The sequence below is a fragment of the Rhodococcus sp. MS16 genome (genome assembly GCF_013277795.1).
Classification (GTDB): Bacteria; Actinomycetota; Actinomycetes; order Mycobacteriales; family Mycobacteriaceae; genus Rhodococcus_F; species Rhodococcus_F globerula.
On record NZ_VBTM01000004.1, the window covers coordinates 178,935 to 640,307 of the forward strand.

Genomic DNA, 461,373 nt, shown 5'->3' on the forward strand with positions numbered 1-461,373 from the left:
TTGCTTCCCCGCCCCTTGTTGTCGGTGCACTACATGTCAGGCGTTTGGACGCTTGCCATGGTTAGCTGCACTGCCCTTACGGCTACGCTTCTTACGACCGCGCTTACCCATGATTGGTCTCCCTTCTGTTTCTTTCGCGTCATTCTTTCACGCCCACCTCGGTGTGGTTCCATTGGCAGGTCGATCGGGTCTCCCGGCGACAGAAGTCCTACCGGTTCTCGGCAGAAGTGAGGTTCACGATGGCAGAAGACGTGCGCGCGGAAATGGTTTCCACGGTGTTCCAGGTTGTCGTGAGTGAGGGCGATGTTGTCGCGGACGGCGACACGCTGGTCATCCTGGAGTCCATGAAGATGGAGATTCCGGTGCTGGCGGAGGTTGCGGGCACCGTCACCACCGTGGGAGTCAAGGTCGGCGATGTCATTCAGCAAGGCGACTTGATCGCCGTGATCTCCTAAGCGTTCGCGAATGTCCACTCTCAGCGACCTCCTGGCAGAACACACCGACCTACCCGGCACCGCCGTCGATCATCTGCAACGGGTGGTGGGCGAGTGGCAGCTCCTCGCCGACCTCTCCTTCGCCGACGTCCTGCTGTGGGTGGCCGCCGAATCGGATCAGTCCGCGCCGTCCGGAAGCGTGATCTGCGTCGCGCATTGCCGCCCGACCACCGCGTCGACGGCATTCCCGGAAGACGCTGTCGGGACCCTTGTGTCGGAGTCCGAGCATCCGCAGGTTCTGCGCGCGTTGGTCGAGGGACAGGTGGTGCGGACGGAGGACGCTGACTGGCGCGAAGGTATGCCGCCGCGCCGGGAGGCATTGCCGGTGCGATTGGACGGCCGTGTCATTGCCGCCCTCAGTCGCGATACCAACCTCTCGCATCAGCGGGCGCAGAGTCCGTTGGAAGTGGCGTATCTGGATTGCGCTGCCGACCTGTGTCAGATGATCAGCGACGGCACGTTCCCGGTTCGGGAATCGCGTTCGGATACCAACTCGAGTCCGCGTGCAGGCGACGGTTTCATCCGGCTCGATACCGAGGGGCGGGTGGTGTACGCGAGCCCGAATGCGTTGTCCGCCTATCACCGCATGGGGTTGAGTGCGGACCTTGTGGGCCAGGACCTCGCCGCGGTGACGCGGATGTTGGTGACCGACCCGTTCGAATCGCAAGAGGCTGCCGGCTACATCCGAGACACTTTGGCGGACAAGCCCGGTCGACGGATGGAGATCGAAGCGCGTGGTGCCACGGTGTTGCTGCGTGCGTTGGTCCTCAAACCGGGTGGACGCCATGTGGGGGCTGCTGTTGTCGTCCGCGACGTCACCGAGGTGAAGCGGCGAGATCGTGCCCTGCTCAGCAAGGACGCGACCATCCGCGAAATTCACCATCGTGTGAAGAACAATTTGCAGACCGTCGCGGCGCTGTTGCGCTTGCAGGCTCGGCGAACTGGCAATGACGAAGCACGCCAGGCCTTGACCGAATCGGTACGACGCGTTACGTCGATCGCGTTGGTGCACGACACGTTGTCGATGTCGGTGGACGAGGAGGTCGACCTCGACGAGGTGATCGACCGGTTGGTTCCGATGCTCTCCGATGTCGCGGGAGTCGGTGCGCCTGTGACGATCCGGCGTGAGGGTAGTTTCGGTGTGTTCTCCGCCGAGCGAGCGACGCCGCTGGTGATGGTGCTGACGGAGTTGGTACAGAACGCGATAGAGCACGCGTTCGATCCTGGCGTCGCGGGCACCGTGACTCTCAGCGCGGAGCGTTCGGCGCGGTGGCTGGACGTGATCATCCACGACAACGGGCGTGGTTTGCCTGCGGGTTTCAGTCTCGAGAAATCCGACCGTCTGGGCTTGCAGATCGTGCGGACACTGCTCGGTGCAGAGCTCGGAGGTTCACTCGGATTGCACCCGGGAAGTGGTGGCGGAACCGATGCGGTTCTCCGTGTGCCGCTCGGCAGGCGAAGTGCGCGTTACTGATTCGCATCGATCGCGATATTTCGAGCAGACAAAAAGCCCGGCACCATGGTGTGCCGGGCTGTCGTCTTCGACGGCAAAACGGGAGGAGTTGTACTCGCGTTCGCGTCGGACGTCTGAAGTACTCGAGTACTTGCCTAGACGGAAGTGCGTGCGCGAGTGCGTGCGTTGCGACGCTTGAGTGCGCGACGCTCGTCTTCGCTCATTCCGCCCCACACGCCTGCATCCTGACCGGACTCGAGAGCCCAGGACAAGCATTCGGCGGTGACGGGGCAGCGGTTGCAGACAACCTTGGCATCAGCAATCTGTGCGAGGGCCGGTCCGCTGTTTCCCACCGGGAAGAACAGTTCGGGATCCTCGTCGCGACAGATTGCGTTGTGGCGCCAGTCCATCTTTTTCGCTCCTTAAGCTGGGTGTGAATACACCGTTTGGTACCAATGAGTTTGTGTGTGCGTAATCAATGTTTCCGCACTGTTACTTGTGAATGCTTTCACGAACTCGCGGTATGTCAATAGATTTGGACAGGTTCGTGGGCCAACTCACTAAAATCGGACGTACCGATTGGCAACCTTGTAGTCATCGGCATTTTACCCGAGCGCAATGACGGTTTTCCACTGTTTTTGCAGGTCAAGACAGTTGTGTGGATCACGCAGGCAGTGGAGCGAAGACCTCGAGTGCGTCCGGTACAGCGGTAAATTCGACCGATTTGCGAAGTCCGATGAAATCTCCGTCCATTTGAAAACCGATCGGCCGTGACGACTCGATGGTGATGGCCGCGACGTCGTCGGTCCGTACGAGGACTTTCGATTTCGGCTCTGCGCCCTTCGCCAACAGTTGCCGGACAACCTTCAGGGAGGGAAGGACTTTGGTGCTCGTCATCGCGAAGAGTCCGAGCCCCGAGTCGAAAGTCGTTCCGGGATTGGTGTGTACGGGGCGCGCTTCGAGATAGGTCCACGGGCTGGAATTGGACACGAATGCATAGTGGACGCCCGGAATGGGATCCTGACCCGGAAGCTGGACCGTCAGTGCAGGTTCGGCTCGCTTGGCCCGGAAGAACGCGGCGATCGCGGTGCGCACGTATCGACTCGGCGTCGCGGGATCACCGTTCTTACGACTGGCGTCGACGGCCTCGCACACATCGGCGTCGAGGCCCATCCCGGCGTTGAACGTGAACCATCGGTTGTCTGCGTGGGCAAGTCCGATGCGTCGACGAGTCCGCTCGCTCAAGAGATCGATCAGTTGATTGGTGGCATCGACAGGATCGGGTGCAATGCCCAGTGAACGGGCAAACACGTTGGCGGATCCACCGGGAACAACCGCGACGGTCGGAATGGGTCCTACGGGCACGGCTTTCATCGATGTCGGATGCGGCGATCCGAGGAGGCCGTTGACCACTTCGTTGACGGTGCCGTCGCCGCCGTGGACGATCACCACACCGAAACCGTCTTCGTGCGCTTGCCGCGCGAGTTCGGCGGCGTGACCACGATGGGTTGTGTGCGTCACGGTCAGTCGCACCCGACTCTCGAGAGCGTGAGCCAACAGATCACGACCGGCCGCGGTGGTCGAGGTGGCATTGGGATTGACGATCAGCAGTGCGCGCACGGGGCATGAGCCTATCCGGTGTCGTGTTCTAGGCTGGTCTCGTGCCGAATACTGCCAGTCCGAATACCCTTCCCAACACAGTCAGGTGGGCGGGTGCCCTCGTGACGCTGCAAGGTCTGGTTGCGGCCGGCTTTGCCGTAGTCGCCGTAATTCGGGGTCTGACCGGGCACGACCAGAGCGTGACCAACGGTTACGGGTTTGCCGCGTGGGTGGCAATTCTCGGTGGTGCCGTGTTGGCTGCCGGTATCGCGCTGCTGACGGGTCGGCGGTGGGGACGCGCGATTGCCGTCGTTGCGCAGTTGCTGCTTCTGCCGGTTGCCTGGTCGCTTTTGACCGACTCGCACCAGGTATTTCTCGGTGTTGTCCTCGGAGCGGTTGTTCTCGTGACGCTGGTTTTCCTGTTCTCCGCGCCCACGTCCAAGTGGATGGCACTGGAGTACGGATCATTCTCCGACGAGATCGCGACCGAGGAGACCGAAACGACCGAGGGTCGGGACAAGACCGACAGCTGACGCTCTAGCGAGCCTGCGCGGCCAACGAACCCAGGTGGTCGCCGGTCAGTCGGTAGGTGGTCCACTCGGTTTTCGCCTCGGCGCCGAGTGATTCGTAGAACCCGATGGACGATGTGTTCCAGTTGAGCACCGACCACGACAGGCGTGAGTAGTTGTTGTCCGTGCATTCCTTCGCGAGAGCAGCCAACAAGGCTTTGCCGTGGCCTGATCCGCGCTCGGAGGGCTTCACGTACAAGTCTTCGAGGTAGATGCCGTAGACGCCTTCCCAGGTCGAGAAATTGCGGAACCACAGCGCCATACCGACAACATCTCCGCTCTCGGAGACCGCGACATGGGCAAAAGCGGACGCGGCATCACCAAAAAGTGCTTCGCCGATCTGAGCGGGTTTGACGGTGCACTCGTCGAGCGCCTTCTGATAATCGGCAAGTTCGTAGATCATGTCGGTGATCGGCTGGACGTCGGCGGGAGTGGCGCGTCTGATCATGGCACTCAGCCTTCCACGAGCGGTGGCACGTTGTGGTGCAGGAGATGCGTCGATCCGTGTTCGTACCCGAGCACCGAGTAGGCGCCGGGGGAGAGGGCAAATCGTCGGCCCTCGGAGACGGGCAGTTCGAGCCACCGCGCGATGAGAGCGCGGGAGAAATGCCCGTGCCCGATCAGGATGACGTCCCGTTCGGCCAGCTGAGACGTCACCAGGCTGAGCACCATGTCCGTGCGGGCGCCGATCTCGTCGGCATGCTCGCCGCCCGGGCAGGGATGACTCCACACCGTCCAATCGGGGACGCTTGTGCGAATTTCAGGCGTAGTGAGTCCCTCGTAGTCGCCGTAATCCCACTCGGACAATGCATCCCAGGTCTGCTCGTCCGGCAGCCCTGCGAGCTCGCCCGTGCGCTGGGCGCGCAGCCGTGGGCTGGTCAGGATCATGGGATTGCGGAGGCCGAGTGCTCGAATGCGATTGCCGGTGGCGGTGGCCTGGATCTCGCCGAGCGCGGTGAGCGGGACTTCGGTGCGACTGGTGTGCTTACCGCTGCGGGCCCATTCGGTTTCGCCGTGACGCAAGAGAATGACGCGGGGATTGGACGTGACGGTGCTGCGAACCGAGGAGGCCATGTGCCCATCATTGCAGGACAACTCGTGACACGACATCCGCGTGTAGCGTTCGCCTCTTCGAGCGAAATGCGCAAGGATCTATCTGTGACGACGGTTCTCGCAGTGGCAAATCAAAAGGGCGGCGTGGCCAAGACCACGACCGTCGCCTCCCTCGGTGCGGCTCTGTCCGCTCTCGGTCAACGTGTACTGGTGGTGGATCTTGATCCTCAGGGGTGCCTGACGTTCTCGCTCGGGCACAATCCCGATCGGCTCGAACGTTCGGTCAACGAAGTCCTGGCGGGTGATCTCGACGCCGCCGATGCGATCCTGTCTACCGGTGACGGCATGGATCTTCTGCCGGCAACCATCGATCTGGCGGGAGCGGAAGCGCTCCTGCTGATGCGTCCGGGCCGAGAGTTCGCGCTCAAGCGTGCGCTGTCTCCGCTGCTCGGGAACTACGACGTCGTCATCATCGACTGCCCGCCCTCGTTGGGTGTGTTGACGCTCAACGGATTGACTGCCGCGCAGTCGGTTCTTGTTCCGCTGCAATGCGAAACGCTGGCGCATCGCGGTGTGGGGCAGCTTCTGCGTACGGTGCGCGAAGTGCAGGCGATCACCAACCCCGACCTGGTTCTGCTCGGTGCATTGCCGACGCTGTACGACGCTCGGACTACACACAGCCGCGACGTTCTCGCAGATGTGAGCGACCGCTACTCACTGCCGGTGCTCGCTCCGCCGATCCCGCGGACGGTAAAGTTCGCCGAGGCGTCGGCGTCCGGTGCGACGGTATTGGCCGGCCGGAAGAACAAGGGGGCCGACGCCTATCGCGATCTGGCGGCGAACCTTGTAAAGCATTGGGCGGGAAGCGAAATCGTCACCTTTGTGCCGGACCCGACGGTCTGAGGCAAGTCAGCGCAGCGCAACCAGGGTGCCGTCGCGCTGTTCGAGAATGGTGTCGCCGGCGCTCGCGATGACGATCGGTGACGTGACGTCGCCGCGGTCGACGCCGATCATGCGGATGACGGCGCCGTCGGTGGGGTTGATCACGGCAATTCCGTTGGGTACGGGAACAAGAAGCTGATCGGAGACCAGCGTGCCCGGACCGGCAGTTCCCTCGACGATCCAGGTGGGGGTCAAGTCATTCGATCGAAGATTGATCGTCTGGGTGCCCGTCCACCACGTGATGCTGTTCTTGTCGGTGCGGAGGGTTGCGCGCTGAGAGTCGACGCCGTTCACGGGGTAGTCGACCAGTGCGGTGCCGGCGCCGTCGAAAATGCTGAGGCGAGAGACGGTTCCGTTTGCGCCGGGTAGATAGACGGCGGTCTTCTCACCGGACACGGCGACGACGCGGGCACCCTCGGAATCCGGAAGCACGACCGTGCCGTATTCCTGTGGTTCTTGAGCATCCTTCGGGGCGGGATTCATGATCGTCAGACGGTTCGACGCGTCGCCCTCGCATTTCTGGAGGACGGACACGCGGCTGGAACTTGAAGCGGCGCTGAGTAATTCGCAACCTGCGTGCGGTTGCTTGTTGGGATTGACCGGGGCGTCGACGCGGCCGTACTCGAGCGTGCGCACAAGGTCCGAGCGCCACAGTTCCATGCGGGTGTCACCGAGGGAGATGACATAGGTGCCGTCGGCCGACAAGGTGACCGCCGGATCGGCGTCACTGTTGCGCTGGTCTTTACGTGCTCCGGTGTCGGCTACCAGCGAGGTGACTTGTGAGCACCCACGGTCGTCCTGGTATACCGCCACGACTCGATCCCAGGAACCGATAGCTCCGCACAGTGGATAGTTGCGCGAGTAGCGCCACACTTCGTCCCCGGTGGCGGGGTCACGGCCGACGACGTCGGAGCCGTCCGCTGTGACTGCGGCGTTGCCCACGGCGATCGGAGCTGTGGAGTCCGCGCTCGGGAACGCCCACACCTCGCGCAGAATGTCCGGAAGAACCGCGGACGTCGTCAGCGGAGGGAGAGCCGTGTCAGCGGTGACCGAGGTGGTTCCGCGCGCATCACTGCGCAACCACACCACGGTCACCGCCACGATCACGGCCAGCGCGATACCGAGAGCCGCGATTACATCAGAGCGAGTACGCCGTTCAGGTGCCAGCACATGGGGAGCTTACTCTGCTGCGGCTGCCGCAACGGCCTGCGCCGGGCGACGACGACGGCGACGGCGCGGCTTGGATGCGGCGTCGGAATCGGCTGAAGTGGCAGCATCGTCGGCGGGTGCAGCAGCATCCGCCGTGGGTGCAGTTGTCTGAGTTGCGTCAGCTGATTCGCTGCCGGCCCGGGTACGGCGACGGGTCCGGTTGCGACGAGGAGCGGCCTTCTCTTCGCTTCCGTCGGTGTCGGCAGCAGCCTTCGTGTCCGCGTTCGCCTTTTCGGGCGCAGCTTGCGCCTTCGCAGGCGCAGCCTTGCGGACGGTGCCCTTCGCGTCGGCCGGGATGGACAGCTCTTCGTACAGGTGCGGCGAGCTCGAGTACGTCTCGACCGGGTCGGGAATTCCGAGGCTCAGTGCCTTGTCGATGAGCTGCCAGCGAGGGATGTCGTCCCAGTCGACCAGCGTGACGGCGATACCGGTGCGTCCTGCTCGGCCGGTACGGCCGATGCGGTGGACGTACGTCTTCTCGTCCTCGGGGCACTGGTAGTTGATGACGTGGGTGACGTCGTCGATGTCGATACCGCGAGCAGCGACGTCGGTGGCGACAAGAACGTCGACCTTGCCGTTACGGAAGCCCTTCAGGGCCTTTTCACGGGCGATCTGTCCGAGGTCACCGTGGACGGCACCGACGGAGAAGCCGCGCTCGGCGAGATCGTCGGCGACTTTCTGGGCGGTGCGCTTGGTGCGGGTGAAGATCATGGTTGCGCCGCGACCTTCGGCCTGCAGCACGCGGGCGACCATCTCGGCCTTGTCGAGTGCGTGTGCACGGTAGATGTGCTGGCTCGTGCGATCGTGCACGGCGGACGATTCGGCTTCCTCGGCACGGATGTGCGTCGGCTGCGTCAGGAAGGTACGCGCCAGGGTGATGATCGGGCCCGGCATCGTTGCGGAGAACAGCATCGTCTGACGCTTGTCGGGGACCATGCCCATGAGGCGTTCGATGTCGGGCAGGAAGCCGAGGTCGAGCATTTCGTCGGCTTCGTCGAGTACGAGAACGCCGACCTTGCCGAGAATCAGGTGCGACTGGTTCGCGAGGTCGAGCAGGCGGCCCGGGGTGCCGACAACAACGTCGACGCCTTTCTGGAGTGCCGAGATCTGAGCTTCGTAGGGACGGCCGCCGTAGATGGGCAGAACCTGGAGACCGCGATCGCCGACGCGGAGGTACTTACTGGCGTTCTCGAGGTCGCGAGCAACCTGGATGCACAGTTCGCGGGTCGGGACGATGATCAAGGCACGGGGCGTGCCGTCGAGGGCAGCGGTGCCATTGGAGGCAGTGGCGATGCGGTGCAGCAGCGGGACGCCGAAACCGAAGGTCTTGCCCATTCCGGTGCGGGCCTGACCGATGAGGTCGTCGCCGGCGAGAGCCAACGGAAGTGTGAGTTCCTGGATGGCAAAAGTGCGTTCGATGCCGATCTCGTTCAGCGCGCGGACGATTTCGTCGCGGACACCGAGTTCGGCAAACGTCGGGGGTACATGGGTGTCGTCGAGCTGGACGGACACGGTGTTTTCTGTTGCTTCGTCTTCGTGGTCGATCGTGATCTTGCTCAGGGGACTAGCCTTTCCTCGTTGCGGTACGCACGCACAAGGTAAGGGGCCTGGCCGTAAATCGGCCGAAGTCGATGCCCTCTTGTTCGTCGGCTCTGCCTACGCCTCAGCACTGGGGTTTCGCGGACCGATGTTCTGATGCCGTCCGTGAAATCTCGGCGAAGCGGGCAACAACCTTCGATGCAGGTGCGCGCACATTATCTGTGGGGTCCGTGAGTACTAGATCATCCCCGCTGAATGAACGGGCGGGGGAAACTAAGCGGACTCCCGAAACCATTGTAACGGTAACCGGGCAATTCCCAGCAAAGCATGGCCTAGATCACCCCTGTCGACATGGGGTGATCGAGGGGACCGAGCGGGGATGTGGCACTAGAGTTCGTAGGCATGGGCGCACACGATCTTGATGCTTCGACTGACACTGGAACCGCCGGCCGGGTGCCTTCCGACCATCCCGGCGTGATCGATTTGTTCGCGGTACTCGCGTACGGCGAGATATCAGCGTTCTATCGCTTGTCCGAGGACGCGCAGATGGCTCCTGACCTGCATGGAAAGGTTGCTTTTGCCAGCATGGCGGCGGCGGAGATGGCGCACTTCGAGACGTTGAGCGCGGCTCTGACGGAACGTGGGCACGAGATCTTTGCGGTCATGGATCCTTTCGTTCGCGCGCTGGACAACTACCACGCGTCGACCACTCCGTCGACGTGGATGGAATCCCTCGTGAAGGCCTATGTCGGCGACGGAATTGCCGCCGACTTCTATCGGGAAATCGGTCATTCGTTACCGGAAGACGTGGCCGAGATCGTCGAGGACGTTCTCTCCCAGACCGGGCATTCCGAATTCGTGGTCCTCGAAGTGAAGGCCGCCGTGGAGTCGAGCAGCCGGGTCAAGGACCGCCTCATGCTGTGGGGACGCCGGCTGCTCGGTGAGGCGATCACGCAGGCACAGTTTGTTCTCGCGCAGCGCGACGATCTCACGGACCTGGTGATTTCCGCCTCCGGTGATCTCAACGGTGTGGTCGCATTGTTCGACGGTATGCAGGAAAAGCATGCCGAGCGCATGGCCACGCTCGGACTGGTCTGAGCCTGTTCGCTATCGGCACAGCGCGGCAGCGAGCATGTGGGAGTGATGCTGCATTAGCCTGGCCAGGACAGCTGATGTATTTCACGAACAGTTCGGAGGTTGACCGTGGAGGTCAAGATCGGTGTAATCGACAGCCCGCGTGAGCTCATCGTCAACAGCGAACAGACCCCGGACGAGGTTGAGGCATTGGTCTCAGGCGTCCTCGGTGGCGGCGAGCCGGTTCTTTCGCTCGTCGACGACAAGGGCCGCAAGTTCCTGGTGCAGGCGAGCCGCGTCGCATATGTGGAAATCGGGCCGTCCGATATTCGCAAGGTTGGGTTTGCGCCTACCGTCTGATGCGTTAGGTAAGAAAAGGGCGGGCAGTCTCAGCTGAGACTGCCCGCCCTTTTCTGTAAGAAACAGGACTGCCGTAAAGATCAGGACTGCTGTGTCTTCAGGACTGCAAGGGCACTCTCGAGAGACCGCCCCAGGCCAGGGTCACCGTGATTTCGATGGCTTCTTCCTTGGGGATCGGGCGAGCTGCTTCCAGCCAGTAGCGAGCCGTGAACTGGCTGGCGCCGACCAGGCCGACGGCAAGGATGCGCGCCCGGTAGGGGTCGAGGCCGGAATCGTGGCTGACCAGGTCGAAGACTGCGTCGACGCACGCTTCGGTGGCTTGCTCGACCCGCGTCTGCACCTGCGGCTCACCCATGATGTCGGACTCGAAGACGAGGCGGAAGCCCTGTGAATCGTTGTCGACAAAATCGAAGAATGCCTGAACAGCGGCACGCACACGCTGTTTGTTGTCGGTGGTCGAGCGCAGGGCTTGGCGGACACCGGAGATAAGGCTGTCGACGTAACTCTGCAGAACCGCTACATACAGTTCGAGTTTGCCTGGGAAATGCTGGTACAAGACCGGCTTGCTCACGCCTGCGCATTCGGCGATCTCGTCCATACCCGCAGAGTGGTAGCCGTTGGCTACGAACACCTCGCTGGCAGCGGCGAGGAGCTGGAGCCGGCGTGCATCTCGCGGAAGGCGGGTGCTGCGACGGGTTCCAGCCGGCTTACCGGCCGATGTACCGCGATCGGATTCTGTCCGATCCGCGAGTTCTGTCATGTCGCTGTCCAATCTGAGCAAAAGTAAAATTCGGCCGCGGCACGAATATGTCGAGTCGCGAATGCGTACTCGCCAGTATCCTCCGTCACATCAGCCGTAGCTGCATGAACGATACCGTGTGTCGCGCGCTCGCGTTTTTTCGTCTCGGCAAGCGGAACCTCGCGCGGCGTGATGTGGTGGATGGCACATCTGACACGCCCTTGCCTGCGGGTTTCGTGCGGTCGGAGCCTGCCGCTTGCGGGATGTGAGATTCTGGAGCCGTGACTGACCCAGGGGGACCGCGCATGCGTGGACGAACTACGCAGAACCCTGACCGTGACGAGCTTCGAATGCGCAGCGGAGTGAGCGAGCCGTGGGGCAACCAAGACGGTGAGAGCCGTGCGCCCGAGGACCGGATGTACGGAGAGCGCGACTACCGAGGAATTGCGTCGCACCAGCCGTTGCGAGCGCAGTGGGATCCCACGAAGAGGCAGGTGGGCAAGACCCCACGCACCCCACGGCCGGATCGCAGTGCCCGTAAGCAGAGTCGGCTCGGCAAGTTCGTCGCGACGTACGGGTGGCGTGCGTACGCGATTCCCGTGCTCGCAATTCTGACGATTTTTGTCATCTTCGACGCTCTGCGTGCGGACCCCGTCACGGATTCCTCGTCGTCTACGACGGCTACTGCCGACCTCGCGCACAGCACCGACGGGACCGATGTCATCGGGGCTCCGCCGGCTGCCGACGGCGAGTTCGCGGCATCGATACCGTCCGGAGCACTTCCGGATGGGGGACCGTTTGCGGTCACCGGTGGTGGCACGTGGCACATAGTCCCCGGAACTACGGGCAAGGTCGGGCAGGGCACCGAGCGTGAGTTCACGTACACCGTCGAAATCGAGGACGGCGTCGACACCACCGGATTCGGCGGCGACGAGTCGTACGGCCGGATGATCGATCAGACGCTGGCCAATCCCAAGAGTTGGACCAACGATCCGAAGGTCGCATTCCGGCGTATCGATTCCGGTTCGCCCGATTTTCGCATCTCGTTGACTTCTCAGATGACCATTCGCGACGGCTGTGGATACGAGATCGAACTCGAAGGCTCGTGCTACAACCCGGGTATGGATCGAGTCCTGCTCAACGAGCCGCGATGGGTTCGCGGAGCAATCTCGTTCCAGGGTGACATCGGTTCGTACCGGCAGTATCAGATCAACCACGAAGTCGGCCATGCCATTGGATACGCCCAACATCAGCCGTGCGAAACCGAAGGTGGTTTGGCGCCGATCATGATGCAGCAGACGTTCGGAACCGCCAATAACGACATCGCGGTCCTCGATCCCGATGGCGTCGTACCGATGAACGGACTGACCTGCCGTTTCAATCCGTGGCCGTATCCGAGAGCGTAAGTAGATAATTCAGGAGTTCGTTCGTGTCCGCATCACCCGTCGTCCTGCCACCTCTGGTGGAGCCTGCCGCTGAGTTGAGCCGGGAAGAAGTCGCGAGGTACAGCCGGCATCTGATCATTCCGAACGTCGGGATGTCGGGTCAGAAGCGGCTCAAGAACGCGAAGGTCCTGTTCATCGGTGCCGGCGGACTCGGCTCGCCGGCATTGCTCTACCTCGCTGCGGCGGGAGTGGGAACAATCGGCATCGTCGATTTCGACGAAGTCGACATGTCGAACTTGCAACGGCAGGTCATTCACGGCCGCTCGGACGTCGGCCGCTCCAAGGCGGTCAGTGCGCGCGAGTCGATCCTCGAGATCAACGACCACGTCGACGTGCGCTTGCACGAGTTCCGCCTGGACAACTCCAACGCGGTCGAACTGTTCGCCGAGTACGACCTGATCCTCGACGGCACGGACAACTTCGCGACGCGGTACCTCGTCAACGATGCCGCCGTCATCGCCGGTAAGCCGTACGTGTGGGGTTCGATTTATCGCTTCGAAGGCCAGGTCTCCGTGTTCTGGGAAGACGCGCCGGGCGGTGTGGGCCTGAACTATCGGGACCTGTACCCCGAAGCTCCGCCGCCAGGCATGGTGCCGTCGTGTGCGGAGGGTGGTGTGCTCGGTGTCCTGCCGGCGACTGTGGGTTCGATCATGGCCACGGAGGCCGTGAAACTGATCACGGGAATCGGCGAACCGTTGCTCGGTCGCCTGATGATGTACGACGCGTTGTCGATGACATTCCGCACAATTCGGTTGCAACGTGACCCGTCGCGGGCGCCGGTGACGGAACTGATCGATTACGACGAGTTCTGCGGTGTGGTGTCCGAGGAGGCGAGCGCGGCAGTGGCACAGTCGACGATCACGGCGCCGGAACTCGCGCAGCTGATCGAGAGCGGTCGCGAGTTGCAGCTCGTTGACGTGCGAGAACCCGTCGAGTGGGACATCATGCACCTGCCGGGGGCGGTTCTGATTCCGAAGGGCCGGATTGTCTCGGGTGAAGCGTTGGCGTCGTTGCCGCAGAACAAGCAGATAGTTCTGTACTGCAAAACCGGTATCCGGTCGGCTGAGGCGCTTGCCGTCCTCAAGAGCGCCGGGTTCGCGGATGCCGTTCATGTGCAGGGCGGCGCGGTCGCGTGGGCGAAACAGGTGGATACTTCTCTGCCCCTCTACTAGGCGTGCCTTGCACCCCGTAGCGGGTTCGCACCGGTAGCGTTGGGGTGGTGAGCACAGGCCAACCTCCCCAACACGTGTGCTCCACCTTCGGCCTCCGCGAAGTCGAGCCCATCCCACTCGGTGCGGATTGGGACGGCGGTTGGTTGTGTGGAGACGTCGTCCTTTCTGCCGTCGCGGATCATGCGCGCGCGGCCTGGTCGGCAAAAGTGCGTGAGAATCTCGAAGTCGACGGGGTGCGTTTGGCCCGTCCGGTCCGATCGACCGACGGCAGGTATGTCGTATCCGGTTGGCGCGCCGACACTTTCATCGTCGGAACACCTGAACCGCGGCATGACGAGGTTGTTTCCATGTCGTGCAGGCTCCACGCTGCTACGGCGTCGCTGGAGCGTCCGCGATTCCTGGCGCAGCCCCCGGTCCCACCGTGGGCGGAGGTCGACGTGTTTGTTGCCGCTGACCGCGCGGCCTGGGAAACGGTTCCGCTGAGAATTGCGAAGGGCGTCGAGCAGCTCGAGTCGCCGACTCCCGACGGGCGTAAGAGCCTCGAACTGATCGCGGGTCTGGCCACTCTCCGTAAACCGGTTCAGAGTCCTGATCAATTGGTGCACGGTGATCTGTTCGGCACCGTTCTGTTCTCGGGCAGCATGGCTCCCGGGATCACCGACATCACGCCGTACTGGCGACCGGCGGCCTGGGCCGCAGCTGTCGCGGTTGTCGACGCCATCTCGTGGGGCGGCGCCGACGAGGCACTGGTAGGCCGGTGGGAGGATCTGCCGGAGTGGCCGCAGATGCTGCTTCGAGCCGTGATGTTCCGGTTGGCTGTTCATGTTCTGCATCCCCGGTCGACGGCGGACGCGTTTCCCGGGCTGGCCCGAACCTCCGATATCGTCCGGTTGCTTCTCTAGCTCGCGTGGTCAGCCGAAGTCGGCGACCAGGCCTTCGAACAGATCACGCGCTGCATCCGATGCGGCCCGTGTATCACCCGCGATGACCGCCGTCACGAGGTTCTGATGCCGGCTGTGGAATCCTTCGCCGGTGGCGTCGATGTGCTGATGGATCGTTGATTCGATGACGGGCAGCAGGGAGTCGTAGAACTCCAGGTACACCGCATTGTGACTGGCCGCGACAATCGCGCGGTGCAGTGCCGCGTCGGCCACGGCGGCCGCTGTGGTGTCGTGACCCTCCCAGGTTGCTGCCCGTACCGCGAGTAGGCGTGTCAGTTCGGCGACGTCGTCATCGGTGCGCCGGGCGGCGGCGAGTGTCGCAGCGGTGATGTCGAGTGCTCGACGCAGTTCGAGTACGTCGCGCTCGTGCGCTCCGGCGAAGTAGTTGCCGAGGGTGCCACCGAGATCGGTGAGTGCCACAACGTAGGTTCCCGAGCCCTGTCGGCGCTCGAGCATGCCCGCGTGCACGAGTGCCTGCACAGCCTCACGCACGGTGTTCCGCCCGGTGCCGGTCAGTTCGGTCAGTTCGGGTTCGGTGGGAATCCTTGTTCCGACGGGCCACGTTCCGCTCCGTATTTCGTCGCGGAGTTGTTCGGTGACCTGTGAGATGAGGCTGGCGCGTCGAACTGGTTGCACGTGGTGTTCCTCGGTTTCCGGTAACTGATCGGTGGTGACGCTAGATTATCTCCCTTGTGTCATTTCGTCCGGTCATCCTATGATTTCTCGGTGACTGCTCAACTGGAGAGAACAGAACGCCGCCCGCTCGTCAAAGGCCGTGTGCTCGTATTCGCTGCCATCGCGATGTCTGCGCTCGTACTGCGACTTGCGGTGACGTCGTTCTCTCCGCTCGCGTCGCAGATCCAAGACGAGTTCGGTTTCTCCGGTTCGGTGGTCGGTGTCTTCGGGATGGTGCCGACGGCGATGTTCGCCGTCTTCGGTCTGCTCACGCCTGCCCTGGCCAAGCGCCTCGGCCTCGAACGCACCGCGTTGCTGGCCATGATCATGGCTGCCGTCGGAATGCTGTTGCGCGCCATGATGTCTCAGACGTGGTCGTTGCTCGCCCTTTCGGCTCTCGCGTTGGCGGGCATGGGTATCGGCAATGTCGTGATCCCGCCGTTGGTCAAGCGATACTTCTCCGATCGTCTTGCCACCATGAGTTCGGTCTACATCGTCGCCGTGCAGATCGGCACCATCGTTCCGGCATTTGTCGCGGTTCCCGTGGCCGACGCCTTCGGATGGCGGTTCTCCATCGGATGGTGGGCTGCATTCGGCTTTGCCGCGGCCGTACCGTGGCTGATCACCCTGGCACGCTCGCGGAAAGCCGAAGCCGAGACAGTTGTTGCACCGACAGTCGACGCGAGTCGCCGCGGTCAGGTGTGGCGTTCACCCGTTGCGTGGGGGATGGCCGGCATGTTCGGTATGACCTCGCTGATCACGTACTCGATGTTCACCTGGATTCCGTCGATCCTTGCCGACGCCGGTGCCAGCGATGCCTTCGGTGGAACCATGGTCGGAGTCTTCTCGGTGATGGGTCTGGTCGCGGCATTCGGTGCCCCGACGCTCTGTGCTCGGATCGCTAATCCGTTCCCCGTGGTGATCGTCTGTGCTGCTTGCTATCTGATCGGCTTTGCCGGCCTGTACTTCGCGCCGATGGCCGCACCGATCGTCTGGGTTGTCGTCCTGGGTCTTGGTCCGAGTACGTTCCCGATGGCGCTGACGTTGATCAACCTCCGCACACGTTCGCACGCCGGATCATCGGCGTTGTCCGGCTTCACTCAGGGCATCGGTTACACAGTGGCGTGCCTCGGACCGTTGCTGTTCGGCGTGTTTCACGATGCGACGGATGGATATGCGGCCCCCTTCGGACTGCTCGTCGTTGCCGTCGTCGTAGTGCTGGTCGGTGCATATCAAGCCTGCAAGCCGCGGATGCTCGAGGACTCCTGGCACGCCCGATAGTCCTCACATCAAGTCCTGTTACCGGGTGAGGATCAATTGACTTCTCGGTCACCGCGCGCAGCACCGGCGCAATAACCGTTTTCTACCTTTAGGTCTCCCACACATTCAGGAGGCCCTGGTGAGTCATTACATCGAGCATTGGGATGCAGAGGACGTCGACGCCTGGGAATCCGGCGGCAAGGACATCGCGAAGCGAAACCTGATCTGGTCAGTGGTAGCCGAACACGTCGGCTTCTCGATCTGGTCGATCTGGTCCGTCATGGTGTTGTTCATGCCCACTGATATCTACGGCATCGACGCGGCCGGAAAGTTCTTCCTCGTCGCGGTTCCCACCTTGGTGGGTTCCATCCTCCGCATTCCGTACACGGTTGCCACCGCGCGTTTCGGCGGTCGCAACTGGACCGTCATGAGTGCGCTGTTCCTTTTCATACCAACACTTCTCACGCTGTACCTGATGATGAACCCGGGTGCGTCGTACACCACGTTCATGTTGGTGGCGGCTACCGCAGGCATCGGCGGCGGTAACTTCGCGTCGTCGATGACCAACATCAATGCCTTCTACCCACAGCGGCTCAAGGGATGGGCGCTCGGTCTCAATGCGGGCGGCGGCAACATCGGTGTTCCGATGATCCAGCTGATCGGCCTGTTGGTGATCGCCACCGTCGGTAACCGTGCGCCGTGGATCGTGTGCGCCATCTACCTCGTGTTCATCGCGGCTGCTGCCGTCGGCGCTGCACTGTTCATGGACAACCTGGGTAACCAGAAGTCTGACCTGCGCTCGATGGCCACGGCGCTGAAGTTCTCCGAGTCCTGGGTGATCAGCTTCCTGTACATCGGCACGTTCGGTTCGTTCATCGGATTCAGCTTCGCCTTCGGTCAGGTTCTGCAGATCAACTTCCTCGCCGGCGGTGCCACTCCGGCCGCGGCGGCGCTGCATGCAGCCCAGATCGCCTTCATCGGTCCTCTCCTCGGTTCGATCGCTCGCCCCCTCGGCGGCAAACTCGCCGACCGGATCGGCGGCGGAAAGATCACGATGTGGACGTTTGTCGGCATGGCCTTCGCGGCATCGGTCCTCGTGACGGCCGGGACGATGGACGACAACACCGCAGGCGTTGCAAGTGCCGGGATCATGGTGACGTTCGTTCTCGGATTCATCGCACTGTTCCTGCTCTCGGGCATCGGCAACGGATCGGTCTACAAGATGATCCCCGCGATCTTCGAGGCGAAGGCGCAGAGCTTCGACCACCTGGATCGGGCGGAGAAGGCAACGTGGTCGCGCAGTATTTCCGGTGCTCTCATCGGATTTGCCGGTGCGGTAGGCGGTTTGGGTGGTGTCGGCATCAACCTGGTGCTGCGCGCGTCGTACACCAGCCCCGCGAAGTCGGCGACGATGGCGTTCTGGGTGTTCCTCGCCTTCTACATCGCCTGCATCGCAGTGACCTGGTTCGTCTTCCTGCGCAAGCCGTCCACGCTCACTACAGACGTCGACGACGCGAAGGTCGCGGTCACGGCATAACGCCCGGCTCGCAGAATCTCCAGAACTCTCTCGTTACATCAGGAAGTAGGCGCGTCATGAGCAAGTCGGTTGTTGTCATCGGACACGGAATGGTCGGACACCGCTTCGTCGAGGCGCTCCGTTCGCGCGACGAGGCAAACACCTGGTCGGTGACCGTACTCTGCGACGAGCAGTACGCAGCGTACGACCGAGTCGGGCTGTCCTCGTACGTCGGAGCCTGGGACCCCAAGGAATTGGCACTGGCCGGCAACGATTACGCCGGTGACAGCCTGGTCGATCTCCGGGTAGGTGAGGGCGGACTCTCGATCGACAAGGACGCACGAACGGTCACGACAACCACCGGCGACACGCTCTCCTACGACGCACTGGTGATGGCGACGGGTTCGTACCCATTTGTTCCGCCGGTACCCGGTCACGACACCGACGGATGCTTTGTCTACCGCACACTCGACGACCTGGACGGTATCCGCGCTGCCGCCGAGAAAGCCGGCAAGGGCGCAGTCGGTGTAGTGGTCGGCGGTGGTCTTCTCGGACTCGAGGCCGCAAATGCTCTCTCGCTCATGGGAATGACGGCACACGTCGTCGAGCACAATGCGCGTCTGATGCCGATGCAGGTCGACGAGGGCGGAGGCGCTCTGCTCGCTAGACTCGTCACCGAGTTGGGGCTCACCGTCCACACGGGTGTCGGAACGGCGGGAATCTCGCAGGCCGACAACGGAATTGTGGTCGAACTGTCCGACGGCTCCACCATCGACGCGTCGTTGCTGGTCTTCTCGGCCGGAGTTCGTCCGCGCGATCAGCTGGCTCGCGACGCCGGCATCGCAGTGGGTGAGCGCGGCGGAATCCTGACCGACCTCGGCTGCGTCACGTCGGACGAGAACATCTACGCAGTCGGTGAATGTGCTGCGGTGGAGGGCCGTTGCTACGGACTGGTCGCTCCCGGCTACACGACAGCCGAGATCGTGGCCGACCGTCTGCTCGGCGGCGCCGCAGATTTTCCGGGTGCCGATATGTCTACCAAGCTCAAGCTCATGGGTGTCGACGTCGCCAGCTTCGGTGACGCGATGGCCACCTCGCCCGGTGCTCTCGAAGTAGTCCTCAGCGACGCAGCCAAGGGAACGTACGCCAAGCTTGTCGTCTCGGACGACGCGAAGATCCTGCTCGGCGGAATTCTTGTGGGGGACGCGTCGGCGTACGCGTCACTGCGACCGCTGGTCGGTCGCGAACTGCCCGGTGACCCAGCGGCATTGATCTCGCCTGCCGGGGAGAAGCCGGGTGCGGGATCGCTGCCGGATGATGCCGAGGTGTGCTCGTGCAACGGCGTGACGAAGGGTGCCATCTGCGGCGCGATCGCGGCGGGCGCGTGCGACATCGCGTCTGTGAAGGCGTGCACCAGCGCGGGAACCACCTGCGGCGGTTGCCTTCCGACTGTCAAGCAGTTGCTCGCCGATTCGGGCGTCGTGATGTCGAAGGCGCTCTGCGAGCACTTCGCGCAGTCACGCGCAGAGTTGTTCCAGATCGTGCAGTCGACGCAAACTCGAACCTTCTCGGCTCTGATTGCCAAGTACGGCAAGGGTTCCGGTTGCGATATCTGCAAGCCCGTCGTCGCGTCGATCCTGGCGTCCACGGATTCCGATCACATCCTGCACCGTCAGCAGGCTTCGCTGCAGGACACCAACGACCACTTCCTGGCCAACATTCAGAAGAACGGTACGTACTCGGTCGTACCGCGCATGCCCGGCGGCGAGGTCACGGGAGAACAGCTCATCGTGATCGGTGAGGTGGCGCGTGATTTCGGTCTGTACACCAAGGTGACCGGCGGCCAGCGCATCGACTTGTTCGGCGCTCGAGTCGAGCAGTTGCCGGCAATCTGGAAGCGCCTGGTCGACGCGGGAATGGAGTCGGGACAGGCGTACGGCAAGTCCCTGCGAACGGTCAAGAGTTGCGTCGGATCGAGCTGGTGCCGCTACGGCGTCCAGGACTCGGTAGGAATGGCCGTCGACCTCGAGAACCGCTACCGCGGCCTGCGCTCGCCGCACAAGATCAAGTTCGGCGTCTCGGGATGCGCCCGCGAATGCGCCGAAGCCCGTGGCAAGGACGTCGGCGTCATCGCGACGGAGAACGGTTGGAATCTGTATGTGGGCGGCAACGGCGGACAGTCACCCAAGCATGCTCGGTTGCTCGCTGGTGGCCTCGACGACGTCACCCTGGTCAAGTACATCGACCGCTATCTCATGTTCTACATCCGCACGGCTGATCGACTTCAGCGCACCGCACCGTGGGTGGACTCGCTGGACGGCGGACTCGACCACCTCAAGTCGGTGATTTGCGAGGACAGCCTGGGTATCGGCGAGGAACTCGAGGCGCTGATGGCCAAGCATGTCGAGGGCTACCAGGACGAATGGGCCGGTGTGCTCGGTGATCCGGAGAAGTTGTCGCGGTTCGTGTCGTTTGTCAATGCGCCGGAAGAAGCCGACCCGACGGTCGTGTTCGACGAGACCGGAGTGCGCAAGGTTCCCGTCTTGATGGGAATGCCGAGCATCCCTACGCGCCGGTAATCGCTGCGTAACCCGTGGGTAACACGGGGTCCGTACAAACTAATACAAGAACCCGCGCGGCGTTGTCGCCGGATCGACAGGAGGACTTCGATGAGTGTCATCGATGCGCAGATCGCCAAGCTGGATTCCGAACGACTGGAATGGACTTCGGCGTGCCCACTGAGTCACCTCATCCCTGGACGCGGGGTAGCAGTGCTGCTCCGCGGCGGTGAGCAGGTGGCGCTGTTCCTCCTCGAGGACGGCACCTTGCGTGCCGTCGGCAACTTCGATCCGTACGGACGCGCCTCGGTGATGTCACGCGGACTGGTCGGAGACCGTGACGGTGAGCCGATCGTGGTGTCGCCGTTGCTCAAGCAGGCGTTCTCGCTGGTCGACGGCCGGGCACTCGACGACGAATCGGTGTCGCTACCGGTGTACGAGATCAGGGTCTGGGCCGGCGTGGTGCAGGTGCACAGCACTATTCGGGCTGTCGAATCCGTCTCGTGAATGACAACATGCCACTAGCGGGGTTCACGGTCGGGATCACGGCATCGCGCCGTGCCGATGAATTTGCGATGCTGCTGACGCGTCGGGGAGCAGAAGTGGTGCACGCTCCGGCTATCCGCATCATCCCACTCGCCGACGACCGTGAATTGGAGCGGGTGACGCAGCAGATCATCGCGAGTCCGCCCGAGGTGGTTGTTGCCACGACCGGTATCGGATTTCGTGGTTGGCTCGAAGCTGCGGACGGGTGGGGCGAGGCCGAGAATCTCTCCGCGGCACTGACTTCGGCACGTCTACTGGCCCGCGGGCCCAAGGCCAAAGGTGCGATTCGCGCAGCGGACCTGCGCGAAGAATGGTCTCCGGCCTCCGAATCGTCGGCTGAAGTACTCGAACACCTGCTTGCGGAGGGGGTTGCGGGAAAGGTCATTGCCGTCCAGTTGCACGGCGCCACTACGGAATGGGAACCGATTCCCGATTTCTGTCAGGTGCTGCGGGACGCGGGTGCCGAGGTCATCGCAGTGCCGGTCTACCGCTGGGAACCTCCGGAAGATCCGACTCTGCTCGACCGGATGATCGAGGCCATCGCGTCATCTGCAATTGATGCTGTCAGCTTCACGAGTGCACCGGCGGTGGCGTCGATCCTGATGCGGGCCGATGCGACGGGGCGACTCGACAGCATTCTCGATGCCATGCGCGGACCGGTAACGGCAGTGTGCGTCGGGCCGGTGACCTCCGCGCCGCTGGAGGCATTGCAGGTCCCGACCACAGCACCGGCCAGGGCTCGCCTTGGAGCCTTGGCGCGACACATTGTCGACGAACTTCCGCAGCGTGCCAACCGTATTCAGGCCGGCGACCACGAAATCAGTATCCGCGGTGGTTGCGTTGTCGTAGACGGTGAAGTCCGAGCAGTGTCGCCGGCCGGTATGTCTCTCATGCGATCTCTCGGAGCGAGGCCGGGGCACGTGGTCTCTCGTGCCGAACTGTTGGCCGCCCTTCCGGGGAGCGGCGACGACACACACGCCGTCGAAACCGCCGTCGCACGCCTGCGCGCGTGCCTCGGCGCTCCCAAAGCCGTTCAAACCGTTGTGAAACGAGGTTATCGTCTTGCACTCGATCCCACCGAATACGCAGAACTCTAGCGACGTCCTGGTCCTGGTAGCGCACGGCACACGAAGTGCGCGGGGCGTGGAAATGATTGCCGCACTGGCCGAAGCGGTCAGTACCAGCGTAGGTACAACTCGGGTGGCCTTTGTCGACGTCCTGGGTCCGTCGCCGTCGGAGGTTCTCCGCGACATCCCCGGCCGGGCAATTCTCGTGCCCGCGTTCCTGGCGTCGGGATATCACGTTCACACCGATGTGCGACGCGAAGTGGAAGTCAGTGGGCACCCGGGCGTCACGGTCACGCCTGCGCTCGGTCCCGATCCCGCGTTGGCCACCGTCCTGATGCGTCGATTGCGCGATGCCGGTTGGCGCAACGGCGACGCGATAGTCCTTGCCGCAGCAGGATCTTCCGATTCGCGCGCCCTGCGCGATGTCGAGCGCGCCGCCCTGATGTTGGCGGAGCAGGCCGACACGCGAGTCGATATCGGGTATATCGCAACCGGAACACCCAAGGTGGCGGATGTTGTTGCAGCAGCCCGAGTTCGCGGCGCGCGCCGCGTGTTCATCGCGTCATATCTTCTTGCGCACGGATTGTTTCACGAACGTCTTGGTGCGGCAGGCGCTGACGGCGTCACCGAACCTCTCGGAGTAGATCCCGGTGTCGTGGACCTTGTGGTCAACCGGTATTCGGCGGCTCGCCGCGGCGTTGCGGTGATCTGAGGCTGCTCGGGACCAGTGCGCCGTCGACGTCGTACCAGGAATGGTGAGCCTTATCCCAGCAGAACGAGTTCGGCCACGACGTTGTCGGGTGCCGATGCGGGCACAAGCGCAAACGCTGCCTTGCCTATCAAGCCCGCCAGATGTGAGGTGCGCACCGAAGGGTCTGCGTGCCAGCGGCCGTCATCGGTCTGTGTGACCGGAAGTAGTCGCACGGCATCGGAGCTGACCTCGGAGGCATTCGCGACAATTCCGAGCAACGGCGGCAACGGAGTTCGCCCGGTGAGCGCACTGACAATGGTGGGCAGCATTGTCAACAGTGTGGTCACTGCTGCATAAGGATTTCCGGGAAGGCCGAGCACCACCTTTCCGGTGGGCAGGACTGCCGTGATCTGTGAACCGCCCGGACGCGACGCGACCCTGCCGACAACGGTGTGGGCGCCGAGACGGTCCAGGGCAGAGCGCATTTCGTCGGCAGCGCCGCCGCCCGTCGCACCGACGATCACGATGAGATCGGCGCCGTCGTCAGCACCGAGAGTGGTCTCGAAACCGTCTGCGGTATCGCGTAAATGGGTGTCGGAGATGCATGCCGCGCCGCATTGCCCGAGAAGAAGCGGGAGGATGCCGCCGATGGAATCGCGTGTCTGGCCTTCGCGCAGTGGCCCGTCTCGTCGGATTTCGTCGCCCGTTGTCACGACCCGCGCACGCACCGGGCCGCGAACCAGGCCTTCGACAACTTCACCGCTGGTGGCCGCGGAGACGAGTACCGGTGTCACCGGTGTACCTGCCGGTGCGATGGTGAAACCGACGGTCCAGTCTTCGCCCTGCGGCCGAGCGTCGTTGCGCTGCGGTGTGTTCGGCAACAGCGTCAGTAATGGGGGAGTGCCATCGGCGACCACGTGTTCGTCCCGGAATACTGCGCTTGCGCCGGTGGGAAGGTGTGCGCCCGTCGCGATGCGGATTGCTTCACCGTCTGCCAACTCGAGAGTGGCGTCGGCGCCGGCGACGCGGACTTCCTGGCGAATCCGCCAGGGGCCGTCACCTGCAACGGCATAGCCGTCCATCGCGGAGACAGGAGATGGCGGTAGATCACCCTGTGCAACAAGAGGTTCGGCGAGCGTCGCGCCGAAGCTTTCGGCCAGCACTGCTCGGCGGGGGCCCAGTGGTGTGAGCGACTCCGCAATCGCTGCGCGGGCCCCCGCGATTGTCAGTCGAGGTAGCTCCCGTGCCCGTTCGAGATCCTCGGGAGTGTCGCAATCGGCTGTGCCACTCACCTGGAGTACCGAGAATCCTTGGGTCAGTAGCTTCTTCATCGGCTGATTGTCGAGACCGGCACTCTCTCGAAGTGTCGCGATGCGCTCACGTAGTTCATGGAATACCCAGGCGGACAACAGAAATTGTGTTCGGTTGTTCTCGTCGACCGCGCACGTCACTGGGCCCAGGTGCGACGTTGAGTCGATCAGGGAGTCGACGACCCCGCGACTGACGTGTGGCAGATCGGCTGCCAGGACGACCACTACTGCGTCGTCGGGTAGTTCAACGGCGTTCAATCCTGCCCAGAGTGCCGAGACCGGCCCACCGCCGATCGGCGACTCCTGGGTTTGCACGACCCCGGTGTCGAGGTCGTCGCGATGCGGTCCGACCACCACCGTCGTGCCTAAATGTGCTGTTGCAGCGAGTGCAATGTCGAGCAGACGGTGACCGTGCACCACAAGTCCGGGTTTGTCGACACCACCCATCCGGGTGCCGCGTCCGCCGGCAAGTATCAGCGCACAGGTAGGCGGATGGGCGTTCATGCGTCCATGCTGCCTTACGGGAAGGTGTGCCGTGCGCGCGCCATGTCGATCCGGCCGTCCTTGATCGGCACGCCCTCCAATTCCAGCTTCGCAATCTGTCGATGCGCCAGGTGAGCTGCGGGTTTCCCGGATGCACCCAGAACCCGATGCCAGGGGAGATCCGAGGAGTCGGTACGCATGATCCACCCGACCGTGCGTGGGCTGGAAAGCCCTACAGCATCGGCAATATTGCCGTAGGTGGCGACACATCCGGCGGGTATGGACGCGACGAGTCGGCGGACCTCTTCGATCTGTTCGTCTGTGGTGGCGGCCATTGTCTGAGTCTCAGAGTAGTTTGCGGATCAGGGCCGCAACCTCGTCGGCGCGCACGTGCGGCACCATGTGGTCGCAGTCGAACTCGACGCTGGTCAGGTTCGGGCCGAGGTGCTCGGTGATTGCCGTGCGGAACTCGTCGGTGACGTACGGCGGTTGCACCTTCATAGCCTGGACGATCACCGTCGGCATGGAACTCGGTGGCAGTACCAGTGGCCGAGCGAGTTCTCCCCACGCCGTGACGACGGCGGGAGTGGAGAGTCGCCAGTTGACGCGTCCGTTGTCGAGGTGGATCAGATGCTCTTCGAATTCCTCGTCCAGTACCGCCGTGGGAACTTCTCCCCATGAGCCGTGAACCTTTTCCGAACGCGCCTCGGCTGCATCCGTGTAATCCGGTGAACCGATGGTGAGTTCGGCCACTCGGCCCATGAACTCCGGATCGAGTCCGATAGCAGGATCGAGCAATACCAATCCGCGGACGCGGTCCGGCGCAGTCGCCGCGAGATGCAGCGCCAGAGCGCCGCCGAACGAGTGGGCAACGATCAGGACCGGGCCGGACGCATGCTCGTCCAGGGTATCGATCAGGCTGGCAACATGCGCCTCGATATTCCACGGGGGAGACCAGGTCGAGCGGCCGTGACCACGCAGATCGGGAGCGATCCAGCGAGCGTCGGGGAGCTGATTCTCGGCCATCGACTGCCACCGTCGGCCGTGGCCGGTCAGACCGTGCAACGAGAGTATCTCCGGCGCACCGGCCGGGCCGTACAGATAGGTGTGGAGTGCGGGCACAGGCCAATCTTGCCCGACGCGGGCGATGTGTGCCGTGTCGGTGCCCTCTGATGGAATGCCTGGGTGAGTGAGACGATTGCGGCGCCACCGTCAGCGCGCGCCAAGAACACCATCCCGCGGGCGCGGTTGGTGCACCGGGCCGCGCCCTCACTCGTTCCGCGGAAGTGGGACGCCGCCGCTGCGCAATTGTTCGCGGAGCCTGCCGACGATCCGTTCATGCTGGCCTTCGGCGGTGAGCAGTGGAATCCCTGGCAGGTGCTCGGCGGTCCGGGAACCGGCAAGTCGTCACTACTGGTCGATCTGGCGGTTGCCAAGATTTCCGGCGGCGAAGACCCGGAATCCGTTCTGGTCCTCACACAGTCGCGTCGGGCGGCAACAGCGGTGCGCGAACAGATCACCGCGGGCCTGTTCGGGTTCGAACGCGAGCGTGGCCCGCAGGCAACTCGGGAACCGCTGGTCCGCACCGTGCACTCCTACGCGTTTGCTGTGCTGCGGTTGCAGGCAGCAGCGCACGGCAATGCTCCGCCGCGTTTGATCACCGGAGCCGAACAGGACGCGGTGTTGCGTGAGATGTTGCGCGGCGACATCGAGGACGGCGCGCGGTACTGGCCGGAGCGGCTGAGGCCGGCGCTGGGCATGAACGGGTTTGCCGTCGAACTGCGCGATCTGATGTTGCGCGCCAACGAACGCGGCCTCGGACCGGAAGATCTGATCAAGCTCGGCAAGCGTAAAGGCCGTCCGGAATGGGTGGCTGCCGGACGATTCGCCGAGGTGTACGAGCAGGGAGTTCTGTTGCGCGCGTCCGTGGGCGTCGAAGCCCCGGAGGCGACGGCGCCGGCACTTGATGCCGCCGAGTTGATCGGTGCTGCGCTCACCGCGTTTGCCACGGACCCCGAGTTGTTGCGATCCGAGCGCGCCCGCATCCGTCACCTCCTTGTCGATGATGCTCAACACTTGGATCCGCAAGCCGCGCAATTGGTTCGGCTGATCGGAACCGGAACGGCAACGACGGTGATCGCCGGCGACCCGGATCAGTCCGTGTTCGGATTCCGCGGGGCTGATTCCCGTTTCCTGCTCGACCTGGCGGACAAGGGCGACGAGCGGGCAGTCATTCTGCCCACTACGTACCGCAACAACGCCGACGTCGCGGCCATTGCGGCGAAGGTCGCCGCACGATTGCCCGGCAACCTCGCTCACCGGATTGCGGTACCCGCCGACCTGTCGGATGACAATCCCGCTCACGCGTCGGTGCGAGTCTTGGGCACCACAGCCAAGGAAGCGGCAGTGGTCGCGGACACCTTGCGGCGCGCGCACCTCCTCGACGGCATTGCGTGGTCCGACATGGCCGTCATCGTGCGTTCGGTTCCGCGAACCCTGGCGCCGCTTCGACGTGCCTTGCTGGCGGCAGGCGTCCCAGTCACCACCGCAGCCACCGAACTCCCTCTTGCCCGTCAACACGGAGTGTCCGGGCTTCTCCTGCTACTTCGGGCGCTCGGGCGAGACGGGTTCACCGGCGACGACGCCTTGGCGCTCATGTCCGGCCCCGTCGGCGGCGCCGAACCGGTGACGCTGCGGCGGTTGCGGCGCGGTCTGCGCCGTATCGAACTTGCTTCGGGGAAGGATCGCGATTCCGCAGAACTGTTGCGGCTCATCCTGATCGACGAGGACCGAGCGCAATCCAAGCGATTGACCGCAAAGCTGACCGACGTCGAATCTGCCGCGCTGAATCGAGTGCTGTCGGTATTGCGCAAAGCCCGCGTGCCGCTCGATCGTGGACTCGGCGTCGAGGAAGTTCTGTGGGCGGCGTGGCAGGCCACCGGGCTCGAACGCCGCTGGGCGGCCGCGTCGGCGCGCGGCGGTCCGATCGGCTCGCAAGCCGATCGTGACCTCGACGCAGTAGTTGCGCTGTTCGATGCCGCAGCCACTTACGTGGACCGCTTGCCGCGTTCGCAGCTCGCGGGTTTTGTCGACTACCTCACCAGTCAGGAGATCCCCACCGATTCGCGCTCGCGGTCGGTGATCGCGCCGGATGCGGTCACTGTTGTCAGTGCGCACGCAGCGGCCGGACGTGAGTGGGCTGTTGTCGCGGTGGCCGGTGTTCAGGAAGGGCTGTGGCCCAGCTTGCGGGCACGCGGTTCGCTCCTCCGGACGGAGGCGCTGATCGATTTGATCAACGGTGTGTCGGACGGCAGCGATTCCGCCGAAGAGCGGTTGTCGAGAACTGCGCCGCTGCTGGCCGAGGAGCGTCGACTCTTCCTGGTGGCATGTTCTCGCGCACGCCGCCGGTTGTTGGTGACAGCCGTCGAATCCGCCTCGGGTGATACCGATCTGGTGCCGTCACGATTTGTCGACGAGCTTCTGCGCGGCGATCAGTTCGATGACGACGGCGCAGGTGAACCGGCGGTGCCCGCTCCCGAACCCGGTGACACCCGGGTGTTGTCCTTGCCGGCGTTGGTCGCCCAATTGCGCAGTGTGGTCTGCGATCCGGACCTCGCCGCGGGCGATCCCGAGAAGCATGCGCGTGCAGCTCGTCAATTGGCGCGTCTGGCCGCAGCGGGAGTGCGCGGCGCGCACCCCGATCAGTGGTACGGCACCAGCTCGCCCAGCACTGTCGAACCGTTGTGGCAGCCGGAGGACGGCCCGGTGGCGCTCTCGCCGTCCACCATCGAGTTGCTCGAAACATGTCCGCTGCGTTGGGTGTTCGAACGTCATGGCGGTTCCGATGGCGACAACACCCACGCCATCGCGGGCACGCTCGTCCACACTCTCGTTCAGGCACTCGCCGGGCGTATACCACCGGATCAGGTCGAGAAGGCACTCGAAAATGCCTGGGAATCCATCGACTTGGGTTCGCAGTGGTACTCGCGCCGGGAACTCAATCGCACCCGCGAGATGCTGGCCACGTTCACGGCCTGGATGAGTTCCACCCGCGGCGAACTCACCGAAGTCGGTGTGGAGGTCGCGGTCGAGGGCATTCTCGAACCGCGCGAGGAGGGGGAGCCGGCCGTCAAGCTCCGCGGCCGCATCGATCGACTCGAGCGCGACACCGAGGGGCGTCCCGTTGTTATCGACGTCAAGACTGCGCGAAACCCGGTCAGCAACGACGCGGCGCAGTCCCATGCGCAGTTGGCGGCCTATCAGGTGGCGGCAGCGGAAGGCGCGATAGCGGGAGAACCGGCGGCGCAACCCGGTGGGGCCCGGCTGGTATTCGTGGCGAAGTCCAACAAGAAAGACGGTGCGACGCAGCGTGTTCAGCCGCCGCTGACCGCCGAGGCCGTCGAGATGTGGCGTGATGTCATCCACAATGCCGCTGCCGCAACGCAGGGGCCGCAGTATCTGGCCCGGGTCAACGACGGATGTCGCCACTGCCCGGTGCGGTCCAGTTGCCCCGCCCACGACGAAGGACGGCAGGTGAGTTCCTAGATGGCATCCAAGGCGCGGCGCCCCAAGATCAGCCCGGTCGATCTTGCGCTCGCTCTCGGCCAGCACCCGCCGACGCCGGAACAGGCAGCGGTCATCGCCGCACCGCTGGGCCCGACGCTGGTTGTTGCCGGCGCCGGCGCCGGCAAGACCGAAACAATGGCTGCCCGCGTCGTCTGGTTGGTGGCCAACGGATTTGTCGACCCAGAGGCCGTGCTGGGTCTGACGTTTACCCGAAAAGCCGCGCAGCAGCTCACCACTCGTATTCGCAAGCGCCTGGCCCGGCTTGCCGGTTCCGATGTTCTGCGCGCCCTCGACCCCACCGGGGGAGTGCGTGCGCGGATACTGGCCGGCGAACCCGAGGTCAGCACGTATCACGCGTATGCGGGCCGGCTGTTGTCCGAACACGGGCTTCTTCTGCCTATCGAACCGTCGGCGACTCTGCTCTCGGAGACGGAACTGTGGCAGGTCGCGCACCGAGTTGTCAGCGGCTGGGACGGTGATCTCGATACCGACAAGAATCCGGGGTCGATCACCGAAACCGTTCTGGCACTTGCCGGTCAGCTGTCCGAGCATCTTGTGGACCCAGATCAACTGCGCGGTGCGCACGCGGAACTCGACGCGTTGATCCACACGTTGCCTGCCGGGCCGAAGCAGCGCGGCGGACCGAGCAAGGAACTGCTCGGATACCTCGAGGTCCAGCACAAGCGTGTCGAACTCCTGCCGCTGGTTGCGAGGTTGTCCGAGACGTTGCGGTGGGAAGGAGCCCTCGACTTCGGTAGTCAGATGTCTCTCTCGGCGCGCGTTGCTTCGGGGCACCCCGAAGTGGGAGAAGCAGAACGGAGTCGCTTCCGGGTGGTGCTCCTCGACGAGTATCAGGACACCGGTCACGCTCAGCGTGTGTTGCTGTCCTCTTTGTTCGGCGGCGGCACTGACGCCCGCCTGGCGTTGACAGCCGTCGGCGATCCGATGCAGTCCATCTACGGGTGGCGCGGCGCATCGGCAGCCAACCTCCCACGCTTTGCGACGGATTTCCCACTCGCGAACGGAAACCCGGCTCCGACCCTCGAATTGTTGACAAGCTGGCGCAATCCGCCGGAGGCACTCGAACTTGCCAATCTCTCGTCTGCGCCGCTTCGTCGACGCGGCGTTGCCGTCAGCACCTTGCGAGCCCGGCCTGGGGCAGTTGCCGGCGATGTCCGGCTCGCATTGTTGCCTGACGTCGAGCAGGAACGAGAGTGGGTGGCGCAGAAAATTGCGGAGCAGTACGACGCTGCGCGCGCCGACGATCGACCGCCGCCTACCGCAGCGGTGCTGATACGTCGCAATGCCGACGCCGCGCCGCTGGCCGAAGCACTGCGAGCAGCCGGCTTGCCGGTCGAGGTGGTCGGCCTCGGTGGACTCCTGCACACACCCGAAGTTGCCGACGTCATTGCGATGCTGCGGGTAGTAGCCGATCCGTTGGCGGGCAGCGCCGCGGTGCGCCTGCTGACGGGGGCGCGCTGGCAGATCGGTGCCAAGGACGTTGCCGCACTGTCGAAGCGATCTCGGGAGCTTGCGATTTCTGCGGGTTACGGTACGGCGGGTGCTGTCACCGATTCGGCTGCGTTGGCCGAGGCCGTGCAGGATTCGCTGCCCGGTGAGCAGGCCGAGCAGGCGGGGCTGGTCGATGCGATCTCGGATCCTGGTCCGGCCGAGAACTATTCGGCGCTCGGCTATGCGCGAATCGGCGCCGTGGCCGGTGAGCTGGCCTCGTTGCGTGAACGCATCGGACAACCGCTCACAGAATTGGTGGCAGAGGTCGAAAGGGTGCTCGGCATCGGAATCGAGGCCGGTGCACGGACGCGACTCGGTGTGCTTGGTACCGCAGGTCGTGAGCACCTCGACGCCTTTGCCGATGTTGTTGCCAACTACGCGACGCGTCCCACCGCCAATCTCACCGGTATGTTGTCGTTCTTCGCAGCCGCCGAACAGATCGAAAAAGGGCTGACGCCCGGCGAAGTGGAGGTGGCGCCGGATCGGGTCCAGATTCTGACGGTGCACTCCGCGAAGGGACTGGAATGGGAAGTTGTTGCCGTTCCGCACGTCAGCGACGGTGTGTTCCCGTCCTCGACGGCGTCCGGTTCGTGGCTGGGAGCGCTTGCAGAATTGCCGCCTTCGCTGCGCGGTGACCGTGCCGTCGACGCAGATTCGGCCGACGGTGTTCCCGTGCTCGACCTCGAGAATGTCTACAACCGCAAGGATCTGCAGAACGCGATCGACGCGCACAAGCAGGCTCTCGGAGATCGCAGACTCGACGAGGACAGGCGCCTGTTCTACGTTGCCCTCACGCGAACCGAACGGGCACTGTTCATTTCGGCGCACCACTGGGCCGAGTCGGGAGCCGAACCCAAAGGACCGTCGGAGTTCCTGGCCGAACTGCACCAGACGGTTACCGAGACCCCGGACGTCGGCGTTGTCGAGACCTGGGCGCCGGACCCCGAACCCGATACCGAGAATCCGTTGGCATCCACGCCGAGAACTGCTCAGTGGCCACCGGATCCGCTCGGTTCACGGCGCGGTGCGGTGGAGGCCGGCGCAGCCGCTGTACTGGCAGAACTGGCAAAGCCCACTGAGACTAACCTTGACGACGCTGAAGTCGACCCTGAAGTCGACCCGGAGAACTGGGCGTCGGATGTGACGGTGCTCCTGGCAGAACGAGAGGCCCGCGCCAATGCTCGTGCCGAAGTGATTCTCCCGGCACAACTTTCGGTAACACAGTTGGTCGACCTCAAAGCTGATCCCGACGAACTCGCGGCACGATTGCGTCGGCCTCTTCCGTATCCACCCAACCCGCTGGCCAGGCGCGGTACGGCTTTCCATGCGTGGATCGAGCGACGCTTCGGCGCAACGCGGTTGCTGGATCTCGACGAATTGCCGGGCGCCGCCGATACCGAAGCCGGCCCGGAAACCGATCTGATCAAACTGCAGGATGCGTTCCTGCGTTCTCCGTGGGCCAACCGCAGTCCCGTCGAGGTGGAGGTCCCGTTCGAAACCTCCATCGCCGGAACGGTTTTGCGCGGCCGAATCGACGCGGTGTTCGCGGACTCGGACGGCGGCTGGACGGTCATCGACTGGAAGACCGGAGCTGAACCGTCCGCCGCCAACGAAGATGCTGTGGTCATGCAGTTGGCCGCCTACCGCGTGGCGTGGGGCGAATTGATGTCCGCGCGCGCCCGCGCGTCGGGACGGAAGGAAGAGTTTCCACTGCACAAGGTTCGCGCGGCATTCCACTACGTGCGGACCGGCCGCACCATCTCGCCCGAGAACCTGCCGGACGGTGAAGCGCTGGCGCACCTCATCCGCACGGCAGGAGCCCGCGAGGACAGCTCGAGCTAGCCGGCGTTACGACGCGCCTTGAGAGCTTCGGTCACCAAGGGGATTTGCACTGGAAGGCGCGCGATCGAACCGACCTTCTGCGCAGTGGACGTCTTGTTGCTGCGGCACCAGTCCACTGCCATCTGAATGTTGGCTGGGAACACCGCAACAAACAGCGCTGCTGCCAGACCGGCTCCCAATCGGCGAGTTTTCGGAATGGCCAGCGCGGCCCCGATTGCCAATTCTGCGACACCGGATACCTGGGTGTATGTACGGGCTTCGCCGGGGAGTTGGCGGGGGACGGTGCTGTCGAAGAACGATGGCGCAACAAAGTGCATGGTTCCCGCGCCGAGCAGTAGAGCGGAAAGTCGAAGTGCGGCGGCCTGGCTGGATGTCGAACTTTTCGAAGACATTGACCTACCCTGCCTTACAGAGCCTGTGCGTGCCACTACTGTGGTGCGTCTGCGTAGTTACTAGTGAGAGAGTTGCAAGTATGGCCGGAAAGCTCCGGGCGCGTTTTTCCAGGTCGGAATCATTGGCCGACCAGCCTGACTTTGCCCTTGTCGGGGTGCTGCGGATTCCGCAGCTGCAGACCAGTCCTGCCCGCGCTATCTACAAGCGCGTTCTGGTTGCGCTCGGCGCGCTCGCAGCCGCGGTGCTCATCGTGTACATCGATCGTGCGGGGTATCGGGACGCGCAGGACAACGAGCTCTCGCTTCTCGACTGCATCTACTACGCCACAGTGTCGCTCTCGACCACCGGCTACGGCGACATCACGCCGTTCACCCCGTCGGCTCGTCTGGTCAACGTTTTGTTGATCACGCCACTTCGTATCTTCTTCTTGATCGTGTTGGTCGGAACCACACTGTCAGCTCTGACCGAGAGTTCGCGTCAGGCGTTCAAAATTCAGCGTTGGAGGCAGCAAGTGCGTAATCACACCGTCGTCGTCGGATACGGCACCAAGGGGCGCACAGCAATTGAAGCCATGATCGGTGACGGCGTTTCCGCATCCGAGATCGTGGTCGTGGACACGGACCGGGCTGTGCTGGACGCCGCTGAGGCCAAGGGCCTGGTGACCGTATTCGGTTCGGCAACCAAGTCCGACGTGCTTCGCCTCGCCGGGGCGCAACGGGCAAATTCGATCATCGTCGCGACCAACCGCGACGACACAGCGGTGCTCGTGACGCTCACCGCCCGCGAGATTGCGCCGAAGGCAAGAATCGCCGCGGCCATCCGTGAGGCGGACAACGCGCATCTCCTGCGTCAGTCGGGTGCGGACTCAGTGGTCCTCTCGTCGGAAACCGCAGGCCGACTCCTCGGCATCGCCACCACCACGCCAACCGTGGTCGAGATGATCGAAGATCTCCTGACACCCGAGGCTGGATTCGCGATCGCCGAGCGTGCTGTCGAACGTGACGAGGTCGGCGGATCACCGCGTCACCTGTCCGACATCGTGCTGGGCGTTGTTCGCGACGGGCGACTGGTCCGGGTCGGTTCACCGGAGGTCGACGCTGTCGAGGCAGACGATCGCCTGCTGTACATCCGTCGCGTTGTCAGCTGATAGCTGGAACCCGGTATTTCGGCGCCCAGTAATGTCGTCAGCGTGAACGACTTCCAGCTGACCGAAACGCCTCTGCTTTCCCGCTCGAGTGTCGGCCGCGCCGAGGAATTACGGTCCGACGCAGCCGCACTGACCGCGGGGTGGAGTGACGCGGCGCTCTTGCGAGTCAACTCGCGCGGTCAGGTGAAGGTGTCCGGCGGGCAGTTGGTGTTCGGCGAGGCCACCGACCTGGGTGCGGAACCTGTCCGCGGCGCAGTGTTTCTCGGAATTCGTGACAACAAGCATGTATGGGCTGTGCGCGTGTCACTCCTTGCCGGAGAACTGTCGGATCTGCGGATGTTGGGCGGAACGCTCGACGACGCGGACGCAGGTCTTCTGACGGGCGCGATCGCCATTCTCAACTGGCACGACAGTGCCGGATTCAGCTCGATCGACGGGGCTCCGAGTGAGCCGACGATGTCCGGGTGGTCACGCATTTCGACGACCACCGGCCACGAAGAGTTCCCGCGCACCGACCCGGCAGTGATCTGCCTGGTGCACGACGGCGCAGATCGAGTACTGCTGGCTCGCCAGCCGACGTGGCCGCCGCGACGATTCTCGATCCTGGCCGGCTTCGTCGAAGCGGGGGAGTCACTCGAGACGTGTGTGGTGCGCGAGATCAAGGAAGAAGTGGGCGTCGACGTCCACAGCGTCCGGTATCTGGGCAGTCAGCCGTGGCCGTTCCCGCGTTCGGTGATGCTGGGATTCACGGCGATCGGCGACCCCGCCGATCCGCTGGTGTTCGCGGACGGCGAGATCGCCGAGGGAGCGTGGTTCACCAAGGAAGAGGTGCGATCTGCTCTCGAACTGGGGGACTGGGCGTCCGACGCCGACGCGCCGTTGCTCCTACCCGGTTCCATCTCGATTGCGCGAGGAATGCTCGAGAGCTGGGTCAAATAGAGCCCTACAGTCCGAGGGCCTGCTTCACCTGATTGAGCGACGGGTTGGTCGCGACACTTCCGTCGGCGTACTTCACCGTCGGGACGATGTGATTGCCGTCGTTGACGCTGCCGACAAATTCGGCTGCCGACGGATCGTTCTCGATGTCGATTTCGGTGTACTCGATGCCCGACGCGTTGAGCTGGGTCTTGAGGCGGCGGCAGTAGCCGCACCACGTGGTCGAGTAGATGGTGAGGGCAGGAGCTTTTTCGGAAGTAGTCACGGCGCATATAACACCACGAGTTCGGTTGTTGTTCCGTAACCGGCCGTGTTCGCTTGCCCACATACGCTCGGGCACGCGGCGGCGCTGTCGGTACGTCCTGCCATGATGGTGCTCATGCCTGCGGACACCGGACTGGACCCGGAACAATCAGCCGCCGTGCTCGCTCCACGCGGCCCGGTATGTGTACTCGCGGGTGCCGGAACAGGCAAGACACGCACGATTACCCGGCGAATCGCCCACCTGGTTGCCGACGGTCATGTGCAGGCCGGGCAGGTCCTGGCGGTCACGTTCACCGCGCGCGCAGCCGGTGAAATGCGCGGCCGACTGCGGGAGTTGGGTGTTGGTGGCAGCGGCCCCCAGGTACAGGCGCGCACGTTCCACGCTGCTGCGCTGCGGCAACTCAAGTACTTCTGGCCGCAGGTGATCGGCGATACCGAATGGCGTCTGCTGGATCGTAAGTTCGCTGTTGTCAGCAGCGCCGCAGCCCGGGTTGGTTTGCCGACCAGCACCGAAAGCGTGCGCGACCTTGCGAGTGAGATCGAGTGGTCCAAGGCGTCGCTGATCGCGCCCGAGGATTACCCGCGCACCATTGCCAAGTTCCGCCGGGAGGCACCGGCCGATCCGGCGAAGGTAGCGCAGGTTTACGCGGCGTACGAGGAATTGAAGGCGCGCGGCCAAGACGGCATGCTGCTCGATTTCGACGATCTTCTCCTGCACACCGCTGCGGCACTCGAGGAGCACTCGTCCGTGGCCGACGAGTTCCGTGAGCGCTACCGCTGTTTTGTCGTGGACGAATATCAGGACGTCACGCCGCTGCAGCAGCGGGTTCTCGACGCGTGGCTCGGCGACCGCGACGATCTCACGGTGGTCGGCGACGCCAACCAGACCATCTACTCGTTCACCGGAGCTACACCGAATTACCTGCTCGACTTCTCGCGGAAGTTTCCCGAGGCAACAGTGGTCCGGCTCGAACGTGACTATCGCTCCACACCCGAGGTCGTCTCGCTGGCCAACCGGGTCATCGGCGCTGCCACCGGGCGAATCGCCGGTACCCGATTGCAACTCATCGGACAACGCGCGCCGGGTCCCGAGCCCGAGTTCGCGGAGTTCAACGACGAACCGTCCGAGGCACTCGCGATAGCCCGGTCGGTGAAACGTCTGATCGCCGCAGGCACACCGGCGGCGGAGATCGCGATCCTGTACCGGATCAACGCGCAGTCCGAAGTGCACGAGCAGGCACTCACCAAGCTCGGCATCCCGTTCCAGGTGCGCGGCGGCGAGGGTTTCTTCACTCGTACCGAGGTTCGTCAGGCGGTGACGGCGCTGCGGCAGGCCGGCGGTCGTGACGACCTTCCTGAAGGGGCAGACAGCGGCGCCGGACTTCTCTCGCTGGTCCGGGCGGTACTGGCACCACTCGGACTGACCAACGAGGAACCAGCCGGTACGCAGGCGCGCGAGCGCTGGGCGTCACTGACCGCGCTCGTTGCGCTCACCGAGGAGCAGTTGGTGCACGATCCCGAACTGACGCTTCCCGGTCTCTTGCAGGAGTTGACGGCGCGGGCCGAAGCGCGGCACCCACCGACGGTCCAGGGCGTCACGTTGGCGTCGTTGCATGCAGCCAAGGGCCTCGAATGGGACGCCGTTTTCCTCGTGGGCCTCAACGACGGCACCCTCCCCATCCAGCACGTGCTCGGCGATTCCAACTCCGCGCCCGATGAGGCAGCGGTCGAAGAAGAGCGTCGACTCCTCTATGTCGGTGTCACGCGCGCCCGTGAGCATTTGCACTTGTCCTGGGCATTGGCGCGCAACGAGGGCGGCCGGAAATCCCGACGCCGCTCACGGTTCCTGAACGGGTTGATCCCCGAGGACTCGCCGGCCTCACGAATTGCCGCGCCCGCGCAGTCTGGCAAGAAGCGTCAGCGTTGCCGTGTCTGCGGAAAACCGCTCATGGGAACGTCGGCCACGATGCTCGGTCGATGCGAGAATTGTCCGTCCAACATCGACGTCGAATTGCTCGAGAACCTGCGTGCGTGGCGTCTCGACAAGTCACGCGAGAAAAAGGTGCCTGCCTACGTCGTGTTCAGCGACAACACGCTGACTGCGATCGCCGAGCAACGACCGCAGGACGCTCGGGGCCTGGTGGCCATCAATGGAATCGGACCGAAGAAACTCGAGGACTACGGCGAAGACGTCCTCATTATTTGCAAAACTGCAGGTCAAAAATAGGTTGTGCAGTTTCCGAGAATTCTCTAGTCTGGTTTCCAGTGCTACGGGGAGACTCGTGCGCTGAAAATTATCCGGACCGATCAGAAATGGAGGTGGCAAAAATGACGAACATGATTTCGTACCCCGTGCGTGAACAGTTCGCTGTTGCCGCCGCCCAGCTGCACCCAGCAGCAATCAGGTCCGTGTCTCTAAGCCATCGAGAAAATCCTCGATAGGACACATCCGTTCACTTACGGCCACGGACCCCGCATTACGCGGACCGTGGCCTTTGTGTTGGATCCCGTGCTTTCCGGTTTCCCGCTCGGTTGTGGTTCGCACCCATCGAACCCATTTTTTGCGACACGCCTGTCGCATCCAAGCTAGGAGAGACGAGTTGTCTACCCAGACATGTCGAGCCGTCACATTCATCGAGATCGCTTCCACCCGCCACGACCTGCCGTGCCGCGTATCCGATCCCGATCTGTGGTTCGCGGAGTCCCCGGCAGAACTCGAAAAAGCCAAGGCGCTCTGCGCGCAGTGCCCCATCCGCTCCCTCTGCCTGGGTGCAGCTCTCGACCGCGAAGAGCCGTGGGGAGTGTGGGGCGGAGAAATCCTCGACCACGGTGCCGTCATAGCAACCAAGAGGCCGAGGGGCAGACCACGTAAGCAACTCGTGTGCGCCTGAGGAGCCGGTTACACCTGTTACACCTGTGGCTCCGCAAATCCCGGCAGCCACCGGGTCAGGATCTCCATGTACGGGGCGTACGCGTCCAACTGGGCACAGATGCCCACCGAGCCGAGGAGGACTCGGAAGATCATCAGGTACTCGGGCGGCAAGTTGAGTGCCCGGGCCGTCCGGAACTGCGCGCTGTTGAAATCGGTCGCAGTTCCGGCGGCTCGTTGAAGCCAGGTTCGAGTGAAGTGAAACGACTCGGTCTGAATCGGATCGGTGAACGGACGTAGGTAGTCGGCGATTTCCTGTTCGGTGACGGTGCGGCCTGGAATGACAAAACCGTTGGCGCGCAACAGTTCCGTCAGTTCGTCGAATCGTTCGTCGACCGCCAGTCTGACCATTGTTCCCAAGACGGTGGGTAGCCCGCCCGGGAACGGGGCCGCCGCACCGAAATCGATGACACCCAACCGGCCGTCGTCGAGCAACATGAAATTCCCGGGGTGCGGATCGCAATGCAGCAGGCCGACGCGCGCCGGTGATGCGAAGTGGAACTCGGCGAGCAGCGCACCGGCTGCATTGCGCTGGTTCGGCGTTCCGCTCTCGATGATCCTGGTCAACGGCGTTGCCGTCATCCATTCGGTGACAACAACTTTCGGTGCGCTGGCAACAACGCGCGGGATGAGGAACTGGGGATCGCCCTCGAATTCCGCGGCGAATGCTCGCTGATTGTCAGCTTCGATCCGGTAGTCGAGTTCTTCCTCGGTTCGCGCGGTGAACTCCTCGATGACCGGACGCACGTCGACGCCGGGCATCACCGATCCGAACAGTCCCGCAAACCGAGCGAGAGTTTTGAGGTCGGCACGCAGGGCTTCGTCGGCGCCGGGGTACTGCACCTTGACGGCCACGTCGCGTCCGTCGGACCACACGGCCCGATGGACCTGCCCGAGGCTGGCCGATGCGGTGGGGGTGTCGTCGAAGGATTGGAACCGATCACGCCACTTGGTTCCCAGTTGCTGATCCAGCATCTTGTGGACCTGCTTGACGGGCAACGGCGGCGCGGCGGCCTGGAGCTTGTTCAGGGACTCGCGATACGGCTCCGCGAATTCCTCCGGAATGGCCGCTTCCATGACGCTGAGCGCCTGGCCCAGCTTCATGGCGCCGCCCTTGAGTTCACCCAAAACCGAGAACAACTGCTCCGCGGCCCTGGCGCTGAGCTGGGCGTCGATCTGGTCCTTGTCACCACCGGCGAGCTTGCGTCCGAAGCCCATTGCGGCCCGCCCGGCCATCCCAATCGGAATGCTTGCGAGTTTGGCAGTACGGGCAGAGCTTTTGCGCGGGATGTCGGACACCCCACCATCATGTCTGACGGATGCCACCGGCGCCCGTCACGGGTGCGAGGTAATGGCAACTGCACGACGTTTGTCGAGGCCAGCGACGTGTCGTGATGCGATATGGGACAAGATCGATCTCGAGGGTAGAGAACAAGCTGACCGGCGTCGTCGCTTCGGACGCACTGATCGCCGACTCGATCTCGGACAGAGCGAGCGCGGTGGTCGCATGAATCATCGCGGGATCGGCGTAACCGGCGCTACCGAGCAACTGCGCCGCCAGGTGCAGCCAGTCCGGATCATGGGCCGCCCGGGTGATGTCAGCGCATCGCAGACAACTCGAGTGCCCGGGCAGCACCATTGGCCCGACAACGCCGCAGCCGTCGCGCAGGTGAACGGCAAGGTGGGGTATGCCGTACCGGACGAGGTCGGCACATAGACGAGGATCGGTGACCACGTCATCGGTCAGGACAACAAGTGCATTCCGCCACCCGGCAACGACGTGGCTGCTTCGGTAGCCGTGTGAGCGATGGACGGAAGAGCTGCCGTGACGCAGAGCCTGGGCTATGGAGTCGGACAGCGGTCCTTGCCCGTGGACGCGAATCGATCCTGTGTCGGCGCGCTCGCCCCGACTTGCCCGGAGGTATCCGCCTGCGGTGAGTTCGGCGAGCAGTTCGGTCATCACTGCGGCGCTGATACCGCGCCCCGTCGCAGTCCACATGATGGTCGCGATACTCGTGTGTCCGTCCATCAAGCGGAGTAGGGCTTGCAGGTCCCTGCCGTCGATTCCGTCAGGGGGAGTCAGGATCACAGCTTTCCCCGGGCGCCATCCGAGTTGAAGCCGGCCGTCCGGGCGCAGAAGAACAACGATCCGTGGATCCCATTCGGGACCCACGGATCGTGTGGTGTTCGGTGTGCTCATTCACCGATAGTGACAGTGAGCTGCGCTCTCCGGATTGCGAAAATCGTAGTTATCCACAGGCTTTCGAAGCGCTGACCTTGCACTTCGGTGTGGATCGCAACTTTTCGGTTTACTTGTCGTCCTGGCCGTCGTCAGCCGGTTTGTCCGATTTCGGCTTGTCTGTTTTTGTCTTGTCCATGGCTTCTTCGGCGGCCCGTTCCTTGGCCAGCAGAGCCTCGAGCTGAGCCATCGGATCGTCGAAATTGCCGGACTCGCCACCACCGGTGACACGTTCGATGAACGAGGTCGGGGCATCGAGGTCGCTGGAATCAGGCAGCAGATCCGGGTGCGACCAGATGCCGTCGCGGGCTTCCATTCCGGCTTCGGCAGTCAAGCGCTGCCACAGAGTTGCGGCTTCGCGGACCTTGCGCGGACGCAGTTCGAGTCCGACGAGTGTTGCGAACGTCTGCTCTGCCGGTCCGCCGGTGGCGCGTCGACGGCGAAGCGTCTCGCTCATCGCGGCAACACCGGGCAGGCGTTCACCGAGTCCGGCGGTGACTACCGTCTCCACCCAGCCCTCGACCAGAGCCAGCAGTGTTTCGAGGCGCTCGAGAGCGGCCTTCTGCTCCGGAGTGGTCTGCGGTTCGAAGGTGCCCTGTTGCATCAGGGCTTCCAACTTGGCGGGATCGGCCAGAGCCGACGGGTCGAGATCCTTGGCGAACTCCTCCATCGCCGAGAAGTCCATGGTGATCCCGCGGGCATATTCCTCGACGGTGGAGAGCACTCGCTGGCGCAACCACGGCACATGGCTGTACAGGCGATGGTGAGCAGCCTCACGTGCGGCGAGGAACACCAGGATTTCCTGATTGGGCTGTTCCAGCCCGTCACTGAACGACTGAACGGCCGCGGGAAGAAGAGCGGCGGTCCCTGCCGGGCCAAGGGGGAGGCCGATATCAGTGGAGGACAACACTTCCTTGGACAACTGGCCGAGAGCTTGGCCGAGCTGTGAACCGAATGCGAGTCCGCCCATCTGCGTGAGCATTCCCATCATCGGGCCGGCCATCTGAGCGGCCTCGGGCGGCAGGCCCTGAGCCCACATCCCCGACACCTTCTCGGCGACCGGATCGCACAGGCGCTTCCAGGTGTCGATGGTGTTGTCGAGCCAGTCGTTAGCCGTCCACGCAACGGTCTTGGTGGCGCCGGCGGGCAGCGTCGTTGCAGCGTCCAGCCACAGTTCCGCAAGGTGGGCCGCGTCGGCGATGGCCTTGACGTTGCCCTCGGTGATCGGTGTGACAGAACCGATCTGCTGGCGCGCGAGTTTCTTCGCGACGTCGTAATTGACAGGACCCGATCCGCCGGAACCCATCGACGAACCCATGCCACTGAGCATCTGGCCGAATTGCGTCAGCATCTGCCCGAGTTGTGCGGGGTCGAAACCTTCACCGCCCGCACCGAATCCGAACGGCATGTCACCACCCCCGAACGGATTGCCACCGGCCGCGTTCTTGTCACGGTCGGGATCGTCGTCGGAGTTGGAGAAGCCGAACGGCATGTTGCTCATACCTCAACGGTACAAGGGTTGGAGGCCTCGAGTAATGCGCGCTGTCACGCTGATGGCGAACAGCGGAGGCAATGGCTCTACCCTGGACAAGGTGAATCGACGGATCGTGACTCTCCTGGCCGCCCTAGCTCCCATCGTCGTCTTGGGCATCGTCGGATCGCTCGTCACCGTTCCGTACGTCGCGCTCGGGCCGGGACCGACGTTCAACACGCTGGGCACAGTCGACACCACCGTCGACGGCAAGCAGGTCACGAAATCCGTGGTCGACATCGAGGGCACCGAACTCGATCCGACAACCGGCAACCTCAATATGACCACCGTCTCCGTTCGTGACGGCCTCAATCTCTTCGAGGCTTTTGGTCTCTGGGCCAGCGGCGAGCACGGATTGGTTCCCCGCGCCGAGGTGTATCCGCCGAGTAAGACGAAGGAAGAAATTCAGCAGGCCAACACAGCTGACTTCCAGCAGTCCGAGAACAGCGCGGAACTCGCGGCACTCAACTTCCTGGGCAAGCCAGTCGCGTTGACCGTCACGAAGGTCACTCCAGACGGTCCCGCCAGTGGTGCCTTGGTCGAAGGTGACACGCTGGTGAAGATCGGTGATACCCCCGTCGACACCGTCGGTTCGGTGCAAGAAACCGTTGCGGCGATAGCGCCGGGCACGCAGGTGCCGGTCACCGTGATTCGCGGCGGTGCCGAAACGACAGTGCCCGTGACTGTCGGAGCCCGGCCGAACCAACCCGAACTCGGATACCTCGGCATCACGCCGGAAGAGGTTCCCGACGTTCCGTTCGACGTGACGTTCAACCTTGCCGACATCGGTGGACCGTCAGCCGGCCTGATGTTCACCCTCGCGCTGTTGGACAAGCTGACGCCAGGTGAACTCAACGGAGGGCAGTTCGTCGCGGGAACCGGAACCATCGATTCGGACGGCACCGTGGGGCCCATCGGAGGAATCCGCTTCAAGCTCATCGCAGCCGCGGACGCCGGTGCTTCGACGTTCCTCGTCCCTGCGCAGAACTGCGACGAGGCAAAACAGAACGCGCCGGACGGGCTTCGACTGGTGAAGGTCGACAACCTGTCCGGCGCGGTTGACGCACTCGACAGCCTCAACTCGGGCGGCGAAGCACCCAGCTGCTAGTCCTCTGCTAGTCGTCTTCGACTTCGTCCAGCGTCGCGTACAACGCATGAACGATGTGAGGAGCCAAACCGTCGTACGTCAGAAGCGCCGGCTCGGCGTATGGATCTGCGTCCTCGTCCGGGCGCATCTGCAACAGCGACAGGGACGGGCCGTCGCGGAGGACGCCGACAAACAGGCGTGCCGCTCGTCGGTCCGGGTGCGCGTCGGCCGTCAGTCGGGCAATTTCGTCAGCCGCGTGTTCGTCGGTCAAGACCGGCTCGACGGCATGGTCGAGATCCGATTCCGCGGCGGGCGGCAGAACCACGATTTCCTGCACGAGGATGCAACCCTCGACGGAGTCGGGCCAGTTGGTCGTGGCCAGGAACTCGTCGAGTGCGCGTGATCCGCCGATGATGTCGTCGGGGAGTGGCTCCTGTTCGATCGGGGTGTATTCGGCCCCGTCCTCGAGTTGGTCGAGCAGGCCCGGTTCGGCTGCGGCAAGCAGCTCGGTGGGTACCAGGGCATACAACTTGGGTGGCTGATCCCAGCCTTCGGCGTCGATGTGGTCGACAACTTCATGAACGCACCGGGCTAGTGCCTTCGGTGACCTGTTCGGATTTTCTTCACTCACCCGTTCATCCTTGCACCTCGTGTTGTCACGCCGTGACTGTTGTTACGTAGAGTGGTCCGAAACGGCCAAGTCCACTCGGACATGGCTGCACTGATCGATGCACTCGGTTGCGGCGCCTCGGCGTCGCCGAATCTTGGAGCGTGGCACGTGGGCATGCGGCCCCCCGCAGGTTTACCCTCTCTGTCCAGACGCAGTCGAATCCTGTTGGGGGTAGCCGTAATTGTTGCGGTACTCCTGCTGATCGGTCCGCGACTGATCGGCATGTACACCGATTGGTTGTGGTTCGGCGAAGTCAATTTCCGAGGTGTTTTCACCAAGGTTCTCCTGACCCGCGCGCTGCTCTTCCTCGTCGTGGGTGTTGTGGTCGGTGCCATCGTGTGGTTGGCGATGATGCTCGCGTACCGCTCGCGTCCCGTTTTTGTTCCGGTGTCCGGTCCGAATGATCCGATCGCGCGCTACCGCACCACCGTCATGTCGCGTCTGCGTCTGTTCGGTGTGATCATCCCGATCGCAATCGGACTGCTGTCCGGGTTGATCGCGCAGGCCAACTGGGTCACGGTCCAGTTGTTCTTCAACGGTGGTTCGTTCGGGATCTCCGATCCGCAGTTCAACCTCGACGTCGGTTTCTACACGTTCGATCTGCCGTTCTACCGCTTCGTGCTGAACTGGCTGTTTGTCGCGGTTCTCCTGGCGTTCGTAGCGAACCTTCTCACGCACTACATCTTCGGCGGCATCAAACTCGCCGGTCGCGCGGGAACGTTCACCACGGCTGCTCGCATCCAATTGGCAGTCTTGGCAGGAACTTTCGTTCTGCTCAAGGCAGTTGCGTACTGGTTCGACCGGTACTCGCTGCTCTCGAGCGATCGTAAGGAGCCAACGTTCACAGGCCCCGGTTACACCGACATCAACGCGGTGCTGCCGGCCAAGCTGATCCTGCTGTCCATCGCAGTGATCTGTGCGCTGGCGTTTTTCGCGGCCATCTTCACGCGGGATCTCCGCATTCCGGCGATGGCTGTCGCTCTGCTCGTGCTGTCGTCGGTTCTGGTCGGTGCCGTGTGGCCGATGATCGTCGAACAGTTCTCGGTCAAGCCGAACGCCGCAGACAAGGAAAGCGCATACATCGAGCGGAACATCGCCGCCACCAGGCAGGCGTACGGCATCACCGACGACAAGGTGACCTATCAGCCGTATTCGGGTGACGGCACCGCAATTCCGCGCGACGTTCCGGCGGACGTCACGACCATTGCAAACGCACGCTTGCTGGATCCCAACATTCTTTCGCCCACGTTCACACAGCAGCAGCAGCGTCAGAACTTCTACGGATTCCCGCCGTCGCTCGACATCGACCGCTACGAGGTCGCGGGCGAAATGCAGGACTACATCGTTGCGGCGCGTGAACTTTCGCCCAACAACCTGCAGGGCAACCAGACGGACTGGATCAACAAGCACACCGTCTACACACACGGCGACGGCTTGGTGGCAGCGCCGGCCAACAGGATCACCGCTCCGGTCCTCGATCCGACCAAGGAAGCAGCCAACAACAACGCGGGTTACCCGATCTACACGGTAAGCGACATCGCGTCGTTGGCCGCAGGAACGCAGGTCATTCCGGTCGATCAGCCACGCGTTTACTACGGCGAGGTCATCGCTCAGGGCACCGCGGACTATGCGATCGTCGGTGGGGCGAGCGGCTCCGAACCGCGTGAGTACGACACCGAGCAGACCAAGTACACGTACACCGGATCCGGTGGTGTCGATATCGGAAACTGGTTCAATCGGTTGGCGTTTGCCGCCAAGTACACCGAGCGCAACATCCTGTTCTCCGGTGCGGTCGGCTCCGATTCCAAGATCATCTACAACCGTGACCCGCGCGATCGCGTCGGCCAGGTTGCTCCGTGGCTGACAATGGACGGCGACGCCTACCCGGCTGCTGTCGACGGCAAGATCGTCTGGATCGTCGACGCGTACACAACGCTCGAGAACTACCCGTACGCGCAGCGCAGTTCACTCGAGGGCCTGGTGGCCGACAGTGTCGACGCCACCACTGGCCGACTCCTCCCCAAGAAGGAGGTGTCGTACATCCGTAACTCGGTGAAGGCCACTGTCGACGCTTACGACGGCACGGTCACGCTGTACCAGGTCGATGACAACGATCCCGTCCTCAACGCCTGGAAGGGTGTGTTCCCGAACACCGTCCAGCCGCAGAGCGCGATCTCCGACGACCTGCGTGCGCACTTCCGGTACCCGGAGGATCTGTTCAAGGTCCAGCGCGAGATGTTGGCGAAGTACCACGTCGACAACCCGACCGAGTTCTTCACCAACAACGCGTTCTGGTCGGTACCCAACGAGCCGACGGTCGAAGGTTCCAACCAGAACGAGCCGCCGTTCTACGTGATGGTCGGCGATCAGGAGACCGGTGAGCCGGCGTTCCGCCTCATCAGCCCGATGGTCGGCTTCCGTCGTGAGTTCCTCTCGGCCCACATTTCGGTGGATTCGGATCCGAAGAACTACGGCAAGATCACCGTCCTGCAGTTGCCGACGGACAAACAGACGCAGGGTCCGTCGCAGTCTCAGAACTCGATGATCTCGGATCCGCGAGTGGGTTCGGAGAAATCGATCCTCGAGAGAACCAACACCATTCGATACGGCAACCAGTTGGCGTTGCCGATCGCAAAGGGCGGCATTCTCTACGTCGAGCCGATGTACACCGAACGCAGTAACGCCAGTACGTCGTTCCCGCAGCTCTCTCGCGTCCTGGCCAGTTACCAGGAACCGGGTGTGTCCGGTCGTGTTCGGGTCGGCTACGCGTCGACGCTGGCCGAGGCTCTCGGTCAGATCTTCGACAACGGCGGTGCTGCCGGTGTGGCAACGGCTCCGGGCGGAACGGCCGAGACTGCGCCGACTCCGGATACGAGCACGGAAACCAATCCGACGCCCGGCGCCCCGGCCCCGGCTCCGACCGACACCGCGGCGGTTGTCGCGGAACTCGATGCAGCGCTGGTAAATCTGCGAGCTACTCAGCAGAGCGGCGACTTCGCTGCATACGGTGCGGCGTTGGATCGTCTGCAGAAGGCAGTTGACGCCTACCAGGCGCTGCCGAAGTAAGGGTTGTCGTAGCACAAACGCGAAGGCCCACCATCGAAATCGGATGGTGGGCCTTCGCGTTTGTGCTTGTGCGTTGTGGGTTGTGCTTGTACGCCGGTATCAGCGCAGTGCTGCGAGCACCTGCGGGTTGGTGTCGGCGAGCTGCTGGAACTGCGCGCCGAAACCGTACTGGTCGGCAAGCGCGCGAGCGGAGTCGTAGGCCTGCTGTGCTGCGGGCTTGACCTCGGCCGGGATCTGGGTTGCGGTGATGGGTGCTTCGACGACGGCCGGTGCTTCTTCGACGACCGGTGCGGGCGCCGGAGCCTGCTCCTCGGATGCGACGGTCAGGTGCCTGCCGCAGCTGGGCCATGCGCCCGGGCCCTGGGACTGCAGGGTGTTCTCGGCAACGCGGATCTGCTCTTCCTTCGACGCGTTTGCGGGGGAGCCGGAGCCGCCGTTGGCGGTCCAGGTGCTCTGCGAGAACTGAAGTCCGCCGTAGTAGCCGTTTCCGGTGTTGATGTTCCAGTTTCCGCCGCTCTCGCACGCTGCGACGCCGTCCCAGTTGTGGGTGGCTGCGGATGCGGTGCCGGTGGAGATGGTGAGGGGTACTGCAACGAGGGCGCCGGCTACGGCCAATGTGCCTACTGCACGCTTGCTGATGCTGGTGTAAGACATGGGGTAAATCCTCTCCGCGCTCGCTGACAACGGCGGGCCTGCGGGTCGAGGTGATGCTTTCGTCCCGGGCGCTTCTCTCTCCGTGTCTCTGCCCCTCGAAGGTTTCGGGGGTTCCGATCCCGCGGGGCAGAGTCAGGCAGCGGCGGGTCGGCGTTCGCCCGGTTGATTCGGGCCGGGATCGACCGTACGGGAGTTGCTTTCAAGGTTCACTTCACGGTTTTGCGAGCTGACTGTTCGGTATCGGTTCGAAAAATCCGGACAATCGCCAGGTCAGATCCCGGCGATGCGGATTCGAGGTGTCTCCGTTACACGTCTGTTATGTGTTGATGGTCACGGTGAAATTGTGAAGCCGGTCACCGAAAATCGTGGTTCGGGGCTCGGATGTGACTCTGGCGCAGGCGATTTGCATTCTGTTCACCGGCTCGTGTAGTTTTATCCATGCATCGCGGGGTGGAGCAGCTCGGTAGCTCGCTGGGCTCATAACCCAGAGGTCGCAGGTTCAAATCCTGTCCCCGCTACTAAAGAAAGAACCGCCGCACTGGAATCCAGTGCGGCGGTTCTTTTTTGTCAGTGTGTGTTGGCGTGTGTCGGTGTTCAGCAGCGCGTCGTACGGACGAGTAGTCCGGCGACGTGAGCGCTCGCGGCGGCGCGGGCAGCAACAGCGTCACCGGTCTCGATGGCCGAGACGATCCGGGCATGCTCGGCCACGGCGAGCCGCCGGTTCAGATCCGAACCCCACATGTCCGTCCGAAACAGATGTGATTGGCCGTCCAGGCGGTGCAGCGCGTCACGGAGTGGGTCGTTGGCCGCTGTTTCCCGAATCAGATTGTGGAACTCGAGGTCCAACGCGGAATCGCGACGCCGATCCGGTGCGGTGTCCAACAATTCACGTTGTTCCTCGACCATCTTGTTCAGTTGGGAGACGACGTCGTGAGTGGCGCGGGTTGTAGCGCTGAAAGCCGCAAGACCGTCCAAGACCTCCCGGACCTCGAACACCGCGCGCAGCGAGTCCGCATCGAGCGATTCGACCTTCGCGCCGGCGTTGCGGGTGTGTACCGCGATGCCTTCGTAGATCAATTGCTGAACGGCCTCGCGAACCGGTGTTCTACTGACATTCAGCTTGGATGCGAGTGCGGGGACACTGAGCGGCGTGCCTGGGGCGAGTTCGCCGGAGAAGATGAGCTCTCGCAGTGTCTCGTGTACCGACTCGGTCAGCGGTGCACGCTCGGTTGTGGTCATGATTTCTTCTTCGTCATGGATTTCGTGGTCCCCTTGCACAGTGCTGACATTACCCGGCCGCGCGTACTCGTTCGGCTTCTCGCAAGTCCCCACCCGGGGCAATCCCACCTTTCAATCCTGCGACCTTGGCCGCGATGTTCTCGGCAATCGTGATCGGCGGATACCCGACCTCGCCGGGCTGCAGTGTTCCCGGTAGCGCCTCGATGACGGCGTCGTAGTTTCCGTCGAAAAAGAATGCGGCAGAACGCCGTCTGATGATCCGACCGTCGACGACCGGCGGATCGACGCGGTGAATCGTGGACCGCCAGCGGTCGTTGGTCCAGCGAGCCATCGCGTCGCCGAGATTGATCAGCAGGGCGTTGTCCGCTGGTTGGGCGTCATGCCAGAGATTGTCGGCGCCCAGGATCTGAAGGCCGGGCACCTGATCTGCCCAGAGGATGGTCAGAATCCCGAAGTCGGTGTGAGCGCCCATACCGGTCATTTCCCCGGGCATCGCGATCTCGCTTTCGGGGAGCGCGTAATTGTTCATTTTCAACGCATTGATCGAGTGGTCGAGCATGGAGTCGAAATATCCTTGCTCCAATCCCAGCGCATCGGTGAACGCGCGCATCAGGATTGCAGCCAAAGTCTGTGCGTGGGAGAAGTATTGCTCGACAGCAGGCCTGAATCCGGGTGCCGCATCCGGCCAGGTGTTGGCGGCGTAACTGGATTCGGGGAGGTCGAGGTCCGGGTAGTCGGCGGCCTCGGTTCCGACGACGACGGCTTCGTAGAAATCGTTCATCATATTCGCGGACGCGACACCCAGGCTCATGCTCAACGACTCCGACTTCGGCGGAGAGTATCCACGGTTCTCGGACGACGAGCGGGCGTACGTCTTCTTCACGTCCAGGGGCAGGGCGAAGAACTCGTCCAGTGCGTCGGCCAGTCCGTCGATCGATTCGCGTGGAATTCCATGTCCCACAATCTGAATGAAGCCGACTTCGCGGCAAGCCCGGTCCAGGTCGGTAGCGACGGCAGCGCAGGCAGCGTCGTGGCGCTCGTCCGGCGAGTTCGCGACGTATGGGCTCATGACGTAGGGGCTGATGTCGATGGTGGGAATCTCGAAGCTCATGTCGGTAGGTCCTTGTTTCGATGGGGAGTAGGTCGATCAGCGGCCGGACGTGTGCCACTTACCGACCAGAATGCGGGAGAGGTATCCGAAAGCGGAGAAGACCAGGACACCGAACAGTGATGCAATGACGATCGCGCCGATCAGATCCTCGGACTGAAGTCGGCTGCGGTAGACGTCGAGAAGGGTGCCGATGCCGGGTTGTCCTTTTGCGAAGAACATGTCGCCGATAATGGCACCGACCACAACAAGTCCGGACGCGGTGCGGATGCCGGTGAGAATGGCAGGCATCGCCGCTCGCAGTTCGAGCTTTACCAGCCGATCCCAGCGCGATGCGCGTCCGAGGGTGAAGAGTTCATGCAGTCCCCGGTCCACGGACTGCAAACCGAAGTGGGTGTTGGTGATGATGGGGAACGCCGCGATCAGTACACACACCAAGGTGCGGGCAGTCATGCCGTAGCCGAACCACAGGCCGATCAACGGGACTATCGCGAGAATGGGAATGACCTGAAGCACAACGGCATACGGGTAGACGATCCGCTCGATCCACTTGGCCTGACTCATCAGTACACCCGTTCCGACGCCGATTGCAACGGCGACGACAAATCCCACCGCCGCGACCTGCGCGGTGACGGCCAGCGCTTCGAGCATCGGACCGAGGTGTTTCCAGTCGAGTAGCGACTGGGTGAGCACCCGACTTGGGGGCGGCAGCATGAACTGGCGTTCGGGTGAGAGGACCAGGTTGCTCACTATCGACCAGAGCGCGAGAGCGCCGGCCAACGAGAGAAGGGGAAACGCGATCATGCTCCCGATCCTCTTCAGGCGTTGCTTCCAGAGCTGCGTGGGTAGGGAAGTTGCTGTGGTGCTTACTACTTCGCGGCGAAGTGTCAGTGCTTCGGTCATCGGAGGCTCCCGTGCAGACTGGCCGAAATTTCGGCGACGTATTCGGTGAAACGGGCGTCGTACCGCAGTTCCGGGCTGCGTGGGTAACCGAAGCCGATGTCGACGACAGAATGGATGCGACCAGGTCGCGCGGTCATGATGACAACCTTGTTGGCGAGATACACCGCCTCGGACACCGAATGCGTGATGAACATAGCGGTGAATCCCTTGTCCGCGTATAGCCGTTGAAGTTCGACCTGCATGTCGAGGCGCGTCATTTCGTCGAGAGCACCGAACGGCTCGTCCAGGAGCATGACCTCCGGAGCCAAGGTCAGAGCCCGCGCGAGAGACACTCGCATCTTCATGCCGCCGGACAGTGCATTGGGCAATTGCCCCGAGAAGTCTCGTAGACCGACAGCGTTGATGGCTTCGCCGGCGCGTTCACGACGGAGGGCTTTGGACACGCCGCCCAACTCGGCTGACAACTCGACATTGGATTGTACTGTTCGCCAAGGTAACAGCGTCGGCTCCTGGAAGATGAAGCCTACCGATTCGGTGTCGAGGGCAACGGATCCGCTGGTAGGACGCTCGAGGCCGGCTGCCATGCGCAATAGTGTCGACTTGCCGCAGCCGGACGGGCCGACCACGGCCACGAAGTCGCCACGGCGCACATCGAGATTGATGCCGTCCAGTGCCACCGTGCCGGTGTCGAATTTCTTCACTACATCGGTGAAGGCCATCTGCATGGACGTGGTCAGTCTGCGTGCGTCGGTGTCCTGCATCGTGTTTGCGAGTTTCATCCGTGCCTCCGGATCGTGTGATGCATGCAAAATATCTGCGTTCTGATGGGATTGAGTGTGGATTGCATGTATGTCGGGCGGATTTCTCAGTGTTAATTGATTGTGACATTGCAGGTGAATCGGTTATCTCGAATGATTAACCTGCGAGAAACAAAGCGGCATCTGCATGTAATCGAAGTGCTACAGACTCTGCTCATCCCCAATCTGCATGCCAGAGTCACTTCATTCGAGGAGAACCCGTGAATTCCAAACGTACAACCGTGGGAACCGCCAGTATTGCCCTCGCATTGCTTGCTGCATTCGGGTTGAGTGCATGCAGTTCGAGTGACGCCGACACGGCCGTTGCGTCGGAAGCGCTCGAGCCCGCTGCGGAGGGCCAGACACTAGCCGGCGTGTGCCCGGAAAACGTTGTAGTGCAGCTGCAATGGCAGCCGCAGTCGGATATGGGTGCGCTGTTCGAGATGCTCGGGCCGGGATATACGGTCGACACGGACGACAAGTCGGTCAGTGGCACTCTGGTCGCGGGTGGCAAGGATACCGGCGTCGATCTCACACTTCGGGCAGGTGGCCCGGCGATCGGGTTCCAGTCCGTCAGTTCTCAGATGTACGTGGATGATTCGATCACGCTGGGTCTGATCCATGGCGATCAGGTGATCGCCGCGTCGGCGAGTCAGCCCGTCATGGCGGTGACTCCACTACTCAAGTACAGTCCGGCAATCGTGATGTGGGACCCTACGTCGCACCCTGATTGGAAGAGTGTTGCCGACATCGGCAAGACCGATGCAAGCGTCGTGGTGTCCAAGGAACAGTTGTTCCCGCAGTGGCTGGTTGCGAAGGGGTTGTTGAAGCAGTCTCAGCTCGACACGAGTTACGACGGCGCACCGTCGCGCTTCGTCGGCGACCCGACCATTGCGCAGCAGGGATTCGCGAATTCCGAACCGTACACGTACGAGAACGAGACGCCGGCCTGGGACAAGCCGGTTTCCTTTGACCTGCTGAAGGATTCAGGCTTCGACATCTATGCGTCCAATGTGTCGGTCCGCGCTGACAAAGTAGAATCGCTCTCGTCCTGCCTGACCAAATTGGTTCCGATCATCCAGCAAGCGAGTGCCGACTACATCACCGATCCGGCCGCGGCCAACAGCGCGATCGTCGACGTTGTCTCCCAGGATATTTCGTTCAGTCCATACACCGAGGGCGAGGCTGCCTTCAGTGCTCAGATGTTGAAAGACGAAGGGCTGATTGCAAACGAGGCTGACGGTTCGGTAGGAACTTATGACATGGCCAGAGTCACCCGAAACGTCGCCGACCTGACGCCCGTTCTGGTGGCCGGCGGTGCAGCGATTCCGGATTCACTGACCGCAGAACAGATCTACACCAACAAGTTCACCAACCCGTCCATCGGAATCCGCTGATCAGGAGACTGGAAAAATCATGACGTACGAGATGACCGAACTCAACCGTGAGAGCCGTATGGGCGGCCTCGGTACCGAAACAACCGACCGCGAAGTGCGACGGATCGATCTCTCCGACTTCGAGAACCGCCGCAGCGAGATAGCGGACGAGTTATGGTCGGCTGCAACCGATATCGGATTCTTTCAGGTTGTCAACCACGGAATCGACATCGGTGAGGTTCGCAAGGCGTTCGCTGCCACGGAGAACTTCTTTGCGCTACCCGATGAGGTCAAGGCCCGATATCCACTCAAGAAGGGATTCAATTCCGGCTGGGAGAGCATGTCGCAAGTGCGGCCGTCGATCGGGACGCCCGATCAGAAGGAGTCCTACCAGGTAACCCGCCCCCACATGGGTGACCTGTGGCCCACCGACGACGAACTCGAGGGCTTCCGCGAAACGATTCTCGATTTCGAGGCACGGTGCTGGGGCGTCGCGATGGCCCTGCTCTCGTGTTTCGCAGACAAACTCGGATTCGAGCGGGACTTCTTTGCGAAAGCCCACGATCCGTCGGTGACCAGTTACCAGAGCACCCTCCGGTTGCTGCACTACTTCCCGCTCGCTCCCGATGCCGATGTCGCAGGAATGTGGCGCGCGGGCGCGCACACCGATTTCGACTGCCTGACCTTGCTCTTTCAGCGCGACGGTCAGGGCGGGCTGCAGTTGTGCCCTGGTAAGGAGATGGAGACCCAGGAATGGACGTCGGTGGAACCTGCCGAGGAAGCGATCACCTGCAACATCGGTGACATGCTGATGCGATGGAGCGACGATGTGCTGCCGTCGAACTTTCATCGCGTCAAGAGCCCAGGCCTGAACGACTACCGGGGCCCTAGATACAGCCTGGCTTTCTTCGCGCAGGCCAACCGCGACATCATGATCGAAGGTCCGGCCGGGAAGTATCCGCCGATCACCGCCGAGGATTATCTCTACCAGCGCGTGAATGCCAATTTCGCCCGCTGAGCCGACCGAAGACGCCGACCGAAGACACGGAGAAAACGATGAATACCGCACCTGCCAGCATCACCATCACCGACGTCACCGTCTACAGCGGCAGGCAATGGCTCGAAGGTCGAGACGTCGTGGTGACTGACGGAATTGTCACCGCGATCGAGGCGTCGCGCGGTACGTCGGCTCTCGGTGACCCGAAGGCCGGAAGTGTTGACGGATCCGGCGCTTACTTGATTCCCGGATTCGTCAACACGCACACGCACATTCAGCAGTCGCTGATGCGGGGGATCGCGGAGGGAACTCCACTACTCGAATGGCTGCTTGCCGTTGCCGAGGAATCCGTGCTGATCACCCCGGAAAAGGCGTACACCGCAACAGTTGCGGCCAGCCTTGAGGCCTTGCGGAGCGGTACCACCACATTGGTGGAACACATGTGGCCGCACCCGTCGAGCGAGGTACACGACGCTGTCATCCGGGGATTGCACGACACCGGGATTCGCGCCCTGCTGGGGCGTGGGGTGGGGGATCGATCGGACCCGACGCGTAAGTGGGGCTTCGATCCGCGGCTTTTGCAGCCATTGGGCGACGTCCTCGATCACACCGATCAGATCATGCGAGACGTTGCCGGATCGCGCATCGATGCGGCTGTGGCAGTGCCGAATCCGAGATCGTTGACTCCGGAGGGAATGGCGCAGGTGCGTGAATTCGCTCAGGCGCGCGGACTGACCGTATCGATACACCTGCTCGAGACACAGACCGACAATATGATGTGTACCGAACACACGGGGATGGGTGCGGTCGACTTCTTGGACGCTAACGATTTCCTGTGGGATCGAGTTCTCGCGGTTCACTGCGTCGAACTTGATGATCGTGGTCAGAAAGTGCTGGCAGAGAGAGGAGTCGGCGTCTCCTACAACCCGGTGAGCAACATGCGACTCGGTAGCGGGGTCGCACCGGTGCCGAGCTTCCTGGAAGCCGGCCTCGCAGTGGGGCTGGGGGTGGACGGCGCCGCCAGCAACGACACGCAGGACATGCTCGAAACCTTGCGTACCGGTGCCTACGTGCAGCGGGCCACCCGAGCGCGTGCGGACCTACTCGGTTTTGGTGCCATGATCGATATCGCCACCGGCGGCGCCAACAGTGCTCTCGGCTTGCCGCCGAGATCAGGCGGTGTGTCTGTCGGAGATGCTGCTGATCTCACCATGATTCGGTTCGAGCGAGACTTCGGATGCCTGCCGGTGCGCGACCCGGGTGCATCCATTCTCACGACCGGCACCCGGCAGATCGTCGACACCGTTCTGGTTGCCGGCGAGGTTGTCATCCGGGACGGGCACTCGACGCGGGTGGACGAGGCTGAGCTGATCAGTGCACTGTCGGCCTAAGTCTTGTCGACGTCCATCTCGATCAGTACGCGGCGCAACAGCTTTCCCGTTGCGTTGCGGGGGAGTTCGTCGATGAACAGGACTTCACGGGGTACCTTGTATCGCGCCAAGTTGGAACGGACGTGAGATTTCAGATCCTCGGCGTTCTTGTCTGCACCGGGGGCGATCACAACGAAGGCGCGCAACCGGTGCCCGAAATCCGCGTCTTCCACTCCGATCACCGCAGCTTCCAGCACGTCCGCATGATCGGCTAGGAGGTTCTCCACTTCGAGGGGATATACATTTTCACCGCCCGAGACGATCATGTCGTCGTCGCGGCCGTCGACGAACAGCAGGCCGTTGGCGTCGAAGTGCCCGACGTCGCCGGTGGAGAGGAGTCCGTTGATGCGCTCCTTGTCGCGGCCGTCGGTGTAGCCCTCGAAGCTGAGGCCGCTCGAGACGAAGATTCGTCCGATCGTGTGGGGGGAGTTGATCTTCTGATTGTTGTCGTCGAACAGTTCGACGTGGCACGTGACGGGCGCCCGGCCGGCAGTGCCCGGTGCGATGGTGAGATCTTCGGGTGTGGCGACAGTGGCGACCGCTACTTCGGTGGAGCCGTAGAGGTTGTAGAGGACGTAACCGAATGCCTCCGTCACTCGTTTGCAGAGATCAGGTGAGAGGGACGACCCTGCTGAGAAAATGATCTTCAGCTGTGAGGTGTCGTATTTCGACAGCACTTCGGGGCCGAGATCGATGATGCGGGTCAGCATGGTCGGAACCACGACAAGGCTGTCGCACTTGTGTTGCGCCACAAGCTTGACCGTGTTCTCGGGATCGAATTTCCGGTGCATCACGACGGTCTGCCCCAAACCGAGGGCGAGGGCGAACTGGGAGACGCCGGTTCCGTGGAAGGCCGGCGCCGCCATCATCATTGTCTGCCCGCGGCGCAGTGGTACCCGGTCGAGGAACTGCGCTGACGCCAACGGCGAGGTGTGGCTGCGCGGCGCGCCTTTCGGGGTTCCGGTGGTTCCGCTGGTCAGAAGTACGAAACCGCCACTGCGTTCCGGCGCCGGCACTGCTGAGGTTCCTCGTCCCGCAATGACGTCGTCGAGTGTGCGGATGGTGGTGTTTTCGCGCTCTGCCCACGCCCGGTATCGCCTTGTGTCCGCAGGGAGGGCGTCGGCGACTTCGGTGAACTCGTCGTCGTAGACAAAGGCCGCGACATTTTCACGGGCCGCGACGTCGACCAGTTGAGGGCGCGCAAATCCCGTGTTCATGAGGACAAGTTTGGTGCCGTTCTTGGCTGCCGCGAGCATGGTCAGAACCAGGCCACGATGGTTTCGGCACATAGCGCCCATCACCGAATCGGATGTGATTCCATCGGCCTGCCAGGCCCGTACCAGTGCGTTGCTCTGCCGTTCCAGTTCGGCGTACGTGATGGGTCCACGTTCGTCGATGATGGCTACCGCATCGAGGCCGTTCTCGGCATGCGCGTGGACGGGACCGGCAAATGGTCCGTACTTGTCCACAGCTGCAATGGATTTCAGACCCTTGTCGAGGCGGGGAAACGGAATCAGTCCTGCTCGTGTCATGACTCCCACGGCGCCGATGGTGTCTGTGATCTTGGTGACCAATCCGGGCATGGGTAAACCTCTTCCGAGCGTCGGTGAAAGGACCGGATCTCAGCCTAATCGAAACCGGACGCTTTCACCGACGATCTCGGTGCCGTGTTTTTACTTCAGTTCGGCAGACGTCTTTCCCAAGAGACGACGGGCAATGATCAGCTGCTGAATCTGCTGAGTGCCCTCGAAGATATCGAGAATCTTCGAATCCCGACCCCACTTCTCCAGCAGTGGACGCTGGGAGTAGCCGTATGTTCCGGCGAGTTCCACTGCCTTGAGGGTGATGTCGGTGCCCGTGCGGCCCGCCTTGGCCTTGGACATCGACGCCTCGAGGGAGTTCGGCTTCTTGTTGTCTGCCATCCAGGCTGCGCGCAATGCGAGCAGGTAGGCGGCTTCCCAATCAGCTTCCATCCGAAGGAACTCGGCCGCCGCGGCATGCTGGTTGTAGGCCGGTGTGTCGTACGAGATCTCGACGCCGGCTTCCGTCAGGATAGTGCGCAGTTCTTCGAGTGCGGCGCGGCCGACGCCGATAGCCATGGCGGCGACCATCGGGCGGGTGTTGTCGAACGTCTGCATGACGCCGGCAAAGCCCTTCTCCACGTTGACCTCTGCGCTGCCGAGGATGTTGTCCGCGGGGATTCGGCAGTCCTGGAGCAAGAGTACGGCGGTGTCGGACGCTTTGATGCCCAGCTTGTGCTCGAGGCGGGCGACGCTCAGGCCCGGCGCGTCGCGCGGCACGACAAACGACTTGATTGCGGCTCGGCCCTTGGATTTGTCGACCGATGCCCAGACGACGATGTGGGTGGAACGCTCACCGGCGGTGACAAAGATTTTCTCGCCGTTGAGAACCCACTCGTCGCCGTCCAAAACTGCTGTTGTGGTGACTGCAGCCGAGTCGGATCCGAAGCTGGGCTCGGTGATGGCCATCGAGGCCCACACCTTGCCGAACCGTTCGAGTTGCTCGTCGGTGGATACGGCTGCAATCGCGGCGTTGCCGAGGCCTTGGTAGGGGATCGAGAGCATGAGACCCACGTCGCCCCAGGAGGTTTCGAGGGAGTTGAGCAGTGCCGACATGTTGCCACCGTTGGCATTGCCGGTCTTGCCGGAGTCAGCTCGGCCGCCGGCAGCGCCGCCGATGTCGCCACCCGAGTCGGACAGACCCTCGACCATGGCGGCCATGGTGTCGAGTTCGACCGGGTACTCGTGTTCGGCTAGATCGTATTTACGTGAGATGGGTCGGAAGATCTGAGCTGCGACCTGATGCGCCTGGTTCGCGGATGCTTTGAGCTTCTTGGGAAGTTCGAGATTGATCATCGTGGTTCTCCTGAAAAGTCAGCGGCGTCAGATGAGGACAATGCCCTCGGCAACGCCGATGGCTCGAAGGTCGCGGTACCAGCGCTCGACCGGGTGTTCCTTGGTGAATCCGTGCCCACCGAGGAGTTGCACGCCGTCGAGGCCGATCTGCATGCCCTTTTCGGAAGCCAACTTCCGGGCGAGGGCCGATTCACGAGCAAAGGACAATCCCTGCTCGGCACGCGAAGCGCCACGCAGCGTGACCAGGCGCATTCCGTCCAGTTCGATGGCGATGTTGGCCACCATGAACGCAACTGCCTGCCGATGGCTGATCGGCTCGCCGAATGCTTCGCGCTCGTTCACGTACGGAATCACGTAGTCCAGCACGGCCTGGCTGGTGCCAACCGCCATCGATGCCCATCCGAGACGAGCGAGGCGGATCGCGTCGGCGTACTCGGCCTTGCGCTGATCGGCGTCGCCGTCGCCGAGAAGTGCGGATTCGGGGACCGAGACATCGGTGAGGATCAGGCGACCGAGCGATGCGGCCCGCAGTCCCATGCTGGGGTCAGCTTCGACGACAAGGCCTTTGGTGTCCGACTCGACGATGAAGAACGACGGCTTGCCGTCGAGTTCCGCGGCGATGACAAAAAGTTCCGACGTTGCAGCGGCCGGTACCAGGCTCTTGACGCCGTTGAGGCGGTATCCGCTGGGGGAGCGAACGGCCTTGGTCTGCAGTGCGAAGGGATCGAACAGCGCGCGAGGCTCGTTGACTACCACTGCGGCACCGGGAACCTGCTCACCGGTGAATGCGGGGAGATACGTCTTCTGCTGCGCGTCGGTGCCCCACTGAGTAAGGGCGACAGCTACGCCGCTGGGAGCGAGGATCGGCAGTGCCAGCCCCATGTCTCCGTGTGAGAGCGCCTCGGCGACAAGCGAGTTGGTGACCGCGCCGCGATCGGATGCGGCGCCGTCGAGTTCCTCGGGGACGTTGATCAAGGTGATCCCGAGTTCGGCCGCCCGCTTCGTCAGATCGGCAGGAGCGGCGGCGGCCGCATCGGCATCGTGTGCTGCGGTGCGCAGGATTTCCGATGCAAAGTCGCGCACGGTTTCGACGATCATCTTCTGGTCGTCGTCGGGCGTGAGGTCGAAGTAGTCCGAGTTTTTGGCGGGGTTGTCCGGCAGTCGCTTGGGCGCGTCGTTGCCGGCCACCTTCTTGAAACCGCGCGTAGCGGCGCCGAGAGTCTTGAAGCCGGTCTTGGTGCCCTCGTAGGTAACCCGGTCGATGGTCTGGCGCAGGTTGAACTTTTCTGCGAATTCAGAACCGGTGATCTTGGTCAGCACGCGCATGGCGGTACCCATCGCATCGCGCTTGACGGGGTTGAGGCCGACTGCGGACGTGTCGCGGGGGTGCGCCGTGGCATGGCTCTTGCTCGGGGCCACACTGTCTTGCTTGGTCATGATCACCAGGGGTTTCTCGGTGTCGGGGCGTTGGACCCCCTTATCTTACTCAGGAGTAAGGTCGGATGTCGAGCATCCCTCGAAATGACGCGAGTCACGTCTACTCCTCCCTGAGTAGGAGGTGCCACGACCCCGAGCGTCATAGGCTCGACAGGTGAACCGGACAGAGGTGCCAGATCGGATTCAGCGGTATGTGCGCTACTCGCCGCTGGTATTGATTCCGTGCTTACTGATTGCCAGCACGTATCCCGGGGAGTATCGGGTCCCCGTCGGCTATTGGATCGTCTCGATGCTGTCGGCGATCATCTTCGTGGCTGGTCGCCGGTGGCCGGTACTTGCTTCGCTGGTCATCTCGGCACTTGCGGTTCCGATGTTCGTCGCCGACGCGTGGGGTCTGTCCGAGCTCGTGCCGTATCTCGGAGCGGTAGCCGTTGTCGATGTCACGATGCGGGCCGAGCGCCGGGAACTGGTTGCCGTATCTGTAATCGGATGGTGCGGTTCCGTACTGGCAGGGATCTGGTTCGAATCTCACGAAGCATTCTTCTCGGTCACGACTGCCGTGAAAGTGCTTGCGTACGTGGGCTTACCGCTGCTGCTCGGACTATATCTGCGTTCGCAGCGTGAATTGGCCGCGAACAATCTCGCGCACACCCGAGCTGCGGAACGAAGCGCTCTGGCCCGTGAGCTGCACGACCTTGTTGCACACCACATGGCGTCGATCGTCCTGCGGATCGGAGTCGCTCAACACGTATTGGCACCTCAGGACGAGGCCGTGCGGGAAGTCCTCGCCGACGTGCGCGCGACGGCGTCGGATGCGCTGACCGATATTCGCCGTCTTCTCGTCGCATTGCGCGATCCCTCGCTCGGCGAGGTTGCTCTGGTCGAACCGGACGCCGTCGCCGCGGAGATCGAGGCTGCACTCGATCGTGTGCGTGCAGCCGGCTTCCAGGTCAAGGCGCACGTCGAGTCGGGCGCAGGTGACCTCGACGCCATCGGCCGGTTGACGCTGTTACGGGTAATTCAGGAGTCGCTGACCAACGTCATGAAGCACGGAGACAGGAAGGGGCCCGTCTCGGTATCTGTTCGTCGCAACGCCGGTCGGGTCGACGTCAAGGTGATCAACAATGTCGAGGGGTCGGCGAAGGGCGCCGGACACGGCCTCGTCGGAATGCGGGAGCGTGCAGAGTTGGCCGGCGGTGAGATGACCGCAGGTACGCTCGGTGACGGAAGGTGGGAGGTGCACGTGAGTATTCCGCTGTTGGCCCATCCGCTGTCGGTCAAGGGTGACGACTCGTGATCGCAGTGTTGGTTGTCGACGACCAGCGGCTGGTGCGAGCAGGTCTGCGGATGCTGTGCACTGCGGCCGAGGACATGACCGTATCCGGTGAGGCGTCGAACGGCGTCGAGGCGGTAGCGCTTGCCGCCGAACTGGATCCCGACGTAATCCTGATGGACTTGAGGATGCCCGGCCTCGACGGGATCGGTGCCACGCGGCAGATCGTCAAGTCCGGGCGGCGCGCACGCATTCTCGTACTCACCACCTTCGACGACGACGATCATCTGTATCCCGCGCTTGCTGCCGGCGCTTCGGGGTTTCTCGTCAAGGACACCGAACCCGCCGAGTTGCTCGGTGCCATTCGCCGGACAGCCGAGGGCGACATGGTGTTCTCCCCGGAACTGCTCCGCCGCGTCGTGGATCGGGCGGTGATCGGCACCGCCGCGGGCACTGCTGTGACAGAGGCGGTTTCGCTGACCGAGCGCGAATCGCAGGTTCTCGCCCTGGTTGCGGAAGGGAAGAGCAACCAGGAAATCGCGGACGCGTTGCATTTGGGTGTGACCACGGTCAAGACTCACGTGGCGAACCTGATGTCGAAGACGGGTTGCGACAATCGGGTTCGCCTCGCCGTGTACTACTTGCAGAACTTTCAGTGACCGGCGTGCGAACCAGGCGAAGGCATCGGCATGTCCATCTGCATCGGAGCCGCCTTCTGTCCCGGTTCGAGGACGAGGAATTGGCCCATCATCCCTTGATCCTCGTGCATCAGCAGGTGGCAGTGGAACATGTAAGGGAACGTGGGATCGGTGTACTCGGACCACTGCAGTGCGACGCGAATCCTGCTGCCCGGCGGCGTGTAAACGGTGTCCTTGAGGCCGCGCAGGTGCGGCGGGGGAGTGCGACCGTCGACGTCGAGGATCTGGAACTGCACGTCGTGGACATGGAAATTGTGTGGCCAGTTGTCCTTGTTGGTGATCGTCCACACCTCGGTCGCGCCGACCTCGGCCTCGAAGTCGATGCGGTTCATGTCCATTCGTTGCCCGTTGATCATGTACCACTGCAGATCGAAGGTTCGGGAGACGCTTGCCTTCGACGGATCGAGATGCGGCAGTACGGCCAACTGCGCCGGGAGAGTCGACCGTGACGCGCGGCTGGCAACCCCTCGCAGCTCGATGATGTCGAAGCGGTCGTTCATGCCGAAGTTCTCGGCGTCGGAGGAACTCACGCCACCGCCGTCCTCGATCGGGAACGACACCAGTGTGGTCGTCGCACCGGGGTCGACGCGAACCACGATCTCGGCTCGTTCGCCGGGGCTGAGCTGAATCCGCTTGATCGCAATCGGTGATTCGAGCAGTCCGCCGTCGGTGGCAATCAGATCGAACGTGCGGTCGTCGGGGAACCCCAGGTTGTAGAGACGGCCGGAGGAACCGTTCAGGATGCGCAGTCGCACAACGCCGGTAGTGACGTCGAGGTAGGCATCGGCGATGCCGTTGGCGACGATCGTGTCGCCGAGCAAGCCGACGTCGGTCGGGTCGGTCTCGTCGAAACTGCCGTCCGCGGTGAATCGGCGATCCTGGATGATCAGTGGAATATCATCCACTCCATAGGTTTTCGGGAGGTCCAGCGTATCGGTGTCGGCGTCGTCGATCAGGAACAGTCCGGCGAGTCCGCGCTGTACGTGCCGCTCGGTGGATCCATGCGGATGTGGGTGATACCAGAGCGTAGACGCCGCTTGGTCGATGGTCCACGCCGGTTCCCACCGCCCGCCGGCTTCGATGGTCTGGTGCGGTCCGCCGTCGAACCTGGCAGGTAGATGCATGCCGTGCCAGTGGACGGTCGTGGGCTCTGCCAGTGCGTTGTCGATCGTGAATGCGACAGATTCTCCGCGTCGGGCTCTGACCGTCGGACCGAGGATAGAGCCGTTGAAACCCCAAGTGTCAGTGATCTTTCCCGCGACTATCTCGGTGGTTCCGGCGCCGGCGCGGAGGGTGAAATGGCGGACGCCGGAGTCGTCGACCGTGGATGCAGCCAGCGGCGGAATCGGTAACGGACGTGAAGACCCTGCTGCTGCCGTAGGCCGCGAGGCGCCTGCGGAGTCGGCGGAGTCGGCGCCGCAGCCCACCGCAAGTCCGAGGGGCGCGGCAGCCAGACCGAACAGTATCGAGCGCCGGGAAATCCGGTTCATCATTCTCCTGAAGTAGTGCGTGATCGACTACTCCAAGTCAACGTGCCCGGATGCCGTGCCGAATCCTGCCGACGGGCCTGCCGGGACTCCTCCCTCAGGCCGTTGCGGCGAGTGGGGAGTTCTGCTACCTGGCCGGCTACCTCAGGCGAGCAAGAACATCTTCGTGCAGCAAGCCGTTGGTGGCAACGGCACTGCCACCGTGCGGGCCACTCCCGCCGGCCAAGTCGGTGAAGGTTCCGCCGGCTTCGCGGATCAGCACGTCCAGAGCGGCGAGGTCCCACAGGGAAACCTCGGGTTCGGCAGCGATATCGACTGCACCTTCGGCGACGAGGCAGTACGAGAAGAAGTCTCCGTACCCGCGTACGCGCCACACGTGATCCGTGAGATCGATGAACTGATCGCGGATTCCGCGGTCCTTCCAGCCGGACAAGCTCGAAAAACTCAGGCTTGCGGATTCACTGCGGTCGACGGCGGACACCTCGATCGTTCGGGCGTCGCCGCCGTCGTAGGCGGTAAAGGCACCCAAACCTGTTGCCGCCCACCAGCGTCGGTTCAGTGCGGGCGCGCTGACGACGCCGACGACGGGTACGCCGTCCTCGAGCAAACTGATCAGGGTCGCCCAGACAGGCACGTTGCGCACGAAGTTCTTGGTGCCGTCGATCGGATCGACCACCCACTGCCGTCCCTCGAATACCGCGTCGCCGCCGAACTCTTCGCCCAGCACCGAGTCGCCCGGTCGAGCCTCGGACAAGCTCGCGCGCACGGCGCGTTCGACGGCGAGGTCGGCGTCGGAGACCGGTGTGAGGTCGGGTTTGTCGTCCACTCGCAGATCGAGAGCGCCGAAGCGGGCGCGAGTGATCGCGTCGGCCTCGTCGGCGAGACGCAGGGCCAGAACAAGGTCGGAAGCGAGGTCGGTCACGGGTAGACAACTTACCGTCTTGCCCGCCCTGTCCCATCTACGCGCCCATCTGTGCGCCTACCTACGCGGGCAGAACTTCGTTCAGCTTTCCGGTCGCCACATCGAAGACAAATCCGCGCAGTGAGGTCGTTGCAGTGATGAACGGACTGCTCTCGATTCGGCGTAGTGATTGCCGTACGTCTTCGTCGACGTCGGGGAACGATTCGGGCGACCAGGACGGTTTGACGCCGATCTCGTCCTGGATGGTGCGCTTGAAATCGTCGTCCGTGAACGTCAGCATTCCGCAGTCCGTGTGGTGGATGAGGATGATCTCGGTGGTGCCGAGGAGGCGCTGGCTGATGGCAAGCGACCGGATCTCGTCGTCGGTGACCACACCGCCGGCGTTGCGGATGACGTGTGATTCGCCTTCCTTGATGCCGAGGGCACGGTAGACGTCCAGACGGGCATCCATGCAGGCGAGAACGGCAACGTGTTTGCTCGGCGGCAGGGGGAGTGGCCCGGAGAATTGCGCGGCGTATGCGGCGTTGTTCTGTAGATATTCGTCGGTGACGGTCATGGATACGCCTTTCTGGTTCGGGTCCTGATTCGAGTCGCGGTTATTGCAGGGTTTGGCACCCGGTAGCCTTGAGAACCGTGCATCCTGACGTAATTGCAGACCTGAACGCGCTCGACACCACCCTTCGCACCTGCGAGTCGGTCGTGGACGTCGAAGAGCTGCGTCGACGCATCGACGAGCTCGAACATCAGGCTGCCGATCCCGGCTTGTGGAACGACCAGGATCACGCTCAGCAAGTAACCAGCCAGCTGTCGCATGCCCAATCGGAGCTTCGTCGAATCGTGGCGCTGCGAGAGAGGCTCGACGAGATGCCGATTCTCTACGAATTGGCCGAGGACGAAGGCCCTGACGCGATTGCCGACGCCGACGCCGAACGTGCCAGCCTGCGCGAGGACATCGCGGCGATGGAAGTCAAGACCATGCTGTCCGGCGAGTACGACGAGCGTGACGCGCTGATCAACATCCGCTCCGGCGCAGGCGGCGTCGACGCAGCGGACTGGGCCGAGATGCTCATGCGTATGTACATCCGTTGGGCGGAAAAGCACGACTACGGCGTCGAGGTCTACGACACGTCGTACGCCGAAGAAGCGGGACTCAAGAGCGCGACGTTCGCGATCAAGGGGCCGTACACCTACGGCACGCTGTCTGTGGAAATGGGCACGCACCGCCTGGTCCGGATCAGCCCGTTCGACAACCAGGGCCGCCGTCAGACGTCGTTTGCCGAGGTCGAGGTTCTGCCGGTCGTCGAGACTACCGACCACATCGAGATCAACGAGAACGACATCCGCGTCGATGTCTACCGTTCGTCCGGTCCGGGTGGTCAGTCCGTCAACACCACGGACTCCGCGGTTCGCCTGACACACATCCCGACGGGCATCGTCGTGACGTGCCAGAACGAGAAGTCGCAGCTCCAGAACAAGGTGTCGGCGATGCGCGTCCTGCAGGCAAAGCTGCTGGCGGTCAAGCGTCTGGAAGAGCGAGCCGAGATGGATGCGCTCAAGGGCGACAGCGGAAGCTCCTGGGGCAACCAGATGCGTTCGTACGTCCTGCACCCGTACCAGATGGTCAAGGACCTGCGCACCGAGTACGAGGTCAACAACCCGTCCGCAGTGCTCGACGGTGACATCGACGGTTTCCTCGAGGCCGGCATTCGCTGGCGCATGAGCGAGAACCAGTCCGCATAAGCGGCAACCGAAAGGCACGATGACTTTTCTCAGACCTGGGCAGAACCTGCTCGATTGGCTCCAGAACCCTGGATTGTCGGTCCTCATGACCGTGCTCGGAGCGATGATCCTTGCCCGTTTGGTCAGTTGGGGCGGCAACAAGGTCACCGACCAGATCGACGCCAACTATCAGTTGGGTGACGCTCTGGTGCGGTCGGAGGCGACCAAGCATCGTCACTCGGTCGCGCAGGTCATCACATGGGTGATCATCACGTTCATCTACGTGATCGCGACACTCAAGGTTCTCGACCAACTGAACCTGCCGATCGGCAGTTTGGTCGCACCGGCAACGGTGCTCGGCGCGGCACTGGGCTTTGGTGCGCAGCGCGTCGTGCAGGACATTCTGGCGGGCTTCTTCATCATCACCGAACGCCAGTACGGATTCGGCGACACCGTGAGACTGGCGATCACTGGCTCGTCCGACGACGCCGAAGGTGTCATCGAGGACGTGACGTTGCGAGTCACTCGAATGCGGAACGCCGACGGTGAAGTGATCACCGTTCCCAATGGTCAGATCGTGAAAGCGACCAACCTGTCCAAGGATTGGGCACGCGCGGTCATCGACGTTCCGGTTCCCGCCACTGCCGATCTCAACCGCGTCAACGAGGTCTTGCGTCAGGTCGGCGTCGATGCAATGTCCGACCGTGGACTCAAGAAGCTTCTCCTGGACGAGCCGACGGTCATGGGCATCGAAAGCCTCGAAGTGGATCAAGTCAGCATTCGGATGGTGGCGCGCACGCTACCCGGCAAACAGTTCCAAGTCGGCCGGGCACTGCGTGTGCGAGTTGCCGCGGCACTGCGTCGACAAGGAATCACCGTCACGCCGGGACTTCATACGGGCGACATCGAGGAGGCGAGCGAATGACCGAGCAGGAACCCCGGCGCGGTCTCGACCGGCTCATCCATCTCGACTGGATGCCGTCCCGCTTGTTCGGTGGCCGGATGCGGACGTCGACATTCATCTTGGTCGTGGCCTGGATCCTCGCCTACGTCGCCAACGCGTATCTCAACCCGGCGGAGCCAACCGTGGCCACGCCCGCGCCGGCCGCAGGATCGTCGGTGACGGAGCCGTACACGCAGCCTCCGGTGGCGACAACGACAACGGCTGTCCCGGAATCTTCGACGCCTCCGTCCTCGGAATCGGTGCCGTCGACGAGTGTGGTTCCCGGTTCAGCAACTCCCGGTTCAGCTCAGAGCGGTGTTTCGACGACGGTGACGACGACAGCACAGCCTCCAGGCCCTCCGGTCGGTAACTCCGGCAACGAAAATTCCAACTCGGGCAATTCCAACAGCACAGTCACGACAATTCCGAGCACAACAGCCGCGACAACCAGTGGAGCCGGGTAATACGGGCGCACTCGCCGCGCGTTGCTCCAAGGTCACTGTTCGATAACGGCTAGACTGGCTTGTTGTGATCAGCATGAAGAACGTGTCGAAGTCCTACAAGGCCTCCACCAGGCCGGCGCTCGACAATGTCAGTGTGGAGGTGGAAAAGGGGGAGTTCGTCTTCCTCATCGGCCCCTCCGGCTCTGGCAAGTCGACCTTCATGCGTCTACTGCTGAAAATGGAGTCGCCGACGTCCGGTGACATCGAGGTCGCGGATTTCCACGTCAACAAGTTGTCGGCCCGTCGAGTTCCGAAGCTGCGGCAGGCCATGGGTTGCGTTTTCCAGGACTTCCGACTGCTGCAGCAGAAGACGGTGTCCGAGAATGTCGCGTTTGCGTTGGAAGTGATCGGTAAGCCACGCGACGTGATTGCGCGCACTGTTCCCGAGGTCCTCGACATGGTCGGCCTCGCCGGCAAAGCCGATCGACTTCCGACCGAACTGTCCGGTGGCGAGCAGCAGCGCGTAGCCATCGCGCGCGCTTTCGTGAACCGGCCGCTGGTCCTCCTCGCCGACGAGCCGACCGGCAACCTCGATCCCGAGACCAGCCAGGACATCATGCTGCTGCTCGAGCGCATCAACCGCACCGGCACCACTGTCGTCATGGCCACTCACGACCACCACATCGTCGACTCGATGCGTCGACGAGTCATCGAACTCGATCTCGGCAAGGTCAGCAGAGACGAAGCGCGGGGTGTGTACGGCGTCGGCAGGTAAACGCCGACTGCTCACCACTCGTCCGAACGCCCACCGGTAGCCGCGAAGCCGCCGATCATTCGAGAAGGAATCGGATTCCCCGATGCGTGCCAGTTTTATTTTCAGCGAGGTCCTGACCGGCCTGCGCCGCAACATCACTATGACCATTGCCATGATCTTGACGACCGCCATTTCGCTTGGACTCTTCGGCGGCGGCCTCCTCGTGGTTCAGATGGCCGGTAAGACGCAGCAAATCTTCCTCGAGCGCGTCGAGGTCCAGATCTTCCTGACGGATGATATTTCCGCCGCGGACCCCGGTTGCGAGCAGGAAATCTGCAGCACTCTGCGGCAGGAACTCGAGCAGACACCGTCCGTCGTCGCGGTTCAGTTCCTCAATCGCGACGACGCGGTGAAGGACGCGACCGAGCGAGTCTTCAAGGACCAACCCGAGTTGGCCGCACTGGTCAGCCCGGACAGCTTCCCGGCGTCGTTCAAGGTCAAGCTCAGCGACCCGGAACGATTCGGCGTCATCAACGACACGTTCGGTTCGCGGCCAGGCGTGGAAAGTGTTCTCAATCAGCGCGAGCTCGTCGACCGTCTCTTCAGCGTCCTCGGCGGTGTCCGCAATGCAGCCTTTGCGATCGCCGTCGTGCAGGCCATCGCCGCTATTCTGTTGATCGCCAACATGGTTCAGATCGCGGCATTCACGCGTCGTACCGAGGTCAGCATCATGCGACTGGTGGGCGCAACACGCTGGTACACACAGCTTCCGTTCTTGCTCGAGGCAATTGTTGCCGCTTTGATCGGCGCGGTTCTGGCGATCGCCGGTCTCTTCACAGCAAAGAACCTTTTCATCGACGGAGTGCTGGCCGACGTCTACGAAGCCAACATCGTCGCCCGTATTTCGAACAGCGACATCCTGTTCGTCTCACCGTTCCTGGTCCTCGCAGGCGTGGGAATGGCAGCGATCACCTCGTATGTCACGCTTCGTTTGTACGTGCGCGAGTAATTGGTTTGCACGGCCTTCTATGCTGAGAGCAAGAGTTGTTTGCATTATTGGGTAAGACAGCGGACTGAGAGGCCCGGACAGTGAAGGAAAAGGGCCGCAAGGTCATTGCGACCAATCGCAAAGCGCGTCACAACTACACGATCATCGACACCTACGAAGCGGGAATCGCGCTCGTGGGCACCGAGGTCAAGAGTTTGCGCGAAGGTAAGGCGTCACTCGTGGACGCGTTCGCAACCGTCGACAACGGTGAGGTGTGGCTTCGATCGCTGCACATTCCGGAATACACGCAGGGCTCGTGGACCAACCACTCGCCGCGTCGGACCCGGAAGCTGTTGCTGCACAAGCGCGAGATCGAACACCTCGTAGGCAAGACCCGCGAGGGCAACCAGACGCTGGTTCCGTTGTCGATGTACTTCTCCGACGGCAAGGTCAAGGTCGAACTTGCTCTCGCGAAGGGTAAGCAGGACTACGACAAGCGTCAGGACATGGCCAAGCGCACCGCCGAGCGTGAGGTGACCCGCGAGCTGGGGCGTCGGATCAAGGGCATGCGCGGGTAGTAGTCGGCCTGATCTCAGCCGCGGCGGTCGGCCGGCGCAGCGCGTAGGTGTACTCGTTCACCTTGCTTGCCGAACAGGCTGATCACCTCGGCCGGGCGGCCGTCTGCGGCGCTGAATCGGTGGGGGATATGAGTGTCGAACTCGGCGGCTTCACCCGCGCCCATGACAAAATCGCGATCACCGAGCTGTAGCCGGACCCGGCCCGACAGCACGTACAGCCACTCGTACCCTTCGTGAGTACCCGGCTCGCGGATGTCCTCGGTGGGCGCGAGGATCATCTTGTAGGCCTGGAGGTTTCCCGGCTGGCTGGTCAACGGAATGATCGTCATCGATCCCACCTTTTGCGGTTCTTCCCGCACCCGAGGGTCTGCGATCTTGCTGTTGACGAGGTCGTCGAGCGGGACGCCGTGCGCTTTCGCAATCGGCAGCAGCAACTCCAAGTTGGCTCGGCGAGTGCCGGATTCGAGCCGCGACAGCGTACTGACGTTGATGCCGGTCGCCTCGGAGAGATCGGTCAACGTCATATCGGATTGCTGGCGCAGTGTGCGCAGGCGCGGGCCGATTCCCGCGAGGACGGCGTCGAACGATGATTCGGTCATTCTTCCATTTTGCCAAATCAGCAATCATGTTTGTCAAGTTGGTGTTGCGATGCAATCCTGAATTCATGACACAGACCTCTTACGACGCAGCAGACACCTACGACGTGGCAGTGATAGGAGGCGGCGCTGCCGGACTCAACGCCGCGATCATCCTCGGTCAAGCCCGCAGATCCGTTGTGGTTTTCGACAACGGCGCTCCGCGCAACGCAGCGGCAGATCACATGAACGGATTCCTCTCTCGCGACAGGATGAATCCAGCCGAACTCCTCGCCATCGGACGCGACGAAGTCCGGAAATACGGTGGAGAGTTCCATGACGGGACCGTCGTGGCGGTCGAACGAGACGAAGACTCCCGTGGGAGTGGATTCGCGATCACCCTTGCTGACGGCGCTCGAATCTCGGTGCGCAAAGTCCTGGTGGCGACAGGATTGACCGACAGGTTGCCGGATGAACTCAGTGCCTTCGGTGAGCGGTGGGGCCGCGACGTCCTGCACTGCCCGTACTGCCATGGATACGACGTGCGTGATCAACCGTTGGGTGTCATTGCCAAGAGTGTCGAGTTCGCGATGCATCAGGCCCCGATGATCCGTCAATGGTCGGACGATGTGGTGCTGTTCCTCCATCGGATCGAGGATCTCAGCGCCGAGGATCGGGAAAAGCTTGCAGCGCTCAATATTTCGATCGTCGAAGGCGAGGTGGCAGCGCCAGTACTCGAGGATGATCGTCTCGTTGGAGTGCAACTGGCCGACGGTAGAACTGTTGCGCGGTCGGCGATCTTTGTCGGAGGCGCGGTCACGATGGATCCGAACGATTCGATTTTGCGGTCGTTCGGCGCAGCGACGGCGGCGACGATGATGGGTGAGTTCGTCACCGTCGACATGATGGGTGCCACAAGCGTGTCCGGCGTCTTCGCGGCAGGCAACGTTGTCGATCCGGGTGCGCAGGTCATCATGGCCGCAGCAGCAGGCGCGAAGGCAGGAGCCGGAATCAACATGGCGCTTACGGCCGATGATCTGGAGGCGGCGTTGGCGCTCCGAGGTTCGATTTCTGCGTAGCAGTTGGTTTTCTGCGTAGCGTGGTGTGATGGATACGGTGCGAGTGTTGATCACAGGAGCTACCGGCTACATCGGCGGGCGTCTGGCTCCCAGGTTGGTTACAGCGGGGCATCACGTCCGGGTGCTGGTACGCAGTCCTGAGAAGTTGCGCGATGTGCCGTGGCGCGAGTCCGTCGAGGTAGTTAAAGCTGACCTGAGTGACAAGGCATCCCTTGCAGGCGCTTTCGACGATATCGATGTTGTCTATTACCTTGTCCACGCCATGGGCGGTGGTGGCTCGTTTTCCGATGTCGACAAGCGCAGCGCGGTGAATGTGGCCGAAGCGGCTGCGGCCGCTGGTGTTCGCAGAATCGTCTACCTCGGCGGACTGCATCCATCAAACGCAGAACTGTCGACGCATTTGAAGTCTCGGCTGGAAGTCGGCCGGATCCTGCTGGACTCTGCCGTTCCGACTGTCGTGTTCCAGGCCGGCGTGGTGATCGGTTCAGGTTCGGCCTCTTTCGAGATGGTTCGCCACCTGACCAACCGCCTGCCGGTGATGACCACACCGAAATGGGTGCACAACAAGATTCAGCCGATTGCCGTGCGCGATGTACTCCATTACCTGGTGGCTGCGGCGGCCACGACTCCGGAGATCAACCGCTCATTCGATATCGGCGGACCGGACATCATGCAGTACGGCGAGATGATGAACGCCTACGCCGATGTTGCGGGGTTGGTGCGTCGGCGCATTGTCGTTTTGCCGGTCCTGACCCCGAGGCTCGCCGGTCTCTGGGTGGGGTTGGTCACGCCCATTCCGCACGGGCTCGCAATGCCGCTGATCGAGTCACTGCAGAACGATGCCGTCATGCACGATCACGACATCGACGGTTTCATCCCGCCGCCAGAAAGCGGGCTCACCACATATCGCGAAGCGGTACGGCTGGCTCTGCGCAAGATCGGGAACGGAGAGGTCGAGACTTCGTGGTCGGGTGCAACCATCGCCGGCGCACCGTCGGATCCTCTACCGTCTGATCCGGATTGGGCCGGTGAAACGGTGTACGTCGACCATCGTGAACGTGATTGTGCCGCGGACCCGGAGACCTTGTGGAAGGTGGTCGAATCCATCGGCGGCGAGAACGGTTGGTACTCATTCCCTTTGGCCTGGGCAATTCGAGGATGGATGGACCGAGCGGTGGGCGGCGTCGGGTTACGGCGGGGTCGGCGTGATCCGCGTCACCTCAATACCGGTGAAGCCCTGGACTTCTGGCGGGTCGAAGAAATCGACAGAGGAAAGTTGCTGCGACTGCGGGCCGAAATGAAAGTCCCCGGTGGGGCGTGGTTGGAGCTGAGAGTTTCGGAGGGGCAGCGCGTCTCCGAAGGGCAAGGTGGTGGATCGCGTCTGGAGCAGCGCGCTGTATTTTTCCCGCGAGGCTTGGCTGGGCGACTGTACTGGTACTCGATCCTGCCGTTCCATGGCGTCGTTTTCGAGGGCATGATCACCAACATCACCAGCACAGCGGAACGCTCGATTTAATTGGTATGACTTCCGTGCGGCAGCGCGTTATAGTAGGTAGCCCCACGAAAGACGCGGGGCACACACGGGGCTGAACGGTTTCGACTGCGTGTGTTGAGTTAGGGGAAGCGTGTCGGTGCAGGCAAGAGACCACCGTAAGCGTCGCTGCAAACCTATAAGCGCCGATTCCAATCAGCGCGACTACGCTCTCGCTGCCTAAGTAGCGAAGCGTGTCTGTCAGCCCGGGGTTGCCCTCGACCCGGATCCTGGCATCAGCTAGAGGGCTTTACTGTTCGGCTCGGTCACGGAGTTGGATGGGACATCAAACAGTGACTGGGATCGTCATCCTGGCTTGTTCGCGAGACTGGGAGATCCAAGTAGAGACTTAGCGAACTGCACACGGAGAAGCCCTAGCGATTCAACGTAGGACCCGGGTTCAATTCCCGGCAGCTCCACAAAGAGGCAGGTCAGACACTCGGAAGCGGGTGTAGGGCCTGCCTCATTTTTATGCCCGACAATGGCCCGATCAACACTTAGGTATGCACCCTGCCCGTCACGCTTTATGCTGCCTAGCCGTTGAGGAGCACACTGACTGCGTGGTCCAGGTGCAGGGGGTCGCCGCCCCAGTTCGGAATGATCGCATTGTCCGGGATTTCGCCGCGCAGGAGTTGATCGGCCAAACCGCTGATCGGAGGGGCCGGATCGATGACATCGCCGTTGAGCGTCCGGAACTCGAACTGTTGATCGCCAAGAGCAGTAATGGCGAACTGGCCGCGATGTAGCGCTCGGTGGCAGGTCCCGCACAGCAGGATCAGGTTGTCGAGGTTGGTTTCTCCGCCGCGGCCCCAGAATTGCACGTGGTGAGCGTGCAGAAATCTGGTTCGACCGCATCCTGGTGTCCGGCAGCTTCCGTCACGGTAATTCAACGCCAACATTTGTTTGTGACTGGTGACGCGGGTCTTCCGGCCTAGATTGAGCACGCATTGCTTCTTGGTCTTGGCCAGGCGCAGGTGGGCGTTACAGAGGACTTCCTCGGAATCGTTGTCGGGGAGTGCAGGTCCGCCAGGAACCCGGAGGTTGTCGTGTTCGTGGAAAAATACCACTTCGGCCGAGTTGCTGACGCCGCTCGCGTTGTTTGTCGGGGCCGTGGCAGCTATTTCGGCCATCGCGAGGAGCGCCGGTCCGATGTCGCCGGGTGGTTTTTTCGCAGCGTTCTGCTGAGTGATCGGCTCGTCCGATAACGCGGTGGCGTCATCGTCATTGTCGATCTTGGGCTCGTTGCCGGGTGACGGCATTGCTGTCTGTGTTCGTTCACGTTCTGCCGAGGTGAGTGCGGCGAGGATACGGGCGCCGTCCTGTGCAGCGAGGCGACCTTTGATGACAAAATCGCCCGTGTCGGGGTCCCAATGCCAGCGGACTTGAAAGCGTTCAGGCGCTTTACTTTTGCCGGATTCGTTGTCGGCGACTTTGCGTAACCCGGCAGTCAGACGGTCGATCTGTGCGGCAGGTGCTTCGCGGCCGAGTCGGACCATCTGCTTCTCGTTTGAGGGAGTTGTGACTCGGGTAAGTGCGCGAACCTTCGAGTAGGACAAATTGCCTTGTTCGAACGCTTTCCGCATCGCGGGCAAAGGGCGGAGTGCTTTGGCGACACGAACGTATTCGCGTCCGGTGTGCAGGCTCATGCCACATTTCCAGGAGAGCCAGTGAGCGCATGAATGTAGGCCGGGACCGGCCCAGCCTCGTTGTTCGTCGAAGTCGGCGAGCAGCGTGAGGAATCGAGCGGTCGCTGCGGCGATTTGTCCAGCTAGTGCGCAGATTTCCACGCCGATGTTGTCGACGGCTTCACGCTTGGCCGCGAAGCCCATGACGTGATCGGTATCTCTGTCGGTATCTCTGTCGAGCTTGTCTGTGTCCATGCCAACCCCCCGGTTCGAATGTTCATTCGACAGTAGATCGAGGCACCGACAGATTTCGAAAAGCGTCCCCGCGGGGACGCTTCCGATCAAGAGAAGAAATCTCGCTAAGCCCCAATCCGCCAGGCTTTCGGTGCCGAATGCCCTATATGACGCTTCAGCATCGGACGCCCTATCGGGACGATCGCCACCTCACAGTGATGGTTCTGCCTGGTGGGAAGGTTTCGAGTCACCGCCGTTCGCGATTCTGGCATCTGTCGAACCTCCGGATGCGCCCGTTCTCGGCTGCGATTCGGCAACGTGGATTCGATGTCGTGGCGGTCAGGTATCGAACACGTGGGTGGAACGGTCGGGAGCAGAGCCCGGTTGCAGATGCGCGGCAGGTACTCGATCGGATCAAGGCACAAAACTCTGACGCGCAGGTCATTCTGCTCGGACATTCGATGGGTGGCCGGGTAGCCGCCGCTCTGTCGGGTGACGCGGCAGTCGTAGGAGTCGTCGCGCTGGCGCCATGGTGGCCGGCAGGGACGGACATCGGGCTGCGACAGGGTTGCCTGCTGCGGGTAGTTCACGGTACGGCGGATCGCTGGACCGACCCGGATGCTTCCCAAGCGGCGGTCCAGCTAGCGCGTAGATCCGGTCTCGACGCCGAGTGGATCGGCGTCGAAGGTGCCGGGCACTTCATGCTGCGCCGGCTATCACTGTGGCATCGACTGGCAGTAGATGCGGTCTCGGAAATAGCAGTGGTCTCGCAGAGCGCAGAGAAAACAAACGAAGCGAAGGCAGGAGAGCGACGATGAATTCGGGTGGACGGAGTTCGGTGAAGCGGAGTTCTGACAAGCGCAAGGTTGCTGTCGTCGGCAGCGGTGTCGCAGGTCTTACAGCGGCGTGGGTGCTGAGCAAGGACAGTGAGGTCACGCTCTACGAAGCCGATTCGCGGCTCGGCGGTCACGCCGATACACATGCGGTGACCGATCCTGAAGGTCGCAACTTCGCCGTCGATACAGGCTTCATCGTGCATAACGACCGCACCTATCCGACGCTGTTGAGATTGTTCGCCGAATTGGGTGTCGTGACACAGGAATCGGACATGAGCATGTCGGTCCGCTGCGAGGGTTGTGGCCTCGAGTATTCCGGCGGACAGGGTTTGCGCGGGGTCCTGCCAACGCCGGGACTGCTGGTGAACGGCAGCTTTCTGTCGATGTTGATGGAGGTCAAGCGGTTTCATCGACGAGCGCGTGCACTGCTCGAGCAGTCCGAGGACTCGACTGCCTCGACTGCCTCGACTGCCTCGACTGCCTCGACGCTCGATCAGACGCTCGGCGTATTCCTGCGTAACGGCAGATTCTCGGACTACTTCACCGCGCACTTCATGACCCCGCTGGTATCCGCGGTGTGGTCGTGTGACCCGTCGGCCGCTCTCGAGTATCCGGCGCGGTACCTCTTCGCGTTCCTCGATCACCACGGCATGCTTACTATCTCCGGTTCGCCGACCTGGCGGACGGTAACCGGTGGTTCGGTCGAGTACGTGAAAGCTGTGGCACAGAGCATCAGTGCCGTTCGCCTGAACACGCCGGTTCACGCGGTGTACCGGCACGATGATTCAGTCGAGATTCGTGGGGGAGATGATCGGCTCGAGACATACGACGCGGTGGTAATCGCGACGCATCCGCAGCAAGCGCTGAAGATTCTCGCCGATCCTACGGCCACGGAGCACGAGGTTCTCGGGGCTATGCCGTATTCGATCAATCACACCCAATTGCACACAGACGAGACTGTGCTGCCCGACAATTCGAATGCGCGGGCGTCGTGGAACTACTACCTGCCGCATTGCGATGCGAGGCCAGATCACGTGCTCGTCAGCTACGACATGACCCGGTTACAGCGTCTACCGGAGACCGGTCGACGGTACATCGTGACTCTCGGTGGCAAGGACATGATCGCCGCGGATTCCGTCATCGACCAGATGACCTACGAGCATCCGCAATACACGCCGACTTCCGTTGCAGCTCAAAGCCGGCTTCCCGAGTTGGACTCGGATGTGCTTGCTTTTGCAGGCGCGTACCACGGGTGGGGTTTCCACGAGGACGGTGCATTGTCGGGTTTACGTGCCGCAGAGCGGGTCGGAGGTCGGTGGCAGTGACCGGGCCGATTACACCGTCCATCGTCTACACGAGTATTCGCCACGTGCGAACAGAACCGCTGCACAACACATTCGAGTACAAAAGCTACAGCTGGCTCGTAGATGTGGACAAGTTGCCGCATTTGCCGAAAGCATTGCGTCCCTTGGCGAGGTTCACGGCTGCAGATCATCTCGGCGATCCCACCCTATCGATTCGCGTAAACGTCGAGTCGTTCTTGCGGGCCAACGGAATCGAGTTCGGCGGCGGCCGGATCCTCATGCTCGCGAATGCGCGTGTACTCGGCTATGTGTTCAACCCGTTGAGTGTGTTCTGGTGCCTGAATGACGATGGCGCCGTGCGGTGTGTGGTGGCTGAAGTTCACAACACCTATGGTGAGCGGCACTCCTACCTGCTCGAGACCAACGACAATGGTGCGGCACGCACGCCGAAGGAGTTCTACGTCTCGCCGTTCAATGACGTTTCCGGCGAGTACCGGATGAGGCTACCGCTTCCCAAGGAATCGGTGGAGCTGTCGATAGTGCTTGCCAGACCGGATCAGGCACCCTTTGTCGCCACGGTACGTGGTCGATGTGTTCCGGCCACCGCGGGCGTGATAATTCGAAGCTTTCTCGCGATTCCGACTGCACCACTGAGGGTCTCCGCGCAGATTCGATATCAAGGCATCAGGTTGTGGGCCAGACGATTACCGGTAGTTCCACGGCCGCAACATCAACCGCAGGAGGCAGTGTGATGACAACCGTGATGACAACAATGACTCGTAGCGCTGAGGTCGAACGCTGGCCAGGAGTTGCCACCGTTCCCAGCGGCCTCAAGGTGCGGGTGGCGTCGCCGGTTGCACGGGCGCTGTTCCACAAGGCGGTGGCTCGATTGCCGCTGCGCGTGCAGATGCCGGGGGGTGAGTACTCCGGTGGTGAGTTCTCCGGCGGCGGTGGACCCGATTCGCCGTTGATGGTCATTCATCGCCCGGATGACTTTGCTGCTCGGGTGGGCGACAGTGGTCTGATCGGATTCGGTGAGTCGTACATGGCGGGTGACTGGGAAGCCTCCGATCTCACCGCAGTCCTGGAAGTTTTTGCCTCTCGCGTGGCGACACTGATTCCAGACTTTCTGCAGCGGTTGCGTGGCCTCTACATTCCCAAGCAGCCACGCAGTGAACACAATTCGACGCAGAACACCCGCTCCAACATCTCGCGGCACTACGACCTCTCGAATGAGTTGTTCGAACTATTCCTCGACGACACGATGACCTATTCCAGTGCCTTGTTCGACGACCGGTCAGTAGGGGACTCCCAGTCATGGGACGTGTTCGCAGCCGCCCAGCACCGCAAAATTGATCGGTTGCTGGACGGTGCGGGCGTCGGGCCTGGTTCGCGAGTGCTTGAAATCGGCACTGGGTGGGGAGAATTGGCGATCCGAGCAGCCCAGCGTGGTGCGACGGTGCGTTCGGTGACGCTGTCGGTGGAACAGCAGGAACTGGCAGCCAAGCGGATAAGCGCTGCGGGACTGGCGGATCGCGTTCAGGTCGACCTTCTCGATTACCGGCAGGTGCAGGGGGAGTACGACGCAGTGGTGTCGGTCGAGATGATCGAGGCGGTCGGCCACCAGTACTGGGGAAGTTACTTCCAGAAGATCGACTCCCTGTTGGCGCCGGGTGGGCGTGCCGCGATCCAAGCAATCACGATGCCGCATGATCGGATGTTGGCTACCCGCAACACCTATACATGGGTGCACAAGTACATCTTCCCGGGAGGCTTCCTGCCCTCCATACGGGCGATCGAGGACGTCACTGAACGCATGACCACTCTTCGTGTGCGTGAACGCATGTCGATGGGTGATCACTACGCGCCAACGCTCCGCCTCTGGGATGAGCGGTTCAGTGCCCGCGCGGAGGAGGTCGCAGCGCTCGGATTCGATGACGTATTCACCCGCATGTGGCATTTCTATCTCTGCTATTCCGAAGCGGGTTTCCGTTCCGGATATCTCGATGTGCAGCAAGTGATTCTCGATCGGAGGAACCCGCGATGACCACCACGATAGATCGATCGATACAAGGCGCCGGCGTTGCTGGTCGTCTGTCGGAAATCCTCAGTCCGCTTGTCGGCGGCGAACTTCCGGTTCGGCTGACGGCGTGGGACGGCAGTGCAGCAGGGCCGGTCGATGCGCCGAAAGTGACGCTTCACAGCGCAAACGTGCTGCGACGACTCTTGTGGAATCCCGGCGAGTTGGGTGCGGCGCAGGCGTATGTTCTGGGCGAACTCGACGTCGAAGGCGATCTTGGCGAAGCACTCACGCATGTGTGGAAAGTGTCTGCCGAGCGTGGGCTGGGGTCGATCTCGCCGTCACCGTCGGTTATCCTCGCCGCGGTTAAGGCCGCGAGATCCTTGGGGGTGTTCGGGCGCCGGTTGCCACCTCCCGTGTCGCAGGCGCGGGTCAAGGGTCGCTTGCACAGTATGTCGAGGGATCGGGCGGCGATCGGTCATCACTACGACTTGTCGAACGACTTCTATTCGCTGATCCTCGACCAGAACATGGCGTACTCCTCGGGGTACTGGACTTCCGATGCACCGGAATACACTCTCGAAGACGCTCAGAAGGACAAGCTGGACTTGGTATGCCGCAAGATCGGACTCGATCGGGCGCGCGGGCAACGCTTACTCGACGTTGGTTGCGGGTGGGGTTCGCTGAGCGTCCACGCAGCTCGCGAGTACGGTACCCACGTTGTCGGAGTGACGATCTCGGCGGAGCAGAAGGCGTTTGTCGACGCGAGGGTCCGATCGCTCGGCCTCGAAGATCGGGTCGAGATCCGACTGCAGGACTACCGTGAAATTCCGGACGGACCCTACGACGCCGTCGCGTCGATCGAAATGGGCGAGCATGTCGGCGAGGACAATTACCCGACGTATGTGAAAGCGCTGCACGACAATGTGATCGAGGGTGGTCGCGTGCTGATCCAGCAGATGTCGCGGACCGGGCCGCATCCGGGTGGTGGGCCATTCATCGAGTCGTTCATTGCGCCCGACATGTATATGCGTCCAGTTGGGCGCACCGTGGCGATGATCGAGGAGGGTGGGCTGGAAGTGCTTGACGTTCAAGCGCTTCGGGTGCACTACGTGCGCACAGTCGACTCATGGATCGAGACGTTCGAGTCCAACTTCGATCGTGTCGTCGAGCTGGTCGGCATGGAGGTCGCCCGGGTGTGGCGTCTCTACCTCGTCGGCGGTGGCATGGCATTTCGTGACGGGCGGATGGGTGTGGATCAGATTCTTTCGGTGAGGCCGTCATGTCTTCGATGACGCTCGGTCCGATGTTGTTCGCGAGCTTTCTGGCGGTTGTCGTCACGATGGCGGTTACGGCGTCGATCGGTATACGTATCGGCCGGCACAATGTTGTCGACGTGTCCTGGGGTGTGGGCTTTGTCGTCATTGCCGCAGTATCGGCAGTAGTCGGTGCGGGCGATCTGTGGCGCCGTCTACTGATGCTCGCGTTGGTCGGCATCTGGGGCCTGCGATTGGCGTGGCACATGGCTGTGCGCTCGCGCGGTAAGGGCGAGGACCCTCGGTACGAGCAGATGCTGGGAAAGGCGTCCGGCAGTCGAACTCTGTATGCGATACGGAAAATCTATGTGACGCAAGGTATCTCCCTGTGGTTTGTGTCGCTGCCGATTCAGGTCTCCGCAGTGTCGTCAGGTGGGTTCAACCTGTTGGTACTCCTGGGAATCGTGTTGTGGCTGGTCGGTGTGACGTTCGAGGCGGTCGCCGATCGTCAGATGGCCGAGTTCAAATCCGATCCCGGCAGTTGCGGGCACATCATGGATCAGGGACTGTGGGCGTGGACGCGTCATCCCAATTACTTCGGTGACGCCTGCGTGTGGTGGGGCATATTCCTCGTCGCGGCATCGGTATGGCCAGGAGTGTTGACGGTTCTCTCACCGATTGCGATGACATATTTTCTCGTGTTTGCGACCGGCGCGCGACTTCTCGAGCAGCACATGGCGCACCGCCCCGGTTATCGTGAGTACCAGGAGCGGACGAGCTACTTTATTCCGCAGCCGCCGAAGTAGGTCTGGCTCAGAAGTGGGTCTGGCTCAGTAGTAGATCTGGCTCGAGCGAGTGAGGAGCGCGAATGAGTGAACTGGGCTTGCCGGCGGCTATCGGAGCGGTGGCCGCCGGTGGTGCGCTCGGGGCGATGACGAGATACGGGTTGGGCGAGTGGTTTCCCCATATCTGGACTACTCTCGTGATCAATGTCGTGGGGTCGTTGATCCTCGGAGTGCTTGCGGCACTGCTGATTCACGACAAGGTCTGGTACATCTTCTTGGGCACGGGATTCTGCGGTGGCTTCACGACGTTCTCGTCGTTTGCGGTTCACGCGGTTACCGAAAGTCCGATGCGATCTATTCTGTACGTCCTCGGCACTTTGATTCCGGCGATCTTGGCCGCAGCGTGGGGCAGAGCCCTTGGCGAGCGCTGGATGCGTCGTAGTGAGGGGGCGAACGTATGACCGTTCTCCTCGTAGCGATCGGCGGAGGCGCCGGAGCGACCGGTAGGTACCTGCTCGCGAAATACGTCCCGACATACCGGGGATTTCCGGCAGCAACATTCGCGGCTAACGTCCTGGGTTGCTTTCTCCTCGGATTGTTTACCGGCGCAACACTCTCCACCGCTATGGCGGCCTTGCTTGCAACCGGGTTCTGCGGCGGTTTGTCCACGTACTCGACGTTTGCGACCGAAAATGTAGGCATGCTGGACAAGCGTCAGACGGCGATGTCGCTGGTGTACATCATCGCCAGTCTTGTCGTTGGGCTGAGCGTCGCCTGGTTGGGAATTCAGATCACAGGGTAGAGAATGAGCGGCAGTCGTGTCGGCTGCGTAGTCGACCACCGGGCTTAGGGGGATTCGTGGCGCACGAACGAGCAGGACAGGTGGCGCAACCACAGGATTTGATCGACGTTCCGCACTTGGTTTCCGCGTATTACACACGGACACCTGATCCTGAGGATCCGATGCAGCAGGTGCTGTTCGGGACGTCGGGGCATCGGGGTTCCAGTCTGGACGGCGCGTTCAACGAAGCGCATATCCTGGCAACGACGCAGGCGATCGTGGAGTACCGCGCATCGCAGCGCATTGACGGGCCGTTGTTCATCGGCCGCGACACGCACGCGTTGTCCGAGCCGGCCTGGCTGTCTGCGCTCGAAGTTCTTGTTGCCAATGACGTAGTGGTGCTGGTTGATTCGCGCGACGCCTATACCCCCACACCCGCTGTGAGTCACGCGATTCTGCGATACAACTCCACCGCGCCCGAGGCCAAGGCCGACGGAATTGTCGTGACGCCTTCGCACAATCCGCCCCGTGACGGTGGGTTCAAGTACAACCCGCCCCACGGCGGCCCAGCTGATACCGATGCCACGTCGGTCATCGCGGACCGTGCCAACCAACTGCTCCGCGACGGACTGGCCGGCGTCCGGCGCGTCACGACGGAACAGGCGCTGGCCAGGGTCGAGCGGTACGACTTCCTGCGCTACTACGTCGACGACCTGCCGTCGGTGCTCAACCTCGACGCGATTCGCGACGCGGGTATCCGCATCGGCGCAGATCCGCTCGGCGGCGCGAGTGTCGACTACTGGGGAGCCATCGCCGAGACTCATCACCTCGACCTCGAGGTCGTCAATCCTCTGGTCGATCCGACGTGGCGATTCATGACGCTCGACACCGACGGCAAGATCCGCATGGATTGCTCCTCGCCTGACGCGATGGCGTCGTTGATCGGTATTCGGGATCGCTACGACATCGCCACCGGCAACGACGCGGATTCCGATCGGCACGGAATTGTCACCCCCGACGGCGGTTTGATGAACCCCAATCACTATCTGGCCGTTGCCATCGAGTACCTCTTTGCTCACCGCCCACAGTGGGCTGCAGGCACGAAGGTCGGGAAGACCCTGGTCAGTTCGTCGATGATCGACCGCGTTGTGAACGGACTGGGACGCGAACTCCTGGAGGTACCCGTCGGCTTCAAGTGGTTCGTACCCGGGTTGCTCGACGGTTCGGTCGGGTTCGGCGGCGAGGAAAGCGCGGGAGCGTCCTTCTTGCGTCACGACGGTTCGGTGTGGACGACGGACAAGGACGGCATCATTCTTGCGCTGCTCGCGTCCGAGATCACGGCGGTGACCGGCAAGACGCCGTCGGCGCACTACACGGCGTTGACCGAGAAGTTCGGTAGCCCCGCCTACGCCCGCATCGACGCGCCCGCGAGTCGCGCGCAGAAGGCGGTACTGGCAAAACTGTCACCGGAGCAGGTCACCGCGACGGAACTGGCGGGGGAGCCGATCACCGCGGCTCTGACGGCAGCGCCCGGAAATGGCGCCGCGATCGGCGGATTGAAGGTGACTACCGAGAACGCGTGGTTTGCGGCCAGGCCGTCGGGAACCGAGGACGTGTATAAGATTTATGCCGAGTCGATGAAGGGCGCCGATCATCTGGCTCAGGTTCAGTCGGCAGCGAAGGACTTGGTGTCAGGTGTCTTGAACGCGAACTAGCTCGCGGCCCACTCGTGTCGCCCGGCTAGAATCCCGGGCGACATGAAAACTCGCGCAGCCAGGCTGCCACAGGAAATCTGGGTGCTGGTTTCCGCCAGCTTCGTCATCGCTCTCGGATTCGGCATCGTTGCCCCGGCGCTACCGCAATTCGCCCGCAGCTTCGATGTATCGGTTACGGCCGCCACAGTCGTCATTTCGTCGTTTGCATTCATGCGCTTGGTGTTTGCGCCGATGAGCGGCACCTTGGTGCAGAAACTCGGCGAGCGCCCGGTGTACATCCTGGGACTGTTGATCGTCGCGTTGTCCACCGGAGCGTGCGCGTTTGCGCAGGAGTACTGGCAGCTGCTGTTGTTCCGGTCACTCGGTGGTATCGGTTCCACCATGTTCACCGTGTCGGCGCTAGGTTTGCTTATCCGGATGTCGCCGCCCGACCATCGGGGACGCGTATCCGGTCTGTATGCGACGAGCTTCCTGATGGGCTCGATTACCGGTCCGATATTTGGCGGCGCGCTGCTGCAGTTCGGCCTGCGGATGCCGTTCCTCATCTATGCGGCAACTCTGGTCATCGCAGCCGCTGTAGTTTTCTTCAGTCTGCGCGGTTCACATCTTGCGTCGCCGGACAAAGGTGCGTCAATCACACCGATGACGTTGTCGGAGGGACTACGTTCGCCGGTCTATCGCGCTGCTCTGGGCTCGAATCTGGCATTCGGTGGTGTCATTTTCGGCGTCCGTGTCGCGATGGTCCCGCTTTTTGTCGTTGAGGCTCTCGGTCGTGAAGACTCGGTGGCCGCATATGCGCTGGCAGTTTTTGCGGTCGGAAATGCGCTGGTTCTGACCTTCTCGGGTCGGCTCTCGGACAAGTACGGACGTAAACCGTTTGTGCTTGCCGGGCTGGTTGTCTGCGGCGCCGGCACGATGGCGATCGGATTCACGCACAACTTGGTGGCGTTTTTCCTGATTGCTGCCGTGACGGGCGCGGGCTCCGGTTTGATGAGTCCGTCGCAGCAGGCTGCGGTTGCCGACGTCGTCGGGTCCAAGGCGCGCGGTGGTCCCGTTCTGGCGGTGTTCCAGATGATGTCCGACGTTGGTGGTGTGGTCGCGCCGATCTGCGCCGGACTACTGGTTGAGCATTTCTCGTACTCGGCAGCCTTCGCGACGATGGGAGCTGTGGTGATCATTGCGAGCGTGGGTTGGCTGCTGGTGCCTGCGAAGGCTGTGACCGCGAAAACAGTCAGTTCCGAAGTCCCTCTGTAGGCTCGGCTCGTGGCTATTCGCATCGTGAGTCTTGTGGCCCGCTTGGGTTTGGCAGCCGTGTGGCTGATTTCGGGTGGCATCAAATTCCTCGATCCCGTTCAGACGAAGATCGCCGTCCGGGCGTATCAATTGTTGCCCGAGAGCCTGGTCGGCCCCGTGGCGATTGCGATGCCGTTGGTCGAGATCGTTCTCGGATTACTGCTGCTCGTTGGCCTCGCCGTACGAGCGTCGGCTGCAGTGTCGGTTCTCATGCTGGTTGTGCTCATCAGCGTGATCATCTCGGTCTGGGCACGCGGATTGTCCATCGACTGCGGCTGTTTCGGGGGAGGTGGAGCTGCCGACGTCGACGCGTGGGACTACCTCAGCGAGATCCTGCGCGACATCGGATTCCTGGCATTGGCCCTGTGGTTGTGTTTCTTCCCACGGTCACCGCTCGCATTGGGACAGGGATCACGTACCGCATTCTCAGTTGAAGCACAGTCTTCAATGGCAAGGTGAATACCCGGGGAAGGTAACCCCTCGGTAAAATCGTTTCGACGCACGAAGGACTGCATCAGCGTGAGCGCCAAGAACAACAAGTACAAACCGGAACCGGTGTCGAGTCGGTCCACTTATGTCATCGGTGGAATCGCGGTCCTGGTGATCGCAGCCCTCGTCATCGGCGGTGTCCTGTGGCAGTCGAGCAAGAACAAGGTGCAAAACGACGGATACGGCTCGGTTCAGAACTCCGAGGTGGTTGTCACCGTGGAGGACAACGGCGTCGTGCTGATCGGAAAACCGGACGCACGTACCACTCTCGACATCTTCGAAGACCCGCTGTGCCCGGCGTGCGCTGCACTCGAGCACTTGAGTGGCCAATCGGTATCGGCAGCTATCGACGCCGGTGACGTTGCTGTTCGCTATCACATGCTCAACTTCCTCAACCGGGCATCGAGCAGCGGTGATTACTCCACCCGCGCGGGCGCCGCATTGCTGTGCGTCGCGCAGGACGGCGACGCGATTGCCTACTCGAATCTGCACACCACACTCTTCTCTCCGGACAACCAACCGTCTGAAGGCGGCAAGAGTGATCACACCAACGACGATTTGGCTCGGATAGCCGGCGAAGCCGGTGCATCGGATGCAGCTACTACGTGCATCTCCTCTGGAGCCAACGTGGAGGCCGCTGCGGCCAATGCTGCTGCAGCCAGCGAGGCACTCTCCGCAGCCGGCGGAACGGGCACCCCGACGGTTATCGCCGACGGCAAGATCGTCAGCACCAAGAACAGTGACTGGGTTTCGCAGTTCACCTCCTGAAGCAGTGTGCGGCCGCTCTGAAACCCGGAGCGGTCGCACCAGCTTGACCAGGCGATTTGTTGCTCACCGCGCAAGTGGTGTAACTTTCTTCAAGCAAGCGGCAAGCAGAACAACCGCCTGCGAGTTCGAACTGAATACGGGGCTATGGCGCAGCTGGTAGCGCACCACACTGGCAGTGTGGGGGTCAGGGGTTCGAGTCCCCTTAGCTCCACCAAAAAGAGCAGGTCAGACAAAATGTCTGACCTGCTCTTTTTTGTCGTTTTCGGCCGTTAGCTCAATGCCCGCTCGAGTGCCTCGCCCGTAGCAACGGCGTACGGGGCCCGCAGAATGTCTTCGTGCGATCCGGCTACATCCTCGAAAGTGATCTGGCCGGTGGCGATGGCCGACCAATCGTGTGCATCCTGTCGGTTGTCGTCGCCGCGGATGACCACAACAGAACCGCGATACGGGCTTGGCGCGTACTTGCGCAGGGACGCCAGTCCGCGATGGTAGAAGAGGTACCACTGCATCGACGGGTCGAACTGCATGATGCCCGCGACTTGGTACCGGAGCCAGATACCCAGAACCGATGTTTTCGAGGTCCGGGCTCGGGCATTGAGCACCGGCTCGCCGGATTCCGATGGAGCCGGCGGCTCAGTGGTGTCAGGCCGCGGCCCGATCATGTTCTCCCGCAACCGAGTGTCCAGAATGACAACGTGTTCGACGATCTCGCCTTCCGCGTGGAGGCGATTCGCGATTTCGAGGGTGACAAACCCGCCGTGGGAGTAGCCGCCGAGCACATACGGGCCGTGCGGACGGACCTTCCTGATCTCACGGATGTATCGGTCGGCCATCTTGGCAACGGTGCGATCGGGGAGCCCGCGAGATTCCATCCCGTGTGCTTGCAACGCGTACACAGGTCGATCACCGGACATCGCCTGCACCGTCGCGAGAAAGCTCAGTGCAGGCGCACCGGCTCCGGTGATCAGGAAGAGCGGAGTTCGGGAACCGCTCGTGGCAAGGGGAACAAGCACAGATGCCCGGCCTTCGTCACGCTTCTTGTTGCGCAGCATCGCGTCGACCAGCGCGGCGAGTTCGCGGATGGTGGTGGCGCCGGCAAACTGGGCGGCGCTGACGGTGACCAGTACAGCGGCTCGTAGTGCGGCGAGCATTTCTGCGGCAGCGAGTGAATCTGCGCCGAGGGCAAAGAAGTCGTCGTCACGGTCGAGTGATTCGATCCCGATGATCTTGGACCAGACGATGGCCACCCGAAATTCGGTGATGGTCTCGAGAGTCGGCGTGGCGGTGGAGGTGGAGGTAGCGACCGGCGCCGGTGTCGGCAGTGCGTTGCGATCGATCTTTCCGCGTTCGTTGCGGGGAATCGAGGCCAGCATCACGATGTGGCGGGGAACCATCCAGCCGGGCAGGCTCAGAGATACCGCGCGTCGAATCTCCGCGGGAGACAGAGCAATTCGCTGTGAATCACTCACGACGTATGCGCAGAGCTCTGGGTGGTCGTTCTCGGTCCGAACGATCACGGCCGCATCGACGACGCCGGCCACCGCGCGGACGGCGACGTCGACTTCGGTGGGTTCGACAAGGTATCCACGAATTTTCACAGCATCGTCGAGTCGGCCTTTGAGTTGCAGTTCGCCGTCCCTGTCGATGCATCCGCGGTCGCCGGTGCGATACAGGCTGATGCCGTCGCCCAGCGGTGTGAATCGTTGCGCTGTCCGCTCCGGGTCGCCGTGATAACCGTCGGCCAAGTCGCTGGAAATGACATGGATTTCGCCGATCTCGCCGTCGGGCAGCTGGTTGCCCTCGGAATCGACTATCCGGACTTCCTTCCCGTCACGTGCTCGACCGGCGGGGACGATGCCCGCCGGGAACGTGGCTGCGGGAGGAAAGACGTTGTAGGCGACGACCCCCGTTTCCGTGGTTGCCATCCAGTTGACATAGGTCACGTCCGCGAACCCGCGATCACGGTGACGTTGGTAGTCGTCGCCGTGAACAGCCTCGCCGTAGGTAACGACAACGCGTAGGGAACTCTGGGGATCTGCGCCCGGTTCGGCGGCATTCTGCTGCGTCCACGCCCGCAGGAACGACGGAGCGCAATGAGCTGTGGTGATCGAGTTTCTGCGGAGCCAACTGCCCAGGGTGGAACTGCCGTCGACGCGGGGGTCCCAGCAATACACGGTGACACCGCTCATCAAACCCATGATGAGTGCGGTGATACCCGCGCCGAAGCTGACGGGCAGAAGGTTCCCGATGTGATCGTCCGGTCGGAGATCGATGGCGGCGGCAAGTTCGTCCGCCTTGTTCAGACACATCGAATGGCTGAGCACCACTCCCTTGGGTGCGCCGCTGGTGCCGGAAGTGAATGCGATCATGGCTGGATCGGAGCTCAGTGACTCGAGTGCGTTGCCGAAACGGAACGGAGTGGCAGCGGCGTGTTCGAGGATTGTCGCGATGGAGACCGCGCCCGACGTGGACAGGATGTGCTCGCGCCTGGCCGGCGGCAGCTGCGGGTCGATCATGACGAGTGGCCGACCGGAGATCAGTGTGGCAAGGATGCGGACAACGGCCTCGGCGGTGGGGTCGAGTTCGACAGCTACCGGACAGCGGCCGTGCGGCCCGCGAATATCGAGTTCACGCGCGAGTGCGTCTGCGCGGACTTCGAGATCTGCGAACGTGATCTGATCCCGTGGGGTGACGACGGCAACGGTGTCGTGCTGCATAGAGGTGACGCGGCGCCACCGCGATTCGATGGTTTCGTCGATGACGGCATACCGCGTCCGTTCGAGCCCTAGATCGACCACGTTCATGTCTGACGCTCCGTTCCAGCTATCAGTTACTTATTAGCAAAGACTACAGAAGGTTGGGTATCGAGGTCTATAACAAACCAAAAGTAGTTTTCCATACGACCAATCCGCGGGACCATCCGCTCCGAATGTCAGGCGAGAAAACAAACGAACGGAAGGCAATGACATGAAGTGGTCGGGGAGATGTGCGATTGCGGCAGTCGGAGCGGGTGTCGGTATGGCGATGACGGCCATGCCGGCGCAGGCAGCTCCGATGTCAGCGGACTTGTGGGGGGACTTGTGGCAGCCGTTGGCACCCGTCGAAAAATTGGATGTCGAACGCTACGTCGGCGACTGGTACCAGCTGGCAGCGGTGCCTCAGCCGTTCAACCTGATGTGCGCCAAGGACACCCGGGCGCGATACGAGGTGCTCGACTCGTCGAATGTGAGCGTGCAGAATACGTGCACGACCTGGGCTGGGGACCAGAGCGGCATCGCCGGTAATGCCCGGGTTACCGATACGCAGTCCGCAGCGCAACTTCATGTCAGTTTCCCGGGCGTACCTTTTCAGGACGGACTGGACGGGCCGCCCAACTACATCGTCACCTACATTGCCGACGACTACTCGTGGGCACTGGTGGGTGACCCGCTTCGAACGTCCGGGTTTGTATTGTCGCGTTCACCCGCAGTCGATGCCGCGGGGTGGAGTGAGATACGCCGAGTTGCCGAGAGTCGCGGGTACAACGCATGCACGATCGTGACGTCACCGACAACCGAAGGCAAGAAGGAGATTCAGCCGCTCTGCACAATCTGACGGCCCGCTAGGATTGCGTGGTGCCTAGGATTTCTTGGTGAAAAAACAGATTCCCGTGATCGTCGTCGCAGGATTTCTGGGTTCGGGAAAGACGACGCTCCTCAATCACCTTCTGCACAACAACAACGGTGTGCGCATCGGGGTCATCGTCAACGACTTCGGCTCGGTCAACATCGATTCGATGATGGTGGCCGGCCAAGTCGACTCGACGCTCTCACTGAGCAACGGGTGCCTGTGCTGCGCGGTCGATGTCTCCGATATGGACGAGATGCTCGACAAGTTGGCGCACAGCCAATCCGAGATCGACGTCATCGTCATCGAAGCCAGCGGGCTGGCGGAGCCGCGCAACATGATCAGGTTGGTGCTGGGCAGCGAGAATCCGCGGGTCGTGTACGGCGGCCTGGTTGTTGTAGTCGACGGGGCCAACTTCCGATTGACACGTAGCACCCATCCCGAGCTCGATCAGCACGTCGGGTTAGCGGATCTACTCGTCGTGAACAAGATCGACTGCGTCGACTCTGCGGAACGCGAGGTCTTCACGGAGGTGATTCGTGGGCTCAACCCCCGAGCGCCGATTGTGGACACGACTCACTCTCGCGTGGACCCAGCTCTGCTGTTCGATTTCGCGGCCGCGCCGCAGCCGTTACCTGGTCAGCAGATGAGCCTCGACGAACTGCTGCGCGACGATCATCACGACCACATTCACACCCACTACGAGGCAGTCGATTTTGTGTCCGACACGGCGCTCGATGCGCGCGCCGTCACAAAATTTCTCGAGAACCAACCGGCCGGTGTGTACCGGATCAAGGGGTTCGTGAACTTCGATATCCGGGGTTACACAGGCAAATTCGAAGTACAGACAGTGGGTGATCACGTGCGAATCACACCATTACGGTGGAAGGCCGGCGAGCCGCGGACTACACAGTTGGTCGTGATCGGCAGCGGCATGGACAGTGCGGTCGTCCGGGACACGTTGAGTGAGTGCATACGCGTCGAGGGAGTCGAGTTGCACCCCGATGCGATGCTGGGATTGCACCGCTATACCGTCGGAGCGTGAGTGAATCAGCTGTATCTGTGTACGAAGCGATCCGGCGCCGGCGCGACGTGCGGGCAGAGTTTTCCGGTGAGGTTATTCCGGACGATGTGCTGATGCGCATCCTCGACGCGGCACATCGGGCGCCGAGCGTCGGGAACACGCAGCCGTGGGATTTTGTGGTGGTCCGCAATCCGGACACGCTCTCGACATTTGCCGCGCACGTCGCGGAGGCGAGGGTCAATTTTGCTCAGTCTCTGCCTGACGATCGGCGCGAGACGTTCGACCCCATCAAGATCGAGGGGATCACGGAAAGCGGTACCGGGATCGTTGTCACCTACGACCCGTCGCGCGGAGGCCCCAACATTCTCGGCCGTCACACGGTCGACGACACCGGCTTGTTCTCTGCAGTTCTCGCAATTCAAAACCTATGGCTGGCCGCGGTTGCCGAGGACATCGGCATCGGGTGGGTGTCGTTCTACGACGAGGAATACCTCACCGAACTGATGAACATTCCGGCTCCGGTGAGGCCCATTGCCTGGCTGTGCATCGGGAAAGTAACTCAGTTCCAACAGGTTCCGGATCTCGAGCGCTTCGGATGGAAACAGCGCCGGCCATTGGCCGACGCTGTCCATTTCGAAACCTATTGAGTTGTCCGCTCGCGGTTAGCGGGCGGCGGGCCGTCCACCGGTACGGGCCCGGCCTGCGCCGCCGGACCGCGCGCCACGAGACTGACCACCCTGGCCACTGCGAGCCTGGCCGCCCTGACCTGAACGTGCCTGGCCGCTACGAGCCTGACCGCCCTGACCGGAACGGGCCGGACGAGATCCGCGGCCGCCGCCCTGCGGTGCCACCGGAGCCTTGGGTGCGGGGGTGACATGCGGTGCGATGTCGCCGACAAGCTTCACGACGTGCTCGGAGTTCGCAGTCGATCGAACGGGCGTCACCTTGATAGCTGCCTTGCGCATGAGGATCGCGAGATCCTTGCGCTGCTCGGGCAGGACGACGGTGACTACGTCACCGGCGCTGCCGGCGCGAGCGGTACGGCCACTGCGGTGCAGGTACGCCTTGTGCTCGGCCGGGGGATCGACGTGCACAACCAACTCGACGTCGTCGACGTGAACGCCGCGAGCGGCAACGTCGGTGGCAACCAGAACGCGAGCCTCGCCGGCGGAGAACGCGGCAAGGTTGCGATCGCGGGCAGCCTGCGACAGGTTGCCGTGCAGGTCGACGGACGGAATGCCCGACTCGGTGAGCTGGCGAGCCAACTTACGAGCCTGGTGCTTGGTGCGCATGAAGAGGATGCGTCGGCCGGTGCCGGACGCCAGCTTCTCCACCAGAGCCTTCTTCGCTTCGACGCCGTCGACGTCGAACACGTGGTGCGTCATCGCGGCGACGGGGGAGTTGGCCTCGTCTACCGAATGCATGACCTCGTTCTTGAGGAAACGCTTGACGAGCTTGTCGACGCCGTTGTCCAGGGTGGCGGAGAACAGCAGTCGCTGGCCGTCGGCCGGAGTGGACGAGAGAATGCGGGTGACAACGGGCAGGAAGCCGAGGTCGGCCATGTGGTCGGCCTCGTCGAGGACCGTGATCTCGACGGCGTCGAGGCTTACGAACTTCTGCTTCATGAGGTCTTCGAGGCGACCGGGGCACGCGACGACGATGTCGACTCCGGCCTTGAGTGCCTGGACCTGACGGTGCTGCGAGACGCCACCGAAGATGGTGGTGACGCGCAGGTCGTAGGCCGCGGCAAGCGGCTCGAGGGTTGCGGTGATCTGGGTGGCGAGCTCGCGGGTCGGCGCGAGAACCAGTCCGAGCGGGCGGCCCGGACGACGCTTGCCGCCGGCCAATTCACCCGCGAGGCGCGAGACCATGGGGATGGAGAAGGCAAGCGTCTTACCGCTGCCGGTCTTTCCGCGGCCCAGGACGTCGCGTCCCGACAGAGTGTCGGGGAGGGTGTCGATCTGGATCGGGAAGGGGGAGGTGATTCCGCCGTCTTCGAGTGCTTTGACCAGCGGCGGACGTACACCGAGGGAAGCGAAGGTAGCGGTAGTGGTGACAGTCGAGGTGTCGGACAAGTGTGTTCAGAGCCTTTCGGGGCACTTTGCGTGCCCGGATGCCGACACGGCAAAACAGCCGTATCTGACAATCAAGCACAGTGGTGGCGGCGCTGCCGGTCGGCAGGCTTCTTCGCCGTAAGAAGTGCGGGTGCGTTAAGCACTCTTCGCGAACTGAAGTTGCGTTCTTTCGACGCTGGGTGCCCACTTTCGGACACCTAGTGATGCTAAGTCTACCTGGACCGCGCGGCTTCTCTACAACCCGACCCACTCGGAAACGCCACTGGCGAAGCGCTGACGCTTCCAGATCGGCACTTCGGCCTTGATTCGTTCCACCAGTTCGGCGCACGCTGCAAACGCTTCCGCGCGATGTGGGGCAGCGACCGCGGCAACCAAAGCGTGGTCGCCGATCTCGAGATGTCCGACGCGGTGAATCGCTGCGACGGGTAGGCCGGTAGAAGCCGACACTTCCTCGCAGCAGGTGCGCAGAAACCGTTCGGCGTCGGGGTGTGCCTGGTACTCGAGGGCTGAAACAGCTTGGCCACCATCATGATTGCGCACCGTGCCGGTGAAGACGACAACTGCGCCGTTCTTCGGTCCGGCGACGGCAGCGTCGACGGTGGCGGCTTGAATCGGATGTTCGGAAATTCGTGCGAGCAGTTCAGTCATCGTGCATTCCTCCGCCTGCAACCTGCGCGAGCAAGTGATCGATGATGGGGTCGAGGACGGCAAGTCCGTCCTTCACGCCGCCCGGAGATCCGGGCAGATTGACGATGACAGTGCGCTCTGTGAGTCCTGCCACTCCGCGGCTGAGCGAGGCGTGTGGGGTCTTTTCGAGCCCCTTTGTGCGGATCGCTTCCGCGATTCCCGGTAGTTCGCGGGTGAGAACGGCAAGCGTCGCTTCGGGCGTGGCATCAGTGGGAGAAGCGCCGGTTCCGCCGGTGCTGATGATCAGGGCTGGGGAACCGGTTCTGGCGTCGTCGATGCCCGCGGCGATGTCGGCGTCGGCGTAGACCAGTGGGCCGCGCACTTCGAAATCGCGATCCCGGAGCCATTGTTCGATGACCGGGCCGGTTGTGTCGGGGCGGGTCCCGGCGGCGCCACCGGTAGACGCGACAAGGACGGCCGCGGTGCGCGTGGTGTCGAATGTGTTTGGGGCAGTGCCAGATTCAGGAGCCGGGTCGCTCTCGCGCGTCCAATGTCCGCGTTTACCGCCGTCTTTGGTGAGCAGGCGGACGCCGTTCATGGTGGCAGCGGGGTCAATGGCTTTGACCATGTCGTGCAACGTGAGCCCGGCCACGGCAACCGCTGTCAGCGCCTCCATCTCGACGCCCGTCTGCCCGCGAGTCTTGGCCGTAGCTTCGACGGTGATCGAGGTCTCGGTGAACCCGAACTCCACTTTGACGGACGACAACGCGAGTTGATGACACAGCGGAATGAGCTCGGACGTCTTCTTTGCGCCCGCGATGCCGGCGATCCTTGCTGTCGGGAGGACATCGGCTTTGGGCATTCCGTCGGCCCGGACGAGGCGAATGACCTCCGCAGTGGTGACCAGTTCACCTGCGGCCACCGCAATGCGCGTCGTCTCGGCTTTTGCGCTCACGTCGACCATGCGGGCGCGGCCCTCGCCGTCGACGTGTGTCAGTTCGGTCATTGAAAGTCCTTACCGTCCTTTTCAGTTGCAGCGTTTCAGTTGCAGCGTTTCAGTTCCAGGCAGAGAGCGGAATGACGCTTACCGGTGTTCCGGCATCAAGTTCGGTGACGTCGGCTGGAATGTCGAGAAGTACGTCCGCCCAGGCCATCATGGCAACAAGATGGGAGCCGGTGCCGGACACCGGTTCGACGCCCTCGCCGGAGCGTCGTCCGCGGAGGAACTGGCGCTTGCCGGGGATTGATCGCAGCGCGGCAGTCAAGGGGCGACGTTCGGATGCGATGGGTGGCAGTCCGGCGGCGCGTCTGATGTTCTTGCGTGCAAACACTTCGAACGACACCATTGTGCTCACCGGGTTTCCTGGGAAGCTCAGTATCGGAACCTCGTTGACCACGGCTGAGCCCTGCGGGCCGCCCGGCTGCATCGCGACGTGACCGAACGCAGCACCGAGGGGTTGCAGCGTTTCCTTCACGACCTCGAAGTCGCCCATGGACACACCGCCGGAGGTGAAGACAAGGTCTGCGACAGATGTTGCGTACGAGAGTAATTCGCGGAACACATCCGGATCGTCGGTGCTGCGGGCGATGGATACGACGTCGGCCCCGTTGGCGCGGGCCAAGCTCGCCAGGGCGGGCCCGTTGGAGTCGTAGATCTCGCCGGGGTTGAGTTGTGTTCCTGCGCTTTTCAATTCGGCGCCAGTAGTGATGACGGCGACCCGTGGCGGTGTGTATGTGATGACAGTTGCTGCGCCAACGGCCGCGAGTGCCGCGATGTGCCGCGGTTCCAGGCGAGTGCCTTCTCGAACCAGGAGCATGCCAGCCGTGATGTCGCTTCCGCGTTCACGGACGAACTCTCCGGCGGCGCGTCCACGGTTGATCGTGACGGCGTGCTTCGAGTCGCCGATGGTGTCTTCGACCGGGACGACGGTGTCTGCGCCTTCGGGCATGGGCGCGCCGGTCATGATCCGAAATGCCGAGCCCGCGAGATGTTTCGGGGGAGTGCCACTACCCGCTGCGAGAACTCCTCGCACAGCGAGTGTGACGGGCGTGTTGCGTACGGACTCGGCGTCGACGGCGTAGCCGTCCATTTGCGAATTGCGGAACAGAGGAAGATCGACAGGGGAGGTGACGTCCGCCGAGACTATCGACCCCAGCGCCTCGGTGAGGGGCAGGGCGGTGGGTGCCAAAGTGTGCAACCCGGCCAGCAATCCGGATACGTGCTCTTGATGGTCTTCGACGGAACGTGCGCTCACAGCGATAGCCTCGACATGGTCCGATTCTAGATGGTCTGGTTCCAGGTCGAGTGATACGAGTGACACTTCCCGTTGCCCGCTGCGCCATACTGGAGTGATGTGGAACCTGGTGCAGCGATGACTCCGGTGGTGGTGGGGATCCCCACTGTCCGGAGCAATTCTGTCCGTGGCAATCCCGCGTCGATGACGGGCCGGCCCGACACCGACGTATTGATCGACAAGTTCGGGCGCGTTGCCCGTGACTTGCGAATCTCGATCACCGAAAAGTGTTCACTGCGTTGTACGTATTGCATGCCCGAGGAAGGCCTGCCGGTCATTCCCACTGAAGATCTGTTGTCCACCGAAGAGATTGTTCGCGTTGTAGGTATCGGAGTAGATCGTCTCGGCATTCGAGAAGTTCGTTTTACCGGCGGCGAACCGTTGATGCGCAAAGATCTCGAGAAGATTATCTCCGGCTGTGCTGAGCGTGTTCCCGGAATTCCTTTGGCAATGACTACTAATGCCGTCGGATTGGAACACCGCGCGCAGCAATTAGCGGCAGCCGGATTGACCCGCGTCAATGTCTCTTTGGATTCAGTGGATCGCGCGCATTTTGCAGAACTGACGCGCCGCGACAGACTGCCGTCGGTGTTAGCGGGAATTCACGCTGCGGCGCGAGTAGGTCTGGCTCCACTGAAAGTGAACGCCGTTCTTATGCGTGAGACGTTGAGCGGGGCGGCGGAGCTTCTCCACTGGTGCGTGGACGCCGGCGTGGAATTGCGATTCATCGAGCAGATGCCCCTCGACGCCGATCACACGTGGGCGCGAGAGAACATGGTGACCGCCGAGGAACTTCTCACCGTATTGGGCACTCGATTCACTTTGACCGCGATCGGGCGTGACGACCCCAGTGCGCCGGCCGAGGAATGGAAAATCGACGGCGGTCCGGCGACGGTGGGAATTATCGCTTCGGTGACTCGATCTTTTTGCGCCGACTGCGATCGGACACGTATGACAGCCGAGGGAACTATTCGGTCATGTCTGTTCAGCGATCGTGAAGTGGACCTGCGAGCAGCACTGCGTTCAGGCGGCGGTGACGATGAGATCGCTGATCTGTGGCGGGGCGCAATGTGGAACAAGTGGGCAGGTCATGGGATTGCGGCAGAAGGCTTTGTGCCGCCGGAGAGAAGTATGGGTGCAATCGGTGGCTGATTCGGAATCGATGTCGGTTCGATACTTCGCTGCAGCCGCAGACGCGTCGGGGTGTCGTAGCGAGACACTCGCGCTGCCGCATTCAAGCACGCTCGCTGATCTTGTTGCTGTTCTGTCTGACAAATACGGCCCCGACATGAAGCGCGTTTTGTCCGTTTCTGCGTATCTCGTCGGCGAGGAATTGACGCGTGATACCGGTCGCGTCGCGGGGCCTGCGGTAGACATTTTGCCGCCTTTCGCGGGCGGCTAGAGCTGTCGATCAAAATAAACCTCAAAATTCTTTTGCGGTTTACTGTCGCTGACAGGTACCGACCTAAATGATGAGATCGGATGTCCTAAGAGGCCCGGTATGACGTGTTGATCCGATTTGCGACGCAGCTTCGTTGTGCTGGTCAGCGCATTTTACCTCGGTGTTTGACTGACATTTGATTGTCGTTCTGATTAGTCGGAATTGTCTGACTGAACTCATACTTTTGGGGGATGTAACATTTTTGGTATCCAGGTAGATGCGTCATTCACATGAATGACAAGGGATTTTCCGAGTCAGAATTTTCGCCAAATTCATGTGTTACCTTTTGTCGTAATTCCCCCCGTGAATGGTGAAAGGTACTTACATGTCCCGCAATTCCACACGTCGTCTCGGTTTCGCTTTTGCTCTCGTCGGCGCAGCAGCGCTGACGGCTCCGGCACTTGCCGGAGCGACCACCGGCTCACTCGGTTCTTCCGATGCCCCCGCCGCAGGCTTCACCTGCTCGGCACTGTCGACCGAGACAACCCCCAATGGCTGGGGCATTCCGTTCGACGACGAGAAGAAGCAGGTTGCCTTCTACTCGGACACCGATGTCCTCGATACGGATGGTTCACTGAAGCTGGAGATCACCGCACCCTCGCCTGACAACCGTTCGGTGTCGTACCACTCCGCCGGCTCGATCAAGCTCTCTGACGCCGTCAAGACGGAGATCGGCTTCGCGGAGAAGGCAGCCAGTTCACAGGCATCGTTCCAGCTGCGTCTGAGCGGCACCACGAACCCGGCTGACAATGGATTTGCGACCGTGTACTGGGTAGCAAACGGAAACGACTCCGTTGACACCACCAACGGCGGAGCACACACCAACATCCAGAACGGCAAGTGGATCAGTACCCGTGACATCGGCGGTGCCCCTAAGAACGTTCCGACGGACCTCGCGGCAATCGCCGCAGCAAACCCCGACGCTACGGTTGAGCATTACGGCGTCAGTATCGGTCGCGCCGATGCCGGGCTGACCCACGTCGACGCCGTGAAGTTCAACGGTTGCACCACCAACTTCGCGCTGAAGGACGAGCCTGCCGGCCCGTTCGGCAGCCTGGGCAACATCTTCGGCAGCCTCTCGGCCAGCTGATAACAGCAGAACGAAGCACGGCGCCCACCTTCCTCTCGGAAGGTGGGCGCCGCGTGCATGTAGGTGGGGCCTGGCCGGCTAGCGCCACCAGGTGTCGAGCGGGGTAACCGGAACGGTCCGCTTGTGACGGGTGTTCAAGTACATCTTCTCGAGTTTGTCGGATACCTCCGTGGAGACGTCCTTGCCTTCGAGGTAGTCGTCGATCTGGGCGTAGGTAAGGCCAAGCGCCACCTCGTCGGGGAGGGCGGGGCGGTCGTCTTCGAGGTCTGCGGTGGGCACTTTGCGCCACGTGCTCTCGGGCGCGCCCAGTTCCTGCAACAGTGCGGCGCCCTGCCTCTTGCTCAGGCCGGTCAGCGGTGTGATGTCGACTCCGCCGTCGCCGAACTTGGTGAAGAATCCCGTGATGGCCTCGGCAGCGTGATCGGTGCCGATCACGATGTACCCCAATTGGCCGGCGATGGCGTACTGGATCATCATGCGCTCCCGAGCTTTGATGTTGCCGCGCACGAAGTCTCGCAGTTCACCGTCGCCTAGGGCCTCGGAAGCTTCACGGGCTGTGGCGTCGGCTCCTGGCTTGACGTTGACGGTCAGGCTGCGGTCGGGCTTGATGAAACCGAGCGCGATCTGCGCGTCGGACTCGTCGGCCTGCTCGCCGTACGGCAATCGAACGGCAACGAACTCGGCGTCGTGGCCCTCCTCACGCAGTTCTGTCACCGCGCGCTGAGCGAGCGCACCGGTCAGTGTGCTGTCCTGCCCGCCGCTGATGCCCAGCACGTATCCCTTGGCAGGAGTGGACAGCAGATAGTCCTTCAGGAACTGAACCCGGGTGCGGACTTCGGCCGCCGGCTCGATGGACGGCTTCGCGCCTAGTTCGTCGATGATGCTCTCGCGCAATGTGGCCATGAGGGAACTTTAGCGACCGGTATCGTCTCGCGCATGAGTGCGAAGAAAGTTCTGGTGGTCAGCGCAACCAAGGCGGAGGCGGCGTACGTTCCGCAGGAGTTCGAGTTGGTGATCACCGGTATCGGAAAGGTCAGTGCGGCAACGGCAGTCGCGTCGGCGCTGGCACGGTTTCTTCCCGGAGAGTTGCCGTTGGTCGTCAATATCGGCACTGCAGGCGCGCTGCACGTGCATCACGGCGGGTTGTTCGTGCCGGGTGTCGTGATCAATCACGACATCAGCAGTGCGGCGATCAGATCGTTCGGCCACGAGGTTGTGGATCGACTGGCCTTAGTCGACGGCGACGATTCGGTTCTGGCCACCGGCGACGCGTTTGTCTCCGACGCGGCCGTCCGGGATGCGCTCGCGCAGCGGGCCGATCTGGTGGACATGGAAGGTTTTGCGGTCGCCTACGCGGCGCGGGCCGCCGGTGCTCGGTGCCGGTTGGTCAAGCATGTGAGCGATCAGGCTGACGATTCCGCTCTGGACTGGCCGGCCCAAATCGATGCCAGCGCCCGCGAATTGGGGCGCTGGCTGGCCGAGAACGTCTGAGTCGGACTCGTTCGATCAAGCCTGGGCTGTCAGGATCAAGCCGTTGCCGTCGGGCTTGCGGAGCGTCATGGTTGCGGCGTCGACGGCGACGGTGACCTCACCGTCGAGCACTGTCAGGACGTGCCGTTCGATGTCGGCAACTTCTGGCTCGCACGCCATCCTCGTGGTTCCCATCGGGGCGAAGGTGATGGTGGTGTCGGTGACCGTTGCCGAGCCCATCATGCGGTTGCATCCGGTGCTGCCGGTAACCGATCCGTCGGCGGCGATCGTGAGTTCCGGCGCCGAGGTTTCGAGTGCCAGGCTGGATGTGACGGCGTCGGGAGTGATGAGCGACGTCACGGTCCAGGCAGTGCCCTGAACAGGACGGTCCGGGTCGACGACCTTCTTGTCGGCCAGCGTGACGGTGATCGTGTCGGTGGTGAGCGTGAGCGTGTCACCGGACAGTGTCCAGGACGGCTGCGCGGAAAGGAGCGTTGTCACCCAAGCATCGGATTCCATGACGGTGGGCTCACACGCCATCATCGTCGAGGCCATCGTGTCGGTGGCGATCTTGCCGTCCGTGAATTCGACTGCGCCGCTCGCTGTATTGCAGCCGGCAGTCGCCGCCACCAGGCCGGGCGTCGTGAAGTCGAGGGACAGCGGGCCGCCGCCGGGAATCGGGGTTCCGTCCACCTGGGTGGAGATGAATACCCGCCCTGCGGGATCGGCGACCGAGTCCGGTGTTTCCGAGTTGCTGGAACAGCCGCTGACGGCTGCGATGGCGAGGAGGCCGAGGACGGCGGCTGCGATGCGCATTGGCTCAGACTAGGCGCTGGAATGTGTTCGAGGTCTTCAACATCGAGTAACGCGCCGGGCAAGATTTTCCCAACCGTCAGCGAGTCTTTCCGTCGTCATCCCGAGGTCGCGAACCTGGTACAGAACCAACGACGCTTCGAGTGGCGCCAATAGTGCCGAGGCGAGAAGTTCCAGATCGCCCTCGACGCCGGCCGTGCGGAGCAAACTGATCACGTGCGCGATGCTCAGCGAGCGGGCCGGGCCACCGAAGCGAAACTCCGGCGCGTTCTCGGCAGCGCGGAGAACGTCGCCCTGGACCTCGACCATGGCGATGCGGGCGCGACCGAAGGCGACCAGTCGGTCTATCGGCGGCGCGCCAGGCCCCAGTGGCGGCGGACCGAACATGAAGGCGTGCTGCAACTCTCGCTCGGTGTGGTCCAGGAGTGCTTGCATCAATCCGGCACGACTGCCGAAGCGGCGAAAGACTGTGCCCTTGCCCACACCTGCGCGGCACGCGACGGCGTCCATGGTGACGGCGTCGACTCCGCGTTCGGCCACGAGCAGCGCTGCGGCGTCGAGCAGAAGTGCCCGGTTACGTGCGGCGTCGCCGCGCTCGGCCGGTTGCGCGCCGATCTGGGGTAGGGGGATTGCGCTCACCCGGTCGAGGTTACATGGCTGCGGAATATAAGTGGACCGTGGTCCGTTTAGAGGGTATAACTTTCAACCAGAGCCGCCCACCGCACCAATCTCGAAGGAATCACCCAATGTCACAGAGCAATGTTCTCGTTCTCGTCGGAAGCCTGCGCGCCGGATCCGTCAACCGTCAGCTCGCCGAGACTGCAGTGTCCGCTGCGCCGGAGGGTGCTGCCCTGACGATCTTCGAAGGCCTCGCCGACGTTCCCTTCTACAACGAAGACCTCGACGTCGAAGGTGCATCGATCCCCGCAGTCGACGCCCTGCGGGCCGCAGCCGGCAATGCCGACGCCTTCCTGCTCGTCACCCCCGAGTACAACGGCACCATCCCCGCTGTCCTCAAGAACGCCATCGACTGGATCTCGCGTCCCTACGGCGCAGGTGCTGTCTCCGGCAAGCCGGTTGCAGTCATCAGCGCATCGCCCAGCGGCAACGGTGCGAAGTGGGCCAACGACGACACGGTCAAGGCTGTCGGCATTGCCGGCGGCAACGTGCTCAGCGATTCCGCTCTTGCGGTGGCAAGCACGTTCGACAAGTTCGGCACCTCGCACGCACGCGAGAACGCTGAGGTTGTCGCACAGGTGTCCAAGGTTGTCGCAGACCTGGTCGACGCCACGAAGACGCTCGTCAACGCATAATCTGTACCAGTTCTCGAACGAGGGTCACGCCGGACAGGCGTGACCCTCGTTTCATGTCAGCCGGGGTCGGCCGCGCTACAGGCCTTCGCGTTCCATGGCGGCGTCGACGGCATCACGAACGGACTCGAAGTCCTTGCCCGCCATCATTGCTGCGCCCATTGCCTCGTCGATGCGCTCCGCGACGAGAGCATAGCGACGTTCCCAGTTCTCCTTGTCGGCGCGCCAGTAACCCATGGTGTGCATGGCGGTCACGGGGATCTTCAGCGTGTGACGCAGGTAGGCGCGAACCTTGCGCGCTGCTGCGGCCTCGAGTGCGCACCAGACGTATCCGGTGCCGGGAGGTAGGGGATCGGCGGCCAACTCGGTGAGAAGGGAGTCGGCGTCACCGATCCATCGGATGTCGGCGTCGGCTGCGGTCGTGAAGCTCTGCTGCTCGCTCGGATCGGGAATCTGCGCGATCAGCTGTACGGAAATCCCGGCCGGCAGGCTCTCGAGAATTCGGCCGACTGCGGGGAGTGCGGCGTGGTCGGCGAGCAACGTCAGCCACTCGATGTTCTCGGGCGGGCGGAACCATCCGTTGGCGCTCGACAGGTGCACAGTGTCGCCGGGGATAGCCGTCTCGGCCCAGCGCGCCGCCCCGCCGTGTCCGTGCAGAACGAAGTCGATATCGAGCTCGCCGGTGTCCGCGCTCCAGCGGCGCACTGTGTAACTACGCGCGTGTGGGGGCTCGAGTGGGAACCGGACAAGCACCCGTTCGTCGGGTAGGGCACTTGATACGAAGTCGGCCAGGCCGGCGCCGCCGAAGGTGATTCTGCGCATCCCTGGCGTTATCTGCGTTGCCTCGAGAACAGATGCCAGGTGGCGTGGGGCTTCGTCGCTGGGGAGGTCGATCGGGGCTGATTCCACGTCGCTCATGGTAGAGCTGCGGGGTGTTCCGAGACCCGGTCGAGTAGGCGGCGCACATGTGAGCGCCGACACGCCGACACAGCGTGGAATTGGCGCGGAGTTATGGGTGCTGAGCTGGGTCGACCTGGGAATTTCATCTATGTGACTCACAACATCTTCGGTTATGTGATTCTGTCGGCCACTAGGTGTAGTGTCTTGAGCACTGAGAGACCACAACGCGGAACGCCTCGAGCGAAGCTCCGGCAATCGGTCGAATCGGTGCTGAACATCACTACATCGGCCTTTGTTGGCTAAGCGAAAGAGGGACTCTCATGAGCATCACCGTCTACACCAAGCCCGCTTGCGTTCAGTGCAATGCCACCTACCGCGCCCTCGACAAGGCCGGTCTCGAATACGACATCATCGACATCACCGAGGATGCCGAGGCACGTGACTACGTCATGGCGCTCGGATACCTCCAGGCACCCGTCGTGGTTGCCGGTGAAGATCACTGGTCGGGTTTCCGTCCCGATCGCATCAAGACGCTGGCCGTCGCTGCTTGAAGCGCGACCGCGTCGGTGGCCGACGACGCTGTCGGCCCTGTAGTTGAAAGTGTTGAATAGTCGAAAGTTCCGGGCACCGCATGAGGAAATGGTGACAACCGATGACTTCGCTGGTTTATTTCTCCAGCGTGTCGGAGAACACCCACCGATTCGTTCAACGTCTCGGGCTGCCTGCGACACGCATACCCATCCATGACCGTGACGGCTCATTTCTCGTCGACGAGCCCTATGTACTGATCCTGCCGACTTACGGCGGCGGGGCAACAGTGACAGGCCGCGACACCAGCTATGTGCCCAAGCCGGTCATTCGTTTTTTGAACAATCCACACAACAGGTCGTTGATCAGAGCTGTGATCGCGGCAGGAAACACCAATTTCGGTGAATCCTTTTGTTACGCAGGAAACATCATTTCCCAGAAATGCCACGTTCCTTTTCTGTACCGCTTCGAACTCATGGGCACTGCCGAGGACGTCGAACGGGTACGAGAAGGCTTGGGGGAGTTCTGGAATCATCTCGAAGCAGAGAAGGAGAACGGGCAGTGGCGCCAACCATCACTGACACGATCGCGGCTGGAAGCGTAGAACGTGACGCACGCGGCGGTGATTCCACCAACGGTCTCGACTACCACGCACTCAATGCCATGCTCAACCTGTACGGCGCAAACGGCGAGATCCAGTTCGAGATGGATGTCGCGGCGGCCCGTCAGTACTTCCTGCAGCACGTCAACCAGAACACGGTGTTCTTCCACAATCTCGACGAGAAGCTCGACTACCTCGTCGAGGAAAACTACTACGAGCCTGAGGTTCTCGATCAGTATTCACGTACGTTCGTGAAGTTCCTGATCGATCACGCGTACTCCAAGAAGTTCCGCTTCCCGACGTTCCTGGGCGCGTTCAAGTACTACACGTCCTACACGCTCAAGACGTTCGACGGAAAGCGCTACCTCGAGCGTTTCGAAGACCGCGTGTGCATGGTGGCCCTGACGTTGGCTGCCGGCAACGAAGATCTGGCCGTCGAACTTGTCGACGAGATCATTGCCGGTCGCTTCCAGCCCGCAACCCCCACATTCCTCAACTCCGGCAAGAAGCAGCGCGGCGAGCCCGTATCCTGCTTCCTCCTTCGCATCGAAGACAACATGGAGTCCATCGGGCGCTCCATCAACTCGGCTCTGCAGCTCTCCAAGCGTGGCGGCGGAGTTGCGTTGCTGCTCACCAACATTCGTGAGCATGGTGCGCCGATCAAGAAGATCGAGAACCAGAGCTCGGGTGTCATCCCGATCATGAAGCTCCTCGAGGACTCGTTCTCGTACGCAAACCAGCTCGGAGCGCGTCAGGGTGCCGGTGCCGTCTACCTGCACGCACACCACCCCGACATCTACCGCTTCCTCGACACCAAGCGTGAAAACGCCGACGAGAAGATCCGCATCAAGACGCTGTCGCTCGGCATCGTGATCCCGGACATCACGTTCGAGCTGGCGAAGAAGAACGAGGACATGTACCTGTTCTCGCCGTACGACGTCGAGCGCATCTACGGCGTTCCGTTCTCCGACATCAACGTCTCCGAGAAGTACTACGAGATGGTCGACGACAAGCGAATTCGCAAGTCCAAGATCAAGGCTCGCGAATTCTTCCAGACCGTCGCAGAGTTGCAGTTCGAATCGGGCTACCCGTACATCATGTTCGAGGACACGGTGAACAAGGCCAACCCCATCGAAGGCAAGATCACGCACTCGAACCTGTGCTCGGAGATCCTGCAGGTCTCCACGCCGTCCGAGTTCAACGAGGACCTGACCTACAGCCACGTCGGCAAGGACATCTCCTGCAACCTAGGTTCGCTGAACATCGCGAAGACCATGGACTCGCCCGACTTCGCCAAGACCATCGAGGTCGCGATCCGCGGCTTGACCGCGGTGTCGGATCAGACGCACATCTACTCCGTGCCGTCGATCGAGCAGGGCAACAACGACTCTCACGCCATCGGTCTCGGCCAGATGAACCTGCACGGCTACCTTGCTCGTGAGCGAATCTTCTACGGCAGCGAAGAAGGCATCGACTTCACGAACATCTACTTCTACACCGTGTTGTTCCACGCTCTGCGGGCATCGAACCGGATCTCCATCGAGCGCGGTTCCTACTTCAAGGGCTTCCCGCAGTCGAAGTACGCGTCGGGTGAATTCTTCGACAAGTACACCGACCAGGTGTGGGAGCCGGCCACGGAGAAGGTTCGTGGACTGTTCGCCGCCGCCGACCTTCACATTCCGACGCAGGACGACTGGCGTGAGCTGAAGGCGTCGGTGCAGAAGCACGGCATCTACAACCAGAACCTGCAGGCCGTGCCGCCCACCGGTTCGATCTCGTACATCAACTACTCCACCAGCTCCATCCACCCGGTGGCATCGAAGATCGAGATCCGCAAGGAAGGCAAGATCGGTCGCGTCTACTACCCGGCGCCCTACCTGACCAACGACAACCTGGAGTACTACCAGGATGCCTACGAGATCGGGTACGAGAAGATCGTCGACACCTACGCTGCCGCAACGCAGCACGTCGACCAGGGCCTGTCCCTGACCTTGTTCTTCAAGGACACCGCCACCACCCGCGACATCAACAAGGCGCAGATCTACGCATGGCGTAAGGGCATCAAGACGCTCTACTACATCCGTCTGCGTCAGCTGGCACTCGAAGGCACCGAGGTCGAGGGCTGCGTTTCCTGCATGCTGTAAAGAGCTCCGCCCCCGTGCGCCTTTTTGGTAGTAACCACTACCGGAAAGGCGCACGGGGGCATTTTCTCTGCTAGGACGGCGGCCGGCCGGGACCATGCATCTTGCCGGCGTTCTTCGGCATTCGGCCGTGCTCGGTGAGCGCCCGTCGGAGTAGGAATTCGATCTGGGCATTGGTACTTCGGAGGTCGTCGGCGGCCCAGCGGGCAAGAGCGTCGTGCACCGCCGGGTCCAACCGAAGAAGGATCTTCTTCCGCTCTGATCTCGGAGCTGGATCCGTGGCCATGTGGCCTTCCCTTTACTGGTAGAGCGAACCGGTGTTGAGCACCGGTTGTGCGTCGCGGTCACCGCACAGCACGACCAGAAGGTTACTGATCATCGTGGCCTTGCGTTCCTCGTCGAGTTCGACGACGTGCTTTTCCTCCAGCTGCTTGAGTGCCATGTCCACCATCGACACTGCGCCTTCGACGATCTGAGTCCGGGCTGCGATGACAGCGCCCGCCTGTTGGCGGCGCAGCATCGCGCTGGCGATTTCCGGTGCGTAGGAAAGCCGGTTGATGCGGGTCTCGATCACTTCGACCCCTGCCGCCCGCACGCGGGCGTGAACTTCCTCCGACAGCGTCGTTGTAATGATGTCGGCGTTCTCCCGCAACGAGACTCGGCCTTCGGCGTCGTACGGGTAACTGCCGGCGATGTGGCGTACAGCTGCCTCGGTCTGAACCGAGACGAACTCCTCGTAGTCGTCCACCTGAAATGACGCGAGCGCGGTGTCGGCCACCTGCCAGACGACAACGGCCGAGATCTCGATGGGGTTGCCGTCGGCGTCGTTGACCTTGGACTGGCCGGTCTCGTGGTTTCTGATGCGGGTGGAGATGGAACGACGCACGGTCAGCGGGTTTGTCCAGCGCAGTCCGGGGGTGCGCAATGTGCCGCTGTACGAACTTCCCAGGAATTGCAGAACACGCGCCTGGTTCGGCTGCACCAGTGTCAGGCCGATCAGTGCGGGGAGTGACGCGAGGAACAGCACCACTCCGATCGGGATCAGCGCTATGAGTCCGAGGAGCCCTCCGACAACAGCCAGGGCGATTCCGCCGAGGAACAGAATCAATCCGCCGAGGAGCATCCAACTGCCCGACAGGTCCCAACCTGGGCGTTCGGCGATTGTGGTGGTGGCAACTCCGGTTGGTTTCTCGGCCACGGTGGGCGTGCTGGTCATGTGAGACTCGCTTCCTCATCGGTAAGTGATATTTAATTGATATCACATTTTTCGCGTTGGCGGGTGGGCGCGTACGACACATCTTGTTGTGTTGGCGTCTGGAGTCGGACACAACGGGTAGTGTTCAGGCAAGCCAACATTCGGCAGTATCTCTCGCGCTAGGTAGGAATCATGGTCAAGCTGGTCAGTCGCGTTTCCGCAATCAACTGGAATCGCGTCCAGGACGAGAAGGACGCCGAGGTGTGGGACCGCCTCGTCAGTAACTTCTGGCTGCCCGAAAAGGTGCCGGTCTCCAACGACATCCCGTCCTGGGGGACTCTGACCGCGCCTGAGCAGCAGCTCACGATGCGCGTATTCACGGGTCTGACGCTGCTCGACACCATTCAGGGAACCGTCGGCGCCGTCAGCCTCATCCCCGACGCCATCACTCCACACGAAGAAGCGGTGTACACCAACATCGCCTTCATGGAATCGGTGCACGCCAAGAGCTACAGCTCCATCTTCTCGACGCTGTGCTCCACGCCCGACATCGACGACGCCTTCCGCTGGTCGGAGGAAAACCCGAACCTGCAGCGCAAGGCTCAGATCGTTCTCGACTACTACAACGGTGAGTCGCCGCTCAAGCGCAAGGTCGCGTCGACCCTGCTCGAGAGCTTCCTCTTCTACTCGGGCTTCTACCTGCCGATGTACTGGTCCTCGCGGGCCAAGCTCACCAACACGGCCGACCTCATCCGCCTCATCATCCGCGACGAGGCCGTGCACGGGTACTACATCGGCTACAAGTACCAGAAGGGCCTCGAGCAGCTGTCCGAGGCAGAGCGCGAAGAGCTCAAGAACTACACGTTCGAGCTTCTCTTCGAGCTGTACGAGAACGAGGTCGAGTACACCCAGGATCTCTATGACGAGGTCGGACTGACCGAGGACGTCAAGAAGTTCCTGCGTTACAACGCGAACAAGGCGCTCAACAATCTCGGTTACGAAGGCCTGTTCCCGAAGGACGAGACGGACGTCAATCCGGCTATCCTGTCGGCACTTTCACCCAACGCCGACGAGAATCACGACTTCTTCTCCGGCTCGGGCAGCTCCTACGTCATCGGCAAGGCCATCAACACCGAAGACGACGACTGGGACTTCTAGGATTTTCTGGGATTTCTAGGATTTTAAGGTCGCTGTTTTAGGTCCTGCCCGTAAGGGCTGATGGGAGGCCCGGAACTGCAGGGATTCTGCAGTTCCGGGCAGTTTGCTTCCGTTCGATGAACTGGGGAGGCCAGTAATTGACATCAGCATCCGTTCGGTAGGGCACGCCGGGGGACACTGATACGTGCTGGTGTGGCGCAGCGAGCAAGGATTATCGTCCTTGCGTCCGCGAGCCAGTCGAACACGCGGTTGGAACCCGCATACCGTTGGATGGACGAAATCCGCGCTCAGCTACCCGCGAAAGCTGTCCATCGAAAACCTTGAGAACAAGGCACTAGCATCCACAGTATTGTACGAACCAGGTGTCGGACTATTCGCTACCTGATTCAATGTGTCGCACCGTTGAAGCTAGACCTTCCTGGATCGTGCGAGGAATCCCCAACGGCCTTCGGTGGACGCCGTAAACTCGATGTCCGAAGTTTCCACAGCCAGTTCATCCGGGGGATCGGTGTTCTCCATTACGATGACCTGGGCAGTAACGTTCTCCTGGAGATCACGATAGAACCTTCCGATGACTGATGGGTCAAGCCGCCGCTTGGACTCCTCATCTGTCTCCGCCTCGGCACCTGGTTTCGGAGGCTTATAGGTCACCAACGGGGAATCTAGAACAACGAACCCAGGGTGCGGCAGATCATTGGCAAAGCAATGATCTGCCAAGGCCAAAGTGAACGCCGAATGTAGAACGGCCCTGACTCCCTTGCCGTGGGCAGAGCGAAGCTGTTCGTCGTCGACGATGTCAAAATCACTCCGATCGAATCTAACGTTATCGGCGTTGGGGAAACCCCAGGCGATCAAGCGCTCCTGAATATGTTCCGACAGTCCCGTTGCCGCCTCTACGGATAGAGGCTCTGCTGCGATCGCCTTCACCGGCTTCGATTCAAACTCGACGGTTTTGAGTAGTTCTTCAAGATCGTAAATTTGTTCATGCACCACCAAAGCGGTTTCCACACTCAATCGGGTGCCGATGAGTTCGGCGAGCCCAGATTGGTGGGGTCGGAGGTCGAGGTCCGCCTGCCTTACCGCACGCTGCCCATCATCGATTTCTTGCGTTAGGGCTGCTTCGCGTGTCTTGAGTCGCTGAGCCTCGCTATCCAGGTCTTCCATGGCAAGTTCAATATCGGCGCGGAGTCCTTCAGTTTTGGCGCGTTCGCCTTTGATGACTGATCCAAAGGGCAAATTGCCATGCGTGTTGCCGAAAGTGTCTTTCTGATGATTTTCCTCGGCCCCACAGAATGGACAGGTGCCGGGGGACAAATATCCCAGTAAACCGCCAGCTTCGTGGACCATGTCGAGTCGTTCTATGTCTAGGTCGTACTGCTCAGAAAGCAATGCAAACCTTGACTGAAGTCCTTGGAGTTCGCGCAACCGGCGGCGGACATCTTGCAGACTGTTTTGTACGGTGGCTAAATCCTGAGCAATCCTTGCTCGAGCCTGCGACGAACTCTCGATCGCCCCGCTTGCTGCAGAAATAGAAGACTCCATAAGAACAAGCTGATCCTTCAAAGATTGTCGGCTCGGGTGTGCCTCGATCTTCCTCCGTGCGTCAGCCAGAAGTTGGTAGAGTACTTCGGATTTTGCCTTGCCCACGGCTTTGCGTTCGGCCGGTTTTGACACTGTTATTAGGGCGGAATCATCCTCATCGAGGAGCAGCATTTTGAGTGCTGACTTTTCTTTGGTCTCGCTCGTGCGCTGCCCAGACAATGGGGGAGGGGTGGGCGACTGAATTTGGTTCTCGTCTATTACACATAGGCGAGCTAGGTCTCGGAAACTCAGAGAATCCTTTTCATTGCTCTGGTTCCGGCGAAGTTGCCGACCCGAAATATCCAGATGTGCAAGTAAGAAGTTGGAAAGGTTGTTCTCCGACCGAGCATCGTGCTTTTCTCCAAGAGTCCGCTGAGGCGGGTTCTCGGGAAGCTTCGTCAGCTTGCCCTCGTATAGAGAGAACCCACCGCCTTTGACGCCGCGCGCGAGTGTTATCTGAGTGCCGTCCGGGAGCTTCATCCCCAGGAGGATGGTCGAATACCCTGCGCTTTGAGGGATCGTGCGGAGGGTGCTGCCTCCAAGCATGTAGTCGATTGAGTCCGCAATGAACGACTTGCCTGTGTCCGAAGGGCCACGGATGATGGTAACTCCAGGCCCGAATTCCACTTGCGCGGTCGGCACATTTTCCCCAATGAATGCCAAATGCGTTATCAGAATTCTGTTCGTCATTGGGCAGTCCTAGAGTTCTCGCTCAAGTCAAATTCCTCAACCCATGCATCTAGGAACAAGCGCATCTGAACGCGCATCTCAGCTGTACTCAGTATGCCGAAGTGTTCGATAGCCCACCGACTCCGGGTAGCGAGTTTTTGTGCGTACGAAGAATCAAGAAGGTCGAGAAAGTATTGAGATTCTTCCCTGGCGAGATATTCGATGCCGCTATCACTGGCTTGTGGTTCTACCAGGTTAGCTTTGAGTAGGACACGAAGGCCATGCTGTATGGCGGGCCGCTTAACCGCTATCTGCCCCACGCGCGCGGGTAATGCGGGTTGAATGCTGGGCGGTCCGCCAAGGTCAGCGGTGTTAAGTACCACATGATCCAACATCACGAGCATCCCGATGTCCAAGGCACGTGGATGCGATTCTGCCAAGACATTCAGTACCCGGACGGCCACTTCAATTGGCGTATTGAACGGTTTCATTGCGTACCGTCGATCCACGTTAGACGCTCGTCATTGACGAGTTGATGGCAAATTCCCTTGCGATCCTCGTGGTCGGTTTTTTCGACGAGGCGATGATTTGCTAGGTCAATCTTCCCAGATTCGGATAGAACACTTTGGACGCGCGCGTATCCGTCGGCGTGGTCGTTGTCTGCGACTTCAATGACTCCGGCATGTAGATCGCTCTGTAGATCTTCAAACGTCCCGGGCGGGGTTGATTCTCGTGCATATACGCGTAGAGTCTCAGCTCTAAAAAATGCTCGACGCTGGCGGCGGAAATGCGTGCCTTTAGCCGGGTGTTCGGCCACGGTTTCGCGAGTCAAAATGTCATCGGGGTGGCGTTGTTGGTAGACAGCAACAAGCTGATCGACGTATCGGGCTTCTTCCCCGGTAAGCCCGCCGATATCGTCGGGAACTGTTACATTTCGATCTGGAAGTGGCGTCGAAAATCGGAGGGAGTGGTAGCGTGTCTTGGAATGTAAGGTTATAATCTCGCGTGGTTGCATAGCGTCGAAGATTGAGAAATCGGTCTCACTCATCTGTTTTTCTACGGACGCACGCTCAAGTGGAGACATGGCAGGCGTCGGGTTGTGATCTTGAAGCCATTTACTAAACTCCAACTTTGCCTTTGAGGGTTGTCTAAGCAATTTATTCAAGCTTAATCCAACGCCTTTCGGTGCCATGAATATATACGCTTCTGGCATTACACATTCTTCAGCAACGACGGCCCGGATTACTTTAAGGATCTCGACCCAAGCAGCCGCTGGACTGAGCGGTTTTGCATATTGCTTACATTGATATCCATCCCACGATGCTTCGAATCCTTGGGAACTCTTGAAGCCTGCAATATCGATCCCCAAGTCGCCAGGTCCACCCATACGCTTGACAAGCACATAAGCGCTGTCGGCGCTAAGTCCTTCGACAAGTTCGGCAACGAATATCTCCCACTCATCGCCGGAGTAGTAGGAGATGGCCTGCGCGGCGGTCAGCTCTGTAGGAAGTGCTTTGCTCATGGGCGTCGTCCTTCCTGTGCCACCATTGCCATAATTGCACTTTCTGTGTTCCGTGCTCTTGTCCGACACTGTGCTACGAAATCGAGCCTCAGTGTTTCAAGGTCCTTTAGATTGTCCAGCGGTCACCTTACTACCAGCAGGAGCGGTCCTGTGGTCGATCCCCGAGACTGAGGGACTGCGCGGTCATCGCCTGCGCGGCACTCGCAGTGAGAACTTGCACATTATCTCTCCTCCGGGAGTATCAGACTCTCAGGATGTCGGTAGTCCAGGAGCTTGCTAGTCAACGAGACCGTAGTGGCGTGCGCATGTATGAGTTCCGTCTTAGTTCCTGGGGAACTCGCTGTAGCTGTAACCTCCGCACTTACTAGTTAGCCGCTGATACGGCTTTGACAGGAGGAACGGGTTTTGAGCACGAGTGACACGCGGAAGGTGGGAGTTTCTAGTTGTTGGAAAAACGCATAATTTCGCGCTTCCTGATTGGAATTCGGACTTCTAGAGATTCGCTCGCGAGGATCCATCAACACTGAAAATCACTGCTGGAGGATCAAACAGCATTGGATTTTCGATACCCGGGCAACTTTTGTTCGCCTCGAGCGATCCAGTTCAGATCATGCGCCATGAGACATAAACTCGGACGCCGAACATTTGATCCAGTGCATGGTGTAGATCTAGCACAGCATTGACGACGCCGAACGTGTTCAAACCTATACGCCAAAAGATTCGGCATCGATCGTGATGTCACTTGGTTTCTGCTCAACTTGAAAAGAGGAATTCGGTGAGCAGACCCCGACGTTTCTGATGATGGCGGATCGAGCCCGGATGAAAGGGTGATCGCCGGACGAAGCGCTTGAGGCTTTTCGGCAAGAATTTGCCTACGTGTTCTGCCAGACTCTGTTGCTCGCGCGATTTCACGACACCGACTGGTTGCAGCAGTCAACAACAATGGTCGGTATGAAACAAGTCGTCGCAAGACAAATACATCGTCGTGGAAATCCTGACCCGTCGTCAGCGGCATGTCGGTAGGGGAGGGCTAGCTCGCCGAGAACCAGGCTTCTGCCTTGTCCTGCAACGCTTTTTCCAGACGCAGGCGCGACGTGTCGGTCAGATCCGACGGCAGGTTGTCGGGCTCGAACCACGCAACCTCGAGATTCTCGTCGTCCGCGACATGCGCGTCGCCGCTCGTCCAGCGGGCCAGGAAACAAACGTCGAGATATTGCGTGATATCCCCATTGGGGTACGTAATAGGTTCTGTCACATCAACACTCGTGATGCGAACCAACTCCGCGTCGACGCCCGTCTCTTCCTTGGCTTCGCGAACGGCAGCCGACGCGGGTTCCTCGCCGGGCTCGAGAACGCCGGACACCACTGCCCACAATCCGTTGTCGGCGCGGCGGGTGAGGAGCACGCGGCCCTCGTCGTCGCGGATGACGACACTGACTCCGGACAGCCACAGTGGCGCGTGACCGATTTTTTCGCGCAACTCGACAATGAACTCAGGGATCGGCATCGCGTCAGCTCGCGTATCCGTTGAGGGTGTGCTGAAGGTCGTCGAGAACCGCGCGCGCGGCAGTCATACCGTTGCCGTTCCAGATCTCGTCCTCGGCGACGAAGACACGGTTCCCGGAGGGCGCTCCCAGATCGTGCCACTGGTCGCTCTTCATCACCTCGGTTCCGTACTTCAGTCCGTTCGGACCGTCGAACAGCACGTAGATCAGATCCCCTTCGGCGGCGCTGAGATCGTCGGCGGGAACCTCGGCGGTCACGGTGTCGGTGAGTCGTTGTGCCGGAGGCCGGCGCACCCCGACATCGCTCAGAATCTGACCCGAGAACGAGGCGGGGCCCTCGATGTTCAGCGAGTCCGAATCGAACCGCACCACAGATGCCTGCGTCTGCGCCGAATTGAGAGACTCGCCCAGTTCCCGAGCGTCCCGTTGGTAACCGTCCAGAGCGGCTGCTGCTGCGGCGGATCGGCCGAGAGCCTGGCCGGCCAGAGCGAACTGCGACTTCCAGTAGACCGGGTCGGAACCGGCAAACACTGTCGGGGCGATCCCGGTCAGTTGCCCGTACAGGTCCGCCGACGCCGGGCTCGATCCGAGAATCAGATCCGGTGCTGCTGCCTTGATTGCAGTGATATCGGGCGCGCTTACCGGGCCGACGCTCGGAATCTCCGAAATGCCGAAACCGAGGTACGACGGCTGAGGTGAATCGACGCCCGTCGCGGCGCCCACCACACGTTCCCACAATCCCAATGCACACACCGCGTCCATCGACGCACTGTCGAGCACAACGATGCGCGCAGGATCCGAAGGAACCTCGGCCGTGCCTGCCGTGTGCGCGACCTGTCGCGTCACCGTGGGTCCGGCTCCGGCGTCGGCCGCCGTCGGGGTGGGGCACGCGCTCGCCGTATCGCGCGCGAGCCCCATGACACCGGCTCCGGCGATTGACGTCGTGGTCCGCACGATGCTGCTGGCGATGTCGTCGGAGGTGTCCGACGAACAACCACTCAATACAAGGAGTGTGGCTGCGATGCCGAGTATCGAGACGCGGCGAACGGTAATGCGGGAGAGAACGGTCAAGTCGACGGCTTCCTGTGTGGGCGGGCGCCGCTTTAGGTTAGCTGCTCGACTTGTCCACTCCGAACGTGTCCGCGAGGTCGTCCAGAATCAGGTGCGCGCCCTGAATACTGACCGGAGACATCCACTCCGAATCGTCGACGTCGACAGTACGGCCACGCAGAGTTTGCCACAGCGGACTCGTGAGGAACGGCTTCGCGGCTTCGGCGCTCTTGCCCTCGGGATCCTGCCACGTGCTGACGAAGATGACGTCGGCGTCGGCCTCGTTGATCAGCTCTGGACTGATCTTCATCATGATATTGCCCGGGTCGGCAGGATCGGGGCCCTGGTTGCTCGGGCGGGCGAGGCCGGCGTCCTCGAGGACGATGCCGCTGAACGAGGTGGTGCGGTACAGGCGTGCTGTCGGTTCGCCGGCGAAGCGGACGACGGAGATGACCGGGTTGTTCGCGGCCTGGTTGACGGCGCTTCCGACGGAGGCGGCACGCGCTTCGTATTCGCCGATCTTCTGCTCGGCAAGATCTTCCTTGCCGAGAGCCTCACCGACGAGTCGGATGTTGGCCTTCCACGTCGGTCCCGTCGTTTGGGTGAACACGGTCGGGGCGATAGCGGAGAGTTGTTCGTAGTTCTTGCCGTCGCGGACTTCAGCCGAGATGATCAGATCGGGCTGGAGTGCCGCGATCTTCTCGAGGCTTACGGCGCCGACTGTTCCGACGGAAATTGCGTCGGCCGCGAACTCGTCGCGGGTTGATCCGAGGTATTCGGGCAATCCCGGCTCGCGGTAGTCGACGTATCCCACGAGGGGTGACTCGAGGAGCAGTGTGGCGTCGGTGAAGCTGTTGTCGAGCGCAACGATTCGCTTGGGCTGCGACGGAATCTCGGTGCTACCGCGGAAGTGTTCGATCGTGCGGGGAAATGCCCCCTGTTCGGTCGACGTCGCGGTGGTGTCCGGCTCGTCACTCGAACATGCGGGGACGATCAACGCCAGGGCGGCAACGACGGAAATCGCCGCGGTTCGGCGAGCAAAGTGTTTCACGGGTACTCCTGTACTAGGTTAGGCAAGCCAGACCTTAACAACCAGACCGAACAACGGGACAGTTCGGGCTTCGACTCCCTGGCGATGCGAAATCAAGGTGCGACACGCCGCAACACGAGATCACACTCGTCACTTCGGGAACATAAACCGCAGGTCGATCGTTTAGTGGGAGCCAAAACGGTCCCTCGAGTACGACGCTGAGTAGGACCGGGTCGCGAGGCGTCACGGTCACGGTCTACGATTCGATGAGCGCAAGCCAGAAGCCGTTTCCCGCACGCCGGGAAATGGACCCTGCGGCGCGACCAAAGGCTCTGTCGAAGGAGTCTGCGGAGCGACCAAAGGCACATTCAGGAGGATCAGTGACTGCCGTAGCGCCCCAGCCAGTCCCCGCGATAGCTGCAGCCAGGCCTTACCCGCCGCGGCAGGGACCCAAGGGCTCATTCATTTTCAAGATGATCACGACCACCGACCCCAAGGTGCTCGGAATCATGTACTTGGCGACTTCCATCGCCTTCTTCCTCATCGGTGGCCTCATGGCACTGATGATGCGTGCCGAGCTAGCTGTGCCCGGCATGCAGTTTCTCTCGAACGAACAGTTCAACCAGCTGTTCACCATGCACGGCACCATCATGCTGCTGCTGTACGCGACGCCGATCGTCTTCGGTTTCGCCAACTACATTCTTCCGCTGCAGATCGGCGCGCCCGACGTTGCGTTCCCGCGTCTGAACGCGTTCAGCTACTGGCTGTACCTGTTCGGTGCGATCATCGCGACGGCCGGATTCGTGACCCCCGGTGGCGCAGCCGACTTCGGTTGGACCGCCTACACCCCGTTGACGAATGCACTGCATTCTCCGGGCGTCGGCGCTGACCTCTGGATCATGGGCCTCGCTGTCGGTGGTCTCGGCACCATCCTCGGTGGCGTCAACATGATCACCACCGTGATCTGCCTGCGTGCACCCGGTATGACCATGTTCCGCATGCCGATCTTCACCTGGAACATCTTCATCACCAGCATTCTCATCCTGCTGGCGTTCCCGCTGCTGACCGCTGCACTGCTCGGCCTGTTCGTCGACCGACATCTGGGTGGTCACATCTTCGACCCGGCAACAGGCGGTGTGTTGCTCTGGCAGCACCTGTTCTGGTTCTTCGGTCACCCCGAGGTGTACATCATCGCGCTGCCGTTCTTCGGCATCGTCTCGGAGATCTTCCCGGTCTTCAGCCGTAAGCCGATCTTCGGCTACAGCGGTCTGGTGTACGCAACGCTCGCCATTGCAGCTCTGTCGATCGCCGTGTGGGCGCACCACATGTACGCAACCGGCGCTGTTCTGCTCCCGTACTTCTCGTTCATGACGTTCTTGATCGCAGTGCCGACAGGCGTGAAGATATTCAACTGGATCGGAACGATGTGGAAGGGGCAATTGACCTTCGAGTCGCCGATGCTCTTCTCGATCGGCTTCCTGATCACCTTCCTCTTCGGTGGTCTGTCGGGTGTCATCCTCGCGAGCCCGCCGCTCGACTTCCACGTCACGGACAGCTACTTCGTGGTTGCCCACTTCCACTACGTGGTCTTCGGCACCGTTGTGTTCGCCACCTACGCCGGTATCTACTTCTGGTTCCCGAAGATGACCGGCCGCATGATGGACGAGCGCCTCGGCAAGTGGCACTTCTGGACCACGTTCGTCGGCTTCCACGGCACGTTCCTCGTGCAGCACTGGCTCGGCGCCGAAGGCATGCCGCGTCGCTACGCCGACTACCTGCCGTCCGACGGCTTCACGTCGCTGAACACGGTCTCGACAATCTTTGCCTTCGTACTCGGTGCCTCGACGCTGCCGTTCATCTGGAACGTCTTCAAGAGCTACCGCTACGGCGAAGTTGTCACGGTCGACGACCCGTGGGGTTACGGAAACTCGCTCGAATGGGCAACCAGTTGCCCGCCGCCGCGTCACAACTTCACCGAGTTGCCGCGCATCCGCAGCGAGCGTCCGGCATTCGAACTGCACTACCCGCACATGGTTGAGCGGATGCGCGCAGAAGCGCACGTCGGCCCCGGCCACAACAGTAAGAACGACGCCCTCGAAGGCAGTTCTCACTAAATGAGCAACCCGACCTACACGTAGGTCAACGCCAAAGGCCCCGCCCGAACAACGGGTGGGGCCTTTCGCTTGTTCGATTGCCGATTGGCACAATAGGTGTCGACGCATGTCGATCACGACACGATTTCCAAGAAATGATCGGAGTTCTCGGTGGGTGCCTCAGACACCACTGTTCTGGTGACCGTGACCGGGCCTGACCGGCCCGGTGTCACCTCGGTACTGTTTGCCGCACTGTCGCGGCACAATGTGAGCCTGCTCGACGTCGAGCAGGTGGTCATCCGAGGTCGGCTCACGCTCGGCGTCCTCGTTGCATGCCCGAACGATCCGGAGGCGCTGCAAGAAGAACTCGAGCAGGCGATGGCGACGGTCGGCATGAACGTCGACATCGAAATCGGCGCAGATCCCGGTCGGCCCGCTGTGTCCACCCACGCCGTTGTCGTTCTCGGCAGTCCCGTGAATGCTCGCGCGATGCGCGGAGTGGCACGCGAGTTGGCCAAGCAGGGCGCCAACATCGATTCCATTCGCGGTGTTGCCGATTACCCGGTGACAGGCCTGGAACTCAGTGTCAGCTCCGCCGGCAGCGCCGACGCAGACGCGAAGTTGCGCACCGGTCTTGCCGAAGTCGCAGCACTCGAGAACGTCGACATCGCGGTCGAGCGCGCCGGTTTGGCAAGGCGCGCCAAGCGTCTCATCGTGTTCGACGTCGACTCGACGCTCGTTCAGGGTGAAGTCATCGAGATGCTCGCTGCCAAGGCCGGCGTCGAAGACGAGGTTCGCGCTGTCACGGAAGCTGCGATGCGCGGCGAGATCGACTTCACCGAATCGCTTCATCAGCGGGTGGCCACCCTCGCGGGACTGGACGCCTCGGTGATCGACGAGGTAGCTGCGAGCATCGAACTGACTCCAGGTGCACGCACCACCATCCGCACCTTGCGTCGTCTCGGCTTCCATTGCGGCGTTGTCTCCGGCGGATTCCGTCAGGTCATCGAAGGATTGGCACACGAACTCGAACTGGACTTCGTTCACGCCAACACCCTGGAAATCGTCGACGGCAAGTTGACCGGCCGAGTGATCGGCGAAATTGTCGACCGCGCCGCCAAGGCGGTCGCGCTCCGGAAGTTCGCCGATCAGGTCGGCGTCCCCATGGAACAGACCGTGGCCGTCGGTGACGGCGCAAACGACATCGACATGCTCAATGCTGCCGGCCTGGGTGTGGCGTTCAACGCGAAGCCGGCACTGCGCGAGGTTGCCGACGCGGCGCTGTCGCATCCGTTCCTCGACGCCGTGCTCTTCATCCTCGGCGTGACTCGCGACGAGGTCGAAGCAGCAGACGCGATCGACGGCGGCGTTCGGCGCGTGCCGATCCCATGATCGACGACCCCTGCGCCGCGGTGATGTCGGGCCCGGACGCGCTCTGGCGCGCCCGGCACGCCGTGCTGGCTGCGGGTTACGGTGGCCGACCCGATCCGGCCGACCCCGCCCAGGTTTTGGCGATGCCGATCGTCCTGCATATCCCGAAAGCTGATCCGCCCCTGCGCAGTTCGCTCCTGGAAGCGGCCGCATCGGCGGCGGTCGCTTTGTGTCTCGACGAGCGAGTCGGGTTGGCCGAGGACGGCGAACCCGGCCCGTGGCAAGGCAACTTCACGGCATGGGTGAGTGGGCGTATCCGTAAGGTGTCGCGCCGCGCGCGGGGAGCGCAGTGGTTGGCGGCGCAGGATGTCGCGGGAATCACTGTCGAGGTCGGCGGTGCCCAGGCCCGGGCTCTGGTGCCCGGACCTGTCGGGGAACTTGATCCGCGGATCAAGAAGATGCAGATCGGCGGCACCGATCTCGAACACGACAACCCGGGTCCGCCCATACCTGAGCTGCCCGTGCTGTGGATTGACCCCGCGCTCGAGATGACCGTGGGAAAAGCATCGGCACAGGTCGGTCATGCGTCAATGCTGTTGGCGGCGGCCATGTCCGACGAGGAAGCCTGGCGCTGGGCTCAGGCCGGATTCCGGTGTTCGGTTCGTGACGCGGACCCGGCGCAATGGGCGGATGCTGTGGCTCGGCTGAGTTCCGACGCCGTCGCCGTCAGGGATGCGGGATACACCGAAGTGGCGCCCGGGTCGATGACGGTGATTGCGGTTCCCGGCTAGACCAGTCCAGTATCGCCATCTTGGCTATGGGTTAAGTGTCCAGTGAGCCTGCAGGATGGCTGAGTGCTCATACGTAGATTTGCCTCGCTGTTCCTCGGCCTGTGGCTGTACGGCTTCTCGATGGCGATGATGATCGCCGCCGGGCTCGGCTTGGACCCCTGGGATGTTTTCCACCAGGGTGTGGCAGAGCGGTTCTCTTTGAGTTTTGGCGTCATCACCGCGATCACCGGTGCGCTTGTGCTGTTGTTATGGATCCCGCTACGTCAACGACCGGGATTCGGAACCGTCGCCAACGTTGTTGTCATCGCCATTTCAGTGGATACCTCACTGGCCTTTTTGCCAGACTTTGATTCCATGCCAGTTCGAATCCTCATGCTGGTATCCGGTGTTCTTCTCAACGGGTTGGCCAGTGTCCTGTACATCGGAGCGGGCATGGGCCCCGGCCCACGCGACGGGTTGATGACGGGATTTGTCGCGCGCACCGGGCTGTCCGTTCGGCTGGTTCGGACCAGCATCGAGGTTGTTGTCCTTGCCGTGGGGTGGGTCCTCGGCGGCACGGTCGGTGTGGGAACCGTGCTGTACGCCTTGGGGATCGGACCCACCATTCAGCTTCTGATCAAGGTGCTGCCGGACTCCATGACGGCGGCAGTGACAGGGACGCGCAAGGCCAGGACCGTCGGACCGCTCACCGTCAGCGTGGAACCTACTGCGACGGGGCCGGCCGACCCTGGTTCGCCGGTGGCGGTGGCCGAGTCGAAAACCGGCACCAGTGAACCGTCGAACCATTCCGGGGTTCCGACCGTGATCTGAGCTGGTCCGCCGGAATGCAGGATCAGTAGCCAGCTGCTGTCGCCGAGTGGTCGCCCGGCGCGCGTGTGCGAGCGGACGTCGGCGCCGTCTATCCACGCTTGCACTGTTCGGTTGCGCTCGTCGTACCAGGCGCTGTCGTCGAATTCGGTTCCGGTGGAGTCGAACCAGACGAGGTCGGGATGGTCGATGCGTCGGCGCCCCTCGAAGAACTCAGGTTGCCGGAGGGCAGGTGCCGATCTGCGCAGTGCAAGTGCTCGGGAGACAAAACTGATCAGGGTGGGATCCGCACTCGACCAATCGAGTGCCCACGATTGTGCCGGCGTTGCATGCGTGGGAACGCAATACGCGTTGTTGTTGCCGCCGAGGCTGCGTCCGAACTCGTCGCCTGCGGTCAGCATCGGTGTGCCGGTGGAGAGGACGAGTGTTGCCAGGAGTGCCCGGACGTGTCGGCGACGGGCTTCGATGACGTCGCTGTCGTAACTGGGGCCTTCGATTCCGTGGTTGAACGAATCGTTGTTGTCGGCGCCGTCACGGTTGTCCTCACCGTTGGCCTCGTTGTGTTTCGTGTTGTACGACACGAGATCGGCCGCGGTGAAGCCGTCGTGGGCGGTCACGAAGTTGATCGATGCCCACGGCCGCCGGCCGTTGCCGGCAAAGACGTCCTCCGAACCTGCGAGCCGTGACGCAACTTCCCGGACGCTGGAGTCGCCGTTCCAAAAGCGTCGAATACTGCTGCGGTACTTGTCATTCCACTCGGACCACTGGAGGCCGAAGTTGCCCACCTGATAGCCGTCGCCGGTGGCGTCCCACGGTTCGGCGATCAATTTTCGACGCGTCAGGACAGGATCGGACGAGATCGCCGAGAGCACGGCAGCTCGCGAATCGAAGGCGCCGCCGCGTGGTCGTCCCAGCGCGCTCGCGAGGTCGAAACGGAAGCCGTCGACGCCCATCTCATCGGCCCAGTAACGCAGGCTGTCGGTAATCATGCGCACCGAGGCAGGGGAGGAGGCGTCGACGGTATTGCCGCACCCGGTCAGGTCGATATCGCTGCCGTTTTCGCTCAGGAGGTAGTAGCCGCGCGCATCCAGTCCGCGCCAGCTGACGCTGATTCCGTCGACGCCTTGCTCACAAGTGTGGTTGTAGACGACGTCGAGAATCACTTCGATTCCGGCGTTGTGCAACGCGTCGACCATGAACCGGAACTCGGAGACCTCGTTGCCCGGGGTAGCCGCATATCCGGGGTGCGGCGCGAAGTACGACGCCGTCGAATAGCCCCAGTGATTGCGCATTCCGCGCGACCGAACGCTGTCTTCGGTCAGAAATGCTTGGACGGGAAGCAGTTCCACGGCCGTGACGCCAAGGCCGACGAGATAGTCGACGATGGCTGGGGCTGCAAGCCCGAGATACGTTCCGCGGTGCGCGATCGGTACGTCGGGATGAGTGGCGGTGAAGGCGCCGACGTGGAGTTCGTAGATCACCGTCTCCTCCCACGGTGTCTCGAGTCGATGGTGCGGCGGTGTCAGACCGGCCGTCACGACGCAGACGGGGACGTGGCCGAGCGAGTCGACCGTCGACGGTTCGCCGAACGGATCGTGTTGGTAGTCGCGCAGCGCTGCAGCGTCGCCGAGGTCACCTTCGATGCGGCGCGCCCACGGGTCGATCAGAAGTTTGTGGGGATTGAACCGCTGACCTGTCCGCGGACTCCACGGTCCGTCGGCGCGGACGCCGTAACGTTGCCCGGCCCCGACGCCGTTGATCACTCCGTGCCAGATTCCGTACGTGTGTTGGCGGAGGTTCACACGCTGTTCTCGGCCGGCATTGTTGATCAGGCAGATCTGTACCGCGGTGGCGTCCGGCGAATGGACGGCAAACTGGGTTCCGCCGTCGACGACGGTCGCTCCGAGTGGGAACGGAGAACCCGGAAGTGGGGTGTGAGATTCATCTAGAGGCGACACGCAAGTAGATCCTGCCGTGGATGGCCGGAGAATGTGCGGGAAGATGGTCGGGTGCCAACACCTGATCCTGACCTGCTCATCGATTTCGACAACGTTCTCATCCGCCGCGGCGGGTCCACTCTTGTGGGTCCGGTGACGTGGAAGGTGGAGCTCGACGAGCGATGGGTGGTGCTCGGACCCAACGGTGCGGGCAAGACGTCGCTGCTGCGTATCGCGGCCGGCGAGGTGTTTCCCACCAGCGGTACCGCGCATCTGCTCGGCGAGGTGCTCGGCCGCGTCGACGTCAACGAACTCAAGCCGCGCATCGGCCTGTCGTCGTCCTCGCTGGCCAACCGGGTACCCGCCGACGAGAAGGTCAGCGACCTTGTTGTCTCGGCTGGCTATGCGGTTCTCGGCCGCTGGCGCGAGGAGTACGAGTCGATGGACACATCCCGTGCCGTCGAGATGCTCGAGAGCCTCGGCGCCGAACATCTCGCGGACCGCACGTACGGGACTCTTTCCGAGGGCGAACGTAAGCGAGTGCTCATCGCGCGTGCCCTGATGACCGATCCTGAACTGCTGCTGCTCGACGAACCCGCAGCCGGCCTCGACCTTGGTGGCCGCGAAGAACTGGTCGCCCGCCTCGCTGTACTCGCGGCCGATCCCGACGCGCCCGCCACTGTCCTGATCACCCACCACGTCGAGGAGATCCCGCCGGGATTCACTCATGCCCTCCTGCTCAAGGAAGGTGGCGTCGTGGCGCAGGGGCTGCTCGAGGACGTCATCACCGCCGAGAACCTCAGCAACGCGTTCAGTCAGTCGATCACCCTCGATCAGGTCGACGGTCGGTACTTCGCGCGTCGTACGCGAGCATCCGGAGCACACCGGGCACCCGTGACGGTGTAGGTTCCCGAAACATGGCTAACGAGTTTGCGGACGCTGTCCCCACACCCAAGGACGCATCGACGGTGATTCTGGTGCGCGACGCGGAAAACGCGGCATCGGGCATCGAGATATTCCTGCTCCAGCGGGTGAAGGGGATGGCGTTTGCCGGCGGGATGACCGTGTTCCCCGGCGGCGGCGTCGACAAGTCCGACGGCACGGCCGAGGTCGAGTGGGCGGGTCCGTCGGCTCAGTGGTGGGCGGAGCGTTTCAGCACCGATGTCGCGCGAGCCAAGGCGCTCGTGCTGGCAGCAGTCCGTGAGACGTTCGAGGAATGCGGTGTCCTGCTCGCCGGGCCGAGTGCGGATACCGTCGTCGCAGACACGTCCGGCTACTCGGCGTCGCGGGTGGCTCTCGAGAACCACGAACTCACGTTCAGCGATTTCCTCAAGCAGGAGAATCTGGTTCTGCGTACCGATCTGTTGCGTCCGTGGGCGAACTGGATCACCCCGATCGGTGAGGCCCGTCGATACGACACTCGCTTCTTCGTGGCCGCCTCACCCGAGGGCCAGGTGGCCGATGGAGTTACCTCCGAGGCAGCCGAGGTTCGCTGGCAGAGTCCGCAGGACGCGCTGGACCATTGGCGCGCCGGCGACAGTATCCTGTTGCCGCCCACCTGGACTCAGCTGACGGAGTTGGCGAAGTACAACTCCGTTGCCGACGTCTTGGCGGCCGAACCCGAGATTCCGATCATCCTCCCGACGCTCTACCGCGACGAGACGACGTTCCGGATCGACTTCCCGAATCAGGATGACTACTACATCCCCGGGCCGCATCCTTGGGCTGCCCGGCCCGCCAAGTAATCTCCAGGGCATGTCTGAATTTGTAACTCTCGAGGTTTCCGACGGTATCGGCACGATCCGTCTCGCGCGCCCCCCGATGAACGCTCTGAACCGTCAGGTCCAGGACGAACTCGCGGTCGCGGCACGCGCGGCGGCAGTCGATCCGGCAGTGAAGGCCGTCATTATCTACGGCGGCGAGAAGGTCTTTGCTGCCGGTGCGGACGTCAAGGAAATGGCCGAGATGGACTTCGCTCAGATCAGTGACGCGGTGGCCGGAATCCAAGCCGGAATCGGCGCCGTCGCCGCGATCCCGAAGCCGACCGTTGCAGCGATCACCGGCTATGCCCTTGGCGGCGGACTCGAAGTTGCACTCTCCGCGGACCGTCGTATCGCGGGAGACAATGCCAAGGTCGGCGTCCCCGAGATCTTGCTCGGCATCATCCCCGGCGGCGGCGGCACCCAGCGATTGGCCCGTCTCATCGGACCGGCCAAGGCCAAGGATCTGGTGTTCACCGGCCGTTTTGTCGGTGCTGACGAGGCGTTGGCAATGGGCTTGATCGACGAGGTTGTTGCACCGGACGACGTGTACACCGCTGCCCGGAAGTGGGCCTCGCAGTTCGTCGGCGGCGCATCGCGGGCGATTGCCGCTGCGAAGGCTGCTATCGACGAGGGCCTGAACACGGACCTGGAAACGGGCCTGAAGATCGAGCAGCATCTGTTTGCAGGACTGTTTGCGACCGAGGATCAGTCGATCGGCATGGCGTCGTTCATCGAGAACGGTCCAGGCAAGGCCGAGTTCACAGGCCGGTAGGCTTCCCTAAATTAGAACTTGTTCATCTCTTACCAGCGAGTAGGATAGCCGAATGACTGCCAGCCCCACTGACGACGACATTGCCACGCCGCCTGCTGCCGAGGAAGCAGTAATGGACCCCGCGCCGCGGCCGCACGCCACGGCCGAAGAGGTCGAGGCCGCTCGCAAGGACACCAAGCTTGCCCAGGTGCTCTACCACGACTGGGAAGCCGAGACCTACGACGACAAGTGGTCGATCTCGTACGACGAGCGCTGCATCGACTACGCCAGGGGCCGGTTCGACGCCGTCGCCGGTGATCAGCCGCTGCCGTACGAGCGGGCACTGGAACTGGGTTGTGGCACCGGCTTTTTCCTCCTCAACCTGATGCAGGGCGGGGTTGCCAAGACGGGTTCGGTCACTGACCTCTCGCCCGGCATGGTCAAGGTCGCGATGCGCAACGCCGAAAACCTCGGTCTGCCCGTCGACGGACGCGTCGCCGACGCCGAGACCATTCCCTACGAGGACAACACCTTCGACCTCGTGGTCGGACACGCTGTGCTGCACCACATTCCCGACGTGGAGAAGTCGCTGCGCGAGGTTCTTCGTGTCCTCAAGCCCGGGGGGCGCTTTGTCTTCGCGGGGGAGCCGACCACCGTCGGTAACTTCTACGCTCGCTGGCTCGGCCGCGCGACGTGGGAAGCCACGACCACGGTGACCAAGCTGCCGTTCCTCGCCGACTGGCGTCGTCCGCAGGAGGAGCTCGACGAGTCCTCACGCGCCGCCGCTCTCGAAGCTGTTGTCGACATTCACACGTTCGACCCGACGGACCTCGAGAACATGGCGAAGTCCGCCGGCGCCGACCAGGTTCACGCCGCCACCGAAGAATTTGCCGCAGCACTGCTCGGGTGGCCGGTTCGCACCTTCGAAGCCGCAGTTCCGCAGGAAAAGCTCGGTTGGGGCTGGGGGCGCTTCGCTTTCGGTGGTTGGAAGACCCTCAGTTGGGTCGACGAGAAGATTCTGCGCCACGTCGTACCGCGCGGCTTCTTCTACAACGTCATGATCACCGGCGTAAAGCCAGGCAACTGAAACATTGGGTTATGACTTCACCCTCGCCGACGTCGCCTATCTGGAAAGTGACTCCGGCCTAGCGGCATTGGCCGAGATGGAACAGCTCGAGCTGTCCACGCGTACGCGTCTGGCCGACATCGGCCGGGCGCGTACGCGTTTCGGCGACCACATGCCCGCGCTTGTCGACACGGTTCTGCTGCGCCGAAAGGCGGCTGCAAAACTCCCCGGCAGCGGGGGCTGGTTGTTCACCGACGACGCGATGCAGCAGGCCACCCCGGCGGCTGTCGCAGATCACCGTGCGCAGCGACTTGTCGGGCGCACGGTGCACGACGTGACGTGTTCCATCGGTGCGGAACTGCACGCCCTCACCGGCGTTGCGGATCGGGTCATCGGTAGTGACATCGACGCCGTCCGTTTGGCGATGGCCCGTCACAACGTGCCGTCGGCGGCGCTGTTGCGGGCTGATGCTTTGCGTCCGACAACGCGCGGCACCGTGATCCTTGCCGACCCGGCACGCCGTTCGGGTGGACGGCGAACACACGATCCGGCCGCATTGATGCCGCCGCTCCCGGATCTGCTCGATGCGTACGACGGCCGCGACATTGCCGTGAAGTGTGCTCCCGGAATCGATTTCGACAACCTCGGCTGGAACGGCGAGGTCGAGGTCGTCTCACTCGACGGCGGTGTCAAAGAGGCCTGTCTGTGGTCGGCGGGACTTGCCGAAGACGGCGTGACCCGTCGGGCATCGGTACTGCGGTCCGACGGCACCGGGTGGTCGGTGACCGACGCCGAGGACGACACCATCCCCGAGCAGGAACCGGGGGAGTGGATCATCGACCCGGACGGCGCCGTCGTTCGGGCGGGCCTGGTGCGCCATTACGCGGCCAGACATGGTCTGTGGCAACTGGACCCACGGATTGCCTATCTGACCGGAAACAGCGTCCCCGAGGGAGTTCGCGGATTCCGGATTCTCGAACAGATCAAGTACTCCGAAAAGCTGTTGAAACAGACTCTCTCGAAGCGCGACTGCGGCGTCGTCGAGATCCTGGTTCGTGGTGTCGACGTCGATCCGGCAGTGCTGCGTCCACGGCTCAAACTCAAGGGTTCTGTGTCGCTGAGTGTGGTGATCGTGCGCATCGGACGCTCGGCGTCGGCCTTCATCTGTGAGGCGTCGCGCTAGCCCTGAGTCGTCGCACAGCTCACTTGAAGACGAACAGTTCACCGATTGCGCTGGGCGTCAACACTTCACCGTTCGGGCCGATGGAAGTGCCGACAGTGAAGCCGACCGCGCCTGGCAGGGTGTTCTGAGCAACGGTTTCACCGGATCGGGTGTCGAACGTGATCAGGCTCAGCCCGTTGTCGCCTTCGCGGACGACGGTGTACCCGGTGTCCCCGGCAGTTTGAGCCGGAACACCCAGCTGCAGTAGATCCTTGCGCTCCCAGACGAGTTCGGCGTGATCGCCCTTGTCCTGGACGGCAAGCAGGTGACCGTCGGCAGCTCCGGCAGGGATGATCAACCCGTCGTCGGAGGTGGAGGGACTACCCGCGGAGTTGAAGCCGATGTTGTAACTCCACACCGGGTCGCCGGTTGCGGCATCGATCGCCCACAGCGTTCCGTTGTTGTCGGTGGTGTAGACGGTCTTTCCGTCCTTCGACAGGTCCGGGCTCGACGCGGTTCCGCCGGGCAGTGCGTCGGTGGACCACTCTGGGGTGATCGAGGGATTGTCGCCGCCTGTGTACTTCATGGCGACCAGATCGGCGGCCTGGGAGTTGGGCCCGTAGAACGTGAAGTAGAACGTGCCGCTTTCCAGATCGATTGCGGGGGTGTTTGCCACCGGGCAGCCCGACGTGCCGAGGAAGCACTCGTCGAGTCCCTGGTTGTCGGGAATGAGTTCGGCGTTGGTCTGCTGCTCGAACGTCGGCGGCGGAATCAAATTGAACGACGAGACAACCTTGGCGCCGGTCTGGGGATTGAGCACGTTGATCTGGCCGAGCTGCGTGATGAACAGCAGGTTGCCGTCGCCCGTGAACTGCGCCGACAGGGGAGTGCCGACAACAAGTGTGCGCCAACGCAACTGGCCGTTGCGGGTGTACGACGCCATCGCCCCGCTTTCACCCACGTAGACGTTGGTCGCGGTGTCCACGATGGGCGTCGACGCGGCAACGCCGTCGTTCATCCGGGTGCACCACACCTTGCGGCCGGTGTCGAGCTGAAACGAGAAGAGGTTGCAGCCGTTCTCGGCGCGCGCCGTCACGAAACTCTGGCCGTTTGCTCCCACGGACGCATACGCGGCAATGGGGCCGCCGAGTGGACGCGACCACGCGAACTCGAGATCGCGGGAACCCGTGACCTCGCTGGTGTCGCTGTTTCGGGCGTCGGCGTGCATCGCCGGCCAACCGGCAGTTGCGTAGCGGTCGACGACGGAACTCTCGCTTCCGCAGCCGGCAGCCATCACCGTAGCGATCGCCGCCATCACCATCACGGACGACCGTAGGACCCGCCGCATCTCACATCTCCCTGCCGCTTGCGAAAGTAGTTCGGACCAGAGACTATCCCGCCGTAGGCAACGTGACGGGGCACACCCCGAGGGTCGGTGCGTCGACTGCCCGTACTCTGAATACTCATGACGAGCATGTGGGGCGCACCGTTGCGCACTCGGTGGCGGGGATCACGCCGAAACGACAGCGATCAGGCCAAGTTCCTGACCGTCGATTCCCTCAAATGGGTTCTGGCGAACAAGGCATATACCCCCTGGTACCTGGTGCGGTACTACCGTCTTGCCAAGTTCAAGATGGCCAATCCGCACGTGATTCTGCGTGGCATGGTGTTTCTCGGCAAGAACGTCGAAATCCACTCGACTCCCGATCTGTCCCGCCTCGAAATCGGGCGCTGGGTCCACATCGGTGACGGCAACGCGATCCGCTGCCACGAAGGCTCGTTGCGCATCGGAGACAAAGTGGTCTTCGGCAAGGACAACGTCGTCAACACGTACCTCGACATCGAAATCGGCGCCTCGACGCTGGTTGCCGACTGGTGCTACATCTGCGACTTCGACCACCGCATGGACGACGTCAACACCCCCATCAAGGATCAGGGCATCGTGAAGGGCCCCGTGCGCATCGGTCCGGACACCTGGGTTGCCGCGAAGGTCACCGTCCTGCGTAACACCCGCGTCGGTCGGGGTTGTGTTCTCGGAGCGCACGCCGTAGTCAAGGGCGACATCCCGGACTACAGCATCGCCGTCGGTTCCCCGGCCAAGGTCGTCAAGAACCGTAAGGCCGACTGGGAAGCGGGCGCAGCGGACCGTGCCGAGTACATCGCGGCCCTCGAAGACATCGCGCGGAAGAAGGCAGCCGCCGAGGCGGACAAATCTGTCAAGAAGTAGAGCGTGACGCTCGGGAGGGGAGTGCGGCATGAGCGAACAGACACCCGATTGGGTTGTGGAGCACCGACGCGAGTTGGTGACCTTCCTGGACGGTCTCACCACTGCGCAATGGGACACGCCCTCGCTGTGTGAGGGGTGGCGTGTGCGTGAAGTGGTCGCGCACATCACCATGCCGTACCGTTATCCCGCTTCGCGATTCGTACTCGAAATGGTGAAATCGCGCGGCAACTTCAACCGCATGTCCAACCGCCGTGCGCTTGCGGACGCACGCGATTTGACCGAGCAACAGCTGCTTGGCTCCCTGCGCGAGCACGTCGCATACCCCTGGAAGCCGCCCGGTGGCGGCTTCGACGGGGCGCTGTCCCACGACGTCATTCACGGCCAGGACATCCGCGTTGCCCTCGGCGACGACTACGTCGTACCGGAGGACCGCCTCAGTCGTGTTCTGGGCGGCTTGTCACCCAAGAACGTGAAGTACTTCGGCGCAGACCTCGAAGGCGTGCGTCTGCGCGCTGACGACCGGGACTGGGAATTCGGCGCAGGCGCCGAAGTGCACGGCGCCGCACAGGACTTGCTGATGGTGCTGTGTGGCCGCATCATGCCGCCGGGCCATCTGCTCGGCGACGCGCGGATGCGGTTCACGTCAGCGTCCGGGTAGCGGGCGCTCCGGAATCACTGGGCGGGCCAGGGGATGGCGCACCCGACGCTTGGCTCCCGCGTACACGTGCACGGTTTCCTCGGCCACTTGATGCCAGTCGAAGTCCGAGGTGAGGCGTGCCCGCGCTGCGACGGCGCGTTCCTGAGCGCCCGCCGGGTCGTCGAGCACTTCGCGTACGGCCGACGTCAGTCCCGCAACATCGCCGGGTTGGAAGGACATACCGGTTACGCCGTCGACAACGGCTTCGCCCAATCCACCTGCAGTAGAGGTAATCAGCGGTGTACCGGCTGCTGCGGCTTCGAGAGCGATGATGCCGAACGGTTCGTACCGTGACGGCAGAACTATGGCGTCGGCGCCGTGCAGCCAACTCAGAAGCTCGGAGTGGTCGAGGTTGCCGAGAAAGTTGACCGACCGCACGACGCGATGGGTGCGCGCCTGTTCGGCGAGCCAGCCGAACTGAGTGCCCTCGCCCGCGACAGCGAGTGTGGTGCCGGGATGGCTACGACGGATTCGCGGCAGCGCAGCAATAGCGTCCTGGACACCTTTCTCGTATTCGAGGCGTCCGACAAAGAGTAGTTTCGGTGGCCCCGACCTCGGTGCACGTTCGCGAAAGTTCCACGTGGTCAGGTCAATTCCGTTTCGGATGACCGTGAGCGGCGGCAGTGAAGGGCCGTAGAGCTCGGTAACCTCGTCCTGCATTGACGCGGAACATGTTATGAGAGCGTCGGATTCGTTGGCCAGCCACCATTCGACGGAATGGACCTGACGGTTGATGCGTCCGGAGATCCAGCCGCTGTGCCGGCCGGCTTCCGTGGCGTGGAGCGTGGAAACCAGTGGCACGTCGTAGAATTCGGCCAAGGCGATTGCGGGGTGAGCGACCAGCCAGTCGTGGGCGTGAACCACGTCAGGCTGCCAGCCTTCGCCGACACCAGGCTTGTGCAGCGCCGTTCCGGCTCTGACCATCGCGTGACCCATCGCGAGTGTCCAGGCGAGCATGTCCTCGCCGAACACGAAGTGTGCTGGGTCCTCGGCAACCGCGACGACAAGCACGCCTTCGGAGATGTGCGTGACCGTCGGGTGCGTCGACGCGTCGGTACCGGACGGACGACGCGACAGAACAACCACCTCGTGCCCGGCCGCGGCCAGTTCGGTGGCGAGATGGTGGACGTGCCGACCCAGTCCGCCGACCACAACCGGGGGGTATTCCCACGAAACGATGAGAATTTTCACGAGATGCTCCCGTTTGCCAGTTCGCTCTGCGGCAGACGCCGTGCGTCGAGGCCGGGGAACAGGCCGTCCGCGCGATTCCAGCCGTCGGCGAGGCGGGTGGCAACCGCATCCCTGCCGGAGACCACGGCGTCGGCGATCTCCCTGGTTGCGTGAGCGTGCTTGTGTGCGCGTTCGCGCGCATACCCCGCTGCGGAATCCTTGCTCACCATGAACGCCCAATCGCTCGACACTGTCATCAGTGTCTCCCGAAGCACCTGATCGTTTACCCGGTTTCGCAGTTCCGGACGTCCGGGGACATTGTCGTGCCCACGAGACTTGTCCACCGCATTCAGTGCCGTGTCGACAACTTCGGTGTTGAGTTGCACGAGATCACTGACCTGATCGCCCGCCCACACTCGCCAGTCCTTGCCTGATCCCCACGACGAATCCTCCAGTTGCACAGGCTTACCCACGTATCCGGCGGCCTGCGCATCGCCTAGGGTTCCGACGCGGATGCCCGCCTCTGGTAGGGCGCGAAGAACCTTTTCGAGCCACTGCGGACCCTCGTACCACCAGTGTCCGAACAGCTCGGTGTCGAACGCCGCGACCACCAGTGCGTCGCGCCCGATGCGCGCGGATTCCGATCGCAGTCGCGCACGGACGGCCTCGACGAAGTCGGTGACATGCTTGTCGACGGCGGCCGCTGCGAGGTCCGGATCGTAGGGAGCCTTGTCAGCGGAGTCGACCGTTCGGCCGGTGACCCGGGACGGTTTCAGGCCGGTCTCGTGGTCGTACGTGTGGAAATCGCGGTACGCGCCGTGGCCGGGATATCCGGATTTCGGAGACCAGACGCGGTAGCTGACCTGCAGGTCGCGGCCGAAGGCCACAACATCGGAGTCGCGGACCGGGCGGCCGAGGGTGGTGTCACCGCGCAGGGCAGGGCCGTCGACCATGAAGTGTGTGACGCCGGCTTCGGCGTACCCACGTTCCATGCCGGGGGTGTACCCGCATTCGGGTCCCCAAATGCCGGTGGGCGTGTGGTTCCACCGCGCCTGAGCGTCGGCGAGGCCCTCGCGGAGGGAGAACGCGCGCAGCCGAGGATCGAGAAGCGGCTGGAACGGATGAGCCAGCGGGCCCCCGAGCAATTCGAAGGCGCCGCGGTCGATGAGATCGCGGAAAACCGGGGAAGCGCCGTGCTGCCAACGGGTTTCGAAGTCTTCCAATGCTGCGGCAGACGCACGGTGCTCGCGCGCGCCGAGTTCACGGTGCGCCGCGTCGGGCATCCCGGCCGCTTCGTGCGCGCGGATCTGCCAATTGCCGAGCCAGTGGTGCATCCCGGCGAGGCAGTGTGGATCGTCGAGCTGTGCCGCGAGTACCGGCGTGATTCCCAGCGTCAGAAGGTTGGATCGACCTTCGTCGGCGAGGCGTCGTAGCGCCGCTGTGAGGGGGAGGTACGACCCGGCCCACGACTGGTAGAGCCATTCTTCGCCGACGGGCCATCGCCCGTGGTTGGCGAGCCACGGCAGGTGCGAGTGCAGGACCAGGGCGAACATCCCCGGTTCTTGGACGGGTGTTGCGTTACTCACTCGGCAGGATCTTTCACTGCGGGGTCTTTGACAGCGGCGTCTTTCACGGCAATTGCGACGAGGTCGAGGCTTGCGTCGATGTCGGGGGCGGCGAGCGTGAAGTCGTCCACGGTGATGCCTTCGACGTCGCGGGTCAGGTCCGCCGGCCATGGCTCACCGGCGAGGGCACGGTCGATCTGCGCATTGATGAACGATCCGCCGTGTTTGGCGTCGAGGTCCTTCAGCCGCGGGCCGTGATGGACACCCGTCATGAGTTGGACGCGGAATCCGGCGTCGACCAGGAGTTCCGTCATCTCGTCTGCGTTGAGTTCGCGGGTGTGAAACGGGTTGAGCGGTGTGTCCCGGCCGGGGGAGAAGGTGATCCGATTGGGGGTGCTGATGAGAAGTTCGCCGCCAGGAGCCAAGACTCGGAAGCACTCGCGCAGGAATTGTCCCTGGTCCCACAGGTGCTCGATTACCTGGAAGTTCACTACTACGTCCACCGAATTGTCTTCGAGTGGCAATTCGGCGAGATTGCCGTGGACCATCTCGACGCGGGGGTAACGAGCGCGGACGTGTTCGACGGCGGAGATGTCGTAATCGAGACCGGTGACCTTTGTGGCGACATCGGCAATCATGTTGGCGCCGTAGCCTTCTCCGGAACCGGCTTCGAGCACGCGGCGATCGGTGCAGCGTTCCAGCAACGCGCGGTAGACAACTTCGTGGCGCCGGAACCAGTAGTTCTCCTCGGGAATTCCCGGCACAGTTCGTTCGCCCGTCAGGGGCAGGGGTGCGTCCTCGTGGTTGCTGACACTTGTTTCACTCACCTCTGGGAGATTAGTGCCAAACGGATAGAACGTGTTCACGTGGTCCAGATCACAGCGATAATTTGCACTCCGTGCCGTTATGGTGAGGGTGGTTCCACGTTAAGTTACCGACGGGTAACTTAACGTGAGGTAATCTAACGCACAGCCGACGTGAGACGAGAAATCCATTTGCGGAATCCCTCGGCCTGCGCGTAGCAACACAGACGATTTATCAGGTGAAATACACACAGGAGGTCGACGAAGACCCATGACGAATATCGTTGTTTTGATCAAGCAGGTCCCCGACACATGGTCCGAGCGCAAGCTGACCGACGGCGACTACACGCTTGACCGTGAAGCCGCAGACGCAGTGCTCGACGAGATCAACGAGCGCTCCGTCGAAGAAGCACTCCTCATCAAGGAAGCTCAGGGCGGTGAGGTGACGGTGCTGTCCGCAGGCCCCGACCGCGCCACCGACGCTATCCGCAAGGCACTGTCGATGGGCGCCGACAAGGCTGTCCACATCAACGACCCCGCGCTGCACGGCTCCGACGCCATCCAGACCGCGTGGACCCTCGCAGCCGCACTCGGACAGATCACGTTCGAGAACGAAGAGCCTGCAGACCTGATCATCGCCGGCAACGAGGCCACTGACGGCCGTGTCGGCGCTGTTCCGGCCATCATTGCCGAGTACCTGGGCATTCCGCAGCTCACGCAGCTGCGCAAGCTCGTCGTCGCTGACGGCACCGTCACCGGTGAGCGCGAGACCGACGAGGGCGTTTTCGGCCTCGAGGCTTCGCTGCCCGCAATCGTCTCGGTCACCGAGAAGATCAACGAGCCGCGCTTCCCCTCCTTCAAGGGCATCATGGCCGCGAAGAAGAAGGAAGTTCTCGTCTACACACTGGCCGACCTCGGTGTCGACCCGGAGACCGTGGGTGTTGCCAACGCCGGCACGACCGTGACCTCCTCCACTCCGAAGCCCCCCCGCACCGCTGGTGAGCGCATCGCCGACGAGGGAGACGGTGGCACCAAGATTGCCGCGTACCTCGTCAGCAACAAGGTCATCTGATCGCGCCCTTCTAGGCAACCAGCAGAAAAACTCAGGGAGAGTTAAGTCATGGCAGAAGTACTTGTGCTCGTAGAGCACGCAGAAGGTGCGCTGAAGAAGGTCAGCACCGAACTCATCACCGCTGCACGCGCACTCGGTGAGCCGTCGGCAGTTGTCGCCGGCCCCGCCGGCACCGCAGCCAAGCTCGCCGACGCACTGGCAGCAGCCGGCGCAGAGAAGATCTACGTCGCCGAGTCCGACGACATCGAGGGCTACCTCGTCACCCCCAAGGTCGACGTTCTCGCCGCACTCGTCGAGTCCACCAGCCCCGCAGCGGTCATCACCGCAGCCGGCACCGAGGGCAAAGAGGTTGCCGGTCGTCTGGCCGCACGTCTGGGCTCCGGTCTGCTGACCGACGTCATCGAGATCAAGGCCGACGGAACCGGCGTCCACTCCATCTTCGGTGGCGCGTTCACCGTCGAGGCCAAGGCAAACGGCGACGTCCCCGTCTACTCGGTTCGCCCGGGTGCAGTCGAAGCAGCTCCGCAGGCCGGCGCCGGCGAGCAGATCGCTGTCGAGGTTCCGGCTCAGGACGAGAGTGCCGTCAAGGTCACCTCGCGTGAGCCGATCGTCGGTGGCGACCGCCCCGAGCTCACCGAAGCCAGCGTTGTGGTTTCCGGTGGACGTGGCGTCGGCAGCGCCGACAAGTTCTCCGTCGTCGAAGAGCTCGCCGATTCCCTCGGCGCAGCAGTCGGCGCTTCGCGTGCGGCTGTGGACTCGGGTTACTACCCCGGACAGTTCCAGGTCGGTCAGACCGGTAAGACGGTCTCCCCGCAGCTGTACATCGCACTCGGCATTTCCGGTGCCATCCAGCACCGCGCCGGCATGCAGACGTCCAAGACCATCGTCGCGGTCAACAAGGACGAAGAGGCACCCATCTTCGAGATCGCCGACTTCGGCATCGTGGGCGACCTGTTCAACGTCGCACCGCAGCTCACCGAGGCTGTGAAGGCTCACAAGGGCTAAAAAGCACCACCTGCTGTGCGCCCTTATCAACCCCCAGCGGTTGACAAGGGCGCACAGTGCTTTATTCACCCGGCCTGCATCGGCGCGTCACTTTGCTGATGCCGCGCCGTCGCGTCCGGTCGATAAACCTGGCGCATGACAATTACGTCAGTCCTTCGCCCCGCGAGTGACAATCTCGGCCGTGAGGTCGCCGCGCCGAGATATTCCCTGATCGTCTCCTCCGACCGTGAACATCGAGTGGCCGCGCAGCGCCTTCGATACCGGGTATTCGTCTCCGAGCCCGGATTCTCGATTCCCGCTTCACCTTTCGAGCTCGACGCAGATGCGTTCGACGATTTCTGTGACCACATCCTGGTCTACGACGATGTCACCGGCGATTACGTCGGGTGCTACCGCATGCTCACCCCGGATGCCGCGGCCAGAGCAGGCGGGTATTACACCGCAACGGAATTCGATATCTCGGCTATCGATCCCGCGGCGCGCCGAGTGGTCGAGATGGGCCGCGCATGTGTCGATCCGGCGCATCGCAACGGATCAGTACTCGGACTCATGTGGTCCGGGATTCTGCAGTACCTCGAACTGACCGGCCACGAATGGGTGATGGGGTGCGTCTCCGTTCCGATCACCCCGCACCCCGGTGCCGTCCCCGGCGCGGATGTGCGTGGCGTCCGCGATTTTGTGTTGAACAAGCACGCCAGTCCGTTGGAGAGGCGGGCCGTTCCCCGAAATCCTGTCGTTCTCGGCGGCCGCACACTGGATCAGATCGCACCACCCGCACGCGTGACCATGCCACCGCTGCTGCGCGGATATCTGCGCATGGGCGCCGTGATCTGCGGTGAACCCGCCTACGATCCCGCGTTCGGCGTCGCGGATTTTGTTGCGCTGCAAGGTCTGCACTCGGCAAACAAGCGGTACCTCGATCGGCTTCGATCGGCGGCGTCAACCCAGCAAGGGTTCGCGGGATGACCCCCTACTGGGTGCCGTCGAGCCCGTGCGGCGACGGGTGTCTGCCGTCCGATCCGGCGCGTGTGTCGAATATCACGGTAGGGATTCGAGCGGTGATGGTCGGGTGCGCGTTGCTGACTGCGCCGATACTGTCAGCGGGCTGGTTGCTGCCGCGAACCTGGCGCGTTCATCTGCAGCGTGCGTACTCACGCCTGCTGCTCCGCTGCCTAGGCATGAAACTGAGCGTCGACGATCAGCGATTGGGCAGGCCTGAACCGGACGGGGTAATGGTGGTCGCCGGCCATGTGTCCTGGACGGACGTACTGGTTGCGAGTGCTGTTGCGCCCGCGAACTTCGTCGCCCGGGCGGATCTGCTCGAGTGGGCGGTCCTTGGATCGCTGGCACGTCGTATGCGAGTTGTGCCGATCGATCGCGCTCGGCTGCGTGAGCTGCCCGAAGTCGTCGCAGCTGTGCGTGAGCGCCTGGAACGAGGCGTGCGCATCATGGTCTTTCCGGAGGGAACGACCTGGTGCGGGCGGGCGTACGGCGGATTCCGCCCGGCGATGTTCCAGGCAGCGGTCGATTCGCAGTGCTCGGTCCAGCCCATGGCGATCCGGTACGCCAACGCCGACGGCTCCCTGTGTACTGGCCCGTGTTTTGTCGGCAGCGAGACGATCGGGCAATCCATCGTGCGAATCCTGCGTCAGAAAAGTGTGGAGGTCGAGGTCCGATTGGCGCCGCTCGAAGAGGCAGGGGAGTGCCGGCGCGAGCTTGCGGAGCGGTGTGAGCGGGCAGTACGCGGCACAACTGCTCTGGTGTCCGATCTGGAGATGCGGATCACCGCCGCGCCGGAGGATGTTCGCTCAGCCGGGTAAGCGGCGCGAAGCGAGCCGTCGTGCTGGGCTATCCTGGTCAGGCCATGACTCTGCCTGCACACCGTGTTGACACCGCATTTCCGGTGTACCTCGATCATGCCGCCACCACACCGATGACGGCAGCTGCTATCGAGGCGATGACCGATATCTTCACAACCGTGGGCAATGCGTCCTCGCTGCACGGCTCCGGCCGTGCTGCGCGCCGCCGTGTCGAGGAATCGCGCGAGTCGATCGCGGCCTGCCTGGGCGCTCGGCCGTCGGAGGTCATCTTCACGTCCGGCGGTACCGAGAGTGACAACCTCGCAGTCAAGGGAATCTTCTGGGCCCGCCGTGACGCCGACCCGAGGCGCAACCGAATCCTGGCGAGCTCGGTAGAGCACCACGCGGTTCTCGACACCGTGGAGTGGCTCGAAAAGCACGAGGGTGCCAAGGTCACCTGGTTGCCGGTGGACGCCAACGGAGTAGTCGACCCGCAGACCCTGCGAGACGAGTTGTCGGTGCACGCCGACGAGGTTGCACTCGTCACGATCATGTGGGCGAACAACGAGGTCGGCACCGTCATGCCGATTCTCGAATTGGCCGAGATATCAGCGGAATTCGAAATCCCGATGCACAGTGACGCGGTCCAGGCCGTTGCCCAGTTGCCAGTCGATTTTGCCGCGAGCAAGCTCTCTGCTCTGAGTATCGCGGCACACAAGTTCGGCGGCCCGCACGGCGTCGGCGCACTGCTGCTGGGACGTCAGGTTCCGTGTGTGCCGCTCCTGCACGGCGGCGGACACGAGCGTGATCTTCGTTCGGGAACCCCGGATACCGCGGGCGTGGTGGGCATGGCCGCGGCGCTGCGCGAGAACACCGCGCACATCGATTCCAGTGCACGGGAATTGGCGGAACTACGCGATCGTTTGATCGAGGGTGTTTTCCGGATTCTTCCCGAATCGGTACTCAACGGCCCGACCGGTTCGGACCGTCTGCCCGGCAACGCGCACTTCACTTTTCCCGGCTGTGAAGGGGACTCGTTGCTGATGCTCCTCGACGCTGCGGGTATCGAATGCTCCACCGGTTCGGCGTGCACCGCAGGTGTTGCCCGGGCCAGCCACGTGCTGATCGCGATGGGCGTAGAACCGTCGACCGCGCGGGGCTCCTTGAGATTTTCACTCGGACATACGTCGAGTGTCACCGATGTGGATGCGCTCATCGCAGCGCTGCCACAAGTAGTAGAGCGCGCTCGGGCCGCCGGTCTTGCCGGTGCCGGTTCGCGTGGAGGGGATCGCTGATGCGAGTACTCGCAGCCATGAGCGGAGGCGTCGACTCCGCCGTTGCCGCCGCCCGCGCAGTTGCCGCCGGCCATGACGTCGTGGGAGTTCATCTGGCGTTGTCGACGGCACCTGGCGCTTTGCGCACGGGTTCGCGTGGATGCTGTTCCAAGGAAGACGCGGGCGATGCCAGGCGCGCCGCTGACGTTCTGGGAATCCCCTTCTACGTCTGGGACTTTGCGGATCGCTTCAAAGAAGACGTGATCGACGATTTTGTGGCGTCGTACGCCGCGGGTGAGACGCCTAACCCGTGCCTGCGCTGCAACGAGAAGATCAAGTTCACCGCTCTCGCGGATCGCGCGGTTGCGCTCGGATTCGACGCCGTTGCCACGGGCCATTACGCCCGCCTCGAAGACGGCGTTCTGCGCCGCGCAGTCGACTCCGACAAGGATCAGTCGTACGTCCTGGGAGTTCTGACAGCAGCGCAGCTTTCGCGCGCTATGTTCCCGATCGGCGACACACCGAAGGAGCAGATCCGCGAAGAGGCCGCCGAGCGCGGACTTGCCGTCGCGAACAAGCCGGACAGTCACGACATCTGCTTCATCCCGACCGGCGACACCCGAGCATTCCTCGGCGCCCGGATCGGTGTTCGCCCGGGAAGCGTCGTCGACGCCGATTCGGGTGAGGTCCTGGCAGCACACGACGGCGTGCACGGCTTCACGATCGGTCAGCGTAAGGGACTGGGCGTCGAAGGTCCGGCGGTGGACGGACGCCCGCGGTACGTGACGTCGATCGAACCCGAAACCGGCACTGTCCGAGTCGGTTCGGCCAAGAATCTCGATGTGTGGGCGATCACGGCGCAGCGTGCGATCTGGACGTCCGGTCAGGCCCCCGAAGGCCCGGTCGAGTGCATGGTGCAGGTTCGGGCTCACGGCGGACTGGCGCAGGCAGTGGCAGAGGCAGTCGACGACGGCACTTCAGGCGGCGGCATCACGATTTCCTTGCGTGAACCGCTGACGGGTGTCGCGAAGGGGCAGGCAGTGGTTTTGTACCGTCCCGACAGTGAACTGGGCGATCAGGTACTCGGCAGCGGCACTATCGCCGGAACCGAATCCGAGTCGAACACACTGTGACACAGCAGGTTTCCATCGGTGGCCTGGTCACCGGAATCGGATCCTGGCCGGGCACGGATGCCCGGGAAAGTGCCGCCACCATCCTCGGTGAGCTCGGCGGATTTCCGCACCTGGTGGAACTACCGGCACGCGGTCTCGGCGCAGACACAGTGGGCCGAACCGGTGCAGTCCTCGTCGACATCAACCTCGACGCGTCGACGCGCTCGTACCGGGTTGTGCCCCGGCGCGGCAACATCGCCAAGCGCGCCGAGGATTTCCTGAACCAGGATCTCGACGCTCTCGAGGAAGCCTGGGAAGCAGCGCGGCTGGTCGGCGGAGATCACGTGATCAAACTGCAGGCTGCCGGACCGCTGACGCTCGGCGCCGAGATCGAGGTCGCAAACGGTTCACGTGTGCTCGTGGATCGCGGAGCACTGCGTGACATCGCCGAATCGTTGGGCGAGGGGTTGGCCCGCCACGCCGCCGAGGTGACCCGCCGCACGGGTGCCCGCGTGATCGTTCAGCTCGACGAACCGCAGATGACTGCTGTGCTCGCCGGGTCTTTGCCCGGACGCACGAGAATGGAAAGTGTTCCGGCGCTCCCCGAACCGGAAGCCCTGGCGATTCTGGACTCGGCCATCGAGGGCTGCGGATTGCCGACCATCGTGCACAGTTGCAGCGCGGACCTCCCGTGGGATCTGCTGCGACGCAGCAAGGCGAGTGCCGTGAGCTTCGACCTGTCCCTGATTTCCTCGCGCGACTTGGACGGCATCGGCCAGCTGTTCGATGCCGGCAAGCAGCTGGCGTTGGGTCTGGTTCCCTCCACGGCGCCCGAGAAGCCGCTGACGTGGAAAGAATGCGCAATGCCTGCCGTGACGCTGATCGACCGTCTCGGGTTCTCACGGGAGCTGCTGCAGACTCAGGTGGCGGTGACCCCGCGATGCGGTCTGGCCGGCGCCGGCCTCGACTACGCCCGCACGGCGCTGAAGGTGTGCACCGACGTCAGCAAGGCCTTGGTGGACGATCCGTCGGCGTTCTGACTCGCGGTGCTTTTCTGTCGGTGAGAACCGATATTCTCTTGTCTTGTGAGTGAAACCACCGAGGGAACCGTGCAGCCTGCGCCCAACGAGGCGCGTGAGCAGTGGATGGAGCTGGCCGAGGAGGTCCGTCAGCATCAGTTCCGCTACTACGTTCGTGATGCACCGACCATCTCGGACGGTGCATTCGACACACTGCTCGGTCAGCTCAATGCCCTCGAAGAGCAGTATCCGGACTTGCGGACTCCTGACTCACCGACTCAGTTGGTGGGCGGCGGGTTTGCTACGGATTTCACCTCGGTCGATCACCTCGAGCGCATGCTCAGCCTCGACAACGTTTTCGACGAGTCCGAACTGCGCGGCTGGATTGCCAAGGTAGAGCAGGAAACCGGGCCGGATCTGCACTACCTGTGTGAAGTCAAGATCGACGGCGTTGCGCTCAACCTCGTCTATGAGAACGGCAAGCTCGTGCGGGCTGCCACCCGTGGAGACGGCCGCACGGGCGAATTGGTCACGCTCAACGCGCTCACCATCAACGACATCCCGGAATACCTCACCGCGACGGACGAGTACCCGATCCCCAGCGTGCTCGAAGTGCGTGGTGAGGTGTTCTTCCGCCTCGAGGACTTTGCCGCACTCAACGCGTCGTTGGTCGCAGAAGGCAAGGCGCCCTTCGCAAACCCGCGAAACTCTGCCGCCGGATCGTTGCGCCAGAAGAATCCCGCGGTGACGGCGCGTCGACGCCTCGGCATGATCTGTCACGGTTTCGGCCGCATGGAGGGCTTCGAGCCCGCGTCGCAGTACGACGCCTATGTCGCGCTCGCCGCGTGGGGTCTGCCGGTGTCGACGCACACGTCACGCGTTGTCGGGGCGGACGCCGTCGTGGACAAGATGAAGTACTGGGGCGAACATCGCCACGACGTCGAGCACGAGATCGACGGCCTGGTGGTCAAGGTCGACGAAATGTCGTTGCATCGCCGTCTCGGCACCACGTCACGAGCGCCGCGTTGGGCGATTGCGTACAAGTATCCGCCCGAGGAGGTCACGACCAAGCTTCTCGACATTCGCGTCAGCGTCGGACGAACCGGACGTGTGACGCCGTTTGCGTACATGGAACCGGTAACGGTAGCCGGTTCGACTGTGTCGTTGGCCACGCTGCACAACGGCAGTGAGGTCAAGCGCAAGGGTGTGTTGATCGGTGACACCGTGGTGCTGCGTAAGGCGGGCGACGTCATCCCCGAGGTTCTCGGACCGGTGGCCGACGTCCGCGACGGCACCGAGCGCGAGTTTGTCATGCCGACGCATTGTCCCGAGTGCGACACATTGCTGGCGCCCGCAAAAGAGGGCGACGTCGACGTGCGCTGCCCCAATCAGCAGCACTGCCCGGCGCAGCTGCGTGAGCGGGTGTTCCATGTTGCCGGCCGCGGGGCCTTCGACATCGAGGTGCTCGGATACGAGGCTGCGACCGGTCTTCTCGAAGCGAAGGCCATCGACGACGAAGGTGATCTCTTCTCACTCGACGCCGACACTCTGATCGGTGTGCCGATCTTCCGGACCAACGCCGGAGCGCTCTCGGCAAACGGAAAACGCTTGCTGGCCAACCTGGATTCGGCCAAGGACAAGCCGTTGTGGAGAGTGCTTGTGGCACTGTCCATTCGGCATGTCGGTCCAACGGCGGCGCGAGCGTTGGCGGGGGAATTCGGTTCGCTGCAACGCATTCGGGAAGCGTCGATGGAGCAGTTGGCAGCTGTAGACGGCGTCGGTTCCACGATTGCCGCCGCAGTGGTCGAGTGGTTCACGGTGGACTGGCATCAGCAGATCGTGGACAAGTGGGCGGCCGCTGGAGTGCGAATGGAGGACGAGCGAGACGATTCCATTCCGCGCAACCTCGAGGGCCTCTCTATCGTGGTCACCGGTTCCCTCGAGACGTACTCCCGCGATCAGGCGAAGGAAGCGATCCTCGTGCGCGGCGGTAAGGCAGCCGGTTCCGTTTCGAAGAAAACGGCGTTTGTGGTTGTCGGTGAAGCACCGGGTTCCAAGCACGACAAGGCGGTCGAATTGGGCGTGCCCGTGCTCGACGAGGACGGCTTCCGTCGGTTGCTCGAAGGTGGCCCGGACGCGGTAACACCCACCGAATTGGACGAATAACTACTTCGCTTTGCGATTTCCGAGTTCGGTACGCAGGGTGCAATAGTGACGCCATGATCGAGATTCGCGAAATCCTCCCCAACGAGTTCGACACCGTAGGGGAGCTGACTGTGCAGGCTTACGTGGGTGGCGGATTTGTTGCCGAAGGAACCCCGTACGCGGAGCGTCTGCGCGACACGGCAACTCGGGCGCAGGACGGCCGAGTGCTGGTCGCGGTTCTCGCTGACCGCGTTGTGGGATCGCTCACCGTGGCAGAACCGGGAACGCCGTTCGCGGACGTAGCGCAGGCCGGCGAACTCGAATTCCGCATGCTCGCAGTCTCACCCGATGCTCGCGGATCGGGAGCGGGTACGGCTTTGGTACGCGCCGTGATCGCCGAGGCGTACGACCGTGGCGATCACTCGGTGGTCATGTCGACTCAACCGGAGATGGTCGATGCGCGTCGTATCTACGATCGCAACGGATTTGTCCCTGACCCGGACCGGGCGTGGGAACCGATCCGGGGTATGGAGCTGACCGTCTTGGTGCGCGACCTGGCCTGAGTAGTAACCCAGAGCTGTAGTAACCCAGAACTGTAATAACCCGGAACTGTCGTTGTCAGCTCAGAACTGTCGCGATGATCCCGGCGAGATAACCCAGCCGGGCAATCTCCGACGGCCGGAATTCCGGCCCGCCGGGGCGTCCGAGCATCAGGACTCGACCGCCCGAACCCAATGGTGCGGCGGCGAGGCTGGTGTCCATGTCGCGCCACACCTCGGGCACCCAGTCGGCTTCACCGTCGAGGACTGCCGGCTTCTCGAGGGGCATCCACGGGACCTCGGTGGCGTGAGTTTCGGGTGCGCCCGAGCTGCCGACCACCCGATATGCCCCTTGCGGGCCGATGTCGACGATGACGGACCAACCCACTCGCAGCACTCGCGGGGCGCCGTCAACGAGTACCTGGAGGCGATCGTCCTTTGCGGTGGCGACTGAGTCGATGAGTTCGAGCTCACGGTGGGTGTCGAGGATTCCCGCGTACGGACGGATGGAATCCACCGATACGCCGGGGAGATGCTCGGCTGCCGTGATGAGTGTGTCCGGTAGCGCTCCCGGTTCGACGTCGACAACAAGATCGTCGATGGCAAAACCGTCGCCTCGCTCTACGACGTCGAGGGAGAGAATGTCGGCTCCGACGGAACCCAGTGCGACGGCGAGTGCGCCGAGGCTACCGGGACGGTCGGGCAGACTGACGCGGAGCAGGTATGACACGTTCGTCCTTTCGCTTTCGGTTGTCGCCCGGGTCGTGGTGACTCGCGCTGTACGTCATCTTTGCACTTGTCGCCGTGTCGATGGTCGGCGCCGCGGCCCCGTCACGCCCGCTGTACGAGGTTGTGACATGACCGAAACACTTCGGTCGAACCGGACGTGGCGGTGGACACGCGAGGCGCGACTACAAGTGTGCTGAGCCGAGCAACTAGGCTGGACCGGCAATGAATACGTCCTCTTCCGAAAGGGGCCCCGCGGTGCCTGCCATCTCCCGTGACGAGGTCGCGCACCTCGCGCGGCTGTCCAGACTCGCACTGTCCGACGCAGAACTCGACGAGTTCGCCGGTCAGTTGGATTCGATTCTCAACCACGTCAAGGTGGTCACCGAGGTTGCGGCCGACGACGTTCCGCCCATGGCGAACCCCAATGCCGTCACCAACGTCACCCGACCGGACGTCATCGTGCCGGGGTTGACCCCGGATCAGGCGTTGTCCGGTGCACCCGCAGTCGAACAGGATCGCTTTGCCGTTCCGCAGATCCTTGGAGAGGGCGAATGACCGCCGACCTGACAACGCTGGACGCCTCGGTTCTGGCAGACAAGATCCATTCGCGTGAGGTGTCCTCGGTAGAGGTCACCCAGGCGCACCTCGATCGCATCGCTGCAGTCGACTCCGAGTACCACGCCTTCCTGCACGTCGCCGGCGATCAGGCGCTCGAAGCCGCTGCTGCCGTCGACAGCTCCCTGGCAGCCGGAAACGAGCCCGTATCGCCGCTCGCCGGTGTGCCGATTGCGCTCAAGGACATCTTCACCACCACGGACATGCCGACGACCTGCGCGTCGAAGATGCTCGAAGGATGGGTGGCGCCGTACGACGCGACCCTGACGAGCAAGCTTCGCGCCGCAGGCATTCCGATCCTCGGCAAGACCAACCTCGACGAATTCGCGATGGGTTCCTCCACCGAGAACTCGGCGTACGGCCCGACGCGTAACCCGTGGGACACCACGCGTATCCCCGGCGGCTCGGGCGGCGGTAGTGCAGCTGCGCTGGCGTCCCGTCAGGCACCGTTGGCCATCGGCACCGACACCGGTGGATCCATTCGCCAGCCGGCCGCAGTCACGGCAACCGTCGGCACCAAGCCCACGTACGGAACCGTCTCGCGTTTCGGTCTTGTCGCGTGTGCGTCGTCGCTCGATCAGGGTGGCCCGTGTGGTCGCACCGTGCTCGACACCGCGCTGCTGCACGAGGTCATCGCCGGACACGATCCGCGCGACTCCACGTCTATCGACGCTCCCGTGCGTCCGGTGGTTGCCGCGGCTCGCGAAGGTGCCAACGGAGACCTGCGCGGCGTCAAGGTCGGCGTCGTCAAGGAGCTGCACTCCGACAGCTACCAGCCCGGAGTCATCGCGTCCTTCGACGCGGCTGTCGAGCAACTGAAGGCTCTCGGCGCCGAGGTTGTCGAGGTGTCGTGCCCGAGCTTCGAGTACGCGCTCGCGTCGTACTACCTGGTGCTGCCCAGTGAGGTCTCGTCCAACCTGGCGCGCTTCGACGCGATGCGTTACGGCATGCGCGTCGACGACGGCAACATGAGCGCCGATCAGGTCATGGCAGCCACTCGCGCTGCCGGCTTCGGTCCGGAGGTCAAGCGCCGCATCATGATCGGCACGTACGCACTGTCCTCGGGCTACTACGACGCCTACTACGGCTCAGCCCTGAAGGTTCGCACTCTGATCGCTCGCGATTTCGACAAGGCGTACGAGCAGGTCGATGTTCTGGTCTCGCCGACCAGTCCGTTCACGCCGTGGAAGTTGGGGGAGAAGGTGGGCGATCCGCTCGCGATGTACCTCTCCGACCTCTGCACCCTGCCTACCAACCTGGCCGGCCATTGCGCCATGTCGGTGCCGTCGGGTCTCTCGGCGGACGACAATCTGCCTGTCGGTCTGCAGATCATGGCTCCGGCCATGGCGGACGAGCGTCTGTACCGTGTCGGTGCGGCGTACGAAGCAGCGCGTGGCCCGATCGGTACCGCTGTCTGAGCGAAGATCTCGTGCTTTCGACAATGCCGTCACTAGTTTCTCGGTGGCGGCATTGTCGCGTCTGAAGGTGATCGTCTGAGCGCCGATATTTTCGGCCCCCATCGGGCACACTCGTAGGTGGAGTGTGATCGAGGACACAAGTCCCGATTCGGTCCGTCGTCGTCCGTGCATCACGAATAATTTCGAGGAGTGCTGGTGAAGGTCAAGGCAGCAGTAGTCAAGGCGCCAGGTCAGCCGTGGGAAATCGAAGAGGTCGATCTGGGTGATCCGATTTCCGGAGAAGTGCAGATTCGGCTTGCCGCATCGGGGCTGTGCCATTCGGACGAGCACTTGCGGACGGGTGCAAGCCCGCTTCCCTTCTATCCTGCCGTGGGCGGGCACGAAGGTGCCGGAGTGGTGACCAAGGTGGGACCGGGCGTTACGAGCGTCGTCGAAGGTGATCACGTTGTACTGGCGTTCATTCCGGCGTGTGGACGCTGTCCGTCATGCGCAAAGGGATTGCAGAATATCTGCGACCAGGGTGCGGGTCTGCTTACCGGACAATCGATCTCGGATAATTCGTACCGAGTCACCCTCGATGGTGAGCCCGTCATTCAGATGTGCCTGCTCGGCACGTTCTCTCCGTACGTGACGGTCAACGAGTCCTCGGTGATCAAGATCGAGAAGGACATCCCACTCGACAAGGCAGCGCTGCTCGGCTGTGGCGTCGCGACCGGTTGGGGATCGGCGACGGCTATCGGCGGCGCAAAGGTCGGTGACACGGTCGTGGTTATCGGAGTCGGCGGTGTCGGCATCAACTCGGTGCAGGGTGCCGCGTCTGCGGGCGCGCGCTTTGTTGTTGCGATCGACCCGGTTGAATTCAAGCGGCAGAAGGCCAAGGAATTCGGCGCAACTCATACCTTCGCCTCGCTCGAGGAAGCTATCCCCGCGATCGGTGAACTCACGTGGGGCAAGATGGCCGACGTCACCGTGATCACTGTCGGAGAGATCCACGGCGACATCATTCAACCTGCCCTCAGCGCCACGGGTAAGGGCGGTCAGGTTGTTGTGGTCGGCATGGGCCACTACGCCGATTCGCAGGTGACGCTCAGCCTGTTCGAGCTGACACTGCTGCAGAAGCGCTTGCAGGGAGCCATCTTCGGCGGTGTCGGCCCGCGTTCCCAGATTCCGAAGCTGCTCGATCACTACCGCAGCGGCGCACTCAAACTCGACGAGTTGGTGACCAACACCTACAAGCTCGAGGAGATCAACGAGGGCTACGCCGACATGCTCGCGGGAAAGAACTTGCGCGGCATGATCATTTACACCGAGGACGATTACTGATCTTTCACTGTCCTTGACTCGGGCTCTCCGGCAGTGGTGCCGGAGAGCCCGATTTTCTGCAAGGATTCTGTCATGACCAACAGCCTCACGGTGATCGATCAGGGAACGACCTTGGACTTCACCTTCGCCGACGCCCTGCGCTACCACGGACCTTTGGCGCCCGGCGGTGTTGCCCACGCCTACAAAGTGCTCGAACGTGCACTCGGAGTCCTGGGGCAGGATGAGCCCGTCGAGCGGCGCGAGCTTGTTGTCACGACATCGCACGGTGGCCCTGGAGTGCGGGACACTGTCGAACTGGTCACTCGCGCAGTCACCGAAGGTCGATACACCGTCGACGGCTCCCTTGCCCGCCCCGAGCGGGGAATTACGCTGGAACTGTACGTATTCCAGATCGACTACCGTGATGAGAGTGTCACGCTGATCCTGCGTGAGGGCTTCGTCGTGGACGAATTCATCGAGCTGTCACGCACTCCCAGCCGAAGCCCCGAAGCAGAGGCCCGGTTGGTGGTGCTCAAGCAGGAGATGACTGATCGAGTTATGGCGCAACCGGCCGACGAGGTCTACGACGTAGTGCCGTCAGGTGTGATCGACCCACCGCAGTAGCGCGTAGAGGAATCGCGTCGAACCCGGCATGAAGTTGTTGCCGTGGTGGTACGTCGGGTCCAGCGTCGTGGCGATGATGCGGCCGGGAGTCGAGGTGGTGTCCTCGAACAACATCATACCGGCGTCACAGGGGCTGCCCTCCGCGTCGGGTTCTTCCGAGATCAGCAGTGGCACAACGTCCGCGTCGGTGTGAAGCAGGCCGTGGTGGTGCCAGATCACAGACTTCGTGGTGAGATATTTCCACGATTCGTGATCGTGGCTGCGTGTGCGGATCAACGGGTCCTCGCCGGTTCGCCACCACCAGAAGTTGGTGGGACGCGGGCTCCAGGTCACACCGGGTAGCCATGTGTGTGCGGCGTTCTCACCGAGGACGACGAGGGTGCCACCGCGTTCGGCGACAGCGAGGAACTCGGCGGCGTGCTTGCGGAGAAGCTCGGGATGCAAACGATCGGCCAGGATCAGCGTCGTGACGTCGTCGAGATCGCCGGGCTGAAGATCAGCGAGGTAATGGAAATCCGGCTGGTGCGCGACAACGGCCGGATCCTCGAGGGTCTGCAGATGAAAATGCGAGCCGCCGTGCACCAGAGCGAGATTGCGCGTGGACAGGGGAGCGCGGTCGGTGCGGTTGAATGCTTCGAGGGCGGTTTCGTTGAGTATGGTCATCGGTTTTCCGTTCGGTCGAGCTGGGCAAGCCAGGACAGCAACTGGGGGTAGACGCGTGCCGACGTATTCGGATCGGACTGGAACACAGCCAGATCGATTCCTCCGTGCACCAGCACCTCGCCCTTGCCCAGTGGGTAGACGTAGTCGACCGGCAGTCCGTGGCGGCCGATGTAATTGGTGACGATGGCGTTGTCCGGAAGTTTCTGGCTGTAGCCACGCCCGTAGAAACCGGAGACTTCCTTGCGGAAACTGAGATCGGCCGGGTCGACACCTGCCCACACGGGGTGCGGGCTTCCGGCGGAGATTGCCAGATCTTTGGGGCCGGAGTACTGCAATTTGCACCACTGTCCCAGGCCGGGAAGGAAATCCGTCAGGGGATGCCCCATGATCGCGATCCGGCCGCCGGCGGTGACGAAGTCCGTGAGGACGTCCTTGCGTCGTTCCAAGTAGATCTGATCGCAGTTGCCGTTGACGATGAGTCCGGAAACAGAAGTCAGGTCCAAGGCGTCGAGTTCGTAGAGGTCTACGTTGCGGACGACATCCGTGTCCGACGTGCCGCCGGCCATGCCGGCGTTGGACCCCATCACGAAGTGCAGAACCGGAGTTGTTGCGTGTAGCGCGGCGGTCATGTGAGTGAGCTTTCTGTGAGGCGAAGGTCGTTTCCGGCCGCCGCAAAATTGTCGTAGCGGGTGTAGACCACGGTGCGTGGATTCCCGCGGTCGTGGACTGTGTCGGTGGCGACATCGATGCCGTAGAGCCGAGAGAGGGTCTCACCGGTAACGAGGGTCGCCACCGGACCGACAACGATCTCTTCGGGACTGAACATCACCACGGCGTCGCCGCCCAGATGAAGTGGGTGATCGGGATGGTGGGTGGTCAGTAGGATGCCCATGCCTTCTGACGCGAGTTCGCGCAGAAGTTGGAGGACGTGCGCTTGGTTTCGCAGGTCGAGCGCCGAGACGGGTTCGTCCAGGATCATGAAGGTGCAGTCGGTGTTGAGTGCGCGCGCGATCAGGACCAGTTGCCGTTGTCCGCCGGACAGTTCGGTGAAGTTCGATGTCGCGAGGTGATCGATGCCGACTCGCTCGAGTACCGTACGGGTCTGGGCCACATCGGCTTTGCTGGGAACCCCGAAGGTCGACACCTTTTTCGCTCGGCCCATCAGCACCATGTCGAAGACCGAGTACGCAAAACTCGACGAGGTAGCTTGCGGAACGTAGCCGATGTTCGAATCGCGGACAACGCGGCCTTCCTGAGCGGTATTCAGCCCGGCAATGCAGCGGAGCAAGGTGGTCTTGCCCTTGCCGTTTGGACCAAGGATCGAGGTGATCGAGCCCGACGCGATGGTGAGATTCGTGTGGCGAAAAACCCAGTCCCGTCCTGAATACCGAAACCCGAGGTCGATGAGCTCAAGCATCGATGAAGGCCCTTCTGCTCGAATTGCGAAGGAGAACAACAAAGACCGGTGCACCGATGATGGCCGTCAAGATGCCCAGTGGAATCTCGCCCGGACTGATCGTGCGTGACAGCGTGTCGATGACGGTCAGGTAGGCGGCGCCGAGAACAAACGTCGTCGGCATCGAGACCCGGTGATCCGGGCCGACCCACAGCCTGGCCAGATGCGGTACAACCAAGCCGACCCAGCCGATCACACCGGACACCGCCACTGCGCCGGCCGTCATGAACGCCACCATGACCAGCAGCAGCATGCGCAGGCGGTGCGGTTTCACGCCGAGTGACGCGGCATCGTCGTCGCCGAGCGAAAGGATGTTCACCCGCCATCGCAACCCGAGAATGACCGCGCTGCCGAGAAGGATGGGAACAGCGGCGATTGCCACCTTGCCCATGTCTGCGGTGGCCAGGGAACCCATGAGCCAGAACACGATTGACGGCAGCGTGCTGTACGGATCGGCGAGGTACGTGATCAACGAGACAAGCGCCGAGAAGAACGCACTGGTCACCACGCCACCGAGCACGATCATGAGAATCGAACTGCCGGAACGGGTCTTTCCGATCGCCATCACCATGATCAGGGCGGCGATACCGAAAATGAATGCACCGCCGACCAAGAAAGCTGAACCGAGACCGAGCATCAGGACAAGGACTCCGCCGAAGGATGCGCCGGACGAGACGCCAAGGACCTGAGGGCTCACCAAGGGGTTGCGGAATACGGCCTGCAGTGCGGAACCGCCCAGTGCAAGACCGCCACCGACAAGCATTCCGAGCAGAAGTCGCGGGAATCGTACGCCGAGAACAACTTGCGACTCGACATCGGTCCACGTCTGCTCGAGCGGGATGACCCGATCGATGAGGATGCGGGCGACCTCGTTGACGGGGATCGTGTAGCGGCCGATGGCCAGAGCTGCCAGACCGATAGCGAGGATGCCGAACGTCAGGATCAGCGGAACGGTGAAAGCCCGGTACCGGGAGGGCCTTCCGGCAGTTTTCTCGCTACCGGAAGGTACCGCGTCCGACTCAAGCGCGGAACGAGTCATATCCGGCGCTCACCTGGTTGGACTCGAGGTGCAGGATGCGATCGATCTCGGCGTCGGAAACGTCGTAGGCGTACAACGAGGTGTACGTCTGACGAATACGATTACGCAGATCGAGATCGAGTTTCGCTTCGGGATAGAAGATTTCAGCGACCCAGAGCCACATCAAGTTCGACTCGTTGCACGGCGGGTCCCACGAGAATCCGCCGATGGGCGCCTTGTAGACGCGCTTGTTCTTCACGGCGCTCAGGGATGCCCAGTTGGGGTCGTCGTAGATATCCTGCGGGATTGCTGCGTCGAAGTTTCCGAGAACCAGGACCTCGGGATCCCACGTGAGGATTTGTTCCTTGGTGACGGCGACGCTGGTTCCCTTTCCGGCGCCCCTGGCAACATTCTTGCCACCGGCGAGGGTGATCCAGAAGTCCATGTACGTGTTGTCGGCCGAGACCTTGGTTTCAGGGGTGCTGTAGAAGTACATCGCTCGCGGCGCCGTGGCGGTGTATGCAGCGGCAATGGATTCGACGGTCTTGCGGTCGGTTGCCATGCGCGCGAGGATTTCCTGCGCTTCGGCTTTCTTGTCGAGGAGGTCTCCGAAGATGTTGATCCAGGCTTCGAGGTCTTCCTGCGTTCCGTACTTCAGGAGGATGACTTTGAGACCCGCGTTGCGCAGCGGCGCCACGATGTCGTCGCCCTTGTCGCCCCACTGGATCACGACATCCGGGTTGAGTGAGAGGATCTGCTCGACGTTCGGAACGAAGTCGGGTCCGGAAACAACTGGGGTATTGAGGAATTCGGGGAACATCACCCCGAGCATGCCGTTCTTGGCCAGCGAGATCGCACTCGAGTTGACGCCGACATTGCGCGAGATCGACTGATCGCAGCCGGCAATCATCGACGGAACCGGAATGATCGCCGACGCGATGCGGCCGACCGGGGTGTCGAAGGTGATCGTGTTCTGGTACTGATCCACGACCGTGAACGGACCGCTTGTGGCGCCGGTCGACGCCGTCTCGGATACCGGTGTCCGAGAAGAGCAAGCGGTGACACCAAATGCGCCGAGTGCTGCTGCTGCGACGCCCATCGAGCGGATGAGTTGGCGCCGCGTCAGGGCACCGGCAAGAGGGGAGGGGGTGTGCTTCGGGGGCATGATTTCTCCGAAAAGACTTGGCGTGGTGATGGTTATCGAAAACTGAAACAATTTCTAACGGGAATTAAGCTAGCATATCCTTACTAAGGGTTGACTTGCCTAATTATGTGGCGCGATAGACATGACAAAGACCGCCCGGTCCGTCCGAAGGATGGTCGAGCGGTCGTGGTGTCGGTAGTTTCTCCGGTCAGCGACCTGCAAACATCTTGATGCGCTGCTCGCGACTACGTTCGAGGTGAGCCCGCATATGTTCACGGGCGGACTTCTCGTCGCGACCTCGTATTGCCGTCAGGATGTCTTGATGCTCGGAATTCAGTAGATCGGGTTCACCGTAGTTGGAGGGCGGTCCGCTGTCGTAGATCCGCAGTTGGGTGGTCAACCTGATCAGGAGTGACGTGATCGTCGCATTGTGTGCGGACTGCCAGAGTGCTTCATGGAACTTGAAATTGCCGGCCCGAATCGCTGCGCCGTCAGTGGCTGTGCAGCACTGGTCATGAAGACCTTCGAGGCGCGCAAGGTCCAACTCGGTGTGTCGCAACGCAGCTGCCCCGGCGGCCTCGGACTCCAAAGCCACTCGCGCAGCGTAGATTTCGATGACGTCTTCGGGTGTTCCGGATCGCACTCGGAAGCCGCGGGCGGCGCGCTCGAGAAGTCCGTCGTGCGCAAGCCAATTGAGGGCTTCGCGGATGGGTGTGCGCGAGGCGCCGTACGTTTCGCACAATTGGGTTTCGTGCAGCGGGGCGCCCTGGGCAAACTTTCCGTCGAGGATGTCGGCCCGCAACCGAAGGTACTGGCGGGAAGTCTGGTCGGAACGTCCCAGTGCCGCCTCGGGCACCAGTAATTCTGCGCTGGTCGTGGTTTCCTCGACGCCCATGTTTCCCCGTTCCTTCTCCGTGAGTGAAGCGCGTTTGATTATGCCACCGACAACGCATGAGTACTTGCGTATACGCTAGTACTCACTTAAGTTCGTGGGCGTTGGTTTCAGTTCGCTTGGTTCAGCTTGCTTTGTTCAACTTGCTTGGTTCAACTACGGAGAGGTGCTTCGGTGACACAGACATCGGTCACGCCGTTGATCGGCAGTGAGGCGCTTGCGCAGCTGCTGACTGGCAGCGACGTCGTAGTTCTCGACGTCACGGTGCATTTCCCGCCTGCACGATTCGACGGTGATTACCGCCCCGAATCGGGCTACGCAGGCTGGGCCGACGCGCATATTCCCGGATCTCGCCACGTAGATCTCATGACAACGTTCTCCGACCGCGATGCGTCATTGCACTTCACGAAGCCCACGGCCGAGCAATTGTCCCTCGACCTGGCCGCTGCCGGGATCGGTGTGGGCTCGACGATCGTCCTGTACGACCAAGGCTCGATGACCTGGGCCTCGCGGCTGTGGTGGGTGCTGCGTAATGCGGGAATCAACGCGCGGGTTCTCGACGGCGGATTGGCGGCCTGGACGTGGCACGGGTTTCCCGTCGAATCAGGGGATGAAGGAGCACCTGCACACTCTGTTGCGCCGTGGGGCGTTGTCGATCTGGACCTGTGGGCGGATCGAGACGATGTCGCCGCGGTCTCTGCAGGCACCTCGTCGGGCACCCTTGTTTGTGCGTTGTCACCTGAGCAATTTGCCGGAACCGAGAAAACGAGATACTCGCGTCGTGGGCACATCCCGGGAAGCCGGAATCTGTCGGCCAAAAGCCTGCTGGACGACAACGGATTGATGCTCCCTGCCACGGATGTCTCCGTCCGTGCGCGGGAACTGTCGGCGAGCGCCGCACCGATCATCATCTATTGCGGCGGAGGCGTTTCCGCGTGTCTGAGCGCGCTCGGACTGGTGATCAGCGGCTACGACGCCATCAAGGTGTACGACGGTTCTCTCGAAGAATGGACCGCCGACCCCACTTTGCCGATGGTCACGGGAATCGAGCCCGCCGAAGGCGATCGATGTCGCGAGTCTTGATCGCCCGGCCCCGTACCGACCTCACATTCTCGAAGGAAAATCCATGTCTGACGTCTCTGCTGACACCGTTGCCTCGGCGCTCGAAGCGCTTCGCGCGCAGGTGCCGCTCGTTCAATCACTGACCAATATCGTCTCTGCCAACTTCCTGACCAACGTTCTCTTGGCGGCAGGCGCGAGTAATGCGCATATCGACAATGTCCACGAGGCGGCCGGATTTGCGGCGATCGCCGGGGGAGTTCTGGTCAATCTCGGAACTCCGGATGACGCGACCGCAGCGGCGTTCCGAGTTGCAGCCGAAGCAGCGCAGAGCGCAGGCACACCGTGGGTTCTCGACCCGGTCGGTGTCGGCGGATTGCCCTGGCGCAGTGAGATTGCCGTGGACCTTCTTCAGTTCCATCCGACCGCAATCCGCGGAAACGCGTCGGAGATCATCGCGCTCGCCGGTCTCGGTGGCGATACCCGCGGCGTCGACAGTGCATCCGATTCGATCGATGCTGTTCCGGCGGCGCTTGCACTGCTGAAGTACACGGACGCGGTATCTGCCTCGGGCCCAGTTGATTACGTCGTCGGACGTGATCGTGACGGCGTCGTGGTCGGCGTCAAGATTTCGGGCGGCAGCGCACTACTTCCCCGTGTCACCAGCACCGGATGCTCCCTGGGTGGCCTTGTTGCTGCGTATCTTGCTGTGGCACAGACGCCGCTGGAAGGACTTGTTGCAGCCCACACTCACGTTGCGGTTGCGTCCGAGATCGCCGAGGCGAACTCCACCGGCCCCGGATCGTTTGCGGTTGCCTATCTGGACGCGCTCTATGCCGTCGATGCTGACACCGTTCGGGCGCGGGCCCGCGTCGAATCCTTCGAACTGCCGGCTGGAGTGCAGAACTGATGAGCGTCAAGACTTTCTGGTATCTCACCCAGGCCGACGGCGACTACCCGTGGAGCCCCGGTGGGTTATACCCGGTGGACGGCGCGCGCCAGATCGAACTTGCGAAGACGATCGACGACGGCGGATTCGAAGGTGCACTGGTAGCGACCTGGCCGAACGATCCGTTCATTTCCGCGACGTGGGCCGCAGCCCACACCAGTCGCATGAAGTTCCTGGTCGCGATTTACGCGAACATGACGCCGGCACGATTGCTGGCCGAAAAGGCGCTGACCTTCGACGCTTTCAGTGGTGGCAGGTTGATGATCAACTCGGTCAACGGCCGCGAGAACATCCTGACCAAGTACGACATGAACGTCGACCACGATCAGCGGTACGAACTGGGCGAGCAGTACTGGGCTGATTTCCGACGCATCTACGCCGAGGGCACCGAGTCGAACTTCCCCAACACACCGTTGCGGATCGACGCGCCGGTGGGACACCAGGTTCCGCTGTGGGGAACCGGGGATTCGCCTGCAGGCCTGGCAAATTCAGGCAAGGTGCTCGACACGTACCTGGCGATGCTCCGTGAAACGTCCTTCATCGAGGAGAAGTTCTCGGCCGCAAGGGATGCGGCAACCGCCGCTGGACGCGAATTCACAGACTTCGGTGCTTTGACCGGCGTGATCGTCAGGCCTACGAAAGACGAAGCCCTCGAACGATTCCGGTCGCTGTTCGAGAAGACAGGCATCGAGCAGATTGCAGAGGTTCTCGACAACGCGGTGCGTCGACGCACACACGGCGCGCAGGATCTCAAGACCTTCACCGCCCGCGACTCGCAGCGCCAAGGGTGGGTCGATGCAATCGCCGCGGGTCGGCTCCCTGAACCTGAAGACTTGTATGTCGGTGACGGGCTCTATGCCGGCATCACCGCGTGGTCGCCGCTCGATATCTTCGGAACCGGTTCGTCGGCGGTCTACTACGTCGGCGACCCCGATTCGATCACCGATTCGGTGCGTACCCTTCGGCAGCGCACGGGCCTGACCGCTCTCATTCTCGCCGGATGGCCCCTCATCGAAGAAGCAAAATGGGTGTCGGAGTACCTGATTCCGCGGTTCGACGAACTGGACTGATCTGTGCGGCACTCGCGTTAGCGGCGGTGCTCGCGCAGTAGCTGGGTCGGAGTGACGCCGGTCAGTGCCTGAACATCTCGAGACAGATGGGCCTGATCGGCGTATCCGGCGTGCACCGCAAGGTTTGCCAGTGACATGTGCGCGGATGTGTTCGTGCCGCGGGCCAGCATCAGCACGTTCTGCATACGTTGGACTCGCTGGATCGTCTTCGGAGAGAGTCCAGTCGACGCAGCGATTGTGCGGCGGAAATGTCTCTCGGAAACCCCGAGATCCGATGCCACTTCGCGGACCCGTATTTCGGGCGACGCGGTCAACGCTGCGTAGCCGATCTGGGCCGTATCATCGGGACAGACACTCGGCCAGAGGTTTTCGAGGAGTGTTGCGTCGACGCGTGTGCTTCGCAGCGCGTCGGCCAGTATCCGGGCCTGGCGTGACGAGAGAACGTCGCCGAAATCGATTTTGGTGTCCTGCACAATCTCGGCGTCGGTTCCGAGTATCGAACGTAGCGCCGGGGGATTGATACGAACTCCCCACCGGGTCACTCCAGGTGCCGTCGTGACGAGATCTGCGACGGTTGCCGGGCCGACCAGCCAGGCTTTGCCGGTGCTGTCGACGATGAAGTCTGCGCAGAGATCCGGAATGATCCGGTGGGTGGCAACGGGTTCCTCGGATGCCGTGGTCGTCGGCGTCGATTCGGCTGCAGATGATGTGCTTGTCCACAGGCAACTGAAGAGGTCCGTGCCCGTGATGCGTTGTTCGGTGTATGTGTGGCCGTTTTGTTCAAGACCGGACTCTGCACTGCGACTACCGTGTGTGGTGCGAGCGTCCATGGCAGTCATCTCTTGATCGTCACACACTCGTCGACTACTTTTCGAACCGAAAACAGGAGAACACAGTGTCGGTTTCACCCCGTCTCGACCTCGTCGGAATTGTCACTACCGATCTCGATCGTTCCCTTGCGTTCTACCGCAGTCTGGGCCTCGACATCCCCGAAACGCCGTCCGATGCCCCACACGTCGAGTTCACCTTCGGCAACGGGTTGCGACTGGCGTGGGATGCAGAGTCGACGATCAAGAGTTTCGACCCTGAATATGCGACGGTCGCGGGCCGACACCCCGTGGCTCTGGCTTTCGATTTCGGCACCCCCGCGGCCGTCGACGAAGCTTACAAGCGGATCACCACAGACTTTCCCGGGCACAAGGAACCCTTTGACGCCGTGTGGGGGCAGCGCTATGCGGTGCTACTCGATCCGGACGGAAACACCGTCGATCTGTTTGCCGCGCTCTGACCCAATCATTTTGAGCGCGAGGTATCTTGTCAGAACTCGAGAACGACGAGTGCCACCAGCAGGTTGAGTAGCGTCGCCGATACCGCGAATGCGACAGCGCCGGGTGTCAAAGTTCGAAAGCGGGCGGCGACGAGTGCCGGCAGCACAAGTGTAATTACGACGGCGGTCACGAATATGACGATCCCGGATTGAAAAGGCAGCGCTTGCCAGAGCGTTCCAGCAGCGATCAGGCCTAGCGGCAGGCCGATGACGATCTGCGCCACGGATCCCATGAGGCGTTGGCGTCGATCATGTTTGGGTATGTCAGTTGCCATTGCTCCGTCGACCGCTTCCAGTAGGTGTCGCATGCTGCGACTATGGGAACAGTATGTGGCAGCGCCTGGCATGCTCCTGTCGCGACCCGGACGACGGATGCCGTTGGGACGTTAAGGCGCTGCAGGACATACGAATTGGCGAGACGCATTCCAGAACGGGAAGAGGTCGGTCGTGCTGGCATCGGGGTTCTCCACCCGAGCCAGGTCGTTGAAATCGAGGACGGTTCGGCCTGTGGTGTTGCTGACGCCACATGCCTGCAGGCTCAGCTTCGCGGCGGGGACAAATCCGATACTGCGGGCGTAGGGTCCGAGCAGTCCGGAGTTCACGAAGCTATCGATCGCCTCGCCCCACCGGTTGTACTCGGTTTGCAGGTCGAAGCTGCACGTCGCGCCGAACAACTCGGTGCACGTCGTCGGTTGCCCGTCGATGATGGCTGACGTATCGGCGAGTGGGCGCGAAGTGTCGCCATGTGGCGATCTCTGGGTAACGAGATAAACACCCACGGCCACGACACACACAACCACGACGCTCGTCAGTATTGCCGGCAGTGCCTTCATGATCACGTCCGTCGGCGGTCGCGTTCGCGGGCCTACGTCGACCTGTCCGACCACGCAGCGGCAATCTCCGGGTGAGCGCTCATGATCTCGTCGATGTGCTTGGCGTCAGCTGTGTCAACCTCCGCCCGATGCCGTTGTGCTGTGACGAGTAGCCCGTCGGGATGGCCAGGGGGACCTTGCGCAGGCGCTGGTGCATCCGCTTCCAAGTCTCTGATCAACTCGTCCAAACGTGTCGCGAGGAATAACTGCTTTTCCGTGCTCATAGCCGTCACGTCCATTCGTCTGCGCGCTGTACTCGATCGCTGTGCCCGGTCACCGGCGTTGCGAAACCGGAATTCTCGGCTCTGATTTCGAGTCACTGTCAGTGGGTACCTACTGGATGCCCAGGTGTGGTGTTGTCGACGCGAAAGAGATGCGCATGAACGATCTGACCGTGACTGTCGAACACCTGCGAGCTCTTCTCCGGAGCAACCCGCACGCGGAACTGGTGGCCGTCGACGGCGGTATCGCAGTCTACGAACCGCACGAGGAAGGATTCCAATCCGACGGAATCTCAATCGTGACGCGCGAGCAACTCAGCGAGCGATTGCCGTCCGGCGGAAAATCGCCGGTCGAAGGTGAATTGACATTGGCTGCCGCGTCATTGAGTCAGATGATCGCCGAATTGGGCGGCTGACCACCGCTCCGGGTTCGCGGTGGATCTCGAGGGCTCCCGGACGTTGAGCTGGATCGCCATCGCGGCAGGAGATTTCGGACAGCCCGGGCGGCGTACTCTGGATGACATGGGTCTCATGATCCGGCGTACGCCTGACGGTCCCATGAACGTTTTATCTAAGGTGCGTCCGTCATGGCGCACACAAACACCATCGACTTCGGGATGGAAACGCAACCGCGACACCCCGGTCAACCATTTCCTTCGCCTACCCGAACACCACGGTTCCTACTGCGGGGTCAGGGCGCGGTGAAGTCGCATGTCGACGGTGCTTGGTTCCCCTGGACCACCAACGTCACAGCGGAGCTACACGATCTGATATCAGCACTCTCGTTGCGTCTAGGGCCGATTACCCGGGTTGCGTTCGACTGGAACACGGTGAGCACTGCGCAGCGTCGTATCGACGAGGTCGACGGCCTCGAAGTTCGAGGTCCGTATCCAGGTCAACCCGTAGATTTGATGTATCTCGACGACATCTACGGTCGGCAACTTGTGTTGATGATGATTCCGCCATACGTCGATCCGGATCGGGCGTACGACATCATGCGCCGTCTGGTGGATCCTACGTGTGGAGACACCTATCGAGTGCCGTGAGTCGGGGTCTGTGTCACAGGCAGCCGCTCACCAGGCGTTGAGTGTGTCGAGGATCTGACCGCGTGCCTTCCATAGCTCAGAACCCCAGTACGGCCACGAATGGGTTCCGTTGGACGGGAAGCTGTACGTGGCAGAAATGCCGAGTGTGTTGAGGCGTACCTGGAATGCTCGGGTGTTGAGCAAGGCGAGTGCTTCGAGTCCGATTGCGCTACCGGTGTTGACGAAGTCCACTGGTCGTCGGGGTTTGTCGAATTCTCCCGGCAATCCACTCGCCGCCGAGATATACATCGACAGGCCCCTCAGCTCCGGTGCAAAAACGAGGGGATCGTTACGCAACCACGCCGGGTTCCACGGTGGGCCCCACATTGCGTCGACGTTGAAGGATCCGGCGCTGATCATCGCAACCCGGATCGCTTCACGCATGCCGGGCGCGGAGATATTGAGGTATCCCGAGAATGATCCAGCGAACTTGAACTGGTCGCGGTGGTAGGCGGCCAGGGTCAGTGCTGCGCTGCCGCCCATCGAGAGGCCGAGGACACCGTTGTTGGTCCGCGAGACGCCACGAGTATCGAGGTAAGCAGGAAGTTCCTGGGTGAGAAATGTTTCCCATTTGTATGTGACTGGTTGGCGGTTGAGATTGCTGGTCGAATACCAGTCGGAGTAGAAACTCGACTGGCCACCGACCGGCATCACCAACGTGATGTTGTTGTCGCGGAACTGGTCGAATGCATTTGTCTCGAAGCTCCAGGCGTTGCGGTCATTGCGAGCGCGGAGCCCGTCGAGCAGGTACAGGGCAGCGTTGCCGCCGCGAGATGCCCACTGGATCTGAACCTTGATGGGACCCATCGAGGAGTCGACAAAAACTTCTTCGTAGCCGCCGGATTGTGCGGTTCGTGCCGGTGCTGCGGCGGCCACCGAGGATCCGATCAGTCCAATCGCCAACGGAAGCGTCAGGGCGAGTGCCGCGGTTCCCGACCAACGACGTGTCCTGGACTTGACTTGTCGAATCTGTTTTGTCATCCCTCGTTGGAAAAATCGCATTCGCGCCACTCCCGCCCCTTTAGTGGTGTGCTCGAGAAATCTGGCAGAGCCCCCGAGTTACTGCATTCTCGCGAACTGTCCGGGGGCGGAGTCAATCAATTGCGGATCTGTTACTGCATTGATACCGAAGCGGTTGGTTTGCCGCTACTGGTTCATAGGGGTCGATCAAGAGGAGATCATCGGCCTGCGTCGAGGTCGGCGAGCGGCCAACCCGCCGCCGCCAGGACTGCTGCGACGCGTGCGATGTCCTGGTCGGAAGCGCTTTGGCTTGTCACATCAGAGATTTGGGCACTGATCTCGTCACCTCTGATTACCTGGTCGCTGCTGTCGTCGATCAGTTCGGCCAGTGCAGTACCGATTGCGATTTCGCGAACCTCCGCGTCGGTGAGTCGGCGGCGAAGCAATGCCATGAGAGGGATTCGGTCCTTCGGTGGGATCCCTTCGGGATAACCGACGCGTAGCCACGTAAGGATCGACTGTGCCAATGATGGGATCGGTGCAGGCAATGTGATGACTTTCAGTTCGGTAGGTGCAGGGTTTTGGTTTCTGTGGGGACGATGGTTTCGGTGGGGACGATGGTTTCGGTGGGGACGATGGTTTCGGTGGGGACGATGGTTTCGGTGAGGACGCTGACGTCGGGTCCCGGAACTTCGGCGGGAACCAGAGCGCCGTCCCAATCAGCGTTGACGTTGCTGGGATCGATGGGTTCCTTGCGGGAGCGGATGTACATCCAGGCGGCCATTGCGATGAGAATCGCAAAGACCACGAGCACTCCGGGCAGTCCACCGACGACATTTACCAGGCCCCAGCACGCGGCTCCGACGAGTGCAGCGGAGGGGAGCGTGATCAACCACGCGATACCCATCCGTCGTGCGACGCTCCAGCGGACTTCGGCACCTTTGCGTCCGAGTCCGGTTCCGAGGATCGAGCCCGTTGCCACGTGGGTTGTGGACAGCGGGAGACCGAGGTGGCTGGAGGTGAGAATTATTGCAGCGGAAGACGCTTCGGCAGCCATTCCCTGAGGTGCGGCAATCTCGACAAGGCCCTTGCCGAGTGTGCGGATAACCCGCCACCCGCCCAGGTAAGTGCCCGCCGCAATCGCGAGCGCACAGGTCAACTTGACCCAGAACGGCATCGGAGCGTCGGCGGAGATGGTGCCGTGTGCGACCAGAGCCAAGAAGATGACGCCCATGGTCTTCTGAGCGTCGTTGGTCCCGTGAGCGAGAGAAACCAGTGAGGCTGAACCGATTTGGCCCAAGCGGAAGCCTCGCTCCTTGGTGTTTTCGCGGACGTTCGACGTGATTCGGTAGACAAGCCATGTGCCTGCTGTTGCTACCAAGCCGGCAACGAGCGGTGCCAGCGCTGCCGGAATAACTACTTTGCTCAGGACGCCGCTCCACGCGACGCCATTCATGCCCAGCGACGCAACTGCTGCGCCGATCAAGCCGCCGAACAGTGCATGAGAGGAACTCGACGGGATACCGAGCAGCCAGGTGGCGAGGTTCCAGATGATGCCGCCCACAAGGCCCGCGAACACTATCGTCAGGAGCGCTTGGCCACCGACATTTCCGAGGTTCACCACACCTTTGGCTACCGTTGCGGCCACCTCGACGGAGAGGAAAGCTCCGACGAGGTTGAGCGATGCGGATAGGGCCACTGCTGCCTTGGGGCGTAACGCTCCGGTAGCGATCGAGGTGGCCATCGCATTTCCGGTGTCGTGAAAACCATTCGTGAAGTCGAACCCGAGCGCGGTGACAACAACAACCAGGAGAACGATCAGTTCCGCATTCACGTGTATAGATATTCCCTGACGAGCGGTCGGTGAAACGGACTTGGCCGCTGGTGTTCGAGCGCTCTAGCCGAATTGTTTCTGTGGTCACTTCGACTGAACAGGAATACGCTCGATCGATGTCCCTCGGCGAAGAGAAAACTATCGCGGTTACCACTTTCCGAAAGAGCGGCGATGGTGTCGTGACACCCACGTGGGTTGTGCCGCTGTCCGGTGGCCGCATCGGATTCTGGACGTCCTCGAGATCCGGCAAGGCAAAACGGTTGCGCAACAATCCACGGGTGACCGTTGTGCCGTGCAACAACCGCGGGAAGCCGGCGCCCGGTGCTGTGCCTGCCGCTGGGACGGCTACCTTGGTGAGTTCCGGTCCCGACTTCGACGAGATTCAAAGCAAAGTGAAAGCGAAATATGGTGTGATGGTGCCGATTTCGAAATTTTTCAACAAGCTCGGCCATATCGGCAAGGGCTCGTTTCCCTATGGCGACGTGGGCGTCGTTGTCGCCGTAGGGTCGTTGTAATCAGCCGACTGGGTCCAGGGTCACCTTCACGGATACGTTGCCCTTGTCGTCTCGGGTGCTGACTGCGTGCCCGGTGCGATCGATTCCCCGAATTTTGACGCGCATCCGATCGCCCTCGTTGAGGAAATTGCGCCACCAGTTCTTTTTCTGGGGAAGTGCAACTCGGATGAACAGTTCGTCGTTCTTCTGGCGGTAGGAAACAGGCAAAGTGAAGGTCTTTCCGGATTTGCGTCCGGTGTAGGTGATCTGGGCCGTCGAACCGCCGATGAGCTTTTCGACAAGCGGCACGCGCATCGCGGCCAAGACCACCTTGTTGATGGCCGCCGCAGACTTCTGGAAGGTGTTCATAGGTCTATCCTCGATCATCTCGATGGTGCCGTCTCGAAATTCGTTCGCCAGCTTAACCCCGATTACCTCAACGGGACTTTTATGATTCTCGGGTATCTCCGGTGATCGGATCAGGGGGCAATGTGAGAACCAAGTTGGCAGTTTTTGTGTGTGCGTCGGCGGTAGTAGTACTCACGTCGTGTGGATCGGAATCGATCGACGGTGCGGCGCAGGTGGGGGAGAGCACGGAATTCTCGACGTCGACGGAAGCATCCGTGCCCGACGTCTGTGCGGGGAGGTTGCGCTGCGTCGATGTGGCGCTGGCGGACGTCGATGGGGACGGCCTGGACGATTCGATCGGCCGAGTCGACGATCAGATAGTGGTTCTCACGATGCCCGGCACCGAAGCCCAGGTGGCGGCGACCGAGTCCACCATGCTCGCGGATCCGGCGATTCAACGAACAGGCGGATTTGTCGGAGCGTGGGACATCGACGGGCGTCCGGGGGCTGAAGTAGTCATCGCCACATCCGATCTCGGAGGTAGCGCCGCGTACAAGGTCTGGTCCTGGGAGGACTCGACACTCGCGGTGATGTCGCCGCCGGTCTCGCTGTACGAAGGCAACCCCGTTGAGTGGAAGCTGCACAGCGGCGAGGGTTACGACACTGCGGTCCGCTGCACCGGCGACACCGATAGGCCGATCGAGGTGTGGAAATTCATCTCGCCGTACGGCGGATCTACCGCCCGGCCGTCGATGAAGGTCACCTCCTACACATATGACGCTGCGAACGGAGGCGGGTCTGGGGATGGCTCGATGTTCGGTGAAGAGGAGACCTTCAGTGCGGAGCCGCAGAATCTTCGGCAGCTGACAGGTTGGCCCTGGCTGTGTGGCGACAATGCTGTCGATCCCGCGACGGCGTCAACGCTCCAGTGCGGTAACGCTTCCCAGAACACTGCGATCACGAGTGCCGTCGCGCAAGTTCCTGCCGATGCCAGGATCCCCGGGATCGACTGGATCTTCATGGGGGACACGAACTTCGATCCGTGCGCCGACCTGAGCTACGCCGTCGTCGAAACCAAGGGAGGCACGGGCAGTTCGCCGGAGCACGTGATGTTTTTCCATCGAGGTGAGTACCTCGGAACTGCGACGTCATGTGCGTTCGGATTCACCACCGTTGTCGATGGCACCAGCGAGAGTGCAACGGTGCAGTACAGGTGGCCGCGCGGTATGGACTCGAATTCAAATCCGAGCGGCTTGGCGACCGCTACTTTCGTCTGGGACGGGAACGAGGTCGTCATGCAGAACGATCTGCCGGCCGAGCTGCTGAATATGAGCGGCTGTAACTAGGGTTCTGGATATGGCGACTGAAAAACTCTTGCTCGAGGCGGGAGCTCCGCAGAACTACCTGGGGCACGACGAGATCATCCAAGTTGCCGACCCGGCTATCCGATCCTTGGCGCAACAGTTGCGTCAGGAGTCGGACACCGAGAGTGCGTTCTCCAAGGTCGCATTCGAATGGGTGCGAGACAATGTCGGGCACTCCAACGATGTTCAGGATCCGAGAGTGACGTTGACCGCGACGGAGGTTCTCGAAGCGCGGGTCGGGCTGTGTTACGCAAAGTCCCACTTACTTGCCGCACTGTTGCGATCCGAGGGCATTCCGACTGGGCTCTGCTACCAGCGACTCGTGGATCGCGACGGTTTCGTGCTCCACGGATTGGTCGCGATCTATCTCGAAGGATACTGGCATCGCCAAGATCCGCGCGGAAACAAGGCCGGGGTGAACGCGGAATTCTCACTTGGCTCGGAAAGGCTTGCCTGGCCGGTCGATCCGGCGCTGGGGGAGATCGACTACCCGCAGGTATTTGCGTCAACTGCGGCGTGCGTTGCCGATGCACTTCGCGGTGCGACCAACGTTCTCGACCTTTTGGGCGGAGGCTTGCCAACGGCCCTGGATACGTGAGTCTTCTGTGCCGGTGGCTACATGATGAGACTTGAACTGTGGCATTAGCTTGGCTGCGTCTGGGCGCGATAGGTAATGCGTCCAGACTTGCGGCGAGCCCGGACAATTCGGCCGAGGAAAAACATCGCGGTAGCCCACACAGTGATGCCCAGGGCAGGAACAGCGACGGCGATGATGCCGACATCGAGTGGGGTCATCGTCCGATGCTACGAGAATTTGGTGTACCTACACCAGGCGGAGGTGGGTTCTCATGCTGGCTAGCTGTTTAACCAGCACGAGTCGACGCTCTGAGAGTCGCCGAATGGCGTCGACGTCACCTGCGAGTTGGGCACGGTTCAGTAGAAACTGACACGTGTCCAGTTGATCCCTGAGGTTCATCCGTTGCCGCCACCTTCGATCACGTTGTAGGTACGTTTTGACACTGTCAGTGGAAGGCGTGATGTGCGCGGGCAGAATTACCTACATAGGTACCTACTTTTTCTGATCCTGCGCTCGCAAAATCAGGAATCAGTTTGTGCGTCTCGGTGAGCCGCGTTACATCGTTATTCGATCTGTAGTTACATATGTTGGTCATGTGTCACAATCGCGACATGTTGATTGTTGAAATTTTGACGGGCTGGACGGCAACCGCCGCGTTCCTTGCTGTTTGGTTAGGCCGCGCTATCAATCATGCTGATGCGGAAGGAGCGCTCCGCGCCTGGCGGTGATCAAACTTGGCGGTGGGCTACCGCAGCGCCCGGTATGCGATCCAAAATATCAAATGCCTTCTTGCTCATACGAATTGAATTTTCGTATGTAGACGAATCCGCCAGCATCGATGAAGTTCAACCCAGTCGCACCAAACCCGTTCCCGATTCATCGGGGGCGGGGCATCGAGCAATTCTGGGCGGAGTTACTTGCGATACCGGTCGATGAATCTGGTAAGCAATTCGACACGTACAGGGTTGATGCAATGCACGTGGATCTCCCTCGGCCACACACTGTTTTCGCGCATCCAGCGAATGACCGAGCGTGTGGTGTCATCGCCGCCCAGGTTGTAATCAAGAGAGACTCGTTCCACCATGCCGAAACAGAGTGCGTCGATAGCTCCGGAACTGGTCTTTGCCCACGTCCACCCATCTGGCGGTTTCCGTAAGTTGTCGACCCAGAGGTTCATTGTGTATCCGTGGCTATGTTCGGTTGCATTGCTAACCATCTCCCGAAACGGGGGCGAAAGTCCAGCACCTAAGGTGGGCGAGTCGCAAGTGCTGTCAGTCCCGAAGTCTGTGGGGTGTTAGTCGGTCGGGGTAAGCGACCTAAGGAGTTCCTCCCAACAGTCGCTGCGTGTGAGCAACTCTGGGCAGCCTGCAAATACGAATCGGCTGCCATCTGTCCCGATCGTCTTGTTCGGAAACCTGGCACGAACCTGTGCGCAGGCCTACGGTTAGGAATGCGAGGCAAGACATGAGGGGTCAGCTCAGCACGGAAAGAGGGTCCCCACGTTGTGTGCTCAACGCGGATGACGACAAAGGCCCCCACTCTCAGCGACTGAGAGTGGGGGCATCGTTCATTGAAGCGAAATCCCCCGACATGGAAGAAGTCCCGAACGACATCGGTTCCTGTGGGCTGTGTGCTCAACCGGCAAGAACCTGAACCGCGCGGTTGCGAGGCCGCATGCTCGCCCCGGCCGTCGCGGCCTGCGAGTCATGTACCCACTTGGCCGTGATCGAAACGAGACCTATGCAGCCCTGCCCGCTAGTTGCCCTGCGTGAGCAATTCTGTGCGGTGGGCTCTTCCAATCCAGTGCGCCCCGGTCGGGTGAAACCGGGGGTGAACCCGCCACCAAAACTGGACCACAGTCCGACAGAGCCAGACAACCCATGGCACACTCCCAGCTATGTGGTGGATTGTCGGAATTGTCGCCGTTTGGATCGTCGTAGGTGCGTTGTCCGCGGTCTGGATCGGCCGCGCAATCAGCCACACCGACCTCGAAGAATCAGCCGCCGAACTGCGGCGAGCAGAAAGGCGTGAGATGCGGCACGCCGGATGCGACAAGCCCCGCCAGGGTGACTAAGTTCGAACCTTGGATCTGTGCCCACGTCGCGCCGGTTCACATGAGCGTAAGTGACTCTCCCACAGCGCTCAGTGCCCTATTTGTCGCATCGGACATCAAAGTGCGACCAGACGTTCCATGCTGAACCGTGAGCCCGGCATTGGCCGCCGACACGTAAGCGAGTGCCGCGTTGGCATACGAGGTGACTTTCGACGGCCTAGACAGCGATGAGCTACCCGCGTTCGGGTTCTCCGACGGATAGCGCCAAGACAACCCTCGATGTCTACGGGCACGGCCCGACGCAGACGAGTCCACCCGCTCTGCGATCGATGCTGGGATCGCGAAGCGGGTGGACTCGGCTAAAGGTACTGCGGACGGAGGGCTAGACCTGCGAACTGCTGTGCAGGCCAGCCACTCCACCGGGATCACACGTCGTAGTAGAGCTCGAACTCGTACGGGTGCGGACGCAGGTTGACGGGAGCGATTTCCTGCTCGCGCTTGAGCGAGATCCAGGTCTCGATCAGGTCGGTGGTGAAGACGCCACCCTCGGTCAGGTACTCGTGATCTGCTTCGAGGCGGTTGATAACCGTCTCGAGGCTGGTCGGAGCCTGCGGGATGTTGCGAGCCTCCTCCGGGGGAAGCTCGTAGAGGTCCTTGTCGACCGGAGCCATCGGCTCGATCTTGTTCTTGATGCCGTCCAGGCCGGCCATCATCTGTGCAGCGAAGTTGAGGTACGGGTTACCCGAGGAGTCGGGTGCGCGGAACTCGAGACGCTTGGCCTTCGGGTTGTTGCCCGTGATCGGGATACGGACAGCTGCCGAGCGGTTGCGCTGGCTGTACACGAGGTTGATGGGAGCTTCGTAGCCCGGCACCAGACGGTGGTACGAGTTGATGGTCGGGTTGGTGAAGGCCAACAGCGACGGAGCGTGGTGCAGGATGCCGCCGATGTAGTGGCGAGCCATGTCCGAGAGGCCTGCATAGCCGGACTCGTCGTGGAAGAGGGGCTTGCCGTCCTTCCACAGGGACTGGTGGACGTGCATGCCCGAACCGTTGTCACCGAAGAGCGGCTTCGGCATGAAGGTGGCGGACTTGCCGTGCTGCCAGCAGGTGTTCTTGACGATGTACTTGAAGAGCTGCAGGTCGTCAGCAGCTGCAAGCAGCGTGTTGAACTTGTAGTTGATCTCCTGCTGTCCGCCGGTGCCGACCTCGTGGTGGCCGCGCTCGAGCTCGAAGCCCGCGTTGGTCAGGTTGGTGGAGATTTCGTCGCGCAGGTCCACGTAGTGGTCGTACGGAGCGACGGGGAAGTAGCCACCCTTGGCGCGAACCTTGTAGCCGAGGTTGGGGGAGCCGTCGGCGTTGGTCTCAGCGCCGGTGTTCCAGGAACCGGAAACCGAATCCAGCTCGTAGAAAGCGGAGTTCATGCCGGAGTCGTAACGAACCGAGTCGAAGATGTAGAACTCGGCCTCGGCGCCGAAGAATGCGGTGTCCGCGATGCCGGTGCTGACCAAGTACTCCTCGGCCTTGCGGGCAACGTTGCGCGGGTCGCGGCTGTAGGACTCACGGGTGAACGGATCGTGGACGAAGAAGTTGATGTTGAGGGTCTTCGCCTTGCGGAAAGGGTCGATCTGGGCCGTGGTGACGTCAGGGAGCAACATCATGTCGGATTCGTGAATCGACTGGAACCCGCGGACGGACGAACCGTCGAACGCAAGGCCGTCTTCGAACACGTCCTGGTTGAAAGCAGACGCGGGAATCGAGAAGTGCTGCTGCACGCCAGGCAAGTCGCTGAAGCGAATGTCGACGTACTCGATGTTCTCGTCCGCGATGTACTTTATGACCTCTTCGGCCGTGGTGAATGCCACGCTTGTGCTCCTTAAGTCGCTTCAGCCAACTGTTATGAAAGGTTGAATCCGTCGAGCCAGACGGTAGGTATCTGGTGTTGCCCGCTCGTCAACCCTTTGTTTCGGCAGTGTTACACGTCGTATTGTCCTGGGGATTTCCGAAATCTGTGTGATCAGCTGCACAGTTAAAACACGGCAATCTGGACTACGGTGCTACGACGCCTATCCTGGACAGCATGGCACGTATCACCGGAACTTGGCTCTCGGGGCCGCAAGCAGCTTTGCCGAAGAACGCCGACGGACGTGAGCAGGCGTACCGCGGCGAGAACCTTGGCTTCCCGCAGGACGGCCCGGGATCGCTTGTCGGCTCCGGCCGACGACTCGGCGCGCTCATGATCGACTGGGTGATGGCGGTCGGCGTTGCCTCACTGATCACCGGAGATTTTTTCGACGGCCAGACGTCGACCATCACCTTGATCGTGTGGTTCATCGTGGGCGTGCTCACCGTGACCCTGTTCAACTTCACTCCCGGGCAATTTGTCATGGGCCTGCAGGTGGCGCGAATCGAAGGACCCATCCGGGTCGGCTTCGTTCGAGCTCTCGCTCGCCAGGCGCTCCTTGTGTTTGTCATCCCGGCAACTATCACCGACATCGACGGACGCGGAATGCAGGACCGGGCGACGGGCACGCTTCTGGTTCGCTCGCGCTGACAATTCGATCGAACAAAAAATGACCCGAGTCCATGACGGACTCGGGTCATTTTTGTATGCGCGGAATCAGCGGCGACGAATCGTGCGCTGCATACCCTTCATCTTTGCGCCGCCGGGCATCGGGCCCTTCGGCAAGGCTGCTCCGCCGCCGCGTGCGCTCAATGCTGCGAGGCGGCCCTCGATGTTGTCCATGCGCTTGGTATCGATGTTGCGCGGCAGCTTGTTCAGGTAACGCTGCAACTGCGAGAGCGGAACCTGGCCCTCGTCGTTGCCGATGATGATGTCGTAGATCGGGGTGTCGCCGATGAGGCGGGCAGTCTTCTTCTTCTCCTGCGCGAGGAGGCTCTTGACGCGTTGCGGAGAACCCTCGGCGACGAGGATGACGCCCGGCCGTCCGACAACACGGTGAACAGCGTCGAGCTGGGTGGTGCCGGCGACGGCGTTCGTGACGCGCCACGCGCCCTGCATGTTGTCCAGCGCCCAGGCAGCTGCGCCGGCCTGGCCTTCAGCCTTCTTGTACACCGATTTCTGCACGCGGCGACCGAAGATGATGAAGGCACCGAGAATGCCGAGAACGAGGCCGATCGGCAGCAGGAACCACTCGATGCCCCAGATGAGACCGACCAGGAAGAAGACCAGAGCAGCACCCACCAGGGTGCCGATCATCAGCGGCAGAAGGAGCTTGTCGTCCTTGCGCTGCATCTGGAATGCCTGCCAGAGCTGGGTTCTGCGTTCCTTGGAAGCCTGCTTGCGGGCAGCCTTCGCTGCAGCCTTTGCCTCTTTGGTGGGTTTGCCCTTACCGGATTTGCTGCCGTTCGCCATGTGACCAGGATACGTCCATTGCTGTGCGCCTTTACTAACCGCCCGCGGTTAATAAAGACGCACAGCAAAAAGTGGATCAGCGGGCCAGGCGCGCCATGAGTGAACTGGCTTCCTGGGAAGCGTCTCCGCCCTCGGTGAGATGGCGCTGTGCCTCGGGGAGTTCGCGGCCGTGATGGGCCATGGCCTGCGCGTACAGGCGTCCGGCGCGGTACGACGAGCGAACGAGCGGTCCGGCCATGACGCCGGCGAAACCCATCTCTTCTGCAGCCTTGGAGTGCTCGACGAACTCTTCGGGCTTGACCCATCGCTCGACGGGGTGGTGCCGCGGTGAGGGACGCAGGTACTGGGTGATGGTGAGGATGTCGCAACCGGCAGCGTGCAGATCGGCCATCGCTTCGGTGACCTCTTCGGGGGTTTCGCCCATGCCGAGGATGAGATTGGACTTGGTGACCAGTCCGTACTCGCGGGCGGCGGTGATGACGTCGAGGCTGCGCTGGTACCGGAAGGCCGGGCGGATCCGCTTGAAGATGCGGGGGACGGTCTCGAGGTTGTGCGCGAGTACCTCGGGACGCGAGGCGAAGACCTCGTCGAGAAGTTCAGGTTTGCCGTTGAAGTCCGGCACCAGGTTCTCGACGCCGGTGCCCGGGTTGAGTTCGTGGATCTTGCGGACGGTTTCGGCGTAGAGCCAGGCGCCGCCGTCGGGGAGGTCGTCGCGGGCGACGCCGGTGATCGTGGAGTACCGAAGTCCCATGGCCTGAACACTTTCGGCGACGCGACGTGGTTCGTCGCGGTCGAGGGCCTCGGGCTTGCCGGTGTCGATCTGGCAGAAGTCGCAGCGGCGGGTGCACTGCTCGCCGCCGATGAGGAAGGTGGCTTCGCGGTCTTCCCAGCATTCGTAGATGTTGGGGCAGCCTGCTTCTTCGCAGACGGTGTGCAAACCTTCGCGCTTGACCAGGCCCTTGAGCTCCGAGTACTCGGGGCCCATTTTTGCTCGGGTCTTGATCCAGTTGGGTTTGCGTTCGATGGGTGTCTCCGCGTTTCGGATCTCGAGGCGGAGCAGCTTACGGCCTTGTGGGGCGAGCGAAGCGACGGGGGGATTACCGGGGGCGATAGTCACGGGGACGATCCTACGCCCGGTGATTACTGCAACAGGGTTCGGGCGAGCCCGTCAGCTGTACTGAACGGTAGTAAAAGTCGGGGTAGGTGAGGCTTTCTCGAAGGTGACACGTTCGATGTCGCGCACTGTGACGGGCAAGTTTCCGTCCAGGGCGGCGATGATCGCTTCGGTGACCGCCGGAGTGACCTCGGCGACGGTGACGTCTCGGCCGAGTTCCTGCGACAGCGTCGTCACCCCGGCATCGCGAATGCCACACGGAATGATGTTGTCGAATCCGGTCAGGACCGAGTTGCAGTTCAGCGCAAAACCGTGCAGTGCGACGCCACGTTGGACGCGCACGCCGATGGCGGAAACCTTGCGTTCGGGCTTCCACTGGCCGCCAGACAGTTCAGCGGGTAACCACACACCTGAGCGGCCGTCGATTCGGCCACACGTCAGGCCCATGTCGGTGCAGACCGTGATCAGCGCTTCCTCGATGAGTCGGACATACCGCACGACGTCGACCGGTTCGGCGAGCTTCACGATCGGGTACCCGACCAGTTGACCAGGCCCGTGCCACGTGATTTTTCCGCCGCGATCGACATCGATGACGGGGGTGCCGTCGACGGGACGATCCGCGGGTTCGGTACGTCGTCCCGCCGTGTACACCGGAGGATGCTCGAGCAGGAGCAGTGTGTCCTGTCCGATGTTGTCTGCGCGCTCCGCAGCCAATTCGCGTTGGCGATCCCACGCTGCTGTGTAGTCGATCAATCCGAGATTGTCGACGGCGATCGGCAGTTGCGACAATCGTGCGGATCCGGCAGCGCTACTCATGGCACTAGAGATTACGCCCGATTGCCAACTCAATTCAGCGCGGCCGCCAGTGCTTCGCCGATTGTGTTGTGGCGGAACGTGAATCCCGCATTTTCGAGCACCGACGGTATAGCCCGTTGGCCGCCCAGGATGCCACTTTTCGCGAACTCGCCGATCAGAGCTTCGAGGGCGAACCCCGGCACGATCCACGGCGCCGGCCGATGCATGATGCGCGACATCGCGTCGTTGAACTGTGCATTGGTCACCGGCGCCGGTCCGGTCAGATTGACAGGACCTGAGAGCGCGGGATTGGTGAGAGTGAATTTGATTGCGTCGCACTCGTCTTCGAGTGAGATCCACGGAAAGTACTGGCGACCGTTGCCCAACCGTCCACCGAGGCCGAGTGAGTAGATCCGACGCAGACGCCCGAGCATTCCGCCATGCGGCGACAGGACTACACCCGACCGCAGGTTCACCACCCGAGCGCCGCCTTTGCCGGCCGGTTCGGTGGCGAGTTCCCAGTCACGACACGTTGTCGCGAGGAAATCGGTGCCGGCGGCCGAATCCTCGTCGACGATGCGGTCGCCGGTGTCGCCGTAGTAGCCGACGGCGCTGGCATTGGCGAGAACCGGAATCTTGGCCGTCGCGACGGCGTCGGCCAACACGTCTGTCGCACTGATGCGACTGTCACGAATCTCCTGCTTGTAGGAACCGGACCACCGTTTGTCGCCGATCCCGACGCCACAGAGATTGACGACGGCATCAGCGCCGTGCAGCACTGACGTGTCGAGGCGGTCACGATTGGGGTCCCATCGGGACTCGTCGGGACCGGTGGTCGGGCGACGCACCAGACGCACCACATCGTGGTTGTCCGAGCGCAACGAGGACACCAAGGCCGTTCCGATCAGACCGGACGAACCGGCGACGACTACTCGCATTCGGAAAATGCCTCCTTCGATCCAGCGGGGTTCTCTCTCCGACCGTACTGAAAAAGCCGAGGCGCCACCTCCTGATGGAGATGACGCCCCGGCCGGAACAACAGTTGCTTACAGACCCAGGTCAGCTTCGAACGAGGCTTCTTCCAACCGCTGCTTGACAGTGGTGAGGAATCGGCCGGCGTCGGCGCCGTCCACCAGACGGTGGTCGTAAGTCAGCGGCAAGTAGATCATCGAACGAACGCCGATGGACTCGTTGCCGTTTTCGTCGGTGACCACCATCGGACGCTTCACAATCGCGCCGGTTCCGAGCATGGCTGCCTGCGGCGGGACCAGGATCGGGGTGTCGAACAGCGCGCCCTGGCTGCCGATGTTGGTGATCGTGAACGTTCCACCCGACAGCTCGTCCGGCTTCAGGCCGCCCGAACGTGCGCGCTTCGCGATGTCCGCGATGGCGCGAGCCAAGCCGGCCAAGCCGAGGTCACCGGCGTTGTGGATGACGGGGGAGAGCAGACCCTGATCGGTGTCGACTGCGATTCCGAGGTGCTCGGAGTCGTAGTACGTGATCTGCTTTGCCGTCTCGTCGTAGCTGGCATTGATGTTGGGATGCGACTTCAACGCCTCGACAACAGCCTTGGCGAAGAACGGGAGGAACGTCAGGTTGACGCCTTCACGCTCGATGAAGCCGGCCTTTGCACGGGCACGCAGCGCGACGATCTTGGTGACATCCACCTCGAAGGTCTGCGTGAGCTGTGCGGTGGTCTGCAGTGATTCACGGGTCTTGGTGGCCGTGATCTGGCGGATCCGGTTGGCCTTCTGCGTTGTTCCGCGCAGATGAGCCAGCTCGGGGCGGACGCCTGCAGTTGCCTTTGCTGCCGGAGCAGCTGCAGCAGCGGCGGGTGCTGACGGGGCAGCAGCGGCCGGAGCCTTCTTGGCTTCTGCGGCGGCAAGAACATCCTGCTTACGGATGCGTCCACCGACGCCGGTGCCGGTAACAGTGGCGAGGTCGACGCCGTTGTCGTTGGCAAGCTTGCGGACCAGCGGGGTCACGTACGGGCTGCTGTCACCCGATGCTGCGGCGGCTGCCGGGGCAGCCGGTGCGGCTGCGGGAGCTGCGGGAGCCGGAGCTGCCGGTGCTTCGGCCTTGGGTGCGGGAGCGGCCGGTGCTTCGGCCTTGGGCGCCGGAGCGGCGGGTGCTGCCGGTGCCGGTGCTGCGGGAGCCGCCGGTGCTGCAGCTGCGGGAGCGCCGGATCCGATGACGGCCAGCTGGCCACCGATGTCTACGGTGTCGTCCTCGTTGGCGCTGATCTCGAGAAGAATCCCGGCAACAGGCGACGGGATCTCCGTGTCGACCTTGTCGGTGGAAACCTCGAGAAGCGGTTCGTCGACGGCAACTTCGTCGCCCACGGCCTTGAGCCAACGGGTGACGGTTCCTTCGGTGACAGACTCGCCGAGGGCGGGCATCGTCACGGGGGTGCCTTCGGCTCCGCTGCTGGGAGCGGCTGCCGGTGCTTCAGCTGCCGGTGCGGGAGCTGCTTCTTCTGCGGGTGCCTCTGCGGCCGGCTCTTCAGCGGCGGGCGCCGGTGTTTCTTCTGCGGGTGCTTCACCAGCTTCGCCGATAACAGCGAGCTCGCCACCGATATCCACGGTGTCGTCTTCCTGCGCGACAATCTTGGTCAGGACGCCGGCGACCGGAGATGGAATCTCGGTGTCGACCTTGTCCGTGGAGACTTCGAGCAAGGGTTCGTCGACTTCGACCGTGTCTCCTTCCTGCTTGAGCCACCGTGTGACAGTTCCTTCGGTGACGCTCTCACCTAGGGCTGGCATCTGGACGGAGAAGGCCATGTCTTTTGACTCCTCGACAGTTGTGTTCGGGTTGTTTTATTTGTCGACTTGTGGTCGTTAGTGCATTGTGCTCGAGTTGCGCGCGACGTGCGGCTACTTGTAGCTATTTTGTGCCGATGTCGACGCGCGGGCGCGGCGTCACCGTCGTTCATCTTTCCATTGATACGCCGGGCGCGTCCGCTGAGGGGGATGCCACCGGGTTTCGGTGTGTCGCTACTCGTCAGTAGGTGGAGCGTGTAACGCGCGTATGGGACCAAACGGTATGTCTTGTGCCGGTGACAGCAGTTGAATGCTGGCAAACTTGACATACGGCCGGGGTTCTTCCGCGGTCTCGGCACCGAGGAGGGATCCACGCGTGGGGTTGTTCGATCGATTCAAACGCCGACCCAGTGCAGGGCAACTGGCAGCCCAGAGCGACGCAGAGCATCTGGCCAACTGGGCCCATGAGCACGAAGGCGTCGAGGCCTTCGTGGAGCCGGAAACAACCGTCACCGAGGTCACTGTCGTCCTGGTCGACAAGTCCGGGGAATGGACGCGTCGCCGGGTAGGTGGCGAGCGTGGTGCCCGCAAACTTGGTCAGGATCTGAAAATTCCCGTGTACGACGTCCGTAAAACGGGATATCCACAGCGCATGCGCGATCACGACGAGCGTCTGCGCATCGAACGCAAACGTGCTCGCACGCAGGAATTGCGGGACGGGAGCTGACCGGCTGTGCGCCTTGATTAACCGCGGGAGGTTAATCAAGGCGCACAGCGAAGAGGTCAGCCGTTGACCGAAATGTCCTCGAGGACCGAGATCATCGTGCGAACCGGAACACCCGTGCCGCCCTTACCCGTGTAACCCCACGGGCCGGAAGTGTTGTAGGCCGGGCCGGCAACGTCGATGTGCGCCCACTGCACGCCCTCGGGAACAAATTCCTTCAGGTAGTGAGCTGCCGCGAGCATGCCGCCCCAACGGTGCGGAGTGACGTTCGCCATGTCGGCAACCTTGGAATCGAGATCGCCGCGCAGTTCTTCCGGCAGCGGCATCGCCCAGGCGTTCTCGCCGATGCTCTGCGAGATGGATGCAACACGGTCGCGGAATTCGTCGGTTCCCATGACACCGGGAGTGCGGTTGCCGAGGGCGACCATCTGCGCACCGGTCAGCGTGGCGGTGTCGATCATGTAGTCGGGGTTGTCTTCGCCGGCGCGAACCATGGCGTCGGCGAGGACCAAGCGGCCCTCCGCGTCGGTGTTGATGACCTCGACGGTGATTCCGCCGTACTGCGTCAGCACGTCGCCGGGACGCTGGGCGGTGGCCGACGGCATGTTCTCCGCCATCGGGATGTAGGCGACGACGTTGACGGGCAGGCCGAGCTTCGCGGCGAGAACCACGGTCGCGATGACGGCCGCTGCGCCGCCCATGTCGGAGGTCATGTTCTCCATGCCTGCGGCCGGCTTGATGGAGATTCCGCCGGTGTCGAACGTGATGCCCTTGCCGACGAGCGCGACCTTGGACGCGCCGCGCTTCTTCGACGCGTACTCCATCCGGACGAGACGAGGCTGTCGTGACGATCCCTTGCCCACGCCGAGGATTCCGCCGTAGCCGCCCTTGGCGAGTGCCTTCTCGTCCAGAATCTGGACCGTCAGACCGGCCTCGATGCCGAGTGCCTTGGCGCGGTCCGCGAACTCCGCCGGGTAGAGGTGGCTGGGGGGAGTGTTGACGAATTCGCGTGCGGTTGCGACTGCCTCGGCGATAGCGGCCGAACGAGTCAGGGTTGCTTTGGTTTCCTTGGCGCGCGGCGACGGGACAAGAAGCTCGACGCGGGCGAGGGGTTGCGCGTCGGGTCCGGGCGCGGACTTCGACGACTTGAATTCGGTGAAGGTGTACGCGCCGAGCGCAAAGCCTTCGACTGCGGCGGCGAGGTCGAGGACGGACAGCGTCGTCGCTGCTGTGTCGATTCCCGATAGTGCGCGTGCAGCGGCGCCGGCCGACTTACGGATCTGCTCGCTGCCCAGCTTCTCAGCCGAACCGAGGCCGACGGCGAGAACGCTGACCACGGGGAGATCGCTCGGCGCGGGGATTCGAGTGAGCTGCTCCGGCTTGCCCGTTGCGCCGACGGCGATGAGGCTGTCGAGTACTTCGGCCAGAACATCCTCGTCGACGATGCCTTCGCTGAGTGCGAGTTCGGGGCCGTCGGGACCCGATGTGAGACCGACCACCAATACGTCGGCGCGCTTGCCGAGCTTTCCGGCGAGAACCAGGTCGGGTCCCAATGATCGGGCTGTGCGAGTGCTCAAGATGTCTCCTGCGTGGTGAGTGTGCGATGCGTCCGGTTCGGGCGGACGCCTGAGTTGATGGTAGGCCCAGAGCCCCCGGTGCGTGTCTGCGGCGAACATGTTTCGGTGACGGAAGTCCGATAGGTTGTGGGCCATGACCGACGAACAACTCTTGCAGGGTCCGATCCACGCTGTGCACGTCGAACTGGGTGCGACGTTTGCCCCGTTCGGTGGCTGGCAGATGCCGGTGTCGTACGCCGGCGTAGTAGCCGAACACACTTCTGTCCGTGAGAATGTCGGCCTGTTCGACGTCAGTCACCTCGGCAAGGCCGTGGTGCGGGGCACCGGTGCTGCGGAGTTCGTGAACTCGGCGCTGACCAACGATTTGGGCAAGATCGGTCCGGGCAAGGCGCAATACACGTTGTGCTGCAACGAGTCCGGTGGAGTTATCGACGATTTGATCGTCTACTACGTCAGTGACGAGGAGATCTTCCTCGTGCCGAATGCGGCAAACACGGCAGATGTTGTTGCCGCGATGGTGGCGCTCGCGCCGGACGGAATCACCATCGAAGATCAGCATCGTGAATACGGCGTGTTGGCCGTGCAGGGTCCGAAGTCGGTTGACGTTCTGACTGCGCTGGGCTTGCCTACCGACATCGAGTACATGGCGTTCGAGGACGCTACGTGGAATGGTGTTCCGGTTCGCGTGTGCCGCAGTGGCTACACGGGCGAGGTCGGTTACGAACTTCTGCCGCGCTGGGCCGACAGTGAGCCGCTGTTCCGCGCGCTTCTCGAGGTTGTCGAAGCTCAGGGTGGGCAGGCCGCGGGACTCGGCGCGCGCGACACCCTGCGTACCGAGATGGGCTATCCGCTGCACGGGCATGAGCTTTCGCTCGAAATCTCACCCCTCGAAGCTCGCTGCGGCTGGGCTGTCGGCTGGAAGAAGCCCACGTTCTGGGGCAAGGAAACCCTGGTCGACGAGAAAGCGGCCGGCCCGGCGCGCAAGTTGTGGGGAATCAAGGCACTCGATCGTGGTGTGCTGCGTGCGGGGCTGAGCGTTCTGCGCGACGGCGAACCCGTCGGGGAGACCACGTCCGGAACGTTCTCGCCGACGCTCAAGGTCGGAATTGCGTTGGCGCTCCTCGATTCCGGTGTGGGAATCGCGGCCGGTGACGAGATCGAGGTCGACGTCCGCGGACGTGCGCTGCGGTGTGTTGTCGTGTCGCCGCCGTTTGTGGAGACCAGCACCAAGTAAGGGGATTGTGCGCGTTCGATAGGATTGCCGCCATGACTGGTGCCGCCAATTTCGTTCGTGTCCAGAGCTCGACCCCGAAGTCCGACGCCGAGCGCCGCGACATCTTGGCGGCGCCCGGTTTCGGGAAGTACTTCACCGATCACATGGTCTCCATCGATTACGCCGAGGGTAAGGGCTGGCATAACGGTCAGGTGTTGCCGTATGGAAACATCGAGCTCGACCCTGCGGCGATGGTCCTGCACTACGGTCAGGCCATCTTCGAAGGGCTCAAGGCTTACCGCCAGCCGAGCGGCGACATCAGCTCCTTCCGCGTCGAGGCCAACGCCGAGCGGTTCGGGGCTTCGGCCCGTCGCCTCGCGATGCCCGAGTTGCCGACCGAGATGTTCGTGGACTCCATCACCGAGCTGGTCGACGTCGACATCGAGTGGGTTCCGGCAGCGGGCGGCGAAGACGCCTTGTACCTGCGTCCGTTCATGTTCTCGACCGAAGCCGGCCTCGGTGTGCGTCCCGCCAAGGAATACCGCTACCTGCTGATCGCATCACCTGCCGGCGCGTACTTCCCGCGTGGCGTCAAGCCGGTCAGTGTGTGGCTGTCCACTGAATACGTGCGCGCAGCGCCCGGCGGAACGGGCGCTGCCAAGTTCGCAGGCAACTACGCAGCTTCACTCCTGGCCCAGGCTCAGGCTGCTGACGAAGGCTGCGACCAGGTGGTGTGGCTCGACGCCATCGAGCGCACGTATGTCGAGGAAATGGGAGGCATGAATCTGTTCTTCGTCTTCGGTTCCGGCCCCGATGCTCGCCTTGTCACTCCGTCGCTCTCGGGTTCGTTGTTGCCCGGTATCACCCGTAACTCACTGCTGACACTGGCAGCCGATTCGGGCTTTGCCGTCGAAGAGCGCAAGATCAGCACCGACGAGTGGCGCACCAAGTGCAAGAGCGGCGAGATTACCGAGGTATTCGCTTGCGGCACAGCGGCAGTCATCACGCCGGTCGGTCGCGTCAAGTCCGCCGAGGGTGAATTCACCATCGCCGACGGTGAGCCCGGCGAGGTCACCATGGCGCTGCGCGACACCCTCACCGGCATTCAGCGTGGCACGTTTGCCGACACCCACGGCTGGATGACCAAGCTTCACTAGTTCATTGCTCGCGCGGCGAGACGACTTCATTGCTCGCGCGGCGAGACGACTTCATTGCTCGCGCGGCGAGACGACGGCAGAAGAAACGCCGTAATCTCGTCGCGCGCAGCGATCGTTCAGATTCCGAGAGTTAGCCCGACGGCAGTGATCGTGACCGTCAATTCCAGTGCAAATCCGAGAACATCACCGTTGAGGCCACCGAACCGGCGGACGCAATGACGCACGCAGACAACGCTGATCAGTAGCGCAACGGCGGCGACAAGTGGTCCGAGCCACCATCGGTCTGTCACCAGAACCGATGCGGCAAGCAGGGGAGCGGTCCAGGCGGCAGCCGCCCACCACGGCTGCGAATCGGCAACCAGCGCACCGAATCCGGTAGTGCTCGACGCCGGAATCCCTCGGCGGCAGGCAAAAACGACGGCAACTCGTCCCGCGGCGACGGCGACAACCACGCCTGCCCACTGGGTGGGAGAGTCTGCTGCAGCCAAAACGCCGAACGATACTGCTTGCAGCCCAAGGAATATGAACAGCGCGGCCACCCCGAACGGCCCCGCGCCGCCACTGTGCATGACCTCTCGTGCTCGCTCAGGGGGGCCGTAGCACCCCAAGCCGTCGACGGTGTCGGTGAGGCCGTCGACGTGCATGCCGCGGGTTCCCAGTGCGATCGCGCCCACTGTCAGTAGGCCCGCAAGATAGGGGTTGAGACCGATACCGGTCGCGCCCCACAAAATTGCGACGGCAAAGGCTCCGAGCGCGATCCCGGTGAGGGGCGCGGCCGCGATTGCGCGCCGACCAGCGGTGCGGTTGATGTCGGACGGACCGCGTACCGGCAGTATCGTCAGCCAGGAAAATGCCAGTGGCACACCGGAAAGCGCGCCGGCCACGGTCAGTCCGCCGTGTCTGTCTTGGTGAGCTCGACCGCCTCGGGTTCGGCGGCGGGCTTGCTGCCCTCGGTGCTCACGCCCGCTTCGCTGAACGTAGCCATCTTCGCGAGGATGGCCACCGCACCCTGCAGGATCGGCAGCGCTGTCACCGCGCCGGAGCCTTCGCCGAGTCGCATGTCGAATTCGACGATCGGGGTCAATCCCATGCGCGTCAAGGCAATAGTGTGTGCTGGTTCGGTGGAGCGGTGTCCGGCCACCCACCAGTCCCGGGCACCGAAAGCCAACTCGTCCGCAGCCATGGCCGCAGCGGTCACGACAACACCGTCGAGGATGACGGGAGTGCGACGCGACGCTGCCTGGGCGAGGAAGCCGGCCATCGCGGCAAGATCTGCGCCGGAAACCGTTCGTAGCAGTGCGACGGTATCGCGGACGTGCGGCCGGGCGCGGCGCAGTGCGTCGCGGATGGCTGCGGTCTTGCGGATCCAGCCTGCGTCGTCGATGCCGGTGCCGCGGCCGACTGCTGCGACGGGCTCTGTGTCTGTCAGTGCCGCGATCAGTACCGTGGCGGGCGTCGTGTTGCCGATACCCATGTCGCCGGCAATGAGAAGGTCTGCGCCCCCGTCGATTTCCTCGTCGGCAATAGCTCGGCCGGCTGCGATGGCCTGCAGAGTTTCCTCATGGGTGAGGGCGTCTTCGCGATCGATCGAACCGGAGGAACGGCGCACCTTGTAGTTCGAGACCGCAGGATCGGTATCCACTTCCACCGCGATGTCGACAACGCGCACGGTTGCGCCGGCAACCTCGGCGAGTACGTTCACCGCTGCGCCGCCGCCGAGGAAGTTGGCAACCATCTGCGCGGTAACTTCAGGTGGATAGGCAGATACGCCGTTGCGGGCGATGCCGTGGTCGCCCGCGAACACGACCACGCGGGGACGGGCGAAAGCATGTGGGGGACAAACACCTTGGCAGGCTGCAGCCCAGCCTGCCAGTGCTTCCAGCCGGCCAAGCGATCCGGCGGGCTTGGTGAGGTCGAGCTGGCGAGCATCGGCGAGAGCCCGAACGTCGCGATCCGGCGGAGTAACCGGCTCGAACTCCGCGTTACTGACAGCCGCGCTACTGACAGCCGCGCTACTGGTGGAGTTCGCTTCGGTGCTCACTTCGTGCCTTCCGGTTGTGCAACAGTAAATTTCACGCTGAGGGCTCTTTCAAGACGAGTGGTAGTCCTGCGACCACCAGCACAACACGATCGCACACCGCTGCGACGCGGGCATTGAGCGAGCCGATTTCGTCGCGGAACAACCGGCCCGATCGGGTTTCCGGAATCACGGCCAAACCAACTTCCGGGCTGACCAGGACCAGTGATCCGCGGTAGTCGCGCACACTCTCGATCAGCGCATCGACCGCGGGCGTGATGGTGCCGCGCGGTGCATCCCAGGCGCCGCGTCGATCGAACTCGCCGGTCAGCCAGGTACCAAGATCATCGACCAGGGTATCCGTCGAATTGTCGTTGCGGAGCGCGCGCTCGAGATCGCCATCAGCCGCAGTTTCGACGGTCGACCAGTGCGCCGGTCGCCGGACGCGGTGCTGGTCGATGCGGCTTTCCCAGTCGATGTCGGTGTGGTCGCGCCGGGCTGTGGCGACGTAGCGAACCGGCGATCCGGGAGAAAACAAAGCCTCGGCGTGCGCGGACTTACCAGACCGCGCGCCGCCGAGGACCAGAGTTCTGACAGGGTTCGACACGCTCAGATTGCGTCGCCGGGTCCCACGCGAGGCTTCGGTGCGCGAAGTTTGCGGATCTGCGACGCGCGGACAAACGCGTACCAGCCGAGCTTGAACCCTCCGTCGGTGCTCTCGGGGAAGCGCTCCGCGACGCGGTTGTTGATCATGCGTCCGAGCCAGATGCCTTCACCGACCATGAACAGCATCATCACGAGCATGGCGAGCGTGACAATCGCCTGCAGCTGCGGCGTCACGAACATCGTCATGATCAGGACGAGGGCCAGTGGCATGAACAGGCCGACGAGGTTGCGGCGGGCGTCGATGAAATCGCGAACGTACGCGCGGACGGGTCCCTTGTCGCGGGGGAGGAGGTACTTGTCCTCACCGGCGAGCATGCGCGCGCGACGGTCTGCCGACGATGCACGGCGCTCGGCAGCTTCGACTTTGCGCTCCTCCTTGGAGCCGCGTGTCGCTTTTCGGCGTGCGCGGGCTTCCTTGGACGTCAGCGGAGCGGGCGCGACCGGTCCGCGCTTCTTGGCTTCGGCGTCGCGACGCTTGGGTGTGGGGCGACCCTTGCCCACCTGCTCGGTGGACGCCTCGTCAGAGGCTGAGGACGCCTCAGTGACCTCGACGTCATTTTTGTCGGAGTTGTCTGAGTCACCGCGGCGTAGCAATTTCACCCCTCCAGGCTATTGGATAAGTGCGTCGTCTGGGAAACCGACCTCGGTATTTCTGCCGATTGTGAAACATCGGCGACACCGACCGCCCCTACACTTCGCCCATGCGGGTAATTGTTGCTCCTGACTCCTTCGGTGACACCTTGACTGCTACCGCCGCCGCACACGCGATTTCCGACGGTTGGGGACGGGCGCGATCCGGCGACGAGATCATCTGCGCACCACAGTCCGACGGTGGCCCCGGATTTCTCGATGCGCTGGCAGTTTCTGGTGGTGAGATCCGGAATGCGCATGTCTCGGGCCCACTGACCACTCCGGTTGATGCTCGTTGGCTCCTCGACTCGGACACCGCATACATCGAGTCCGCTCAGGCCTGTGGACTTGCCCTACTTGCGGGCCCGCCAACCAGGGAGAGTGCACTCGCGGCGCACAGCCGTGGTGTCGGAGACTTGATCGTCGAAGCCCTGGCCGCGGGTGCGACGAAGATCGTGGTCGGCCTCGGTGGGAGTTGTTGCACAGACGGTGGACGCGGGCTTGTCGACGCATTGGGCGGGGTGCAGTCTGCCCGCGCCGCACTCCGAGCCGTCGAACTGGTCGCTGCCACCGACGTCGAGAACCCACTATTGGGCGAGCTCGGCGCGGCCGGGGTATTCGGACCGCAAAAAGGAGCAGACGGCAGTGCTGTCGAGATCCTGGAACAACGGAACCGGGAGTGGGCGTCGACTCTGGGGAGTGGAGCCGGCCGATCCGTGGCGGAGCTGCCCGGTGCGGGTGCGGCCGGAGGAATCGGCGCCGCGCTCTTCGCTCTGGGCGGTGACCGCCGCTCCGGTGCGGAAGTGGTGGCGGAGCGGACACGTCAGGCGGAACTTCTCGAGTCCGCCGACCTGGTCATCACCGGCGAAGGAAAATTCGACAGTCAGTCACTGCGCGGAAAACTGGTCACCTCCCTCGCCGCCGCAAGTGCGTCGTACGGCGTCCCGACGCTTGTTCTGGCCGGTCAGGTCGAACTCTCGGCGTCCGACTACGAGAGGTTCGGGATAGTCGGCGCGGAATCCGTCACCGACTTCGCCGGATCGATCGAGGACGCCATGCGCGACGCATCGATCCACCTGCGCGGACTGGCCGAAGAGACAGCGCGCGAGTGGAGCATCTGGCGACGCGGGTGAACGCTGCCGAGGCGTCGTTGCCACCTGGTGAGGAAAGGTTAGGATGAAGACGAATCGCACACGGTAGTGAACTGGCGGGAATAAGTCGGCAGAGGCGTACCGTTGAAGCGTTCACGGGTTGGTATGAACATTAGGGAGAGCCCATGACTGTGCAGAACGAGACCGCCACCCACGGCGTCACGATGACCGAGTCCGCGTCCGCGAAGGCGAAGGCACTCTTCGATCAGGAAGGTCGCGACGACCTCGCACTGCGTATTGCAGTGCAGCCGGGCGGCTGTGCCGGACTGAAGTACCAGCTGTTCTTCGACGACCGGAGCCTCGACGGCGACCTCACCGTCAACTTCAACGGCGTCAACCTGGTTGTCGACCGGATGAGTGCCCCGTACGTCGAAGGTGCATCCATCGACTTCCTCGACACCATCGAGCAGCAGGGCTTCTCGATCGACAACCCCAACGCCACGGGCTCATGCGCCTGCGGCGACTCGTTCAACTGAGTCGAGTCGATCACAATTTCAGACATAACAACTGACGCGGAACCGGTAATCGGTTCCGCGTCAGTTGTATGAATTCTTCATTCAACGTCCACTCACTTTCGCTGAAAGGCCTCGATCCGTGACTATTGCGGTAACCGGTTCCATTGCCACCGACCATCTGATGCGTTTCCCCGGCCGCTTCGCGGATCAGCTGCTCGCCGACCAGCTTGCGCATATCTCGCTCAGCTTCCTGGTGGACGACCTCGTGATTCGTCGCGGTGGAGTCGGTGGAAACATCGCGTACGCGATGGGTGTTCTCGGTGGATCGCCGCTGCTGGTCGGCGCGGTGGGCGCCGACTTCGCCGAGTACCGCACCTGGCTCGAGGACAACGGCGTCGATTGCAGCGCGGTCCGGATCTCCGACAAGGCGCACACTGCGCGTTTTGTGTGCACCACGGACGAGGACATGGCCCAGATCGCCTCGTTCTACCCCGGAGCGATGAGCGAAGCCCGTGAAATCGATCTCGCGTCGGTAGCCAAGACGGCCGGTGCCCTCGATCTGGTTCTGATCGGTGCAAACGATCCCGAGGCCATGGTCCGCCACACCGACGAATGCCGCGAGCTCGGAATTCCGTTTGCCGCCGATCCGTCGCAGCAGCTTGCACGCCTGTCGGGAGAGGAAGCCAAGGCACTCATCCACGGTGCCAAGTATCTCTTCACCAACGAATACGAGTGGGGACTCCTCCAGCAGAAGACGGGCCTGAGCGAGGAGGAGATTCGCGCACAGGTGGGTATCCGCGTCACGACGCTCGGCTCGAAGGGTGTCGAAATCGTTGACGCCGAGGGCAATTGGGTACGCGTCGACGTGGTGCCCGAAACCGGCAAGGTTGATCCGACTGGTGTCGGCGACGCCTTCCGTGCAGGTTTCCTGCTTGCCCACGGCGCGGGTCTGAGCTTCGAGCGCGCCGCGCAGTTGGGTTCACTCGTGGCTGTGCTGGTCCTCGAGACCGTCGGAACGCAGGAGTGGGTCTTCAATCGCGACGAGGCGCTCAAGCGTCTCACCGACGCCTACGGCAGCGCCGCCGCAGACGAGATCGCAACGATTCTTCCCTAGGGGGCTACGCCCCCTGTGCGCCTTTCTGGTAGTGCGAACTACCAGAAAGGCGCACAGGGCCGAAGGCCCTAGATGTTGACCGGGTACACCGGTTCCTGGATCTGCGGAACAATCCGCTTCTCCACGAAGATTCCGTGCCACACCATGAAGGTCAGCACGGTCCACAGACGACGGCTGTGATCGGAAACGCCGTCGCGGTGGTCGTTGAGCATCTTCACGACCGCTGCCTTGTCGAAGATGTGATCGGTGCCGGACTCGGCAATCTGCAGATGTGCCCAGTCGAACAGTTCGGTTCCGCGCAGCCAGTGGCGCAGCGGTACGGGGAATCCGAGCTTCGCGCGATGCAGAACATGATGCGGCACAATGCCTTCGAGGGCCTGACGCAGCGCGTACTTCGTGGTGTCCTTGGTGATCTTCTGATCCAACGGCACCCGCGACGCGACGTCGAACACCTCGTTGTCGAGGAACGGCACTCGCAGTTCGAGTGAGTTCGCCATCGTGACCTTGTCAGCCTTGACGAGGATGTCGCCGCGAAGCCAGGTGAACAGGTCCAGGTGCTGCATACGGGCAACCGGATCCCAATCGCGAGACTGCGCGTAGATCGGCGCTGTGACGTCCTGATGCGTCCACTCCGGGCGGAAATCGCGCAGAACGGCGCGCAACTGGGCGTCGTTGAAGCTGCGCGCGTTGCCGTAGTACCGCTCTTCGAGGGTCAGCGAACCGCGGTTGAGCAGGCTCTTGCCGCGCGTGCCATCCGGGATTCGCTCGGACAACTTGCCGGCCGCCCGGCGCAACCCCTTGGGGAGGTACTCGAAAGGCTTCAGCGACAACGGTTCACGGTAGATCGTGTATCCGCCGAACAGTTCGTCCGCGCCCTCGCCGGACAGTACGACCTTGACGTGCTTGCGCGCTTCCTTCGCGATGAACCACAGGGGGATCAACGCGGGGTCCGCGACGGGGTCGTCGAGATACCAGACGATTTCGGGGATCGCGGCAGCGAACTCGGCGGGGGAGACCACCTTCACGATGTGCTTCGCGCCGATCGCGGCGGCCGACTCGGCCGCCACGTCGACCTCCGAGTAGCCCTCGCGCTCGAAACCGGTGGTGAAGGTTATGAGGTTCGGGTTGTGGCGCATGGCCAGCGCGGCGATCGCGGTGGAGTCGATACCGCCGGACAGGAACGAACCGACGGTCACGTCGGCACGCATGTGCTTGGCGACGGAGTCCTCGAGCGCCTCGGCGATTTCCTGGTAGCGAGCCTTCTCCGTGCCCGGCGCAAACGGCTTGGCCGGGAACTTGGGCGTGAAGTATCGCGTGATCTGCGGCTGCTCACCCGGACGCACCCGCGCGAAACTGCCGGATTCGAGCCGACGAATCTCCTTGTGCAGCGTTTCCGGCTCCGGAACGTACTGCAGGACCGTGTAGTGCTCGATCGCACGCGGATCCAATTCGGTGCCGATTCCGATCAGATCGGTCAACTCGAGCAGGCTCTTCTTCTCACTGCCGAACGCCGTGCCGCCGGTGCCTGTCGCGATGAACAGCGGCTTGATGCCGAAGGGGTCGCGAGCGATGAACAGCTCGCGCGTATCGGTATCCCAGATCGCGAATGCAAACATTCCGCGAAGGCGTCGTACCGCGTCCTCGCCCCAGTAGTGGAACGCGGCGACGATGGCTTCGGAGTCGCCTTCGGTGAAGAACTTCGCGTCGTGATCCCTCGCGAGCTCCGCGCGGATCTCGAGGTAGTTGTAGATCTCACCGTTGAACGTCAGGGCATAACGCTCCGGATTCTCCGGCGGGCCCCAGCGCAGCGGCTGATGCGAGTGCGCGATGTCGATGATCGACAACCGATTGAAACCGAACACGAGATGGTCGTCGTGCCACGTCCCCTGTTCGTCGGGTCCGCGGTGACGCAGGCAGTGCAGTGCCTGGTCGACCTGTGCGACGGCGTCGTCGCTGGTTCCGCCAGATGTCAGTAGCCCGAGCAGTCCACACACAGCGTCCGGTTCCTCGATTCAGAATTTTTTATTGCAGAAGGCTCCCGGACGTAAGCATCGGGGAGAGGTCAACGAACTCTTCCTGGAAAGTATGCCGCAGATCCGTCTCTGCGCCGATCACAGACGAACGAATCGCAGTGATGTAGGTCGCTGACGATGCCTGACCTGTTCCTGAGCTGCGCCTGAGAGATTTGTGTGACGTCCGACGCGACACGGTGAAGGACCCGGGGATGGATACCGCCCACCTTTGGTCTACGCTGCGTAGTAATTGGGCCTTCCATTCGAGGTGCCCTAGTTGAATTTTGCGGCGATCAGGAAGGCGTGAACGTGGCGCAAGGTCGGATCCTTCGGCGAGCTGGGCTGGCAGTATCTTTGGGCATTGCTGCCTTGCTGCTGTCGGGTTGCTCCATCGACAATGAAGTGCTTCGTTTCGGGTGGCCCTCGGGCATCACTCCTGAAGCGACGCGCATGCGAGAACTGTGGACGTGGTCGGTTGTCGCCGCCCTCTTCATGGGTGTGCTGGTGTGGGGACTGGTCTTCTGGGCAGTTATCTTCCACCGTAAGAAGAAGGACTCACCGGAGTTCCCGCGTCAGACGGCATACAACGTGCCGCTCGAACTCGGTTACACGGCAGTTCCGTTTGTGATCATCGCGGTTCTGTTCTACTTCACCGTTGTCGTCCAGAACCATGTTCTCGAGCGCACGGAGAACCCGGACGTCGTCGTCGACGTCACTGCGTTCCAGTGGAACTGGAAGTTCGGTTACCGCTCCATCGAGTTCGGTGACGGTACCGCCAAGTACAACGGCATCGATCTCGAAGCCGAAGAGGCAGCCAAGGCCGAGGGCGCGACTGTCGACGCCCACGGCGAAGAGGTTCCCGGCCCGATCCACGGAAACAGCGTCCAGGATCTGAGCTACCTGCACTACGACAAGATCGAGACCGTCGGAACCAGCTCCGAGATCCCGATTCTCGTTCTTCCGACCGGTAAGCGCATCCAGTTCGAACTGGCCTCCTCCGACGTGATTCACGCGTTCTGGGTTCCCGAGTTCCTGTTCAAGCGCGACGTGATGCCGAACCCCAAGGAAAACCACTCCGACAACATCTTCCAGATCAGTGAGATCGAGAAGGAAGGCGCATTTGTCGGGCGCTGCGCCGAAATGTGCGGCACGTTCCACGCGATGATGAACTTCGAGGTCCGTGCGGTTTCGCCCGAGGACTTCGCCAAGTACATCGAACTGCGCAAGGGTGACGATCAGGGCAACGGCGGTCTGAGCACCGCTGAGGCATTGTCGGCAATCGGTCAGTCGCCGGTGGCTACGTCGACCACGCCGTTCAACACCGACCGCGAGTACCGTCAGGCAACAGTCGCCACCGCAGGCAACTGAGCCGGCCAGCCTCCTCACTGAACAAGGACAAGTGCTGATATGAAGATCGAAGCCAAGCTCTTCGAGATCCTGACGCTGTTTTTCATCCTCGTCGCGATCATCTACGGTGTGTTCACCGCTCTGTCCCGTACGGGAATCGAGTGGGCCGGACTCACGGCCATCGTTCTGTCTGCGGGCCTGACGCTCATCGTCGGAACCTACTTCCGCTTTGTCGCCCGTCGTCTGGACACTCGTCCCGAGGACTACGACGACGCTGAAATCTCGGATGGTTCAGGCGAGTTGGGCTTCTTCAGCCCCGGTAGCTTCTGGCCAATGCTGCTGGCTGCTTCGGCTGCCATTGCCGCGGTGTCACTGGCGTACTTCCAGCCCTGGATGATCGTGGTTGGAGTTGTCCTCATCATCGCGACCGCAGCCGGTCTGGTGTTCGAGTACCACGTCGGACCTGAGAAGCACTAGCACAAACGCTCTCGACAAAGAGGCGCCGAACCCTTCGCGGGGTTCGGCGCCTCTTGCGTTGGGGCGGGGGAGCGCAAAAGACCGCGTCGTCCTCTGCGACACTCGACACATGATCCTCGAACATGCACTGCTCCACGTTGATCCGGCTCTGTCCGAAGAATTCGAGAAGGCGTTCGGAACAGCAAAGTCCATCATCTCCGCGGTGCCCGGCTTTATCCGTCTGCATCTCTCGCACTGCATGGAATCGCCGCAGCAGTACCTACTGCTCGTGGAGTGGGAGAGCCTCGAAGCGCACACGGTGGGCTTCCGGCAGTCCGACGGCTACCAGCGGTGGCGCGAGCTTCTCCATCACTTCTACGACCCTTTCCCGGTTGTCGAGCACTACGAGACGGTGGTCGAGGAAGGGTCCCCGACATGAACCGAACTACCGAACTGGCAGAATTCCTCGACATCGCCTTACGTGGTCGGATCGAGAGCGTCGCCGAGCTTGCCGAAGTGACGGGCGGTTCGATGGATACGACCGAAAAGACAGTGGCGCGGCTCGAAGAGTTCGGATTCCTTTCTGTCGCAGACGGCGTCATCACCTACCGACGCCCCGACGCCACCGTCGCCGATGTCACGCAGCACATCCTGGCCGGTGTGGCGCACGACCTCGAGTCCGGTATTGCCAGGACACAAGGGATACTCCAATCGCTTCCCAAGTTGTTGCAGGCCTGGGAGCACGGTGACTCCGATGTCCACGGTCTGCCCATCGACGTGATGCACGGGCCGTTTGCCGCCCCGGACATGTACAAAATTCAGGCTTCACGTTCGAAGCCCGTCGCGTCGTACGCATGTATGCCTGACACAGTGCCTCTGTACACGGTGCTGGCCGAGAAGAAGCCGGGCTCGTACTGGGAGGAAAACGGTGGTCCCAACCACGACATCCGTCTGATCGTCAGCACAGTCGACGCGAACACCGAGTTGGGGCGCAATCAGATCACGCATGAAATCAACGCAGGCTCCCAAGTTCGGATGCACCCGAATCCACCGAGTTTCTTCTGGATACTCGATCACACGAGTGTCGGAATCCCCTTCACTTGGGGAGAAGCGTGGCCGAGCAGCATGATGTCCATCCAGTCCCCGACACTGGCGGGCATCATGACTTGGATCTACCACCGGGTGTGGGAGGAAGCAGTACCGGTCGCTGACCACGGTCATTCGTGGGAGAACCCGTGGGATCCGATATTGAAACTGATGAATTCAGGCTTGACGATGGAATCCGCATCAATTGCCCTGGGATTGACTCCTAGGACGGGCAGGCGTCGGGTCGCCGACGCCATGCGTCATTACGGTGTGTCCAGTCAATTCTCACTCGGCGCTGCCTGGAGTGCCTCGCGCGGACACTAGCGCACGAAAAAGACACGGTCGCCGCAACCTCTCTTTCGAGAGTGTTGCGGCGACCGCGTCTTATTCGTGTTGCTGCTGACGATCTAGTGGAGTTCTCCAGTGGAATCGTCGGCCTTGCCGTTGCCACTGCCATTGCCGTGGATGCGGTTCTGGTAGTCGAGCAGAATCTGAAGCTGCTCATGCTCACCGGCATGCTGTGCGGCTTCGAGAGCTGCGCTCTCCTCCACCGGGTCTGCCTTGGTGAGGCTGCCGGTGCCGGGCTTGCCGGCCAGGCCGAGCTTGTTCATCTTCTTCGGAACAGCTGCACCCTGGTACTCGAGGGGGATCGGGTGACCGTGATCGTCGACGGGTCCGAGCGGCTGGTGGATTTCGATGTACTGGCCGTTCGGCATCCGCTTGATGATGCCGGTTTCGATACCGTGCTCGAGCACTGCACGGTCACTGCGCTGCAAGCCGATGCAGAAGCGGTACGTCACGAAGTACGCGAGCGGCGGAAGCACGATCATGCCGATGCGGCCGATCCACGTCATTGCGTTCAACGAGATATGCAGGTGGTACGCGATGATGTCGTTGATGCACGAGATCGTCAGGACCGCGTAGAACGCGATAGCCATTGCACCGATTGCGGTACGAACCGGAACGTCGCGGGGACGCTGCAGGATGTTGTGGTGAGCGTCGTCTCCGGTGAGGCGCTTCTCGATCCACGGGTACGCGAACAGCATGGCGAAGACGAGGCCCATGATCAGGGCGACGGCAAACACTGCGGGGATCGTGTACCGGTCGAACAGGTAGATCTCCCAGGCGGGCCACAGTCGTGCGAGTCCGTCCGTCCACATCATGTAAATGTCAGGCTGAGAACCAGCGGAGACCTGAGATGGGTTGTACGGACCGATGTTCCACACGGGGTTGATCTGGAACAGACCACCGAGCAGTGCAAGCACGCCGAACGTGATGGCGAAGAATGCGCCACCCTTCATGGCGAAGACCGGAAGAATGCGAACGCCGACGACGTTCTCTTCGGTACGGCCGGGGCCGGGGAACTGCGTGTGCTTCTGGTACCAGACCAGCGCGAGGTGGCCGGCGATCAGCGCGAGGATGATGCCAGGGAAGAGCAACACGTGAGCGACGTAGAGACGCGGGATGATGAGGTCGCCGGGGAAGTCACCGTCGAAGATCATCCAGTGCATCCAGGTGCCTACCACCGGGATACTCATCGTGATACCACCGAACGCGGCGCGGAGGCCGGTGCCGGAGAGCAGGTCGTCAGGAATGGTGTAACCGAAGAAGCCTTCGAACATCGCCAGGACCAGCAGCAAGCAGCCGATGACCCAGTTAGCTTCACGCGGGCGTCGGAACGCACCGGTGAAGAAGATACGTGCGAGGTGCACGATGATCGACGCGGCGAACATCAATGCGGCCCAGTGGTGAATCTGGCGTACGAAGAGACCGCCGCGAACCTCGAACGAGATGTTCAGGGTGGTCTCGTATGCGCGTGACATCGTCACACCACGAAGCGGCTGGTATGCGCCCTGGTAGGTGACGTGCGCCATCGACGGATCGAAGAACAGCGTCAGGAACACACCCGAGATGAGCAGGATCAGGAAGCTGTACAGCGCGATCTCGCCGAGCATGAAGGACCAGTGCGTCGGGAAGACCTTGTTGATCTGACGACGCATACCCGCTGCGAGGTGGTAGCGCGAGTCCATCGCCTCCGCTTGACCTGCTGCAGCAGCGGCGATCTTTGTCGGTTTTGTGGTGGTTGTGGTCACGGTCGACGCTCCCAAAATGCCGGGCCGAGTGCTTCGATGAAGTCACCGTCGGCGACTAGGAAGCCCTCTTCGTTCACTGTAATAGGCAACTGCGGAAGTGCGCGAGCAGCGGGACCGAAAATCGGCTTGCCGTACTGCAGTGCATCGAACTGCGACTGGTGGCAGGGGCAGAGAATACGGTTGCTCTGCTGTTCGTAGAGCGAGGTGGGGCAACCAAGGTGCGTGCAGATCTTCGAGTAGGCGAAGTAATCGCCGTAGTTGAAGCTCTCCTGGCCCTTGCGCTTGGTGACCCGCTCGGTGTCTTCCGTACGCAGACGGATGAGCATGACCGAGTTGCGGATGCCGCGCAGCGCAGCGAGCAACGCGTGCTCGTCACCACGATCGGATTCACGGAACGGGAAGACCGTTTCCATGGAGCCGGCGTCGAGGTCCTCCGGGCGGACGAGAACGATGTCCTCGGGGCGTCCGGTGTCACGACGAAGGTAGATGGTCTCGCCGGGGTAGTTCGGGGTCCAGCCGGACACCCAGAGCGGAGATTCGTCGCCCTTGGCCCACGGGTTCTTGATGAGGCCGCCAAGAGGCATGATCATCATGACGCCGAGTGCGCCACCACCGAACATCAAGCTGCGCTTGATGGCCTTGCGGCGGGGGAAGGTGGACGTCTCCAACGTGTCACTGAGTTCGGCGACGATCGTCCGGCGGTCAACCTCAGCGGATCCACCGTCGTGGCGGTCCTGGATGGACACCTCTTCGGGGATGAACTTCTTGGTGAACTGGACCGCACCGATTCCGACACCGAGGATCGCGAGACCCATGGTCAGACCGATCAACGGTGTGTACAGGCTGTACTTGCCGTAGTTCTCGTCACCGGCGCCGGCGTACTGCCAGGGCCAGAACAAGTAGATCGCGATGAATGCGATCGCCGAGACGCCGGCGAGGCCGAACCAGAACGCAACATTCCGCTCGGCGCGCTTCTCTGCCTTGGTGCCTTCGACGGCCCAGCGGTCGCGACGGTAGACAACGTCGACGCCGTCGAGATTGGTGCCCAGGGTGACCAACTCGTCGCGAGTCATCGCTTCGAGTTCCTCATCCGTGTACTTCTTTGGCGTATCGCCGCCCTGCTGGCCAGCGTCGCTCATGACCTTGCTCCGATCCACAATGCTGCACCAACGACAGCGACGATTCCGGCGGCCCACATGAAGAGACCTTCAGAGGCCGGACCGATGCCGCCGAGACCGTAACCACCGGGGTTCTTGGCCTCTCCGGACGACTTCACGTAGGCGATGATGTCTTTCTTTTCCTCGATCGAGAGCTGACGATCGGAGAACTTCGGCATGTTCTGGGGGCCGGTGACCATAGCGGCATAGATCTGCTGCTCGTTGGCGGGGTCCAGGACCGGTGCGTACTTGCCCGAGGACAGTGCGCCACCGCGGCCGGTGAAGTTATGGCAAGACGCGCAGTTCAGGCGGAAGAGTTCGCTGCCTCGGCCGATGTCGCCACCGCGAAGCGAGGACTGAGCGATTTCGCCGTTCTCGTCACGAATGAGCGTCGGGCCGCCACCGTTGGCCTGGATGAAAGCACCCAGGGCATCGGTCTGTGCAGCGTCGAACTTGGGGTCCTTGCGCTGAGCCTGTGCCTCGTTGCGTGCTGCAGGCATACGACCGGTCGAAACCTGGAAGTACACTGCCGCCTCGCCGACACCGATCAGGCTGGGACCGCGGTCCGCGACACCCTGAAGGTTGGCTCCGTGGCACGTGATGCACGACGTGTCGTACAACTGCTTGCCTTCACGGATAAGCGCGGCTGAATCGTCGCTTGCAGTAGCGACCTGCGGAGCGGGTGTCAGTGCCGAGGCGAGGAAACCTGCGCTGATCAATCCCATCATCAGTACGAGCGCTCCGGTGACACGCCGGCGGATCTTCCGCTGGCGACGCGTCTTCGCGGCGGTCGCTGTTGTATCGGATGTGGGAGGGGGGGATGAACTCATCTGTATCCCTTTGGTATGTCGGGACGGACTGGACGTCAGGGGCTGCCTGTGGCGTTCAGCTGATTAACGGATGAAATAAATCGTTGCGAACAGCGCGATCCACACGATGTCAACGAAGTGCCAGTAATACGAAACGACGATCGCTGCGGTTGCCTGAGCCGGCGTGAACTTGCTGACTCGGGTGCGTGCGATCAAGAAAACGAAGGCGATGAGACCGCCGATGACGTGCATGCCGTGGAAACCGGTGGTCATGTAGAACACCGAGCCGTAGACACTGCTGGCGATTGTGGTGCCCTCATGCACGAGGTGGTAGTACTCGTAGCCCTGGCCGGCGACGAAGAACGCCCCCATGACCAAAGTAATGGTGTACCAACGTCGAAGTCCGAAGACGTCGCCCCGCTCGGCCGCGAACACGCCCATCTGGCAGGTGAATGAGGATGCGATCAGCACCAACGTCACCGGTACAGCCAAATAAAGGTTCAATTCGGTAGGCTCCGGCGGCCAATTGCCCTCCGGTGCCTGCGCCCGTGCCACGAAGTACATGGCGAAGAGCCCTGCGAAAAACATGAGCTCACTGGACAACCACACGATGGTGCCAACGCTGACCATATTCGGCCGGTTCAGCGAGTGCACGCGTTGGGTGATTGCCGATCCTGAAGTCCCTACTGCGCTCGTCACAGACAGAAGTATGACGCTTCGTCGTAAGAGACGGCCACTCGGGTCCGTCATCGGCGCGTCGTAAGGCTCGAGTTCGCGATTTCGGTCGGCGTACGCGCAGGTGGCGACACTTTGAATATGCTGACGCGATGGCAGCTACACACCAGAGTAGACGTTGGTACCTGAGAATTTTCAGCAGAAAAGTTTCGCCTCCGTTGGATCCGTCGAGAGCCGACCTCGAGATCGTCGCCGAAGGTTTCGACGACGTGGAATCGTGCTCGACCGCTTTGGAGCGCGGGGCCTCCGCGCCGCCTCGTTGGCGACCGGATTCGGAGGCAGTGCTGCGCCACCATCTCGACCTTCCGGAGGCGTCACTCGGAGAGGCCGAGTCGATCGTCGCTCAGGACGGATATCGGCGCTCGGTGACAGCCGCGGATAGCGCGTCGAGCGATGGCAACGGTGTGGTTCGGGTGGTGTTCGAACGCGTCCAGCTTCTGGACGCGCTGCACTGCTCGCAGGAGCGATCGCGGATGGCAGGTTTGGCTCAACGGTTGGGTGGGTCCGTCGCGGGATGGGACGCGCTGCAGCCGGGGGATGCGGCGCAGTCAGGCCCGGGCAAGGGCCGACGATCAGTGTGAGCGGACCGATTCGCGACTGCCGCACGGTGACTGACTACGCTACGTATGTCAGATACATCGCGATTTGATTCGACTGAACATTTCGACTGAACATAGGGGACCGAAGTAGATGGCCGGCACCGACGCAACCAACGCTGTGAACTCCGATTCGAGCGGTGTCGTGCGGTCCTGGCCGATGATTCTCGGTCAGCTCACCGATGGTTCCGATTTGTCGAGCGACGATTCCCGTTGGGCGATGAGCGAAATCATGTCCGACAACGCAAGTTCGGCGCAGATCGCCGCCTTTGGTGTCGGGTTGAAGATGAAGGGCGAGACACCCGCAGAGTTGCAGGGCCTTGCCGACGCGATGCTCGAACACGCTAAAGCGGTGCCGGTCGATTCCGATGTGGTCGACATCGTCGGAACCGGCGGCGACCGCTCCAACACCGTCAACATCTCGACCATGGCTTCGATTGTGGTGGCCGCCTCGGGAATTCGAGTGGTCAAGCACGGCAACCGGGCAGCATCGTCGAAGAGTGGCGGCGCCGATGTGCTCGAAGCACTGGGTGTTCGGATCAATCTGGGCCCGGAAGACGTGGCTCGGTGCGTAGACGAGGTCGGAATCGGTTTCTGCTTTGCGCCCGTATTTCACCCGGCCCTGCGATTTGCGGCAGTGCCACGGAAGGAAATCGGCATCCCGACGGCCTTCAACGTGCTCGGTCCCTTGACCAATCCAGCTCGGCCACGTGCCGGATTGATCGGGTGTGCCTTCCCGAAGCTGATCTCCGTTGTTGCGGGAGTTCTTGCGCAGCGCGGTAATTCGGCATTGGTCGTTCGCGGCGACGACGGACTCGACGAACTGACGACATCCACGACGTCGACGGTGTACATCGTTGCCGACGGAGCGGTTCGAACCGTCACACTGGATCCGCGAGATCTGGGCATCGCTCGGGTACCACTGGACGAATTGCGAGGCGGCGCCGCGGACGTGAACGCTCAGGTCGCGCGCACCCTGCTGTCCGGTCAGCCTGGCCCCGTCCGGGACGCGGTGCTACTCAACGCGGGCGCGGCGATCGCGGCCTTCAACGGAGTCGGTGACGACCTGGAAGGTGCGATTGCCGCGGGAATGGCCTCGGCCGCTGTCGCAATCGACAGCGGCGCAGCTGCGGAACTGCTGCGGAGGTGGGCGTCGCTCACCACCGCGCTGACCGAAGGCGCTTGACCGAGGCGCCTGAGAGTCATTCGCCGAGCGAGAACCCAGCTTCGACGTCGGCGCTGGAGAAGGACTGGAACGCAATGTGAGTGGCGGTTCGCGTCACTCCGGGAACCTTGTTGATCCGGCCGGTGATGACCTCTGCGATCTGGGCGTGGTCACGGACCCGGACTACCGCGATCAGGTCGACGTCCCCTGCGCAGGAGTACACCTCGCTGACTCCGGGGATGTCGGCGACGGCCTGAGCGGTCTCCGGGATTCGGGCCGATTCGGCGTGAATCATGACGATCGCATTGATCATGTCGCTCCTCTGGTTGCGCGGTGCTGTGCTGTGGTCGAGCTTATGTCCTCGCGTCGCCGCGCCCATTCCAGGCATCACGATGGTTCTCTGCACGCTCGGATTCGTTTCCAGCCTTGGCGAGGTGGCACCAGTCTTCCCACCGCCCCGCGCCGCACGCCGGCTCGGTGTAGCCCGATGTAGCGGAGACGATCCTGATTCCGTCCGATCCGAGCCAGCGGACGACGAGCGCCAGTTCCTCCGGGGGCGCTCCGCGCAGCGGTGTGTTGTCGGGAAGTGCGGTTTCGGCCGATGCGACGAGGGCGTCGACCACGGGCATCGGGTGAGTCCCGGCTCGGGCAAGGCCGGCCGAGGCGAGCCTGCCGGCGCGGATCACGGCCAATTCCCAGCCGCCGTCCGGCGCGGGGCGCGCCAGTACCAACTGATCGATGGCGGCGACGGCGGCGAGCTTTTGAGTGCGTCGTACTGCTACTGCAACTGCGGCAGTTCGGTCGCGCAGTCTGGCCGCGTTCTCGAACAGTGCGGTGGCAGCGAGTTGCTCGATGCGCGCTTTCATTCGTTGAAGCGGCATGTCGTGCACGCCGGCGAAGAACTCCCGAACGTCGGCGACTGACACCGCATAGCGCTCCGCGGTGTCATCTCGGGCTGCCGGGCACGAGCCCAGTTCGCGTGCGGGGCAGGCAGGCCCGTGCACGGCGCCAAGAGGTATCCGCTTGGTGCAGGTACGCAGCCCGGTGAACTCGCACACGGTCTCTGCAATCTCCTGCGCGCTCGCGCGGGACGTAAACGGTCCGATCGAGTGCGGCGCCGGGCTACGCACCACGGATAGCCGGGGGAAGGCCTCGTCTGTGAGAACGATCCACCATCCGCGTTTGGGAAACTTGGAGCGGCGGTTGTACGGCGGAGTGTGTGCCACGAGGAGTCGGAGTTCGCGTACTCCGGCCTCCAGGGCGTGAGCACACTCCACATGATCGACCCGGGTGGCAAGGGCCACCATCTCCTTCATGCGCCCACGCGTCTCGGAACCGGTGAAGTAGCCCCGGACGCGGCGGCGCAGGTCCACTGCCGTCCCTATGTACAGCGCTTCGTCGGACGGGCCGCGAAAGAGGTAGACGCCCGGCCTTCGGGGGAGGTCTGCGGCGAAGGAGCGTTTGGCGCGTTGATGAGCCGAGATGTTGGGGAGATAGTCGATCAACTCGCTGTAACTGTGTACGCCTTGGTTGCCGACCCGATCTATCAGGCCGTGGAGCACGTCGACGGTGGCTCTGGCGTCGTCGAGTGCTCGGTGCGTCGGTTGGGTGGAGACGCGGAACAAATGCGCGAGCGCAGAGAGCTTCACCGACGGTGCTTCGTCGCGGGTCAGGACACGCCTGGCGAGTTTGACGGTGCAGAGAACCTGGAACGGTGGCCACGGCCGGGCCGTGCGGGAAGCTGCCGCCTTGAGGAATCCGATGTCGAAGGGCGCGTTGTGGGCAACGAGTACGGAACCCTTCGCGAACTCGAGGAACGCGGGTAGAACGCGATCGATGCGCGGAGCGTTGATCAGCATGGCATCGGTGATGCCGGTCAGTTCGACGATGTACGGCGGGATCGACCGCCCGGGATCGACCAGAGTTGCCATCTCGCCGAGCACCTGGCCGCCGCGAATCTTGACGGCACCGATCTCGGTGATCGAATCGTTGTCCGCGCTTCCGCCGGTGGTCTCGAGGTCGACGACTACAAACGTCGTCTCGCTGAGCGGAGTGTCCAGCTCGTCGAACGACAGTTGACGGCCGATATCCGGATCGGCGTCAACGGCGGCCTTGACAGCGTCGGCATGACTCACAGCGCAAGACAGTAGAGGGAGGGGCCGACAGGAATCGGTCACTTCAGCGCAAGGACCAAGAGAAGTTGAATTCGGGACTAACGGGCATCGCGCGCACCCCGGTATTTGGTCGCCCGTGACCTAAAAGAGACGAGCGTCACAGTTGGGCGATTTTCGAGGTGTGTCGGCGCCTTCGGTGTCGCACTCGGGTGGAGTGGATCTGGCTGCGTTGCCTGGCGTGTGCCGACTCGTAATCCACCTCGGGCGAAAAGGGGCCTACCGGTACGTAACTGGTGCTGATCTGGGGTAAGTCACGGATTGCCGGGCCGGATCGAATCGGGTCGACTCGCGAGAAATGGTTGACGGCGTTACGGAAACCGGACGTATCGTTATCCCGCTGTGACCGTTTTGGCGTATCGAGCGCGACTGCGCGGAAATTCGGATGAATCGCACGCGAAATTGGCGATGCGGTCGACATCGCCGCGATCATTTCGTAATCTTCCTGAGACCTAACGAAGTCTTGCCGGGCCACAAAGGACCGGCTTCGTCAGGAACCGCCTAATCGGGATCTCCGCGAGGAACCCGAACCGGGAACCCAAGTTTCACTGGGGTGAATCCCGCCTGGGGCGTAGCAAGCGTCATCGCTACGGACCACGCGGGTAGGGCTGATCTTCCCAGCCCGAACCCGTCAGCTAACTCGGTCGGCGGACGAATGGAAGAAATGGAGCACCCCTTAAGTGGCGTCACAAAGTTTGAAGCGTTCGGCAACACTGGTTGTCGCCGGCGCACTTGCAGCCGGAGCCTTTGCTACAACCGCTGCGCCTGCCTCGGCAGACCCCATCACCATCCCCGGTGTCGGTACATTCGACATCCCGGGCGTCTCGATCCCCGAACTTCCCGTTATCCCCGGTGTCACGGACAACCCCGCGTTTGCGCCGATTGCACAGGCTGCACCCGCCGCTCCCATCTCCACCCTTGGTGAGCAGGCTGTTCGCGCCGCAGAGAGCAAGCTGGGCGCCCCGTACGTGTACGGCGCGGCAGGCCCGGACGCGTTCGACTGCTCCGGTCTGATCCAGTGGGCTTACAAGCAGGCCGGCCTCAACATCCCCCGCACGAGCTACGACCAGGCTGCAGCCGGTGTCGCAGTTGCACAGTCCGATCTCCGCGTCGGCGACGTCATCTCCTTCTACGGCGGATCGCACTCGGGCATCTACGCGGGCAACGGAAATGTCATCCATGCTTCGACCGCGGGTCAGCCCGTGAAGCTGGCACCCGTGTCGTCCATGCCGTACGACGGTGCTCGCCGCTTCTGATCCGGTGTCACTGATCGGGTACCTGTGAAGGTCGACCTGATCCACTGGAAAAGGGGCAGTTCCACTCTGTGTAGATGTGGGCCTCGAATCAACTGATTCGAGGCCCACATCTGTTTATCCGGGTGAGTTCCGGGCGTTCCGAGGGGTTCACACTCGCGTCGCTCCCGTTACACCTACCGACGAGTAGACACAAACGTATGCCATTCCGTAACCTTATCGAGACATTAGGTGCCGCCGGCAGGTAGTGTGGGTAGTTGACATCCAGCTAACAGATCCTGACGGGCATCGGCAGGCATCACAAAAACTGAGACGGAGAGTCGCGTTCCGTGGTTTCATCTAGATCGTTTTCATCGAGAAAGTACAGCCGGGTCCGCATCGCGCTCACAACAGGCTTTTTGGCAGTTGGGCTTGTCGCGTTGCCATCGATGCCGGCGGCCGCCGACCCGGTGATCACGAATCCCACCGAGGCGCTCGAGAAGCTCGGCGAACTCGCCCGAGTGTCCGAGCAGACCAACGAGGCTTTGCACAACGCGCAGATCGATCTCGATGCAAAGACGTCCGTGCAGCTCGACGCTGAAGCTCGACTTGTCGAGGATCAGGGACGCTACGACGCGGCAAAGGCCAAGGTCGCCGAGGTTGCGCCGGCTGTGAACCGAATTGCTACGGCCAATTATCAGGGCGCGCGGACCAATCGGCTCTTTGCCTTGATGGTCAGCGATTCACCGCAGCAGCTGCTCGATCAGATGTCTGCACTCGATGTCATCTCCAACGACGCGGCGGTGCAGGTCCGCCAGTTCAACGAAGCGACGCTCGACGCTCGCCAGGCAGCGGACTCGTCGCAACAATCCGCGGATGCTGCACGGGTTGCGGCCGATCAGGCGAAGGCGCTGAGCGACGATCTGCAGCGCAAGCAGAGCGAACTTCAGGCTCAGGTTGCCGAGGTGACCAAGGCGTTCGACGATCTGACCGAAGTCGAACGCGTGCAATTGAGTGGGTCGACATTTCCAGAGGGTGTCGACGCCAGCAAAATTCTGGCTAATCTAACTCCAGGGTCGGGCACCGCGGCACTACAGGCTGGTTTGACCCGCATCGGCGACCCGTACGTCTGGGGAGCTACCGGGCCCAACGAGTTCGATTGCTCCGGGCTCGTCGTGTGGTCGTACAAACAAATCGGTAAAACACTGCCGCGGTCCAGCCAGGCGCAGGCAGCGGGTGGTACGCCGATATCCCGTGACCAGTTGCAGCCGGGCGATATCGTCACGTTCTACAGCGACAATTCGCATGTCGGTATCTACGCCGGCGATGGCAACATCCTCCACGCGTCGACGTTCGGCGTACCGGTGAAGGTCGAGTCGATGGCAGGGATGCAGTTCTCGACTGCTCGCCGTTACTGACCAGCGCATCGTCACAAGTGGCTCGGCCGCTGCGACTGGGGGTCCCCTCCGTCTCCTACACTCGGCATCGTGTCGAGTGACCCCATGACGTCCCCCGCAGCCGGGACGAACCGTAAGCGCCGCTGGGAGTACCCAGCTCTCATTGCGCTCGGGTGTGCCGTTGTGGTGATCCTCGGACTCACCGTTGTCCTGACTGACGCTCCGGGCTCGTCCCAGCAGTCCGCTGCGGAAGCGGATGTTGCGCGTGTCAGCGAGGTTCAAGCGCTCCTCGATTCGTGGGCACGCGCTCAGATGTCCGACGATCCGACATCGCTGGCGCAGTTCGTAGATGCTGCCGCCGCCCCGGGGTTGCTCGACGCAGAGATTCGGCGCGCCACAGCTGCCAGTGCACTGAGTTTTTCGGATTGGGCGTACGAGGTTTCGCCGGGAACACTTGTCGAGGCTGCCCGAACGGGGTCGCCCGACGGCGTCACATTGTGGGGCGCTCAGGTGAACCTGCGTTATGCACTCGACGGTGTGGATGCGGCGCCGACGCGTAAGACTGTCTTGATGACTTTTGCGGAACGTGACGGTTCGTGGTTCGTATTCGCTGACGGTTCGATTGTCGACGTGCTGGGCAGCGGCTCGACCGGTTCGCAGTTGAGCGTCGACTCGTGGCACGGTCCATGGGATTTCGGTCCACTCGCGGTTTCGACCAACGCGGCCGAGGATTCGATAGTCGTCGGGCACCCGGGCCAGCAGGCATTCGTTGACGCGTTGGCCGCCGACCTCGACGGCGCTGTGAAGAATACGACGCAGTTGTGGGGCGACGGTTGGTCTGAGCGGGCAGTCGTGATGGTCGCCGGTTCGCCCGAGGAATTCACGGCGATGGTCGGTTCGCAGCACGACGGATCGTCCATAGCGGCTGTGTCGGTGGCGGATACGGTGCGCGATGGTGCCAGTGACGTGAGTGGGCAGCGCATCATATTCTCGCCGGCCGCCGCATCACGCTTGACTTCGACGACGCGGCAGGCGGTGCTTCGCCACGAGATGATGCATATCGCGGCGCGATCCCAGACCCGGGACGGGTCGCCCATGTGGGTGCTCGAAGGGTACGCGGAGTATGCCGGCAACCGTGGCTCCGGGCGGGCGGCGCGGGAGATTGCGCCGACACTTGCGGCCGCTGTTCGGTCCGGTGACGTGCCGTCGGAGTTTCCCGAGGATTCACAGTTCGGGGGCGTGCCGGTGGTGAGTTCCCTTGCGTACGAATCGGCGTGGTCGATCAATGCTTATATTGCGGATCGTTTCGGCGAGTCCGAGCTGACGGAACTATTCCGCGCCTTGGCTGTGGGGCCGTCGACACCGGAGGAGATCAACCGGCGCATCGTCGACGTACTTGGTGTGAGTATCGACGACCTGCGCGACGGCTGGGTGGATTGGCTGCACCGCACACTGCGTTGATTCGCTGCACCGCAGCGTGGGTTGATCGGCTCGTGCTTTACGGTGGACGAATGCGCCGGACCCTTTTGGTGACCAATGATTTTCCGCCCCGACCGGGCGGAATCCAGTCGTATCTACATACGTTCGCGAAGCATCTTCCGGCCGACAAGTTGGTTGTCTATGCGCCGCGGTGGCGCGGTGATTCGCACAAGAAGTTCGATGCCGCTCAACCTTTCGAGGTCGTGAGGCATCCCACGACTTTGATGCTTCCGACTCCGTTTGTCGCCAGACGGGCCGCGAAACTGGTCAAGAAGCATGACTGCGAGTCCGTGTGGTTCGGCGCGGCGGCGCCCCTTGCGTTGTTGGCGCCGGTGGTCCGCCGCGCAGGTGCGTCGCGGGTGATCGCGAGTACTCACGGTCACGAAGTGGGTTGGTCGATGATTCCCGGTGCGCGGCAGTCGTTGCGGACAATCGGTGAAAACACGGATACGGTTACCTTCGTCAGCAAATACACCCGAGGCCGGTTCGCGGCGGCTTTCGGGCCGCAGGCTGCGCTGGAGCATCTGCCGTCGGGAGTGGATACGTCTGTCTTCCATCCTGATTCGGCTGCTCGCGCAGAATTGCGGGCACGGTACGGACTGGGGGAGCGCCCGACAATTCTCTGCCTGTCACGGCTCGTGCCGCGCAAGGGGCAGGACATGCTGATCAAGGCATTGCCGACTATCCGTGCGAGCATCGACGGCGCTGTACTTGTCATCGTGGGGGGTGGGCCGTACGACGAGAAACTGCGTGAGCTCGCCCACAAGACGGGGATGGACGATCACGTCGTGTTCACGGGCACCGTCCCGGCGGCGGAATTGGCCGCCCATCACACCATCGCCGATGTTTTTGCGATGCCGTGCCGCACCCGCGGTGCGGGACTCGACGTCGAAGGTCTCGGGATCGTGTACCTCGAGGCGTCGGCAACGGGTGTTCCCGTGATCGCGGGTCGCAGTGGCGGTGCCCCGGAAACGGTGCAGCAGAACAAGACCGGGCTAGTGGTCGACGGTACGTCGGTTGCCGACGTTGCCGCCTCGGTGATCGAGATCCTGTCCGACCGTGATCGAGCTGCCGCAATGGGCGCCGCCGGTCGCGACTGGGTGGCGACCGATTGGAAGTGGGACACGCTCGCGTCGAAGTTGCAGGCGCTGCTCGGCTGAGCCTCGAGCATCAAGCACTGTGGCCGCCACACCTTTTCCAAGGTATGGCGGCCACAGGTGTGCGCGGTGTTACTTCGTGTAGATCATCTCGATCTCCGCGGCAAAGCTGGCGTGGACGACGTTGCGCTTGAGCTTCATCGTCGGGGTGAGTTCGCCTGTGTCCTCGGAGAAGTCGACCGGCAGGATCTTGAACTTCTTGATTGCCTCGGCATGGGAGACCAGCTTGTTGGCCTCGTCGATCGCGTCCTGGATATCGCCGACAAGTTCGCCGTCGCTGACCAGATCAGCCGCGGTGGTGCCGGCTGCCTTGTTGTTGCGCTCGTTCCAGGCGGGCAAAGCTTCGGCGTCGATGGTGATCAGTGCGCCGATGAACGGCTTCTGATCGCCCACGACGATTGCCTGGCTGATGAGCGGATGTGCGCGCAATGCGTCCTCGAGCTGGGCAGGGGAGACGTTCTTTCCGCCTGCCGTGACGATGATTTCCTTCTTGCGTCCGGTGATCGTGATGAACCCGTCCGCGTCGACGGTTCCGAGGTCGCCGGTGTGGAACCAGCCGTTCTCGATCGACTCGGCGGTTGCCTTCTCGTTGCGCCAGTATCCGGTGAAGACCACGGGTCCGGAGAGAAGGATCTCACCGTCGTCGGCGATGCGAACAGAGTTGCCGGCCAACGGTTTTCCGACGGTTCCGACCTTCTGGGAGCCGATGGTGTTGACGGCAAATGCGGCGGTGGTTTCGGTGAGGCCGTAGCCCTCGTAGATCGTGACACCGATGCCGCGGAAGAAGTGGCCGAGCCGCGCACCGAGCGGGGCGCCACCGGAAATGGCGAGCTGGCACTGTCCGCCGAGGGCTGCCCGCAGCTTGGAGTAGACGAGTTTGTCGAACAACGCGTGCTTGGCCTTGAGGACGATACCGGCGCCACCCTTGTCCTTGGCCTCGCTCCACGCGACAGCGGTCTCCGCGGCCGCGTCGAAGATTTTGCCCTTGCCCTCGCCGTGGGCCTTTGCGCGGGCGCTGTTGTAGACCTTCTCGAACACTCGCGGTACCGACAGGATGAAGTCGGGCTTGAATTCGCCGAAGGTGGGGACGAGGTTCGGAATGTCGCTGGTGTGCCCGAGGGTGGCGCCGGCGTCGAACGAGGCGATGCTGACCGCGCGCGCCAGGACGTGAGCGAGGGGCAGGAACATCAGCGTGCGCACGCCTGGCGTCTTGAGCAGATCGCCGAGGTTGGAGTCGAGGATGCCCTTCGACTCTGCAATGAGGTTGGAGTGTGTCAGTTGGCAGCCCTTGGGGCGGCCCGTAGTGCCGGAGGTGTAGATCAGGGTTGCGGGATCGGAGGCCTTCAGAGCGTTGACGCGCGTCTGGACCTCGTCGTCGGAAATGTCGGCGCCCAGGGCAGAGAGTTCCTCGACGGCGCCGCGTCCGCCTGCGGGGGCCTCGATCTGGTAGACGGTGCGCAGCGACGGCGACGCTTCTGCGACGTCCTTGACGGTGGCTGCGTGGACGTCGTTCTCGACAACGAGGTCGATGGCCTCGGAATCCTCGAGAATCCAGCGAACCTGCTCGGCGGCGGATGTTTCGTAGATCGGAACGGTCACGCCGCCTGCGGCCCAGATCGCGTAGTCGATCAGTGGCCACTCGTAGCGAGTCGCGGACATCAGCCCGACGCGATCACCCTGCTTGACGCCGATCGCGATCAGACCCTTGGCAACTGCGGTTACCTGGGCGGCGAACTCGCCGGCAGTGACGTCGACCCATGCGGAGCCGACCTTTCGCTTGTAGACGACGGCCGCAGGCTTCGTCTTCGCGAATGTGAACACCGAGTCGACCGCAGAGGCATCCTCGGGAATCGTGAACGTCTGGGGTGCGCTGTATTCAGGCACAAAATACCTCCGACACTGCGAAATACTGACGAGTAGGGTTTGACGCTATTCACTGTAGTCGCACGTCCGGCATAGTTGTGGCCCGGCTTACAGTCTGTCCGTTTCGCAGTGGTGTGACACCGTTCGCTCACTCGTCGACGCGATATGTGAAGCTAACTGTCGTGAGCAGCATTCAGGTCGCAGACCAGACTTTCATCGCGGCACCGCCCGAGCGTGTCGCCGAACTGTTGTCTTCGCGTGCGCAGTGGCGCCGGTGGTGGCGAGATCTCCAGCTCGAGGTGCGCGAGGACCGCGGTCCCGCAGGCTTCCGGTGGGGCGTGTCCGGCAGTCTCGTCGGCACCATGGAGGTGTGGCTCGAACCGGTCATGGACGGCGCCATCGTTCACTATTTCCTGCACGCGGAACCAGTGGGTGTGTCGCCGTCAGGCCTGGCTGATCTCGACCTGGCCGCCATGAATCGCGCACGGCGCGTCGACGGCAAGGTCATGTCCTTTGAACTCAAGCGCGAGCTGGAAGCGGGGCGCCCGGCAGGTGTGGCGCCCGAATCTGTGTGACGTGGCAGGAAGTTTTCAGGCCCGTGTTCGGGGAGAATTACGGGGACCATGAAGTTTCGAGGGAAGGAAGAGTAGTCGGATGGCCGAGAAAACCAAGGGGTTGATCAGCATCGACGCTCAGCCTGACGCCGTCATGGCCGTGATCGCCGATTTCGAGGAGTACCCCGCGTGGGTTGCGGCGGCCAAGTCCGTCGAGGTTCTGGAGGTTGGCGGCAACGGCCGCGCGAACCGGGTGCGGTTCGTCCTCGATGCCGGGGTGGTGAAGGACAAGTACGAGCTGGCGTACACGTGGGCGCCCGACGGAATGTCGGTGAGCTGGGAACTGGTGAGCGGGGAGATTCAGAAGTCCCAATCCGGTTCGTACACTTTGCGTTCCGAGCCGGGCGGCAGTACGTCCGTTACCTACGAGCTGACGGTCGATCTGACTATCCCGATGATCGGGTTGTTCAAACGTAAGGCCGAGAAGATCATCACGGACACGGCTTTGAAGGAACTGAAGAAGCGAGTCGAGGGCTGAACGCCGCGCGGGCCCGTCTTCAACTCTTCATCGGCAGCGGTGGCAGTGGAACGACGACGCTGGCGTCTGCCGCAGCGCTGTCGGCGGCGACTGCCGGTTCCAAGGTTCTGCTGATGTCGATCGATCGGCTTCATTCGCTTGCGGATGTGCTGGCGATTCCGGTTCCGCGTGTAGTGACCCCATTGTTCGACCGGATGGATGTCTGGCAGGTCGATACGCTGACGCTTGTCGAAGACAAGTTCCGTGGTGTGTCGGCGCTACTCGATGCGGCGGGTTCCCATGAACACGGATCGTCGCTCCAGACTTTGGAGCCCGAGGAACTCACGGGTTCGCTTGGCATCGCGGACATTCTGGCGCTTGCCGAGGTCGTCGGGATGGCATCGAGCGGCGAATACGACGTCGTGATCGTGGATTGCCCGCCGTCGCCGGAGGCGTTGCGGATCTTCGGCGCGCCCGCGATGGTGTCCGAGTACCTCGAGCGGCTGTGGCCGCGTCACAGGCGGCTTGCGGCGGTGGCGGCTACCGACGTGCGGTTGATGCTGTTGGTGTCGATAATCGAACGCATTGTCTCGTCGGTCGACGAGATCGCAGCGTGTATCGCCGACACTTCGCACACGGAGATTCATCTCGTGACGTCGGCGCAGGCATCGGCGGCGCTTGCGACTCGGCGCACACTGTCCGGTCTTGCGCTCTCAGTGCTGCCGGTTGCGCGGATAATCGTCAATAGTGTTGTTCCGCAACCCGTTTCGCAGAGTTACGCAGATGAAGATATGCGCTGGTTGTCCAATGTTCGCGCGGCCCAGATGTCGGTGCTCGCGGGAGTTCGCGAGGCCGCCGATGGGATTGCCGTCACGGTTGTCGAACATGTCGGCACCGAACCGGTAGGGTTGGCGGCCCTGGGCGACATTGCAGTTGCGCTGGGCGAGGGGGCCGCTGCGCAGCCGCACCGCCATCTCGACCCGATAGCGGTGACGCTGGAATCGGGGACGGGGTTGGAGTCGGTCTACGCGATGCGGATGTATCTGCCGCTCGTCGATCCGGCGTCACTGACGTTGGGTCGGGTAGAAGACGATGTGCTGGTGGGAGCGGACGGGGTGCGACGGAGAGTGAGACTTGCGTCGGTGTTACGGCGATGCGTCGTGACCGGTGCCGAACTCGACGGCGCCTATCTGATCATTCGATTCTCGCCGGATCCCACGGTGTGGCCTGTATGAACGACGATCACACCAAGCTTCTCGCCGAGTTTCGGGTGTTGGCCGATTCCGTCCTCTCCCGGATCGAGCCGATTGTGGCGCAGATGGCGGAGGGGCGCACGAACGCAGCGGCGGATCTCGAGACCTCGGAGGAATTGCCTGCATTCAGCGGCTGCAGTTGGTGCCCGGTGTGCGCTGTTGCAGCCTTGATGCGCGGTGAACATCACGAGTTACTGGCAATCCTGGCAGGGCATGCTGCCGTACTTCTGGCGTTGCTGCGTGAGCTGCTGGACGAGTTTCTCGGCGGGCGCGCCCCATCCGACGGGAAGCCGGACGGTGGTCCAGGGGGTGGGGCGCCGACGCCCGACGGTACCTCGTCGCCGAAGCCCCGATCGCCTGCTTTCGTTCCGATTACGGTGACTGTCAAGCGGTAAACGCTGGTACTTCGGTGCCATCGGTGGGCACAATCGTCAAGAACGCATACCGAGTGTGGAGTGTGGACCGGATGATCACCAATCGCAGTGCAAATGCCGACATCCTGACCGTCGGAATAGATGTGGGCGGCACCAGTATTCGAGCGTCGGTGGTCGACGTCGACGGGCAAGTGCTCGATACCATGCAGGCTCCGACGCCCCAGTCCGCGCGGTCGCTCGAGGATGCGCTCGATCGGGTGGTGCGTGAACTGGTCAGTCGGCACAAGGTGGCCGCAGTGGGTTTGGCGGTAGCCGGGTTCGTCACCTCGGATCACGGGATCGTGCTTTTTGCTCCGCACCTGCCGTGGGTGAACGCGCCGGTCGGCAAGGACCTGAGCGTACGGCTGGGGTTGCCGGTTGTTCTGGAACACGATGCCAATGCGGCGGCGTACGCGGAGTATCGGTTCGGTGCTGCGGCTGGTGGCCGGAACGTCGTCACGGTGGCGATCGGGACGGGCATCGGTGGCGCGTTGCTGATCGGCGGTGAGCTGTACCGGGGTAGTTACGGTGTTGCGCCGGAGTTCGGCCACGTCCAGGTCGTGCCGGACGGCCGCCCGTGCGCGTGTGGCAAGCGCGGCTGCTGGGAGCGGTACTGCAGCGGAACTGCATTGGTGGACACAGCAATTGAACTTCTGGCCGAAGATCCGGCCGCGTCAACAGTCCTGGCGCGAGAAGTTGCCGTCGACCCGGGCGGCTTGACCGGGCGTCGAATCGCCAATGCCGCGTACGACGGTGACCCACTCGCGCTGGCGACGATGGCTGAGTTCACGCATTGGCTGGCAGTCGGCCTGGCGATGGTCGCCGACGCCTACGACCCGGATGTCGTGGTGATCGCCGGCGGCGTCGCGAGTTCGGCTCCACTGTTTCTCGATGACGCCCGTGAGCAGTACGCAACGTTGTTGACGGGTGCGAAATATCGACCTCTAGCCCGGATTCGCACTGCCCAGTTGGGGGAGGCCGCGGGGATGGTGGGGGCTGCGGCGTTGGCGCGTTCGGCGGTTCCAGGCATCATTTCGCCTGCCAGGCGTTGAGTCGCACTTGTGATCACGAGGTGGCGGTCGGGGCATGTGTAGCGAGGGTAACCGGCGCGCAGTAAGGTCGTGCACAAGGCAATTCGGGTTGTGAATGGGAGGGACGCCGTGTGGTATTGGCTCTTCAAGTATGTGTTGTTGGGGCCGATTCTCCTGCTGCTCGGGCGTCCGACGATCAAGGGGCACGAGAACATTCCCACTGACGGTGCGGCGATTCTCGCCAGCAACCATCAGGCAGTTCTGGATTCGTTCTATCTTCCGCTGCGCTCGAACCGTCGAATCACGTTCCTCGCAAAAAGTGAGTACTTCACGGGCAGCGGACTCAAGGGTGCGTTCCAGCGGTGGTTCTTCACGGCTGTCGGCCAGGTGCCCATCGATCGCACCGGTGCGGACGCAGCCCAGGACGCGCTCAACGCCGGTCTACGGGTCCTTGATGCCGGCAAGCTGCTCGGTATCTACCCCGAGGGCACTCGCTCGCCGGATGGTCGTCTGTACAAGGGCAAGACCGGAATGGCTCGCCTGGCACTCGAATCCGGTGTCAAGGTGATTCCCGTAGCGATGGTCGGCACCGACAAGATGAACCCCATCGGTTCGAGGATGTGGCGTCCGGCCAAGGTCACCGTCATCGTCGGTGAACCTATCGACTTCTCGCGTTTCGAGGGGATGGGCGGCAACCGCTTCGTGGAGCGGGCTGTGACCGACGAGGTCATGTACAAGCTGATGAAGCTGTCTGGCCAGGAATACGTCGACATCTATGCGGCGAGTTTGAAGAACCCGAAGCCGGTCAAGGCGGAGGAGTCCCCGTCCGACGAGACCCACCAGCTCGGGGAGTCCGACGAGGCTGCCGCTCCACTTGCGGCCGTTGTCGACCCCGATGCCGAGCAGACTGATGGGCCGCACGTCCCGGACACGCGCGCCAGTTAGAGATTTCCCACAGCTGCCGGGCGTGCATTAGCTCTCGGGACCGGCGGTGCGGCATAGTTTTGAGCCGTGCGCTACTTCTACGACTGTGAATTCATCGAAGACGGTCGAACCATCGACCTCGTGTCCATCGGCGTCGTCTGCGAGGACGGCCGCGAGTACTACGCCGTCTCGACGGAATTCGATCCGGCGCGGGCCGGCAGTTGGGTGCGCAAGAATGTTCTGCCGAAGCTTCCTGCGCCGTCGTCTCCGCTCTGGAAGTCGCGCGACAAGATCCGTGACGACCTCCTGAAGTTCTTCGTACCGCGGCCGATGGTGGTTCCCGAACTGTGGGCATGGGTCGCGGCGTACGACCACGTCGCGTTGTGCCAGCTGTGGGGCGACATGACCGAACTGCCCCAGTCGTTGCCGCGCTACACGCGGGAGTTGCGCCAGTTCTGGGAGGACAACGGCAGCCCGGCTCTGCCGCCTGCACCGTCCGACGCGCATGACGCTTTGGCGGACGCACGACACAATCTGGTGAAGTTCGACGCGATCGCCCGAGTCCGGTCACTTCGTTGACCTGCTGTGACGCCGAACTCGGTTAGACGAGACCGCGCGCTAACGAGAGCCTGTGTGACGCGCGGGTAGGTGAGCGAATATCCTGTACTAGTGAACTGGACTGTCGACGTGCCGATCGACCGCTTGCCCGAACTTCCGCCGCTGCCCGCCGGACTGCGTCAGCAGCTCGACGAGGCCCTTGCGAAACCCGCCGCGCAGCAGCCTTCATGGCCCGCTGACCAGGCGGCTGCGATGCGCACTGTGCTCGAGAGCGTGCCGCCGATCACCGTGGCCAGCGAAGTCGAGGCATTGTCGGATCGCCTTGCGCAGGTAGCGCGCGGCGAAGCCTTCCTGTTGCAGGGCGGCGACTGCGCCGAGACGTTTGCCGACAACACCGAGCCGCACATCAAGGGCAATATCCGCACGCTGCTGCAGATGGCTGTCGTCTTGACGTACGGGTCTTCCATGCCGGTGGTCAAGGTGGCACGTATCGCGGGTCAGTACGCCAAGCCTCGATCAGCCGACATCGACTCGTTGGGCCTCAAGTCCTACCGCGGCGACATGGTCAACTCGATTGTCGCCGACGAGGCTGTCCGCGCCCACGACCCGTCGCGGTTGGTACGGGCGTACGCAAATGCCAGTGCCGCGATGAACCTGGTTCGGGCGCTCACCGGCGCCGGAATGGCCGACCTGCACAAGGTCCACGACTGGAACCGCGAGTTCGTGGCAGCGTCTCCGGCCGGAGCACGCTACGAGCAGCTCGCGTCGGAAATCGATCGTGGCCTGCAGTTCATGAACGCCTGCGGCGTGACCGATCCGAGCCTGCACCAGGCGCAGATCTTCGCGAGCCACGAAGCCTTGGTCCTCGACTACGAGCGTGCGATGCTGCGTCTCGACAACGACAGCGATCACCCCAAGCTCTACGACCTGTCGGCTCACTTCTTGTGGATCGGCGACCGTACTCGTCAGCTCGACGGCGCGCACATCGCCTTTGCCGAGTTGGTGTCCAACCCGATCGGTCTGAAGATCGGTCCCACGACCACTCCGGAGATGGCCGTCGAATACGTCGAGCGTCTCGACCCGACAAACAAGCCAGGTCGCCTGACGCTGATCTCGCGGATGGGCAACGGCAAGGTCCGTGACCTCCTTCCTGCGATCATCGAGAAGGTCCAGGCCACCGGCCATCAGGTCATCTGGCAGTGCGATCCCATGCACGGCAACACGCACGAGGCGTCCACCGGTTACAAGACGCGTCACTTCGATCGCATCGTCGACGAGGTTCAGGGATTCTTCGAGGTCCACAACGGACTCGGCACCCACCCGGGTGGAATTCACGTCGAATTGACCGGCGAGAACGTCACCGAGTGCCTCGGTGGCGCGCAGGATATTTCGGACGGCGACCTGTCGGGTCGTTACGAGACTGCCTGCGATCCTCGCCTCAACACCCAGCAGTCGTTGGAGCTCGCGTTCCTCGTCGCAGAAATGCTGCGCGGCTGACGCTTAGCTGTTGTATCGAACGCCCTCATTCGCCGTGCGCGGGTGGGGGCGTTTTACGTTGTCAGGCTGTTGGTTCGATCAGGCACTGCTGCGATCAGGGAATGGCAACAACGGTGACGTTGGAGCCTTTCTCCACACGATCGTTCTTATCGCTCTGACTGACGATCAGCGAGCTGTCGTTCTGGGTCAGTTGGCGGACGGTGAGGGTGAGACCGAGGCGGGTCAGTTCCTCGCGAGCGGAGGCGACGCTACGTCCCAGCAGGTTGGGGACCTTCACGGAGCTGGACACGAGAAGGGCAACGGACGTTCCGGCGTTCACAGACGAACCCGCAGCGGGGTCGGTGCCGATGACCTTTCCGCCGTCGACACCGTCGTCGAAGGCAGATCTGGTTTCGCTGACGGTGATGCCCAGTTTGTCGAGGGCAGCCCGGGCCGCGTTCTCCGACATGCCCTTTACGTCGGGAACATCAACGGGCGGTGATCCTTTGGACGTGACAACTTTGACCGAGGAGCCAACAGGCACGGTGGTTCCCGGAGCCGGGTCCAGAGCGGCGACACCGCCGATGGGGATCTTGGAACTGAACGTCTCACCGCCGTCGACGGCAACGAGGGTGCGCGCAGTGAGCTGATCTCGGGTGGCCTCGACGGCGCCGCCCGCTGGTATCGGCGGCACAGTCGGACGCCCGAGCGACGTGAACAGGACAACACTCGATCCGCGCGAAATCCGCGAGCCCGCTTCGGGATCGGTGCCGGTCACGGTGTCGAGAACCTCGGTGTCCGAGTACGTTCCACGCACTTCCGGCGACAGTCCGGCATCCTGAAGTGCCGTGACTGCCGCATCCTTGTTCAGGCCACCGATCTGGGGGACCGCGGTGAATCGGCCAGAGCCCATCCACCATCCGCCGAACCCCAGCGCAAGCGCAAGCAACGCGATGACAAGAAGCCAGACGAGAGTGGTCCGGCGAGAGCGTCGTCGTGCTTGCGAAAAGTGGTCGTGTGGATCGATGTCGGCAGAGTCGTCTTCGTGCTCGTCCGTCTCGGCGACGGGCGGACGCACGGTTTGTGCGGTGACCGCGCGGGTGTGCTGAATGCCGTCCGGTGGTGCGTGCGGCGCCAGCGCGGTTGTAGGCGGCGCCGCAGCTCCGGCCGCAAATGCCGTGGTGGCGGCGCCGACTGGTGCACCGGCGCCACCGAAAACGGTGGTGGCGGGCGAACCGGGGGCCGCGGGACGGGGTGTTGCCGGCCGGGGCGTCGGCGCCGGTGCGGCGGCGGCACTGTGATGCTGCGCGGATCGCCGCGGCGCGGGCACACGATACGCGGGCAGTTCGAGTTGTTCGCACACGATGCGCAGGGCGGCTGCCATTTCACCGGCATCGGTAAACCGATGCGCAGGTTCACGATTGGTGGCCTGCGTGACGAGGCGGTCGAACTGCGCCGGTACGCCCGCGATTCGTGAACCGGGCGGCGGAACGTCGTCGTGAATTCTCTGGTATGCGATCGAGAGAGAGGTGTCCCCGGTGAAAGGTGTTGTACCGGTGAGGAGTTCGAACATGAGAACGCCGGTGGAGTACACGTCGCTGCGCGGATCGGCCACTCCGGAGGTGACCTGCTCCGGGGAGAGGTAGGCGGCGGTGCCGAGAATGACGCTGTTGGACGTTGTTGTCGCGGCAGCAGCGGCGCGCACCAAACCGAAATCGGCGATCTTCACTTCACCGGCGTCGGAAATCAGGATGTTCTCCGGTTTGACGTCGCGGTGCACCAGTCCGGCCCGGTGTGCAACTGCCAACGCGTCGAGTACCGGCCCGACTACCGCGGCGACAGCGTGTGGCGGCATCGGGCCGCGCTCGCGCAGCAATTCGCGCAAGGTGCCGCCGTCGACCAATTCCATGACGAGGAAGGCATGACCGCGATCGCTGCCCTGGTCGTACACGGCAACCAAGGCAGGGTGCTTGAGGCGGGCGACTGCGCGCGCCTCGAACTCGAAGCGGGTGAGAAAAGCGGGATCGGCGGCAAACTGCGGATCCATGACCTTGATAGCGACAGGCCGATCCAACCGCGTATCGAGGCCTCGATACACAGTCGACATTCCGCCGCGTGCGATGGGCGCATCCACGCGATAGCGGCGTTCGAGCATTTCGCCGATCAACCCTTGACCTCCGTTGTGAAAATCTGTGGTGCAGTAATAATCTGTGGTCGCATCCGCCTCGTCCATCGTAGCCAGCGCTGCCGACGGAAAGTTCCACCCACGTGCCGCGTGACAAGCCGACCCGATAAACTTCCGTGGTGAGCGCGATTCCTTATTGTGATGATGTCCTGGATTCTTCGGTATCCCTGTTCCAGTTGGCCGATGTAGCGAAGAGCGTCAGGTTGCCGGTCGCGAAGGTGCACCAGTTGCTCCGCGATCGCAAGATCATCGCAGTCAAGCGCAACGGGGTTCTCGGGGTTCCCGAGGAATTCTTCGACGAAGACGGCCAGATCGTGAAATGGCTTCCCGGTTTGCTGGCAGTTCTGCACGATGGCGGATACAGCGATGTAGCGTCGCTGCGCTGGCTTTTCCAGTCTGACGAGTCCCTCCCCGGACGCCCCGTCGACGCCCTGCATGGGCACCTCGCCCGCGAGGTTATCCGCCGTGCACAGGCAATGGCTTTCTGAGTCTGATTGGTTTTTCCGGCCTGACGTAGCTCGCCGACCGGACTGGAGCCGGTACGGCGAACGTCAGGCGCGTGCGGTGGTGGACGGTCACCCGGCGGTCGAGAATGTGGTCGAGAATGCGATAGCCGGCAGACCCCACCCCGTGCGGAGCACCGAATTCATCGTGCCGTCGACGTCGCTTCTGCCGGGACTTTCTCCGGTGCGTGTCCCCGTAGACGCAGTGGGTCTTCCGTCCGGAGTGTCATCGCCGCGACGACGGAGGCAAATGTTGCCAGTACCACGTGCGGGAACGAGTACATGCCGATCGATCCGTCGGGCTGGAATATCAACATGAGCCAGCTGGACAGCCCCACCAGTATGGCCAGGGTCGTGGGGGAGAGTGCAAAGCCGGCAGCTACGGCCAACGGCCACGAGTAGTACCAGGGGAGCGCCGCCGGGGAGAGAATCACGATGGCAACCATGACAATCACGATGCCCATCACGGCGTCGCGTTCGGTGGTGCGGAATCGCCACCAGACAAAAGCGATGATTCCGATGAGCACGACTGCGCTGACAAGCCGGGTCACCTGGAGTATGTCGTCGAAGTGATTGCCGGTGAGCCACGATGTCGCGGCGGTGGACAGTTCGGCGACGAGGGTCGGCAACGACAGCCAGTTGATGATCTTGTTGGAGCCGGAGAGCGCCGTCGTCCAGCCGAGTCCGACACCGGCAATCAACGACGTCGAACCGAGGACAACAACGAACATCGCAAATCCGCTACCGGCGGTCTTGATAAAGGATCGGATCGGATTCGGTGCTTCCGTTCCCTGCGCTGCGGCGTCTTCACGTTCGTGAATCATCCAGATCCAGACGATGAACGGCAGCGCCACCCCGGCAGTGGCCTTGATGGCAACGGCAAAGGCGATGAGACCGATTCCGAACATGTGCTTGCGTTCGAGGGCCAGTGCGATGCCGGCGACCATCAGGCCGACCATCAGCATCTCGTTGTGCACGCCGCCGATCAGATGGATCAGGACGAGTGGATTGAGGACCGCGAGCCACAAGGCGATCGCCGGGTTTCCGCCGAGTTTGCGCGCGAGGTGGGGGACACCCCACACCATCAATGCCAGGCCGGGCAGCATGGTGATGCGCAGTAACATCGTGCCCGCGATGACGTTGTCACCGGTCAGGCGAACAATGGCATCAGTGAGCAGGAGATGAACCGGACCGTACGGGGTTGTTGTCGTCGTCCAGACATTGGAGACGTTGTCGAGCAGGATGCCGGGATTGACCACCGGCCCCACTTCGTACGGGTCGAAGCCGTCACGCAGCAGAGCGCCCTGCGCAAGGTAGGAGTAAGCGTCACGGCTGAACATCGGAACGGCAAAGAGCAGGGGGAACGTCCACAGCGGCACGATGAATCGCAGCCCGCGCAAACCGACGTCACCGCGCAGCGCCGAGCGACCCAGTCGCGCCCACGCGCCGATCATGCACAACACGCCGATCCACACGATCGCCGCCGACAGTATCGACCCGTGCCCGAATCGGAGCCAGGACAGATGCATCGACTCGAGCAACGGGTCCTCGCGCCGGACGCTACCTGCGCCGAATCCGCCGAACATGATCATGGCGGCGCCCAGGAATCCGAGCAGCGCGCTGTGTCCTTCGGGAGTGCGAAGGAAATCAGCGGCCCTTCGATGCCACGCTGGTGTGGTGGCTGCGGCAGAGGGCGTCATGAGTGCAGTTTCCTCCCCCGAGATGTTCGGATGCGGTAGCGCGTACGTGGTGAATTGCTGGCGAATAGTCGGTTACGAGGGGACAGTTTAGTTGCTCCGGAGACCGAACCCTGCCGTCGAGTCGTTTGCGCGCGCCGGTGACAGCCGGTTCGGTGCCCAATAGTGACGGATCACTCATGAACAGTCTGTCAGTACGTGCGCGACGTGGCTGCGAGGGCCATCTCGCGCAGCCGTGTCTTGGCCTCCGCGGTGGCGCTGCTCGATTCCAGTGCGGCCGCGGCAGATTCGACCAGGGTGGCGATGCGTGCTTCCGCGTCGTCCACTGCCCCGAGGTCGGTGATCAGGGTGCGTAGCGTATCGACGTCGTTGTCGGTCAGTTCTGCGCCGATTCCGGATCGGAGTTGTTGTGCCGCAGCAGGATCAGTGTCATCGGCGCGCGCAAGTGCGGCAGCGAACAGTGTTGTCCGCTTACCGGTGCGGAGGTCGTCGCCGGACGGCTTGCCGGTCACCGACGGATCGCCGAAGACGCCGAGCAGGTCGTCCCGGAGCTGGAATGCGATACCGATGTCGGTGCCGAACTTCCGGTACGCGTCGATCAGGTCCGCGTCTGCTCCGAAAAGGGCAGCACCGAGGTGCAGGGGGCGCTCGATCGTGTACGCCGCAGTCTTGAACCGGTTGACGCGCATAGCTGCCTCGACGCTCTCGTCGCCGCGAGCTTCGTTGCTGATGTCGAGGAACTGACCGCCAAGCACTTCGGTGCGCATCGCCGACCACACGGGGCTGATCCGAGCGGCGGCGTCAGAGCTGATTCCGGACTCGCGGATCATGTCGTCTGCCCATGCGAGCGCCAGATCGCCGAGCAGAATTGCGACAGCCTCACCGAAGTGGGCGCCGTCGCCGTTCCAGTTGTCAGCTCGGTGCAGGTTCTCGAACTCGACGTGCACGGTGGGAAATCCGCGACGCGTCGTGGAGGCGTCGATGATGTCGTCGTGGACCAGCGCGCATGCCTGGACCAGTTCGAGCGCCGTGCAGGCGCGCATGACGCTGTCGGCGTCGTCGCCGTGAGGGTCGCCGCCGGCGCCGAGCCAGCCCGTCCACGCAAAGGCCGGTCGCACGCGCTTGCCGCCGCGCAGAACAAAGCTCTCGAGAGTGTCGACGGCGGTTTCGTATCCGCCGCCGATGGTTTCCACCGCTTCGCGCCTGGAGGCAAAGAAGTCACGCAAGCTCTGTTCGAACAAAGCCGGCAACTCGAGCGAGGACGGATAGGCGGCGTCGGTTCGAGCAGACAGGATGGCCTCCAAGGTCGGTAACTTCTCATACCGGCGAACAGGGCCAGGCAGTGAGCGTAGAGTCCAGCTTAGTGGGGTCCCTACCGATGTCCGGTGTGGGCCGTGAACTGCACGATCCTGGCATCCGGGACGTATTCACGGACGCGATGCTCCGTTCTGCGTTGACAAAACATATGCTTACCTCGTGACATTCGATGCAGTCAGGGGACGCTCCAGCGATGGCTGGGCCAGCCGAACACCATCGATCGTCGATCGGATCACATCTTCCACAGGGAGTCGGATTCCGTTCTCGGTCGAGTTCTCACCGCCGCGCGACGCAGAAGCCGAGGCGCGTCTGTGGCGTGCCGTGCGCACATTCGAGAGGCTCGGTCCGGCTTTTGTCTCCATGACGTACGGCGCCGGCGGTTCGACTCGTGACCGCACCGTTCGGGTCACAGGAGAATTGGCCGAAGAGACCACGTTGCTGCCGGTTGCACACCTCACTGCGGTGTCCCACAGCATCGACGAACTCCGATCCATGGTCGGCGCCTATGCCGATCGCGGAATCAGCAACATCCTCGTTCTGCGCGGCGACCCCCCTGGCGACCCCCTCGGCGAATGGAAGAAACACCCCGATGGCGTCGAGTACGCCGAAGAGCTTGTCCGGATGGTCCGCGATCTCGGTGACTTCCACGTCGGCGTGGCATCGTTCCCGGAAGGACATTACCGAGCACCTGACCTGGCCCACGACACGAAGTACCTGGTCTCGAAGTTGCGCGCCGGAGCCGAGTACTCCATCACGCAGATGTTCTTCGACGTCGACGACTACCTGCGTCTGCGTGATCGCGTGAGCGCGTTCGACCCCGAGCAGGGCGCCAAGCCGATCATCCCCGAAATCATGCCGGTTACCTCACTGCGGTCGGTGCGGCGCATGCTCGAACTGTCCGGATCGTCGTTGCCGCCCGCCCTCGAGCGCCGGTTCGACGCCGCCGCCGGTTCGGGTTCTCAGGAGAATCGGGCAGCGGTGCGTGAACTCGGGATCGACCTCGCTACCGAAATGGGCGAGCGATTGATCGCTGAAGGCGCTCCGTGCCTGCACTTCATCACGTTGAACTTCGCACGGGCCACGAGCGAGGTTCTTGAACGTCTGGGGCTGACGTCGGATGTGTCGACCGATTCGCAGGCGAGCGTCTAGCACTCCCGCTCAGTGCGTGTCACTCTTTGCCAATTGTGGACTCTTCGGTGCCTGCGAGACGGGTGCGCGATTGCGCACCATCCAGGCCATCGCACCGACGATAATCGCGACACCGAGTGTGAGGCCGGCCATGATGCCTGCCCATCCCGCAAAGCTGCGGGTACTCGGATCGGCGTAGTTCACTTCTGCGCGCACAGTCGATACCTCGCCGGCCGGCAGAGTCCACGAGACCCGGGAATCGCCGTCTCGGTTGCCGTTCGTCGTGGAGATGCGTGCCGGGAAGGCGATGCTGAATTGGATGTCGGAGCCCTGGGCGGGCAGGGCTTTGAGGTCGGCCTTTCCGTCCAACGCGACGGTGTCGCCACTGCGCTGAAGGGTGAGCTGGAACGAACCGGCGCCTTCGTCCGTCATGGCAGCCAGTTGCGAGACGTCACCGAAGCTGAGATCCCAGAAGAACACCTGTGATCCGACGTAGCCGTCCTTCTTGTATTCCTGAACCCGGATGTTCTCCGCGAGCGACGTCGGCGGTACCAGTTGTGGCCCGGGATCGGCTTCGTTCTCCGGAATCACGGCCGCGACGATCTGCCCTGACACGCGATCATCGGCCGAGACACCCATCGAGACCTGGACCCGTAGGCAGCCGGCGAGCAGCGGCACCAGCATCAGTACGAGAGCCGTCGTGGCAAGGAGTTGCTTGCGACGTCGCGGCCGCGTGGTGTCATCCGTGGACTGTTGCACAGTCGTCATCGTGCCAGCCGCTGCATCGGTAGTCAGCTACGAGGGGGTGTGTCGGCGTGGGAAGTCCGAGACCGGGCGAACGCGACGCCGAAGGTGGCAAGAAGCCAGACCCCGAGAATTCCCATTACGACAAACCCGTACATCGCCGAGTAGCGCAGCTCGGGTGCACTGAGGAACACGGCGTGCGCGAGGGCAGAACCGAGCCACGTCCACAGAAACAGCCCGTAGGGAACGGCGTCGGAGAGCGTCGGTTTTTCGAATCGACTCGTGATCGCTTCCATGATCGTTGCCATGATCAGGCCGATCGCGATCCACCCCGCGTAGTTGGTCAGAGGGATGTGAGCAATGCCGGCAAGTCCCGCGTTGTCGACGCACCACGCCCACTGATTGTCGGCCACCATCTGTGGATCGAGATACAGATCCCAGCCGACCAGCCCTGTGACCGTGAGCGCGACTCGGCCGATTCGCCGTGAGGCCGGCGTGAATCGCTGAACCAGGCGAGTAGCCACACACCAGATCGGATAGAAGCCAGCAGTCCAGGCGAACGGCACGATCAGCGGCACACCGGACAACGCCGGACCGAGTCGGTCGACGCTGTACCCGTAACAGCCGTACGGCATTCCTGTGGCGGTACCCACTATCTCCGACGCCAGCCCGACCCCCGCGGTGACTGCGATCAGCGCGGCGGTCCACACAACGCCACGGTTGATCGCCGCGTGGCTGATTGACGCGGCGGCCAGTAAACCCACCACGGCGATCGTCACGGCATCGCGAGAGCTGCCGTCCACCAACGGATACACGATCTGCGCGCCGATCGCTGCCAACGCCAGAATCAGCGGAACACGTTGGCGGATCACGTCCTTCGACGTATCCGGCGCAGCAACGACGTGCCGCGCCGCTCGGACAGTGCAATGCGCGCAGCGCTGCGCCCACTCGCTCCGGACACACCACCGCCGGGGTGCGTCGACGCGCCGGTGAGGTAGAGGCCCTCTGCGCCGGGGACGCGGTGCGCTGACAACTCGGGCAGTGGGCGCCACATCATCATCTGATCGAGGGACATCTCGACGTGCATGACGTTGCCGCCGATCAACCCCATCTCGGACTCGATGTCGCGCGGAGTCTGGATGTGCCGCTGGCGGATGCTGTCGGTGAAACCGGGCGCCGACGCCTCCATCTCGGCGACCACGCGATCGGCTTCGGACTCCGCGAGCGACGCCCAGTCGCGATCTGCGCTCAGTCGATACGGCTGCCACTGTGACCACAAAGTCACTTGATGCTCGTTCGGGGGAGCGATACTCGGATCGATCCCACTGAAACTCATACCGAGAACCGCGGGGCGCGGGGGAAGTTCGCCACCGAGAGCTGCTCCGTGAGCAGTCCGTAGGTGTGCGCGATCGGACACCAGAAGTTGCAGGCCGGACGTGCTCTCGGCAATCGACGCAGACGGGTACCGCGGAAGCGCCGATGTTGCCAATCGCAGGACCATGCCGATTCCCGGACCGACGCGGATCCGCCGACGCCATCGATCCAGTGTGGCTGCGTCGAAGCCTCCGTTGCCCAGTAGATCCAACGTCGTCAAGATGTGGCAGCCGGCGATGACGGTGCGAGCCCGAACCTGGTGTCCACCGGCAGTTCTCACGGTCCAGTGATCGCCGTCGCGGGTCAGCGACGTCACGGCGTCGCCGAGGTCGACGGTGGCTCCGTCCACCTTCAGCCTCGAGATGAGGGCGGCGCTGAGTGCGCCGCTGCCCCCAACGGCGCGCCCCGGCGGCAGAACGTGCATGAGCGCGGCAAAACCAACCATCGGCGCGGTGCCCGGCTCCGACATCGGTGGTCCTGATTGCGCTCCGAACCAGGCGAGTGCGGCTTTGAGTGGTTCGCTGTCGAAGTACTCGTCCAGGAGCGCGTCACCGGTCGCGAGGAACTGGCGCGCGAGATCGCTCCCGCCGCTCCCGGTGTCGAGGCCCCAGAACGACGACAGCAGATTGGGTCCGGTCGGTGGGGCGGAAAACGCGCGCATCACCCGCGCGCTGCGCTCCGACCAGATATTCACGAACCTGCGGTAGGCGTCGGCATCACGTGTGCCACATGCTTGTTCGATGGATCGGCAGGTGGCGTCGAGGTCGCGGTGGAACACGATTCCCGGGCAATCCGAACCTGCGGGAGGTGGCGCGTACGCCCAGGGATCGCAATCGATGTACCGAAGTCCGTGGGCCGCAAGCCCGAGTTCCTCGATGATTCCGGTGTGCCGAATCATGATGTGCGCGGACGAACCACGATCGACTTTGTGTCCCGGAAATCGTTCGATCGTCGAGACGGCCCCGCCGGCGACGGTGTCTTTCTCGAGCACCTGGACCGACCAGCCTTCGCGTGCGAGGTAGGCCGCCGAGACCAGCGCGTTGTGCCCGGCACCGACAACTACTGCGTCGAGAATCGCGGTCACAGCGGCAATCCTCGTCCGAGCACGGCAAACGGTCGACTGTCTCCGGCAAAGCGGAATCGCCTGAGCACGTCCTGAAATCCCAGTCGCCGATACAACCGCCACGCACGGTTGTCTTCGTCGTACACCTCGGGAGTGGACAGGAGAACGGAGCGCTCCATCCGATCTCGCAAGAGATGCCGAAGCAGGGATTCACCCAGGCGATGTCCCTGGCCACTGGGATGGACGTGGAGTTCGGTCAGTTCGAAGTAATCGTCGAGAATGGCCGAGATCTCGGACTGCGGCCGACCGCTGCGACGCAGTCCGTGCAACACCTGTTGGTGCCACCACTGGTCCGAACTTCCGCGATAGCCGTAGGCGATTCCGATCAGGGGAGCAGAAGTGTCTACAGGAGCAGCAGAGTTTTCCGGAGCAACAGTGTTCGCAGTGGGTTCTCGTCCGGCACAGGCGCCGACGGCTTTCCATCCCGGCCTGGTCGAGTGCTCCGTCCACATCGGCGCGCGGTGGAACTCGGTGCCACGTGGATAGTCCATCGCGGTGACGTACACGGACAGTGCCTCGTGTAGTCGATTCGCGAATTCCTCGCGGTCGAGGTCGACCGTGTACGGAGTCCAGGCGATCTGCGGGTCGACTGGTCTCACCTCTTCTCTTGACTACTTGTCGGTGGGTGCAGTTATATTGAATAGGTCGAACGAATGTTCGATAAGGGTGATCTGGAAATGACACCCGAGGTGGGGATGCCCGAAGGGAAGCGGGCATCCCCACCGCACCAGATTTCGATCCTTGTGAATGCAATCCCCTTTGGCGCGGGAGGTGCCCCGGATGTCCGATCGAGCGAAGTCCGAAAGAACACCGAAGTCCGAAAGGGCGCTGCCGGCGGAACTGGCGTGCCCCTCGCGGTCGGCGCTGTCACGGCTCCCGAAGTCAGCGAAAATGCCGGGGCGAGTGGCGCGATCGTCCGCCGCCGCGTTCTCCGGAAGTGGGTCCGCAGGCGGACTCGCGTGGAATCTGTTGGGGAAGGCCGATTCATTGTTGGCGGAGTCCGTCGGAGCAGGAGACGCGTCAGAACGCTTTCGATGCGCCTATCTGGCAGCGTTGCGCGGCGCTGGAGCAGTTCTGGCTGTGGGTGCGACGGGAAGTGGACGGCGTAAGAAGAGCGGGAACGCATGGACCCGGTTGGACGCGGACGCACCCACTTTCGGCGCGTGGTCGAGTTACTTCGCCGGCTGGTCGAACACCCGGGCGGCGGTGGAAACAGGCATGCAGGTGGATCTCAGCGACGCTGATGCCGATGGATTTTCTGTCGAAGTAGGCCGATTTCTGACTGCGGTCGAAGATTTTGTCGGTCAGGCTCGTCGAATCGACCTGAGAGCATCCTGAAATTTTTGATGTCTGAGATGGCCGAATTCAGAGAAAATGCAGGTTCTGTGGCCTGATGGGGCCTGATTTACGGTTCGGCCGGGCAAATACGTACGCTTGTGGCATAACTCGTACCCAGAGTTGGTGGTCCGCGACCTAAACTGCTCGTAGTATAAAAAGCAGGTAGTCGTTCACGTTGACTACCCGCCACCTCACACCGTGGGGTGGTTGCCTAACTTCCAGTGCCGGGGGAGGTACCGTGCCACTCTCCGAGCACGAGCAGCGCATGCTCGATCAGATCGAGAGCGCTCTCTATGCCGAAGACCCCAAGTTCGCCTCCAATGTGAGGGGCGGCCGTATGAGGGCGCCGTCGAGTAGACGGCGTTTTCAAGCTGCGGCGCTCTTTGTTGTGGGCTTGATCCTGTTGATTGCAGGCCTTCAAGTCCTCAAACTGGGCTCGTTTCCGATTCTCAGCTTGGTCGGGTTCCTGTGTATGTTCGGCGCCGGCGTCATGCTCTTGTGGGGCGGCGGTCGACGGACTGGGACACCAACTGCGGACGGCGCTCAGGCCGGTGAACACCAGTCCGGGCCTCCAGGCGCGGGTGGGTCGAGCGGCGGCCGAGGGCATTCACGCGGTCGACGATCAGGTGGGGGATTCTCTTCCCGAATGGAAGATCGATTCCGTCGCCGGTTCGAGCAGGACTAGCTCTGACGCAAGCTGATGATCCCGTCGGCCAGTTCGGCGGGAGAGTCACGGTGGTCAATTTCACCTGAATTGTTCCACCTGTGCGGGTGGCGCGTGCGCCCTCGCAAGCGACATAACTCATAACAAAACATGACGGTCGGCAACCACTGGTTGCCGGCCGTCTGTCGCGTTACCAGGGGACCATGGTCCCCTCCACTTTCCTCCCCTGCTATGGGTAGTTCTGGCGTAAAGATGGGCGCATGGGGCTGCGGCAATCCGCCGTACTCGTTGAGCTGGACTTATAGGTCGAATGTGGGCATGTGTGACGTAGGGCGGAGCACGTCGGTGATGTGCGTGGGGACACTGCTGACGAAAATTCCCCAACTTTCCCCACCTGCTTTGAGCTGCTAATACTCAGCAAATCAGCCCGGTTAGTGCCCGGTAGCTCCTTGTGTGTGGGGGAAAGTGGGGTACTGTGGGTGCGGGCGGAGAGCTTGAAGCCGTATTTCGCCCAAACGGGAGGGTTTCGGCGAAAGCTCGCAGGAGGTGTCGAGTGTTCCTCGGAACCTTCACGCCGAAGCTCGACGACAAAGGCCGGCTCACCTTGCCGGCCAAGTTCCGAGAAGAGTTGTCAGGAGGGTTGATGATCACCAAGAGTCAGGATCACAGCCTTGCTGTCTATCCCCGGGACGAGTTCGTCAAGCTGGCTCGTAAAGCAGCGGCAGCTCCACGTAATGATCCGGCCGCACGAGCGTATGTTCGCGCTCTGGCAGCCGGCACGGATGAACAGCACGCCGATGCCCAGGGGCGAATCACCCTCTCGGCTGATCATCGGCGTTACGCAAACCTCTCCAAGGAATGCGTAGTGACCGGGTCTGTCGACTACCTCGAAATCTGGGATCTCGAAGCCTGGGAGAGGTATCTCGGAGACAACGAAGAGGACTATTCCCAAGCAATTGGCGAATCTCTCAGCGAGATCGTCTAGGCGGATAGTTTGTGGCGAATGCCACGAGGCCTCTGCCCGGAAAGACCCTGACGCACTTCCCCAGCGCCAGGTTCTCCTTCGGGCAGGGACCTCGGAGCATTCGCCCGTTCGAGCAGTCATTCTTCATCGGAATCATGAAAGTAGGAGCCGGAGCACACATGGTTGATCGCGAGGTGAACGAACCCTCGGACACCGACGGCTTCGCGCACGTTCCTGTTCTTCTGCACCGCGCAGACGACCTCCTCGGTCCCGCTATCACTGCTGTCGGTGACGGCGGCGCCGGCGCTGTCATGATCGACGCGACACTCGGCCTGGGTGGGCATTCCGAGTTCTTCCTCGGAAAGTACCCGGGACTGCACCTCATCGGTCTCGATCGCGACACCAATGCGCTGGCAATCGCGTCGGAGCGTCTTGCTCCCTTCGCTGACCGAACGACGTTCGTACACACCACCTATGACGGCATCGAAGATGCGCTCGAGCAGGCGGGCCTGCCGACGACGGAGTCGGTTCATGCGATTCTCTTCGACCTCGGTGTTTCCTCGATGCAGTTGGACGAAGCTGATCGTGGTTTTGCGTATTCGATAGACGCACCGTTGGACATGCGGATGGACCAGACCGTCGGGCTCACCGCGGCCGAGGTTCTCAATACCTACAGCCACGGCGATCTCGCCCGAATTCTGAGTACGTACGGCGAAGAGCGTTTTGCGGGAAAGATTGCGTCCGAGATACTTCGGCAGCGCGAGAAGGAGCCGTTCACCACCAGCGCCGCTCTGGTCGAACTCTTGTATCGGACCATCCCTGCGGCCACCCGTCGCACCGGCGGGCATCCGGCAAAGCGCACGTTCCAAGCTCTGCGGATCGAGGTAAACGCCGAATTGGATTCCTTGCGTGCCGCAGTACCGGCAGGATTGGACGCCCTCGCAGTTGGTGGCCGAGTTGTCTTCATGTCGTACCAGTCGCTCGAGGATCGAGTTGTCAAGGCCGAGTTGGTCCCTCGCTCCAAGTCGACCAGCCCAGAGGGGCTTCCGGTCGAGCTTCCCGGTATGGGTCCGGAGTTCAAGATCCTCACCCGGGGTGCCGAGCGAGCTTCGGAGCAGGAAATCGAGGAGAACCCACGAGCAGCTCCGGTGCGCTTGCGTGCCGCTGAACGCATTGCCAGGAGGCGGGCATGACGAAGCAGAGCACCACCGGGGACGAATCTTCACGTAAGCGCCGTTCGGGTGCGGCGCAGCGTGCGTACGAAAAGCGAACGGCTCGGGCACTCGGGCACAGCGGGGTGGGTGCCAGTGGCACCGCACTCTCTCGAGGCGGCGAGTTCAAGGCCCGAATTCCGTTTGTAGTCTCCATCATCGGGCTGTTCTCCATCGGACTTGCCGTGACGTTGCTCCTGACGACCCGGTCCGCCGAGGACTCGTATCAACTCAGCGATGCCCGTGAGTTCAATCAGTCTTTGGTGGAGCAGAAGGCTGCTCTCGAGCGCGATTTCCAGTCGCGTAACTCCGCACCGGAGCTTGCCAATCAGGCGAGCGCGCTCGGCATGGTTCCGGCCAAGGATCCGGCCCGCCTTGTTGTCCACCCGGACGGTAGCGTCGAGGTGGTCGGTACACCGGCGCCGGCGAGTGCCGAACCGTTGCCGCCGCTCGACGCACCTGTCGTGGCGTCGCCGCCCAGGGTGGCAACCACCGCACCTTCGGCGCCCCCGGCTGCGCGGACGACTGCGCCGGCTCCACTCAACCCCCAAAACCTCGCTCAGAGTGAGCAATTGATCCCCGTGACGTCCGCTCCTCCGTCCCCGACAACGACGGTGGTGCCGTCTCCGACTGAGGACCGTCGGTGAATCGGGACCCACACTACGACGCGCGCCGACGAGATCCCCAGTACGACGCGCCTCGGCGAGATCCACGTCGTCAACCTGCCGGGCAGCGGGCTTCTCGGGGTCCTCGCGGATCGAAGTCTGCGACCTTCCCGTTTCGTCAGCGTGTAGGTCGGTGGACGATGTGTGGGGCGCTTGCCGTTGCAGCGCTGCAGCTGTTGTGGATTCAAGGCGTCGACGCTCCGAGCCTCGCTGCGGAGTCGGCCAATCAGCGCACGACGACTCAGATCGATCCGGCGGTTCGAGGATCGATCACGGATCGGAACGGCACGACGCTCGCATTCACGATGGAAGCGAAGGCGCTGACGTTCCAGCCGAAAGCCGTTCGCAAAGAACTGGAAGAAGCCCGGACCAAGAGCATCGAAGCGGGTGTCGAACCAGATCAGCAGGCACCCGAAGTGTCGACTCGGCTGGCCGAGATCGCGGCCGGGCTCCACGCGAAGCTGGGTGATGCAGCCCCGGAAAAGGACATTCTCGCGAAGTTGAACAGCGAGGAGACGTTTGTCTATCTGGCGCGGAGCGTCGATCCGGCTGTTGCAGCGGAGATTTCGGACAGCTTCCGTGAGGTCGGCCTCGAACGCCAGGATATCCGCGAGTATCCGGGCGGCTCACTCGCGGCCAATATGGTCGGTGCAACCGGGTGGGATGGGCACGGACTACTCGGCCTCGAGGATTCGATGGACTCGACCCTTGCCGGTATAGACGGTTCCCAGACCTACGACCGCGGTAGTGACGGCGCTGTGATTCCGGGCAGTTGGCGCGACAAGCAGCCTGCCGTCAACGGCTCCGGAGTTCAGCTTACGATCGATTCCGACCTCCAGTTCTTCGTTCAGCAACAGGTGCAGATTGCGAAGGACAAATCAGGTGCGAAGAACGCGTCGGTTGTCGTCCAGGACGTTGCGACCGGTCAGGTTCTGGCAATGGCCAATGACAACACGTTCAACCCTGGGATCGGTCTGGAAAATAATCTGCGGTCGGTCGAGACCGGCAATCTGTCGGTCACGAGCCCGTTCGAACCTGGTTCGGTGAACAAGATCATCACCGCGGCGGCGGCCGTCGAGGACGGATTGACCACACCGGACGAGGTTCTGCAGGTTCCGGGAAGCATCACGATGTCGGGGGCGACGGTCAAGGACGCGTGGGATCACGGTGTGGTTCCGTACACCTCTACCGGTGTGTTCGGGAAGTCGTCCAATGTCGGAACGCTCATGCTCGCCGAGCGGATCGGCGAGGATAGGTTTGCCGAGATGCTCGACAAGTTCGGTTTGGGACAGCGCACCGAGGTCGGGCTTCCCGACGAGAGTGCCGGCTTGGTCCCCAGCCGCGACCAGTGGTCCGGTGGCACGTTTGCCAACTTGCCGATCGGTCAGGGCTTGTCCATGACTTTGCTGCAGATGACTGGCATGTACCAGGCGATTGCCAATGACGGCGTTCGTATTCCGCCGCGCATCGTCAAGTCCACCGAGAACTCGTCAGGGGAGCGAACCGAAGCGCCGCAGCCTGACGGTATCGAGGTGGTGAGCCCGGAAACAGCGGCGACAGTTCGGGACATGTTCCGATCGGTCACGCAGGACGACACCGGAAATCAGCGCGGCACGGGTGTGGCTGCGGGCGTAGAGGGCTATCAGGTCAGCGGTAAGACCGGCACCGCACAGCAGATCGATCCGGCGTGCAAGTGCTACTCCAACTCCAACTACTGGATCACGTTTGCGGGCATCGCACCGGCAGACAACCCGCGGTTCGTGATCGGAATCATGTTGGATGCTCCCGTGCGGGGTGTCGACGGCGGCGGCGGACAATCGGCCGCACCGTTGTTCCACAACATCGCGTCGTGGATGCTGCAGCGTGACAGTGTGCCGATGTCCCCGGATCCGGGTCGTAAGTTGGTGCTGCAGGCGGACTGATCGAGCGGATCACGATCCACAGTTTCGTCAGGGATCACGATCCACGCGGTCTTCGGGGTGTTCCTGCACGCGGTAATCTCATACGTCGCAGTTTTCGGTTGTCCGAATCTGCGACTGCCATGACCAACGACAATCGCCAGGAGTCGAGTGACAGTGCCGAATCGTTCGCAATCGTCAGAGCCGGGTGTAGCGGTGAACGCACGACCGGCGAATCCGATTGAGACGGCGATCACGGCCTTGGCGGAGTTGTCCGGAGCCCGACTCGACTGGCTGCACGCGGAATGGTCGGGTGCCGGGAAGGCCGCCACCGTCGTATCGGGTGTCGACCTGCGTGCGCAGGACATCGTCGCAGGTGATTTGTTTGCCGCGCTGCCGGGCGCACGCTCGCACGGCGCGCAGTTCGCCGGTGACGCATTGGCCAGTGGAGCTGCCGCGATCTTGACCGACGACGACGGGTTGGCGTTGTTGCGCGCGTCGAACCCGAGCGTCGACCGGCCGGTGATGGTTCTCGTTCACCCGAAGCCTCGGGATGTCCTCGGCGAGATCTCGGCTGAGATTTACAGCCGACCGTCGGAGAAGATGCAGGTCATCGGCATCACCGGTACGTCGGGGAAGACCACAACGTCCTACCTGTTGGAAGCGGCGTTGGTCGGTGCCGGACGAAATCCCGGTCTGGTCGGCACCATCGAGACCAGAATCCATGGGCGTCGGGTTCCGAGCGCTCTCACCACGCCTGAGGCCCCACACCTCCATGCCTTGTTTGCCGTGATGGCAGAGCAGGGTATCGATACCGTTGTGATGGAAGTGTCGAGTCACGCGCTTTCCCTCGGCCGCGTCGACGGCATCCGATTCGACATCGGAGCGTTCACCAACCTTTCGCAGGATCACCTGGACTTTCACCGAGATTTCGAAGAGTACTTCGCTGCGAAGGCCCGTCTGTTCGATCCGGCGTCCACAGTTCACGCCGAAAGCGCCGTCATCTGCGTCGACGACGGGTGGGGACGTCGGATGGCAGAAGTGGCGTCCGCAGGCGACGTGACAACGGTGGCGACCACGGAAGCCGAGTCCGACTGGAAGGTCGGTTCGGTCGAGGTTGCAGCCGACGGTTCCCAGTTGTTCGACCTTTCCGGACCGAACGAGCAGTCATGGCCGGTGTCCTTGCGACTGCCGGGTCGATACAACGTGGCAAACGCCGCGCTGGCCCTGACGGTGAGCGCGAAGGCCGGTATCGATGTGCAATCGGCGGTGGCGGCGGTGGGATCGGTAGACGTTCCAGGTCGCGTGCAGCGAATCGACCGCGGTCAAGATTTCCTCGCCGTGGTCGACTACGCGCACAAACCCGCCGCGCTCGAGGCTGTCATCGCGACGCTGCGTAATCAGGTTTCCGGACGCGTCGGGGTTGTTGTCGGTGCCGGCGGTGATCGTGATGCGGGTAAACGCGCTTTGATGGGGGAGGCCGGCGCGAGAGGCAGCGATCTGCTGATCGTCACCGACGACAACCCTAGGACCGAAGTACCTGCCACGATTCGCGCAGCAGTGATGGCCGGGGCGCTCGCGGTCCCGGAATCCGAGCGTGGGGTTGTGCTCGAAGTCGGGGACCGAGCGGAAGCGATCGAACAAGCCGTTCGTTGGGCACAGCCCGGCGACGTAGTACTGGTGGCCGGCAAGGGCCACGAAACAGGTCAGGAAATCGACGGGGTCAAGCACCCGTTCGACGACCGCGAGGTGCTGGGAGACGCGATCGACCGGATCGCGATCGACACAGCGCATGGAGGCACGAAATGATCCCGATGACGCTCTCTCGGATTGCCGAGATCGTCGGAGGAACTCTGCACGACGTCGACGATCCGTCGACAACAGTGACAGGGACCGTCGAATTCGATTCTCGCAGAATAGGTCCGGGTGGACTGTTCCTGGCGCTGCCAGGCGCCCGCGTCGACGGTCACGAGCACGCCGAAGCAGCTGTTGCGGCCGGTGCGGTAGCTGTGCTCGCCGCGCGGCCGGTGGGAGTACCCGCCATCGTGGTGTCGCCCGCACAGACGGCCGGTCCGAGTTCGGTCATGGCGCTCGAGCACGACGCCGACGGTTCCGGTGCGGCAGTACTGAACGCGTTGGGGTTGTTGGCGCGCGCGGTAGTCGATACGTTGTCGGCGCAGAGCGGTCTCACTGTTGTCGGGATCACCGGATCGGCAGGCAAGACGTCCACCAAGGATCTTGTTGCTGCGGTACTGCGTGGTTCCGGCGAGGTTGTTGCTCCGCCCGGTTCGTTCAACAACGAATTGGGTCACCCGTGGACCGCGCTTCGTGCGGACGAGCAGACCAAATTCCTGGTATTGGAAATGTCGGCCCGCGGCCTCGGTCACATCGCGGAGTTGGCGCGGATCGCTCCGCCCAAGATCGGCGTTGTGCTGAACGTGGGTACGGCGCACCTCGGTGAGTTCGGCTCCCGTGAGGCGATCGCAGCCACCAAAGGTGAACTGGTCGAAGCACTTCCGTCGGCGGCTGATGGCGGCGTCGCCATCCTCAACGCCGATGATCGTATGGTCGCGGCCATGGCGTCGCGGACCGCAGCGCGGGTGGTGTTGGTTGGTCAGTCCGAAGGTGCGCACGTGCGCGCGACGGACGTGACCGTCGATGATCAGGCTCGTGCGAGTTTCACTCTGAACTCGGAGAAGGGTTCTGCGCGAATCCGTCTCGCGGTTCACGGTGAACATCAGGTCGGCAACGCGCTTGCCGCGGCCGCAGTTGCACTCGAGAACGGCGTGGAGGTCGCCGAGATCGCCCGCATCCTCGAAGACACCAAGGCCGCGTCGGCCCGGCGCATGGACGTCAGCGACCGCAGCGACGGCGTCACCGTGATCAACGACAGTTACAACGCCAATCCGGACTCGATGCGCGCAGCGCTCAAGGCGTTGGTGTCGATGGCCAGATCGGACCGTCATTTCGGCCGTCGCAGCTGGGCTGTGCTCGGTGAGATGGCGGAACTCGGTCCCGAGTCGGTAGTCGAGCACGATGCGATCGGCCGACTGGCCGTGCGGCTCGACGTCACGAAGCTCATTGTTGTCGGCACCGGTCGTCCGGCCCGCGCGATGCACCAGGGCGCAGTGATGGAGGGCTCATGGGGAGACGAGTCGATGGTTGTCCCGGACGCTGCCGCGGCCTTGAAGGTGCTCGAGGCGGAACTGGAGCCAGGTGATCTGGTGCTGGTCAAGGCTTCACAGTCGATCGGACTCTGGACGGTCGCCGAGGCGGTCCTGGCGCAGAAGCAGGTGTCGGAGTGATCCAGATTCTGCTGGCCGCGGGCATCGCTCTCGCGGTCTCGATCATGCTCACGCCGATTCTGATCAAGGCGTTTGCAAAACAGGGATTCGGCCAGGAGATCCGCACCGAAGGCCCGGCCAGTCACCAGGCGAAGCGTGGAACACCCACGATGGGCGGCGTCGCTATCCTTGCCGGAATCTGGGCGGGGTACTTCGGAACGCATCTCATCGGAATGGGCATCGACGGGGCGGAGGGTCCGACCGCGTCCGGGTTGCTGGTTCTCGGTCTGACAACGGCGCTCGGCGGCGTCGGCTTCCTCGACGACTTCATCAAGATCCGCAAGCAGCGCAATCTCGGTCTGAACAAGACGGCAAAACTGGTGGGGCAGTTTGTCGCGGCCGTGATCTTCGGAATCCTCGCCTTGCAGTTCCGCGGCGCCGACGGTCTCACGCCGGGCAGCGTCCACCTGTCCTACGTGCGTGACATCGCCACGGTGTCGCTCGGTTCGGTCGTCTTCATCGCGTTCTGCTATTTGCTGGTCAGTGCGTGGTCGAATGCCGTCAACCTCACCGACGGCCTCGACGGACTTGCGGCGGGCGCAATGAGCTTCGTTCTCGGCGCCTACGTCATCATCACGTTCTGGCAGTTCCGCAACTCGTGCGAAACCAGTCCGGTCAAGGGTTGCTACGACGTGCGTGACCCGCTCGATCTGGCCTTGATCTGCGCTGCCGGCGCCGGAGCGTGTATCGGATTCCTGTGGTGGAACGCCGCTCCCGCAAAGATATTCATGGGTGATACCGGTTCGCTGGCCCTCGGCGGCATGCTTGCCGGACTCTCGATCACCACCAACACCGAACTCTTGATGGTTGTCATCGGCGCACTGTTCGTCGCTGAGGCTGCGTCGGTGGTGATCCAGGTAGCAGTATTCAAGTCCAGCCGTCGACGGGTATTCCGAATGGCACCGTTCCACCATCACTTCGAACTTGCCGGGTGGGCGGAAACCACGGTCATCATCAGATTCTGGCTGCTCGCCGCGATTGCGTCGGCGATCGGTCTTGCACTCTTCTACAGCGAATTCCTCGCAGCTATCGGAGGCTGACCGTGACCGAAGCTGGAGCAAACGACCTGAGTTGGCTACGCGGACAACGCGTTCTGGTGGCCGGTGGCCGGGTATCCGGCCAGGCCACGATCGAACCTCTGGTCGCACTTGGTGCTTCGGTGACCGTCGCCGATTCCACCCTGGATTTTGCCGATCGATGCGCCGAACTCGGTGCAGAGACCACCGTCACGACCAGTTCGATCGAGGAAGATCGTGGTTTGATCACGCAGTTCGCGCTGGTCGTCACGAGTCCCGGGTTCCGGCCGGACGCCCCGATTCTGGCGGCCGCCGCCGGACACGGGATTCCGATCTGGGGCGACGTCGAACTGTCCTGGCGCATCGACCACTGCGGTCTCTACGGTCCGCCGCGAAAGTGGTTGGTGGTCACGGGCACGAACGGTAAGACGACCACTACGTCGATGCTCGCGTCCATCCTCGACGCTGCGGGTCTCGAAGGGCGGGCGTGCGGCAACATCGGACTTCCAGTGCTGTCTGCGCTGTCGGACACGTCGCCGCGAGTCGATTACCTGGCCGTCGAACTGTCGTCGTTCCAGTTGCACTGGGCGCCGTCGGTGCGCCCGGACGCCGGTGTTGTCCTCAACGTGGCCGAGGATCATCTCGATTGGCACGGCGGGATGGCCGCGTATGCGGAGGCCAAGGCTCGGGCCCTCAGTGGGAAGGTCGCCGTAGTCGGACTCGACGATGCGATTGCCGCAGAGCTCGGTGCCGGCGCCGAGGCCGACATCGTGGTGGGGTTCCGGTTGGGCGCTCCGGCGCCCGGCGAGTTGGGTGTGTCGGACGGCCATCTGGTCGACAACGCATTTGGCGACGGCCTGCAGTTGGCCGAGGCCGCCGACATCGATCCGCCTGGCCCCGCCGGTGTCATGGATGCGCTTGCCGCAGCAGCCCTCGCGCGGGCTGTGGGAATCGAACCTGACTCTGTGCGGGCCGGATTGACGGCTCACAAGGTCGGACCGCACCGCGGCGCAGTTGTCGGTGATGTCGGGTCGGTGCTGTACGTCGACGATTCCAAGGCAACCAATCCGCATGCTGCCCGCCCGTCGATCCTGGCTCACGATCGAGTCGTGTGGGTGGCCGGTGGTCTGCTCAAAGGGGCCAGCGTCGACGAGTTGGTGACAGAGGTCCGCAGCCGACTTGCCGGCGCGGTGTTACTCGGACGCGACGCGGGCGACATCGAGCAGGCATTGACGCGACACGCGCCCGAGGTCCCCGTCGTCCGCGTGATGACGGGGGACGATGCAGACGTGAGTGAAAATCTCAGCTCGTCGACGCAGGTGATTCGGCTGCCATCCGGGTCCGATGCGGACGCCGTGATGGCGGCGGTGGTGAGTCAAGCCGCTGCGCTGGCGTCGCCGGGTAGCGCGGTGGTTCTAGCTCCCGCCGCGGCGTCGTTGGACATGTTCGTCAGTTACGGCCACCGCGGCGACAGTTTTGCCGCGGCGGTCGGTGCACTGCCGGATCCGCCGGAACGCGCGAACAAGGCTGGGATCGCGGAATGACCAAGGGTCCCAAGACCCGAATCGGTGCCTGGCTTGCGCGGCCGTTGGCGTCATTTCATCTGGTAGTAACCGTCGCAGTGATGTTGACGGTCTTGGGACTTGTGATGGTTCTCTCGGCGTCGAGCGTCGAGGCTTATGCCGAAAACAAGTCGGCGTACTCGATGTTCTTGAAGCAGGCGATGTTCGCCGTTGTGGGATTTGTGTTGTTCTACGTCGCGTTGCGGTTGCCGATTCGTTCGATGCGCGCGATGTCGTTCCCGGTGTTCGTCACCACGGTTGTGCTGCTTGTCCTGGTTCTCATCCCGGGTATCGGGACCGAGGCGCAGGGCACCCGCGGGTGGTTTGTCATCGGTCCGCTGTCGGTGCAGCCGTCCGAGTTGGCCAAGATTGCGTTTGCGATCTGGGGAGCGCACGTGTTGGCGTCGCGCCGCGGCGAGATCACGACCATCAAAGAACTTCTCGTACCGTTGGTTCCGGCAGCGCTGGTGGTCTTCGTGTTGATCATCCTGCAGCCCGACCTCGGCACAACCGTCTCGCTCATCATCATTCTTTTTGCGCTGCTCTGGTACGGCGGATTGCCGATCAAACTATTCCTCGCGATTCTCGGAACCGGCGTGGTGTCGGTGGCGATTCTTGCGTTGACGGCGGGTTACCGCTCAGACCGAGTGCGCGCCTTCTTCGATTCGGATGCAGATCCGCAGGGCACCGGGTACCAAGCTCGTCAGGCTATGTACTCGCTGGCCGACGGTGGAATATTCGGTCGTGGACTCGGCCAGAGCGTGGCCAAGTGGAGTTACCTGCCTAACTCGCACAACGACTTCATCTTCGCGATCATCGGTGAGGAACTCGGATTTGTCGGCGGCGCTGCCGTCATCGGTCTCTTTGCTCTGTTCGTCTACACCGGCCTACGGATTGCGGCGCGGTCCTCGGATCCGTTCCTGCGAATCCTGACCGCGACGGTGACGACCTGGATCACCGGGCAGGCGTTCATCAACATCGGATACGTCGTGGGGCTACTGCCCGTCACGGGACTGCAGTTGCCTCTCGTGTCGGCGGGTGGAACGTCGACGGCGACCACGCTGTTCATGTTCGGCGTCGTCGCCAATGCCGCACGTCACGAGCCGGAAGCGATCGCCGCCCTGCACTCCGGTCAGGACGGTAGGATTTCCAAGCTGCTGCGGCTACCGATGCCGGTGCCGTTTCAGTCGGTCAGGCCGAGCCGGCCTCGCGGCAGTGCAGAATCGAACCGCAAGGCCCCAGCAGGGCAGAATGGACGACGTCGGCAGGCGCCGACGCGCAAGACACACGATGCACATGAAGTTCGAGAGCGAGGAATTCGTAGGTGAGCGGCATTAATTCAGCTCTGTCGGTAGTGGTGGCAGGTGGAGGAACCGCTGGTCATATCGAGCCTGCTCTGGCAGTTGCGGACGCCGTGAAGGCGCTGGCACCCGACACCATCGTCACCGCGTTGGGAACCGCCCGCGGGCTCGAGACGACACTTGTTCCCGCCAGGGGATACACACTCGAACTGATTCCGCCGGTCCCGTTGCCGCGTAAGCCGACGATGGACCTGGTGAAACTCCCACTACGCATTCGAGCATCGGTGCGTAAGACACGTGAGGTGCTCGACGCAGTCGACGCCGATGTCATCGTGGGTTTTGGTGGGTATGTGGCACTGCCCGCGTACCTCGCCGCTCGCGGTGGGGTCTTGCGCCGCCGTCGCACCATTCCCATTGTCATCCACGAGGCCAACGCCAGCGCCGGCATCGCGAACAAGATCGGTGCGCGGCTGGCAACGCGTGTCCTGGCTGCAGTCCCCGGGTCCGGGGTGAAGAATCGCGGCGCGAGCGACGCGGACATCGTGGGTATTCCGGTGCGGGCATCCATCGCGAACTTCGACCGGGCCGGTTTGCGGGCACAGGCGCGTGAATATTTCGGCCTTCCGCTCGATGGTCCGGTTCTGCTCGTATTCGGCGGATCGCAGGGGGCGAAGTCGCTCAACGACGCGGTGTCAGGGGCTGCCCGGGAATTGGCAGACGCGGGAATCTCGGTGTTGCACGCACACGGACCCAAGAACACGCTCGACGCCACGCAGTTCTCGGAGGCTGCGCCGTACGTTGCCGTGCCCTATCTCTCGCGCATGGATCTCGCGTATGCCGCGGCCGACGCCGCAATCTGTCGCTCCGGCGCGATGACTGTGGCTGAGGTGTCCTCCGTCGGACTGCCGGCCGTCTACGTTCCGTTGCCACATGGAAACGGTGAGCAGGAGTTGAACGCAAAGCCAGTCGTCGCAGCAGGTGGTGCTGTGATCGTCAGCGACGCCGACCTGACTCCGACATTTGTCGCCGACACCGTGGTGCCGTTGCTCACCGATTCGCCGCGGCTGCAGGCGATGAGCGCGGCGGCTGCCGGTGTCGGACACCGGACCGCGGCGACCGAGATCGCGCGGATCGTTCTGGACACTGCCCGGAAAAGCAACACAGAAGCACGTAACAACACCGCAGTACGCAACACAAATAGGGGAAACCGATGACCGCGCTGCCCGCCCACCTCGAGCGAGTACACATGGTGGGTATAGGTGGTGCCGGCATGTCCGGCATCGCACGAATTCTGTTGTCCCGCGGCGGACTTGTATCAGGATCCGACGCCAAGGAAAGTCGCGGCGTGTTGGCTTTGCGGGCACGCGGAGCGCAGGTCCGGATCGGCCATGACGCCGACGCGTTGGATCTCCTTCCCGGCGGCCCCACTGTTGTCGTCACCACGCACGCGGCCATTCCCAAGGACAATCCGGAACTGGTCGAAGCAGCGCGTCGTGGGATCCCGGTGATTCTCCGGCCGGCAGTCCTCGCGTCGTTGATGGAGGGAAACCGCACGTTCCTGGTTTCGGGAACCCACGGTAAGACGTCGACCACGTCGATGTTGGTAGTCGCTCTGCAGCATTGCGGATTCGATCCGTCGTTTGCGGTGGGAGGCGAACTCAACGAGGCCGGAACCAACGCGCATCACGGTAGCGGCGACGTCTTCGTGGCAGAAGCCGACGAGAGTGACGGCTCGCTGCTGCAGTACGACCCCGACGTGATCGTCGTAACCAACATCGAAGCCGATCACCTGGACTACTTCGGAAGCGTCGAGAACTACGTGCAGGTCTTCGATGATTTTGTGGGCAAACTGGCTCCCGGTGGTCTCCTGATCGCCTGCCTCGACGACGCGGGTTCCGCGGATCTGGCCAAGCGGATCGTAGCTTCCGGCCGGGGCGATATTCGAGTCATCGGCTACGGCAGTGCAGATGCGGGAGATGCGGCGTTCGAGCCGGTCGACGGGGTCGAGGTGGGTGTGCGACTGCTCGATTTCCGGGCGCACGACGTCGGCGGAGTCCTGCAGTTCCAGTTGGCGGGGGAAAAGGCTGCGCGGACGGTTCGGATGGCTGTTCCCGGTCGTCACATGGCGTTGAACGCTCTGGCTGCGCTGTTGGCTGCGCGTGATGCCGGTGCGGAGATCGACGAGATCGTCGAAGGGCTCGCCGGATTCGGGGGAGTGCACAGGCGGTTCCAGTTCACGGGTCGTGAGCGCGGTGTGCGTGTGTTCGACGATTACGCCCACCATCCCACCGAGGTGCGAGCAGTTCTCGGCGCAGCCGCGGATCTTGTTCGACCACAAGATGTTTCATCGGTTGCGAACTCTGCTGCCGGTCGCGTGATCGTGGTTTTCCAGCCGCACCTGTATTCACGCACGGCGACGTTTGCCGACGAGTTCGCGGCAGCGCTGGACCTTGCAGACGAGGTCGTCGTTCTCGATGTCTACGGTGCGCGTGAAGAACCGTTGCCCGGTGTCAGTGGGGCATTGGTTGCACAGGCTGTCACGAAACCCGTTCACTACCAGCCTGATCTGTCGCTCGCGCCGCGTCAGGTAGCCGGCCTGGCCGGTCCCGGCGACATCGTCATCACGATGGGTGCCGGTGACGTGACCATGTTGGGCAAACAGATCCTCGACGCGTTGCGCGCAGTTCCTCATCAGGCTTCGCGCACGCAGACGCGATGAGTTCGGACGCACGTAGCCGCCGCGGTCGTCGTGATCCGGCGGCCCGGCGTACCGCAGGCACCAGAGCGCGAAGTACCCGCACAGAATCGCGATACTCGACCCGCGCTACTGCGCCGAAGCCGCCGCCGGCACCAAAATCGCCTTGGTACAAGCGGCCGGTGGTGATGGCGCCGCTGGCGGTCGTTGTTGTTGTCGGACTCGTTCTGACAGCGTGGTTGTCACCAGTTCTCTCGGTTCGCGGTACCGAAGTCAGGGGAGCGTCGACGGTATCCGAGGAGCAGATCCTGGAATTGCTGGCAATCCCAGCCGGCACGCCGTTGATGCGCGTCGATGCAGGTTCGGCAGCGGCACGTGTCGCGGCTATTCCGAAGGTTGCATCTGCGCGGGTGCAGCGGATGTATCCGTCGACCATTCGGGTGACGGTAACCGAGCGAGTCCCCATGGTGTTCGTGGATTCGCCGGAAGGCACCCATCTGCTGGACGAGAAGGGCGTCGACTTCGAGATCGGTGTCCCGCCGCCCGGCGTGCCCCGACTGGTGACGGCGACACCCGGATGGAACGATCCGCCGACCTTGGCTGCGCTCGAGGTGCTCGCGGCATTGCCGCCGGAGTTACGGATGCAGGTGGGAGAGGTTGCTGCCCGGTCCATTTCGGATGTCTCGATGACGTTGGTCGACGGGCGTGTCGTCAACTGGGGTGGCGTCGAGAAGTCGGATCGCAAGGCCGCAGTGACGCTGCCGCTGTTGACGCAGCCGGGCCAGACGTACGACGTGTCGAGTCCCGACCTTCCGACGGTGCGTTAGTTCAGGCGCGGAATGTGCGAACTCACGTCAAATACTTCCCGAAGTTTCGGCGCGCCTAATGGCGGATCGTGATGTCGATGCATAGCGTTTGGTTTCAGATCGAATACTTGACATAACTCTAACCCTGTGGTTGAGGTTGAGAGTTGAGATTCACCCGCTTTACCCAGTACCTGCTTTACCCAGCAATAGACAACAGCGCGTAATACGACACGGAAGGCGAGAGCCGATGACGCCCCCGCACAACTACCTCGCCGTAATCAAGGTCGTCGGCATCGGCGGCGGCGGCGTGAACGCAGTCAACCGCATGATCGAACAAGGACTCAAGGGAGTCGAGTTCATCGCGGTCAACACGGACGCGCAAGCCCTCCTGATGAGCGACGCCGACGTCAAACTCGATGTCGGTCGTGAACTGACCCGAGGCCTCGGCGCCGGTGCAGATCCCGAGGTCGGCCGCAAGGCTGCCGAGGATCACAAGGACGAAATCGAAGAGGTCATCAAGGGCGCTGACATGGTGTTCGTGACCGCCGGTGAGGGTGGTGGAACCGGAACCGGTGGTGCCCCTGTCGTCGCCAGCATCGCCCGGAAGTTGGGCGCCCTCACCGTTGGTGTCGTAACCCGGCCGTTCTCCTTCGAAGGCAAGCGTCGTGGTGGCCAGGCCGACACGGGCATCCAGGCATTGCGTGAGTCGTGCGACACGCTCATCGTCATCCCGAATGATCGGCTCCTTCAGCTCGGGGACGCGGCTGTCAGTTTGATGGACGCATTCCGCAGCGCCGACGAGGTTCTGCTCAACGGCGTTCAGGGCATCACCGACCTGATCACCACTCCCGGACTGATCAACGTCGACTTCGCGGACGTGAAGGGTGTCATGTCCGGTGCCGGTAGCGCACTCATGGGCATCGGCTCCTCGCGCGGCGAAGGTCGGGCGATCAAAGCTGCTGAGTCCGCTATCAACTCACCGCTTCTCGAGGCGTCGATGGAAGGCGCCCGCGGCGTTCTGCTGTCGATCGCCGGTGGCAGCGATCTTGGTCTGTTCGAGATCAACGAAGCGGCTTCCCTCGTGCAGGAAGCCGCGCACATCGATGCCAACATCATCTTCGGAACGGTGATCGACGATTCACTCGGAGACGAAGTTCGTGTGACGGTCATCGCTGCCGGTTTCGACGGGGGAGCGCCTGCGCGTCGCCCCGTCGAGTCCGCGGCACCCGGCCGAGGAGCTATCGGAGCGGGGCGCGCCGGCGAGGTCGGACGTTCACCGGTAGCTGCGGAACCGCCTGTGGAGCAGCAGGTTCCGGTTGCACGCGAGCCGATTGGTTCGGGCTCGCTGCCGCCGATTGCTCCGCCGCGCCATGTTGCGCCACAGGAGGACGACGGCGATGACGACGTCGACGTTCCCGTCTTCATGCGTCGCTGAGTAGAGCGCCGCGCACGCTTTCGAGAGCAGGGTATCCAGATTTTCTGGGTACCCTGTTCTTGATTGATCCCTTATCTCTGTCCGGAAGCTGCCTCGGGATCATGTCCCGTGCAGCAGTGAACATTCGACGTTTGTGAGCACAAAATTTTGAGTACCGAGAACTCGACCGCCAATTTCCGAGTCCGCCGTGTCGTGACCAGTCGCGCTGGCGGTGTTTCGGAAGCGCCGTACGACTCGTTCAATCTCGGTGATCACGTCGGCGACAGCGCCGAAGCCGTCGACGCAAACCGTCGACGCCTCGCACGCGAAATCGGAGTCGAGCCGAATCATCTTGTCTGGATGGAACAAATCCACTCGCGCAACGTAACCGTCGTTACCGAGCCGACGGACGAGGTCATCGAGGTGACCGACGCCTTGGTCACTACTGTCCCCGGGTTGGCACTGGCCACGCTCAGTGCCGACTGCGTTCCGGTGCTGCTGTCCGACGAGCAGGCCGGCGTCATCGCCGCCGTGCATGCCGGCCGGATCGGTGCGCGCCTCGGAATCGTGCCGCGGGTTCTGGCCGAGATGGTTCGCCAAGGCGCTGACGTCTCTCGGATCGGCGCCTTCCTCGGCCCGGCAGCCAGTGGCCGGCAGTACGAAGTTCCCGCCGAGATGCGTGCCGACGTCGAGAAGCATCTGCCTGGCAGTGCAACTCGTACCGCGAAGGGCACTCCCGGTCTGGATCTGCGGGCCGGAATCCGCAAACAACTCCTTGATGCCGGTGTTACGGGTGTCGCCGAGGATCCTCGTTGCACGATCGAGGACCGCGCACTGTTCAGTCACCGCCGCGATTCCCTCACCGGGCGTCAGGCCGCGGTGATCTGGATGGATCCGATCGCCGCTGCGGAAGACAACTAGGCCGATTGCATGAACGCCGACAATTCTGGACGCGTGGCCGAGATCTCGGCGGCACTCGATTCGGTGCGGTCCCGCCTCACTGCGGCGTGCGCCGCGGCAGGGCGTCCGGCTTCTGCCGTGACGCTTCTCCCGGTTACCAAGTTCTTCCCCGCGTCGGATGCGCGAATTCTGTACGAATTGGGTTGCCGCGAGTTCGGTGAGTCGCGCGAGCAGGAAGCGATAGCCAAGGTTGCGGAATTCGCCGCAGCGGCCGCCGGTGGTGCAATCGACGGGGCGGATCCTGTTCGGTGGCACATGATCGGTCAGTTGCAGCGAAACAAGGCACGTTCGGTCGCGAAGTGGGCCTACGCGATTCACTCGGTCGACAGTGCGCGGCTCGCGGACGCTCTCGATCGGGCCGCGCTCGACGCACTCTCCGCGGGTGATCGCGCTGCACCGTTGAGAGTTCTGATTCAGGTGAGCCTCGACGCCGATCCGACGCGTGGCGGTATAGCGCTCGACGAGTTGGCGGCCCTCGCCGCGCGGATCGAGACGGCCGACGGTCTGGAACTGGCCGGGCTGATGGCCGTTCCGCCGCTGGGTTCGGACGCCGACGAGCAGTTTGCTCGCCTGCACGACGTCCATCGGAGCGTTCTCGAGTCGCATCCGCATGCGGTCGAGTTGTCGGCCGGAATGACCGGAGATCTCGAGGCTGCGGTTCGCCATGGATCGACTTGCGTGCGTGTCGGAACCGCACTGCTCGGCTCACGACCAGTAATCTCGAAATGATCGCTCTGGTGATCGCCCAACCCGTCCACACCGCGACCGGCCGCAGTCGGAGACAATCCGCCGCGCCAAGGAAGGTCGATCAATGAGCAACCTGCACAAGTTCAAGGCATATTTCGGCATGGTTCCCCTCGACGACTACGAGGACGAGTACGTAGAAGAACCCGATCAGGCTCGTCGCGCACCTCGTCGTAGCCATGACGGCTATGCCGAACGCGATGACCGCGAGTTTGCCGAGCCGGCTTTCTCGAAGGCTGGCTACGCGCCCAGCCGTCGGGATGAGGAAGAAGCCGAGTTCGATCGCTACGAATCACGTCCGAGAATGGACACGGTTGCCTCGCGTGCACCCCGTCCGTCGATGGCGCCTCGTCCCACCAGCCGGGGCAATCTTGCAGTTGACGCCCGCGCCGAGCGCCCTGAGGTTCGCCGCGCGCCCGCAGTCGACGACGGCGGCCCGCTGGCCAAGATCACGACTCTGCGTCCGCAGAGCTACGCCGAGGCCCGCACGATCGGCGAGCGCTTCCGCGACGGCACGCCGGTCATCATGGATTTGGTCGACATGAGCAACGCCGACGCGAAGCGACTGGTCGACTTCGCCGCGGGTCTGGCTTTTGCTCTGCGCGGCTCGTTCGACAAGGTCGCCACCAAAGTGTTTCTTCTCTCACCGGCCGACATCGATGTTTCCGCCGAGGAGCGTCGTCGTATCGCGGAGACGGGCTTCTACAGTCAGAAATGATGCTCTCGATCGTAGATAGCTCCTTGAACAGCCGAAATGCTGGACATTCTGTTGTGCTGGGGCCTGTGCAGGGGTCGCATGCCAGGGGTGTTCACGGTCTCGGCTCGGTGAGTTCGCAGCCTCGTAATCCGGCCTCGGATGGCGAGTGTCTGTTTTGGACGCGACGCAGAAGTCAGGCAGAGTGAGGGTGTGAACGCGCTTTTCGATGTGATCTACCTCGTGCTGGTTGTGTTTTGGCTTTTGCTGATCGGCAGAGTGATTGTCGAGTTCGTTCGTTCGTTCGCCAGAGACTGGCGTCCGTCGGGAGTGGTCGCCATCATTCTCGAAACCGTTTTTACGATCACCGATCCGCCGGTGAAGCTTCTCCGTAGGTTGATCCCCCCGATCAACCTGGGTGGGGTTCGCTTGGATCTATCCATCATGGTCTTGCTTTTCATCGTCATCATCCTGATGTCGGTTGTCGGCTCGGCCCGGTAATTGAGTGGGGTGTGCCAGAATGGAACCCATAACTCGCGTAGTGGTTAGCTGCTACGCACACCGTGCTGTAACTGAATGCTTGCTTGACCGCCAAATGACGCGTGAAGGGATCCTTCCATGCCGCAACTGACTCCAGCTGACGTGCACAACGTTGCGTTCAGCAAGCCGCCTATCGGCAAGCGTGGCTACAACGAAGACGAGGTCGACGCATTTCTTGATCTCGTCGAGCAGGCGCTCTCGCAGCTCATCGAGGAAAATGCAGATCTGCAACAGCGAGTAAGCGAGCTGGATCAGGAACTTGCTGCTGCAAAGAAGGCGCCGGCACCGGCTGCCAATGCAGGTGCCCCGGTAGCCCAGCCCAAGCCGGAACCGGCTCGCGTGGTCGAGGCTCCCAAGCCCGCTCCCGTCGTGGCGCCGGTTCCCGTGGCTGCTGCCGCACAGGCTCCGCAGAGCGGCGACACCCACATGCAGGCAGCCAAGGTTCTCGGCCTGGCTCAGGAGATGGCAGATCGCCTCACCGGCGATGCCAAGGCAGAGTCCGAGCAGCTGCTCGGAAGTGCCCGCACCAACTCCGAGCAGCTGATGAGCGAGGCTCGCAGCAAGGCTGACGGCATGATCGCGGACGCTCGCAACAAGTCGGAAGCAATGCTCACCGATGCGCAGACCCGCTCGGAGACCCAGCTTCGCCAGGCTCAGGAGAAGGCCGATGCTCTCAAGGCAGACGCCGAGAAGAAGCACACCGAGATCATGGCGACCATCAACCAGCAGCGATCTGTCCTCGAGGGCCGCATCGAGCAGCTCAAGACGTTCGAGCGCGAATACCGGGTGCGCCTCAAGTCCTACCTGGAATCGCAGCTCGAAGAGCTCGAACAGCGTGGTTCTGCGGTTCCGGTCGACGGTGGCCAGGAGTCCTTCAGCAGTCCGTCGTTCGCAAAGGGAAACAGCTGACCGAGGGATACTCGCCAGGTCAGCGCCGACATCGGGTAGAGGTTGACACGTGCTGGTCGTGACGATAGGACTCGCGGCGGCAGGATTTGCTTTCCTGATTATCGCGCTGACCACCGGGTCGATTATCTGGGCGTGGGCGTGTATTGCAATTTGTTTGGCGGGTGCCGTCCTCCTGCTGGTCAGTGCGCTGACCGGCAAGAGGGCGGTTCTGCCGTTGGACGAGCCGGATACAACCGCCGACGTTGACACACCGGACAACACGGATTTTCCGGGAAACCACGGTGGGTCGGCAAACGAAAACGGCGAGCATTAGACTGTTCGTCAAGAACAGGCTATTCACGAATTACAGGCGATGAACCGGCAATCACCGGGGAGCCTTCGGAAGAACGGTGTTCAGCCAGGCTCGGGCCTGTCAGGCACTCAGTAGAACCGAACGGGTGAGCCCGTCACAGCTCGCGAAGAGTGGCAACACGGAAGGCCTGGCAGAGTTTTGCCGGATTCACGTGGTGCAAGCGGGGTGGTACCGCGGTACGTACGCAGATGCGCACGTATCGTCCCCGTGCCGAGTCGTACAGGCACGAGGAGATCGCAGTGGCGAATAACGGGTATCCCAAAGTCGATTACGGCGTCCCCGCCGACACCGGAGTCAAATTTCCGGCCCTGGAACAGAAGGTTCTGAAAGAGTGGGCCGACGACGACACGTTCCGGGCATCGGTCGACAATCGTGACGGCAACGAGGAGTTCGTCTTCTACGACGGCCCTCCGTTTGCCAACGGCTTGCCGCACTACGGTCACCTTTTGACGGGGTACGTCAAGGACTTGGTGCCCCGCTTCCAGACAATGCGCGGACGCAAGGTGGAGCGCCGGTTCGGTTGGGATTGCCACGGCCTGCCCGCAGAGCTCGAGGCCGAGAAGCAACTCGGCATCAAGGACAAGTCCGAGATCGACGTCATGGGACTTGCGAAGTTCAACGAGTACTGCAAGGCGTCGGTGCTCAAGTACACCGACGAGTGGCGTGAGTACGTCACCCGGCAGGCTCGTTGGGTCGACTTCGACAACGACTACAAGACCCTGGACCTCGACTTCATGGAGTCGGTCATGTGGGCATTCAAGGAGCTGCACGAGAAGGGCCTGATCTACCAGGGCTTCCGCGTTCTCCCGTACAGCTGGTACGAGCAGACACCGCTGTCCAACCAGGAAACTCGTCTCGACGACGCGTACAAGATGCGTCAGGATCCGGCGGTCACCGTCGAGATGCCGCTGGTGGCGCCCGGCTCACCGCTCGACGGTGCCAATGCCGTCATCTGGACCACAACGCCGTGGACGCTGCCGTCCAACCTCGCTTTGGCTGTTCATCCCGACATCGACTATGTCCAGGTTCTCGGTCAGGACAGCAAGCGCTACGTGCTCGCCGAAGCTCGAGTTGCTCACTACGCCCGTGAGTTGGGGGACGACCCCGAGGTCGTTTCGCGGCACAAGGGTAGCGACCTGGTCGGCCTGTCGTACACACCGCCGTTCGACTTCTTCGTCGGGCACCCGAACGCCCATGTCGTGTTGTCGGCCGATTACGTCACCACCGATTCGGGTACCGGAATCGTCCACCTCGCACCGGCTTTCGGTGAAGAGGATATGGATGTTGCGACCGCCAACGGCATCGAGGTCGTTCAGCCCCTCGACCCCGGTGGAAAGTTCACGTCGATGGTGCCGCCGTACGAGGGTCTGATGGTGTTCGACGCCAACCCCGTCATCATCAAAGATCTCAAAGCCGCCGGAAACCTGTTGCGGCACGAGACGATCGAGCACTCGTACCCGCACAGCTGGCGCAGTGGTCAGCCGCTCATCTACATGGCGGTTCCGTCGTGGTTCGTGGCCGTCACCAAGTTCCGTGACCGCATGGTCGAACTCAACCAGGACATCACCTGGGTTCCCGAGCACATCCGCGACGGTCAGTTCGGCAAGTGGCTCGAAGGTGCTCGCGACTGGAACATCAGCCGAAACCGCTACTGGGGCAGCCCCATTCCGGTGTGGGTCTCCGATGATCCGCAGTACCCGCGTACCGACGTCTACGGTTCCCTGGATCAGTTGGAGGCAGACTTCGGTGTGCGCCCGACCGACCTGCACCGTCCGATGATCGACGATCTGGTGCGTCCGAACCCGGACGACCCGACCGGCAAGTCGATGATGCGTCGAGTTCCCGAGGTTCTGGACTGCTGGTTCGAGTCCGGTTCGATGCCGTACGCCCAGGTGCACTACCCCTTCGAGAACCGCGACTGGTTCGAGAGCCACTACCCGGGTGACTTCATCGTCGAGTACAACGGTCAGACCCGTGGCTGGTTCTACACCCTGCACGTTCTCGCGACGGCTCTGTTCGATCGTCCCGCTTTCAAAACTGTTGCAGCACACGGCATCGTTCTCGGTGACGACGGGCTGAAGATGAGTAAGTCCAAGGGTAACTACCCGGATGTCAAGGAGGTGTTCGACCGCGACGGCAGTGATGCCATGCGCTGGTTCCTCATGTCCTCGCCCATCCTGCGTGGTGGCAACCTGGTCGTGACGGAGCAGGGCATCCGCGAAGGTGTGCGTCAGGCTTTGCTTCCGTTGTGGAATGCCTGGAGCTTCCTGCAGCTGTACGCGCCGGAATGTGGTGTGTGGCGCACGGATTCGGAGAACATCCTCGACAAGTACATCCTCGCGAAGCTCGCGGGCACGAGGGACGTCATCACCGATGCCCTCGAGGCGAACGACATCGCGGGAGCCTGCGACGAGCTTCGGTTGTTCTGTGATGCGCTCACCAATTGGTATGTGCGACGGTCGCGTTCACGTTTCTGGGACGAGGATCGTGATGCCATCGACACTCTGCACACTGTGCTAGAGGTGGTGACGCGTCTGGCTGCGCCTTTGCTGCCGTTGGTGTCCGAGGTGATCTGGCGTGGATTGACCGGGGAACGCTCGGTACACCTCGCCGATTGGCCGACGGAGTCCGAGTTGCCTGGCGATCCGGAACTCGTTGCCGCCATGGACGACGTGCGCACGGTGTGCTCGACAGTGTTGAGCTTGCGTAAGGCGCAGAACCTGCGTGTCCGTCTGCCGCTGCCCGAGGTTACGGTCGCGGCGCCGGACGCCGAGCGTCTGCGTCCGTTCCTCGGCCTGATCGCCGACGAGGTCAACGTCAAGAAGGTCGACCTGACCGAGGACGTCGACGTTCACGGTCGGTTCGAGATTGCGGTCAACGCGCGTGCTGCAGGTCCGCGTCTGGGCAAGTCTGTTCAAACCGTCATCAAGGCCGTCAAGGCCGGCGACTGGACCGAGAATGCGGACGGTGTAGTGGTTGCCGCCGGCATCGAGCTCTTGCCCGAGGAATACACGCAGAAACTGGTTGCAGCCGAGCCTGATTCGACTGCAGCGCTTCCCAATGGTGCAGGTCTTGTCGTGCTCGATTCCGTCGTGACGGAAGAGCTCGAGGCCGAGGGTTGGGCCAAGGACCGGATCCGCCAATTGCAGGATGCGCGCCGCGCCGCGGGACTCGATGTCTCGGATCGCATCAACGTTGTGCTCGAGGTGCCCGAGGATCGCAAGGACTGGGCCGATCGTCATCGCGACTTGATTGCCGGTGAGGTTCTGGCCACGTCGTTCACGATCGGCGAGGCCGGGGACGGTGCCGTCGATCTCGGCGACGGTATCCGTGCTGCAATCACGAAGGTCTAGTAGCTGACAACTACTCCGGTGCCCCGAAATATGTCGGAGCACCGGAGTAGTTTGCTCTCATGAGCACGAACAAGGACACCGTGGCGCGCATTCTCGAGCAGTTGGAGCCGCTCGATGTCCGTGCGCGGGCTATGTTCGGTGAATACGGCCTGTACTGCGACGAGAAGGTCGTTGGCTTGATCTGCGGTGACGTTCTGTACGTCAAGCCGACAGAGATCAGTGCGGAGTTCGGATCGGACGCAGACCTTGCGCCGCCGTACCCGGGCGCAAAGGAGTATTACCGGGTTCCAGAGGAGCGGTTTCACGACGTGGATCGGCTGCACGCATTCATTCAGCGAACCGCCGACGCGCTTCCGCTGCCCAAGAAGAAGCCACCGAAGAAGGCCAAACCGAAGGTCCAGAAGTAATCCATTGCTCGCCGAGATCGAGAACTGTTACCGCCGATGAACCAGGGTGATCCCACACGGAGCCGCAGGTGGGTGCTTCATCTCGATATGGATGCCTTTTTCGCCTCCGCTGAGCAATTGACCCGGCCGACGTTGCGCGGACGTCCCGTCATGGTGGGCGGTCTCGGTGGCAGGGGCGTGGTTGCCGGCGCAAGTTACGAGGCTCGCGCTTTCGGTGCTCGGTCCGCTATGCCAATGCATCAGGCAAGGCGCTTGGTCGGCGGCGGGGCAGTGGTCCTACCGCCGCGCATGTCGCTGTACTCGGTACTGAGTAAAGGGGCGTTCGAGGCGTTGCGTCTGCGCATGCCGGTGCTCGAACAGCTGTCGGTGGACGAAGCGTTTGGCGAACCGGCCGAGTTGGCAGGGGCCGGTGCGGACGAGGTGCGCGCGTTCTGTGAAGAACTGCGGGCCTTGGTGCTGGCAGAGACCGGGATGGTTGCGTCCATCGGCGCGGGCGCGGGCAAACAGGTCGCCAAGATCGCGTCGGGGCTGGCGAAGCCGAACGGTGTGGCCGTGGTGCCGCCGGGTCAGCAACACGAACTCCTGGACTCTCTTCCGGTTCGCAAATTGTGGGGTATCGGCCCGGTGGCGGAGGAGAAGCTCAAACGGTTGGGGATCGTGACTATCGGGGGGTTTGCGCGCACTCCGATATCGGAGGTCGCGTCCATCCTCGGTACGACGGTAGGCCCAGGCTTGCATCGTCTGGCGCAGGGTATCGACGATCGTCCCGTGGCCGAGCGCGCGGACTCCAAGCAGATCAGTGCTGAATCGACGTTCGCGAGCGACATCGTCACGTTGGGGCAGTTGCGGGTGGCGGTGGAGAACAGCGGCGGGGCGGCGTTCTCACGGTTGGAGAAGGACGGCCGGGCAGCGCGGACCGTCGTGCTCAAGCTGAAGAAATCCGACATGGGTGTGCTGACCAGGTCGGTGACGTTGCCTTACGCCACCCTCGACCGGGCGATTCTGATTGCCACCGCGCAGAAGCAGGTGATCGATCCGGTGGAATTGGGGCCGATCCGGTTGGTGGGGGTGGGATTTGCCGGGCTCTCGACGGTGCGTCAGGGGTCGCTGTTCCCGGAGTTGGATCAGGATGTGCCGGGATATCCGATGGACACTCTTGCCGAAGATCTTGACGAGAGCCCTGTTGCCGCGCGAGTTCCCGAAATGTACTGGCACCCCGGTCTGGACGTGAGTCATCCCGAATTCGGACATGGTTGGGTGCAGGGTGCCGGTCACGGGGTAGTGACGGTTCGCTTCGAAACCCGTTCAACGGGAACAGGAATCGCCAAAACATTCGCTGAGGACGACGCGTTGCTTCAGGTAGCAGATCCACTCGACAGCCTTCTCTAAGGACACCCTTAGACTTTTTCGGCTTACCGTTGGGTAATGTTGTGGCGGACCGCGGGCGATGCACGTCAGTGCTGACAACGCTCGTATGTGAAAACCGGAATGGATAGGACTGAGAAGTTGAAGCTTCGTAACATGACCGTCGCAGCCGTCGCGATTGCAGCGGCCCTGACGATGACTGCCTGCAGTTCCGAAGAGGCCGAGCCCGCCCCCAAGACCACAACCTCCGCGAAGGCCACGACCACCACGGTCGAGGTCGCGCTGCCGACCGCAGCCGAGCTCAATGCCAAGATCGCGACGGCACTCGACGAGAGCGTTCCGTCCTCCGAGAAGGTCAAGTTCGTCGAGGGCGCAGACGCCGATCCCGAGCTGATCAACCAGGTCGCCGCGGCTGCCAAGGCTGCCGGCGCACAGGTTGAGGTTGTCGACCCCGTCACCGATTCGGGTAGCGACACGGCTACCGCACCGCTCGCCATCGTTATCAACGGCCAGCCTCTTGCCGGCGGCATGAACGCTGTCTTCGTGAACCTGGACGGCGAGTGGGCACTGTCCAAGACCACCGCTTGCCAGATCGTCAGCTTCGCTCAGCTGACCACCCCTGCTTGCGCTGCTTGATTTTCAGCTAGCTGACAAAGCGGCCGCCGAACCCTCACGGGTTCGGCGGCCGCTTTTGTTTGCTCAGGTTCGCTCAGTGGTGGAATCCCTCGGTGACACGAGGCTTGGGCATCGGGCTGGACAGTTCGTCGAGGAACGCGGTTTCCTCTTCGATGACACCCAAGAGGTTGGCAGCCAAGTCCATGCTCAAACCGTTACGCACGACAATGCGTTGCACGGTGAGGTCGGTGAGGTTGTCCGGCATGGGATATGCCGGCACCAGCCAGCCCTTGGCGCGTAGCCGATCCGACAGGTCGTAGAGCGTCCAATTCTCGGTGTGCCCGGCCTTCAGGCGCCACGCGAACACCGGAATATCGCTGCCGTCGTTCCAGAGTTCGAAGGCGTCGAGTTGGCCGATGCCTTCTGCGAGGAACTTTGCGACGTCCTGCGAGGACTGCTGGATGGAACGGTAACCGTCGTGGCCGAGCCGCAAGAACATGTAGAACTGCAAGATCACCTGGGCGCCGGGGCGCGAGAAGTTGAGTGCAAAGGTCGGCATGCTGCCGCCGAGATAACTGACTTTGAACACCAGGTCCTCGGGGAGCAGATCCTCCGAGCGCCACACCACCCAGCCAAGACCCGGGTACACCAGCCCGTATTTGTGCGCCGACGTGTTGATGGAATGAACTCGGGGGAGCCGGAAGTCCCATTCGATTTCCGGTTGGAGGAACGGTGCGATCATGGCGCCGGACGCCCCGTCGACGTGGATCGGGATGTCGAGTCCGGTCTTCTTCTGGATTGCGTCGAGCGCGTTGGATATCTCGAGGACGGGTTCGTACATGCCGGTGTAGGTGACACCCATGATTGCGACGACACCGATGGTGTTCTCGTCGACGTACTTCTCGAGATCGTGCCCGTCGAGTGTGCGATGTTCTTCGCTGATGGGGACGTATCGCGCTTCGATGTCCCAGTAGTTGCAGAACTTTTCCCAGCACACCTGCACGGCTGAACTCATCACCATGTTCGGGCGGTCCACCGGTTTGCCTGCAGCGCGCCTGGCGTGCTGCCAGCGACGCTTGAGAGCGAGTCCGCCCAGCATGCAGGCTTCCGACGAGCCGATGGTCGACGTACCGATCGCGTCTTTCGGAGACGGTGCGTTCCACAGGTCGGCGAGCATCCGCCAGCAGTATGTTTCGATCGCGGCCGTCTGCGGGTACTCGTCCTTGTCGATCATGTTCTTGTCGAACGACTCTGAATACAAGCGCGTGGCGTGGTCGTCCATCCACGTGCCGACAAACGTCGCGAGATTCAAACGGGCATTGCCGTCCAACATCGTTTCGTCGTGGACGATTTGATAGGCAGTTTCGGGGAGCATGCCATCAGGTTCGAGAGTGTATTTCGAGGCAACCGAATCTTCTCCAGGTCTGGAGAAAATGGGATTCGCGGCGACGTAATCGGTATGTTCGGCTCTTCGCGGCTCTGGCATGAACTTCTGCTCCTCACAACGGTATTTCACGGTGGTCGGTGTCCTGATTGTTCGTATCCAGCTACCCATTACCGTCCATTGCGGAACGGAAGTTGTCAAAGGGAACTGTGATCAGGCAGTCTGCGGCCTGAGCCTGCGCGCATCGTAGAACGCCGCGAAGTAACACAAAGTCGTGACAATCAGGAGTAAACCCGCGATGCGGGCGAAGGCGCGGTCGTCGAATGCCAGGATTGCCGTACCCGACACCCCGAGAGCGAGGACATAGACCAGCTTGGCCACCTGCCAACGGGGAGAGTCGGGACGGATCGCAGAGGGCTTGCCTCGCACGGTGATCCGCCAATCGAATAGCAGGGGCAGAACCACCGCAACCCAGACGGCCGTACCGAAATCACCTTCGAGAATTCCGGCGACGGCGAGGAATACAGCACTGAGTACGAGAGTGGTCACCACGAGCACCTGCAGTTGTGATTGTGCAGTCACAGGAACCGTCATGCCTGTGTATACCCAGAGAAGGCGGCTGTATGCGGTTAGCGCGCAGCCGTTCTCAGGCCGGGCAGAGTTGGGGTGGTTTCCGCCTCGAACGGCGTCCCCGCGGGGACGCCGTTCGACATCTGGCCGGGCGACATCTGATCGTCAGGTCAGCGTTGGTAATTCGACGCCCGTCAGGTCTGCCTTGATCTGCAGCGCGAGGTACTTGCTGTAGTTACGCACCAGCATGAAGTTCCCACCGTGGATCCAGAACCGGTCGTGCCCGGACGCCCGCCACACCGACTGAAGCTCGCCCTCGTCGTCCAGATCCCAGACCGGACCGCAGGCGTCGGCGACGGCATCACCGAGGACGCGTCGTGCGGTGTCGAGAATGCCACGGAACCCGGTGGCGCACACGATCGTGTCGGCCGGGACGTGGGTGCCGTCCGACATGATCAGCCCGTCCGGGACGAGTCGCTCGACGGTCGGACCCGATACCAATGCGATGCTGCCGTCAGCGATAAGCGGGGAGGCGCCGACGTCGATGTAGTAACCGCCGTTGCGGGTCAAGAACAGCATCATCACTCCGGTGCCGTCCACTCCGTCGGCGAGCGCGAATCCCTTGGCAGCGAGAGCGTCGAGCAGCTCGCGGTCGTCCTCGGCCATTGCGGCGGACCCGTACTTCAAAGCCGCAAGAAATTGTGGATCGAGCCGTGCCGACGACGCGTCGAGCAGGTCGGCCACGTCCGTGGAGGTGTGTTCGCCGTAGCGCATCCGGCCTCGATCAGACAGGGTGTGCCCGCTCACCACGTGGGTGGGCCCACGCTGGATCAGTGTCACCTGCGCACCCGATTCGTAGAGATCCTGCGCGATGTCGTGGCCGCTGTTGCCGGTTCCGATCACCACGGTGCGGGTTCCCTTGCGTGCCGGTTCGGTGCGATACCGGCTCGAATGCAGCAGTTCGCCGGCAAAATCCTCGGCGCCCGCAAATTCTGGAAGGACAGGTTCGGTGCCACTGAGACCTGTCGCGAGAACCACGTGGTGCGGACGTAGTGTGCGCCGTGTGCCGTTACGATCGACGACGACGGTCCAGCGCCGCTCGCCTGGATCGAATGTGGATTCCACAATCTCCGACCGCGTCCACACGTTCAGATCCATCGCACGTGAATATATTTCGAGCCAGTCGCCCATCTTGTCCTTGGGCGTGAAAACCGGCCAGGACGATGGGAATGGCATGAGCGGAAGATGATTCGACCAGACCGCGTCGTGTAGCACCAACGAATCGTAGCGCCCGCGCCAGTTGTCGCCGACTCGATCACCGCGGTCGACCAGAAGGGTCCTGACTCCGAGCACGCCGAGTTGAGCGGCCAATGCCAGGCCCGAGTGGCCGGCACCGATTACGAGAACATCCGGATCGGCGTCGTGGCACTCGACTTCGCGGCTACGCCGTGCCGACCAGTACTCCGGATGATCTCCCGTGCCGTCCGGTCGATGCTCGCCGGTGGTCGGTTCGTGGCCTGCCAGGGTATCCAGTGCGGTGAGGAGATTCCGGGCCCGCCAGGTGCCGTCGTCGAGGATCAGCCTGGCAACACCCCGCACGTGGCCGAGGTCGCTGTCGAACCGGAACAGTAATTGGATCGTGGATCCGGACAGTGTCGGAACCAATGCTGGTGCGGCAACCGGGTCGAGGTGTTCGCCGTGCACGCGTTGCTCCAACGCGGACGCGATGACGGCATCGATCGGTGCGCTGCCGTTGAGACTGCGTAGGTCACCGGAGAAGGCGAGCAGATCGCGCCACCACACGTCGGGATGTAGAACCATCTCAGCACCCACTCCGGAGCGGAGGAGGTCGGCAAAATCGGAGAGCCACTGTTCTGCCGTCGCCGCAACTGCGACTGTGTCGAGGTCGGCGGAGTCCAATTGTGTTGTCATATCCACACTTTCCGTGAAATCAGCGGGTGGTGAAGCCGGCGTCGACCTTCAGTTCGGTGCCAGTGACGTAGCGCGCCTCGTCAGAAGCCAGGAACAGGACCGCATTGGAGACGTCGATCGGATCGGCCCAGGGGACAGGCAAGGCGTTGGTTCCCGTGAAGAGCGGTGCCACCTGTTCCTTGGTCGGGTTCCGGGTGCCGGGCAGGAAGAGGTTGAAGCAGCGATCGTTCATGATCATGTCGGTATCGGTTGCGCCCGGGTGGACGGTGTTCGCCCGGATGCCATGTTCGCCGAGTTCGCTGACGAGCGTTCGCATCAGGCCGACGACCGCATGCTTGCTGGCGGCGTAGGCGCCGGCGTTGCGTGTGCCTTTGATTCCGGCTGTCGAGCTGGTGATGACGATCGACCCTCCGTCGCCCTGCTCGATCAGGTGCGGTACTGCGGCTTTGCAGGTGTGCCACACGCCCTTGAGGTTGACGTCGAGTACGTCGTCCCACTCGTCTTCGGTAATCCGGTGTGCCGGTTCGCCACTGATGAAGATCCCGGCGTTTGCGACCACGATGTCGACGCGGCCGAGTTCCGCGACTCCGCGGTCGAGAAGCGTGCGCACCGAGTCGAAGTCGCGTACGTCGGCAATCCCGGCGTGGATGCGACGGCCGATCTTCTCGACTCCCCGAACTGTTTCGGCGAGGTCGTCCGGCGTGGCGGGAGGGTAGAACCGAGTGACCGTATCGATGCCGTCTGCGAGATCGAGGGCGATGATGTCGGCGCCTTCTTCGGCGAGCCGGAGCGCGTGACTGCGTCCCTGGCCTCGCGCTGCGCCGGTGATGAAGGCAACTTTTCCAGCTAGCCGTCCGGGCACCCTGCTCCTTCTGTCCGACGTCGTTGTCGTCCGGAAGGTAACGAGGATCACAGAAGCGTCAGCGCGGCACTCCCATTCAGTAGGACGGAGTCTGGGGGGCTCGCGAGAGTGTCTCCGGCTGAAGTGATTACGAGGACGGAGTGTGTAGACGCTCCACAGCCGTGCTGGCCATCGATCCCAGAACCTCGGGCGCTATGGGCGTCGGCGCGGTGGCGGAGAGTTGAGTCAGGTTGGGCCCCACTGCCGCGACGACTACATCGGCGACAAGTGTGAAACCTTCACTTGCCGTCGTGATTCGGTAGGAGAACGACGCGTCGCCGACGGGCGGCTGATGCCCCGCGCCGACCTGATAGGTGATGTTGATGCCGTCGGCGTCGGTACCCGAGAATTCGCTGCATCCGGCAACCGTGGCCTGCATACTCTCGAATGCTGCTGTGGCCGCGGCGCCGTCGGCGTACGAGGCGCTGTCCTGATCGATGCTCGTGAAATCGGGTCCGGTGAACATCTTCGAGATCGAGGCGACTGAACCCGGAACCTGGGTGGCGATCGGTGCGAGCACGCCGGCACAAGCGGCGGGGTTGGTGCTGGACTTGTCGGATTCCGATGTGGCGGGTGCGGGAGCGAGGCCCAGATCCTCGACCGGATCCGGCACGATGTCGAAGTCGGCTGGGAGGTCGCTGAGCGTGAGGACGGTCTGCGTCAGCGCCGCTTTGTCCAGGGGAGTGCCGGTGAGGGCGGTCGGGGCAGGTGCAGAGCTGAACGGAGCGAGGGCAACATCGGGTACCGGGGAGGCATCCGATGCTGTGGGAGAAGATGTTTCGGTTCCGCATCCGCCGACGAGGAGAACGGTCACCACGCTGAGCCCGGCGACAGCGCGACGCGACATCAAGATGTCCACCGAATGTTGTTGGTAATGCTCTGTCGGATGACCGACGTGCCGTCCGGGTCGCTGTAAGCCTGGTCGCCGCCGACCGAAAGTTCGCCGCTGACGGGAAGCGGCAGATTCAGGTCGACGATCATGGTTCCCGACCCGGCCATGACGTACTGATCGATGTCGAGAGTGCCCGCCCCGCCCGCGAGATTCCAGATGTTGCTCTGCGGAGTCTGTGACAGTTCTACGGCGAGGGTGAGACGGTCGCCGTCACGCGCAGTCACGGTGACGGTGGTTGTCTGATCGAGTTGGATCTCGCTACTGACGTCTTGCTTCACCGTCCACCGGGCACCGACTCCGACGGGCTCTGTCGGCAGAGCAACTGCGCGATATACCGCTTGGCCGAAGGCCTGTTCGATTGCCGCGCGGGCCGCATTTGCCGACCCGGCCGACGGGCGTAACCGCAGCGCCGTGACAGCACCGGATTCTGTAAAGGTCAACCCGGCTCCTGACCCTTCGGCGCCACCGAGGGCGGCTTGGAGCGTCTCGTCCGGCGTAGTCATGCCAGACAGGGTGAGATCAACCACGGTTGTCGGATTCTGGGGAGTGGCGGCCGTCGCCACGACGGCATTGAGCGGAATGGTCACTTCAGGCGAGGAAATGTCCTGAACCGGCTGCTGGTCGATCTGCTGGCGCACGTCGGTCGATGTCACCAGGGTTGTTGCCTGAGTGGTTCCGGCGGGCAGGTTCATCCGCAGGCTTTGCCTGGGCTCACTTCCGGCATCGAGTACCTCGACGGTCGCAGCGGTGACTGGGACGGTGAACTCGGCTGGAGTCGCCGAAGGCGTATCAGGCGACTGCTCGGCGTCGCCGCATGAGGTGAGAACGGTGACGAGAGCAAGGGCGGCGGCGAACACATACGGAACGCGCCGGCCGGAGATAGACAACTGTGGCACGCGCTCCAGGCTAACCGCTTCGCCGGAGTGCCCGGTCGGGTCGGGGAGCGCGTGCGTGCAGAGCAGCAGACATAGGGGATGATGGTGGGCGTGAGTACAGACCACCCAGACCGAGATCTCAGCGCGGAGGATCAGCCGATTACCGATTTGTCGAAGTCCGCATCACCGACACGGCCAAAACGGTTGGCGATGCTGATCGCCATCGCGGCAGTCATCCTGATCGCGGACGTCTTGACCAAGATCTGGGCTGTTGCGGCGATCACGCCCGGCAAGCCGATCGAAATCATCGGCGACGTCGTCACTTTCACGTTGGTCCGCAATCCCGGAGCCGCATTCTCGATGGCAACGTCGATGACGTGGATCCTCACGTTGGTTGCGATCGGCGTCGTGATCGGAGTGATCAAGATCGGTCGCACTCTGCGGTCACCCTGGTGGGCTCTGGGTCTGGGTCTGGTGCTCGGCGGCGCACTCGGCAACCTCATCGACCGATTGTTCCGCGCCCCGGGTTTCATGCGCGGACACGTCGTCGACTTCATGTCCATCGGCTGGTGGCCTGTGTTCAACATCGCTGATTCTGCGATCGTGTGCGGTGCAATTCTGTTGGTCGTCTTGACCCTGTTCGGGTTCGAACCCAACGGCGAGCGCCTGCGCAGTGACAAGGACACGGGCGAGGGCCCGGGCAGTGACAAGGACACGGGCGAGGGCCCGGGCAGTGACAAGGTCACGGGGGAGAGCAAATGAGGGAATCGCGTTCGATGCCGGTACCGGACGGACTCGACGCGATGCGTGTCGACGCCGGATTGGCACGACTACTCGGTCTCTCTCGAACCGTCTCGGCGACCCTTGCAGAAGAAGGTTCGGTACTGCTCGACGGTGTAGCTGTCGGGAAGTCCGATCGGTTGACCGCGGGTTCGTGGCTCGAGGTTGTCCTGCCCGAGCCGCCGCGTCCGCTGACCGTGGAAGCTACTCCGGTCGAGGGCATGGAAATTCTCTACGCGGACGACGACGTTGTTGCGGTGGACAAGCCGGTCGGCGTTGCCGCGCACGCGAGTGTGGGGTGGACGGGTCCGACGGTCATCGGCGGCCTGGCCGCTGCAGGTTTCCGGATTTCGACGTCGGGCGCGCACGAGCGTCAAGGCATCGTGCACCGACTGGATGTCGGTACGTCCGGTGTCATGGTCGTTGCGACTTCCGAGCGGGCGTACACCGTACTCAAGCGGGCCTTCAAGCAGCGCACTATCGACAAGAGATACCACGCGCTGGTTCAGGGGCACCCGGACCCGAGTAGCGGAACGATCGACGCTCCGATCGGGCGGCACCACGGGAACGACTGGCGTTTTGCCGTGACCGCCGACGGTAAGGCAAGCGTCACGCATTACGACACCATCGAGGCATTTCAGGCGGCAAGTCTGTTGGATGTGCACCTCGAAACGGGGCGGACACACCAGATTCGGGTGCATTTCTCCGCGCTGCGCCACCCGTGTTGTGGCGACTTGACGTACGGAGCGGACCCCCGCCTCGCCGAGCGGTTGGGACTCGAGCGGCAGTGGCTTCATGCAGTGTCACTCGGGTTTGCACACCCGGCGGACGGGCGCTGGGTCGAGATCAAGAGCAAGTACCCGAAAGACCTCGAACATGCGCTAGAGGTTCTTCGATCCGCATGAGCGCGCGAGCAGTCGGTTCCGCGCTGGCGGGAATCGCAGTTGTTGCGCTCGTCGTTGGAGCCGGCCTGCTGAATCCGGTTCCCACCCCGCCGGTGGGAACCGATTCGCTCGGCCCGGACAGTGGTGAACTGGTCTCCGATTATCTCGACCGTGCGCGAGAATCACTCGACGCGGTCGAGATGTCCGCGTGGGCCCTCGCATCGTTTGCCGCTCCGATGACTGCCGACGACGTTATCGCGGCCACCCCGGGAGTTCGGGTGTCCGAGGTGTTGTTCCGCGTGCCGCTGGATCGGGTTCAGACTCCGATGGTCGCGATTGCAGTACCGGACAACAACGACGCGATTCGACGGGCACCTGGAGCTGCGGCGACGCGACTCGCCGTCATGACGGGGGTCGACGAACGGCAGAAACGCGTCGCGGAAGTGTCGAGTCGGCTGTTGTCGCAGGGGTGCGCGTGTGCGATCGGCGCGGTAGTGCACGGCACTGCGCAGGAACTTGCGACATTGGCAGGTACTCCATCGATCCGAGCGCTCGAAGCCTTGCCGGAAGACGGCACTCCGTGGCGCGCAGCGGTTCGGCCGCTGCTGCCGGAGTATGTGGACGTGGTTCGGGTAGGACCGGATGACGGACCAGTTCCATGAGCACCGATGACGGACGCGAGATCACGCTGTCGAAAGTGACCAGGTCCGGTTCGAGTTCGGGCATCGCGTTCGGTGCCGGCGCCTTCCTGATCTGGGGCGCATTCCCCGCGTTCTTCGGTTTGCTCGATTTTGCCGACCCGCTCGAAATTCTTGCTCATCGAGTGGTGTGGACACTCGTGCTGATGCTGATCGTGTTGGCGGTTCTCGGTCGACTTGCCTCGCTTCGCGGCATCAGCGGGCGTACGTGGTTGCTGGTGACGGCAGCCTCGGCGGCAATCGCTGTCAACTGGGGAACCTACATCTACGCGGTGGCGTCGGGGCGAGTGGTGGAAGCCGCGCTCGGATACTTCATCAACCCGTTGGTGACTGTCCTGCTCGGTGTGGTGATCTTCCGAGAGCGGCTTCGACGCGCTCAGATCGTGGCGCTGGCGCTGGCTGCAACAGCGGTGGTGGTGATCACCATCGATTACGGCAAACCGCCGATCGTGGCACTCGTCCTGGCGGGGTCTTTTGCGACGTACGGACTGATCAAGAAGGTGGTTCCGCTCGACCCACGAACCAGCTTGACGGCTGAGGGCGTCGTCGCCGCTCCGTTCGCGGTGGGATATCTCGTATTTCTCGGTCTGACCGGCGCCGGTGCTTTTGTCTCCGGCGGCACCGGCCAAAGCCTGCTCCTCATGGCGGCCGGCCCCGTGACGGCATTGCCGCTGTTGCTGTTCGGTGTTGCCGCGCAGCGAGTGAAACTCTCCACAATGGGCATGTTGCAGTACCTGACACCGGCGCTGCAGATGTTGTGGGGCGTCGCGGTGATGCGTGAGGACATGCCCGCGTCGCGGTGGATCGGGTTTGCCTTGATCTGGCTGGCACTGGTGATCTTCACGACAGACATCGTCCGCGCTAATCGGCGTTCACAGGGGTCGACGTCGTCCAAGCAGGAGCCGGTCACGTAACTATCGTCGCGCCGCCTGCCGGTCACATCGATCGGCCGCCGACTCTGTCGGTAGCGGGGCATACACTCGACCAAGCTCCCAGACATCAGAGAGGCGCACGTGGCTGACTCGTTCGTTCATCTTCACAATCACACCGAGTACTCGATGCTCGACGGCGCGGCCAAGGTCGGCGCCATGTTCGAGGAGGCCACTCGGCTCGGCATGACCGCAGTCGGTATGACCGACCACGGAAACATGTACGGCGCCAGCCAGTTCTACAACGAAGCGGTCAAGGCCGGGATCAAGCCGATTATCGGTATCGAGGCGTATATCGCGCCGGAATCCCGGTTCAACACCAAGCGTGTGTTGTGGGGCGATCGCAGCCAGAAGTCCGACGACGTCTCCGGTAGCGGCGCGTATACGCACATGACGATGGTCGCGGAAAATGCGACAGGCCTACGTAACCTCTTCAAACTGTCTTCGCTTGCGTCCATCGAGGGCCAGTTGGGCAAGTGGCCCCGTATGGACGAGGAGCTCATCGCCTCGCATGCCGAGGGCATCATTGCCACCACGGGTTGCCCGTCCGGTGAGATCCAGACGCGCCTGCGACTGGGGCATGATCGTGAAGCTCTCGAAGCGGCAGCGAAGTGGCAGGAAATCTGGGGCCCTGACAATTTCTTCCTCGAGGTGATGGACCACGGTCTCTCGATCGAGCGTCGGGTGCGTGAGGGTTTGCTCAATATCGGTCAGCAGCTCGGCATTCCGCCGCTCGCGACCAACGACTGCCACTACGTCACCAAGGACGCAGCCGAGAACCACGAGGCGCTGCTGTGCATCCAGACCGGTAAGACGCTCTCGGATCCCACGCGCTTCAAGTTCGACGGCGATGGTTACTACCTCAAGTCCGCGGCCGAGATGCGGGCTATCTGGGACAGCGAAGTTCCCGGAGCCTGCGACAACACCGTGACAATCGGTGAGCGCGTCCAGTCGTACGAGGACGTGTGGAAGTTCCACGACCGGATGCCGATCTTCCCGGTACCCGAAGGACATACGCAGCAGACGTTCCTGCGCGCCGAGGTCATGCGCGGCTTGGATCGACGTTTCCCCAGCGGCCCGCCCGAGGAGTACCTCGCGCGTGCCGACTACGAGATCGGCGTCATCAACGAGATGGGCTTTCCGGCCTACTTCCTGGTGGTCGGTGACCTCATCAACCACGCAAAAGAAGTGGGCATCCACGTCGGACCCGGTCGTGGATCCGCTGCAGGTTCGTTGGTGGCGTACGCGATGGGTATCACCAACATCGACCCGCTTCCGTACGGTCTGCTGTTCGAGCGATTCCTCAACCCCGAGCGCGTGTCGATGCCTGATATCGATATCGACTTCGACGATCGCCGTCGCGGCGAGATGGTGCGTTACGCCACCGAGAAGTGGGGCGATGACCGCGTCGCGCAGGTCATCACGTTCGGAACCATCAAGACCAAGGCTGCCATCAAGGACTCCGCTCGCGTGCAGTTCGGTAAGCCCGGTTTTGCTATTGCCGATCAGATCACCAAGGCATTGCCGCCGCCGATCATGGCCAAGGACATCTCGGTATCCGGTATCACAGATCCCAAGCACGAGCGGTACAAGGAAGCTGCCGAGGTTCGCTCACTCATCGACTCCAGCCCGGACGTCGCGAAGATCTACAAGACCGCAGTCGGTCTGGAAGGTCTGATCCGCAACGCGGGTGTCCACGCCTGTGCCGTGATCATGTCGTCCGAGCCGTTGATGGATGCGATTCCGGTGTGGAAGCGCGCGCAGGACGGTGCGATCATCACGGGCTGGGATTACCCGTCGTGTGAGGCCATCGGTCTACTCAAGATGGACTTCCTTGGTCTGCGAAACCTCACGGTCATCGGTGACACACTCGAGAACATCAAGGCCAACCGCGGTATCGACATCGACCTCGACACGTTGCCGATGGATGACCCGGCTACGTACGAACTCCTGGCGCGCGGCGACACTCTCGGCGTGTTCCAGCTCGACGGTGGCGGTATGCGTGAGCTTCTGAAACTGATGCAGCCCACCGGTTTCGGCGACATCGTGGCCGCACTGGCACTGTACCGGCCGGGTCCGATGGGTGTGGACGCCCACATCTCGTACGCCAAGCGTAAGAACGCGCTCGAAGAAGTCAGCCCCATTCACCCCGAGCTGGAAGAACCGCTCGCGGAGATCCTCTCGGAGACGTACGGCCTGATCATCTACCAGGAGCAGATTATGCAACTGGCGCAGAAGGTGGCCGGGTACACCCTGGGACAGGCCGACTTGCTGCGCCGCGCTATGGGTAAGAAGAAGCTGTCCGAACTGGAGAAGGCGTACGCCGGATTCCGTCAGGGCATGTTGGACAACAACTTCAGCGAAGCCGCCATCAAGGCACTTTGGGATACCGTTCTCCCGTTCGCCGGCTACGCGTTCAACAAGTCGCACTCCGCCGGCTATGGGCTCGTCTCGTTCTGGACCGCGTACCTCAAGGCGAACTATCCGGCCGAGTACATGGCCGGTCTACTCACCTCGGTCGGCGACGACAAGGACAAGTCCGCTGTCTATCTCGCCGACTGCCGCAAGATGGGCATCACGGTGCTGCCGCCTGACGTCAACGAGTCGCGGGTCGACTTCGCGACGGTGGGGGAGGACATCCGCTTCGGTATGGGGTCCGTCCGCAATGTGGGCGCAAATGTCGTGGCATCCATCATCAAAGCGCGCACGGAGAAGGGTAAGTTCACCGACTTCTCCGACTATCTCGGCAAGATCGACGCGATGGCATGCAACAAGAAGGTCACTGAATCCCTCATCAAGGCAGGCGGATTCGACTCTCTCGAACATCCGCGCAAGGGCTTGATGTTGGTGCACGCCGACGCTATCGATGCCGTCATGAGCACCAAGAAGGCGGAGGCCATCGGCCAGTTCGACCTGTTCGGCGGGTCCGAAGTGGACGAGTCCATCGCGTCGGTGTTCGACGTTCGCATTCCCGAAGAGGAATGGGAAACCAAACATCGCCTTGCACTCGAACGAGAGATGTTGGGGCTGTACGTTTCCGGGCACCCGCTCAACGGCGTCGAACATATCCTCAAGCAGCAGTCCGATACCTCGATTGCCGCAATCCTCGACGGTGGTGTCCAAGACGGTGCGCAGGTCACATTGGGAGGCATTATTGCGTCGGTCGATCGCCGAGTGAACAAGAACGGCCTCACCTGGTGCATCGTGCAACTTGAGGATTTGGTCGGCGGTATCGAGGTGCTGTTCTTCCCTCAGGCATACGCCGTGTACGGCATGGACATCGCGGAGGATGCAATCGTTCTGGTGAAGGCACGCGTGTCTATTCGGGATGACCGTATGTCGTTGATCGGCAACGATCTTGCGGTGCCGGATCTTTCGGCTATCGGTGTGGCACGCCCGCTCTCGGTGTCGTTGCCGTTGCGTCAGTGCACCAAGGACAAGCTGGGCGCGCTCAAGCAAATCCTGACCCGCCACCCGGGCACGTCGGACGTGCATGTCCGTTTGATCGGAAGCAACGAGATCACGATGTGGAAGGTCGACGACGTTCTGCGGGTAGAGCCGTCGTCAGCTCTGATGGGCGATCTCAAGGCGCTCCTCGGGCCTGGCTGCCTGGCGGTTTAGGGCCTCATACAACAAACGTCTCGTTCACCTGGGAAGCCAAGTGAACGAGACGTTTGTGTATGTCCTGAAAGAGCGAAGCGAGAGACTTAGCTGCGGGAGTAGAAATTTCTGCGAACCCACCACGTAACCACCGTCGCGGCGGCGGCGATGAGGACTGCCGGCTGCATGGACGTGGTGATAGCAAGGGTGGCAACAAAGACGACCAGACCGATTGCCAGCGCTTCGAGTTTGTACAGCGGCCACAGTGTGCCGGCGATGTCGACGCTGTTGTCGGTGCTCCGACGTGACACGCGGGTGTCGAAACCTGCGGTTGTCATGAGGTCACCCACCGTCTCTGTCGTCTCTGTGGTCCGTTCTGGACTTTAAGGGTATCCAGATAGCTGGTTTCGGGCAAGCGAACTTTATTGATGGGTGCATCACTGTATCGATCACCGTGCAGTGTGCGTGTTGCGGTGGCCAAGGTCAGACAGTCGGTGTTCACTTGTACCCATGCCAATTACAGGTGAATACGAACCCAGTCCCGCTACGTGGGCAGCAGATCAGGTCGAGCAGATCGAGAGCTCCGGTGGCACCGAGGGGAACGAACTCAACGGGATGGCCGTTGTCATCCTCACGACCATCGGCGCAAAGTCCGGCAAGGTGCGCAAGACGCCGTTGATGCGTGTCGAGCATGACGGGAAGTACGCCGTTGTGGCGTCCTTGGGAGGCGCGCCCAAGAACCCCGTCTGGTACTACAACGTCAAGGCAAATCCGAATGTCACGTTGCGTGATGCGACGCAGGTCTTCGACATGGTTGCGCGTGAGGTAACGGGCGACGAAAAGGCGATCTGGTGGGAGCGCGCAGTTGCGGCATTCCCCGACTACGCGAACTATCAGAAGAAGACCGACCGAGAGATTCCGGTGTTCGTGCTCGAACCCAAGTAGATCTACGGAGGCCCGATGAGTCCGAAATCTGTTGCAGATCAATTGGTTCAACAGCTCGTGGATGCCGGGGTTTCCCGGATCTACGGCATCGTGGGAGACAGTCTCAATCCTGTGGTGGACGCCGTGCGGCGCACCGGTGGCTCTACCAAGGGTGGTATCGACTGGATTCATGTTCGTCACGAGGAGGCGGCCGCGTTCGCGGCTGCGGCCGACGCCCAGATCACCGGCGAGTTGGCCGTGTGTGCGGGCTCGTGTGGACCGGGAAATCTGCACCTGATCAACGGGCTCTACGACGCACATCGCTCGGGCGCGCCGGTCCTGGCGATTGCGTCGCACATTCCGAGTGCTCAGATCGGCATGGGTTATTTCCAGGAAACCCATCCTGAGCGAATTTTTATCGAGTGTTCCAGCTATACCGAGCTGATCAGCACAGCGGCGCAGGCGCCGCGTGTTGTTCAGTCCGCAATCACGCACGCGGTCGCCCGAAGCGGCGTATCCGTGATCGTTCTCCCCGGTGATATCGCCGACTGCCCGGTGGAGGGTGAACCGCCGACGCTGGTCGCAACTCGTCGTCCGACGCTGGTGCCAGACGCGGGTGACGTGCGCGCCCTGGCAGATGTGATCAACGCGTCGCGGAAGGTGGCGATCTTTGCCGGAGCCGGCGTGCGAGGTGCCCGCGACGAAGTGCTCGCGCTGGCCGAGGCGGTCGGCGCTCCGATCGGGCACTCCCTCCGCGGTAAGGAGTGGATTCAGTACGACAATCCGTATGACGTGGGCATGACCGGGCTGCTCGGGTACGGCGCGGCGCACGACGGTATGCACGGGGCCGACTTGTTGCTGCTGATCGGCACAGACTTTCCGTATGATCAGTTTCTGCCGCACACCGTTCGTACTGCTCAGATCGATTCTGCCGCAGAGAAATTGGGGCGTCGAACCAGCCTGGATCTTGCGGTGCACGGAGATGTCGCTGCGACACTGGCAGCGTTGATACCCCAGGTGGAGCGGAAGTCGGATCGAGCGTTCCTCGACGACATGCTCGAGGTGCACAGAACATTGATGACCAAAGTTGTCGGCGCGTACACCGATCCGGTGAAACAGCGCACCCCGATTCACCCCGAGTACGCGGCATCGATTCTCGACGATCTTGCCGCCGAGGATGCGATCTTCACCGCGGACACCGGTATGTGCAACGTGTGGACGGCGCGGTATCTCACTCCCAACGGATCGCGGCGATTCCTGTCGTCGGCCCTGCACGGTTCCATGGCTAATGCGTTGCCACACGCGATGGGTGCGCAGTGGGCGAGTCCTGGGCGACAGGTTATTTCGGTCTCCGGTGACGGCGGTCTGTCGATGCTGTTGGGCGAGTTGGTGACTGTGGCGATGTACAAGTTGCCGGTCAAGATCGTGGTGTTCAACAACTCCACGCTCGGTATGGTCAAGCTCGAAATGCTGGTGGACGGCTTGCCTGATTTCGGAGTCGACGTTCCCGCTGTCGACTATGCGGGCGTCGCGGCTGCGCTGGGAATCTACTCGCGACGGATCGAGAATCCTGCTGACATCGAATCAGGTTTACGTGAGGCACTCGATCACGACGGTCCGGCGTTGGTCGATCTTGTGACGGATCCGTTGGCATTGTCGTTGCCGCCCACCATAACCGGCGGTCAGGTCAAGGGCTTCGCTCTCGCGATGTCGAAGATGGTGATGAACGGTGGCGTCGGCGAGGCCGTGCAGATGGCAAAGTCGAATCTGCGGAATGTGCCGCGTCCGTCGCAGTTCAACCCGAGAGGGTAGGTCAGCGTCCGGCTTGCCAGGATTCCGCAAGCCGCGCGACCAATTCTCCGTGTTGCTGCATCAACTCGGGTTGAAAGCGGCTGGCCGGGGCGCACAGCACCAGCGCTGCAACCGGTAGGCCGTCGGAGCGCCGCAAGGCAGCCCCGACGGCTCGTGTGCCGTCGAATCCCTCGCCGTCGTTCTGTGCCCAGCCGCGCGCTCGGACTGCCGCGAGGGCAGAGTCGGTCAGGCTGGGATCAATGCGCCGCCACGGCTCTACCTCTTCGGCGGGTAGGTGGGCGGCGATAGCGCGCAGCGCCGAACTGGTACGCGCGGGCATCTCGGTCCCCACGGTTACGGACGCTCTGAGAGTCTGTCGGCTTTCGGCGGAATCGACGATCATCAGGCGATCGCCGTCTGGCACGACGAGCATCGACATTTCCCCGGATTGGTCACGAGCTGCCTCGAGTAATGGGCGTGTACCGGTCACAAGAGTTGTGGCTGCGGACTCCCGGAAGGTGGGGAGTATCGCCGGCGAGATGCTCCACCGGCCGTCTTCGGTGCGCTCGAGCCACCGAGCGGAGTGCAGCGTGATCGCCAATCGGTGCGCGGCACTTTTGTCGATCCCAATGTCGCGAGCGAGGTCGCTGACTCCGACGGGCTGCATGCGAGCGATTGCCTCGAACAAGCGGCATGCGTTATGGACGGACTGGATTTCCTTGACGGAGGACATGAAACCACCCTAAGGTCACTATATAACACAATCGTGTTGCAGAGTAACACAGGTCGAAGAAAATGCTGCCGAGAGGGGTGCTTGTGGGTACGGACAAGCTGGGAACCGGCCTACCGTGGGTCGAAGCGATTGCGGATTCGTTCCCGCGCTATTCGTGTGAGACGTTCCATACGGTCGAGCTACCAGCGCTGAACGCAGAAAACGGCAGGCTGGTTGTCGACGACTTGGCCGATGTGCCCCCGCTGGCCTTCCGCGTAGACGGTCTGACATTTACGTGGATCGCCACGGCGGACGGCATCGAAGCGGTCGAAGGTGACGCGAATGCCGCGACGCTCGTCGAACTCGACGAGTCGACGTTCTCCGCATTTCTGCATGAACTCCTGACGGCCAGTGGGTCGGTTCGTACCGGCCGGGCAAAGGTTGTGCGGGGCACAGTGGCGAGCTGGAAACGATGGGAACCGGCAACGCGGGCATTGATAACAGGTCGACCGATCTACACCGAAGCCGTCTGGGACACGTTGATCGATCGCGACGGCACTCCGCTCGATCTGCATCGACGGTTCCCGGTGGACGGTGATCGCGACGAAATGCGCCATTTTCTCGCCACGGCGGGGTTCCTCCATGTCAAAGGGGTGTACACGCCGGAGGAGATCTCGACGCTGCGCGACGAAGTCGAATTCGTGCGGTCCAAGACAACCCCAGGGGATCCGTTTTCGTGGTGGTCCGTCAACGCGGATCGCGAAGAAGTGGTTACTCGCGTCAACTACCTCGGTCGCTATTCGCAAGTGCTGCAAGATCTTTGCTTCGAACCTCGACTGACCGAGTGGGCGCGCTTGGGAAACCCAGCTTTTCGCGTGTGTGACGACCGCCTGGACGGGCCGATGGTTTTCATCAAATCGTCCAACGTGGTCAAGGGTGACGGAGACCTCGGCTGGCACGTCGACGACGGTATCGGTGGGCATCCGGTTCTGTGTCCTCTCATCCAAGGCGGAATTCAGCTCGACTACGCAAATCCCGAGAATGGTCAACTCATGGTCTTGGCGGGATCGCATCGTTACGCCAACCATTGGCGCAAGTGGGGAGAGGAAGGAAACCTGCCGGTGACGAAGCTCGAAACAGAGCCAGGCGACCTCACACTTCACTTTGGCGACGTCATGCACAGCACCCCGCCGCCCACCGGTCGCGACGCTGGTCGGCGGGTTCTGTACTACAAGTTCTCCGAGGAGAAGACCTTCCGATGGGTGCCCTCGGGATGTCACTACAACGACGCACTGTTCCGTGCTGACGAGGACGGGACGGTTTCAGCGCGCGCGGCCACCCAACGCGCATGAGGGGGAGGTGACCGCGATGGAAACCTTGCGCTCGGACGTGCAAAAATGGCGGAGTGTCTAACTCGCCCGATGTCGTAGCTACCAAGTCCACTCTGCCCGCGCTCGATGCACGGGAAATTGACGCGGCCATCGAGCGAATTCAGAACGTTATTGCGGCTACACCCCTGCAGTACAGCGAGCGTCTGTCCGCGCTGACCGGTGCCAAGGTCTACCTCAAGCGTGAGGACCTGCAAGGTGTTCGCTCGTACAAGATCCGCGGTGCCTACAACCTCATGTCACAGCTGACGGAGGCGGAACGAGCCGCCGGTGCCGTCACGGCCAGTGCCGGAAATCATGCACAGGGTGTTGCGTACGCGTGCCGCGCAATGCAGATCCGCGGACGGATCTACGTTCCGGCTAACACTCCGAAGCAGAAGCGTGACCGAATCCGCGCTCACGGCGGTGATTCTGTCGAACTCTTCATGGTGGGTGAAACGTACGACGCTGCCGCCGCAGCTGCGGCCGAGGATGTCGCCAGGACCGGTGCCACGATGGTTCCGCCGTTCGACGATGTGCGTACCGCTGCGGGTCAGGGAACTATTGCCGCCGAAATCCTGCAGCAACTGGACGCTCCCCTCGACGCAATTGTTGTTCCGGTTGGTGGCGGTGGGTGCATCGCCGGTATTGCCACGTACCTGCACGAGCGTTCGCCGAAGACGTCGATCGTGGGTATCGAACCTTCGGGTGCGGCGTCCATGACAGCTGCTCTGGTTGCCGGTGCGCCTGTGACGCTGCCGGTGGTCGATCCGTTTGTGGACGGTGCGGCGGTCAAGCGGATCGGTGATGTTCCGTTCGAGGTCGTATCGAGGCTCGGCGCTGCCGTGGTCTCTCATGCGTCGTTGCCGTTGGTCGCCAAGCAGTTGTCCGCGATTCCCGGGACCGGATCATTTGTCGTGAACCAGATCGACGAAGGTGCCATCTGCACGGCGATGCTCGAGATCTACCAGAACGAGGGCATCATCGCCGAACCTGCGGGAGCGCTTTCCGTTGCGGCCCTTCAGAATTTGACGCTCGAACCTGGTTCCACCGTGGTGTGCTTGATCTCGGGCGGCAACAACGACGTTTCCCGTTACGGCGAGATCCTCGAGCGCTCGCTGGTGCATCTGGGTCTCAAGCACTACTTCCTGGTGGACTTCCCGCAGGAGCCAGGGGCGTTGCGTCGTTTCCTGTCCGAGGTACTCGGCCCGGACGACGACATCGCGTTGTTCGAGTACGTCAAGCGCAACAACCGTGAGACGGGTGCTGCCTTGGTCGGTATCGAACTGGGCTCGGCCGACGGTTTGGCGTCGTTGCTCGAACGGATGGAGCGGGCGCCGATGCAGTCCGAGCGACTAGAGCCGGGTAGCCCGGCTTATCGGTATCTGACATAACACTTCATGCGCCGGGTGGTCAGGGCAGTAGACGCTCGACCACCTGGCGATGGAGTTCGGGATCGGGCTGGGGGAGTCCGAGCATTGCGGCGAGGTAGAGGCCATCGCCAACGAGGCGGATGATTTCCGCTTGAACGGGATCGGAGATCTCGGCTTGCAGTCCCTGATCCCAGCTGCGCATCACGTCGGTGACGGCCTTCTGGATTTCGTCGTGCTGTCCGTCGACGGTGCGTAGTGCAGCGATGATCGATCGGAATAGTGATAGTTCTTCGTGTTCGGTCGCTTCCGGGATCTGGAGGTAGAACTCGCTTGCGGAGGTTCCGCCGGCAACAGCATCCGCAAGTTGCTGATCGGAGCGTTCGCCGAGTCTGCGAACCATGGCCGCGAGGAGAGCTTCCTTACTCGGGAAGTGGTACAGAAGCCCGCCTTTGGACACTCCTGCTTGTGCTGCGACTGCCTCGAGGGTGACCTGCGCGACCCCGTTGACCAGCAGTAACTTCTCCAGTGCGTCGAGAATGCGATCGCGTGTGCCTTCAGCCATGTGATGAAACTGTACCGGGAAATAACTTTACCGCCCAGACGGTTGACTGTTAGTGTTGTCATCACTGTACCGGCTGGACGGTTCAGTGAAATTCTGTTCAGTGAATGCGTAGTCGACTCACGGAAAGTTGCGAGAAGAGCCATGTCAGTGTCGGCAGATCACACGTCTGCAATCAATCCCGAGGACGTTCGGGCAACAAAACGTGACTGGGCAGGACTGGTGGTCCTGGCCTTTGCAGTGTTGCTCATCGCGGTGGACGGCACAGTGCTCGATCTTGCGCTCCCGTTCATCAGCGCGGACCTCGAACCGAGCAGCACACAGTTGCTGTGGATCATCGACGTCTATTCGTTCATCCTTGCCGGTCTCCTGATCACGATGGGTACACTCGGCGACCGCATCGGACGGCGAAAGCTGTTGCTGATCGGTGCTTTCGGCTTTGGTCTGGCTTCGGTCGTCGCGGCTGTTTCCACAAGTCCGGAGATGCTGATCGGTGCCCGCGTGCTGCAGGGTATTTCCGGTGCGACGCTCATGCCCGCGACGCTCGGTCTGATCCGCACCATTTTCGTCAACCCGCGCCAGCGCACCGAAGCCATCGGCATCTGGGGCGCGATGGCCGGCGGTGGTACGGCAGCCGGACCACTGATCGGTGGGTGGATGCTCGAGCATTTCTGGTGGGGCTCGGTGTTCCTGATCAACATTCCGGTCATGATCGCACTTCTCGCGCTCGGCCCGATTCTGATCCCGGAGTCCAAGGATCCCAACCCGGGTCGATTCGACCTGGTCAGCGCCGCATTGTCGATGGCCACGATGCTTCCGCTGGTTTACGCGGTCAAGGAATCCGTGGTGCACGGTATCGATCTGACGATGCTGGGAATTGCCGCGTTCGGTCTTGCCTCGGGTGTTGCGTTCGTCCGTCGTCAGCGCAGTCTGAAGGATCCGATGCTGGATCTGAAACTGTTCTCCAACCCGTCGTTCACCACGGCGGTTCTAACCAACCTGCTCTCGATCTTCGCGCTGGCCGGTGTGCTGTTCTTCGGCTCGCAGTACCTGCAGTTGGTCCTCGGAAACGGTGCGTTCGACGCAGGTCTGCTCATGCTGCCCGGCATGTTGCTCAGCGCCTTTACCGCCGTCGCCGCAGCCTGGCTGGTTCGACGTTGGACAGTGACTCAGGTGCTCAGTGCCGGTCTGATCATCGCTGGTATCGGCGCGGCGATGCTGTTGGCTCTCGGTGTCGACAGCGGACCACTGGCATTCGTCGCGGGCTTCGGTCTGGTTGGCGCAGGTGTCGGTGTTGCACTGACGCTCACCTCCGACCTGGTGGTCAGTTCTGTCGAGCCGGAGCGAGCCGGTGCAGCCTCGGCAGTGTCGGAAACTGCGTACGAGCTGGGTATCGCACTCGGTGTCGCGATCCTCGGCAGTGTGGTCATGGCGATTTTCCGTAAGGGAATCGACACGTCCATGCTCGACGCGGATCAGGCGCATGCGGCGCAGGGCACACTCGGCGGCGCCATTCAGGAAGCCGCTCACCTGCCTGGCGACGCGGGCTCGGTGCTGGTCGATTCCGCGAAGTCGGCGTTTGTCGACGGTATGCATGTGGCGACCGGTGCGACAGCGCTCGTACTGTTCATCTGTGCGGCGCTGGTTCTGCGGATGCTGCGGAGTACACCAGAGAACGCGAAGCGTTAACGCATGAAACAGCAGAACGCGAAGCGTTAGTTCTCCAGCACGACAAACGAATATCCAGGTACCACTGTTGCGGACGCGGTCTCGTCCTGTGTCGGTCGATCCCACCAGAGAATGGGGGTTCCACCGGCCGGGACGTGGGCCGCGTCCGGTCCAAGATTGCAGGCAATCTGTAAGGTGCCGCGGCGCAGCGTTATCCACCGCTTGTCCTCGTCGTAGTCGACATGAAGGTGCCCGAGCCACGGGTCGGTGAGGTCACTTCGGCTCTTGCGCAACGCAATCAGATCGCGGTAGCACGCCAGGATTCGAGTGTGTGGCAGCTCGGTAAGTTCGTCCCAGTTCAGTTTCGATCGCAGGAAGGTCTGGGGGTCTTGCGGATCCGGGATATCGTCGGTGTTCCAACCGTGGGCCGCGAACTCCGCTTTGCGTCCCTTGGCGGTGGCCTCGCCCAGTTCGGGCTCCGGATGCGAGGTGAAGAACTGGAAAGGCGTTGATGCACCCCATTCTTCGCCCATGAACAGCATCGGCGTGTAAGGGGAGAGCAACACGAGCGCGGCCTTGACGGCCAGCTGTCCTGGCGTCAGGTAGGCGCTCGGACGGTCTCCGAGTGCACGGTTTCCGATTTGATCGTGCGTGCACGTGTAGGCCAGCAGCGCACTTGCCGGCTGATGCGTGATGTCGATGGGGCGGCCGTGGACCCGTCCGCGGAATGACGAGTACGTGCCCGCGTGAAAGAAACCGAGGCGCAACGTGTTCGCGAGTGTTTCCAGTGAACCGAAATCCGCGTAATAGCCCTGACGCTCACCGGAGACTGCCGTGTGGATTGCATGGTGAATGTCGTCGTCCCACTGTGCGCTGAGGCCGAAACCTCCCGCCGCCCGCGCGGTGATCAGGGTGGCGTCGTTGAGGTCGCTTTCGGCGATCAGTGTCAGCGGCCGGCCGAGATGGGTGGACAGCGTTTCGGTACGGACGGCAAGTTCCTCGAGGATGTGGGTGCCGGTGTGATCGACCAGCGCGTGGACGGCGTCGAGGCGGAGGCCGTCGATATGGAATTCACGCATCCAGCGCAGTGCGTTCTCGATGATGTACTCGCGTACTTCACCGGACTGCGGACCACCGATATTGATGGTGCGCCCCCATGTGTTGGCTCCGTCGGTGAGGTACGGGCCAAAGCGTTCGAGATAGTTGCCCGACGGGCCGAGGTGGTTGTAGACCACGTCCAGGAGAACGCCCAGTCCGCGCTGATGTGCTGCATTCACCAAGCGCTGCAACCCATCCGGGCCGCCGTACGCCTCGTGGACGGTGTACCAGAGCACGCCGTCGTAACCCCAGTTGTGAGTTCCGTTGAAGCCGTTCACCGGCATGATCTCCAGGAACCCGATTCCCAGATTCACCAGGTGATCGAGGCGCTCGATCGCGGCGTCGAATGTCCCCTCGGGAGTGAAGGTTCCGATGTGAAGTTCGTAGACCGACGAGCCTGCGAGTTGACGCCCTGTCCAGGCGCTATCGGACCACGCAGCGTGGTCGAGGGTATGCAGTTGTGAGCGTTGGTGAACCCCGTCGGGTTGGCGCGGGGATCGCGGATCGGGAAGGGTTGCCCCTTCGACGACAAAGCCGTAGCGAGCATTCTCGGTGCAATCGACAGCGGCGCGCCACCAACCATCGGAATCCCGTGTCATCGCGTGAACTACGCCGTCGACGTCGACCTGTACTGATTCCGGAGTGGGCGCCCAGACCTCGAATGTGTGCACGGCATCAGCATGCCTGGTTTTGCCCGGTTGTGCCGCGCACTCGGATTTGACTGTGCCGCGCACTCGGATTTGACTGTGCCGCGCACTCAGACGCGACTCGGTACCGGGACCTGTTCCAACGGCACGTCGAAGTCGACGGACGTCGATTGCGCGATCACGGCAATCTGTCTGGCTTGCGAGCCTGCTCCGTCGTCGGCGAGTGCCGTGAGGATGTACCGGCCAGACGAGGGGAGCGCGATTCCGTACCGTCCGGCGTGGTCGGTGAGGGTGGAGGCCACAAATTCGCCAGTCGGTTTGGTCAGCGTGATCACGGTTCCGGAGGTCAGTAGGCCGGCAATGGTGACCTGTCCGGAGATGGTCAGTCGTTCGCCCAACATCACGGTATGTGTTGATTCCGCATTATCGAAGCGTATGACCTGCGACGTCGGAGACCATCCGTCAGCACTGGTCACCACGAGATAGCGCCCCGGTTCGGGCAATGCCAGTGAGAAGACTCCCTCGTTGTCGGCGCGACTCCAGTCCACGGGCGACCCGGCCATGTCCATGACGGTGACGACGGCTTGCTTGACCGGGCGCTTGTCGGCACGAATCACACGCCCTGCCACGACGATGTCGTTGTCGGTGGAGGGGATTTCGAAGCCTTCGGGTGTGACGGGACGCACGGCCGATTCGGGCTTGGCGCCGTAACGCGGAATGAAGGCCGCTGCGGCCAGGGCGGCGACGGCAGCAAGGGCAGCGAGCCAGAAGATGTTCTTGAACGCGTCGAGCGACGGCAGTCCGGCGCCGGGACCGGACGGGATCACCAATGCTGTGAGCATCGCGGCAACTACGGCGCTCGACATCGAAGTGCCCACGGAGCGCAGGAGCGAGTTGAGTCCGTTCGCCGACGCGGTTTCCGTGATGGGCACCGACCGCATGATCAGCATGGGCATCGCGGAGTAGGCGATGGCCGTGCCGATGCTGACGACGGCGGCACTGATCACGATCAGCGGAATAGAACCGGTGAGGAAGACGCGGGCCACATACGCTCCGGCGAGCACCACTGCGCCGACCATCAGCGTTGTCTTGGCTCCGAATCGTTTGGTGATTTTCGCGGATACCGGTGCGAAGAAGACCATGGCGAGGCCCGCTGGGATCATGCAGATTCCGGCTGCCATTACACCGAGTTCGAAGCCGTAGCCGGAGATTTTCGGCATCTGCAGTTGCTGCGTCGTCGACAGATTGTTGGCGTACATGGAGAAACCGACCATGACTGACGCGAGGTTGGTCAGCAAGACCGGGCGTTTGGCCGAGGTCCGCAGGTCGACCATGGGTTGTGTCACGCGAAGCTCGTAAGGGAACCACAGCGCCAGAACGGTGAAGCCGAGCACGAACATCAGGATTGTCGGCTCGCTGGTCCATCCCCACCGCGCTCCCTTGGAGATGGCAAGGAGGAGTGCTGCCAGGGCAACGGACAGCATGACCGCGCCCAGGAAATCGAATTTTCCGCGGGTGCGCACGCTGGATTCGGGAATGACAAGCGCCACTGCGACTATCAGCATCACGCCGACAGCAGCGGAAAGCCAGAATATCGCTTCCCATCCGAACTGTTCGAAGATCAATCCCGATAGCGGCAGGCCTAGCGCGCTGCCGATTCCGAGGGTGGCGCTCATCAGTGCCGTGGCCGATGCGACCTTGTCCTTGGGTAGCTCGTCTCGCATGATGCTGATGCCGACAGGAATCATCGAGATGGCAAATCCCTGCAATCCGCGTCCGATGAGCAGTGTCACAAACGTGCCGCCGGCAGCCGCGATCAGCGATCCGAGGACGATCATCGCCATCGAAATCAGCATCATCCGTCGTTTTCCGAACATGTCGGCCAGGCGCGAGACGATGGGTGTCGCGATCGCGCTCGTCAGGAGCGTGATCGTGACGAGCCACGACGCGTCGTCGGAACTGATTCCGAGAATTTTCGGGAAATCGGGGAGGAGCGGAATGACCATCGTCTGCTGTAGGGCGACCACAGTTCCGGAGAGGCAGAGGATTCCGGTGATGAGTCCGCTGGAACGGCGGGCGGCAGGTGCCGAGTGCAGAGCCAAGGTGGGTGCCTTCCTTGACGAGGTGAATGTACGTTCACCATAGAGTGAACCACTGTTTACCTCGCTGACGCCACGTAATCCGGTGTGGATTTTGTCACCGCGCCGCATCGGGGTTATTCGACGACGCGGTGGGGAACCCGAATTCGGAGTACTCGTCTCGAGGGAGGAATTCACATGCATGCCCAGGTAGGTGATCGTCTACATGTGCAGGGCCGAGTGGTGGGTCAGCCCGAGACGTCGGCCGAGGTGATCGAGGTGCACGGCGAGAACGGCGCTCCGCCGTATCTAGTGCGCTATGACGACGGACATGAAGTTCTGGTGTTCCCGGGCAGTGACGGTTGGATCGATCATCCGAAAACATAGATCATGACCTGCAATTATTTTATCTGCATCCGCACTGCATTCAATGCAGCTGATGGAAAGGGCCGCTAGAGTTCTTCTGTGATCGAGAAGCGGCACTATCAATCGAAGGTTCGCGGCGATGCAGCCCGGCGCACGCGTGAATTGATCCGAGATGCCGGAGCTGCGCTCTTTGTCGACAAGGGCTACGTCAGCGCGACGGCCAAGGATATCGCCGACGCCGCGGGTGTCGCCCCTCGCACTGTCTTCACCGCATTTCCCGGGGGCAAGCTCGAGATCTTCGAGGCGGCATTCAGTCATGCGCTCGAAGCGGAGTCGGGCGACGACAGTGCGCCCGTGCGCCGTGACCACTCTGATCCCGACGACGTTCGGAGGTTGGTTGCGCAGATCGTGGAACAGAGCGTCGGTCTGCTCGAACGGGCCGGTCCACTCATGATGACGGCGGTCCAGTCGTCGGGCGCCGACGCCGATATGCGTCGACTGGCCGCGGAATCTTCGGAACAGTCCTTTGCCAATGCCACGTCGATCGCGGAAGGTCTTTCCGAACACGGACTGTTGCGCAATGACATTTCGGTGGACAAGGCGTCGGGCGTTCTCGCTGCCCTGGTCTCGCCGCACGTGCACCAGCAACTGCGGTCGATCGGAGGCTGGAATGTCAACGATTACCGCGAGTGGCTCGAATTCGCGATTCGGACGAACCTAATGTACTAATCGGTCTGTTTTAGCTAGCATGGCGGGAGTTTTTCGAATCTGGGAGGAAATCCAGCGTGCCTTACGCCTTGTTCGGACTCATCACGATGCTGTTGTGGATTTTCTGCATCGTGGACGCCATCACTCGCGACGACGCGTACATCCAGCACCTACCCAAGGTGGTCTGGATTCTGGTGATCATCTTCCTGCCGACGCTCGGGTCGGTGCTGTGGCTGATCGTCGGGCGCGGACATAACGCACCGGCGGGGTACGTCGGATCTACCGGGTACGGCGAATACGAGCGTCCCGGGCGGGCAGTTGCTGCCGATCCGGCCGCGGACGAGGAATTCCTCCGACAGTGCCGTGCCCGCGCCGAGGAGCAGCGACGAATCGCGAAGCAGCAGCGTGACGGCGACGCCGGCCGGATATGAGCTACCGATAGCGCGCTCGTCTCCGGTGTTTCGCTCAGGGCACGTCCGCCGCGGCGATCGCGCCATCGAACAGGTCTGCCACCTCGCCGAGGGAGTCGAGAATCGGCTGCCCTGATTGTTCGACACGGGCCCGTACCAGTGAACCCTCGAGTGCCGATACAGCCAGTACCGCAAGCCGTTCCGCTCGAGTGTGTGCGACACCCGAGGCAATCAACGAGTCACTCAGTATCGACGACCACTGTCGGTAGACGGCCTGTCCGGCGGCGGTGACGCTCTCTGAATCGGGGGCAAGTTCCAACAGCACCGTCGTGACCGGTGAGCCTTCGTGGAAGTCTGAATCGCTCACCCATCCGACGAGTAACCGGGAGTACTCGCGCAGCAGCGACCCGGCGTCCGGGTGGTTGTCGGCGAGTTCGGTGAGAGTGTTGGCCACCAACTGCCCGCCGACGCGGACGACCTCCGTGCCGATCTGCTCTTTGCCGTCGGGGAAGTAGTGGTAGAGCGAACCTTTCGGGGCTCCGCTCGACTTGAGGATCTCGTTGAGCCCGGTTGCCGCGTACCCCTGGCGTCGAAACAGATCGGCCGCTGCTCGAACTAGTGCTTCGCGGTGTTTCGGGGGAGTCGCCACGAGTTGGAGCTTAAACACCCCGGCGATCCACCACAATCTATGTAGACTGGTCTACATGAAGAATTCCGAGATGCTCGAGCAGTTGCGGGCGGTCAACGCGTCGGCAGCTTTCAACCGGTGGGCCGGATTCGAGGTCGCGGAGGCTGAACCGGGTCGCGTGAGTCTGCGACTCGAGTGGCGTGAGGATCTTGGGCAGTACGCCGGACATCTGCACGCTGCACTGGTTGCGGGGCTTATCGACACCGCGTGCGGATTTGCTGCTTTCACGCAAGTGGGCGTAGTGGCGGCGTCGAACTGCGCGGTCAATTTCGTGAGTCCAGGGGTCGGGACCGCATTTGTCGCCACGGCACGCTCGGTCAAGACCGGGCGCAAGCAGGTATTCGTCACCGCCGAGGTTCATGCCGAACGCGATGGCGAATCGGTGCTCGTCGCGTTCGGCACGACACTTTTGGTGCCACTTGCTCCGGGTTCCGAGGCGAAATAGTCCACACGTCAGGGAATCAGGATGAACTTCCCGGCAGGGTGGGAACTCTGGAGCTCGGCATGAGCCTGGGCGGCGTCGGCCAAGGGAAAAGTCTTGGCGATTTTCACGGTCAAGCGTCCGGCTCCGGCGAGCTCGACGAGTTCGCCCCGGGCCTTCAAGCGAGCTTCGGCACTCTGCGGATTGCCGCCACCGACGGCATTGAATCCGTCGGACTCTGCTCGCCCGAACGCCACGATCGTGACGATGCGGCGCTTATCGGCAACCAGCGCCAGGGACACGTCGACAGCTTCGTCGGTGCCCGCGGTGTCGAATGCGGCGTCCACTGAACCCAGTTCCCGGACTCGGGCTTCGAGTCCGTCGCCGTAGAGCACCGGTGTCGCGCCCAATGATCGGACGTACTCCTGATTGGATGCGCCGGCGGTTCCGATCACCGTTGCACCGCGAGCGACGGCCAGCTGCACGGCAAGTGATCCGACACCACCGGATGCTCCGTGGATCAATACCGTGTCACCCTCGCTGACGCGGATCGTATCGAGTGCGTCGACAGCGGTCCCGCCGACCAGGAGAAGACCGGCTGCCTGCTCCCAACTGATCGAAGAAGGTTTTGGCGTGACGGATGACGAGGGAACCACAACCTGTTCGGAGTACAGGCCACTTCCCGGGCTGACGATCACTTCGTCGCCGACGGCAACTGTCGTGACATCGGGGCCGATCGCTGACACAACTCCGGCAGCCTCACCACCGAGGTGTATCGGCAGTTTGCTCGGATCGGTTCCCCACGCACCGCTGTAGAGCTTGTAGTCGAAGGGATTGACGCCGATTGCTTTGACGTCGACGCGTACTTCTGCGCGCGCCGGCGGCGGAACCTCCACGTCGATCAGCTTCAGAACGTCGGGGTTTCCGTATTTCTGCGCTACCACTGTTTTGGTCATGTGTGGCGCAACGGGCCTCGGTGGAACGATATTCCCGAGACCCGCTGCACCTCCACTGATTTTGTTCGGTGTGACTCGATCAGCGAAGCAAGGTTCCCAGGTCGAGCGGCATGGCAATTCCGGTGATGTGGTGCGCCTCGTCCGATCCCAGGAATGCGACCGCTGCGGCGATGTCTTCGGGCTGGCTGACCGGATCGGGCAGGGTCTGCATGAAGATCGGTCCGAGTGTGTGAGCGTGTTCCGCGATGAGGGGCTGCATATCCGTCATCTGCATCCCGGTGGCCACACCGTGCGGGTGGATGGTGTTGACCCGAATGTTGTACTGCCCCAACTCCGACGCCATGGTCTTCGCGAGACCGGTGATGCCGTGTTTGCTGGCGACGTAGTGGCCGAGAAACGGAAGCCCGCGCAGGCCGGCCACGGAACTGGTGAAGATGATCGAGCCGCCGGTGCCCTGCTTGATCAGGTGCGGGATTGCGGCTTTCGCAGTGTAGAAGACGCCGGTGAGGTTGACGTCCAGCGTTTCCTTCCACTGCTCGGGCGTGATCTCCCAGGACATGTTCGCGGAACAGATTCCGGCATTGGCAACTACGACGTCGAGGCGGCCGAGTTCGGCGATACCGGAGTCGAGTGCGGCCGAGAGCGCGTCGAAGTCGCGGACATCGGTCTTGGTGGCGACGATTCGGCGGTCGAGTGCCTTGACCAGTTCGACGGTCTCGGCCAAGTCGTCTTCGGTTGCTCCGGTATACGAGGTGGAATCGAATTGGACGCACGCGTCGACGGCGATGATGTCGGCGCCTTCCTCGGCGAGCCGAACTGCTTCGGCGCGGCCCTGACCGCGAGCGGCTCCCGTGATGAATGCGACCTTGCCGGTGTAGCGACCTGTGGACATAGTGTGCAACCTCTCGATGGTCCTGTAGTGCTGGTACCAAGAAAGTTAGCGTGGGAAAGTGTGTTGCAGGACACGTGACCCGCTCACCGGAATACACGGGCAGGCCCGGTTTACGGTGATTCGGTCTCGCGAATGAGTAGAGCAGTAGGACCGCCGCGGAAAATATCGCCGGCACGAGACGACTCGATGACGTTGCCGGTTGCTTTGTCGGTCCAGCGGCCCTCCGGTAGCCCGATCACCGTGTCACCCCAGCCGTGATCTGCGAGGACCATCGAATGCCGGGTAGCTAGTGCAACGACGGCGGCCTTCCCACCTCGAGGACCGCGCGAGAATCCGACGACGTGCCCTGAGCTCTCACCGGATGCCAGAACCGGGAGATAGTTGCCGCCGACAAACCAGGAGGGGTACTCGCGTCGCAATGTCAGCGCGGTGCGAACTACATGGAGTTTTGCTGCGCCGGTCGCGTCGACGGAGGTTTCGGTGCTGTCAATCAGCCCGCGACGGACATCGAAGTCGGTCAACCGACGGTTGTCCGGGTCTACCAGCGAATCTTCCCAGAGTTCGGTGCCCTGGTAGATGTCCGGGATTCCCGGTCCGCAGATTTGAAGTAGTTTCTGTCCCAACGAGTCAGACCAGGCATGTCGGGCGATGCGGGAGACAAGTTGTGTGATCGATGCGGCGACCGGGCCGTCGATGACGTTGTCGATCCAGGTGTGGACTGCCGTCTCGAATGACGAATCCGGAGAATTCCACGAGGTCGCGAGCGCGGCCTCGCGAATTGCCTTCTCGGCGTACGCGTGCAGACGTGAGCGGAAGTCGGGGGCAGCCTCACCCACCGGCCACACGCCGACAATGTTCTGCCAGAGGAACAATCCGGTCATCGGTTCCGGGCTGGGTTCCACCTCTTCCCAGTCTTGCACCAGCCTCGACCACACTTCCGGCATCTGCGACAGGACGTTGATCCGGGCGCGAACGTCTTCGCCGCGTTTGGTGTCGTGGGTGGACAGAGAGGTCATCGCTGCGGGCCACAGTCGAGCCCGATCGGAATTGGCGAGGTGGAACTCGGCAACTGAAACGGAGAACGCGGCTGGATTGCCCCCGACTTCTTGCCGCGAGATCAATCGCGCAGTCCGATAGAACAACCGGTCCTCGACGGATTTTGCCATCACTGCGCCGCACACCTGCTGGAAGCGGACCGCCGCCTCGCCACCGCCGGACAGTGCCTGCGCCAGGGCGTTGAAGGCTTCTTCGTGGCCAGGAGCAAGTTCGTGGATTCCGCCGACAATCCGAGCCGTCAGCCCGGCGAGGGGGCTGTAGTCGGAGCGGTACACCGGCATTCGTGCGATGACAACCACAACTGCGTCATTGAGCGCCTTGTCGCTGCATCGGGTTCCGGTTTCGCTGCGAATAGCCCGCACCAGGCGACGGATTTCAGGGGCGAGTTCACCGCGCGCCGTCTCACGTTTGAACTGACGTTCTGTGTGATGTAGCCAGGTGCTGTCGCCGTCGTTGCCGGTCAAGGCGCCGGACAGTTCGGAAAGCTCGTGCTCGCCGCTGGGATCGACAAATACTCCGCCCAGTTGGTTCAGAGCGTCGTACCCGGTGGTGCCGTCGACGGGAAGTAATGGATCGAGTGGTTCGCTGTGCCCGAGAATCTTCTCGATCACGATCCACTGATCCGGTCCCAGCAACGATCGAAGGCGTTCGAGGTATTCCACCGGATCGGCAAGTCCGTCGGGATGATCGATCCGAACCCCGGCGATCAGGCCCTCGTCGACCCACGATTTCAGTTCACGGTGGCAGAGTTCGAAAACCCGCGGATCTTCTTGGCGCAATGCCGCGAGTTCGTTGACGGCAAAAAATCTCCGGTAAGTGATGATTCCGGCGTCCCACGGAACAAGCCGGTACGACTGACGGGCGTGGATTTCCTGAGCCGATCCCGTGCCTGTTCCCGGGGCGATGGGGAACCGATGTTCGTAGAATGCGAGAAGCGGTGTCGCGGTGGCGTGATCGACGGTGAGGGAGTCGAGATCAGCGGGCTTTCCCAACACCGGGAGAGCTAGCTTTCCGTCCGCCCCGTTGTCCTTGTCCCAGTCGATGTCGAAGAAGTCTGCGTACGTAGATGCCCGCCCGTACGTGAGAACATCCCACCACCAAGCATTTTCGTGGGGTTTGGCCACTCCGACGTGATTGGGCACCAAATCGACGATCAGTCCCATGCCGCGTTCTCGGCACACGCCCGACAGCTTCACCAGTGCCTCTCGGCCACCGAGACCCTCAGCGACGGTGGTGGGGTCGGTGACGTCGTACCCGTGGGTCGATCCGGACGTCGCCGTCAGGACGGGGGAGAGGTAGAGATGTGAAACTCCCAGAGTGTCAAGGTAATCGACGATACCGGCCGCGTCGTGGAGCGTGAACGCGTCTGGTCGCAGTTGCAGGCGGTACGTGCTGGTGATCGGCGTCATCGTTGTCTCCTCAGGCCGTTCTGCGAAGGACCATCAATGCACGAGCGCGGACGCCCAGAACCGTTCCGGCTTCAATCACCACATCGCTTTCGCCGGTGGGCATCGAGGTGTCGAGTACCACCGTCCACTCCGCCGCATAGTCGGCATTGGGAGTGGAGAATTCCATGTCTTCGTAATGGGCGTTGAAACACAACAGGAATGAATCGCCCACTACGCGCTCGCCGCGGTAGTTCGGCTCGGGGATAGCTTCGCCGTTGAGGAACACGGCTAACGATTTACCGAAACCGCTGTCCCAATCCGCCGGTGTCATTTCCTCGCCGGCGGGAGTGAGCCACGCGATGTCACGGCTCTGATCACCACTGCGGATGGGCCGACCCTCGAAGAACCGTCGACGCCGGAACACGGGGTTCTTGGCGCGCAACGCGATAGCGCGTTTGGTGAACTCGACGAGGTCGGCGTTGGTCTCCGCCAGTGACCAGTCCATCCAGGACAGTTCGGAGTCCTGACAGTAGACGTTGTTGTTACCCAACTGAGTTCGGCCCATCTCGTCGCCGTGTGCGAGCATCGGGGTGCCCTGGCTCAGCATCAGCGTGGCAAGAATGTTGCGACTTTGGCGCGCGCGGAGTTCGAGGATCTCGGGATCGTCGGTGGGGCCTTCGACGCCGCAGTTCCAGGACCGATTGTGTGATTCGCCGTCATTGTTGTTCTCGCCGTTGGCTTCGTTGTGCTTCTCGTTGTACGAGACGAGGTCGTGGAGAGTGAAACCGTCGTGAGCGATGACAAAATTGATGCTGGCGCCGGGACGCCGACCGGTGGCCTCGTACAGATCGGACGATCCGGTGAGCCTGGACGCGAATTCGCCGAGTGTTGCCGGTTCGCCGCGCCAGTAGTCACGAACCGTGTCGCGGTATTTGCCGTTCCATTCGGTCCACAGTCCGGGGAAGTTGCCGACCTGGTAGCCGCCTTCTCCGATGTCCCACGGCTCGGCAATCAGCTTGACCTGACTGACAACCGGATCTTGTTGCACCAGATCGAAGAACGCGGACAGTCGGTCGACGTCGTGCAGTTCGCGGGCCAGTGTGGACGCGAGGTCGAAACGGAATCCGTCGACGTGCATTTCGGTGACCCAGTAACGCAGCGAGTCCATGATGAGTTGCAACGTGTGCGGATGACGGGCATTGAGGCTGTTGCCCGTTCCGGTGTAGTCCATGTAGTGCGCTTCGTCGCCGTCGACCAGGCGGTAGTAGGCGGCGTTGTCGATTCCGCGGAAGCTGATGGTCGGCCCCATGTGGTTTCCCTCGGCAGTGTGGTTGTACACGACATCGAGGATTACCTCGATGCCGGCCTGATGGAAACTGCGCACCATCGCCTTGAACTCTGCCACTGCAGCATCGGGTTTGGCGGCCGACGAGTAGTCGGTGTGCGGCGCAAGGAATCCGAAGGTGTTGTATCCCCAGTAGTTTCGCAGTCCCTGGTCGAGGAGAACCTGATCGTGCATGAATTGGTGTACCGGCATCAGTTCGATGGCGGTAACTCCGAGGTTGGTCAGGTGGTCGATGATCACCGGATGTGCCAGTCCGGCATAGGTTCCGCGCAGCTCCTCCGGAATTCCGGGGTGCGCGGCCGTCATGCCCTTGACGTGCGCCTCGTAGATCACGGTTTCGTGGTACGGGCGCCCGGGTGAGCGGTCCGACGCCCAGTCGAAGAACGGATTGATCACGACGGTAGACATCGTGTGACCGAGCGAATCATGCTGCGGGAAAGAGATTGTCGAGGGTTCGTCGACCAACTCGTCGTCTTCGATTACGGTGTCGCCGGTATCGACGGTGTCGTCTTCGGGTGTTTCTTCGGCCTGGGTTGCTTCGGCAACTGTTTCGTCGATGCCTGTTTCTTCGCCGGTAGGTTCTTCGGCAGCAGTTTCCTCGAGTTCGCCGGTGTCAGGAATCGTGTTGTCGTCGTCCGCTTCAGCCATGTCGGCCGCATCGATGTCGTAGGAGAACAGCGAACGATCACCGTCGAAGTCGCCGGCAAAGGCCTTGCCGTACGGGTCGAGCAACAATTTGCTGGGGTCACAGCGCAGTCCGGCAGATGGATCGTACGGACCGTGCACCCGGTAGCCGTAGCGCTGACCGGGGGATACCGAGGGCAGATAGGCGTGCCAGACGTATCCGTCCACTTCGTCCATCCGGATTCGGGTTTCGGTTCCGTCCTTGGCGATCAGGCAGAGTTCGACGGCGTCGGCAACTTCGGAGAACAGGGAGAAGTTCGTCCCTGCGCCGTCGTACGTCGCGCCCAGGGGATATGCGCTGCCCGGCCACACGGCGATCGGTGTGCTGGCAGGTTTGTCTGTCGGCGACTGCTCCATGAACGAACCCTATCGCCCACGTCGGACACCCTCTTGTCGGACCGCTTTCCCTCCAACCCTGTCAGGCCTGGCTGCGGGCGACTTCGAGCATTGCGGCTGTGATCTGTTCCACCTCGTGGGCGGAGCAGAGATACGGCGGCATCGTGTACACGAGGTTGCGGAACGGGCGCAGCCACACACCTGATCTGACCGCGGCATCGGTGGCGCTGCGCATGTCGACCGGACGGTCGAGTTCGAGAACTCCGATACCGCCGAGAACTCGGATGTCCTTCACGCCTCGGATCGACTGTGCGTCCGCGAGTCCTCGATCGAGTCCCTCGGTCAATCTCGTCACGTCGCGTCGCCAGTCCATCGCCAGCAGGAGTTCGGTGGACGCGACTGCGATTGCGCAGGCCAGTGGATTGCCCATGAACGTCGGCCCGTGCATCAGGCCGCCGCCCTCGCCTGCGGTGATGGCCTCGGCCATGTCGGTGGTGCACAAAGTGGCTGCCAGGCTCAAATATCCACCGGTCAGAGCTTTGCCGACGCACATGACGTCTGGGCTGACGCCGACGTGATCGGCGGCAAACAGTTCACCGGTTCGGCCGAAACCGGTCGCGATTTCGTCGAAGACCAGAAGGACGTTGTACTTGTCGCAGAGCGCTCGAAGGTCGACGAGGTAGGCGGGGTCGTGGAATCGCATACCGCCTGCGCCCTGAACAACAGGTTCGACAATGACCGCAGCCAGTTCGTGGTGATGCGCGGCGAGCAATCCGTCGAGATGCCGGACGTACTCGGGGTGATACTCGGTTGGCGGTGCGTCCGCAAAAACCTGAGCGCGGAGAACGTCGGTCCAGAGGGAGTGCATGCCGCCGTCGGGGTCACAGACGCTCATCGGGGTGAACGTATCGCCGTGGTATCCACCGCGCCACGTCATCAGGCGATTCTTCGACGGTTTTCCGAGACTGCGCCAGTACTGCAGACACATCTTGACCGCAACTTCGACGGCGACGGAACCGGAGTCCGAGAGAAAGACCTTGTCGAGCCCCGCCGGGGTGATATCCACGAGGAGTTTTGCGAGTGTGGCCGCGGGTTCATGAGTGAGTCCGCCGAACATGACGTGACTCATCTTGCCGAGTTGGGATACCGCGGCGGCGTCGAGAACCGGATTGCGGTAGCCGTGGATCGCAGCCCACCACGAACTCATGCCGTCGACGAGTTGGGTGCCGTCCGACAACGTCAAGGTGGCGCCATGTGCGCTGTCGACGACCAGTGGTTCGGTTGTTGCCGGAAACGCTCCGTACGGATGCCAGAGGTGCGCGGCGTCGATCGCGGAGACGGTGGCTGATTCCTGTCCGAGTGTGTGCACACCTGCACCATAGCGACATGCTTGAACGGCGTTCAAGTATGGTCGGAAATGTGACTACCTCGTTGAACTGGCTCACTGCCGTCGAAACGGAACGCCGCGCCGCCGGATTGCGCCGTGATGTGCGCCCGCGAACTGCCGACTCGCCGCTGATCGACCTCGCGTCCAATGACTACCTCGGATTGGTGCGCCATCCCGAGGTGATTGCCGGCGCCGTGGCCGCATTGGAGAAGTGGGGCGCCGGTGCGACGGGTTCGCGACTCGTGACGGGAAGTACCACCGAACACGAATTACTCGAACTCGAGCTCGCAGAGTTTGTCGGGTCCGATTCCGCCTTGGTCTTCTCGTCGGGCTACACCGCCAATCTCGGTGCGGTCACGGCATTGTCAGGGCCGGGGTCGTTGATCATTTCCGACGCCGGTTCGCATGCGTCGTTGGTCGACGCGTGTCGTCTCTCGCGGGCGAGGGTGGTGGTTGCTCCGCATTCCGACATCGACTTCGTCGCGGCGCAGCTCGAGTCACGAACCGGGGAGCGCGCGCTGGTGGTCACCGATTCGGTGTTCAGTGCCGACGGTGATCTGGCTCCGCTACGCGAACTGCACGGTGTCTGCCGCGAAAACGGTGCATTGTTGCTGGTCGACGAGGCCCACGGTATCGGTGTCCGGGGGAGCGGTGGGCGCGGTCTGGTGCACGAAGTCGGTCTTGCTGGTGAACCGGACGTAGTGGTGACTGCAACGTTGTCCAAGTCCCTCGCAAGTCAGGGTGGGGTTGTCTTGGGGCACAGTAAGGTTCGCGAACATTTGATCGATTCGGCACGAACGTTCATCTTCGACACGGGGCTGGCGCCCGCAGCAGTGGGTGCGGCACGGGCAGCGCTGACGGTTCTTCGTCGGGAGCCGTCGCGCGCGAAGGACGTATTGGATCGTGCGTCGGAGCTGGCCGCGATCACCGGCGTCGGAACGCCTGAATCTGCCGTCGTGTCAGTTGTTCTCGGTGATCCGCAACGGGCGTACGACGCGGCCGCCGAGTGTCGTCGGCAGGGGTTGCACGTCGGTTGTTTCCGGCCGCCGTCGGTTCCCGAAGGAACGTCGCGTCTGCGACTCACCGCTCGCGCTTCCCTGTCGCGAGCCGAGATGGACCAGATCGGTCAGATTCTCGGAAATGTCCTGGCGGAGGCCGCGGTATGAGCATTCTCGTGGTGACGGGGACGTCGACGGACGTCGGAAAGACCGTGGTGACGGCGGCATTGGCGTCGTTGGCGCTGCAGTCTGGGCGCTCGGTTGCTGTCCTCAAGCCGGCGCAGACCGGCGTCGGACTCGGTGAACCCGGGGATCTGGCCGAGATCGATCGTCTGACCGGCGGCGGCGTCACGCTGGCCGAATTGGCGCGGTATCCCGATCCGTTGGCGCCCGACACCGCCGCTCGGCGCAGCGGCCTTCCGATGCTCACGATGGGCGCGGTACTGGCCTGCGCGCGAGAGTTGGATGCCGCTCACGACCTGACGCTGATCGAAGGTGCCGGCGGAGTCCTGGTTCGCCTGGGTGCAGGCAACTTCACGGTGCGCGATGTCGCAGCGGAACTGGGGGCGCCTGCCGTCCTCGTTGCCGCTGCCGGGTTGGGAACGCTCAACCACTGCGCGCTCAGTGTGGAAGCGTTGGCACACAGGGATGTTCGGTGCTCCGGTCTGGTGATCGGGTCGTGGCCGGACGAACCAGGGCTGGCTGAGCAGTGCAACCGCGACGATCTTGTGTCGGTGACCGGTGTTCCGCTGCTCGGATCGCTGCCTGCTGGTAGCGGTTCATTGGAGTCGCGGGAGTTCGCTCGCGTTGCGTCGAGCGAACTTGGGTCAAGTTGTCTAGGTGAGTCGCGATCGCCTGTTGGAGTGGATTGCTTGCCGTGACATGGCAACCGAGGCATTGACGACGGTCTCGCCGAAGCGCTCGAGAACAAGTGACTGGGTAGCCGCGAGGTGAACGCGCGCCAGGCGCTCCGCTTCGGCTGATCGTCCGGCTGCGATTTCTTCGACTACGCGGCGATGCGTGCGAACCGCTTCCTCCGCTTCGCCCTCTGACGGATACTCCCCACGAACGGTGAGTGCCTCCGCCCAGGCTTCTTCCTGCGCGGACCACAGGGCAACATAGCTACTCACCGCATAGCGAATGGTGGCATTCGGGGTGAAGGACACGACAAGATCGTGAAACTCGCGCGCCGCGTGAGTGAAGGCGACGCCGTAGCCGATCTTTCGCGCAGATGCGTCGATGGACGCGGTCAGTGCCGGTACTACGACGCGGTTGCGGTCCGCCCGCTTCGCACATTCGGATGCGCAGAGGGGTTCCAGCATCTGGAGGCCGGATGCGAGGTCGCGCAACGTGACTCGCGCGGCTTGAAGGGAGAGACCAAGGTGGTAGGCGGCCGAAACTTCGTCGGGGCGATGCACGTCGGCGCCGCCGACATTGCCGCGCCGTACCGTCACCAATCCCTCGGTCTCGAGTATGCGCAGTGCTTCCCGGATGGACGGGTAGCTGACACCGAAGTCTTTGACCAGCTGTTCCTGGGTGGCGAGTCGGTAGTTGTCGTCGGCGAGGATGTGGTCGCGAAGTTCGTCGGCAACTGTTTCTGCAATGCGGCGCTGCGGGACGCGGCCGCGCCCGCCGGTATTCACACGGGCACCTTTTTGCTCATGGGGTGAATCCTAGACGGAGAATCTCGCACCTCCAAGTATTGCTATCCTTATTAGGATTGAACTAATGTAATTCCCATGGACTTCACGATGAGTGAGGCCGCGACGGCGTTCCGAGGTGAGCTGCGCCAGCTGGTGAAGGAGCACGTTCCCGAGGATTTCCGCGGGGCCTTCACAGATGACCCGGCTGATCTTGATGTGGCCCAGCGGTTCTGCCGCATTCTTGCCGACCGCGGACTGCTGTGCATGGCATGGCCCGAGGAGTTCGGCGGTCGCGGCGCCACGGTGTGGGAGCAAACGGTGGTTCGCGAGGAGATGTGGGCGCTTCACGAACCGCGCGGCGCGCAATACATGGGCGTCAACTGGGTGGGGCCCACCATCATGCGACACGGAACGCGCACGCAGCAGAGCCTGCACCTCCCACCGATTGCCCGAGGCGACGTCATCTGGTGCCAAGGATTCAGTGAGCCCGAAGCCGGTTCCGATCTGTCCTCGCTGCGTACTGCCGCACGCCGTGACGGCGATGGTTGGCTCATTTCCGGCCAGAAGATCTGGACGTCGTACGCCACGATGGCGCAATGGTGCTTCCTACTTGCCCGGACGTCGACCGGTGAGCGCCGGCAGCAAGGCCTGACGGTATTTCTCGTCCCGATGTCCGACCCGGATATCGAGGTCAGGCCGATCCGCGCCATGCTCGGACCGCACCACCTCAACGAGGTGTTCTTCAACGATGTGCGGGTTACCGAAGAGAACGTGCTGGGTCAGGTGGACGAAGGCTGGAGCCTGGTTCAGGAAGTGCTTGCCTTCGAGCGCGTCGGCATCGCTCGCTACGCGCGCTGTGAACGGCTGTTGCACGACGCCGCAACGGTTCTCGGGGACAGCTGGGACAGTGTCCCGGAAGGATTGCGAAACCGGTGGGCGCGAATGCTGACTCATTGTCGGCGCGCTCGACTGCTTGCCTATCAAGTCGTCGCGTTGCAGAGCCAGGGAACAGTTCGCCCGGGCGACGCCGCCGCATACCGCATCGCTGTGACCACACTCGATCAGGACAGTGCCGAAGTGCTGACGGAACTCGCGGCCTTTGTACACTCGTCGGACACTGCAGGGGGCGTGGTTGTGGATAACGCAGACGCGCAACGATTCTGCCGCGATGTCGAGGAACATTGGCGCTATTCGCAGGCCGCGACAGTGGCGTCGGGAAGCATCGAGATGCAAAGAATTCTCCTTGCTCGGTCACTTCTGGCGGCCGCATGAAGCTTGAATTAAGTAACGAGGCAATCGAATACGGTCGAACGGCCTTACGTGCCTTCGAGTCTGCGGGTGGTGATCAACTGATTCAGCGGGGCGAGCGGGATCCGGTGCGTCGGGGAAGTGTTGTGGCACCGGTGTTGGCCGACCTCGGCGCGTGGGATCTCGATCCTCGCGGTGACGGGGACGAACTCGAAGCGGCGGCCGCACTGTGTCACAGTGCTGGCTACTGGGCTGTGCCGTATCCAGTGGCTGAGCGGCTGGCGAGGCCGGTTGACCTTGCCGTCGACGGGTTGATCGTTGTTGCCGATCGCGCCCCTGCCGGCCCGGTATCCGGCATCGATCTACGCTGGGCCGCAGTGACATTGGGCGGCCGTCGTAGCTCCGTTGTCGTCCGCCCGTCGCAGGACTCACCGCGCACAACAGCATTCGTCGCGCAGTTCGACACGAACTTCGTCGACGACAACGGAGCGAAGGATGTGGCGCTGGCGTTGCTGTTGCCCTGTTGGACGCTACTCGGGATGCTCGATCGGGCGATGGACCTGACCCGCGCACATGTGTTGCTGCGCGAGCAGTTCGGGCAACCGCTCGCGAAGCTGCAGAGTGTGCAGTTCCAACTCACCGATGCACAGGTGCAGCGCAGTGGCCTCGAGGTGCTCGCGAAGTACGCACTGTGGAGCGTCCAGACCGATAGCAGTGAGGCGCTCGACGACGCACTTGCGCTGCGGTTGGCCGCAATCGAAGCTGCCGAGATCGTGTTCCGCGTTGCACATCAATTGCACGGGGCGAGTGGCTTCTGCGACGAGACCACGCTGTCGTGGCTCTCGCGGTACAGCCTTCCACTGCGGCGGCTACCGCTCGGCTTGTCGGCGACGGGTAGCGCATTGACGCAGCGGATCGGCCGTCGCGGCCTTACCGGACTATTCAGTGACACAGCATCTATCAGTGACACAGCAGCTATCGGTGGTGCAGCGTCTATCGGTGGTGCAGCGTCTATCGGTGGTGCAAGGGAAGTGGCAACACTGTGACCTACGACCTTCCTGAAGAGCTGACGGTCGAGTGTGACGGCCCGATTCGACTTGTCACGATAAATCGACCGGCCGAACGCAATGCCGTGAACAAACCTCTGCACTGGGCTCTGGCGAACGTGTGGCGACAGTTGGCCGCGGATCGTGAGGCGGCTGTGGTGATTCTGACCGGGGCCGGCAAAGCCTTCAGTGCTGGTGGCGATCTGGACTGGATCTCTTCGTTCCTCGACGATCCGGTTGCCCGGGACGAAAGCATCCGTGAGGGTGCAGAAGTCATCGACGAGATGCTGAGATTTTCGCTTCCCGTGATCGCCGCGGTCAACGGTCCGGCGGTAGGCCTCGGGTGCAGTGTGGCTGTCCTGTGTGACGTCGTACTGATGTCGGACACCGCTTATCTTGCCGATCCGCACGTTGCCGTCGGCCTGGTTGCAGGCGACGGCGGGGCTGCCTTCTGGCCGCTACTCACCCCGATCATGAGATCGCGAGAGTTCTTGTACACGGGTGATCGAATCCCCGCTGCTACGGCAGTCGAGTTGGGGCTTGCCAGTCGAACCTGCGCGCCCGAGGACTTGGTTGGGGAGGCGAGACGCCTTGCTGTGCGATTGGCGGCGCAGCCGCGCGAGGCATTGCAGGGGACTAAACGCATCGTCAACATGTACCTATCCCAGGCACTCGGTGGTCCCATGCAAGCCGGTTTTGCTGCGGAGGTTGCCACCATGAGCTCTCCCGAGCATCGGCAGCGTCTTGGCGCCATGCGATCGACGGCCGTGACCCGATGACGGTGCTCGCTCCTGGTGGCACGCTCGACGAATTTCGCGAGAACGTGCGGGACTGGTGCCGCACCCATGTGCCGACAGACTGGCGAGCCGAGCAGACCGGAGCGTCGGACGAGGAGTTCGTTCGGTTCCAGAAGGCATGGATGCAGGAACTCCGCACTGCTGGTCTGGCGGTGCCGCACTGGCCGCAGGAGTGGGGCGGAGGGATGTCCACCCCGCGGCAAATCGTCCTGTATCAAGAGCTTGCGGCCCATGACGCGCCGCGCCTCGTGCTGCCGTTCGTCTCGATCCATCATGCAGCGTCGACGCTGCTTGCGGCGGGGACGGACGAACAGCGGCGTCGTCATCTACCGGCGATCCTCGACGGCGAAATCTGGTGTCAGGGTTTCTCCGAACCGGGAGCAGGATCGGACATGGCGGCACTGAAGACGACAGCGCGACGGGACGGGGATGCCTACGTCGTCAAGGGACAAAAGCTGTGGGCGAGTGGCGCGATGTACGCGGACTGGTGCCTTCTCCTGGCTCGAACCGACCCGAACGCACCGAAGCGGCAGGGCATTTCGTACTTTCTGATGGATATGAAAACTCCAGGAATCGAGGTCCGGCCGATCCGGCAGGCCACCGGCGAGTCGCACTTCTGCGAGATATTTCTCGACGACGTTGTCATCCCGGCGTCGCAACTGGTCGGACGGCCCAACGAGGGATGGCAGGTTGCGCAGGAAACGCTTGGCGCCGAACGTGGGATGACTATGCTCGAGCTTGCAGAGCGCCTGGGCTCGAGCGGGTTTCGGTGGCTGGTGGAGTTGTGTTCGCGTCACCGCGGCGATGCTCTGGTGGCAGATGAACTGGCGTCACTCGAGATCGAACTGACGGGATTGCGCGCGCTGTGCGCAGACTTTGCCGGTAATCCCCGGCCTGGTCCGGCGGATGCATCCATTGTGAAGTTGCACTACAGCGAACTCCTGCAACGGATGACGGATTTCGGCGCCGACATCGCGGGCCTTTCCGCGCACACCGTGCTGCGCAAACCTTTGTCGAGTGGGTGGGAATCCGGTGCGTGGGTTCTGGACTTCATCGGCTCGTGGGAATGGACGATCCCCGGTGGAACCAGCGAAATCCAACGCACCATTATCGGCGAGCGCGGCCTCGGCCTCCCTCGCGAACCGAGAGGCCACTGATGTCGTCGTCGCTTGCAGAACTTGCCGAAGTACACGCAGAGCTGCGTGCAATGGTGCGTGAGATTCTGGCAAAGTCCGGTAGTGAGGCGGTGAACGGGGGGGTGGACTGGGGACTGATTGCTCGCTCCGGTGCAGTTGGTCTCGAGGTGCAGGCGGAATTCGACGGCGCCGACGCAACGTTCGGGGAGGTCGCGCTAGTCCTGCAGGAAATCGGTCGTACGGCTTCACGCACCCGATACGCGACTGTTGCAGCACTTGGCGTCGGCGCGCTCAATCTGCTGGAATCGCGGCCGGAACGAGATCGGCTGTTGTGCGATACCGCCGCCGGATACGCGGCTCCGATTGTTGTTCTCGGTGGTGAAACGTTGGGGGAGAGCACCTTCCGTATCGACCAGAATGCAGATGGTTACCAACTGAGCGGGCACGCGAGCTTTGTGCTCGATGCGAGCGCAGCGGACAGTTACCTTGTGCCTGCACGTGAGGCTGACGGGAACCTCGTTGTTGTCAACATCGACCCGCGGGCTGCCGGACTGACTGTGACGGAGCAGGAAGTTCTCGATGCCACGCGCAACTTCGGGTCCGTGACAGCCTCGTGCGTGGTCGTCGGCCCGGAATCGGTGTGGCGTGTGCGCGATGATGCGTCGAATGCTCTTACCCGACTGTGTGATCGGGCTGCGGTTGCAGTGGCGTGTGACAGCCTCGGGCTGAGCGAGGCCATGTTGGAGGCGACCGTCGACTATGTCGGAGTGCGTGAGCAGTTCGGACGTCGGATCGGTTCGTTTCAGGCCGTCAAACATGCGTGTGCGGACATGCTCGTTCAGGTGACGATTGCCAGGTCTCTGGTCGCGGCGGCGGTGCGTGCTTTAACCCAGGACACGTCGGACGCTTCCGTCGCAGCCGCGATGGCGAAGTCGTACGCGTGTTCTGCGGCAGTTGATATTGCCGGGAAGGCAATGCAACTCCACGGCGGCATGGGCTACACGTGGGAGAGCGGGATACACGTCTACCTCAAACGTGCGACGCTCAATCGTTCCCTGTTCGGGTCTCCGGCTGCGCACCGAACGCGGTTGGCTCAGAGGTATTTTCAGGAGTCGTAGATTTCGCTGGGTGTACCGGCTGATCAACCCGGTAGCTATCGATCAGCCGGTACACCTTCACGCCTTCAACAGTTGTGTAGCGCGCTCTCGAACTTCACTGGATTTGATTTTTGCACTGCCGGTGAGAGCGATTTGGTCCTCGTCGAAAAACAGCACATGACGCGGAACCTTGTAGCTGGCGAGGCGTTCTCGCAGGAAAGTGCGAATTTCTTCTTGATGCAGATCGGTGCCCTCGTGCGCAACGATGCAGGACACGACGACCTCGCCAAGCGTCTCGTGCGGAACACCAACAGTGCGGGTGACCTTCACTCCGGGATGGCTGACCAGAGCCTCGTCGACTTCGAGCGGTGAGACGTTTGCGCCACCGGTCTTGATGATGTCGGTGAGGCGGCCCTCCCAGAACAGCCGGCCGACATCGTCGAGATATCCGCCGTCGCCGGTGTGGAAGAAACCTTCGGCGTCGACGGTCTCGCTGAGTGGTGTGCCGATATACCCGAGCATCAGTGTCGGACCCTTGACACAAATTTCGCCGCGTTCGCCGATCGGGAGAACATCGCCGGTGAGCGCGTCGACAACCTTGACGGTTGTTCCGGGAAGCGGCTCACCGCTGCTGCCCCCCGTTACGTCGTCCGGCGTATTGGCCGGGAAACAAGTTGAAATGGTGAAGGTTTCGGTGTTTCCGTACGCATGGCCGGGTTCGAACCATGTGGCCGTGACGCTGGGGTGACGGGCTACCGGTGTGTTGAAATCGACGTACGACAAGCTACTCAAATCCGCGCCGGTCCAGTTGGGTGCGGATTCGAACTGTGCCCATTGGTGCGGCCACGCAAACGGAAAGTTGACTTGTTCCGACTCGATGAGCCCGATTGCCTCTGCTGCGTCGAACGTCGATTGCAGTACCAATGAGCCACCGCTCGCGAAGGTCGTGCCCAGCGCCATCGCAAAGTTGCCTGACCAGAAAAATCCGTTGGCCGACCAGCATCGGATGTTGTCCTCGGGGTTGAAACGATACATGCGCCGAAATCGCCACATCTGAATGCTGACACCACGATGTGCGCTGAGAATGCCTTTGGGTTTGCTTGTCGTCCCTGACGAGAAGAACAGCACAGCAGCATCACTCGGGCGCACAGCCGCCGCGATGGATTCGATCAACCCCCTCGATTGGTCGACGCCTCGCGAGCGGAATGTGTCCCACGTGTCGATCGCCCCGATTGCTTCTCCGTCGCCGACCATGGCCAGATGGCGAAGAAAAGGGAATCGCGGCGACTGCACTGTGCCGGGAGCTGCAGTGCCGAACTGTGGTTCGAGCGTGGTCAGCACCTCCGCAAGGTCCTTACCGAGTACGGTGCGCTCGAACAGCAGAACCGAGACTGCAGAATTCTCCAGCAGGTAGTCCAGTTCCGCCGCTGTTGAGAACGTGCTGAGTGTGACCGCTACACCGCCGGCGAGGGCGGTGCCGAACACCGACGCGATCCACTCCGGACGGTTGGTCATCAAGACGCCCACCCGGCCGTCCTTGCCCAGACCGATACCCCGCAGAGCTTGGGCGACTTCGATTGCGCGCTCCCACAATTGTGCGTAGGACCAGCGGACGACACCGTCGTCGGAGCGCATGACCAGAGCTTCGCGATCGCCGTACATCTGCGTCACTTCCCGGAGGAATCCGGGAAGAGTCAGTGCGCCGAGGCCTGGTTCGTCGAGCAGTGGTACACCGTGCGCGATTGAAACAGCTGGTGCCGCATTCACATCGGTGGTCAAGGCTTGCCTCTTTCATGTCGAGGGAGAGTCAGGAGAACGGCAGTTCGACCTCGGCCGTGCAGGACACCAGAACGTCGCCGTCCTGATTGGTCAGACGCAGCTTGATCTGGACAAGCGGTACGCCCCAGGCTGATTGAGCTTCCTTGCCAACGACCTCGGCGTCGAAGTACGTCACGTCGCCCTCGAATGCAGGTGTGCGGAAGTCGGCCTTGGTATGGCGGACCATGCCGTTGTGACCTGCCCAGTTGGCGAGGAAGTCGGTGCACCAGGCGCCCATCGTCGCGCCGTAACCGTAGGCCCTGGCCATCCCGACTTCGCTGGCCTTGTCGCTGTCGATGTGGCCGCGAGACGGACCGACGTACAGGCCGTCGCGCTTGCGCGGGTCGATCTTGGCTCCTTCCTCGTCGTAACCGAAGCCCTCCACCCAGCCCGGATCCTGGTAGACCCAGGGATCTTCGACGCCGTCGGGTGCAACCCAGTGGAAGGTGCCCCAGATGTTGAAAAGGAATGCGCGGTACTCCGTGGTGAAGCTTGCGATGCTGTGCGGGCCGATGACGCGTCGCTGCAGTGTGTCGCCGATCTCGACCTCGTCGAAGCGCGGTGAAACACCCATGCGGTTGGACATGAGCCATTCGTGGCGCAGGTTCTCGACCTCGATGAGTTCTGCGTTGGTCCACCGTTTGACGGCCCCGACATTGTTGTTGTACATGCCGCGCTTTGTTGCCTCGTCGGCCAGGTAACGGATGGCTGTCGACCGTTCGAGTGCAACCTTGGAGCCGTGCTGGTTGGTGTGGAGCGTGTCGCCGCGCGAGAACATCGTGGGACCGGCGAACTTCGTATCGGCAACCTTGTAATCGTGGAAGCGTCGTTCTTGGAACAACGTGTCGCCGGGACGCACCGGCGTTCCGTAGAACCACCATTCCTCGCCGCCGAAGATCAAGTGGCTGTTCGGAATGTGTCCGACGCACGCCGGCTGAGCTCCGTGCCCGTAGTCCAGACCTACTGCGATGGACTGCGGTGCGATCAGACCGCCGAACTTACTGGCACGGGCAAATTCCTCATCCCAGTGGATCGGGTTGGGGTTGTCCATCGCCATGACCCAACGCCGCACGTCGGTGGTGCTGCACGGATCCCACAGCTGCCCGCCGCCGACAGGTTGGCCTACACGGTGGTCTACATCGGACAGATCGAGTTCGACGGTTTCCGGTTCGGTTAACTTCGTATTCATCGTCTCTGGCTCCCGGCTATCGATTGACGTCGACGACGATGCGTCCACGCACCGTGCCGTCCATGAGTTTTCTTGCAGCAGTGATCGATTCGCCCAGTGCGATGTCGTGGGCGATTGACTCCAGTGCCTCGGCATCCAGATCACGAGCCAGGCGATCCCAGGTGGCCAGGCGACGAGACTTGGGTGCCATCACGCTGTCGACACCGAGCAGTGACACGCCGCGGAGAATGAACGGCGCAACCGAGCCAGGGAAATCCATCCCCTGAGCGAGGCCACAGGCTGCGACAGCACCGCCGTACCGGGTTTGCGCGCACGCGTTCGCGAGGGTGTGACTGCCCACCGAATCGACGACGCCCGCCCAGCGTTCCTTCTGCATCGGCTTGCCGGCACCGGAGAGTTCGGCGCGGTCGATTACCGTTGTTGCGCCAAGGCTTTGGAGGTATTCCGCTTCGTCGACCTTGCCGGTCGACGCAGCGACGGTGAAGCCTGCCTTTGCCAGTAGGGCGATCGCGACACTGCCCACTCCGCCGGATGCTCCGGTCACGAGTATCTCGCCCTGGTCGGGCGATACACCGAAGTCGATGAGAGCGTCGACGCACAGGCTGGCGGCATAGCCCGCAGTGCCGATAGCCATGGCGGCATGGGCGGTGAATGCCGCGGGAAGTGGTATCAACCAGTCGCCGTTCAGGCGCGCGCGCTGGGCGAGTCCACCCCAGTGGGATTCGCCGACGCCCCAACCGTTGAGTACGACGCGATCGCCGGCTGCCCAGTCTGCGTGTGAACTCTCGGTGACTGTTCCGGCGAGGTCGATTCCGGGGACCATCGGGAACTTGCGCACTACTGGAGACGAACCGGTAATGGCCAGAGCGTCTTTGTAATTGAGAGTTGAATAGTCCACGTCGATGCTGACATTTCCGTCGGGTAGATCAGCTTCGTCGAGACTGGTGCAGGCGACGCTTTGTCCCGTGTCGTTCTTCTCGATGACTATTGCCGAAAACATCAGAAATGAATTCCTTCCTCAACCGGTTCGGAGCGCGTTCGCGTCCTGAAATCCGTGGGTGATGCACTGCAGATCGCGGTGTCCACCGTTAGCGGGGCCGAACTGCCGGGACTGTACTGCGCAGTAGCTGTCGTACAGGTCTTTTCGCACAGTACGTCAATCCTATCAATGATGGCAATACTTGACATTTACGCACATCGGAATGTACTGACGGATGTCCTTGATTTGACAGCTCTAAAAGGGATAATTAGCGCAATTCGTCGGTTTCCAGCGCACGTTTTCCGCTGTATGTCCGATCGCCTCTCACAATTGATCCAAAGATTAGGTAGGTAGGGCGGTGGATGCGGTGGAAAACTCGACGTCAGCTGCGGCGCTACGCCACAGCCTGCTTGTCGGTCTTTGCGTTTTTGTCGCGTGCTTGATCGGGACTTTCAGCCGGCTTCCCGGTACCCTCGCCGTGTTCTGGCCGGCAAACGCACTGCTGCTCGGTCTGCTTGTTCGATCACCCCGTTCGGCAACCGTTTCGACGTGGTTCTGTGCGGCGACGGCCTATATTTCCGCGGATCTGGTCACTGGCGGTTCCGTCGAATCAGCTTTGTGGCTCGGTGCAAGCAACATCATCGGCGTTGTCGGTGGGTTCTACGCATTTCGATGGGTCTGCGCGGAAGATCGAAGGCTTTCGAGTATCCGCTCGGTGGGTTACTTCGTATCCGCGACCATGGTCGCGGCGGCGCTGACAGGATGTGTCGGAGGAGCTGCGAATGTGGCACTTTTCGGCGGCACATGGCCGGACGGCTGGATTCTCTGGTTCTCGGGCAACCTCGTCAACTACATGACGATTGTTCCGCTGGTACTGACTTTTCCGTCGCTTCGACCTGAGGACCGAGACCCTGAGGCCGTGTCCAGGATCCTTCGGCTGTCCGTGATTCCGGCCGCATTGTTGGCGTTGTGCATTCTGCTCCAATGGGTCATCGGCGGCGCCGGTGCAATTGCGTTTGCCATGCCTGCTCTTGTCACCGCCGCACTGCTGACCAATGTCTTTGTCACGTCACTGATGACCGCCATATCGACCGTATGTACGTTGGTCTTGACAGCCGACGGGCACTTGGGAACAGCTGTCGAAGGTTTATCCGCGGTCAGCGTTTCCGTAAGGATCGGATTGGCTCTGTTGGCAACTGCGCCCCTCGCGGTTGCCTGCGTGATCTATGAACGTCGACGCGCTCTCGCTGCTCTGACTGAAGCTGTGATGCTCGACGACCTGACTGGAGCGCTGCGCCGGGACGAATTCATGCGAAAAAGCATCGGCGCCGTCGGATCTCTTCAGTCCGGCCTGCCAATCAGCGTCCTGATGATGGACCTGGACCACTTCAAGAAGGTCAACGACACCTTGGGCCATCGGACCGGGGACACGGTCCTTGTTGCGTTTGCGGATCAAGTGCGGCGCCATCTCGACGACACAGCGCTGTTTGCGCGCCTGGGCGGTGAGGAGTTTGTCGTTCTGTTGATCGACACGGATCTGGACGAGGCAACGCAAATAGCCGAAATAATTCGGGTGGCACAGCAGGAGCAATCGAGGACAACGCTCGGAGAACTCGGCCCGACTGTCAGTATCGGTGTGGCGTGTTCGCCGTCCGGTGACGCGGACGTGAACAGCATGATCGATTGCGCCGACGAAGCGCTGTATCTGGCAAAGAAGTTCGACCGTAACTGCACCGTGTCCCTGACCGCGAGAAGCTGATGTCCTGACCGCCGGAAACTAGTGACTGCCGGAAGTTGATCGGCTTTTCGGAATGTCCCGGAAGGCGATGTTCTGCTCGTGTGTGCGTTCACGCGGCATACCGAGGACTCGCTCGCTGATGGCGTTGCGGGCCATTTCGGTGGTCCCGCCGGCGATGCACCACACCTGTTGGCCGAGATAGTCCGTGGCGCAGTCGCCGACCGTACCGTCGTCGTCGTCCCACGCTGCCCCGGCAGGCCCGGTGAATTCGTAGATGATCGTCACCAGACGGGTAGACATCAGACCTGCCATCAATCGGGCGATACTCGCGGCCTGATCGGACATTGCGCCGGTGGTGATGCCCTGGACAACCCGATGCTGTAGTGCGTTGTTGGCCAGTTCCAGCATGCGGGCCTCACCGATGAGGTCACGGCTGACGGGGTCGTTCAAGCGACCCGCATCGCGCGCGACTGCAAGCAGTTCCGGCATCTTCGTTCCTCGTTGCGTGCTTCCGGCTGCCATGGTCGCGTACGGCGAGTTCGACAGCATTCGTTCGTGGAACATCCAGCGTGTGCCGACGGTCCAACCGTCGTTGATTTCGCCGATGCGGTCGCTGTCCGGAACCCTGACGTCGGTCATGAACTCTTGACAGAATTCCCGCGACCCACTGAGCAACTCGATGCGGTTGACTTCCATGCCGGTGCGATCGAGCGGCACCATGAACACGCTCAGCCCCCGATGCTTGGGCACGTCCCAGTTGGTTCTGGCAAGACAGAGCGCCCAATCGGACCACCAGGCGCCGGTAGTCCAGATCTTCGATCCGTTCAGTACCCAGTCTTCGCCGTCTCGAACAGCGGTGGTGACCGCGCCGGCGACGTCGGAGCCACCACTGGGCTCGGAGAGCATTTGCATCCAGATCTCTTCGCCCTTCAAGATGGCGGGGATGTGGCGTTGCTTCTGCTCCTCGGTGCCGAATTCGAGAAGCACTGCGGCGCAGGGCACAAAGGTCGGAGACTGTAGACGTTCGGCGTACTTGTAACCGGCGAGTTCCTCGTTCAATGCCCGCTGGTGAGCATGAGTGAGGCCTTGCCCGCCGTACTCCTCAGGGAAGCAGATCCCGGCAAGGCCCGCATCGAACAGTCGTCGCTGAAGTGCGCGTTGCTCCGCGACGTCGGTGAGTTCGTCCTCGTCGGGTCCTTCGGCGCGCATGACACCGATGTTTGCCTTCGGGTCGCTGGGGCCGAGGTTGTTTCGGATCCAGGTGCGTGCCCGAGTGCGAAACTGCTCGACCGATTCCATGTCGACGACGGTCTGGGGTGCCTGGGTGCTCAACGGATGCTCTCCTGACGTACGGCGATGGCGGCGATCAATTGGCGGTGCTCTGCGGGAGTGCCGTAGCTCGAGCGATTAGCTGCAGCCCGCCGCATGAACAGGTGTAGATCGTGCTCGAATGTGACGCCGATCCCGCCGTGGATCTGCACACAATCCTGGAGTAGTTCGCCGCCGCGATCGCCGATGTATGCGTGTGCGGCGCTGGTGAGTTCAGCGGCGTCCGGGCTTTCCGCAGCAACTGCGGCTGCTGCCGCGTCGGCGAGACCGTGGCTGGCTTCGAGCCAGGTCTTCATGTCTGCGAAGCGGTGTTTGAGTTCTTGGTACGACGCAAGGGGGCGTCCGAACGAGTATCGGTCGAATGCCCACGCAACGGTGAGGTCGAATGCCGCTTGCATCGCTCCGACGGATTCGGCGCAGCCCAGCACGATGGCGAGTTGCCGACAACGCTCGACGTCACGAGCCGCATCGCGTGTGTCTCCGATCATGGCGCTCAGGGGGAGACGTACGTTGTCGAACGTCACCGCGGCGTAGCGCCGTGTCAGATCGATTGATCGCAACGGCTTTACGTGCACACCGGGAGTATCGGTGGGCACCAGGACTTGCGCGACGGAGTCGCCGTTCTGGCCGGTGACGAGAAGGACATCGGCGGTCTGGGCAGCTTCGACGGGGCGTTTTGTGCCGGACACAATTACGTCGTTGCCATCGACGCGAATCTCCAGTGGTGGAGTGCTCACGAGACTGTTCGCTTGTGGCTGGGTGAAACACCATGCTGCGGTGGAAGTTCCGGCGAGTAGTTCTGCAAGAACTTGGTCTGTGGTCTCGCTGGAGTAGTTGTTGAGAAGTGCGGCAACGACGTTGGTCGGGGTGAGTGGGCCGGGCGCGGCGGTGCGGCCGAACTCGTACGCGACAAGTGTGAGGTCGACGAGTCCGCGATCGCTGATTGTGCCCCCACCGTGCTTTTCGTCCACCAGGAGGCTGGTCCAGCCGAGTTCTGCGCCGCGCCGCCAGTATTCGGAGTCGAAGCCCATGGGGTTGTCGCGCAGAAGACGCACAGCTGAGCTGGGCACCTGTGTGTTCAGGAACCGGGCTGTGGTGTCCCGGAAGAATTCCTGGTCCGGGGTCAGCTCCAACAACATGTTCGCCCTCTCGCCCTGCGGTTAGAAATCGCAATCAGAGTATGAAACTCTCTATTCTGAGAATAACATTTTCAATGTCGAAATTAAAGCGAACTCGAACTGAGATCGGCACCCATGTCGAACGCTCAGCGTGCCGTCCAACCACCATCGACAACTATGGTCTGGCCTGTGACGTAGCTTCCTGCGTCACTTGCGAGCCAGAGAACAGAGCCGACAACGTCGTGCGGCGTCCCTTCGTGCGGAAGTGGAGTGTTTCGTCGCAGATACTCCGCCGATCGGTTCTCGGTGTACAGCTGATCAGTGATTTCACTCCGGAAGAATCCGGGAGCAACTGTGTTCACCCGGATCGAGTGCCGCGCCCACTGGATCGCGAGTTCTGCGGTGAGTCCTGATAATCCGGCCTTACTTGCGGCGTATGACGCCTGCGGGATGCCCGGTATTCCCACCCGGCCGCTGATCGACGAGATGTTGACGACAGTGCCGCGGCCGATGGACTGCATGTGAGGGAAAGTGGCCTGCGCCAACAAGAACGGAGCGATCAAATTCAGATCCAAGGTCTTGCGGACGGCATCGAGTGGCTCGGATTCGGCTCGTTCGTAGGTGAACATGCTGCCCGCTGCGTTGATCAGAATTTCGGGCGGCCCAAGGCTTTCGACCACGGCGGGTACAACAGAGCCAACCTGGCCGGCCTCGGAGAGATCGCACTCGATGGCGGTGCCGTTGATCCGCTCGGCGAGTTCGGCTAGTTTGTCGCGGCGGCGCGCGACGACGGCAACTCGGGCGCCGAGTGAGGCAAGTGCCTCGGCTATGGCAGCGCCGAGGCCTGATGAGGCGCCCGTCACGATGGCTACCCGGCCGTCCAAGCCGAACATCCGTGCGGCGGTATCGCGGTGTGTTGTCACCGGAGACCTCGCTGCGGTGCCCTGACGGCGGAAGTGGTGAGTTCTGCGAGTCCGGCCCGCTGGATTTTTCCCATGGCGTTGATCGGCAGTGCGTCGACCTGTGACCAGAATTCCGGAACCTTGTATGGCGAGAGCGCGTTCCGGCAGAGGTCGGCAAGGATGCCGAACTCCACCGGAGGTCCGACACTTTCGACAATCGCGGCAACCCGCTGACCGAGTCGGTCGTCGGGTACCGGGTACACGGCGACCTTCGCGACATCGGGGTGCGTCGCGATGACTCGTTCCACTTCGAGGGGGTAGACGTTTGCACCACCGCGAATTATGACCAATTTCTTGCGGTCCAGGACAGTGAGCCAACCGTCGGCGTCGACAGTTCCGATATCCCCAGTCGCGAGTGGGCCGGGTTCAGTCGAAGTGACACCGCCGTGCTCCCAATGGCCGAGCATCGGCGTCCACGAGCCCGCCCACTGACCTGACCTCGCTGCTCTGACGCGCAGTTCGCCCAATTTTCCTGCAGGCAGCGGGCTTCCGTCCTCGCTGTAGGCTGCAACCTCGTACTGTGGCAGTACCTGCCCGCTGGTCCCGGGGTGCCATTCGCGCCCGGGAGGATCGATCGATACGACGGTCGGTGCTTCGGTCAGGCCGTACGTGACGCGGGGGACGAGGCCGTGCGCGTCGGTGAACGCCTGGCGCAATCCGTCCGGTGTATCGCCGCCGCCGCACCAGATCTCCTGGAGTGAACTGAGGTTGACGTCGGGACGTCGCGCGAGGTCGTACAGTTGCGCGGGGGCGCCGTTCCACACTGTGACACGCCGCGAGGCGATCCATTCGGCAACCCCGTCGACGTCGCGCCGGTTCATCACGACTGAGCACCCGCCGGCCTGGGCCGTAAGTAGCGTCGACAAGACCATGAGATTGAGGATGGTCAGCGGGAAGCTGTCGCCCTTGCGTAGTTCTGGCCCCCATCCTCTGGTCGCGCACAGGACGGCGCCGGGGAGGAGTAGGTTTCGTTGACTGTGCACCACAGCTTTGGGCTGACCCGAAGTGCCACTGGTGAAAGCGATTCCGGCGGGAGCGTCGATATCCAACTCGACCGAAGGGGCGGTCTCGTCGCGCCCGCACAATTCTGCCCACTGAGCCTCGCTGACGCAGTCGAGAGGGTCCAGCCGACAGTTCGGTCCGGCCAGGACAACACTCGGCTTGCACAGAGTTTGTAATTCTTGCTGCTCACTGGATGACAGCGCTTCGCCGATTCCCACCCAGATCGCACCGATCCGCTGAGCGCCGTGAAATGCCGCGACGATGCCGAGATCGTTGGGCAGGCATGCCGCGACACGATCGCCTGGTCGCACGCCCAGTGACCACAGCGCTCCGGCGCAGCGCCTTGCCTGTGTGTCGAGTTCGGCATATGACCAGATCCCAGATACGGCTTCCACGGCCGGGGCCTGCGGGTTTGCCGCCAGTGCCGCATCGAGCACCGTCGCTATCGTGCCGAGGACGGCGGTCCCGTTGGATTTCTTCACCACTCACTAATACCACTATCCTTGTAAAGATTCACCTGATAGCGTCGAATCGTTCTGAAGAAAAGTGGAGGTTCATTCTGATGAAGCACTCGGGTCCGTTGACCGGGGTTCGGATCGTCGATCTCACGGCGATGGTGATGGGTCCCTACTGCACGCAGATCATGGCCGACATGGGGGCTGATGTTCTCAAGATCGAAAGCCCCGCCGGCGACAACACCCGCTACATTTCGGTGGGTCCGGAACCGGGATTGGGCGGTGTGTTTGTCAACGTGAATCGTGGAAAGCGCAGTGCGGTACTGGATCTGCGAACCGATGAGGGTGCAGGTGTACTGCGTGACTTGATCGCCGATGCGGATGTATTCATCCATTCCATGCGAGGCTCGGCAATCACAAAACTTGGTTTTGGCTACGACGACGTGGCCGCCGTCAATCCGTCGATCGTCTACACCAACTGCTACGGATACGGGCGTCGCGGGCCGGATGCCGATTTGACGGCCTACGACGACACAATTCAGGCCGAATGCGGCTTACCGCACGTGCAGGAACAGTTGACCGGCGAGAGTGGTTATGTCGGAACCATTATCGCGGACAAGGTTGCGGGACTCACTGCCGTGTACGCCACCACGATGGCCCTCTTTCACCGCGAACGTACTGGAGAAGGCCAAGAGGTGGAGGTTGCCATGTTCGAGACGATGGCAGCTTTCATGCTGGTCGAACATGCAAATGGGGCACTGTTCACCCCGGCGCTGGGTCCGGCGGTGTATCCCCGTGCTGTGGCACCGAATCGGAAACCGTACCGGACCAAAGACGGCGAGATCTCGGCCATGGTGTACAACGACAAGCAATGGGCGGCTTTCGTCGACGCAGTCGATCCACCCTGGGCGGGTGCACATTTCGCGACTCTCGAACAACGAGCCCGTCAGATCGACACGGTGTACGCGCTGTTGGGTGAAACCTTCCTCGAACGCACGACGCAGGAATGGCTGGATCTGCTCCGATCTCACGATATTCCGGCCGCTCCGGTGAGGACACTGGACGAGTTGTTGAACAACGAGCACCTCGATGCCGTCAACTTTTTCGAAGACGTCGATACTCCCTACGGCTCAGTGCGTTTCCCTGGTCCGCCGACATGGTTCTCGCGCACGCCCGGTCGTATTGCCCGGCCGGCCCCTCGACTCGGTGAGCACACCGAGGAAGTCCTGAATGAGGTCGGTCGAGCGTGGAGTTGAATCGGTTCCTGAATCGGGGAGACCGTATTGTCATCGGACAGGCGTGCGGCGAACCGACAACGTTGATCGAAGCTCTGATCGATCAAGGGGCAGACATTGGCGGACTATCGGCATTTGTCGCAACGAGTTTCTCAGGAGTCTTCAATGCCGAAGCAAGTGAGAGCTTTTCGCTCTCCAGTATGGGGGCGATCGGAACGCTGCGATCGTTGACCAAAGTGCACAAGCTCAGTGTGATTCCGTGCCACGTCAGTCAAGTTGCGCCGATGATCGAGGCCGGGTTGATCGGGTGCGACGTTGCCTTCGTACAAGTAAGCGCTGCGGATGGGAACGGCAATCACAGCTTCGGATTGATCAGTGACTACGTTCAGGCGGCTGTGGCGAAAGCGCGCGTTGTCGTGGCGGAAGTGAACGATCAAGTCCCGTTCACCTGCGGGGAACTGTTACCGGCAGCGAAGATCGATTACGCCATCGAAGTATCCAGACCTCCGGTTACACTGGCGCCGGCAACAATTGGACCGACCGATCATGCAATTGCCGAACATGCCGCTGCGTATATCGAGGACGGTGCGGTCATCCAGGTGGGGATCGGAGCCGTGCCGGATGCGTTGCTTCGGCTGATTCGAGACCGGAAAGATCTGGGTGTTCATTCGGGAATGGTGGGCGACGGCCTCGTTGATCTGGTGGAAGCAGGCACGGTGACCAACGCACGCAAACGAATCGACACGGGAGTGTCCGTCACCGGCGCACTCATCGGCAGCAAGGAACTGTACGCGTTCGCGCACCGTAACCAGGCAATTCGCATGTGTGCGACGTCGTACACACACGACGCGGCAGTTCTGGCTCAGCTCGACAAACTGGTGACAGTCAATTCCGCACTCGAAGTTGATCTCACAGGGCAAGTCAATGCGGAGCAAAGCGGTTCGGCGTATCTCGGTGGCACGGGTGGTCAGGTGGACTTCGTCCGGGCCGGTTCGCGTTCACCGGGCGGTCACGCGATCATGGCTCTCCCCGCCACGGCCAAGGGGGGAACCGTCAGCAGGATAACCGCGCACCTGTCCGGGCCTGTCACGACGGCGCGTAGTGACATCGATGTTGTGGTCACCGAATTCGGTGCAGCCGAGCTACGAGGACAGAACCTCGCGGAACGAGCGCGACGTTTGATCAATATTGCCCATCCGGATTTTCGCGAAGAGTTGATGCGCGAAGCGCATGCAATCAGGCAGAGGGGATTCTGATGAGTGATGCTGTGTTTTCGAATGACGCCGTGTTGTTCGACGCGCGCGACGACGGCATTGCTGTCATCACGCTGAACCGACCGGAGTCCCGAAACTGTCTCGATCGAGACGTGCGCGAGGGATTACGCGACGCCTGGAACCGATTCGAATACGACCCAGCGTTGCGGGTAGCGATACTCACCGGTTCCGGCGACGAAACATTTTGTGCAGGTGGCGATCTCAAAGAGATGGTCAATACCGCAATGGCGGTACCGCCGCGCGATATGTTTGCACTTCCCTACGACACGGTCGAACTGTCAAAACCCACCATTGCCGCGGTCAACGGCGTTGCCTACGCCGGTGGTTGGATGATTGCTCAGGCCTGTGACCTGTGTGTCGCCAGCACCACCGCGAAATTTGCGGTCACGGAGGTCAAGGTGGGGAGAAGCTCGCCGTGGGCGTCGCCGCTGATTCACATGATTCCGCAGCGCATCATGATGGAAATCCTGCTCACGGGTAAGCCGATATCTTCTACGCGCGCTTACGAGATCGGTCTCGTCAACCGACTTGCCGAGCCTGCGGATCTGATGGCGACGGCTCTGGACCTGGCAACCGAAATACTCTCCGGTGCACCTCTTTCCGTCAAAGCGGCGAGAGAAACTGTGATGCTGTCGACGGAGATGGGTCGTTCGGCCGCACTCAAGGCCGCACGCCACGTATCCGAGCACTGCTACAACAGTGACGACGCACAGGAGGGGCCGGCTGCATTTGCGGAAAAGCGTCGCCCGCAGTGGATGGGGCGCTGACTGGCTCATGTGACTCGTGGACGTCGCATTGCAAGAACGTGGGGGAACGAACTGTGCCCGGTATGTCCCTTGAATCGAATAGATGTTCGAGTATAATTAGGTCAGGGTGGGGAGGCCTTGATGACTACGGTTTGCGATTCAACTTTGGTGGGGGATGTTGTAGCGGGTTCGGCTGTGGGTGTGCGGGGCAGGTTGTGGCGATTGCGACCGGCCGAGGTTCGAGACGTTGCAGTCTGTGTATCTGCGGAAATTCTTCGGCTGGAAGCGATTCGAGTTGCCGCGGTCGACGAATTGGCGCTCAATCCGGACGAGCAGGTGCTCTGTTACCGCGGTGTGGGGCGGTGGCTGGCGGCGAACACGATGCTGCAGAACGCGGCCGGTAACAAGATCGCCGCCCTCGGTGCCGCACTGCGGGGGTTCCCGGATATTACTGCCCAATTCGAGGCCGGCGATCTCTCGCTCGATCATGCGGCAATGATCGTCGCGTTCTGTGAATCTCCACCAAAAGGAATGCCGGACAGGGCGTTACCGTCCTGTATGAAGACTCTGTTGGCTGCGGCATCCGGGGTGGAGGCGACCACTATCAAGCTGCGGTATGCGATTGCGGTTTTGGAGCGGATTTTCGAATCCGATGAGATCCCGCCCGGTGAGGATGATGATCTCAATGTGTTGCGGATTTCGCCGACGCTCAACGGGCGCGTGGCGATCAAGGGTGATTTCGACGCGTTGACCGGTGAGATGTTGTTGTCGGCCCTCTCGGGGTTGTCGATGCCGAAACCGGCCGCGGACGGAACCCCGGATCAGCGGTCGGCTGCCAAACGCACCGCCGACGCGTTCACGGAACTGATTCGCCGCTATCTCGACAATGCCGTCACCGGTGTTGATGGTGGTCAGCGTCCGCACGTGAATGTGCACATCACCGCGAAAGACCTTGCCGAGCATCGGGAATGCACCACCACGCGCAGCGAAACAGCATCAGACTGTGCAGATGCCGACGTCAGTGATGGCGAGTTCTACGGCAGTGCCTTCGATGGCGATGAGCCTGATTTCGAAGATCTTGATGTCGGGTACATGCCGTGGATGGGCCCGCTCAGTGTGAGCCTGACCCGGATGCTCGCCTGCGATTGCATGCTCTCCACAGTGTTGATGGACGGCAACGGGGCACCGCTGGATGCGACCCCGCACAAACGCCTCGTCACACCCGAGCAACGCACCGCGTTGATCGCCCGGGACAAAGGCTGCGCCTTCCCCAACTGCGATGCCGTACCTGCTTGGTGCGACGCCCACCACATAAAACCGTGGTCGGTCGGCGGTCTGACGGTGATGGACAATCTCACCCTCCTCTGCCGTAGCCACCATCGGTTGATTCACAGCACCAGCGGGTTCCGCGGGATCTGGGAAATCAAGATGGGCGACGATCACAAACCGTGGTTCATCCCACCAGCTGCGATCGATGCGAAACAGCGACGCAGACGCTCCACCACCCGCCAAGGGCCAGTTCACCGAGACTGAATCCGGCTCCGCCGGAAACTGAACACCGCGTGCAAGCTTCGCATCACCAGCTAAGACGATGCGAAGCCAACACGCATGTGTCCATTTACCGAACGGCGGGGAGGTACGGAGCAAGCTCCGGTTCAGGATTCACGTCGAATGACCGCAGTGCCATGGCGAGCATCGAGTAGCAGCCAACCGTGAACACCATATCCATCAGTTGCTCGGTGTTGAATTCCTCGGCCAGTGCCGACCAGGTCAGCTCACTCACGACGCCGTCCGCCAGCAGTTCGTCTACTGCACTGAGCAGGGACCGTTCCAGCGGAGACCACTCGGGGGCATTCGGTCCGTCCGCGACGCGAAGGATTTCGCCTTTTGTCACGCCGGCAGTTTCGGCAAGGATGACGTGCTGGGCCCATTCGTAATCGGATCGCCGGACTGACGCTACGCGGAGTACAAGCAGTTCCCGTTGCCTGTCGGTAAGCGAAGTCCCAGAAAGCAAGTGCGCGTTGAAGGACAGGAATGGCATCGCCAATGCGGGATATCGGGCCAGGGTCCCGACCAGGTTAAGTCCAGCCTTACCGGCCCGTTGCGGATCGGCAGCAACGGTCGTTCGGAAGCCGTCGAAGAATTCCCTCATCTCGGGCGTCCATTGTTGTGGTGTTGCAGGCGAAATTCGAGCCATCGGCTGTAAATCCTCTCGGGTAGCGAACGTGCTTTCGATCAGGTGTTCCGGCCACCGTTGACACCGATGCTCTGCCCGGTGACGTAACCGGCTTCCTCGCTGGTGAGGAACGCACAGACAGCCGCCACATCCTCTGGTTGGCCGATCCGGCCGACGGGTGTTTTTGCTGTCTGTTGGTCGAGGTCGATGAATCCTTTCTCGACTGTGTTGCGCAGCATCGGGGTGTCGATGAATCCGGGAGGAACCGTATTGACGGTGATTCCGAATTTGGCGAATTCGAGCGCCAGCACTTTGGTGAGGCCGACAACTCCCGATTTGGCGGCCACGTAGCCGGCCAATCCGGGGGCACCGCTGTGAATGCTCGATGACGAGATGTTGACGATCCGGCCCCAGCCTTCTTCGATCATGTCGGGCAGCACAGCCTGGCAACAGTCGAACGTGCCGGTCAGGTTGATCGCGAGTGAGCGGTTCCACGTTTCGGCAGTGATCTCGAGGAAGGGGCCGTCGATGCTCAATCCGGCGCTGTTCACCAGGATGGTTGGTCGTCCTAGACGTGTACGCGCTTCGTTCAATCCTGCGTCGATCGCAGCGCGATCGGTCACGTCGACGGTCAATCCGATGGCTTTGCCGCCTGACAATTCGATCGATGACGCCAACGCCTCGGCCGCGGTGCCGTCGATATCGAGGATTGCCACCATCGCGCCGTCGGCGGCGAGGCGCCGACTGATCGCTTCGCCGATTCCCGATGCCCCACCGGTGACTACCGCGGTGCGACTGCTCACTTGATGCTCTCGTGGCCGACCAGGGTTGAGCGATGCATGCGGCGCGGCTCGCTCCGGTCGAACTCGCAGGCCCGGTGGACGAGGCCGGAGTTGTCCCAGATCACCAGGTCACCTTCGGACCACGTGTGCCGATACACCAGTTCTTGTGTTGTGGCACGCTTTTCGAGATCGTCCAGGAGCGCACGACTTTCGTCGAAGTCCATTCCGACGACGTGCGATGTTGTCGCCCCGAACACGAGCGATTGCCGACCCGATTCATGCTGCCACACCAAGGGATGTTCCACTTCACGGCGCGAGGCCCATTCCTTCAATTGAGTCGGTGTCGGATCCGGGTACGTCAGCCGCTGAATTGCCGCGAAGGTGTGGACTACGCGCAGATCGGCGAACAGTTTCTTCTCGTCGTCTGATAGCGCCTCGTATGCGGCGTAGGTACTGGCGAATTCGGTTTCACCACCGCGGTCGGCTGTGACGCGGGCACTCATCACGGACGCCTTCGGTGCGATCTTGTCGAGTAGGCCGTCGATGTGCCAGAAGTCATTACTGGCAAGGTATTCCGCATTGGGGTTGGAGGGGTCGAAGCTGATCTCCATCACTTCTTCCGCGTCGTACGGTGGGAAGCGGGAGAAGTTGATCAGTGTTCCGAGTTTCCGGCAGAACTCGACTTGCGTGCGATCGTCGACATTGATCTTGCGAAACAGCAATACGCCATGTTTTTCGAGTGCAGTCATACACGCGTCTGCGAGACCGTCATCGCGGAGTAGCCGATCGGTATCGACGCCCAGAACCTCCGCACCGAGATTGTTGCTGAGTTTCTTGATGTCAAGCGTGGTCATGGCTACTCCTGGATCAGTCGGGGACATGCGGATTCCGCATGTTCGTCAGTGGTCGTTGGTACGACGGGTCTGTTGTGCTGCGCGACGGGGCGCCGTTGACGTGAATGTCAGGAACGTCGGCGAAGGGTATGCCCATTGTCGGAACGATGCCGGACCACTCGATTACATTGGTGCGCAGCGCGATTCTCCATTGTCCGTCACGGCGTTCGACGCGGTCGATGTACCGGCCGCCTGCGATCCAATTGGTGTCGTCGTGATTACGTCCGACGAATAGGTAGTACGTCTCGGTGTGTGCCGTGTCGCCGTCGATGTCGCAGGTGTGGTTCAGCAGGTTGTGATGCGTCGACACCTGGCCCAGTTCATGGGTCGCTCTGGCCCACTGGTAGAGATCGATCGGTCCACCGACAAAGTTCCCCGCCGCAATTGTGGCGTCGTCGTGGAAGGCGGAGAGGAAGATATCGCGGTCGAAGCGATCCATGCCACGGCTGAATCTGGTCAACGCGTCGTGGATCTCCTGACGATCGACCATAACGTCGAGGGCGGCTAGCCGATCCGAGGTGGCAGATGTAGTCATGAAGTCCTCCGGTCAATTACGTGAGATGTGTTGATCACGATCACTGAAGATCGGAGACCAGATGGGCGCGCCGCGCGACGAGCGCAGCGACGGAACGACCTTGCCGTCAACGTCTTTGATTCCGTATTCGTGGGCAAGTTCGGCGGTGATGAAGGTGCCGCCCGAGCGTGTCGCGAGATTTGTGTCGACGGCGAGAGCTGCGATGACGCGACCCGGGAATTCCGGGGTGCAGCCGTCCTCCGGCCGAGTAGCAGCCCGGCCATCCAAGCCAGGGACATTCGCCAGGTTTCGCTGCGCGCGTTCGGTGAAGGTGAGGCCCTGCCAGAGCGAAAGGGACGTCACGTTATGCGGTTTCAGCTCGATGGCCATATCTCGTGCCATCCCGGTCCACCGCAGACTTCGCCGTGCCGAAGATGACGTTGTAGGTGTAAGTGACGCCGGTGTATCCGGAGACGGCCACTATGAGGCCGGACTTGTGCGGTGTCATGATCTTGGCGGCATGCCAAGCTGCTACGAAGTTCGAGCGGACGCCGACATCCACCATTTCCCAATGGGAGAGCGGTTTCTCCCAGAAGGACTGTGGGTCGGTCAGGTCTTCGGGCAAGGAGAATGCGTTGTTGACAAGAATGTCCAATCGGCTTTGCTCGTCTCGTACCTGCTGGAACAGGGCGGCAACCTGTGCGTCGTCGGCGTGGTCCACTGCGACGGCAACGCCCTTGCCGCCGCGCCGCGTACACTCAGCTGCTGTCTCTGCGATCGTGCCGGGTAGAGGATTCGACCCAGCGAGAACCGTGCGTCCCGTGACGTAGACGACGGCGCCCTGGTCTGCGAGCGCCAGCGCGATTCCTTTCCCGATACCGCGACTGGCGCCCGTGACCACAGCAACTTTGCCCGACAGAGAACTCATCTCCCGTGCTATTTCAGGAAGCGTCAGCGGTGTAGCCGAGTATGCCCTTGATCTCCAGGTAGTCGTGGAAACCGAATCCGCCCCACTCACGTCCGTTGCCGCTCTTCTTGTAGCCGCCGAACGGTGCGGCGAAGTCGAATCCGTCATTGATGGCGACGGACCCGGCGCGGATCCGTCGAGCGACGGCGCGAGCTTGCTCGAGGTCCGCGCCGGCAACAAATCCGGCGAGGCCGTACTCGGTGTCGTTTGCGATGTCGATGGCGTCGTCGATGTTGTCGTAGCCGAGAATCGTGAGAACCGGTCCGAAGATTTCCTCGCGGGCGATGGTCATGTTGTTGGTGACGTCGGCAAAAACGGTGGGGCGGACGTAGTAGCCCGTCGGCAAGTCGTCCGGACGTCCGAGGCCGCCCGCAACCAGCGTCGCACCTTCGCCGATCCCCTTGTCGATCAGGGACTGGATCTTCTCGAACTGGGCCTCGGACACTACGGGGCCGATTGCAGAATCGCCGCCCGGATCACCCACGGTCACCTGTGATGCTGCCTCTTGCGCGGCGCTGATGGCTTCTGCCATCCGGGAATTGGGCACAAGCATGCGTGATGGTGCGCTGCACGTCTGCCCGGAGTTCATCATCATGGTTGCCACACCCTTTGCGACGTTCTCGGCGAAGTCGCCGTCGTCGAGGATGATGTTGGGGCTCTTGCCGCCGAGCTCCTGCGAGACTCGCTTGACGCCGGGTGCGGCGTTGGTGGCGATGTCGATGCCGGCGCGGGTGGAGCCGGTGAACGAGATCATGTCGACGCCCGGGTGTGCGGACAGTGCTGCCCCGACAGTGGGTCCGTCGCCCTGGACGAGGTTGAACACGCCGGCGGGAACTCCTGCAGCGTCGAGGATTTCGGTGAAGATCTGGCCGGTGAACGGTGACTTCTCCGAAGGTTTGAGCACCATGGTGCAACCAGTTGCCAGTGCGGGGAAGACTTTCACGGCAATGAGGCTGATCGGCCAGTTCCACGGGGTGATCAATCCGCAGACTCCGATCGGTTCTTTGACGATCAGTGAATCGCCCCGCTGCTCCTCGAAGATGAAGTTCTCGAGTGCATCGATCGCGGTGGTGAGATGACCGGCACCAAGGTTCACCTGGAAACCGTTGGCCAGCGCGTTCGGTGCGCCCATCTCCTCCGTCAGAGCTGCAGCGAGGTCGCCCATCCGGTTCTGATACTCGGTGAGAATGTTTCGCAGAATCGTGAGTCGTTCCTCACGGCTGGTTGCAGACCAACTCGAGAACGCGTCGCGTGCTGCCGCAACGGCGCGGTCGACGTCTGCCGGTGATCCTGATGCTACTGTGCCGCAGACCTTCTCGGTCGCAGGATTGACGACCTCCAGTGTGCTGGACTCCGCTGGATCGACCCATTGTCCGCCGATGTAGAACTTCAGATATTCACGCATGACTGTTCTGGTCCCTTTCGCAGTGTTCGTGAGTACTCGTCGAGCCGGGCATGATGCGAGCTGGAATGTTCACTGAGTGCCTTCTGCGTACCACGTTCGGAACTCGTCGTAGCTCGGCATTTCCTCGGAATTCGCCTCGGGGTCGACGGCAACGTGGATGACGCCCGGCTTACCGCTGGCGTAGGCGCGCTTGATCGCCGGCGCGATATCCTCGTCGCGGTCGACGTACTCCCCGTAGCAGCCGAAGCCTTCGGCAACCTTGTCGAGCCGCGTATCTGTGCTCCAGTGAACACCGGTCTCGAGTGATCCCTGGCCGTAGGTGCGTTTGTAGACACCCACCTCGAGTCCCCACGCGTAGTCGACGGCAACTACGCAGACCAGCGGCAGGTTGAGTCGCGCAGCGGTTTCCAGTTCTGCGATATGGAATTGGAACGACGAGTCGCCGGTGATCAACATGATGGGACGTTGGCCGCCGTCAGCTACACCGGCGCCGACGGCATACGGGAGCCCGGTGCCGAGGTGGCCGAAGTTCTGATTCCACATCACGTCGTGGGGTTTTGCCTGTGAGTACGTCCAGCCGAAGATAGTGGTGGCGCCGCCGTCTCGGACCATGATGCCGTCGCTCGGGAAATCCTTGGTCGCCTCGACAATCAGACGAGCGGGATGCACCGGAGACATACCGGACGGCGCGGTTTCGGCAAGTTCCGCCAGCTGCGTCGCATCCTGTGTGATCCAGCCGTCGAGCTCGGGGGTCGCCGTGCGCGGTGCATCCCACAGCGCGTCGGAGAGTTGGGGAACAATCGCGCGGAGATCGCCGACGAGGGGCACGTCGATCCTGCGGTTGACGCCGATCGCCTCCGGATCCTGTTCGACGAGGATCCATTTCCGGTTCGCTTCGTTTGCGATCCAGTGCCGGCCCCGGCCGTAGTGGACCGGCTCTCCGAGTTCGGTGCCGATTGCCAGGCACAGGTCGGATTTCACCACGGCGTCGACTGCGGCGGAGGAGAAGCCGTATGGAAAGGTGCGGTTCTCGAGTCCTTCGATGAAGGAGGTGCCCCCTGAGGTCTGAATGACAGGGCAGGCCATGGCATCTGCGAGTGCCTTGACGGATTCGCCGGCGCGGGAGGTGTGGACTCCGTGCCCGATGAGCAGAATGGGTTGCTGGGCCGCTTGGATCAATTTCACCGCTTCGGCAACGAAGTCTGGGCCCGCAGTCTGTCCGACCATGCGATACGCATTGGGGGGCAACGGGTCTGGCACGTCCAGCTCTTCCTGGATGATGTGGGAGGGGTATTCGATGTACACGGGTCCAGGGGTGCCGGACAGCGCTTTCCGCAGTCCTTCGCGGATAATTTCGTCCGTCTGATCGGCGTATTCGATACTGGCACTGTATTTTACGGATGCTTCGAAGAGGTTTGCCTGTTTGACGAATTGAATGCGCCCACGTCGAACGCGCTGTTCGGTGATGCGGGCGCGCTGGCCGCCGAGGAAGATCACCGGTGAGTTCTCGACTTTGGCGCACATCATGGCGCCGGCCAGGTTTGCGACGCCGGGGCCAAGGGTACCGATACACACCGCGGCCTTGCCGGTCATGCGCGATACGGCCTCAGCCATGAATCCGGCCGACTCTTCATGGTGCGGCGCAACCACATTCCATCCGCGTTCCTCGGCGAGGTGGAACATGTGCACGAAGTTCGGGTCGGGGATTCCGAAAATCGTGTTGATGCCCTCGGCTTCGAAGAGTTGCAAAATGCGTTCGTAAACCTTAACTGACATGTGCGTTGCCCTCCATGGCTATCGCAAAACTCTTGGTGATGTGGTCGACGTGAGCTGACGGGACGACAGGCAGGATCCACGGATCGCGGATGTCGCGGATGGCGTCGATCTGCCTTCCAACCTCCTCGATCGACCATGATGGTTGGTACACCCCGGGGGTTTCGGCGATGAATGCCCGAGCAACGCGGCCGCCGATTGTCACCAGCATTTCGCCGGTGACGGAACAGGATTCGTGAGCCAGCCAGGCGGCCGTCGGGGCCGTGAGTTCCGGTCCCATGGGCGGGTACGACGACGTGTCGATCCCGTCGGCCAACCGCGTGATCGCTGCGGGAATGACGACGTTGGACAAGACGCCGTGGTCGGCACCCTCGATTGCTGCCACGTTGGACAGTCCGATGATGCCGGCCTTGGACGCCGCGTAGTTCGCGATGCGGTTGTTTCCGTACAGACCGCCGATCGACGAGGTCAGCACGATCCGGCCGTATCCGGCGTCGCACATCAGCGGGAATGCCGGCCGCAGTACGTGAAATGCGCCGCGGAGGTGAACGTCGAGAACTGCGTCGAAATCCTCGTACGTCATCTCCGTCAGCGGTGCGTAGCGATTGTTTCCGGCGTTGTGGATGAGGATGTCGATACGTCCGTAGTGCTCGATGGCCGCGTTGACGATCGCCTGGCCGCCCGGTGCGGTTGCTACGGACGCATTGCTCGCGACTGCATCGCCGCCGGCAGCAGTGATCTCCGCGACGACCGCACTGGCGACTCCGCTATCTGTATTCTCACCGCTGATCCCGACACCGGGATCGTTGACGACCACTTTGGCCCCCTTGGATGCGAGTAGTAGTGCGTACTCACGTCCGATTCCTCTGCCGGCGCCGGTAATGACGGCAACACGACCGTCGAAGCGGGCCTCAGACATCGAGTTTCAGGCCTTCCAATGTGCCCGTGTCCCGCCAGGTTTGAAGGATTTCGCCCAGTTCGTAGAAACCGCCCCAGAACGGGTCGCCGAGGAATGAGCGCCCGTTCGGCTCGCCTTCGCTGTTGTAATAGCCGGGGGTGCATTCCGACGTGAACGTGCTGTTGTCGATCGAGTGGGCCCGGATGGTCTGGATCCAGCCTTCTTCGGCTGCCGCGGTGGGTTCGACATGCGTGGCTCCGCGCGCCTGAGCCTCTTTGATGATGTACGCGATATGGTCGGCCTGCTGCTCGAACATCAGCGTTGTCGATGCGGTGACTCCGCCTTGAACGAAGCCGGTGGCGAAGTGGTTGGGGAAGCCGTGCGCCATGACACCGTGCAGGGTGCGGAATCCCTTGCCCCAGTGGTCGTAGAGGGAGGTTCCGTCGCGACCGGCAAACGGCGCGATGTCGAACTGGCGGTCGAGCGCGGTGGTGATCTCGAACCCACTCGCGAACACGATCGCGTCGAACTCGAGCTCGACGCCGTCGACCATGACGCCCTTCTCGGTGATCCGTTCCACGCCTTTGGTTTCCGACACATCGATCAGAGTGACGTTCGGGCGATTGAAGGTCGGGAGATAGTCGTCGTTGAAGACGGGACGCTTGCACATGTTGCGGTAGTACGGCTTCAGTAGTTCCGCGGTGTCCGAGTCGTCGACGATCTCCTCGATCCGTCGGCGGAGTCGCTCCATCGATCGGTAGTCCTCGATCTCCTTGAGTTCCATGAACTTCACCGGATCGGCGAGCGCAGCCCAGCCGTTGGTTTCGGTCAGTTTCGCGGCCATGTTGCGCGACACTTCGGTCCAGCCGTCGCAAATGAGATCCGGCTCGCCGGGGGAGTAGAAGGCAAAGGCGGCATTGTGGAAGTTGCGCTGACGTGCTGCCCGCCAACCTGGCTCTAGACTGTTCACCCATTGAGGATCGGTCGGGTAGTTGGCTCGCTCGAAGATGTACGACGGTGTCCGCTGGAAGACGGTCAGGTGCTTCGCGCCTTTTGCCAGGTGAGGGATCGCCTGAATACCACTCGATCCGGTGCCGATGACGGCGATTCGTTTGTCGGCGATCTTGTCCAGCCCGCCGTGCAGGTCGCCGCCGGTGTAGTCGTAATCCCAGCGAGCCGTGTGGAATGTGTGTCCCTTGAAGTCCGTGATCCCGGGGATACCCGGAAGCTTCGGCCGGTTGTATGGGCCCTGTGCCATGACGACAAAACGAGCACGGATCTCGTCGCCGCGATTGGTACGGATCTGCCAGCGATTGATCTCCTCGTCCCATTCCAGCGAGCGGATCAAGGTATGGAAGATCGCATTGTCGTAGAACCCGAAGTGCTTACCGATGCGCTGAGCGTGCTCGAAGCACTCGTCGCCGTGCGAGAACCGCTCCTTCGGCATGTAGCCGGTTTCCTCGAGCAGCGGGAGGTAACAGTAGGCGTCCGAGTCGATCTGGATTCCCGGGTAGCGGTTCCAGTACCAGACGCCGCCGAAGTCGCCACCGAGTTCGACGATCTTGAAGTCTGTGACGCCCGCCTGCTGAAGGCGGTGCGCGGCAATGAGGCCGCAGAATCCACCGCCGAGGACTACGACCTCGATGTCGTCGGTGATGGGCTCGCGCGGTTCGACGGGCAGGTGCGGATCGCTCTCGTAGAAACCCGCGAATTCGTCGGCGGCCTCCACGTACTGCTGCTGACCTTCGGGACGAACACGCTTGTCGCGTTCGAGGAGGTACTTCGCCCGGAGAGCGTCGATGTCGACTTCGGGAGTGTGTGTGGGCGCGCAAGGCGTCATGGCCGTGGCTTGGGTCGGTGCGGTCATCGGATCTTCTTTCGTCAGAGCAAGTCAGTACACGATGTGAGGAGTTAGGCGAAATCCACCGGCGCACCGGTACCCATGTACGTGGCTAGGTTGTGGTGGAGGTTGACGATGCTGCGTTCGCGGTACGGGTTGGGTTTCGGCCCTGAAAAGCCTTGCGACTTCATACCTTTCTGGACCGCAGCCATGTTCACGAAGTCCTGTGGCAGGACGGTTCGCCAGGCCGGATCCTCCGGCGGGGTGAACTCCCATTCGGTTTCCGGTTCCTCGCCGGCGGGGAAGAGTTCGTAGACAGCGGCCTCGAAGATGCACTTGTTCGGATCGTCGCCGTATGGCCGGGCGCTGTAGCAGAGCATGTTGTTCAGGGCGTGCCCGATTTGGAAGTTCGGGAAGATCTGCCACGCTGTGCCACTTGCGGCGACAACCTGTGGGTCGACGGTCGGCCAGATCACGCCACGCGCTTCGTCGTCGCGCCTGGCCGAATCCAGCCAGTGACGCAGAACCTGATCCGATGGGGTGCCCTCGGGGAGTTCGTCGATCAGTCGCTGGGCCGCATCGACGAGGGTCCGAGTTGTATTGGTGTTTGCATTTTCCCACGTGAAGTTCTGCATTTCGATGGTCGACTTACGGGGGTCCGCGCCGCTGCCGATGCGCAGTTTTGCCTGGTTTTCTTCCATGCCCTTCGGTGCGTCGTAGCCGATGTTGCTGTGCTTACCTTGGGCGCGGGACCAACCGAGAAAATTCCCGAAGTTCATGAACTCCGGGTGGGTGTACGGAACATGGTAGGTCTCCATGAACGCTTCGAGCGCAACTTTCCAGTTGCAGTCGAAGACAAGCCATTTGCGCCAGCGGTACCGCATGTTCTCGAGGTGGAAATGATCGAGAAGTGAAGCCGCGGGCTCGAGATAGTCACGCAGAGGTTCGCAGCCCGGATCCATGTTGATCCAGATCCATCCACCCCAGGTGTCCACGGTGACACCACGCAGCTTCGTTGATTCCTCGGTCAACCCACACGGCCAGTCCTGACGTTCGGCGGCGAAGGTGTTCTTGCCGTCGAGGTCGTACCGCCAGCCGTGAAACCCGCAGATGAATTGCCTTGCCTGGCCGCGGGCTTCGTGGGCACCGGGCGGCGTGTCGACGAGTCGGCGACCGCGGTGGGAGCAGACGTTGTGATAGGCACTGATCGTGTCCGGGGTCGAGCGCACGATGATGACCGAGTCATCGAGAATTTCGTAGGTGAGGAAGTCGCCGACCTTGGGAATTTCCTCCACCCGACCGACCTGCTGCCACACTTTCGACCACAGCTTGTCGCCCTCGGCGCGGGCATACGTCTGCGAAATGTATGCATCCACACCGATGGTGAGTGGTGTGGAATGTGACTCGGTTACAGTCGATTCCGGAATGTTCTCGGCAGTGTCGGTCATGGTGTCTCCTCTTCACATCGGTTCTGTGTCAGTGCGTTATCGCGGCGCGAAACGATTCGTCCTTGAGAAAAAGTGACGTGTGATCTGGGCCCATGTGCGTCCACTTGAGATTCAGTCCGCCATCCACGAGCAATGTCTGTCCGGTGATGTAGGTCGAGAGATCCGACAGCAGGAAGAGAATTGCACCGGCTTGCTCCTCGGGGCGGCCGCGTCGACCCATCGTGATGGCGCGGCGATCACGCTCGGGATCGTCGTCGACGTAGGTGGAAGACGCAGGGGTGGCGGTCACGCCGGGAGCGATGGCGTTCACTCGAATACCGACTTCGGCGAGTTCCACGGCCATCGTGCGGGTTGCCGCGACCAAGGCGGCTTTTGCGCTGCCGTAACCGATATGAAAAGGCGCGGTGTTCATTCCGCTGATCGACGAGATCGACACGATGGAACCGGGACGGCTCTGGGCCTTCAATTCCGACGCGACCATCTGGCTCATGAAGAACATCGTTTCGAGATTTGCCGTGAACAATTCGCGCCAGTCCGCTCGGGTGACGCGAGTGGACGGCATCCAGGTTGCAGGGGCAGCGCCGCCGGCGACGTTGACCAATCCGTGCAGTTTGCCGTCGGTGCGTCGAATCTGCTCCCGCACGATGGCAATACCGTCGTCGGTGGACGCATCGGCCGCCAGTGGGATGATCGAAAGACCCTGCGCGATAAGTGGTGCGATGTGGGTGTCGAGGTTTTCCTTGGAACGGCTCACGGCGATCACGGTTGCTCCGGCGCGGGCAAGCATGCTCGTTACCGACGTGCCGATCCCGCCGCCTGCTGCGCCCGAGACAACTACGATGCGTCCGTCCAGACCGACAAAGCTGTCGCCAACTTGGCTGTTGCTCATGGCGCGGCTCACACTGCCTTGCGTAGTGCCAGGACGCTGCCCTCTGCATCTGCGGAGACGTAGATTGTTCCGTCCGGTCCGGCCGCGATGCCGGCGAACGGGCCCTGAGGACCGGAGAACGGCGCTAGTCCCAGCAGCGGCTTGGGGGTGACACCCTCGGGTGCGCCCACCGGCAGATTGCCGGCAACTCGCTGCTGAATCTTGGTCGACAGATCGAAGCTAATCAGGGCTTTTGTTCCGACATCGACGATGTAGAGCACGCCGCCCCGAACAAGAATTCCCTGCGGGTTCTCGAGTCCGTCGACGATCGTGTCGACGCTGGAGCCGTTGATCGCGACGATTCGTCCGGCGCCGGCTTCGGAGACCAGACAGGTACCGTCCGCGGTGAAGGCCACGCCCATCGGGTCGTGCAGTCCCGAGGCCAATTCTTCAACCTGCCCGCTCGACCCGACGGCAACAACTTTGCCTGCTCCCAGGTCGGCAACCGCGATGGTTCCGTTCGCGGAGACCGCGACACCGTAGAGTTGGTCGAGTCCTTCGGCGAGGACCTCACTTTCAGCGCTGACGGCGTTGTAGCGCGAAACGGTTCCGTTGCCCGCGACGATGAATTCGCCGTCGCCGACGGCCGTCATTCCGCGGATGTAACCGGGGTATCCTGGGCTGAAAAGCATTCCGAGAGTGCGGAGTTCGCCGCTCGGTTCGAGTGCGAGCAAGAAGGTGCCATCGGCGATGTACAACGTGCCGTCCGGGCCAACGGTCAAATCCAGGGGCCAAGTCAAACCGTCGGCCAAGGCGGTGCGGGTTCGGCCACCATCGAGGATCTCCGTGATCTGGCCGGTGAAACTCGATACGAACAGTCGATCACCTACGAAGGTGAGGTTGTCGAGTCCGGGATTGAGGCTTGCCAGTACGGTTCGATCGCCGTTGCGGGGATTGATCCGCAGCACTTCGCCCGACGCCACCTGGGTGGAGACGATGAAGCCCTCGGAGTCGAACTTGACTGCGTCCGGGACGCCGAGATCTGCTGCGACGCGTTCGGGTTCACCGTTGCCGTCGGGGTCGATGCGCCAGATTTCGTTGGTCCCGAGCACCGGGTAGTACAGCTTGCCGTCGGGACCGACCTCCATGCCGTTGGGCATCGGGAGGTTTTCGAGAAGTATCCGGGGCGCGCCGCCGTCGAGGCTCAGTTCCATCAACCGGCCACCGATGCGGCACTCGTTGACGAACAGTCGCCCCTGGTGGAACGTGATTCCGTTGACTCCGGGGAGGTCGTCGCGCAAAAGCCGCGTGCTGCCGCTTGATTCGCGCACGCTGACCCGGCCGTCGTAGTACTCGGTGATGTACAGGTCACCGGTGGGATCGAAGGCGACGTCGTCGGGCGCAACGATGTCGCTGCCCATGGCGCTGATGGTCTCGAGGTTGCCGGTGTTGATGTCGAGCGCGCTGATCTGGCTGCCTGCCACCTGTGCCACGTAGACGCGGCCGTCCGGTCCGGTGCGGAGTCCGTTTGCGCCGAACAGCCTGCTCGGGGGAGTGAGCCGGGTGAGATTCCAGCCCTCGGCGAGGGTGAATTGCGCTGGGCTGGTGTAGCGGGCCGCCTGTGTCAAGGAGTGCCTCCTGTGGTGAGGAGAGATTTTTGGGGGTGAGTAGACGGGCCTCGACTGACCGATTGGGTCGTGACGTGCGCCACTCTTCGTTGATCGTGAGCTAATCACGGAACCCTAAGCATTTCAAGTATTGCAATCCTTAGGAGGATGGAAGTACGATTCTCGCTATATGTGTGTCTGATTTCCGGTTTTGACGCAGCACTGATCGTGGGCAGTACTGATGACCGCCATGTGCGTATGTGCAGTACGGCGGTTTGTTCGCTGTGAGTCCGGCGCTGCTGGCCGGCGGGCAAGGGGTTTGACTGTCCTTGGTGGACAGCGACTTTCGTTCGCCCTGACCTTCGATCAATCCGGCACACTTCGGCGATATGCCAGGCGGAGGCATGATCGCGACCGTAAGTCCAGGTGCTGATCTGCCCGAAGGCGGGTTAGCGCGCGACTACCTTTGGGCCGGCCTCGGCGTCACGCGATGCGGTCACTGCATTGCCTACATCTGCGAAGGCATCCACGATTCGTGCGTGGTTGGCCCGCTCTGCGATCACTTTCCACGCTCCTCTGGACGCAACCATGGATACCGTTTATTCCGGTAACGCGATGGCGTGCAAGACTGGTGGATGAACCGCTGAGTCATCCGTTCCGGATAGGTGCCGTTTCTACGGCAATAGGGTGAAAATCGCGGCGGGTGAAAATCACAAGGGTGGCAAATGTACGAATCGAATTTGTTCTCCGACTCCAGTGCGACGGAGCCGGCCGAGATCGAAAAAACTGCAGAGGAATTGGCGTCCGAACGCACCGCATCTGTGGCGGAACGTTCCAACGCCGACACCGCTGAACAGCGCCAGTCGCAACTGTTCAGCGGGTAGTTTTTCGGCGCCGAGACGGGTCAGGATTCTTTCAGGACGGAGATCACGTTTCCGGCCGGGTCGGTAAACCAGGCGATATCGGGGCCGTTGCCTCGCATGATGCCGTTTTCCTCCTGCGGGAAGCCGTCGTATTTGACGAACTCCACTCCGCGGCCGGTCAGTTCGTCGACCGCACTGTCGATATCGTCCACGAGGAAATTCAGGATCGTGTACGACGCGGGTTCGTGATTCGGCTTGGGATAGACGAGTATTTCGGTCCCACCTGCTAGGTGCAGGCGGATAATTCCCATTTCCTCGTCTGTGACCTTCAATCCAAGGGTTTCGCCATAGAATTTCTTGGCCGCGTCAATGTCGTCGACAGAGAATCCGCTGATGGCCTTTGTGCTTCCGAGTGCGCTCATTTCTTGTCCTCACTCATGGTCGACTCCATCTCTGCTCGGGCTGCCTCGCTGAACTCGATAATCTGGATGTAGTTGCCATCGGGATCGATCGCAGTGGCAAACCAACTGCCGCCGCGGTCTTCGAGCGGGGCGAACCAGGCTCCGTCGAGCGCATCGATCCGCTTCGCAATTGCGCGCGCATCGTCGGTCTCGATATTGAGGAACATTCGGCCGGGTTCTTTGTTGGTGTCGCCGATGTCGTCGCGTTTGTCGATCATCACGTAGAAACCGTTGAAGTCGAGGACGTCGTAGCCGGGTTCTCCGGGTGTTCGGTCGACTTTCGGCGCAAATGCCTGCGCATACCAGTCGCGCAGCCGATCTGGGTTGGTGCTGGAGAGCAAAATGCTCCCGATGCTGGATCCGGACATGCTTCCTCCTACTGGTAGCCGTACGGGCGAGTCGAGAAGGACTGCCTAGATTTATAGACTGCCCACTTCCGCAAAAGTCATCGCACGATACTCAGATATGTTCGGACACCAGGATTGCCGTCGTGCCGGGTTCGAGCGCTCGGAAGATATGTTCTTCGTCGCCGGGGTAGGAGAGGTAGTCACCCGGACCCAGTTCGACGGGGTCGGTAGTCGGTCCGACTTCGGCTCGACCATGACCGATGACAACGTGTTCGGTGGTTCCGCGTGCATGTGGCGTGGAGATGCGCGGTTCTCCCGGCTCGGCGACTATCCGGTAGAGGTCGCGGCGGGCATTCGGCGGGCTGGGAGCCAGAAGCGTCGCAATGTACGACGCGTTTGCAGACCCAATGGCCGGGCCGTCACCGGCGCGAATCAACTGGACAGGGTGCGAGGGGGAGTCGACGAGTTGCGCGAACGGAACGCCCAGCGCGTTTCCGAGAGCCCACAACGTTTCCAGGCTGGGGTTTCCCAGGCCGGATTCGAGTTGTGAGAGTGTCGATTTGGCGATGTCGGCCCGTCGTGCGACTTCGGAGATGCTCAGTCCGGCTCGGGTGCGCTCTCGTTTGAGCGCACGCGCAACCAGTTGCTGAGGTGTGCTGTCCCCACTCACCATTGTTCGATGCTCCGATCATTCGTTCGCCTTGACGAACGGTGTCAGTTCGTTCAACATAGAATACATGCGTTCTCTATGGCGAACACTTGATCGTGACACTGTCCGGGTGGCCGCGTTGATTTGCGCGTCTGTGGCCGTGGTGGGGGTGTCCTACGGCGTCACTGCCGGGTCTGCCGGATTCTCGCTCTGGCAACTATTTGTGCTTGCGATCCTGGTGCTCGGGGCATCGTCGGAGTTTCTGTTCATCGGGATCATTGCCGTCGGCGGAAGTCCGGTCGCGGCGGTTCTTGCCGGGTTGCTGATCAATTCACGAAATTTTGCCTACGGATTATCTGTCGGCTCATTCCTCGGCCAAGGCTGGCGGCGAGTAGTGGGCGCGCATCTGGTCAATGACGAATCCGTGGCGATTGCCACCGCTCACTCCACTCTCGCGCGAAAGCGAGCGGCCTTCTGGCTGTGCGGAATCGGAATCGCGATCTGCTGGCCGCTCGGTGCGTTGACGGGCGGAATTCTCGGCTCGGTGGTCCGTGATCCGGCGACGCTCGGACTGGACGCCGCGTTTCCGGTCGTGATTCTCGCGCTGGTGTTGCCGGCATTGAAGGAGAGACTCACGTTGATTGCGGCGTCCGTCGGCGCGGTTGTAGCGGTGGGCACTTCGACCTTCTTGCCATCGGGAATGGCCCCACTTGTGGCCTTGTTGGGGATGGCTGCTGTCCTCCCGTTTCGGGAGAACGCCCGATGAGCGCACTGGGCGTGAGTGTTGCGATCGTCGTATTTGCCTGTGGCACTTATGCCTTGAGGGTCAGTGGAGTTCTGCTCCGGGCTCGGGTTGCACTGTCCGCTGGGGCGCTTGCGTCGCTCGATCGCAGTATTGTGTGTCTGCTGGTTGCCGTAGCGCTGACGTCGATGCTGTTCGACGGCAACGATTTTGGTGGGCCCGCACGTGTCGCCGGCGTGAGCGCCGGCGCGATTGCTGCGTGGTTCAAAGCTCCACTGGTTGCGGTGGTGTTCGTCGCGGCGGGCGTCACCGCACTGCTGCGGTTGTCAGGAATTGCGTAGCGCAGCGTGCGGGTTTGTCAATCGTGCGCGTATTCCGTCGATGAACAGGTCGAGGCCGAACTGGAAGCGGACGGTGGGATCGCCGGCGAGGAGATCGTCGTCGGATCCGCCGCCGATGATCTCCGGGGCGTCGGGGGAGATGGGAGCCCTGGTCAAGGCGCCGAATTCTTCCATTTGGGCGCGAGACTGTTCGTCGACGGTATGCCCGAGGACGTAGTACAGGACTGCGTAGGCTGCGAGTTCGGCATGTTCCCGTGACAGGCCTGACGTGAGTCCGGCAGTCACGAAGTTCTCGCGCACCTCGCTTGTCGTCATCCGTGACGCGAAGGTGGCGCTCACCAACTCGGCGCCGTCGCGGTGCGCCAGCAGAGCGGACCTAAGTCTGTGTGCCAGTTCGGAATAGGATTCTTCCCAGCTCTCGGCGTCGATCGGGGTGTCCACGCCCTCGAGGATCTTGTCGACCACCGCGCCGAGCAAAGTCTGCTTGTTCGGGAAATGCCAGTACAGGGCGCCGGGCTGAACGCCGAGAGACGTGGCGAGTCTGCGCATCGTGAGGTCGGCCAGGCCGAATTCGTCGAGGATCGCCATAGCGCCGTCCAGAACGTCTCCGCGTCGCAACTGCACGTGTTTGCCCCTCGTTTTCTGTGGATCGAACCGATGGCCTCATCGGAGCTTGCCTTTGACAGTATTCCACCTCGTCTCTAACGTGAACACCGTTCAACTTGTACGGTGTTCAATTTTCCAGTCTTGAAGGAGACTCCCGGTGACTCCGACCTCGGTAAGCACGGCGCCCGCTTCGATCGACATCCTCGACCTCGCCCGCGAGCAGGTCCTCGAACGCGGCGAAGGCCTGAGCGAAAGCCAGGTGCTCGACGTACTTCGATTGGGCGACGAACGCCTGGAGGACCTGCTGGCCCTCGCCCACGATGTGCGTATGAAATGGTGTGGGCCCGAAGTCGAGGTCGAAGGCATCATCAGCCTCAAGACCGGCGGTTGCCCCGAGGACTGCCATTTCTGCTCGCAGTCCGGGCTTTTCCAATCTCCCGTGCGTGCGGCGTGGCTCGATATTCCCAGCCTGGTGGAGGCTGCCAAGCAGACGGCCAAATCGGGTGCCACGGAATTCTGCATCGTTGCCGCCGTCCGTGGGCCGGACGCGAAGTTGCTGGCGCAGGTCGCGGCCGGAATCGAAGCGATCCGCAATGAGGTCGACATTCAGATCGCCTGCTCGCTCGGCATGCTGACGCAGGAGCAGGTTGATCAACTCGCCGCGATGGGAGTGCACCGGTACAACCACAACCTGGAAACCTCGAAATCGCATTTCCCGAACGTGGTCACCACTCACACGTGGGACGAGCGGTGGAACACGTTGCGCATGGTTCGCGAAGCGGGCATGGAAGTGTGCTGTGGCGGAATTCTGGGAATGGGCGAGACGTTGGAGCAGCGAGCGGAATTTGCCGCGAACCTCGCTGAACTGGAGCCAGACGAGGTCCCGCTCAACTTCCTCAATCCGCGTCCGGGAACGCCGTTCGGCGATCTCGAGGTCCTTCCCGCAAGCGAGGCGCTGAAGTCCGTGGCGGCATTCCGCCTCGCATTGCCGCGCACCATCCTGCGTTTTGCCGGTGGGCGTGAGATCACGCTCGGTGACCTTGGTGCCAAGCAGGGAATCCTCGGCGGCATCAATGCCGTCATCGTCGGTAACTACCTCACGACGCTCGGCCGTCCAGCCGAAAGTGACCTCGATTTGCTCATCGATCTGCAGATGCCGATCAAAGCCCTGAACGACACGCTGTGACCGAGTCGGTCACGGACGAGCGATACAACCCGTACACCGGGCGTCGACTCGTCGAGGGCGTCGAAGACCCGACGCCGGCCGCTGCGTCGCTCGGACTCGAACCACCTCGGTTCTGCGAGCACTGCGGTCGGCGCATGATCGTGCAAATCAGCCCAGACGGGTGGTGGGCAAAGTGCTCACGTCACGGAGTGGTCGACTCGATCGACGCAAAGCTCAGGTAGCGCGCGGCAGGTGGCAACTCACGTCGGAGGCGTTGTCACCGGTGGGAATTTGTGTGCCTTGATCGCCCCAGTCGTCGGAGGCGGCAGGAACAGATTTCCGCGAAGGCTGCCGCGGGCAGTTCGGACTGCCACCAGGCACCACGTGCCCAATAGCCCGACGTAGGCGATGGCAGCGGCGTATCGGAAAGCCGGCAATTCGGTATGCAACGCCAATTGTGTTGTGCCAGTGACAAATGTTCCGATCGGAAAAGTCAAACTCCACCACGTCAGGGCAAACGGCATTCCCTGGCGTGCGGTCCGGACTGTCAGCGCTGTGGCCAATCCGATCCACAACACCGCGAATCCCCACACGGGAACTCCGAACAGGATCGAAAAGATTCCCATCCCCGATGCCAACTGCGGTGAAACGGCAAGATGCGCGTTCGCTCCGAGCAGGCCGACCGCGGTGATGGACTGGCCCAGCGGACCCAGGACGATCCACAGAGTCGGCACACGAGCGGTTCCGGAGGTGCCGAAGTGGGCGAGGCGACTCCACACCATCGTGATGATGATGAACGACGCGAACAACGACAGGCCGAACATGGCGTAACAGCCGTAGAGCATCGTCGTGCGTCCGGTGCCGGGCGGCATATGGGGGATGAGCAGCGCGCCGGTCGCGGCGGAGACCATGGGCGGAACGACGGGCATCAGCCACCCGCCGAAGGCCGCGTCCGCTTCGACCTTGTGCTGAGTGAACATCAGATAAGGGATGGTCATTGCGGTAAATAGTCCGCCGATGGTTCCCATCGTCCACAGTGCCGCGTCGAGGCCGACAGCAGCGCGTTCCCCGATGAGAGACTTTCCGACCAATAGCGCTCCGGCTCCCACTGTCAGAAATGCCATCGGTGCGGCGCCGTAGAAATGCGCCATCTGTGGGTTGTGTGCATGGCTGCGAGCCACCGTCGGATGGCGTACCCAATGCGCCACCACTGCGACGACGAGAACCACGAGCAAAATCGCGGCGAGTGTCCACATCACCTGTGCAAACACTTGCTGACCCCGAACTTGCACGGGGAGTGTTGCTGCTGCCGTCGCGACAATTCCGGTGCCCATGACGGACGCGAACCAGTTCGGCCCGAGATTGCCGAGGATCTGCCCGGGCGATTGCAGTGAGGAAAGTAACCACGGCTGGTGCGGTGCAACCACGATTGCTCCTCGCTCAGGGCGCCAATTGATATGAAATGGTGCGTCAGGTCAGCGTAGCGGCGCCGGCACTGATTCCGAGAGGTTCTCGACTGATGGACGGGGGAAGGTAGCGTCACACAATGTGATTTCTCTTCGGCGGACTCGACTACGCACTGCCCTTCTCATCGGTTGCTCAACGGCAGCGGTCAGCGCGCTGATCGGAGTGCTGTGGGCGTTCCTGGTGCCGGCCGAGCATCTGTTGGTTGTCGCCGAGGGCCGCGGAATTGCGCTGACCGGGGAGAGTCTTCATCAGTTCGATGCGGTCGCGATCTTTTTCCTGCTTGCCCTGATTCTCGGTGTTCTCACCGGGGTGGCCGCGTGGCTCGCGAGACTCAGCCGAGGGCCGTACGCGCTCGGCGGGTTGATCGTCGGTTCAGTGCTCGGTACTGCACTGATGGCTGCAGTGGGCACCGGCATCGCGAAGTTGCGATTTCCGTCCGTCGACAATCCGGCGGTGGGGGAGATCATCGCGCGGGCGCCCGGCATCGGCACGTTGCTGGTGCTGATCGTTCAGCCGTTGGCGGCGTGCATCACGACATTGGTTCTTGTGGCACTGAGCCCGTACGACGACCTCGGGGTTGCCGACCATGCGGACGACGCGGACGTCGAGGCTGATGTGTTGTCGGAGCCCGCGACGCAGGAATTGTCCTGACGGTTGGTCTAGCAGACGCCTAATTGTCCGTTGTCGTTCATACTCAGCGCGTGCCTGTATTCGAAGCTGACATCGCCCGTCCGCGCGCCACAGTAACCACTCCTGAGGTGTTGCTGGGTGGTAGGTCTGCTCGCAAGGTTGTGACCCGCTCGCAACTAGCGCTGTGGAACGACGCCGAGCGGGGTCACGATTCGCTCGCAACGATACTGGCGCAGAACACGATTCGGGCGCAGGACTTGCTGCCCATCCGGCATGGCCGAATGGCGGCATCTCCGTGGACGTACTTCCGGGGCGCGGCCGCGGTCATGGCCGCCGATCTCGGATCGGCGCCGAACACAGGCATCGGGGTGCAGTTGTGTGGAGATGCCCATGTGCTGAACTTCGGGCTCTGGGCCACCCCGGAACGCAACTTGTCCTTCGATCTCCGCGACTTCGACGAAACCGTTCCGGGCCCGTTCGAGTGGGACGTCAAGAGACTCGCCGCAAGCATCGTTGTCCTCGCCCGTGAGAACGGAGTTTCCGAGGACCGTGCAGAAGCGGCGACGGTGGCAGCAATGAGGGCCTACCGAGACAAGATCGAGTCCTACGCTGCAACCCCCGAAATCGACATCTGGTACGACCGCATCGACGTCGACCGTCTACTGGGTTACTTCACCCCGGATACTGCCCTGCGCGCCGGGAAAATGATCGAAAACAAAGCTCAGAGTCGAACCAGTCGGGGAGCGTCACGCAAGCTCACGGAGATTGTCGACGGACGGCGACTTATCCGTGAAGAGCCACCGTTCCGCACCCACGTCGGCGACAGTCAGGTCGAACTTGTCACCGAGGTCGTGGCCGGTTACAGCACTTCGGTTCCGGACCATATCTGGAGTCTGCTCTCGCGATATCGGGCATCGGACGTGGTGCGGCAAGTGGTGGGTGTCGGCAGCGTCGGGATGCGTGTTTATCTTGCACTTCTCGAAGAGCGTCGGACCGGCGATCCGCTTTTCCTCCAGATCAAGCAGGCCGGGCCCTCGGTGTACGAGGGAAACGTCGAACCGAGCAGATACTCGAACTGCGGTGAGCGAGTTGTCCAAGGGCAACGCATGCTTCAGAGTGCGACTGACATGTTCGTCGGGTGGACCAGTGTTGGCGGCATGGATTTCTACGTTCGACAATTCCGCGACATGAAGGTCATTCCCGACGGCGCAACCATCGGACCGTACCTCGCCGAATTCGCAAGTGCGTGTGGGGAAGTGCTGGCTCGTGCTCATGCCCGCAGCGGTGACGCGAGCGCGATCTCCGAATATCTCGGCCAGTCGGACAAAGCCGTTGTGGCTTTGGCGAAGTTCGCGCGCCGGTACGCGGATCAGAACGAGCGCGATCACGCACAGTTGGTTGCGGCGATTGCCCGTGGATCGGTGGCGCGTGCTCCCGGTTGGTGATGGTGGACCGCGCGAGCCAGGCCGAGGACGCTCAACGGGTATTTTGCGAACTCGCTGCGAAACACGACGTTGCCGTGGCTTTGGTCAGCGAAAGCCCCATGCCACCGATCATTCGTCCTTCCTAGGCCGAATCCCCAGAGTTCTCACAGAATGAGCACAACGGCAGCACAAGATTGTGGGCTTACATAGGAGTCACAGTGATTGATTCCTCGAAGGAGATGCCGCAATGAGTGCTCACACAGTTGTTCTCGACCGGGGAGTGGTGTTGGTGACCGATATCGGCCGCGATCACGGAACGCGTGTTGCCGCCGAGTTCCTTGCTGCCGGCTGGAATGTGGCAGTGACGGCTCGGAGCGTTACGGAACTGGTTCGGATCATGGCTGGCAAGCCGGCGCATCGGTTCTTCGCGGTTGTCGCGGATCCGACGGATCGTTGGCAGGCGGATCGCATTCTCGACCGGGTGGGTGCACGTTTCGGCACGATCAACCGCGTGGTCGATCCCACCGGAACCGTCGCCGCAGCATGGATGATGAGAAGTGATGTCGATGCTGTTGCCTGACTGTAATATTCGCAGTCAGCTTGGTGGTCGTAGAGCCGCAAACTCGTCCGTCACGCGCAGCGTGGAGTCGGTGAAGCGGTAGAGCGCCGGCGGACGGCCACCTGATTTCCCGGACGGCGCCGTGTTTCCGGTGGCTGTGAGCACACCGCGTCGGCAAAGGACTCGATGCAGATTGGTTGCATCCACCTGATATCCAAGTGCAGCGCAATAGATTTCACGCAGAGTCGACATCGCGAACTCGTCTGGAGCCAGGCCGAAGCCGATGTTCGTGTAGGAGAGCTTGGCGGCCAGTCGGTTGCGGGCGTGCCGAACAACAGTGCCGTGGTCGAAAGACATCTCCGGCAGCTGCGACACCGGGTGCCACGCAGTGTCGGACGGAAGTTGAGGGTCCGCGCTCAAGGGAACCAGTCCCAGGAAGGTCGACGCGATGCGGCGCCCACCCGGAACGCGCTGCGGATCGCTGAAAACGGACAGTTGTTCGAGATGTGCGACCTTACGCAGATCGACCTTGTCGGCGAGGAGTCTGCGAGCCGACGTGGTGAGGTCCTCGTCGTCACGCAGGGTGCCGCCGGGCAGTGACCATGTGCCCTTCTGTGGATCGAGCGCGCGCTGCCACAGCAGGACGGCAAGTTCTTCACGTTCATCGGTGCTGTGAGCGCCGTCACCTGCGGTGATGTCAGTGGGAAAGGCTCGAACCTGGAACACCGCTGTGAGCACTTCGTGGGTGGTGTTACTATTGGGCACGTTTTCGATCGTAAGTCGAAAACCTCGATAACGGAAATCCGGGCCAGCCCGTTCGGATTTGAACTGGGTGATGAGCCTGGGTTCACGGTGAAGGAGAACGCCATGACGACCACGACGTTGTGGGAGGGATCGACCTCGCAGATTCACGACGGCCCCGGCGGTTACGCAGGAGTCGAAGCGACCCCCGAGTGGGCTGCCGAGGTCAAACGTCTGGCTCGCGAACGCGGTGCCACGATTCTGGCGCACAATTACCAGCTTCCCGCTATTCAGGATGTCGCCGACCACGTCGGTGACTCTCTTGCCCTCTCGCGTATCGCGGCGGAGGCCCCCGAAGACACGATCGTGTTCTGCGGCGTCCACTTCATGGCCGAGACCGCCAAGATTCTGTCGCCGTCCAAGACGGTGCTGATTCCGGACGAGCGCGCCGGTTGCTCGTTGGCTGATTCCATCAACGCGGAGCAACTTCGCGAGTGGAAGGCGGACAACCCGAACGCCCTCGTCGTGTCATATGTCAACACCACGGCCGAGGTCAAGGGCCTGACGGACATCTGCTGCACGTCGTCCAATGCAGTCGACGTGGTCAACTCCATTGATCCCGACCGGGAAGTTCTCTTCCTCCCGGACCAGTTCCTCGGAGCCCACGTCAAGCGCGTCACAGGCCGCACCAACATGCAGATCTGGGCCGGTGAATGCCACGTCCACGCGGGTATCAACGGTGACGAGTTGACGGCGAAGTCCAAGGCTCACCCCGATGCCGAGCTTTTTGTGCACCCTGAATGCGGTTGTGCCACTTCGGCTCTGTACTTGGCCGGTGAAGGTGCGGTTCCGGCGGACAAGGTCAAGATCCTCTCCACCGGTGGCATGCTCGACGCTGCCCGCGTCACGAAGAGCAAGCAGGTTCTGGTCGCCACGGAAATCGGCATGCTGCACCAGTTGCGTAAAGCCGCACCGGATGTCGACTTCCAGGCGGTGAACGACCGCGCGTCGTGCCCGTACATGAAGATGATCACTCCGGCCGCGTTGCTTCGTTGCCTCCTCGAAGGCAAGGACGAGGTTCACGTCGACCTCGAGATGGCCAAGCGTGCTCAGAAATCTGTGCAGCGCATGATCGAGATCGGTAATCCGGGCGGCGGCGAGTGACGAGCCCTGCCGGGCGCTACGCCTGGGAGGCGCATGCCGATCTTGTTGTGGTCGGCGGCGGCGTTGCGGGGCTCACAGCCGCGCGCGTCGCGTCGATACGCGGGTTGAAGGTGCTCACTGTCAGCAAGGGCGGTCCGACCGATACGTCGACGCAGTATGCGCAGGGCGGGATTGCCGTCGTGGGCGACTTGAGTACCGATTCGGTGGATTCACATGTCGCCGATACCTGCGAAGCCGGTGTCGGACTGTGCGACGAAGCAGCGGTGTACTCCGTTGTGGAAGCAGGGCACGAGGCAGTCGCGGCACTGGCCGCGCTCGGTGCAGTGTTCGATCGTGGGCGTGACGGCGAAGTGTCCCGTACCCGCGAGGGTGGCCACAGCACCAGGCGAATCATCCACGCCGGTGGAGACGCCACCGGCGCGGAAGTGCAGCGGGCACTCAACGCCGCTGGTCTCCCGGTCCTGTTCGGCGCCGCTGCCGTGCAGGTAGTCACCAATCGGCGCGGTGTGTGCGGGCTTGTCGTGTCCTCCCCGGACGGCCTGGGCGTGATCCATGCGCCTGCTGTTCTGTTGGCGACGGGTGGTCTCGGCCAGTTGTACTCGTGCAGTACCAATCCGCCCGGTGCAACCGCTGACGGTATCGCGCTGGCGCTCGCAGCTGGTGCGTCGGTCGCCGACCTCGAATTCGTGCAGTTCCACCCGACGGTTCTGTTCACTCCCGGCGGCCTCGGTCGACGGCCGCTGATCAGTGAGGCCGTACGCGGTGAGGGTGCAATTCTTGTTGACACCAACGGTGATTCGGTGACTGCAGGAGTTCACCCCCTTGGTGATCTGGCGCCCCGTGACGTCGTCTCGCGGGCAATTGCCGCGCGTCTGCGTGACCTGGGCAGCGATCATGTGTACCTCGACGCTCGAAAACTCGACGGGTTCTCGACGCGATTCCCGAACATCACGGCCTCGTGCCTCGAGGCGGGCATAGATCCTCGGACGCAGCTGATTCCGGTTGCTCCCGCCGCCCACTACTCGTGTGGTGGTGTCGCGACGGACGTCCACGGACGTACCGGAGTTCCGGGACTCTATGCGGCGGGAGAAGTTGCCCGTACCGGTCTGCACGGTGCCAATCGCCTTGCATCCAATAGTCTTCTCGAAGGATTGGTCGTTGGGGAGCGAGCCGGGATCGCCGCCGCGGAGCGACGTGAGGTTCACGCCGAGGTTGTCAACGTCGCCAGCGCACCGCTGCCGATATTGCCCCGCGAGGCCGTTCAGACGATCATGACTACTCACGCATCGGTTGTTCGAGACGGCGCCGGCCTCGAAGCTGCACGCACCGGCCTTGCGAATGCGGAACTCACTCTTGCAGTGAATGCCGAGGAACTCGAGGACGCCGCGTTGACGGTGACTGCGACGGCACTGGTTGCGGTCGCCGCTGCACGTACCGAGAGCCGCGGGTGCCACACCCGCACCGATTACCCGGAAACCGATCCCGATCAGCGTCGCAGCATCCGCATCAAGCGCGGTGCCGATGGCGAGATGGAAATACACGACATGTTGTTGACAGGAGCCCACCGATGACCGCGCAGAAGACCTTGCCGGCCCCCCTCGAGCTTGACGAAGTCCTGACGCTGGTTCGACTCGCTTTGGACGAAGATCTTCGCTATGGACCAGACGTCACCTCCGTTGCGACAGTTCCCGCTGACGCGACCGCGAAGGCGTCGGTTGTCTCGCGCGCCGAAGGCACTGTTGCGGGAATCGATATCGGACTGCTTGTCCTCGACGAAGTGATCGGCGCGGGCAACTACGACGTTGTCGATCGAGTTGCCGACGGCACCCGTGTGGTTCCTGGCCAATCGGTGCTGACCGTCGAAGCGCCTACCCGCGGACTGCTCACGGCGGAACGGACGATGCTCAACTTGGTGTGCCACCTGTCCGGAATCGCCACCGCTACAGCGGCTTGGGTTGATGCCGTTGCCGGCACCGATGCAAAGATCCGCGATAGCCGCAAGACCCTTCCCGGTCTGCGCGCGCTGCAGAAGTACGCCGTCCAGGTCGGTGGGGGAGTCAATCACCGCATGGGTCTCGGTGATGCGGCTTTGATCAAGGACAATCACGTTGCTGCCGCCGGATCTGTCGTCGCAGCACTGCGGGCTGTGCGTGAACTTGCGCCGGACATCGAGTGCGAGGTCGAGGTAGACACCCTCGAGCAGCTTGATCTGGTGCTTGCCGAAAATGTCGAACTTATTCTGCTGGACAACTTCCCGCTGTGGCAGACCCAGATCGCGGTGCAGCGACGTAACACCGCGTCGCCCACGACCAAGCTCGAATCTTCCGGCGGTCTGAGTCTCGACGTTGCCGCCGAGTACGCGGGTACCGGAGTCGATTATCTGGCAGTCGGTGCCCTCACGCACTCTGTGACGGTTCTGGATCTCGGTCTGGATATGTGACTCTCATGGCCGCCGCCTGTTCGGGGGCGGCCATGAGAGCATGTGTGGGTTCGGCCGTCAGGTCGTCAGGCGAAGCTGGATCAAAACGTGGTCGGTCTCGGCATCGGTGTAGCGTCCCGTTTCCTCGAAACCCATGATGTCGTAGAAGCGTCGTGCCGATCCGTTGAGTTCGTAAACCTCGAGCGTTACCGCTCCGTGCAGTGTCGTTGCATGCTCGACGAGCAGCCGCCCGATTCCGAGTCGTTGAGCCTGTGGTGACACGAACAGGCCGCCGATCTCGGCTCCCAGTAGGCCGAGCAGGCCTACAACCTGCTCGTCGGTTTCGGCAACCCAGTTGTCTGCCTTCACGAGGTAGATGTCGCGCATCTTCGCCTCACGTGCACCTTCGCCCTCGCCGTCGATAAAGGGGTGTGCGAGTTTTGATGCCTGCGACCACAATTCGATGACGGCATCCTCGTCGGAGGGCCGATAGGGTCGAATCTTCACGATGTTGGCGCCTGTTGAGTCCACGGCATCACCCTAGGTCATCTCGAGTTCACAGGAATCTCGCAGCCACTGTGCAGTGGCGTCGCGGGTCCGCGCGCGAAGGTAGTGAATATCACCACCTGTGAAGGGACTCATGATGACCGCAGTTCTGAATCCGGCGCCGACGCGGCCGCCGGCGCCCTCTGTCCATCACGGCGGCCCGTCACAGTCGTGGATTCGTACCCGCGGCGCCGCATCGGCCTTGACTGCGCTTCTCGTAGGCACCGCAGTTCTCTACCTGTGGAACCTGAGCGCAAGTGGTTATGCCAACACCTTCTATGCGGCAGCGGCTCAGGCAGGTTCGCAGGACTGGAAAGCTTGGTTCTTCGGATCGCTGGACACGTCCAACTTCATCACCGTCGACAAACCACCCGCGTCGCTGTGGGTAATGGGGTTGTCAGGACGAATCTTCGGATTCTCGAGCCTGAGTCTGCTTGTGCCGCAGGCGTTGATGGGAGTTGGTTCGGTTGCGCTCGTCTACGCGGCAGTGAAACGCGTCGCGACTCCGACAGCGGGGCTCATTGCGGGCGCCGTTCTCGCGGCAACACCCGCCGCTGCGCTCATGTTCAAGTTCGACAATCCCGATGCCTTGTTAGTGCTCCTGATGACACTGGCGGGTTACTGGGTGGTTCGAGCAGTCGAGACGTCGGTGGGCCGACGCGCCGCGATGTGGATTGCTCTCACCGGCATTGCTCTCGGCTTTGCATTCCTCACCAAGATGCTGCAGGGCCTGATGGTGCTGCCCGCGTTCGGCCTGGCGTATCTGGTTGCCGGACAGGCCAGGTTGCGCGCCCGAGTTCTGCACCTTGCGATCGGTGTTGGTGCGGTGATCCTGGCGGCCGGGTGGTGGGTGCTGGCCGTGTGGCTCTGGCCCGCAGATTCGAGGCCGTACATCGGGGGCTCGACCAACAACAGCGTCATGGACCTTGTCCTCGGGTACAACGGGCTCGGTCGGATCTTCGGGAATTCCGGTGGCGGTGGCGGCGGAATGAGTGGCGGCGCTGCAGGTTCGAGCTTCGGCGGGAGCACGGGCCTCGATCGGTTGTTCGGAAGTGAGATGGGAATTCAGATCTCGTGGCTGATCCCCGCTGCGCTGATTGCACTTGTTCTCGGACTGATAGCGCGTGGTCGTGCCCCGAGAACCGATCTGTTGCGGGCGTCGATGATCGTCTGGGGCGGCTGGTTCCTGGTGACGGGGCTGATCTTCAGCTACATGTCCGGCACCATCCATCCCTACTACACCGTGGCGTTGGCTCCCGCGATTGCCGGAATGATCGCAGCCGGCGGCTACGCATTGTGGTTGGAACGGTCGCGGTGGATCGGGCGACTCGGCCTGGCATCAATGATGCTTGCTGCGGGAATCTGGAGTTGGGTTCTCCTGCATCGCAATTCCGACTGGCTACCGGCTCTCGAATGGATCGTACTGGCAGGGACTGTCGTCGGCGCGGCACTGATTCTCCTCGGCGCCAGGAATCGGTTCCGGAAGTTGGTGATCGCGGGGCTGGTCGTCGGATCGTTGGCCGGCATCGGAGGCTCAGCCTCGTACTCAATCGCCACCGCAGCAACAGCTCACGGTGGATCTATCCCCACGGCCGGCCCGGCCGGTGCCGTCTCAATTGCGCCGACCCCATCGGCCGGTACGGGTGCCAACAGTTCCGAGCTGACAGCCATGCTGATCGGCGCAGGCACCCGCTGGTCCGCAGCAACCAACGGGTCGCAGAGTGCCGCGACGTACGAGTTGGCGAGCAATACTGCCGTGATGGCGACCGGTGGTTGGAGTTCGGACCCAGCACCCACGTTGGACCAGTTCATCTCCTATGTCACGAACGGCGATGTCCACTATTACGTCGCTGGTGGTCAGGGCGGTGGCCGCGGCGGCGGTGACAGTACGTCGAGTGCAATCCAAGCCTGGGTGGAAGCCAATTTCGAAGGCACAACCGTCGGGAATGCAACGGTTTACGACCTCAGTGGCTACGCCGACTAGGCAGGGCAGGTGCCCGGTCGCCGGACACTGTCGGTCATGATCGAACAATGCCTGGAACCGAGGAGCGTCTGCCGAAGGATCGGCGTCAACGATGGACGTGGCGCGACACCGCGTTTATCGCGGTGGTCGTGCTGCTGGGCGCCGGTGCGGCGCGCCTGACGCAGGACGACGGCCCGGCTGCGATTCCCGGTTGTGAATCCGTCGAAGCGGCCGGGGAGGTGAAGAGTTTTCTGGTCGCCACGATCGGGGGTGACGACCCCGGGTACAACGATCCTGACTATCCGTGGTTCTCCAAGTCGAAAGCAGACGCGATGCGTAGGGCGGTGACTGAGGCACTACCGGTGGACGCCAGACTTGAAGACCCGGGATTCGCCTTCATATTTCCGCCAGTGCACAACTTCGGCGAGGCCCGGTCGCCCGAATCGGCGGAGGAATTGACCCTCGGTGGTTCGACCACTGCACTTGGTGACATAGCCCGCGGTGATGCGCGAGCAACGGTCTCGGTGGATGTTCGAGAATGGACAGGACCGATTCCGTCGTGTGTCGAAGGTTCCGTAGATCGGCGTGAAGTGCGTGCCGACGGAACAGTTCTCGACTTCTACGAGGCGAAAGGCGCTGCCAGTCCATATGCTCAGGACTTTGTCGTAGTCTACGTCCCCGGTGTCAGTCGCGTCTTCGCCTCGGTAACCGGATTTGACGGATCGGACGCGCAAGTCCTGTCGACGGACGAGTTGGTCGACGTCGCTCTCGCGCCAGGTTTTGCTGTGACAGAAGATATTCCGCCGGCGACATTCTGTGGCATTCTCACGGTGATGGACGAGGGTGGGGTGGACGAAGACGACGTGTCGAGGCTCAACGCCGTACTTGACGAGCGATGGCGGTGGCTCGGAACAACCGGCGTCACGCTTGACCGTCCGTTGGGTTCGCTGGTGCCAGACGACTCGGGCAGCGGCCTGTGTGGGGACGTTGTCGTGAGCGCGCCGGGTGCGGCAGCGAACCTGCAAATCTCGATTACCCGGAACGAATTCCGCTTGCTCGAGAACGCCGTAATCCTGCCCGACGATACGTTGATCAGTCGCACCGAGAACCCCGGCACAAGTTCGGTGGCCGTCCAGCATCCGTCCGGCGAGACTGTTGTTGTGCGAACGGTGACGCACACTGTGTCGCCGCTGGTAATCGAGCAACTCGAGTTGATTGCGACGTCACCCGGTCTCGAAATTGCGCCGAGCTAGGGAAGGTTCGATGGAACTGGCAGAATCAGAGGGTATTTGCCGCTTCGACTAGCTGGAGGCAACAAAAAATGGGCGACGTCAGCCCGGCGCGGGGTGGGGACTTTTCCGCGTGGTTCATCGACCAGTTTGCGACGTATTGGCAGTCGGGCGGTGGTGCTCGCATCGAGGGCCGGATCGCCGGCTATCTGCTCATCAGTGAATCTCCGGGAGTCAGTGCCGAGGAGTTGGCCATTGCTCTCGACACCAGTCGTGGATCTGTCTCCAACTACATTCGACGGCTTATCGATCGTGGATTTGTGAAGCTCGTTCGTAAGCCTCGCGATCGAACTCATTATTACGTCATGGATTCCGACGTGTGGGGCGGCTTCCTCGAGAACGAGCACCAGTACCTCGAGAATCAGCGCACGCTCGCGACCGAGGCACTCCAGTATGCAAACCCCAACGGCCCCGCCTACATTCGTGTGCTGAACATGCGCGACTACATGGGCTGGATCATCGACAATCGCATGCTGGGCAGTGAATGGGCTCGATTCAAGGAAGTGCGGGACGGGGCAGTTCAGGACGAGGCAGTTCGGGACGAGGCAGGACAAGATAGAGCAGGGCCCGCACCTGAATAAGGTACGGGCCCTGCGGGTCTCGCCGGATTTATTTGTTCAGTTTTGCGACTGCCTCGTCGATCATCGGTGCGTAGCGCTCGAGTGACCACGGGACGGTCAAGGGATTGATCATCGATGATCCCGTCACAAAAGGCTGGTCCGTCGGGGCGATGATAGTTCCTCGTGCGACGGCCGGAATCTGCTGATAGGCGGGCTGCGCTTCGATTTCGGCCCGGTTCGCGGGATCGGAGTAGAAGGTGAACAGCAGATCCGAATTGTTCAGGAGGTGGGCATTCTCGAGGCCGATCACTGCAGAATCGGTACCTTCGGACTCGGTCAGCGTGTTCACGACGGGATCAACCTGCAAGCCCAGTCCGCGAACCATGGCAACACGCTGCTCTTCGGCGAAGAACACGCCGAGTGTTCCTGGGCCGGTGTTGTAGATGAACGAGAAGCTTACGTCTGCGTAATCGGGATGTGCTGCAGACGATTTCGCGAACTGGTCTTTGATCTTGTCGATCTCGGCGGTGGCTTTCCCGGTTTCGCCCATGGCCTTTCCGATCACGTTGATCTGCTCTTCCCATGTGATGGTCCACGGGCTTTCCTCGTACGCAACGGTGGGTGCAAAGGCGTTGAGGGAGTCGAACTGCTGCTGGGTGATACCGGACCATGGTGCGAGGATCAGATCGGGATCAAGAGCGATGATCGCTTCGATGTTCAGATCGGCTCCGCCGGTGAACTGCTCGGGGAGTTCACCGCCTTGTTCGGTGACTGCCTCGTGAACCCAGGGGAGGTAGCCGGATTCGTCACTGCCCCATGAATATTTCTCGACGCCGACGGGAATGGTACCCAGCGCTATGACTGTCTCGGCGGAACCCATGCCGAGCGTGACGATCCGCTCCGGCTTCTCGGTGATGACTGCCTTGCCGAGAGCATGCTCGATAGTGACGGTCTCGAAGTTGCCGGTATTGGTGTCGGTGGTGTCGCTGCTACTGGTACTGCAACCGCCGATTGCCAGGGCGGCGATGACAAGTCCACTCAGGAGCGCAGACCGGCGGAGGGATCGCACGGGGGCGTATCGCATGAAGAGCCTTTCGGTGTCGAGGCGCCGGAGTGCTCTTGTGGCTCTCGTGGATCGCCGAGCAAGATGGACTAGCGCACAGGAAGCATAGGCTAGCCTTCCCTGAACTTTCAAGTCAATTGAAAGTTCAGACCGCCTGCACCGGTTGTTCAGTCCGTCGGCATGGATCCCAGGCGGGCCAGGAGTGGCGCCGCGTCGACAAGTTTGGCCGCGTCGTCGGGATCCATTCCCGCCAAGAGGCTTCGAATGCCGTCGGCCCACATCTGGTCGATCTTCTGGTTGTTGCGGGTGGCCACTGGGGTTTGGTGCAGGCGGAACGAGCGTCCGTCGCTGGGATCGGATCGCTTTTCGAGTAGGCCTTGGTCCACCAGTCGGCGAACCGTTGTGCTGACGTTGCTGCTTTGCAAGTTCAAGGCGCGCGCGATCTCCGACACCGTACTGCCGGGATGTTCCTCGATTACGCGGAGGACTTCGATCTCGGAATGGGGGAGTCGGGACAAGCCCGCCTCCTTCTCGCCGAAGCGCCGCAATGCCCACACCACCGAACGCGCCGTATGTGCCAAGCGCTGGACATCGTCATCTGTTGCAACCGATTTGTTGGACACGAACCCAGTCTAGACGTTAAGATATATATAAATCTATATCTATTTCTAGATATAGCCGTAGTGCAAAACTGGATGAAGGATCAATGTGAAACAGCACGTGCAGGAAGCAGACACCATGGTGGAGTCCGACCCGGTGTCTGTGTCGGACGCGGGACACGCGACACATCTACCCGCCAAGATCATCGCCACATTGGCTCTGTTGGCGGCTGTGGCACCACTGGCCATCGACATGTATCTGCCGGCATTCCCTGAGATGTCGGTGGAGTTCGATACCAGTGCATCAGCCGTACAGCTGACACTCACGACCTTCCTGGTCGGCCTTGCCCTTGGGCAACTTGTGTTCGGCCCGCTCTCCGATCGGTACGGTCGACGGCCACTACTTCTCATCGGGACTGCGGCTTGCGCCGTCTTCAGTGCCGGCGCCGCACTGGCGCCGAGCATCGAACTTCTGGCCGCAGCGCGCTTTGTGCAGGGCTTTGCCGGGGCGGCGGGAATTGTCCTGGGCCGCGCGGTGATCTCCGATCGTGCCCGCGGTGCCGCTGCGGCAAAATTGTTCAGCCTGCTCGTGGTGATCAACGCAGTAGCACCGGTAATCGCGCCGCTACTCGGCGGTGTTGTTGTCACTAATTTCGGGTGGCGTGGCGTGTTCTGGGTTCTGACAGTGCTGTCCGCGTTGATGTTCGTGTGCGTCCTTGCATTGGTATCGGAAACGCTCCCGAAGGAATTGCGCACCACCGGCGGCGCTGCCGCGATGCTGGGTGAGGCTCGAAACGTTCTGCGGAACCGCCGGTACGTCGGGTTCACCCTCGCGTACGCCTTCGCTTTTGGTGTCATGTTTGCGTACATCTCTGCGTCACCGTTTGTCCTGCAGAATGTGCACGGACTCTCCACTGCTTGGTACACAGTTGTTTTCACCGTCAACGCGGTCGGTCTTGTGATCTTCAGCGTCGCCAACGGCGGGGTTGTCGCGAAACTAGGTGACCGGGTGACGTTGCGGATCGGTCTCACGTTGCTCGCGGTGTTTTCGGCAGGCATGCTGATCAATGCGCTTGCCGGGCCCGTTCTGTGGATCACTCTGATCGCGTTGTGGTGCACGATGGCCAGCCTCGGCCTTGTCATCGCCAACGCCACAACCTTGGCGCTCGGTGAGGCGCGGCAGGCCGCCGGTACCGGATCGGCAGTGCTTGGTGCGCTGCAGTTCCTGCTCGCTGCTGCGATTTCCCCGCTCGTCGGGATCGGCGGGGAGGGCACCGCCCTGCCTATGGCCATCGCAATGGTCGTCAGTGCGCTCATCGCGCTGTCGGCGCTTGCCCTGACGAGAGGGAAGGCTTCAGCAGACGCGCAGTAATCTGTGCCGAACTCGCCACAGCCGACCCGGGACACCACCAGTCCCGGGTCGGTTTTTACGTGGAAGGAGTCGAAATATCACCCTCAGCGGGTGATGTCCGACCGCCAGTGGCCGGATACATTTCAGCTACCCGTTTCCTCGAAGTAGAGGTGCGCGAAGTAGAGGTGCGCGAAGTAGAAGTGCGCGATGCAGAAGTGCGCGAGAGAACAGTGCAGGTAGAAGCAAGGCGGTCAGCGGATTTTGCTCAATTCACCGACGGATAAACGGACATATGGGAAAGATTGCGCGAAAGCGTCGTGTTCGGTTCGCGGAGTACGCCTAGCTGAAAGGGCTTTGCCTCATGCTCATCATCGGAATGATCTTGTTCGGAACCGTCATCGGAGCGGGTGCCCAGTTGATTCTCGGTGGCAACACCCGACGATTGGACTGGCCCTTCGCTTTTATCGCGGGAATTGGTGGATCGCTGGTCGGCGGCTTGCTCGTGAGTCTGATTGCGGGTGACGGACTTTCATTGCGTCCCAGTGGAATCATCGGCTCGCTGGTCGGAGCTGTCCTGATCACCGCAGGCTGGCAGTGGTACCGCCGGACTTCGAGCAACGCTGCGCATTCCACCGATCGCTAACTTTCATCGTCGACATCTCCTTCTGCGAGAGGCAAGAATATGACCGACACATCGTCACCGTCACACGCTCATCCGGTGCGCAGTGGCATCGCGACCGGCACAAATTTTGCAGCAGCAGCCCTTCTCTTCATTGTCGGCATCATTTCTCTCCTTCAAGGGATTTCGGCTGTCGCGAACGACGACCTTTTTGTTGTCGGGGTCAACTACGTCTACGAATTCGATGTGACGACGTGGGGTTGGATTCACATAGCCCTGGGCGTCGTTGGCCTCGCGATTGCCATCGGAATGATGATGGCTGCCACGTGGGCGCGTATCGCTGCGATCCTGATTGCAGCGCTCTCGATCATCGCGAACTTCCTGTGGCTTCCGCATTATCCGCTCTGGTCGATCCTGATCATCGCGCTCGATGTCATTGTTATCTGGGCCGTAGCCACCTGGGATGCCGAGGACTGACCAAGCGAGGCTCGAAGCGTCTCGGCAGAAGGTGCCTCAAGGTGTTTTCCGAGTTATCCGTGTCTCCCGGCTTTTGCTCTTGAGGATGCACGTCGCCATCTAGTGTGTGATTGGTGACCACAGAAAAGCCCATACAGGGCAGCGGACGCCGCGCGGGCGGACGGTTGTCGCGGGGGGTTGTTGCCGCCTACGCCGCGGGAAGTGTCGGGACGGGTGGTTTTGGCGTCCTGCCAGGATTGGTACTGGCGTACTACCTCACCGACACCTTGGGCGTCGCGGCTGGTTTGGCGTCGCTGGTAGTAATTGTTCCCAAGATTGCGGACGTACTTGTCGATCCGCTGATCGGCACGGTCAGTGATCGAAGTTCGCATCGAACGGGCACGCGCGTACCCCTGATGTTGGCGGGTTCGCTTGCCCTTCCGTTGCTCTTCGTACTCACCTTTGCTGCACCGGTGTCAGCCGGCCCGGGTGTCGGCGCGGTGTGGGTACTGGTGTTTTTCCTGCTGGCAGCGAGCGCCTACAGCCTGTTCCAAGTGCCGTACATCGCCCTGCCTACAGAACTGACGGGCGACTATCACGAGCGCACTCGATTGGTGTCCGTCCGAATAGCGGTACTGGCCTTGGCAATTCTTGTGATCGGTGGCGGGGGACCAGCGCTTCGCAACGCTGCTGGAGGTGGGGCTGCGGGCTATCTGGTGATGGCCGTGGGCGTGTCGGCGTTGATGTGCGGGGCAATGCTCTGGGCGGTATTCGGCGCGGCGCGGCGCACGGTGACACGCGCCGATGCCCCGGTGGGCTCATTGCTCTCGCAGTATCGCGACGGATTCGACGCAGTTCGCAGTACGCGATCGTTCCGTTTGCTCGTGATCGTGTTTGTCCTGCAAGCCCTCGCGACGGCCGTGATGTTGGGCGGTGCCCAGTATCTCGCGACGTATGTCATGGGGAACGAAGACGCCATCACGGGGCTGTTCGCGGCGTTGGTCGGCCCGGCGCTGGTCATCATGCCGCTGTGGTACCGCTATTCCCATCGCCACGGCAAGCTCCGCGGATATGTTGTCGCATCGACGGTCTTTGTTGTCGCCACACTGCTTTTGGCGTTCGCCGCAGTTGACGCCGGAGCGTGGATCTACGGTGCGGTCGGACTGGCGGGCGTCGGCTACGCCGGAATGCAGGTATTTCCGTTGGCCATGCTTCCCGACGTAATCGAAGACGATGCCCGCATCGGCGGACGCCAACGAGGCGGCTCGCTCAGCGGGATCTGGACGGCAGCAGAGACTGCTGGTCTTGCACTCGGACCAGCAGTGTTCCTTCTGTTTCTGGCGTCGACAGGCTTTGTGTCCTCGCAGGCAGGGGAGACGGTTGACCAGCCGGACTCCGCAATCACCGGCATCGCCCTCGGATTCTCTCTGGCCCCGGCCGCTCTGGTCGCGATCAGCCTTGTCGTCTTACGCGCATACAGCAGTGAACAGGAGCACGATGACCGCTAGTGACACCAACTCTTTTCTTGGTAATACCTCGATCGAGCAACGGTCTGCGGAAGTGCTGGAGAGACTCCGCAGCCTGCGTGAACAGGACGCCCCCACCCACGGTGGGCGAGTTTTGTCTTACGTGTACGACAGCGGACTGGCCGCGCTTGATCAGTTGGCCACGGACGCAGCGCAATTAGTACAACCCGTCAACGGGCTTGATCCCACGGTGTTTCCGTCCACCGCGGTGATGGAACGAGAACTCGTCGGGTTCGTCCGCGGATTCCTCCACGGAGATGGCGATGTTATCGGCAACGTCACCAGCGGTGGCACCGAAAGTTGTGTGCTGGCCGTCAAAGCCGCCCGCGACCTGCGCGGACTTCCGCCGGGAGAGGGATCGATAGTCCTGCCTACTACCGCTCATGCTGCTTTCCACAAGGCGGCGCACCTACTCGGACTCGAACTGATCCTCGTCGCAGTCGATCCAAATTCCGGTCGTGTGCGCGCCGCCGACATTGGATCGGCTCTGCGGAGCGACACGGTGCTGATCGTGGCGTCGGCACCGAGCTATCCGTTTGCTGCTCTCGACCCGATCGTCGAGATCGCGGAAATTGCTCGTACACAGTCGGTTCCGTTTCACGTCGATGCCTGCATCGGAGGGTTTGCCCTGCCCTGGTGGGGTGAACTGCCGGCCTGGGACTTCCAGGTTCCCGGTGTCACCAGTATCTCGGCCGACGTACACAAGTACGGCTACTCGCCAAAAGGTGCGTCGGTTCTTCTGTACCGGGGGCGTGATCTGCATCGCAAGCAGTACTTCGGGCTTACAGCGTGGCCCGGATATCCCGTGGTCAATCCGACACTGATGGGGTCGAAATCCGTTGCCGCCCTGGCCGGAGCCTGGTCCATCACCCAAGTGCTGGGCGAATCGGGTTACGCCGACCTGGTTGCGCGCGCTCACCGGGCAACTGCCTCGCTCGTGGACACGATTGACCGCATCGACGGTTTGCGCGTCGTCGGAACGCCGGTCGGCCCACTCTTCGCAGTAGCGGCGGATGGGGGAGTGCCGCCGGACCGGCAGGTCGATCCACATCGCTGGGCCACCGCCGTCGGCGTTCGAGGGTTTGTGCTCCAGGGGCAACCCGCGTCGACGCAACACGACGGAACTGCATTGCCGCGAACCACCCATCTCACGATCACGCCCGTGACGGACAGTGTGCTGAGTGAGCTGACCAGTGCGTTGGTGTTGGGGGCCGACGATGTTCGGGGCCTTCCCGCGGCCGGACCGCCGCCCGCGCTGGCCGAGCTGGCCGGCGCGTTCGAGCGCGGTGACGTAAGCGTCGACGATGTTCGCACATTGCCCAGTGAGGCTGTTGCGGCAGCGCTCGTGTCGGCGGGGCTGGATCCGAAGGGCACTGGCGACTCGCCCCTCGACATGGCTGCGGTCCTCGCCGCCGTCGAGTCCTTGCCCCGCGAGGTCACGACGCGACTGCTGGTGGAATTCCTGGCTGGTCTCGTGGAACCCTGATTCGGCTGATGGTCCTCTACCCTCCTTTTTGAGCGAAAGGTACATCCATCGCCGTGAACGCGCCGAAAGGTACGTTCGCTCCGAAAGGGGATGCACCAAACCTCACATATGCCGCGAAATTTCGCTGTCCCGGGCGTAGATTTCGAGTATCGGAGGCTGTCGTTTCGGGGAAGGGACGAATGGGTGACTGGTGCCGCAACCAAGGTTCTGACACTGTTCGAGGAATTGGTGGGGATCGAACTCCCAATCCAGGTGCGCTGTTGGGACGGATCCCAAGCCGGCCCTCCCGACGCAGCGGCCCGGGTCTTTTTCCGGAACCGACGCGCGCTGCGGAGGGTTCTCTACTCGCCGAACGAATTGGGTTTGGCGCGGGCGTACGTCTCTGGAGACTTGGACGTCGACGGAGACATCTTTGCGCTGCTGGATGTTCCGGATCTTATTTCGCGGATTGGTGAGCATCGCCTGGCCGGAATGTCGGCACGCACGATTGCCCGGTCGGTGGTGACTTTTGTCGGCTTGGGCGCGGTCGGGCTTCCGCCGTCGCCACCCGAGATCGAGATGCGCTCCAAACGGGGGAAGCGCCACAGCAAGTCTCGTGATTCGGCGACTGTCTCTCACCACTATGACGTCGGAAATCGTTTCTACGAGCTGTTTCTCGGACCGAGCATGGTCTATTCGTGCGGGTACTGGCCGGACGGCACTGTGTCACTCGAGGACGCGCAGCGAGAGAAACTTGATCTGATCTGCCGGAAGTTGGATTTGAAGCCGGGAATGCGCCTGCTCGACGTCGGGTGTGGGTGGGGATCGATGGCACTGCATGCGGCGCAGAATTACGGCGTCGACGTTGTCGGTGTTTCGCTCAGCCGCGAACAGGTGGAGTACGCCAAGGCCCGGGTAGCGGACGCGGGATTGACAGAACATATCGAGGTTCGGGTGCAGGATTACCGCGACGTGGATGACGGCCCGTACGACGCTATTTCGAGCATCGGTATGTCGGAACACGTGGGTTTGGCGAACCTGCCGGTCTATGCGGCACACCTGCACGGGTTACTGAAGCCGGAGGGACGCTTTCTCAATCACGCCATTGCTTCGGTGAAGTCGTTGCCGGATAAGGTTGTCGACGCTCCTGGTTTCATCGACAGATACATCTTCCCGGACGGTGAGATCCTTCCGTTGAGTAAAACGGTTGACGCTCTGGAGCGTTCAGGATTCGAGACTCGGGACAGTGATGCGCTGCGCGAACACTATGCGCTGACACTGCGTGCGTGGGTGGCGAATCTGCGGGAGAACTGGGACGCTGCTGTTGCCGAGGTCGGCGACGCGCGGGTCCGTACGTGGTTGTTGTACCTTGCGGCCAGCGCTCTCGGCTTCGAGGAGGCGCATCGACTGACCATTCATCAAGTGCTGGCGGTGAAACCCGGTGAACGAGGATCAAGTGGCATGCCGCGATCGCGGCGCAACTGGTATCGCTGAGCCGGATCGCGGGCGCGTTCGATGCGTCGATGGTTGACTGAGCGGGTGAACGAGCCATTGCAGGATTTGCCGATTCCGGGAAACCAGAGCGGCTTGGGTGCCGGGCCCGCACTGCGAGTCACCGCGGGACTGGTGCTCGGCATTGTCGCGGGAATTGTCATGTGGATGGTGGGCTTTCCGCGATTCTCCTTTCTGATCGGCTGGAATGTGGCGGCGCTGGTGTTCACGGTCTGGACGTGGATCCTGGTGTGGCCGTTCGACGCTGTGACGACGGCCAGCCACGCGACTCGTGAGGAACCGGCACGCAATGTCGCACACCTTCTCGTTCTCGGTGCAGCGGTGGCCAGCCTGGTCGGTATCGCGCTCCTGCTTGTTGCTTCCCCTGACGGCCGTCGATACCAAGTTGTCGCCGCGTCGGTTGCGGTTATCAGCGTTGTCATTTCGTGGATGGCGGTGCACACGCTGTTCGCTCTGGGATACGCCCGGTTGTACTACACAGGTCCGGACGGTGGGATCGACTTCAATCAGGAAGATCCGCCGCGGTACAGCGATTTTGCCTATGTCGCCTATACCGTGGGTATGAGCTTCGCGATCTCGGACACCAATTTGCAGTCGTCGGATATGCGGGCAATGGCGCTCGGCCACGCGTTGCTGTCGTATCTGTTCGGCTCGGTCATCGTCGCGTCGGTAGTCAATTTGATCGCCGGATTATGAGCTGACACCGGTAGGTCAGGCCGCGGCGCGGCCGATGCTCGACAGGAAGCCTGCCGCCCCGAAGAACAGTCCGGCAAAAACACGGTTGGTGATTCTCTGCTGTTTCGGTGACCGCATGAGCCGCAGGACCCGAGCCGCAAGTCCGGTGTATCCGGTCATCACGACGACATCGACCGCGCACATGGTCGCCGCGATGATCAGGTACTGCGGTACCAGTGGCGCGTTCGGATCGAGGAACTGCGGAAGAACTGCGAGCATGAACACCACGGCTTTGGGATTGCTGGCATTTACCAGGAACCCACGCACCATCATCATCGGACCGGAGCGCCGCGCGGCTTCGGAGTCGGTGGTTATCTCGCTGGGAGCGGACCGCCACTGCCGCACTCCGAGATACACCAGGTAGGCGACGCCCAGCCATTTGATGATCGAGAACGCCGCCGTCGAGTTGGCGAGGATCGCGCCGACGCCGGCCGCGACGATTCCGATCTGCAGGAGAAGTCCGAGTTGCAATCCGAGAATGTTCCAGTAGCCGCGACGGAGTCCGACGGCCAGACCGGAGGACATCGAGGCGATTGCCCCGGCGCCGGGCGACAGACTGATCACCCAACTTGCGCCGAAGAATGCCAACCACACGTGCCAACTCATACTTTTGCCTTTCGGCTGGGAAGGTGTGCGGCCCGTGAAGGTGACGGGACTCCGAAGAAGTGTAGTTGTACGTGTTGGTGGGTTCGGAGTGGTACCGACCGTTCCGGCACGGTACATTCGTTCTTGTTGTCTGAATATTTGCCAGGCGGGGGATCGGCGTGATGAATTTTGGCGGTGACGCAGGGCCGCGTTCGTTGATTCGTAATCAGATCGAGGTTTCCGAAACCCGTATGCGTAACGGAATCGCCGTGCTGGTTCCCGTTTTTGCTCTTGTCGGGGTGTGTGCTGCGTTTTCCGATGAAGGTCAGAACACTGCGTTCCGGAGAATTGTTGCGGTGCTGGTCCTGGTCAGTACTCTTCCGGCAGCGTATCTGGTCAGTCGAATTCGATTCGGCATCATCTGGTGGAACCGGGATATGGGGCATCATTCCGTTCCGCGGGCGAGCACGTACTTCGTTCTCTATGCAGATTTGGGTGTGACCGTAGTACTGGCGACGTTCGCCAATCACGAATTGGCGCTGTACGGGACAGCTCTGTTTGCGGTGATCAGTGTGTACGTGGCGCATTTTGTCCGGTGGGCAGAGACCGTGGTGCACATGGTCTTCACGAGTTGTGTGATCGCCGTTTTTGCCATTCTCACGTGGCGTCATGGATACCACGATATTGCGGGAATTCTTGCGAGGGCGGTAACGTCGGTGATCGCTGTCAATGCGACGCTTGTCCTACTCAGGTCGTTCTCGGCGGGCATGCTGACGTCGTACCGCACTCAATTTGCGAATGCCAATCGTGATCCGTTGACCGGACTCCTCAACCGGCGAGGCTTCGAATTGTGGATGCAGATTGCGGAAGAGCGTGAGCCTGGTCGATCCGGCGTGCTACTGCTCGACATCGACAACTTCAAGGCGGTCAACGACGGGTCCGGTCACGACGGCGGTGACACGGTGTTGCGGTTGCTTTCGCGCAGACTCGAACGAGTCGTCGGCGTGGACGCGGCAGTAGCTCGAACAGGTGGCGATGAGTTTGCTATCGCGGTGCGCGGCGATATAGCAGGGCTCACGCGACTTGCAGAAGCGATTCGGGGGGAGGTCGCCGTGCGTTCCGACGACGTTCCGATCACGGTCAGTATCGGTGTTGCACAACTCGCGTCGGGCGCGCACGGGAAACTGACGGGGCAGGAACAGATCAAGGAGGCTTTGTCTCGTGCAGACAAAGCGATGTACGAGGCGAAGTCGGACGGTCGCAACCGCGTCGTGGCTGATGTGTCAGCGCAGTAGTCCACACTGAGCCACATTTCCAGCGCCGCTCGTCCCGTCGATGCGATGATCGATTGATGAGTGAATTTCCGGTTCTGGACCTGACGCCCGACGAATTGTTGACGACAACGCGCACGGTACGAAAGCGCTTGGACCTGACAAGGCCCGTTCCTCTGGATCTGATCAAGGAATGCCTGGAGATCGCGTTGCAAGCTCCGTCGGGATCGAACCGCCAGGGATGGCAATGGGTGGTGGTGACCGACCCCGAACTGCGTCGACAGATCGGCGACATTTACAAAGACGTCACGGAGAGCTATTTGGCGTCGCAGGGGGCTCCGGCGCAGTTGTTCAGTGACGATCCGGATCGGGCTGCAGTCCAAGCGCGTGTCGGAAGTAGTGCCGAGTGGCTCGGCCAACACATGGGTGAAGTTCCGGTGCTGATGATTCCGTGCATCAAGGCGGAGCGGACCTTGCCTGCCGGTAATCAGGCGGGACTCTGGGGATCGTTACTTCCCGCGGCGTGGAGTTACGCATTGGCGGCGCGCGCCCGCGGATTGGGAACGGCGTGGACAACACTGCACCTTGCGCGCGAAGCCGAAGTCGCAGAAATCCTGGGAATCCCGGCGGGCTTCCACCAGGGCGCGCTGGTACCCACCGCGTACTTCACGGGAGAGACCTTCAAACCGGCGGCACGCGAGCCGATCGACAACATTCTGCACCTTGACCGATGGTGAACCTCGAGTACTCGGCGATCTGCTCGATCGACGGCTATGTCGCCGACAAGGAGGGGAACTTCGACTGGGCAATGCCGGACGCCGAGGTACACGGCTTTGCCAACAACCTCGAACGTGACGTGGGCACGCACCTGTACGGGCGCCGGATGTACGAGGTCATGGCAGCGTGGGAAACGATGGCAGATCCCGACCCGATTGCCGAAGATTTCGCTCGGATCTGGCGCCGAGCGGACAAAGTTGTGTTCTCCACGACGCTGGCGGAACCGTCGACTCAGCGAACCCGTATCGAGCGAACCTTTGACTCCGAAGCCGTGCGGGCGATGAAAGCAAGGGCGACGCAGGATATTTCGATCGGTGGTCCCACACTGGCAGCGCATGCGCTGGCCGCCGGTCTGGTCGACGAGATTCACCTGTTCCTTTGCCCAGTGATCGTCGGTAGCGGACTGCGCGCATTGTCTGCCGACGTTCATGTCGACCTCGAACGGATGGAGCAGAAGGCGTTTCGGAGCGGAGTTGTCTATCTGCGATACAGAGTGAGGTAGGGACTGAGTCAGGACAGCGATACGGGCATGATATCTGCCACGATGACGTGAATGAGGCCGTCGCGAATCTCGAATGTCTCCCGGATCTCGACCGTCATCAAGCGTGTGTCGGCAACGCCGGCATCGAGGAGATAGACGGCGGTCACGACGTCCCCCTCTTCGGTCATTCGAAGATCACGCACGGACTGAATCACGGTGTACTGCACACCGTGATCGAGGTCGGCGCTCAACTGAGGGCCCGAGAACCCGGTTTGGATGCCTGCTTCGACGCGCGTGGCGTCCGGCGCGAAGTGCACGTCGGTGACGTCGTGAGAAACCAATGCGTCGATGTAGGCCCGGGCTTCTGCCTCACGGGGTGAGTCCGGTGCGGCTTGGGCAAGTGAAGCACCGGTAAAAATCATTGCTGCAGAGATGGCTGCAGTGGCGACGGTCTTTCCGAACGTGGACATGAGAGTTCCTATCGCATGGTGTTGGTGCAACTGAGTGGGGGATCGACAAGCGAGCAGAATGCGGGAGCTTTCACGGGTACGTAATCCGGCCCGACGCCGTTGTCTTCGATGATGTTCCGGTACGTCTCCACACCGTCGGTGGGGGTACGGGTGAGGGTGGGATCGGTCAGGACGTCGACGGTGTACAGACCGAAACGTGGCCGGTACGAACCCCATTCGTAGTTGTCGGTGATGGACCAGTAGTTGTATCCGATAACGTCGGCGCCGTCCTCGCGGGCGCGTTCCATCCAATAGACGTGGTCGCTCAGATGATTCGAGCGCGTGTACCCGTCGGGGCGAGGATTTCCGTTGTCTGTGGGCATTCCGTTCTCGACGACGTAGAGGGGGAGTTCCGGGTACTTGCGCGAATAGCGCATCAGTGCGTCGTACAAACCCTCGGGCTGTGGTGTGACGTTGTAGAATTCGTCGATCGCGGCATAGGCCGCGGTCGGGTTGTCCAGTGCCACACCGTAGTAGTAGTCGATACCGAGGAAGTCGAGTTTGTCGCTCACCCGATCGGTGAACACGGAGTCGATTGCCTCCGAGACACCCGGAATGAACGCGAAGTTGCTGCTGACGCGAGCGCCCGGGTCGAGGACGTGGATGCGGTCGTAGATCGATCGGTGCACTCGAACAAGTGCGTCGAACATCAAGGGTGCCTGGGGGAGAGTGATTCCGCCGTACGTCAACTCACGCTGCACGTACACCGTCGGTTCGTTGATCGTGATCCACAATGCTCCGACCCCCGAATATCGCGCGACCACCTTCTCGGCGCTGGTCAGCCAGTCGGCTTCGGTTTTCGGGTTTGTCCACCCATCTTGATCGACGACCCAACCCGGATATACCCAGTGATCGAGAGTGATCATCGGCGTCATTCCGCGGGCCAGGATATGCGCGACAACAGCATCGTAGTATCCGAATTCGGTGTCGTTCCACGTTCCGGGTGAGGGTTGCACCCGCGCCCATTCGACGCCGAAGCGGAACACCTGCGCGCCCAGATCTGCCGCGCGGTCGATGTCCTCGGTGAAGCGGTGCCGAAAGTCGACCGAGTCGCCGATGGCGTCGTGGGTGCGACCCGATGCGGAGTATCTCGACCAGTTGCTGTCGGGGGAGGAACCCTCGGATTGAAAACCGGAAGTGGCAACGCCCCACAGGAACTCCTCGGAAGGAGTTCCCGATGCCTGCGCCGGCGATGCCGCCGCCCCGATCACGAGGGCGAGTAAGGCGGCGGCAATCGACCGTGACGTGACTCCCATGATGGGAGGTTAGGTCATACAGGTGTCCAGAAAGGTGGCTTTTGCAGGATCAGAATTCAATCGTCATCGGACCGGGAGTCCACATACCCGAACGTTGCACGCGGGATTCGTCGAGTTCCGCGGGTACCGCCGCAGGATCCAGTCGAGTGTATTTCTCGATCGAACCCCAGTCGCGACCCCAGTCGTTGTCGAGATACGACGGTATGGTCTGCGCACTGACGAGGAGATCGATCCACCCGAGCGGACCACCACCGAAGTGGTCCTGCCACGCTGTGGTCACGAGTGCGCCGCTGTGATCGGGCAGGATGCGGTACTCGGGAACCTCGGCAACGCCGACGCGATGATCGAACGGGCGCTGGCACGGAAAGGCCAGACCCACAGCCCAATCCAACATCACGGGAGTTTCGGAACCGACAACGTCCTGCAGTTTCTGTGTTTGCGGTACACGCGGCGGAGTAACCGCTACCCATTGATCGTCCTTGCTGTCGAGATCGCTGACAACAAGACGAATAGTGTTGGCTTCCACAGGAATCTGGTCGAGAGGAACGCGAAGGTTGCGCCACGACGGCGACGGGCCGATGTCGAGAGGTGCGATTCGGCCACCGATTTCGACGTCATCGGCACCTCGCGCGGTGCCGTATTCGACCTCGACGTTCTGCCCGTACGTGACGATGCCGTCGGTGTCGACGGATCGGACGCGTCCGGCTGCGGCGATGGAAATGATGTCGCCGCGGGTGCCGCTGTCGCTGAGGTCGGGAAGTTTGTACCACCCACTGGTCAGGGTGCCCGGTGCGGCTTGGCCGTAGCTGCCCATCACCGGAGTTGTGGCGGGATCGAGGCCGAACGGCAACGCGACCGAACTGCCGTTGACGCCGGTCACTCCAGCGCCACCACCGGTTCCGGCGGAGTTTCCGGCCGTGGTCTCGTCGCTGTCGACAGTGTTGGCACCACCGGTGGCAGTCGCTTCCTCGTCGGCGCTGAGGTCGCCGGCAACACCGTTCGGATCAAATCCGGTGGCGCCGCCGGCTGAAAGTGCGGTTGCGATGTCGCCGGACAACGGAGCCAGCATCGATGCGTTCGGATCTGTTTCGAGCAGGACGTCGTTGGCTAGTCCACAGGGTTGTCCGAGCACCGCGTCGACGTTCGCGCGACCCACCGAATAGGCCGGGTACTGGCTGATCACGCCCTTGGACATCGAGAGAACTTCGAAGAGAACCATGGCACCGGCCGCGACGGTCAGCGGTGAGATGGCCAGTAGGCGAGCCTGACGCGGCGACATTTCCTTGCCGACGGTGTACGGCTCACGGAAGAAGTACCACGCGGCGACCCCGAGCATCAGCACGGTCAGCCCGAGGAGAACGGTGCTCGCGCCGAGCCCACTGATCGATACGGGTTTGTCCCACCAGGGAACGCTGTAGCTCGAGACGTAGTAGTAGCTGTTGCTGCCGGTGAACGCCACTGCGAGCAGGAACAGCACGCCTGCGGCGAACAGCGCGCGATTGCGCGGGGAACGCAGAAGGGTGGTTCCGACCGCAACTGCCGTCATCATTGCGAGTATTGCTGTCAGCCCCGCGAAGATCCCGAAGTGGTGAGTCCACTTGGTGGGCGAGAACATCAGCAGCGGCAGCGCGCCGATGGTGAGACCGACAATTCGCCGCGGCGGGCCGGCGGCCAATCCGGGGATGCGGCCGCCTTTGCGGAGCATCATCGCGGTGCAGACTCCAAGGCACAGGAACATGACAAAAACGCCGAAGCGCCGTGTCAGTGATCCGTCGACGGAGATGTTGAGCAGGTACTGGTAGCGCAGATATTCGTCGAACCACGGAGCGTTCGGTGAGATCGAGTGAACGCGCTGCATTTCGATGACGGCGGCCAGGCTCTGATCGCCGAAGGCGGGGATGAGAATCGACAGTCCTGCAGCAAGAAGCGGTCCGACGGCAGCGAGGTAACCGGTGGTCCGAGCGCGTTCGACGATGATGCCGATGACGGGACGGATGCCGGCGATCAGCGCGGCGAAGCAGATCAGTCCGGACGGACCTGCCGTCAACGTGAACCCGGCAATCAGAATTGCGACGGCAACCGGCAGGAGTCGACGTGTCGCGATGGCGCGTTCGATCGAGCACCACGTCAGGAGAACGCCGAGTGCAACAATCGGTTCGGGGCGCAATCCGTTGTTGAACGGGAGCCAGAATGCGAGAAAAACGAGCGCGCCGGTCCAGAGAGCAAGACGGTTTCCGCGGATTGCTGCGCCGAGGCGCGGGGCGACCTCACGACTGATGACAAGCCACGCGACGACGCCGGCCACCAGTGCTGGGAGCCGGACCCACGGGCTTGCCGGACTGATGTGCGCGAGTAGTCCGAGGATGTTGTAGTAGGGGGTTCCGAACGGTGTTTCCGGGACGGCGAACCAGCGGAAGTAGTTCGACATGTACCCGGATTGCTCAGCTGCCCTGGCCATCGTGAACTGGTAGCCGTCGTCGGTTGTCGTGGCTCCGATGAAGTGCCACAGCACCAATGTTCCGATGACAACACCGTCGACGCGGGTGAATTTCCACCACCTCGTCGGCAGAAATTTGCGGCTGTGACGGCCGTCGAGATTATCGAGGCGGTGCAACGCGACGAGCGAGATGATCGCGGTCAGCGCACCGAGAATCATGGCGAGCGTTTTGATCGTCGACGGGCTCGACGTGAATCGGGAGTCGGAGACTATCGAGACGTCCAATCCGGCGGCAGCGGTGTTCAGGTCGCTGAACACGCCGACAACTTGCGGCCGGTGGTCACCATCGAGAATCCGTGGCTCTGACCCGGTGACGGAGACCGTCGTCCGGGTGGGCTCGGCGAGCACCGTCAGCGCACAACCGCCGGGGAGTTCGTCGAGCGGTCCCGAGAACACAACCTCGTCCCGCAGGATCGCGTCGACGCGTGCGGGTGCGTCTGCCGATGCGGGCGACACCGTAGCGACGAACCCGTAGCGACGCGCATCGGCGGCGCTTGTGGGCGCGGTAGATACGAGGGTTCCACCCGTTCCTGCCAGCTCGTTTATCGACGCGCACGGAATGGAGGCCTCGAACCGCTGCGGTGTGTACGAGACGAGGGGGGATTCGACGCTGGTCGTCGAACCGGCCTGTGGCCAGTTGATGCCGGCCGTGTCCTGCTGGATAGGCAGGAACGGTATGGATACACACGCGAGGATTCCGAGAATGGAGGCAACGATTGCCACCATCCTTGCGTGCGACTGCCGTGCGGCGCGCTGCGGAATCGGCGGGGTGGGAGGTGCGGCCACGGCCACGTCACTGTCTGTCACGACTTTCGACCCTAGCGGTGCGTGACGCGTTTGTTATAAACACAGCGACCTTCGAAATGTCGGATGTGGAATTTGCCTACATCCCGCGACGCCGATCGACCGTGACCGCCGCCACTGGCGGCGATGGCGGGTGGTCGCTGAGCGCCGCAGGTGGACCGGTGCTTAACAGGGTGCGACTATCCTGAATAATTGACGTCAGTTCTGTGTTCTCTCCGCGAGACACAGGTCCCCCGTTTGCGTACGAGAGGAACTCTCATGCTTGCCCGCACCGACCTGCGTGGTCGTACCCCATCCACGGCCGAACTTCGTGCCGCGCTTCCGCGAGGTGGAGTGGATGTGGATGCGGTGCTGCATCAGGTTCGCCCGATGGTCGAGGCCGTTCGCGATCGTGGCGCAGAAGCTGCTCTCGAGTTCGGCGAGAAGTTCGACGGCGTTCGTCCCGGGTCGGTTCGTGTGCCCGCAGCTGAGCTCGAGCGCGCACTTCGTGAACTCGACCCCGCAGTCAAGGAAGCCCTCGAGGTTGCGATCGAGCGCACTCGCAAGGTGCACGCCGATCAGCGTCGCAAGGACACCGTCACCGAGGTCGTTCCGGGTGGCACGGTCACCGAGCGTTGGGTTCCGGTCGAGCGTGTTGGTCTCTATGTTCCCGGCGGCAACGCCGTGTATCCGTCGAGCGTTGTCATGAACGTCGTCCCGGCCCAGACTGCCGGCGTCGGATCGCTTGTTGTCGCCTCGCCGCCCCAAGCCGACTTCGGCGGATTGCCGCACCCGACCATTCTTGCCGCCGCGGCCATGCTCGGCGTCGACGAGGTGTGGGCCGTCGGCGGCGGGCAGGGCGTCGCCCTCCTTACCTACGGCGGAACCGACACCGATGGAACCGAGCTTGTCCCGGTCGACCTCATCACTGGTCCCGGCAACATCTACGTCACTGCGGCCAAGCGTCTGTGCCGCGGACTGGTCGGCATCGACGCAGAAGCCGGTCCCACCGAGATCGCGATCCTCGCCGACCACACCGCTGACCCGGTCCACGTTGCCGCCGACCTCATCAGCCAGGCCGAGCACGACGTGATGGCCGCCAGCGTCCTTGTCACGACCAGCGTTGAATTGGCCGACGCGGTCGACAAGGCTCTGGCCGCGCAACTCGAGATCACCAAGCACCGCGAGCGCGTCACCACCGCCCTCACCGGAAGCCAGTCCGGAACCGTTCTGGTCTCGGACGTCGCAGCTGGTCTCCGCGTAGTCAACGCCTACGCGGCCGAGCACCTCGAGATTCAGACCGAAGACGCCACCGGTGTCGCAGCTCAGGTCACCAGCGCCGGAGCGGTTTTTGTCGGTCCGTGGGCGCCGGTCAGCCTCGGCGACTACTGCGCCGGCTCAAACCACGTGCTGCCGACGGCCGGCTGTGCGCGTCACTCGTCCGGACTGAGTGTGCAGACCTTCCTGCGCGGCATCCACGTGATCGACTACTCCGAATCGGCATTGAAAGATGTTGCCGGACATGTCATCACGCTGGCCAATGCGGAAGACCTGCCGGCTCACGGTGAGGCTGTGCGTCTGCGGTTCGAGGCTCTGCGATGAGTACTGCTCCCGGAGCGTCGATTTCGGTCGACGCGCTCCCGATTCGTGAGAACCTGCGCGGTAAGTCCGCGTACGGCGCTCCGCAGTTGACGGTTCCCGTACAGCTCAACACCAATGAGAACCCGCATCCGCCGACGCAGGCGCTCATCGATGACGTCGCCGAATCCGTGCGTGAAGCGGCCAAGGAACTGCACCGTTACCCCGACCGCGACGCTGTGGCGCTGCGGACGGATCTTGCTGCGTACCTGTCGAAGCAGACGGGTGTGCCGGTCACCGTCGACAACCTGTGGGCGGCCAACGGATCGAATGAAATCCTGCAGCAACTACTCCAGGCCTTTGCCGGTCCTGGACGCAGCGCGATGGGATTTGTGCCCTCGTACTCGATGCACCCGATCATCGCGGACGGCACCGATACCGAGTGGGTCGAGGTCTTCCGTCGGGATGACTTCGCATTGGACGTGGATGCTGCTGTCACCGTGATCGCGGAACGTCGACCGGATGTCGTGTTCGTGACCAGTCCCAACAACCCGACCGGCCACAGTGTCGGCATCGCGGAACTGCGACGCATCCTCGAGGTGGCGCCGGGCATCGTGATCGTCGATGAGGCTTACGCCGAGTTCTCCGCCGCCCCCAGCGCGATGACGCTCATCGACGAGTTCCCCACCAAGATCGTGGTCACACGCACGATGAGCAAGGCGTTTGCGTTTGCCGGTGGCCGACTCGGCTACCTGGCTGCCGCCCCCGCGTTCATCGATGCATTGTTGTTGGTGCGCTTGCCGTATCACCTCTCGGTGGTCACGCAGGCTGCCGCGCGCGCTGCGCTGCGTCACGCCGACGAGACCCTCGCCAGCGTTCACGCATTGTCAGCCGAGCGTGATCGGGTATCGAAGGCATTGGCGGACACCGGTTTCCGAGTGATTCCCAGTGACGCGAACTTCATCTTGTTCGGTCAATTCACCGACAGTGCGCAGGCGTGGCAGGCCTACCTCGATCGAGGTGTCCTCATTCGCGACATCGGTATCCCCGGATATCTGCGGGCGACGGTCGGACTCGAAGCCGAGAACGACGCGTTCATCACAGCCAGTGACGAGATCGCCGGTACAGAACTCATCAACGCAGGAGAAACGGCATGAGCGATCGCATTGCGCGGATCGAACGAACGACGCGAGAATCCAGCATCGTCGTCGAATTGAACCTGGACGGGACCGGCATTGTCGACGTTTCCACCGGCGTCCCGTTCTTCGACCACATGCTCACCGCGTTGGGTACGCACGCCAGCTTCGACTTGAGTGTTCAGGCGAAAGGTGACGTCGAAATCGACGCTCACCATACCGTCGAGGACACCGCCATCGTTCTCGGTCAGGCGTTGGGTCAGGCATTGGGGGACAAGAAGGGTATTCGCCGATTCGGTGATTCCTTCATCCCGATGGACGAAACCCTCGCGCACGCGTCCGTCGACGTGTCCGGCCGTCCGTACTGCGTGCATACCGGGGAACCGGATTACATGGTGCATTCCGTCATCGGCGGGTACCCCGGCGTTCCGTACCACGCGGTGATCAACCGCCACGTCTTCGAGTCGATCGCGCTCAATGCTCGTATCGCCCTGCATGTTCGGGTTCTGTACGGACGCGATCAGCACCACATCACGGAGGCCGAGTTCAAGGCTGTTGCTCGCGCTCTGCGTGAGGCCGTCGAGCCGGATCCGCGCGTGAGCGGCGTGCCTTCGACGAAGGGCACTCTGTGAGCGTCCTCTTTACCTATCTGTTGTTCATCGGCGCGGGAATCGCTGTGGGCGGGGCCTACTCGATGTTCAAGGTGAACAAATTGGCGTCGGGAATCCTTCTGGCACTGGCAATTCTTGCAGCGGTAGCCGGCGCGCTGCGCATCTGATGGTCGAACGCACATCATCCCCGGGGTTACTCCGAACCCCGGGGATGATCAGTGTCCTGGTCATGGCTGCTGCCGCATTTGGTGGCTGGTCGTTACTGCTTCCGGTTGTTCCGTTGGTGGTGGCGCAGTCGGGTGGCTCCGACGCCTTGGCCGGGGCCGTGACGGGCGTCTTCATGGCGGCTACTGTGCTGACACAGTTGCTGGTGCCGCGCTTGTTGAGGACTCGCGGCTATCGTCCTGTACTCACTGCGGGGTGCCTGTTGCTCGGGCCACCGTCGCTGGTGCTGTTGATGTCTTCCGATTCGATTGCGGCGTTGTCGGTGTCGGCAGTGCGCGGTGTCGGATTCGGTTTGCTCACGGTCGCCGGCGGCGCACTGGTCGCGGAATTGGCGCCCAGGCGGATACTGGGCCGAGCTACCGGAGCCCAGGGCATCGCGATTGCAGCCTCTCAAATGGCAGGGTTGCCACTGGGTTTGGCGATAGCGGCACGATGGTCGGCCACACCGGTCTTCGTTTTGGGCGCCGTGGTTCCGGCGCTCGCGGTAATCGCCATCACCCGCTTGCCGAAATTGCGCGCTCAGCCAACCGGCACGTCTGCGCGAGTGAGTGTGTTCACGGTGATCGTCCCCGTGGTCGCGCTTGCGTGCGTGTCAGCGTCGTTCGGCGGCTTGTCCTCGCTGTTGCCCATCGCGATTTCGGATCGTGCCGCGATCGCCGGCGTGGTGCTGGCGACGGCCAGTGGGTCCATGCTGGTGGGTCGATACTCAGCGGGATTGATCTCCGATCGATTCGGTAGCGGCAAGATGCTCGCACCGGCCTTGGTGTCGGCGACAGTCGGTCTACTCCTGTTCGCCCTGAGTGTCGACGACGGTGCGAATGTGGTGTTGATCGGCGCTGCAGTGCTTTTCGGGTTCGGATTCGGTGCTGTGCAGAATGAATCCTTGGTCATGGCTTTTTCGGCTGCAGGTCCGAAACGCATCGGATCGGCCAGCGCGATCTGGAACATCGCATACGACGCCGGAACTGGAATCGGCGCGATTGCGCTGGGATTTGTGGCATCGGCGTCGGGATACACGTGGGTATTCATCGTCTCGGCAAGTGTCGTCGCGTTGATCCCGGCACTCGCTGTGGCCGGCACATCGATCGGCCGGCGGGGCGATCCGAAACCGGACAACCACACGGCAGGTTCTAAGATCCGGAGTTATGACAACCTTTGACGACACGGTTATCGCCGGTGTGACCGCTCATATGAATGCGGATCACACGAGCGACAATCTGATGATCGTTCGGGCTTTCGCGGAGCCGACCGCGACCAGCGCGCGAATGGTGGGACTCGATTCGGTTGCGGGCGAGTGGGTTGCCGAGGTCGACGGGACGGAAAAGCTCGTGAAGGTTCCGTGGCCCGAGCCGGCAGTGGACCGCGCCGCCATCCGGACGCAAGTGGTTGCTCTGTGTATGGACGCGTACAACAAACTTGGTGTCGCGAGGCCCGAGCACTGATCGCAGTAGCGTCAGACGTGCCCGATAGAGTTGGGGCATGAGCGCTTCCACGATTGCCGTCCTCGACTACGGCTCCGGCAACCTGCATTCGGCCACCCGCGCATTGGCGCGCACCGGCGCACAGGTGGAGGTAACCAGCGATCCCAAGGTGGCGCTGGCCGCAGACGGCCTGGTCGTTCCCGGCGTCGGCGCTTTTGCTGCGTGCATGGAGGGCCTGCGTGAGGTTCGGGGTGAGCGGATCATCGGTCAGCGCCTCGCGGGCGGACGGCCGGTTCTGGGCATCTGTGTCGGTATGCAGATCCTGTTCGAGCGCGGCGTCGAATTCGGCGTCGAAGCCGAAGGGTGCGGCGAGTGGCCCGGCACTGTCGAGCGCTTGAAGGCCGATGTGTTGCCGCACATGGGATGGAACACCGTCGAAGCACCCGAGTCCAGCACGCTGTTCAAGGGCATCGACGCGGACACCCGTTTCTACTTCGTCCACTCGTACGGTGTGCAGAACTGGGAACTGCCGCCGTCCGAGCACATCGCCGCTCCCAAACTGACGTGGGCCGATCACGGCGGAAAGTTCCTCGCTGCCGTCGAGAACGGTGCGCTGTCCGCAACGCAGTTCCACCCCGAGAAGTCGGGCGATGCGGGTGCTGAATTGCTGAGCAACTGGGTCCAGAGTTTGTGACCGGACCTTCCGGCAAGTACAGCGGAGACAACTTCTCGTTGGCTCGTCTTGCGCTGTTCTCGCTCGGCGCCGCCGTGGCTGTTCTGGCAGTCACGACGGTGATCGTCGTTCTGGTGGATCCGACGCCGGTCGTAGGGCTCGTGATCGGCCTCGGTGGGGTTGGCGCGGCCATCGCGGCGATGGGCGTCGTGTCGAAGCGGATGACGCGAAATGCCTTCGGCGACGGTGATCAAGACCCGGCACACGGTTCAAGGTCCTGACCGACTAGGGTTATCGCACGTGAGCCTGGTCCTTTTGCCTGCTGTGGATGTTGTCAACGGTGAAGCTGTTCGCCTCGTGCAAGGAGAGGCGGGAAGTGAGACCGGTTACGGGTCGCCCCGCGACGCCGCCCTTGCGTGGCAGAACGACGGTGCCGAATGGGTACATCTTGTCGACCTCGACGCCGCCTTCGGGCGCGGATCCAACAGCGAACTGCTGGCAGGCGTCATCGGTGACCTGACGGTCAAGGTCGAACTTTCCGGTGGAATCCGTGACGACGCCTCCCTCGAAGCTGCACTGGCCACCGGCTGTGCTCGCGTCAACCTCGGCACCGCTGCCATCGAAGATCCCGAGTGGTGCGCTCGTGCATTGGCCAAGTACGGCGACAAGATTGCCGTCGGCCTCGATGTGCGTCTGGTCGACGGCCAGTACCGCACCCGCGGGCGCGGCTGGGTCACCGACGGCGGAGACCTCTGGGAAACCCTCGCGCGTCTGGACCGTGACGGCTGCACGCGTTACGTCGTCACCGACGTATCCAAGGACGGAACCCTCACCGGTCCCAATCTCGAACTTCTGAGCCAGGTGTGCGCCGTGACCGACGCCCACGTTGTTGCATCCGGTGGTGTTTCAACCATCGACGACCTGCTGGCCATCTCCAGCCTCGTTGATCAGGGCGTCGAAGGCGCGATTGTCGGCAAGGCGCTGTACGCCGGCCGCTTCACCCTTCCTGAAGCACTTGCTGCAGTTTCCGGTTAGATTCGCTTGATGAACCCGCCGCGTGACCTCGACGAACTCCTCGCGATTGCCGGTGGGCTGCTTGACGGCGTTCACGATCAGTTTGTTGCCGGTGTGGGTTCGCCGAGCGCAGTCCGTAAGGGTTGGGCCGATTTTGCCACCGAGGTGGACCTCGCGCTCGAGAAGCGGTTGTCGTCGGAGTTGTTCGATCGCACCGGGATTGAAGTGCACGGCGAGGAATTCGGCGGGCCCGACATCGAGTCCGGGCTCGTCTGGGTTCTCGATCCCGTCGACGGCACGTTCAACTACTCGGCCGGGCTCCCGCAGGCCGGAACTCTGCTGGCATTGCTCGACGACGGCGTTCCGGTCCTGGGGTTGACCTGGTTGCCGTTGATCGGACATACCTACGCGGCAAAAGCAGGCGGCCCGTTGCTGGTGAACGGCAGTGCCGTACCACCCTTGGCATCCACTGATCTGGCGTCGTCGATCGTCGCGCTGGGTGCGCTCAACGTGAAGAGTCGCGGACGAATTCCCGGCAGCTATCGGCTGGAAGTACTGGCCGAAATCAGCAAGGTGTCTTCCCGTATCCGTATCCACGGCAGCACGGGAGTTGATCTGGCCTTCACCGCGGCAGGCATTTTAGGCGGCGCAATCGTCTATGGGCACAATGCGTGGGACAATGCGGCGGGCGTTGCCCTTGTACGCGCGGCAGGTGGGGTGGTCACCGACCTCGCCGGTAACCCGTGGACCGTAGAATCGGGTTCGGTACTTGCTGCCGCTCCCGGTGTTCACGGTGAAATTCTCGACATCCTTACATCGCTCGGTGATCCGCGCGCTTCGTCCTCAGGAGGACCAACGTCATGACCCTCGCAGTTCGTGTGATCCCGTGCCTCGACGTCGATGCCGGACGAGTGGTCAAGGGTGTCAACTTCGAGAACCTTCGCGACGCGGGCGATCCGGTCGAACTGGCCGCAGCGTACGACGCCCAAGGCGCCGACGAGCTGACCTTCCTGGACGTGACCGCGTCGACGTCTGATCGTGGCACGATGCTCGACGTTGTAAGTCGTACTGCCGAGCAGGTTTTCATTCCGCTGACGGTGGGCGGCGGTGTACGCACGGTCGAGGACGTCGACCGCCTGCTGCGCGCCGGAGCCGACAAGGTCAGCGTCAACACCGCAGCCATCGCACGTCCTGAACTGCTCAAGGAATTGAGTGAGCGTTTCGGTTCGCAGTGCATCGTCTTGTCCGTCGACGCAAGGACGGTTCCGCAGGGCCAGCCGGACACTCCGTCCGGCTGGGAGGTCACGACGCACGGTGGCAAGCGCGGAACCGGCATCGACGCGGTCGAGTGGGCCGAGCGCGGCGCAGAGTTGGGCGTCGGAGAGATCCTGCTCAACTCCATGGACGCCGACGGCACCAAGGCCGGTTTCGACCTCCTGATGATCCGCGCTGTCCGTGCCGCTGTTCACGTTCCGGTCATCGCCAGCGGCGGCGCCGGTCTGGTCGAACATTTTGCGCCTGCCGTCGAAGCAGGCGCCGACGCAGTCCTCGCGGCAAGTGTCTTCCACTTCGGTGACCTGAGCATCCCGCAGGTCAAGGACGCCATGCGCGCCGAAGGGATTGTTGTCCGCTAGGTGTTTTCTGCTCGGATTCCGTCGAACATCATCCGGGTGATCGCCTGATTGAGGGCGGTGCAGTCCACGGACGACTCGGCTCGCAGTCCCTGTATGCCGCTGGCCAGCATCATGCCGTTGACGGCCTGGGCCGTATTCGCGATGTCGAGGTCGGCGCGAAGGTATCCGCATTCGACGCCGTGACTGAGATATCCGGCCGTCAGTGCGGCGGCCTGGTCGAGTAGGTCGAGCATCCGGCCCGTCAGGTCGGCGTCGACCCCCGTTGTCTCGAAGAGCAGCACCCGCGGGATCCGTGGGTCGTCGAAAAAGATACGGGGGAGTACATCCGCGATGCGGGCTACCTGGGCTCGGTACTCGTCCAAGGTGTTGGCTGCGTCCGGCGCATTGTCGGTGGCCAGTGCGTCGATGATCTTGGCAATCAGATCGTCGATGACGTGATCGATGATGTCGCGTTTGTTCTCGAAGTATCGGTAGAACGTGCCGTGGCCGATACCGAGAGTTGTTGCAATATCAGCGATTCCGGTGGCGTGATAGCCCCGTTGGGCAAAACACTCGAACGATGCGTCGATGATCTCGCGGCGTAGTTCCGCCTTTTTTCGCTCCGCTCGGGTTATGGCCTTCGTCACGCTGAAGATGATACCGTTTTCCATAACGGAATGACGTGTCAGTTTCTGATGTGCGGTTCACGAGGGGATTTCAACTGATGGCAGTGCAGTACGACGCAGTAGTGGTCGGGGCGGGCTTTGGCGGAATGGGCGCAGCCATTCAACTCAAGCGGTTGGGCCTGAACAACCTGGCGATCCTCGAACGCGAGGATGATCTGGGTGGAACGTGGCACGTCAATCGCTATCCGGGATTGGCGGTCGACATCGCGTCGGTCACCTACTCGTATTCGTTCGAGCCCAATCCGCACTGGTCGAGGCTCTTTGCGCCAGGTGCGGAGTTGAAGAAGTATGCCGACCATGTCGCGGACAAGTACGACCTACGACGCCATATGACGTTCGGCGCCGTCGTGAACGGCGCGCGGTGGGACGAGGACGAGGCGCACTGGGTGGTGTCCGTGGACGGGCAGCCTGAGATCACCGCGACCTATCTACTGACGGCGACGGGCTTTCTCTCTCAGCCGCATCGGCCGGATATCTCCGGCATCGACGAATTTGCGGGCAAGATTATTCACACCACGGCGTGGGACGATTCGTACGATCTTGCCGGTACAAAGACGGCAATCATCGGAACCGGCGCTACTGCAGTGCAACTCATTCCCGAAGTTGCGCGCCAAGCCGCGGATCTGACCGTGTACCAACGCACGCCAATCTGGGTTGTTCCCAAGCTCGACGTCCCCATTCCGTCGGCCGTCCAGAAGCTCTTCTCTCGAATTCCGTTGACCCAGCGGATCGCGCGAGCTGTCAGTTCCGGAATTCTGGAAATGATCATGGTGAGCGCTGTCTTGCACTACAAGCAGGTGAAGTTGCTCAACAAGGGCGCCGCAGCAGCATCGCGTGCCTTCCTGCGCTCGCAGGTCCGCGACGCGGCGCTGCGTAAGCAGCTCACTCCCGACTACGATTTCGGATGCAAGCGACCTACCTTCTCCAACAGCTACTTCCGTACATTCACCAAACGAAACGTTCACCTCGAGACCGCGTCGATCGACCACATTGCCGCCGACGGTATCGTCACGGTTGACGGTCGTAAGACCGAGATCGACACTCTGGTGCTGGCCACTGGGTTCAATCTGTGGGACGTCAACTTCCCGGCCATCGAGGTCATCGGCCGAGAGGGCAGAAATCTCGGAAAGTGGTGGCGTGACAACCGTTTCCAGGCGTATGAGGGAGTGTCCGTCCCGCATTTCCCTAACTTTCTCACCCTCGCGAGTCCCTATTCGTACAGCGGGCTGTCCTACTTCACGACCATCGAATCGCAGATGCAGCACATCGAGCGACTGTTCGGTGAACTGAAGCGGCGAGGAGCCGACACCTTCGAGGTCACCGAGGCCGCCAATACCGAGTTTCTCGACCGAATGACCGAAAACCTGGCGGACTCCGTTTTCTACGGCGGCAGTTGCCAGACCGCGCGAAGCTATTACTTCAATCAGCACGGTGAGGCGGCTATCCTGCGGCCAACATCGACGCGCAACGCATTTGTCGAGGCGAAGCGCTTCCCTCTCGAGGCCTATTCGATCTCCTGAGCTTGTTTCCTGGCCGAGGGCGACGGTGCGCTGCGGCAAAAAGGGATATCCTGATTTTGGGCTTCTCGAGATCAGTGCCAGCGAATCTTCGGGGAGGGTTGGTTGGTGCAAGGTTGATGTCGGAAATCGATCCGTTTGGTACGCAGCGTGCTGATCCGTTCAGCACGGCGCACGATACGTCGAACGTCGTCTCCGAACTGGAGATGTCGGGGCTGGAGGACGCTCGCGAGATCGGGCGTGGAGGCTTCGGCGTCGTCTATTGCTGTTCGCAGCCGCGCTTGGATCGCATCGTTGCTGTCAAGGTCCTGACCGCGAGCGTTGAGCAGGAAAACGATGCTCGCTTCGTCCGTGAACAACATGTGATGGGGAGGCTGACCGGCCACCCGAATATCGTCAACGTTTTGCACGTCGGCACCACGGCAAGCGGTCACCCGTACATCGTGATGCCGTATCACCCGAGAGGATCTCTGGAAACAAGAATTCGTTCGACGGGTCCGCTGTCGCTGAACGAGACTCTTAGGCTCGGAGTGAAAATTGCCGGCGCCCTCGAAAGTGCTCATCGACTCGGGATCCTCCACCGGGACGTCAAACCTGCGAACATCCTGTTCACCGACTATGGCGAGCCGGCGATCACGGATTTCGGTATCGCGCACATCGTGGGCGGATTCGAGACGTCCACCGGTACCGTGACGGGATCGCCGGCGTTCACGGCACCCGAAATTCTCAGCGGAGAGCCGCCCAGCGTTGCGGGAGATATCTACGGCCTCGGTGCAACATTGTTCTGCGCTGTGTCCGGGCACGCGGCATTCCAACGTCGCAGCGGCGAGGAATTGATCGCGCAGTTCTTGCGCATCACGACCGAGCCGATTCCCGACCTCCGTGAACTGGGAATCCCGGAAGGGATGTCCGCGGCGATCGAGCACGCGATGAATGGCGACCCACTTCGGCGGACGGCGTCTGCCCGCGAATTCGGCGAAGACCTTCGGAAGATCCAGTCGGTTAAAGGTTTTCCCGTTACCGATATGGCGCTGCTGGCAACTGAAGCGGGTGAGGAAAGTCAGCAGAACTCCGGAGCGTCAGATGGCAATGTCCTCGTCAGATACGCAGGCTCGTCTGCGACTACCACGTCCCCGCCCCCTTCCGGCAATTTGCCGTTGGAACTGACCAGCTTCATCGGTCGGCGGCGAGAGTTGACCGAAACCAAAGCGAAGATTCTCGAATCTCGGCTGGTCACATTGACGGGTATCGGTGGCGTAGGAAAGACTCGGCTGGCGGTCAGAGTCGCAGCGGATCTGCGACAGAAATTTGACGACGGAGTGTCCGTAGCCGAACTGGGCGAACTCCAGGACGCGTCTTTGCTTGCCGATCTTGTTGCGTCTTCGCTCGGGATCAGAGACCGAACCGGCCCCCTCGACGACGTATTGGCTGATTTTCTTGCCAATCGGAACGTTCTGCTTTTGCTGGACAACTGCGAACACCTGGTTGATGCAGTAGCCGATCTGGTCACGTTTCTTCTGCGCGTGTGTCCGGACCTTCGCATTCTCGCAACCAGTCGTGAACCGCTCGGTATCGGTGGCGAGACTGTCCTTCGGGTGCCTCCGTTGTCCGTGCCCGCCCCCGACCGCGAAACGTCGATTCACGGTTTGTCCAGATTCGACGCGATCACGCTGTTCACTGATCGGGCAGCCGCGGCATTGCCTGGATTCGAGCTGACTGAGGGAAACAAGGTCACGGTTGCGCGGATTTGTCAGCGGCTCGACGGATTGCCCCTACCCATCGAATTGGCTGCAGCCCGATTGCGTTCGATGTCCGTCGAACAGATCCTGGATCGGTTGACCGACCGGTTCAAGCTTCTCACACTCGGTAGTCGTAATGCGCCGTCCCGTCAACAGACCTCGAGGTTGTGCATGGACTGGAGTTACGACCTCTGCACCAGGTGGGAACAGCAGTTGTGGGCGCGGCTGTCCGTTTTTGCCGGTGGCTTCGAACTCGATGCAGTGGAAAGCATTTGCTGCGGCGATCACAGTGCGGACGAGTTGCTCGACGGAATGGCCTCGCTGGTCGACAAGTCGATCCTGATCCGCGAAGAATCGGAAACGGTCGTGCGTTTCCGGATGCTCGATACGCTCCACGACTACGGCCGCGAGAAGGCAGAGGAATCCGGCGACTACGGTTTGTTGCGGCGGCAACATCGCGACTGGTATCGAAAGATGGTGCTGGAAGCGGAAACCGAATGGATCAGTGCCCGGCAGAAGGACTGGATTGATCGATTGGGGAGAGAACAATCAAATCTCCGCGACGCGATGGACTACGCGGAGTCGACGCACAGTGACGACCGCCTCGGGCTGCAGATCGCCGGCGCACTCTTCCCATTCTGGCTCTCGCGTGGACTTTTCAGCGAGGGGCGCTATTGGCTCGACCACCTCCTGGACATCGATGTCGAGCATCCGACCGTCGACAGAATCAAAGCGCTATGTGCCAGTGGCGTTCTCGCCGAAATCCAGGGTGCGCTCGATGTCGCGGCGGCGCGTGTTGCCGAAGCGGTCGAGCTGTCCCACAAGCTGGATGTGTTCGATCACCTGGACTTGTCCGAGCATCTCGACGAGTGGACCTCGCAGGCTAGGGTGATCCAAGCGCAAGGCTGCCTCGAACTGTTTCTCGGCGACACTGCGCGCGCGTGTGACTACCTCCGGAAGGCGTTGGACCTGGTCGGCACCGGCGATGATCTCGCCTTGCGGGTGTGGATTCTGAACACGCTCGGGATGGCGTACGAAGCCAATGGTGAGACGGACCAGTCGATCTCCTGTCATGAGCAGGTTCTTGCGATCACGCAGCGCACCGGCGAATCGGTGTACCGGTCCTACTCGCTGTGGTCGATGGGCGTCGCGGTCTGGCGTCAAGGAGATCTCGCTTACGCAGCGGACCTTGTCAAACAGGCATTGCGTATCGCCGAACGCGTCGAGGAACCGCTCACGGCGACGGTGTGTTTGGACGCGCTTGCATGGATTGCCGGCGCCGAACACGACGAACGTCGCGCCGTGGTCTTGATGGGCGCCGCCGAGGCGATCGTCGACATGGTGAACAGTTCTCCGGTTCTGTTTCCGAGCTTGGGAAACTATCGGCAGCGATGCGAGCAGGAAACGCTTCGTGCGCTTGGCAGCCAGGCTTTTCGCAGTGCCCGGAATCAAGGGCACGCCCTGGACTTTCACGAGTCCGTAGCCTTTGCGCTGCAAGAGAATCCGTCGGCTACCGGCCAGGAGGCCGGATTGAGTGCGCGCGAACAACAGGTTGCCGACCTCGTCGCTGTCGGCCTGGATAACAAAGCCATCGCGGATAACCTGGCAATCTCGGTTCGGACCACGCAACGGCATATCGAGCACATTCTGACAAAGCTCGGTTTCACCTCGCGCACACAACTCGCGGCGTGGGAGTTGGAGCAGCCCTCGTAGCGCTGGGGATCATGACTTGTCGCAATGGATGTAGTCGGGCGGAACCGTGCGGTACTCCCGTGCGTCCAACTGGGTGAAGCCAATGGACAAGGGGGAGTGCTGTGAGGCCGTGGGGCGCTTGTCTGTCGGTTTCTGTGGTCGCTCTACTTGGGGGATGTTCCTCGACGGTCGAGGGTGAGGCTTACCCGGTCGATTCGATCGGAATGTTCGATCCGTGCGCGGTTCTGAGTCACGATGACCTGTTGAACCTGGGTGTTGATCCCGGCACGCAGCGTGTGGACCTCCTAAACACCCACATCGATGGATTCAACGTGTGTAGCTGGGAGGGCTCGTGGTTCTATCTCGGACTTACGTCAGCGGATCGTTCACTCGATGCTGTGGAAAAAAATTCCACGATTCGAGATTTGCGTCGAGACGAAATCGCGGGACGAAGCATTCTTGTGTACCAGGAACAGGGCGATGACGGGGATTTGGCATGCAACGTAGCCTTCGCGACAGCTCAGTCAACCGCGATGGTTCGTGTGGGTGCAAAGTTTAGTATCGACCGGCCTGAAACGCCATGCGCACTAGTAGAGCGGGCGGCGCAAACTATCGTTCCGCTGCTGTCCTGAAGGGGTGGGATTTCGTCTTGACCGAAAATCGAGTTATTGAGAGTGAGTGTGAGATCAGTGTCAAATTCGGATCAGGTATTCGGCGTTGACCCGAATGTTGCAAAACCGCTGGCGATTGCATGTGAGGTACTGATCGCCGAGTATCGATCGTTAGTAAACGATGCCCAACACATCAAGCAGTTTGGAGGTTTCGGTACTCTGAACTCCGGTCTTGCTCTCCAAGGAAAATTTCAAGAAAAGGCATTTGGTAGTCCAGACTCATTGGTGAATGCGTTGGAAAGTCACATCGCCGCAGTCGATGGCATGCGCGCGTACTTTCAGAAGTGCATCGACAATGCAGTAACACAAGAGCAAACCAATGTTGACTCTCTCAGGGGTGTGGGTCAGACCAACTGAATTATGTTCATTATCGGACGGGATTGACACATATTGCCATACTATGTTCAACAGCTATCAATTGCAGTTCCTGTTGAACGAATTGTCAATGGTGATTCCGAAGAACGAGCAAGAAGAACAATCGATCCCGATCTGAAAACTGCGGCGGAATCTGCAATCCGTCGGCATGGATATCTCTGGTTCGTTGGAGATTGAATGTGGTCGCGCCCTGTTCGATAGGAGAAGTTACGACCCGCGCAATCGTCGGGCGGCAGCAGTCGGCCTGAAGGGAAGCGAACCTGACAGTGCAATATTGCCGGCGATAGTTACGTCGCCTTATGCGTCCATGTCCTCGACTTCACCCCGGCGGGAACCATGACAATCGGGTATCTGTTCTGGCGGTCCAGGCGCGAGGCGACAGAACTGTGCAGCAACTGACTCATCGCGGAAATCGGACCTCGTCGCGGCGCCCCGATCACGATGGTGAACGCGTCGTACTTCTCCGCCGTCGACACGATGAGATCTGCCGGGTCATCGTGCTTGCAGTCGTATGTCCACTTGCCGGGGTGAGATGTCAAAGCAGAGAGTGCGCGTTCACGTTGAGTGATCATCGCGGAATTGAGACGTCTCTCGAACTGAGGTGAATCGGTTTCCACGGGTTGGTCCTCGGCATCGATGCAGTGAACGACATGAAGTGATGCATCTTCCGCGGTGGCCAGCGAGAGGGCAAAGTCCAGTACGTCACCGCCCGACGGTTCGCTGCCGATGCCCACCACGACATGGCGTGGATTGGCGATGCCTGTTGCCGGACTCTCGAGGTGGAAGGTGTGCTCGGGGTGTGGTCCGTCATGATGCTTCTTCATCGCGAGTTCTCCTTAGCCAGGCGAACGAGTCTACGAATTCGGAACTTTGACAACTACTTTACGGCTGTCGCCACTGCGTTTCCCGAGGCGGATTCCGCAGGCGAGGCCGTGGGACGGTATAAACGTCCTATGAGTCTTGACCCCGCGATTGCAGCAAAACTGAAGCGAAATGACGCCGGACTGTTCAGCGCAGTCGCGCAGGAAAAGTCCACAGGCGATGTGTTGATGGTCGCGTGGATGGACGACGAAGCACTCGCTCGCACCTTGGAAACCCGTAAGGGAACGTACTATTCGCGTTCGCGTCAGCAGTACTGGGTCAAGGGGGAGACGTCGGGCCACACCCAGTATGTCCACGAAGTTCGCCTCGACTGTGACGGCGATTCAGTCCTTCTGATCGTCGATCAGGAAGGCGCTGCGTGCCACACCGGCACACACACATGCTTCGATACCGACGTACTGCTCGCTGCAGAGTAGGAAAACTTTACCGAAGGGGAGCATTATGGCCGCGACGAAGACTCCGCAACCGCTCGACTATTCGTTTACCTCTCCGATCGAGAAGGACGGCGCGTTTGCGACGTATCTGACCGTGCCGGGGTCGGCGGAACTGCTCGGTACCCGGCGAGCAGTCAAGGTTGTCGGCACGCTGGACGGTGAGCACCCCTTCGAAGCGACCTTGATGCCCTCAGGCGACGGACCGCATTGGTTGCCGCTGCGGGTAGCGCTGTGCAAAGCGATCGGTAAGAGCGCGGCAGGCGAAGAAGTGTCGGTTCACCTGCAGCAGCGTTTGAGCTGACTTTTGCCTTGATGAAGGAGCGTCATGGTCGCTGAAGCAGTTGACTCTTTGTCATTGGTAACCCGGCACCTGAGCGGGGTCAGTGGCGACGAGGGGACACGATCGCTCCACATGTCGCGTGAACTCGCGGCTCCGATCACGACGGTGTGGTCGGCAATAGCCGACTTGGATCGCATTCCACAGTGGTTCATGCCTGTTTCAGGCGACGCCCGACTCGGTGGTCGCTATCAACTCGACGGCAATGCCGGTGGTGAGATTCTGGCGTGCACCACGCCGCACACACTGAAGATCACCTGGGAATACGGCGGTGACGTCAGCTACGTGACGATCAAATTGATCGAAACCTCCAGCAGGGAAACACTATTCGATTTCGATCACACTGCCGATGTCGACCCGGATCGTTGGAGTGAATACGGGCCAGGTGCCGTTGGGGTCGGTTGGGACATGGGATTGCTGGGATTGGCGCAACACGTCGAACAGGGAACCAACACACCGCTGGAGACGCCGGAGTGGTCGGCAAGTGACGAAGCCAAGGCATTCATGGCAGCCAGTAGTGAGTTGTGGGCTGACGCCGTGATTGCTGCCGGCGACGATCCTGCGCAGGCGCGAGCCGCCGCCGCACGAACAACCGCTGCATACACCGGGTAGAGATCATCTCCGCGGACTAACATCGGAATAGTCTGGTTGTTGCGGGACTTCCGCGCCACGAGCGGAGACAACGATGGTGTACCGGCTCATCGAAAGTGCGACGGTATTCGTTCACTTCAGCTTCATTCTCTACGTGGTCTTCGGTGGTTTCGTGGCGTGGAAGTGGCGTCATACAATTGTTTTTCACCTCGTCGCAGTCGCGTGGGGTGCAGGTTCGGTCCTGATCGGATATGACTGCCCGCTCACGCATCTCGAGAACTGGGCCCGTCGGATGGCGGGAAGTTCCGAATTACCGCCCGCAGGGTTCATCTCTCACTACATTGCCGGCGTTTTCTATCCGGTCAGTATCGAAGCGATTGTCCAGGGCGTTGCCGCGACAGTGGTCGTGGGTTCCTGGGTGGGATACGTCTTGCTCGGACGGCATGTGAAGTCTGCGTCGGTGGGGGCGCAGCCACGCCGTTGATGGTGTTTTCAGGCGAGTCCGGTCTCCCACGTGAAGCCGTCCGGATCGGTGAACGGCGCCCCGTCACCAGTGATGATGATTCGACGCGATCCGGTGCCTTCGGGTGCGACGCCGGCATCTTTGGCCAGGGCCTTCCGGCCGTACAGGGCAACCGTGAGCTTTTTCGGGGGAGCTGTGAACTGGACGTACTTGCGTCCGTAGCTTTTCGACACCTCGAGACCGTGATCGACGTAGAACTGCTTACTGGCCTTGACGTCCTCGACGCCGAGCAACAGCACGAGATCTTCGATCTCCCGGGTCGCTGGGCCGGTGTTCTTCTTCGACGACGTTGCCACTTTCCAGGTTGCGCCGTCGGGTGCCTGTACAACACCGCCGTATCCCCAGAACGATTTCTTGACGGGCTTCAACACTGTGGCGCCGGCTTCGAGGGCCGCATCGACGAAGGCGTCGACGATGTTCGGCTGCGACACGACAAGCGAAAGCGTGTGGCCGCGGAACCCTGTTGTCGGTGTCTCCGACGCTCGTACACTCACGCGGTCTCCGACGCCGAAAGCATCGTAAAAGGATTGGGCGGCTGCGGTATCGGGGACTTCGAGGATCACGGACTCTGCGGTGGTCATCTTGGCGCTCCTCGTTGATATGCGAGCGGACTGGGTATCACGTGGTGAATTCATGTCTGTAACGGTAGTTTCGGTGCGGCAACCAACGCTTCTCGATTCCTGATCGGTTTTGTGCGCGCTCCGGGCTGCTACGGGTTTGCCTGGATATCAACAGATCTGGTGTGGGTGTAGAGGTCGCGCAGCAGGGCGACCTCGGACAGATGATGGATCAGCTCGCGGTGGATGTGCAGCACCAGATCGGCCATCGCCAATTCGGGGTACGGCTCCTTCGCTCCGACTGGTTCCCGCAGTCCGCTCTCGCCGAGACTCCGCACTCCGGCGAGCCAGATATCGAGCTGCGTCTGGAGTTGCTCGAGCGCCTCGGCCCCGGTGCCGGCATACTCCCAGGTCTCGTACGACGCGGCGGCAGCGCCGAAGTGTGAAGCATTCCGCGCGGCAAGCACACCGACAATGACGTGGCCGAGTCGCCACGCGATTGTCGTGAAAGGCGGTGGGACCGGCTCGGGAAAGGCGAAGTCGATCGCGAACTCTCCAGCGCCGACATGCATCGGTGCCGTCGACTGGCCGCGAGGACGGATGCTCCAGGCATTGGGCACCGGGGACCAGAAATACTCGTCGTCGGTGAGACCGACGAGTCGAGTTTTGATCTGATGGTTCCAATGGAATTCCCACTGCTCGCGGAGCGTACGATTCCAGTCGAATTCAGTTGCGTTCATGTACTCACTCTGCCTGCGTCGCTAGCTACGTGCGTCGGAGAGCAATCACGGGAATAGTGCGGATTCCAGCCGTCTTCTCTGCGTACTCTGCAAAACCGGGATACCGCTTGGCCTGCTCGTTGAAGATCTTGTCGCGTTTGTCGCCGGTCACGTCGCTGACAGCAACCGAGTACTTTTCGGTGCCGACTTCGATTTCGGCGTGGTCCGTTGCAGTGAGGTTGTAGTACCAATCCGGATTGGTGGGGGCGCCGGCTTTGGACGCAAAGACGTAGATGGTGTCGGGGTCTTCCTCATCGGCCAGGTACATCATCGGGCTGACGAATTCACGTCCGGACTTTCGGCCTCGATGGTGGACCAACACCATCGGTGCGCCTTCGAAGGGGCCTCCCACATGACCTTGATTTTCTCGGAATTGGGCAATGATGTCTGCGTTCCAGTCGTCAGTACTCATCGTCGTCTCCTGGTTGGGACTGTGGGGGTTTCGATAACAAAATCTTGGCACACCTTGGGATGCGAGGGGTTGTGTTGAGACATACTTGATCTATTATCTACGCATGAACGCAGATAGTCAGGTTTGTAGGCGGAAGCTTCCCGACGATCAGGTGGACCTCGTCGTCGAGGTGTTTCGGATGCTCGCTGACGCGACGCGTGTGCAGATTCTCTGGGCGTTGGTCGATCGAGAGTGCTCGGTGAACGAACTGGCGGAGCGCGTCGGAAAGCCCGCGCCGTCAGTGTCGCAGCACCTGTCAAAACTACGGATGGCTCGATTGGTGCGAACCCGTCGTGAAGGCACCACTGTGTTCTACCGCCTCGAGAACGACCATGTGCGCCAACTGGTTACCGACGCAGTCTTCAATGCCGAGCACGCCGGTCCAGGCTTGCCGGGGCATCACCGCACCGCCGGAGAACTCCGTGAGATACATCCTGAGCGCGTGCCTCGCGGAAATGAGGAGGAGGGGGCGTCATGACGCACGAACGCACTGTTGGTCACGGCCACGGCCACGGCCATGGCCATCCTCGCGGTGGTTTCCGGTCTGCCGTGCGTGATGTGTTTGCGCCACACAGTCATGACGCGGCCGACAGTGTCGACGACGCTCTCGAATCGAGCAGGATCGGTATCCGGGCAGTCAAGATCAGCTTGGTGGCGTTGGGAATCACTGCTTCGGTGCAAGTGGCGATCGTTGCGATCTCCGGGTCGGTGGCGCTGCTGGCGGACACCATTCACAACTTTTCGGATGCGCTTACCGCGATCCCGCTGTGGATTGCCTTTGCTCTTGGACGACGAGCGGCAACGCGTCGATATACCTACGGATTTGGCCGTGCCGAGGACTTGGCCGGACTGTTCGTCCTGGCCATGATCGCGCTGTCTGCGGTGGTTGCCGGTGTCGAGGCAGTTAGGCGGCTCATCAACCCGATCGAGATCGATCATCTGGGATGGGTTGCTGCCGCAGGTCTGGTGGGCTTCGTCGGCAACGAACTTGTGGCGTTGTACCGGATCAGGGTCGGTCGGCAGATCGGTTCCGCCGCACTGGTCGCCGACGGATTACACGCTCGGACAGACGGATTCACGTCATTGACAGTTCTGCTCGGTGCCGGGGGAGTTGCGTTGGGATTCCCGCTTGCAGACCCGATCATCGGACTTGTCATCACCGCTGCCATAGTTGCCGTGCTCCGCAGCGCCGCTCGTGACGTGTTGCGACGTCTCATGGACGGCGTCGAACCGGAGTTGGTGGACGACGCTGAAACCGCTTTGCGTGCGGAACCCGGCGTTCTCGGGGTTCGCGGCTTGAAGATGCGGTGGATCGGTCATCGGTTGCACGCAGATGCCGAACTCGATATCGATCCATCTGCGAGTCTTGCGGAGGCCCACGCGATTGCGCACAGCGCCGAACACACATTGACGCACGCGGTTCCGAAGCTGCCCTCAGCGTTGGTTCATGCGTACCCCGCTCACACTACGCTCGACAGGCACACAACAACATGACCACTTTGTTCTGAATATCCTGTTCACTAGGGGTTTCCTCGGTACGCTACGAAGCGTCGATCGGACGTATCTCACGCCGCCACGGAACGGGGAAACCAGTGATCGCTCGGTACAGAAGGTCGCTCGTCGCCCTGATAGTGGTGTCATTGACGGTGGCCTTGGCTGCCTGCGCAACGGGTGATCCGGTATCTGGTGCCGGCGCCAATTACGGATCGGACGGGGCGCCGGCCGACTTCCGGGAACCGATCAAACTCAGTAGCGTGGACGGTGTTCTCGAGGTGCGATTGTCTGCGCACCAGGGATCGGTGCCGCTTGATACTGCGTCGGGAACAGTGTCGGACTTCTTGCTCTTCGGATACGACGTCATTCGTGGCGCAGCGTCTGATGGGTCGAGTTCCGGAACCGATGTGTATCCGGCTCCGACATTGCGGGTTAATCCTGGCGAGCGTTTGATTGTCCACTACGACAACGACTTGCAAGATCTCACGATCGAGGACTTCTACGATCCCGCATTCACTCCGGCGGGTGGTGAAGTACCGATCTATCCTCCGGTGCTGACGTCTGCGCCGCTCAATCTGCACACTCATGGCGTGCACGTCAGTCCGGACGGTAATGCCGACAACGTGTTGCTAAACATTCCCGCCGGGCAGGGGAATGTTTACGACTACGCGATTCCCGGAACGATGCCCAACGGTTTGTACTGGTACCACAGCCACCGTCACACGCTCACTGCTCAACAGACATATATGGGACTCGCGGGACTGCTGGAAATCGGCCGCCCCGATGGGAATTTGCCGATAGTGACGGCCAATGACATACCAGTTCGCGATATGGCACTGCAGTACAACTTCATTTTTGACCGCAAAGGCCTGGGCCGAAAACTCAATGACGCGATGTGGCCACAATTTGTCAGCACTTTGGATCCGCCGACGGGTCAGGAACTTGCCGACGGCTCCTACCGCCCGAGTCTCGCGCCGGTGAATTTCTCGGAAACCACGGAGGGCTCACAGTATTTCACCAACTGGTACAGCGGGCCCTTGTCACCGGCCAACCATCGTGGGCAGAATCAGTTTGTCCCCGCAAATCTGCAGAGTTTCGTTGGCGAATCGACGAACGTTCCGGCCGATCTGTCGCTGCCGGACAATCAACGCGATGTGCAGTACACCGTGAACGGGCAGTTCCAACCTTCGTTGAAACTGAAGCCGGGTCAGACCGAAATCTGGGTGCTCGCCAATATCAGTGACTTCGCATACATGCCGGTTACGTTGACGGAAACCGCGACAGGCCACCATCCGCGGTTCGCGATAGTGGGTCAGGACGGAAACCCGTTCTCCGAGGTGAGGCCGCCGGTGGACGGTGACGGAACGAGGCTCGTGATTCCGCCGGCGTCGCGATACGCGATCGCGGTGACGATGCCGGAGTCCGGTGATCTGGTGCTGGAAATGCCGCCGCTCGACGGTGCACAACCGGTGAGCAATCCTGGCATTCTCTACACCAACAACGGCACCGATAATCCTCCTGCCGAGCTCGGAACCGTCACCGTCGACCCGTCGGTGATCAGTTACGCCGACGGATTCTTCACCTTCCCGACCCAGCAGCTGATTCGGGCAACGCCAGACGAAGGTGAAGGCAAGACAACACCTTTCGAGTTCGGTCAGAAACTTGATGCCTACACGTCGTTCGTGGATACCGCAGCAGTGAGTCCCGATGTGACCCGCAACCTGACTGTCTCTGGTGGATTCGGAAACAACAAGGCCAGTAACAGTGACCCGAAAGCCTTCACATATGAGTTCGCCGACAACACCTTCCCGAACATCCCCCTGATTCAGCCGCGGCTGAACTCCGTCGAGGAATGGACAATTACCAACCTCAATAATGACGAGCATCCAATGCATATCCACGTCAATGACTTTCAAGTGATGGAGGTTGTGGATCCTGTTGCCGGGACCACAACCGGGGTGCAGCAGTGGGGGATCGACAACGTCAACGTGCCTGCGCCTGTGACGGACGAGAATGAGAACGCGCTCGTACCGGCGTCGGTGACGCTGCGTACCAAGTTCACCGAATACACGGGGACCTTTGTGATCCATTGCCATCGCCTCAATCACGAGGACAACGGTTTGATGGCGACGGTGAACGTGATTCCCGAAGTGTCGACGTATGCGGTTGCGGTGCCCGGCTCGCCCGGCGTGCCTGCGACCGTGCAGATCTTCGACGCGAACGGCGATACGTTGCTGACAACCGTGACGCCATTCCCGTCGTTCGAGGGAACCCCGAGCGTGGCGATGGCAGACGTCAACGGTGACATGGTGCTCGACCTCATCGCTGGAACCGGCGCTGGCGGTGCACCAGAAGTGGTGGCGTACAACGCGGTCGACGGGCCGCCGTTCACCGACGAACTGGCACGGTTTGCTCCTTTTGATGCAGGTTTCCGTGGTGGTGTCAACGTTGCCGGCGTCGATATCGACGGAAATGCATTGGCGGACAACATTATCGTGGCCTCCGGCCCGGGTATGGAATCGCAGGTCAAGATCTACTCCACCGTACTGCCGACGGACAAGAAGTCGGCGCCGGTCGAATTCGGATCGTTCATCCCATATCCGGGTTCGAGCAGCGGAGTCACCATTGCCACGGGAATGGTCGACGCGCATTCCGGCCGGGCGAGCATCGTGACTGCTCCCGGACCCGGCGACGAGCCGTTGGTGAAAACGTTCCGGTATGACCTGTACGAGCCGACAGCAGCGGCCGGAAAGACCGACGAACATGCAGGACACACAGGTGGGCCGGTGGCGACCTCGCAGTTCTTGGCATTCGATCAGAGCTATCGAGGTGGGGTATCACTGTCGACCGGTTGGGTGGCCGGTGCGGAAGGCGGCGCGAAATCCATAGTCGCCGGGATGAACGGCGGAGACGGAACGGTGCGAATCTTCTCGAGCGGATCACGCCTCGACGGATCACCTGGGATGTATCTGGAAAGCCCCGACCACCACTCAACCGACGTTGCCTTTCGGGAGATCGCGTCCTTCGATCCGTTCGAGGGGCCCTCCGGCGTGAGCGTTGCGACTACCAGCACCACAACGGGGGCGGATTTGCTGATCAGCGGTAGCAGCGGAGCGAGTGCCGAAGTTCGGAAGTTTTCTTTGGGACGTGCAGATCCGTCTGCGACGACGCTAACGCCGAGCCTGATCGGAACCATGCCGCCGTATGTGAATGGGATCAGAGTGTTGCCGCTAGGAGGTCGCTAGTGCTTCGGTCGAACATCGAATGCTGTTGTATGTCAGAAGTTCTCGAGCGTAGATCTCCGGAAACCTGTCCGAAATGCCCCTTGAATCGAATGAATGTTCGAGTATACTTGTGGCAAGGGTGGGGAGGCCTTTATGACTACGGTGAGCGATTCAACTGCAGTGGGGGATGTTGTAGCGGGTTCCGCGACGGGTGTGCGCGCCATGTTGTGGCGGTTGCGTCCGTCCGAGGTTCGAGACGTTGCAGTCTGTGTATCTGCGGAAATTCTTCGGTTGGAAGCGATTCGGGTTGCCGTGGTCGACGCGTTGGCGCTCAATCCGGATGAGCAGGTGCTGTGCTACCGCGGTGTGGGGCGGTGGCTGGCGGCGAACACGATGCTGCAGAACGCGGCCGGTAACAAGATCGCTGCCCTCGGTGCCGCGCTGCGGGAGTTCCCCGACATTGCTGCCCAATTCGAGGCCGGGGATCTCTCGCTCGATCATGCGGCAATGATCGCCTCGTTCTGCGAATCACCACCAAAAGGCATGCCCGACAGAGCGTTGCCTTCCTGCATGAAAACCCTGCTCGCTGCGGCATCCGGTGTGGAGGCGACCACTATCAAACTCCGCTACGCGATTGCGGTTCTGGAGCGGATTTTCGAATCCGACCAGGCACCGCCCGGTGAGGATGATGACCTCAATGTCTTGCGGATTGCGCCGACGCTCAACGGTCGGGTCGCGATCAAGGGCGATTTCGATGCACTCACTGGTGAAATGTTGTTGTCGGCTCTCTCGGGTTTGTCGATGCCGAAACCGGCTGCCGACGGAACCCCGGATCAGCGGTCGGCAGCCAAACGCACCGCCAACGCCTTCACGGAACTGATTCGCCGGTATCTCGACAATGCCATGACCGGTGTTGATGGTGGTCAGCGTCCGCATGTGAATGTGCACATCACCGCGAAAGATCTTGCTGAGCATCGGGACTGCGCCACCATACGCAGCGAATCCGATGACGACGAGCCTGATGTCGAGGATCTTGATGTCGGGTACATGCCGTGGATGGGACCACTGAGTGTGAGCCTGACCCGGATGCTCGCCTGTGACTGCATGCTCTCCACCGTGTTGATGGACGGCAACGGGGCACCGTTGGATGTGACCCCGCACAAACGCCTCGTCACACCCGAGCAGCGGACTGCGTTGATTGCCCGGGACAAAGGCTGCGCCTTCCCGAACTGTGATGCCGTACCTGCTTGGTGCGACGCGCACCATATAAAACCCTGGTCAACCGGAGGCTTGACGGTGATGGACAACCTCACCCTCCTCTGCCGTAGCCACCACCGATTGATCCACAGCACCAGCGGGTTCCGCGGGATCTGGGAAATCAAGATGGGTACCGATCACAAACCTTGGTTCATCCCACCAGCTGCGATCGACCCGAAACAACGACGCCGCCGGTCCACCACCCGCCAAGGCCCAGTGCATCGAGACTGAAACCGGCTCTGCCGGAACTGAATACCGTGTGAGAGCTTCGCATCACCAGGAAAGACGATGCGAAGCCCACACGCATGCGCAGCTCCTGAAGCAAACACGCACGGGTTCGCACGGCATATTCGTGGTGAGGGCCAAAGCGGGTAAGTAGGATTCCGCTGATGATGGGGAGGGACCGCTTTGCGTTCAGTGCTGCTGCGTGGTGCAGTGCAATCAGGGCAGCGACCAGATCTGTGTAGTGACGAGATAGAACACCACAACCCAGAACACTGTCACCGCTGCGACGATCGCCAAACCCTGAGCATTTATTTTCGCCGCGGGAACATCGGCCGGCGGACGCAACCAGCGACTCAGCAGACGGTTCACGTAATAAGGCATCGTGAAGAAACTCATGATGAAGCTCGAGAGAAGGTTTCCCACCAACAACCCAAGCCAGAGCGGCATTTTCAGTGGTGACAATGCCAAGGTCAGCAAGACGACAGTCGGGTACAGGCCAACCCACACCGCGATCGCAGTCTTGGTGTCCGATGGTGGTGGGGCTTCGTTGCCGTTCTCGTCGAACGCAAACCAACTGCCGAATGAATTGTCGACGGTGCGCAATTCGAAATCGTGGAACCTACGCCCCTCGGCAAGGAGTTCCTGACGTTCGGGGGAGGTCAGCCAGGTATCGAGATGGGCGGCGCTGTCGAAGCGGTAGAGAGTGGTCCATTCGTCTTGGACTCCGTCGACGGGTCGGAAAAGTTCGGTGCCGCGGAATCCCTCGAACGTGCTTTCCACCTCGCGCAGGCGGTCTTGCCAGGCAAGGAATTCCTCGATGTTGTCATCACTGACTCGGTGTGACACGACAACGGTGAGAAGTGGATCGGGTGGTTTGATCCCGCCACTCACTACCTGTTGGGTACCGGGTCCGTCGAAGAATTGGCGGCCGCGCTCGAGGAAATCCTGACGTGTCGCGCTGTTGATCCAGGCCTGAACATGAGCGATGGAGTCGAAGCGATACACGATTACCCACTCCGGGTGGATGGCCGTCGGCGCGGACACTTCGGTGCCCAGAAATCCGGCGTAGCCCGCGGCAGCCCGGTTGAGGTCCTTTTGCCAGACTTCGAACTGCTCTGCCATTCCGGCGTGTACCCGCTGACCGATGATGACTGTGGCGATGTTGTCGGCGGATGTTTCCGCGGTCATCGGTTCAACCCCGTGTAGATCCGTTCAGGAGTGAGGGGAAGCGACCGGAATCGGGTGCCGGTCGCGTTATGCACAGCATTCGCCAGGGCCGGGGCGACCGGGTTGATGCAGCACTCCGCCATGCCTTTCGAGCGGAGTGGGCCGACGGAATCAGCCGAATCGACCAATATCACCTCGGTGCGAGGAACATCTGCATACGTGGGAATGCGATAGTTTCGCAAGTTCGGGTTCATCATCGCGCCGGCTGCGTCCACATGAAAGTTCTCGGTGAGAGCAAAGCCGATTCCCTGCGCGACGCCACCTTCGATTTGCCCTCGAACTTGTGCGGGATTGATGATCACACCAGCGTCGGTCGCATGAACGCTGGAGAGTATCCGGATTTCGCCGGTTATCCGGTGCACCGCGATGCGGAAGCCGTGAGTATTGGACACCACGCTCCGCGGCGATCCGTAGGCCTTGCGGGCCACGGTAAATCGGATCCCGCGTTGCCTCGCGGCGTCGAGAACTTCCTGCAGAGTCAATCGTGTACTTGCGCAGACGATCTTGTCGTCGTCCATCGAGCACTGATCGACTGCAACGCCAGTGTGGTGTGCGGCAAAGGCAAGTAGGCGATCTCGCAACGCATTCGATGCTCGCAAGACAGCGTTTCCGGCTACAAACAGGCCCGCACTGGCAAAAGCGCCTGTGTCGAAACCGGTACGGTCGGTGTCCGACTGGATGATTCGCACGCGGGACGGTGTGGTTCCCAACTGATTCGCGGCGATCTGGACGTGAGCGGTGGACGTTCCTTCGCCGAATTCGACTGTGCCGATGGCAAGTTCGTACATACAGTCGTCGCCGAGCGTGAGCCACGCCTCCGAGATGTGCTCAGTGGGTGGGGCGGTCTCGTGTAACGAGCTGGCCGTGCCGGTACCGATGAGCCAGTCCTCGCCGAGAGATGGGACCGGCGTGCGATCCAAAGCGGAGTCCACCAGGTCGATGCACTGGCCGAGTCCGTCTTCGGTGAAGATGACGTCATCGGGTCCGTCCTCGAGCGCCACAAGTGAATCGCCTGGCCGCACGATGTTGCGTCGGCGCAGTTCCAGCGGGTCCATGTTCAACGCGAGTGCGAGTTCGGTCATCGCGGACTCCACGGCAAATGCGGGCTGAGTCATCCCGTAACCGCGCAGGGCTCCACTCGGAACGTTGTTCGTGTAGACGGAATACGCGTCGAACTTCTTGTTTGCGCATCGGTACAGCGAGACGGCAGCTCCGCCGGCGAACAACGTTTCACCGCCGTGGTTTCCGTAGGCGCCGGTGTTGGAGATGTTTCGGTACTGAAATGCGGTCAGCGTCCCGTCCGCCGTGGCGCCCAATTTGATGGTCAATTTCATCGGATGTCGCGGAGATGCGGTGGTGAACTCCTCTTCGCGCGTGAACTCGAGGCTGACGGGTCGGCCCGTGTCCAGTGTTGCCAGTGCAACGAGGTCTTCCGTGATCACCTCTTGTTTTCCGCCGAATCCGCCGCCCACCCGTTTGCAGAACACGCGAAGCTGATCCGGGCGCAGATCGAACAGGTGGGAGAGTTTGACCTTGGCAATCGACGGCGACTGCGAGCTGGTGCGCACGTGTAGGCGTTCGTCTTCCATCCAGGCGATGGAACCGTGCGTCTCGAGGTGCGCATGTTGGACCCGGGGCGAGAAGTACGTGCCTTCGTGGATCACGTCCGCCGCTGCAAACCCGGCTTCCACGTCGCCGACATGCCCATGGATCTCGAGCAGGATGTTGTGCTCGGGGTCGCGGACAAACGGGTCGTCCGATCCGTGCAATGGCGGGGCGCCATCGGCCATCGCCTCCTCTGGATCGAAAACAGCCGGGAGAACCTCGTACTCGACCACAACTCTGCGACGACCTTCTTCGGCTGCGGCAATGGATTCGGCAAGTACGGCTACCACCCGCTGCCCGACGAAGCGCACCACGTTGTCGAGAATGTAGGTGTCGTCGGGATCCACAAGGTGGTCGGTATGGATAGCCGTCGTGAAACGCTTGCGCGGCACGTCTTTCCAGGTATAGACGCGGTGCACTCCAGGAACGGCGAGCGCAGCAGCAGTGTCGATCGAGGCGATGCGCGCGTGGGCGTGCGGTGAATGCAGCACCTTCAGATGCAGCATCCCGCCCGTCGATGTATCGATCGTTGTATCCATCGTGAACTCGGCGCGGCCGGTCACGATATCGGTAGCGGCGGGTGCGCCGACGCTTGTCCCTACTGCTTGCCCGGGTAGTGCGACCTCGATCGCGCTGACTCCGTTGACCGCGTCCTCGATCGCTCGATAACCGGTGCAGCGGCACAGGTTTCCTTTCAGGGCGCGCGGCAGGTCGTCCTTCTGATCGTCGGTCAATGCTGCCGCCGTCATGATCATGCCGGCGGTGCAGAAGCCGCATTGAAATCCAGGCGCGTCGCGGAACTGCGCCTGCATCGGGTGCAGATTCTCCGGAGTGCCTAGGCCTTCGATAGTCGTGACTTCCCGACCTTCGGCTCGAAAGGCGGGGGTGATGCAGCTGTGGATCGGAGCGCCGTCAAGCCAGACGGTGCAGGCTCCACAATCGCCCCCGTCACATCCTTTCTTGACGCCGTGATGGCCGAGTGTCCGGAGGAAGGTACGGAGACACTGCCCGGCGAATGGCTGCTCGCTGAAGATCCTGCCGTTCACCACGTAGCTCATAACCGGTCCTCGCTCAGTTCCAGGCGCAGCTCCTCGGCGTAATGCCGGGCGAGGTGAAGGCGGTGGTCAGGGGTGCCGTTCGGGTCGTCGAACCAGGCAGCTTCAGGAATGGCATTGATGACGTGCTGCAGAGAATCGCGGTCCGGGATGGTGGCAAACGACAGTTGGATCGGTCGGGTTGTTCCGGCGGTGATGGTGAGCAGGAGATCAGTAGTCCCCGGTGTCCGAGTAGCGATCATGAAGATGGTGGAACGGCCGAGGTGCGTGAGACTGAATCGGCGGTGGGCGTGACGTTTGGTGAGCGCGTGAATCGGAATGTCGATGCTACGAAGCACCTCGCCCGGTTCGAGGATGTTCTGGTGGTCTCCGATCACAAAATCGGCGGCGTCGACGATTCGTTCGGTGCCGTCGGTGGACCACAGCGTGTATGTCGCCTCGAGTGCGACGCACAGCGTGATCATCGGGCCGGCGGGCAGCGACATGCAGATGTTCCCGCCCACGGTTGCGCTGTTCCAGACTTTGAACGAGGACAGGAAGTACTCACAACTGATACGACAGAGTTGAGCGGCCGGCCAATCACCCGGCGCTACAAACGTATACAGGTCGTGGATCGTGCAGGTTGCGCCGATGGTGAGACCGGTCGCGTGTGTTTCCAGCGGCGTCCAGCCCAGCGTTGTCAGATCGACAAGGCGATCCAGATCGGGCTGTTCTGCTGAAAACAGCCATGTACCACCGGCAAGCCACGCGTCGCCGACCCGCCAGATCGCACCGGGGCGATCCGGTGGTCGCCGAACTACGTCGTTGATGGTGGTGAGGTCCATGCGTCGTGCTCCCCTCGGGGAAGTGACATACCGGACTGCGACATTACCGAGTACACGAAGCGCATTCACATGTTTCGGGTATTTCAGACCAATCGGAATTAAGTCCAACTGGTCGGTGCATGCGATTTCAGATTTTGGGTACGTCTGAGTACGGGGCGGGTTCCGCCTCTTGCATTTTGCGAGCTCGGATACGGACGTGGCTACGCATTCGGCGGCTGCGGAGACCCAACAGGGTGGCACTATTGTGAAACGCTTCGATGTCAGGCAACAGCCCACTCGAGTTTCGGACGTAGAGCTGTTTCCTCTCTCCGCCGCGCAGCGTGCGACCTGGTTTGCGCAGCAACTCGAGCCGAAGGTGCCGATTTCGATAGCGCACTACGTCGAGTTGCGTGGAGTTCTCGATGTCGACCTGCTGCGCAGGGAAACCCGGACGGTCGCACGGGAGTTTCAGTCGCCCTTGCTCAAAGTGCTCGAGGTCGACGGCCAGCCGATGCAGTACGTGGACAACTCGATGGAGATCCCGGTCGAGCTCATCGATTTCCGTGACTACGACGATCCGATGGTCGCTGCACACGAGTGGATGCAGCGGGATTATCAGACCACTCTTGATCTCGGAATTGATCGACTGGTCGAGACCTCGGTGCTCTGCGTGGGTGAGCTGCACTATTTGTGGTACAGCCGAATTCATCATGTCGCACTCGACGGATTTGGTGCGATGACGCTGATGAATCGTATTGCGCACCGATATTCGGCAGCAGTCTCCGGAGGCGAACCGGATCCGAATCGCGCTGCGCCACTACGCAAGCTGTACGACATCGACAGTCGCTACCGGTCGTCGGATCGGTTTGCCGCCGATCGCGAGTACTGGGCGGAGAGGAACTCAGGCGGTACCGGTTCAGCCCTGGCGGCCGGGCACGAACCGGCAGTCGCTGCGAGCAAACTCCAGAGCGCTGTGCTGTCAGGGGAATCGTCTGCCGAACTCCTGGAATCCGAAGGTCAGGCGGCTACGATCATCGGAGCGCTGGCCTGTTATTTGGCACGTCTCACTGCGAAAAGCACTGTCCTGGTGCAAGTTCCGATGTCAGGCCGGACGACGGCGGTACTGCGCGAGTCCGGCGGCATGATGGTCAATGTTGCGCCGCTGTCCATCTCGGTCGACGAAGGGGGTACCGTCGCCGAACTCGTGTCCCGGGTTCAGCGTGAGTTGATGGGCGCACTACGCCATCAGCGCTGCAGTCTCGAAGACATTCGCCGCGACATCGGTGTCAGTACAAATGGTGTCAGTACAAATGGTGTCAGTACAAATGGTGTGAGCAGTGACGACGCATTGGCCGGGCCGATGGTCAACGTCATGATGTTCCGACAAGAAGTTCAGCTCGGCGCGATGGTGGGTGAATACCACATCGTCACCTCGGGACCGGTGGAAGATCTCCTGGTCAACGTGTATCCGAGCGCGGATCAACTGTTCGTCGACTTCCGGGCGAATCCGAACAGGTACGCGGATTCGGTGTTGCGTATGCATCACGGTCAGTTCGTCGAACTGCTGGAAGAACTGATCGCGGCGGCTCCGGATGTGCTGCTTGCGACCATTCACGACCGCTCCTTCCGCACCGGTGTCAAACTGCGGCTTGAAGCCGAGCAACTCGAGTACTGGAAGAACCAGCTCGCGGGGATGCCCGAACTGCTGAGTCTCCCGTCCGACCGAATTCGACCCGCGGCGCAGTCGTTGAACGGCGATCGGGTTGACGTTCGGATCAGCGCTGACACACATCAGCACCTGATCGCGCTGGCTCAGGAACACAACACCACAATGTTCGAGGTGCTGCACGCTGGGTTCGCGCTCTTGACGAGCCGCCTGTCCGGTGCGCTCGATGTAGCGGTCGGGACGCCGGTGTCGGCAGGATCGAACATCGTCGTGTTGCGCAACGAAGTGGCACCGGATAAGTCCTTCTCGCGACTGTTGGGCCAGTTTGTCGAGGTCGACGCGGAAGCGTTCGAGCGCGCCGATATACCGTTTGATCGGTTGGTGGGGGAGCTGGAGGTCAAGCAATCCCCTGCGTATTCGCCTGTTGTTCAAGTGTTGTTCGAGAGCGGCCTCGAGAGCGGCCTCGAGACCGGCCTCAAGACCGGCACTGCCGCGGAGGAGACTGGCAACGGTATCGGCCGATTCGACCTACGGGTATCTGCGGAAGAAACGTTCAGCGACGACGCCGCACCGTCCGGCATCAATGTGACGCTGGGGTTTGCCACCGATCTGTTCGATGCCGACACTGTGGCTCGTCTCGGAATTCGATACCGAACAATTCTGGAGGCGGTCACCGCCGACCCTGAGACGGTGGTCGGTGACATAGGCATTCTCTCCGAGGACGAACGGGGAGCGCTCCTTCCGGTCCACACCGCGCCGGGACGTTCGCAGCGCACCCTGCCGGAGTTGTTCGATGCGGCTGCGCGGGCGCATCCCGACGGTATCGCGCTGTCGTATCAGGGCGCCTCGGTAACCTATCGAGAACTCGACGAACGTTCGAACCAGTTGGCGCGCGTGTTGGCTGCCCGCGGCATCGGATCGGAAGATCGTGTGGCGCTGGGTATGACACGCTCGGTGGAGTCGGTCCTGGCCATGCTCGCCGTGGCAAAGTCCGGTGCGGCATTTGTTCCCGTGGATCCGACGTATCCGACTGAACGAATTCAACACATGCTGATGGACTCCGGCGCTGTCGTGGGGTTGACCGTTTCCGCTGAGCAATCGTCATTGCCGAATGCGATTCCGTGGATGATTCTCGATGACAACACCTTTCGTGATCATTGCGCGGCGATGCCGATTTCGGCAGTCACCGACGCCGAGCGAGCGCGACCACTTCGCCGCGAGAATCCCGCGTACGTGGTCTACACCTCGGGTTCCACGGGGCGACCGAAAGGCGTGTCGGTCACCCACACTGGACTGGACGGCTTTGCTGCTGAGCAACTTTCACGGTTCGGTGCTACACCGAACTCTCGAACGCTGCATTTCTCGACCCCGAGCTTCGACGCGTCGATCTTCGAGTATCTTCAGGCGTTCGGAGCCGCAGCCACCATGGTGATCGCTCCGCGCACGATCTACGGCGGCGAGGAGTTGGCCCGCTTCCTGAAAACCGAACGGGTCACCCACGGATTCATCACCACCGCCGCACTCGGATCAACACCCGCCGACGGCCTTCCCGACTTTCAGGAGGTTGTGTTCGGCGGTGAGGCCTGCCCGCCGGAACTTGTGCAGCGGTGGGCCCCTCGTCGCAGGTTGTGCAATGCCTACGGGCCGACCGAGACCACCGTCATGGCAAATATCAGTACGCCGATGTCGCCGGCAGGACCGATCACTCTGGGTGGCCCGCTTCGCGGGTGTGTCGAAGTTGTCCTCGATTCGAGGTTGAATCCCGTCCCGGACGGTGTTGCCGGTGAGCTCTACATTTCCGGTGAGGCCCTCGCTCGCGGGTATCACGGAAAACCGGCTTTGACCACAGAACGGTTTGTGGCCAGCCCCTTTGGCCATGCTGGTGACAGGATGTACCGGACTGGAGATGTGGTGCGCCGCCGCGGCGGCACGCTCGAATACGTCGGGCGCAGCGACTTTCAGGTGAAGGTCCGCGGGTTCCGCATCGAACTGGGTGAAATCGACACTCTCCTGCTTGCTCATCCGCGGGTGCGGACTGCTGTAACCGTGGCACGAACCGCGCCGTCAGGCGACACGGTGCTCGTCTCGTATGTTGTGCCCGCCGACGGGCAGGTGCTGTCGCCCGCCGACCTGACGGAATACGTGGGGGAACATCTGCCCACGTATATGGTGCCGGCGGCGGTCGTGTTGCGCGACGAGTTGCCGATGACGCCGGTGGGGAAGCTTGATCGTGCGGCGTTGCCAGCGCCACAATTTCTGCGCGGCGCCGGCGAATTCCGTGCTCCGCTCGACCCGCTGGAGCAGGTTGTTGCACAGATCTTCTCCGATGTCCTCGGGGTTGAACGGATCGGCCTGGGCGACAGCTTCTTTGATCTCGGCGGAAACTCCCTTGTGGCAACAAGGCTGATCGCTCGGGTCAACGCGGCAGAGGGGGTCGACCTTGGTGTACGGAGTCTGTTCGAGGCTCCCACCGTTGACGCGTTGGCGGTGGAAATTCGCGGTGCGCGGACCGCCGCTCGCTCCGGCCGTCCGAATCTGAACGCGCAACCGCGTCCCAGCAGAGTCCCTGTTTCGCTTGCGCAACAACGTATGTGGTTCGTCAATCAGTTCGACGTATCGTCGGCCGCGTACAACATTCCGATGGTGGTGCGGCTGGCAGGAACGTTGGATGTAGATGCGCTCCGGGCCGCAATGACAGACGTGATCAACCGCCACGAGTCGCTCCGCACCGTGTATCCGGCGTCAGTGGACGGTCCACTTCAAGTAATTGTTCCGCCGGCGCAGGTGATCCCGGAGTTGATTCCGCTTGTCGACGTCACGCGCTCCACGTTGGATGCGCGGATTTCCGAACTTGCCGGTCGGGGTTTCGACGTGAGTGCCGATGTGCCCGTTCGCAGTGCGTTGTTTCGGATCAGTCCCGATGAGCATGTCTTGGTTCTTGTGGTACACCACATTTCGGCGGACGGTGCGTCACTGGCGCCGCTCGCCCGCGACCTCACGGCGGCATACGCGGCGCGCGCGGCGAGGCAGGATCCGAATTGGCTGCCGTTACCGGTGCAGTATGCGGACTACAGCCTGTGGCAACAGGGCGTTCTCGGCCTCGACGAAGATCCGGGCAGCGTCATGTCCGCACAATTGGGGTACTGGAAGTCGACGCTGTCCGGCGTCCCCGCCGCTATCGACTTACCGCTGGATCGGCCGCGGCCGGCGCAGCGATCGCTGCGCGGTGAGACCGTCGAGTTCTCGGTTCCCGCGGAATTGCACAGTGAAGTCCTCGAACTTGCGCGCCGGCACAACGCCACAGTGTTCATGGTGATGCATGCTGTGCTTGCGGTGATGTCGGCGCGGCTGAGCGCATCGGCAGACATAGCAATCGGGACACCGACAGGAGGTCGTGGTGAGGAGGCACTCGACGACCTGGTCGGGATGTTCGTCAACACACTGGTGCTGCGGACGGCCGTACATTCTGCCGCGACCTTCGAACAAGTACTGGCCGGCGTCCGTGAGGTGGATTTGGCGGCGTTCGGCCACACGGAGGTGCCCTTCGAGAGTGTCGTCGAAGCATTGGCGCCGGAACGCTCGACATCGCAATCACCGCTCTTCCAGATCTTGCTGGAGTTCCAGAACACGGTCGCGCCCCACCTGGAACTCCCGGGCCTCACAGTGGACGTCGTACCGGTCGATTCCGGCGTCGCCAAATTCGATCTGCAGTTGACGCTTGCGGAACGCCGTGACGACATGGGGTCGGCAGCAGGCTTTGCGGCGTCGTTCACGTACGCGTCGGACATCTTCGATCGGGACACGGTCGCAGGCTTCGGGGAGCAGTTCGTTCGAATTCTGAGCGCTGTAGTAGCGGATTCGAACACCCCTGTCGGTGATGTAGACGTGGTCGATTCGCGTGAGCGCGACGTGGTTGTGGGGGTGTGGAACGAGACGGATCGACCGATTCCGTCGGTGACGTTGGCTGATCTGTTCGATGGGCAGGTTTTGCGGACACCGAATGCGCCAGCTGTTGTGTTCGACGGAACGGTGCTGTCGTATCGGGAGTTCGGTGAGCGGGTGAATCGGCTGGCCCGATTCCTGATTTCGGTGGGTGTTGGTCCGGAATCGCGAGTGGGTGTCGCTATTTCTCGTTCGGTGGAGTTGTTGGTATCGGTGTATGCCGTGCTCGAAGCAGGTGGGGCGTATGTCGCGATCGATCCGGGCCAGCCACCGGACCGGGTGGGGTTTGTGGTGGGCGCCGCGGATCCCGTGGTGGTGCTGACAACTTCGGGTGAAGGTTCGGTATTGCCCGCCGGTGTGTTCGTCGTCGAGTTGGATCATGTTGATGTGAGTGAGTTTTCGAGTTCACCGGTGACAGATTGTGACCGGCTGACTCCACTGCGGCCGGAACATGCGGCGTATGTCATGTTCACGTCGGGATCGACGGGTCGGCCGAAAGGTGTTGTGGTTCCGCACGCGGGAGTAGTCAACCGCCTGCTGTGGATGCAGGATCGCTACCCTTTGGACGCCAGTGACGTGGTGCTACAGAAAACGCCGGCGACGTTCGACGTCTCGGTGTGGGAGTTGCTGTGGCCGTTGCAGGTTGGTGCGCGGTTGGTCATCGCAGAACCGGGTGGGCATCGTGATCCGGCATATCTTGCGGGCGTGATTGTCGACCAGTCGGTGACAGTGGTGCATTTTGTGCCATCGATGTTGGAGGTGTTTGTTGCCGAGGCGTCGGCGGCGCGGTGTTCAGGTATCCGGCGAGTGTTTGTATCGGGTGAGGCGCTGCCGCCGGGGACTGCGCGGCGGATGCGTGAGTTGATTCCCGGTGCCGGGCTACACAACTTGTACGGTCCGACGGAGGCGTCGGTGGATGTGACGTCCCACGAGGTCAGCGATGTCGACACGACAGTGGTGCCCATCGGTGCGCCGGTGTGGAACACCACGGTGTACGTGCTGGACGGGCGCTTGCATCCGGTGCCGGTGGGGGTTGTGGGCGAGTTGTATCTCGGTGGTGTGCAGTTGGCTCGGGGGTATTTGGGGCGGGCTGATTTGACGGCGGATCGGTTTGTGGCGGATCCGTTCGGGGCGAACGGTGAGCGGTTGTATCGGACTGGGGATCTGGTGCGGTGGGTGTGGAGTGGTATTGCGGGGTCGAGCGGAGTGAGGGGGAATGCTGCTGCTTTGGGTGAGTTGGAGTACGTCGGGCGTAGTGATTTCCAGGTGAAGTTGCGTGGTCAGCGGGTAGAACTCGGAGAGGTCGAGGCAACGCTGGCCCGGTGCGACGGGGTAGCGCAGGCGGTAGTGGTACTGCGGTCGGGGGTCGCGGGCGATTATCTCGCCGGGTTTGTGGTTCCCCAGCCAGGGGCGACAGTTGACGAGCGAGTGATCTTGGAGCGGGCCGCCGCCGAGCTTCCGGGGTTCATGGTGCCGTCAGTGCTGGTGGTGATGGACGAGTTGCCGGTGACGGCAAATGGAAAGCTGGATCGGAAAGCGCTGCCGGAAACAGATTTCGAAGCCGGTGCTGCCGGATATCTTGCACCGCGCAATCCGATCGAGGACATTGTCGCCACTGTATTTGCGGATCTACTCGGAGTCGCGAAAGTAGGTACGCACGACAATTTCTTCGACCTCGGAGGGAACTCGCTGATCGCCACGAGGTTGGTCGCAAGGATCAATGCCGTGGTCGGGGACAGGATAGGAGTGCGGGACGTATTCGACGCTCCGACCGTCGCGGATTTGGCGGCATTGGCGCAGTCGAATGACGGTGTGGAATCCAGACCGCCGCTGAAGCCGCGGGGTGGTACTGCGGAAGTCCCACTGTCGCTGGCGCAACAGCGGATGTGGTTTGTCAATCAGTTCGACACGTCGTCGTCGGCGTACAACGTCGCGTTTGCGTTGAGGTTGGACGGCGCGCTCGATATCAGTGCGCTGCAGGCAGCTTTTGGGGACGTCGTCGAACGACATGAGGCAGTGCGCACAATCTTTCCGCTCACCGATGACGGCCCACACCAAGTGGTCGTGCCTACCGCGAGTGCAGTGCCTGACCTTGATCCCATCGCAGTGTCCGGTGACGCAGAGCTTCGCGAGAAGTGCGTGCAGGTGCTGGCCGAAGGCTTCGACGTGACAGAGCAGGTCCCGCTGCGTGCCGCTCTGTTCCGGCTCGAAGGAAAGGCGGCTTCTCATGTCCTGGCAGTTGTGGTGCACCACATTGCTGCCGACGGTTTCTCGATGGCGCCGCTGGCCCGAGATGTCATGGGCGCGTATTCGTCACGTGTGCTGGGTTCGGCACCGGACTGGGCACCACTCGAGGTTCAGTACGCCGACTACACGTTGTGGCAACGCGAGTGGCTGGGTTCGGAATCCGATGAGCAGTCGCTGATGTCGACGCAGCTGGCGTATTGGAGCAACACGCTCTCTGACCTGCCCGAGGTGTTGGAGATTCCCACCGCCCGTCCGCGTCCCGCTGTTCGTTCGCTTCGCGGCGGACACGTCCCGTTTTCGATAGATCCCGAGGTTCATGCGGGCGTGGTGGCGCTGTCGCGGGAATACAACGTCACGGTGTTCATGGTTGTGCACGCGGTGTTGGCGGCAATGTTGGCGCGGTTGACTGATGCCGACGATATCGCCGTCGGCACACCGATCGCGGGTCGTGGTGAGAGGGAGCTCGACGACGTCGTGGGCATGTTCGTCAACACGCTTGTCCTGCGCACCACGATCGACACGGGCGCGACATTCGCCGAATTGCTCCACACCGTCCGGGAAGCTGATCTGGGTGCATTCACGCATGCGGAAGTTCCCTTCGAACGTGTTGTGGAAGTGGTGAATCCCTCACGGTCGACCGCGCATTCTCCGCTCTTCCAGGTCATGCTGGAGTTCCAGGACATCGAGCGTCCGACCTTGGAACTTCCCGATCTGCAGGTCAACAGTGTCGATGTCGAGATCGACACCACCAATTTCGATCTGCAATTGACAGTGTCGGAACGCGTGGACGCCGACGGTAACCCAGCCGGCATGGATGCAAAGTTCGGTTATGCCACAGACCTTTTCGACAGTGATTCTGCCTTGACGTTTGCGCGGCGGCTGCAGCGAATCCTCGTCAGTGTCACCGCTGATCCATCTGCAAGGGTCGGAGATATCGATATCCTCGACGTTGGTGAACGTGACGACCTGACCCCGGTTCGAGGTAAGGAGGGAGTGGACCCGCACACGCTGCCGGATCTGTTGGCAGCCGCAACCGCTCACGATCCGAATGCTGTTGCGCTGATCTATGACACGCGTGAGGTCAAGTACCACGAACTCGACAATCGCTCGAATCAATTGGCCCGCATGCTGATCGAGTACGGTATCGGGCCCGAGAACGTAGTTGCACTATGCGTGCCGCGATCCGTCGAGTCCATCCTGGCGCTGTGGGCTGTGGCCAAGACGGGTGCCGCGTTCCTTCCCATCGATCCACATCATCCCTCTGCGCGGATCGAATACATGCTGACCGACTCCAGCGCAGTGTGGGGCGTGACCGGGGCGGCGCACCACGCCACCCTTCCCGCTGTCGTGCCCTGGTTGGTACTGGATGAACCGGGCTTCGACGAACGACTGTCGTCCTACCCGTCGTCGGGGATCAACGATGAGGAGCGGACATCGACGATTCGGATCGATAATCCGGCGTACTTGATCTATACCTCCGGGTCGACCGGCACACCCAAGGGCGTCGTTACGACACACCGCGGTCTGCACAGCTTTGCCGTTCAGGAGCGCGAAACATTCGGAACCACAACGCAGTCGCGGACACTGCACTTTGCGTCGCCCAGCTTTGACGCATCGATCCTCGAATTGTTGTTGGCGACCGGTGCCGGCGCCACGATGGTGATTGCGCCGCCGTCCGTGTACGGCGGAACCGCTTTGGCGGAACTGCTCGAATCCGAGCGGGTCACGCATTGTTTTGTCACTCCGGTGGCACTGGCGTCGGTTGAACCGGCAGGTCTGTCTTCGCTCGAATGCGTGGTGACGGGTGGGGAGTCTTGCCCGCCCGAACTGGTGGCACGATGGGCGCCGGGTCGGCGGATGTTCAACGCCTACGGACCGACCGAGACGACAGTAGTATCGAGTATCAGTGCGCCCCTTGCGCCCTCGGACCCGGTCACCATCGGTGCCCCCACGCGCGGTTTCACTGAAGTTGTGCTCGATACGCGGCTTCAGCCGGTACCGGTGGGTGTTGCCGGCGAGTTGTATCTTGCCGGTCCGGCTCTAGCACGTGGCTATCACGGGCGGTTCCGCCTGAGCGCCGAACGTTTTGTGGCCGACCCCTTCGGCCCGGGCGGAACGCGCATGTACCGCACCGGCGATCGGGTGCGGTGGTCGTCAGATGGGCAATTGGAGTACCTCGGGCGCACTGATTCACAAGTGAAGATTCGTGGTTTCCGCATCGAACTCGGCGAAGTCGAATCGGCGCTCACTGCGCACGAGGACGTGGCTCAGGCCGTTACCGACGTATGGAACGGTGACGGCAGCGGCGACCGGTTGATCGGTTACGTGGTGCCCGAACCTGGCGCGATAATCGACTCGAAAGAAGTTCTCGACGTCGCCGCTGGGCGACTGGCGTCGTACATGGTCCCGGCGACGCTGGTGATACTCGGATCTCTTCCCCTCACGGTTCACGGGAAACTTGACCGCGCGGCGCTGCCGGAGCCTGACTTCTCGGCCGCGGCGACACCGGATCGACCACCGCGAACCGAGACCGAGGCGTTGCTTGCCGGACTGTTCAGCGAGGTACTCGGACTGGAATCGGTGGGCGTCCACGATTCTTTCTTCGCGCTCGGCGGGGACAGCATCATGTCCATCCAATTGGTAGCCCGCGCAAAGGCTGCCGGTGTGATCCTGAGTCCCCGAGATGTTTTTGATCACAGAACCGTTGCAGCGCTTGCTGAATCGGCGCGATTCGACGGTGACGACGCGGATGCCCTCGACGAGTTGCCCGGTGGCGGTGTCGGTTTCCTGCCCGTTACCCCGGTCGCGTCGTGGATGCTCGAACGCAGCGGCGGCCAACTCGACCGATTCTCTCAAGCCTTGCTGCTGGCAGCGCCAGCCGGCCTCACGCAGAACGTTCTTGCTCTCGCAGTCCAGGAAGTGCTTGACCACCACGACATACTTCGGGCGCGTCTGATCGTGGACAACAGTGCACACCGGGACATGGCAAGACCTGGCATGGAGGTGCTGCCGCCAGGTTCGATCACGGCGGACGCAGTGATCAGTCGGGTGCTCGTCGACACGGTTGACGGGGATGATTTTGCCGCCTTGGCCGCCGCGGAACTCGAGGCCGCTGCAGACCTTTTGGATCCGGCCACCGGCGGCCTGCTGCGCATTGTCTGGTTCGACGCCCCGAATGCCAACGGCCGACTCCTTGTGGTGATTCATCACCTCGCGGTAGACGGCGTCTCGTGGCGCATCCTCGTGGCGGATCTTGCGTCGGCAGTGGGACAAGTCCAGGCCGGTGAAACGCCTTCTCTCGCGCCCGTGGGTACGTCGATGCGACGCTGGTCTCATGGCCTGCGCGAACGCGACCGCAGCAGTGAAATCGACCTGTGGACGAGCATCCTGGACGGCCCCGATCCGTTGATCGGGTCGCGTCCACTCGATCCCACTATCGACGTCGACGCGAGTGTTGGCACCGTCACCGTCGACGTGCCGCCCGCCGTTACACGTAGTCTGCTCACCACATTGCCGACGGCTGTTCACGGCAGCGTTGGCGACGGGTTGCTTGCCGCCGCGGCGCTGGCTCTCGTCAGTTGGCGGCGTCAACAGGGCACTGTTGCGGCAGACGCGCTGATCACACTCGAGGGACACGGCCGCGAGGAAAATGCAGTCCCCGGCGCGGAGCTTTCCCGCACCGTCGGATGGTTCACCACCGTGTATCCGGTGCGGCTGGATCTCGCCGGGATCGATGTCGACGATGCGCTGGCCGGTGGTCGTGCCGCCGGGCAGTCGGTCAAAGCCGTCAAGGAGCAGTTGCGTGCGATCCCGGATCACGGCATCGGCTACGGAATGCTGCGATACCTCGGCGTCGAGGGAGCGTCGCTCAGCCAATATGGTTCTCCTCAAGTCAGTTTCAACTATCTGGGACGAGTGAGCACCTCCGACGGAACGCAAGACTGGCTACCGGTCGCGGGCAGCAGAGAGCTCGGTGGGACGCAGAACCACACCATGCCGGTCGCGTCCGTGATCGACATCAACGCTGCCGTCGAGGACGGTCCGGACGGTCCGCATCTGACCGCGACGTTCACCTACCCGGCCGGTGTCCTCGATGAGGACGAAGTCGCGGCGTTTGCCGAACTGTGGCGTCGCGGCCTCGAAGGCCTTGCTACTTACACGTCACTGCCGGGAGCGGGTGGGCTCACCCCGTCCGATGTTCCACTCGTGTCGGTGAGCCAGCAGCAGATCGAATCTTGGGAGGAGCGATTCCCCACAGTGCGCGACGTGTGGTCGCTCTCGCCGCTGCAGGAGGGGTTGCTCTTTCACGCCGCGGTGGCCGCAGAAACCGTGGACGTGTATACCGCACAGCTGTGCATCGAGTTGGAAGGTTCCGTCGATGCGGGGCGCCTGCGTTCCGCTGCAGCAGGTTTGGTGGCCCGTCACCCGAATCTGCGTACCGCGTTCGTCTACGGAAGCGACGGTGCTGCCGCTCAAGTGGTTGTCGACGACGTGGAGATTCCGTGGCAGGAGGTGGATCTGACCCGATACGGATCGGCCGCCGACGAGGAATTGCGACGCTACCTCGACGCGGATCGCAGTGCCCGGTTCAATCTCGACTCACCTCCGTTGCTGCGTCTGACTCTGCTGCGAACTGCACCCGATCGATCAGTGCTTGCGGTGACAAACCATCACATCATCCTCGACGGTTGGTCGATGCCCTTGCTGGTGCGCGAGCTTCTGACGCGGTACGCCGCCTACGGAACCCCGGTGGATCTGCCGGAGTCTGCTTCGTACCGCAATTATCTGACCTGGTTGGCACATCGGGATTCCGAAGCGTCAGCACAGGCGTGGGAACGTGCGCTGCGCGGTGTCACCGAGCCGACGTTGCTGGCGCCTTCCGCGCCTGGCGGGCACCGGGCTGTGCCGGCCGAGGTCGACATCGACCTGCCCGCTGCGGTGCTCGATGCCCTGACTGCCACGGCCCAGCGCAGCGGGGTCACGATGAACACAGTGATTCAGGCTGCGTGGGGTGTTCTACTGTCCCGCTTACTCTCTCGTGACGACATCGTATTCGGCGCCACTGTCTCGGGGCGATCACCGGAACTGCCCGGTGTGGAGAACATGCTGGGGTTGTTCATCAACACGTTGCCCGTGCGAATGCAGGTAGATCCTGACGAGACCTGCGCACAGTTGCTGGTTCGGATGCAGGAGGAGCAGGCCGCTCTTCTCGATCATCACGAGGTGGGGCTCGGTGAGATTCAGGCCCGCGTCGGTGTGGGCAACCTGTTCGACACGCTGTCGGTATTCGAGTCGTACCCGGTCGACACGTCAGGGCTGGATGATGACGTGGACATCGCCGGTATGCGGGTGACGGGGTTGGATGCTCGCGACGCGACGCACTACCCGCTGACCCTGCTCTCGATCCTCGAACCCCGGTTGCGTCTGAGCCTGCGCTATCAACCATCGATCTTCGACGCCGCGACAGTCCACCTGTACGCCGATCGGTTGACGAGGATTCTCGAAACGATTGCTCTCGACGACTCAACACCGGTCGCTGAAGTCGACATCTTTGCCGACGGTGAACGGGAGTTGGTGCTGGATGAGTGGAATGCGACGGAGCATCGCGTGCCCGCTGCGACCTTGGTGGATCTATTCGACGCACAGGTGGCACGCACTCCGGACGCTGGTGCGGTGGTGATAGATGGCTCAGTGTTGACGTACGCGGAGTTCGATGCGCGCGTGAACCGACTAGCGCGGCTGCTGATCGGTTCAGGCGTGGGTCCGGAGTCGCGGGTGGGTGTTGCGGTGTCTCGGTCGCTGGAGATGCTGGTGGCAATCTACGCCGTGGGGAAGGCCGGCGGGGCGTACGTTCCGATCGACCCCGATCAACCTGCGGAGCGCGTCGCATATGTGGTGGGAGCGGTTGATCCGGTGCTGGTGCTCTCCACCGCTGCCGAGCGGGCTGTGCTGCCCGGGGGCATGACGGTCGTGGAGCTGGATCATGTTGACGTATCGGAGTATTCGCCGGGTACGGTACGCGAGTGCGAGCGGATTTCGCCGCTGCGACCGGAGCATCCGGCGTATGTGATGTTCACATCGGGATCGACGGGCCGGCCGAAGGGGGTGGTGGTTCCACACGAGGGTGTGGTGAATCGGTTGCTGTGGATGCAGGATCGGTATCCGCTCGCCGGTGACGACGTAGTACTGCAGAAAACGCCGATGACGTTCGACGTCTCGGTGTGGGAGTTGTTCTGGCCGTTGCAGGTTGGCGCTCGACTGGTGATCGCGGAACCTGGTGGGCATCGTGATCCGGTGTATCTGGACCGGGTGATCCGCGACGAGTCGGTGACGACGGTGCATTTTGTGCCGTCGATGTTGGAGGCGTTTCTCGCCGGCGCAGATGTCGGCGATTGTGACACTCTGCGGCGGGTGTTTACCAGTGGTGAGGCGCTGGCAGCATCGACGTCGGCGCGTCTGCTGAGGTGCAGTGATGCGGAACTGCACAACTTGTACGGTCCGACGGAGGCGTCGGTGGATGTGACGTCCCACGAGGTCAGCGAACTCGACACGACAGTAGTGCCCATCGGTGCGCCGGTGTGGAACACCACGGTGTATGTGCTGGACGGGCGCTTGCGTCCGGTTCCGGTGGGTGTTGTGGGTGAGTTGTATCTCGGTGGTGTGCAGTTGGCTCAGGGGTATCAGGGGCGGGCTGATTTGACGGCGGATCGGTTTGTGGCGGATCCGTTCGGGGCACCGGGTGAGCGGTTGTATCGGACCGGGGATCTGGTGCGGTGGGTGCGGAGTGGTATTGCGGGGTCGAGCGGAGTGAGGGGGAATGTTGCTGCTTTGGGTGAGTTGGAGTACGTCGGGCGCAGTGATTTTCAGGTGAAGTTGCGGGGTCAGCGCATCGAATTGGGGGAGATCGAGGCAGTATTGGCGCGCCAGGAGGGGGTTGCGCAGGCGGTGGTGGTTCTCCGAAGCGGCGAAGCCGGCGATTTCCTGGCTGCCTATGTTGTTGCCGCGCAGGGTATAACGCTGGTCGAACGAGAAGTGCTCGACGCGGCAGCACAGGATCTACCTGCGTACATGGTGCCGTCGGTGGTGACGGTGCTTGCGGCGCTACCGGTGACCGGGAACGGCAAGCTGGACCGAAAAGCCCTGCCGGAACCGGAATTTGCCGCAGTGGTGTATAGAGCTCCGAGCACACTGGCACAGGAAGTGGTTGCGCAGGCATTTGCCGACGTGATCGGCGTTGATCGCGTCGGCGCCGACGACAGTTTCTTTGCACTCGGCGGCGATTCGCTCAGTGCTACCCGAGCAGTGGGACGGATCAACAGTGCGTTGAACACCGAATTGGGCGTGGCCGGGTTGTTCGACACACCAGTGGTTTCCGCGCTTGCTGCCAGGCTCGAGTCGACTGCCCGAACCGAACTCACCCAACCCGCACTGGCGGCGCGGGCGAGGCCCGATCGAATCCCGTTGTCTCTCGCTCAGGCCCGGATGTGGTTCGTCAACCAGTTCGACACGTCCTCGTCGGCTTACAACATCCCGGTTGTCCTGCAGTTGGACGGCGCACTGGATGTGGAGGCTCTGCGTGCGGCGCTGGGCGATGTGCTGGACCGGCATGAGTCCTTGCGTACAGTGTTCCCGGGTTCTGCGGACGGACCGCGTCAGCTGATACTCGAATCCTCGGATGTCGCGCCGGACCTTCGTCCGATTCCCGCACTCGATCAGGAACTTCACGATGTGATCGAGGGCTTCATCGGCACGGGATTCGACGTCACCACGGATCTTCCGATCCGAGTGCAGTTGCTGCGACTGGCTCCCGAGCGGCACGTTCTTGCCATTGTCGCTCACCACATCTCGGCTGACGGATTCTCGATGACACCGCTTGCCCGGGATGTCATGCTCGCGTACACCGCTCGCGCGCAAGACCAGAGGCCCCAGTGGGCGCCGTTGTCCGTGCAGTACGCCGACTACAGCCTATGGCAGCGGGAGGTTCTGGGCACGGAGCAACAATCGGAGTCGGTGGTCGCCGATCAGCTCGAATACTGGACCGCAGCGTTGGCAGGCATCCCCGAGGTCATGCCGTTGCCCTTGGATCGCCCGAGGCCGATTCAGCGGTCCACCGAAGGTTCCGTGATCCCGTTCGACATTCCTCTCAGCGTGCATCGTGAACTGGTCGAGATTGCGCATCAGAGTAATTCGACGTTGTTCATGGTGATGCACGCAGCGCTGGCAGCGCTGTTGGCACGGTTGTCTGGCTCGGGTGACGTTGCGGTGGGGACGCCGGTCGCAGGCCGGGGTGAAGCATTGCTCGACGACGTGGTGGGGATGTTCGTCAATACGCTGGTGCTTCGAACCCCGGTATCGCCGGGATCTTCCTTTGCAGACGTGCTGAGTGTGGTGCGATCAGTGGATCTCGGGGCGTTCGGGCATGCGGATATCCCCTTCGAGAGGCTGGTGGACGAGCTTGCACCAGAACGGTCTACGTCGCATACGCCTCTGTTTCAGGTGGTCATCGAATTCCAGAACGCCAGCCACCTGCGACTCGAACTACCTGAGTTGACTGTCCGCGAACTCGACGTCGATCTGGACGTGGCAAAATTCGACTTGCAACTCAGTCTCATCGAGCGGGTCGACGGGCACGGGTCGCCGGCCGGGATCAGCGCCGGGTTCCGCTATGCAAGTGACGTTTTCGATCAGGCATCGATTCAACGTATGGCAGAGCGATTTGAGCGTGTGATCGCAACCGTGGCCGAGGACCCCTCGGTTGCGGTAGGTGATATCGACATACTGCTGCCGACAGAACGCGAGCGTGTGCTCCTGGACCCGAACCGCCGGGGCGTTGGTGTCGGACCGATGTCACTGGTGGATCTGTTCGATCGGTCGGTGGCGTCGGCGGGTGATGCGGTTGCGGTGAGCTGCGACGGCAATGCGGTGACGTACCGCGAACTCGACGGGCGGGCGAACCGACTCGCGAGGCTGTTGGTGGCGCGGGGAGTGGGCGCGGAAACTCTGGTAGCCGTGGCTATGACGCGATCTGTCGATCTTGTTGTGGCACTGCTGGCTGTAGTGAAGGCGGGTGCGGGCTACCTCCCGGTGGATGTGGCTTCTCCGGCGCAGCGACTGGAATTCCTGTTGAGTGATGCCGCGCCGGCCTGCGCTCTCACCACAATCGAAGACTGCGGCGCATTGGAGTCTTCGATTGTCCCCATGATCGTGGTGGACAGCGACGATACTGTGACTGCGCTGCAACAGTTTTCGCCCCTTCCGGTCACGGATGCCGACCGCCTGCGTCCGTTGCATCCCGATTCGGTGGCGTATGTGATCTATACGTCGGGCTCTACCGGACGGCCGAAGGGCGTGCAGGTAGCGCACCGCAACGTGGTCACATTGCTGGCAAACACCGAGGCGCTGTACAAATTCGGCGAAAATGATGTGTGGACGATGTTCCATTCCGCTGCGTTCGATTTCTCGGTCTGGGAAATGTGGGGTGCCCTTGCCCACGGTGGCCGCCTGGTATTGGTCGACTACTTCACTGCCCGCTCACCGGAGGCGTTCCTCGAACTCCTGCAGCGCGAACGCGTCACCGTGCTCAATCAGACCCCGACGGCCTTCTACCAACTGGCGCAGGCAGACCGCCTGGCCGGCGAACCCGACTTGTGGTTGCGGTACGTGATCTTCGGCGGGGAAGCCCTCGATTTCGCGCAGTTGGAACGCTGGTATTCGCGACGCGGCGACACCGCCCCGACTTTGGTCAACATGTACGGCATCACGGAAACGACGGTGCATGTCAGCTACCTACCTCTGGATCACGACCTTGTGCGCGACGTATCCGCATCGGTGATCGGCCCGGCATTGCCCGGCCTCCGCGTTTACGTGCTCGATGATCGGCTGCATCCGGTGCCACCGGGCGTGGCCGGCGAGATGTACGTCTCGGGCACGCAGATCACCCGTGGATATCTCGGTCGGTTCGGACTCACGTCGGCACGATTTGTGCCGGACCCCTTCACACCTGGGGCGCGTATGTACCGATCTGGCGACCTGGCGCGATGGAATGCGCATGGCCAGTTGGAGTATCTCGGCCGCAACGATCAACAGGTGCAGGTGAAGGGTTACCGGATCGAACTCGGCGAGGTCGAGTCGGCTTTGCTCGCCGGCGCTGGGGTGGCGCAGGCTGCGGCGGTGGCACGCGGTGACCGGTTGGTGGGCTACGTTGTGCCCGAAACCGGCGCGGTGATCGACCCGGTTGCGCTGCTCGATCAGGCCGCGGAGGGTTTGGCATCTCACATGGTGCCGTCGGTTGTCGTGGTCCTGGATCAACTGCCCCTGACGGGGAATGGGAAGCTTGACCGAAAAGCTCTACCGGAACCAGACTTCGGGCAACAGGTGCGGGTGAGTCGAGCTCCGGGTTCCGAGAACGAACGCATTCTCGTCGACTTGTTTGCCGAGGTTCTGGGACTAGGCACAGTAGGCGTCGACGATTCGTTCTTCACTTTGGGCGGCGACAGCATCATGTCGATCCAGTTGGTGACCCGTGCCAAGGCAGCCGGAGTTCTGATCACGCCGCGAGACGTGTTCGAGCGTAAAACCGTTGCGGCGCTGGCCCAGACTGCGCGTACGAGTGGCGACGAAGTTGTTCTGGACGAACTGCCAGGCGGCGGTGTCGGAGAGATCGCGTTGACCCCGATCACTGCGTGGATGTTCGAGCGTGGCGGCGATTTCCGTCGTTACTCGCAGTCTGCACTCTTCACGGTTCCGGGGAACATGGATGAAGACACTTTGACGACGGCCGTGCAGGTAGTCCTGGACCGGCACGACGTTTTGCGGTCGCGGCTACACCACACCGCGCACGGCTATTCACTAGAGGTGATGGGCCAAGGTTCGGTGAAGGCATCCGCGGTGGTGCGGCGGGTACTGACAGCCACTGATAACAGCACCACGGATACAGCGAGGGAACTTGATGCGGCAGTGGGGCGGTTGGACCCGGAGTCGGGTGTCATGGTGCAGATTGTGTGGCTCGACGCCGGTCCGGATCGAGAGGGCCGCTTGTTGTTTGCCGTCCATCATCTGGTGATGGACGGCGTGTCCTGGCGGATATTGATCCCCGACCTTGCCCTGGCGTGTGCTCATCTTCAGGCCGGTGTCGAGCCGGCCCCAGCGCCGGTGGGAACGTCGATGCGCCGGTGGTCGCATGCACTGGTCGACGCCGCCCACGATCCGCACCGCGCTGGTGAACTCGACTTCTGGCGACAGACACTCACCGGTCCCGATCCAGCGCTGGGTACACGGGCACTGACACCGCGGGACACCGGAGCCAGCGTCGCGGATATCGAGGTGCGAGTTCCCATCGCGTTGACCGAGAACCTGCTCGTGGCGGTGCCGCAGGCATTTCACGGCAGTGTTGCCGACGGATTGTTGACTGCGCTGAGCCTGGCATTGATCCGGTGGCGTCGTGACCGCGGTATCGCACATGCGGACGCATTGCTCAATCTCGAAGGTCACGGCCGCGAAGAGCACGTCGTACCCGGTGCAGATCTTGCCCGCACTATCGGATGGTTCACGACGATCTTCCCGGTTCGTCTCGATCTGAACGGCGTGGATCTAGACGACGCGTATGCCGGCGGTCCGTCCATGGGCAATGCGATCAAGACGGTGAAGGAACAGCTTCGCGCAATTCCCGAGCGCGGCATCGGTTTTGGGTTGCTCCGATATCTGAACAGTGAAACGGCCAGTCAGCTTTCTCCGCTACCCGATCCGCAGATCAGCTTCAACTACCACGGACGGCTAGGCAGTGCCGGCATGGACAGTTCAGCGGGCTGGGCGCCGATTGACGATGGTGCACTACGCGACGCGACAACGGCAGACCTGCCGCTGGCTGTTGTTGTCGATATCAATGCGATGGCTATCGAGACCGACGACGGTACGGTGCTGAGCTCTACCTGGACGTATCCTCCCGGCGTGCTCACCAGCGAAGACGCACAACAACTTACCCAGCTGTGGTTGGAAGCGCTTGCTGCGCTCGGTGCGTACGCGGCATCGAGTGGTGGGTTCACCCCGTCCGACTTCGATCTTGTCGACCTTCGACAGGATGCGGTCGAAGACCTCGAAAGGCGTTGCGCGGACCTGGCTGACGTCTGGCCACTCTCGCCGTTGCAATCGGGGCTCCTCTTCCACGCCGAACTGGCAGACGAGTCCGGCCAGGATCTCGAGTCAGCCCACAACCACGAATCTGTCGACGCCTACCTGGTGCAAGTGGCGCTAGACCTTGTAGGCGACGTGGATTCCGAGCGGTTGCACCGTGCCGCCGCCACGCTGCTCGACAGGCATGCCAACCTTCGCACCGCTTTTCTGCACGACGTTGACGGACAGGCCGTGCAGGTCGTTGGGCGCCAGGTACCACCGTTGTGGCGAGAGGTTGAACTCACGGCCGGGGGTGAGCAGAATCTCGAACAGGTTCTGGCGCAGGACAGGTCGACGCCCTTCGACATGACACAACCGCCGCTGATCCGGTTCACACTGATCAAGATCACAGCGAGTACGTACACGCTGGTGATCACCAACCATCACATCCTGCTCGACGGCTGGTCGATGCCGTTGCTGGTCAGAGAACTGTTGACGTTGTATGCCGTCGACAGTGACGCGTCGGCACTGCCACGCACCCGCGGATACCGCGATTACCTCGAGTGGATGAGTCGCCGCGATCACGGTGACTCGCGAGACGCCTGGGCCCGGGCTCTCTCCGGGGTGGACGGCCCAACCCTCCTCGCTCCCGTGGATCGGGCGCGTCGGCTGTCCACCATGACAGCGGAGTGGGAGTTCGATGTCGGCGAAAAGGGGACTACGCGTCTGCGCGATGTTGCGCGTTCGCGCGGACTGACGATCAACACGTTGGTGCAGGTGTCGTGGGGGATCGTTCTTGCCACGATGACCGGTCGTGACGACGTGCTGTTCGGTGCCACAGTGTCAGGCCGGCCGCCCGAATTGGGTGGCATCGAAACGATGATCGGACTGTTCATCAACACACTTCCCGTTCGGATCAGTCTGCGCACCGACGAGACGCTGGGTGAATTGCTCGATCGGGTTCAGGTTGAGCAGGCAGCGTTGTTGGATCATCACTACCTCGGACTCGCGGAGATCCAGGACGTCGGTGGTCCGGAGATCGGATTCGATACGTTGACCGTGTTCGAGTCGTATCCGGTTGACCGCGAAGGATTGTCGACCGACACCGATATCGCCGGAATGAGAGTCACCGGTGTAGAGGCCAAGGACGCCGCTCACTATCCGCTGAGTCTGGTCGCGTCGGTCGACACCAAGTTGCACCTCAAATTCGAGTACCTTCCCGACGTTTTCGGTCCGAATGCAGTCGAATCCATGGCGCGGCGCCTGCATCAAGTGCTCGACGCGTGTGTTCGCCCAGACCTACCTCTGGCCGCCGTATCGTTGTTGACCGACAGCGAGCGCAGCGAACTGGTGCCGGTCAGTGGCTCCAGTGGCGGTTCGATTCGCACTTTGCCGGAGATCTTCGACGACGCCGCCACGCGTGATCCGGACGCGCTCGCCGTCGTGTCGGAGGACGGCGACATGAGCTTCGAGGAGTTGGACCGACGCTCGAATCGAGTTGCCCGATTGCTGATCTCGCGTGGCGTTGGCCCGGAGAACTCTGTGGCGGTGGGGATTTCGCGCTCTCTCGATTCGGTGCTGTCGATAGTGGCGGTGGCAAAAACCGGCGCCGCGTTTGTGCCGATCGATCCGAACTATCCGGACGAGCGCATCTCCCACATGCTCGCAGATTCGGGAGTGAGCCTGGGTGTCACCACTGCCGATCATCACGATCGTCTCCCGGGAACCGCGCGCTGGCTGGTTCTCGACCACCCCGATTTCGTGGGCGAATGCGAGGAACACTCCGGGGCGCCGGTGACAGATGCCGACCGAATCCGTCCGATCAGGATGGATAGCGCCGCGTACGTCGTGTACACCTCAGGGTCCACCGGCTTGCCCAAAGGTGTCGTGGTCACGCACCGGGGTCTCGACAACTTCGCCCGTGATCAGATCGACAGGTTCTCGGCGGGCCCCCGATCTCGAACCTTGCACTTCTCGACGCCGAGTTTCGACGGGTCGCTGTTCGAATATCTGCAGGCGTTCGGCGCGGGCGCGACGATGGTCATTGCGCCACCAGACGTCTACGGCGGTGAGGAACTCGCCCGTCTGTTGGCCGAGCAGGACGTGAGCCACGCTTTTATCACCACCGCGGCGCTGGCATCCCTCGATCCGGCTGGACTCGAACATCTTTCGGACCTCGTGGTCGGCGGTGAGGCGTGCCCGCCCGATCTGGTCGCTCGCTGGGCGCCGGGTCGACGCTTGCACAACGCGTACGGGCCGACCGAGACCACGATCATGTCCAACATCAGCGCACCGATGGTGCCTGGCGACCCGATCACCATCGGTGGGCCTATCCGTGGCGTCAGCGAACTCGTACTCGACGCTCGGCTGCAACCGGTGCCAGTGGGCGTTCCAGGCGAGCTCTACCTGGCCGGGGCCGGATTGGCGCGTGGATATCACCGGCGACCAGGGCTGAGCGCCGAACGTTTTGTTGCCAATCCCGCCGATCCGGGAGCGCGCATGTACCGCACCGGGGACATCGTGCGCTGGACTCCGGAGAAGCGCATCGAATACGTGGGTCGCAGTGACTTCCAGGTCAAGGTTCGTGGTTTCCGCATCGAACCCGGCGAGATCGACGGTGCGCTCATGGCGCAGCCTCAGGTCGGATTTTCGGCCACGATCGCGCACCGTGGCTCAGCCGGCGACACCCTGCTCGCCTCGTACGTCGTACCGACCGCTGGAGGTGCGCTCGACGGCGAGGTTCTCACGCGGGCGTTGTCCGCGAGCTTGCCCTCGCACATGGTTCCCTCCTCGATCACAGTGCTGGAGCGCATTCCGCTGACAGCAGTGGGCAAGCTCGACCGTTCAGCCTTGCCCATCCCCGACGCCCTGTCACGGACCAGGCCCTTCCGAGAGCCGACGGGGTTTGTTGCGCAATCAGTTGCGGAAGTGTTTGCCGATGTACTCGGCCTCGAACGGGTAGGTGGTGACGACGATTTCTTCGAACTCGGTGGCAATTCGCTCAGTGCAACTCGGGTCACAGCCAGGCTCCGGACTGTGCTCGGTGTTGACAGCGGAGTGCGGGATCTCTTCGAAGCGTCGACCGTCGACGGCCTGGCTTCGCGCATCGAGCAACTGCGTACAACTGAGCCACTGGGTACCGCAGAATCCGGGCGTGCGCCCCTTGCTGGCCGCACCCGGCCGGGAGACATTCCACTCTCGTTCGCTCAACAGCGAATGTGGTTTGTCAATCAGCTCGATACCAGTTCTCCCGCATACAACATTCCGATCGTGGTCCGGTTGAGTGGCAAACTCGATGTGGCCGCGCTTGATTCGGCGGTGTCCGATCTGGTTGCCCGGCACGAGTCGCTGCGAACGATGTTTCCCATCCGCGGCGCTGCACCCGTCCAGCAGATACTCCCGACCGAGAATGCGGTGGAGACTCTGCTGCCTCACCGCGTTGCGGACGAGCACGAACTGCATGACGAGCTTGCCCGTCTGGTATCGGCGGGATTCGATGTCACCGCGCGTATTCCGTTGCGAGTCGCCCTGTTTGAGCTCACCGACACCGAACACGTTCTGGCCGTTGTGGTACATCATATTTCGGCCGACGGTTTCTCGATGTCCCCGCTTGTTCGGGACGTGATGACGGCGTATCAGGCGCGCACCAGCGGCGCCGCGCCGGACTGGGCGCCGTTGCCGGTGCAGTACGCAGATTACGCGTTGTGGCAACGAGAGGTACTCGGTGATGATGATGACCCGGAGTCGATAATCGGAGAGCAGCTTGCCTATTGGCGCGATGCGCTGGCCGGTACCCCGGATCTTCTCGAACTGCCGCTCGATCGTGACCGGCCGGCGCAGCAGACCTTCCATGGCGCTCGTGTGCACTTCACTGTTGGACGCGACCTTCATCGCCGCATCCGGGAGCTGTCGCGCCGGCATCAGTCCACCGAGTTCATGACTGTGCACGCTGCGCTCGCGATCCTGTTGGCGCGTCTCGGCAGCACTGACGACGTGGTGATCGGGACGCCCATCGCCGGCCGGGGAGATCGCGCTCTCGACGACCTGATCGGCATGTTTGTCGGCACGCTGGCTCTGCGAACGAAAGTCGAACCTGCGCACTCGTTCCGCGCGCTGGCCGCGCATTGCCGTGAAGTTGATCTCGGTGCCTTTGCCCATGCAGATGTCCCCTTCGAGCGAGTGGTCGACACGATCGGTCCGAGCAGGTCGACGGCGTATGCACCGATTGCCTCGGTGTCGCTCGAATTCCAGAACAACGATCGGCCGGTGCTGACACTGCCGGAGTTGGAAGTCGGAGGACTCGACCCCGAGCTCGACGTAGTCAAGGTTGACCTCGAATTCCTGCTGGCGGAGGAATTCGACGACGATGGTGCGCCGACGGGGATGAGCGGTGCCGTCGACTTCGCCACAGACCTTTTCGACACGGAGACCGTTGCCGGGTTTGCCGACATGTTCGTGCGCATTCTGGAATCCGTCACCGAGAACCCGGACCTGCCGATCGGCGATATCCCGCTGCTGGGCGAGATGGATCGTCGCATGATGGTGCCGGCGCTCGGAGAGCCGGCAGTGCAACCTGAGTTGTGGCCCGAGTTGCTCACGACCGCCGCGGCGTTCGACCCGGATTCGGTGGCGTTGACCTACGAAGGTCGCCACGTCAGTTATCGCGAACTCGACGAATGGTCCAACAGAGTGGCCAGGGTCTTGCGAGCGCGTGGAGTTGGTCCGGAAACCTTTGTGGCATTGGGGATGCCGCGGTCGATCGAATCCGTCGTGTCGATCTGGTCGGTGACAAAGGCAGGAGCGGCGTTTGTGCCTGTCGATCCCGCATACCCGCGCGAGCGTATCGACTACATGCTCGCCGATTGCCGTGCTTCGGTCGGGCTCACAGTAGCGGGCAGTCGAGGTCGACTACCCGATACGGTTCCCTGGCTGGTGCTCGACGACGCGGATTTTGCGGAGCGTATGGCCGCGGAGTCGGCGGACGAGGTCACCGATCGGGATCGGACGTGCCCGCTGCATCTCGAACATCCGGCCTATCTCATCTACACCTCGGGTTCGACCGGAAAGCCGAAGGGTGTCAACGTCACTCATCGCGGGTTGGCGAACCTTACCGCTGAAACGCGGGAACGATTCGACGTCACTCATGATTCGCGGGTATCGCAATTGGCTTCTCCGAGCTTCGACGCGTCGGTGTTCGAGTTGATGATGGCCTTCAGTGCGTCGGCGCGTGTGGTGATCGTTCCGCCCGCAGTGTTCGGCGGCAGTGAATTGGCCGACCTGCTTCGCGACGAGGAGGTCACCCATGCCACCATCACGCCCACCGCGCTGGCGGCATTGGGTGACAACGGCTTCGAGTCGCTGCACGTCCTCGATTTGGTGGGGGAGGCCTGCCCGCCAGATGTAGTTGCGCAATGGGCGCCCGGTCGTAGCCTGCACAACGGGTACGGACCGACGGAAACTACAGTTCAGGCCAGCGTCAGCGCACCGATGCGGCCAGGAGAAGGGGTGAACATCGGGGCCCCTGCGCTAGGTTTCGGCTTCCTTGTCCTCGACGAGCGACTGCAGCCCGTCCCGCTGGGTGTTCACGGCGAGTTGTACATCATCGGACCCGGCATGGCGCGCGGTTACCACAATCGAACCGTCCTCACCTCGGAACGGTTTGTCGCGTGCCCGTACGGTGAGCCGGGGCGCCGGATGTACCGAACCGGAGACGTGGTCCGGTGGCGCGAGTCGGCGAACACCGGGGCGGGAAATGGAGTTGGCCACACGCTCGAGTACATCGGACGTAGCGACTTCCAGGTCAAGGTTCGAGGGTTCCGTATCGAACTCGGCGAAATCGATGCCGTTCTCGTGCGTCATCCGTCGGTGGACTTTGCCGCCACCATCGGTCATACCGCTCCATCGGGTGACACCGTTCTCGCGTCGTACGTGCGAGCAGTGGACGGGCACCAGGTGGAGCCCGCAGACCTACGCGCCTTCACCGCGGAGCGGTTGCCGTCGCACATGGTGCCGTCTGCGGTGGTGGTACTCGATCGCATCCCGATGACGCCGGTGGGTAAGCTCGATCGAAAAGCCTTGCCTGCACCGGAATTCGGGTCGATTGGTGCCGAGTATCACGCACCGACCACTAAAACCGAACACGCCGTCGTGGACGCTTTTGTCGAGGTTCTCGGAGTAGATCGGGTGGGTACCGCCGACAGTTTCTTCGACTTGGGCGGCAATTCGCTCATCGCGACCAGAATAGTTACCGCCCTGCATGCCCGATTGGATCGCAGGATTCCGCTTCAATGGATGTTCCTCGACCCCACGCCGGCGGGGATCGCCAGGCGCCTCGATATCCCGACAGCGAGCAGCGACCTGGAAGAGGCTCTTGCCGTGGTGATTCCGCTACGCGCCGAGGGGAGCGGTAGGCCGTTGTTCTGCGTGCATCCCGGAATCGGATTGTCTTGGGGTTACGCGGGTTTGGTGCAGTACCTACCGCCAGATCGGCCCGTGTACGGGTTGCAGTTGCCGACGATCAGCGACGACGGCGACTACCGGTCGATCGAACAACTCGCGAACCGCTATGTAGAGGAGATCGAGGCCATCGCGCCCAACGGTCCGTACGATTTGCTCGGCTGGTCGCTCGGCGGGGTCATCGCACACGCCATGGCTGTCGAACTTCAATTGTCGGGTCGTGAGGTCGCCACATTGGCTGTCATGGACAGTTATCCCGACAACGGTGAGGTGGCACCGCAGGGCGGACTCGATGTTCGAGATCTGTTGCGCGGACTCGGATTGGAGATCGAATCGGGAGGTGAGATGACTTTCGAACACGCCGCTGCACTGTTGGACGAGTCGCTCGGGACCGAGACCGGGATACGCGGAAAAGACCTCGAACGGATTGCCGCGGGATACGAGAACTCGCAGCGGATCGGTCATCAATTCGTCCCGCAAGTGTACGACGGGAACCTGCTCATCTTCCCGGCCACAGGTGATGGGGACAGCGATACTCGGGAGCGGTCACCGCAGGAATGGAAGCCGCTCGTGACCGGGAGGATCGACGAGGTACCTGTCGACTGTTCCCATAACGAGATGATCGAACCGCAGGCCATGACCATCATCGGGCCGGCACTGGCACGCGCGCTTTCCGCTGATTCCTGAACCCGTGTGCATACGGTACTGATCGGGTGATGTTTTCGGATTGGACTGTGGGGGAATGACACAAGAGCGACCATCCCGTTTTCGGGCACCGCAATCGAGCACGAGGAGCGGCAATGAGAAGGATCAGACACAGTCGGGCACTACTGGTTGGCGCACTCATTGCGTCGACGGGATTGTTCGGTGAAGTAGCGCTGGCGTCTGCCGATCAGTCTCGATCTCTTCCCCCCGGCACACCGACATCGGCAGACGGGTCTGCGCTCGATCGCATCGAAGTGGTCAACGACCGCCAACTGACGATGTACGTCCGCTCGGCGGCGATGGACAAAGTGATACCGCTCGAGGTGATCCTCCCAGCAGATGCGAGCGCGCCACGGCCGACGCTCTATCTGCTCAATGGAGCCGGCGGCGGCGAAGACTCGGCGACGTGGCAGACCCGGACAGACGTCGTCAATTTCTTCGGTGACAAGAACGTCAACGTCGTCAATCCCATCGGCGGTGCATACAGCTACTACACGGACTGGCAGCAACCCGATCCCGTTCTCGGACTCAATAAATGGACTACCTTCCTGACCGAGGAGCTTCCCCCGATCGTCGACGCAACGCTCGGAACTACAGGGGAGAATGCCGTCGCCGGTCTATCCATGGCCGGCACATCGGTTCTGAGTCTGGCCGAAGCGGCGCCGTCGGTGTATCGCGCCGTGGGAGCGTTCAGCGGATGCGCTGAGACGAGCACCCAACCGGGTCAGGACTATGTGACCTTCGTGGTCAGCTTCCGCGGCGGCGACGTCAACAATATGTGGGGTCCTCCCGGAAGTCCGGCCTGGGTGGCCAACGATCCGGTTGTCAACGCGGAGAAGTTGCGTGGCATTGACCTGTACATCAGCAACGGAACCGGTTTACCTGGCCCGCACGAGACCTTGGCGGGGCCGATGGTGAATGGAGATCCGGGTGTCCTCGCCAATCAGGTGATCGTGGGCGGCGTCATCGAGGCGGGCACAAATCAGTGCACGCAGCGCCTCGCAGATCGCCTCAATACGTTGGGAATCCCGGCAACGTACGACTTCCGGCCGACCGGCACTCACTCGTGGGGTTACTGGCAGGACGATCTGCACAACTCCTGGCCCATGATCGCCGACGCGATCGGTACCCAGCGATAGGTACCGGTCAGCCGGTGAGTTATTGCTCACTTCTCTCGCATCGCTCGAGGTCTGACTAACCTAGATGCTGGTCAGCGCGGTTATCATCACCGGGTGAGTTCCGAAACGCGCAGCGTCGCCGCAGCCGAAGACACTGACGTTCTTGCCCGTCGATTTGCTTGTCTGGGAGATCCCGCGAGGCTTCGTGTATTGCAACTCGCTGCAGTCGGACCAGTCGAGATTGCGGCACTTGCAGGTGAAACCGGCATCGAACCGTCGACACTCGGAACCCATCTCGAGGCGCTCGCGAACGTGGGCTTCATCGATGTCGACGTCCAAGGCGGGACTTCCGTGATCCGCGTTGCGGGTTCGGCGTATTCCGACCTCATGGACGCGGCAAAGATCGTCTCGCCGCGGGCGCAGGTGCGCGACACACTGGGGGCCTTGCCGACAGACGTCACGCTCCGCAGAATGGACGAGCGTGACTGGGACGGCGTGCGATCGATCTACCGCGAGGGAATCGGCACCGGTACAGCAACATTCACTACGTCGGTGCCTTCCGCGCAGAAGCTGGACGAGCAATGGTTGCCCGATCATCGGTGGGTAGCCGAGATCGACGGCCATGTCGTGGGCTGGGCGACCCTCAGTCCCACCTCATCGCGCGACTGCTACCGGGGTGTTGCCGAGAACTCCATCTACGTCGGCGGCGCAGCGCGTGGCCGCGGCGTCGGAAAACTGCTCCTACGTCATCAAGTTCAGGCCGCCGACACCAGCGAGATCTGGACAGTCCAGTCGTCCATCTTCCCTGAGAATCGGGCGAGCATTGCTCTGCATCAGGCCGTCGGATTCCGCATTGTCGGCACCCGCTCACGGATCGCCCAGCTGGGTGGACAGTGGCGTGACACCTTGTTTCTGGAACGACGCCGTGAGTCCCAGCTTCACTGACCGGGCAGTGCGCAGACCGTGTCGAGTCCGAGAACGTGATTGAGCCGACCGGACGTGATCCACGATCCGATGCTGATCGAGAGTTCGACGATCTCCGCTTGGCTGTACTGCGCGCTCATCCGTTCCCAGAATGCGTCGTCGAGGCCGTGGTGATCCAATGCGTACCGCTGCGCGTATTCGGCGGCCAGGCGCGTGCGGTCGTCGAAAGCGTCAGTGGTTTCCCAGTTTTTAACGGATTCGCCAAAAGTATCTTCAACTTTTACTCCGTCGCGTTCGGTGCGCCAGTCCATACACACGATGCAGCCGTTGATTTGCGCGATCCGCAACCGTGCGGCCTCGAACTCGCGTAGGCCGAGCGTCGACTTCGTGGTGACTGCCCGGGAGAGTCTCGACGCCGCGCGCCCGATCTCGGGAACCATGTCACCCCACACGTATTCGATGGGATCTTTGCCCTCGGGCACAGTGATGTTCATCGTCGACTCCATCTCGTGTGGTTTCCTCCTCCGACGATAGCGGCGCGAACCTGCCAGGCCGCTGTGCGAGTCCCACTGGTCGGCATGAGAACCCCGTTGTGAAAATGTGCCCGCTAGCCCTTGGCCGCGCTGACCCCGGCACGCCGACCGATTGGAATCACGCCAAGTTGGGGACTCTGTTCAAAGCTCTCTGGAGCGGTTCAATTCGCCGGAATCCAGCGGGACATGGAGTGAAGATGCCGTTCTCAACCGAATAGGCCGAGAAATCTCGGTTCAGTCTTCTGCGCAGGAAGAACGTGGTTTTGGCAGAGTCGAACAGGGGTCACTCAACAGTTTGTCGGCCAGTTCGAGCCATGGTCGATGCCACACGACCGTTGTGTTGATGGCGGGTTCTCGATGTGATCTTCCCTGTGATTGGGGGGTGTATTTATATGACTACGTCGCATCCGAGGCCTGATCTCGTTGCCTACAATCTTGCTGCCCGCATGAAGCGGGCGGAATTGGTGACCGCACTGCGCGAGATGCTCGGCGCTCGCCTTGTCGCGGATCTCGGGAAGGTCAAGGAAACACGGGCGGTCCGTCTGTGGGTGGAGGGCACGCGAACCATCGGCATCGACACCGATGTCGAACGCCTTCGTATCGTGTACCGCGCCGCGAAACTGATCACTGCCTGTGACACGGCTGCGGTCGCGCAGGCATGGTTCAAGGGTTTGAACCCGATCTTGGATGGCACTGTCACGTTGATTCAAAGAATTAGTGGCGCAATAGGTTTGGAGCACACGGCGATGCACCCAGTTGGGATTGTTTACGATTCAGGATGCAATCCCGCTCGCGGTGACTTCCTGCCAGACCGCGCGCTCACGTCCTGCGGACAGCGCGGTGGAGGCAGTTGCTGCGAGCTTACGAGCGAATGATGCGCGGCCGGTGTTTCTCATTGGCGGGAATGCGTTCGAAACTCGTTGCCGCACAATACTTGATCGGATCTGTCGACGAACTGGTGGCCGCGCATTCACCGGAACGACGGCAGCGCGACTTGATCGAGGTGGAGACCGTCCTGAGTTCGGCCGGTTGCCGTACTTCCCCGAAGATGCGGTTGCGGCGTTATCGAGCGCTGCCCCGCTGGTGTTGGTCGGTACCAAGTCACCGGTCGCGTTTTTCGGGTACCGGGAACATCCGAGTGCTCTTGCCGAAGGCGTTGCAACACTGACGTTGTCGACCGACGAGGAGGACTCGTACGCCGCACTTGTTGCGCTGGACGAAGAATTGTCCGGCCTCCCGGTGGGCGCTTCGACGGCCACCGTCAGTGTGGGTGGCCAAACTGCCGCGCTCTCGGATGAGCAGGGCCTGGACGGATGGACCATCGGTTCTGTGGCGGCTGAGACGATGCCGGAGGACGCCATTGTTTCAATCGAAGGTGGCACTGTCGGGCACAGCTTTTTCGCAGCATCGCAGAACGGGCCGCGTCACAGTGTTCTTACCAACACGGGTGGTGCAATCGGACAGGGACTACCTGTAGCTTTTGGTGCGTCGTTGGCGGCACCACGACGTCGCGTCGTCGCGATTCAGTCCGATGGCAGTGCCCAGTACACGGTTCAGGCACTGTGGTCGATGGCCCGCGAAGGTACTGATATCACCGTCGTCTTGGTGTCGAACCGAAAGTACGGAATCCTTAACACCGAGCTGCAGCGCCTCGGTCACACCAGTGGCGACTTGGCGAACTCTCTGACTTCGCTTACCAATCCGAGTCTGGACTGGTGTGCGACCGCTCGTGGCTACGGAGTGCCGTCCTCTCAGGTGCACTCGGTAGGAGAGTTGCGGGCGGCGTTGCGCCGGGCACATGCGGTCCCTGGACCCACGCTCGTGGAAGCGGTAGTCGGGTAATGCAGGGATCGGGATGCATGATCGGGTAATACAGCTGTGATGGCTTAAAGCGCATTTTTGTGAACAAACGACGGCGCCCCACGCAACGGTAGGCGCGCTGGATCCCGGGGAGTCGGCGGACTACCCCCGGGCGGCCATTGCCTGCTTGGCTGCCTCGACCAGGTGCTCCGCCGCGCGGTTCATCTTCTTCAACTCCGCAGAGGTCAGGTCCTGGTGCGTGTAGGCCGCTTTGTTCTTCAAGTTCAGCAGTGTGTTCAGATGCCGTTCGGATCCACTGTCGGCACGTTTGAGTAGGGCAATGGCCTCGCTGTGGTTGCCGGTGTTCGAGTGCACACCTAGGCGCACGCAGCAGAGTACGTCCGAGGCGGCGATACCCGCGTCGACGTACAAGTCCCCGGCGGCGTTGGGCATCTCCTCTCCGCGATGGTCAGCGGCGTCGAAGAACTCGTTCGCTTTGGACATGCGGCCCCCGGTGACAACGGAGTCGCAGTCGCGTTGTCCCGCCATCAGGATCTCTTCGCAGCGGGGCGCAGTTGCGCGTTGAACCAGCTCCGTGTTCCCGCTACGGTCAGGCCCTGCTTCGCCACGTCACGGAGCAGGGGTTCGCCGGCGGCGGCCGCGGCACGGAGTTCGTCTTCGGCGTACTCGACGACGCGGCCGTCGTTGCCGGTCCACGCCGTGACCAGTCGGGCGAGTTCGGTTACCCGTTCCTCCCACGCATCGTCCCCGTCGTTGCCGGCGTCAGCGGCGCGCACCAGGAACAGGTCGATGTCGCTGTCGAGCTTCATGCGCCCGGCCGCTGCCGATCCGAACACTGCGGCGTACCGCAGCGTCTTGCGCCACCCGTCCAGGTGCTTTTCGAGGCGCTTGAGGAAGGTGGAGTTCAGCTGTGAAAGCGCCATAATGGGCTCGGCCGCGAGATGCTCGGTGTTGAGGCGGTAGGTGTTGGTCCTACCTACCTGATCGCGGAGCACCACACCTTGCGCGACGAGGCGGATGAGGACCTTGCGGATACCTTCGCCCGACCCCGTGGCGAGGATGCGCTGGACTTGGCTGATCGTGAACGTGACCTCCGCGCTCGCCAAGACAGCTAGCACGTCGCCGTCCAGGGTCGGTGTTACCGTGGCGAACGGCCTGTTCAGCTGCATGGCAGGTACCTCCTCATTCCAACTAAAGTTTGACTATAGCAACTATAGTTGGAGTAGTGCGAGGTAGTCCGGACCGTCAGGGCTGAGAGCCACAGAATGGACCTGAGCAATTCTGTCGACGTGCTTGCCGGCTTCTGTGTTCGAGCCTTGTGAGCAGATGCTGTGTGGGCCAATATTGTTGGGAGCGTGGCTGTGACGGCGTCCATCGTAATGTGTGTTCCGTCCGTCATCTGTGGAGTCGATTTGCGGTCATTCTTTCTGCGTCGAAGCAGCCGGCGTATGGTCGTTGCGCACTTTCTGGCTCCAGAGGGCCTTTCCGGTGTCGTCGATCGCGCATGCGTGGTGCGAGGCCTTCCCGACATCGATCCCGATCCACACGGTGAGGTGATCATTCATCAACTCGCTCCTGTCGTTGCAGGTGGGGCCCGTGGACGTCTCCGTCACCAGATCCCTAAACAGCGACCGTTCGCATCAGCTCTCAATCAGCGACCGGAGCGTCCAGAACGGTGAGGCAGCCAGTCCTATCGAGCTACGACAGCAACAAAACCCGATCAGCTACACCCCACCGCGCTGGGCATCCAGAGCGTCCACTCTGGACACCACCAACCTTAGGGAACACCCGATCAATTCTCGGACTCAAGGTTCAGCAGTCAGTCAGGGAACGACTCAGTGATGATGCTTCCACCGAGCGCGCAGTCGTCTTCTGAAAAATGCAGTCATCCCGGCATCCGGCGCAACGTCTTCATCTCATTACGACCACCACCAGTCTCGCCGGCAGTAGTCGCTGTCGACGTGCCGCTCCCAAGTACCGCAGTCAGGCCTCTGCCAGCGACCATTGGTGCACGACGAGAGACCTAACTGGGCCTGTCACTTGCTGTCGACGTGCCCGATCGGGTCGGCGCTGTCGGTGAATGCGGCGCGGGCGGCGGGCCAGCTGGTCTCATCGACGCGGAGAGCGCTGCGAAGGTAGGCGGTGCTCATCCGCTGGATGACGGCGACCCGTTCCGGACTTTCGTCCGTGGTTTCGGCGACTTCGTATCCGACGATTCCGCCAAGCGAGTGCTCGGCACCGTAAAAGGTTAGGAGGTCGGTGGCGCCGGGGCTGTGTGTGTAGGCGTCGGTGAACCAGTCGGGGCCGCGGCTGGACATCTTGGACTGGTCGTGGTCGCCGGCGACGACGAGTGTGGGCGTGGTCAGTTCCTGGAACGAGGGGCGCATGAATGGGAAGTTCGCCTTCGCGAACGGATGCAGGTCGTCGCCGCCGACGCCGGTTGCTGCGAACAGGATGCCCGCGGTGACGCGGCTGTCGGACATGTCCTCGCCGACTTGGCCTGCTTCGTCGAAGATCCGAGCGCCGAGGAGTGACTGCGCTGTCTGTCCGCCCCAGGAGTGACCGGTGGCGGCGACGCGGCTGCGGTCGATGCGGCCGGCAAGCCCGGGGACGGCGGCCTCGATGGTGTCGAGCTGGTCGAGGATGCGGGTGAGATCCGTGATCCGCTCGGTCCAGATGGTCGGGAACACCGGGTGGTCGAACCCGAAACCGTTCCGGCGCGAGTCGAGGTGGGTGGGCTGGATCACGACGAACCCGCGGGAGGCCCAGAACGCGGTGAGCGGAGCGTAGCCGTCGAGGTTCCACCCGTTGCCGTGGGAGAACACCACGATCGGCAGGTTCGCGCCGGTCGCCGGGGCGGACACCCGAACTTCCAGCGGTACCGGCCGGTCGGGGGCGGACAGTTCGGTGGGAGCAACGGAGACGACCGGAGTGCCGGCGCCGACAATGCCGTTCAGTGTGTTGATCATTGATGAGGTCATGGAAAGTTCCTTGCTGCGGGTGCGCTCTGCGATACTGGTTATCGGAGTGACGTTCCGTAACGTTACGGAACAGTGTTCCGTAATGCAAGTGCACCCGATCGAATGGTGAGGACAGGCACATGACTGACACCGAGAGCGACCAGTCGCGCGTTGCGCGGCCCCAGCAGGTGGGCCGTCCGCGTCGAAGCCAGCAGGCACTCCTTGACGCAGCGGCGGCGGTGTTCGTGACGTCCGGGGTCGACGCTCCGGTGCGGGAGATCGCAGCGAAAGCCGGCGTCGGTGTGGGGACGATCTACCGTCACTTTCCGACCCGTCCGGAGCTCGTGGTGGCGGTGTACCGACACCAGGTCGAGGCATGCGCAGAAGCCGGCCCGCGACTACTCGCGGAGAGCGCGGCGCCCGAGGCGGCCTTGCGGGCATGGGTGGATTTGTTCGTCGATTTCCTTGTCACCAAACACGGGCTCGCTGGCGCACTCCACGGAGACAGCGCCGGGTCCGACGCTCTGCACACCTACTTCGTTGACCGTCTCGTACCGGTGTGTGGCGATCTCCTCGAGGCAGCACTCGAGTCCGTTGACTCTGCTCCGCCGGTCGATGCGTACAACGTGCTCAAAGGCATCGGCAACCTCTGCATCGGTGCCGCAAGCGACGCCCAATACGAGGCCACCATTCTCGTGCAACTACTCATTTCGGGCGTGCTGAGCCGAGGACTTCGCTGACCCAGGCCCATCGCACCCTCACGTGGAGCACGGACGGGAAGCGCCGCGAAAATCACGCCACTTACTGCTGTGATTCACAGTCGGCAAGGCCGGCGCAGGTTCGGAGTGTCTCATCGTCGGGTGTGTTAGTAACGAACGATTCTGAGGCACTGTCGTCGGCACCGCCGAGACGCACTCGGCCCTAATCTTCCTTTTCACATCCGTACTTCAATGACTTTGCACGATCACGTGGCTTGTCAGTTGTGGTCGGTCATCACGCAAATGGATCTTTTGGTCCGGATGAAAACGGGCCTCGTACCGAGACACGATTGCCTCGGCATCCCCGTAATAGTGCAGATCTCGCGGACGTATTACCGCACGCCGCAAGGACTCGTCGAGGGTAGCGTCGTCGAGGCGCAGCAGAGCGGCACCCTGATCGCCGGCGAGGCTCGGGACATCGGTCCAATGCTCTGGGGTCTGCTGCACGGACTGGCCATGTCGAATTACCTGGTCGCTGTCCGAGTCTGCCAACCCGAGGCGAGTTATCGGTTCGAAGACATGCAGCGCATTCTTGCTCTGGCACTGAAGAACCTGGCCCCGCGCTGAGCATCGACTTATCTACGGCTCGAACAGGTTCCGGACGAAGGAGAGGCTCTCGGGGAGTGCAGCCCGCATCGTCTCGATATGCCCCGTCGGATAGGTGCGGAATGTGACTGGCTGGCGGTTGGCGGCGAGTTCGGCGGCGAGTTTCAACGCGAGCGGCGCCGGCACCATCTCGTCCGTCAGCCCCTGCCCGAGGAAGACGGGCCGATCGTACCCGGTCGCCGGGATTTCCAGCATGCTGCGAGCAGCGGCCAGCACTGCGGGATCGTCGAGGGGCCGGTTCACCAGATCGCCGATCGTGACGTCGCCGAGGTCCGATGCCATTTCCTGGTAGCAGTCGGTTTCGGCTCGGGCCAGGGCATCGGTGCCGCGCGGTGTCAGGTAACGATCGATGTCGAGATCGGGTCGTGCCGCCCGGAGTCCGGCCAGGATGTATGACACGAATACGGTGCTGCCGGTCAGTGGCAATCGGGGAAAGTCCGGCCCCACGAGTGGTGCAAGGTTCTCCAGATTCGACGGCGCCCCGGTCGCGACCGCGCCCCGGTAGTCCAGTTCCGGTGCGTATCGTGTTGCGATCGCTGCCGTGACCATCGCGGACTGCCCGCCCTGAGACTGTCCGAGTGCCACCCACCGCGGTGAGAGCGACGGTTCGACCGCACGCGCAGCACGCACCATGTCGATCATGCTGTGCGCCTCCGACGGTCCGTCCAGGTAGGGGTGGATTCCCGGCGTGCCGAGCCCCACGTAGTCGGTCGCGACGATCGCGTAGCCCTGCGAGAGCCAGTTCGTGAGGTATGGACTGCCGACGGTCCCGGTCACCGTGGGAGCGCACTTGTCGGCAATGCCGACGGTGCCGTGGGCCCACGAGATCACCGGCCAGCCGCCTTCGGGTGGATCACCGGCGGGGAGGAAGAGCGCGCCCGTACTCAACGCGGGCCGGTTCAGCGGTCCCGTGGACCAATAGGTGAGCTTTGATCCGTTGACGGCGCCGGGGATCCAGAAGGTTCGTGGCAGGGGATCTGTCGCGGTCACTGTGCCCGGCGCCGTGACTGGCGACGGCACCTGCGCCTGGGCGGGCGCGGTCGAGACGACCGCAGAGGCGAGCGTGATCACCATCAATGTTTGGCCGAGCCGTCGTCGGATCATTGCACCGCTCCCGGGGTTCGTCCGTGTGTACGCAGACTTCCATTCTGCGCGAACCGGAGTTGCCGGCACACCGGTTCGACAATCTTCGGGTGCCGCTACCGCGATCGAGGGCCGGTCGAGTGGTTTCACTGTCGGTCCAGAGGCGAGGGCGAATGCTCCGCAGCGCATCATGTGGTGCGAGGCTCTTTAGGTCCGTTTTCGGTTCGTTGACGGGGACGCGGTCGGTGAGAGTACGCCCGCTAACCCTTGGCTGCGCTGATCCCGGCGCGCCGACCGTAAAAACTGCCGTCACCGAGCGACGTTCCCGACGCGTATCCGCCGGCACAGACTCCGGCAGTGCAACGGCCCGCAGCAAACAATCCGGGGATCGGTTCGCCCGAAACGTGCAGCACCTCCGACTGAATCGACGTTCGCAGGCCGCCGAGGGTGAAGCCTGCCGTGAAGCCCCGAAGGTCAAGGGCGGCAATCGGGGAGCCGATCGGCTTGACCCATTCGGGTTTCTTGCCGAAGACCGGATCCTCGCCCCGTTCGGCGTGGCGGTTGTACACCTCGACAGTGGACTGCAAGGTGCCCTCGGGCAAACCCATGTCCGATTCGAGTTCCGCGGCGGTCTCGGCCACCCACTTGGGGCGGAACCGGAAGAACGGCGTGGAACTGTCAGCGCCGGCGCCCTCGTCGTACGCGGCTTCGTCGATGATCAGGTAGGCCTCATTGTTGTTGCGGAGCAACGTTTCCTGGCCGATGCGCCCAGGATAGGTGTCCTCGTTGACGTAGCGTTGCCCGTGGCCGTTGACCAGGATTCCGCGCACCATCAGCTGAGGATCGCCGAAAAACGCGACCTCGGTGGCGTCCATGTGCGCGAGGTCGGCGCCCAGAGCTTGCGCCATCCGGATGGCAGTGCCGTCGTGCTCCTCGATGGCCGCACCTGGCCGCCCGATCAGACGCGGCGCATACGACTCGACCATCGACTCGTTGTAGGCAAAACTGCCCATTGCCAGAACAACACCGGTCCGAGCCCGCACAGCCACTTCCTTGCCGTAGCGCTTGGCGATGATGCCGACCACTCGATCACCGTCGACAACAAGGCGTTGCACCCGCATGTCGTGCTCGGCCCGCACGCCGAGTTTCTCCGCCGTCTCGACGAGTGGCTTCATCAGCATGAACCCGCCGCCCTTCTCGCCGGTGCGTTTGTCGCTCATCTGCGGTACGTGCCCGCGCGGGGCCGGGGCGGCGATGGCGTTGAAAGGCGCGGCGTTCTCGCCGCCGGAGTACATGAGACCGTCGTCGAACGGAGTTTCCCAGCCCGGCTGGCCGTAGAAACTCTCCTTGAACGGCACTCCGTTGTCGACCAGCCAGTTGTAGTGTTCGACGCTGCCGTTGCAGTAGTCGGTGATCTTTTCCTCGTCGGCACCTGGGCCGAGAGCGGCCATCATGAACGTCTTCATGTTCTCGGGGGTGTCTTCGAAACCGAGTGCCTTCTGCAGCGGTGTACCGCCGCCGAGATAGATGAACCCGCCGGCCAACGCGGCGGCCCCGCCCCACCCGCTGGTGCGTTCGAGAACGAGCACGTCCGCACCCGCTCGCGCCGCTTCGATGGCGGCGCTGACGCCGGCGATCCCGTATCCGGCGACAACAACGTCGGCTTCGAGATGCCAGGTGTCTACATCGTCTACGGCTACGGGCCGAATCGAGTGCGCCGATCCGGTGGAGTTCGCTGGGGCCATCGCGTTTCAGTCCTTCGCGGGAGTTGGTTCGGTTGCGGCCTTTTCGGCAGCTCGGGCGGCCTTACGCCGGTCGGACTTGACCGAGATCAAGGCATTGTTGAGTCCGGTTGCCAATGGCCACCCGGTGTAGTGACACAGGAAGATTGCAGCTTCCTCGACTTGCTGCTCGGTGAGTTCCTCGTTGAGGATCGCCGCATTGATCTGGATTTTTGCGACGTCGGTTTGCCCCTGGGCGGTAATCGCGCCAAGGAGGAGCAACCGTCGATCACGCATCGACAACCCCGGCCGATTCCAGATATCGGCAAACAGATGATCTGCTGTGACGGCAAAAAACTCTCCCGGAACGTCGGCAGGCAATTCCCAGCCGTACACCTCGTTCATTTTCGACACACCGCGTGTCCGGGCCTCGGAGATGGAGTGTCCGTTCAGATCGGTCATGACTGCTCCTTCGTGGATGGTCCTGAGAATGCGGTATTTTCCGGCGGGGCGCCTACCCCCACACCGAGTCCTGGACCTAGCCCGGTCAGTGCCAGGTGCGCGAGGGGCAGGTCGACGCCGAGACGGTCACCCAGATCGAGCGCCAGGCTCAGATCTTTCTCACCCAGGTTGCGAACGTGACCGAGAATCGAGTACCAAGGATCGCTCTCGTCAACGGGCTCGGTGGTGGTCCGCAGCATGATGGCGCCGGCCCCACCGGTAATGGCATCGGTGTGGCGTACGACCTTACCCAGGGTGCGAATATCGAGACCGGCCGCTTCGGCCAACCGCGACGCTTCGGTAGCGGCGGTGAAGGATACGAAGTGAAGAAGGTTACGCGCCAGCTTCATTCGGGTTCCGGCGCCGATGTCTCCGGCGTGGACCACCAGTTCTGCCCAACATCCGAACGGCTCGCGAACCCTCTCGAAAGCCTCTATCGGCCCGCCGATCATCACGGCGAGCTTGCCCTGTGTGGCACCGGGGGCGCCGCCACTGACGGGTGCGTCGATCAAGGTCACACTGTGCTCTTCGCAGATCCTGGCCAACTCCACCGCGGTGGTGTCGGAGATGGTCGAGTGGACGGCGATGACGGTTCCGGGTGGAGCGGTGCTGAGGATGCCGTCAGGTCCGTTGACGACATCACGCACTTGAGCGTCGTCGAGCACGGTTACCGAGATGACGCTTGCCGTGGCTGCGACGTCGGCCGGCGTTTGTGCTGCACGAGCCCCCGCGGCAGTGAACGGTTCGAGCGCTTCGGCTCGCGCGTCGCACACCACCAGCCCGGCCGGCCAACCGAGGAGACGGGTCGCCATGGGCGCGCCCATATTGCCCAATCCGATGTAGCCGAGCGTGGGCTTGTCGGCATTCTCGGTCACGATCGGAACACCTGCCCGCCGTCGACGTTGAAGATCTGGCCGGTCACCCAGCTCGCTTCGTCGGAGAGGAGGAACAGGCACATGCCCACCAGGTCTTCCGGTGTTCCCATGCGTTGCAGTGGAATCCGTTTGACCATGTCCTTGACGATGTTGCCTGGTGTGACCGTGCGGGTGGCTTCGGTGTCGATCGGTCCGGGTGCAATCGCGTTGATCCGGATCTTGGACCAACCGAGTTCGGTGGCCAATTGCTGAGTCAGGCCGTTGATTCCCACCTTGGCGAGGCCGTAGAAACCGGAGTACAGCCAGGCGGCAGTGGAGGACTGGTTCACGATCGAACCGCCGTTGGCGCGCATGTGGGGCACCACTGCTCGGCACACCTGCAATGCGCCGTCCATGTTCACGCTCATGAACGTCCGGTAGTACTCCCAGTCGACTGTGAGTAGTGAGTCGATCTTCATTCCGCCGTAGATGGCAGCATTGTTGACCAGGTGTTCGATGCTTCCGAATTGCTCGATCGTGAAGTCTGCGAGCGCCTGGGCGGATGCGCCGTCGGCAACGTCGACCGCCTTGAAGACCGCGCTGCCACCGTCGGCAGAGATCTGTTTGGCCACCGATTCGCCGAGTTCGTGATTGAGGTCGGCGACAACAACATTGGCACCCTCGGTTGCGAGTGCGCGGGCGTATGCCTCGCCGATTCCCTGAGCGGCGCCGGTGACGATTGCAGTGCGTCCCCTAAAACGTTCGGTACGTTCTGTAGGTTCTGTACGTCCCATGTCGATCCTGCTTTCGAGGTGACGGATGTGTGTGAGGTGCTTATGCGGGGGATGCGACGAGCTTTGTCTCGAGGTATTCCTCGAAACCGGCGAGGCCCATCTCTCGGCCGATTCCGGATTGCTTGTAGCCGCCGAACGGGGCATCGGCGGAATACCACACTCCACCGTTAACGCTCAAAGTTCCGGTGCGTACACCAGCGACGACGCGGTTGACGCGATCGGGATCGGTGCCCCACACCGAACCTGACAGGCCGTACGGAGAGTCGTTGGCGATGCGGATGGCATCGTCGTCATCGTCGAACGGAATGATCACCAGTACCGGACCGAATATCTCTTCTTGGGCGACCCGTGACGAGTTTTCCAGTCCCGCAATCAAAGTGGGCTCGATGAAGTATCCGCGCGGTTGATCGTCCGGTCGGCCGCCGCCGGTGACCACGGTGCCCCCTTCGTCCTGGGCCAGCTTCAGATAGCCTTCGACGCGTTCGCGTTGGCGTGCGGAGCTCAGCGGTCCGCAGATGGTTCCCGGTATCGACGGATCGGCAGCACGAATGCCGGCCATGGTCCGGGTGGCGGCGGCAAGCGCTTCGTCGTATCGGCTGCGCGGCACCAATAGTCGCGTGCTCAAAGCGCAGCCCTGCCCGGCGTGGACGCACACCGAGAATGCGGCGACGGAACTGGCGGATTTGATGTCGGCATCGTCGAGGACGATGAAGGCAGATTTTCCGCCAAGTTCGAGGAACACCTTTTTCAGGGTGCTCGACGCGGTAGACATCACCGCACGCCCGGTCGCGGTGGATCCGGTGAAGGAGATCAGGTCGACACGGGGGTCGGCGCACAGTTGTGTGCCGAGCGAGTGGTCCGTGGAGGTGATGATGTTGACGACGCCGGCGGGGATGTCGGTCTCCTCGGCGATCACCTTGCCTACCAACGCGGCACACCACGGTGTGTCCGGTGCCGGTTTGAGAACAATGGTGTTGCCGGCGGCGAGCGCCGGACCCAGTTTGGCGAAGTTGATCTGGTGTGGAAAATTCCACGGAGTGATGGCACCGACCACCCCGACGGCTTCCTTGAGTAGCTGACGGTGGGTGGGGACTCCCATCGGCGAGGCATTCCCGAGATCCTGTTGCCACGAATAGGATTCGATCAGTTGTGCCCAATATCGGAGGTCGTCGATCGGTCCTTCGAGTTGGGGGCCGCTGGTCAACATCCGCGGTGCCCCGACCTCGGCGATCGTGATGTCGCGCAGCTCTTCGATATGAGACTCGAGAGCATCGCAGAGTTGGCGAAGGCAGTGTGCGCGAAATGTGTGGTTCCGAGACCAATTGGTGGTGTCGAAGGCGCGACGGGCCGCGGCGATTGCGGCGTCCATGTCGACGGAGGTGCCTTCGGCCGCTTGACCGAGTACTTCCTCGGTGGCGGGATTGAGTATGTCGAAGGTGCCGCCGGAACCGGGAACAAGTTTGCCGTCGACAAGAAGGGCGGAACTGTCTGTGGGTCGAAGGTTCATAGCGTGAACTCTTCCTTTCTGGACATATGTCTGGACTCTAGTTCACACAATCGTCCATGGCAATGAGTTTCGGGCATAAGCGATTTGGGTACCGAGAATTCGAAAACTGTCTTGGTTAGTCGGTTCGGGCGCTACGGTTCTCCACCAGATATCCCCGATCCGGTGTCCTGCTGTGGGCCTGGGCGGTTCCCTTCGTGTGTCGATCCGAGTGCAGGAGTAGGCCGATGAACAGAGTTGCTGGAAAAGTTGTCCTGGTGACGGGCGCCGCCCGTGGCCAGGGGCGCAGTCATGCGGTGCGTCTAGCTCAGGAAGGTGCGGACGTCATAGCGTTCGACATCTGCGCCGACATCGCAACCAACGAGTACCCGCTGGCCACCCAAGATGATTTGGATGAGACCGCGAGGCTGGTCAAGGAAACCGGGCGCCGCGTTGTCGCAGCGAGGGTGGACGTTCGAGATCGGGCCGGCGTCGAAGAAGCCCTGGCAGAGGGCGTGGAAACGCTCGGCGGGTTACATGTGGTTGTTGCCAATGCCGGGATCTGTCCGCTGGGTAAGCATGTCTCCAATTCCGGCTTCGTCGACGCGTTCGACGTGAACTTTCTCGGTGTCGTGAACACCGTCCATGCGGGTTTGGAATACCTGGGGGAGGGCGGATCGATCATTGCTATCGGGTCCGTGGCCGGCCTGGTTCCGCAGACCGGATTCAACGGTCAACAGGCGCTGCAAGGGCCTGGCGGTGACGGATACGGCTTGGCCAAGAAGATGATTCAGACGTACACCATGTCGTTGGCATTGACACTGGGGCCGAGTTCGATTCGGGTCAATGCGATCCATCCGACCAATGTGAACACGAACATGCTGCAGAGCTTGCCCATGTATCGGACCTTTCGTCCGGATTTGGAGAACCCGACCGCGGAAGATGCCGCTGTGACGTTTCCTTTCATGCAGGCGATGCCGACGCCATGGGTGGAACCGGAGGACATCTCGCACGCGGTGGTGTATTTGTCGTCGGACGAGTCGCGATTTGTCACGGGTCAGCAGCTTCGGGTTGATGCGGGCGCCGGTATGAAGATCGGCCTCTAAGGTGCGCTTTTCGGCTGTGACCGGCGCGAATGACTGGCTCGCTAACACTGAAATTTCGAATTCATTGCCCTGGACAGGTACCTGTAGTAACGTCCAGACATGTGTCCAGTCATGGTTACGAATCGACTCGCCGACGCCTCAACGGTAAGCAGGCAGACACCGTCTCCAAGCTCACCGAAGCCGCCGTTGTCGTGCTCCGTGAGCATGAATATTCCGGTTTGACTGTGCGCGCCGTCGCTGCCGAGGCCGGGGTGGGAGCAGCAACCGCCTATACCTACTTCTCGTCGAAGGAGCATCTTGTTGCCGAGGTCTTCTGGCGCCGGTTGCGAGCGTTCCCGAGCTCGGACGGCACCGGTTCGGACCCCACCGCCCGAGTGTTGGCCGTACTGCGCAACATTGCGTTGCTGCTGGCCGATGAACCGCAGGTGTCGGCGGCCGTGACCAATGCATTGCTGGGCACCGATCCTGAGGTTGAGCATCTTCGCGACCGGATCGGATTCGAGATTCACAGCAGGTTGGTTGCGGCAATGGATCCGGTAGTAAATCCACATCGGATCGAGGCAATTGAAATGCTGTATGCCGGAGCACTTTTGCGGGCCGGAATGGGATATGGGACTTACGAGTACATTGCCGGACGCCTGGAGGCTTCCGCACGACTGATCTTGGAGCATCCATGACCGAAGCATTGATCGAACCGGTGGTGTTCAATCCGTACGACTACCACTTTCACGACGACCCGTATCCGACCTACGCGCGATTGCGGAATGAAGCTCCGATCTACCACAACGACGACGTCGGATTCTGGGCGCTGTCACGGTATTCGGACGTTCTGAGTGCATTCAAGGACAACAAGCGACTCTCGAGTGCGAACGGGGTTTCGCTCGACCCGGCAGCATACGGGCCCCATGCGCATTACGTGATGTCCTTTCTTGCCATGGACGATCCGCGGCATATGCGTCTGCGGCAGTTGGTGTCTCGCGGTTTCACACCCCGCCGTGTTGCCGAACTGGACTCGCGGATACTCGAGCTCACCACGGCGCACCTGACTCCGGCACTTGCCACTGGGGAATTCGACTGGATATCCGAAGTGGCCGGCAAATTGCCGATGGACGTGATCTCCGAGTTGATGGGCGTTCCGGAACCGGATCGCGCGGAACTGCGGAGAAAAGCAGATCTGGTTGTGCACCGCGAAGACGGCGTCCTCGACGTACCGCCGGCTGCGGTGGAAGCGTCGATCAGCCTCATGAACTACTACAAGGACATGATCGCCGAGCGTCGTCGTTCACCAACCGGCGATTTGACATCAGCGCTGCTCGATGCCGAAATCGACGGAGACAAACTGTCGGATGCCGAGATTCTGGGCTTCATGTTTCTGATGGTCGTTGCCGGAAACGAAACCACCACCAAACTTCTCGGAAACGCCCTGTACTGGGGCTCGCACAATCGCAACGAGATTGCGGCGGTTCTTCGTGATCCGGATCTGTCAGCGGAGTGGGTGGACGAAACGCTGCGCTACGACACGTCGAGTCAGATCGTGGCTCGCACGACCACTGTCGATCTCGAGTACTACGGCACTACGGTTCCGGCGGGGGAGAAGATGCTGCTCCTGATCGGTTCGGCCAATCGAGATCCGGACGTCTTCGACGATGCAGACGCGTTTCGCCTCGGACGTAATTCTGCCAACAAGTTGGCGAGTTTCGGTGCGGGCGTTCACTTTTGCCTCGGCGCTCACCTGGCGCGGCTCGAAGCGAAGATCGCTCTTGCCGAATTTGCCCGCCACGTGCGCGATTACGAGGTGGACGAGGCGGGTATCGAGAGAGTCCATTCGACAAATGTGCGGGGCTTCGCTGCCCTGCCGGTGAAGGTGCAGGTGCGCTGATGCCTCGTTTCGAACCCAACCCGGCCCGGCGGACCGCTTTGATCAGCGGCGCATCGTCGGGTATCGGCACCGCGGCGGCCTATGCCCTGTCGGAGCTCGGTCACCCAGTCGTCCTCGGAGCGAGGCGGGAAGCCGAGTGCGAGGCGATTGCCGAAAAGATCCGCAGCAACGGCGGCGAAGCCATGGCACATTTCCTCGACGTCACTGACGGCAGCTCGGTGGATGCGTGTGTCACTGCCGCCGAAAAAGCGATGGGGCCAGTGGAAATCGTCGTATCGGGTGCCGGTGATCTCGAATTCGGTGCCGCCGATCAAATGGAACCCGAACGGTTCTTGCGTCAGGTCGAGGTCCATCTTGTCGGTGCACAACGGCTCGCTCACCGAATCCTGCCCGGCATGAGGGAGCGGCAACGGGGTGATTTTGTGCTGATCGGTTCGGATTGCGCCGACCGGCAACGTCCGCTCATGGGTGCTTACGACGCGTCGAAAGCCGGCCTCGAAGCAATGGGGCGTCAGATGCGAATGGAACTCGAAGGCACGGGCATTCGCGCCTCGATCGTGAGGCCTGGACCGACGTTGACCGGGATGGGAATGGACACGACGCCGGAGATCATCGGCCCCGTCGGCGAATCGTGGGCCAGGTGGGGCTTCGCGCGACACGGCTACATGCTGCGGCCGTCCGATATCGCAAACGCCATCGTTGCCGTCGTGACCGCTCCCCGAGGTGCGCACCTCGTTCTGGTGGAGGTTCAGCCGGAAGCTCCACTCAATCCTCGTCCTACTCACACTTCGCAGGAGACGACATGACTCACGGCGTACAGGAGAATCCGCGCACGCTGCCGCAGCCCCCGCGGGTGTCCGGCGGCGAACTCGAACACGGTCATCTCGAAGAACTGCGTACCGATCCGATCGCATTGATGCGCCGGGTCCGCGACGAGTGCGGCGACGTGGGAGCCTTCCAACTAGCCGATCGCACGGTGATCCTGCTGTCCGGCGCCGAGGCAAACGAATTCTTCTTCCGTTCGACTGACGAGGACCTCGACCAGCAAGCTGCGTACCCGTTCATGAAGCCGATCTTCGGTGAGGGGGTGGTGTTCGACGCCAGTCCTGAGCGGCGCAAGGAAATGCTGCACAACTCGGCACTGCGCGGCGAGCAGATGAAAGGCCATGCTTCGACAATCGGCACGGAAGTCGAAGCGTTGGTGGCAGAGTGGGGCGACGAGGGCGAGATTGATCTGCTCGATTTCTTCGCCGAGTTAACCATCTACACGTCGTCGGCCTGCCTGATCGGAAAGAAATTCCGCGACGAACTCGACGACAGTTTTGCCAAGCTCTATCACGAACTGGAACAGGGCACCGACGCGCTTGCCTTTGTCGATCCGTATGCGCCGATCGAGAGCTTTCGCCGACGCGACGAAGCGAGACTGGCTTTGGTTGCGCTGGTTCAGGAGATCATGAACGGGCGGATTGCGAATCCTCCCCATGGCAAGGACGACCGGGACATGCTCGACATCCTGGTTTCGGTCAAGGACGAGAACGGTGAGCTGCGCTTCAGTGCGGACGAGATCACCGGAATTTTCATTTCGATGATGTTTGCCGGTCACCACACGACATCCGGGACCGCGGCGTGGTCGTTGATCGAATTGTTACGCCATCCCGTCGTCATGGCCGACGTCGTCGAGGAACTCGACAGTTTGTACGCAGACGGTGCCGACATCAGTTTTCACGCGCTGCGCCAGATCCCGGTTCTCGAAGCCGTGGTGAAGGAAACACTGCGACTGCATCCGCCGCTGATTATCTTGCTGCGGGTGGCGCGCGGCGACTTCGAGGTAGGTGGTTTCGAAATTCGCGAAGGTGATCTGGTGGCGGCCACCCCGGCAATTTCCAATCGCATTCCCGAAGACTTCCCGAATCCCGACGAATTCGATCCGGGCCGCTACATCGATCCACGTCAGGAAGACATCGTCAATCGATGGACGTGGATTCCGTTCGGAGCGGGCAGGCATCGGTGCGTCGGCGCGGCGTTTGCCCAAATGCAGCTCAAGGCGATCTTTTCGATTCTGCTGCGCGACTACGAATTCGAGATGACCCAACCGTCGGAAAGCTATCGCAACGATCACAGCAAGATGGTTGTGCAATTGGAGCAGCCGTGCTCGGTCAGATATCGGCGGCGAACCGGTACAGGCAGTCGATCCGATACTGGCAGGGGAGCGTGAGTCATGCGTGTCGAAGTCGACCTGGATCTGTGTCAGGGCCACGCCGCCTGCGAATTGGAAGCGCCGGACGTTTTTGTGGTTCCGAAAAGGGGCAAGGTCGAAGTGTCCGATCAGCCGCTGCCGGACGAGCAGCGACACGAGGTGGAAATGGCAGTGCGTTACTGCCCGACAGGCGCACTGAAAATTGTCGAGGACTGACCAGGGAGAGGTTCACATGACCGGATTCGACCGCGCCGAGCTCGACGACATGGTGCAACGCTGGATTGACGCGAACAAGAAGGCCGAGGCCGCCGGCGACTGGAAGCCGTTGGCGGACATGTACACCGAGGACGCGACCTACGGCTGGAACTACGGCCCCAAACAGGATTTCATGGCGATCGGTCGGGAAGAGATCCGCACCGTCGCGCTAGGTCTCGAGATGAACGGCCTCGAAGGCTGGGAGTATCCCTATCAGGACTTTGTGATCGACGAGCGCAGTGGCAACGTCATCGGACTGTGGAAACAGATCTCCGACGCCAAACGAGACGACGGCAGTAACTACTCCGTCTACGGCATCGGCGGTAGTTGGTTCCGGTACGGCGGAAATTTCCAATGGTCCTGGCAGCGTGACTTCTTCGACTTCGGAAACGTCTCGGCACTGTTCATGGAGATGATCCAGAACAACGCGCTGTCCAAAGGTATGCAGGCACGCATTCAGCGATCGATCTCCGGCGAACCACTCCCAGGCTGGTATCGCGCGGGTACCTCGCCGGTTCCACTGTGGTGAGTCCGGTGACTGTCGGTGGGTCCTTCGAGACGCTCTCGCGCGGCGACCTTGCTGTGTTGGTGCCAGAACTCCTGCTCTGTGGTCAGCTGATCGACAGATCCGGGATGGCGCACCTGATCGTGGAGTACGGGCGCGAAGGCATGGCGGAGGTTGCGATCGCGGAGTGGGAATCCGCCAGTCCTTGGTACACCCGCCGGATGCAGAAGGCGCTGCGGTACGAGGGTGACGACGTCGTGACCATTTTCAAAGGACTGCAACTCGACATCGGGGCCCCGCCGCAGTTCATGGATTTCCGCTATCGCGTCGACGACCCGCAACACGGTGAGTTCTGGCTCGACCATTGTGGCGCTCTGACCGACGTCGAACCGCTGGGGGACGAGTTCGTCACCACCATGTGTCATGACATCGAAGACCCGACGTTCGACGCGACGGCGATAGCAACCAATGCGCATGCGCAGATCCGTCCGATCCATCGGCCGCCGCGCAAACCTGCTGACAGGCACCCACACTGTGCGTGGACAGTCGTAATCGACCCGTCGCATGTCCCGCCCGTCATGACGGCCCACACCGAGCAGATCGGCCGGACTGCTGCGGTGTCGGTTGAGTTGAGTCCGATCGACGGCAGCGACGACGGGGCGGCCGACTACTCGGGACCGCTGCTCTCGGATCTGCGTTTCTCCGACTTCTCCCAGTCAGCGCTGGTTCGTATCGCGCAGGAAGTGTGCCTGCAACACCACCTACTTGCGCTGGGGTTTCTGCTCGCGGTGCGCGGGCGCAGTAGTGCGGACAAAGCTCGAGAAATTACGCTCAAACAACTCACCGGAATTGCAGGCGTCGCTTCGCAGCGCATCCGCGACGCATTGGGTCTGCCGCCGGATCTGGAAGGCCTGTCGGTGGTGCTGGAGCTACATCCGTTGCTCAATCCGAAGCAATATGTCGAGCGTGAAATTCGCTGGGATGGAGAGAGTCTCGAGATCTTGATTTCGCGGACCGGCCTGGTTGACGCCGACGGTGGCTGGCCCACTCTGATCGACGGTGAGCATCTGGATCCGCTTCAGGCACTGGTACGCGGCGTGAATCCACATTTCACAGCCCGGGTGCTCGACGATTCCGAGGCCGGGCTTTTGATCACGGTCGATACGACGGCGGAGGCTGCGCCGGAATGTGTCGAGGTCGCCATCACCAAAGTGAGCAGCGGCGCAGCATTTGCTTTCGAAGATCGTGGAATTCCGTTGCCTCTCTTCGTGGTTTGAGTGGCTGACCCTGAAAAGGATCGTTCATGGCCTACACGTTTGCAGACCTTTTCGAGCATTCCGTCGATGCGATGCCTGATCGACGAGCGCTGATCGTGTCGGGGGAGGAAGTGACGTACCGCGAACTCGACTCGCGGGCCAACCGTCTGGCACATCATTTCCTGTCGTTGGGTTTCGGGCACGGCACCCATATCGGAATTCAGATGCACAATTCGATCGAGACGATGGTTGCGGTCCTCGCATCGTTCAAGGTTCGCGCCGTTCCGATCACCGTGAACTATCGGTACACCACCGACGAGTTGGTGTACCTCTACGACAACGCCGATCTCGAGGCACTCGTGTTCCATCGGGGGTACTCCGCTCGCGTCGCCGAGGCCCTGGAATCCACGCCTCGGGTGAAGCACGCTGTGGTGGTGCCGGACGAGCTTGCATCGGGTGCCGAACCGCCCGTGCCAGGCGCGGTCGCGTACGAGAACGCGCTGTCGCCGCAATCTCCGGAACGCACCGGTAGTGACGCGTTCGACGAGCGGAGCGGAGACGACCCGTACATTCTCTACACGGGCGGAACCACCGGACGACCCAAGGGCGTGGTGTGGCGTCAAGAGGACATCTGGCGAGTTCTGGCCGGTGGCTATGATTTCTACACGGGTGAGCCGATTGCCGACGAGTACCAACAATCCCGTGGCGGCGCAGCGGCTGCAGAACCTATGCGATGGTGCATGCTGCCACCGCTCATCCACACGTCGGCCTTGATGCCGACGTTCAACGCACTGTTCTCAGGCAACACCGTGATCTTCGAACCACGGTTCGATGCGGCACACGTCTGGAAAGTTGTTGCCGAATACCGGCCACAGGTCATGGTGATCACCGGTGACGCAATGGGGCGGCCTTTGGTGGAAGCGCACCGCGAACTACAACCAGATGCGTCCAGCTTGGCGGTTCTCGCGTCCGGGGCGGCGCTGTTCTCCGGTTCGGTGAAGGACGCCTTCTTCGAGGTGTTCCCGAATCTGATGATCTCCGACTCGGTGGGCTCTTCCGAAACAGGCTTCGGCGGTATCGGATTCGCAGCCAAAGGGTTGAAGCAGCACGGTGGACCCAGGGTGGGTTCCAACCGGTTCACGGTGGTAGTCGACGATGACAACCGGATTCTGCCACCGGGTTCCGGCGCCGAGGGGTGGCTGGCAAAACTCGGCAACGTCCCACTCGGCTACTACAAGGATCCGGTGAAGTCGGCGGAAATCTTCCGAACGGTGGACGGCGGACGGGCAGTGGTCACCGGAGACCGCGCCCGGATCGAGGACGACGGTTCCATCACGCTGCTCGGCCGGGGCAACATGGTGGTCAATACCGGCGGCGAGAAAGTATTCGTCGAAGAGGTCGAGGCCGTCGTCAAGGCCCATCCGGATATCTACGACGCCACCGTCATCGGGCTGCCGGACGAACGCTGGGGAAGCCGAGTCTCGGCCGTGGTCAGGGTGCGCGATGGTGTTGTTCCGGATTTCGAGTCGATCGAGAAACACACTCGGAGCCAGCTTGCCGGGTACAAGATTCCGCGTGCGTTCTGGATTGCGTCCGAGGTGGTGCGAGCGCCAAGCGGAAAACCCGACTACCGCTGGGCGAAGGAGTACGCCCTCGGTCAGGAGCCGGTTCACCGCATCGATTAGTCCGCCTCGGCGCGCGCGGCGCCTTGCCTGCAAGAGGAGCAACCGAAATGCCCGAGCTGAACCTTCCCGACGGCTTCGATGTCACCGACCCTCAGATGTACGGCAAGCGTGTTCCCCTTGCCGAGTTCGCGGAACTACGCCGCTGCGCTCCGGTGTGGTGGAACGCGCAGGAACCGGGAACCGGCGGTTTCCACGACGGTGGCGCCTGGGTAGTGTCGCGGCACGCCGACGTGCGTGACGTGTCGCTGCGTTCGGAGGAGTTCTCCAACAACGTCAACGGGTGCGTCCCACGCCATGAAGACAACATCACCGCCGAAGAACTGGAAGTCAGTAAATACGTTCTGATCAACAAGGACGCGCCCGAACATACCCAGTTGCGCAAGTTGGTGGCGCGATTGTTCACACCCAGGTCCGTCGAAGCGATGCGAGCCGGGCTCGAAGAGCGAGCCGAAGAGATTGCGAAATCCGCGGCGGCGTCGGGTTCCGGTGATTTTGTCCAGCAGGTTGCCAGTGAGCTACCGATGCAGGCGATCTCGGACCTCATCGGAGTTCCGCAGGAGGCTCGACGCCAGCTCTACGAATGGTCGAATCAGATGACCGGATACGACGACGAATCGATGGCCGGGGAGTCTAGAATGGCGTCGGCGCAGATACTCGGGTACGCGTATCAGCTTGCCGAGGCTCGTCGCGACGAACCGCTCGACGACATCATTTCGCGATTGGTCCAGGCGAACGTGGACGGTGAGGCTCTCACGCCGGAACAGTTCGGCTTCTTTGTCATCATGTTGGCGGTTGCGGGCAACGAGACAACACGCAATGCAACAACACTCGGGATGATGGCGTTTCTGGCGTACCCGGATCAATGGGAACTGTACAAGCGTGAGCGTCCACGCACGGCGGCCGACGAGATAATTCGCTGGGCGTCGCCGCTGACGTCATTCCAACGTACGGCGTTGGTGGACACTCAGATTGCCGGAACTCCGATCAAGAAGGGGCAGCGTGTTGTGCTCCTGTATGGATCGGCGAACTTCGACGAATCTGCGTTCGAGAACCCGGACGTATTCGACATTCTTCGTGATCCCAATCCGCACTTGGCTTTTGGTGGTACCGGGCCACACTACTGCGTCGGCGCCAACCTGGCCCGGATGGAGATCGACCTGATTTTCAACAAGATCGCCGACCACATGCCGGACATCAGCAAACTTGGTGATCCCAGCCGGTTGGCATCAGGGTGGATCAACGGGATCAAGGAATTCAGGGTCGATTACGGCAACAACGCCTCGTGTCCCGTGGAGCACTGAACCGTGTACACCGGGCGGGTCTCGCTGGCAGCGCCGATGCGTCAACTCGGTCAGTTCTACAAAATGGGTGCCGATGTTGCGGTGGGACTGGTACGCACACGCTTTCAGGTGCAGGAGTTTCTCGAACAGAGTTGGATGATCGCGCGGGTGTCGCTGGTACCGACGGTTCTGGTGGCAGTGCCGTTCACGGTTCTGGTGAGCTTCACTCTCAACATCCTGCTGCGCGAGATCGGTGCTGCCGACCTCAGCGGAGCCGGGGCGGCACTCGGCGCCGTCACCCAGGTCGGGCCAGTGGTCACTGTCCTCATCGTGGCGGGCGCCGGCGCCACCGCCATTGCCGCAGATCTCGGTTCGCGGACCATTCGCGAGGAGATCGACGCGATGGAAGTGCTCGGGATCGATCCGATCAATCGGCTGGTGATTCCCCGGGTTGTCGCGTCGACGGTGGTTGCGTTGCTGCTTAATGGACTTGTGTGCGTCATCGGCATCACCGGCGGCTACATCTTCTCGGTGTTCCTCCAAGGCGTGAATCCCGGTGCGTTTGTCGACGGCATCACGTTGCTCACCGGATTACCCGAAGTTGCCTTGTCGATGGTGAAGGCCGCACTGTTCGGCATGCTCGCCGGACTGGTCGCGTGTTACCGGGGACTGTCCGTCCGTGGCGGTCCGAAAGGTGTTGGCGAGGCTGTCAACGAGACAGTGGTCTACGCATTCATGGCGCTCTTCGTGGTCAATACCATCGTGACTGCGGTGGGCATCAGGCTGACGGCGGGGTGAGCGGCGTGGCACTGGCGGAACTCGGAAAATTCGGGGCGACCCGAGCGCGGATGGCACGTGTGTCGCGGTCCGTCGACGATGTCGGACGGCAAGCGGTCTTCTTCGTCAGAGCTATTGCCTTCATTCCCTGGGCGCTGCGCAAACACCCGAAAGAAGTCTTGCGTCTGGTCGCCGAGATCAGCATGGGAACAGGTGCGTTGGCATTGATCGGCGGCACCGTCGCCGTTGTCGGGTTCCTGACGCTGGCGTCAGGCGGAACCATCGCGATTCAAGGTTTCAGTTCGCTCGGAAACATCGGCGTCGAGGCACTCACCGGGTTCTTCTCCGCGTTCATCAACGTGCGCATCGCCGCGCCGGTCATCGCGGGAATCGGGCTGTCCGCAACGATCGGCGCCGGCTCGACGGCGCAGATCGGTGCGATGCGCATCAGTGAAGAAATCGACGCACTCGAAGCGATGGCGATCAGTTCTGTTCCGTACGTGGTGAGTACGCGCATCGTGGCCGGGATGCTCGCCATTCTGCCGCTGTACTCGTTGGCGCTCGTCGGATCGTTCCTCGCGGGACGTTTCACCACGGTGGTGCTGTTCGGTCAATCGTCCGGGCTCTACGACCACTACTTCACCACCTTTCTCGATCCGGTCGACGTCGCCTGGTCCTTTGTGCAGGTACTGGTGATGGCGTTGCTGGTCATGCTGATTCACACGTACTACGGCTACAGCGCTGTAGGCGGACCCTCGGGGGTGGGCACAGCTGTCGGGCGCGGCGTCCGTCTGTCACTGATTTGTGTTGTGGCGGTGACCCTTCTGGTCTCGCTGGCGCTGTACGGCGGTTCCGGCAACTTCAACTTGTCCGGATAGGGAGAGCGAGTGGAGAGATACGGATACAAGCTTGCGGCATTAGGCTTGGCGTGCGCGATTGTTGCCGTCGTGGCGCTGGCGGTCGCGTCGTTCAATCAGTCGTTCACCACCCGCGTTCCGATAACAATTGTTGCCGAGCGGGCCGGCCTTGTGATGGATCCGGGTGCGCGAGTGAAGATGGCCGGTGTCACCGTCGGGTCCGTCGAGTCGATCGCGCCGGCCGACGATTCCACCGCGACGTTGTCCATCCTTCTCGATCCCGATGCACTCGAGTCGATTCCCGCCAACGTCGATGTCGCGATCACCTCGAACACCGCCTTCGGCGCGAAGTTCGTCAGTATGTCGGCGCCTGCGGATCCGAGCGCCGAGCGATTGACCGCTGGCGCCACCATCGACGCGAATCACGTGACCGTCGAAATCGATACCGTGTTCGAGAAGTTGACGGCCGTCCTGCGGACAGTTGATCCCGGAAAACTCGATCAGACGCTTGGGGCGATTTCCGCCGCGTTGCAAGGTCGCGGGGAGAGGTTGGGCGCCGCACTCGGGAAGGCCGACGCGTCGCTGTCCGAATTCAACAGTGCCGGTGACGCTTTCGACGAGGTTCTCACAGACCTTCCGGTAGTGTCCGGGACATATCGGGCGGCTGTGCTGGATCTGATGGACACCCTCGGCTCGCTCACTGTCACCGGCACCACCGTCCTCGACGAGCAAGAGAATCTGGATCTACTGCTACTCAACGTAATTGGGTTGGCGCGTACCGGAGAAGATGTCCTCGGCGCCAATGCCGACGGTGTGGATACCGTCCTGTCGCTCATGCGGCCAACCACCGAACTTCTCGAGGAGTACTCGCCGGTGATTCCATGCATGTTCCACGGACTCGAGGAGAGCAAGGCAATCGGCGACGGCGCGTACAACGGGCAGCCGGGAATCAAGATGTCGATCGGATTGATCGCAGGCACCGAACCGTATCGCTATCCTGAAGATCTGCCGAAGGTCGCGGCAACCGGCGGACCGCAGTGCATGGGCCTTCCGTTGCGCGATCCGAATGTCAACGCGCCCTACCTGGTGACGGACACGGGTGTGAATCCTTTCGAACCGGAACGTCAGTGGAATGGCGGCCAGCCGATAAACGACATGCCGAACCTGCTCAGTTACCTGTTCGGAACGGCGATTCGATGAAGCGGCGCGGCTACGGCATCAAATTCGGCATCTTCGTGGCGGTGATGTTGCTGGTCAATGCTGGGCTCGTGCTGGTCTTCGGGCAGATGCGAGGAGGCGACGAGCACAGTTACGCAGCCCAATTCGTCAATGTGTCCGGACTGAAATCCGGCGACAAGGTACGGATCGCCGGGGTGCCCGTAGGGACGGTGAGCGCCGTCGAATTCGGTGACGACCACCTTGCTCACGTGAAATTCAGCGTCGATTCGGTGGAGACCCTGACGGAGCAGACCCGGGCGGCAGTGCGTTATCAGGACCTCGTGGGCAACCGCTATCTCGAATTGCTCGACAGTCCCGGCGCCGCGCAACCTATGGCCGCAGGTGCAACCATCCCCACCACCAGGACTGCGCCGGCGCTGGACCTCGACGCGCTGCTCGGTGGCTTCAAACCGTTGTTCCAGGCGCTCGACCCGACCCAGGTCAACGCGCTGTCCCTGTCGCTGCTCGAGGTATTTCAAGGGCAGTCGGGGACAGTGGCGTCGGTGCTCGCACATACCGGATCGATCACCAACACACTTGCCGACCGTGATGTGCTCATCGGCCGGGTCATCAACAATCTTGACGGCGTATTGAGTGAACTACGTGGGCGAGGCGGACAGTTCACCGACACACTCGACCATCTGCAACAACTGGTCAGCGGACTCGCGTCGGACAAGGAACTGATCGGGACTTCGGTGACGAGCATCGATACCGCTGCACAAACTTTCGCAGATCTCCTGGCCGGGGTCAGGCCCGACATCAGTGGCACACTGTCGCAACTCGACCAGAGCTTGGACCCTTTGGTCGAGCAACAAGGCGAGCTCGATCGAATCCTCGCGTCGATGCCGTCGAACTATCGGCAACTGATCCGAGTTGGTGCCTACGGGTCCTTCTTCAACTTCTATCTCTGCGGTATCGCGCTCAAAGTCGACGGGGCTGACGGCAAACCGATGACGGTCGACCTGATCGACCAGACGACCGGAAGGTGCGCACCACGATGAGAGAGATGGCGCAGAAGCAGGCCGTGCGAGTAGGCGTTGTGGGGATGGTGATGACCGCGTCGGTGGTGCTGGCGTCACTGCAGTATCAGGATCTGCAGTTCGTGAAAAACGGGGTGAGCTACAGCGCAGTGTTCAACGACGCGAGTGGTGTGGCTGCCGGTGACGAGGTAAACGCGGCCGGGGTGAAGATCGGCACCGTCGACAACATCGCTGTCGAAAAAGGCCGTGCTCGAGTTGATTTCACGCTCGACGGTTCCGTCACTCTCGGTGAGAGTACGTCGGCGGCGATCACCACGATGTCCCTGCTCGGTAAACGTGCGCTATCGCTCGACCTGGATGGAAGTGGACGGATACCCGTCGGCGGACAGATCCCACTCGAACGCACCCGATCGGCGTACTCGTTGCCCGACGTACTCGGCGACCTCACCACCACGGTCGAGGACATCAACCTCGACCAGTTGTCGGCGTCGTTGGAGGAGGTTGGTGCAGTGATGACGGACAGCGCGCCTTCCTTGCGGCCCGCCCTCGACGGGGTAGCCCGCCTGTCGGACAGCATCAACCGCCGCGACGAGACACTGAAGCTTCTGCTCGCAGATGCGAATAACGTGGCCGGTCTCCTCGCGGACCGGGGACCGCAGGTCAACGCGCTTCTTGTCGACGGCGATGCTCTCCTTGGTGAACTGGTCCGCAGGCAGGATGCGTTGGGCAACGTCATCACCGACATCTCGGCTGTCTCCACTCAACTCAGTGGGTTGGTACACGACAACGAAGCACAACTGGGCCCGGTGCTGAACAAGCTCGACACGGTGCTCGGGATACTCCAGAAGAACAAGGACAACCTGGCCCAGGGCATCGACGGACTCGGAACGTACGTGGGGACGCTCGGCGATACCGTCGCGAGCGGACCGTTCTACTACTCGTACATCCAGAACCTGCTTCCCGCCCAGTACACCCAACCGTTGATCAACGCGATTGTCGGGCTTCCGCCTGCGCCGCTACCGATACCGGAGGTTCGCTGATGGTCGCGAAACGTATTGTCGCCGCGGTCGGGGTACTCGCGGTGGCGGTGGCGGGATATTTTGTCGTACAGCACTTTCGGTACTACTCGGTGACGGCCTATTTTGCGTCGACGACGGGACTCTACGTCGGCGACGACGTCCGTGTTGTGGGCGTCGACGTCGGCAAGGTCACCTCGATAACTCCGCAAGGGGACAAGATGCGGGTCGAACTCGAACTCGCCCGATCCGTCCCTGTCGCAGCGGACGCACACGCGGTGATCGTTGCTCAGTCCTTGGTCTCGGCCAGGTTCGTCCAGCTGACGCCGGCATTGACGGAGGACGGGGGAGACGCGTTGGCCGATGGAGCGGAGATCGGAATCGAGCGAACCGCGGTGCCCGTGGAATGGGACCAGATCAAGGAGCAATTGGGCCGGGCGGCAGATGCATTGGGGCCGTCCGAGGGGACCCGCGGGTCAGCGGCCGAATTCCTCGATGCCGCAGGCACGGCTTTGAGTGGGAACGGTGAGGCGTTAGGACGTTCGATCACGGAACTGTCTTCGGCCATGAGCACTCTGAACGAGGGAGGTGGCGATCTTTTCGGAACGATCCGGGGACTGCAGACTTTCACCACGGCGTTGGCGGCAAGCAACGAACAGATAGTGAGCTTTCAGGGACGTCTGGCAACAGTGACAGGTCTGTTGGCAGACAGCCGGACACAATTGGCACCAGCTCTGGTTGATCTGGATGCGGCGATCGGTGATGTCCACCGATTTGTCGAACAGAATCGCAGCGGGCTCACCGAACAGGTGAACACATTGGCCGATGTCTCCCAGGTGCTGGTGGACAAACGCGATGGGATCGAAAAGCTTCTGCATCTGGCGCCGACGGCCTTGTCCAATTACTACAACGTGTACCGCCCGGCCCAAGGCGCGATGGTCGGGGTGCCTGCCTTCCAGAACATCGGCAATCCGATCGACTTCATCTGCGGCGGTATCGCGGGACTGGCAAACGAAACCTCTGCGAAGGGTGCGGAATTGTGTGCCGAGTACCTCGGACCGTACCTGAACACCATCAGAGCGAACTATCCGGATCTGAACATCAATCCGACCCGTGCGCTTGGTGCGGCGCCGGATCAGTTGGTGTACAGCGAACCGGATCTGAAGCCGGCTCCCTCCCTGCCGAGCGTGAGTGTTCCCGCAGGGCTGGGTCAGTTGCTGATGCCGGAGGTGGGGACACGATGATCCGGAGAATCTGTTGCGTCGGTGTTGTTGTGCTCGTGTCCGGCTGCGGGTGGAACGGCCTGAATTCGGTGCCGTTGCCCGGTGCTGCGGGGCGCGGCGCCGACAGTTTTTCCGTGGTCATCGAGATGCCGGACGTCACGTCGATCAGTCCCAACTCCCCGGTAATGGTGAACGATGTGACGGTCGGCAGTATCAGTGCCATCGCCTCCGACAATTGGCACGCGAAAGTGACAGTGTCCCTGGATGGTTCGGTGGTGTTGCCGGCTAATTCCACCGCGAAAATCGGACAGACCAGCCTGCTGGGTTCCAAGCATGTTGCCCTGGCACCGCCGGTCGGTGTCGAACCGGAAGGGACGCTCGCCGAGGGCTCTGTCATTCCTCTGGCGTCGGCGGGCGTGTACCCGACTACGGAGGAAACTCTGACAGCGCTGTCCATAGTGCTCAACGGCGGCGGACTCGCGCAAATTCACACCATCACCACCGAATTGAACAATGCACTCGGCGGACGCACCGTATCAGCACGTGACCTACTCGCGCAGATGGACACATTGACGGAGACCCTGGACCGGCAACGCATCGCCATGGTGACCACGATGGAGAACCTGGATGTGTTTGCGGGGGAAATAAACGCCCAACGCGACGTACTGGGGAAGGCGCTCGACGTGCTGGCTCCAGCCTTGGCGGAACTGGAAGATCAGCGCATTACCCTGACCACCGCACTCGATTCGGTGGGCCGATTCGGAGACGTCGGCACCGACCTGGTCAACCGCACGCGAGATGATCTGAGCGCAAATCTTGCGGCACTCGAGCCGACATTGCAGCAGGTTGTCGCGGCAGGTCCGGATCTGATCAACAATCTCGGAAACCTGAGCACCTTCCCGTTCCCACAGACCACCATCGATGACGGGATGCGCGGCGACTACACCAATCTGTGGGCGCTGATCGACCTGACCACCAACCGATTACAGTCCGGACTCGGTTTCGGTACCCCGTTCGGTGCTCCGCAAATGGGCGGCGGGCCGGTCGACCCGATGACCGCGCCGCTGAATGCAACGGGCAATGCAGGGGAGGGAGGACGATGATCCTCACCAAGCTTGTTCGCCGGCAGTTGGTGATCTTTGCGATCCTTGCCGTGCTCGGTATGACGGTGGCCGCGATCGCGTACCTCCGTGTTCCCACGATGCTGGGTATCGGGCGATACACAGTGACGCTGGAACTGCCCAACGCCGGTGGCCTGTACCGCAATGCGAATGTGACGTACCGCGGCGACACCATCGGTCAAGTCCGATCGGTGCAGCTCCACCCCGACGTCGTGAAAGCCGAATTGTCCTTGCAGAGTTCAGTTCCCGTACCCAGTACCGAGCTGGTGGCGGCTGTGCGCAGCGTATCGGCGATAGGCGAGCAGTACGTCGATCTGCAGCCGACCACCTCTGACGGCCCGTTTCTGGCCGACGGCGACGTGATCGACACCGAGTCTGTGGTGATATCTCAGGAGATCGGACCCGTTCTCGATCAGGCGCAGGCGTTGCTCGCCTCCGTCCCACAGGACAAACTGCGCGCGGTGATCGACGAGTCTGCAGCTGCGTTTGCCGGTGGCGGCGAAGATCTTGCGAGACTGCTGGATTCGACCACGTCCTTTGTAGATCAGTTGTCCGACGCCACTACTCCCGCGACAACTCTTGTGCAACAACTCGCCCCGCTCCTCGAGACCCAAGTTGTCACGGGGGATCAAATCCGATTGTGGGCGTCGAGCGTCGCCCGGCTGAGCGGGCAATTGGAAATCGCGGACGGCACTATTCGCAACATCATCGACACCGGGCCAGGGTTCGCCACCGAGGCGGAGCTCTTGTTCCAGGATCTGCGTCCGACCCTGCCGATTCTCCTGGCCAACCTGACCAGTGCCGGGCAGGTTGCGCTCACCTACAACGCGTCACTCGAACAGGTACTGGTCATACTGCCGCCGCTTGTTGCTGCTCAGGAGACCGTTGTACAACGCGGCCAGGCGGACGGAGCCGCCAACGTCAATTTCCATCTGCAGGCTCAAGACCCGGCGGCCTGCTCCACCGGATACCTACCGGCGGATCAGCGCCGCGACCCCACGGTGACCAGTGTTCCGGACACTCCGCCCGATCTGTTCTGCAAGGTGCCGGCGGATTCGGTCTTTGCCGTGCGCGGTTCGCGGAACATTCCGTGTATGGAAGTTCCGGGCAAGCGGGCGCCGGACCCGGTGACGTGCCGGAGCCCGGAACCGTACGTGCCGTCGGGAACCAACGCTCCCGACGAGTTGTACACCGGGCCAGACGGGATTGCATACGGGCACACCGATATCGGTAAGGGGGATTCGTGGCAGCAGTTGTTGACGACACCGAATCCCTGACAACCGAGGATGTTTCGCGGCATATAACCACGCGCGGACGCGTGCTTGTCGCGGTGGTGATTGCAGGTTTGGCGGCAGTGGTGGTGACCGGCGCTATGTCGATGCGGGGCGACAATGCCCGGGACGCTCATCGGCAGGAACTGGTGGACGGGGCGTCGGCGGGAGCGCTGGCATTGGTCGACATTCACGTCGATACCGTGGACGAGGATGTGGCCCAACTGCGAGCGCTCAGCACGGGCGAGTTCGCAGAGGAGTTGGTTGGCGATCAGTCGGAGTTCGTCAACGCGATACGTTCCGCATCTGTCAACTCCGACGCAAGGATCGATGCTGCTGCACTGTCGTCGGAGACGGCGACGTCGGGATTAGTACTGATTGCGGCGTCTGCGGAGGTCGCCAATTCTGCGGGCGAGACGACGTCGCGGACCTATCGACTGCGCATCGGTGTCGAGGACGTCGACGGGAAAATTCTGATGTCGAGTGTGGAGTTCGTGCCGTGAGGCGGGCGATCTCTGTCGTGCTGGTTGCGGTTCTCGCAATTGCCGCGTGCGCCCTGCTGTGGATTCGCCGCGACGGCGATGCACTCGAGTCGGCGAGAGCGGATGCGATTGCAACGGCACCTGCGTTGGTGGAGGACTTGCTTACGTACACCAGTGAAATGGTGGACAGTGACCTCGCGGCCGGGGCTGGCGCAGCCACCGGAACGTTCAAGGACGAATTCGTCGAGTTTGCTGCGACAATCGTTGCGCCCCAATCGAAAGCGCAAGGAATCAGTACCAGCGCCCGGGTTGTGGATGTCGGGTTGCTCGGTGCCATGTTCGATCGCGTCGAATTGCTGATGTTCGTCGATCAGATCACCACCAGTTTTGCGCAGCCGGCTCCGGCGTCGAGTTCGAGTCGCGTGAAGGTCACCGTCGAACGCGTCGATGACCGGTGGTTGGTGAGTGAGCTGACACCGATCTGAGTTCTGCTCAGCTGTTGTCGTGGCCCGCCATGATCAGCCTTGCGGTGATCTCGAGGCGATCCGCGATCTGCGAGTAGGACTCGTATCCCATTCCAGCTCGCACCAATGCGCCTGACCAGGCGATTTCAAGGGCTTCGAGGACGTCGGCGTCGTGTTCTGGTCCCAATGCCTCGACCAGGCGTTCGCGAATGTTCTTCCCGATCCGGGCGCGGAGATGTTCGACGTCCGGGTCGTCGGCCATCATCGCGGTGGTGACTGCGGCGGCGAGTTCCGGTTCATCGGACACCAGGAGTGCGACACTGCGCAGGACCGAACAGACCTGACTCTCGCGGTCCTGCTCTGCGTCGGCCTCGTGAGGGAGCGCGTCGAGGCGTCGCCAGAACAGTTCTGCGACAAGGTGGCTCTTGGACGAGAAGTAGGTGTACGCGGTTGCCGGCGCGACCCCAGCTTCGCCCGCGACCATGCGGATGGTCAGGGCGGAAAACCCATGCGTACGCAGGATGGCAACAGCTGCCTTGGTCAAACGATCGACAGTTTCGGCCTGTTGTCCCGACAGGCGCCGGCGGGTGGACTCGAAGTTGGCCTTACCAGACATGTGTCCAGACACTACGGGAGCCGGGGAAGTTGTGCGCGGTGTGGGTGGTCCCGTCAGGCTTTCCCGAGTCCGCCGGCAATTCCTCTGTCGAGTTGGTCGACCATGGCGGTGCTCAGGGCGGAGAGTTGTGCGACCTGGCTGTCGTCGAGGCCTTCGAACACCAAGGCTTGGACCAACCGAACGTGACCGGGCGATGCCTCGATGACCTTGGCCATTCCGGCATCGGTGAGTACCGCGTTGGAGCCTCGGCTACCGCGGATCACTTCACGCTTGACCAAGCCGGCCTTCTCCATCTTCGTGACGACGTGGGAGAGGCGCGACAGCGACGCATTGGCTTGCTGTGCCAGTAGTGAGAGTTGCAGCTTGTGGTCGGGTACTTCTGACAGCGCCGACAGCACGAAGTACTCGAAATGGGTTAGTGCGCAGTCGCGTTGGAGCTGGGTGTCGAGAGCCGCTGGTAGGCGGGTTACCAAGGAGATGAGGGTGCGCCAGGCCTGCTGTTGCTCGGTGGTGAGCCACTTGGTCTGAACCGGCGACTCGGCCTGGCCGTTCGATCCACTCATCGGTCTGTACCCCTTCGAAGCGCTGTGTTCTACCACTACAGGGTTGCAGACGAGTGTCCAGTGGGTGCAGGCAGGGAATAGTTGCGCGTTTCAAGTGTTGAGTTCTATATTAGGTTGAACCTTCAACTTAAGCATTCGGTGAACTCATGAGGAGCCGCTATGTCCGCCGCCACAATGCCCGCGCTGTATCTCAGCCACGGTGCCCCGCCGTTGGTGGACAGCGCTCTCTGGGTGAAGCAACTAGGCGCGTGGGCCGGTGACCTGCCACGGCCGACGGCAATCTTGATCGTGTCGGCACATTGGGAATCCGCGCCGCTGACCATCGGATCGACCACAACGGGAACCCCGCTGATCTACGACTTCGGTGGATTCCCCGAGCGGTTTTACCGGGCTCGGTACAACTCGCCGGGGGCGCCGGACCTGGCCACGCAGGTGGCAGCGTTGATGCCAGATAACGAGCAGGTCGTCCAGCAACCCAATCGTGGCCTCGATCACGGCGCCTATGTTCCGTTGACGGTGATGTACCCGGATGCGGACATCCCCGTGCTGCAGATCTCCCTGCCGACTTTGGACCCCGAACGTCTGCTAGACCTCGGCCAACGGTTGCGTCCACTGCGCGAGCAGGGCGTGTTGATCGTGGGATCCGGATTTACAACCCATGGCCTGCCATTTCTGCGTGACCCGTCGCCGGAGGCAAAGGCTCCAGGTTGGTCTGCCGAATTCGACGCGTGGGCCGGGGAGCGGTTCGCAGCCGGCGACGTCGATTCGCTCATCGATTTCCGTGCACAGGCTCCCGGTATGCCGTACGCACACCCGACCATCGAGCACTTCGCGCCGCTGTTCGTGACTCTCGGTGCGTCGTCCGATCCTGAGCAGGTGCCCACCCAGGTCATCGACGGTTTCTGGATGGGACTCGCAAAGCGCTCGATTCAGGTCGCGTAGCGGGTCAGGTGCGACTCCGGAGAAACTCGAGTGCCTGATCGCCATGTGTGCTCGCGCGGAATTCGCTCGAGATGACCTTCAATACGGTTCGATCCGTGTCGATCACGAACGTTGAACGTTTGACCGGCATCAACTTGCCGAGCAGTCCGCGTTTGACGCCGAACTGCTCGGCAACGGTGCCGTCGGTGTCGGCGAGCAGGGGATAGTCGAAGGACTGGGTAGTGGCAAACGTCGACTGCGCTTCGACGGTGTCGGTGCTGATGCCCGCGCGAGCGGCGCCTACCGCTGCAAAATCCTTGCCGAGGTCGCGGAAGTGGCACGCTTCCGCGGTGCACACCGGCGTTGAGGCTGCCGGATAGAAGAACAGCACCAGTGGCCCCTTCTCCAGCAGGCTGGTCAGCGAACGGGGCGTTCCGTCCTGATCGGGCAGGGTGAAATCGGGAGCAAGCTGACCTGGTTTCATTCGGCTGAGGTTACCCGCGAACGAGGCCCGCGCAGGTGAGCCTGGGATGATGGAGTCATGCACGGCGAGCCCACCTCCAAGTCCGCACCCTCGTCCGACACCGCGATCGTCGATGCGGCGTCCGATTCCACCACCACGCGAGAGCAGTTCCGTGCCCTCGCCGCCGAGCATCGGGTAGTTCCGGTGACACGAAAAGTGCTGGCGGACTCCGAAACTCCGCTCTCGGCTTATGAGAAGTTGGCCGGGAACCGTCCGGGGACCTTCCTTCTCGAGTCTGCGGAGAACGGCCGGTCGTGGTCACGATGGTCCTTCATCGGCGTCGGCAGTCCTGCCGCTCTGACCGTCATCGACGGTGAAGCCGCCTGGTACGGCAACGTCCCCGCCGGCGCACCGTCCGGTGGCAACCCTGTCGACGCACTCGGTGCCACTCTCGAACTTTTGCGCTCGGAACGTCTGCCCGACCTGCCGCCTCTTACCGGCGGGATGGTCGGATTCCTCGGATACGACGCCGTCCGTCGGCTCGAAAACGTGGGCAACTCGGCCGTCGACGACCTGCAGATCCCCGAGATGGTCATGTTGCTGGCCGCAGACATTGCCGCCGTCGACCATCACGAGGGTGCGATCACGTTGATCGCCAACGCAGTCAACTGGGACGGCACCGACGCACGGGTCGAGGAGGCGTACGACGACGCCGTCGCGCGTCTCGACGCGATGACGCGGGCACTTGCGGCACCAGCCAAGTCGACGGTCTCCACGTTTGCCAAGGTCACCCCGAGTTACCGCCGTCAGCGCACGACGGAGAGTTTCGGCGTCGACGTGAAGAAGCTGATCGGCGATATCGAAGCGGGCGAGGCATTCCAGGTCGTGCTCTCCCAACGATTCGAGATCGACTGCACCGCAGCACCTATTGACGTGTACCGAATGTTGCGGGCCTCGAACCCCAGTCCGTACATGTACCTGCTCAACGTCCCGAACGGTGACGGTGAGACCGCATTCTCCATTGTCGGCTCCAGCCCAGAAGCGCTGGTTACCGTCTCGGAAGGTGTCGCAACCACTCACCCGATCGCCGGAACCCGGTGGCGCGGTGCAACCGAGGAAGACGACATCCTCCTCGAGAAGGACCTCCTCGCTGACGAGAAGGAAAACTCCGAGCACCTGATGCTGGTCGACCTCGGACGCAACGACCTCGGTCGTGTCTGCCGACCCGGCACGGTCAAGGTGCACGATTACCGCCACATCGAGCGATACAGCCACGTGATGCACCTGGTCTCCACCGTGACCGGGCACCTCGCGGAGGGCAAGCAGGCGCTCGACGCTGTCACGGCGTGCTTCCCGGCCGGCACGCTCTCGGGCGCTCCCAAGGTCCGGGCGATGCAGTTGATCGAAGAACTCGAACCCACCCGCCGCGGGGTCTACGGCGGCATTGTCGGGTACCTCGACTTCGCCGGTGATGCCGACACCGCGATCGCGATTCGCACCGCACTCATCAAGGACGGCATCGGATACGTCCAAGCCGGTGCAGGTGTGGTCGCCGACTCCGATCCGGTCTACGAGGACACCGAGGCGCGGAACAAGGCGATGGCCGTGCTCAGCGCGATCGCATCGGCACACACGTTGCGCACCATCGGAGGTGAAGGGTAAGTGAGCGAACAAGCTTCGAGCACCGGCGCGGACTCGCCGACACCACGTTCGGGCCGCAGCACCACGATGCTGACCACGCTCCTGCTGGGGATCGCGGCCATTGCGCTGTGGGGAAGCTCGCGGATGACGTGGGTACAAGTAACCTCCAGTGACGGTAAGACTTTGGCGCGCACCACGGATCTCGACGGTGGCACGTGGGCTGCGGCGATGACGCCGCTCGCTCTCACGCTTCTTGCTGCTGTTGCGGCGTCGTTCGCGGTCCGTGGGTGGGCGCTCCGAGTTGTCGGCCTGTTGGTGGGATTGGTCGGCATCGGAGTCGCAGTTCCAGCTGTCCAACTGTTGGTTTCGGGAGCAGATGACGACCGCGCCGCAGATCTTGCCGAACTGTCCTCGCACCTCGAAGAAGTGTCCGCCGAAGCATCGGTGTTGCCTGCGCTGCTCGCGCTCGCCGGGGCCCTTGCGGCTCTCGCTGCCGGTGTTCTGCTCATGCGAAAGCCCAAGGCGCGCGCCGGTCTCTCGTCGAAGTACGACAACCCTGCAGCTCGCCGGGAGGCAGCGGCCAAGCTCGGACAGGGAAGCAAAGATGCGCCCGACGAGCCTGTGACACAACGGATGCTGTGGGACGCGCTCGACGCCGGGGAAGATCCGACGCTCGATACGGAAGGCGAGAAACCTGACGTGGACGGCAATGAGCCGGGCAAGGATTCACGATCGTGACCTCGATTACGTCCGAACTCCCACGCGCGTGGGTACCCGGGCGGAGTAGCAAAAAATCGCCCAACTAGGCTGACACCACCCCGATGACGTATCTCACATCGGGCACTTGCCCAGAAAGGATTCGGGCCACGATGACCGTACTCGACTCGATTCTCGACGGGGTGCGCGCTGATGTCGCCGCCCGCGAAGCCGTACTCGACTTCGCTGCAGTCAAGGCTGCCGCGGCCACTGCACCGCCCGCCCTCGATGCTGTAGCGGCACTTCTGGAACCGAGCATCGGCGTCATCGCCGAGGTGAAGCGCGCAAGCCCGTCCAAGGGTGCGCTCGCAGACATCGCCGACCCCGCCGAATTGGCAGCCGCCTACCAAGCGGGCGGTGCTCGAATTATCAGCGTTCTCACCGAAGAACGTCGTTTCCACGGATCGCTCGCCGACCTGGATGCCGTCCGCAAGGCCGTCACTATTCCGGTGTTGCGCAAGGACTTCATCGTGGGTCCGTACCAGATTCACGAGGCACGCGCCCATGGCGCCGATGTCATTCTGCTGATCGTCGCGGCACTCGAGCAGCAGGCGCTTGCCTCGTTGATCGATCGCACCGAATCGTTGGGGATGACTGCGCTGGTCGAGGTTCACACCGAGGAAGAGGCCAACCGCGCGCTCGAAGCCGGCGCCAAGGTCATCGGTGTCAACGCCCGCAACCTCAAGACCCTCGAGGTCGACAAGAACACCTTCGGTCAGATCGCCCCTGGCCTTCCGACCGAAACCATCAAGATCGCCGAATCGGGCGTTCGTGGCACTGCTGATCTCCTCGCGTACGCAGGCGCAGGCGCAGACGCAGTCCTGGTGGGCGAAGGCCTCGTGACCAGTGGTGATCCGCGTAAAGCGGTTGCCGATCTGGTCAACGCCGGAGCGCATCCGTCCTGCCCTAAACCGTCACGCTGAATCGCATCACCGCTCGGGAGGGGTTTGCCCGCACCCGAGCGGTTGCAATTGCCCGTACCCGGGCGGTGACAGGCGACACGCTTGGGGCAGACTGGGGGAGTGACTTCACGTACTCAGGGACCAGTCTTCAAGGGCGGCAATCTGCCGCCGGCCAGTGCCGGACTTGCCGAGCGCACCACTCATGATCCGGATGCCGGAGGGCACTTCGGTGTCTACGGCGGACGTCATGTGCCCGAGGCGCTCATGGCGGTTATCGAGGAAGTTACCGCCGAATACGAGAAGGCCCGCAGCGACGACGCTTTCCTGAACGAACTCGACCGACTGCAGCGCGACTACACCGGACGCCCGTCGCCGATTTTCGAAGCAACGCGTATGAGCGAATACGCGGGCGGCGCTCGCATCATCCTCAAGCGTGAAGATCTGAACCACACCGGTTCTCACAAGATCAACAACGTCCTCGGTCAGGTACTTCTGGCCAAGCGAATGGGCAAGACTCGTATCATCGCCGAGACCGGAGCGGGACAGCACGGCGTCGCCTCGGCCACCGCCTGCGCGTTGCTCGGCCTCGAGTGTGTCATCTACATGGGTGCGGTCGACACCGAGCGTCAGGCGTTGAACGTCGCCCGGATGCGCCTGCTGGGCGCCGAGGTCGTCTCGGTCGAAACCGGTTCGCGCACACTCAAGGATGCGATCAACGAAGCTCTCCGCGATTGGGTTTCCCACGCGGACGACACTTACTACTGCTTCGGTACCGCTGCCGGTCCGCATCCGTTCCCGACCCTCGTGCGTGATTTCCAGCGGGTCATCGGTCTCGAGGCCCGCGCTCAGGTTCAGGCCTTGACCGGTCGGCTTCCCGACGCCGTCACGGCTTGCGTCGGTGGCGGTTCCAACGCCATCGGTATTTTCCACCCGTTCATCGACGATCTGTCGGTGCGACTGGTCGGTTACGAGGCAGCGGGCGACGGCGTTGAAACCGGTAGGCATGCAGCAACATTCGCAGGCGGAACGCCTGGCGCATTCCAGGGTGCGTACTCGTACCTGCTGCAGGACGAAGACGGTCAGACCATCGAATCACATTCCATCTCCGCAGGTTTGGACTATCCGGGTGTCGGTCCGGAACATGCGTATCTCAACGACATCGGTCGGGCTACCTACGAGCCCGTCACCGACTCCGAGGCAATGGATGCGCTCCTTCTGCTCTCGCGGCGCGAAGGAATCATCCCGGCCATCGAATCCGCGCACGCGGTTGCCGGCGCGCTGCGCCTGGGCAAGGAGCTCGGCGAAGGCGCCATCATCGTCGTCAACCTGTCCGGTCGTGGCGACAAGGACATGGATACTGCCGCGAGCTGGTTCGGTCTGTTCGACAACGCAGACCAGCCCGCAGACCAGAACAACACGGAAGGCTCGGACAAGTGAGCGAACGACCATCACGCCTCGCATCCACGTTTGCGGCATGTAAGGCGGAAAACCGAGCTGCGCTCGTCGGCTACCTGCCAGCAGGCTACCCAACGGTGTCCGAATCCATCGACGTCTTCAAGACGATGGTCGACGGTGGCTGCGACATCATCGAGGTCGGGGTCGCGTACTCCGACCCCGTGATGGACGGACCGACCATTCAGCGTGCCGCTGAAACTGCCCTCAGCAACGGCGTCCGCTTGCGCGACATCTTCACCGTCGTCGAGCAGATCAGCTCGGTCGGCGGCAAGGCCGTAGTCATGACGTACTGGAACCCGGTCATGCAGTACGGGATCGACAAGTTCTCCCGC

General features: G+C 62.2%; 417 protein-coding genes, 2 tRNA genes, 1 other RNA gene, 3 pseudogenes and 1 riboswitch (1 of these 424 cut by a window edge). Of the genes and pseudogenes, 255 read left to right on the forward strand and 168 right to left on the reverse strand.

Annotated features, from left to right (window positions below):
- The first annotated feature begins 239 nt into the window (after positions 1-239).
- Both FEZ60_RS10330 and FEZ60_RS10335 read left to right on the forward strand, forming a co-directional pair.
- Positions 240-455: a biotin/lipoyl-binding carrier protein gene (locus tag FEZ60_RS10330; RefSeq protein ID WP_033231176.1), complete on the forward strand. Its 216-nt coding sequence runs from the start codon at positions 240-242 to the stop codon at positions 453-455.
- A 10-nt stretch (positions 456-465) separates the two neighbouring features.
- On the forward strand, positions 466-1,968 hold the full coding sequence (locus FEZ60_RS10335; RefSeq protein WP_033231175.1) for a histidine kinase N-terminal domain-containing protein: 1,503 nt from the start codon (positions 466-468) through the stop codon (positions 1,966-1,968).
- Positions 1,969-2,102: 134 nt separating this feature from the next.
- Here the strand turns inward: FEZ60_RS10335 and FEZ60_RS10340 are convergent, their stop codons facing one another.
- Together FEZ60_RS10340 and FEZ60_RS10345 are read right to left on the reverse strand one after the other, a co-directional pair.
- On the reverse strand, positions 2,103-2,357 hold the full coding sequence (locus tag FEZ60_RS10340; RefSeq protein WP_003940950.1) for a WhiB family transcriptional regulator: 255 nt from the start codon (positions 2,355-2,357) through the stop codon (positions 2,103-2,105).
- Between the two features lie 253 nt (positions 2,358-2,610).
- Positions 2,611-3,567 (reverse strand): diacylglycerol kinase family protein, encoded by a 957-nt coding sequence (locus FEZ60_RS10345; protein ID WP_033231174.1) that lies wholly within the window; start codon positions 3,565-3,567, stop codon positions 2,611-2,613.
- 41 nt (positions 3,568-3,608) lie between these two features.
- On the opposite strand from FEZ60_RS10345, the gene FEZ60_RS10350 reads away from it, so the two are divergent.
- Positions 3,609-4,079: a hypothetical protein gene (locus FEZ60_RS10350; protein WP_172936064.1), complete on the forward strand. Its 471-nt coding sequence runs from the start codon at positions 3,609-3,611 to the stop codon at positions 4,077-4,079.
- 4 nt (positions 4,080-4,083) lie between these two features.
- Here the strand turns inward: FEZ60_RS10350 and FEZ60_RS10355 are convergent, their stop codons facing one another.
- Positions 4,084-4,563 carry a GNAT family N-acetyltransferase gene (locus FEZ60_RS10355; RefSeq protein ID WP_033231172.1) on the reverse strand — a complete coding sequence of 160 codons (480 nt, stop codon included), beginning with the start codon at positions 4,561-4,563 and terminating at the stop codon, positions 4,084-4,086.
- A gap of 5 nt (positions 4,564-4,568) precedes the next feature.
- Complete coding sequence (locus FEZ60_RS10360) at positions 4,569-5,189, reverse strand: acid phosphatase (RefSeq protein WP_051730206.1); 621 nt, start codon at positions 5,187-5,189, stop codon at positions 4,569-4,571.
- An 84-nt stretch (positions 5,190-5,273) separates the two neighbouring features.
- Here FEZ60_RS10360 and FEZ60_RS10365 point away from each other — a divergent pair, with 84 nt between their 5' ends.
- The gene (locus FEZ60_RS10365) at positions 5,274-6,071 is read left to right on the forward strand and encodes a ParA family protein (RefSeq protein WP_033231497.1); all 798 of its coding nucleotides are present in this window, start codon (positions 5,274-5,276) and stop codon (positions 6,069-6,071) included.
- 6 nt (positions 6,072-6,077) lie between these two features.
- Here the strand turns inward: FEZ60_RS10365 and FEZ60_RS10370 are convergent, their stop codons facing one another.
- Together FEZ60_RS10370 and FEZ60_RS10375 are read right to left on the reverse strand one after the other, a co-directional pair.
- Positions 6,078-7,280, reverse strand: coding sequence for a PQQ-binding-like beta-propeller repeat protein (locus FEZ60_RS10370; RefSeq protein WP_141484512.1), 1,203 nt, complete (start codon positions 7,278-7,280; stop codon positions 6,078-6,080).
- Positions 7,281-7,289: 9 nt separating this feature from the next.
- Positions 7,290-8,831 carry a DEAD/DEAH box helicase gene (locus FEZ60_RS10375; protein ID WP_233365338.1) on the reverse strand — a complete coding sequence of 514 codons (1,542 nt, stop codon included), beginning with the start codon at positions 8,829-8,831 and terminating at the stop codon, positions 7,290-7,292.
- 429 nt (positions 8,832-9,260) lie between these two features.
- On the opposite strand from FEZ60_RS10375, the gene FEZ60_RS10380 reads away from it, so the two are divergent.
- Complete coding sequence (locus tag FEZ60_RS10380) at positions 9,261-9,956, forward strand: ferritin-like fold-containing protein (RefSeq protein ID WP_033231169.1); 696 nt, start codon at positions 9,261-9,263, stop codon at positions 9,954-9,956.
- A 105-nt stretch (positions 9,957-10,061) separates the two neighbouring features.
- Positions 10,062-10,292, forward strand: a complete 231-nt coding sequence (locus FEZ60_RS10385) for a DUF3107 domain-containing protein (protein WP_033231168.1) — start codon at positions 10,062-10,064, stop codon at positions 10,290-10,292.
- Positions 10,293-10,389: 97 nt separating this feature from the next.
- Here FEZ60_RS10385 and FEZ60_RS10390 read toward each other — a convergent pair whose 3' ends face one another.
- A complete protein-coding gene (locus tag FEZ60_RS10390) occupies positions 10,390-11,052 on the reverse strand; it encodes a TetR/AcrR family transcriptional regulator (protein WP_033231167.1) in 663 nt (220 codons plus the stop codon).
- Between the two features lie 395 nt (positions 11,053-11,447).
- Between FEZ60_RS10390 and FEZ60_RS10395 the strand changes: the two genes are divergently transcribed.
- From FEZ60_RS10395 to FEZ60_RS10405, 3 genes are read left to right on the forward strand one after another with little or no spacing between them, the layout of a single operon-like run.
- Positions 11,448-12,437 carry a DUF3152 domain-containing protein gene (locus FEZ60_RS10395; protein ID WP_230589980.1) on the forward strand — a complete coding sequence of 330 codons (990 nt, stop codon included), beginning with the start codon at positions 11,448-11,450 and terminating at the stop codon, positions 12,435-12,437.
- A gap of 23 nt (positions 12,438-12,460) precedes the next feature.
- Positions 12,461-13,648, forward strand: a complete 1,188-nt coding sequence (moeZ, locus tag FEZ60_RS10400) for an adenylyltransferase/sulfurtransferase MoeZ (RefSeq protein WP_172936065.1) — start codon at positions 12,461-12,463, stop codon at positions 13,646-13,648.
- Positions 13,649-13,695: 47 nt separating this feature from the next.
- Positions 13,696-14,550 (forward strand): TIGR02569 family protein, encoded by an 855-nt coding sequence (locus FEZ60_RS10405; RefSeq protein ID WP_033231496.1) that lies wholly within the window; start codon positions 13,696-13,698, stop codon positions 14,548-14,550.
- A 9-nt stretch (positions 14,551-14,559) separates the two neighbouring features.
- Here FEZ60_RS10405 and FEZ60_RS10410 read toward each other — a convergent pair whose 3' ends face one another.
- Positions 14,560-15,225: an FCD domain-containing protein gene (locus tag FEZ60_RS10410; protein ID WP_033231164.1), complete on the reverse strand. Its 666-nt coding sequence runs from the start codon at positions 15,223-15,225 to the stop codon at positions 14,560-14,562.
- 90 nt (positions 15,226-15,315) lie between these two features.
- Between FEZ60_RS10410 and FEZ60_RS10415 the strand changes: the two genes are divergently transcribed.
- The 6 genes from FEZ60_RS10415 to FEZ60_RS10440 all read left to right on the forward strand — a co-directional run bounded on the left by FEZ60_RS10415 (position 15,316) and on the right by FEZ60_RS10440 (position 22,923).
- Positions 15,316-16,545 (forward strand): MFS transporter, encoded by a 1,230-nt coding sequence (locus FEZ60_RS10415; protein ID WP_172936066.1) that lies wholly within the window; start codon positions 15,316-15,318, stop codon positions 16,543-16,545.
- A 115-nt stretch (positions 16,546-16,660) separates the two neighbouring features.
- Positions 16,661-18,061 carry a nitrate/nitrite transporter gene (locus FEZ60_RS10420; protein WP_095886563.1) on the forward strand — a complete coding sequence of 467 codons (1,401 nt, stop codon included), beginning with the start codon at positions 16,661-16,663 and terminating at the stop codon, positions 18,059-18,061.
- A 56-nt stretch (positions 18,062-18,117) separates the two neighbouring features.
- Positions 18,118-20,619 (forward strand): nitrite reductase large subunit NirB, encoded by a 2,502-nt coding sequence (gene nirB, locus FEZ60_RS10425; RefSeq protein ID WP_172936067.1) that lies wholly within the window; start codon positions 18,118-18,120, stop codon positions 20,617-20,619.
- A 90-nt stretch (positions 20,620-20,709) separates the two neighbouring features.
- Positions 20,710-21,105, forward strand: coding sequence for a nitrite reductase small subunit NirD (gene nirD / locus FEZ60_RS10430; protein ID WP_033231161.1), 396 nt, complete (start codon positions 20,710-20,712; stop codon positions 21,103-21,105).
- Positions 21,102-22,241: a uroporphyrinogen-III synthase gene (locus FEZ60_RS10435; protein ID WP_172936068.1), complete on the forward strand. Its 1,140-nt coding sequence runs from the start codon at positions 21,102-21,104 to the stop codon at positions 22,239-22,241. The genes nirD and FEZ60_RS10435 overlap by 4 nt, the downstream gene beginning before the upstream one ends.
- Positions 22,216-22,923 (forward strand): sirohydrochlorin chelatase, encoded by a 708-nt coding sequence (locus FEZ60_RS10440; protein ID WP_346343355.1) that lies wholly within the window; start codon positions 22,216-22,218, stop codon positions 22,921-22,923. The genes FEZ60_RS10435 and FEZ60_RS10440 overlap by 26 nt, the downstream gene beginning before the upstream one ends.
- Before the next feature lie 50 nt (positions 22,924-22,973).
- On the opposite strand, the gene FEZ60_RS10445 is transcribed toward FEZ60_RS10440, so the two are convergent.
- From FEZ60_RS10445 to FEZ60_RS10455, 3 genes are read right to left on the reverse strand one after another with little or no spacing between them, the layout of a single operon-like run.
- A complete protein-coding gene (locus FEZ60_RS10445) occupies positions 22,974-24,716 on the reverse strand; it encodes an NTP transferase domain-containing protein (RefSeq protein WP_172936069.1) in 1,743 nt (580 codons plus the stop codon).
- Positions 24,717-24,730: 14 nt separating this feature from the next.
- Positions 24,731-25,030 carry an MGMT family protein gene (locus tag FEZ60_RS10450; protein WP_172936070.1) on the reverse strand — a complete coding sequence of 100 codons (300 nt, stop codon included), beginning with the start codon at positions 25,028-25,030 and terminating at the stop codon, positions 24,731-24,733.
- Positions 25,031-25,040: 10 nt separating this feature from the next.
- Positions 25,041-25,817: an alpha/beta fold hydrolase gene (locus tag FEZ60_RS10455; RefSeq protein WP_172936071.1), complete on the reverse strand. Its 777-nt coding sequence runs from the start codon at positions 25,815-25,817 to the stop codon at positions 25,041-25,043.
- A gap of 63 nt (positions 25,818-25,880) precedes the next feature.
- Between FEZ60_RS10455 and FEZ60_RS10460 the strand changes: the two genes are divergently transcribed.
- Positions 25,881-29,240 (forward strand): ATP-dependent DNA helicase, encoded by a 3,360-nt coding sequence (locus FEZ60_RS10460; protein ID WP_346343343.1) that lies wholly within the window; start codon positions 25,881-25,883, stop codon positions 29,238-29,240.
- The gene (locus FEZ60_RS10465; protein WP_172936072.1) at positions 29,241-32,615 is read left to right on the forward strand and encodes an ATP-dependent DNA helicase; all 3,375 of its coding nucleotides are present in this window, start codon (positions 29,241-29,243) and stop codon (positions 32,613-32,615) included. It begins immediately after the preceding gene.
- Here the strand turns inward: FEZ60_RS10465 and FEZ60_RS10470 are convergent.
- Entirely contained in the window at positions 32,612-33,007 is a 396-nt protein-coding gene (locus tag FEZ60_RS10470; RefSeq protein WP_033231155.1) for a membrane protein, read from the reverse strand. The two genes, FEZ60_RS10465 and FEZ60_RS10470, sit on opposite strands and share 4 nt — an antisense overlap.
- An 80-nt stretch (positions 33,008-33,087) precedes the next feature.
- Between FEZ60_RS10470 and FEZ60_RS10475 the strand changes: the two genes are divergently transcribed.
- Together FEZ60_RS10475 and nudC are read left to right on the forward strand one after the other, a co-directional pair.
- Positions 33,088-34,155, forward strand: coding sequence for a potassium channel family protein (locus tag FEZ60_RS10475; RefSeq protein WP_033231154.1), 1,068 nt, complete (start codon positions 33,088-33,090; stop codon positions 34,153-34,155).
- 42 nt (positions 34,156-34,197) lie between these two features.
- Positions 34,198-35,094, forward strand: coding sequence for an NAD(+) diphosphatase (gene nudC, locus FEZ60_RS10480; RefSeq protein WP_172936073.1), 897 nt, complete (start codon positions 34,198-34,200; stop codon positions 35,092-35,094).
- A 4-nt stretch (positions 35,095-35,098) separates the two neighbouring features.
- On the opposite strand, the gene FEZ60_RS10485 is transcribed toward nudC, so the two are convergent.
- On the reverse strand, positions 35,099-35,365 hold the full coding sequence (locus FEZ60_RS10485) for a mycoredoxin (protein WP_092801313.1): 267 nt from the start codon (positions 35,363-35,365) through the stop codon (positions 35,099-35,101).
- Between the two features lie 93 nt (positions 35,366-35,458).
- On the opposite strand from FEZ60_RS10485, the gene FEZ60_RS10490 reads away from it, so the two are divergent.
- Positions 35,459-37,582: an ATP-dependent DNA helicase UvrD2 gene (locus FEZ60_RS10490; RefSeq protein ID WP_172936074.1), complete on the forward strand. Its 2,124-nt coding sequence runs from the start codon at positions 35,459-35,461 to the stop codon at positions 37,580-37,582.
- 373 nt (positions 37,583-37,955) lie between these two features.
- On the forward strand, positions 37,956-38,246 hold the full coding sequence (locus tag FEZ60_RS10495; RefSeq protein WP_045070502.1) for a WhiB family transcriptional regulator: 291 nt from the start codon (positions 37,956-37,958) through the stop codon (positions 38,244-38,246).
- Positions 38,247-38,263: 17 nt separating this feature from the next.
- Here the strand turns inward: FEZ60_RS10495 and FEZ60_RS10500 are convergent, their stop codons facing one another.
- The 3 genes from FEZ60_RS10500 to FEZ60_RS10510 form a co-directional block, all read right to left on the reverse strand.
- Entirely contained in the window at positions 38,264-39,583 is a 1,320-nt protein-coding gene (locus FEZ60_RS10500) for an AarF/UbiB family protein (protein ID WP_092801093.1), read from the reverse strand.
- 7 nt (positions 39,584-39,590) lie between these two features.
- Entirely contained in the window at positions 39,591-40,484 is an 894-nt protein-coding gene (locus tag FEZ60_RS10505; protein ID WP_172936075.1) for a hypothetical protein, read from the reverse strand.
- A gap of 109 nt (positions 40,485-40,593) precedes the next feature.
- Positions 40,594-42,024 carry a zinc-dependent metalloprotease gene (locus tag FEZ60_RS10510; RefSeq protein ID WP_033231148.1) on the reverse strand — a complete coding sequence of 477 codons (1,431 nt, stop codon included), beginning with the start codon at positions 42,022-42,024 and terminating at the stop codon, positions 40,594-40,596.
- Between the two features lie 91 nt (positions 42,025-42,115).
- Here FEZ60_RS10510 and FEZ60_RS10515 point away from each other — a divergent pair, with 91 nt between their 5' ends.
- A complete protein-coding gene (locus tag FEZ60_RS10515; protein WP_346343344.1) occupies positions 42,116-43,162 on the forward strand; it encodes a PDZ domain-containing protein in 1,047 nt (348 codons plus the stop codon).
- A 7-nt stretch (positions 43,163-43,169) separates the two neighbouring features.
- Here FEZ60_RS10515 and FEZ60_RS10520 read toward each other — a convergent pair whose 3' ends face one another.
- Positions 43,170-43,772, reverse strand: coding sequence for a PPA1309 family protein (locus tag FEZ60_RS10520; protein WP_033231147.1), 603 nt, complete (start codon positions 43,770-43,772; stop codon positions 43,170-43,172).
- A gap of 147 nt (positions 43,773-43,919) precedes the next feature.
- On the opposite strand from FEZ60_RS10520, the gene FEZ60_RS10525 reads away from it, so the two are divergent.
- Positions 43,920-46,877, forward strand: coding sequence for a UPF0182 family protein (locus FEZ60_RS10525; RefSeq protein WP_033231490.1), 2,958 nt, complete (start codon positions 43,920-43,922; stop codon positions 46,875-46,877).
- A gap of 99 nt (positions 46,878-46,976) precedes the next feature.
- Here FEZ60_RS10525 and FEZ60_RS10530 read toward each other — a convergent pair whose 3' ends face one another.
- Positions 46,977-47,531 carry a transglycosylase family protein gene (locus FEZ60_RS10530; protein ID WP_172936076.1) on the reverse strand — a complete coding sequence of 185 codons (555 nt, stop codon included), beginning with the start codon at positions 47,529-47,531 and terminating at the stop codon, positions 46,977-46,979.
- A gap of 444 nt (positions 47,532-47,975) precedes the next feature.
- On the opposite strand from FEZ60_RS10530, the gene FEZ60_RS10535 reads away from it, so the two are divergent.
- Positions 47,976-48,049, forward strand: a tRNA-Met gene (locus FEZ60_RS10535).
- A 76-nt stretch (positions 48,050-48,125) separates the two neighbouring features.
- Here the strand turns inward: FEZ60_RS10535 and FEZ60_RS10540 are convergent.
- Genes FEZ60_RS10540 through FEZ60_RS10555 form a run of 4 tightly spaced genes read right to left on the reverse strand, consistent with a single transcriptional unit; the run spans position 48,126 to position 51,560 of the window.
- Entirely contained in the window at positions 48,126-48,770 is a 645-nt protein-coding gene (locus FEZ60_RS10540) for a GntR family transcriptional regulator (protein ID WP_116101977.1), read from the reverse strand.
- Positions 48,771-48,819: 49 nt separating this feature from the next.
- Positions 48,820-49,881, reverse strand: coding sequence for an isopenicillin N synthase family oxygenase (locus tag FEZ60_RS10545; RefSeq protein ID WP_172936077.1), 1,062 nt, complete (start codon positions 49,879-49,881; stop codon positions 48,820-48,822).
- 36 nt (positions 49,882-49,917) lie between these two features.
- Entirely contained in the window at positions 49,918-50,781 is an 864-nt protein-coding gene (locus FEZ60_RS10550) for an ABC transporter permease (protein ID WP_033231144.1), read from the reverse strand.
- On the reverse strand, positions 50,778-51,560 hold the full coding sequence (locus tag FEZ60_RS10555; protein ID WP_033231143.1) for an ABC transporter ATP-binding protein: 783 nt from the start codon (positions 51,558-51,560) through the stop codon (positions 50,778-50,780). Before FEZ60_RS10555 ends, FEZ60_RS10550 begins: the two co-directional genes overlap by 4 nt.
- Before the next feature lie 239 nt (positions 51,561-51,799).
- Between FEZ60_RS10555 and FEZ60_RS10560 the strand changes: the two genes are divergently transcribed.
- The 3 genes from FEZ60_RS10560 to FEZ60_RS10570 are packed head-to-tail and all read left to right on the forward strand — an operon-like array spanning position 51,800 to position 55,342.
- Positions 51,800-52,975 (forward strand): hypothetical protein, encoded by a 1,176-nt coding sequence (locus tag FEZ60_RS10560; RefSeq protein WP_045070490.1) that lies wholly within the window; start codon positions 51,800-51,802, stop codon positions 52,973-52,975.
- 19 nt (positions 52,976-52,994) lie between these two features.
- A complete protein-coding gene (locus tag FEZ60_RS10565; protein WP_045070488.1) occupies positions 52,995-53,972 on the forward strand; it encodes a 2-oxoglutarate and iron-dependent oxygenase domain-containing protein in 978 nt (325 codons plus the stop codon).
- Positions 53,973-54,010: 38 nt separating this feature from the next.
- The gene (locus FEZ60_RS10570) at positions 54,011-55,342 is read left to right on the forward strand and encodes an amidohydrolase family protein (protein ID WP_172936078.1); all 1,332 of its coding nucleotides are present in this window, start codon (positions 54,011-54,013) and stop codon (positions 55,340-55,342) included.
- Here the strand turns inward: FEZ60_RS10570 and FEZ60_RS10575 are convergent.
- From FEZ60_RS10575 to FEZ60_RS10585, 3 genes are all read right to left on the reverse strand, one after another.
- A complete protein-coding gene (locus tag FEZ60_RS10575) occupies positions 55,339-56,964 on the reverse strand; it encodes an acyl-CoA synthetase (protein ID WP_172936079.1) in 1,626 nt (541 codons plus the stop codon). The genes FEZ60_RS10570 and FEZ60_RS10575 overlap by 4 nt on opposite strands.
- Before the next feature lie 90 nt (positions 56,965-57,054).
- Entirely contained in the window at positions 57,055-58,257 is a 1,203-nt protein-coding gene (locus FEZ60_RS10580) for an acyl-CoA dehydrogenase family protein (protein WP_033231139.1), read from the reverse strand.
- Positions 58,258-58,284: 27 nt separating this feature from the next.
- Positions 58,285-59,700 carry an acyl-CoA dehydrogenase family protein gene (locus FEZ60_RS10585; RefSeq protein ID WP_045070477.1) on the reverse strand — a complete coding sequence of 472 codons (1,416 nt, stop codon included), beginning with the start codon at positions 59,698-59,700 and terminating at the stop codon, positions 58,285-58,287.
- A gap of 148 nt (positions 59,701-59,848) precedes the next feature.
- Between FEZ60_RS10585 and FEZ60_RS10590 the strand changes: the two genes are divergently transcribed.
- Positions 59,849-60,991 (forward strand): histidine kinase, encoded by a 1,143-nt coding sequence (locus FEZ60_RS10590; RefSeq protein WP_230589964.1) that lies wholly within the window; start codon positions 59,849-59,851, stop codon positions 60,989-60,991.
- Entirely contained in the window at positions 60,988-61,626 is a 639-nt protein-coding gene (locus FEZ60_RS10595) for a response regulator transcription factor (protein ID WP_116101534.1), read from the forward strand. Before FEZ60_RS10590 ends, FEZ60_RS10595 begins: the two co-directional genes overlap by 4 nt.
- Here the strand turns inward: FEZ60_RS10595 and FEZ60_RS10600 are convergent.
- The 3 genes from FEZ60_RS10600 to FEZ60_RS10610 all read right to left on the reverse strand — a co-directional run bounded on the left by FEZ60_RS10600 (position 61,620) and on the right by FEZ60_RS10610 (position 64,630).
- Positions 61,620-63,155, reverse strand: coding sequence for a multicopper oxidase domain-containing protein (locus tag FEZ60_RS10600; RefSeq protein WP_116101532.1), 1,536 nt, complete (start codon positions 63,153-63,155; stop codon positions 61,620-61,622). The two genes, FEZ60_RS10595 and FEZ60_RS10600, sit on opposite strands and share 7 nt — an antisense overlap.
- A 136-nt stretch (positions 63,156-63,291) precedes the next feature.
- Positions 63,292-64,074, reverse strand: a complete 783-nt coding sequence (gene hisN / locus FEZ60_RS10605) for a histidinol-phosphatase (protein WP_045070469.1) — start codon at positions 64,072-64,074, stop codon at positions 63,292-63,294.
- A gap of 61 nt (positions 64,075-64,135) precedes the next feature.
- The gene (locus FEZ60_RS10610) at positions 64,136-64,630 is read right to left on the reverse strand and encodes a carbonic anhydrase (protein ID WP_045070466.1); all 495 of its coding nucleotides are present in this window, start codon (positions 64,628-64,630) and stop codon (positions 64,136-64,138) included.
- Positions 64,631-64,707: 77 nt separating this feature from the next.
- Here FEZ60_RS10610 and prfB point away from each other — a divergent pair, with 77 nt between their 5' ends.
- The 6 genes from prfB (at position 64,708) to smpB (ending at position 69,499) form a co-directional block, all read left to right on the forward strand.
- Positions 64,708-65,814 (forward strand): peptide chain release factor 2, encoded by a 1,107-nt coding sequence (prfB, locus tag FEZ60_RS10615; RefSeq protein ID WP_033231132.1) that lies wholly within the window; start codon positions 64,708-64,710, stop codon positions 65,812-65,814.
- Positions 65,815-65,833: 19 nt separating this feature from the next.
- Positions 65,834-66,718, forward strand: a complete 885-nt coding sequence (locus FEZ60_RS10620) for a mechanosensitive ion channel family protein (protein WP_033231131.1) — start codon at positions 65,834-65,836, stop codon at positions 66,716-66,718.
- Positions 66,715-67,200: a hypothetical protein gene (locus FEZ60_RS10625; RefSeq protein WP_172936080.1), complete on the forward strand. Its 486-nt coding sequence runs from the start codon at positions 66,715-66,717 to the stop codon at positions 67,198-67,200. Before FEZ60_RS10620 ends, FEZ60_RS10625 begins: the two co-directional genes overlap by 4 nt.
- Positions 67,201-67,264: 64 nt before the next feature.
- On the forward strand, positions 67,265-67,954 hold the full coding sequence (gene ftsE, locus FEZ60_RS10630) for a cell division ATP-binding protein FtsE (RefSeq protein ID WP_033231130.1): 690 nt from the start codon (positions 67,265-67,267) through the stop codon (positions 67,952-67,954).
- 82 nt (positions 67,955-68,036) lie between these two features.
- Positions 68,037-68,942: a permease-like cell division protein FtsX gene (gene ftsX / locus FEZ60_RS10635; RefSeq protein ID WP_033231129.1), complete on the forward strand. Its 906-nt coding sequence runs from the start codon at positions 68,037-68,039 to the stop codon at positions 68,940-68,942.
- 80 nt (positions 68,943-69,022) lie between these two features.
- Positions 69,023-69,499, forward strand: coding sequence for an SsrA-binding protein SmpB (gene smpB, locus FEZ60_RS10640; protein ID WP_033231128.1), 477 nt, complete (start codon positions 69,023-69,025; stop codon positions 69,497-69,499).
- Between the two features lie 14 nt (positions 69,500-69,513).
- On the opposite strand, the gene FEZ60_RS10645 is transcribed toward smpB, so the two are convergent.
- Complete coding sequence (locus tag FEZ60_RS10645; RefSeq protein ID WP_092801048.1) at positions 69,514-70,098, reverse strand: XRE family transcriptional regulator; 585 nt, start codon at positions 70,096-70,098, stop codon at positions 69,514-69,516.
- 65 nt (positions 70,099-70,163) lie between these two features.
- Here FEZ60_RS10645 and FEZ60_RS10650 point away from each other — a divergent pair, with 65 nt between their 5' ends.
- The 3 genes from FEZ60_RS10650 (at position 70,164) to ssrA (ending at position 73,106) form a co-directional block, all read left to right on the forward strand.
- On the forward strand, positions 70,164-71,153 hold the full coding sequence (locus FEZ60_RS10650; protein ID WP_242484541.1) for an NAD(P)/FAD-dependent oxidoreductase: 990 nt from the start codon (positions 70,164-70,166) through the stop codon (positions 71,151-71,153).
- Between the two features lie 28 nt (positions 71,154-71,181).
- Positions 71,182-72,669, forward strand: coding sequence for an SDR family oxidoreductase (locus FEZ60_RS10655; RefSeq protein WP_045070461.1), 1,488 nt, complete (start codon positions 71,182-71,184; stop codon positions 72,667-72,669).
- Positions 72,670-72,735: 66 nt separating this feature from the next.
- Positions 72,736-73,106: a transfer-messenger RNA gene (gene ssrA, locus FEZ60_RS10660) on the forward strand.
- A 111-nt stretch (positions 73,107-73,217) separates the two neighbouring features.
- Here ssrA and FEZ60_RS10665 read toward each other — a convergent pair.
- A complete protein-coding gene (locus FEZ60_RS10665) occupies positions 73,218-74,564 on the reverse strand; it encodes an HNH endonuclease signature motif containing protein (protein WP_242484542.1) in 1,347 nt (448 codons plus the stop codon).
- 146 nt (positions 74,565-74,710) lie between these two features.
- Between FEZ60_RS10665 and FEZ60_RS10670 the strand changes: the two genes are divergently transcribed.
- The 13 genes from FEZ60_RS10670 to FEZ60_RS10730 all read left to right on the forward strand — a co-directional run bounded on the left by FEZ60_RS10670 (position 74,711) and on the right by FEZ60_RS10730 (position 86,004).
- Positions 74,711-75,361: an alpha/beta fold hydrolase gene (locus FEZ60_RS10670; RefSeq protein WP_045070458.1), complete on the forward strand. Its 651-nt coding sequence runs from the start codon at positions 74,711-74,713 to the stop codon at positions 75,359-75,361.
- Complete coding sequence (locus FEZ60_RS10675; RefSeq protein ID WP_172936082.1) at positions 75,358-76,704, forward strand: FAD-dependent oxidoreductase; 1,347 nt, start codon at positions 75,358-75,360, stop codon at positions 76,702-76,704. The genes FEZ60_RS10670 and FEZ60_RS10675 overlap by 4 nt, the downstream gene beginning before the upstream one ends.
- Entirely contained in the window at positions 76,695-77,435 is a 741-nt protein-coding gene (locus FEZ60_RS10680) for a DUF1365 domain-containing protein (RefSeq protein WP_045070455.1), read from the forward strand. The genes FEZ60_RS10675 and FEZ60_RS10680 overlap by 10 nt, the downstream gene beginning before the upstream one ends.
- Entirely contained in the window at positions 77,435-78,730 is a 1,296-nt protein-coding gene (locus tag FEZ60_RS10685) for a cyclopropane-fatty-acyl-phospholipid synthase family protein (RefSeq protein ID WP_242484543.1), read from the forward strand. Before FEZ60_RS10680 ends, FEZ60_RS10685 begins: the two co-directional genes overlap by 1 nt.
- Positions 78,727-79,998: a cyclopropane-fatty-acyl-phospholipid synthase family protein gene (locus FEZ60_RS10690; protein ID WP_172936083.1), complete on the forward strand. Its 1,272-nt coding sequence runs from the start codon at positions 78,727-78,729 to the stop codon at positions 79,996-79,998. Before FEZ60_RS10685 ends, FEZ60_RS10690 begins: the two co-directional genes overlap by 4 nt.
- Positions 79,999-80,009: 11 nt before the next feature.
- Positions 80,010-80,765, forward strand: a complete 756-nt coding sequence (locus FEZ60_RS10695) for a DUF1295 domain-containing protein (protein ID WP_242484564.1) — start codon at positions 80,010-80,012, stop codon at positions 80,763-80,765.
- A 62-nt stretch (positions 80,766-80,827) separates the two neighbouring features.
- Positions 80,828-81,205: a CrcB family protein gene (locus FEZ60_RS10700; protein ID WP_116101523.1), complete on the forward strand. Its 378-nt coding sequence runs from the start codon at positions 80,828-80,830 to the stop codon at positions 81,203-81,205.
- Entirely contained in the window at positions 81,202-81,546 is a 345-nt protein-coding gene (crcB, locus tag FEZ60_RS10705; protein WP_033231120.1) for a fluoride efflux transporter CrcB, read from the forward strand. Before FEZ60_RS10700 ends, crcB begins: the two co-directional genes overlap by 4 nt.
- A gap of 56 nt (positions 81,547-81,602) precedes the next feature.
- Positions 81,603-83,240 (forward strand): phosphoglucomutase (alpha-D-glucose-1,6-bisphosphate-dependent), encoded by a 1,638-nt coding sequence (gene pgm / locus FEZ60_RS10710; RefSeq protein ID WP_045070447.1) that lies wholly within the window; start codon positions 81,603-81,605, stop codon positions 83,238-83,240.
- 42 nt (positions 83,241-83,282) lie between these two features.
- Positions 83,283-84,494: an MFS transporter gene (locus FEZ60_RS10715; RefSeq protein ID WP_045070444.1), complete on the forward strand. Its 1,212-nt coding sequence runs from the start codon at positions 83,283-83,285 to the stop codon at positions 84,492-84,494.
- Between the two features lie 9 nt (positions 84,495-84,503).
- On the forward strand, positions 84,504-84,992 hold the full coding sequence (locus tag FEZ60_RS10720) for a MauE/DoxX family redox-associated membrane protein (protein ID WP_033231117.1): 489 nt from the start codon (positions 84,504-84,506) through the stop codon (positions 84,990-84,992).
- Between the two features lie 60 nt (positions 84,993-85,052).
- Positions 85,053-85,790 carry a DsbA family protein gene (locus FEZ60_RS10725; RefSeq protein ID WP_033231116.1) on the forward strand — a complete coding sequence of 246 codons (738 nt, stop codon included), beginning with the start codon at positions 85,053-85,055 and terminating at the stop codon, positions 85,788-85,790.
- 138 nt (positions 85,791-85,928) lie between these two features.
- Positions 85,929-86,004 (forward strand) — tRNA-Ala (locus FEZ60_RS10730).
- Positions 86,005-86,059: 55 nt separating this feature from the next.
- Here the strand turns inward: FEZ60_RS10730 and FEZ60_RS10735 are convergent.
- Complete coding sequence (locus tag FEZ60_RS10735; RefSeq protein WP_033231115.1) at positions 86,060-88,594, reverse strand: alpha/beta fold hydrolase; 2,535 nt, start codon at positions 88,592-88,594, stop codon at positions 86,060-86,062.
- 163 nt (positions 88,595-88,757) lie between these two features.
- Between FEZ60_RS10735 and FEZ60_RS10740 the strand changes: the two genes are divergently transcribed.
- The 3 genes from FEZ60_RS10740 to bluB are packed head-to-tail and all read left to right on the forward strand — an operon-like array spanning position 88,758 to position 91,067.
- Complete coding sequence (locus FEZ60_RS10740) at positions 88,758-89,384, forward strand: lipocalin family protein (protein ID WP_045070442.1); 627 nt, start codon at positions 88,758-88,760, stop codon at positions 89,382-89,384.
- A gap of 34 nt (positions 89,385-89,418) precedes the next feature.
- Positions 89,419-90,441 carry a GTP-binding protein gene (locus FEZ60_RS10745; RefSeq protein ID WP_116101519.1) on the forward strand — a complete coding sequence of 341 codons (1,023 nt, stop codon included), beginning with the start codon at positions 89,419-89,421 and terminating at the stop codon, positions 90,439-90,441.
- Positions 90,438-91,067, forward strand: coding sequence for a 5,6-dimethylbenzimidazole synthase (gene bluB / locus FEZ60_RS10750; protein ID WP_033231112.1), 630 nt, complete (start codon positions 90,438-90,440; stop codon positions 91,065-91,067). Before FEZ60_RS10745 ends, bluB begins: the two co-directional genes overlap by 4 nt.
- Before the next feature lie 15 nt (positions 91,068-91,082).
- On the opposite strand, the gene FEZ60_RS10755 is transcribed toward bluB, so the two are convergent.
- From FEZ60_RS10755 to glp, 4 genes are all read right to left on the reverse strand, one after another.
- The gene (locus FEZ60_RS10755) at positions 91,083-92,495 is read right to left on the reverse strand and encodes a DEAD/DEAH box helicase (protein ID WP_033231111.1); all 1,413 of its coding nucleotides are present in this window, start codon (positions 92,493-92,495) and stop codon (positions 91,083-91,085) included.
- Positions 92,496-92,729: 234 nt separating this feature from the next.
- A complete protein-coding gene (locus tag FEZ60_RS10760) occupies positions 92,730-93,143 on the reverse strand; it encodes a molybdenum cofactor biosynthesis protein MoaE (RefSeq protein WP_033231110.1) in 414 nt (137 codons plus the stop codon).
- Positions 93,136-94,128 carry a bifunctional molybdenum cofactor biosynthesis protein MoaC/MoaB gene (gene moaCB, locus FEZ60_RS10765; protein WP_172936085.1) on the reverse strand — a complete coding sequence of 331 codons (993 nt, stop codon included), beginning with the start codon at positions 94,126-94,128 and terminating at the stop codon, positions 93,136-93,138. Before moaCB ends, FEZ60_RS10760 begins: the two co-directional genes overlap by 8 nt.
- Before the next feature lie 49 nt (positions 94,129-94,177).
- Entirely contained in the window at positions 94,178-95,377 is a 1,200-nt protein-coding gene (gene glp, locus FEZ60_RS10770; protein ID WP_172936086.1) for a gephyrin-like molybdotransferase Glp, read from the reverse strand.
- Positions 95,378-95,494: 117 nt separating this feature from the next.
- Here glp and moaA point away from each other — a divergent pair, with 117 nt between their 5' ends.
- From moaA to FEZ60_RS10785, 3 genes are all read left to right on the forward strand, one after another.
- Entirely contained in the window at positions 95,495-96,568 is a 1,074-nt protein-coding gene (moaA, locus tag FEZ60_RS10775) for a GTP 3',8-cyclase MoaA (protein WP_045071132.1), read from the forward strand.
- A 10-nt stretch (positions 96,569-96,578) separates the two neighbouring features.
- Positions 96,579-96,818, forward strand: coding sequence for a MoaD/ThiS family protein (locus FEZ60_RS10780; protein WP_033231481.1), 240 nt, complete (start codon positions 96,579-96,581; stop codon positions 96,816-96,818).
- Positions 96,819-97,182: 364 nt separating this feature from the next.
- Positions 97,183-97,947 carry a hypothetical protein gene (locus FEZ60_RS10785; RefSeq protein ID WP_172936087.1) on the forward strand — a complete coding sequence of 255 codons (765 nt, stop codon included), beginning with the start codon at positions 97,183-97,185 and terminating at the stop codon, positions 97,945-97,947.
- A 78-nt stretch (positions 97,948-98,025) separates the two neighbouring features.
- On the opposite strand, the gene nadE is transcribed toward FEZ60_RS10785, so the two are convergent.
- Complete coding sequence (gene nadE / locus FEZ60_RS10790) at positions 98,026-98,850, reverse strand: ammonia-dependent NAD(+) synthetase (RefSeq protein WP_045070429.1); 825 nt, start codon at positions 98,848-98,850, stop codon at positions 98,026-98,028.
- A 33-nt stretch (positions 98,851-98,883) separates the two neighbouring features.
- On the opposite strand from nadE, the gene FEZ60_RS10795 reads away from it, so the two are divergent.
- Positions 98,884-99,438: a nucleosidase gene (locus FEZ60_RS10795; protein WP_045070428.1), complete on the forward strand. Its 555-nt coding sequence runs from the start codon at positions 98,884-98,886 to the stop codon at positions 99,436-99,438.
- Positions 99,439-99,453: 15 nt separating this feature from the next.
- Here FEZ60_RS10795 and FEZ60_RS10800 read toward each other — a convergent pair whose 3' ends face one another.
- Both FEZ60_RS10800 and FEZ60_RS10805 read right to left on the reverse strand, forming a co-directional pair.
- Positions 99,454-100,233 carry an META domain-containing protein gene (locus FEZ60_RS10800; protein WP_172936088.1) on the reverse strand — a complete coding sequence of 260 codons (780 nt, stop codon included), beginning with the start codon at positions 100,231-100,233 and terminating at the stop codon, positions 99,454-99,456.
- Between the two features lie 36 nt (positions 100,234-100,269).
- On the reverse strand, positions 100,270-100,869 hold the full coding sequence (locus FEZ60_RS10805; RefSeq protein ID WP_033231103.1) for a TetR/AcrR family transcriptional regulator: 600 nt from the start codon (positions 100,867-100,869) through the stop codon (positions 100,270-100,272).
- Positions 100,870-100,976: 107 nt separating this feature from the next.
- Here FEZ60_RS10805 and FEZ60_RS10810 point away from each other — a divergent pair, with 107 nt between their 5' ends.
- On the forward strand, positions 100,977-101,543 hold the full coding sequence (locus FEZ60_RS10810) for an NAD(P)H-dependent oxidoreductase (protein WP_033231102.1): 567 nt from the start codon (positions 100,977-100,979) through the stop codon (positions 101,541-101,543).
- Between the two features lie 75 nt (positions 101,544-101,618).
- Here FEZ60_RS10810 and FEZ60_RS10815 read toward each other — a convergent pair whose 3' ends face one another.
- Positions 101,619-102,458, reverse strand: a complete 840-nt coding sequence (locus FEZ60_RS10815; protein ID WP_172936089.1) for a siderophore-interacting protein — start codon at positions 102,456-102,458, stop codon at positions 101,619-101,621.
- 302 nt (positions 102,459-102,760) lie between these two features.
- Here FEZ60_RS10815 and FEZ60_RS10820 point away from each other — a divergent pair, with 302 nt between their 5' ends.
- The 3 genes from FEZ60_RS10820 to nrdE all read left to right on the forward strand — a co-directional run bounded on the left by FEZ60_RS10820 (position 102,761) and on the right by nrdE (position 105,713).
- A complete protein-coding gene (locus tag FEZ60_RS10820; RefSeq protein WP_033231100.1) occupies positions 102,761-102,991 on the forward strand; it encodes a redoxin NrdH in 231 nt (76 codons plus the stop codon).
- Between the two features lie 101 nt (positions 102,992-103,092).
- Positions 103,093-103,572: a class Ib ribonucleoside-diphosphate reductase assembly flavoprotein NrdI gene (nrdI, locus tag FEZ60_RS10825; RefSeq protein WP_033231099.1), complete on the forward strand. Its 480-nt coding sequence runs from the start codon at positions 103,093-103,095 to the stop codon at positions 103,570-103,572.
- Between the two features lie 59 nt (positions 103,573-103,631).
- The gene (gene nrdE, locus FEZ60_RS10830) at positions 103,632-105,713 is read left to right on the forward strand and encodes a class 1b ribonucleoside-diphosphate reductase subunit alpha (RefSeq protein WP_230589977.1); all 2,082 of its coding nucleotides are present in this window, start codon (positions 103,632-103,634) and stop codon (positions 105,711-105,713) included.
- Between the two features lie 70 nt (positions 105,714-105,783).
- Here nrdE and FEZ60_RS10835 read toward each other — a convergent pair whose 3' ends face one another.
- Both FEZ60_RS10835 and FEZ60_RS10840 read right to left on the reverse strand, forming a co-directional pair.
- Positions 105,784-105,996: a hypothetical protein gene (locus tag FEZ60_RS10835; RefSeq protein ID WP_020969285.1), complete on the reverse strand. Its 213-nt coding sequence runs from the start codon at positions 105,994-105,996 to the stop codon at positions 105,784-105,786.
- Positions 105,997-106,008: 12 nt separating this feature from the next.
- Entirely contained in the window at positions 106,009-106,926 is a 918-nt protein-coding gene (locus FEZ60_RS10840) for an SPFH domain-containing protein (protein ID WP_033231097.1), read from the reverse strand.
- Positions 106,927-107,097: 171 nt separating this feature from the next.
- Here FEZ60_RS10840 and nrdF point away from each other — a divergent pair, with 171 nt between their 5' ends.
- Complete coding sequence (gene nrdF, locus FEZ60_RS10845; protein ID WP_033231096.1) at positions 107,098-108,063, forward strand: class 1b ribonucleoside-diphosphate reductase subunit beta; 966 nt, start codon at positions 107,098-107,100, stop codon at positions 108,061-108,063.
- A 408-nt stretch (positions 108,064-108,471) separates the two neighbouring features.
- Here nrdF and FEZ60_RS10850 read toward each other — a convergent pair whose 3' ends face one another.
- From FEZ60_RS10850 to FEZ60_RS10875, 6 genes are all read right to left on the reverse strand, one after another.
- Positions 108,472-110,334: an AAA family ATPase gene (locus FEZ60_RS10850; protein WP_172936090.1), complete on the reverse strand. Its 1,863-nt coding sequence runs from the start codon at positions 110,332-110,334 to the stop codon at positions 108,472-108,474.
- The gene (locus FEZ60_RS10855; RefSeq protein ID WP_172936091.1) at positions 110,331-110,804 is read right to left on the reverse strand and encodes an ABC-three component system middle component 2; all 474 of its coding nucleotides are present in this window, start codon (positions 110,802-110,804) and stop codon (positions 110,331-110,333) included. The genes FEZ60_RS10850 and FEZ60_RS10855 overlap by 4 nt, the downstream gene beginning before the upstream one ends.
- Positions 110,801-111,835 (reverse strand): ABC-three component system protein, encoded by a 1,035-nt coding sequence (locus tag FEZ60_RS10860; protein WP_172936092.1) that lies wholly within the window; start codon positions 111,833-111,835, stop codon positions 110,801-110,803. The genes FEZ60_RS10855 and FEZ60_RS10860 overlap by 4 nt, the downstream gene beginning before the upstream one ends.
- Positions 111,836-112,865: 1,030 nt before the next feature.
- Positions 112,866-113,342 carry an NUDIX domain-containing protein gene (locus FEZ60_RS10865; protein ID WP_172936093.1) on the reverse strand — a complete coding sequence of 159 codons (477 nt, stop codon included), beginning with the start codon at positions 113,340-113,342 and terminating at the stop codon, positions 112,866-112,868.
- A 4-nt stretch (positions 113,343-113,346) separates the two neighbouring features.
- A complete protein-coding gene (locus FEZ60_RS10870; protein ID WP_172936094.1) occupies positions 113,347-114,411 on the reverse strand; it encodes an iron-siderophore ABC transporter substrate-binding protein in 1,065 nt (354 codons plus the stop codon).
- A gap of 37 nt (positions 114,412-114,448) precedes the next feature.
- Positions 114,449-115,441 (reverse strand): ABC transporter substrate-binding protein, encoded by a 993-nt coding sequence (locus FEZ60_RS10875; protein WP_172936095.1) that lies wholly within the window; start codon positions 115,439-115,441, stop codon positions 114,449-114,451.
- 359 nt (positions 115,442-115,800) lie between these two features.
- Here FEZ60_RS10875 and ctaD point away from each other — a divergent pair, with 359 nt between their 5' ends.
- The 4 genes from ctaD to FEZ60_RS32440 all read left to right on the forward strand — a co-directional run bounded on the left by ctaD (position 115,801) and on the right by FEZ60_RS32440 (position 120,485).
- Positions 115,801-117,534, forward strand: coding sequence for a cytochrome c oxidase subunit I (gene ctaD, locus FEZ60_RS10880; RefSeq protein ID WP_072782333.1), 1,734 nt, complete (start codon positions 115,801-115,803; stop codon positions 117,532-117,534).
- A 150-nt stretch (positions 117,535-117,684) separates the two neighbouring features.
- Positions 117,685-118,905 carry a phosphoserine phosphatase SerB gene (serB, locus tag FEZ60_RS10885; protein WP_033231092.1) on the forward strand — a complete coding sequence of 407 codons (1,221 nt, stop codon included), beginning with the start codon at positions 117,685-117,687 and terminating at the stop codon, positions 118,903-118,905.
- The gene (locus tag FEZ60_RS10890; RefSeq protein WP_141484485.1) at positions 118,902-119,675 is read left to right on the forward strand and encodes a peptidyl-tRNA hydrolase; all 774 of its coding nucleotides are present in this window, start codon (positions 118,902-118,904) and stop codon (positions 119,673-119,675) included. The genes serB and FEZ60_RS10890 overlap by 4 nt, the downstream gene beginning before the upstream one ends.
- A 120-nt stretch (positions 119,676-119,795) precedes the next feature.
- A complete protein-coding gene (locus FEZ60_RS32440) occupies positions 119,796-120,485 on the forward strand; it encodes a membrane protein (protein ID WP_242484567.1) in 690 nt (229 codons plus the stop codon).
- Positions 120,486-120,499: 14 nt separating this feature from the next.
- Here FEZ60_RS32440 and glgX (FEZ60_RS10900) read toward each other — a convergent pair.
- Positions 120,500-122,440, reverse strand: a pseudogene (glgX, locus tag FEZ60_RS10900) (glycogen debranching protein GlgX); the annotation flags it as partial.
- Positions 122,441-122,491: 51 nt separating this feature from the next.
- Here glgX (FEZ60_RS10900) and FEZ60_RS10905 point away from each other — a divergent pair.
- The 5 genes from FEZ60_RS10905 to FEZ60_RS10925 all read left to right on the forward strand — a co-directional run bounded on the left by FEZ60_RS10905 (position 122,492) and on the right by FEZ60_RS10925 (position 127,182).
- The gene (locus tag FEZ60_RS10905; protein ID WP_045070408.1) at positions 122,492-123,325 is read left to right on the forward strand and encodes an ABC transporter ATP-binding protein; all 834 of its coding nucleotides are present in this window, start codon (positions 122,492-122,494) and stop codon (positions 123,323-123,325) included.
- A gap of 11 nt (positions 123,326-123,336) precedes the next feature.
- A complete protein-coding gene (locus FEZ60_RS10910) occupies positions 123,337-124,164 on the forward strand; it encodes an NUDIX domain-containing protein (protein ID WP_033231089.1) in 828 nt (275 codons plus the stop codon).
- Between the two features lie 10 nt (positions 124,165-124,174).
- Positions 124,175-124,954: an enoyl-CoA hydratase-related protein gene (locus FEZ60_RS10915; protein WP_033231088.1), complete on the forward strand. Its 780-nt coding sequence runs from the start codon at positions 124,175-124,177 to the stop codon at positions 124,952-124,954.
- Positions 124,955-125,066: 112 nt separating this feature from the next.
- Positions 125,067-126,020, forward strand: coding sequence for a class I SAM-dependent methyltransferase (locus tag FEZ60_RS10920; RefSeq protein ID WP_045071127.1), 954 nt, complete (start codon positions 125,067-125,069; stop codon positions 126,018-126,020).
- A gap of 4 nt (positions 126,021-126,024) precedes the next feature.
- The gene (locus FEZ60_RS10925; RefSeq protein WP_172936097.1) at positions 126,025-127,182 is read left to right on the forward strand and encodes a class I SAM-dependent methyltransferase; all 1,158 of its coding nucleotides are present in this window, start codon (positions 126,025-126,027) and stop codon (positions 127,180-127,182) included.
- A gap of 19 nt (positions 127,183-127,201) precedes the next feature.
- Here the strand turns inward: FEZ60_RS10925 and FEZ60_RS10930 are convergent, their stop codons facing one another.
- Positions 127,202-128,509 (reverse strand): PQQ-binding-like beta-propeller repeat protein, encoded by a 1,308-nt coding sequence (locus tag FEZ60_RS10930; RefSeq protein WP_045070399.1) that lies wholly within the window; start codon positions 128,507-128,509, stop codon positions 127,202-127,204.
- A 117-nt stretch (positions 128,510-128,626) separates the two neighbouring features.
- On the opposite strand from FEZ60_RS10930, the gene FEZ60_RS10935 reads away from it, so the two are divergent.
- Entirely contained in the window at positions 128,627-129,388 is a 762-nt protein-coding gene (locus FEZ60_RS10935) for an acyltransferase (RefSeq protein ID WP_033231084.1), read from the forward strand.
- A 28-nt stretch (positions 129,389-129,416) separates the two neighbouring features.
- Positions 129,417-130,046, forward strand: coding sequence for a maleylpyruvate isomerase family mycothiol-dependent enzyme (locus FEZ60_RS10940; protein ID WP_172936098.1), 630 nt, complete (start codon positions 129,417-129,419; stop codon positions 130,044-130,046).
- Here FEZ60_RS10940 and FEZ60_RS10945 read toward each other — a convergent pair.
- Genes FEZ60_RS10945 through FEZ60_RS10955 form a run of 3 tightly spaced genes read right to left on the reverse strand, consistent with a single transcriptional unit; the run spans position 130,032 to position 133,647 of the window.
- Positions 130,032-131,276, reverse strand: a complete 1,245-nt coding sequence (locus FEZ60_RS10945) for a glycosyltransferase (RefSeq protein ID WP_172936099.1) — start codon at positions 131,274-131,276, stop codon at positions 130,032-130,034. The genes FEZ60_RS10940 and FEZ60_RS10945 overlap by 15 nt on opposite strands.
- Positions 131,273-132,808, reverse strand: a complete 1,536-nt coding sequence (locus tag FEZ60_RS10950; RefSeq protein ID WP_033231081.1) for a glycoside hydrolase family 57 protein — start codon at positions 132,806-132,808, stop codon at positions 131,273-131,275. The genes FEZ60_RS10945 and FEZ60_RS10950 overlap by 4 nt, the downstream gene beginning before the upstream one ends.
- A 29-nt stretch (positions 132,809-132,837) precedes the next feature.
- Positions 132,838-133,647 (reverse strand): methyltransferase domain-containing protein, encoded by an 810-nt coding sequence (locus FEZ60_RS10955; protein ID WP_172936100.1) that lies wholly within the window; start codon positions 133,645-133,647, stop codon positions 132,838-132,840.
- Between the two features lie 247 nt (positions 133,648-133,894).
- Here FEZ60_RS10955 and FEZ60_RS10960 point away from each other — a divergent pair, with 247 nt between their 5' ends.
- From FEZ60_RS10960 to FEZ60_RS11000, 9 genes are all read left to right on the forward strand, one after another.
- Positions 133,895-134,695 carry an electron transfer flavoprotein subunit beta/FixA family protein gene (locus FEZ60_RS10960; RefSeq protein WP_033231080.1) on the forward strand — a complete coding sequence of 267 codons (801 nt, stop codon included), beginning with the start codon at positions 133,895-133,897 and terminating at the stop codon, positions 134,693-134,695.
- Between the two features lie 48 nt (positions 134,696-134,743).
- Positions 134,744-135,700 carry an electron transfer flavoprotein subunit alpha/FixB family protein gene (locus FEZ60_RS10965; RefSeq protein WP_045070388.1) on the forward strand — a complete coding sequence of 319 codons (957 nt, stop codon included), beginning with the start codon at positions 134,744-134,746 and terminating at the stop codon, positions 135,698-135,700.
- Positions 135,701-135,835: 135 nt separating this feature from the next.
- Positions 135,836-136,666, forward strand: a complete 831-nt coding sequence (locus FEZ60_RS10970; RefSeq protein WP_172936101.1) for a GNAT family N-acyltransferase — start codon at positions 135,836-135,838, stop codon at positions 136,664-136,666.
- Positions 136,663-137,520 (forward strand): lysophospholipid acyltransferase family protein, encoded by an 858-nt coding sequence (locus FEZ60_RS10975; RefSeq protein WP_172936102.1) that lies wholly within the window; start codon positions 136,663-136,665, stop codon positions 137,518-137,520. Before FEZ60_RS10970 ends, FEZ60_RS10975 begins: the two co-directional genes overlap by 4 nt.
- A 44-nt stretch (positions 137,521-137,564) precedes the next feature.
- Complete coding sequence (locus FEZ60_RS10980; protein WP_033231476.1) at positions 137,565-138,794, forward strand: cysteine desulfurase family protein; 1,230 nt, start codon at positions 137,565-137,567, stop codon at positions 138,792-138,794.
- A complete protein-coding gene (gene mnmA, locus FEZ60_RS10985; RefSeq protein ID WP_172936103.1) occupies positions 138,794-139,906 on the forward strand; it encodes a tRNA 2-thiouridine(34) synthase MnmA in 1,113 nt (370 codons plus the stop codon). The genes FEZ60_RS10980 and mnmA overlap by 1 nt, the downstream gene beginning before the upstream one ends.
- Positions 139,903-140,925 (forward strand): methionine synthase, encoded by a 1,023-nt coding sequence (locus FEZ60_RS10990; protein ID WP_033231076.1) that lies wholly within the window; start codon positions 139,903-139,905, stop codon positions 140,923-140,925. Before mnmA ends, FEZ60_RS10990 begins: the two co-directional genes overlap by 4 nt.
- Positions 140,926-140,970: 45 nt before the next feature.
- A complete protein-coding gene (gene ligA, locus FEZ60_RS10995; protein WP_141484480.1) occupies positions 140,971-143,070 on the forward strand; it encodes an NAD-dependent DNA ligase LigA in 2,100 nt (699 codons plus the stop codon).
- 53 nt (positions 143,071-143,123) lie between these two features.
- Positions 143,124-143,612, forward strand: a complete 489-nt coding sequence (locus FEZ60_RS11000; protein WP_033231074.1) for a GNAT family N-acetyltransferase — start codon at positions 143,124-143,126, stop codon at positions 143,610-143,612.
- A gap of 55 nt (positions 143,613-143,667) precedes the next feature.
- Here the strand turns inward: FEZ60_RS11000 and FEZ60_RS11005 are convergent, their stop codons facing one another.
- Positions 143,668-144,318 (reverse strand): amino acid-binding protein, encoded by a 651-nt coding sequence (locus FEZ60_RS11005; protein WP_033231073.1) that lies wholly within the window; start codon positions 144,316-144,318, stop codon positions 143,668-143,670.
- Between the two features lie 254 nt (positions 144,319-144,572).
- Between FEZ60_RS11005 and gatC the strand changes: the two genes are divergently transcribed.
- The 4 genes from gatC (at position 144,573) to FEZ60_RS11025 (ending at position 148,276) form a co-directional block, all read left to right on the forward strand.
- Positions 144,573-144,872 (forward strand): Asp-tRNA(Asn)/Glu-tRNA(Gln) amidotransferase subunit GatC, encoded by a 300-nt coding sequence (gatC, locus tag FEZ60_RS11010; protein WP_033231072.1) that lies wholly within the window; start codon positions 144,573-144,575, stop codon positions 144,870-144,872.
- Positions 144,869-146,350, forward strand: a complete 1,482-nt coding sequence (gene gatA, locus FEZ60_RS11015) for an Asp-tRNA(Asn)/Glu-tRNA(Gln) amidotransferase subunit GatA (RefSeq protein WP_045070375.1) — start codon at positions 144,869-144,871, stop codon at positions 146,348-146,350. Before gatC ends, gatA begins: the two co-directional genes overlap by 4 nt.
- Positions 146,351-146,545: 195 nt before the next feature.
- The gene (locus FEZ60_RS11020) at positions 146,546-147,673 is read left to right on the forward strand and encodes an NDMA-dependent alcohol dehydrogenase (RefSeq protein WP_033231475.1); all 1,128 of its coding nucleotides are present in this window, start codon (positions 146,546-146,548) and stop codon (positions 147,671-147,673) included.
- 72 nt (positions 147,674-147,745) lie between these two features.
- Positions 147,746-148,276 (forward strand): hypothetical protein, encoded by a 531-nt coding sequence (locus tag FEZ60_RS11025; RefSeq protein WP_116101491.1) that lies wholly within the window; start codon positions 147,746-147,748, stop codon positions 148,274-148,276.
- Here the strand turns inward: FEZ60_RS11025 and FEZ60_RS11030 are convergent.
- The 6 genes from FEZ60_RS11030 to FEZ60_RS11055 form a co-directional block, all read right to left on the reverse strand.
- Entirely contained in the window at positions 148,250-148,939 is a 690-nt protein-coding gene (locus tag FEZ60_RS11030) for a hypothetical protein (protein ID WP_172936104.1), read from the reverse strand. The genes FEZ60_RS11025 and FEZ60_RS11030 overlap by 27 nt on opposite strands.
- Complete coding sequence (locus FEZ60_RS11035) at positions 148,936-149,568, reverse strand: hypothetical protein (protein ID WP_172936105.1); 633 nt, start codon at positions 149,566-149,568, stop codon at positions 148,936-148,938. Before FEZ60_RS11035 ends, FEZ60_RS11030 begins: the two co-directional genes overlap by 4 nt.
- Positions 149,565-150,356, reverse strand: a complete 792-nt coding sequence (locus FEZ60_RS11040; RefSeq protein ID WP_033231067.1) for an ABC transporter ATP-binding protein — start codon at positions 150,354-150,356, stop codon at positions 149,565-149,567. The genes FEZ60_RS11035 and FEZ60_RS11040 overlap by 4 nt, the downstream gene beginning before the upstream one ends.
- Positions 150,349-151,434, reverse strand: coding sequence for an iron ABC transporter permease (locus FEZ60_RS11045; protein ID WP_095886526.1), 1,086 nt, complete (start codon positions 151,432-151,434; stop codon positions 150,349-150,351). The genes FEZ60_RS11040 and FEZ60_RS11045 overlap by 8 nt, the downstream gene beginning before the upstream one ends.
- Positions 151,415-152,578 carry an ABC transporter substrate-binding protein gene (locus FEZ60_RS11050; RefSeq protein ID WP_172936106.1) on the reverse strand — a complete coding sequence of 388 codons (1,164 nt, stop codon included), beginning with the start codon at positions 152,576-152,578 and terminating at the stop codon, positions 151,415-151,417. The genes FEZ60_RS11045 and FEZ60_RS11050 overlap by 20 nt, the downstream gene beginning before the upstream one ends.
- A gap of 187 nt (positions 152,579-152,765) precedes the next feature.
- Positions 152,766-153,452, reverse strand: a complete 687-nt coding sequence (locus FEZ60_RS11055; protein ID WP_033231065.1) for a GntR family transcriptional regulator — start codon at positions 153,450-153,452, stop codon at positions 152,766-152,768.
- A gap of 171 nt (positions 153,453-153,623) precedes the next feature.
- On the opposite strand from FEZ60_RS11055, the gene FEZ60_RS11060 reads away from it, so the two are divergent.
- Genes FEZ60_RS11060 through FEZ60_RS11070 form a run of 3 tightly spaced genes read left to right on the forward strand, consistent with a single transcriptional unit; the run spans position 153,624 to position 156,527 of the window.
- On the forward strand, positions 153,624-154,532 hold the full coding sequence (locus FEZ60_RS11060; protein WP_172936107.1) for a rhodanese-like domain-containing protein: 909 nt from the start codon (positions 153,624-153,626) through the stop codon (positions 154,530-154,532).
- Between the two features lie 43 nt (positions 154,533-154,575).
- Positions 154,576-155,418 (forward strand): hydroxyethylthiazole kinase, encoded by an 843-nt coding sequence (gene thiM, locus FEZ60_RS11065; protein ID WP_033231063.1) that lies wholly within the window; start codon positions 154,576-154,578, stop codon positions 155,416-155,418.
- Entirely contained in the window at positions 155,418-156,527 is a 1,110-nt protein-coding gene (locus FEZ60_RS11070) for an LLM class flavin-dependent oxidoreductase (RefSeq protein ID WP_092800901.1), read from the forward strand. Before thiM ends, FEZ60_RS11070 begins: the two co-directional genes overlap by 1 nt.
- Before the next feature lie 17 nt (positions 156,528-156,544).
- On the opposite strand, the gene FEZ60_RS11075 is transcribed toward FEZ60_RS11070, so the two are convergent.
- A complete protein-coding gene (locus FEZ60_RS11075) occupies positions 156,545-157,366 on the reverse strand; it encodes a helix-turn-helix transcriptional regulator (RefSeq protein WP_172936108.1) in 822 nt (273 codons plus the stop codon).
- Between the two features lie 56 nt (positions 157,367-157,422).
- Here FEZ60_RS11075 and FEZ60_RS11080 point away from each other — a divergent pair, with 56 nt between their 5' ends.
- On the forward strand, positions 157,423-157,815 hold the full coding sequence (locus tag FEZ60_RS11080; protein WP_033231060.1) for a VOC family protein: 393 nt from the start codon (positions 157,423-157,425) through the stop codon (positions 157,813-157,815).
- Between the two features lie 29 nt (positions 157,816-157,844).
- On the opposite strand, the gene FEZ60_RS11085 is transcribed toward FEZ60_RS11080, so the two are convergent.
- The 3 genes from FEZ60_RS11085 to FEZ60_RS11095 form a co-directional block, all read right to left on the reverse strand.
- Positions 157,845-158,162 carry a hypothetical protein gene (locus FEZ60_RS11085; RefSeq protein ID WP_172936109.1) on the reverse strand — a complete coding sequence of 106 codons (318 nt, stop codon included), beginning with the start codon at positions 158,160-158,162 and terminating at the stop codon, positions 157,845-157,847.
- Between the two features lie 78 nt (positions 158,163-158,240).
- The gene (locus tag FEZ60_RS11090; protein ID WP_033231473.1) at positions 158,241-158,687 is read right to left on the reverse strand and encodes a hypothetical protein; all 447 of its coding nucleotides are present in this window, start codon (positions 158,685-158,687) and stop codon (positions 158,241-158,243) included.
- Positions 158,688-158,719: 32 nt separating this feature from the next.
- Entirely contained in the window at positions 158,720-158,950 is a 231-nt protein-coding gene (locus tag FEZ60_RS11095; RefSeq protein WP_033231472.1) for a hypothetical protein, read from the reverse strand.
- Positions 158,951-159,105: 155 nt separating this feature from the next.
- On the opposite strand from FEZ60_RS11095, the gene FEZ60_RS11100 reads away from it, so the two are divergent.
- Together FEZ60_RS11100 and FEZ60_RS11105 are read left to right on the forward strand one after the other, a co-directional pair.
- A complete protein-coding gene (locus FEZ60_RS11100; RefSeq protein WP_230589960.1) occupies positions 159,106-159,363 on the forward strand; it encodes a hypothetical protein in 258 nt (85 codons plus the stop codon).
- 171 nt (positions 159,364-159,534) lie between these two features.
- Positions 159,535-159,993, forward strand: coding sequence for a DUF5994 family protein (locus tag FEZ60_RS11105; protein ID WP_033231058.1), 459 nt, complete (start codon positions 159,535-159,537; stop codon positions 159,991-159,993).
- 27 nt (positions 159,994-160,020) lie between these two features.
- Here FEZ60_RS11105 and FEZ60_RS11110 read toward each other — a convergent pair whose 3' ends face one another.
- The 3 genes from FEZ60_RS11110 to FEZ60_RS11120 all read right to left on the reverse strand — a co-directional run bounded on the left by FEZ60_RS11110 (position 160,021) and on the right by FEZ60_RS11120 (position 162,826).
- Positions 160,021-161,034: an alpha/beta hydrolase family protein gene (locus FEZ60_RS11110; RefSeq protein ID WP_172936110.1), complete on the reverse strand. Its 1,014-nt coding sequence runs from the start codon at positions 161,032-161,034 to the stop codon at positions 160,021-160,023.
- A 176-nt stretch (positions 161,035-161,210) separates the two neighbouring features.
- Positions 161,211-161,540 (reverse strand): DUF3349 domain-containing protein, encoded by a 330-nt coding sequence (locus FEZ60_RS11115; protein ID WP_080711566.1) that lies wholly within the window; start codon positions 161,538-161,540, stop codon positions 161,211-161,213.
- An 11-nt stretch (positions 161,541-161,551) separates the two neighbouring features.
- Positions 161,552-162,826 carry an inorganic phosphate transporter gene (locus FEZ60_RS11120; protein WP_346343345.1) on the reverse strand — a complete coding sequence of 425 codons (1,275 nt, stop codon included), beginning with the start codon at positions 162,824-162,826 and terminating at the stop codon, positions 161,552-161,554.
- A 116-nt stretch (positions 162,827-162,942) separates the two neighbouring features.
- Here FEZ60_RS11120 and FEZ60_RS11125 point away from each other — a divergent pair, with 116 nt between their 5' ends.
- Positions 162,943-163,341 carry a PPOX class F420-dependent oxidoreductase gene (locus tag FEZ60_RS11125; protein WP_172936111.1) on the forward strand — a complete coding sequence of 133 codons (399 nt, stop codon included), beginning with the start codon at positions 162,943-162,945 and terminating at the stop codon, positions 163,339-163,341.
- On the opposite strand, the gene FEZ60_RS11130 is transcribed toward FEZ60_RS11125, so the two are convergent.
- Positions 163,342-163,689, reverse strand: coding sequence for a nitroreductase/quinone reductase family protein (locus tag FEZ60_RS11130; protein WP_095886522.1), 348 nt, complete (start codon positions 163,687-163,689; stop codon positions 163,342-163,344).
- 122 nt (positions 163,690-163,811) lie between these two features.
- On the opposite strand from FEZ60_RS11130, the gene FEZ60_RS33095 reads away from it, so the two are divergent.
- Both FEZ60_RS33095 and FEZ60_RS11140 read left to right on the forward strand, forming a co-directional pair.
- Positions 163,812-165,014, forward strand: coding sequence for an LppP/LprE family lipoprotein (locus FEZ60_RS33095; protein ID WP_172936112.1), 1,203 nt, complete (start codon positions 163,812-163,814; stop codon positions 165,012-165,014).
- A gap of 10 nt (positions 165,015-165,024) precedes the next feature.
- A complete protein-coding gene (locus tag FEZ60_RS11140; RefSeq protein ID WP_172936113.1) occupies positions 165,025-165,630 on the forward strand; it encodes a transglutaminase family protein in 606 nt (201 codons plus the stop codon).
- A 44-nt stretch (positions 165,631-165,674) separates the two neighbouring features.
- On the opposite strand, the gene FEZ60_RS11145 is transcribed toward FEZ60_RS11140, so the two are convergent.
- The gene (locus tag FEZ60_RS11145; protein ID WP_172936114.1) at positions 165,675-165,827 is read right to left on the reverse strand and encodes a hypothetical protein; all 153 of its coding nucleotides are present in this window, start codon (positions 165,825-165,827) and stop codon (positions 165,675-165,677) included.
- Between the two features lie 695 nt (positions 165,828-166,522).
- Complete coding sequence (locus tag FEZ60_RS33100) at positions 166,523-166,825, reverse strand: cyclic-phosphate processing receiver domain-containing protein (protein ID WP_307718102.1); 303 nt, start codon at positions 166,823-166,825, stop codon at positions 166,523-166,525.
- A 681-nt stretch (positions 166,826-167,506) separates the two neighbouring features.
- Between FEZ60_RS33100 and FEZ60_RS11150 the strand changes: the two genes are divergently transcribed.
- Positions 167,507-167,683: a hypothetical protein gene (locus FEZ60_RS11150; protein WP_162487763.1), complete on the forward strand. Its 177-nt coding sequence runs from the start codon at positions 167,507-167,509 to the stop codon at positions 167,681-167,683.
- A 404-nt stretch (positions 167,684-168,087) separates the two neighbouring features.
- Here FEZ60_RS11150 and glnA read toward each other — a convergent pair whose 3' ends face one another.
- On the reverse strand, positions 168,088-169,524 hold the full coding sequence (gene glnA, locus FEZ60_RS11155; RefSeq protein ID WP_021344608.1) for a type I glutamate--ammonia ligase: 1,437 nt from the start codon (positions 169,522-169,524) through the stop codon (positions 168,088-168,090).
- Positions 169,525-169,739: 215 nt separating this feature from the next.
- On the opposite strand from glnA, the gene FEZ60_RS11160 reads away from it, so the two are divergent.
- Positions 169,740-170,213, forward strand: coding sequence for an RDD family protein (locus tag FEZ60_RS11160; RefSeq protein ID WP_033231048.1), 474 nt, complete (start codon positions 169,740-169,742; stop codon positions 170,211-170,213).
- 66 nt (positions 170,214-170,279) lie between these two features.
- Here the strand turns inward: FEZ60_RS11160 and FEZ60_RS11165 are convergent, their stop codons facing one another.
- The 5 genes from FEZ60_RS11165 to sucB form a co-directional block, all read right to left on the reverse strand.
- On the reverse strand, positions 170,280-171,035 hold the full coding sequence (locus tag FEZ60_RS11165) for a DUF4191 domain-containing protein (RefSeq protein WP_033231047.1): 756 nt from the start codon (positions 171,033-171,035) through the stop codon (positions 170,280-170,282).
- 76 nt (positions 171,036-171,111) lie between these two features.
- Complete coding sequence (lipA, locus tag FEZ60_RS11170; RefSeq protein WP_258956821.1) at positions 171,112-172,152, reverse strand: lipoyl synthase; 1,041 nt, start codon at positions 172,150-172,152, stop codon at positions 171,112-171,114.
- A 51-nt stretch (positions 172,153-172,203) separates the two neighbouring features.
- Positions 172,204-172,965 carry a lipoyl(octanoyl) transferase LipB gene (lipB, locus tag FEZ60_RS11175; protein ID WP_092800882.1) on the reverse strand — a complete coding sequence of 254 codons (762 nt, stop codon included), beginning with the start codon at positions 172,963-172,965 and terminating at the stop codon, positions 172,204-172,206.
- A 29-nt stretch (positions 172,966-172,994) separates the two neighbouring features.
- A complete protein-coding gene (locus FEZ60_RS11180; protein WP_172936115.1) occupies positions 172,995-173,882 on the reverse strand; it encodes a TIGR01777 family oxidoreductase in 888 nt (295 codons plus the stop codon).
- Between the two features lie 108 nt (positions 173,883-173,990).
- The gene (gene sucB / locus FEZ60_RS11185; protein WP_172936116.1) at positions 173,991-175,724 is read right to left on the reverse strand and encodes a 2-oxoglutarate dehydrogenase, E2 component, dihydrolipoamide succinyltransferase; all 1,734 of its coding nucleotides are present in this window, start codon (positions 175,722-175,724) and stop codon (positions 173,991-173,993) included.
- A 355-nt stretch (positions 175,725-176,079) separates the two neighbouring features.
- On the opposite strand from sucB, the gene FEZ60_RS11190 reads away from it, so the two are divergent.
- Positions 176,080-176,430, forward strand: coding sequence for a hypothetical protein (locus FEZ60_RS11190; protein ID WP_033231043.1), 351 nt, complete (start codon positions 176,080-176,082; stop codon positions 176,428-176,430).
- Positions 176,431-176,486: 56 nt separating this feature from the next.
- On the opposite strand, the gene FEZ60_RS11195 is transcribed toward FEZ60_RS11190, so the two are convergent.
- Positions 176,487-178,004 (reverse strand): leucyl aminopeptidase, encoded by a 1,518-nt coding sequence (locus FEZ60_RS11195; RefSeq protein ID WP_141484476.1) that lies wholly within the window; start codon positions 178,002-178,004, stop codon positions 176,487-176,489.
- A 133-nt stretch (positions 178,005-178,137) separates the two neighbouring features.
- Here FEZ60_RS11195 and gcvT point away from each other — a divergent pair, with 133 nt between their 5' ends.
- A complete protein-coding gene (gene gcvT / locus FEZ60_RS11200) occupies positions 178,138-179,238 on the forward strand; it encodes a glycine cleavage system aminomethyltransferase GcvT (protein ID WP_033231042.1) in 1,101 nt (366 codons plus the stop codon).
- 32 nt (positions 179,239-179,270) lie between these two features.
- Positions 179,271-180,374, forward strand: coding sequence for a branched-chain amino acid aminotransferase (locus FEZ60_RS11205; RefSeq protein ID WP_033231041.1), 1,104 nt, complete (start codon positions 179,271-179,273; stop codon positions 180,372-180,374).
- Positions 180,375-180,490: 116 nt separating this feature from the next.
- On the opposite strand, the gene FEZ60_RS11210 is transcribed toward FEZ60_RS11205, so the two are convergent.
- From FEZ60_RS11210 to FEZ60_RS11225, 4 genes are read right to left on the reverse strand one after another with little or no spacing between them, the layout of a single operon-like run.
- Positions 180,491-181,258 (reverse strand): adenosylcobinamide-GDP ribazoletransferase, encoded by a 768-nt coding sequence (locus FEZ60_RS11210; protein ID WP_172936117.1) that lies wholly within the window; start codon positions 181,256-181,258, stop codon positions 180,491-180,493.
- A gap of 2 nt (positions 181,259-181,260) precedes the next feature.
- Positions 181,261-182,415, reverse strand: a complete 1,155-nt coding sequence (gene cobT / locus FEZ60_RS11215) for a nicotinate-nucleotide--dimethylbenzimidazole phosphoribosyltransferase (RefSeq protein ID WP_045070332.1) — start codon at positions 182,413-182,415, stop codon at positions 181,261-181,263.
- Positions 182,416-182,446: 31 nt separating this feature from the next.
- Complete coding sequence (gene cobU, locus FEZ60_RS11220; protein ID WP_346343346.1) at positions 182,447-182,998, reverse strand: bifunctional adenosylcobinamide kinase/adenosylcobinamide-phosphate guanylyltransferase; 552 nt, start codon at positions 182,996-182,998, stop codon at positions 182,447-182,449.
- A gap of 2 nt (positions 182,999-183,000) precedes the next feature.
- Entirely contained in the window at positions 183,001-183,657 is a 657-nt protein-coding gene (locus FEZ60_RS11225) for a DUF3043 domain-containing protein (RefSeq protein WP_045070330.1), read from the reverse strand.
- Positions 183,658-183,758: 101 nt separating this feature from the next.
- Between FEZ60_RS11225 and FEZ60_RS11230 the strand changes: the two genes are divergently transcribed.
- From FEZ60_RS11230 to FEZ60_RS11240, 3 genes are all read left to right on the forward strand, one after another.
- Positions 183,759-184,820: a glycerate kinase gene (locus tag FEZ60_RS11230; protein WP_172936118.1), complete on the forward strand. Its 1,062-nt coding sequence runs from the start codon at positions 183,759-183,761 to the stop codon at positions 184,818-184,820.
- A gap of 143 nt (positions 184,821-184,963) precedes the next feature.
- Positions 184,964-185,314, forward strand: a complete 351-nt coding sequence (locus tag FEZ60_RS11235; protein ID WP_033231036.1) for an iron-sulfur cluster assembly accessory protein — start codon at positions 184,964-184,966, stop codon at positions 185,312-185,314.
- Between the two features lie 118 nt (positions 185,315-185,432).
- Positions 185,433-186,407, forward strand: coding sequence for a carbohydrate kinase family protein (locus FEZ60_RS11240; protein ID WP_033231035.1), 975 nt, complete (start codon positions 185,433-185,435; stop codon positions 186,405-186,407).
- Between the two features lie 68 nt (positions 186,408-186,475).
- Here FEZ60_RS11240 and asnB read toward each other — a convergent pair whose 3' ends face one another.
- Positions 186,476-188,401: an asparagine synthase (glutamine-hydrolyzing) gene (asnB, locus tag FEZ60_RS11245; RefSeq protein WP_172936119.1), complete on the reverse strand. Its 1,926-nt coding sequence runs from the start codon at positions 188,399-188,401 to the stop codon at positions 186,476-186,478.
- 321 nt (positions 188,402-188,722) lie between these two features.
- Here asnB and FEZ60_RS11250 point away from each other — a divergent pair, with 321 nt between their 5' ends.
- From FEZ60_RS11250 to FEZ60_RS11265, 4 genes are all read left to right on the forward strand, one after another.
- The gene (locus FEZ60_RS11250; protein WP_033231033.1) at positions 188,723-189,787 is read left to right on the forward strand and encodes a cytochrome c oxidase subunit II; all 1,065 of its coding nucleotides are present in this window, start codon (positions 188,723-188,725) and stop codon (positions 189,785-189,787) included.
- A gap of 39 nt (positions 189,788-189,826) precedes the next feature.
- The gene (locus FEZ60_RS11255) at positions 189,827-190,243 is read left to right on the forward strand and encodes a cytochrome c oxidase subunit 4 (RefSeq protein ID WP_033231032.1); all 417 of its coding nucleotides are present in this window, start codon (positions 189,827-189,829) and stop codon (positions 190,241-190,243) included.
- Positions 190,244-190,352: 109 nt separating this feature from the next.
- Positions 190,353-190,661, forward strand: coding sequence for an antibiotic biosynthesis monooxygenase (locus tag FEZ60_RS11260; protein ID WP_172936120.1), 309 nt, complete (start codon positions 190,353-190,355; stop codon positions 190,659-190,661).
- Positions 190,658-191,632, forward strand: coding sequence for a hypothetical protein (locus FEZ60_RS11265; RefSeq protein WP_033231030.1), 975 nt, complete (start codon positions 190,658-190,660; stop codon positions 191,630-191,632). The genes FEZ60_RS11260 and FEZ60_RS11265 overlap by 4 nt, the downstream gene beginning before the upstream one ends.
- A gap of 83 nt (positions 191,633-191,715) precedes the next feature.
- Here FEZ60_RS11265 and FEZ60_RS11270 read toward each other — a convergent pair whose 3' ends face one another.
- The 4 genes from FEZ60_RS11270 to FEZ60_RS11285 all read right to left on the reverse strand — a co-directional run bounded on the left by FEZ60_RS11270 (position 191,716) and on the right by FEZ60_RS11285 (position 196,066).
- On the reverse strand, positions 191,716-193,338 hold the full coding sequence (locus FEZ60_RS11270) for a cytochrome bc complex cytochrome b subunit (protein WP_204369004.1): 1,623 nt from the start codon (positions 193,336-193,338) through the stop codon (positions 191,716-191,718).
- A gap of 59 nt (positions 193,339-193,397) precedes the next feature.
- A complete protein-coding gene (locus FEZ60_RS11275) occupies positions 193,398-194,540 on the reverse strand; it encodes a ubiquinol-cytochrome c reductase iron-sulfur subunit (RefSeq protein ID WP_033231028.1) in 1,143 nt (380 codons plus the stop codon).
- Positions 194,537-195,388: a cytochrome c gene (locus tag FEZ60_RS11280; RefSeq protein WP_080711563.1), complete on the reverse strand. Its 852-nt coding sequence runs from the start codon at positions 195,386-195,388 to the stop codon at positions 194,537-194,539. The genes FEZ60_RS11275 and FEZ60_RS11280 overlap by 4 nt, the downstream gene beginning before the upstream one ends.
- Positions 195,389-195,451: 63 nt before the next feature.
- Entirely contained in the window at positions 195,452-196,066 is a 615-nt protein-coding gene (locus FEZ60_RS11285) for a heme-copper oxidase subunit III (RefSeq protein ID WP_033231027.1), read from the reverse strand.
- 167 nt (positions 196,067-196,233) lie between these two features.
- Between FEZ60_RS11285 and FEZ60_RS11290 the strand changes: the two genes are divergently transcribed.
- Positions 196,234-196,683, forward strand: coding sequence for a hypothetical protein (locus FEZ60_RS11290; protein ID WP_116101966.1), 450 nt, complete (start codon positions 196,234-196,236; stop codon positions 196,681-196,683).
- Positions 196,684-196,792: 109 nt separating this feature from the next.
- Complete coding sequence (gene trpD, locus FEZ60_RS11295; RefSeq protein ID WP_172936121.1) at positions 196,793-197,884, forward strand: anthranilate phosphoribosyltransferase; 1,092 nt, start codon at positions 196,793-196,795, stop codon at positions 197,882-197,884.
- A gap of 16 nt (positions 197,885-197,900) precedes the next feature.
- On the opposite strand, the gene FEZ60_RS11300 is transcribed toward trpD, so the two are convergent.
- Both FEZ60_RS11300 and FEZ60_RS11305 read right to left on the reverse strand, forming a co-directional pair.
- Entirely contained in the window at positions 197,901-198,176 is a 276-nt protein-coding gene (locus tag FEZ60_RS11300) for an Lrp/AsnC ligand binding domain-containing protein (protein WP_033231456.1), read from the reverse strand.
- A gap of 40 nt (positions 198,177-198,216) precedes the next feature.
- Complete coding sequence (locus FEZ60_RS11305; protein WP_045071113.1) at positions 198,217-199,950, reverse strand: DEDD exonuclease domain-containing protein; 1,734 nt, start codon at positions 199,948-199,950, stop codon at positions 198,217-198,219.
- Positions 199,951-200,522: 572 nt separating this feature from the next.
- Positions 200,523-200,700, forward strand: a riboswitch (cyclic di-AMP (ydaO/yuaA leader).
- Positions 200,701-200,714: 14 nt separating this feature from the next.
- Here FEZ60_RS11305 and FEZ60_RS11310 point away from each other — a divergent pair.
- The 4 genes from FEZ60_RS11310 (at position 200,715) to FEZ60_RS11325 (ending at position 205,302) form a co-directional block, all read left to right on the forward strand.
- A complete protein-coding gene (locus tag FEZ60_RS11310; RefSeq protein WP_033231024.1) occupies positions 200,715-201,290 on the forward strand; it encodes a C40 family peptidase in 576 nt (191 codons plus the stop codon).
- A 425-nt stretch (positions 201,291-201,715) separates the two neighbouring features.
- The gene (locus FEZ60_RS11315; RefSeq protein ID WP_172936221.1) at positions 201,716-202,684 is read left to right on the forward strand and encodes a C40 family peptidase; all 969 of its coding nucleotides are present in this window, start codon (positions 201,716-201,718) and stop codon (positions 202,682-202,684) included.
- A 69-nt stretch (positions 202,685-202,753) separates the two neighbouring features.
- Positions 202,754-204,124, forward strand: coding sequence for a hypothetical protein (locus tag FEZ60_RS11320; protein ID WP_346343347.1), 1,371 nt, complete (start codon positions 202,754-202,756; stop codon positions 204,122-204,124).
- A gap of 50 nt (positions 204,125-204,174) precedes the next feature.
- Positions 204,175-205,302 (forward strand): glycosyltransferase family 4 protein, encoded by a 1,128-nt coding sequence (locus FEZ60_RS11325; protein ID WP_033231021.1) that lies wholly within the window; start codon positions 204,175-204,177, stop codon positions 205,300-205,302.
- A 69-nt stretch (positions 205,303-205,371) separates the two neighbouring features.
- Here the strand turns inward: FEZ60_RS11325 and FEZ60_RS11330 are convergent, their stop codons facing one another.
- A complete protein-coding gene (locus FEZ60_RS11330; RefSeq protein ID WP_095886510.1) occupies positions 205,372-207,183 on the reverse strand; it encodes a long-chain fatty acid--CoA ligase in 1,812 nt (603 codons plus the stop codon).
- A gap of 161 nt (positions 207,184-207,344) precedes the next feature.
- On the opposite strand from FEZ60_RS11330, the gene FEZ60_RS11335 reads away from it, so the two are divergent.
- From FEZ60_RS11335 to FEZ60_RS11370, 8 genes are all read left to right on the forward strand, one after another.
- Positions 207,345-207,737 carry a polyketide cyclase / dehydrase and lipid transport gene (locus FEZ60_RS11335; protein ID WP_033231019.1) on the forward strand — a complete coding sequence of 131 codons (393 nt, stop codon included), beginning with the start codon at positions 207,345-207,347 and terminating at the stop codon, positions 207,735-207,737.
- A 79-nt stretch (positions 207,738-207,816) separates the two neighbouring features.
- The gene (locus FEZ60_RS11340; protein WP_095886509.1) at positions 207,817-208,254 is read left to right on the forward strand and encodes an SRPBCC family protein; all 438 of its coding nucleotides are present in this window, start codon (positions 207,817-207,819) and stop codon (positions 208,252-208,254) included.
- 29 nt (positions 208,255-208,283) lie between these two features.
- Positions 208,284-209,468, forward strand: coding sequence for an ArsA-related P-loop ATPase (locus tag FEZ60_RS11345; RefSeq protein ID WP_346343356.1), 1,185 nt, complete (start codon positions 208,284-208,286; stop codon positions 209,466-209,468).
- Positions 209,465-209,881 carry a hypothetical protein gene (locus FEZ60_RS11350; RefSeq protein ID WP_033231017.1) on the forward strand — a complete coding sequence of 139 codons (417 nt, stop codon included), beginning with the start codon at positions 209,465-209,467 and terminating at the stop codon, positions 209,879-209,881. The genes FEZ60_RS11345 and FEZ60_RS11350 overlap by 4 nt, the downstream gene beginning before the upstream one ends.
- Before the next feature lie 71 nt (positions 209,882-209,952).
- Entirely contained in the window at positions 209,953-210,951 is a 999-nt protein-coding gene (locus FEZ60_RS11355; RefSeq protein ID WP_172936224.1) for an ROK family glucokinase, read from the forward strand.
- A 108-nt stretch (positions 210,952-211,059) separates the two neighbouring features.
- Positions 211,060-211,875, forward strand: a complete 816-nt coding sequence (locus tag FEZ60_RS11360) for a lysophospholipid acyltransferase family protein (protein ID WP_033231016.1) — start codon at positions 211,060-211,062, stop codon at positions 211,873-211,875.
- Positions 211,876-211,941: 66 nt separating this feature from the next.
- Positions 211,942-212,433 carry a polyadenylate-specific 3'-exoribonuclease AS gene (locus tag FEZ60_RS11365; protein WP_033231015.1) on the forward strand — a complete coding sequence of 164 codons (492 nt, stop codon included), beginning with the start codon at positions 211,942-211,944 and terminating at the stop codon, positions 212,431-212,433.
- A 90-nt stretch (positions 212,434-212,523) separates the two neighbouring features.
- A complete protein-coding gene (locus tag FEZ60_RS11370) occupies positions 212,524-213,909 on the forward strand; it encodes a 3-deoxy-7-phosphoheptulonate synthase class II (protein ID WP_033231014.1) in 1,386 nt (461 codons plus the stop codon).
- Between the two features lie 94 nt (positions 213,910-214,003).
- Here the strand turns inward: FEZ60_RS11370 and FEZ60_RS11375 are convergent, their stop codons facing one another.
- On the reverse strand, positions 214,004-216,043 hold the full coding sequence (locus FEZ60_RS11375; protein ID WP_172936225.1) for a Stk1 family PASTA domain-containing Ser/Thr kinase: 2,040 nt from the start codon (positions 216,041-216,043) through the stop codon (positions 214,004-214,006).
- A gap of 149 nt (positions 216,044-216,192) precedes the next feature.
- Between FEZ60_RS11375 and FEZ60_RS11380 the strand changes: the two genes are divergently transcribed.
- A complete protein-coding gene (locus FEZ60_RS11380; RefSeq protein WP_033231451.1) occupies positions 216,193-216,561 on the forward strand; it encodes an Rv2175c family DNA-binding protein in 369 nt (122 codons plus the stop codon).
- A 158-nt stretch (positions 216,562-216,719) separates the two neighbouring features.
- Here the strand turns inward: FEZ60_RS11380 and FEZ60_RS11385 are convergent, their stop codons facing one another.
- Positions 216,720-218,276 carry an alpha-(1->6)-mannopyranosyltransferase A gene (locus FEZ60_RS11385; RefSeq protein ID WP_033231013.1) on the reverse strand — a complete coding sequence of 519 codons (1,557 nt, stop codon included), beginning with the start codon at positions 218,274-218,276 and terminating at the stop codon, positions 216,720-216,722.
- Positions 218,277-218,464: 188 nt separating this feature from the next.
- Positions 218,465-219,568, reverse strand: coding sequence for a polyprenyl synthetase family protein (locus FEZ60_RS11390; RefSeq protein ID WP_336881084.1), 1,104 nt, complete (start codon positions 219,566-219,568; stop codon positions 218,465-218,467).
- A gap of 181 nt (positions 219,569-219,749) precedes the next feature.
- Between FEZ60_RS11390 and FEZ60_RS11395 the strand changes: the two genes are divergently transcribed.
- Positions 219,750-220,739 (forward strand): methylenetetrahydrofolate reductase, encoded by a 990-nt coding sequence (locus FEZ60_RS11395; RefSeq protein ID WP_033231012.1) that lies wholly within the window; start codon positions 219,750-219,752, stop codon positions 220,737-220,739.
- Between the two features lie 9 nt (positions 220,740-220,748).
- On the opposite strand, the gene FEZ60_RS11400 is transcribed toward FEZ60_RS11395, so the two are convergent.
- From FEZ60_RS11400 to FEZ60_RS11415, 4 genes are read right to left on the reverse strand one after another with little or no spacing between them, the layout of a single operon-like run.
- A complete protein-coding gene (locus FEZ60_RS11400; RefSeq protein WP_172936123.1) occupies positions 220,749-221,486 on the reverse strand; it encodes a DUF3153 domain-containing protein in 738 nt (245 codons plus the stop codon).
- Between the two features lie 23 nt (positions 221,487-221,509).
- Positions 221,510-222,331 carry a carotenoid biosynthesis protein gene (locus tag FEZ60_RS11405; RefSeq protein WP_141485511.1) on the reverse strand — a complete coding sequence of 274 codons (822 nt, stop codon included), beginning with the start codon at positions 222,329-222,331 and terminating at the stop codon, positions 221,510-221,512.
- Positions 222,331-223,911, reverse strand: a complete 1,581-nt coding sequence (locus FEZ60_RS11410; protein ID WP_172936226.1) for an NAD(P)/FAD-dependent oxidoreductase — start codon at positions 223,909-223,911, stop codon at positions 222,331-222,333. The genes FEZ60_RS11405 and FEZ60_RS11410 overlap by 1 nt, the downstream gene beginning before the upstream one ends.
- Before the next feature lie 5 nt (positions 223,912-223,916).
- Complete coding sequence (locus FEZ60_RS11415; protein ID WP_095886504.1) at positions 223,917-224,558, reverse strand: N-acetyltransferase; 642 nt, start codon at positions 224,556-224,558, stop codon at positions 223,917-223,919.
- A 181-nt stretch (positions 224,559-224,739) separates the two neighbouring features.
- On the opposite strand from FEZ60_RS11415, the gene FEZ60_RS11420 reads away from it, so the two are divergent.
- From FEZ60_RS11420 to FEZ60_RS11540, 25 genes are all read left to right on the forward strand, one after another.
- Positions 224,740-225,297 (forward strand): SAV_6107 family HEPN domain-containing protein, encoded by a 558-nt coding sequence (locus FEZ60_RS11420; RefSeq protein ID WP_242484544.1) that lies wholly within the window; start codon positions 224,740-224,742, stop codon positions 225,295-225,297.
- Between the two features lie 238 nt (positions 225,298-225,535).
- Positions 225,536-225,982: a DUF3040 domain-containing protein gene (locus FEZ60_RS11425; RefSeq protein ID WP_033231008.1), complete on the forward strand. Its 447-nt coding sequence runs from the start codon at positions 225,536-225,538 to the stop codon at positions 225,980-225,982.
- A gap of 532 nt (positions 225,983-226,514) precedes the next feature.
- Complete coding sequence (gene mraZ / locus FEZ60_RS11430) at positions 226,515-226,946, forward strand: division/cell wall cluster transcriptional repressor MraZ (protein ID WP_033231007.1); 432 nt, start codon at positions 226,515-226,517, stop codon at positions 226,944-226,946.
- Between the two features lie 158 nt (positions 226,947-227,104).
- Positions 227,105-228,118 carry a 16S rRNA (cytosine(1402)-N(4))-methyltransferase RsmH gene (gene rsmH / locus FEZ60_RS11435; RefSeq protein ID WP_045071103.1) on the forward strand — a complete coding sequence of 338 codons (1,014 nt, stop codon included), beginning with the start codon at positions 227,105-227,107 and terminating at the stop codon, positions 228,116-228,118.
- Positions 228,115-228,783 (forward strand): hypothetical protein, encoded by a 669-nt coding sequence (locus FEZ60_RS11440; RefSeq protein WP_033231006.1) that lies wholly within the window; start codon positions 228,115-228,117, stop codon positions 228,781-228,783. Before rsmH ends, FEZ60_RS11440 begins: the two co-directional genes overlap by 4 nt.
- Positions 228,780-230,723, forward strand: a complete 1,944-nt coding sequence (locus FEZ60_RS11445) for a penicillin-binding protein 2 (protein ID WP_346343348.1) — start codon at positions 228,780-228,782, stop codon at positions 230,721-230,723. The genes FEZ60_RS11440 and FEZ60_RS11445 overlap by 4 nt, the downstream gene beginning before the upstream one ends.
- A gap of 153 nt (positions 230,724-230,876) precedes the next feature.
- Positions 230,877-232,508, forward strand: a complete 1,632-nt coding sequence (locus tag FEZ60_RS11450; RefSeq protein WP_172936228.1) for a UDP-N-acetylmuramoyl-L-alanyl-D-glutamate--2,6-diaminopimelate ligase — start codon at positions 230,877-230,879, stop codon at positions 232,506-232,508.
- Entirely contained in the window at positions 232,505-234,004 is a 1,500-nt protein-coding gene (murF, locus tag FEZ60_RS11455; protein ID WP_172936124.1) for a UDP-N-acetylmuramoyl-tripeptide--D-alanyl-D-alanine ligase, read from the forward strand. Before FEZ60_RS11450 ends, murF begins: the two co-directional genes overlap by 4 nt.
- Positions 234,001-235,083, forward strand: coding sequence for a phospho-N-acetylmuramoyl-pentapeptide-transferase (mraY, locus tag FEZ60_RS11460; protein ID WP_033231003.1), 1,083 nt, complete (start codon positions 234,001-234,003; stop codon positions 235,081-235,083). The genes murF and mraY overlap by 4 nt, the downstream gene beginning before the upstream one ends.
- Positions 235,080-236,603: a UDP-N-acetylmuramoyl-L-alanine--D-glutamate ligase gene (gene murD / locus FEZ60_RS11465; protein WP_172936229.1), complete on the forward strand. Its 1,524-nt coding sequence runs from the start codon at positions 235,080-235,082 to the stop codon at positions 236,601-236,603. The genes mraY and murD overlap by 4 nt, the downstream gene beginning before the upstream one ends.
- The gene (gene ftsW, locus FEZ60_RS11470) at positions 236,600-237,949 is read left to right on the forward strand and encodes a putative lipid II flippase FtsW (protein ID WP_172936125.1); all 1,350 of its coding nucleotides are present in this window, start codon (positions 236,600-236,602) and stop codon (positions 237,947-237,949) included. The genes murD and ftsW overlap by 4 nt, the downstream gene beginning before the upstream one ends.
- The gene (murG, locus tag FEZ60_RS11475; protein WP_172936126.1) at positions 237,946-239,136 is read left to right on the forward strand and encodes an undecaprenyldiphospho-muramoylpentapeptide beta-N-acetylglucosaminyltransferase; all 1,191 of its coding nucleotides are present in this window, start codon (positions 237,946-237,948) and stop codon (positions 239,134-239,136) included. Before ftsW ends, murG begins: the two co-directional genes overlap by 4 nt.
- On the forward strand, positions 239,133-240,641 hold the full coding sequence (murC, locus tag FEZ60_RS11480) for a UDP-N-acetylmuramate--L-alanine ligase (protein WP_033231000.1): 1,509 nt from the start codon (positions 239,133-239,135) through the stop codon (positions 240,639-240,641). Before murG ends, murC begins: the two co-directional genes overlap by 4 nt.
- Positions 240,638-241,444: an FtsQ-type POTRA domain-containing protein gene (locus FEZ60_RS11485; RefSeq protein ID WP_317820206.1), complete on the forward strand. Its 807-nt coding sequence runs from the start codon at positions 240,638-240,640 to the stop codon at positions 241,442-241,444. Before murC ends, FEZ60_RS11485 begins: the two co-directional genes overlap by 4 nt.
- Positions 241,445-241,670: 226 nt before the next feature.
- Entirely contained in the window at positions 241,671-242,858 is a 1,188-nt protein-coding gene (gene ftsZ / locus FEZ60_RS11490; RefSeq protein ID WP_033230999.1) for a cell division protein FtsZ, read from the forward strand.
- Between the two features lie 147 nt (positions 242,859-243,005).
- Positions 243,006-243,758, forward strand: coding sequence for a peptidoglycan editing factor PgeF (gene pgeF, locus FEZ60_RS11495; RefSeq protein ID WP_172936127.1), 753 nt, complete (start codon positions 243,006-243,008; stop codon positions 243,756-243,758).
- A gap of 9 nt (positions 243,759-243,767) precedes the next feature.
- On the forward strand, positions 243,768-244,526 hold the full coding sequence (locus tag FEZ60_RS11500) for a YggS family pyridoxal phosphate-dependent enzyme (protein ID WP_172936128.1): 759 nt from the start codon (positions 243,768-243,770) through the stop codon (positions 244,524-244,526).
- 82 nt (positions 244,527-244,608) lie between these two features.
- Positions 244,609-245,259, forward strand: a complete 651-nt coding sequence (locus FEZ60_RS11505; protein ID WP_045070302.1) for a cell division protein SepF — start codon at positions 244,609-244,611, stop codon at positions 245,257-245,259.
- A gap of 189 nt (positions 245,260-245,448) precedes the next feature.
- The gene (locus FEZ60_RS11510) at positions 245,449-245,736 is read left to right on the forward strand and encodes a YggT family protein (protein WP_033231443.1); all 288 of its coding nucleotides are present in this window, start codon (positions 245,449-245,451) and stop codon (positions 245,734-245,736) included.
- Between the two features lie 117 nt (positions 245,737-245,853).
- Complete coding sequence (locus FEZ60_RS11515; RefSeq protein WP_033230995.1) at positions 245,854-246,684, forward strand: DivIVA domain-containing protein; 831 nt, start codon at positions 245,854-245,856, stop codon at positions 246,682-246,684.
- Positions 246,685-246,733: 49 nt separating this feature from the next.
- Positions 246,734-246,997, forward strand: coding sequence for a hypothetical protein (locus tag FEZ60_RS11520; RefSeq protein ID WP_033230994.1), 264 nt, complete (start codon positions 246,734-246,736; stop codon positions 246,995-246,997).
- Between the two features lie 227 nt (positions 246,998-247,224).
- Positions 247,225-250,389, forward strand: coding sequence for an isoleucine--tRNA ligase (gene ileS, locus FEZ60_RS11525; protein WP_092800673.1), 3,165 nt, complete (start codon positions 247,225-247,227; stop codon positions 250,387-250,389).
- A 59-nt stretch (positions 250,390-250,448) separates the two neighbouring features.
- Positions 250,449-250,796: a TfoX/Sxy family protein gene (locus FEZ60_RS11530; RefSeq protein ID WP_045070295.1), complete on the forward strand. Its 348-nt coding sequence runs from the start codon at positions 250,449-250,451 to the stop codon at positions 250,794-250,796.
- Positions 250,797-250,832: 36 nt separating this feature from the next.
- Complete coding sequence (locus FEZ60_RS11535; protein ID WP_172936129.1) at positions 250,833-252,185, forward strand: DNA polymerase IV; 1,353 nt, start codon at positions 250,833-250,835, stop codon at positions 252,183-252,185.
- A 132-nt stretch (positions 252,186-252,317) separates the two neighbouring features.
- Positions 252,318-252,797: a hypothetical protein gene (locus FEZ60_RS11540; RefSeq protein ID WP_242484545.1), complete on the forward strand. Its 480-nt coding sequence runs from the start codon at positions 252,318-252,320 to the stop codon at positions 252,795-252,797.
- Between the two features lie 73 nt (positions 252,798-252,870).
- Here FEZ60_RS11540 and FEZ60_RS11545 read toward each other — a convergent pair whose 3' ends face one another.
- From FEZ60_RS11545 to FEZ60_RS11570, 6 genes are all read right to left on the reverse strand, one after another.
- Positions 252,871-254,262: a glutamate decarboxylase gene (locus FEZ60_RS11545; RefSeq protein WP_116101456.1), complete on the reverse strand. Its 1,392-nt coding sequence runs from the start codon at positions 254,260-254,262 to the stop codon at positions 252,871-252,873.
- Between the two features lie 111 nt (positions 254,263-254,373).
- Positions 254,374-254,709, reverse strand: coding sequence for a hypothetical protein (locus FEZ60_RS11550; protein WP_133637953.1), 336 nt, complete (start codon positions 254,707-254,709; stop codon positions 254,374-254,376).
- A 186-nt stretch (positions 254,710-254,895) separates the two neighbouring features.
- On the reverse strand, positions 254,896-256,662 hold the full coding sequence (locus FEZ60_RS11555) for an NAD(P)/FAD-dependent oxidoreductase (RefSeq protein ID WP_172936130.1): 1,767 nt from the start codon (positions 256,660-256,662) through the stop codon (positions 254,896-254,898).
- A gap of 19 nt (positions 256,663-256,681) precedes the next feature.
- Positions 256,682-257,524 carry a mycofactocin-coupled SDR family oxidoreductase gene (locus tag FEZ60_RS11560; protein ID WP_095886496.1) on the reverse strand — a complete coding sequence of 281 codons (843 nt, stop codon included), beginning with the start codon at positions 257,522-257,524 and terminating at the stop codon, positions 256,682-256,684.
- Between the two features lie 127 nt (positions 257,525-257,651).
- Positions 257,652-258,410 carry a sensor domain-containing protein gene (locus FEZ60_RS11565; protein WP_172936131.1) on the reverse strand — a complete coding sequence of 253 codons (759 nt, stop codon included), beginning with the start codon at positions 258,408-258,410 and terminating at the stop codon, positions 257,652-257,654.
- Positions 258,410-259,351 (reverse strand): hypothetical protein, encoded by a 942-nt coding sequence (locus FEZ60_RS11570; RefSeq protein ID WP_051730192.1) that lies wholly within the window; start codon positions 259,349-259,351, stop codon positions 258,410-258,412. The genes FEZ60_RS11565 and FEZ60_RS11570 overlap by 1 nt, the downstream gene beginning before the upstream one ends.
- Before the next feature lie 189 nt (positions 259,352-259,540).
- On the opposite strand from FEZ60_RS11570, the gene lspA reads away from it, so the two are divergent.
- From lspA to dnaE, 5 genes are all read left to right on the forward strand, one after another.
- A complete protein-coding gene (gene lspA, locus FEZ60_RS11575; protein ID WP_242484577.1) occupies positions 259,541-260,092 on the forward strand; it encodes a signal peptidase II in 552 nt (183 codons plus the stop codon).
- The gene (locus tag FEZ60_RS11580) at positions 260,089-261,015 is read left to right on the forward strand and encodes an RluA family pseudouridine synthase (protein ID WP_045070283.1); all 927 of its coding nucleotides are present in this window, start codon (positions 260,089-260,091) and stop codon (positions 261,013-261,015) included. Before lspA ends, FEZ60_RS11580 begins: the two co-directional genes overlap by 4 nt.
- On the forward strand, positions 261,012-261,656 hold the full coding sequence (locus FEZ60_RS11585; protein WP_172936132.1) for a hypothetical protein: 645 nt from the start codon (positions 261,012-261,014) through the stop codon (positions 261,654-261,656). The genes FEZ60_RS11580 and FEZ60_RS11585 overlap by 4 nt, the downstream gene beginning before the upstream one ends.
- Positions 261,653-262,606, forward strand: coding sequence for an EamA family transporter RarD (rarD, locus tag FEZ60_RS11590; protein ID WP_045070278.1), 954 nt, complete (start codon positions 261,653-261,655; stop codon positions 262,604-262,606). The genes FEZ60_RS11585 and rarD overlap by 4 nt, the downstream gene beginning before the upstream one ends.
- A gap of 99 nt (positions 262,607-262,705) precedes the next feature.
- Complete coding sequence (gene dnaE, locus FEZ60_RS11595) at positions 262,706-266,242, forward strand: DNA polymerase III subunit alpha (RefSeq protein ID WP_033230986.1); 3,537 nt, start codon at positions 262,706-262,708, stop codon at positions 266,240-266,242.
- An 86-nt stretch (positions 266,243-266,328) separates the two neighbouring features.
- Here dnaE and FEZ60_RS11600 read toward each other — a convergent pair whose 3' ends face one another.
- The gene (locus tag FEZ60_RS11600) at positions 266,329-266,559 is read right to left on the reverse strand and encodes a hypothetical protein (RefSeq protein ID WP_033230985.1); all 231 of its coding nucleotides are present in this window, start codon (positions 266,557-266,559) and stop codon (positions 266,329-266,331) included.
- 172 nt (positions 266,560-266,731) lie between these two features.
- On the opposite strand from FEZ60_RS11600, the gene FEZ60_RS11605 reads away from it, so the two are divergent.
- Together FEZ60_RS11605 and FEZ60_RS11610 are read left to right on the forward strand one after the other, a co-directional pair.
- Complete coding sequence (locus tag FEZ60_RS11605) at positions 266,732-267,166, forward strand: nitroreductase family deazaflavin-dependent oxidoreductase (RefSeq protein WP_033230984.1); 435 nt, start codon at positions 266,732-266,734, stop codon at positions 267,164-267,166.
- A gap of 15 nt (positions 267,167-267,181) precedes the next feature.
- Positions 267,182-268,957: a pyruvate dehydrogenase gene (locus FEZ60_RS11610; RefSeq protein WP_045070276.1), complete on the forward strand. Its 1,776-nt coding sequence runs from the start codon at positions 267,182-267,184 to the stop codon at positions 268,955-268,957.
- Position 268,958: 1 nt separating this feature from the next.
- On the opposite strand, the gene FEZ60_RS11615 is transcribed toward FEZ60_RS11610, so the two are convergent.
- On the reverse strand, positions 268,959-269,669 hold the full coding sequence (locus FEZ60_RS11615) for an IclR family transcriptional regulator (RefSeq protein ID WP_045070273.1): 711 nt from the start codon (positions 269,667-269,669) through the stop codon (positions 268,959-268,961).
- Positions 269,670-269,752: 83 nt separating this feature from the next.
- On the opposite strand from FEZ60_RS11615, the gene FEZ60_RS11620 reads away from it, so the two are divergent.
- Positions 269,753-271,000, forward strand: coding sequence for a phytanoyl-CoA dioxygenase family protein (locus FEZ60_RS11620; protein WP_172936133.1), 1,248 nt, complete (start codon positions 269,753-269,755; stop codon positions 270,998-271,000).
- Positions 271,001-271,053: 53 nt separating this feature from the next.
- A complete protein-coding gene (ilvA, locus tag FEZ60_RS11625; RefSeq protein WP_172936134.1) occupies positions 271,054-272,409 on the forward strand; it encodes a threonine ammonia-lyase IlvA in 1,356 nt (451 codons plus the stop codon).
- 19 nt (positions 272,410-272,428) lie between these two features.
- On the opposite strand, the gene FEZ60_RS11630 is transcribed toward ilvA, so the two are convergent.
- Positions 272,429-272,950: a TetR/AcrR family transcriptional regulator gene (locus FEZ60_RS11630; RefSeq protein WP_033230979.1), complete on the reverse strand. Its 522-nt coding sequence runs from the start codon at positions 272,948-272,950 to the stop codon at positions 272,429-272,431.
- 141 nt (positions 272,951-273,091) lie between these two features.
- On the opposite strand from FEZ60_RS11630, the gene FEZ60_RS11635 reads away from it, so the two are divergent.
- The gene (locus FEZ60_RS11635) at positions 273,092-274,636 is read left to right on the forward strand and encodes an MFS transporter (RefSeq protein WP_172936135.1); all 1,545 of its coding nucleotides are present in this window, start codon (positions 273,092-273,094) and stop codon (positions 274,634-274,636) included.
- Between the two features lie 26 nt (positions 274,637-274,662).
- On the opposite strand, the gene treZ is transcribed toward FEZ60_RS11635, so the two are convergent.
- Positions 274,663-276,384 (reverse strand): malto-oligosyltrehalose trehalohydrolase, encoded by a 1,722-nt coding sequence (gene treZ, locus FEZ60_RS11640; protein WP_033231435.1) that lies wholly within the window; start codon positions 276,382-276,384, stop codon positions 274,663-274,665.
- An 86-nt stretch (positions 276,385-276,470) separates the two neighbouring features.
- Positions 276,471-278,462 (reverse strand): MFS transporter, encoded by a 1,992-nt coding sequence (locus tag FEZ60_RS11645; protein ID WP_033231434.1) that lies wholly within the window; start codon positions 278,460-278,462, stop codon positions 276,471-276,473.
- Between the two features lie 174 nt (positions 278,463-278,636).
- Between FEZ60_RS11645 and FEZ60_RS11650 the strand changes: the two genes are divergently transcribed.
- The 3 genes from FEZ60_RS11650 (at position 278,637) to FEZ60_RS11660 (ending at position 279,943) form a co-directional block, all read left to right on the forward strand.
- Complete coding sequence (locus tag FEZ60_RS11650; RefSeq protein ID WP_141484451.1) at positions 278,637-278,825, forward strand: DUF1918 domain-containing protein; 189 nt, start codon at positions 278,637-278,639, stop codon at positions 278,823-278,825.
- Between the two features lie 78 nt (positions 278,826-278,903).
- On the forward strand, positions 278,904-279,533 hold the full coding sequence (locus tag FEZ60_RS11655; RefSeq protein ID WP_033230976.1) for a TetR/AcrR family transcriptional regulator: 630 nt from the start codon (positions 278,904-278,906) through the stop codon (positions 279,531-279,533).
- Between the two features lie 56 nt (positions 279,534-279,589).
- Complete coding sequence (locus FEZ60_RS11660) at positions 279,590-279,943, forward strand: PLD nuclease N-terminal domain-containing protein (RefSeq protein WP_141484450.1); 354 nt, start codon at positions 279,590-279,592, stop codon at positions 279,941-279,943.
- 34 nt (positions 279,944-279,977) lie between these two features.
- Here FEZ60_RS11660 and FEZ60_RS11665 read toward each other — a convergent pair whose 3' ends face one another.
- Positions 279,978-280,571, reverse strand: coding sequence for a TetR/AcrR family transcriptional regulator (locus FEZ60_RS11665; RefSeq protein WP_141484449.1), 594 nt, complete (start codon positions 280,569-280,571; stop codon positions 279,978-279,980).
- Between the two features lie 55 nt (positions 280,572-280,626).
- On the opposite strand from FEZ60_RS11665, the gene FEZ60_RS11670 reads away from it, so the two are divergent.
- Positions 280,627-281,055: a PaaI family thioesterase gene (locus FEZ60_RS11670; protein ID WP_233365247.1), complete on the forward strand. Its 429-nt coding sequence runs from the start codon at positions 280,627-280,629 to the stop codon at positions 281,053-281,055.
- 8 nt (positions 281,056-281,063) lie between these two features.
- On the opposite strand, the gene FEZ60_RS11675 is transcribed toward FEZ60_RS11670, so the two are convergent.
- The 5 genes from FEZ60_RS11675 to FEZ60_RS11695 form a co-directional block, all read right to left on the reverse strand.
- Positions 281,064-281,987 carry an NADP-dependent oxidoreductase gene (locus FEZ60_RS11675; protein ID WP_172936136.1) on the reverse strand — a complete coding sequence of 308 codons (924 nt, stop codon included), beginning with the start codon at positions 281,985-281,987 and terminating at the stop codon, positions 281,064-281,066.
- A 79-nt stretch (positions 281,988-282,066) separates the two neighbouring features.
- Positions 282,067-282,879, reverse strand: coding sequence for a mycofactocin-coupled SDR family oxidoreductase (locus FEZ60_RS11680; protein WP_092800635.1), 813 nt, complete (start codon positions 282,877-282,879; stop codon positions 282,067-282,069).
- Between the two features lie 110 nt (positions 282,880-282,989).
- Complete coding sequence (gene treY, locus FEZ60_RS11685; protein ID WP_172936137.1) at positions 282,990-285,344, reverse strand: malto-oligosyltrehalose synthase; 2,355 nt, start codon at positions 285,342-285,344, stop codon at positions 282,990-282,992.
- A 10-nt stretch (positions 285,345-285,354) separates the two neighbouring features.
- Positions 285,355-287,709: a glycogen debranching protein GlgX gene (gene glgX / locus FEZ60_RS11690; RefSeq protein WP_172936138.1), complete on the reverse strand. Its 2,355-nt coding sequence runs from the start codon at positions 287,707-287,709 to the stop codon at positions 285,355-285,357.
- A gap of 61 nt (positions 287,710-287,770) precedes the next feature.
- Entirely contained in the window at positions 287,771-289,057 is a 1,287-nt protein-coding gene (locus FEZ60_RS11695) for an adenosylmethionine--8-amino-7-oxononanoate transaminase (protein ID WP_172936139.1), read from the reverse strand.
- 38 nt (positions 289,058-289,095) lie between these two features.
- Between FEZ60_RS11695 and FEZ60_RS11700 the strand changes: the two genes are divergently transcribed.
- Positions 289,096-290,241: an 8-amino-7-oxononanoate synthase gene (locus tag FEZ60_RS11700; RefSeq protein WP_172936230.1), complete on the forward strand. Its 1,146-nt coding sequence runs from the start codon at positions 289,096-289,098 to the stop codon at positions 290,239-290,241.
- Complete coding sequence (gene bioD / locus FEZ60_RS11705; protein ID WP_033230968.1) at positions 290,238-290,954, forward strand: dethiobiotin synthase; 717 nt, start codon at positions 290,238-290,240, stop codon at positions 290,952-290,954. Before FEZ60_RS11700 ends, bioD begins: the two co-directional genes overlap by 4 nt.
- On the opposite strand, the gene FEZ60_RS33105 is transcribed toward bioD, so the two are convergent.
- Positions 290,910-291,716 carry an FCD domain-containing protein gene (locus FEZ60_RS33105; RefSeq protein WP_172936140.1) on the reverse strand — a complete coding sequence of 269 codons (807 nt, stop codon included), beginning with the start codon at positions 291,714-291,716 and terminating at the stop codon, positions 290,910-290,912. The two genes, bioD and FEZ60_RS33105, sit on opposite strands and share 45 nt — an antisense overlap.
- 96 nt (positions 291,717-291,812) lie before the next feature.
- On the opposite strand from FEZ60_RS33105, the gene FEZ60_RS11715 reads away from it, so the two are divergent.
- The 5 genes from FEZ60_RS11715 to FEZ60_RS11735 are packed head-to-tail and all read left to right on the forward strand — an operon-like array spanning position 291,813 to position 297,061.
- Positions 291,813-292,988 (forward strand): acyl-CoA dehydrogenase family protein, encoded by a 1,176-nt coding sequence (locus tag FEZ60_RS11715; RefSeq protein ID WP_045070249.1) that lies wholly within the window; start codon positions 291,813-291,815, stop codon positions 292,986-292,988.
- Positions 292,985-294,010, forward strand: coding sequence for an acyl-CoA dehydrogenase family protein (locus FEZ60_RS11720; protein ID WP_095886486.1), 1,026 nt, complete (start codon positions 292,985-292,987; stop codon positions 294,008-294,010). Before FEZ60_RS11715 ends, FEZ60_RS11720 begins: the two co-directional genes overlap by 4 nt.
- Positions 294,007-294,789, forward strand: coding sequence for an enoyl-CoA hydratase-related protein (locus tag FEZ60_RS11725; RefSeq protein ID WP_172936141.1), 783 nt, complete (start codon positions 294,007-294,009; stop codon positions 294,787-294,789). Before FEZ60_RS11720 ends, FEZ60_RS11725 begins: the two co-directional genes overlap by 4 nt.
- Positions 294,786-295,964 carry an acyl-CoA dehydrogenase family protein gene (locus FEZ60_RS11730; RefSeq protein WP_033230964.1) on the forward strand — a complete coding sequence of 393 codons (1,179 nt, stop codon included), beginning with the start codon at positions 294,786-294,788 and terminating at the stop codon, positions 295,962-295,964. Before FEZ60_RS11725 ends, FEZ60_RS11730 begins: the two co-directional genes overlap by 4 nt.
- Positions 295,964-297,061, forward strand: coding sequence for an acyl-CoA dehydrogenase (locus tag FEZ60_RS11735; protein ID WP_172936142.1), 1,098 nt, complete (start codon positions 295,964-295,966; stop codon positions 297,059-297,061). The genes FEZ60_RS11730 and FEZ60_RS11735 overlap by 1 nt, the downstream gene beginning before the upstream one ends.
- 57 nt (positions 297,062-297,118) lie before the next feature.
- Here the strand turns inward: FEZ60_RS11735 and FEZ60_RS11740 are convergent, their stop codons facing one another.
- Genes FEZ60_RS11740 through FEZ60_RS11750 form a run of 3 tightly spaced genes read right to left on the reverse strand, consistent with a single transcriptional unit; the run spans position 297,119 to position 301,047 of the window.
- Positions 297,119-298,819 carry an AMP-binding protein gene (locus tag FEZ60_RS11740; RefSeq protein WP_242484546.1) on the reverse strand — a complete coding sequence of 567 codons (1,701 nt, stop codon included), beginning with the start codon at positions 298,817-298,819 and terminating at the stop codon, positions 297,119-297,121.
- 28 nt (positions 298,820-298,847) lie between these two features.
- On the reverse strand, positions 298,848-300,047 hold the full coding sequence (locus tag FEZ60_RS11745; RefSeq protein WP_095886485.1) for a MaoC family dehydratase N-terminal domain-containing protein: 1,200 nt from the start codon (positions 300,045-300,047) through the stop codon (positions 298,848-298,850).
- Between the two features lie 16 nt (positions 300,048-300,063).
- On the reverse strand, positions 300,064-301,047 hold the full coding sequence (locus tag FEZ60_RS11750; protein WP_095886484.1) for an MDR family oxidoreductase: 984 nt from the start codon (positions 301,045-301,047) through the stop codon (positions 300,064-300,066).
- Between the two features lie 337 nt (positions 301,048-301,384).
- On the opposite strand from FEZ60_RS11750, the gene FEZ60_RS11755 reads away from it, so the two are divergent.
- A complete protein-coding gene (locus FEZ60_RS11755) occupies positions 301,385-302,785 on the forward strand; it encodes a diguanylate cyclase (protein ID WP_172936143.1) in 1,401 nt (466 codons plus the stop codon).
- 18 nt (positions 302,786-302,803) lie between these two features.
- On the opposite strand, the gene FEZ60_RS11760 is transcribed toward FEZ60_RS11755, so the two are convergent.
- The 4 genes from FEZ60_RS11760 to FEZ60_RS11775 form a co-directional block, all read right to left on the reverse strand.
- Positions 302,804-304,096, reverse strand: coding sequence for an acyl-CoA dehydrogenase family protein (locus FEZ60_RS11760; RefSeq protein ID WP_242484547.1), 1,293 nt, complete (start codon positions 304,094-304,096; stop codon positions 302,804-302,806).
- On the reverse strand, positions 304,093-305,232 hold the full coding sequence (locus FEZ60_RS11765) for an acyl-CoA dehydrogenase family protein (protein WP_045070238.1): 1,140 nt from the start codon (positions 305,230-305,232) through the stop codon (positions 304,093-304,095). The genes FEZ60_RS11760 and FEZ60_RS11765 overlap by 4 nt, the downstream gene beginning before the upstream one ends.
- A 125-nt stretch (positions 305,233-305,357) precedes the next feature.
- Positions 305,358-306,134, reverse strand: coding sequence for an SDR family oxidoreductase (locus FEZ60_RS11770; RefSeq protein ID WP_346343349.1), 777 nt, complete (start codon positions 306,132-306,134; stop codon positions 305,358-305,360).
- Positions 306,131-307,660: a class I adenylate-forming enzyme family protein gene (locus FEZ60_RS11775; RefSeq protein WP_346343350.1), complete on the reverse strand. Its 1,530-nt coding sequence runs from the start codon at positions 307,658-307,660 to the stop codon at positions 306,131-306,133. The genes FEZ60_RS11770 and FEZ60_RS11775 overlap by 4 nt, the downstream gene beginning before the upstream one ends.
- A 77-nt stretch (positions 307,661-307,737) precedes the next feature.
- Between FEZ60_RS11775 and FEZ60_RS11780 the strand changes: the two genes are divergently transcribed.
- The 4 genes from FEZ60_RS11780 (at position 307,738) to FEZ60_RS11795 (ending at position 312,418) form a co-directional block, all read left to right on the forward strand.
- Entirely contained in the window at positions 307,738-308,886 is a 1,149-nt protein-coding gene (locus tag FEZ60_RS11780) for a CoA transferase (protein ID WP_141484438.1), read from the forward strand.
- Positions 308,877-310,121, forward strand: a complete 1,245-nt coding sequence (locus FEZ60_RS11785; protein WP_045070233.1) for an acetyl-CoA hydrolase/transferase C-terminal domain-containing protein — start codon at positions 308,877-308,879, stop codon at positions 310,119-310,121. The genes FEZ60_RS11780 and FEZ60_RS11785 overlap by 10 nt, the downstream gene beginning before the upstream one ends.
- Entirely contained in the window at positions 310,121-310,906 is a 786-nt protein-coding gene (locus FEZ60_RS11790; protein WP_045070230.1) for an enoyl-CoA hydratase-related protein, read from the forward strand. Before FEZ60_RS11785 ends, FEZ60_RS11790 begins: the two co-directional genes overlap by 1 nt.
- 120 nt (positions 310,907-311,026) lie before the next feature.
- Positions 311,027-312,418: an HNH endonuclease signature motif containing protein gene (locus tag FEZ60_RS11795; protein ID WP_172936144.1), complete on the forward strand. Its 1,392-nt coding sequence runs from the start codon at positions 311,027-311,029 to the stop codon at positions 312,416-312,418.
- 85 nt (positions 312,419-312,503) lie between these two features.
- On the opposite strand, the gene FEZ60_RS11800 is transcribed toward FEZ60_RS11795, so the two are convergent.
- The 13 genes from FEZ60_RS11800 to FEZ60_RS11860 form a co-directional block, all read right to left on the reverse strand.
- The gene (locus FEZ60_RS11800) at positions 312,504-313,082 is read right to left on the reverse strand and encodes a carboxymuconolactone decarboxylase family protein (RefSeq protein ID WP_033230952.1); all 579 of its coding nucleotides are present in this window, start codon (positions 313,080-313,082) and stop codon (positions 312,504-312,506) included.
- A 38-nt stretch (positions 313,083-313,120) separates the two neighbouring features.
- Positions 313,121-313,864 carry an SDR family NAD(P)-dependent oxidoreductase gene (locus tag FEZ60_RS11805; protein WP_033230951.1) on the reverse strand — a complete coding sequence of 248 codons (744 nt, stop codon included), beginning with the start codon at positions 313,862-313,864 and terminating at the stop codon, positions 313,121-313,123.
- Positions 313,861-314,697 carry a TauD/TfdA family dioxygenase gene (locus tag FEZ60_RS11810; protein WP_033230950.1) on the reverse strand — a complete coding sequence of 279 codons (837 nt, stop codon included), beginning with the start codon at positions 314,695-314,697 and terminating at the stop codon, positions 313,861-313,863. The genes FEZ60_RS11805 and FEZ60_RS11810 overlap by 4 nt, the downstream gene beginning before the upstream one ends.
- 13 nt (positions 314,698-314,710) lie before the next feature.
- Positions 314,711-315,271: a nuclear transport factor 2 family protein gene (locus FEZ60_RS11815; RefSeq protein WP_033230949.1), complete on the reverse strand. Its 561-nt coding sequence runs from the start codon at positions 315,269-315,271 to the stop codon at positions 314,711-314,713.
- Positions 315,272-315,283: 12 nt separating this feature from the next.
- A complete protein-coding gene (locus tag FEZ60_RS33110; RefSeq protein WP_172936145.1) occupies positions 315,284-315,613 on the reverse strand; it encodes a hypothetical protein in 330 nt (109 codons plus the stop codon).
- Between the two features lies 1 nt (position 315,614).
- On the reverse strand, positions 315,615-316,178 hold the full coding sequence (locus FEZ60_RS33115) for an SDR family NAD(P)-dependent oxidoreductase (RefSeq protein ID WP_172936146.1): 564 nt from the start codon (positions 316,176-316,178) through the stop codon (positions 315,615-315,617).
- A gap of 13 nt (positions 316,179-316,191) precedes the next feature.
- Entirely contained in the window at positions 316,192-317,622 is a 1,431-nt protein-coding gene (locus tag FEZ60_RS11830) for an aldehyde dehydrogenase family protein (RefSeq protein WP_172936147.1), read from the reverse strand.
- A gap of 69 nt (positions 317,623-317,691) precedes the next feature.
- Positions 317,692-319,398, reverse strand: a complete 1,707-nt coding sequence (locus tag FEZ60_RS11835) for a thiamine pyrophosphate-binding protein (protein WP_116101426.1) — start codon at positions 319,396-319,398, stop codon at positions 317,692-317,694.
- Positions 319,388-320,314: an SDR family NAD(P)-dependent oxidoreductase gene (locus FEZ60_RS11840; protein ID WP_116101424.1), complete on the reverse strand. Its 927-nt coding sequence runs from the start codon at positions 320,312-320,314 to the stop codon at positions 319,388-319,390. Before FEZ60_RS11840 ends, FEZ60_RS11835 begins: the two co-directional genes overlap by 11 nt.
- Complete coding sequence (locus FEZ60_RS11845; protein WP_233365756.1) at positions 320,307-322,160, reverse strand: NAD(P)/FAD-dependent oxidoreductase; 1,854 nt, start codon at positions 322,158-322,160, stop codon at positions 320,307-320,309. Before FEZ60_RS11845 ends, FEZ60_RS11840 begins: the two co-directional genes overlap by 8 nt.
- Positions 322,161-322,204: 44 nt before the next feature.
- Positions 322,205-323,581: an aromatic ring-hydroxylating dioxygenase subunit alpha gene (locus FEZ60_RS11850; RefSeq protein WP_116101423.1), complete on the reverse strand. Its 1,377-nt coding sequence runs from the start codon at positions 323,579-323,581 to the stop codon at positions 322,205-322,207.
- A 28-nt stretch (positions 323,582-323,609) separates the two neighbouring features.
- Positions 323,610-324,470, reverse strand: coding sequence for an SDR family oxidoreductase (locus FEZ60_RS11855; RefSeq protein WP_116101421.1), 861 nt, complete (start codon positions 324,468-324,470; stop codon positions 323,610-323,612).
- Positions 324,471-324,478: 8 nt separating this feature from the next.
- Entirely contained in the window at positions 324,479-326,077 is a 1,599-nt protein-coding gene (locus tag FEZ60_RS11860) for an SMP-30/gluconolactonase/LRE family protein (RefSeq protein WP_242484548.1), read from the reverse strand.
- Between the two features lie 704 nt (positions 326,078-326,781).
- On the opposite strand from FEZ60_RS11860, the gene FEZ60_RS11865 reads away from it, so the two are divergent.
- Complete coding sequence (locus tag FEZ60_RS11865; RefSeq protein WP_172936148.1) at positions 326,782-326,940, forward strand: hypothetical protein; 159 nt, start codon at positions 326,782-326,784, stop codon at positions 326,938-326,940.
- A gap of 20 nt (positions 326,941-326,960) precedes the next feature.
- Here the strand turns inward: FEZ60_RS11865 and FEZ60_RS11870 are convergent, their stop codons facing one another.
- The 3 genes from FEZ60_RS11870 to FEZ60_RS11880 all read right to left on the reverse strand — a co-directional run bounded on the left by FEZ60_RS11870 (position 326,961) and on the right by FEZ60_RS11880 (position 328,400).
- Positions 326,961-327,341 (reverse strand): VOC family protein, encoded by a 381-nt coding sequence (locus tag FEZ60_RS11870; protein WP_033230942.1) that lies wholly within the window; start codon positions 327,339-327,341, stop codon positions 326,961-326,963.
- Positions 327,338-327,748, reverse strand: a complete 411-nt coding sequence (locus tag FEZ60_RS11875; protein ID WP_045070208.1) for a VOC family protein — start codon at positions 327,746-327,748, stop codon at positions 327,338-327,340. Before FEZ60_RS11875 ends, FEZ60_RS11870 begins: the two co-directional genes overlap by 4 nt.
- Before the next feature lie 91 nt (positions 327,749-327,839).
- The gene (locus FEZ60_RS11880; RefSeq protein ID WP_084703021.1) at positions 327,840-328,400 is read right to left on the reverse strand and encodes an XRE family transcriptional regulator; all 561 of its coding nucleotides are present in this window, start codon (positions 328,398-328,400) and stop codon (positions 327,840-327,842) included.
- A 64-nt stretch (positions 328,401-328,464) separates the two neighbouring features.
- Between FEZ60_RS11880 and FEZ60_RS11885 the strand changes: the two genes are divergently transcribed.
- Positions 328,465-329,142 carry an AzlC family ABC transporter permease gene (locus FEZ60_RS11885; protein ID WP_202025939.1) on the forward strand — a complete coding sequence of 226 codons (678 nt, stop codon included), beginning with the start codon at positions 328,465-328,467 and terminating at the stop codon, positions 329,140-329,142.
- Positions 329,139-329,459, forward strand: coding sequence for an AzlD domain-containing protein (locus FEZ60_RS11890; RefSeq protein ID WP_116101418.1), 321 nt, complete (start codon positions 329,139-329,141; stop codon positions 329,457-329,459). Before FEZ60_RS11885 ends, FEZ60_RS11890 begins: the two co-directional genes overlap by 4 nt.
- Here the strand turns inward: FEZ60_RS11890 and FEZ60_RS11895 are convergent.
- Positions 329,445-330,083 (reverse strand): TetR/AcrR family transcriptional regulator C-terminal domain-containing protein, encoded by a 639-nt coding sequence (locus FEZ60_RS11895; RefSeq protein ID WP_092800554.1) that lies wholly within the window; start codon positions 330,081-330,083, stop codon positions 329,445-329,447. The genes FEZ60_RS11890 and FEZ60_RS11895 overlap by 15 nt on opposite strands.
- A 139-nt stretch (positions 330,084-330,222) precedes the next feature.
- On the opposite strand from FEZ60_RS11895, the gene bioB reads away from it, so the two are divergent.
- Together bioB and FEZ60_RS11905 are read left to right on the forward strand one after the other, a co-directional pair.
- Positions 330,223-331,251, forward strand: coding sequence for a biotin synthase BioB (bioB, locus tag FEZ60_RS11900; protein ID WP_033230938.1), 1,029 nt, complete (start codon positions 330,223-330,225; stop codon positions 331,249-331,251).
- The gene (locus FEZ60_RS11905; protein ID WP_033230937.1) at positions 331,248-331,472 is read left to right on the forward strand and encodes a hypothetical protein; all 225 of its coding nucleotides are present in this window, start codon (positions 331,248-331,250) and stop codon (positions 331,470-331,472) included. The genes bioB and FEZ60_RS11905 overlap by 4 nt, the downstream gene beginning before the upstream one ends.
- Positions 331,473-331,490: 18 nt before the next feature.
- Here FEZ60_RS11905 and FEZ60_RS11910 read toward each other — a convergent pair whose 3' ends face one another.
- Positions 331,491-332,657 carry a TDT family transporter gene (locus tag FEZ60_RS11910; RefSeq protein WP_346343351.1) on the reverse strand — a complete coding sequence of 389 codons (1,167 nt, stop codon included), beginning with the start codon at positions 332,655-332,657 and terminating at the stop codon, positions 331,491-331,493.
- Between the two features lie 121 nt (positions 332,658-332,778).
- Here FEZ60_RS11910 and FEZ60_RS11915 point away from each other — a divergent pair, with 121 nt between their 5' ends.
- From FEZ60_RS11915 to FEZ60_RS11925, 3 genes are all read left to right on the forward strand, one after another.
- Positions 332,779-333,348 carry a DUF2567 domain-containing protein gene (locus FEZ60_RS11915; RefSeq protein WP_045070200.1) on the forward strand — a complete coding sequence of 190 codons (570 nt, stop codon included), beginning with the start codon at positions 332,779-332,781 and terminating at the stop codon, positions 333,346-333,348.
- Positions 333,349-333,458: 110 nt separating this feature from the next.
- Positions 333,459-334,772: a DUF2252 domain-containing protein gene (locus tag FEZ60_RS11920; protein WP_202026048.1), complete on the forward strand. Its 1,314-nt coding sequence runs from the start codon at positions 333,459-333,461 to the stop codon at positions 334,770-334,772.
- A gap of 226 nt (positions 334,773-334,998) precedes the next feature.
- Positions 334,999-335,331 (forward strand): SDR family NAD(P)-dependent oxidoreductase, encoded by a 333-nt coding sequence (locus FEZ60_RS11925; RefSeq protein WP_045070198.1) that lies wholly within the window; start codon positions 334,999-335,001, stop codon positions 335,329-335,331.
- A 15-nt stretch (positions 335,332-335,346) separates the two neighbouring features.
- Here FEZ60_RS11925 and FEZ60_RS11930 read toward each other — a convergent pair whose 3' ends face one another.
- A complete protein-coding gene (locus tag FEZ60_RS11930) occupies positions 335,347-336,075 on the reverse strand; it encodes an NUDIX domain-containing protein (protein ID WP_033230933.1) in 729 nt (242 codons plus the stop codon).
- Between the two features lie 102 nt (positions 336,076-336,177).
- On the opposite strand from FEZ60_RS11930, the gene nadA reads away from it, so the two are divergent.
- The 3 genes from nadA to nadC are packed head-to-tail and all read left to right on the forward strand — an operon-like array spanning position 336,178 to position 339,655.
- A complete protein-coding gene (gene nadA / locus FEZ60_RS11935) occupies positions 336,178-337,215 on the forward strand; it encodes a quinolinate synthase NadA (RefSeq protein WP_033230932.1) in 1,038 nt (345 codons plus the stop codon).
- Complete coding sequence (locus FEZ60_RS11940) at positions 337,212-338,786, forward strand: L-aspartate oxidase (RefSeq protein ID WP_045070196.1); 1,575 nt, start codon at positions 337,212-337,214, stop codon at positions 338,784-338,786. The genes nadA and FEZ60_RS11940 overlap by 4 nt, the downstream gene beginning before the upstream one ends.
- Positions 338,783-339,655 carry a carboxylating nicotinate-nucleotide diphosphorylase gene (gene nadC, locus FEZ60_RS11945; protein ID WP_045070193.1) on the forward strand — a complete coding sequence of 291 codons (873 nt, stop codon included), beginning with the start codon at positions 338,783-338,785 and terminating at the stop codon, positions 339,653-339,655. The genes FEZ60_RS11940 and nadC overlap by 4 nt, the downstream gene beginning before the upstream one ends.
- A gap of 57 nt (positions 339,656-339,712) precedes the next feature.
- On the opposite strand, the gene FEZ60_RS11950 is transcribed toward nadC, so the two are convergent.
- Positions 339,713-340,165 (reverse strand): GNAT family N-acetyltransferase, encoded by a 453-nt coding sequence (locus FEZ60_RS11950; RefSeq protein WP_033230929.1) that lies wholly within the window; start codon positions 340,163-340,165, stop codon positions 339,713-339,715.
- 112 nt (positions 340,166-340,277) lie between these two features.
- Here FEZ60_RS11950 and FEZ60_RS11955 point away from each other — a divergent pair, with 112 nt between their 5' ends.
- The 3 genes from FEZ60_RS11955 to FEZ60_RS11965 all read left to right on the forward strand — a co-directional run bounded on the left by FEZ60_RS11955 (position 340,278) and on the right by FEZ60_RS11965 (position 344,013).
- Positions 340,278-342,164, forward strand: a complete 1,887-nt coding sequence (locus tag FEZ60_RS11955; RefSeq protein WP_084703055.1) for a glycosyltransferase family 39 protein — start codon at positions 340,278-340,280, stop codon at positions 342,162-342,164.
- Positions 342,165-342,211: 47 nt separating this feature from the next.
- A complete protein-coding gene (locus tag FEZ60_RS11960) occupies positions 342,212-343,396 on the forward strand; it encodes a hypothetical protein (RefSeq protein WP_045070190.1) in 1,185 nt (394 codons plus the stop codon).
- A gap of 68 nt (positions 343,397-343,464) precedes the next feature.
- Positions 343,465-344,013 (forward strand): MarR family transcriptional regulator, encoded by a 549-nt coding sequence (locus FEZ60_RS11965; RefSeq protein ID WP_084703020.1) that lies wholly within the window; start codon positions 343,465-343,467, stop codon positions 344,011-344,013.
- A gap of 28 nt (positions 344,014-344,041) precedes the next feature.
- On the opposite strand, the gene FEZ60_RS11970 is transcribed toward FEZ60_RS11965, so the two are convergent.
- Both FEZ60_RS11970 and FEZ60_RS11975 read right to left on the reverse strand, forming a co-directional pair.
- Complete coding sequence (locus FEZ60_RS11970) at positions 344,042-345,076, reverse strand: iron-siderophore ABC transporter substrate-binding protein (protein WP_045070188.1); 1,035 nt, start codon at positions 345,074-345,076, stop codon at positions 344,042-344,044.
- 146 nt (positions 345,077-345,222) lie between these two features.
- On the reverse strand, positions 345,223-345,678 hold the full coding sequence (locus tag FEZ60_RS11975; RefSeq protein ID WP_084703018.1) for a MarR family transcriptional regulator: 456 nt from the start codon (positions 345,676-345,678) through the stop codon (positions 345,223-345,225).
- An 85-nt stretch (positions 345,679-345,763) separates the two neighbouring features.
- On the opposite strand from FEZ60_RS11975, the gene FEZ60_RS11980 reads away from it, so the two are divergent.
- The 7 genes from FEZ60_RS11980 to FEZ60_RS12010 all read left to right on the forward strand — a co-directional run bounded on the left by FEZ60_RS11980 (position 345,764) and on the right by FEZ60_RS12010 (position 353,279).
- Positions 345,764-347,026 (forward strand): multidrug effflux MFS transporter, encoded by a 1,263-nt coding sequence (locus FEZ60_RS11980; RefSeq protein WP_308191100.1) that lies wholly within the window; start codon positions 345,764-345,766, stop codon positions 347,024-347,026.
- Between the two features lie 340 nt (positions 347,027-347,366).
- Positions 347,367-347,648 (forward strand): hypothetical protein, encoded by a 282-nt coding sequence (locus FEZ60_RS11985; protein WP_033230926.1) that lies wholly within the window; start codon positions 347,367-347,369, stop codon positions 347,646-347,648.
- 39 nt (positions 347,649-347,687) lie between these two features.
- On the forward strand, positions 347,688-348,101 hold the full coding sequence (locus FEZ60_RS11990) for a hypothetical protein (RefSeq protein ID WP_033230925.1): 414 nt from the start codon (positions 347,688-347,690) through the stop codon (positions 348,099-348,101).
- Between the two features lie 131 nt (positions 348,102-348,232).
- The gene (locus FEZ60_RS11995) at positions 348,233-349,588 is read left to right on the forward strand and encodes an MFS transporter (RefSeq protein ID WP_045071060.1); all 1,356 of its coding nucleotides are present in this window, start codon (positions 348,233-348,235) and stop codon (positions 349,586-349,588) included.
- On the forward strand, positions 349,578-351,092 hold the full coding sequence (locus FEZ60_RS12000) for an aminotransferase class V-fold PLP-dependent enzyme (protein ID WP_116101417.1): 1,515 nt from the start codon (positions 349,578-349,580) through the stop codon (positions 351,090-351,092). The genes FEZ60_RS11995 and FEZ60_RS12000 overlap by 11 nt, the downstream gene beginning before the upstream one ends.
- A 183-nt stretch (positions 351,093-351,275) precedes the next feature.
- On the forward strand, positions 351,276-352,565 hold the full coding sequence (locus tag FEZ60_RS12005) for a cyclopropane-fatty-acyl-phospholipid synthase family protein (RefSeq protein WP_045071058.1): 1,290 nt from the start codon (positions 351,276-351,278) through the stop codon (positions 352,563-352,565).
- A gap of 45 nt (positions 352,566-352,610) precedes the next feature.
- Positions 352,611-353,279, forward strand: a complete 669-nt coding sequence (locus tag FEZ60_RS12010) for a DUF1345 domain-containing protein (RefSeq protein ID WP_045070183.1) — start codon at positions 352,611-352,613, stop codon at positions 353,277-353,279.
- A gap of 15 nt (positions 353,280-353,294) precedes the next feature.
- Here FEZ60_RS12010 and FEZ60_RS12015 read toward each other — a convergent pair whose 3' ends face one another.
- Entirely contained in the window at positions 353,295-353,924 is a 630-nt protein-coding gene (locus FEZ60_RS12015) for a LysE family transporter (RefSeq protein WP_033230922.1), read from the reverse strand.
- A gap of 161 nt (positions 353,925-354,085) precedes the next feature.
- Here FEZ60_RS12015 and FEZ60_RS12020 point away from each other — a divergent pair, with 161 nt between their 5' ends.
- The 3 genes from FEZ60_RS12020 to FEZ60_RS12030 are packed head-to-tail and all read left to right on the forward strand — an operon-like array spanning position 354,086 to position 356,453.
- The gene (locus FEZ60_RS12020) at positions 354,086-355,198 is read left to right on the forward strand and encodes a GGDEF domain-containing protein (RefSeq protein WP_172936149.1); all 1,113 of its coding nucleotides are present in this window, start codon (positions 354,086-354,088) and stop codon (positions 355,196-355,198) included.
- A 56-nt stretch (positions 355,199-355,254) separates the two neighbouring features.
- Positions 355,255-355,911: a nitroreductase family protein gene (locus FEZ60_RS12025; RefSeq protein ID WP_033230921.1), complete on the forward strand. Its 657-nt coding sequence runs from the start codon at positions 355,255-355,257 to the stop codon at positions 355,909-355,911.
- Positions 355,905-356,453 (forward strand): dihydrofolate reductase family protein, encoded by a 549-nt coding sequence (locus FEZ60_RS12030; RefSeq protein WP_045070179.1) that lies wholly within the window; start codon positions 355,905-355,907, stop codon positions 356,451-356,453. The genes FEZ60_RS12025 and FEZ60_RS12030 overlap by 7 nt, the downstream gene beginning before the upstream one ends.
- A gap of 8 nt (positions 356,454-356,461) precedes the next feature.
- On the opposite strand, the gene FEZ60_RS12035 is transcribed toward FEZ60_RS12030, so the two are convergent.
- The 3 genes from FEZ60_RS12035 to FEZ60_RS12045 are packed head-to-tail and all read right to left on the reverse strand — an operon-like array spanning position 356,462 to position 361,420.
- Positions 356,462-356,854: a hypothetical protein gene (locus FEZ60_RS12035; protein ID WP_045071057.1), complete on the reverse strand. Its 393-nt coding sequence runs from the start codon at positions 356,852-356,854 to the stop codon at positions 356,462-356,464.
- 56 nt (positions 356,855-356,910) lie between these two features.
- The gene (locus FEZ60_RS12040) at positions 356,911-358,197 is read right to left on the reverse strand and encodes a family 1 glycosylhydrolase (RefSeq protein WP_172936150.1); all 1,287 of its coding nucleotides are present in this window, start codon (positions 358,195-358,197) and stop codon (positions 356,911-356,913) included.
- 49 nt (positions 358,198-358,246) lie between these two features.
- Positions 358,247-361,420: an arabinosyltransferase domain-containing protein gene (locus tag FEZ60_RS12045; protein WP_202026051.1), complete on the reverse strand. Its 3,174-nt coding sequence runs from the start codon at positions 361,418-361,420 to the stop codon at positions 358,247-358,249.
- A 336-nt stretch (positions 361,421-361,756) separates the two neighbouring features.
- Between FEZ60_RS12045 and hisD the strand changes: the two genes are divergently transcribed.
- The 11 genes from hisD to hisF all read left to right on the forward strand — a co-directional run bounded on the left by hisD (position 361,757) and on the right by hisF (position 369,769).
- Positions 361,757-363,079, forward strand: coding sequence for a histidinol dehydrogenase (gene hisD / locus FEZ60_RS12050; RefSeq protein ID WP_033230917.1), 1,323 nt, complete (start codon positions 361,757-361,759; stop codon positions 363,077-363,079).
- Complete coding sequence (locus tag FEZ60_RS12055; protein WP_116101414.1) at positions 363,076-364,212, forward strand: histidinol-phosphate transaminase; 1,137 nt, start codon at positions 363,076-363,078, stop codon at positions 364,210-364,212. The genes hisD and FEZ60_RS12055 overlap by 4 nt, the downstream gene beginning before the upstream one ends.
- The gene (gene hisB / locus FEZ60_RS12060; RefSeq protein ID WP_033230915.1) at positions 364,209-364,823 is read left to right on the forward strand and encodes an imidazoleglycerol-phosphate dehydratase HisB; all 615 of its coding nucleotides are present in this window, start codon (positions 364,209-364,211) and stop codon (positions 364,821-364,823) included. The genes FEZ60_RS12055 and hisB overlap by 4 nt, the downstream gene beginning before the upstream one ends.
- Positions 364,820-364,969 carry a hypothetical protein gene (locus FEZ60_RS12065; protein ID WP_033230914.1) on the forward strand — a complete coding sequence of 50 codons (150 nt, stop codon included), beginning with the start codon at positions 364,820-364,822 and terminating at the stop codon, positions 364,967-364,969. The genes hisB and FEZ60_RS12065 overlap by 4 nt, the downstream gene beginning before the upstream one ends.
- 62 nt (positions 364,970-365,031) lie before the next feature.
- Positions 365,032-366,186 (forward strand): MFS transporter, encoded by a 1,155-nt coding sequence (locus FEZ60_RS12070; protein WP_230589946.1) that lies wholly within the window; start codon positions 365,032-365,034, stop codon positions 366,184-366,186.
- On the forward strand, positions 366,173-366,469 hold the full coding sequence (locus FEZ60_RS12075; RefSeq protein WP_033230913.1) for a DUF2470 domain-containing protein: 297 nt from the start codon (positions 366,173-366,175) through the stop codon (positions 366,467-366,469). The genes FEZ60_RS12070 and FEZ60_RS12075 overlap by 14 nt, the downstream gene beginning before the upstream one ends.
- Positions 366,470-366,506: 37 nt before the next feature.
- Positions 366,507-367,142: an imidazole glycerol phosphate synthase subunit HisH gene (gene hisH, locus FEZ60_RS12080; protein WP_033230912.1), complete on the forward strand. Its 636-nt coding sequence runs from the start codon at positions 366,507-366,509 to the stop codon at positions 367,140-367,142.
- On the forward strand, positions 367,139-367,402 hold the full coding sequence (locus tag FEZ60_RS12085) for a hypothetical protein (RefSeq protein WP_116101412.1): 264 nt from the start codon (positions 367,139-367,141) through the stop codon (positions 367,400-367,402). The genes hisH and FEZ60_RS12085 overlap by 4 nt, the downstream gene beginning before the upstream one ends.
- A 19-nt stretch (positions 367,403-367,421) precedes the next feature.
- The gene (priA, locus tag FEZ60_RS12090) at positions 367,422-368,156 is read left to right on the forward strand and encodes a bifunctional 1-(5-phosphoribosyl)-5-((5-phosphoribosylamino)methylideneamino)imidazole-4-carboxamide isomerase/phosphoribosylanthranilate isomerase PriA (protein ID WP_045070169.1); all 735 of its coding nucleotides are present in this window, start codon (positions 367,422-367,424) and stop codon (positions 368,154-368,156) included.
- Between the two features lie 9 nt (positions 368,157-368,165).
- Complete coding sequence (locus tag FEZ60_RS12095; protein WP_045070167.1) at positions 368,166-368,999, forward strand: inositol monophosphatase family protein; 834 nt, start codon at positions 368,166-368,168, stop codon at positions 368,997-368,999.
- Positions 368,996-369,769: an imidazole glycerol phosphate synthase subunit HisF gene (gene hisF / locus FEZ60_RS12100; protein WP_033230908.1), complete on the forward strand. Its 774-nt coding sequence runs from the start codon at positions 368,996-368,998 to the stop codon at positions 369,767-369,769. Before FEZ60_RS12095 ends, hisF begins: the two co-directional genes overlap by 4 nt.
- Here hisF and FEZ60_RS12105 read toward each other — a convergent pair.
- On the reverse strand, positions 369,766-370,395 hold the full coding sequence (locus FEZ60_RS12105; protein WP_084703054.1) for a TetR/AcrR family transcriptional regulator: 630 nt from the start codon (positions 370,393-370,395) through the stop codon (positions 369,766-369,768). The genes hisF and FEZ60_RS12105 overlap by 4 nt on opposite strands.
- Before the next feature lie 77 nt (positions 370,396-370,472).
- Between FEZ60_RS12105 and FEZ60_RS12110 the strand changes: the two genes are divergently transcribed.
- From FEZ60_RS12110 to FEZ60_RS12125, 4 genes are all read left to right on the forward strand, one after another.
- Positions 370,473-371,954, forward strand: a complete 1,482-nt coding sequence (locus FEZ60_RS12110) for an NAD(P)/FAD-dependent oxidoreductase (protein ID WP_116101411.1) — start codon at positions 370,473-370,475, stop codon at positions 371,952-371,954.
- A 116-nt stretch (positions 371,955-372,070) separates the two neighbouring features.
- A complete protein-coding gene (locus tag FEZ60_RS12115; protein ID WP_172936151.1) occupies positions 372,071-375,403 on the forward strand; it encodes a protein kinase in 3,333 nt (1,110 codons plus the stop codon).
- A gap of 134 nt (positions 375,404-375,537) precedes the next feature.
- Entirely contained in the window at positions 375,538-376,014 is a 477-nt protein-coding gene (locus FEZ60_RS12120; RefSeq protein ID WP_258190611.1) for a DUF3558 domain-containing protein, read from the forward strand.
- 57 nt (positions 376,015-376,071) lie between these two features.
- Positions 376,072-376,410: a hypothetical protein gene (locus FEZ60_RS12125; RefSeq protein ID WP_172936152.1), complete on the forward strand. Its 339-nt coding sequence runs from the start codon at positions 376,072-376,074 to the stop codon at positions 376,408-376,410.
- 305 nt (positions 376,411-376,715) lie between these two features.
- On the opposite strand, the gene FEZ60_RS12130 is transcribed toward FEZ60_RS12125, so the two are convergent.
- Positions 376,716-377,252 carry a universal stress protein gene (locus tag FEZ60_RS12130; RefSeq protein WP_172936153.1) on the reverse strand — a complete coding sequence of 179 codons (537 nt, stop codon included), beginning with the start codon at positions 377,250-377,252 and terminating at the stop codon, positions 376,716-376,718.
- Between the two features lie 129 nt (positions 377,253-377,381).
- Here FEZ60_RS12130 and hisI point away from each other — a divergent pair, with 129 nt between their 5' ends.
- The 4 genes from hisI (at position 377,382) to FEZ60_RS12150 (ending at position 379,156) form a co-directional block, all read left to right on the forward strand.
- Positions 377,382-377,726 carry a phosphoribosyl-AMP cyclohydrolase gene (gene hisI, locus FEZ60_RS12135; protein WP_033230902.1) on the forward strand — a complete coding sequence of 115 codons (345 nt, stop codon included), beginning with the start codon at positions 377,382-377,384 and terminating at the stop codon, positions 377,724-377,726.
- 25 nt (positions 377,727-377,751) lie between these two features.
- The gene (locus FEZ60_RS12140) at positions 377,752-378,045 is read left to right on the forward strand and encodes a DUF1905 domain-containing protein (protein WP_172936154.1); all 294 of its coding nucleotides are present in this window, start codon (positions 377,752-377,754) and stop codon (positions 378,043-378,045) included.
- Positions 378,046-378,069: 24 nt separating this feature from the next.
- Positions 378,070-378,693 carry an SRPBCC family protein gene (locus FEZ60_RS12145; protein ID WP_172936155.1) on the forward strand — a complete coding sequence of 208 codons (624 nt, stop codon included), beginning with the start codon at positions 378,070-378,072 and terminating at the stop codon, positions 378,691-378,693.
- Between the two features lie 73 nt (positions 378,694-378,766).
- Positions 378,767-379,156: a DUF2784 domain-containing protein gene (locus tag FEZ60_RS12150; RefSeq protein ID WP_095886452.1), complete on the forward strand. Its 390-nt coding sequence runs from the start codon at positions 378,767-378,769 to the stop codon at positions 379,154-379,156.
- An 8-nt stretch (positions 379,157-379,164) separates the two neighbouring features.
- Here the strand turns inward: FEZ60_RS12150 and FEZ60_RS12155 are convergent, their stop codons facing one another.
- From FEZ60_RS12155 to FEZ60_RS12165, 3 genes are all read right to left on the reverse strand, one after another.
- A complete protein-coding gene (locus FEZ60_RS12155; protein WP_172936156.1) occupies positions 379,165-379,776 on the reverse strand; it encodes a glyoxalase in 612 nt (203 codons plus the stop codon).
- A gap of 128 nt (positions 379,777-379,904) precedes the next feature.
- Positions 379,905-380,492, reverse strand: a complete 588-nt coding sequence (locus FEZ60_RS12160) for a DinB family protein (RefSeq protein ID WP_095886450.1) — start codon at positions 380,490-380,492, stop codon at positions 379,905-379,907.
- Between the two features lie 25 nt (positions 380,493-380,517).
- Positions 380,518-380,943 carry a nitroreductase/quinone reductase family protein gene (locus tag FEZ60_RS12165; RefSeq protein WP_033230896.1) on the reverse strand — a complete coding sequence of 142 codons (426 nt, stop codon included), beginning with the start codon at positions 380,941-380,943 and terminating at the stop codon, positions 380,518-380,520.
- Positions 380,944-381,046: 103 nt separating this feature from the next.
- Between FEZ60_RS12165 and FEZ60_RS12170 the strand changes: the two genes are divergently transcribed.
- The 4 genes from FEZ60_RS12170 (at position 381,047) to FEZ60_RS12185 (ending at position 387,188) form a co-directional block, all read left to right on the forward strand.
- Positions 381,047-381,460 carry a metalloregulator ArsR/SmtB family transcription factor gene (locus FEZ60_RS12170; protein ID WP_172936157.1) on the forward strand — a complete coding sequence of 138 codons (414 nt, stop codon included), beginning with the start codon at positions 381,047-381,049 and terminating at the stop codon, positions 381,458-381,460.
- On the forward strand, positions 381,457-382,476 hold the full coding sequence (locus tag FEZ60_RS12175) for a cation diffusion facilitator family transporter (protein ID WP_172936158.1): 1,020 nt from the start codon (positions 381,457-381,459) through the stop codon (positions 382,474-382,476). The genes FEZ60_RS12170 and FEZ60_RS12175 overlap by 4 nt, the downstream gene beginning before the upstream one ends.
- A 98-nt stretch (positions 382,477-382,574) precedes the next feature.
- The gene (locus tag FEZ60_RS12180; protein WP_172936159.1) at positions 382,575-385,721 is read left to right on the forward strand and encodes a multicopper oxidase domain-containing protein; all 3,147 of its coding nucleotides are present in this window, start codon (positions 382,575-382,577) and stop codon (positions 385,719-385,721) included.
- Positions 385,722-385,853: 132 nt separating this feature from the next.
- Complete coding sequence (locus FEZ60_RS12185; protein ID WP_172936160.1) at positions 385,854-387,188, forward strand: HNH endonuclease signature motif containing protein; 1,335 nt, start codon at positions 385,854-385,856, stop codon at positions 387,186-387,188.
- Positions 387,189-387,398: 210 nt separating this feature from the next.
- Here the strand turns inward: FEZ60_RS12185 and FEZ60_RS12190 are convergent, their stop codons facing one another.
- From FEZ60_RS12190 to FEZ60_RS12200, 3 genes are read right to left on the reverse strand one after another with little or no spacing between them, the layout of a single operon-like run.
- Positions 387,399-388,370 carry an antibiotic biosynthesis monooxygenase gene (locus FEZ60_RS12190; RefSeq protein WP_045070134.1) on the reverse strand — a complete coding sequence of 324 codons (972 nt, stop codon included), beginning with the start codon at positions 388,368-388,370 and terminating at the stop codon, positions 387,399-387,401.
- The gene (locus FEZ60_RS12195; protein ID WP_045070132.1) at positions 388,367-391,072 is read right to left on the reverse strand and encodes a molybdopterin cofactor-binding domain-containing protein; all 2,706 of its coding nucleotides are present in this window, start codon (positions 391,070-391,072) and stop codon (positions 388,367-388,369) included. Before FEZ60_RS12195 ends, FEZ60_RS12190 begins: the two co-directional genes overlap by 4 nt.
- On the reverse strand, positions 391,069-391,893 hold the full coding sequence (locus FEZ60_RS12200; RefSeq protein ID WP_033230890.1) for an FAD binding domain-containing protein: 825 nt from the start codon (positions 391,891-391,893) through the stop codon (positions 391,069-391,071). Before FEZ60_RS12200 ends, FEZ60_RS12195 begins: the two co-directional genes overlap by 4 nt.
- Positions 391,894-392,137: 244 nt before the next feature.
- On the opposite strand from FEZ60_RS12200, the gene FEZ60_RS12205 reads away from it, so the two are divergent.
- From FEZ60_RS12205 to FEZ60_RS12215, 3 genes are all read left to right on the forward strand, one after another.
- Positions 392,138-418,978 carry a non-ribosomal peptide synthase/polyketide synthase gene (locus FEZ60_RS12205; protein ID WP_172936161.1) on the forward strand — a complete coding sequence of 8,947 codons (26,841 nt, stop codon included), beginning with the start codon at positions 392,138-392,140 and terminating at the stop codon, positions 418,976-418,978.
- Positions 418,979-419,091: 113 nt separating this feature from the next.
- A complete protein-coding gene (locus FEZ60_RS12210) occupies positions 419,092-420,135 on the forward strand; it encodes an alpha/beta hydrolase family protein (protein ID WP_045070131.1) in 1,044 nt (347 codons plus the stop codon).
- Positions 420,136-420,228: 93 nt separating this feature from the next.
- Entirely contained in the window at positions 420,229-421,059 is an 831-nt protein-coding gene (locus tag FEZ60_RS12215) for a GNAT family N-acetyltransferase (protein ID WP_172936162.1), read from the forward strand.
- Here FEZ60_RS12215 and FEZ60_RS12220 read toward each other — a convergent pair.
- Entirely contained in the window at positions 421,053-421,532 is a 480-nt protein-coding gene (locus tag FEZ60_RS12220) for a carboxymuconolactone decarboxylase family protein (protein ID WP_172936163.1), read from the reverse strand. The two genes, FEZ60_RS12215 and FEZ60_RS12220, sit on opposite strands and share 7 nt — an antisense overlap.
- Before the next feature lie 431 nt (positions 421,533-421,963).
- On the opposite strand from FEZ60_RS12220, the pseudogene FEZ60_RS12225 reads away from it, so the two are divergent.
- Positions 421,964-422,260 (forward strand): annotated as a pseudogene (locus FEZ60_RS12225) (hypothetical protein); the annotation flags it as partial.
- A 196-nt stretch (positions 422,261-422,456) separates the two neighbouring features.
- Positions 422,457-423,413 carry a thiamine pyrophosphate-dependent enzyme gene (locus tag FEZ60_RS33120; RefSeq protein WP_172936164.1) on the forward strand — a complete coding sequence of 319 codons (957 nt, stop codon included), beginning with the start codon at positions 422,457-422,459 and terminating at the stop codon, positions 423,411-423,413.
- Positions 423,414-423,533: 120 nt separating this feature from the next.
- On the opposite strand, the gene FEZ60_RS12235 is transcribed toward FEZ60_RS33120, so the two are convergent.
- The 4 genes and pseudogenes from FEZ60_RS12235 to FEZ60_RS12250 all read right to left on the reverse strand — a co-directional run bounded on the left by FEZ60_RS12235 (position 423,534) and on the right by FEZ60_RS12250 (position 426,373).
- A complete protein-coding gene (locus FEZ60_RS12235; RefSeq protein WP_172936165.1) occupies positions 423,534-423,920 on the reverse strand; it encodes a hypothetical protein in 387 nt (128 codons plus the stop codon).
- On the reverse strand, positions 423,920-424,561 hold the full coding sequence (locus FEZ60_RS12240) for a nucleotidyltransferase domain-containing protein (RefSeq protein ID WP_172936166.1): 642 nt from the start codon (positions 424,559-424,561) through the stop codon (positions 423,920-423,922). Before FEZ60_RS12240 ends, FEZ60_RS12235 begins: the two co-directional genes overlap by 1 nt.
- 282 nt (positions 424,562-424,843) lie before the next feature.
- Positions 424,844-424,957: pseudogene (locus FEZ60_RS12245) on the reverse strand (transposase); the annotation flags it as partial.
- Positions 424,958-425,428: 471 nt separating this feature from the next.
- Positions 425,429-426,373 carry an alpha/beta fold hydrolase gene (locus tag FEZ60_RS12250; RefSeq protein ID WP_172936167.1) on the reverse strand — a complete coding sequence of 315 codons (945 nt, stop codon included), beginning with the start codon at positions 426,371-426,373 and terminating at the stop codon, positions 425,429-425,431.
- A gap of 119 nt (positions 426,374-426,492) precedes the next feature.
- Here FEZ60_RS12250 and FEZ60_RS12255 point away from each other — a divergent pair, with 119 nt between their 5' ends.
- Together FEZ60_RS12255 and FEZ60_RS12260 are read left to right on the forward strand one after the other, a co-directional pair.
- A complete protein-coding gene (locus FEZ60_RS12255) occupies positions 426,493-427,092 on the forward strand; it encodes a TetR/AcrR family transcriptional regulator (RefSeq protein WP_172936168.1) in 600 nt (199 codons plus the stop codon).
- Positions 427,093-427,371: 279 nt separating this feature from the next.
- A complete protein-coding gene (locus tag FEZ60_RS12260) occupies positions 427,372-427,677 on the forward strand; it encodes a hypothetical protein (protein WP_172936169.1) in 306 nt (101 codons plus the stop codon).
- A gap of 12 nt (positions 427,678-427,689) precedes the next feature.
- Here the strand turns inward: FEZ60_RS12260 and FEZ60_RS12265 are convergent, their stop codons facing one another.
- From FEZ60_RS12265 to FEZ60_RS12290, 6 genes are all read right to left on the reverse strand, one after another.
- Positions 427,690-428,820 (reverse strand): lipase family protein, encoded by a 1,131-nt coding sequence (locus FEZ60_RS12265; RefSeq protein ID WP_033231410.1) that lies wholly within the window; start codon positions 428,818-428,820, stop codon positions 427,690-427,692.
- Between the two features lie 239 nt (positions 428,821-429,059).
- Positions 429,060-430,544: an FAD-dependent oxidoreductase gene (locus tag FEZ60_RS12270; RefSeq protein ID WP_202025946.1), complete on the reverse strand. Its 1,485-nt coding sequence runs from the start codon at positions 430,542-430,544 to the stop codon at positions 429,060-429,062.
- Between the two features lie 6 nt (positions 430,545-430,550).
- Positions 430,551-430,982, reverse strand: a complete 432-nt coding sequence (locus FEZ60_RS12275) for a carboxymuconolactone decarboxylase family protein (RefSeq protein WP_172936170.1) — start codon at positions 430,980-430,982, stop codon at positions 430,551-430,553.
- The gene (locus FEZ60_RS12280; protein ID WP_172936171.1) at positions 430,979-431,896 is read right to left on the reverse strand and encodes an NAD(P)-binding domain-containing protein; all 918 of its coding nucleotides are present in this window, start codon (positions 431,894-431,896) and stop codon (positions 430,979-430,981) included. The genes FEZ60_RS12275 and FEZ60_RS12280 overlap by 4 nt, the downstream gene beginning before the upstream one ends.
- Positions 431,893-432,669 carry an SDR family oxidoreductase gene (locus tag FEZ60_RS12285; protein ID WP_116101391.1) on the reverse strand — a complete coding sequence of 259 codons (777 nt, stop codon included), beginning with the start codon at positions 432,667-432,669 and terminating at the stop codon, positions 431,893-431,895. The genes FEZ60_RS12280 and FEZ60_RS12285 overlap by 4 nt, the downstream gene beginning before the upstream one ends.
- A gap of 40 nt (positions 432,670-432,709) precedes the next feature.
- Entirely contained in the window at positions 432,710-434,176 is a 1,467-nt protein-coding gene (locus tag FEZ60_RS12290) for an aldehyde dehydrogenase (RefSeq protein WP_116101390.1), read from the reverse strand.
- A 224-nt stretch (positions 434,177-434,400) separates the two neighbouring features.
- Here FEZ60_RS12290 and FEZ60_RS12295 point away from each other — a divergent pair, with 224 nt between their 5' ends.
- The 20 genes from FEZ60_RS12295 (at position 434,401) to FEZ60_RS12390 (ending at position 453,745) form a co-directional block, all read left to right on the forward strand.
- Positions 434,401-435,258, forward strand: coding sequence for a mycofactocin-coupled SDR family oxidoreductase (locus FEZ60_RS12295; RefSeq protein ID WP_092800368.1), 858 nt, complete (start codon positions 434,401-434,403; stop codon positions 435,256-435,258).
- Between the two features lie 101 nt (positions 435,259-435,359).
- Entirely contained in the window at positions 435,360-435,935 is a 576-nt protein-coding gene (locus tag FEZ60_RS12300; RefSeq protein ID WP_033230876.1) for a TetR family transcriptional regulator, read from the forward strand.
- Positions 435,932-437,137, forward strand: a complete 1,206-nt coding sequence (locus FEZ60_RS12305; protein ID WP_172936172.1) for a cytochrome P450 — start codon at positions 435,932-435,934, stop codon at positions 437,135-437,137. The genes FEZ60_RS12300 and FEZ60_RS12305 overlap by 4 nt, the downstream gene beginning before the upstream one ends.
- On the forward strand, positions 437,137-437,943 hold the full coding sequence (locus tag FEZ60_RS12310; protein ID WP_033230874.1) for an SDR family oxidoreductase: 807 nt from the start codon (positions 437,137-437,139) through the stop codon (positions 437,941-437,943). Before FEZ60_RS12305 ends, FEZ60_RS12310 begins: the two co-directional genes overlap by 1 nt.
- Positions 437,940-439,352, forward strand: coding sequence for a cytochrome P450 (locus FEZ60_RS12315; RefSeq protein WP_172936173.1), 1,413 nt, complete (start codon positions 437,940-437,942; stop codon positions 439,350-439,352). Before FEZ60_RS12310 ends, FEZ60_RS12315 begins: the two co-directional genes overlap by 4 nt.
- Positions 439,353-439,355: 3 nt before the next feature.
- A complete protein-coding gene (locus tag FEZ60_RS12320; RefSeq protein ID WP_045070099.1) occupies positions 439,356-439,550 on the forward strand; it encodes a ferredoxin in 195 nt (64 codons plus the stop codon).
- A gap of 16 nt (positions 439,551-439,566) precedes the next feature.
- Positions 439,567-440,118, forward strand: a complete 552-nt coding sequence (locus tag FEZ60_RS12325) for a hypothetical protein (RefSeq protein ID WP_045070097.1) — start codon at positions 439,567-439,569, stop codon at positions 440,116-440,118.
- Positions 440,112-441,371 (forward strand): hypothetical protein, encoded by a 1,260-nt coding sequence (locus tag FEZ60_RS12330; RefSeq protein ID WP_033230870.1) that lies wholly within the window; start codon positions 440,112-440,114, stop codon positions 441,369-441,371. Before FEZ60_RS12325 ends, FEZ60_RS12330 begins: the two co-directional genes overlap by 7 nt.
- Before the next feature lie 26 nt (positions 441,372-441,397).
- A complete protein-coding gene (locus FEZ60_RS12335; protein WP_033230869.1) occupies positions 441,398-443,035 on the forward strand; it encodes an acyl-CoA synthetase in 1,638 nt (545 codons plus the stop codon).
- A 47-nt stretch (positions 443,036-443,082) separates the two neighbouring features.
- Positions 443,083-444,336, forward strand: a complete 1,254-nt coding sequence (locus FEZ60_RS12340) for a cytochrome P450 (RefSeq protein ID WP_172936174.1) — start codon at positions 443,083-443,085, stop codon at positions 444,334-444,336.
- Positions 444,337-444,372: 36 nt separating this feature from the next.
- Positions 444,373-445,113: an ABC transporter permease gene (locus FEZ60_RS12345; protein WP_045071049.1), complete on the forward strand. Its 741-nt coding sequence runs from the start codon at positions 444,373-444,375 to the stop codon at positions 445,111-445,113.
- 5 nt (positions 445,114-445,118) lie between these two features.
- Entirely contained in the window at positions 445,119-445,970 is an 852-nt protein-coding gene (locus FEZ60_RS12350) for an ABC transporter permease (protein ID WP_045071047.1), read from the forward strand.
- A gap of 9 nt (positions 445,971-445,979) precedes the next feature.
- Positions 445,980-447,149 carry an MCE family protein gene (locus tag FEZ60_RS12355; protein WP_095886432.1) on the forward strand — a complete coding sequence of 390 codons (1,170 nt, stop codon included), beginning with the start codon at positions 445,980-445,982 and terminating at the stop codon, positions 447,147-447,149.
- Positions 447,146-448,168 (forward strand): MlaD family protein, encoded by a 1,023-nt coding sequence (locus FEZ60_RS12360; protein ID WP_095886431.1) that lies wholly within the window; start codon positions 447,146-447,148, stop codon positions 448,166-448,168. Before FEZ60_RS12355 ends, FEZ60_RS12360 begins: the two co-directional genes overlap by 4 nt.
- A 5-nt stretch (positions 448,169-448,173) precedes the next feature.
- A complete protein-coding gene (locus FEZ60_RS12365; protein ID WP_080711549.1) occupies positions 448,174-449,187 on the forward strand; it encodes an MCE family protein in 1,014 nt (337 codons plus the stop codon).
- The gene (locus tag FEZ60_RS12370) at positions 449,187-450,407 is read left to right on the forward strand and encodes an MCE family protein (RefSeq protein ID WP_172936175.1); all 1,221 of its coding nucleotides are present in this window, start codon (positions 449,187-449,189) and stop codon (positions 450,405-450,407) included. Before FEZ60_RS12365 ends, FEZ60_RS12370 begins: the two co-directional genes overlap by 1 nt.
- Positions 450,404-451,489 carry an MCE family protein gene (locus FEZ60_RS12375; protein WP_172936176.1) on the forward strand — a complete coding sequence of 362 codons (1,086 nt, stop codon included), beginning with the start codon at positions 450,404-450,406 and terminating at the stop codon, positions 451,487-451,489. The genes FEZ60_RS12370 and FEZ60_RS12375 overlap by 4 nt, the downstream gene beginning before the upstream one ends.
- Entirely contained in the window at positions 451,486-452,784 is a 1,299-nt protein-coding gene (locus tag FEZ60_RS12380) for an MlaD family protein (RefSeq protein ID WP_116101376.1), read from the forward strand. The genes FEZ60_RS12375 and FEZ60_RS12380 overlap by 4 nt, the downstream gene beginning before the upstream one ends.
- On the forward strand, positions 452,751-453,281 hold the full coding sequence (locus tag FEZ60_RS12385; RefSeq protein WP_336881715.1) for a hypothetical protein: 531 nt from the start codon (positions 452,751-452,753) through the stop codon (positions 453,279-453,281). The genes FEZ60_RS12380 and FEZ60_RS12385 overlap by 34 nt, the downstream gene beginning before the upstream one ends.
- Positions 453,278-453,745 carry a hypothetical protein gene (locus FEZ60_RS12390; RefSeq protein ID WP_141484384.1) on the forward strand — a complete coding sequence of 156 codons (468 nt, stop codon included), beginning with the start codon at positions 453,278-453,280 and terminating at the stop codon, positions 453,743-453,745. Before FEZ60_RS12385 ends, FEZ60_RS12390 begins: the two co-directional genes overlap by 4 nt.
- A gap of 7 nt (positions 453,746-453,752) precedes the next feature.
- Here FEZ60_RS12390 and FEZ60_RS12395 read toward each other — a convergent pair whose 3' ends face one another.
- A complete protein-coding gene (locus FEZ60_RS12395; RefSeq protein WP_033230861.1) occupies positions 453,753-454,340 on the reverse strand; it encodes a TetR/AcrR family transcriptional regulator in 588 nt (195 codons plus the stop codon).
- Between the two features lie 53 nt (positions 454,341-454,393).
- Positions 454,394-454,903 (reverse strand): MarR family transcriptional regulator, encoded by a 510-nt coding sequence (locus tag FEZ60_RS12400; RefSeq protein WP_116101372.1) that lies wholly within the window; start codon positions 454,901-454,903, stop codon positions 454,394-454,396.
- 159 nt (positions 454,904-455,062) lie between these two features.
- Between FEZ60_RS12400 and FEZ60_RS12405 the strand changes: the two genes are divergently transcribed.
- The gene (locus FEZ60_RS12405) at positions 455,063-455,845 is read left to right on the forward strand and encodes a class III extradiol ring-cleavage dioxygenase (RefSeq protein WP_045070071.1); all 783 of its coding nucleotides are present in this window, start codon (positions 455,063-455,065) and stop codon (positions 455,843-455,845) included.
- 4 nt (positions 455,846-455,849) lie between these two features.
- On the opposite strand, the gene FEZ60_RS12410 is transcribed toward FEZ60_RS12405, so the two are convergent.
- Complete coding sequence (locus FEZ60_RS12410; protein ID WP_033231404.1) at positions 455,850-456,308, reverse strand: peroxiredoxin; 459 nt, start codon at positions 456,306-456,308, stop codon at positions 455,850-455,852.
- A gap of 57 nt (positions 456,309-456,365) precedes the next feature.
- Between FEZ60_RS12410 and FEZ60_RS12415 the strand changes: the two genes are divergently transcribed.
- From FEZ60_RS12415 to trpA, 5 genes are all read left to right on the forward strand, one after another.
- On the forward strand, positions 456,366-457,949 hold the full coding sequence (locus FEZ60_RS12415) for an anthranilate synthase component I (protein ID WP_033230858.1): 1,584 nt from the start codon (positions 456,366-456,368) through the stop codon (positions 457,947-457,949).
- Positions 457,950-458,015: 66 nt separating this feature from the next.
- Entirely contained in the window at positions 458,016-458,666 is a 651-nt protein-coding gene (locus FEZ60_RS12420; protein WP_045071040.1) for a TIGR02234 family membrane protein, read from the forward strand.
- 131 nt (positions 458,667-458,797) lie between these two features.
- The gene (gene trpC / locus FEZ60_RS12425) at positions 458,798-459,607 is read left to right on the forward strand and encodes an indole-3-glycerol phosphate synthase TrpC (RefSeq protein WP_033230856.1); all 810 of its coding nucleotides are present in this window, start codon (positions 458,798-458,800) and stop codon (positions 459,605-459,607) included.
- Between the two features lie 99 nt (positions 459,608-459,706).
- Positions 459,707-461,023: a tryptophan synthase subunit beta gene (gene trpB / locus FEZ60_RS12430; RefSeq protein ID WP_045070068.1), complete on the forward strand. Its 1,317-nt coding sequence runs from the start codon at positions 459,707-459,709 to the stop codon at positions 461,021-461,023.
- Positions 461,020-461,373: the beginning of a tryptophan synthase subunit alpha gene (gene trpA, locus FEZ60_RS12435; protein WP_095886425.1), read on the forward strand. The gene runs 450 nt beyond the window's last position; 354 of the gene's 804 nt are visible here — the first part of the coding sequence; it begins with the start codon at positions 461,020-461,022; the stop codon falls past the right edge of the window. The genes trpB and trpA overlap by 4 nt, the downstream gene beginning before the upstream one ends.

Coding starts and splice junctions, on each gene's coding strand:
- FEZ60_RS10330 (WP_033231176.1), top strand. CDS start 240: ATGGCAGAAGACGTGCGCGCGGAAATGGTTTCCACGGTGTTCCAGGTT.
- FEZ60_RS10335 (WP_033231175.1), top strand. CDS start 466: ATGTCCACTCTCAGCGACCTCCTGGCAGAACACACCGACCTACCCGGC.
- FEZ60_RS10340 (WP_003940950.1), bottom strand. CDS start 2,357: ATGGACTGGCGCCACAACGCAATCTGTCGCGACGAGGATCCCGAACTG.
- FEZ60_RS10355 (WP_033231172.1), bottom strand. CDS start 4,563: ATGATCAGACGCGCCACTCCCGCCGACGTCCAGCCGATCACCGACATG.
- FEZ60_RS10360 (WP_051730206.1), bottom strand. CDS start 5,189: ATGGCCTCCTCGGTTCGCAGCACCGTCACGTCCAATCCCCGCGTCATT.
- FEZ60_RS10380 (WP_033231169.1), top strand. CDS start 9,261: ATGGGCGCACACGATCTTGATGCTTCGACTGACACTGGAACCGCCGGC.
- FEZ60_RS10390 (WP_033231167.1), bottom strand. CDS start 11,052: ATGACAGAACTCGCGGATCGGACAGAATCCGATCGCGGTACATCGGCC.
- FEZ60_RS10395 (WP_230589980.1), top strand. CDS start 11,448: ATGTACGGAGAGCGCGACTACCGAGGAATTGCGTCGCACCAGCCGTTG.
- nirB (WP_172936067.1), top strand. CDS start 18,118: ATGAGCAAGTCGGTTGTTGTCATCGGACACGGAATGGTCGGACACCGC.
- nirD (WP_033231161.1), top strand. CDS start 20,710: ATGAGTGTCATCGATGCGCAGATCGCCAAGCTGGATTCCGAACGACTG.
- FEZ60_RS10445 (WP_172936069.1), bottom strand. CDS start 24,716: ATGAACGCCCATCCGCCTACCTGTGCGCTGATACTTGCCGGCGGACGC.
- FEZ60_RS10450 (WP_172936070.1), bottom strand. CDS start 25,030: ATGGCCGCCACCACAGACGAACAGATCGAAGAGGTCCGCCGACTCGTC.
- FEZ60_RS10465 (WP_172936072.1), top strand. CDS start 29,241: ATGGCATCCAAGGCGCGGCGCCCCAAGATCAGCCCGGTCGATCTTGCG.
- FEZ60_RS10470 (WP_033231155.1), bottom strand. CDS start 33,007: ATGTCTTCGAAAAGTTCGACATCCAGCCAGGCCGCCGCACTTCGACTT.
- FEZ60_RS10475 (WP_033231154.1), top strand. CDS start 33,088: ATGGCCGGAAAGCTCCGGGCGCGTTTTTCCAGGTCGGAATCATTGGCC.
- FEZ60_RS10490 (WP_172936074.1), top strand. CDS start 35,459: ATGATGGTGCTCATGCCTGCGGACACCGGACTGGACCCGGAACAATCA.
- FEZ60_RS10505 (WP_172936075.1), bottom strand. CDS start 40,484: ATGAGCACACCGAACACCACACGATCCGTGGGTCCCGAATGGGATCCA.
- FEZ60_RS10510 (WP_033231148.1), bottom strand. CDS start 42,024: ATGAGCAACATGCCGTTCGGCTTCTCCAACTCCGACGACGATCCCGAC.
- FEZ60_RS10530 (WP_172936076.1), bottom strand. CDS start 47,531: ATGTCTTACACCAGCATCAGCAAGCGTGCAGTAGGCACATTGGCCGTA.
- FEZ60_RS10540 (WP_116101977.1), bottom strand. CDS start 48,770: ATGACCACAACCGAGCGTGCACCGCTGACCGAGTCGGTACACGAGACA.
- FEZ60_RS10545 (WP_172936077.1), bottom strand. CDS start 49,881: ATGAGCTTCGAGATTCCCACCATCGACATCAGCCCCTACGTCATGAGC.
- FEZ60_RS10550 (WP_033231144.1), bottom strand. CDS start 50,781: ATGACCGAAGCACTGACACTTCGCCGCGAAGTAGTAAGCACCACAGCA.
- FEZ60_RS10555 (WP_033231143.1), bottom strand. CDS start 51,560: ATGAAACTCGCAAACACGATGCAGGACACCGACGCACGCAGACTGACC.
- FEZ60_RS10565 (WP_045070488.1), top strand. CDS start 52,995: ATGACGTACGAGATGACCGAACTCAACCGTGAGAGCCGTATGGGCGGC.
- FEZ60_RS10570 (WP_172936078.1), top strand. CDS start 54,011: ATGAATACCGCACCTGCCAGCATCACCATCACCGACGTCACCGTCTAC.
- FEZ60_RS10575 (WP_172936079.1), bottom strand. CDS start 56,964: ATGCCCGGATTGGTCACCAAGATCACAGACACCATCGGCGCCGTGGGA.
- FEZ60_RS10580 (WP_033231139.1), bottom strand. CDS start 58,257: ATGATCAATCTCGAACTTCCCAAGAAGCTCAAAGCATCCGCGAACCAG.
- FEZ60_RS10600 (WP_116101532.1), bottom strand. CDS start 63,155: ATGAACCGGATTTCCCGGCGCTCGATACTGTTCGGTCTGGCTGCCGCG.
- FEZ60_RS10610 (WP_045070466.1), bottom strand. CDS start 64,630: ATGACCGTCACCGACGAATATCTACAGAACAACGCCGCATACGCCGCG.
- FEZ60_RS10620 (WP_033231131.1), top strand. CDS start 65,834: ATGACTTTTCTCAGACCTGGGCAGAACCTGCTCGATTGGCTCCAGAAC.
- FEZ60_RS10625 (WP_172936080.1), top strand. CDS start 66,715: ATGACCGAGCAGGAACCCCGGCGCGGTCTCGACCGGCTCATCCATCTC.
- ftsX (WP_033231129.1), top strand. CDS start 68,037: ATGCGTGCCAGTTTTATTTTCAGCGAGGTCCTGACCGGCCTGCGCCGC.
- FEZ60_RS10645 (WP_092801048.1), bottom strand. CDS start 70,098: ATGACCGAATCATCGTTCGACGCCGTCCTCGCGGGAATCGGCCCGCGC.
- FEZ60_RS10650 (WP_242484541.1), top strand. CDS start 70,164: ATGACACAGACCTCTTACGACGCAGCAGACACCTACGACGTGGCAGTG.
- FEZ60_RS10655 (WP_045070461.1), top strand. CDS start 71,182: ATGGATACGGTGCGAGTGTTGATCACAGGAGCTACCGGCTACATCGGC.
- FEZ60_RS10665 (WP_242484542.1), bottom strand. CDS start 74,564: ATGGACACAGACAAGCTCGACAGAGATACCGACAGAGATACCGATCAC.
- FEZ60_RS10670 (WP_045070458.1), top strand. CDS start 74,711: ATGACGCTTCAGCATCGGACGCCCTATCGGGACGATCGCCACCTCACA.
- FEZ60_RS10675 (WP_172936082.1), top strand. CDS start 75,358: ATGAATTCGGGTGGACGGAGTTCGGTGAAGCGGAGTTCTGACAAGCGC.
- FEZ60_RS10685 (WP_242484543.1), top strand. CDS start 77,435: ATGACAACCGTGATGACAACAATGACTCGTAGCGCTGAGGTCGAACGC.
- FEZ60_RS10690 (WP_172936083.1), top strand. CDS start 78,727: ATGACCACCACGATAGATCGATCGATACAAGGCGCCGGCGTTGCTGGT.
- FEZ60_RS10695 (WP_242484564.1), top strand. CDS start 80,010: ATGTTGTTCGCGAGCTTTCTGGCGGTTGTCGTCACGATGGCGGTTACG.
- FEZ60_RS10700 (WP_116101523.1), top strand. CDS start 80,828: ATGAGTGAACTGGGCTTGCCGGCGGCTATCGGAGCGGTGGCCGCCGGT.
- crcB (WP_033231120.1), top strand. CDS start 81,202: ATGACCGTTCTCCTCGTAGCGATCGGCGGAGGCGCCGGAGCGACCGGT.
- FEZ60_RS10715 (WP_045070444.1), top strand. CDS start 83,283: ATGAAAACTCGCGCAGCCAGGCTGCCACAGGAAATCTGGGTGCTGGTT.
- FEZ60_RS10735 (WP_033231115.1), bottom strand. CDS start 88,594: ATGAACGTGGTCGATCTAGGGCTCGAACGGACGCGGTATGCCGTCATC.
- FEZ60_RS10740 (WP_045070442.1), top strand. CDS start 88,758: ATGAAGTGGTCGGGGAGATGTGCGATTGCGGCAGTCGGAGCGGGTGTC.
- FEZ60_RS10760 (WP_033231110.1), bottom strand. CDS start 93,143: ATGACTGAACTGCTCGCACGAATTTCCGAACATCCGATTCAAGCCGCC.
- moaCB (WP_172936085.1), bottom strand. CDS start 94,128: ATGACCGAACTGACACACGTCGACGGCGAGGGCCGCGCCCGCATGGTC.
- moaA (WP_045071132.1), top strand. CDS start 95,495: ATGACTCCGGTGGTGGTGGGGATCCCCACTGTCCGGAGCAATTCTGTC.
- FEZ60_RS10780 (WP_033231481.1), top strand. CDS start 96,579: ATGTCGGTTCGATACTTCGCTGCAGCCGCAGACGCGTCGGGGTGTCGT.
- FEZ60_RS10785 (WP_172936087.1), top strand. CDS start 97,183: ATGTCCCGCAATTCCACACGTCGTCTCGGTTTCGCTTTTGCTCTCGTC.
- nadE (WP_045070429.1), bottom strand. CDS start 98,850: ATGGCCACATTGCGCGAGAGCATCATCGACGAACTAGGCGCGAAGCCG.
- FEZ60_RS10795 (WP_045070428.1), top strand. CDS start 98,884: ATGAGTGCGAAGAAAGTTCTGGTGGTCAGCGCAACCAAGGCGGAGGCG.
- FEZ60_RS10800 (WP_172936088.1), bottom strand. CDS start 100,233: ATGCGCATCGCAGCCGCCGTCCTCGGCCTCCTCGCCATCGCAGCCGTC.
- FEZ60_RS10810 (WP_033231102.1), top strand. CDS start 100,977: ATGTCACAGAGCAATGTTCTCGTTCTCGTCGGAAGCCTGCGCGCCGGA.
- FEZ60_RS10815 (WP_172936089.1), bottom strand. CDS start 102,458: ATGAGCGACGTGGAATCAGCCCCGATCGACCTCCCCAGCGACGAAGCC.
- FEZ60_RS10820 (WP_033231100.1), top strand. CDS start 102,761: ATGAGCATCACCGTCTACACCAAGCCCGCTTGCGTTCAGTGCAATGCC.
- nrdI (WP_033231099.1), top strand. CDS start 103,093: ATGACTTCGCTGGTTTATTTCTCCAGCGTGTCGGAGAACACCCACCGA.
- nrdE (WP_230589977.1), top strand. CDS start 103,632: ATGCTCAACCTGTACGGCGCAAACGGCGAGATCCAGTTCGAGATGGAT.
- FEZ60_RS10835 (WP_020969285.1), bottom strand. CDS start 105,996: ATGGCCACGGATCCAGCTCCGAGATCAGAGCGGAAGAAGATCCTTCTT.
- FEZ60_RS10840 (WP_033231097.1), bottom strand. CDS start 106,926: ATGACCAGCACGCCCACCGTGGCCGAGAAACCAACCGGAGTTGCCACC.
- nrdF (WP_033231096.1), top strand. CDS start 107,098: ATGGTCAAGCTGGTCAGTCGCGTTTCCGCAATCAACTGGAATCGCGTC.
- FEZ60_RS10850 (WP_172936090.1), bottom strand. CDS start 110,334: ATGACGAACAGAATTCTGATAACGCATTTGGCATTCATTGGGGAAAAT.
- FEZ60_RS10855 (WP_172936091.1), bottom strand. CDS start 110,804: ATGAAACCGTTCAATACGCCAATTGAAGTGGCCGTCCGGGTACTGAAT.
- FEZ60_RS10860 (WP_172936092.1), bottom strand. CDS start 111,835: ATGAGCAAAGCACTTCCTACAGAGCTGACCGCCGCGCAGGCCATCTCC.
- FEZ60_RS10865 (WP_172936093.1), bottom strand. CDS start 113,342: ATGCCGATCCCTGAGTTCATTGTCGAGTTGCGCGAAAAAATCGGTCAC.
- FEZ60_RS10890 (WP_141484485.1), top strand. CDS start 118,902: ATGATCGACGACCCCTGCGCCGCGGTGATGTCGGGCCCGGACGCGCTC.
- FEZ60_RS32440 (WP_242484567.1), top strand. CDS start 119,796: ATGGCGATGATGATCGCCGCCGGGCTCGGCTTGGACCCCTGGGATGTT.
- FEZ60_RS10910 (WP_033231089.1), top strand. CDS start 123,337: ATGGCTAACGAGTTTGCGGACGCTGTCCCCACACCCAAGGACGCATCG.
- FEZ60_RS10915 (WP_033231088.1), top strand. CDS start 124,175: ATGTCTGAATTTGTAACTCTCGAGGTTTCCGACGGTATCGGCACGATC.
- FEZ60_RS10920 (WP_045071127.1), top strand. CDS start 125,067: ATGGACCCCGCGCCGCGGCCGCACGCCACGGCCGAAGAGGTCGAGGCC.
- FEZ60_RS10930 (WP_045070399.1), bottom strand. CDS start 128,509: ATGCGGCGGGTCCTACGGTCGTCCGTGATGGTGATGGCGGCGATCGCT.
- FEZ60_RS10935 (WP_033231084.1), top strand. CDS start 128,627: ATGACGAGCATGTGGGGCGCACCGTTGCGCACTCGGTGGCGGGGATCA.
- FEZ60_RS10940 (WP_172936098.1), top strand. CDS start 129,417: ATGAGCGAACAGACACCCGATTGGGTTGTGGAGCACCGACGCGAGTTG.
- FEZ60_RS10950 (WP_033231081.1), bottom strand. CDS start 132,808: ATGTTCGCCCTGGTCCTGCACTCGCACCTGCCGTGGCTCGCCAACCAC.
- FEZ60_RS10960 (WP_033231080.1), top strand. CDS start 133,895: ATGACGAATATCGTTGTTTTGATCAAGCAGGTCCCCGACACATGGTCC.
- FEZ60_RS10965 (WP_045070388.1), top strand. CDS start 134,744: ATGGCAGAAGTACTTGTGCTCGTAGAGCACGCAGAAGGTGCGCTGAAG.
- FEZ60_RS10970 (WP_172936101.1), top strand. CDS start 135,836: ATGACAATTACGTCAGTCCTTCGCCCCGCGAGTGACAATCTCGGCCGT.
- FEZ60_RS10975 (WP_172936102.1), top strand. CDS start 136,663: ATGACCCCCTACTGGGTGCCGTCGAGCCCGTGCGGCGACGGGTGTCTG.
- FEZ60_RS10980 (WP_033231476.1), top strand. CDS start 137,565: ATGACTCTGCCTGCACACCGTGTTGACACCGCATTTCCGGTGTACCTC.
- mnmA (WP_172936103.1), top strand. CDS start 138,794: ATGCGAGTACTCGCAGCCATGAGCGGAGGCGTCGACTCCGCCGTTGCC.
- FEZ60_RS11000 (WP_033231074.1), top strand. CDS start 143,124: ATGATCGAGATTCGCGAAATCCTCCCCAACGAGTTCGACACCGTAGGG.
- gatA (WP_045070375.1), top strand. CDS start 144,869: ATGACCGCCGACCTGACAACGCTGGACGCCTCGGTTCTGGCAGACAAG.
- FEZ60_RS11025 (WP_116101491.1), top strand. CDS start 147,746: ATGACCAACAGCCTCACGGTGATCGATCAGGGAACGACCTTGGACTTC.
- FEZ60_RS11030 (WP_172936104.1), bottom strand. CDS start 148,939: ATGACCATACTCAACGAAACCGCCCTCGAAGCATTCAACCGCACCGAC.
- FEZ60_RS11035 (WP_172936105.1), bottom strand. CDS start 149,568: ATGACCGCCGCGCTACACGCAACAACTCCGGTTCTGCACTTCGTGATG.
- FEZ60_RS11040 (WP_033231067.1), bottom strand. CDS start 150,356: ATGCTTGAGCTCATCGACCTCGGGTTTCGGTATTCAGGACGGGACTGG.
- FEZ60_RS11045 (WP_095886526.1), bottom strand. CDS start 151,434: ATGACTCGTTCCGCGCTTGAGTCGGACGCGGTACCTTCCGGTAGCGAG.
- FEZ60_RS11050 (WP_172936106.1), bottom strand. CDS start 152,578: ATGCCCCCGAAGCACACCCCCTCCCCTCTTGCCGGTGCCCTGACGCGG.
- FEZ60_RS11055 (WP_033231065.1), bottom strand. CDS start 153,452: ATGGGCGTCGAGGAAACCACGACCAGCGCAGAATTACTGGTGCCCGAG.
- thiM (WP_033231063.1), top strand. CDS start 154,576: ATGTCTGACGTCTCTGCTGACACCGTTGCCTCGGCGCTCGAAGCGCTT.
- FEZ60_RS11070 (WP_092800901.1), top strand. CDS start 155,418: ATGAGCGTCAAGACTTTCTGGTATCTCACCCAGGCCGACGGCGACTAC.
- FEZ60_RS11075 (WP_172936108.1), bottom strand. CDS start 157,366: ATGACTGCCATGGACGCTCGCACCACACACGGTAGTCGCAGTGCAGAG.
- FEZ60_RS11085 (WP_172936109.1), bottom strand. CDS start 158,162: ATGCGACACCTACTGGAAGCGGTCGACGGAGCAATGGCAACTGACATA.
- FEZ60_RS11090 (WP_033231473.1), bottom strand. CDS start 158,687: ATGAAGGCACTGCCGGCAATACTGACGAGCGTCGTGGTTGTGTGTGTC.
- FEZ60_RS11095 (WP_033231472.1), bottom strand. CDS start 158,950: ATGAGCACGGAAAAGCAGTTATTCCTCGCGACACGTTTGGACGAGTTG.
- FEZ60_RS11100 (WP_230589960.1), top strand. CDS start 159,106: ATGAACGATCTGACCGTGACTGTCGAACACCTGCGAGCTCTTCTCCGG.
- FEZ60_RS11105 (WP_033231058.1), top strand. CDS start 159,535: ATGGCGCACACAAACACCATCGACTTCGGGATGGAAACGCAACCGCGA.
- FEZ60_RS11110 (WP_172936110.1), bottom strand. CDS start 161,034: ATGCGATTTTTCCAACGAGGGATGACAAAACAGATTCGACAAGTCAAG.
- FEZ60_RS11125 (WP_172936111.1), top strand. CDS start 162,943: ATGTCCCTCGGCGAAGAGAAAACTATCGCGGTTACCACTTTCCGAAAG.
- FEZ60_RS11130 (WP_095886522.1), bottom strand. CDS start 163,689: ATGAACACCTTCCAGAAGTCTGCGGCGGCCATCAACAAGGTGGTCTTG.
- FEZ60_RS11140 (WP_172936113.1), top strand. CDS start 165,025: ATGGCGACTGAAAAACTCTTGCTCGAGGCGGGAGCTCCGCAGAACTAC.
- FEZ60_RS11145 (WP_172936114.1), bottom strand. CDS start 165,827: ATGACCCCACTCGATGTCGGCATCATCGCCGTCGCTGTTCCTGCCCTG.
- FEZ60_RS33100 (WP_307718102.1), bottom strand. CDS start 166,825: ATGGTTAGCAATGCAACCGAACATAGCCACGGATACACAATGAACCTC.
- FEZ60_RS11150 (WP_162487763.1), top strand. CDS start 167,507: ATGTGGTGGATTGTCGGAATTGTCGCCGTTTGGATCGTCGTAGGTGCG.
- FEZ60_RS11160 (WP_033231048.1), top strand. CDS start 169,740: ATGGCACGTATCACCGGAACTTGGCTCTCGGGGCCGCAAGCAGCTTTG.
- FEZ60_RS11165 (WP_033231047.1), bottom strand. CDS start 171,035: ATGGCGAACGGCAGCAAATCCGGTAAGGGCAAACCCACCAAAGAGGCA.
- lipB (WP_092800882.1), bottom strand. CDS start 172,965: ATGAGTAGCGCTGCCGGATCCGCACGATTGTCGCAACTGCCGATCGCC.
- FEZ60_RS11180 (WP_172936115.1), bottom strand. CDS start 173,882: ATGCGAGTAGTCGTCGCCGGTTCGTCCGGTCTGATCGGAACGGCCTTG.
- sucB (WP_172936116.1), bottom strand. CDS start 175,724: ATGGCCTTCTCCGTCCAGATGCCAGCCCTAGGTGAGAGCGTCACCGAA.
- gcvT (WP_033231042.1), top strand. CDS start 178,138: ATGACCGACGAACAACTCTTGCAGGGTCCGATCCACGCTGTGCACGTC.
- FEZ60_RS11205 (WP_033231041.1), top strand. CDS start 179,271: ATGACTGGTGCCGCCAATTTCGTTCGTGTCCAGAGCTCGACCCCGAAG.
- FEZ60_RS11230 (WP_172936118.1), top strand. CDS start 183,759: ATGCGGGTAATTGTTGCTCCTGACTCCTTCGGTGACACCTTGACTGCT.
- FEZ60_RS11235 (WP_033231036.1), top strand. CDS start 184,964: ATGACTGTGCAGAACGAGACCGCCACCCACGGCGTCACGATGACCGAG.
- FEZ60_RS11255 (WP_033231032.1), top strand. CDS start 189,827: ATGAAGATCGAAGCCAAGCTCTTCGAGATCCTGACGCTGTTTTTCATC.
- FEZ60_RS11260 (WP_172936120.1), top strand. CDS start 190,353: ATGATCCTCGAACATGCACTGCTCCACGTTGATCCGGCTCTGTCCGAA.
- FEZ60_RS11265 (WP_033231030.1), top strand. CDS start 190,658: ATGAACCGAACTACCGAACTGGCAGAATTCCTCGACATCGCCTTACGT.
- FEZ60_RS11270 (WP_204369004.1), bottom strand. CDS start 193,338: ATGGACTCGCGCTACCACCTCGCAGCGGGTATGCGTCGTCAGATCAAC.
- FEZ60_RS11275 (WP_033231028.1), bottom strand. CDS start 194,540: ATGAGCGACGCTGGCCAGCAGGGCGGCGATACGCCAAAGAAGTACACG.
- FEZ60_RS11280 (WP_080711563.1), bottom strand. CDS start 195,388: ATGAGTTCATCCCCCCCTCCCACATCCGATACAACAGCGACCGCCGCG.
- trpD (WP_172936121.1), top strand. CDS start 196,793: ATGGCCGGCACCGACGCAACCAACGCTGTGAACTCCGATTCGAGCGGT.
- FEZ60_RS11300 (WP_033231456.1), bottom strand. CDS start 198,176: ATGATCAATGCGATCGTCATGATTCACGCCGAATCGGCCCGAATCCCG.
- FEZ60_RS11315 (WP_172936221.1), top strand. CDS start 201,716: ATGCCGGCGGCCGCCGACCCGGTGATCACGAATCCCACCGAGGCGCTC.
- FEZ60_RS11325 (WP_033231021.1), top strand. CDS start 204,175: ATGCGCCGGACCCTTTTGGTGACCAATGATTTTCCGCCCCGACCGGGC.
- FEZ60_RS11340 (WP_095886509.1), top strand. CDS start 207,817: ATGGCCGAGAAAACCAAGGGGTTGATCAGCATCGACGCTCAGCCTGAC.
- FEZ60_RS11350 (WP_033231017.1), top strand. CDS start 209,465: ATGAACGACGATCACACCAAGCTTCTCGCCGAGTTTCGGGTGTTGGCC.
- FEZ60_RS11355 (WP_172936224.1), top strand. CDS start 209,953: ATGATCACCAATCGCAGTGCAAATGCCGACATCCTGACCGTCGGAATA.
- FEZ60_RS11375 (WP_172936225.1), bottom strand. CDS start 216,043: ATGCTCGAACGCCGCTATCGCGTGGATGCGCCCATCGCACGCGGCGGA.
- FEZ60_RS11385 (WP_033231013.1), bottom strand. CDS start 218,276: ATGACGCCCTCTGCCGCAGCCACCACACCAGCGTGGCATCGAAGGGCC.
- FEZ60_RS11400 (WP_172936123.1), bottom strand. CDS start 221,486: ATGACGACTGTGCAACAGTCCACGGATGACACCACGCGGCCGCGACGT.
- FEZ60_RS11420 (WP_242484544.1), top strand. CDS start 224,740: ATGTCCGATCGAGCGAAGTCCGAAAGAACACCGAAGTCCGAAAGGGCG.
- rsmH (WP_045071103.1), top strand. CDS start 227,105: ATGGTTGATCGCGAGGTGAACGAACCCTCGGACACCGACGGCTTCGCG.
- FEZ60_RS11440 (WP_033231006.1), top strand. CDS start 228,115: ATGACGAAGCAGAGCACCACCGGGGACGAATCTTCACGTAAGCGCCGT.
- murF (WP_172936124.1), top strand. CDS start 232,505: ATGATCCCGATGACGCTCTCTCGGATTGCCGAGATCGTCGGAGGAACT.
- ftsW (WP_172936125.1), top strand. CDS start 236,600: ATGACCAAGGGTCCCAAGACCCGAATCGGTGCCTGGCTTGCGCGGCCG.
- murC (WP_033231000.1), top strand. CDS start 239,133: ATGACCGCGCTGCCCGCCCACCTCGAGCGAGTACACATGGTGGGTATA.
- FEZ60_RS11485 (WP_317820206.1), top strand. CDS start 240,638: ATGAGTTCGGACGCACGTAGCCGCCGCGGTCGTCGTGATCCGGCGGCC.
- ftsZ (WP_033230999.1), top strand. CDS start 241,671: ATGACGCCCCCGCACAACTACCTCGCCGTAATCAAGGTCGTCGGCATC.
- FEZ60_RS11500 (WP_172936128.1), top strand. CDS start 243,768: ATGAACGCCGACAATTCTGGACGCGTGGCCGAGATCTCGGCGGCACTC.
- FEZ60_RS11505 (WP_045070302.1), top strand. CDS start 244,609: ATGAGCAACCTGCACAAGTTCAAGGCATATTTCGGCATGGTTCCCCTC.
- FEZ60_RS11515 (WP_033230995.1), top strand. CDS start 245,854: ATGCCGCAACTGACTCCAGCTGACGTGCACAACGTTGCGTTCAGCAAG.
- ileS (WP_092800673.1), top strand. CDS start 247,225: ATGCGCACGTATCGTCCCCGTGCCGAGTCGTACAGGCACGAGGAGATC.
- FEZ60_RS11530 (WP_045070295.1), top strand. CDS start 250,449: ATGAGCACGAACAAGGACACCGTGGCGCGCATTCTCGAGCAGTTGGAG.
- FEZ60_RS11535 (WP_172936129.1), top strand. CDS start 250,833: ATGAACCAGGGTGATCCCACACGGAGCCGCAGGTGGGTGCTTCATCTC.
- FEZ60_RS11540 (WP_242484545.1), top strand. CDS start 252,318: ATGACCGTCGCAGCCGTCGCGATTGCAGCGGCCCTGACGATGACTGCC.
- FEZ60_RS11545 (WP_116101456.1), bottom strand. CDS start 254,262: ATGCCAGAGCCGCGAAGAGCCGAACATACCGATTACGTCGCCGCGAAT.
- FEZ60_RS11555 (WP_172936130.1), bottom strand. CDS start 256,662: ATGACAACACAATTGGACTCCGCCGACCTCGACACAGTCGCAGTTGCG.
- FEZ60_RS11565 (WP_172936131.1), bottom strand. CDS start 258,410: ATGTCGCGTCGCGCTGTCGCCGGGCTCAGCGTGGTGACCGTTCTCCTC.
- lspA (WP_242484577.1), top strand. CDS start 259,541: ATGCTGATCGCCATCGCGGCAGTCATCCTGATCGCGGACGTCTTGACC.
- FEZ60_RS11580 (WP_045070283.1), top strand. CDS start 260,089: ATGAGGGAATCGCGTTCGATGCCGGTACCGGACGGACTCGACGCGATG.
- FEZ60_RS11585 (WP_172936132.1), top strand. CDS start 261,012: ATGAGCGCGCGAGCAGTCGGTTCCGCGCTGGCGGGAATCGCAGTTGTT.
- rarD (WP_045070278.1), top strand. CDS start 261,653: ATGAGCACCGATGACGGACGCGAGATCACGCTGTCGAAAGTGACCAGG.
- FEZ60_RS11600 (WP_033230985.1), bottom strand. CDS start 266,559: ATGACAACCGCAGGTTTCGACACCCGCGTGTCACGTCGGAGCACCGAC.
- FEZ60_RS11605 (WP_033230984.1), top strand. CDS start 266,732: ATGCCAATTACAGGTGAATACGAACCCAGTCCCGCTACGTGGGCAGCA.
- FEZ60_RS11610 (WP_045070276.1), top strand. CDS start 267,182: ATGAGTCCGAAATCTGTTGCAGATCAATTGGTTCAACAGCTCGTGGAT.
- FEZ60_RS11615 (WP_045070273.1), bottom strand. CDS start 269,669: ATGTCCTCCGTCAAGGAAATCCAGTCCGTCCATAACGCATGCCGCTTG.
- FEZ60_RS11630 (WP_033230979.1), bottom strand. CDS start 272,950: ATGGCTGAAGGCACACGCGATCGCATTCTCGACGCACTGGAGAAGTTA.
- FEZ60_RS11635 (WP_172936135.1), top strand. CDS start 273,092: ATGTCAGTGTCGGCAGATCACACGTCTGCAATCAATCCCGAGGACGTT.
- FEZ60_RS11650 (WP_141484451.1), top strand. CDS start 278,637: ATGCATGCCCAGGTAGGTGATCGTCTACATGTGCAGGGCCGAGTGGTG.
- FEZ60_RS11670 (WP_233365247.1), top strand. CDS start 280,627: ATGAAGAATTCCGAGATGCTCGAGCAGTTGCGGGCGGTCAACGCGTCG.
- FEZ60_RS11675 (WP_172936136.1), bottom strand. CDS start 281,987: ATGACCAAAACAGTGGTAGCGCAGAAATACGGAAACCCCGACGTTCTG.
- FEZ60_RS11680 (WP_092800635.1), bottom strand. CDS start 282,879: ATGTCCACAGGTCGCTACACCGGCAAGGTCGCATTCATCACGGGAGCC.
- treY (WP_172936137.1), bottom strand. CDS start 285,344: ATGACGCCGATCACCAGCACGTACCGCCTGCAACTGCGACCAGACGCG.
- glgX (WP_172936138.1), bottom strand. CDS start 287,709: ATGGAGCAGTCGCCGACAGACAAACCTGCCAGCACACCGATCGCCGTG.
- FEZ60_RS11700 (WP_172936230.1), top strand. CDS start 289,096: ATGGTCGGAAATGTGACTACCTCGTTGAACTGGCTCACTGCCGTCGAA.
- bioD (WP_033230968.1), top strand. CDS start 290,238: ATGAGCATTCTCGTGGTGACGGGGACGTCGACGGACGTCGGAAAGACC.
- FEZ60_RS11715 (WP_045070249.1), top strand. CDS start 291,813: ATGGACTTCACGATGAGTGAGGCCGCGACGGCGTTCCGAGGTGAGCTG.
- FEZ60_RS11720 (WP_095886486.1), top strand. CDS start 292,985: ATGAAGCTTGAATTAAGTAACGAGGCAATCGAATACGGTCGAACGGCC.
- FEZ60_RS11730 (WP_033230964.1), top strand. CDS start 294,786: ATGACGGTGCTCGCTCCTGGTGGCACGCTCGACGAATTTCGCGAGAAC.
- FEZ60_RS11735 (WP_172936142.1), top strand. CDS start 295,964: ATGTCGTCGTCGCTTGCAGAACTTGCCGAAGTACACGCAGAGCTGCGT.
- FEZ60_RS11745 (WP_095886485.1), bottom strand. CDS start 300,047: ATGAATACGAAGTTAACCGAACCGGAAACCGTCGAACTCGATCTGTCC.
- FEZ60_RS11750 (WP_095886484.1), bottom strand. CDS start 301,047: ATGTTTTCGGCAATAGTCATCGAGAAGAACGACACGGGACAAAGCGTC.
- FEZ60_RS11765 (WP_045070238.1), bottom strand. CDS start 305,232: ATGTTGTTGGAGCTGACCCCGGACCAGGAATTCTTCCGGGACACCACA.
- FEZ60_RS11780 (WP_141484438.1), top strand. CDS start 307,738: ATGAAGCACTCGGGTCCGTTGACCGGGGTTCGGATCGTCGATCTCACG.
- FEZ60_RS11790 (WP_045070230.1), top strand. CDS start 310,121: ATGAGTGATGCTGTGTTTTCGAATGACGCCGTGTTGTTCGACGCGCGC.
- FEZ60_RS11795 (WP_172936144.1), top strand. CDS start 311,027: ATGACTACGGTTTGCGATTCAACTTTGGTGGGGGATGTTGTAGCGGGT.
- FEZ60_RS11800 (WP_033230952.1), bottom strand. CDS start 313,082: ATGGCTCGAATTTCGCCTGCAACACCACAACAATGGACGCCCGAGATG.
- FEZ60_RS11810 (WP_033230950.1), bottom strand. CDS start 314,697: ATGACCACGCTTGACATCAAGAAACTCAGCAACAATCTCGGTGCGGAG.
- FEZ60_RS11815 (WP_033230949.1), bottom strand. CDS start 315,271: ATGACTACATCTGCCACCTCGGATCGGCTAGCCGCCCTCGACGTTATG.
- FEZ60_RS33115 (WP_172936146.1), bottom strand. CDS start 316,178: ATGAGTTCTCTGTCGGGCAAAGTTGCTGTGGTCACGGGCGCCAGTCGC.
- FEZ60_RS11830 (WP_172936147.1), bottom strand. CDS start 317,622: ATGCGTGAATATCTGAAGTTCTACATCGGCGGACAATGGGTCGATCCA.
- FEZ60_RS11835 (WP_116101426.1), bottom strand. CDS start 319,398: ATGTCAGTTAAGGTTTACGAACGCATTTTGCAACTCTTCGAAGCCGAG.
- FEZ60_RS11840 (WP_116101424.1), bottom strand. CDS start 320,314: ATGTCTGAGGCCCGCTTCGACGGTCGTGTTGCCGTCATTACCGGCGCC.
- FEZ60_RS11845 (WP_233365756.1), bottom strand. CDS start 322,160: ATGACCGCACCGACCCAAGCCACGGCCATGACGCCTTGCGCGCCCACA.
- FEZ60_RS11850 (WP_116101423.1), bottom strand. CDS start 323,581: ATGACCGACACTGCCGAGAACATTCCGGAATCGACTGTAACCGAGTCA.
- FEZ60_RS11855 (WP_116101421.1), bottom strand. CDS start 324,470: ATGAGCAACAGCCAAGTTGGCGACAGCTTTGTCGGTCTGGACGGACGC.
- FEZ60_RS11865 (WP_172936148.1), top strand. CDS start 326,782: ATGTACGAATCGAATTTGTTCTCCGACTCCAGTGCGACGGAGCCGGCC.
- FEZ60_RS11870 (WP_033230942.1), bottom strand. CDS start 327,341: ATGAGCGCACTCGGAAGCACAAAGGCCATCAGCGGATTCTCTGTCGAC.
- FEZ60_RS11875 (WP_045070208.1), bottom strand. CDS start 327,748: ATGTCCGGATCCAGCATCGGGAGCATTTTGCTCTCCAGCACCAACCCA.
- FEZ60_RS11880 (WP_084703021.1), bottom strand. CDS start 328,400: ATGGTGAGTGGGGACAGCACACCTCAGCAACTGGTTGCGCGTGCGCTC.
- FEZ60_RS11885 (WP_202025939.1), top strand. CDS start 328,465: ATGCGTTCTCTATGGCGAACACTTGATCGTGACACTGTCCGGGTGGCC.
- FEZ60_RS11890 (WP_116101418.1), top strand. CDS start 329,139: ATGAGCGCACTGGGCGTGAGTGTTGCGATCGTCGTATTTGCCTGTGGC.
- FEZ60_RS11925 (WP_045070198.1), top strand. CDS start 334,999: ATGAGTGCTCACACAGTTGTTCTCGACCGGGGAGTGGTGTTGGTGACC.
- nadA (WP_033230932.1), top strand. CDS start 336,178: ATGACGACCACGACGTTGTGGGAGGGATCGACCTCGCAGATTCACGAC.
- nadC (WP_045070193.1), top strand. CDS start 338,783: ATGACCGCGCAGAAGACCTTGCCGGCCCCCCTCGAGCTTGACGAAGTC.
- FEZ60_RS11955 (WP_084703055.1), top strand. CDS start 340,278: ATGACCGCAGTTCTGAATCCGGCGCCGACGCGGCCGCCGGCGCCCTCT.
- FEZ60_RS11960 (WP_045070190.1), top strand. CDS start 342,212: ATGCCTGGAACCGAGGAGCGTCTGCCGAAGGATCGGCGTCAACGATGG.
- FEZ60_RS11965 (WP_084703020.1), top strand. CDS start 343,465: ATGGGCGACGTCAGCCCGGCGCGGGGTGGGGACTTTTCCGCGTGGTTC.
- FEZ60_RS11970 (WP_045070188.1), bottom strand. CDS start 345,076: ATGCGATACGCCCCCGTGCGATCCCTCCGCCGGTCTGCGCTCCTGAGT.
- FEZ60_RS11985 (WP_033230926.1), top strand. CDS start 347,367: ATGCTCATCATCGGAATGATCTTGTTCGGAACCGTCATCGGAGCGGGT.
- FEZ60_RS11990 (WP_033230925.1), top strand. CDS start 347,688: ATGACCGACACATCGTCACCGTCACACGCTCATCCGGTGCGCAGTGGC.
- FEZ60_RS12000 (WP_116101417.1), top strand. CDS start 349,578: ATGACCGCTAGTGACACCAACTCTTTTCTTGGTAATACCTCGATCGAG.
- FEZ60_RS12015 (WP_033230922.1), bottom strand. CDS start 353,924: ATGAGTTGGCACGTGTGGTTGGCATTCTTCGGCGCAAGTTGGGTGATC.
- FEZ60_RS12020 (WP_172936149.1), top strand. CDS start 354,086: ATGAATTTTGGCGGTGACGCAGGGCCGCGTTCGTTGATTCGTAATCAG.
- FEZ60_RS12025 (WP_033230921.1), top strand. CDS start 355,255: ATGAGTGAATTTCCGGTTCTGGACCTGACGCCCGACGAATTGTTGACG.
- FEZ60_RS12030 (WP_045070179.1), top strand. CDS start 355,905: ATGGTGAACCTCGAGTACTCGGCGATCTGCTCGATCGACGGCTATGTC.
- FEZ60_RS12035 (WP_045071057.1), bottom strand. CDS start 356,854: ATGATTTTTACCGGTGCTTCACTTGCCCAAGCCGCACCGGACTCACCC.
- FEZ60_RS12040 (WP_172936150.1), bottom strand. CDS start 358,197: ATGGGAGTCACGTCACGGTCGATTGCCGCCGCCTTACTCGCCCTCGTG.
- FEZ60_RS12045 (WP_202026051.1), bottom strand. CDS start 361,420: ATGGTGGCAATCGTTGCCTCCATTCTCGGAATCCTCGCGTGTGTATCC.
- hisD (WP_033230917.1), top strand. CDS start 361,757: ATGCTTGCCCGCACCGACCTGCGTGGTCGTACCCCATCCACGGCCGAA.
- FEZ60_RS12055 (WP_116101414.1), top strand. CDS start 363,076: ATGAGTACTGCTCCCGGAGCGTCGATTTCGGTCGACGCGCTCCCGATT.
- hisB (WP_033230915.1), top strand. CDS start 364,209: ATGAGCGATCGCATTGCGCGGATCGAACGAACGACGCGAGAATCCAGC.
- FEZ60_RS12070 (WP_230589946.1), top strand. CDS start 365,032: ATGGCTGCTGCCGCATTTGGTGGCTGGTCGTTACTGCTTCCGGTTGTT.
- FEZ60_RS12075 (WP_033230913.1), top strand. CDS start 366,173: ATGACAACCTTTGACGACACGGTTATCGCCGGTGTGACCGCTCATATG.
- hisH (WP_033230912.1), top strand. CDS start 366,507: ATGAGCGCTTCCACGATTGCCGTCCTCGACTACGGCTCCGGCAACCTG.
- FEZ60_RS12095 (WP_045070167.1), top strand. CDS start 368,166: ATGAACCCGCCGCGTGACCTCGACGAACTCCTCGCGATTGCCGGTGGG.
- hisF (WP_033230908.1), top strand. CDS start 368,996: ATGACCCTCGCAGTTCGTGTGATCCCGTGCCTCGACGTCGATGCCGGA.
- FEZ60_RS12110 (WP_116101411.1), top strand. CDS start 370,473: ATGGCAGTGCAGTACGACGCAGTAGTGGTCGGGGCGGGCTTTGGCGGA.
- FEZ60_RS12115 (WP_172936151.1), top strand. CDS start 372,071: ATGTCGGAAATCGATCCGTTTGGTACGCAGCGTGCTGATCCGTTCAGC.
- FEZ60_RS12130 (WP_172936153.1), bottom strand. CDS start 377,252: ATGAAGAAGCATCATGACGGACCACACCCCGAGCACACCTTCCACCTC.
- hisI (WP_033230902.1), top strand. CDS start 377,382: ATGAGTCTTGACCCCGCGATTGCAGCAAAACTGAAGCGAAATGACGCC.
- FEZ60_RS12140 (WP_172936154.1), top strand. CDS start 377,752: ATGGCCGCGACGAAGACTCCGCAACCGCTCGACTATTCGTTTACCTCT.
- FEZ60_RS12145 (WP_172936155.1), top strand. CDS start 378,070: ATGGTCGCTGAAGCAGTTGACTCTTTGTCATTGGTAACCCGGCACCTG.
- FEZ60_RS12150 (WP_095886452.1), top strand. CDS start 378,767: ATGGTGTACCGGCTCATCGAAAGTGCGACGGTATTCGTTCACTTCAGC.
- FEZ60_RS12155 (WP_172936156.1), bottom strand. CDS start 379,776: ATGACCACCGCAGAGTCCGTGATCCTCGAAGTCCCCGATACCGCAGCC.
- FEZ60_RS12160 (WP_095886450.1), bottom strand. CDS start 380,492: ATGAACGCAACTGAATTCGACTGGAATCGTACGCTCCGCGAGCAGTGG.
- FEZ60_RS12165 (WP_033230896.1), bottom strand. CDS start 380,943: ATGAGTACTGACGACTGGAACGCAGACATCATTGCCCAATTCCGAGAA.
- FEZ60_RS12170 (WP_172936157.1), top strand. CDS start 381,047: ATGAACGCAGATAGTCAGGTTTGTAGGCGGAAGCTTCCCGACGATCAG.
- FEZ60_RS12175 (WP_172936158.1), top strand. CDS start 381,457: ATGACGCACGAACGCACTGTTGGTCACGGCCACGGCCACGGCCATGGC.
- FEZ60_RS12185 (WP_172936160.1), top strand. CDS start 385,854: ATGACTACGGTGAGCGATTCAACTGCAGTGGGGGATGTTGTAGCGGGT.
- FEZ60_RS12190 (WP_045070134.1), bottom strand. CDS start 388,370: ATGACCGCGGAAACATCCGCCGACAACATCGCCACAGTCATCATCGGT.
- FEZ60_RS12195 (WP_045070132.1), bottom strand. CDS start 391,072: ATGAGCTACGTGGTGAACGGCAGGATCTTCAGCGAGCAGCCATTCGCC.
- FEZ60_RS12200 (WP_033230890.1), bottom strand. CDS start 391,893: ATGGACCTCACCACCATCAACGACGTAGTTCGGCGACCACCGGATCGC.
- FEZ60_RS12210 (WP_045070131.1), top strand. CDS start 419,092: ATGAGAAGGATCAGACACAGTCGGGCACTACTGGTTGGCGCACTCATT.
- FEZ60_RS12220 (WP_172936163.1), bottom strand. CDS start 421,532: ATGAACATCACTGTGCCCGAGGGCAAAGATCCCATCGAATACGTGTGG.
- FEZ60_RS12235 (WP_172936165.1), bottom strand. CDS start 423,920: ATGGCGGGACAACGCGACTGCGACTCCGTTGTCACCGGGGGCCGCATG.
- FEZ60_RS12240 (WP_172936166.1), bottom strand. CDS start 424,561: ATGCAGCTGAACAGGCCGTTCGCCACGGTAACACCGACCCTGGACGGC.
- FEZ60_RS12250 (WP_172936167.1), bottom strand. CDS start 426,373: ATGACCTCATCAATGATCAACACACTGAACGGCATTGTCGGCGCCGGC.
- FEZ60_RS12255 (WP_172936168.1), top strand. CDS start 426,493: ATGACTGACACCGAGAGCGACCAGTCGCGCGTTGCGCGGCCCCAGCAG.
- FEZ60_RS12260 (WP_172936169.1), top strand. CDS start 427,372: ATGAAAACGGGCCTCGTACCGAGACACGATTGCCTCGGCATCCCCGTA.
- FEZ60_RS12265 (WP_033231410.1), bottom strand. CDS start 428,820: ATGATCCGACGACGGCTCGGCCAAACATTGATGGTGATCACGCTCGCC.
- FEZ60_RS12270 (WP_202025946.1), bottom strand. CDS start 430,544: ATGGCCCCAGCGAACTCCACCGGATCGGCGCACTCGATTCGGCCCGTA.
- FEZ60_RS12275 (WP_172936170.1), bottom strand. CDS start 430,982: ATGACCGATCTGAACGGACACTCCATCTCCGAGGCCCGGACACGCGGT.
- FEZ60_RS12285 (WP_116101391.1), bottom strand. CDS start 432,669: ATGGGACGTACAGAACCTACAGAACGTACCGAACGTTTTAGGGGACGC.
- FEZ60_RS12290 (WP_116101390.1), bottom strand. CDS start 434,176: ATGAACCTTCGACCCACAGACAGTTCCGCCCTTCTTGTCGACGGCAAA.
- FEZ60_RS12295 (WP_092800368.1), top strand. CDS start 434,401: ATGAACAGAGTTGCTGGAAAAGTTGTCCTGGTGACGGGCGCCGCCCGT.
- FEZ60_RS12305 (WP_172936172.1), top strand. CDS start 435,932: ATGACCGAAGCATTGATCGAACCGGTGGTGTTCAATCCGTACGACTAC.
- FEZ60_RS12310 (WP_033230874.1), top strand. CDS start 437,137: ATGCCTCGTTTCGAACCCAACCCGGCCCGGCGGACCGCTTTGATCAGC.
- FEZ60_RS12315 (WP_172936173.1), top strand. CDS start 437,940: ATGACTCACGGCGTACAGGAGAATCCGCGCACGCTGCCGCAGCCCCCG.
- FEZ60_RS12320 (WP_045070099.1), top strand. CDS start 439,356: ATGCGTGTCGAAGTCGACCTGGATCTGTGTCAGGGCCACGCCGCCTGC.
- FEZ60_RS12325 (WP_045070097.1), top strand. CDS start 439,567: ATGACCGGATTCGACCGCGCCGAGCTCGACGACATGGTGCAACGCTGG.
- FEZ60_RS12335 (WP_033230869.1), top strand. CDS start 441,398: ATGGCCTACACGTTTGCAGACCTTTTCGAGCATTCCGTCGATGCGATG.
- FEZ60_RS12340 (WP_172936174.1), top strand. CDS start 443,083: ATGCCCGAGCTGAACCTTCCCGACGGCTTCGATGTCACCGACCCTCAG.
- FEZ60_RS12345 (WP_045071049.1), top strand. CDS start 444,373: ATGCGTCAACTCGGTCAGTTCTACAAAATGGGTGCCGATGTTGCGGTG.
- FEZ60_RS12360 (WP_095886431.1), top strand. CDS start 447,146: ATGAAGCGGCGCGGCTACGGCATCAAATTCGGCATCTTCGTGGCGGTG.
- FEZ60_RS12365 (WP_080711549.1), top strand. CDS start 448,174: ATGGCGCAGAAGCAGGCCGTGCGAGTAGGCGTTGTGGGGATGGTGATG.
- FEZ60_RS12370 (WP_172936175.1), top strand. CDS start 449,187: ATGGTCGCGAAACGTATTGTCGCCGCGGTCGGGGTACTCGCGGTGGCG.
- FEZ60_RS12375 (WP_172936176.1), top strand. CDS start 450,404: ATGATCCGGAGAATCTGTTGCGTCGGTGTTGTTGTGCTCGTGTCCGGC.
- FEZ60_RS12380 (WP_116101376.1), top strand. CDS start 451,486: ATGATCCTCACCAAGCTTGTTCGCCGGCAGTTGGTGATCTTTGCGATC.
- FEZ60_RS12395 (WP_033230861.1), bottom strand. CDS start 454,340: ATGTCTGGTAAGGCCAACTTCGAGTCCACCCGCCGGCGCCTGTCGGGA.
- FEZ60_RS12400 (WP_116101372.1), bottom strand. CDS start 454,903: ATGAGTGGATCGAACGGCCAGGCCGAGTCGCCGGTTCAGACCAAGTGG.
- FEZ60_RS12405 (WP_045070071.1), top strand. CDS start 455,063: ATGTCCGCCGCCACAATGCCCGCGCTGTATCTCAGCCACGGTGCCCCG.
- FEZ60_RS12410 (WP_033231404.1), bottom strand. CDS start 456,308: ATGAAACCAGGTCAGCTTGCTCCCGATTTCACCCTGCCCGATCAGGAC.
- FEZ60_RS12415 (WP_033230858.1), top strand. CDS start 456,366: ATGCACGGCGAGCCCACCTCCAAGTCCGCACCCTCGTCCGACACCGCG.
- FEZ60_RS12420 (WP_045071040.1), top strand. CDS start 458,016: ATGCTGACCACGCTCCTGCTGGGGATCGCGGCCATTGCGCTGTGGGGA.
- trpC (WP_033230856.1), top strand. CDS start 458,798: ATGACCGTACTCGACTCGATTCTCGACGGGGTGCGCGCTGATGTCGCC.